Annotated in this window: 406 protein-coding genes, 3 tRNA genes and 8 pseudogenes (2 of these 417 cut by a window edge); 209 read left to right on the top strand and 208 right to left on the bottom strand. The window is 61.5% G+C overall.

Annotated features, from left to right (window positions below; translation table 11 throughout):
- The 3 genes from mgtA to CWC48_RS25235 form a co-directional block, all read left to right on the top strand.
- Positions 1-1,550 carry the 3' portion of a magnesium-translocating P-type ATPase gene (mgtA, locus tag CWC48_RS25245; protein WP_100490598.1) on the top strand. The gene continues 1,165 nt to the left of window position 1, outside the view, so the window shows 1,550 of its 2,715 coding nt (coding positions 1,166-2,715); the start codon falls outside the window, past its left edge; the stop codon is at positions 1,548-1,550.
- 64 nt (positions 1,551-1,614) lie between these two features.
- Positions 1,615-1,962: a DUF2493 domain-containing protein gene (locus CWC48_RS25240; protein WP_099492117.1), complete on the top strand. Its 348-nt coding sequence runs from the start codon at positions 1,615-1,617 to the stop codon at positions 1,960-1,962.
- Positions 1,963-1,980: 18 nt separating this feature from the next.
- Positions 1,981-2,802, top strand: coding sequence for a hypothetical protein (locus tag CWC48_RS25235; protein ID WP_100490597.1), 822 nt, complete (start codon positions 1,981-1,983; stop codon positions 2,800-2,802).
- 807 nt (positions 2,803-3,609) lie between these two features.
- On the opposite strand, the gene CWC48_RS25230 is transcribed toward CWC48_RS25235, so the two are convergent.
- A complete protein-coding gene (locus tag CWC48_RS25230; protein WP_100490596.1) occupies positions 3,610-4,317 on the bottom strand; it encodes a tellurite resistance TerB family protein in 708 nt (235 codons plus the stop codon).
- Between the two features lie 125 nt (positions 4,318-4,442).
- On the opposite strand from CWC48_RS25230, the gene CWC48_RS25225 reads away from it, so the two are divergent.
- Positions 4,443-4,970 (top strand): DinB family protein, encoded by a 528-nt coding sequence (locus CWC48_RS25225; RefSeq protein ID WP_100490595.1) that lies wholly within the window; start codon positions 4,443-4,445, stop codon positions 4,968-4,970.
- On the opposite strand, the gene CWC48_RS25220 is transcribed toward CWC48_RS25225, so the two are convergent.
- Positions 4,942-5,415 (bottom strand): GFA family protein, encoded by a 474-nt coding sequence (locus CWC48_RS25220; protein WP_100490594.1) that lies wholly within the window; start codon positions 5,413-5,415, stop codon positions 4,942-4,944. The two genes, CWC48_RS25225 and CWC48_RS25220, sit on opposite strands and share 29 nt — an antisense overlap.
- Before the next feature lie 197 nt (positions 5,416-5,612).
- Here CWC48_RS25220 and CWC48_RS25215 point away from each other — a divergent pair, with 197 nt between their 5' ends.
- The 4 genes from CWC48_RS25215 to CWC48_RS25200 all read left to right on the top strand — a co-directional run bounded on the left by CWC48_RS25215 (position 5,613) and on the right by CWC48_RS25200 (position 7,920).
- Positions 5,613-5,894: a hypothetical protein gene (locus tag CWC48_RS25215; protein WP_099492121.1), complete on the top strand. Its 282-nt coding sequence runs from the start codon at positions 5,613-5,615 to the stop codon at positions 5,892-5,894.
- Positions 5,895-6,158: 264 nt separating this feature from the next.
- Positions 6,159-6,245 (top strand) — tRNA-Leu (locus CWC48_RS25210).
- Between the two features lie 204 nt (positions 6,246-6,449).
- A complete protein-coding gene (locus CWC48_RS25205; protein ID WP_100490593.1) occupies positions 6,450-7,463 on the top strand; it encodes an alpha/beta fold hydrolase in 1,014 nt (337 codons plus the stop codon).
- 175 nt (positions 7,464-7,638) lie between these two features.
- Positions 7,639-7,920 (top strand): hypothetical protein, encoded by a 282-nt coding sequence (locus CWC48_RS25200; RefSeq protein WP_099492123.1) that lies wholly within the window; start codon positions 7,639-7,641, stop codon positions 7,918-7,920.
- A 98-nt stretch (positions 7,921-8,018) separates the two neighbouring features.
- Here the strand turns inward: CWC48_RS25200 and CWC48_RS25195 are convergent, their stop codons facing one another.
- From CWC48_RS25195 to CWC48_RS25180, 4 genes are all read right to left on the bottom strand, one after another.
- Entirely contained in the window at positions 8,019-8,216 is a 198-nt protein-coding gene (locus tag CWC48_RS25195; protein ID WP_100490592.1) for a hypothetical protein, read from the bottom strand.
- 108 nt (positions 8,217-8,324) lie between these two features.
- Entirely contained in the window at positions 8,325-9,551 is a 1,227-nt protein-coding gene (locus CWC48_RS25190; protein ID WP_100490591.1) for a hypothetical protein, read from the bottom strand.
- Positions 9,552-9,568: 17 nt separating this feature from the next.
- Positions 9,569-11,167 (bottom strand): GMC oxidoreductase, encoded by a 1,599-nt coding sequence (locus CWC48_RS25185; RefSeq protein ID WP_100490590.1) that lies wholly within the window; start codon positions 11,165-11,167, stop codon positions 9,569-9,571.
- On the bottom strand, positions 11,151-11,606 hold the full coding sequence (locus tag CWC48_RS25180; protein ID WP_078048564.1) for a hypothetical protein: 456 nt from the start codon (positions 11,604-11,606) through the stop codon (positions 11,151-11,153). Before CWC48_RS25180 ends, CWC48_RS25185 begins: the two co-directional genes overlap by 17 nt.
- Positions 11,607-11,859: 253 nt before the next feature.
- On the opposite strand from CWC48_RS25180, the gene CWC48_RS25175 reads away from it, so the two are divergent.
- On the top strand, positions 11,860-12,465 hold the full coding sequence (locus tag CWC48_RS25175; RefSeq protein WP_078048565.1) for a cysteine hydrolase: 606 nt from the start codon (positions 11,860-11,862) through the stop codon (positions 12,463-12,465).
- Positions 12,466-12,525: 60 nt separating this feature from the next.
- On the opposite strand, the gene CWC48_RS25170 is transcribed toward CWC48_RS25175, so the two are convergent.
- The 6 genes from CWC48_RS25170 to pstS form a co-directional block, all read right to left on the bottom strand.
- Positions 12,526-13,116 carry a hypothetical protein gene (locus tag CWC48_RS25170; RefSeq protein ID WP_099492128.1) on the bottom strand — a complete coding sequence of 197 codons (591 nt, stop codon included), beginning with the start codon at positions 13,114-13,116 and terminating at the stop codon, positions 12,526-12,528.
- Positions 13,116-13,814: a hypothetical protein gene (locus tag CWC48_RS25165; RefSeq protein WP_078048567.1), complete on the bottom strand. Its 699-nt coding sequence runs from the start codon at positions 13,812-13,814 to the stop codon at positions 13,116-13,118. Before CWC48_RS25165 ends, CWC48_RS25170 begins: the two co-directional genes overlap by 1 nt.
- 29 nt (positions 13,815-13,843) lie before the next feature.
- Positions 13,844-14,605 (bottom strand): phosphate ABC transporter ATP-binding protein PstB, encoded by a 762-nt coding sequence (pstB, locus tag CWC48_RS25160; protein ID WP_217649954.1) that lies wholly within the window; start codon positions 14,603-14,605, stop codon positions 13,844-13,846.
- A 76-nt stretch (positions 14,606-14,681) separates the two neighbouring features.
- Positions 14,682-15,575 (bottom strand): phosphate ABC transporter permease PstA, encoded by an 894-nt coding sequence (pstA, locus tag CWC48_RS25155; protein ID WP_078048569.1) that lies wholly within the window; start codon positions 15,573-15,575, stop codon positions 14,682-14,684.
- Positions 15,575-16,540 carry a phosphate ABC transporter permease subunit PstC gene (pstC, locus tag CWC48_RS25150; protein ID WP_078048570.1) on the bottom strand — a complete coding sequence of 322 codons (966 nt, stop codon included), beginning with the start codon at positions 16,538-16,540 and terminating at the stop codon, positions 15,575-15,577. Before pstC ends, pstA begins: the two co-directional genes overlap by 1 nt.
- A gap of 74 nt (positions 16,541-16,614) precedes the next feature.
- Complete coding sequence (pstS, locus tag CWC48_RS25145) at positions 16,615-17,643, bottom strand: phosphate ABC transporter substrate-binding protein PstS (protein WP_016978033.1); 1,029 nt, start codon at positions 17,641-17,643, stop codon at positions 16,615-16,617.
- Between the two features lie 186 nt (positions 17,644-17,829).
- Between pstS and ppk2 the strand changes: the two genes are divergently transcribed.
- Both ppk2 and CWC48_RS25135 read left to right on the top strand, forming a co-directional pair.
- Positions 17,830-18,747 carry a polyphosphate kinase 2 gene (gene ppk2 / locus CWC48_RS25140; RefSeq protein WP_078048571.1) on the top strand — a complete coding sequence of 306 codons (918 nt, stop codon included), beginning with the start codon at positions 17,830-17,832 and terminating at the stop codon, positions 18,745-18,747.
- Between the two features lie 165 nt (positions 18,748-18,912).
- Positions 18,913-19,362 (top strand): response regulator, encoded by a 450-nt coding sequence (locus tag CWC48_RS25135; protein ID WP_099492130.1) that lies wholly within the window; start codon positions 18,913-18,915, stop codon positions 19,360-19,362.
- Positions 19,363-19,378: 16 nt separating this feature from the next.
- On the opposite strand, the gene treS is transcribed toward CWC48_RS25135, so the two are convergent.
- Complete coding sequence (gene treS / locus CWC48_RS25130) at positions 19,379-21,442, bottom strand: maltose alpha-D-glucosyltransferase (RefSeq protein ID WP_078048573.1); 2,064 nt, start codon at positions 21,440-21,442, stop codon at positions 19,379-19,381.
- A gap of 116 nt (positions 21,443-21,558) precedes the next feature.
- On the bottom strand, positions 21,559-22,317 hold the full coding sequence (locus tag CWC48_RS25125; protein WP_100490589.1) for an AraC family transcriptional regulator: 759 nt from the start codon (positions 22,315-22,317) through the stop codon (positions 21,559-21,561).
- Between the two features lie 187 nt (positions 22,318-22,504).
- Between CWC48_RS25125 and CWC48_RS25120 the strand changes: the two genes are divergently transcribed.
- The 5 genes from CWC48_RS25120 to CWC48_RS25100 are packed head-to-tail and all read left to right on the top strand — an operon-like array spanning position 22,505 to position 28,928.
- Positions 22,505-24,124, top strand: a complete 1,620-nt coding sequence (locus tag CWC48_RS25120) for an APC family permease (RefSeq protein WP_099492132.1) — start codon at positions 22,505-22,507, stop codon at positions 24,122-24,124.
- 14 nt (positions 24,125-24,138) lie between these two features.
- Entirely contained in the window at positions 24,139-25,065 is a 927-nt protein-coding gene (locus CWC48_RS25115; protein WP_099492133.1) for a 4-hydroxyproline epimerase, read from the top strand.
- A gap of 42 nt (positions 25,066-25,107) precedes the next feature.
- On the top strand, positions 25,108-26,055 hold the full coding sequence (locus tag CWC48_RS25110; protein ID WP_099492134.1) for a dihydrodipicolinate synthase family protein: 948 nt from the start codon (positions 25,108-25,110) through the stop codon (positions 26,053-26,055).
- Between the two features lie 59 nt (positions 26,056-26,114).
- Entirely contained in the window at positions 26,115-27,686 is a 1,572-nt protein-coding gene (locus tag CWC48_RS25105; RefSeq protein WP_100490588.1) for an aldehyde dehydrogenase (NADP(+)), read from the top strand.
- A gap of 3 nt (positions 27,687-27,689) precedes the next feature.
- The gene (locus tag CWC48_RS25100; RefSeq protein ID WP_100490587.1) at positions 27,690-28,928 is read left to right on the top strand and encodes an FAD-binding oxidoreductase; all 1,239 of its coding nucleotides are present in this window, start codon (positions 27,690-27,692) and stop codon (positions 28,926-28,928) included.
- A 38-nt stretch (positions 28,929-28,966) separates the two neighbouring features.
- On the opposite strand, the gene CWC48_RS25095 is transcribed toward CWC48_RS25100, so the two are convergent.
- From CWC48_RS25095 to CWC48_RS25080, 5 genes are all read right to left on the bottom strand, one after another.
- Positions 28,967-29,890 carry an ADP-ribosylglycohydrolase family protein gene (locus CWC48_RS25095; RefSeq protein ID WP_100490586.1) on the bottom strand — a complete coding sequence of 308 codons (924 nt, stop codon included), beginning with the start codon at positions 29,888-29,890 and terminating at the stop codon, positions 28,967-28,969.
- 37 nt (positions 29,891-29,927) lie between these two features.
- Positions 29,928-30,908, bottom strand: a complete 981-nt coding sequence (locus tag CWC48_RS25090) for a GlxA family transcriptional regulator (RefSeq protein WP_177409506.1) — start codon at positions 30,906-30,908, stop codon at positions 29,928-29,930.
- A gap of 346 nt (positions 30,909-31,254) precedes the next feature.
- Positions 31,255-31,863, bottom strand: coding sequence for a LysE family translocator (locus tag CWC48_RS25085; RefSeq protein WP_078048582.1), 609 nt, complete (start codon positions 31,861-31,863; stop codon positions 31,255-31,257).
- Between the two features lie 268 nt (positions 31,864-32,131).
- A complete protein-coding gene (locus tag CWC48_RS30420; protein ID WP_177409453.1) occupies positions 32,132-32,290 on the bottom strand; it encodes a hypothetical protein in 159 nt (52 codons plus the stop codon).
- Between the two features lie 123 nt (positions 32,291-32,413).
- Complete coding sequence (locus tag CWC48_RS25080; protein ID WP_028616267.1) at positions 32,414-32,878, bottom strand: hypothetical protein; 465 nt, start codon at positions 32,876-32,878, stop codon at positions 32,414-32,416.
- 207 nt (positions 32,879-33,085) lie between these two features.
- On the opposite strand from CWC48_RS25080, the gene gcvA reads away from it, so the two are divergent.
- From gcvA to CWC48_RS25065, 3 genes are all read left to right on the top strand, one after another.
- Entirely contained in the window at positions 33,086-33,991 is a 906-nt protein-coding gene (gene gcvA / locus CWC48_RS25075) for a transcriptional regulator GcvA (protein ID WP_078048583.1), read from the top strand.
- A gap of 75 nt (positions 33,992-34,066) precedes the next feature.
- Positions 34,067-34,894, top strand: coding sequence for a DMT family transporter (locus CWC48_RS25070; RefSeq protein WP_100490585.1), 828 nt, complete (start codon positions 34,067-34,069; stop codon positions 34,892-34,894).
- A gap of 29 nt (positions 34,895-34,923) precedes the next feature.
- Positions 34,924-35,685, top strand: a complete 762-nt coding sequence (locus CWC48_RS25065) for an SDR family oxidoreductase (RefSeq protein ID WP_078048585.1) — start codon at positions 34,924-34,926, stop codon at positions 35,683-35,685.
- Positions 35,686-35,699: 14 nt separating this feature from the next.
- Here the strand turns inward: CWC48_RS25065 and CWC48_RS25060 are convergent, their stop codons facing one another.
- Positions 35,700-36,413 carry a CerR family C-terminal domain-containing protein gene (locus CWC48_RS25060; RefSeq protein ID WP_071488191.1) on the bottom strand — a complete coding sequence of 238 codons (714 nt, stop codon included), beginning with the start codon at positions 36,411-36,413 and terminating at the stop codon, positions 35,700-35,702.
- A gap of 99 nt (positions 36,414-36,512) precedes the next feature.
- On the opposite strand from CWC48_RS25060, the gene CWC48_RS25055 reads away from it, so the two are divergent.
- The 5 genes from CWC48_RS25055 (at position 36,513) to CWC48_RS25035 (ending at position 41,539) form a co-directional block, all read left to right on the top strand.
- Entirely contained in the window at positions 36,513-37,622 is a 1,110-nt protein-coding gene (locus CWC48_RS25055; protein ID WP_100490584.1) for an HlyD family secretion protein, read from the top strand.
- Positions 37,615-39,183, top strand: a complete 1,569-nt coding sequence (locus tag CWC48_RS25050) for a DHA2 family efflux MFS transporter permease subunit (protein ID WP_100490583.1) — start codon at positions 37,615-37,617, stop codon at positions 39,181-39,183. The genes CWC48_RS25055 and CWC48_RS25050 overlap by 8 nt, the downstream gene beginning before the upstream one ends.
- Complete coding sequence (locus CWC48_RS25045; protein WP_371857050.1) at positions 39,180-40,601, top strand: efflux transporter outer membrane subunit; 1,422 nt, start codon at positions 39,180-39,182, stop codon at positions 40,599-40,601. Before CWC48_RS25050 ends, CWC48_RS25045 begins: the two co-directional genes overlap by 4 nt.
- Positions 40,602-40,700: 99 nt before the next feature.
- Positions 40,701-40,955 carry a hypothetical protein gene (locus tag CWC48_RS25040; protein ID WP_078048589.1) on the top strand — a complete coding sequence of 85 codons (255 nt, stop codon included), beginning with the start codon at positions 40,701-40,703 and terminating at the stop codon, positions 40,953-40,955.
- Between the two features lie 197 nt (positions 40,956-41,152).
- Positions 41,153-41,539, top strand: a complete 387-nt coding sequence (locus tag CWC48_RS25035; RefSeq protein WP_078048590.1) for a DUF1090 family protein — start codon at positions 41,153-41,155, stop codon at positions 41,537-41,539.
- A 147-nt stretch (positions 41,540-41,686) separates the two neighbouring features.
- On the opposite strand, the gene CWC48_RS25030 is transcribed toward CWC48_RS25035, so the two are convergent.
- Together CWC48_RS25030 and CWC48_RS25025 are read right to left on the bottom strand one after the other, a co-directional pair.
- A tRNA-Cys gene (locus CWC48_RS25030) sits at positions 41,687-41,760 on the bottom strand.
- A gap of 212 nt (positions 41,761-41,972) precedes the next feature.
- Entirely contained in the window at positions 41,973-44,258 is a 2,286-nt protein-coding gene (locus CWC48_RS25025) for an acylase (RefSeq protein ID WP_100490582.1), read from the bottom strand.
- A gap of 236 nt (positions 44,259-44,494) precedes the next feature.
- Here CWC48_RS25025 and CWC48_RS25020 point away from each other — a divergent pair, with 236 nt between their 5' ends.
- Positions 44,495-44,875 carry a fe2+ zn2+ uptake regulation protein gene (locus CWC48_RS25020; protein WP_078048604.1) on the top strand — a complete coding sequence of 127 codons (381 nt, stop codon included), beginning with the start codon at positions 44,495-44,497 and terminating at the stop codon, positions 44,873-44,875.
- 15 nt (positions 44,876-44,890) lie between these two features.
- Here CWC48_RS25020 and CWC48_RS25015 read toward each other — a convergent pair whose 3' ends face one another.
- Positions 44,891-45,079, bottom strand: a complete 189-nt coding sequence (locus CWC48_RS25015) for a hypothetical protein (RefSeq protein WP_010210250.1) — start codon at positions 45,077-45,079, stop codon at positions 44,891-44,893.
- 333 nt (positions 45,080-45,412) lie between these two features.
- Between CWC48_RS25015 and CWC48_RS25010 the strand changes: the two genes are divergently transcribed.
- The gene (locus tag CWC48_RS25010; protein WP_157806767.1) at positions 45,413-48,952 is read left to right on the top strand and encodes a membrane-targeted effector domain-containing toxin; all 3,540 of its coding nucleotides are present in this window, start codon (positions 45,413-45,415) and stop codon (positions 48,950-48,952) included.
- A 63-nt stretch (positions 48,953-49,015) separates the two neighbouring features.
- Here CWC48_RS25010 and CWC48_RS25005 read toward each other — a convergent pair whose 3' ends face one another.
- From CWC48_RS25005 to CWC48_RS24985, 5 genes are read right to left on the bottom strand one after another with little or no spacing between them, the layout of a single operon-like run.
- Entirely contained in the window at positions 49,016-49,762 is a 747-nt protein-coding gene (locus CWC48_RS25005) for an ABC transporter permease (protein WP_177409505.1), read from the bottom strand.
- An 11-nt stretch (positions 49,763-49,773) separates the two neighbouring features.
- The gene (locus tag CWC48_RS25000; RefSeq protein ID WP_100490579.1) at positions 49,774-50,973 is read right to left on the bottom strand and encodes an ABC transporter substrate-binding protein; all 1,200 of its coding nucleotides are present in this window, start codon (positions 50,971-50,973) and stop codon (positions 49,774-49,776) included.
- Complete coding sequence (locus CWC48_RS24995; RefSeq protein ID WP_100490578.1) at positions 50,960-51,763, bottom strand: ABC transporter ATP-binding protein; 804 nt, start codon at positions 51,761-51,763, stop codon at positions 50,960-50,962. Before CWC48_RS24995 ends, CWC48_RS25000 begins: the two co-directional genes overlap by 14 nt.
- Positions 51,760-52,821 carry an acyl-CoA dehydrogenase family protein gene (locus CWC48_RS24990; RefSeq protein WP_100490577.1) on the bottom strand — a complete coding sequence of 354 codons (1,062 nt, stop codon included), beginning with the start codon at positions 52,819-52,821 and terminating at the stop codon, positions 51,760-51,762. The genes CWC48_RS24995 and CWC48_RS24990 overlap by 4 nt, the downstream gene beginning before the upstream one ends.
- Before the next feature lie 34 nt (positions 52,822-52,855).
- Positions 52,856-53,416 (bottom strand): carboxymuconolactone decarboxylase family protein, encoded by a 561-nt coding sequence (locus CWC48_RS24985; RefSeq protein ID WP_078048611.1) that lies wholly within the window; start codon positions 53,414-53,416, stop codon positions 52,856-52,858.
- Positions 53,417-53,518: 102 nt separating this feature from the next.
- Between CWC48_RS24985 and CWC48_RS24980 the strand changes: the two genes are divergently transcribed.
- Positions 53,519-54,430 carry an AraC family transcriptional regulator gene (locus tag CWC48_RS24980; RefSeq protein ID WP_100490576.1) on the top strand — a complete coding sequence of 304 codons (912 nt, stop codon included), beginning with the start codon at positions 53,519-53,521 and terminating at the stop codon, positions 54,428-54,430.
- Between the two features lie 107 nt (positions 54,431-54,537).
- A complete protein-coding gene (locus CWC48_RS24975) occupies positions 54,538-56,073 on the top strand; it encodes a M91 family zinc metallopeptidase (protein ID WP_252992393.1) in 1,536 nt (511 codons plus the stop codon).
- A gap of 24 nt (positions 56,074-56,097) precedes the next feature.
- On the opposite strand, the gene CWC48_RS24970 is transcribed toward CWC48_RS24975, so the two are convergent.
- Entirely contained in the window at positions 56,098-57,015 is a 918-nt protein-coding gene (locus CWC48_RS24970; protein ID WP_078048613.1) for a LysR family transcriptional regulator, read from the bottom strand.
- A gap of 119 nt (positions 57,016-57,134) precedes the next feature.
- Here CWC48_RS24970 and CWC48_RS24965 point away from each other — a divergent pair, with 119 nt between their 5' ends.
- The 21 genes and pseudogenes from CWC48_RS24965 to CWC48_RS24870 all read left to right on the top strand — a co-directional run bounded on the left by CWC48_RS24965 (position 57,135) and on the right by CWC48_RS24870 (position 83,089).
- On the top strand, positions 57,135-58,130 hold the full coding sequence (locus CWC48_RS24965; RefSeq protein WP_100490575.1) for an aldo/keto reductase: 996 nt from the start codon (positions 57,135-57,137) through the stop codon (positions 58,128-58,130).
- A gap of 134 nt (positions 58,131-58,264) precedes the next feature.
- A pseudogene (locus CWC48_RS30960) lies at positions 58,265-59,398 on the top strand (cache domain-containing protein); the annotation flags it as partial.
- Positions 59,399-59,413: 15 nt separating this feature from the next.
- A complete protein-coding gene (locus tag CWC48_RS30955; protein WP_370737448.1) occupies positions 59,414-60,259 on the top strand; it encodes a methyl-accepting chemotaxis protein in 846 nt (281 codons plus the stop codon).
- A gap of 90 nt (positions 60,260-60,349) precedes the next feature.
- Positions 60,350-60,808: an SRPBCC family protein gene (locus CWC48_RS24955; protein WP_078048616.1), complete on the top strand. Its 459-nt coding sequence runs from the start codon at positions 60,350-60,352 to the stop codon at positions 60,806-60,808.
- A gap of 109 nt (positions 60,809-60,917) precedes the next feature.
- Complete coding sequence (locus CWC48_RS24950) at positions 60,918-61,364, top strand: DUF411 domain-containing protein (protein WP_078048617.1); 447 nt, start codon at positions 60,918-60,920, stop codon at positions 61,362-61,364.
- Positions 61,361-61,804, top strand: a complete 444-nt coding sequence (locus tag CWC48_RS24945; RefSeq protein WP_100490574.1) for a YqaA family protein — start codon at positions 61,361-61,363, stop codon at positions 61,802-61,804. The genes CWC48_RS24950 and CWC48_RS24945 overlap by 4 nt, the downstream gene beginning before the upstream one ends.
- A gap of 46 nt (positions 61,805-61,850) precedes the next feature.
- Positions 61,851-62,852 (top strand): alpha/beta fold hydrolase, encoded by a 1,002-nt coding sequence (locus tag CWC48_RS24940; RefSeq protein WP_078048619.1) that lies wholly within the window; start codon positions 61,851-61,853, stop codon positions 62,850-62,852.
- Positions 62,853-62,878: 26 nt separating this feature from the next.
- Complete coding sequence (locus tag CWC48_RS24935) at positions 62,879-63,832, top strand: D-2-hydroxyacid dehydrogenase family protein (protein ID WP_100490573.1); 954 nt, start codon at positions 62,879-62,881, stop codon at positions 63,830-63,832.
- 625 nt (positions 63,833-64,457) lie between these two features.
- Positions 64,458-66,011, top strand: coding sequence for a glycogen synthase GlgA (gene glgA, locus CWC48_RS24930; RefSeq protein ID WP_078048621.1), 1,554 nt, complete (start codon positions 64,458-64,460; stop codon positions 66,009-66,011).
- Positions 66,012-66,031: 20 nt separating this feature from the next.
- On the top strand, positions 66,032-67,777 hold the full coding sequence (gene treZ, locus CWC48_RS24925; RefSeq protein WP_100490572.1) for a malto-oligosyltrehalose trehalohydrolase: 1,746 nt from the start codon (positions 66,032-66,034) through the stop codon (positions 67,775-67,777).
- Positions 67,774-69,858 (top strand): 4-alpha-glucanotransferase, encoded by a 2,085-nt coding sequence (gene malQ, locus CWC48_RS24920; protein ID WP_100490571.1) that lies wholly within the window; start codon positions 67,774-67,776, stop codon positions 69,856-69,858. The genes treZ and malQ overlap by 4 nt, the downstream gene beginning before the upstream one ends.
- On the top strand, positions 69,855-72,605 hold the full coding sequence (locus CWC48_RS24915; protein WP_100490570.1) for a malto-oligosyltrehalose synthase: 2,751 nt from the start codon (positions 69,855-69,857) through the stop codon (positions 72,603-72,605). Before malQ ends, CWC48_RS24915 begins: the two co-directional genes overlap by 4 nt.
- 23 nt (positions 72,606-72,628) lie before the next feature.
- Positions 72,629-72,880, top strand: coding sequence for a DUF2934 domain-containing protein (locus CWC48_RS24910; RefSeq protein WP_078048625.1), 252 nt, complete (start codon positions 72,629-72,631; stop codon positions 72,878-72,880).
- A gap of 163 nt (positions 72,881-73,043) precedes the next feature.
- A complete protein-coding gene (glgX, locus tag CWC48_RS24905) occupies positions 73,044-75,203 on the top strand; it encodes a glycogen debranching protein GlgX (RefSeq protein ID WP_078048626.1) in 2,160 nt (719 codons plus the stop codon).
- A gap of 1 nt (position 75,204) precedes the next feature.
- A complete protein-coding gene (locus tag CWC48_RS24900; protein ID WP_100490569.1) occupies positions 75,205-76,203 on the top strand; it encodes an acyl-CoA dehydrogenase family protein in 999 nt (332 codons plus the stop codon).
- On the top strand, positions 76,200-76,958 hold the full coding sequence (locus CWC48_RS24895) for a PIG-L deacetylase family protein (protein ID WP_078048628.1): 759 nt from the start codon (positions 76,200-76,202) through the stop codon (positions 76,956-76,958). Before CWC48_RS24900 ends, CWC48_RS24895 begins: the two co-directional genes overlap by 4 nt.
- Positions 76,955-77,554, top strand: a complete 600-nt coding sequence (locus CWC48_RS24890) for an SAM-dependent methyltransferase (protein WP_100490568.1) — start codon at positions 76,955-76,957, stop codon at positions 77,552-77,554. Before CWC48_RS24895 ends, CWC48_RS24890 begins: the two co-directional genes overlap by 4 nt.
- A complete protein-coding gene (locus CWC48_RS24885; RefSeq protein WP_078048630.1) occupies positions 77,551-78,210 on the top strand; it encodes a glycosyltransferase family 2 protein in 660 nt (219 codons plus the stop codon). Before CWC48_RS24890 ends, CWC48_RS24885 begins: the two co-directional genes overlap by 4 nt.
- Before the next feature lie 179 nt (positions 78,211-78,389).
- Positions 78,390-79,151, top strand: coding sequence for a PIG-L deacetylase family protein (locus tag CWC48_RS24880; protein WP_078048631.1), 762 nt, complete (start codon positions 78,390-78,392; stop codon positions 79,149-79,151).
- Between the two features lie 242 nt (positions 79,152-79,393).
- Complete coding sequence (locus tag CWC48_RS24875) at positions 79,394-81,928, top strand: autotransporter outer membrane beta-barrel domain-containing protein (RefSeq protein ID WP_100490567.1); 2,535 nt, start codon at positions 79,394-79,396, stop codon at positions 81,926-81,928.
- A 132-nt stretch (positions 81,929-82,060) separates the two neighbouring features.
- A complete protein-coding gene (locus CWC48_RS24870) occupies positions 82,061-83,089 on the top strand; it encodes an alpha/beta fold hydrolase (RefSeq protein WP_078048633.1) in 1,029 nt (342 codons plus the stop codon).
- Here the strand turns inward: CWC48_RS24870 and CWC48_RS24865 are convergent.
- Both CWC48_RS24865 and CWC48_RS24860 read right to left on the bottom strand, forming a co-directional pair.
- Positions 83,067-84,494, bottom strand: a complete 1,428-nt coding sequence (locus CWC48_RS24865) for an amino acid permease (protein WP_078048634.1) — start codon at positions 84,492-84,494, stop codon at positions 83,067-83,069. The two genes, CWC48_RS24870 and CWC48_RS24865, sit on opposite strands and share 23 nt — an antisense overlap.
- Before the next feature lie 58 nt (positions 84,495-84,552).
- Positions 84,553-85,587 (bottom strand): histone deacetylase family protein, encoded by a 1,035-nt coding sequence (locus CWC48_RS24860; RefSeq protein WP_078048635.1) that lies wholly within the window; start codon positions 85,585-85,587, stop codon positions 84,553-84,555.
- A gap of 121 nt (positions 85,588-85,708) precedes the next feature.
- Between CWC48_RS24860 and CWC48_RS24855 the strand changes: the two genes are divergently transcribed.
- The 3 genes from CWC48_RS24855 to CWC48_RS30700 all read left to right on the top strand — a co-directional run bounded on the left by CWC48_RS24855 (position 85,709) and on the right by CWC48_RS30700 (position 90,212).
- Entirely contained in the window at positions 85,709-86,200 is a 492-nt protein-coding gene (locus CWC48_RS24855) for an Lrp/AsnC family transcriptional regulator (protein ID WP_078048636.1), read from the top strand.
- Positions 86,201-86,384: 184 nt separating this feature from the next.
- On the top strand, positions 86,385-88,547 hold the full coding sequence (locus CWC48_RS24850; RefSeq protein WP_100490566.1) for a TonB-dependent siderophore receptor: 2,163 nt from the start codon (positions 86,385-86,387) through the stop codon (positions 88,545-88,547).
- A 168-nt stretch (positions 88,548-88,715) separates the two neighbouring features.
- Complete coding sequence (locus tag CWC48_RS30700; RefSeq protein ID WP_100490565.1) at positions 88,716-90,212, top strand: methyl-accepting chemotaxis protein; 1,497 nt, start codon at positions 88,716-88,718, stop codon at positions 90,210-90,212.
- Between the two features lie 24 nt (positions 90,213-90,236).
- Here the strand turns inward: CWC48_RS30700 and CWC48_RS24840 are convergent, their stop codons facing one another.
- Complete coding sequence (locus CWC48_RS24840) at positions 90,237-90,902, bottom strand: TIGR02466 family protein (protein WP_100490564.1); 666 nt, start codon at positions 90,900-90,902, stop codon at positions 90,237-90,239.
- A gap of 292 nt (positions 90,903-91,194) precedes the next feature.
- Here CWC48_RS24840 and CWC48_RS24835 point away from each other — a divergent pair, with 292 nt between their 5' ends.
- Both CWC48_RS24835 and CWC48_RS24830 read left to right on the top strand, forming a co-directional pair.
- Positions 91,195-92,535 carry an MFS transporter gene (locus CWC48_RS24835; RefSeq protein WP_100490563.1) on the top strand — a complete coding sequence of 447 codons (1,341 nt, stop codon included), beginning with the start codon at positions 91,195-91,197 and terminating at the stop codon, positions 92,533-92,535.
- A 315-nt stretch (positions 92,536-92,850) separates the two neighbouring features.
- Positions 92,851-93,303, top strand: coding sequence for a thiol-disulfide oxidoreductase DCC family protein (locus CWC48_RS24830; protein WP_100492457.1), 453 nt, complete (start codon positions 92,851-92,853; stop codon positions 93,301-93,303).
- Positions 93,304-93,395: 92 nt separating this feature from the next.
- Here CWC48_RS24830 and CWC48_RS24825 read toward each other — a convergent pair whose 3' ends face one another.
- Complete coding sequence (locus CWC48_RS24825; protein WP_078048641.1) at positions 93,396-94,556, bottom strand: saccharopine dehydrogenase family protein; 1,161 nt, start codon at positions 94,554-94,556, stop codon at positions 93,396-93,398.
- Between the two features lie 71 nt (positions 94,557-94,627).
- The gene (locus tag CWC48_RS24820) at positions 94,628-95,395 is read right to left on the bottom strand and encodes a pyrroline-5-carboxylate reductase (protein WP_100490562.1); all 768 of its coding nucleotides are present in this window, start codon (positions 95,393-95,395) and stop codon (positions 94,628-94,630) included.
- A 129-nt stretch (positions 95,396-95,524) separates the two neighbouring features.
- Between CWC48_RS24820 and CWC48_RS24815 the strand changes: the two genes are divergently transcribed.
- From CWC48_RS24815 to CWC48_RS24795, 5 genes are all read left to right on the top strand, one after another.
- Positions 95,525-95,878, top strand: a complete 354-nt coding sequence (locus CWC48_RS24815) for a VOC family protein (RefSeq protein WP_078048643.1) — start codon at positions 95,525-95,527, stop codon at positions 95,876-95,878.
- A 69-nt stretch (positions 95,879-95,947) separates the two neighbouring features.
- Positions 95,948-96,508 (top strand): adenylate kinase, encoded by a 561-nt coding sequence (locus CWC48_RS24810; RefSeq protein ID WP_099492216.1) that lies wholly within the window; start codon positions 95,948-95,950, stop codon positions 96,506-96,508.
- 119 nt (positions 96,509-96,627) lie between these two features.
- The gene (locus CWC48_RS24805; RefSeq protein ID WP_100490561.1) at positions 96,628-97,248 is read left to right on the top strand and encodes a LysE family translocator; all 621 of its coding nucleotides are present in this window, start codon (positions 96,628-96,630) and stop codon (positions 97,246-97,248) included.
- A 3-nt stretch (positions 97,249-97,251) separates the two neighbouring features.
- Positions 97,252-97,644 (top strand): ester cyclase, encoded by a 393-nt coding sequence (locus CWC48_RS24800; protein ID WP_100490560.1) that lies wholly within the window; start codon positions 97,252-97,254, stop codon positions 97,642-97,644.
- A gap of 34 nt (positions 97,645-97,678) precedes the next feature.
- A complete protein-coding gene (locus CWC48_RS24795) occupies positions 97,679-98,161 on the top strand; it encodes a VOC family protein (RefSeq protein ID WP_100490559.1) in 483 nt (160 codons plus the stop codon).
- Here the strand turns inward: CWC48_RS24795 and CWC48_RS24790 are convergent.
- Complete coding sequence (locus tag CWC48_RS24790) at positions 98,158-99,054, bottom strand: SGNH/GDSL hydrolase family protein (RefSeq protein WP_100490558.1); 897 nt, start codon at positions 99,052-99,054, stop codon at positions 98,158-98,160. The genes CWC48_RS24795 and CWC48_RS24790 overlap by 4 nt on opposite strands.
- 208 nt (positions 99,055-99,262) lie before the next feature.
- Between CWC48_RS24790 and CWC48_RS24785 the strand changes: the two genes are divergently transcribed.
- The 4 genes from CWC48_RS24785 (at position 99,263) to CWC48_RS24770 (ending at position 104,468) form a co-directional block, all read left to right on the top strand.
- The gene (locus CWC48_RS24785; protein WP_100490557.1) at positions 99,263-100,654 is read left to right on the top strand and encodes a hypothetical protein; all 1,392 of its coding nucleotides are present in this window, start codon (positions 99,263-99,265) and stop codon (positions 100,652-100,654) included.
- 294 nt (positions 100,655-100,948) lie between these two features.
- Entirely contained in the window at positions 100,949-101,812 is an 864-nt protein-coding gene (dapA, locus tag CWC48_RS24780; RefSeq protein ID WP_100490556.1) for a 4-hydroxy-tetrahydrodipicolinate synthase, read from the top strand.
- A gap of 116 nt (positions 101,813-101,928) precedes the next feature.
- Positions 101,929-103,305, top strand: a complete 1,377-nt coding sequence (locus CWC48_RS24775; protein ID WP_100490555.1) for a cystathionine beta-synthase — start codon at positions 101,929-101,931, stop codon at positions 103,303-103,305.
- Complete coding sequence (locus tag CWC48_RS24770) at positions 103,302-104,468, top strand: cystathionine gamma-synthase (RefSeq protein WP_100490554.1); 1,167 nt, start codon at positions 103,302-103,304, stop codon at positions 104,466-104,468. The genes CWC48_RS24775 and CWC48_RS24770 overlap by 4 nt, the downstream gene beginning before the upstream one ends.
- Before the next feature lie 95 nt (positions 104,469-104,563).
- Here the strand turns inward: CWC48_RS24770 and CWC48_RS24765 are convergent, their stop codons facing one another.
- Complete coding sequence (locus CWC48_RS24765) at positions 104,564-106,762, bottom strand: OsmC domain/YcaO domain-containing protein (RefSeq protein WP_100490553.1); 2,199 nt, start codon at positions 106,760-106,762, stop codon at positions 104,564-104,566.
- A 162-nt stretch (positions 106,763-106,924) separates the two neighbouring features.
- Between CWC48_RS24765 and CWC48_RS24760 the strand changes: the two genes are divergently transcribed.
- Positions 106,925-108,490, top strand: a complete 1,566-nt coding sequence (locus CWC48_RS24760) for a PAS domain-containing methyl-accepting chemotaxis protein (RefSeq protein WP_100490552.1) — start codon at positions 106,925-106,927, stop codon at positions 108,488-108,490.
- 220 nt (positions 108,491-108,710) lie between these two features.
- Here the strand turns inward: CWC48_RS24760 and CWC48_RS24755 are convergent, their stop codons facing one another.
- Positions 108,711-109,367, bottom strand: a complete 657-nt coding sequence (locus CWC48_RS24755) for an O-methyltransferase (protein ID WP_099492226.1) — start codon at positions 109,365-109,367, stop codon at positions 108,711-108,713.
- Between the two features lie 111 nt (positions 109,368-109,478).
- Between CWC48_RS24755 and CWC48_RS24750 the strand changes: the two genes are divergently transcribed.
- Positions 109,479-110,111 carry a TetR family transcriptional regulator gene (locus tag CWC48_RS24750; RefSeq protein WP_100490551.1) on the top strand — a complete coding sequence of 211 codons (633 nt, stop codon included), beginning with the start codon at positions 109,479-109,481 and terminating at the stop codon, positions 110,109-110,111.
- A gap of 28 nt (positions 110,112-110,139) precedes the next feature.
- Positions 110,140-110,940, top strand: a complete 801-nt coding sequence (locus tag CWC48_RS24745; protein ID WP_100490550.1) for a suppressor of fused domain protein — start codon at positions 110,140-110,142, stop codon at positions 110,938-110,940.
- Between the two features lie 254 nt (positions 110,941-111,194).
- Here the strand turns inward: CWC48_RS24745 and CWC48_RS24740 are convergent, their stop codons facing one another.
- Positions 111,195-112,598 carry a hypothetical protein gene (locus CWC48_RS24740; RefSeq protein WP_100490549.1) on the bottom strand — a complete coding sequence of 468 codons (1,404 nt, stop codon included), beginning with the start codon at positions 112,596-112,598 and terminating at the stop codon, positions 111,195-111,197.
- Between the two features lie 128 nt (positions 112,599-112,726).
- Between CWC48_RS24740 and CWC48_RS24735 the strand changes: the two genes are divergently transcribed.
- Complete coding sequence (locus CWC48_RS24735) at positions 112,727-113,296, top strand: cysteine hydrolase family protein (protein ID WP_100490548.1); 570 nt, start codon at positions 112,727-112,729, stop codon at positions 113,294-113,296.
- A gap of 49 nt (positions 113,297-113,345) precedes the next feature.
- Here the strand turns inward: CWC48_RS24735 and CWC48_RS24730 are convergent, their stop codons facing one another.
- A complete protein-coding gene (locus tag CWC48_RS24730) occupies positions 113,346-113,993 on the bottom strand; it encodes a glutathione S-transferase (RefSeq protein WP_100492456.1) in 648 nt (215 codons plus the stop codon).
- A 184-nt stretch (positions 113,994-114,177) separates the two neighbouring features.
- Between CWC48_RS24730 and CWC48_RS24725 the strand changes: the two genes are divergently transcribed.
- Complete coding sequence (locus tag CWC48_RS24725; RefSeq protein WP_100490547.1) at positions 114,178-114,741, top strand: TetR/AcrR family transcriptional regulator; 564 nt, start codon at positions 114,178-114,180, stop codon at positions 114,739-114,741.
- Here CWC48_RS24725 and CWC48_RS24720 read toward each other — a convergent pair.
- On the bottom strand, positions 114,714-116,216 hold the full coding sequence (locus CWC48_RS24720) for an FAD-dependent oxidoreductase (protein WP_100490546.1): 1,503 nt from the start codon (positions 116,214-116,216) through the stop codon (positions 114,714-114,716). The two genes, CWC48_RS24725 and CWC48_RS24720, sit on opposite strands and share 28 nt — an antisense overlap.
- A gap of 50 nt (positions 116,217-116,266) precedes the next feature.
- Here CWC48_RS24720 and CWC48_RS24715 point away from each other — a divergent pair, with 50 nt between their 5' ends.
- Positions 116,267-116,764 (top strand): MarR family winged helix-turn-helix transcriptional regulator, encoded by a 498-nt coding sequence (locus CWC48_RS24715; protein WP_256581759.1) that lies wholly within the window; start codon positions 116,267-116,269, stop codon positions 116,762-116,764.
- Between the two features lie 110 nt (positions 116,765-116,874).
- Here the strand turns inward: CWC48_RS24715 and nirD are convergent, their stop codons facing one another.
- A complete protein-coding gene (gene nirD / locus CWC48_RS24710; protein ID WP_078048666.1) occupies positions 116,875-117,237 on the bottom strand; it encodes a nitrite reductase small subunit NirD in 363 nt (120 codons plus the stop codon).
- The gene (gene nirB / locus CWC48_RS24705) at positions 117,237-119,777 is read right to left on the bottom strand and encodes a nitrite reductase large subunit NirB (protein WP_100490544.1); all 2,541 of its coding nucleotides are present in this window, start codon (positions 119,775-119,777) and stop codon (positions 117,237-117,239) included. The genes nirD and nirB overlap by 1 nt, the downstream gene beginning before the upstream one ends.
- A 621-nt stretch (positions 119,778-120,398) precedes the next feature.
- On the opposite strand from nirB, the gene CWC48_RS24700 reads away from it, so the two are divergent.
- The 3 genes and pseudogenes from CWC48_RS24700 to CWC48_RS30945 all read left to right on the top strand — a co-directional run bounded on the left by CWC48_RS24700 (position 120,399) and on the right by CWC48_RS30945 (position 126,470).
- Positions 120,399-124,382, top strand: coding sequence for a bifunctional nitrate reductase/sulfite reductase flavoprotein subunit alpha (locus CWC48_RS24700; protein ID WP_100490543.1), 3,984 nt, complete (start codon positions 120,399-120,401; stop codon positions 124,380-124,382).
- Positions 124,383-124,520: 138 nt separating this feature from the next.
- Positions 124,521-125,615 (top strand): annotated as a pseudogene (locus CWC48_RS30950) (cache domain-containing protein); the annotation flags it as partial.
- Between the two features lie 87 nt (positions 125,616-125,702).
- Positions 125,703-126,470 (top strand): methyl-accepting chemotaxis protein, encoded by a 768-nt coding sequence (locus CWC48_RS30945; RefSeq protein WP_371857077.1) that lies wholly within the window; start codon positions 125,703-125,705, stop codon positions 126,468-126,470.
- Here the strand turns inward: CWC48_RS30945 and CWC48_RS30615 are convergent.
- From CWC48_RS30615 to CWC48_RS24675, 4 genes and pseudogenes are all read right to left on the bottom strand, one after another.
- Positions 126,460-127,074 (bottom strand): annotated as a pseudogene (locus CWC48_RS30615) (LysR family transcriptional regulator); the annotation flags it as partial. The gene CWC48_RS30945 and the pseudogene CWC48_RS30615 sit on opposite strands and share 11 nt — an antisense overlap.
- A gap of 1,077 nt (positions 127,075-128,151) precedes the next feature.
- Positions 128,152-128,946 carry a nucleotidyltransferase domain-containing protein gene (locus tag CWC48_RS24685; protein ID WP_100490542.1) on the bottom strand — a complete coding sequence of 265 codons (795 nt, stop codon included), beginning with the start codon at positions 128,944-128,946 and terminating at the stop codon, positions 128,152-128,154.
- Positions 128,943-129,422: an ATP-binding protein gene (locus tag CWC48_RS24680; RefSeq protein ID WP_078048670.1), complete on the bottom strand. Its 480-nt coding sequence runs from the start codon at positions 129,420-129,422 to the stop codon at positions 128,943-128,945. The genes CWC48_RS24685 and CWC48_RS24680 overlap by 4 nt, the downstream gene beginning before the upstream one ends.
- A 48-nt stretch (positions 129,423-129,470) precedes the next feature.
- Positions 129,471-130,499 carry a UV damage endonuclease UvsE gene (locus tag CWC48_RS24675; RefSeq protein WP_100490541.1) on the bottom strand — a complete coding sequence of 343 codons (1,029 nt, stop codon included), beginning with the start codon at positions 130,497-130,499 and terminating at the stop codon, positions 129,471-129,473.
- Between the two features lie 250 nt (positions 130,500-130,749).
- Between CWC48_RS24675 and CWC48_RS24670 the strand changes: the two genes are divergently transcribed.
- The 4 genes from CWC48_RS24670 (at position 130,750) to CWC48_RS24655 (ending at position 133,866) form a co-directional block, all read left to right on the top strand.
- Positions 130,750-131,073: a hypothetical protein gene (locus CWC48_RS24670; protein WP_100490540.1), complete on the top strand. Its 324-nt coding sequence runs from the start codon at positions 130,750-130,752 to the stop codon at positions 131,071-131,073.
- 87 nt (positions 131,074-131,160) lie between these two features.
- Complete coding sequence (locus tag CWC48_RS24665; RefSeq protein ID WP_099492239.1) at positions 131,161-131,586, top strand: DUF2231 domain-containing protein; 426 nt, start codon at positions 131,161-131,163, stop codon at positions 131,584-131,586.
- Positions 131,583-132,875 (top strand): sorbosone dehydrogenase family protein, encoded by a 1,293-nt coding sequence (locus CWC48_RS24660; RefSeq protein WP_099492240.1) that lies wholly within the window; start codon positions 131,583-131,585, stop codon positions 132,873-132,875. Before CWC48_RS24665 ends, CWC48_RS24660 begins: the two co-directional genes overlap by 4 nt.
- Positions 132,876-132,945: 70 nt before the next feature.
- The gene (locus CWC48_RS24655) at positions 132,946-133,866 is read left to right on the top strand and encodes a helix-turn-helix domain-containing GNAT family N-acetyltransferase (RefSeq protein ID WP_100490539.1); all 921 of its coding nucleotides are present in this window, start codon (positions 132,946-132,948) and stop codon (positions 133,864-133,866) included.
- 37 nt (positions 133,867-133,903) lie between these two features.
- Here the strand turns inward: CWC48_RS24655 and CWC48_RS24650 are convergent, their stop codons facing one another.
- A complete protein-coding gene (locus CWC48_RS24650) occupies positions 133,904-135,307 on the bottom strand; it encodes an MFS transporter (protein ID WP_078048680.1) in 1,404 nt (467 codons plus the stop codon).
- Positions 135,308-135,399: 92 nt separating this feature from the next.
- Positions 135,400-135,981, bottom strand: coding sequence for a GNAT family N-acetyltransferase (locus CWC48_RS24645; protein ID WP_100490538.1), 582 nt, complete (start codon positions 135,979-135,981; stop codon positions 135,400-135,402).
- A 153-nt stretch (positions 135,982-136,134) separates the two neighbouring features.
- Between CWC48_RS24645 and proP the strand changes: the two genes are divergently transcribed.
- Together proP and CWC48_RS24635 are read left to right on the top strand one after the other, a co-directional pair.
- A complete protein-coding gene (proP, locus tag CWC48_RS24640) occupies positions 136,135-137,637 on the top strand; it encodes a glycine betaine/L-proline transporter ProP (protein ID WP_078048683.1) in 1,503 nt (500 codons plus the stop codon).
- A 50-nt stretch (positions 137,638-137,687) separates the two neighbouring features.
- Positions 137,688-138,191: a GAF domain-containing protein gene (locus CWC48_RS24635; protein WP_078048684.1), complete on the top strand. Its 504-nt coding sequence runs from the start codon at positions 137,688-137,690 to the stop codon at positions 138,189-138,191.
- Here CWC48_RS24635 and CWC48_RS24630 read toward each other — a convergent pair.
- The gene (locus CWC48_RS24630) at positions 138,169-139,089 is read right to left on the bottom strand and encodes an AraC family transcriptional regulator (RefSeq protein ID WP_078048685.1); all 921 of its coding nucleotides are present in this window, start codon (positions 139,087-139,089) and stop codon (positions 138,169-138,171) included. The two genes, CWC48_RS24635 and CWC48_RS24630, sit on opposite strands and share 23 nt — an antisense overlap.
- A gap of 166 nt (positions 139,090-139,255) precedes the next feature.
- Here CWC48_RS24630 and CWC48_RS24625 point away from each other — a divergent pair, with 166 nt between their 5' ends.
- The 3 genes from CWC48_RS24625 to CWC48_RS24615 are packed head-to-tail and all read left to right on the top strand — an operon-like array spanning position 139,256 to position 144,092.
- Positions 139,256-140,278 carry an alpha/beta hydrolase gene (locus CWC48_RS24625; protein ID WP_100490537.1) on the top strand — a complete coding sequence of 341 codons (1,023 nt, stop codon included), beginning with the start codon at positions 139,256-139,258 and terminating at the stop codon, positions 140,276-140,278.
- A 38-nt stretch (positions 140,279-140,316) separates the two neighbouring features.
- Positions 140,317-141,489 (top strand): MFS transporter, encoded by a 1,173-nt coding sequence (locus CWC48_RS24620; RefSeq protein WP_100492455.1) that lies wholly within the window; start codon positions 140,317-140,319, stop codon positions 141,487-141,489.
- Between the two features lie 26 nt (positions 141,490-141,515).
- A complete protein-coding gene (locus CWC48_RS24615; RefSeq protein ID WP_100490536.1) occupies positions 141,516-144,092 on the top strand; it encodes an EAL domain-containing protein in 2,577 nt (858 codons plus the stop codon).
- Positions 144,093-144,109: 17 nt separating this feature from the next.
- Here CWC48_RS24615 and CWC48_RS24610 read toward each other — a convergent pair whose 3' ends face one another.
- The gene (locus tag CWC48_RS24610; protein ID WP_099492246.1) at positions 144,110-144,931 is read right to left on the bottom strand and encodes a helix-turn-helix domain-containing protein; all 822 of its coding nucleotides are present in this window, start codon (positions 144,929-144,931) and stop codon (positions 144,110-144,112) included.
- A 98-nt stretch (positions 144,932-145,029) separates the two neighbouring features.
- Between CWC48_RS24610 and CWC48_RS24605 the strand changes: the two genes are divergently transcribed.
- On the top strand, positions 145,030-146,241 hold the full coding sequence (locus CWC48_RS24605) for an MFS transporter (RefSeq protein ID WP_078048690.1): 1,212 nt from the start codon (positions 145,030-145,032) through the stop codon (positions 146,239-146,241).
- 109 nt (positions 146,242-146,350) lie between these two features.
- A complete protein-coding gene (locus CWC48_RS24600) occupies positions 146,351-147,517 on the top strand; it encodes a GGDEF domain-containing protein (RefSeq protein WP_078048691.1) in 1,167 nt (388 codons plus the stop codon).
- Positions 147,518-147,861: 344 nt separating this feature from the next.
- Here the strand turns inward: CWC48_RS24600 and CWC48_RS30610 are convergent, their stop codons facing one another.
- The gene (locus tag CWC48_RS30610) at positions 147,862-148,251 is read right to left on the bottom strand and encodes a hypothetical protein (RefSeq protein WP_256581758.1); all 390 of its coding nucleotides are present in this window, start codon (positions 148,249-148,251) and stop codon (positions 147,862-147,864) included.
- A complete protein-coding gene (locus tag CWC48_RS24590; protein ID WP_100490535.1) occupies positions 148,244-148,549 on the bottom strand; it encodes a DUF2834 domain-containing protein in 306 nt (101 codons plus the stop codon). Before CWC48_RS24590 ends, CWC48_RS30610 begins: the two co-directional genes overlap by 8 nt.
- 83 nt (positions 148,550-148,632) lie before the next feature.
- On the opposite strand from CWC48_RS24590, the gene CWC48_RS24585 reads away from it, so the two are divergent.
- Both CWC48_RS24585 and CWC48_RS24580 read left to right on the top strand, forming a co-directional pair.
- Positions 148,633-149,421: a helix-turn-helix domain-containing protein gene (locus CWC48_RS24585; RefSeq protein WP_100490534.1), complete on the top strand. Its 789-nt coding sequence runs from the start codon at positions 148,633-148,635 to the stop codon at positions 149,419-149,421.
- Between the two features lie 55 nt (positions 149,422-149,476).
- The gene (locus CWC48_RS24580; RefSeq protein ID WP_100490533.1) at positions 149,477-151,186 is read left to right on the top strand and encodes an amidase; all 1,710 of its coding nucleotides are present in this window, start codon (positions 149,477-149,479) and stop codon (positions 151,184-151,186) included.
- Positions 151,187-151,307: 121 nt separating this feature from the next.
- Here the strand turns inward: CWC48_RS24580 and CWC48_RS24575 are convergent.
- The 3 genes and pseudogenes from CWC48_RS24575 to CWC48_RS24565 form a co-directional block, all read right to left on the bottom strand.
- Positions 151,308-151,562, bottom strand: a pseudogene (locus CWC48_RS24575) (type II CAAX prenyl endopeptidase Rce1 family protein); the annotation flags it as partial.
- A 36-nt stretch (positions 151,563-151,598) separates the two neighbouring features.
- Complete coding sequence (locus tag CWC48_RS24570; protein ID WP_078048700.1) at positions 151,599-152,069, bottom strand: RidA family protein; 471 nt, start codon at positions 152,067-152,069, stop codon at positions 151,599-151,601.
- On the bottom strand, positions 152,066-152,284 hold the full coding sequence (locus CWC48_RS24565) for a DUF6434 domain-containing protein (RefSeq protein WP_078048701.1): 219 nt from the start codon (positions 152,282-152,284) through the stop codon (positions 152,066-152,068). The genes CWC48_RS24570 and CWC48_RS24565 overlap by 4 nt, the downstream gene beginning before the upstream one ends.
- Positions 152,285-152,531: 247 nt before the next feature.
- Here CWC48_RS24565 and CWC48_RS24560 point away from each other — a divergent pair, with 247 nt between their 5' ends.
- Positions 152,532-152,963 carry a nuclear transport factor 2 family protein gene (locus tag CWC48_RS24560; RefSeq protein WP_016979456.1) on the top strand — a complete coding sequence of 144 codons (432 nt, stop codon included), beginning with the start codon at positions 152,532-152,534 and terminating at the stop codon, positions 152,961-152,963.
- 28 nt (positions 152,964-152,991) lie between these two features.
- Here the strand turns inward: CWC48_RS24560 and CWC48_RS24555 are convergent, their stop codons facing one another.
- A complete protein-coding gene (locus CWC48_RS24555; protein WP_100490532.1) occupies positions 152,992-154,317 on the bottom strand; it encodes a PLP-dependent aminotransferase family protein in 1,326 nt (441 codons plus the stop codon).
- Positions 154,318-154,409: 92 nt separating this feature from the next.
- Here CWC48_RS24555 and CWC48_RS24550 point away from each other — a divergent pair, with 92 nt between their 5' ends.
- Complete coding sequence (locus tag CWC48_RS24550; RefSeq protein ID WP_100492454.1) at positions 154,410-155,300, top strand: DMT family transporter; 891 nt, start codon at positions 154,410-154,412, stop codon at positions 155,298-155,300.
- Here CWC48_RS24550 and CWC48_RS24545 read toward each other — a convergent pair.
- Positions 155,297-155,863 (bottom strand): YceI family protein, encoded by a 567-nt coding sequence (locus CWC48_RS24545; RefSeq protein ID WP_223204456.1) that lies wholly within the window; start codon positions 155,861-155,863, stop codon positions 155,297-155,299. The genes CWC48_RS24550 and CWC48_RS24545 overlap by 4 nt on opposite strands.
- 109 nt (positions 155,864-155,972) lie before the next feature.
- Here CWC48_RS24545 and CWC48_RS24540 point away from each other — a divergent pair, with 109 nt between their 5' ends.
- From CWC48_RS24540 to CWC48_RS24530, 3 genes are all read left to right on the top strand, one after another.
- The gene (locus CWC48_RS24540; RefSeq protein WP_100490531.1) at positions 155,973-156,467 is read left to right on the top strand and encodes a PaaI family thioesterase; all 495 of its coding nucleotides are present in this window, start codon (positions 155,973-155,975) and stop codon (positions 156,465-156,467) included.
- Between the two features lie 44 nt (positions 156,468-156,511).
- Positions 156,512-157,399: a YghX family hydrolase gene (gene yghX / locus CWC48_RS24535; RefSeq protein ID WP_078048715.1), complete on the top strand. Its 888-nt coding sequence runs from the start codon at positions 156,512-156,514 to the stop codon at positions 157,397-157,399.
- A gap of 128 nt (positions 157,400-157,527) precedes the next feature.
- Positions 157,528-157,812 (top strand): hypothetical protein, encoded by a 285-nt coding sequence (locus CWC48_RS24530; protein ID WP_100490530.1) that lies wholly within the window; start codon positions 157,528-157,530, stop codon positions 157,810-157,812.
- Here CWC48_RS24530 and CWC48_RS24525 read toward each other — a convergent pair.
- Positions 157,802-158,677: a LysR family transcriptional regulator gene (locus tag CWC48_RS24525; protein ID WP_100492453.1), complete on the bottom strand. Its 876-nt coding sequence runs from the start codon at positions 158,675-158,677 to the stop codon at positions 157,802-157,804. The two genes, CWC48_RS24530 and CWC48_RS24525, sit on opposite strands and share 11 nt — an antisense overlap.
- A gap of 131 nt (positions 158,678-158,808) precedes the next feature.
- On the opposite strand from CWC48_RS24525, the gene ampC reads away from it, so the two are divergent.
- Complete coding sequence (gene ampC / locus CWC48_RS24520) at positions 158,809-159,951, top strand: class C beta-lactamase (RefSeq protein WP_100490529.1); 1,143 nt, start codon at positions 158,809-158,811, stop codon at positions 159,949-159,951.
- Positions 159,952-160,018: 67 nt separating this feature from the next.
- Here the strand turns inward: ampC and dctM are convergent, their stop codons facing one another.
- From dctM to CWC48_RS24480, 8 genes are all read right to left on the bottom strand, one after another.
- Positions 160,019-161,299, bottom strand: coding sequence for a C4-dicarboxylate TRAP transporter large permease protein DctM (gene dctM, locus CWC48_RS24515; protein WP_058424079.1), 1,281 nt, complete (start codon positions 161,297-161,299; stop codon positions 160,019-160,021).
- On the bottom strand, positions 161,299-161,931 hold the full coding sequence (locus CWC48_RS24510) for a TRAP transporter small permease (protein ID WP_078048719.1): 633 nt from the start codon (positions 161,929-161,931) through the stop codon (positions 161,299-161,301). The genes dctM and CWC48_RS24510 overlap by 1 nt, the downstream gene beginning before the upstream one ends.
- A gap of 175 nt (positions 161,932-162,106) precedes the next feature.
- Complete coding sequence (locus tag CWC48_RS24505; protein WP_078048720.1) at positions 162,107-163,090, bottom strand: TRAP transporter substrate-binding protein; 984 nt, start codon at positions 163,088-163,090, stop codon at positions 162,107-162,109.
- A 239-nt stretch (positions 163,091-163,329) separates the two neighbouring features.
- The gene (locus tag CWC48_RS24500) at positions 163,330-164,145 is read right to left on the bottom strand and encodes a CoA ester lyase (protein ID WP_099492257.1); all 816 of its coding nucleotides are present in this window, start codon (positions 164,143-164,145) and stop codon (positions 163,330-163,332) included.
- A 123-nt stretch (positions 164,146-164,268) separates the two neighbouring features.
- A complete protein-coding gene (locus tag CWC48_RS24495; RefSeq protein ID WP_078048722.1) occupies positions 164,269-165,462 on the bottom strand; it encodes a CaiB/BaiF CoA-transferase family protein in 1,194 nt (397 codons plus the stop codon).
- Between the two features lie 9 nt (positions 165,463-165,471).
- Entirely contained in the window at positions 165,472-166,821 is a 1,350-nt protein-coding gene (locus CWC48_RS24490) for an MmgE/PrpD family protein (protein ID WP_099492259.1), read from the bottom strand.
- A gap of 10 nt (positions 166,822-166,831) precedes the next feature.
- Positions 166,832-167,995, bottom strand: a complete 1,164-nt coding sequence (locus CWC48_RS24485) for an acyl-CoA dehydrogenase family protein (RefSeq protein WP_078048724.1) — start codon at positions 167,993-167,995, stop codon at positions 166,832-166,834.
- 29 nt (positions 167,996-168,024) lie between these two features.
- Positions 168,025-168,843, bottom strand: a complete 819-nt coding sequence (locus tag CWC48_RS24480; protein ID WP_100490528.1) for a MaoC family dehydratase N-terminal domain-containing protein — start codon at positions 168,841-168,843, stop codon at positions 168,025-168,027.
- A 226-nt stretch (positions 168,844-169,069) separates the two neighbouring features.
- Here CWC48_RS24480 and CWC48_RS24475 point away from each other — a divergent pair, with 226 nt between their 5' ends.
- From CWC48_RS24475 to CWC48_RS24460, 4 genes are all read left to right on the top strand, one after another.
- A complete protein-coding gene (locus tag CWC48_RS24475; protein ID WP_078048726.1) occupies positions 169,070-169,960 on the top strand; it encodes a LysR family transcriptional regulator in 891 nt (296 codons plus the stop codon).
- 33 nt (positions 169,961-169,993) lie between these two features.
- The gene (locus CWC48_RS24470) at positions 169,994-170,482 is read left to right on the top strand and encodes a GFA family protein (RefSeq protein WP_100490527.1); all 489 of its coding nucleotides are present in this window, start codon (positions 169,994-169,996) and stop codon (positions 170,480-170,482) included.
- A 94-nt stretch (positions 170,483-170,576) separates the two neighbouring features.
- Entirely contained in the window at positions 170,577-172,391 is a 1,815-nt protein-coding gene (locus CWC48_RS24465; protein ID WP_099492263.1) for a serine hydrolase, read from the top strand.
- A 17-nt stretch (positions 172,392-172,408) separates the two neighbouring features.
- The gene (locus CWC48_RS24460) at positions 172,409-173,200 is read left to right on the top strand and encodes a MipA/OmpV family protein (protein ID WP_100492452.1); all 792 of its coding nucleotides are present in this window, start codon (positions 172,409-172,411) and stop codon (positions 173,198-173,200) included.
- A gap of 792 nt (positions 173,201-173,992) precedes the next feature.
- Here the strand turns inward: CWC48_RS24460 and CWC48_RS24445 are convergent.
- Together CWC48_RS24445 and CWC48_RS24440 are read right to left on the bottom strand one after the other, a co-directional pair.
- Positions 173,993-175,276 carry an ATP-binding protein gene (locus tag CWC48_RS24445; RefSeq protein ID WP_078048729.1) on the bottom strand — a complete coding sequence of 428 codons (1,284 nt, stop codon included), beginning with the start codon at positions 175,274-175,276 and terminating at the stop codon, positions 173,993-173,995.
- Positions 175,277-175,984 (bottom strand): winged helix-turn-helix domain-containing protein, encoded by a 708-nt coding sequence (locus tag CWC48_RS24440; RefSeq protein ID WP_100490524.1) that lies wholly within the window; start codon positions 175,982-175,984, stop codon positions 175,277-175,279. It lies immediately after the preceding gene.
- 157 nt (positions 175,985-176,141) lie between these two features.
- On the opposite strand from CWC48_RS24440, the gene CWC48_RS24435 reads away from it, so the two are divergent.
- Positions 176,142-177,341 carry an MFS transporter gene (locus tag CWC48_RS24435; RefSeq protein WP_100490523.1) on the top strand — a complete coding sequence of 400 codons (1,200 nt, stop codon included), beginning with the start codon at positions 176,142-176,144 and terminating at the stop codon, positions 177,339-177,341.
- Here the strand turns inward: CWC48_RS24435 and CWC48_RS24430 are convergent.
- The gene (locus CWC48_RS24430; protein ID WP_078048732.1) at positions 177,297-177,899 is read right to left on the bottom strand and encodes a tRNA-(ms[2]io[6]A)-hydroxylase; all 603 of its coding nucleotides are present in this window, start codon (positions 177,897-177,899) and stop codon (positions 177,297-177,299) included. The genes CWC48_RS24435 and CWC48_RS24430 overlap by 45 nt on opposite strands.
- Before the next feature lie 151 nt (positions 177,900-178,050).
- Here CWC48_RS24430 and CWC48_RS24425 point away from each other — a divergent pair, with 151 nt between their 5' ends.
- The gene (locus CWC48_RS24425) at positions 178,051-178,914 is read left to right on the top strand and encodes a universal stress protein (protein ID WP_099492848.1); all 864 of its coding nucleotides are present in this window, start codon (positions 178,051-178,053) and stop codon (positions 178,912-178,914) included.
- Positions 178,915-179,047: 133 nt separating this feature from the next.
- Here CWC48_RS24425 and CWC48_RS24420 read toward each other — a convergent pair whose 3' ends face one another.
- Positions 179,048-179,518: a DUF1289 domain-containing protein gene (locus CWC48_RS24420; RefSeq protein WP_100490522.1), complete on the bottom strand. Its 471-nt coding sequence runs from the start codon at positions 179,516-179,518 to the stop codon at positions 179,048-179,050.
- 397 nt (positions 179,519-179,915) lie between these two features.
- Between CWC48_RS24420 and acnB the strand changes: the two genes are divergently transcribed.
- Positions 179,916-182,525 (top strand): bifunctional aconitate hydratase 2/2-methylisocitrate dehydratase, encoded by a 2,610-nt coding sequence (acnB, locus tag CWC48_RS24415; RefSeq protein WP_078048735.1) that lies wholly within the window; start codon positions 179,916-179,918, stop codon positions 182,523-182,525.
- Between the two features lie 890 nt (positions 182,526-183,415).
- Here the strand turns inward: acnB and CWC48_RS24400 are convergent.
- A complete protein-coding gene (locus tag CWC48_RS24400) occupies positions 183,416-184,693 on the bottom strand; it encodes a serine/threonine transporter (protein ID WP_100490521.1) in 1,278 nt (425 codons plus the stop codon).
- A gap of 283 nt (positions 184,694-184,976) precedes the next feature.
- Here CWC48_RS24400 and CWC48_RS24395 point away from each other — a divergent pair, with 283 nt between their 5' ends.
- The 5 genes from CWC48_RS24395 to CWC48_RS24375 all read left to right on the top strand — a co-directional run bounded on the left by CWC48_RS24395 (position 184,977) and on the right by CWC48_RS24375 (position 189,272).
- The gene (locus CWC48_RS24395) at positions 184,977-185,570 is read left to right on the top strand and encodes a TetR/AcrR family transcriptional regulator (RefSeq protein WP_100490520.1); all 594 of its coding nucleotides are present in this window, start codon (positions 184,977-184,979) and stop codon (positions 185,568-185,570) included.
- A 183-nt stretch (positions 185,571-185,753) separates the two neighbouring features.
- Complete coding sequence (locus tag CWC48_RS24390) at positions 185,754-186,278, top strand: cysteine hydrolase family protein (RefSeq protein ID WP_100490519.1); 525 nt, start codon at positions 185,754-185,756, stop codon at positions 186,276-186,278.
- A gap of 53 nt (positions 186,279-186,331) precedes the next feature.
- Positions 186,332-187,285 (top strand): 2-hydroxyacid dehydrogenase, encoded by a 954-nt coding sequence (locus CWC48_RS24385; RefSeq protein ID WP_100490518.1) that lies wholly within the window; start codon positions 186,332-186,334, stop codon positions 187,283-187,285.
- A 129-nt stretch (positions 187,286-187,414) separates the two neighbouring features.
- The gene (locus CWC48_RS24380) at positions 187,415-188,482 is read left to right on the top strand and encodes a phosphotransferase family protein (RefSeq protein ID WP_078048740.1); all 1,068 of its coding nucleotides are present in this window, start codon (positions 187,415-187,417) and stop codon (positions 188,480-188,482) included.
- Between the two features lie 22 nt (positions 188,483-188,504).
- Entirely contained in the window at positions 188,505-189,272 is a 768-nt protein-coding gene (locus CWC48_RS24375) for an SDR family oxidoreductase (protein ID WP_034106094.1), read from the top strand.
- Here CWC48_RS24375 and CWC48_RS24370 read toward each other — a convergent pair whose 3' ends face one another.
- Positions 189,273-189,716 carry a carboxymuconolactone decarboxylase family protein gene (locus CWC48_RS24370; protein ID WP_100490517.1) on the bottom strand — a complete coding sequence of 148 codons (444 nt, stop codon included), beginning with the start codon at positions 189,714-189,716 and terminating at the stop codon, positions 189,273-189,275.
- A gap of 155 nt (positions 189,717-189,871) precedes the next feature.
- On the opposite strand from CWC48_RS24370, the gene CWC48_RS24365 reads away from it, so the two are divergent.
- The 3 genes from CWC48_RS24365 (at position 189,872) to CWC48_RS24355 (ending at position 192,173) form a co-directional block, all read left to right on the top strand.
- A complete protein-coding gene (locus tag CWC48_RS24365) occupies positions 189,872-191,305 on the top strand; it encodes a PLP-dependent aminotransferase family protein (RefSeq protein ID WP_100490516.1) in 1,434 nt (477 codons plus the stop codon).
- A gap of 85 nt (positions 191,306-191,390) precedes the next feature.
- Positions 191,391-191,672 (top strand): putative quinol monooxygenase, encoded by a 282-nt coding sequence (locus tag CWC48_RS24360; RefSeq protein ID WP_100490515.1) that lies wholly within the window; start codon positions 191,391-191,393, stop codon positions 191,670-191,672.
- A gap of 96 nt (positions 191,673-191,768) precedes the next feature.
- Positions 191,769-192,173 (top strand): cupin domain-containing protein, encoded by a 405-nt coding sequence (locus CWC48_RS24355; protein ID WP_099491576.1) that lies wholly within the window; start codon positions 191,769-191,771, stop codon positions 192,171-192,173.
- A 172-nt stretch (positions 192,174-192,345) separates the two neighbouring features.
- On the opposite strand, the gene CWC48_RS24350 is transcribed toward CWC48_RS24355, so the two are convergent.
- A complete protein-coding gene (locus CWC48_RS24350; RefSeq protein WP_100490514.1) occupies positions 192,346-192,975 on the bottom strand; it encodes a DNA-3-methyladenine glycosylase I in 630 nt (209 codons plus the stop codon).
- A 217-nt stretch (positions 192,976-193,192) separates the two neighbouring features.
- On the opposite strand from CWC48_RS24350, the gene CWC48_RS24345 reads away from it, so the two are divergent.
- From CWC48_RS24345 to CWC48_RS24335, 3 genes are all read left to right on the top strand, one after another.
- Positions 193,193-194,518: a C4-dicarboxylate transporter DctA gene (locus CWC48_RS24345; protein WP_177409504.1), complete on the top strand. Its 1,326-nt coding sequence runs from the start codon at positions 193,193-193,195 to the stop codon at positions 194,516-194,518.
- A 169-nt stretch (positions 194,519-194,687) separates the two neighbouring features.
- A complete protein-coding gene (locus CWC48_RS24340; protein WP_095016497.1) occupies positions 194,688-195,389 on the top strand; it encodes a FadR/GntR family transcriptional regulator in 702 nt (233 codons plus the stop codon).
- A 17-nt stretch (positions 195,390-195,406) separates the two neighbouring features.
- Positions 195,407-196,099 carry a GntR family transcriptional regulator gene (locus CWC48_RS24335; protein WP_100490513.1) on the top strand — a complete coding sequence of 231 codons (693 nt, stop codon included), beginning with the start codon at positions 195,407-195,409 and terminating at the stop codon, positions 196,097-196,099.
- 101 nt (positions 196,100-196,200) lie between these two features.
- On the opposite strand, the gene CWC48_RS24330 is transcribed toward CWC48_RS24335, so the two are convergent.
- Positions 196,201-201,069, bottom strand: a complete 4,869-nt coding sequence (locus CWC48_RS24330; protein WP_078048748.1) for an NAD-glutamate dehydrogenase — start codon at positions 201,067-201,069, stop codon at positions 196,201-196,203.
- Between the two features lie 491 nt (positions 201,070-201,560).
- Here CWC48_RS24330 and CWC48_RS24325 point away from each other — a divergent pair, with 491 nt between their 5' ends.
- The 11 genes from CWC48_RS24325 (at position 201,561) to CWC48_RS24270 (ending at position 215,376) form a co-directional block, all read left to right on the top strand.
- Entirely contained in the window at positions 201,561-201,914 is a 354-nt protein-coding gene (locus CWC48_RS24325; RefSeq protein ID WP_100490512.1) for a hypothetical protein, read from the top strand.
- A 292-nt stretch (positions 201,915-202,206) separates the two neighbouring features.
- Complete coding sequence (locus CWC48_RS24320) at positions 202,207-203,166, top strand: MoxR family ATPase (protein WP_003174327.1); 960 nt, start codon at positions 202,207-202,209, stop codon at positions 203,164-203,166.
- Positions 203,167-203,171: 5 nt separating this feature from the next.
- Positions 203,172-204,104 (top strand): DUF58 domain-containing protein, encoded by a 933-nt coding sequence (locus CWC48_RS24315; protein ID WP_099491580.1) that lies wholly within the window; start codon positions 203,172-203,174, stop codon positions 204,102-204,104.
- On the top strand, positions 204,101-204,595 hold the full coding sequence (locus tag CWC48_RS24310; protein WP_025857779.1) for a DUF4381 domain-containing protein: 495 nt from the start codon (positions 204,101-204,103) through the stop codon (positions 204,593-204,595). The genes CWC48_RS24315 and CWC48_RS24310 overlap by 4 nt, the downstream gene beginning before the upstream one ends.
- On the top strand, positions 204,588-205,676 hold the full coding sequence (locus tag CWC48_RS24305; protein WP_078048750.1) for a VWA domain-containing protein: 1,089 nt from the start codon (positions 204,588-204,590) through the stop codon (positions 205,674-205,676). Before CWC48_RS24310 ends, CWC48_RS24305 begins: the two co-directional genes overlap by 8 nt.
- Positions 205,673-207,412, top strand: coding sequence for a tetratricopeptide repeat protein (locus tag CWC48_RS24300; protein ID WP_100490511.1), 1,740 nt, complete (start codon positions 205,673-205,675; stop codon positions 207,410-207,412). The genes CWC48_RS24305 and CWC48_RS24300 overlap by 4 nt, the downstream gene beginning before the upstream one ends.
- Complete coding sequence (locus CWC48_RS24295) at positions 207,409-209,049, top strand: BatD family protein (RefSeq protein ID WP_100490510.1); 1,641 nt, start codon at positions 207,409-207,411, stop codon at positions 209,047-209,049. Before CWC48_RS24300 ends, CWC48_RS24295 begins: the two co-directional genes overlap by 4 nt.
- Before the next feature lie 454 nt (positions 209,050-209,503).
- The gene (locus CWC48_RS24290; protein ID WP_100490509.1) at positions 209,504-209,734 is read left to right on the top strand and encodes a DUF6124 family protein; all 231 of its coding nucleotides are present in this window, start codon (positions 209,504-209,506) and stop codon (positions 209,732-209,734) included.
- Between the two features lie 175 nt (positions 209,735-209,909).
- Positions 209,910-211,151: an exonuclease SbcCD subunit D C-terminal domain-containing protein gene (locus CWC48_RS24280; RefSeq protein ID WP_078048755.1), complete on the top strand. Its 1,242-nt coding sequence runs from the start codon at positions 209,910-209,912 to the stop codon at positions 211,149-211,151.
- Positions 211,148-214,786, top strand: coding sequence for an AAA family ATPase (locus CWC48_RS24275; RefSeq protein ID WP_100490508.1), 3,639 nt, complete (start codon positions 211,148-211,150; stop codon positions 214,784-214,786). Before CWC48_RS24280 ends, CWC48_RS24275 begins: the two co-directional genes overlap by 4 nt.
- On the top strand, positions 214,783-215,376 hold the full coding sequence (locus tag CWC48_RS24270) for a glutathione S-transferase (RefSeq protein ID WP_100490507.1): 594 nt from the start codon (positions 214,783-214,785) through the stop codon (positions 215,374-215,376). Before CWC48_RS24275 ends, CWC48_RS24270 begins: the two co-directional genes overlap by 4 nt.
- A 53-nt stretch (positions 215,377-215,429) precedes the next feature.
- Here the strand turns inward: CWC48_RS24270 and CWC48_RS30605 are convergent, their stop codons facing one another.
- The 5 genes from CWC48_RS30605 to CWC48_RS30600 form a co-directional block, all read right to left on the bottom strand.
- The gene (locus tag CWC48_RS30605) at positions 215,430-215,555 is read right to left on the bottom strand and encodes a hypothetical protein (RefSeq protein ID WP_256581755.1); all 126 of its coding nucleotides are present in this window, start codon (positions 215,553-215,555) and stop codon (positions 215,430-215,432) included.
- Positions 215,556-215,724: 169 nt separating this feature from the next.
- A complete protein-coding gene (locus tag CWC48_RS24265; protein WP_010210027.1) occupies positions 215,725-215,904 on the bottom strand; it encodes a hypothetical protein in 180 nt (59 codons plus the stop codon).
- A gap of 156 nt (positions 215,905-216,060) precedes the next feature.
- Positions 216,061-217,236 carry a lactonase family protein gene (locus CWC48_RS24260; RefSeq protein ID WP_100490506.1) on the bottom strand — a complete coding sequence of 392 codons (1,176 nt, stop codon included), beginning with the start codon at positions 217,234-217,236 and terminating at the stop codon, positions 216,061-216,063.
- Positions 217,223-217,513 (bottom strand): DUF5629 family protein, encoded by a 291-nt coding sequence (locus CWC48_RS24255; RefSeq protein ID WP_100490505.1) that lies wholly within the window; start codon positions 217,511-217,513, stop codon positions 217,223-217,225. Before CWC48_RS24255 ends, CWC48_RS24260 begins: the two co-directional genes overlap by 14 nt.
- A 472-nt stretch (positions 217,514-217,985) precedes the next feature.
- Positions 217,986-218,252 carry a hypothetical protein gene (locus CWC48_RS30600; protein ID WP_256581753.1) on the bottom strand — a complete coding sequence of 89 codons (267 nt, stop codon included), beginning with the start codon at positions 218,250-218,252 and terminating at the stop codon, positions 217,986-217,988.
- A gap of 231 nt (positions 218,253-218,483) precedes the next feature.
- Between CWC48_RS30600 and CWC48_RS24250 the strand changes: the two genes are divergently transcribed.
- Positions 218,484-222,722, top strand: a complete 4,239-nt coding sequence (locus CWC48_RS24250; RefSeq protein ID WP_256581751.1) for a dermonecrotic toxin domain-containing protein — start codon at positions 218,484-218,486, stop codon at positions 222,720-222,722.
- Positions 222,723-222,982: 260 nt separating this feature from the next.
- Complete coding sequence (locus CWC48_RS24245; protein WP_256581750.1) at positions 222,983-227,794, top strand: dermonecrotic toxin domain-containing protein; 4,812 nt, start codon at positions 222,983-222,985, stop codon at positions 227,792-227,794.
- Between the two features lie 57 nt (positions 227,795-227,851).
- Here the strand turns inward: CWC48_RS24245 and CWC48_RS24240 are convergent, their stop codons facing one another.
- Together CWC48_RS24240 and CWC48_RS24235 are read right to left on the bottom strand one after the other, a co-directional pair.
- Positions 227,852-230,227, bottom strand: a complete 2,376-nt coding sequence (locus CWC48_RS24240) for an RND family transporter (RefSeq protein ID WP_099491601.1) — start codon at positions 230,225-230,227, stop codon at positions 227,852-227,854.
- Positions 230,228-230,243: 16 nt separating this feature from the next.
- Positions 230,244-231,284 (bottom strand): YCF48-related protein, encoded by a 1,041-nt coding sequence (locus tag CWC48_RS24235; RefSeq protein WP_100490502.1) that lies wholly within the window; start codon positions 231,282-231,284, stop codon positions 230,244-230,246.
- Positions 231,285-231,591: 307 nt separating this feature from the next.
- Here CWC48_RS24235 and CWC48_RS24230 point away from each other — a divergent pair, with 307 nt between their 5' ends.
- Positions 231,592-232,707 carry a Gfo/Idh/MocA family protein gene (locus tag CWC48_RS24230; RefSeq protein ID WP_100490501.1) on the top strand — a complete coding sequence of 372 codons (1,116 nt, stop codon included), beginning with the start codon at positions 231,592-231,594 and terminating at the stop codon, positions 232,705-232,707.
- Between the two features lie 111 nt (positions 232,708-232,818).
- Here CWC48_RS24230 and CWC48_RS24225 read toward each other — a convergent pair whose 3' ends face one another.
- The 10 genes from CWC48_RS24225 to CWC48_RS24180 form a co-directional block, all read right to left on the bottom strand.
- Entirely contained in the window at positions 232,819-234,522 is a 1,704-nt protein-coding gene (locus CWC48_RS24225) for an AMP-binding protein (RefSeq protein WP_100490500.1), read from the bottom strand.
- 31 nt (positions 234,523-234,553) lie between these two features.
- Positions 234,554-235,852, bottom strand: a complete 1,299-nt coding sequence (locus CWC48_RS24220) for an acetyl-CoA C-acetyltransferase (protein ID WP_100490499.1) — start codon at positions 235,850-235,852, stop codon at positions 234,554-234,556.
- Complete coding sequence (locus CWC48_RS24215) at positions 235,849-236,739, bottom strand: MaoC/PaaZ C-terminal domain-containing protein (protein WP_078048767.1); 891 nt, start codon at positions 236,737-236,739, stop codon at positions 235,849-235,851. The genes CWC48_RS24220 and CWC48_RS24215 overlap by 4 nt, the downstream gene beginning before the upstream one ends.
- A 4-nt stretch (positions 236,740-236,743) precedes the next feature.
- Positions 236,744-238,087, bottom strand: a complete 1,344-nt coding sequence (locus CWC48_RS24210) for a 3-oxoacyl-ACP reductase (RefSeq protein ID WP_100490498.1) — start codon at positions 238,085-238,087, stop codon at positions 236,744-236,746.
- A gap of 149 nt (positions 238,088-238,236) precedes the next feature.
- Entirely contained in the window at positions 238,237-240,762 is a 2,526-nt protein-coding gene (locus CWC48_RS24205) for an acyl-CoA dehydrogenase (RefSeq protein ID WP_100490497.1), read from the bottom strand.
- A gap of 267 nt (positions 240,763-241,029) precedes the next feature.
- Positions 241,030-242,484 carry an outer membrane protein transport protein gene (locus CWC48_RS24200; RefSeq protein WP_078048770.1) on the bottom strand — a complete coding sequence of 485 codons (1,455 nt, stop codon included), beginning with the start codon at positions 242,482-242,484 and terminating at the stop codon, positions 241,030-241,032.
- 132 nt (positions 242,485-242,616) lie between these two features.
- Positions 242,617-243,111 (bottom strand): alkane oxidation protein activator PraB, encoded by a 495-nt coding sequence (gene praB / locus CWC48_RS24195; RefSeq protein WP_078048771.1) that lies wholly within the window; start codon positions 243,109-243,111, stop codon positions 242,617-242,619.
- A gap of 132 nt (positions 243,112-243,243) precedes the next feature.
- Complete coding sequence (gene praA / locus CWC48_RS24190) at positions 243,244-243,738, bottom strand: alkane oxidation protein activator PraA (protein ID WP_028616492.1); 495 nt, start codon at positions 243,736-243,738, stop codon at positions 243,244-243,246.
- Positions 243,739-243,871: 133 nt separating this feature from the next.
- Positions 243,872-245,152: an alkane 1-monooxygenase gene (locus CWC48_RS24185; RefSeq protein WP_100490496.1), complete on the bottom strand. Its 1,281-nt coding sequence runs from the start codon at positions 245,150-245,152 to the stop codon at positions 243,872-243,874.
- A 294-nt stretch (positions 245,153-245,446) separates the two neighbouring features.
- The gene (locus CWC48_RS24180; RefSeq protein ID WP_100490495.1) at positions 245,447-246,445 is read right to left on the bottom strand and encodes an alpha/beta fold hydrolase; all 999 of its coding nucleotides are present in this window, start codon (positions 246,443-246,445) and stop codon (positions 245,447-245,449) included.
- Positions 246,446-246,711: 266 nt separating this feature from the next.
- On the opposite strand from CWC48_RS24180, the gene CWC48_RS24175 reads away from it, so the two are divergent.
- Genes CWC48_RS24175 through CWC48_RS24165 form a run of 3 tightly spaced genes read left to right on the top strand, consistent with a single transcriptional unit; the run spans position 246,712 to position 249,986 of the window.
- Positions 246,712-248,250, top strand: a complete 1,539-nt coding sequence (locus CWC48_RS24175) for an NAD(P)/FAD-dependent oxidoreductase (protein WP_100490494.1) — start codon at positions 246,712-246,714, stop codon at positions 248,248-248,250.
- Complete coding sequence (locus CWC48_RS24170; protein ID WP_099491625.1) at positions 248,247-249,137, top strand: SDR family oxidoreductase; 891 nt, start codon at positions 248,247-248,249, stop codon at positions 249,135-249,137. The genes CWC48_RS24175 and CWC48_RS24170 overlap by 4 nt, the downstream gene beginning before the upstream one ends.
- A 15-nt stretch (positions 249,138-249,152) precedes the next feature.
- Positions 249,153-249,986, top strand: coding sequence for a metal-dependent hydrolase (locus CWC48_RS24165; RefSeq protein ID WP_099491627.1), 834 nt, complete (start codon positions 249,153-249,155; stop codon positions 249,984-249,986).
- On the opposite strand, the gene CWC48_RS24160 is transcribed toward CWC48_RS24165, so the two are convergent.
- Positions 249,980-252,058, bottom strand: coding sequence for a PTS sugar transporter subunit IIC/EAL domain-containing protein (locus CWC48_RS24160; protein ID WP_099491629.1), 2,079 nt, complete (start codon positions 252,056-252,058; stop codon positions 249,980-249,982). The two genes, CWC48_RS24165 and CWC48_RS24160, sit on opposite strands and share 7 nt — an antisense overlap.
- A 252-nt stretch (positions 252,059-252,310) precedes the next feature.
- Between CWC48_RS24160 and CWC48_RS24155 the strand changes: the two genes are divergently transcribed.
- Entirely contained in the window at positions 252,311-252,640 is a 330-nt protein-coding gene (locus tag CWC48_RS24155) for a DUF6388 family protein (protein WP_078048778.1), read from the top strand.
- A 4-nt stretch (positions 252,641-252,644) separates the two neighbouring features.
- Here the strand turns inward: CWC48_RS24155 and CWC48_RS24150 are convergent, their stop codons facing one another.
- The 16 genes from CWC48_RS24150 to tssA are packed head-to-tail and all read right to left on the bottom strand — an operon-like array spanning position 252,645 to position 272,350.
- A complete protein-coding gene (locus tag CWC48_RS24150; RefSeq protein ID WP_100490493.1) occupies positions 252,645-253,490 on the bottom strand; it encodes a serine/threonine-protein kinase in 846 nt (281 codons plus the stop codon).
- On the bottom strand, positions 253,487-254,200 hold the full coding sequence (locus tag CWC48_RS24145) for a PP2C family serine/threonine-protein phosphatase (protein WP_100490492.1): 714 nt from the start codon (positions 254,198-254,200) through the stop codon (positions 253,487-253,489). The genes CWC48_RS24150 and CWC48_RS24145 overlap by 4 nt, the downstream gene beginning before the upstream one ends.
- Positions 254,197-257,556, bottom strand: coding sequence for a type VI secretion system membrane subunit TssM (gene tssM, locus CWC48_RS24140; RefSeq protein ID WP_100490491.1), 3,360 nt, complete (start codon positions 257,554-257,556; stop codon positions 254,197-254,199). The genes CWC48_RS24145 and tssM overlap by 4 nt, the downstream gene beginning before the upstream one ends.
- 15 nt (positions 257,557-257,571) lie before the next feature.
- Positions 257,572-258,435, bottom strand: a complete 864-nt coding sequence (gene icmH, locus CWC48_RS24135) for a type IVB secretion system protein IcmH/DotU (protein ID WP_177409452.1) — start codon at positions 258,433-258,435, stop codon at positions 257,572-257,574.
- 5 nt (positions 258,436-258,440) lie between these two features.
- On the bottom strand, positions 258,441-259,769 hold the full coding sequence (gene tssK / locus CWC48_RS24130; protein WP_100490490.1) for a type VI secretion system baseplate subunit TssK: 1,329 nt from the start codon (positions 259,767-259,769) through the stop codon (positions 258,441-258,443).
- A 1-nt stretch (position 259,770) separates the two neighbouring features.
- On the bottom strand, positions 259,771-260,256 hold the full coding sequence (gene tssJ, locus CWC48_RS24125; RefSeq protein WP_100492450.1) for a type VI secretion system lipoprotein TssJ: 486 nt from the start codon (positions 260,254-260,256) through the stop codon (positions 259,771-259,773).
- Positions 260,257-260,261: 5 nt separating this feature from the next.
- Positions 260,262-261,434 carry a type VI secretion system-associated FHA domain protein TagH gene (gene tagH, locus CWC48_RS24120; RefSeq protein WP_100490489.1) on the bottom strand — a complete coding sequence of 391 codons (1,173 nt, stop codon included), beginning with the start codon at positions 261,432-261,434 and terminating at the stop codon, positions 260,262-260,264.
- 16 nt (positions 261,435-261,450) lie between these two features.
- Positions 261,451-261,582: a type VI secretion protein gene (locus tag CWC48_RS30595; RefSeq protein WP_078048784.1), complete on the bottom strand. Its 132-nt coding sequence runs from the start codon at positions 261,580-261,582 to the stop codon at positions 261,451-261,453.
- Positions 261,583-261,624: 42 nt separating this feature from the next.
- Positions 261,625-263,157 (bottom strand): sigma-54-dependent Fis family transcriptional regulator, encoded by a 1,533-nt coding sequence (locus CWC48_RS24110; protein ID WP_099491641.1) that lies wholly within the window; start codon positions 263,155-263,157, stop codon positions 261,625-261,627.
- Positions 263,154-265,586 (bottom strand): AAA family ATPase, encoded by a 2,433-nt coding sequence (locus CWC48_RS24105; RefSeq protein ID WP_100490488.1) that lies wholly within the window; start codon positions 265,584-265,586, stop codon positions 263,154-263,156. The genes CWC48_RS24110 and CWC48_RS24105 overlap by 4 nt, the downstream gene beginning before the upstream one ends.
- 12 nt (positions 265,587-265,598) lie before the next feature.
- On the bottom strand, positions 265,599-266,606 hold the full coding sequence (gene tssG, locus CWC48_RS24100) for a type VI secretion system baseplate subunit TssG (protein WP_100490487.1): 1,008 nt from the start codon (positions 266,604-266,606) through the stop codon (positions 265,599-265,601).
- Entirely contained in the window at positions 266,570-268,357 is a 1,788-nt protein-coding gene (gene tssF, locus CWC48_RS24095) for a type VI secretion system baseplate subunit TssF (RefSeq protein WP_100490486.1), read from the bottom strand. Before tssF ends, tssG begins: the two co-directional genes overlap by 37 nt.
- Positions 268,347-268,748 carry a type VI secretion system baseplate subunit TssE gene (gene tssE / locus CWC48_RS24090; protein WP_100490485.1) on the bottom strand — a complete coding sequence of 134 codons (402 nt, stop codon included), beginning with the start codon at positions 268,746-268,748 and terminating at the stop codon, positions 268,347-268,349. Before tssE ends, tssF begins: the two co-directional genes overlap by 11 nt.
- Positions 268,749-268,762: 14 nt before the next feature.
- Positions 268,763-270,238, bottom strand: a complete 1,476-nt coding sequence (gene tssC / locus CWC48_RS24085) for a type VI secretion system contractile sheath large subunit (protein WP_078048790.1) — start codon at positions 270,236-270,238, stop codon at positions 268,763-268,765.
- Between the two features lie 28 nt (positions 270,239-270,266).
- A complete protein-coding gene (gene tssB / locus CWC48_RS24080; RefSeq protein ID WP_078048791.1) occupies positions 270,267-270,764 on the bottom strand; it encodes a type VI secretion system contractile sheath small subunit in 498 nt (165 codons plus the stop codon).
- A 32-nt stretch (positions 270,765-270,796) separates the two neighbouring features.
- Positions 270,797-272,350: a type VI secretion system protein TssA gene (tssA, locus tag CWC48_RS24075; protein WP_100490484.1), complete on the bottom strand. Its 1,554-nt coding sequence runs from the start codon at positions 272,348-272,350 to the stop codon at positions 270,797-270,799.
- 441 nt (positions 272,351-272,791) lie between these two features.
- Here tssA and CWC48_RS24070 point away from each other — a divergent pair, with 441 nt between their 5' ends.
- Positions 272,792-273,307, top strand: a complete 516-nt coding sequence (locus CWC48_RS24070) for an Hcp family type VI secretion system effector (protein WP_078048793.1) — start codon at positions 272,792-272,794, stop codon at positions 273,305-273,307.
- 52 nt (positions 273,308-273,359) lie between these two features.
- Here the strand turns inward: CWC48_RS24070 and CWC48_RS24065 are convergent, their stop codons facing one another.
- Positions 273,360-274,181 carry an aldo/keto reductase gene (locus tag CWC48_RS24065; RefSeq protein ID WP_078048794.1) on the bottom strand — a complete coding sequence of 274 codons (822 nt, stop codon included), beginning with the start codon at positions 274,179-274,181 and terminating at the stop codon, positions 273,360-273,362.
- Between the two features lie 106 nt (positions 274,182-274,287).
- Here CWC48_RS24065 and CWC48_RS24060 point away from each other — a divergent pair, with 106 nt between their 5' ends.
- The 15 genes from CWC48_RS24060 to CWC48_RS23985 all read left to right on the top strand — a co-directional run bounded on the left by CWC48_RS24060 (position 274,288) and on the right by CWC48_RS23985 (position 293,444).
- Positions 274,288-274,782, top strand: coding sequence for a DUF1543 domain-containing protein (locus tag CWC48_RS24060; RefSeq protein WP_078048795.1), 495 nt, complete (start codon positions 274,288-274,290; stop codon positions 274,780-274,782).
- A gap of 97 nt (positions 274,783-274,879) precedes the next feature.
- Entirely contained in the window at positions 274,880-275,980 is a 1,101-nt protein-coding gene (locus tag CWC48_RS24055; protein WP_100490483.1) for a polyamine ABC transporter substrate-binding protein, read from the top strand.
- Positions 275,981-276,005: 25 nt separating this feature from the next.
- Positions 276,006-277,424 carry an aminotransferase gene (locus CWC48_RS24050; protein WP_100490482.1) on the top strand — a complete coding sequence of 473 codons (1,419 nt, stop codon included), beginning with the start codon at positions 276,006-276,008 and terminating at the stop codon, positions 277,422-277,424.
- Between the two features lie 65 nt (positions 277,425-277,489).
- The gene (locus CWC48_RS24045; protein WP_100490481.1) at positions 277,490-278,338 is read left to right on the top strand and encodes a response regulator transcription factor; all 849 of its coding nucleotides are present in this window, start codon (positions 277,490-277,492) and stop codon (positions 278,336-278,338) included.
- An 88-nt stretch (positions 278,339-278,426) separates the two neighbouring features.
- A complete protein-coding gene (locus tag CWC48_RS24040; protein ID WP_003174386.1) occupies positions 278,427-278,708 on the top strand; it encodes a peptidylprolyl isomerase in 282 nt (93 codons plus the stop codon).
- Positions 278,709-278,838: 130 nt separating this feature from the next.
- Positions 278,839-280,698, top strand: a complete 1,860-nt coding sequence (locus CWC48_RS24035; RefSeq protein WP_099491661.1) for an extracellular solute-binding protein — start codon at positions 278,839-278,841, stop codon at positions 280,696-280,698.
- Positions 280,698-281,759 (top strand): microcin C ABC transporter permease YejB, encoded by a 1,062-nt coding sequence (locus CWC48_RS24030; protein WP_034104519.1) that lies wholly within the window; start codon positions 280,698-280,700, stop codon positions 281,757-281,759. The genes CWC48_RS24035 and CWC48_RS24030 overlap by 1 nt, the downstream gene beginning before the upstream one ends.
- The gene (locus tag CWC48_RS24025; RefSeq protein ID WP_034104518.1) at positions 281,759-282,781 is read left to right on the top strand and encodes an ABC transporter permease; all 1,023 of its coding nucleotides are present in this window, start codon (positions 281,759-281,761) and stop codon (positions 282,779-282,781) included. The genes CWC48_RS24030 and CWC48_RS24025 overlap by 1 nt, the downstream gene beginning before the upstream one ends.
- A 10-nt stretch (positions 282,782-282,791) precedes the next feature.
- Positions 282,792-284,363, top strand: coding sequence for an ABC transporter ATP-binding protein (locus tag CWC48_RS24020; RefSeq protein WP_100490480.1), 1,572 nt, complete (start codon positions 282,792-282,794; stop codon positions 284,361-284,363).
- Between the two features lie 141 nt (positions 284,364-284,504).
- On the top strand, positions 284,505-285,914 hold the full coding sequence (locus CWC48_RS24010) for a sigma-54-dependent Fis family transcriptional regulator (protein ID WP_100490478.1): 1,410 nt from the start codon (positions 284,505-284,507) through the stop codon (positions 285,912-285,914).
- Positions 285,915-286,200: 286 nt separating this feature from the next.
- On the top strand, positions 286,201-287,592 hold the full coding sequence (locus tag CWC48_RS24005; protein WP_099491666.1) for a GntP family permease: 1,392 nt from the start codon (positions 286,201-286,203) through the stop codon (positions 287,590-287,592).
- Between the two features lie 7 nt (positions 287,593-287,599).
- Positions 287,600-288,373 carry a 3-hydroxybutyrate dehydrogenase gene (locus tag CWC48_RS24000; protein WP_046034061.1) on the top strand — a complete coding sequence of 258 codons (774 nt, stop codon included), beginning with the start codon at positions 287,600-287,602 and terminating at the stop codon, positions 288,371-288,373.
- Positions 288,374-288,535: 162 nt separating this feature from the next.
- A complete protein-coding gene (locus CWC48_RS23995; RefSeq protein ID WP_100490477.1) occupies positions 288,536-290,494 on the top strand; it encodes an acetoacetate--CoA ligase in 1,959 nt (652 codons plus the stop codon).
- 135 nt (positions 290,495-290,629) lie between these two features.
- On the top strand, positions 290,630-293,125 hold the full coding sequence (locus CWC48_RS23990) for a PAS domain-containing sensor histidine kinase (protein WP_078048806.1): 2,496 nt from the start codon (positions 290,630-290,632) through the stop codon (positions 293,123-293,125).
- A 43-nt stretch (positions 293,126-293,168) separates the two neighbouring features.
- The gene (locus CWC48_RS23985) at positions 293,169-293,444 is read left to right on the top strand and encodes a peptidylprolyl isomerase (RefSeq protein ID WP_003174397.1); all 276 of its coding nucleotides are present in this window, start codon (positions 293,169-293,171) and stop codon (positions 293,442-293,444) included.
- A gap of 48 nt (positions 293,445-293,492) precedes the next feature.
- On the opposite strand, the gene CWC48_RS23980 is transcribed toward CWC48_RS23985, so the two are convergent.
- The 8 genes from CWC48_RS23980 to CWC48_RS23945 all read right to left on the bottom strand — a co-directional run bounded on the left by CWC48_RS23980 (position 293,493) and on the right by CWC48_RS23945 (position 300,082).
- Positions 293,493-294,401 carry a sugar kinase gene (locus CWC48_RS23980; RefSeq protein ID WP_099491671.1) on the bottom strand — a complete coding sequence of 303 codons (909 nt, stop codon included), beginning with the start codon at positions 294,399-294,401 and terminating at the stop codon, positions 293,493-293,495.
- Between the two features lie 110 nt (positions 294,402-294,511).
- On the bottom strand, positions 294,512-295,720 hold the full coding sequence (locus CWC48_RS23975) for an amino acid deaminase (RefSeq protein ID WP_100490476.1): 1,209 nt from the start codon (positions 295,718-295,720) through the stop codon (positions 294,512-294,514).
- An 8-nt stretch (positions 295,721-295,728) separates the two neighbouring features.
- Positions 295,729-296,493, bottom strand: a complete 765-nt coding sequence (locus CWC48_RS23970) for an IclR family transcriptional regulator (RefSeq protein ID WP_100490475.1) — start codon at positions 296,491-296,493, stop codon at positions 295,729-295,731.
- A gap of 167 nt (positions 296,494-296,660) precedes the next feature.
- The gene (locus tag CWC48_RS23965) at positions 296,661-297,050 is read right to left on the bottom strand and encodes a RidA family protein (protein ID WP_010210958.1); all 390 of its coding nucleotides are present in this window, start codon (positions 297,048-297,050) and stop codon (positions 296,661-296,663) included.
- Between the two features lie 16 nt (positions 297,051-297,066).
- Positions 297,067-297,849, bottom strand: coding sequence for an amino acid ABC transporter ATP-binding protein (locus tag CWC48_RS23960; protein ID WP_078048810.1), 783 nt, complete (start codon positions 297,847-297,849; stop codon positions 297,067-297,069).
- Entirely contained in the window at positions 297,846-298,508 is a 663-nt protein-coding gene (locus CWC48_RS23955) for an amino acid ABC transporter permease (RefSeq protein WP_025857548.1), read from the bottom strand. Before CWC48_RS23955 ends, CWC48_RS23960 begins: the two co-directional genes overlap by 4 nt.
- Before the next feature lie 11 nt (positions 298,509-298,519).
- Positions 298,520-299,182: an amino acid ABC transporter permease gene (locus CWC48_RS23950; protein ID WP_078048811.1), complete on the bottom strand. Its 663-nt coding sequence runs from the start codon at positions 299,180-299,182 to the stop codon at positions 298,520-298,522.
- 51 nt (positions 299,183-299,233) lie between these two features.
- Positions 299,234-300,082: a transporter substrate-binding domain-containing protein gene (locus tag CWC48_RS23945; protein WP_065929539.1), complete on the bottom strand. Its 849-nt coding sequence runs from the start codon at positions 300,080-300,082 to the stop codon at positions 299,234-299,236.
- 350 nt (positions 300,083-300,432) lie between these two features.
- Between CWC48_RS23945 and CWC48_RS23940 the strand changes: the two genes are divergently transcribed.
- Positions 300,433-300,681 carry a hypothetical protein gene (locus tag CWC48_RS23940; RefSeq protein WP_100490474.1) on the top strand — a complete coding sequence of 83 codons (249 nt, stop codon included), beginning with the start codon at positions 300,433-300,435 and terminating at the stop codon, positions 300,679-300,681.
- Between the two features lie 72 nt (positions 300,682-300,753).
- Positions 300,754-301,014: pseudogene (locus CWC48_RS23935) on the top strand (thioredoxin domain-containing protein); the annotation flags it as partial.
- A gap of 52 nt (positions 301,015-301,066) precedes the next feature.
- On the opposite strand, the gene CWC48_RS23930 reads toward CWC48_RS23935, so the two are convergent.
- Positions 301,067-302,635 (bottom strand): TerC family protein, encoded by a 1,569-nt coding sequence (locus CWC48_RS23930; RefSeq protein ID WP_100490473.1) that lies wholly within the window; start codon positions 302,633-302,635, stop codon positions 301,067-301,069.
- Between the two features lie 478 nt (positions 302,636-303,113).
- Here CWC48_RS23930 and CWC48_RS23925 point away from each other — a divergent pair, with 478 nt between their 5' ends.
- Both CWC48_RS23925 and CWC48_RS23920 read left to right on the top strand, forming a co-directional pair.
- Positions 303,114-304,121, top strand: coding sequence for a substrate-binding domain-containing protein (locus CWC48_RS23925; RefSeq protein WP_078048815.1), 1,008 nt, complete (start codon positions 303,114-303,116; stop codon positions 304,119-304,121).
- 64 nt (positions 304,122-304,185) lie between these two features.
- The gene (locus CWC48_RS23920; protein WP_100490472.1) at positions 304,186-305,301 is read left to right on the top strand and encodes an alcohol dehydrogenase catalytic domain-containing protein; all 1,116 of its coding nucleotides are present in this window, start codon (positions 304,186-304,188) and stop codon (positions 305,299-305,301) included.
- Here CWC48_RS23920 and CWC48_RS23915 read toward each other — a convergent pair.
- Positions 305,279-306,166 carry a LysR family transcriptional regulator gene (locus tag CWC48_RS23915; RefSeq protein WP_099491677.1) on the bottom strand — a complete coding sequence of 296 codons (888 nt, stop codon included), beginning with the start codon at positions 306,164-306,166 and terminating at the stop codon, positions 305,279-305,281. The genes CWC48_RS23920 and CWC48_RS23915 overlap by 23 nt on opposite strands.
- 150 nt (positions 306,167-306,316) lie before the next feature.
- On the opposite strand from CWC48_RS23915, the gene CWC48_RS23910 reads away from it, so the two are divergent.
- Positions 306,317-307,846: an MFS transporter gene (locus CWC48_RS23910; RefSeq protein ID WP_100490471.1), complete on the top strand. Its 1,530-nt coding sequence runs from the start codon at positions 306,317-306,319 to the stop codon at positions 307,844-307,846.
- 38 nt (positions 307,847-307,884) lie between these two features.
- Here CWC48_RS23910 and sohB read toward each other — a convergent pair whose 3' ends face one another.
- Positions 307,885-308,910 (bottom strand): protease SohB, encoded by a 1,026-nt coding sequence (sohB, locus tag CWC48_RS23905; protein ID WP_049712929.1) that lies wholly within the window; start codon positions 308,908-308,910, stop codon positions 307,885-307,887.
- 195 nt (positions 308,911-309,105) lie between these two features.
- On the opposite strand from sohB, the gene CWC48_RS23900 reads away from it, so the two are divergent.
- Complete coding sequence (locus CWC48_RS23900) at positions 309,106-309,816, top strand: histidine phosphatase family protein (RefSeq protein ID WP_099491681.1); 711 nt, start codon at positions 309,106-309,108, stop codon at positions 309,814-309,816.
- A gap of 56 nt (positions 309,817-309,872) precedes the next feature.
- Positions 309,873-310,187, top strand: coding sequence for an SCP2 sterol-binding domain-containing protein (locus CWC48_RS23895; protein WP_078048819.1), 315 nt, complete (start codon positions 309,873-309,875; stop codon positions 310,185-310,187).
- Between the two features lie 62 nt (positions 310,188-310,249).
- On the opposite strand, the gene CWC48_RS23890 is transcribed toward CWC48_RS23895, so the two are convergent.
- From CWC48_RS23890 to CWC48_RS23880, 3 genes are all read right to left on the bottom strand, one after another.
- Positions 310,250-310,843 (bottom strand): hypothetical protein, encoded by a 594-nt coding sequence (locus tag CWC48_RS23890; protein WP_100490470.1) that lies wholly within the window; start codon positions 310,841-310,843, stop codon positions 310,250-310,252.
- Between the two features lie 213 nt (positions 310,844-311,056).
- Positions 311,057-313,693 (bottom strand): glucosidase, encoded by a 2,637-nt coding sequence (locus CWC48_RS23885; RefSeq protein WP_100490469.1) that lies wholly within the window; start codon positions 313,691-313,693, stop codon positions 311,057-311,059.
- A gap of 69 nt (positions 313,694-313,762) precedes the next feature.
- Complete coding sequence (locus CWC48_RS23880) at positions 313,763-315,172, bottom strand: OprD family outer membrane porin (RefSeq protein ID WP_078048822.1); 1,410 nt, start codon at positions 315,170-315,172, stop codon at positions 313,763-313,765.
- A 289-nt stretch (positions 315,173-315,461) separates the two neighbouring features.
- On the opposite strand from CWC48_RS23880, the gene CWC48_RS23875 reads away from it, so the two are divergent.
- The gene (locus CWC48_RS23875; RefSeq protein ID WP_078048823.1) at positions 315,462-316,838 is read left to right on the top strand and encodes a VOC family protein; all 1,377 of its coding nucleotides are present in this window, start codon (positions 315,462-315,464) and stop codon (positions 316,836-316,838) included.
- Between the two features lie 157 nt (positions 316,839-316,995).
- Here CWC48_RS23875 and CWC48_RS23870 read toward each other — a convergent pair whose 3' ends face one another.
- Entirely contained in the window at positions 316,996-317,220 is a 225-nt protein-coding gene (locus CWC48_RS23870) for a DUF465 domain-containing protein (RefSeq protein ID WP_099491695.1), read from the bottom strand.
- 175 nt (positions 317,221-317,395) lie between these two features.
- On the opposite strand from CWC48_RS23870, the gene tkt reads away from it, so the two are divergent.
- On the top strand, positions 317,396-319,459 hold the full coding sequence (gene tkt / locus CWC48_RS23865) for a transketolase (RefSeq protein WP_100490468.1): 2,064 nt from the start codon (positions 317,396-317,398) through the stop codon (positions 319,457-319,459).
- A 115-nt stretch (positions 319,460-319,574) separates the two neighbouring features.
- On the opposite strand, the gene uvrA is transcribed toward tkt, so the two are convergent.
- The 7 genes from uvrA to CWC48_RS23830 all read right to left on the bottom strand — a co-directional run bounded on the left by uvrA (position 319,575) and on the right by CWC48_RS23830 (position 330,453).
- Positions 319,575-322,094 (bottom strand): excinuclease ABC subunit UvrA, encoded by a 2,520-nt coding sequence (uvrA, locus tag CWC48_RS23860; RefSeq protein ID WP_078048826.1) that lies wholly within the window; start codon positions 322,092-322,094, stop codon positions 319,575-319,577.
- Between the two features lie 8 nt (positions 322,095-322,102).
- On the bottom strand, positions 322,103-323,803 hold the full coding sequence (locus tag CWC48_RS23855; RefSeq protein ID WP_078048827.1) for an ATP-binding protein: 1,701 nt from the start codon (positions 323,801-323,803) through the stop codon (positions 322,103-322,105).
- A gap of 125 nt (positions 323,804-323,928) precedes the next feature.
- A complete protein-coding gene (locus CWC48_RS23850) occupies positions 323,929-327,000 on the bottom strand; it encodes an error-prone DNA polymerase (protein ID WP_100490467.1) in 3,072 nt (1,023 codons plus the stop codon).
- 127 nt (positions 327,001-327,127) lie between these two features.
- On the bottom strand, positions 327,128-328,540 hold the full coding sequence (locus CWC48_RS23845; RefSeq protein WP_078048829.1) for a DNA polymerase Y family protein: 1,413 nt from the start codon (positions 328,538-328,540) through the stop codon (positions 327,128-327,130).
- A gap of 7 nt (positions 328,541-328,547) precedes the next feature.
- Complete coding sequence (imuA, locus tag CWC48_RS23840; protein ID WP_078048830.1) at positions 328,548-329,162, bottom strand: translesion DNA synthesis-associated protein ImuA; 615 nt, start codon at positions 329,160-329,162, stop codon at positions 328,548-328,550.
- Positions 329,162-329,779, bottom strand: coding sequence for a transcriptional repressor LexA (gene lexA, locus CWC48_RS23835; protein WP_034106295.1), 618 nt, complete (start codon positions 329,777-329,779; stop codon positions 329,162-329,164). The genes imuA and lexA overlap by 1 nt, the downstream gene beginning before the upstream one ends.
- Positions 329,780-329,865: 86 nt before the next feature.
- Positions 329,866-330,453, bottom strand: a complete 588-nt coding sequence (locus CWC48_RS23830) for an NUDIX domain-containing protein (RefSeq protein ID WP_078048831.1) — start codon at positions 330,451-330,453, stop codon at positions 329,866-329,868.
- A gap of 115 nt (positions 330,454-330,568) precedes the next feature.
- Here CWC48_RS23830 and CWC48_RS23825 point away from each other — a divergent pair, with 115 nt between their 5' ends.
- Complete coding sequence (locus CWC48_RS23825; protein ID WP_100490466.1) at positions 330,569-331,720, top strand: diguanylate cyclase; 1,152 nt, start codon at positions 330,569-330,571, stop codon at positions 331,718-331,720.
- Positions 331,721-331,866: 146 nt separating this feature from the next.
- Positions 331,867-332,793 (top strand): alpha/beta hydrolase, encoded by a 927-nt coding sequence (locus CWC48_RS23820; protein ID WP_100490465.1) that lies wholly within the window; start codon positions 331,867-331,869, stop codon positions 332,791-332,793.
- Positions 332,794-332,985: 192 nt separating this feature from the next.
- On the opposite strand, the gene CWC48_RS23815 is transcribed toward CWC48_RS23820, so the two are convergent.
- A complete protein-coding gene (locus CWC48_RS23815; protein ID WP_078048834.1) occupies positions 332,986-334,146 on the bottom strand; it encodes an alpha-hydroxy acid oxidase in 1,161 nt (386 codons plus the stop codon).
- Between the two features lie 121 nt (positions 334,147-334,267).
- Between CWC48_RS23815 and CWC48_RS23810 the strand changes: the two genes are divergently transcribed.
- Positions 334,268-335,053, top strand: a complete 786-nt coding sequence (locus CWC48_RS23810) for a DeoR/GlpR family DNA-binding transcription regulator (protein WP_078048835.1) — start codon at positions 334,268-334,270, stop codon at positions 335,051-335,053.
- Here CWC48_RS23810 and CWC48_RS23805 read toward each other — a convergent pair.
- Genes CWC48_RS23805 through CWC48_RS23795 form a run of 3 tightly spaced genes read right to left on the bottom strand, consistent with a single transcriptional unit; the run spans position 335,018 to position 336,398 of the window.
- Positions 335,018-335,740, bottom strand: coding sequence for a DUF72 domain-containing protein (locus CWC48_RS23805; RefSeq protein WP_099491707.1), 723 nt, complete (start codon positions 335,738-335,740; stop codon positions 335,018-335,020). The genes CWC48_RS23810 and CWC48_RS23805 overlap by 36 nt on opposite strands.
- Before the next feature lie 11 nt (positions 335,741-335,751).
- Positions 335,752-336,183: a DNA methylase gene (locus tag CWC48_RS23800; protein ID WP_100490464.1), complete on the bottom strand. Its 432-nt coding sequence runs from the start codon at positions 336,181-336,183 to the stop codon at positions 335,752-335,754.
- A gap of 2 nt (positions 336,184-336,185) precedes the next feature.
- Positions 336,186-336,398 (bottom strand): hypothetical protein, encoded by a 213-nt coding sequence (locus CWC48_RS23795; protein WP_078048838.1) that lies wholly within the window; start codon positions 336,396-336,398, stop codon positions 336,186-336,188.
- Positions 336,399-336,622: 224 nt separating this feature from the next.
- Between CWC48_RS23795 and CWC48_RS23790 the strand changes: the two genes are divergently transcribed.
- Positions 336,623-337,183 (top strand): type 1 glutamine amidotransferase domain-containing protein, encoded by a 561-nt coding sequence (locus tag CWC48_RS23790; RefSeq protein WP_078048839.1) that lies wholly within the window; start codon positions 336,623-336,625, stop codon positions 337,181-337,183.
- A gap of 61 nt (positions 337,184-337,244) precedes the next feature.
- Here CWC48_RS23790 and CWC48_RS23785 read toward each other — a convergent pair whose 3' ends face one another.
- A complete protein-coding gene (locus tag CWC48_RS23785) occupies positions 337,245-337,451 on the bottom strand; it encodes a PLDc N-terminal domain-containing protein (RefSeq protein ID WP_078048840.1) in 207 nt (68 codons plus the stop codon).
- Between the two features lie 265 nt (positions 337,452-337,716).
- Here CWC48_RS23785 and CWC48_RS23780 point away from each other — a divergent pair, with 265 nt between their 5' ends.
- Positions 337,717-338,193 carry a hemerythrin domain-containing protein gene (locus tag CWC48_RS23780; RefSeq protein ID WP_028616598.1) on the top strand — a complete coding sequence of 159 codons (477 nt, stop codon included), beginning with the start codon at positions 337,717-337,719 and terminating at the stop codon, positions 338,191-338,193.
- Between the two features lie 65 nt (positions 338,194-338,258).
- A complete protein-coding gene (locus tag CWC48_RS23775; protein ID WP_099491711.1) occupies positions 338,259-338,537 on the top strand; it encodes a hypothetical protein in 279 nt (92 codons plus the stop codon).
- A gap of 169 nt (positions 338,538-338,706) precedes the next feature.
- Here CWC48_RS23775 and CWC48_RS23770 read toward each other — a convergent pair whose 3' ends face one another.
- From CWC48_RS23770 to CWC48_RS23755, 4 genes are all read right to left on the bottom strand, one after another.
- Positions 338,707-339,249 (bottom strand): hypothetical protein, encoded by a 543-nt coding sequence (locus CWC48_RS23770; protein ID WP_100490463.1) that lies wholly within the window; start codon positions 339,247-339,249, stop codon positions 338,707-338,709.
- A gap of 30 nt (positions 339,250-339,279) precedes the next feature.
- A complete protein-coding gene (gene pdxH, locus CWC48_RS23765; RefSeq protein ID WP_078048842.1) occupies positions 339,280-339,927 on the bottom strand; it encodes a pyridoxamine 5'-phosphate oxidase in 648 nt (215 codons plus the stop codon).
- A 320-nt stretch (positions 339,928-340,247) separates the two neighbouring features.
- Entirely contained in the window at positions 340,248-340,793 is a 546-nt protein-coding gene (locus CWC48_RS23760; RefSeq protein WP_099491717.1) for a putative natural product biosynthesis protein, read from the bottom strand.
- Between the two features lie 62 nt (positions 340,794-340,855).
- Entirely contained in the window at positions 340,856-341,239 is a 384-nt protein-coding gene (locus tag CWC48_RS23755; RefSeq protein WP_078048844.1) for a DUF2946 domain-containing protein, read from the bottom strand.
- A gap of 164 nt (positions 341,240-341,403) precedes the next feature.
- On the opposite strand from CWC48_RS23755, the gene CWC48_RS23750 reads away from it, so the two are divergent.
- Together CWC48_RS23750 and CWC48_RS23745 are read left to right on the top strand one after the other, a co-directional pair.
- The gene (locus tag CWC48_RS23750; RefSeq protein ID WP_034106413.1) at positions 341,404-342,012 is read left to right on the top strand and encodes an SCO family protein; all 609 of its coding nucleotides are present in this window, start codon (positions 341,404-341,406) and stop codon (positions 342,010-342,012) included.
- Positions 342,012-342,479, top strand: a complete 468-nt coding sequence (locus CWC48_RS23745) for a copper chaperone PCu(A)C (RefSeq protein WP_099491718.1) — start codon at positions 342,012-342,014, stop codon at positions 342,477-342,479. The genes CWC48_RS23750 and CWC48_RS23745 overlap by 1 nt, the downstream gene beginning before the upstream one ends.
- A 209-nt stretch (positions 342,480-342,688) precedes the next feature.
- On the opposite strand, the gene CWC48_RS23740 is transcribed toward CWC48_RS23745, so the two are convergent.
- Positions 342,689-343,624, bottom strand: coding sequence for a LysR family transcriptional regulator (locus tag CWC48_RS23740; protein ID WP_100490462.1), 936 nt, complete (start codon positions 343,622-343,624; stop codon positions 342,689-342,691).
- 86 nt (positions 343,625-343,710) lie between these two features.
- Between CWC48_RS23740 and CWC48_RS23735 the strand changes: the two genes are divergently transcribed.
- Positions 343,711-344,742: an NADP-dependent oxidoreductase gene (locus tag CWC48_RS23735; RefSeq protein ID WP_100490461.1), complete on the top strand. Its 1,032-nt coding sequence runs from the start codon at positions 343,711-343,713 to the stop codon at positions 344,740-344,742.
- On the opposite strand, the gene CWC48_RS23730 is transcribed toward CWC48_RS23735, so the two are convergent.
- A complete protein-coding gene (locus tag CWC48_RS23730; protein WP_078048848.1) occupies positions 344,729-345,058 on the bottom strand; it encodes a DHCW motif cupin fold protein in 330 nt (109 codons plus the stop codon). The genes CWC48_RS23735 and CWC48_RS23730 overlap by 14 nt on opposite strands.
- Positions 345,059-345,183: 125 nt before the next feature.
- On the opposite strand from CWC48_RS23730, the gene CWC48_RS23725 reads away from it, so the two are divergent.
- Positions 345,184-345,672, top strand: coding sequence for an HIT family protein (locus CWC48_RS23725; RefSeq protein ID WP_078048849.1), 489 nt, complete (start codon positions 345,184-345,186; stop codon positions 345,670-345,672).
- Positions 345,673-345,704: 32 nt separating this feature from the next.
- Here the strand turns inward: CWC48_RS23725 and CWC48_RS23720 are convergent, their stop codons facing one another.
- Positions 345,705-346,175: a GNAT family N-acetyltransferase gene (locus CWC48_RS23720; RefSeq protein WP_078048850.1), complete on the bottom strand. Its 471-nt coding sequence runs from the start codon at positions 346,173-346,175 to the stop codon at positions 345,705-345,707.
- Positions 346,176-346,350: 175 nt separating this feature from the next.
- On the opposite strand from CWC48_RS23720, the gene CWC48_RS23715 reads away from it, so the two are divergent.
- Positions 346,351-346,686, top strand: a complete 336-nt coding sequence (locus CWC48_RS23715) for a hypothetical protein (protein WP_033896666.1) — start codon at positions 346,351-346,353, stop codon at positions 346,684-346,686.
- On the opposite strand, the gene CWC48_RS23710 is transcribed toward CWC48_RS23715, so the two are convergent.
- A complete protein-coding gene (locus tag CWC48_RS23710) occupies positions 346,676-348,289 on the bottom strand; it encodes a hybrid sensor histidine kinase/response regulator (protein ID WP_100490460.1) in 1,614 nt (537 codons plus the stop codon). The genes CWC48_RS23715 and CWC48_RS23710 overlap by 11 nt on opposite strands.
- Positions 348,290-348,403: 114 nt before the next feature.
- On the opposite strand from CWC48_RS23710, the gene CWC48_RS23705 reads away from it, so the two are divergent.
- A complete protein-coding gene (locus CWC48_RS23705; RefSeq protein WP_078048852.1) occupies positions 348,404-349,006 on the top strand; it encodes a response regulator transcription factor in 603 nt (200 codons plus the stop codon).
- Here CWC48_RS23705 and CWC48_RS23700 read toward each other — a convergent pair.
- Entirely contained in the window at positions 349,003-349,437 is a 435-nt protein-coding gene (locus CWC48_RS23700; RefSeq protein WP_099491729.1) for a GNAT family N-acetyltransferase, read from the bottom strand. The genes CWC48_RS23705 and CWC48_RS23700 overlap by 4 nt on opposite strands.
- Positions 349,438-349,576: 139 nt before the next feature.
- Between CWC48_RS23700 and CWC48_RS23695 the strand changes: the two genes are divergently transcribed.
- Genes CWC48_RS23695 through argE form a run of 4 tightly spaced genes read left to right on the top strand, consistent with a single transcriptional unit; the run spans position 349,577 to position 353,174 of the window.
- Complete coding sequence (locus CWC48_RS23695; protein WP_371857049.1) at positions 349,577-350,908, top strand: flavin-containing monooxygenase; 1,332 nt, start codon at positions 349,577-349,579, stop codon at positions 350,906-350,908.
- Positions 350,909-350,933: 25 nt separating this feature from the next.
- Positions 350,934-351,344, top strand: coding sequence for a RidA family protein (locus CWC48_RS23690; protein WP_003207327.1), 411 nt, complete (start codon positions 350,934-350,936; stop codon positions 351,342-351,344).
- Between the two features lie 10 nt (positions 351,345-351,354).
- On the top strand, positions 351,355-352,032 hold the full coding sequence (locus CWC48_RS23685) for a DUF1028 domain-containing protein (protein WP_100490459.1): 678 nt from the start codon (positions 351,355-351,357) through the stop codon (positions 352,030-352,032).
- The gene (gene argE, locus CWC48_RS23680) at positions 352,029-353,174 is read left to right on the top strand and encodes an acetylornithine deacetylase (protein WP_100490458.1); all 1,146 of its coding nucleotides are present in this window, start codon (positions 352,029-352,031) and stop codon (positions 353,172-353,174) included. Before CWC48_RS23685 ends, argE begins: the two co-directional genes overlap by 4 nt.
- A 44-nt stretch (positions 353,175-353,218) precedes the next feature.
- Here the strand turns inward: argE and CWC48_RS23675 are convergent, their stop codons facing one another.
- Positions 353,219-354,130, bottom strand: a complete 912-nt coding sequence (locus tag CWC48_RS23675) for a LysR substrate-binding domain-containing protein (protein WP_065907639.1) — start codon at positions 354,128-354,130, stop codon at positions 353,219-353,221.
- Between the two features lie 218 nt (positions 354,131-354,348).
- Between CWC48_RS23675 and CWC48_RS23670 the strand changes: the two genes are divergently transcribed.
- The 5 genes from CWC48_RS23670 to CWC48_RS23650 all read left to right on the top strand — a co-directional run bounded on the left by CWC48_RS23670 (position 354,349) and on the right by CWC48_RS23650 (position 358,275).
- Positions 354,349-355,764, top strand: coding sequence for a cytosine permease (locus CWC48_RS23670; RefSeq protein WP_100490457.1), 1,416 nt, complete (start codon positions 354,349-354,351; stop codon positions 355,762-355,764).
- 187 nt (positions 355,765-355,951) lie between these two features.
- Positions 355,952-356,362: an ASCH domain-containing protein gene (locus CWC48_RS23665; RefSeq protein ID WP_100490456.1), complete on the top strand. Its 411-nt coding sequence runs from the start codon at positions 355,952-355,954 to the stop codon at positions 356,360-356,362.
- A gap of 183 nt (positions 356,363-356,545) precedes the next feature.
- A complete protein-coding gene (locus tag CWC48_RS23660; protein ID WP_100490455.1) occupies positions 356,546-357,037 on the top strand; it encodes a GNAT family N-acetyltransferase in 492 nt (163 codons plus the stop codon).
- A gap of 2 nt (positions 357,038-357,039) precedes the next feature.
- On the top strand, positions 357,040-357,465 hold the full coding sequence (locus CWC48_RS23655; protein WP_100490454.1) for a GNAT family N-acetyltransferase: 426 nt from the start codon (positions 357,040-357,042) through the stop codon (positions 357,463-357,465).
- 132 nt (positions 357,466-357,597) lie between these two features.
- The gene (locus CWC48_RS23650; protein ID WP_100490453.1) at positions 357,598-358,275 is read left to right on the top strand and encodes a class I SAM-dependent methyltransferase; all 678 of its coding nucleotides are present in this window, start codon (positions 357,598-357,600) and stop codon (positions 358,273-358,275) included.
- Between the two features lie 5 nt (positions 358,276-358,280).
- Here the strand turns inward: CWC48_RS23650 and CWC48_RS23645 are convergent, their stop codons facing one another.
- On the bottom strand, positions 358,281-359,480 hold the full coding sequence (locus CWC48_RS23645; protein ID WP_100490452.1) for a YgcG family protein: 1,200 nt from the start codon (positions 359,478-359,480) through the stop codon (positions 358,281-358,283).
- A 129-nt stretch (positions 359,481-359,609) separates the two neighbouring features.
- Here CWC48_RS23645 and CWC48_RS23640 point away from each other — a divergent pair, with 129 nt between their 5' ends.
- Together CWC48_RS23640 and CWC48_RS23635 are read left to right on the top strand one after the other, a co-directional pair.
- Positions 359,610-360,425 (top strand): alpha/beta fold hydrolase, encoded by an 816-nt coding sequence (locus CWC48_RS23640; protein WP_099491745.1) that lies wholly within the window; start codon positions 359,610-359,612, stop codon positions 360,423-360,425.
- Entirely contained in the window at positions 360,415-361,557 is a 1,143-nt protein-coding gene (locus tag CWC48_RS23635; RefSeq protein ID WP_100492449.1) for a PAS domain-containing sensor histidine kinase, read from the top strand. Before CWC48_RS23640 ends, CWC48_RS23635 begins: the two co-directional genes overlap by 11 nt.
- Here CWC48_RS23635 and dapF read toward each other — a convergent pair.
- Entirely contained in the window at positions 361,545-362,348 is an 804-nt protein-coding gene (gene dapF, locus CWC48_RS23630) for a diaminopimelate epimerase (protein ID WP_100490451.1), read from the bottom strand. The genes CWC48_RS23635 and dapF overlap by 13 nt on opposite strands.
- Before the next feature lie 72 nt (positions 362,349-362,420).
- On the opposite strand from dapF, the gene CWC48_RS23625 reads away from it, so the two are divergent.
- A complete protein-coding gene (locus CWC48_RS23625) occupies positions 362,421-362,927 on the top strand; it encodes an AAA family ATPase (RefSeq protein ID WP_100490450.1) in 507 nt (168 codons plus the stop codon).
- A gap of 17 nt (positions 362,928-362,944) precedes the next feature.
- Here the strand turns inward: CWC48_RS23625 and CWC48_RS23620 are convergent, their stop codons facing one another.
- Complete coding sequence (locus CWC48_RS23620) at positions 362,945-364,540, bottom strand: murein L,D-transpeptidase (protein WP_100490449.1); 1,596 nt, start codon at positions 364,538-364,540, stop codon at positions 362,945-362,947.
- A 40-nt stretch (positions 364,541-364,580) separates the two neighbouring features.
- Here CWC48_RS23620 and CWC48_RS23615 point away from each other — a divergent pair, with 40 nt between their 5' ends.
- Together CWC48_RS23615 and CWC48_RS23610 are read left to right on the top strand one after the other, a co-directional pair.
- On the top strand, positions 364,581-365,309 hold the full coding sequence (locus CWC48_RS23615) for a murein L,D-transpeptidase catalytic domain family protein (protein WP_078048866.1): 729 nt from the start codon (positions 364,581-364,583) through the stop codon (positions 365,307-365,309).
- 33 nt (positions 365,310-365,342) lie between these two features.
- Positions 365,343-366,089, top strand: a complete 747-nt coding sequence (locus tag CWC48_RS23610; protein WP_078048867.1) for a creatininase family protein — start codon at positions 365,343-365,345, stop codon at positions 366,087-366,089.
- Positions 366,090-367,153: 1,064 nt separating this feature from the next.
- On the opposite strand, the gene CWC48_RS23600 is transcribed toward CWC48_RS23610, so the two are convergent.
- Positions 367,154-367,495 carry a hypothetical protein gene (locus CWC48_RS23600; RefSeq protein ID WP_078048868.1) on the bottom strand — a complete coding sequence of 114 codons (342 nt, stop codon included), beginning with the start codon at positions 367,493-367,495 and terminating at the stop codon, positions 367,154-367,156.
- 34 nt (positions 367,496-367,529) lie between these two features.
- Positions 367,530-368,174, bottom strand: a complete 645-nt coding sequence (locus CWC48_RS23595) for an ATPase (RefSeq protein ID WP_100490448.1) — start codon at positions 368,172-368,174, stop codon at positions 367,530-367,532.
- 132 nt (positions 368,175-368,306) lie between these two features.
- Between CWC48_RS23595 and CWC48_RS23590 the strand changes: the two genes are divergently transcribed.
- Positions 368,307-368,579, top strand: a complete 273-nt coding sequence (locus tag CWC48_RS23590; protein ID WP_078048870.1) for a hypothetical protein — start codon at positions 368,307-368,309, stop codon at positions 368,577-368,579.
- Here CWC48_RS23590 and yfcF read toward each other — a convergent pair.
- The 4 genes from yfcF to CWC48_RS23570 all read right to left on the bottom strand — a co-directional run bounded on the left by yfcF (position 368,554) and on the right by CWC48_RS23570 (position 373,243).
- The gene (gene yfcF / locus CWC48_RS23585; RefSeq protein WP_078048871.1) at positions 368,554-369,171 is read right to left on the bottom strand and encodes a glutathione transferase; all 618 of its coding nucleotides are present in this window, start codon (positions 369,169-369,171) and stop codon (positions 368,554-368,556) included. The two genes, CWC48_RS23590 and yfcF, sit on opposite strands and share 26 nt — an antisense overlap.
- Positions 369,172-369,275: 104 nt before the next feature.
- The gene (locus tag CWC48_RS23580; protein WP_100490447.1) at positions 369,276-371,705 is read right to left on the bottom strand and encodes a TonB-dependent receptor; all 2,430 of its coding nucleotides are present in this window, start codon (positions 371,703-371,705) and stop codon (positions 369,276-369,278) included.
- 90 nt (positions 371,706-371,795) lie between these two features.
- Positions 371,796-372,749, bottom strand: a complete 954-nt coding sequence (locus CWC48_RS23575) for a FecR domain-containing protein (protein WP_078048873.1) — start codon at positions 372,747-372,749, stop codon at positions 371,796-371,798.
- Entirely contained in the window at positions 372,746-373,243 is a 498-nt protein-coding gene (locus tag CWC48_RS23570; RefSeq protein WP_078048874.1) for a sigma-70 family RNA polymerase sigma factor, read from the bottom strand. Before CWC48_RS23570 ends, CWC48_RS23575 begins: the two co-directional genes overlap by 4 nt.
- Before the next feature lie 136 nt (positions 373,244-373,379).
- Between CWC48_RS23570 and CWC48_RS23565 the strand changes: the two genes are divergently transcribed.
- On the top strand, positions 373,380-374,534 hold the full coding sequence (locus CWC48_RS23565; protein ID WP_078048875.1) for a DUF1624 domain-containing protein: 1,155 nt from the start codon (positions 373,380-373,382) through the stop codon (positions 374,532-374,534).
- 210 nt (positions 374,535-374,744) lie between these two features.
- The gene (locus CWC48_RS23560; protein WP_078048876.1) at positions 374,745-376,388 is read left to right on the top strand and encodes a sensor domain-containing diguanylate cyclase; all 1,644 of its coding nucleotides are present in this window, start codon (positions 374,745-374,747) and stop codon (positions 376,386-376,388) included.
- A gap of 160 nt (positions 376,389-376,548) precedes the next feature.
- On the opposite strand, the gene CWC48_RS23555 is transcribed toward CWC48_RS23560, so the two are convergent.
- From CWC48_RS23555 to CWC48_RS23520, 8 genes are all read right to left on the bottom strand, one after another.
- Positions 376,549-377,868: an OprD family porin gene (locus CWC48_RS23555; protein ID WP_100490446.1), complete on the bottom strand. Its 1,320-nt coding sequence runs from the start codon at positions 377,866-377,868 to the stop codon at positions 376,549-376,551.
- Positions 377,869-378,004: 136 nt separating this feature from the next.
- Positions 378,005-378,838: a phosphodiesterase gene (locus CWC48_RS23550; protein ID WP_100490445.1), complete on the bottom strand. Its 834-nt coding sequence runs from the start codon at positions 378,836-378,838 to the stop codon at positions 378,005-378,007.
- A gap of 9 nt (positions 378,839-378,847) precedes the next feature.
- Positions 378,848-379,879 carry an ABC transporter ATP-binding protein gene (locus CWC48_RS23545; protein WP_099491765.1) on the bottom strand — a complete coding sequence of 344 codons (1,032 nt, stop codon included), beginning with the start codon at positions 379,877-379,879 and terminating at the stop codon, positions 378,848-378,850.
- On the bottom strand, positions 379,876-380,670 hold the full coding sequence (locus CWC48_RS23540; RefSeq protein ID WP_078048880.1) for an ABC transporter permease: 795 nt from the start codon (positions 380,668-380,670) through the stop codon (positions 379,876-379,878). Before CWC48_RS23540 ends, CWC48_RS23545 begins: the two co-directional genes overlap by 4 nt.
- The gene (locus tag CWC48_RS23535; protein ID WP_078048881.1) at positions 380,667-381,485 is read right to left on the bottom strand and encodes an iron ABC transporter permease; all 819 of its coding nucleotides are present in this window, start codon (positions 381,483-381,485) and stop codon (positions 380,667-380,669) included. The genes CWC48_RS23540 and CWC48_RS23535 overlap by 4 nt, the downstream gene beginning before the upstream one ends.
- A complete protein-coding gene (locus CWC48_RS23530) occupies positions 381,486-382,490 on the bottom strand; it encodes an ABC transporter substrate-binding protein (protein WP_100490444.1) in 1,005 nt (334 codons plus the stop codon).
- Positions 382,474-383,493: a LacI family DNA-binding transcriptional regulator gene (locus CWC48_RS23525; protein ID WP_100490443.1), complete on the bottom strand. Its 1,020-nt coding sequence runs from the start codon at positions 383,491-383,493 to the stop codon at positions 382,474-382,476. Before CWC48_RS23525 ends, CWC48_RS23530 begins: the two co-directional genes overlap by 17 nt.
- A 229-nt stretch (positions 383,494-383,722) precedes the next feature.
- Positions 383,723-384,394 (bottom strand): DUF2268 domain-containing putative Zn-dependent protease, encoded by a 672-nt coding sequence (locus CWC48_RS23520; protein ID WP_078048884.1) that lies wholly within the window; start codon positions 384,392-384,394, stop codon positions 383,723-383,725.
- 185 nt (positions 384,395-384,579) lie between these two features.
- Here CWC48_RS23520 and CWC48_RS23515 point away from each other — a divergent pair, with 185 nt between their 5' ends.
- Together CWC48_RS23515 and CWC48_RS23510 are read left to right on the top strand one after the other, a co-directional pair.
- Positions 384,580-385,677, top strand: coding sequence for a carboxynorspermidine decarboxylase (locus CWC48_RS23515; protein WP_058423990.1), 1,098 nt, complete (start codon positions 384,580-384,582; stop codon positions 385,675-385,677).
- A gap of 28 nt (positions 385,678-385,705) precedes the next feature.
- Positions 385,706-386,950 carry a saccharopine dehydrogenase family protein gene (locus CWC48_RS23510; RefSeq protein WP_100490442.1) on the top strand — a complete coding sequence of 415 codons (1,245 nt, stop codon included), beginning with the start codon at positions 385,706-385,708 and terminating at the stop codon, positions 386,948-386,950.
- Between the two features lie 211 nt (positions 386,951-387,161).
- Here CWC48_RS23510 and CWC48_RS23505 read toward each other — a convergent pair whose 3' ends face one another.
- A complete protein-coding gene (locus CWC48_RS23505) occupies positions 387,162-387,941 on the bottom strand; it encodes an IclR family transcriptional regulator (protein WP_078048886.1) in 780 nt (259 codons plus the stop codon).
- A gap of 215 nt (positions 387,942-388,156) precedes the next feature.
- On the opposite strand from CWC48_RS23505, the gene CWC48_RS23500 reads away from it, so the two are divergent.
- Genes CWC48_RS23500 through CWC48_RS23485 form a run of 4 tightly spaced genes read left to right on the top strand, consistent with a single transcriptional unit; the run spans position 388,157 to position 391,618 of the window.
- On the top strand, positions 388,157-388,939 hold the full coding sequence (locus CWC48_RS23500; protein WP_100490441.1) for an ABC transporter substrate-binding protein: 783 nt from the start codon (positions 388,157-388,159) through the stop codon (positions 388,937-388,939).
- Positions 388,936-389,604, top strand: a complete 669-nt coding sequence (locus tag CWC48_RS23495; protein WP_034106261.1) for an amino acid ABC transporter permease — start codon at positions 388,936-388,938, stop codon at positions 389,602-389,604. The genes CWC48_RS23500 and CWC48_RS23495 overlap by 4 nt, the downstream gene beginning before the upstream one ends.
- Complete coding sequence (locus tag CWC48_RS23490; RefSeq protein WP_099491775.1) at positions 389,601-390,353, top strand: amino acid ABC transporter ATP-binding protein; 753 nt, start codon at positions 389,601-389,603, stop codon at positions 390,351-390,353. The genes CWC48_RS23495 and CWC48_RS23490 overlap by 4 nt, the downstream gene beginning before the upstream one ends.
- Positions 390,350-391,618: an FAD-binding oxidoreductase gene (locus CWC48_RS23485; protein WP_078048889.1), complete on the top strand. Its 1,269-nt coding sequence runs from the start codon at positions 390,350-390,352 to the stop codon at positions 391,616-391,618. The genes CWC48_RS23490 and CWC48_RS23485 overlap by 4 nt, the downstream gene beginning before the upstream one ends.
- Before the next feature lie 279 nt (positions 391,619-391,897).
- Here CWC48_RS23485 and glsB read toward each other — a convergent pair whose 3' ends face one another.
- Together glsB and CWC48_RS23475 are read right to left on the bottom strand one after the other, a co-directional pair.
- Positions 391,898-392,806, bottom strand: a complete 909-nt coding sequence (glsB, locus tag CWC48_RS23480; protein WP_025856146.1) for a glutaminase B — start codon at positions 392,804-392,806, stop codon at positions 391,898-391,900.
- A gap of 55 nt (positions 392,807-392,861) precedes the next feature.
- Positions 392,862-393,206 (bottom strand): hypothetical protein, encoded by a 345-nt coding sequence (locus tag CWC48_RS23475; RefSeq protein WP_078048890.1) that lies wholly within the window; start codon positions 393,204-393,206, stop codon positions 392,862-392,864.
- A gap of 90 nt (positions 393,207-393,296) precedes the next feature.
- Here CWC48_RS23475 and CWC48_RS23470 point away from each other — a divergent pair, with 90 nt between their 5' ends.
- The gene (locus tag CWC48_RS23470) at positions 393,297-393,644 is read left to right on the top strand and encodes a hypothetical protein (protein WP_078048891.1); all 348 of its coding nucleotides are present in this window, start codon (positions 393,297-393,299) and stop codon (positions 393,642-393,644) included.
- A gap of 901 nt (positions 393,645-394,545) precedes the next feature.
- On the opposite strand, the gene CWC48_RS23465 is transcribed toward CWC48_RS23470, so the two are convergent.
- Positions 394,546-394,956 (bottom strand): hypothetical protein, encoded by a 411-nt coding sequence (locus tag CWC48_RS23465; protein ID WP_078048892.1) that lies wholly within the window; start codon positions 394,954-394,956, stop codon positions 394,546-394,548.
- A 110-nt stretch (positions 394,957-395,066) separates the two neighbouring features.
- Here CWC48_RS23465 and CWC48_RS23460 point away from each other — a divergent pair, with 110 nt between their 5' ends.
- Positions 395,067-395,921, top strand: coding sequence for a helix-turn-helix domain-containing protein (locus tag CWC48_RS23460; protein ID WP_078048893.1), 855 nt, complete (start codon positions 395,067-395,069; stop codon positions 395,919-395,921).
- Here the strand turns inward: CWC48_RS23460 and CWC48_RS23455 are convergent.
- From CWC48_RS23455 to CWC48_RS23430, 6 genes are all read right to left on the bottom strand, one after another.
- Entirely contained in the window at positions 395,898-398,180 is a 2,283-nt protein-coding gene (locus tag CWC48_RS23455; protein WP_100490440.1) for a molybdopterin guanine dinucleotide-containing S/N-oxide reductase, read from the bottom strand. The two genes, CWC48_RS23460 and CWC48_RS23455, sit on opposite strands and share 24 nt — an antisense overlap.
- 2 nt (positions 398,181-398,182) lie before the next feature.
- Complete coding sequence (locus CWC48_RS23450; protein WP_100490439.1) at positions 398,183-398,971, bottom strand: ABC transporter ATP-binding protein; 789 nt, start codon at positions 398,969-398,971, stop codon at positions 398,183-398,185.
- A complete protein-coding gene (locus CWC48_RS23445; protein ID WP_100490438.1) occupies positions 398,965-399,954 on the bottom strand; it encodes an ABC transporter permease in 990 nt (329 codons plus the stop codon). Before CWC48_RS23445 ends, CWC48_RS23450 begins: the two co-directional genes overlap by 7 nt.
- Positions 399,941-400,999 carry an ABC transporter substrate-binding protein gene (locus CWC48_RS23440; protein ID WP_100490437.1) on the bottom strand — a complete coding sequence of 353 codons (1,059 nt, stop codon included), beginning with the start codon at positions 400,997-400,999 and terminating at the stop codon, positions 399,941-399,943. Before CWC48_RS23440 ends, CWC48_RS23445 begins: the two co-directional genes overlap by 14 nt.
- A 217-nt stretch (positions 401,000-401,216) precedes the next feature.
- Positions 401,217-402,542: an LLM class flavin-dependent oxidoreductase gene (locus CWC48_RS23435; RefSeq protein ID WP_100490436.1), complete on the bottom strand. Its 1,326-nt coding sequence runs from the start codon at positions 402,540-402,542 to the stop codon at positions 401,217-401,219.
- Positions 402,539-403,477, bottom strand: coding sequence for an aliphatic sulfonate ABC transporter substrate-binding protein (locus tag CWC48_RS23430; RefSeq protein ID WP_078048899.1), 939 nt, complete (start codon positions 403,475-403,477; stop codon positions 402,539-402,541). Before CWC48_RS23430 ends, CWC48_RS23435 begins: the two co-directional genes overlap by 4 nt.
- Before the next feature lie 245 nt (positions 403,478-403,722).
- Here CWC48_RS23430 and CWC48_RS23425 point away from each other — a divergent pair, with 245 nt between their 5' ends.
- The gene (locus CWC48_RS23425; RefSeq protein WP_100490435.1) at positions 403,723-404,667 is read left to right on the top strand and encodes an aliphatic sulfonate ABC transporter substrate-binding protein; all 945 of its coding nucleotides are present in this window, start codon (positions 403,723-403,725) and stop codon (positions 404,665-404,667) included.
- Between the two features lie 854 nt (positions 404,668-405,521).
- Here the strand turns inward: CWC48_RS23425 and CWC48_RS23420 are convergent.
- Genes CWC48_RS23420 through CWC48_RS23410 form a run of 3 tightly spaced genes read right to left on the bottom strand, consistent with a single transcriptional unit; the run spans position 405,522 to position 408,761 of the window.
- Positions 405,522-406,997, bottom strand: a complete 1,476-nt coding sequence (locus CWC48_RS23420) for an FGGY family carbohydrate kinase (RefSeq protein ID WP_100490434.1) — start codon at positions 406,995-406,997, stop codon at positions 405,522-405,524.
- Positions 406,998-407,002: 5 nt separating this feature from the next.
- Complete coding sequence (locus CWC48_RS23415; protein WP_099491788.1) at positions 407,003-407,935, bottom strand: transketolase family protein; 933 nt, start codon at positions 407,933-407,935, stop codon at positions 407,003-407,005.
- The gene (locus CWC48_RS23410) at positions 407,925-408,761 is read right to left on the bottom strand and encodes a transketolase (protein ID WP_078048903.1); all 837 of its coding nucleotides are present in this window, start codon (positions 408,759-408,761) and stop codon (positions 407,925-407,927) included. Before CWC48_RS23410 ends, CWC48_RS23415 begins: the two co-directional genes overlap by 11 nt.
- 362 nt (positions 408,762-409,123) lie before the next feature.
- Here CWC48_RS23410 and CWC48_RS23405 point away from each other — a divergent pair, with 362 nt between their 5' ends.
- From CWC48_RS23405 to CWC48_RS23370, 8 genes and pseudogenes are all read left to right on the top strand, one after another.
- Entirely contained in the window at positions 409,124-410,131 is a 1,008-nt protein-coding gene (locus CWC48_RS23405) for an ABC transporter permease (protein WP_012724867.1), read from the top strand.
- A 51-nt stretch (positions 410,132-410,182) separates the two neighbouring features.
- Positions 410,183-411,115, top strand: a complete 933-nt coding sequence (locus tag CWC48_RS23400; RefSeq protein WP_034106571.1) for a sugar ABC transporter substrate-binding protein — start codon at positions 410,183-410,185, stop codon at positions 411,113-411,115.
- A gap of 15 nt (positions 411,116-411,130) precedes the next feature.
- Positions 411,131-412,642, top strand: a complete 1,512-nt coding sequence (locus CWC48_RS23395) for a sugar ABC transporter ATP-binding protein (RefSeq protein ID WP_100490433.1) — start codon at positions 411,131-411,133, stop codon at positions 412,640-412,642.
- Positions 412,643-412,801: 159 nt separating this feature from the next.
- On the top strand, positions 412,802-413,566 hold the full coding sequence (locus CWC48_RS23390; protein WP_078048905.1) for an SDR family oxidoreductase: 765 nt from the start codon (positions 412,802-412,804) through the stop codon (positions 413,564-413,566).
- A 17-nt stretch (positions 413,567-413,583) separates the two neighbouring features.
- Positions 413,584-414,384 carry an SDR family oxidoreductase gene (locus tag CWC48_RS23385; protein WP_078048906.1) on the top strand — a complete coding sequence of 267 codons (801 nt, stop codon included), beginning with the start codon at positions 413,584-413,586 and terminating at the stop codon, positions 414,382-414,384.
- 62 nt (positions 414,385-414,446) lie between these two features.
- Positions 414,447-415,400: a sugar-binding transcriptional regulator gene (locus CWC48_RS23380; protein ID WP_078048907.1), complete on the top strand. Its 954-nt coding sequence runs from the start codon at positions 414,447-414,449 to the stop codon at positions 415,398-415,400.
- Between the two features lie 22 nt (positions 415,401-415,422).
- Positions 415,423-416,346, top strand: a complete 924-nt coding sequence (gene tal, locus CWC48_RS23375) for a transaldolase (protein WP_099491790.1) — start codon at positions 415,423-415,425, stop codon at positions 416,344-416,346.
- A pseudogene (locus CWC48_RS23370) lies at positions 416,343-416,525 on the top strand (AraC family transcriptional regulator); the annotation flags it as partial. The gene tal and the pseudogene CWC48_RS23370, both read left to right, overlap by 4 nt.
- Before the next feature lie 67 nt (positions 416,526-416,592).
- Here the strand turns inward: CWC48_RS23370 and aqpZ are convergent.
- From aqpZ to CWC48_RS23350, 4 genes are all read right to left on the bottom strand, one after another.
- The gene (gene aqpZ, locus CWC48_RS23365) at positions 416,593-417,306 is read right to left on the bottom strand and encodes an aquaporin Z (RefSeq protein ID WP_100490432.1); all 714 of its coding nucleotides are present in this window, start codon (positions 417,304-417,306) and stop codon (positions 416,593-416,595) included.
- A gap of 134 nt (positions 417,307-417,440) precedes the next feature.
- Positions 417,441-418,625, bottom strand: coding sequence for a sugar transporter (locus CWC48_RS23360; RefSeq protein ID WP_100490431.1), 1,185 nt, complete (start codon positions 418,623-418,625; stop codon positions 417,441-417,443).
- A gap of 140 nt (positions 418,626-418,765) precedes the next feature.
- Positions 418,766-419,125, bottom strand: a complete 360-nt coding sequence (locus CWC48_RS23355) for a hypothetical protein (RefSeq protein WP_099491791.1) — start codon at positions 419,123-419,125, stop codon at positions 418,766-418,768.
- An 86-nt stretch (positions 419,126-419,211) separates the two neighbouring features.
- Complete coding sequence (locus tag CWC48_RS23350; protein ID WP_100490430.1) at positions 419,212-420,210, bottom strand: bile acid:sodium symporter family protein; 999 nt, start codon at positions 420,208-420,210, stop codon at positions 419,212-419,214.
- Positions 420,211-420,296: 86 nt separating this feature from the next.
- Here CWC48_RS23350 and CWC48_RS23345 point away from each other — a divergent pair, with 86 nt between their 5' ends.
- Positions 420,297-421,085 (top strand): helix-turn-helix domain-containing protein, encoded by a 789-nt coding sequence (locus tag CWC48_RS23345; protein WP_078048913.1) that lies wholly within the window; start codon positions 420,297-420,299, stop codon positions 421,083-421,085.
- Positions 421,086-421,141: 56 nt separating this feature from the next.
- Here the strand turns inward: CWC48_RS23345 and CWC48_RS23340 are convergent, their stop codons facing one another.
- On the bottom strand, positions 421,142-422,155 hold the full coding sequence (locus CWC48_RS23340; RefSeq protein WP_100490429.1) for an ABC transporter substrate-binding protein: 1,014 nt from the start codon (positions 422,153-422,155) through the stop codon (positions 421,142-421,144).
- A gap of 163 nt (positions 422,156-422,318) precedes the next feature.
- On the opposite strand from CWC48_RS23340, the gene CWC48_RS23335 reads away from it, so the two are divergent.
- Complete coding sequence (locus CWC48_RS23335) at positions 422,319-422,750, top strand: hypothetical protein (RefSeq protein WP_100490428.1); 432 nt, start codon at positions 422,319-422,321, stop codon at positions 422,748-422,750.
- Positions 422,751-422,774: 24 nt separating this feature from the next.
- Here CWC48_RS23335 and CWC48_RS23330 read toward each other — a convergent pair whose 3' ends face one another.
- From CWC48_RS23330 to CWC48_RS23290, 9 genes are all read right to left on the bottom strand, one after another.
- Positions 422,775-423,893, bottom strand: a complete 1,119-nt coding sequence (locus CWC48_RS23330; protein ID WP_100490427.1) for a carboxylate-amine ligase — start codon at positions 423,891-423,893, stop codon at positions 422,775-422,777.
- 5 nt (positions 423,894-423,898) lie between these two features.
- Entirely contained in the window at positions 423,899-424,843 is a 945-nt protein-coding gene (locus CWC48_RS23325) for a class I SAM-dependent methyltransferase (protein ID WP_100490426.1), read from the bottom strand.
- Between the two features lie 10 nt (positions 424,844-424,853).
- Positions 424,854-426,233: an iron-containing redox enzyme family protein gene (locus CWC48_RS23320; protein WP_078048918.1), complete on the bottom strand. Its 1,380-nt coding sequence runs from the start codon at positions 426,231-426,233 to the stop codon at positions 424,854-424,856.
- A 243-nt stretch (positions 426,234-426,476) separates the two neighbouring features.
- Entirely contained in the window at positions 426,477-428,219 is a 1,743-nt protein-coding gene (locus CWC48_RS23315) for an ABC transporter substrate-binding protein (protein ID WP_078048919.1), read from the bottom strand.
- 32 nt (positions 428,220-428,251) lie between these two features.
- Positions 428,252-428,524 carry a DUF2160 domain-containing protein gene (locus CWC48_RS23310; protein WP_010209675.1) on the bottom strand — a complete coding sequence of 91 codons (273 nt, stop codon included), beginning with the start codon at positions 428,522-428,524 and terminating at the stop codon, positions 428,252-428,254.
- Between the two features lie 10 nt (positions 428,525-428,534).
- Entirely contained in the window at positions 428,535-429,335 is an 801-nt protein-coding gene (locus tag CWC48_RS23305) for a carbohydrate ABC transporter permease (RefSeq protein WP_071491788.1), read from the bottom strand.
- A gap of 10 nt (positions 429,336-429,345) precedes the next feature.
- Positions 429,346-430,212 carry a carbohydrate ABC transporter permease gene (locus tag CWC48_RS23300; RefSeq protein ID WP_025858174.1) on the bottom strand — a complete coding sequence of 289 codons (867 nt, stop codon included), beginning with the start codon at positions 430,210-430,212 and terminating at the stop codon, positions 429,346-429,348.
- A complete protein-coding gene (locus tag CWC48_RS23295) occupies positions 430,209-431,306 on the bottom strand; it encodes an ABC transporter ATP-binding protein (protein ID WP_100490425.1) in 1,098 nt (365 codons plus the stop codon). The genes CWC48_RS23300 and CWC48_RS23295 overlap by 4 nt, the downstream gene beginning before the upstream one ends.
- The gene (locus CWC48_RS23290; RefSeq protein WP_071493336.1) at positions 431,306-432,400 is read right to left on the bottom strand and encodes an ABC transporter ATP-binding protein; all 1,095 of its coding nucleotides are present in this window, start codon (positions 432,398-432,400) and stop codon (positions 431,306-431,308) included. The genes CWC48_RS23295 and CWC48_RS23290 overlap by 1 nt, the downstream gene beginning before the upstream one ends.
- Before the next feature lie 364 nt (positions 432,401-432,764).
- Here CWC48_RS23290 and CWC48_RS23285 point away from each other — a divergent pair, with 364 nt between their 5' ends.
- Positions 432,765-434,576 carry a sigma-54-dependent Fis family transcriptional regulator gene (locus CWC48_RS23285; RefSeq protein ID WP_100490424.1) on the top strand — a complete coding sequence of 604 codons (1,812 nt, stop codon included), beginning with the start codon at positions 432,765-432,767 and terminating at the stop codon, positions 434,574-434,576.
- On the opposite strand, the gene CWC48_RS23280 is transcribed toward CWC48_RS23285, so the two are convergent.
- The 3 genes from CWC48_RS23280 to CWC48_RS23270 all read right to left on the bottom strand — a co-directional run bounded on the left by CWC48_RS23280 (position 434,573) and on the right by CWC48_RS23270 (position 438,363).
- Positions 434,573-435,505 carry a FecR family protein gene (locus CWC48_RS23280; RefSeq protein ID WP_099491799.1) on the bottom strand — a complete coding sequence of 311 codons (933 nt, stop codon included), beginning with the start codon at positions 435,503-435,505 and terminating at the stop codon, positions 434,573-434,575. The genes CWC48_RS23285 and CWC48_RS23280 overlap by 4 nt on opposite strands.
- Positions 435,502-436,044, bottom strand: coding sequence for a sigma-70 family RNA polymerase sigma factor (locus tag CWC48_RS23275; protein WP_100490423.1), 543 nt, complete (start codon positions 436,042-436,044; stop codon positions 435,502-435,504). The genes CWC48_RS23280 and CWC48_RS23275 overlap by 4 nt, the downstream gene beginning before the upstream one ends.
- 201 nt (positions 436,045-436,245) lie before the next feature.
- A complete protein-coding gene (locus CWC48_RS23270) occupies positions 436,246-438,363 on the bottom strand; it encodes a TonB-dependent receptor domain-containing protein (RefSeq protein ID WP_100490422.1) in 2,118 nt (705 codons plus the stop codon).
- A gap of 223 nt (positions 438,364-438,586) precedes the next feature.
- On the opposite strand from CWC48_RS23270, the gene CWC48_RS30405 reads away from it, so the two are divergent.
- Positions 438,587-438,745: a hypothetical protein gene (locus CWC48_RS30405; protein WP_177409451.1), complete on the top strand. Its 159-nt coding sequence runs from the start codon at positions 438,587-438,589 to the stop codon at positions 438,743-438,745.
- Positions 438,746-438,750: 5 nt separating this feature from the next.
- A complete protein-coding gene (locus CWC48_RS23265) occupies positions 438,751-439,377 on the top strand; it encodes a helix-turn-helix domain-containing protein (RefSeq protein ID WP_078048925.1) in 627 nt (208 codons plus the stop codon).
- A 51-nt stretch (positions 439,378-439,428) separates the two neighbouring features.
- On the opposite strand, the gene CWC48_RS30590 is transcribed toward CWC48_RS23265, so the two are convergent.
- The 4 genes from CWC48_RS30590 to CWC48_RS23245 all read right to left on the bottom strand — a co-directional run bounded on the left by CWC48_RS30590 (position 439,429) and on the right by CWC48_RS23245 (position 442,187).
- On the bottom strand, positions 439,429-439,926 hold the full coding sequence (locus CWC48_RS30590) for a hypothetical protein (RefSeq protein WP_256581734.1): 498 nt from the start codon (positions 439,924-439,926) through the stop codon (positions 439,429-439,431).
- A gap of 270 nt (positions 439,927-440,196) precedes the next feature.
- Positions 440,197-440,466 (bottom strand): hypothetical protein, encoded by a 270-nt coding sequence (locus CWC48_RS23255; RefSeq protein ID WP_100490421.1) that lies wholly within the window; start codon positions 440,464-440,466, stop codon positions 440,197-440,199.
- Between the two features lie 176 nt (positions 440,467-440,642).
- A complete protein-coding gene (locus CWC48_RS23250) occupies positions 440,643-441,356 on the bottom strand; it encodes a hypothetical protein (protein ID WP_099491802.1) in 714 nt (237 codons plus the stop codon).
- Between the two features lie 513 nt (positions 441,357-441,869).
- Complete coding sequence (locus CWC48_RS23245) at positions 441,870-442,187, bottom strand: hypothetical protein (RefSeq protein ID WP_177409503.1); 318 nt, start codon at positions 442,185-442,187, stop codon at positions 441,870-441,872.
- 357 nt (positions 442,188-442,544) lie between these two features.
- Between CWC48_RS23245 and CWC48_RS23235 the strand changes: the two genes are divergently transcribed.
- A complete protein-coding gene (locus tag CWC48_RS23235; protein WP_100490419.1) occupies positions 442,545-443,411 on the top strand; it encodes a diguanylate cyclase in 867 nt (288 codons plus the stop codon).
- Between the two features lie 188 nt (positions 443,412-443,599).
- On the opposite strand, the gene CWC48_RS30585 is transcribed toward CWC48_RS23235, so the two are convergent.
- Entirely contained in the window at positions 443,600-444,106 is a 507-nt protein-coding gene (locus tag CWC48_RS30585) for a hypothetical protein (protein ID WP_223204459.1), read from the bottom strand.
- A gap of 1,011 nt (positions 444,107-445,117) precedes the next feature.
- Between CWC48_RS30585 and CWC48_RS23225 the strand changes: the two genes are divergently transcribed.
- Entirely contained in the window at positions 445,118-447,088 is a 1,971-nt protein-coding gene (locus tag CWC48_RS23225; RefSeq protein ID WP_100490418.1) for an AAA family ATPase, read from the top strand.
- Positions 447,089-447,549: 461 nt separating this feature from the next.
- Positions 447,550-448,443, top strand: a complete 894-nt coding sequence (locus CWC48_RS23220; protein ID WP_100490417.1) for a DUF2971 domain-containing protein — start codon at positions 447,550-447,552, stop codon at positions 448,441-448,443.
- A 129-nt stretch (positions 448,444-448,572) separates the two neighbouring features.
- Here the strand turns inward: CWC48_RS23220 and CWC48_RS30245 are convergent, their stop codons facing one another.
- The 4 genes and pseudogenes from CWC48_RS30245 to CWC48_RS23205 form a co-directional block, all read right to left on the bottom strand.
- Positions 448,573-449,616, bottom strand: coding sequence for a hypothetical protein (locus tag CWC48_RS30245; protein WP_157806766.1), 1,044 nt, complete (start codon positions 449,614-449,616; stop codon positions 448,573-448,575).
- Complete coding sequence (locus CWC48_RS30460) at positions 449,616-450,611, bottom strand: hypothetical protein (protein ID WP_157806765.1); 996 nt, start codon at positions 450,609-450,611, stop codon at positions 449,616-449,618. The genes CWC48_RS30245 and CWC48_RS30460 overlap by 1 nt, the downstream gene beginning before the upstream one ends.
- Before the next feature lie 406 nt (positions 450,612-451,017).
- Positions 451,018-452,291, bottom strand: a pseudogene (umuC, locus tag CWC48_RS23210) (translesion error-prone DNA polymerase V subunit UmuC).
- Positions 452,284-452,511 (bottom strand): annotated as a pseudogene (locus CWC48_RS23205) (LexA family protein); the annotation flags it as partial. The pseudogenes umuC and CWC48_RS23205, both read right to left, overlap by 8 nt.
- Positions 452,512-453,038: 527 nt before the next feature.
- Here CWC48_RS23205 and CWC48_RS23195 point away from each other — a divergent pair.
- Both CWC48_RS23195 and CWC48_RS23190 read left to right on the top strand, forming a co-directional pair.
- Complete coding sequence (locus CWC48_RS23195; protein WP_100492447.1) at positions 453,039-453,314, top strand: DUF4224 domain-containing protein; 276 nt, start codon at positions 453,039-453,041, stop codon at positions 453,312-453,314.
- 1 nt (position 453,315) lies between these two features.
- Positions 453,316-454,365 (top strand): tyrosine-type recombinase/integrase, encoded by a 1,050-nt coding sequence (locus CWC48_RS23190; RefSeq protein WP_100490415.1) that lies wholly within the window; start codon positions 453,316-453,318, stop codon positions 454,363-454,365.
- Between the two features lie 94 nt (positions 454,366-454,459).
- Here the strand turns inward: CWC48_RS23190 and CWC48_RS23185 are convergent.
- Positions 454,460-454,550: transfer RNA gene (locus CWC48_RS23185), tRNA-Ser, on the bottom strand.
- 152 nt (positions 454,551-454,702) lie between these two features.
- On the opposite strand from CWC48_RS23185, the gene CWC48_RS23180 reads away from it, so the two are divergent.
- Complete coding sequence (locus CWC48_RS23180) at positions 454,703-455,374, top strand: Bax inhibitor-1/YccA family protein (RefSeq protein ID WP_100490414.1); 672 nt, start codon at positions 454,703-454,705, stop codon at positions 455,372-455,374.
- Positions 455,375-455,450: 76 nt separating this feature from the next.
- Here the strand turns inward: CWC48_RS23180 and murB are convergent, their stop codons facing one another.
- The 5 genes in view from murB to lpxK are tightly spaced (at most 24 nt apart) and all read right to left on the bottom strand, a layout consistent with a single transcriptional unit that may run on beyond the window.
- Positions 455,451-456,470, bottom strand: a complete 1,020-nt coding sequence (gene murB, locus CWC48_RS23175) for a UDP-N-acetylmuramate dehydrogenase (protein WP_078048998.1) — start codon at positions 456,468-456,470, stop codon at positions 455,451-455,453.
- Positions 456,467-456,931 carry a low molecular weight protein-tyrosine-phosphatase gene (locus CWC48_RS23170; protein ID WP_100490413.1) on the bottom strand — a complete coding sequence of 155 codons (465 nt, stop codon included), beginning with the start codon at positions 456,929-456,931 and terminating at the stop codon, positions 456,467-456,469. The genes murB and CWC48_RS23170 overlap by 4 nt, the downstream gene beginning before the upstream one ends.
- The gene (gene kdsB / locus CWC48_RS23165; RefSeq protein ID WP_100490412.1) at positions 456,931-457,695 is read right to left on the bottom strand and encodes a 3-deoxy-manno-octulosonate cytidylyltransferase; all 765 of its coding nucleotides are present in this window, start codon (positions 457,693-457,695) and stop codon (positions 456,931-456,933) included. Before kdsB ends, CWC48_RS23170 begins: the two co-directional genes overlap by 1 nt.
- Positions 457,692-457,877 carry a Trm112 family protein gene (locus tag CWC48_RS23160; RefSeq protein WP_003174668.1) on the bottom strand — a complete coding sequence of 62 codons (186 nt, stop codon included), beginning with the start codon at positions 457,875-457,877 and terminating at the stop codon, positions 457,692-457,694. Before CWC48_RS23160 ends, kdsB begins: the two co-directional genes overlap by 4 nt.
- 24 nt (positions 457,878-457,901) lie before the next feature.
- On the bottom strand, positions 457,902-458,249 hold the 3' portion of the coding sequence (lpxK, locus tag CWC48_RS23155) for a tetraacyldisaccharide 4'-kinase (RefSeq protein WP_100490411.1). It continues 663 nt past the right edge of the window; the window shows 348 of its 1,011 coding nt (coding positions 664-1,011); the start codon falls outside the window, past its right edge; its stop codon occupies positions 457,902-457,904.

The raw sequence follows: 458,249 nt of genomic DNA, 5'->3' as shown, positions 1-458,249 counted from the left end.
AACATCACGTCAACGCCTTCGGCCAGCGTGATGAGGCGGTACTGTCCCTGGCCTGGCTCAACAGCTACCACCAGAGCGGCATGAAAAACCTGATGGACCAGGCCGTGGTGCAGTTTGCGGAGCAGAACCCCAAGTTCAAGCTGCCGTTCGCCTACAGCAAGGTCGATGAATTGCCGTTCGACTTTGTCCGCCGTCGCCTGTCGATCGTGGTCAAGGATGCCGCCGACGACCAACTGCTGGTGTGCAAAGGCGCCGTGGAAGAAATGCTGAGCATCTCCACGCATATGATGGAGGCTGGCGCTGCCGTGCCCCTGGATGAGCGTCGCCGCGAAGAATTGCTGGCGATTGCCAACGACTACAACGAAGACGGTTTCCGCGTGCTGGTGGTGGCCACCCGTCACATCCCTAAATCGATGGCGCGCCAGCAGTACAACACGGCTGATGAGCGCAATCTGGTGATCCAGGGCTTCCTGACCTTCCTCGATCCACCGAAGGAAACCGCAGGCCCGGCGATTGCGGCGCTGCAACAGATCGGTGTGGCGGTCAAGGTACTGACCGGCGACAACGCCGTGGTCACCAGTAAGATCTGCCGCCAGGTCGGCCTTGATCCAGGCCAGCCGCTGCTGGGTGCTGAAATCGAAGCGATGGATGACGCCACCCTGCTGCGCCGCGTCGAAGAGCGCACCGTGTTCGCCAAGCTGACGCCGCTGCAGAAATCCCGGGTGCTCAAGGCGCTGCAAGCCAACGGGCACACCGTGGGCTTCCTCGGTGACGGCATCAATGACGCGCCGGCGCTGCGCGATGCCGACGTGGGTATCTCGGTGGACAGCGGTACCGACATCGCCAAGGAATCGGCCGACATCATCCTGCTGGAAAAGAGCCTGATGGTGCTGGAAGAAGGTGTACTCAAGGGTCGTGAAACCTTCGGCAATATCATGAAGTACCTGAACATGACCGCCAGCTCCAACTTCGGCAACGTGTTCTCGGTGCTGGTAGCCAGTGCGTTCATTCCGTTCCTGCCGATGCTGTCGATCCACCTGCTGCTGCAGAACCTGATGTACGACATCTCCCAGCTGGCGCTGCCGTGGGACAAGATGGACAAGGAATACCTGGCCAAGCCGCGCAAGTGGGATGCGAAAAACATTGGTCGCTTCATGATCTGGATCGGGCCGACCTCGTCGATCTTCGACATCACCACCTTTGCACTGATGTGGTACGTGTTCGCGGCCAACAGTGTGGAAATGCAGACCCTGTTCCAGTCCGGCTGGTTTATCGAGGGCCTGCTCTCGCAAACCCTGGTCGTGCACATGCTGCGCACCCGCAAGATCCCGTTCTTCCAGAGCACCGCCGCCTGGCCCGTGTTGATGATGACCTGCGTTGTGATCGTACTGGGGATCTACGTGCCGTTCTCGCCGCTGGGCACTCTGGTGGGCTTGCAACCGCTGCCGATGGCGTACTTCCCATGGCTGGTGGGCACCTTGCTCAGCTACTGCTGCGTCGCCCAACTGATGAAGACGATCTACATCCGCCGCTTCAAGCAGTGGTACTGATCTCCCCCGCCGTTTAAACGGTGGCGGTCGCCCGGCCGCCACCGTGTAACACAAGGAATACCTTATGCGCGTCTTGATCTGTGCAGGTCGTCATTACGCCGACACCAAAATGTCCCGCCAAGTGCTGGACGCTTACCACCGCCTGCGCCCGGTGCAGGTTTTGATCCACGGCGGCAACCAATTCCTCGGCAGCGACGTCGAGGACTGGGCGCGGGAACTGGGCATCGATGTGGTGCGCTACCCGCCCAACTGGCAACGCCACGGCAAGCAGGCTGAACGCCAGCGCAACCATTTCATGCTGACCGATAGCCGCCCCGACGTGGTCATCGCCCTGCCGGGCGGGGACGACACCTGCGAACTGGTCTGCCAGGCCAAAGCCAGCGGCATTTCGGTGCTGACCGTAGAAAACTGAATTCAAGCGAGGTGCATCATGCACAAAAAACACACGCCCGACCGCCAGGACGGGTTTGCCAAATACCGTGCCCGCCACTATCGAGGCGCACGCCACACCTTATTGTTGTTGCCGGCGGCCAAACGTCGCGCACTGCAACGCAACTTGATCTTTATCGGGCTGACCCTGGGCATTCTGTTGGCGATTGCCTTGCTGTCGAAGGCCCACGCGGCCGGCGGTGCCTATGTGGTCGACGACGGCGCAATCAACGCGCCAGGCGAATGCAACGTCGATGCCTGGTACACCGCCAACCGACACGATGGCAGTACCCACACTGAAACGCTGTCACCGGCCTGCACGTTCGCCACAATGCCCTGGGTGCAATGGGGCGCGGCGGTGTCGCGCGCCACCCATACGGGCCAGGGCGAAACGCAGGTGAGCCCGCAGCTCAAGGCCCAGGTGTGGTCACGGGAAGACTTGGGTCTGGAAATGGCCGTGGCAGCCGGCGCGCATTTTGCGCTGGACCGCCGGCACGGTTTTGATGGTGCTGACTTCAACGTCCCGCTGACCTGGCAGCCGTTGGAGGCCCTGCGACTGAACCTGAACGCCGGCTGGTCGCATGCCTATAACGACGGTGACCAACAACATCGCCTGACCTGGGGCAGCGGCGTTGAGTACCAGGTGGCACCGGTGTTGACGCTGATCGCCGAGCGTTATGGCCAGGAAGGCGGCGATCAGGCGTGGCAGGCCGGGCCTAGGTTTCACTTGGGCGAGTTTGTCGACATTGACCTGGTGGTCGGGCGCAGCCTGATCGGCGAGCGCGCGCAGTGGTTGACCACCGGTGCTACGTTGCGTTTCTAGTGGCTTGGCAGCACCTGTGTGCTGGCTTGCCCGCGAAGGCGCACTCTCTAACTGTCACCGCGCAATCCAAATGTGGGAGCTGGCTTGCCTGCGAAAGCGGCCTGACAGCCGACCACAATCTAACTGTCACCCCGCGATCCAAAAATGTGGGAGCTGGCTTGCCTGCGAAGGCGGCCTGACAGCCGCCACAATCTAACTGTCACCCCCGCGATCCAAAAATGTGGGAGCTGGCTTGCCTGCGAAGGGGCCTGACAGCCGACCACAAACTAACTGTCGCCCCGCGATCCAAATGTGGGAGCTGGCTTGCCTGCGATGGCGGTGGTGCGGTGTACATATCCGTTATTTGGGTAACGGCTGGCATGGGTTCCGCCCTTACGGCGGCTTACTTTTGAAAAGCCCAAAAGTAAGCAAAAGGCTCTTGCCCCAACACTCGGCACCTCGCTTAGGCTCGGTGTGCCCGTAATCCGACAGGGATTTGGGGGGCCGCCGCCACGCGCCATCCATGGCGCGGGGCGGCTAAACCGGCATCCCTGCCGGTTTACCCCCCAAATCCCTGTCGAATTCCGGCCAGCGTGTTTGACGGGGCGCCTAAGGTCAAAAGCGAGATCAAAAGCGAGATCAAAAGCCAGATCAAGATCACGATCAAGAGCGGCTCGCTTCGCATCGTGGGTAAGGGATGGGTACGCGGTTTTGTAGGAGCTGGCTTACCAGCGATGGCGATCGTTCATTCAACGGCAGGGTTGGATGTTTATCCGCTATCGCAGGCGAACCAGCACCCACATAAGTCCCGGCTTCATCTGGACGCTCTCATTTCAGTCGGGCCTTGGCCTGTTGTTCCAGGTGCAGCTGCAACTGCGGGTCGATCTGCAGCTGCCTCGCCAGGTCGTCGAGGTAGTTGCGCTCGGCATCCTGTTGATCATCGACCAGCATCACACTGGCCAGATAGACTTCCGCTGCCACGGCAGGGTCGCTGGCAAATTCGGCGAAATCCGCGGCATCCAGGGGTTTGGCGACTTCGGCTTCAAGCCATTGTTTCAGTTGCGGATCGTCGGTTTGCCGGCCCAGTTCACTGGAAATCAGTTGCTGCTCTTTTTCATCAATGTACCCATCCGCTTTGGCGGCAGCGATCAAGGCGCGTAATACGGCATGGCTATGAGCCTCGGCGGCGGGGCCGTCAAGCTGGTCGACGGTCTGGAGGGCTTGCTGCGGCGCATTGGCTTGCTGGCGCTGCCAGGCTTGGTAGGCCTGGAAGGCCGCCATGCCCAAGGATGCCAACGCCGCGTAGTTCATGCCGCTGGAGCGCCCCTGGGCAGGACGGCCATTGGCGGCACCACCCAACATGCCGCCCAGGCCTCCCAGCAGACCACCTAAACCACCCAAACCGCCACCCGCCGACGCATTGCCGGTGCTGGTGCCTTTCAACAGGCCACCGAGCAGCCCACCCAAACCGCCCGAGGAAGCACCGCTCCCTTGCCCGGCACGCAAGAGTTGCTCGAGTAAATCGCTGGTGTTCATGGTGTCACCCTCCCAGGGTGCAGTATTGGCGTCTAACAACCATAGCCCGCTACTGTCGGAACACCATGACCGCCGGGCGGGCACGGCCTATCATGACGACACCGTGCCTTCGAGAGAAAACCCAAGTGAACCGCATTGAGCACATCGGATTGATGGCCAGCTACAACCAGTGGATGAACCGCAAGCTCTACGACGCGGCCAGCACGCTGTCGGACGCGCAATTGTCGATGGACCGACAGGCTTTTTTCGGCTCGATACTCGGCACGCTCAACCACCTGGCCTTGGGCGACACGGTCTGGCTCAAGCGGTTTGCCCAGCATCCGGTGGGCTACCCGGCACTGGCTCCGTTGAGTGCCATCGCCACACCGGTCGACCTGAAGCAGGTGGCGTTTGCCAATATCCGCGAGCTTGCCACCCGGCGTGCCTGGCTGGACCAGCTCATCATCGACTGGGCCCAGAGCGTGCAAGAATCCGACCTGGATCATCGCTTGCACTACCACAACATGCGCGGTACCGCGGCCGATAAAGACTTCTTCAGCCTGCTGGTGCATTTCTTCAATCACCAAACCCACCACCGGGGCCAGGCAACCACCTTGCTGACCCAGGCGGGGCTGGATGTGGGGACTACGGATTTACTGGCGCTGATTGACTGAACTCGGCATACGCCTGCAGCAAGCGCGCAAATGCTTGGGGCTCGGGCAACTGTTCAAAACTTTCAACCGCCCGCGTGGAGACCCAGGGCGGTTTTTCGCGGGTCCAGGTCTCCATGAACGGCACGTAACTGTTCGCGTTATCCAGCAAGGTGGCGCGCACATTGACGAATTCATCGATGCCATGGGGGCGCGTGAACAGCCAGCTCATGCAGTGCGGGCAAAAGTAGTGGCGGTCTGCGCCGTGCAGGCCGCCAATCACCGGGCAACCCTGGGTGACCGTGAACGCGCTGGCGGGAATCAACGCGCTCAGGGAAAACGCGCTGGAGGACATCTTCTGGCAACCGGTGCAATGGCACGCCATGGTCATCACCGGGGCGGCACTCACGCTGAAACGCACACGTTCACAGCGACAGCTGCCTTCACGTGGCGGGGTGTCGACGCTCATCATGGCTTCCTTTTTATTGCTGGGGGTGCGTGGCAGGTTAGCGTCCCGCCCCAGGGTTGAACAGGCTTGCAAAACAAAACCGAACCCTGTCTCGCCGCAGGGGTCGAAATCCCAGGTGCCGGGAATTATTACCTCCCGCCCTCCCCGCGCGCATTGTGGGTCTACCGATGCGCGTACCCCAAGAAGGAGACGCTTACATGGTCATTCACTTCAAGGTCGCAGGACACTTAGCCTGTGGCCACCACGGCACCAACCTCCCTTCCAGCACCGAGCTGAACCGGGTCAAATGCCGCACCTGCCGCAACACCGAAGCCTACAAGGAAGCGCGCCGCACCCAGCGCAACGCCGCCCGCCGCGCCAACCGCAAAGCCAAGACCCACACCGCAATTGATTGGCGCAGTGCCTGGACACAACGCCTCACCGACCTGCCTGGCTTGCAGCGCCTGCCACGTGGTTTCAGTGGGCAGCCATTCGTTTAGGCCATTGATGCACATTGGCCCGGAGTGAGGGCACTTGCGCCCTCACCCCCAAATTGTCTTGGACGAGCGATGTCGCATTGGCCTGTGAGGCCAAGCGCATTTGCGCGGGACAATAGGCATTCTCCGATCTACCGCCGAAAACCTTTCTAGATCACTGATCTAGCAAGCTTTTTCGTCGGCCTCGCAATGCAACAAAGCCACCGTTCGACCTTGCGCCTAAGCGCTTGGATCTATATATTCCCAACCCTGCAACAACGCGCTGCCGCCCGAATGGCGAAACTGGTAGACGCATGGGACTTAAAATCCCCCGCTCGTAAGGGCGTCCCGGTTCGATTCCGGGTTCGGGCACCATCTTTTGTTTCACTGACAGCCAGTAAAGTCCGTGAAACCCTTTAAAACCCGCCGCTTGGCGGGTTTTTTCGTTTCTGGCATTCCATCGGCTTTCTGCTGAGTCCAAGGGTAGGTTTTCGGGTGGAAGACAGAGTGCTAAAAAGTAGTACGCTTATGCCGCCTACCGCCTCGCGATTAGCTACCGGCGTAGCCTGAGGAGATCCTTTGTCCACTTCCACACTGACTTCGCACATCTTCAGCACGCCTCGCCATACGACGCACTATCTGGCGTCGGGCCCGGTCGAGGGGCCGTTGATGATATTCCTGCACGGCTGGCCGGAGATAAGCCTGATCTGGCGCGCGCAGATGGAAGCCTTCGCTGCCGAAGGATGGCATTGCATTGCACCGGACATGCGCGGCTATGGTCGTTCATCTTCGCCGGCAGACGTCAAAGCGTACACCCTTGAAAACATCGTGGCGGACATGGCAGCACTGCATGACCATCTCGGTGGCCTGCCCGCCATTTGGGTGGGCCACGATTGGGGCAGTGTCGTAGCGGGCGAACTGGTCGCTCATGAGCCGCAGCGCAGCCGCGGCGTTGTGCTGGTATCGGTGCCCTACTTCCCGACGACGAACGCGTTGCCGACGCTGGTCCCGCTGGTTGATCGCGCGATCTATCCAGAGGACCTGTACCCAGACGGTCAATGGGACTATTACCGCTACTACAACACGCACTTTGCGTCCGCTGTCGCTGACCTGGATGCGGATAAAGCTGCCTCGTTGGCGTCGATTTATCGGCGAGGCGACCCGGCAAGCATCGCCAAGGTTGCATCCAATGCCGAAGTGACCCGCAAAGGTGGGCGGTTTGGCCAAGCGCACCAGGCCCCACCCACTCAACCAGACCTCGCGCTCTGGCCCGCGGCGGACTTCGCTGCACTGGTCCAGACGTTCGAGACGCATGGTTTCCGCGCGCCCTGCGCATGGTATTTAAACGACGCTGCCAACGTCGATTATGCCAATCGGTCACTCAATGGCGGCCGCCTGTCGTTGCCCGTCCTGTTTGTGAACGGCGATTACGACCCGATGAATACCATCAAGGGCAATCAGTTGGGCGAGCCAATGCGCGCGGCCTGCGCAGACCTCACCGTGATCAGCCTACCCGGCGGGCACTGGTTGCCGGTGGAGTGCAAGGCAGAACTGGTTGAGGCCATCAGTGCTTGGTTAAAGGCAAAAGGCTAGCAGCGTTGCACTGCTTTCGGGTGATCTGGAACCTGAATCGGGTTGGACGCAAGGGAACGTTCTGAAGCCCGGCACCCTCTACTCATCAGCAGCCAACTGCCCAGGCCGCACCCGTTGCCTTCTCCAGCCACCCCCTGCGGATGAGTCCGCGCCCCACCCAGAAAGGTCAGCCGTCATGTCTTACGATTACCAGGGTATTGCCAGCGTCATCACTGCATCCCGTCACATGGGTACGCACTCAGACGAACTGCTCAATGAGGCGGTGAATATTCAACTGACCAGCAGCGGCAAGCCGACCATCGCGCGCCTGAGTTTCGACGCCCCCCTTCAATGGCCCGCCCACCCCAACGCTGTGGTGGTCAACTTGCCGGACGGTACGTCGGTCGGCGGTGTGATCGCCGAGATCGAAAAATCAGCCGATGGCCCTGGCTGGGTGACGTTTACCGTGGATGACTGAGCCGCCGAAGGCCGCCGTCGCTGTACGCTGAAGAGCAGCCGCCCTGTGGACACAAAAATCCCGACGTCAAGGTCGGGATTTTTGTGTCCGCAGGCTTATCAGTTGTCGGGATGCTCGCTCGCAACCGAGTCGGCAGCATCCACGTCCGACATGTCTTCTTCGAGTGGCGCATCGTCGTCCGGCGGGAGCGGGATATTATCCTCGTCACGCTTTGGATCATGCCCGGTCTCGTTGTCTGTGCCGCGGGTCACGGCCTGCTGTGAAATGTTCCCTGGGGCGTTTTCATTGATGTCCATACTGGCTCTCCACTCAGACGCTCGGGTTATCCGCGCTTACTAGTCAGAGGCGTCACGGCAGCCGGAGTGCCCAGCATTAGACGAATGGTGAAAAGACACGGCCCCAGGTCAAACCAGTGGTTGCAAGGTAATACTCCAGACCTCTTTGCCCTGCACGGTCGCCTGCGCAACAGCCAGCACTTCAAACGAGCTGCCCGGGGCGAAGGTGTATTCAATTTTGTTAGGGTCATCCGACAGCGCGGTGATGTAACTGACCGTGTCCCAGACCCAGGCATTATTCGGCGGGTTTGCAATCAGAATGATGCCGTTCTGGTACTGCATCGCTTCCGTCAGCGAACTGCCGAAACTCCAGACCATCTTGGTGGTGATGACCTGGCCGACCTGGATATACGTGTCCAATGCGGCTTCCAACGGGATCTGCAAAGGCGTGCCCACGGGCCCCTCGTTAAGTGGGCATTGCTGGAATTCAATACCGAAATGTTCGGTGCCCAACTGAGCAATATCGACTTGCCCGCTGAACAACTGGGGCTCGCTCACAATACTGGTGCGTGGCAAGGACTGGAACGCAGCACACAGCAGGCGGTTTTCGACCGCACTGAACGTTTGCAAGGCAGTGGCGACTTGCGCCAACTGGCTCTCGACGTTTTGCAGGGAGTTGGCTGGCACCATCAAGAACGACCTCATGTAGTCCACATTTTGAGGCGTATAAGTCCCCCAGTTGGACGCCCAGATCGCCTCGGCGATGCTCGCTTGATCAAGCGGATAAGGCGCGGTACCGACGCTGGTGTATTCAAATATTTTCATTAGCACCAGGCGGGTAAAAGACGCCGTCGTCCAGTCATACACGGCCATCGCGAGCTGGAAGCTATAAGGCGTGAACGGAAACAGTTGCAGCCCCAGCGCCGTTATCTGCGCGGTGGTTTTGCCAGGCGCATCGGGAATGTTCTGATAAGGAACGTAGTTGTCCGCGATCAATTGGTTGAAATATGCGACGTCGGCTGCGGCAATATCCGGCAAGGGTTTCAACTGACCCGACAACGTGATGCCCTTGCTGGCCTGGGTGACGCTGAATACGCCATTTCCAGGCAGGCTCAGCGTGAGATCGACGCTGGGGCTGGGTGTGTAGTCGACGACCTGGCCATTGAGGTTGACGAAATCCATGACCGGCCCATTCGGAAAGCCATTCTGGAAGTCGGTCACGTCAAGAAAGCCCTGCCCCTCCACGATCAAGCGGCTGGATACACCTTTACCTCCGCGAATCACACTCAACGGCTCGCCGTCGCTGAACCACAGCGCCGCGCCAGACGGGTTATTGATGCTCTGGAACTGCCACATGCTCAGACTCCTTTCGATCAAGCCGATTTTGCCAAGCGTGCCAGCGCAGTGTCGCTGCCCATTGCCTTCATCGCCAAAGCCACCAGGGTCAGCGTTGGATTGGCCGCAGGCAGCGTGGGCATGACACTGTTGCTGACGACGTAAAGGTTATCCACGCCAAACACTTGCAACTGAGGGTTAACCACCCCCAGGTTGGGGTCGTTGGCCATCCGCGTGGTGCAGGCCACATGATCGCCCCGTTGGGGGTAAGTGCCCCACCCCACATCGGTGCAACCCATTTGCGCCAGGACGGTCTTGAGTTTATCCACGTAGATCTGTGCTTTCAGGGGATCAAACAACGGGTCAGGCGTGTAGATTGAGGTGCGCGGCAATCCGAAACGGGTAGTACCCACTGCACAGGAGACCCGGTTGTTGTACTGCGGGATCGCCGACAGGTTGCCATACAGTTGATACTTGGCGGGCGCGGTGCAAGCGTCGCGAATCTGGCTGGCGCTATAGCCCTGAGCCATCATCAGGCCCACATCGATATTGGGCGTTTCATAGTTCATCGATATGAAAAACTTGCCGTCCTTCTGGTACTGAGGTGCGTCGAAGGTCCGTGAACACAGGCTGGGGAACCCCAACTCTTCCTCAAACTTCTGGGGGTTGGGCGCAGTACCTGAGGCATAAAAAAATTGAGTCGCACTGACAAAACGGCCAACCAGATCACGGTCGTTACCGATCCCCTTGGGCCAGTAACTCGATGTGGACGCCTGGAGCAACTTGGGAATCTCAAACGCGCCGTTGCACAGGATTACGTTCTGGGCGTCCAACAGCACGGTGTCACCCGTGTTCATATCTGTGTAGGTAACACCCGCCACCTGTTGCCGGTTGACCATGCGGATCGCCGTAACAGCCGCTCCGAGGCGCAGGCTCACGTTGGGGTTGTCGGCCAGCAAGGCCAGCGGCTGGTCACCTGTGAAACGGCCCGCTACCGGGCAGTAGTCGCAGGTACCTGTGGTGCGGCATGGGCCACCCATTCCATTGGCCTGCCCATAGCGCGCCACCGGTAAATGCCCAAATCCTATGGCTGGGCGAACGCGAGCAAACGCCTGAATGAATGGCCCAGCCGAAATCGGATAAGGCGCTGCGCCATAGGGATAGGGTTGGCTGCGGGGCGGATTATTGTCGCTGGAGTCACCACTGGCGCCCAAGTACCGCTCGGCCTGGTTGTAGAACGGTTCCAACTGATCGTAGCCAAATGGCCAATCGATGCCCTGCCCGGTATTGCTGTAAAGCGCAAAATCTTCAGGTTTGAAGCGCGGTACCCAGCCCCCCCAATGCAGCATGGTGCCGCCGGCGCCGAATATTCGCCCACCCTGGATATTCCAGGGGTTGGCTCCGGTGGCATCGAAGTCTGCCGCCTGGTCGTAAAAGGCGGCATAGGGGGTATTGCCAGTACCGCCACCTCGTGCAACATGATGAAACCACCAACCGGGATCGCCCATGGGAATGCTTGGCCCGGTTTCTAAAATGACCACGCCCGGGTGGTTTGCAAACCGGCTTGCCATCAGGCTGCCAGCCACGCCGGAGCCGACGATCACGATATTGGCTGATTCATTACGCACCTTGGCCATGATCGCCTCCCACTGGTTGGGTCTGCGCCTGAATGTTAAGCGCGCGATAAGGTGGTGGTTTATTCAGAAACGACCCGCCGCCCATCCAGCCGTTGTAGTTCATGTAGCCGAACGTCTTGAAGCCTCCAAATGCGATATTCCAGCGCATGAATTCAAGCAGCACGTAGTTGGCCACCGGCGAAGGATTGCTGGATGAATAAGGGTTTTGGTTGATCAGCGCCGCCAGGGCAAAGGTAGGTGTGTGGTATTGCTGGAGAAGCGCTTGGTATTCGGCAATGGTTTGCCGGTAATAACCCAGGTAAGCGGGGTCGCGTTGCATTTGCCATTGCAGCGCTTGCTGAAACTGCTGCTGTGGCATTTGGCAATCGGCGGCGGTGCCCCACTTCTGGCCGATAAAACCGAACAAACTCCAAAGCACATTGATCTGGTCTTGTTCCATGCGGAGAGTCCTTTTTCCGGCGTGTATGTTGTTCCCTGCGCCGCGATTCGCTTACAACAGGATCGGGCGTCGACTCATGCTCTGCGAAGACGTAATGTTTGGCTACTGACGTTTGGTAATAACCCTTATTCCAATCTAATGGCCACACGCCATGATCTAGCGGGATTGCCTGTCGAACCCCTGCTGTAGCCCGTCTATGCTGGAGCGAGACGCCCAAACCCCGCAGTGATCCCCCCCCTATCGGAGACCCGACATGAATCCAAACGCCACCGCCCTTGTCCTGATCGAGTTCCAGAACGACTTCACCACACCAGGGGGCGTGTTCCATGACGCCGTCAAAGAGGTGATGCATCAGTCCGACATGCTGGCCAACACCGCGACCACGGTGCAACAGGCGCGCAAGTTGGGCGTCAAGATCATTCACCTGCCGATCCAGTTCGCCGATGGCTACCCCGAACTGACCACGCGTGACTATGGGATTCTCAAAGGCGTTGCCGACGGCAGCGCGTTTCGCGCAGGCAGTTGGGGGGCCGAGATCACCGATGCAATTACGCGTGAAACCGGCGACATCCTGGTGGAGGGCAAGCGCGGGCTGGATGGGTTTGCGACCACGGGACTGGACCTGGTGCTGCGCAACAACGGGATCCACAATCTGGTGGTGGCAGGGTTTCTGACCAACTGCTGTGTCGAGGGCACCGTGCGCTCTGGCTACGAGAAGGGTTACAACGTCGTGACCTTGACCGACTGCACGGCGACATTCACCGAGGAGCAGCAAAAGGCTGCCGAGAACTTCACCTTGCCAATGTTTTCCCAGGCGCTGCGGCATACCGAGTTCCTGGGCGCTTTGAGCGCCAAGTAGGCAAAAAAAGGGGCGACCGATCAATCAGTCGCCCCTTTTGCTGGATGCCTGCTATTGCGCTCAACCGTTCAACGTCAGCCCCGGATAAGCCCGCACCGGCACCGTGTGGCGCTGCGGTTGCTGGCGTGCAAGCTGGGCCTGGACCTGTGCGACGGCATCCAGCACACGCTGTGCCCATTGCTCGTCTTGCGGGTCCACCACTACCACGCGAAAACCGTGATCGACGCCTTCAAGCTGCACACCCTCGGAGTCATCGACATGCAGGTCAATGTCGAAGGCCGGTGGGAATTTCGACGGCGTGCTGGTCAGCCCACGCTCGGCGAGGGCCTGGTTATGCCGCACGCTGTTGACCACGCCATCGACGTGGATGCCATACAACAGCAACCAGCGACGGATGTAGGACGGGGTGCGACCGGACGAGGTGTAGACCCAGACACTGCAGCCCTGGCGACGCAGTTCGCGGGTCAGGGAGCGGGTGCCGCTGCGCAGCGGCTCACCCAGCCAACGGTGCACACAGGCCGGCAAGCGGCTGTGTTCGGTCGCGCTGTGGTGCAGTTGGCAGGCCAACGTGTCATCGATATCGAATGAAATACGAATGCGCTGACGCTTGAACACACGCGTGATTGTGTCGAGCACTGAAAACCTTCCCATCATTGGCCCCCCTGGTAGGCGGGCGCTGGTGCGTCGCGGAGGAAAAAACCCATGGGGTCAGGGGCCTTATCTTCCAGGAACGCCGCATATTTTTTCTTGATCTTGGGCAATTCGTACAACGCCATGACGCCGTGCTTGGCCGAGTTGCGTATGACCGAGGACGGGTTGAAATAGCCCTCGGCGTTGTCCAGCGTCAACACGAAAGGCGCCAACCCCTCGCGCATCAGCAGGTAACTGACGATCAACGACCCACTGCGGTGGTTGCCTTCAATGAACAACTGCGGCTTGCTGAGGACCCGCACATAGACACCGGCGGCGCGCTTCCACACTGATTCGTTGTGGTGCTTGCAGTACCAGTTGTACAGGTCCTTGATACCGCCCTCGACATTGTTGAAAAAATGCACTTCGGTGGCAGCCAGGTGCTGGGCATATTCCCGCCTGCGTACCGGGTCTGTGCCGCAGAGCACGGTGGCATTGATCTCCAGCATCAGGTTCAACTGCTGGAGGTCGAACAGGTCGACACCGCGCGCCACATAGTCGTCAATCAGGGCATAGCCTTCAAGTACATTCTGCAGCACTTCGTCTGTCAGTGGGTCGCGTGGCTCGGTGAAGTCCCGGCTGAGCTGGGCAAAACGGCCCTGTACCTCACGCAGTGCGCGTTCGATCGCGAGCAAATCAAGACGACGTGTTGCAGTCATTGGCAATCCTGGAAACGGTGGAAGGCGGATCAGCTGAATTTGCCGCTGATGTAGTCCCCGGTCATTTGTTCGCGCGGGTTTTCGAAGATCTGGGTGGTCGCGCCCATTTCCACCAGGTATCCGGTGCGGGTGCCCTGGGAGATGTCCACCGAGAAAAACGCGGTGGTATCGGCCACACGAATCGCCTGCTGCATGTTGTGCGTCACCAGGGCGATGGTGTAGTCCTTTTTCAGCTCGACCATCAGTTCCTCAACCCGGCGCGTGGCAATCGGGTCCAGTGCCGAGCAAGGTTCGTCCAGCAACAGCACTTCCGGCTCGGTGGCGATGGCACGGGCAATGCACAGGCGTTGCTGCTGGCCGCCAGAGAGCGACAGGCCGCTGACCTTGAGCTTGTCCTTGACCTCATCCCACAGCGCCGCGCCTTGCAGGGCGTGCTTGACGCGATCGCCGAGGTCGCCCTTGTAGCGGTTCAGGCGCAGGCCAAAGGCCACATTGTCAAAGATACTCATCGAGAACGGGTTCGGCTGTTGGAACACCATGCCGATGTAACGGCGCACGACCACAGGGTCAACGCCCTTGCCGTAGACGTCCTGGCCGAGGAAGTGCACATGGCCTTCGAAACGGAAGCCCTTCACCAGGTCGTTCATGCGGTTGAGGCTGCGCAGCACGGTGGATTTGCCGCAGCCGGAGGGGCCGATGAAGCCGGTGATTTTGTTCTTTTCGATCGGCACATGGCTGTCACGCACCGCCATGAAGTTGCCGTAGAAAATCTTGTCCAGCTTGCAGTCCATGACCACAGGCGACTGGGTGATAAACGGAGCGGCTACTTGCGCAGATGACATGTTCAAAATTCAGGTGCTCCCGTTCTTAGTACTTGGGCTTGCCGAAAATACGGCTCACGATATTCACAACCAGCACGATCATTACCAGCACCAACGAGGCCGCCCAGGCGAGCTCAAGCTGGTTGTCGAAAGGCATGCCGGAGAAGTTGTAAATCAACACGGCAAGCGACGCCGTTGGATTCATGACCGCCAGGCTGCCGTCGTGGTAGATCCAGTAGTTACTGAACAGCGCGGTGAACAACAGCGGCGCGGTTTCGCCGGCGGCGCGTGCCACGGCGAGCATGACGCCCGTCAGGATCGCGGGCATGCCGGTGGGCAAGACGATTTTCCAGATCACCTGCGAACGGGTGCAGCCCATGCCATAGGCCGCGTCCTTCATGATCTTGGGCACCATCTTCATCGACTCTTCAGCCGTCAGCACCACGATAGGCAACATCAGTACAGCCAGCGCCACGCCACCGGCGGGTGCCGAGTACGTGCCGGTGGTCATGACCACCAGGGCGTAGGCGAACACGCCGGCCAGGATCGAGGGCAAGCCGGTGAGCATCTTGGCGGCAAAGCGCGAGGCGTTCGCCAGCTTGCTGTCCGGGCCCAGTTCCGCGAGGAAAATCGCCGCCAGGATGCCGACCGGCACAGCGATGGCGGCGGCAATACCGACCATCACGAAGGTGCCGGCCATGGCGTTGCCGAAGCCACCCCCGGTCTCGAAGCCGGTGGGTGGCAGCTCGGTGAACACTTCCAGGCTCAGGCGCGCGCCGCCACGGGTGATCAGCATGTAGAGCACGGAAATCAGCGGCACACTGGCCAGCAGCGCGCCGAACCACACCAGGGTGGTCAGCACCAGGCTGCGCAGGGCACGCCCTTCAAACCGGCGCTGCAGGCTAGGCATGGCGGTGATTGGAGACGAGAGGTCAGTCATTACTTGGTACCCCGCTGGGCGTAGACCATGATCATCGAACCGATGATGTTCACCAGCAGCGTGATGAACATCAGCACCAGTGCGGCGTACATCAACACTTCGATCTCGTTCGGGCCGGCTTCGGGGAAGTTCAGCGCCAACAAGGCCGCCAGGGTATTGGCCGGGGCGAACAGCGAGAGGGAAATGTTGTTGGCGTTACCCACCAGCATGGCCAGGGCCATGGTTTCACCCAAGGCGCGGCCCAGGCCCAGCACCAGCGATCCGAAGATGCCGGTGGCGGCAGACGGCACCATGACCTTGAGAATCGCTTCCCAGTGAGTGGTGCCCATGCCGTAGGCGGCTTGCTTGGTTTTCATCGGGACACCCGTGAGGGCGTCCTGGGACACGGCAGCAATGGTCGGCAGAATCATGATGGCCAGCACCAGTGCAGCTGGTAACAGGCCCGGCCCGCTGAGGGACGTGCCGAAAAAAGGAATCCAGCCGAGTTCGCTGTTCAGCCACGCGGTGAGCGGGCGGATGGCCGGGATAACCACATAAATGCCCCAGAGGCCGTAGACCACGCTGGGGATGGCTGCGAGCAATTCGACGATGGTGCGAAACACCGCCGCCAGTTTGGCTGGCAGGAAATCCTGGGTGAGGAAAATAGCCATGCTGACGCCAAAAAAGCCTGCGATCAGCAACGCAATCAGGGCGCTGTACAGCGTGCCCCAAATCGCGGGCAGAATCCCGTACTTGCCTTGGTTAACGTCCCAGACACTGCCGAACAGCACGTCAAAGCCATGCTTTTCCATGCCGGGAAGTGCCTTGCGCCCTACTTCGAAGACCAGCGCGAAAACCAGCGCCAGCACCAGCACTACGCCTATGCGTGCAAGTGCACGGAAGGTGCGGTCAACCACAAAGTCCTTCGTGGACGGCGGCTGGCACGCAGAATCCGGGTTAACCGGTACGACAAAAGGTGTGTTCATTGGCTAATTCCGGAACAAGGGGGGAACGCTTCCGGCATGGCTGACAGCCCATGCCGGAAGCGGCCTGGCGAGCCTTACTGGATGTTGGCGGAAGCTTTGCGAACCTGGTCGACAACCGATGGCGGCAGTGGGATGTAGCCCATCGAATCGGCGATTTTCTGACCTTCGGTCAAGCTGTACTCGACCATTTCACGCATGGCTTTGGCTTTGGCTGGGTTGCCGTTGTCCTTGCGGAAGATCATCCAGGTGTAGGACGTGATCGGGTAGGACTTGGCGCCATCCGGGTCCGGCAGCCAGGCCACCAGGCTTTCCGGCATTTTCACCGCGGCCAGGGCTTCGGCGCCGCTTTCGGCGTTCGGTACCACGTACTTGCCGGCCTTGTTCTGCAGCTGGGCAAAGTCAACCTTGGCCAGTTTGGCGAAGCCGTATTCGATGTAGCCGATCGCGCCTGGGGTCTGGCGCACAGTGGCGGTCACACCATCGTTCTTCGGCGATTTGATGAACTTGTCGCTGGCGGGCCAGTTGACGGTGTTACCTTCGCCCAGGTCTTTCTGGAACTCAGGGTTGATCGCAGCCAAGTGCTTGGTGAACACAGCGGTGGTGCCGCTGGAGTCTGCACGTACGACGACGGTGATCGGCATGTCTGGCAGTTTCAGGCCTGGGTTGGCGGCAGCGATCTTCGGATCGTTCCACTTGGTGATTTTGCCCAGGAAGATGTTGGAGTACACATCGCGAGGCAACTTGAGCTCTTTAGGATTGCCCGGCAGATTGAACGCCAACACGATTTCACCGGCAGTCATCGGCAGCAGTTGCGCGCCTTCGGCAACCTTGGCGATGTCTTCGTCTTTCATGGCCGAGTCGCTGGCGGCGAAGTCGACGGTTTTGTTCAGGAAGTCCTGTACACCCGCACCGCTACCTTTGGATTGGTAATCAACGGTGACACCCTCGGTTTTCTTGCTGAAATCCTTGAACCAGGTGAGGTAGATCGGGGCTGGGAAACTCGCACCGGAACCGGTCAGGCGGATGCTTTCGGCAGCAAACACCGAGGTGGCACTGAGAGAAACCGCAACGGCAAGTGCAGCAGACTTCATCAGACGTTTCATTCAGGAAAATCCTTGTGAATTACGGGCTCGGGAACTCTGCAACAATCTTGTTACGGTTTTATGAACGTGGAATGGCAAAACGCCTTGTTGTCCCCCTCTCCCACCGCAATCGCGCGATTTGATGTCATTGGTTAGTAACAAAATGCGACTAAGACTTTGCCATCTCCCACCACGCGAGTTCCGCCCATGTCCTCAATAGAAGACACCTTGATGCAGCGCATCCACCGTGAGTTGCTGGATCACAGTGACGAAGAGCTGGAACTGGAATTATCCGAAGACGGGCATGACCTGAACGCGCTGTTTGACGACCACGTAGGAGAAAGCAGCGAGAAGGCCGCACGGCGGGTGTATTTCAGCGAACTGTTCCGCCTGCAGGGTGAATTGGTGAAGTTGCAAAGCTGGGTGGTCAAGACCGGCCACAAGGTGGTGATCCTGTTCGAAGGGCGTGATGCCGCCGGCAAGGGCGGTGTGATCAAACGCATTACCCAGCGCCTGAACCCCAGGGTCTGCCGCGTTGCCGCCCTGCCCGCGCCGAATGACCGCGAGCAGACTCAGTGGTATTTCCAGCGCTACGTCTCGCACCTGCCGGCCGCCGGTGAAATCGTGCTGTTCGACCGCAGTTGGTACAACCGCGCCGGTGTCGAGCAGGTCATGGGGTTTTGCAACGAGGACCAGTACGAAGAGTTCTTCCGCACGGTGCCGGAGTTCGAACGGATGCTCGCCCGCTCCGGTATTCAACTGATCAAGTACTGGTTTTCGATTTCCGACCAGGAACAGCACCTGCGTTTTCTCAGCCGCATTCACGACCCGCTCAAGCAATGGAAACTCAGCCCCATGGACCTGGAGTCGCGTCGGCGCTGGGAAGCCTATACCAAGGCCAAGGAAATCATGCTCGAACGCACCCACATCGCCGAGGCGCCGTGGTGGGTGGTGCAAGCCGATGACAAGAAGAAGGCCCGCCTCAACTGCATCCACCATTTGCTCGGGCAGATGCCGTATGAAGAGGTCGAGCTGCCGGTGATCGAGTTGCCGCAGCGCGTCAGGCAGGAAGACTATTCGCGCAGCCCGACGCCGCCGGAACTCATTGTGCCGCAGCGCTACTGATCACCCACACGTGCAGGCAGGCGGCATCTCGCACCCGGATGTTCACCCGCCTGCCTGTTTTTTTCAGACCCGTCTTAAATCATCCCGTGCCTGACAGCGATACGCTGGCCCCTTCCCTACCCCTCTGTGGAATGCGCCCGGCGCACAGCTGACAGGTACCCCGCCATGATCGACAAACACCTGCGGATCCTCATCGTGGATTCCCTTCATGCCCATGTCATGCAGATCGAAAAAATGCTCAACCGCATGGGCTATCACTGTATCGCCACCGCCAGCAGCGACCGGGAAGGCCGGCAATTGAGCCGTGCCGGGCTGAGGCGTTTCGATGTGCTGTTGGCCGCCGATCACATGGTGCGCAAGCCCGACGTGGGCGGGTCGGCGTTTGACGCCTACGCCATCGCGAACGTGTTTATCTATGGCCGGCCTGCCGACAGCGAACGGGTGAACCTGGCCAGCCACGGTGAGCGTTACTGGCGCTGCGGCTTGCCGGAATACCTCGTGCTGGAGTGGTTCATGGCCCGCTCCAGGCGCAGCCTACCGCAGGCTTGCGACAACCCTTCTCAAGCGCCTTGCACGGAGTCACCCGGTTACTTTGCACTGCCAGGCGCAAGGTGACCGGGTTCCGGCGGGGTCAGATCGGAGCGCTGCTGACGACCCTCAGCGCCAACCCTTCATACGCATCCAGCGTGATGGTGAACTCGCCGTCTGCCGTCAGGTCACCCTCGACCCGTTCATTGATGATGTCCACCACCATCCCCGCCGCGATATCCGGCAGGTTCAGGGTCTCGGTGATCGGCGTGGCGCCGAAGTTCAGCGCAGTGATTTGTATGCCTTTGCCGGCGGGCAATTCATGGACCATCACCAGCAGCCCTGGGTTTTGCACTTCAGGCACTTGAATCTGGCGGCTGGCGGCAATGTCGTAGGCACGGCGTACCGCGAGGATTTTCTGCAGTTGCGAGGCAAATGACTCGGGGTCCTGTAATTGGCTGTTGAGGCTGCCATACAGGCTTTTCGAGCGCGGCATATGGCCGGCGGATAATTCGGCGTCCGGGTTCAGGTCCACCAGGTCATAGGCGCCGCGATGAATCCAGCGCGTGTCGCCATCCTGCATCAAGTGTTCGACCTCTTCGGCCGCCAGCGGCAGCGCGCCCACCAGGTCCCAGCCCGACAAGGCAAACACCCCTGGCTGCATGGCGTTGTACATCACCAGCAGCAAGTGGATCTGGCGAATCTGCTGGATGTCCGCGGGGGTGATCGCGTCCAGGTCCCGAATGCCCAGGGCGGCCGTGATGATACTGGCCGTGGTGCAGGACACGCCGTTGGTCACGAACTTGAGGTTGTACGGCGCATGTTCGCCGGCCAGGCGTTCGTACATCTGCTCGCGGATGTGCTCGCGCAGGATGTTGCCGGGAAAGGTCTGGCCCTGGTACAGGAAGGTGTCGTGGGCATGCAAGGTCCAGAAGTGCACCAGTTCGAGGGTCAGTTCATCGTGGTTTTGCAACGCGTGGATCAGCGAGCCGGGGTCGATGCCCTGGCGGTGCATTTCACGCAGCATCAGGCGCAGGAACTCGGCATCGCCCATCAGCAACGCGTGCTGGTATGCAGGGCGGGTGATGAAGTCGTAGGACAGGTCGGCACCGCCGTGTGACATGGACGCGATGTCATCCACGGTGAGGTTCAACTCCTGGAAGCTGAAACCGCCCGCCTTGCGAATCGCCCCGCCCAGCAACTGGTTGCCGGTGATCGACAGCGGATGGCTCTCGGACCAGGCCGTACCGTCCAGCTTGCGCTCCACGCCGAGGAAACCATTGGCGTCCAGGCGCAGGATCTTCGCGCCCATCACGTCGATGGCATGCAGCGCATCGCCAATGATCATCTGCTGCGCGGCGAAGGTCGGGTCCAGCCAATTCAACGACGGCTGGCCTTCCTTGAAATAATGCAAGTACACCCAGCGGCGCGGCTTGCCGTCCACGCCCAGCACTACGTCCGTCGCGCTCCAGTCGGTTTCCTTGACGCCGGGTTCGAAGAAGATCACCCGTTGCAACTGGCCGACGATGTAGTGTTTGTCGCGCAATGCATCGACCTGCGCCGGGCTGAGGTTCTGCGCGTCGCGGCCCTCGGCGACGTCGGGCAGCAACGGCCAGTCTTCTTCGCGGATTTCCACCATGTGGTAGAGGCCGGGATAGTCCTCGTACGCCATCTCGGCCAGGCGGAAGTCCGCGCCCTTGCCGGTGTGGGACGGGATCACATCGTCGATGATCACCGCGTTGTGCGCCGCCGCCATGCGTGTCAACGCCTGCAACTGTGCCTCGGTGCCCAGCTGCGGGTCGATCTCGAAGCTGATGCGGTCGAAATTGCCGTCGATGGTCGGCGTGTGCTGCATGCCGCTCAGGCCGCCGGACTTCTTCAGCGGGCCGTTGTGGATGCCCTGGATGCCGATCTTCGACAAGGCGTGCCACAGCGCCTCATCGCCCAGCGCCTCCAACACCGTGCCGCCTTCGCGGGTCACGATCGAGGCCGGGTACGCGGTGAACCACACCGACGACAGCGCCGAAGCATCACGGGGCCGGGTCTGCGCGTAAGGCTGCTGCCACAACCGGCCCTGGCCCGAATAGAGCTTGGCCCGCTGGCGTGCCGCGTGCAGCATCGATTGTTCCACCAGCCAGTTCACATGGTTGTTTTCAGCCGCCGTCATAAGCTTGGTACCTGTCGTCGTGAAGCATTGCTCGTGAACATATGAGGCTTGTGCGGGCCATTCGTTGCATTGCGATGAGGCGATGGCTGGGCATCGTCCACTGTAGGCGGTGATCGTCAGTGGGTGTCGCGATACTGCCTCGGCGTAAACCCCGTCGACGCCTTGAACTGCCGAGTGAAGGCGCTGTGGTCGGTGTACCCGCACTGCAGCGCTACCTCGGTGATCGGCAGGTCGGTGTGGAGCAAGCGGTGGGCATGCTCCAGCCGCACTTTCTGGATCATCTGCCGGGGCGTGAGGTGGAATACGCGCTTGCAATAACGCTCCAGTTGCGCCACGGAAATCCCGGCAATGCGCGTCAGTTCACCCAGGGTGACACGGCGGTTGAAGTGCGCGCGGATGTGCGCGTCCACGGCGGCCAGGCGCTGGTACGCCGGGTGGCTTTCGCTGGCGGTTTGCAGGTCGACCGAGATACCGGCCAGGCCAATGATCGCGCCCGAATGGTTGTACAGCGGCCACTTGTGGGTCAAACACCAGCCGGGTTCGCGGGTGCCGTACAGGTGCAGTTCCAACTGATCTTCCAGCACAAAGCCCTGCTCCAGCACGCGCCGGTCCTGCTCGGTGTAGCCCGGCCCCAGTTGCGCAGGAAAGACTTCGGCACTGGTCTTGCCCAGCAGCGGTTGCAGCTGCTTGAGGCCGCAGCGCTGCACCAGGGTGCGGTTGGCGAGCACATAGCGGGCCTGGGTGTCCTTGATGAAAATCGCCGCATTGGGGATCACGTCGAGCATCGGCAATAGCTGCGCGACACTGCCCAATAACTGTTCGATGTCTTGGGGGTTGCTCCCTTGGCAAAGGCTCGCAAACGCGCTCTGCATCATGACGATTGATCCCCATTGTTGGCCTGGACGGGTAGCAGATTGCACGATGCCCGGCGCCCTGTCGAGCCACCAAAACTGTGCTGATTTCGTCATCGATGCCAGCAAAAAACATCAATCGCGCCGCCGTCCATGAGTTCACTGTATGGCCACTGCATGCCTATCCAATAACTCACAAGAAGGCGACGCTATGTCAGCTCAAGGCAAGTTCAAGAAACAGCTTTCCCTGATGGACCTGACCTTTATCGGGTTGGGTGCCATCTTTGGTTCGGGCTGGTTGTTCGCAGCCAGCCACGTATCCGCAATCGCAGGCCCGGCGGGCATTATTTCCTGGCTCATCGGTGGTTTCGCGGTACTGCTGCTGGGCATTGTGTACTGCGAACTGGGCGCCGCATTGCCGCGTGCCGGCGGCGTGGTGCGTTACCCGGTCTACTCCCACGGTCCGCTGCTGGGCTACCTGATGGGCTTTATCACGCTGATCGCGTTTTCCAGCCTGGTGGCCATTGAAGTGGTCGCCTCGCGCCAATACGCCGCGGCATGGTTTCCCGAGCTGACCAAAGCCGGCTCCAGTGACCCGACCACCCTCGGCTGGCTGGTGCAGTTCGCCCTGCTGTGCCTGTTCTTTATCCTCAATTACCGCAGTGTCAAAACCTTCGCCATCGCCAACAACCTGGTGAGCGTGTTCAAGTTCATCGTGCCATTGCTGGTGATCGGCGTGCTGTTCACCTTCTTCAAACCGGCGAACTTCCAGGTGCAGGGTTTCGCGCCGTTTGGCCTGTCGGGCATTGAGATGGCGGTGTCGGCCGGCGGGGTGATTTTTGCCTACCTGGGGCTGACGCCGATCATCTCGGTGGCCAGCGAAGTGAAGAACCCGCAACGTACGATTCCGATTGCGCTGATCCTCTCGGTGCTGCTGTCGACGGCCATCTACGTGCTGCTTCAGACCGCCTTCCTTGGTGGCGTGCCCACGGAAATGCTCGCCAATGGCTGGGCTGGGATCAGCAAGGAACTCGCGCTGCCCTACCGCGATATCGCCCTGGCGCTGGGCGTGGGCTGGCTGGCGTACCTGGTGGTGGCCGACGCGGTGATCTCCCCCAGCGGCTGCGGCAATATCTACATGAATGCCACGCCCCGTGTGGTGTATGGCTGGGCGCAGACCGGCACGTTCTTCAAGATTTTCACGCGTATCGATGAGAAGTCCGGCATTCCACGGCCCGCGCTGTGGCTGACCTTTGGCCTGTCGGTGTTCTGGACCCTGCCGTTCCCGTCCTGGGAAGCACTGATCAACGTGGTGTCGGCGGCGCTGATCCTCAGCTACGCCGTCGCCCCGGTCACCGTCGCCGCACTGCGCCGCAACGCACCACAGATGGCGCGCCCGTTCCGGGTCAAGGGCATGGCGGTGCTGGGCCCGCTGTCGTTCATCATCGCCGCGCTGATCGTGTACTGGTCTGGCTGGGGCACGGTGTCCTGGCTGCTCGGCCTGCAGATCCTGATGTTCGTGGTGTACCTGCTGTGCGCACGCTGGGTGCCGACCGCACACATCAACCTCAAGCAGCAAGTGCGCTCGTCTGCCTGGCTGATCGGCTTCTACGCGGTGACCATCCTGCTGTCCAAGCTCGGCAGTTTTGGTGGCATCGGCGTGATCAGCCACCCGCTCGACACGATTGTCGTCGCCGCTTGCGCACTCGGCATTTACTACTGGGGCGCAGCCACTGGCGTGCCGGCTCATCTGGTACGGCTGGAACACGAAGCCGATGAAAGCGAAGCGGTCGACGAACCTCACGCGCCGCTGACACCCGCGACTTACTGATTCAGGAGCCTTATATGAAGCGACTGCATGTGATCGACTCCCACACCGGCGGCGAACCGACACGCCTGGTCATGAGCGGTTTCCCGGCGCTGAACGGCGCCACGATTGCCGATCAACTGCACAGCCTGCGCACTGAGCATGATCAATGGCGCCGCGCCTGCCTGCTGGAGCCGCGTGGCAATGATGTACTGGTGGGCGCGCTGTATTGCGAGCCCGTTACGCCAGGCGCGATCTGTGGTGTGATCTTCTTCAACAACGCCGGTTACCTCGGCATGTGCGGCCACGGCACCATCGGCCTGGTTGCGTCGCTGCACCACATGGGGCGTATCCAGCCCGGCGTGCACACGATCGACACGCCCGTTGGCCCGGTGGCGGCCACGCTGCACGAAGACGGCAGCGTAACCCTGCGCAATGTGCCCGCCTATCGCCTGCGCCAGCAGGTGCCGGTGGAAGTGCCGGGGCATGGCGTGGCCTACGGCGATATCGCCTGGGGCGGCAACTGGTTTTTCCTGGTGTCGGACCATGGCCAACGCTTGCAGATGGACAACGTGGATGCGCTTACCGACTACACCTGGGCGATGCTCAAGGCTTTGGAAGAGCAAGGCATTCACGGTGCAGACGGTGCACTGATCGACCACATCGAGTTGTTCGCCGACGACGACCACGCCGACAGCCGCAACTTCGTGATGTGCCCCGGCAAAGCCTACGACCGCTCGCCCTGCGGCACCGGCACCAGCGCCAAGCTGGCCTGCCTGGCCGCCGATGGAAAACTCCAGCCGGGTGAAACCTGGACCCAAGCCAGCATCACCGGCAGCCAATTCGAAGGCCGCTACGAATGGGACGGCGAGCACATCCGCCCCTTCATCACTGGCAGCGCCTACATGACCGCCGACAGCACCTTGCTGATCGACGAGCGTGACCCTTTTGCCTGGGGCATCTGAGCCCTTCCCTGTTTGTACTGAACGTTCCAAGGAGTTAGAACAATGAGCGACAACATCTTCACCGGCTGCATTCCCGCCCTGATGACCCCGTGCACGCCTGAGCGCAAGCCCGACTTCGACGCCCTGGTCGCCAAGGGCCGCGAGTTGATCGATATCGGCATGAGCGCCGTGGTGTACTGCGGCTCCATGGGCGACTGGCCGTTGCTCACCGAGGCCGAGCGCCAGGAAGGCGTGGCGCGGCTGGTGGCTGCCGGTGTGCCGACCATCGTTGGCACCGGCGCGGTCAACAGCCGCGAAGCCGTGGCCCATGCTGCCCACGCGGCCAAGGTCGGCGCCCATGGCTTGATGGTGATTCCGCGCGTACTGTCCCGTGGTGCGTCCGCTACCGCGCAGAAGGCGCACTTCTCGGCGATCCTCAAGGCCGCGCCAAACCTGCCAGCGGTGATCTACAACAGCCCCTACTACGGCTTCGCCACCCGCGCCGACCTGTTCTTCGAACTGCGTCGCGAACACCCGAACCTGATCGGTTTCAAGGAATTCGGCGGCGGTGCCGACCTGCGCTACGCCGCAGAGCACATCACCTCCCAGGACGATAACGTGACCCTGATGGTCGGCGTCGACACCCAGGTGGTGCACGGTTTCGTCAACTGCAACGCCACCGGCGCCATTACCGGCATTGGTAACGCCCTGCCTCGGGAAGTGTTGCAACTGGTCGCGCTGAGCAAAAAAGCCGCAAAGGGCGATGCCAAGGCCCGTCGCCAGGCCCGTGAGCTGGAAGCGGCGCTGGCGGTGCTGTCGTCGTTCGATGAAGGCTGCGACCTGGTGCTGTACTACAAGCACTTGATGGTGCTCAACGGTGATAAAGGCTACGCCCTGCACTTCAACGACACCGACGTGCTCAGCGACGCCCAGCGGCGTTATGCCGAACACCAATACGCGCTGTTCCGCCAGTGGTACGCCAACTGGTCGGCGGAACAGAACGTCGCTTGATGCCTTGCGCGCCGCTGCGGCTCTCGCAGCGGCCCACCTTCTTTTTCCAGGACGACCCCATGACTCTGACGGGCAAGATGCTGATCGGTCAGCACGCCATTACCGGTAATCGCGAGGCAATCCGGGCCATCAATCCGGCCACCCAAACGCCGCTGGAGCCTGCTTACCTGGGCGGCAACGGCGAGCATGTCGAACAGGCGTGCGCACTGGCGTGGGCGGCGTTCGATGGGTATCGCGAAACATCGCCGGAGGCGCGCGCCACGTTCCTTGAAACCATCGCCACGCACATCGAAGCGCTGGGCGATGAATTGATCGACCGCGCCGTCGCCGAAACCGGCCTGCCCCGCCCACGTATCCAGGGCGAGCGCGGGCGCACCTGCGGGCAACTGCGGACCTTCGCCCGCACCGTACGCGCCGGGGAGTGGCTGGATGTGCGGGTAGACACCGCACAGCCGCAACGCCAGCCCCTGCCACGCCCCGACCTGCGCCAGCGCCACATCGCGTTGGGCCCGGTGGCGGTGTTTGGTGCGAGCAACTTCCCACTGGCCTTCTCCGTGGCCGGCGGCGACACTGCCTCCGCGCTGGCCGCCGGTTGCCCGGTGGTGGTCAAGGCCCATGGTGCCCATCCTGGCACCAGTGAACTGGTGGGCCGGGCGGTAGCGCAGGCAGTCAAAGCGTGTGGCCTGCCAGACGGCGTGTTTTCGCTGCTGTACGGTTCGGGCCCTGAAGTCGGCATTGCGCTGGTCACCGACCCACGCATCAAGGCAGTTGGCTTTACCGGCTCGCGCAGCGGTGGCCTTGCATTGACCCAGGCCGCGCAGGCCAGGCCCGAGCCGATCCCGGTATATGCGGAAATGAGTTCGATCAACCCCGTGTACCTGTTTGCGGCCGCACTGGCCGCCCGGGGTGAAGCATTGGCCCAGGGTTTCGTGGCGTCATTGACCCAGGGTGCCGGGCAGTTCTGCACGAACCCAGGGTTGGTGATCGGGGTGCAAGGGCCGGCCCTGGATCGCTTCATCCGCACCGCCAGTGAGTTGCTGCCGAGTTGCGCGGCGCAGACCATGCTCACCCCCGGTATCGCCGGTGCCTACGCTTCCGGCGTGGGCGCATTGACCGAACACGCCAAGGTCGTCGCACAGGGTTTGCCGGCGACGGGCCCGAACCAGGGCCAGGCCCATGTGTTTGTGACCCAGGCGCAAGCGTTCCTGACCAATCAACACCTGCAGGCCGAAGTCTTCGGCGCGGCGTCGCTGATAGTCGTCTGCGCCAACAATGAAGACGTGCGCCAAGTGTCCGAACACCTGGAAGGCCAACTGACCGCCACGTTGCACCTGGATGAAAGTGACCTGCCAGCCGCCAAGGCCCTACTGCCGGTGCTTGAGCGCAAGGCCGGTCGCCTGCTGGTCAACGGCTGGCCGACGGGTGTGGAAGTGTGTGATGCCATGGTTCATGGCGGGCCCTTTCCCGCCACATCCGATTCGCGCAGCACGTCGGTGGGCACGGCGGCGATCCAGCGCTTCTTGCGGCCGGTGTGTTATCAGGACTTCCCTGACGCGTTGCTGCCCGAAGCGCTCCAGCACGGCAACCGGCTGCTGTTGCGGCGCCTGCTCGACGGCCAGAGAGAGGCATAGGCGATGTCCGTACCCGATACCGTAGTGGTTGGCGCCGGCATTATCGGCGTCGCCTGCGCGCTGCAACTGGCGCGTCAAGGTCGGCACGTGCTGGTGGTCGACCCCCAGGATCCCGGCATGGGTGCCTCCTATGGCAACGCCGGGCACCTGGCGACCGAGCAGGTGTTCCCGATTGCCGACCTGTCGATCCTCAAGCGCTTGCCCGGCATGCTGCTGGACCCCATGGGCCCGCTGCGCCTGGATTGGAAATACCTGCCGCGCGCACTGCCCTGGTTCCTGCGCCTGCTGCTCAACCTGCGTCCGGCGAGCTACCGGCGCACGGTCGCCGGGATCCGCACGCTCAATGAAGGCAGCCTGGGCGCATGGCAGCGCTTGCTGCACAGCATTGGGCGCCCGACGTTGCTGCGCAAGGATGGCTCGTTGCTGGTGTATGAACAGGCCGACTCACGCCCCGCCCTGGAGGCCCTGCAACAGCGCATGCAACAACAGCAGGTGCCCGTGGACTTCTGGTCCGGCGAGGCCATACGCCAAGCCGCACCGCAATTGAGCGACAACATCCAGGGCGGGCTGTTTTTTCCCGGCACCGGGCACTTTCTCGATCCTTATCAGGTGGTGTGCGAACTGGTCCAGGCCGCCAAGGCCAGCGGCGTGCAATTCCTCAAGCGTCGCGTACTGGATGGGCGCGTTGAAGGAGACGGCGTTTCCCTGACGACCGACCAGGGCCCTTTGTTGGCGAGCCAGGTGCTGATCGCCTGTGGCGCCCACTCGGCCGCGCTCACCGCCGCACTCACCGGCAAACAAGTGCCACTGGACACGGAACGCGGCTATCACCTGATGCTCCCCCACGAGCAGCATCGCCTGCCGTTTGCCGTCACCTCCCTAGAACGCAAATTCATCATGACCCCCATGAGCGACGGCCTGCGCCTGGCCGGCACCGTGGAGTTCGCCGGCCTCAAGGCCCCGCCGAACATGGCACGTGCCTGGCAGTTGCACCGGTTGAGCAAAGGGTTGTTCCGCGAGGACTTGAGTGCACGGGATGCAACCACGTGGATGGGGTTTCGGCCGTCCCTGCCGGACTCGCTTCCGATTATCGATCGGGTGTGCGAAGGGAAAGTGTTGCTTGCGTTCGGGCACCAGCATTTGGGGTTGACGCAGGCGGCGGTGACGGCGGAGTGGGTCGGTGAGCTGGCGAGTACGAAGCCGACACAGCCGTTGGCACCTTATCGCCTGGATCGGTTCTGAACCACGCAGACCGCCTCACCACAAAGGGGGCGGAGTGCTTACTCAACAATGGTTTTTTCCGCCGCTGCGTTGAAGATGGCCTCGGCGATTTCCTCAATTTCATCACGCATGCATAGCTTCTCCAACCAGCCCGTCGGAATGCCTTGCACGCCATAGAACGCACCCGCCAACTGACCAACGATGGCGGCAGTGGTGTCAGCGTCGTCACCCAGGTTCACGGCCGCCAACACGGCATCGGCGAAGCTGTCCGTGTGCTGCACACACCACAGCGCCGCCTCCAATGAGGCGACGGCGTAACCGGAACCGGTGATCTGCTCGCGGGGCTTGTTGGCATATACCCCTTGGGCAATTGCCACGACGTTTGGCGCAGTCAGGTCGGCGCAGGGGACGCTGAGCAGGTGCGCCTTGGCCGCCCCGTTCAAGGCGTTACACATTGCCCGCGCCAGCACCACGCAGCATTCGATTGCCTCCTGGGCGCCATGGGTCGTACGGGAGCCCTGACGGCAAAAGTCGTCGACGCTATGCAGGTCCGGGAAGTAAAACAGCACCAGCGGTGCAAGGCGCATCATCGAACCGTTGCCCGCAGAAAAAGGGTCGGTTGACCCTGCGAACGGGTCGCCGTTTTTCTCAAACGCCCCCAGCGCCGTGCGCACGGTCATGCCGATGTCGAAGCAATCACCCGTGGAGCTCAGGTAGCCCCACTTCCACCAATTCAGGTAGCGCCCCATCTGGTCAGCCGCATCGAACCCCCCTTTGCGCAGTAGGCTTTCAGCCAGGCACAGCGCCATTGAGGTGTCGTCCGTCCATTGGCCGGGCTTCAGGCTGAACGGCCCTCCCCCCACCATATCCGTGACCGGTGGGAATGTGCCGCGAGGCATGAACTCGACAGTGGTGCCAACCGCATCGCCACACGCCAGGCCGAGCAAGCTGCCGCGATAACGATCCAAAAGTGTGAGAGACATGGGTCTTCCTTGAAAAGATATTGAGTCAGGCACCACTCTACTTGACCAAGCGCTTCTCCTTGGAGGGGCGATATCCGAAATACGAGCTGTAACACTTGCTGAAATGACTCGGCGACACAAACCCACAGGCCACCAGCACCTCCACCTGGGACAACTCGGTGTGTTGCAACAGCCGCCGCGCCTCGGTTACACGCAGCTCCATGTAGTAGCGCTGCGGGGTGGTGCCCAGTTGTTCCTTGAACAAGCGCTCCAACTGGCGCCGCGAGCGGCCGGCGTAGACGGCCAACTGGTCCAGCTCCAGGGGTTCTTCGAGGTTGGCGTCCATCAGCTTCACCACTTCACGCAGGGGCGCGCTGACGCTGACGTTTTCGGTGGGCTTGATGCGCCGGTAGCGCGATTCTTCGAAGGCCAGGATGTCTTCGATGCCTTCGACCAGGGCCTTGTCATGCAGGCCCTTGATCCAGTCCAGCGCCATATGGAACGCGCCCGACGGGCTCGACGCCGTCAGGCGATCGCGGTCGATCACATAGGGCTCGCTGGTGACGTGGGTGGCCTTGGACACTTCTGCCAGCGCCGGGCGATGTTCGGGGTGGATGGCGCAGCGGTAACCCTGCAACAGCCCGGCGCGGCCGAGGAACCACGAACCGTTCCACAACCCCGCGAGGCAAATGCCATGTTCGGCGGCGCTGCGCAGCAGGTGGATGAAGTCTTCACTGGCCTTGAGTTCGGTACGGAAACCGCCGCAGATCACCAGCAGTTCCAAGTCTTGCAGCGCTGCTACGTCGAGGCGCGCGTCGGGGCGGATCACTAGGCCCAGGTCGCTGATGACTTCGCCATCGTCCCAGCCGAAAGTGCGCGTGGCGAACAGGTCTGGACGCAGCAGGTTGGCGGTGACGAGGGTGTCGAGGGTCTGTGTGAACGCGGGCAGGGAGAAGTGTTCGAGCAACAGGAAGCCAACGCGGGTGACCGACGCCGGCTGTAGGGTTTCGTTGAGGTAGCGCAGGTTCTTGCCCTTCATGCCACCGCTGAATTGACGTCTTTCCATCGAGGGTTGGCCCACTGTTGTTTTTGATGCACTGGGCGCCATCTTAGGGGCAAACGCGTTGCCTGTCTCAGGCTCTGAGCCTGAAAAAACCGTAACCCTTCAAAGCCCCCGGCAGAACAGTCGCAAGCGTATCTGATACGGTTTTTTCTTTGCCATCTGCATCTGTATCGAAAAGCCGCCTGGACGGACAATAGCGCCATCCCCACCCCCTTCCCTTCGGAGGCCTTATGACCAAGATGGCACTTTTCCTGTTCGGCTTTTTGGTACTCACCATCGGCATCGGCCTGCTGGCAACCATCTCACCGGTTTGAAGCGGCCCTTAGCTGACAAACAGCATCGGGTACAGTGACAGCACCAGCAACGCCGCCATCGACCAATTGAACAGCCGCAACCAGCGGGGTTCACGCAACACGTTGCGCAAGCCGCTGCCACAGCCGACCCACACGCATACGCTGGGCAGGTTGACCACGGCAAACACCAGTGCAATCACCAGCACATTGGTGACGTAGCCTTCAGCCGGCGTATAGGTGGTGATGGCCCCCAGCGCCATGATCCAGGCCTTGGGGTTCACCCACTGGAACGCCGCCGCGCCGAGGAAGGTCATGGGCTTGCCATGCGCGTCATTGCTGTCGGACATACCGCCCGCCGTCGCGATCTTCCACGCCAGGTACAGCAAGTACGCCGCCCCCACGTAACGCAACAAGGTGTAGGCCCATGGGAAGACCTTGAACACCTCGCCCAATCCCAGGCCGACCGAGATCACCAGCAGCATGAAGCCGATGCTGATCCCCAGGGCATGGGGCATCGAGCGGCGGAAGCCGAAGTTCACGCCCGAGGCGAGCAACATGGTGTTATTGGGCCCCGGTGTGATCGAAGATACAAAAGCGAACAGTACAAAGGCTGACAACAGGCTGGTAGACATGATCATGAAGCGGCATCCGAACGGGGTGGTATGCCTGCGACAGTAGAGGGTTAACGACCGCCCTGCCCCGTACAGCCATGGGCAGATTGAGGCATACACTTTTTTACCAAGGCTTTCACAAACCTTTCACAGATGAAGGCCTATGGTGAATCCAGCTCCTAATGAACATCCTTTTAGCCCGCGCTCCCCACGCGGGCTTTTCTTTGCCTGGGGTTTATCGCAGGCAAAAAAAGAGGCAAGCCCTTCATCAAGGCTTGCCTCCAGTTTCTACCCGTCAGCGCGGGCCGCCACCGCCAGGGCCGCCGCCCTGACCGTGCCCGCCACCATGACCACCGCCGCCGCCACCACCGGGAGGCATGAACATCCAGCAGCCCGACAAGGTCGACAACAGCGCGACAACCACTGCCGCCTTGGTTACATAACTCAACTTCATGACCACACTCTCTTACTTGACGAGATTGACTTCTCGCTGGGTATGACAGTGCCAACTCAAATGCGTCACGGCTATCGTGTAACCTGTTGGTAGGGTTTGTAAGCCCGGCGGTACAAGCTGCCGTCAGTTCTGCGGCCGCTGTTTGGTCGAGTCCAGCTCGGCTTTTTTGGCAGTGCTGATTTCGGTGATTTGCGCCGACTTAGCGATCGCAAAATCGAATGTATCCTGCATCTTGGCAATGGCATCGGTGGCGGTGCCTTTCAGCCCACCGTTGGCCGCCCAGTCGAAGTTCCACACGCCCGACAGGTTATCGGCACCGGCCACGTCGTGGGTTTCGATGGCGGTGAACACATCGGGGTGACGCTCCATGTACTTGGCAGCATCGGACACCTCGGCAGGCACTTTGCCCGAGGCATTGTTGGCCAACTGGGTCAGCTCCTGCTTGGTGATGGCCGACTTGCCGGTCTGGCGCATATAGTCGGCAATCACTTTGCTGGACTTGGCAATGTTCAACTTGTCATCGAACGCCGAAGGTGACGCTTTAGGCGTGTTTGCCCCGCTGCCGGCGGGCGTTACGGTAGTAGACATCGGCGCTGCTCCCCTGAAGGTACGAATGAAATCGTCGTGCTGACGATAGCCTGGCGCCGACGTTAGCATGGGCAATGGGCCATTAATCTGTGCTTCACAACAATTCACAAGGCCATGGTCTGCGGCTTCTGTGAAAGCCTGCCAATCCATTACCATGAACCTGTATTCATGCTGATTAATTGCCAGCCCCCGACCCGGACCCCAGTCATGAGAGATCTACCGCCCACCGCCACGCTGCGAGCTTTCGAAGTAGCGACCCGGCACGCGACGTTCACATCGGCCTCAGAAGAGCTGCATGTGACCCAGAGCGCCGTCAGCCACCAACTCAAGCACCTCGAGGACCTGTGGGGCCTGCAGCTGTTCCAGCGCGGCAAGGCGTTGCGGCTGACCCCGGCCGGGGCCGCACTGGCGCCCATTGTGCGCGAGTTTTTCATGAACCTTGAGGTCACGCTGGCTGACCTCAGGGAACAAAAAGGCCGGGTTCGCCTGAAGGTCAGCACCACGTATTCGTTTGCCTTGAAATGGCTGCTGCCCAGGTTGCCCAGCCTGTCGCAGCAACATCCGGAAATCCTGATTACGCTGGAGACCAGCGACAAGGCCATCAAGTTCTCCAGCTCAGACCCGGATGTGGCCATCCGGCTGGGCAACGGCAATTATCCCGGCCTGCACTCGGAATTCATGCTCCGCGAGCAGATCTTCCCGGTGGCCAGCCCGGATCTGCTCAACCGTTTCGGCGCGCCCCACGAGCCCGCTGAGCTGCTGCGTTACCCGTTGCTGACGCGCGACGGCGCAGACCTGGTGCCCAAGTGGGAAGCCTGGTTCGAACATATCGGCGTCAGCATTGCGCCACTCAAGGAAAGCGTCAGGTTCGCGGATACCAACATGACCATCGAGGCGGCGCTGCTGGGCCAAGGTGTTGCGCTGGCGCGAAGCGGCCATGTTGAAGCTGAAATCAACGACGGCCACTTGGTCAGGCTGTTTGAGTTACCGTTCGCGTCGCCGGTCGGCTACTACTTTGTCTGCCCCAAAGGGATCGAAACCCAGCCACACATCATCAGCTTTCGTAACTGGCTGTTGGCCGAGTCGATGCAGGCACAGCAAAATTATCAGTGATACATGAACAATCACTCATGACAGGATGAAAGGACTTCGCTGTTAAACACGCCCTTGCGGTGTTTAACATGGCGCATGCCTTTACCCATCGTTCTACTCATCCTCTTCGCCGCCCTCTTGCATGCCAGCTGGAACGCATTGTTGCGTGTCGGCGCCGACAGGCTGTGGTCAATGACCATGATGTGCGTGGCGGTCGCCATCGCCAGCAGTGTCATCGCCGTGTTTCTCGCCCCTCCCGCGCCAGCCAGCTGGCCCTACGCTGTCCTGTCGGGCGTGTTGCACGTGGGCTATAACCTGTTCCTGGTGCGAAGCTACAAGGTGGGCGACCTGGGGCAGACGTACCCGATCGCCCGCGGCTCCTCACCCATTCTGATCACGCTTTGCGCCTTGGTGTTTGCCGGTGAAACGGTCAGCACGAACGCTCTCATCGGCATCGTGCTGGTCTCCGGCGGCATTATTTCTCTGGCCTTCAGACAGCGCAGACTGGCGGTGCCCAGCCTGCCCTACGCCCTGGGCACGGGGTTTTTCATCGCGGCCTACAGCGTCACGGACGGTATTGGCGCGAGACTGTCCGGCGCACCGATGGCCTACACCGTATGGATGTGTGCGCTCTGGGGCGTATTGATGCCCCTGGTGTACATCGGCCTGCGCGATACACGCAGCCTCTTCGCCCCGCGCCCCGGTGTCATCACAGCCTTGATCGGGGGGCTTGTGTCCCTCCTGGCCTACGGCATCGTCATTTACGCCATGTCCCACGCGCCGATGGGCGCCGTTTCGGCCCTGCGCGAAACCAGCGTGCTGTTCGCGGCATTGATCGGTTATTTGTTTTTGGGCGAGTCGCTGACTGTCCGCAAAGTCCTGGCGTGCGTGGTCATTGCGACCGGCACGATGCTGATAGGCTGATCGTTCATCCCTCAAAGGAGGTTCAAGCAATGAGTACTGTGTCTTTGACACCGCTGATTCTGATTACCGGCGGCAGCCGCGGTGTCGGCGCGGCAACCGCGCGTCTTGCAGCGGCGCAAGGCTACGATGTCGCGATCAGCTACGTCAGCAACGAGGCGGCCGCGCTCGGCGTGGTGGCGGATGTGCAAGCGTTGGGGCGCCGCGCCCTGGCCATCCGCGCCGACAGTGCGGACCCCGGACAGGTCGCGCAGCTGTTCGCAGCCATTGACCAGACGTTTGGCCGTATCGATGTGCTGGTCAACAATGCCGCGATCATTGCCCTGCAGTCACGCTTTGAAGACCTCGACTTTGCCCGCATGCAGCGCATCTTCGCGATCAATGCCATCGGCCCGATGCTGTGTGCGCAGCACGCGGTGAAACGCATGTCGCTGCGCCACAATGGCAAGGGTGGCAGCGTGATCAACGTGTCCTCGGCCTCCGCCCGGCTGGGCAGCCCGAACGAGTATGTCGATTACGCCGCCTCCAAGGGTGCCCTGGAGACGTTCACCACTGGACTGTCCAAGGAAGTCGCGCGCGAAGGCATACGCGTCAACTGCGTACGGCCTGGGCACATCTACACCGACATGCACGCCAGCGGCGGCGAACCAGGGCGTGTGGATCGGGTCAAGGACAGCATTCCCATGGGCCGTGGCGGCGAACCCGAAGAGGTGGCCCGCGCTATCCTGTGGCTGGCCGGTAAGGAAGCGTCGTTCATCACCGGGACCTTTCTGGATGTGACAGGCGGCAAGTAGGCGGTAACCGCCGATTAACGGGAGGCGTGCTGGTCCCGGTGCCGGGCCAGCCCTTCCAGGGTGAACCGCGCTTGCATCAGCACCACCTCCCGCACTTGTTCCATTTCCTTCTGGTTCACTTCGCTCCACTTCAACGCCTCCAGCAGCTTGGGCTTCTGGATGCGGAACGCCAGGCCCTGGGTAAACAGCGCCATGGAATGGATCACCGTGCGCTCATCCTCCAGCGCCAGGCCGGCCACGCGTGCGATCAGTTGGCGGATGACCCGCGCAATACGCGCCTTGAAACGCTCCTCGAACGCCATCGTTGCGCTTTGCGGGCACAAGCCGGCCTGGTGGCGATCCATGAACGCACGCCATGCCGTGGTTTGCGGGCTGTCCTGGATGGTTGAAACCACGGTGCCCAGGATGCCCAGCGAGGCGTCAATCAGCGCGTTGTCGCCGGAATCGGCATCGGCCAGCACGCTTTCCGCCGCCTCCACCGGCGGCGACATCTTGCGCCACAGCAGCGTGATCAAGTGCTCGACGCACGCCAGGTACACGCCTTCCTTGCCATCGAAGTAGTACTGGATCGCAGGTGCGTTGACGCCCGCAGCCGTGGCGATATCACGCGTGGACGCGCCATCGTAGCCACGCGCGCCGAATACCTCGACGGCCGCCTCGATAATGCGGGCGCGGGTTTCTTCGCCGCGCTGATAGCCACCCTCGGCGGCAGGTTTGTGTCGTGCCATGTGCAGCTCCATTCGAATACCGGACCAAAATATACCAGTTGACAAAAATTCGCGAAAAAAGGAATTTATTCCACCTGCTATAAATCTGGAGTGACCTCGATGTCGGCTGCACCTCCCTCCCCTCAGGTCATGCCTGAAGAAACCGTCAACGGTCAGCGCGGTAAAGCCCGACGCATCCTGCTCAGCCTGGCCGGCATTGCTCTATTGGTCGGTGTGTTATGGGCCGCTTGGTGGTGGATCACCGGGCGCTTCATCGAGACCACCGACGATGCCTACCTGCAAGCCGACAGCATCAGCGTGGCGCCCAAGATCAATGGCTACGTGGCCGAAGTGCTGGTGAGCGACAACCAGAACGTCAAGCGCGGCGACGTGCTGGTGCGCCTGGATGCGCGCAAATACCAGGCGGTGAGTGACGAAGCGTCCGCAACCATTGCCGCGCGCAACGCCGACTACGCCAAGGCCCAAGCCGACCTGGTGCAGCAGGACTCGACCATCGCCGAAGCCCGTGCCCAGTTGCAGGGCGCCGAAGCCGATGCGCGGCATGCGCAGACCGAAGTCGCGCGCTACGCGCCACTGGCCCGCTCCGGCGCCGAACCAGAAGAACGCCTGGCGCAACTGAACAACCAACTGGCACAAGCGCGCAGCACGGTGGCGGCCAAACAGGCGGCGCTGCGCTCCAGCCAGACCCGCTACGGCACGCTCCAGGCCCAGCTCAAGCAGGCCCAGGCGCAATTGGGCGTGGCCAAGGCCAGCGAGGCGCAAAGCCAATTGGACGTGGACGACGCCGTCATCCGCAGCCCGCTGGACGGTCGCGTGGCCGACCGGGGCGTGCGCGTGGGCCAGTACGTGCAACCCGGCACCCGGTTGCTGACGGTGGTGCCGATCAGCGCGATCTACCTGACCGCCAACTACAAGGAAACCCAGATCGGTGGCATGCGCCCCGGCCAGACCGTCACCGTGCACGTGGACGCCCTGCCCGGCCGCGACCTGCAGGGTCACATCGACAGCCTGGCCCCCGGCACCGGCGCGCAGTTCGCCTTGCTGCCGCCGTCGAACGCCACCGGCAACTTCACCAAGATCGTGCAGCGCGTACCGGTGCGCATCGCCCTGGACGTGCCGGACGACCTGCGGGCCGCGTTGATGCCTGGCCTGTCGGCCACCGTCGAAGTCGACACCCGCACCCACGCTGCGGACGCCAACCATGGCTGAGGCGATCATGGCCGGGGTGGCCGCCGAGAAACCGCGCAACGCCTCGCTGACCGACTGGATTGCCGTCGCCGCCGGTGCATTGGGCGCACTGCTGGCCACCCTGGATGTGTCGATCACCAACTCGGCCCTGCCACAGATCCAGGGCCAGATCGGCGCCACCGGTACCGAGGGCACCTGGATCGCTACCGGCTACCTGATGTCGGAAATCGTCATGATCCCCCTCGCCGCCTGGCTGACCCGGGTGTTCGGCCTGCGCCGGTTCCTGATCGGCACCGCGTTGATGTTCACCCTGTTCTCGATGTTCTGCGGCCTGTCCACCAGCCTCGGCGCGATGATCGCCGGGCGCATCGGCCAAGGCTTCGCCGGTGGCGCGATGATCCCCACCGCCCAGACCATCGTGCGCACGCGCCTGCCACCGCATCAACTCGCCATTGGCACCACCATGTTCGGCATGACCGTGATCCTCGGCCCGTTGCTCGGTCCAGTGATCGGCGGCTGGCTGACGGAAAACATCAACTGGCGCTGGTGCTTCTTTCTCAACCTGCCCATCAGCATCGCGCTGATTACCCTGCTGATCACCGGCCTGCCCAGCGAGCGCATGAACCTGCAACGCTTTATCAGCGCAGATTGGCTGGGCATTCTGGGGCTGGCCATGGGCTTGAGTTCGCTGACCGTGGTACTCGAAGAAGGCCAGCGCGAGCACTGGTTCGATTCGCTGCTGATCGTGTGGCTGAGCATCGCCACGGTCACCGGCTTTTTCCTGATTGCCCTAGGGCAGTTCCGTTCGGGGACGCCGATCCTGCGCCTGCAACTGGTGCTCAACAAAAGCTTCGGCAGCGTGTTGCTGATTGGCACGGCGGTGGGGGCTGGCCTGTATGGCACGGCATACCTGGTGCCGCAGTTCCTCGGTATTTTGTCCGGCTACAACGCGCAACAGTCCGGCTCGATCATGTTGTTGTCGGGCATTCCTGCATTCCTGCTGATGCCGATCCTGCCCAGGATGCTCGGCCGCTACGACCTGCGCTGGATGGTCGGCGCAGGCCTGCTGCTGTACTGGGCCAGTTGCTTTGTAGACACCCTGTTGACCGCCGACAGCGTCGGCCATGACTTTATCTGGTCACAACTGCTGCGCGGCTTCGGGCAGATCCTGGTGATGATGCCCCTCAGCCAGTTGTCCATGCGCTCGGTCGACACCAAGGACGCCGGCGATGCGGCCGGGCTCTACAACATGTCGCGCAACCTCGGCGGCACCATCGGCCTGGCGTTGCTCGGCGTGTTGATGGACCGGCGCAGCCACTTCCATGACGACCGGCTGCGCGAAGGCATCCTGGCCAACAGCCAATTGACCCAGGACCACATGGCCAGCAACACCGCCAGCTACCTGGCACAAACCGGCGACGCCTCCACCGCCTCGTTGCAAGCCATGGCCCAACTGGCCAACGACATCGCCCGCCAAGCCTCGGTGATGGCCTATAACGATTCGTTCTACGTATTGGGACTCGCAATGCTGGCGTGCCTGCCCCTGATCTTCATCCTGAAAAAGCGCACGGTACAGCCATGATTCCTGCTCGCTCTCTGCTCCCGCTCCTGACCGTCGGCCTGCTGTCCGCCTGCACCGTAGGCCCGGATTACCAAGGCGCGCCCGATACCGCGCCCAAAACCCTGGCCGCCGGGCGCTTGCCCCATGCCGACAGCCAAGCCCCCAGCACGCCGGCTGTGGCGCAGTGGTGGCGAACACTGAATGACCCGCAACTCAATGAGCTGGTCGACATGGCACTCAAAAACAGCCCGGATATCGCCACCGCCCAGGCACGCTTGAAGCAATCCCGCGCGAGCCTCAGCGGTGCGCGTGCCGACGCCATGCCCAAAGTCACCGGCGACGCGGCGATGCTAAAACTGCGCTCACCCGACAACTCCGCACTCGGCGGCGGTGGTGGCGGACGAGGCCCACTGACGCTCTACCTCGCCGGCTTCGACGCCAGCTGGGAAGCCGACCTGTTCGGCGGCACGCGCCGCGCAGTCGAAGCGGCGCAGGCCGAAGCCGATGCGGCCCAGGCACAACTGGCCGACGCCCAGGTGCAACTGGCGGCCGAAGTGGTGCAGGCCTACACCGACCTGCGCGACCAGCAAGCGCGACTGGCCTTGGTCGACGCCAGTGTCGACATCGAAAACCAGGCCCTCGACCTGACCCAGCAACGCCGCAGTCGCGGCGTGGCCTCACAGCTGCAACTCGAACAAGTCCTCACCCAGGCCGAAAACACCCAGGCCCAACGCCTGCCCTTGCAAGCCGCCATCGTTGAATCCCTGGATCAGCTCGGTCTGCTCTGCGGCCAGGAACCCGGTGAACTGGACAGCCGCCTCGCCATCGCCAAGGCCCTGCCCGCCATCCCCGGCGTGGTGCCCGTGGCCGACCCCGCCGCCCTGCTCAAGGCCCGCCCCGACATCCGCGTCGCCGAACGCAAACTGGCCTCCCGCAACGCGCAGATCGGCGAGAAAACCGCCGACTGGTTTCCCAAGCTCAGCCTGATGGGCGACCTGTCATTCTCCGCCGGCGACCCCGGCCACCTCGCCCGCAAGGACAACGGCACCTGGCTGATCCTGCCGCGCCTGACCTGGAACGCGCTGGACTTCGGGCGCGTGGCCGCCAGTGTCAAAGGCGCCGAAGCCGGCCACGACGAAGCGCTCGCGCAGTACAAAAGTGTGGTACTGAGTGCGCTGCGCGACGCCGATGTGGCCCTGGCGCGGTACGGCCATCAACGCCAGAACGTAGTGCTGTTGCGCAGTGTGGAGTCCTCGGCGGTACGCGCGGCGGACCTGACTCGCCAGCGCTACCGTGCCGGCACCGCCAGTACCCTGGATTGGCTGGATGCGGAGCGTACCCGCTACCAGGCCCAGGAGAGCCGGATTTCCGGGGACGCGGAGTTACTCAAGGATTTTGCTTCACTGCACAAGGCATTGGGGCTGGGCTGGACGTTGTGAAACATCAGGCGTTTGATGGGAGAAATTCCATTCAAGACCGATCTGGCGGAGATCGGGATGGATATCATGGGGTTTGACCTGAAGCGGGAGGGGCAATAAATGAAAGAATTGATCCAGGGGCTCGACGGCCCCAGAACGGCACAGCAGGAATTGTTCTACGACCTTGAGGACGCCGCCGCTGTGATTGGGTGGTCGGTGGTTGAGTTGACCGCTTTGGCCGCCAGCGGTCGCACGCCGGATGAGGCGCTGGCGCTGATGAAAATCTGCGCGTTGCTGGCAGCGCAACAGGAAAGGCTTCACGCTTATGCAGGTGAGGTGAAAGACCAGCGCATCGCCAGGTCTGAAATCCTGTAATCACAGGGGGCATATCCCAATGGCGCGCCGCCGACGAACAACGTGAAAGAATTCACATTTATTCACATTGAACATTGAAGCTCAAAATTTGACCAAATAGTATTTTGCCGCAACCGAGCACACACCTTTATACGGATATTGCTCTGCACCAGCTCGGGAGCCACGCGCGTGCAGACAATAAAACATTGAGGTTTGCCATGCGTCTTTCCAAGCTCGCTCCATCCGCCGCCCTGTTCAGTCTGATCGCCCTATCCGCACAAGCCGCTGACTTGAGTGCCCTGACGGGGGCTCTGTCCTCTGCTCTGGGTGGTGCAAACAACACCACCAATAACACCAATTACTCCAATAACGCCTCCTCCTGCCAGCAACAGGTCCGCGACCTGCAGGCGAACATCAATGCAGCCAATGCCAAGGGCGATACCTTGCGCGCAACCGCCTATCAAGCTGCGCTGACCCAGACAAACAAGAGCTGCAGTAACGCCAGTTACAACACCCAGGCCCAAGTGGATACCAACCCGCAGCACCAACAAAACGTGAACAAGGCAGCGGATGCGATCAATGCAATCGGTGGGCTGTTTAAATAAGCCGGAAAGTCGTGTGCGAGAGGCCCGCAATTGCGGGCTTTTCTACGCCTGCGGGACGGACCATGCAAAAACCTTGATCGGCACGCCCGCACTTTCGCCCAGACAATAAAAAACCCCGTAGACGTTAATCTACGGGGTCTTCAAGAGTGGAGGCCGAGGTCGGAATCGAACCGGCGTAGGCGGATTTGCAATCCGCTGCATAACCATTTTGCTACTCGGCCTCAAACGATCAATGTCCCGACTGCTGACACTCACCGCATAAAAACTTGAGTGGGCTGTATAACCCTGCCTCTACTCTAACTCATTGAATACATTGAAGTTTTTAATGCTTCGTTGCGTTCGATGGGCGCCATTATGTACGTATTTACGTATGCGTGCAACCCCTTGATTTCAAAAATATTTCGTATTGGCATCAAGGGGTTGCGCGCCTGCCCTACTCCTTGATGCGCAGTTGTTGGTACTGCGGGTCGGCCTTGATTTGGGCTTCGGTGAAGGGCAATGGGCTGAGTTTTTTCTGGGAGAACGCTTGGGTCTGGTCCTTGGAATGCGCGGAAGCCGGGTTAGCGGACTCGGAAAATGCGAGGACGCCCTGGGCATGCGGGCCTTGGTCGTCGAAGGTGACGATTTGCAGGTAGCTGGTGCCGCTGACCACTTCGCGTTTGCCGTCGGCGCGGGGCACGGTTTGCATGGCGTTGTAGATGCCGAGTTCCTGCGGGCCTCCGTGGATCGGGGTTTGCCCGGCGACTTGGACCTCACCCCAGGTGCTGCTGGCGGTCAAGCCGCGTTTGGCGACGTCGGCGGTGGAGGCCAACATGGCTTCGCGCAGGGCCTTGGCGACATCGGTACGGTCGATGGCCAGGCCGCGTGGGGTGGTGAGGGGCTGGGCCGGGTCGAAGGCAACACGCCAGGCGTCGGGGATCTGCTGCAGGTGCTCCACCAGGTTGATGAAGTGCACCAAGCCAATGCCGCTGTCGAGGTTGGCGTGCTGGTCCCAGTTTTTCAGGCTGCTGCACAGCGGTTGCAGGGTGGCGGCGTCGGCACCGAGGTGTTTGGCGCAGAACTGCAGCAGGTCGGGCAGGACTTGGCCGGCCAGGTACACCTCGTTGTCCATCACCATGTTTTGCAGGTCGGTGACGCTGATCGGTTTTGTCAGCGATTGCAGGCGCTGCAGGGCAAAACGCGCGCGCGGGCCGAGGCCGATGTGGTCTTGGCTGATCACCGGGGAGAACCCGGTGAGCGGCGCCTCGGGGTTGGCCAGCCACGCCGAATCGTTGGAGTGCTGGACGTAGTCGGTGCGTTGCAGTTGCGGCAACTGGTCAGCCGCAACGATGCCGGGCTGGGCGGCGCGCGGGTCGATGTCCCAGGCACAGGCACTGCGGGCGCCGTCGAGCATGATCAGCTGCAGGCCGGCGCGTGGGTCGCTGCACTGCGCCAGTTTGGCCGCGCTGACGTTGGGCACCACCGACTGGTTCATATACAGGCTCTGGCCCTGGTCATCGGCGGCCAGGGTGTTGACCCACGGAATGCCTTGCAGGGTGTGCACCGAGGTTTTCAGCTGTTCGAGGCTGGAGGCGCGGTTCATCGCGTACCACTGTTGCAGCACGCGGTCGTTGCCCAGGTTGGCGTCACGCAGGCTGAAGGCGTACTGGCTGTCCCAGTCGAGTTTGCCCGGCCATTGCACCACCGGACCGAATTGCGAGCTGTACACCGTGCGCGACTGGTCCTTGAGGCTGCCATCCGCTTGTTTGACCTGCACGGTCACCGTGGTTTTATCCAACGGCACCGATTTGCCGTCGAGCAGGTAGCGCGCGGGATCCTTGGGGTCCAGGGTCAGCCGATAAAGCGTGAAGTGTTTGGACGTATCCACCGTATGAGTCCACGCCACATGCGTGTTAAAGCCGATATTGATCACCGGCAGGCCCGGCAACGCAGCGCCCATTACATCCAACTGACCGGGGATGGTCAGGTGCATCTGATAAAAACGCATGCCCCCCACCCAAGGGAAATGCGGATTGGCCAGCAGCATGCCGCGCCCATTGAACGAGCGATCACGCCCCACCGCCACCGCATTACTGCCGCGATCAAAGGCGAAGCGCTGCTGGTTGGCGGCAGCAAGCTCAAAAGCCTTGGCGTTGGTTTCCACACGGGCGGTCGCTTGAGGCGGCGTCGCGCCGACCAGGGCTTCGGCGAATTGCCCTACCCCGCCTTCTACCAAAAGCCGACGGGTCAATTTGACCAAATCCGCCTCCACCAGTGGTCGCACCCAGGCCGCCTGGCACTGTGCGGGAGCGCCCTGCTCTTTCAGGTAACGGTTGTAGCCGGCCACATAGCCTTCAATGCGCTGCTGGATCTGCGGGCTCTGCGCTTTCCAGAATGCGGTGACCGCATCCGGGGTATTGAGCCAGCCAAAAAACACATCGCTGGCCAGGTTGTTGCGCTCTTCCAGGGTCGCCTGCTCAGGGCCGAAATACTTCGCGCGCTGGCCATTCACCGTAACCACTTCGTTAGCCAGCAGGCACAGGTTGTCCTGGGCGTAGGCGTAGCCAATGCCAAAGCCCAGGCCACGCTCATCATTGGCGCGGATATGCGGTACGCCGTAACTGGTACGACGAATGTCGGCCGACGCTTGCGTCACGTGTTCCCGCGCCGAGGCGGCCAGGCTCACCCCCAGCAACACCCCGGCCACACACACCCTGGACAACCCATTGGAAATAATCACGCAGACTCCACCGTCAGATTTAACCGTCTCACAAGGGGTAACAACCCCACCGTAAGAACGCAAATCACCGGGAATAATTTAGCGCGAGGGCAGGATTATTTAGGGCAGCGCGAATGTGACAAAACCGATACCGACAAAATTTCTACATCCGGCACTTCATGATTTTGCACGCTCGTTCGTCTTAATAAGTAAGAGCGCTCATTTTTTCCTGATCAGGCTCTGAAAAGGAGTTTTGCATGTACAACCCGCAAGTGCCCACGGATGGACATTCATCGGCTGCCGAGGCCAATTTTGGCAACGGCACACAAGCGTTCGGCAAAGCGCCCGAACAACAAGGCAACCAGCGTATTCGCCACCTGCTCAAGTGTTTTGGCTTGCGCACCAGCCTGATCCGGCTGAAGGTCATCGACGCCCTGCTCACCGCTGCCGACAACCAGCGCACCCTCGGCGTGCGCGGTGTGCACAGCCATTTGCTGGAGCTGGGCATCCCGTTGTCGTTTCTGAGCGTGCGCGAAGTGCTCAAGCGCCTGTGCAGCGAGGGCGTGATCACCCTCAATACGGATAAAAGCTACAGCCTCCATGAAGAGGCTGCCAAGGTGCTCGACGGTCGCGCCTGAGGGGCGACCTGTCGCTTAGAGCTTGACCTTGCGGCGCATGATGCCGTTGATCACCACCACAACCACTGCGACAGCGATGGCGATGGTCTGGAATGTCTTCTCACTGATAACCCCGGTGTTCTGCAAGTAAGACAGGCCAAACATCGTCGCCAGTACGGCCAGGGCAATCAGAATCGAATATTTCAAGCGCTGCTTTTGTGTCATGACGGGGTCCTGTAGACGTGGCATGGATCGGGATAAATAGGCGCCCATATTACAGACGATGAAAAACTTTGGCGCGTCTGACACGCACCTCGATAAACCTTCCCCTCCGGTAAAGCTGAAAATATTCCCTCACACTACAACGCTGACGCTGTAGCGGGCACGGGACTCACTGCATCCAACCGCTTCATCGGCCCTCATCTACATCAGATCTTGCAAACCACGGTACCTACAGACGGAACGTGAACAGGCGTTTTCCGCACCTAGCAATGCGCCAAGGGAAAGCCCCCCGTTAACAGGCGCTTACTCTCAGCACGTCTGAATAGGTACCCGAAGTTGACTAATCTTGATACTCGCCCTTCTGGACAACTGCCTCCCACCCCTTACAGCTATCACCCTTCTCTCCAACCGGAGCGCTCCCTCTCCGCCCTGCAAGGCACTGCCACCAATGGCGTCGACTCAGCAGGCACACCACTCCATCCGAATCCGAATGAAAGCCCAGGTACCGGGGGCTTTAAACAACAACTGGCAGACCAGCAAAACTTCAGGACCCTGGCACGCGAACTCATTGAGCTGGCCAGGTGCCTGGATGAAACCGTGCCCCCACATGCGATCCTGACTGCGCTCAAGGCCACGCCGATGAGTGTCGCCCCCGGCTCGACCTCCTCGGATCAGGCGGGTAGCAGCACCACACTGGAAAACTACATTGCCACCAACGGCCTACCCCTACCTGACAGCCGTTCTTCCTTGACCGAATTGGCCAATGCCTTGATCGACAGAGCCCTGGAACATCCTCTGGGCAATTTTGGTGGTGCCTTGAGCTGGCCCCTGCCCTTAAGCACAGATGAACAACAGCGCCTGCGCCTGAATGCCATGTACCACAAGCACCACCTCGGGGATAAGCGCTCGGTCGTGCAATCCAAAGGGGGGTTGCTAGAGTTTTTGCGCTATGAGGCGCCACTTCTTGAAGGCGTACTGAATGATCCCATCAAAGTGTTGGAGGCCCTGGTCGGTTCGGCCCAAGGGCAATTGATGGGAGCAGCCCTGCAGCAACGCATGAACGGGGCTCGCACTGAAGACAGTGCGAACGATTACCTCATGGCGGCCATGATTCTGCAGTTGGACCCGCAATACTTCACCGAAACTCACCCCAATAAAGTGGCTGGTTTCGATGTGTCCAGCGACGCACATTGGGGCAAACCCTTGTCGACCATTGTGGACGACTTGAGCACTTACCTGAGCGATATCGACAAAACGTCGCCCGAGATGGCCAAAACGGCTGCACACCTCCTGCTGTCAATGAAGGCCCCCGAACTCCTGATAAAGGATGTTCCAGGCACGGTGGTATACGGCAGCGCAGCTTGGGTCAGGCTGGCGGTCGCTGCAGCATCGATAGAAGCCCAGACACCTGGAAAAGTACAAAACATGACCTTTGCCCAGGTCATGGCCGAGGCTGATAGTGCCGGCCTCGCCGATCTAAGCGCCACTCAAAACGCGCAGATTGCGGCCCTGCGGGTATGGGCTTTGGCCAACGGCATTCTTTCTCCGGCGCAGGCCGGGCGGTACAACACAGCCGATATCGAGGTGGCCAGAAACGCGTTCAATCAACAGACCCTTGATCAGGTAGAGGCCTCCAGTCTGATCCAGGCCAAAATACCCAGCCGTAAGGATATCGCCCTCGCTCGTCTTAAAGAGCGGTTTGGCGAAGACGTGCCGTTTGAAGAAAAACTGCTGAAGGTCCATGACACCAAGCAACCCTTCGCGCAGCCGGTCTACGACCCTAATCGAGCCCCTGCCGGCCTGTTCTCGCTGCTGGACATCGCCATGAGCGGGTTACACAACTACGACTGGATAAGCCAAGATAAACGCATCAACACTGCGTTGCAGGGCAAGTCGCTCAAATTCGATGTAAAGGCCGAATTTGACAACCAACTGATTCAAGCCATCGACAACAAGAAAAAGGGCATTGGCGTAGCGATCAAACATATGATTGCCCAGCTTCCACTGGCAGACAGGCAGAACCTCGAGTACGGGCAGCTTGAATTCTATCAACTCGACACCTACCGGCTTGGCACGGGTTTCACCGGCCGGACTCTCGAGACAAAGAATGAAAAACTGTACGTTAAAGCCTCGGGCGCGAATGGCGACACCGTGTATGAGCTGGACCTGAAGCGGCAATCCATCACCCAGGTCGATGACAACGACGTGACCCGCGAGCGCCAACGTAATGGCAGTCTGGTCTATCCCATTCAAAAATTCACACCGCCTGCTCATGCCGACTTCAGCCAGAACACACAAGCCGAAGTGCCACTGCCTACCCCCTCCAGCTTCACAAGCGCTCGAACCAAGGCCATCGCAGATGCCTTCGTTGAACACCTTGATATTGATAACCGGTACGTGATCAAGCAGGCCAAGGGCGCCTCCACCTTCGATAGGCAGATGGACGCCGAATGGGGCGTGACCCATTTTTTCCTGGACTTCATTCCCCTCAGATCGGCGATTCGCAACTTACGCAACGGTGACTACCTGGATGGCGCGATAGACCTGGTGATGGACATCTTCAGCTTCGTCACGGCCGGCTTAGGGGCTGCTGCGAAAGCCGCCAAAATCGCCACCAAGGCTGTCAGCCTGTCGAACAAGGCTTTGCAGCTGTCGAAAATTGTCGGGACCACGGTGATCAGTGAGCTCAACCCGCTCAGCGGGGTAGGCGATCTATTAGTGGGAGGCACTCGCCTCGTGAGTAAAGGCATTACGAAGGCCAAGATCGCAGCAGGGTTGACCAGCCCCACCTACGGCACTGTCACTTGGAGTTCTTTCAAGGTCGGGGACCGTACTCTGGAGACCAGCACCGTTCTGGTGAATGGTAAAACTTATGCGTACGACCCGGTCAAGAGGAGGCCTTATGGCTCCCCCCTGGCACAACCCGACGTACTGGACACCTTGAGCCCCAAGTCTCCAGACACGCACTCCCCCAGACAGTCGAACAAGCGCCATCGATACAACCCCATGAATACCGACGATCGTCCAATTCGCCTCGCAGAACCCTTACCCAAGGGCGCCTACGTAGAAAGCCTGAAAGGCACATTCGAACCTGACCATTTCAAACCTCACACCAAGATGGCAACCAAGGAAAAGTTCAACAAGGAAATGAGAGAAAGCTATGAAGCCCTTGACGAAACAGGATTGCCGCCGCGTCCTGTTATCCCATCAGTGCCCGAACCCATCACGGTGCAAGAAACGTTCGTAAAGTCTTTCAAGGCCTCAAATGGCGTAGTCTTGGGAGAGTCACATAAAGAGATGGCCAGTTTTAAGGTGCTGTTTGAAAACATAGACACATTAAAGAAGCAAGGCGTCAAGAAAGTGTATTTCGAAGGGTTTATCGAATTTCCGTGTCCGAAAAGTTTTTTGGATGACGGTATTGGCTTTCTCGGAGATGGCAAAACGAAGCGCACTGACCCGACGTTTAAAGAGCTGTGCGAGGAACTACAGGCCAATGACATACAAGTCATTCCCCTGGATCACTTCTACCTCACACGGCACAAAGATCTTCCCCGCCACCTGCGGCCGCAGCTGACAACGCCCATGGGCACGAAAACCCGCCTCGAAGAATTCAACTACTTTGCCTCAGAGACCATCCTGGCGAATTCCGGGACTGAGAAGTGGGTCGCGCTGGTGGGGAATTCGCATATGAATACTTCCGAGAACGTACCAGGCCTCGCTGAATTGACAGGCGCTATCGGCATCGCTGTGTCTAACAAAGCAGGTATCCAAGGAGCGTACGGGACGAAAGTAGTGGGTCGCCCCCAGAACCCAAAAAAACCAGTAGGTTTCGACGGCGGTGTTCCGGGCGATCTGCAAATTTACGTACAACCGTAGACTTGCTCACCGTCCTTTCGCACACGACGGCTCGAGGAGGATCTCTGGCCGTCGTTTGATGAGTCAGCCGGCATGCACCCAACGCCGGTGCAAGCAGCGCGCAAACGCATCCAGGGCAAAGCCCAACAGCCCGATCAGCAGCACCATCGCCATCAGCTCCGAATAGGCCAGGCGATCACGGGTGTCGAGGATGTAATAACCCAGCCCGGCGCTGACCCCGAGCATCTCGCACGGCACCAACACGATCCACACGATACCAATCGCCAGGCGCACGCCCGTCAGCACATGCCCGACAACGCCAGGCATAATCACCCGGCGCAAGGTTTCCCAGCGGGTCGCACTCAAGCTGCTGCTCAACTGCAACCAGCGTGGGTCCAATTGGCGCACGCCTGCGGCGGTGTTGAGCATGATCGGCCACACGGCGGCAAAGGCCAGCAGGAAATAGATCGGCTGGTCCCCTACCCCCATCAGCATCACCACGATGGGCATCCACGACAACGGCGAGATCATGCGCAGGAACTGGAAGGCCGGCGTGGTCGCCGCCTCCAGCTTGCGCGAACTGCCGACCAGCAAGCCCAGCGGGACACCGACCAGCAAGGCCAGGAACAGCCCGACAACAATGCGCTTGAGGCTTACTGCAATGTGCAGGTACAGCTCACCGCGCCCGAGCAATTCCCACAGGCTACTGAAGGTGGCGGCCAGGGAGAAACGCACGGACAACCCATCAGATGCGCCAAACACCTTCACCCCCAGCCACCACAGCAGCAGCAACCCCGCCAGGCCACTCAACCCAAGCAACCAGCCCGGGATTTCACGGTTTTTCAAACGCCGATCTCCTCGCGTCGCGCATAGCCGTCCGGCAAACCAAAGGTCCGCATGCCGCCCACCGCCTCGATGGCGTTGCGCACAAAGCGGTCATCCACTAGGTCCTTAGCGACGAACGCCGGGTCAAGGTCGGCGAGGAATTTCTTGTCGCCCTCGATCAGGGTGTCCTTCAGGCGGCGCACCAATTCCTCGGTGTAGCTCGGGAAGGGATAGGGCTGGAAGTCGATACGGTGCTCATCCCAGTTCCCATGCTGGATCGCACCGTCGGCCAGGTAGGCAGCACGGTCAGCGGCGGCAGGCGCCAGCACCTTGCTCAACACCGGCTCGGCATGCGGGGTGTAGCGGTTCGGGCCATCCTTGGACAACAGCTTCACCGCCTCTTCACGGTTGTCGCGGGTCCAGACCTGTGCCTTGACGATGGCATTCACCACCTTCTGCGACCACTCCGGGCGGTTGGCCAAATCGTGCTCGTGCATAAACACCACGCAGCACGCATGGTTGCGCCACACGTCGCCGGTAAAGCGCTGTACCCGGCCAACCTTGAGGTTTTCTGCCAGGGCATTGAACGGCTCGGCGACGATGTAGCCGTCGATGCGCTTGCTGGCCAAGGCCGGTGGCATGTCCGACGGTGGCAACACGATCAGGTTGACCTCATTGGCCGCCATCGCGCTGCCCGCTGCGCGCGCGACCGGGGTCAGGCCGTTGTCGCGGAACAGTTGCTGCACCACCACGTTATGGATCGAATACCAGAACGGAATGGCCACCGATTTGCCGCCCAGTTGCTTCACATCAGTAATGCCCGGCGACACGGTCAAGCCCGAGCCGCCCACATGGTTCCAGGCCACCACTTTGGCCGGTACCTTGCTGCCATACCGCGCCCACACGGTCATCGGTGACAACAGGTGAATCACGTTGACCTGGCCCGAGATAAACGCCTCGATCACCTGCGCCCAACTGCGCAGCAGCACCGGGCGCTCGGCCTTGATGCCTTCGGCTTCGAACAGGCCATTGTTGTGCGCAACCAGCAGAGGCGTGGCGTCGGTGATCGGCAGGTAGCCGATGCGTACCGGTGCATCCGGCTCGCTGGCGGCGCGGGCTTGCAGGCTGCTCAACAGCGGCAAGGCGCCGGCGGCACTCAGCACCGCCGAGAGTTTGAGAAAGTCGCGGCGCGAGTGGGTCAGGTCATCCAGGCACATGGGCAGGCTCCAGCAGGTCAAGGGGGTTGGGTTGAGGGCGGCTCGCCTGCCGTAGGGTTTTAAGAATGTCGATGCGCAACGCGCCGATGGCTTCGACCTGTTCCTCCCGTGGTTGCGGCAGGTCGATCAGCCACTCGCCCAACGTCCGCGCCGGGCGGTTACCCAGTAGCAGGATGCGGTCGGACAACAACAGCGCTTCATCAATGTCATGGGTGATCAGTACCGCTGCCGAACCTTGCTCGCGATTGACCTTGAGCAGCAGGTGCTGCATGTCGGCGCGGGTCACTTCGTCCAGGGCGCCGAAGGGTTCATCCAGCAACAGCACTTGGGGTTGGCGCGCCAGGCAACGGGCCAGCGCCGTACGCTGGGCCATGCCCCCGGAGAGCTGCGCCGGGAACTGCTGGCGCGCATGTTCCAGGCCGACGGCGGTGATGGCGTGATCAACGCGGCGGCGACGTTCGTCGTGGCTCAATTGCGGCTGTCGAGCGAAGTCGAGGCCGAAGGCGACGTTCTTTTCCAGGCTCAGCCAGGGCAACAGGCTGGGGTCCTGGAAGGCCACGGCCACGCGCGGATGGGGGCCGTCCAACGGTTCGCCCAACGCCCGCACACTGCCGCCCTGCGGGGCCTGCAGACCGGCAAGCACCCGCAACAGACTGGACTTGCCAACACCGCTGGGGCCCAGGATCGACACCACTTCACCGGGCTGCAAGTGCAGGTCAAAGCCCTGCAGCACCGGCCCGCTGGCATACCCCAGGCAAATCCCCTGGGCGCTCAGTACGGCACTGGTCATAGGTTGGCCTGGCGCTGCAACTCGGTGCGCAATTGCACCAGGCTTGGGGTCACGATCGGCACAAACGCCGACTCGCGCCAACGTCGCGCAAACCCACTGCCATGGGCCGTGAGGTAGGCCTTGCCACCGCTGGCTTGCAGTTCCAGTTGCACAGCACTGGCGGCTGTCTCGGCCAGGGCGATACGCAGCTTGAACAACGGCACCGGCTCGGCCGCAAACCGCCCGGCCAGCAGGCCGTTCTTGAGGTCGGTGACCAGGTGCTCCAGGGTCACGCGCAAGGTTTCCAGTTCTTCGCGCAACACCGTACGGGTCGCGCCCAGATGGTAGGCCACTTCCGCCAACGAGCGGCGGGCCAAGCCAATGGCCAGGCCACACTGCAAGCCCAGGAACGCCGGGCGCACCGCCGGCAGGAACTTGCGCGCATCCTCATGCAGCAGCCAATCGCGGCTCAACGCCACGCCTTCCAAGCCGAGGGCGGCAGTATTGCTCGACTGCAAGCCGAGCAGTTCCAAGTCACTGGAGCGCTGCAGCCCGGCCACTGAATCGGGGATGGCCAGGATAAACGGCGCGCCGCCCGCAGCGTGCTCAATGGCAGCGGCGGCGACGAAGCCGCTCTTGCGCAGGTTGGTCACCCAATGCAGGCGGCCGTTGAGGGTCCAGCCGTCGTCGGTGGGTTCGGCGCTGATCTGCAGGGTCTCGATGCCCGACAAGAACTTCATGGCATTGGACAGGCCCGTCGCACCCGCCAACCGGCCACTGAGCAAGTCCGGCAGCAGCCGCTCGCGCAGTTTCGCATTGGGGCTTTGCAGCAGGTATTCGATGAACGATCGCTGGCCCCAGCACACGAATGCCGCCGCCAGGGAATGGCTGGCGACATTGGCAATGGCTTCCACCGCGCCTGCCACATCACCGCCCAGGCCACCCAGTTGAGTCGGCACGCCGATGCGCAATACGTTGGCCTCTGCCAGCCGTGGCAGCACTTCCTGTGGGTCGCAACTGCCCACATCCAAGGCTTGCGCCTGGATGTCGAGCCAACGGCTCAAGATGGGGTCAAGCATTCAAGTCTCTCCTTGTGCAGCAGGTGGGCCAGGTTCAGCGTGCCGGTTTTTCCCAGCGGTACTGCGCCAGTTCCGGGTTCAACGGGGTACGGGCAAACACGTTGGCGAAGTTGCACAGGGTTGCCAGGCTGACGCCCAAAATGACTTCCAGGGCCTGGCCGTCGGAGTAACCGGCAGCGCGGAAGGCATCGAAGCCTGCATCGCTGACATCGCCACGGGTGGCGATCACTTCGCGGGTGAAGGCGGCGAGTGTTTCATAGCGGGCATTGGGCAGTTCGCCGCGTTGGCGCAGGGCGTCGATGACCTCTTCCGGCAACTTGGCTTTGTTGCGCGCCACGGCGGTGTGGCCGGCCACACAGAAATCGCAGCCATGGGTGGTGGCGGCAATCAGCTGCACCACCTCGCGATCGGCCAGGCTCAGCTCGGCCTTGGCGTTGAGGCCGGACACGGTGATGTAGGTTTCCAGCGCCGCCGGGGCGTTGGCCAATACCGCCAGCAGATTGGGGATGAAGCCCGAGCCTTTCAGCGCGTTTTCCAGGAAGGGCTTGGCCGCTTCCGGTGCGGTTTCAGGGGTGAGCAACGGTACACGGGACATGGAGTGGACTCCTGATGGGTTCGTGTACCCAGTCTGTTGGTTATAAAAAATCGCCTCAATAGTCTAAAGTAGCGATTACTTGCTCTTGAGTCTTTCCATTAGATGAATTCGTCCAGTGCACTTGTCGATTGGTTATTAGACAGCTTCGAACTCGACACCAGCCTGTTCCATGTCGGCCGTTACTGCGGCGATTGGCATGCGAGCACCCATGGCCTGGCGAGCGCGAGTTTTCACTTGGTGGTGCAAGGCCAGTGCTGGCTGCACATCGAGGGCGACAGCACGCCCCATCAACTGGAAAACGGCGATGCGGTGTTCCTGTTGCGGGACCTGGCCTATCGCCTGTCCGGCGAACCGACTGCGGCGGGCGCCCAGGAATGCCCCCGCGTGCCGATGGTGCCCCTGGACCGCGCCGCCGACGATGGCGTTGGCCTGGTGTGTGGGTTCTTTCATTTCCAGTCCGGCTTGTCCGCGATGATCGTCGACACCCTGCCCGCCTGGATCATTCTGCGCGCAGGCGACCCCTCACTGACCGCCGCGCGCAACCTGTTCGAACTGATCCTGCAAGAGTGCGAGCGGGTGCCCGCGCCCTCTTCTGCCTTGCTCGAACGGCTTTGCCATCTGCTGTTTCTGTACGTGCTGCGCCAACAGGTGCTGGATAACACCGAACTTGGCGGCCTGGCTGCGCTGGGCCGGCAGCCAGCGTTTGCCCACCTGCTGGAGCAATTGATCGCCCACTCGGCCGATGCCTGGACCCTGGAGAGCATGGCCGCGTGTACCGGGCTGTCGCGCTCGGCGTTTTTCAAGCGCTTCAATGAACTGTGCGGGCAGTCGCCGGGGCAGGTGCTGTTGATGATGCGCATGCGCCACGCCTGCCAGCTGTTCAAGCAGGATCAGACGGTGGCGGATGTGTCATTGGCGGTGGGTTATCAGTCGGTGGCGGCGTTTACACGGGCGTTTCACAAAGTGACCGGGCAGCAGCCTGGGGCGTATCGCAGGTCGCAGATACAGAATTGAGTCGCTAAGCAGGAAGATTCACCGACTGCGATTGTAGGAAGATGGAACGTTTTGCGCGCGGACACCACCCATGAGGCTCTCACTCGACAGACTTTGGATGCAATCCCGTGATTACCCAACGCCCCGACTTCATCAGTGCAGCGACCAAACAACATCTCCCCACCCTTCCCACGCGCCCCGACGCTCAAGACTCGATCTACACTCCGCCCCGGCTCTCCGACCCCGGCGAGGGCCTCGTTCGATCCAAATCCGAAACACTGGTCGATAACGGCTACATGACTATCAAACGAGAGGCTAAATGGGACCTGTCCGGAGGCTGGCCCCGACTCAAGAGTGTCAGCTTGATTATCGACACCGGGAATAAAGCCGACACCCTGTACGTCGGCAAGGGCCCAGACGGTCACCTGAACCTGCAAATCAATGGAAAGGATTATGCATTCGACAGCATCGACCCACAGGGCCAGCCCATCAATTTGCAAATCAACACCCGTGGCGGAAATGACAGGGTCACCATCAGCCCTGATGTGAATAACCCAGCCACGATTGATGGTGGTGACGGGGACGATACCCTGACCGCTGGCGGTGGCAAAACCCGTCTACTGGGTGGTGCGGGCAACGACACCCTTCGCCTCGGCAGCAACACGGGCTACGCGGAAGGTAATGACGGCGACGACACCCTCATCGGAGGCTCCGGCAATGCAGTCATGTATGGCAACAATGGCAATGATCAGCTGTATGCCGGCGCCGGCCCCGTGAGCAAGCAAAGCTACTTGGATGGCGGAAGTGGCGACGACCGCCTCTATGCTGGCAACGGACATACAATCCTCCATGGCGGTAAGGGCAACGACCAATTGGTAGGGTTTGACCGAACGACTTTTTATACCGGCAAAGGTAAAAACCAGATCATCAACAATAGGCGTGGCGATCGGATATACGCAAAAGCGGGTGATGCCTACGACGCCTCCCAAGGCTCCGCATTTACCAAGGTGAAGACCAGCAACGCCGGTGACGAAGGCTTTAGCGTCGTTGGTCGCCCTAAGTTCAAGCAGCGTGTCGCCGATGATTTCGAGTTCTTGCGCAGTTCGCCTACCGGGCAAAAGATGCTTGAGGACATGGACAGGGAAGCTGCCAACGCTGGAGGAAAAGTCACGGTCCGAGAAGAACGCGAAAACGGCAACAGCTACCTTTTTGGCAGCTCGGAACTGGATAAGCTGCGACACGACAGAGACAGCAAGGTCGAGCGTGATGACCCAAGACGCGGCAGAGTTTATGACGGCCAGCCCGGAGCCCGCGCCGATAAGGGGGTATTGAATTACGATCCGATGGATCTGGGTGACCCTAGAAAAGACACGCTTGAGCCTCCCATCGTCGGTTTAATCCACGAAATGGGGCATGCCTACAATGGCGCGACAGGAACCAACCTACCAGGCCGGACCCTGGAGCACTCACCGTCGGAACCAGCGTTTTCAAGTCAGATTCCCAACACCGAGTTTCAAGTGGTCGGTTTGCCGAGCAGCGCGCAACCCTATGACTTCGATAACGATCCTACTACCCCGCCCACCGCCACCAACCCCGAGCACTTTACGGAAAATGGCATGCTCCGGGAACTGGGGCTGCCTGAGCGCAAGAGTTACCTTTCTTAAACACCTTGCTTATGCGCGCCGGACTCACGTCTGGCGTTGCAATGGGCTGTCCGGATGGGTGCACACCTCCACCAGCCAATCGATAAACACCCGCACCCGCTGGGACAGTTGGCGATGGGGTGGGTACAACGCAGTGAGCGCCATGGCGGGAGGTGCAAGACGTGGCAGCACTTCCACCAACGTGCCTTGGGCCAGTTGCCGCGTGGCGTGATAGTACGGCGCCTGAATCAAGCCATAGCCGGCTTCACACGCGGCGAAATAACCGTCGGAGCTGCTGACCGCGATTACCTTCTCCAGGTTTATCTCGCGCAATTCACTGCCCACCTGGAACTCCAGGCCAAAGCGCTTGCCGCTGGTACGGGAGACATACTCGACCATCCGATGGCCAGCCAGGTCGTCCAGCGTTTCGGGCACGCCGAAGCGTTCGAGGTAATCACGGCTGGCCAGGGTCACCTGGTTCATCATCGCCAATGGCCGGGCTACCAGCGACTCATCGAGTGCCTGACCGCCGCGCAGCACACAGTCCACACCCTCGCGAATCAGGTCTACCGTGCGATCATTCAGGCTGATCTCTAAATCAATCTGGGGGTAACGCGCCGTGAATGTCGGCAAGGCCGGAATCACGATCAAGCGCCCGATGCCCGAGGGCATATCAATGCTCAAGGTGCCACGCGGGTTCTGGCGTTGCGTAGAAAACACCGCCTCGGTTTCCTCAAGGTCCGACAGTAATTGCACACAGCGCTGGTAGTACGCTGCGCCATCCAGTGTCGGGCTGACTTGCCGCGTGGTGCGCTGCAACAGTTGCACGCCCAGGTGCGCTTCCAATTGCTTGATCAACACCGTGACCGAGGCGCGCGGCAGTTGCAGGCTGTCAGCGGCTTTGGCAAAGCCACGCAACTCGACGATCCGTGTGAACACGCGCATCGCGTTGAAACGGTCCAAGGGCGATTTCCTCAGTTGGATTATTTAGAAAATACGAACAGTAATACTGCTTTTAGCTGGTTTATCTCGATTGTGTCGAGCGTGACAATGAAGGCCTTCCCACTCCAGGAGCTGAACCCATGCACACTCGTCAACTCGGCACACACGGTCCACGCGTCTCAGCCATCGGCCTCGGCTGCATGGGCATGAGCGATTTCTATACGCCCGGCAGCGACACCCGCGAGGCCATCGCCACCTTGCACCGCGCGCTGGAGCTGGGCGTCAACTTCCTCGACACCGCCGACATTTATGGCCCGCACACCAACGAACAACTGATCGGCCAAGCCATCGCCGGCAAACGTGACCAGGTGTTCCTGGCGAGCAAGTTCGGTATCGTGCGCGACCCGGCCAACCCTGCCTTGCGCGGCGTAAACGGTCGCCCTGAATACATCCGCAACGCCATCGACGGCACCCTGCGCCGCCTGGGGGTAGAGACCCTGGACCTTTACTACCAGCACCGTATCGACCCGCAGGTCGCTATCGAAGAAACCGTTGGCGCCATGGCCGAGTTGGTGCACCAGGGTAAAGTGCGTTACCTGGGCCTCAGCGAAGCCTCCGCCGCCACTCTGGAGCGTGCCCATCGGGTGCACCCGATCAGCGCCCTGCAAAGCGAGTACTCCCTGTGGAGCCGCGACCAGGAACACAACGGCTGCCTCGCCACCTGCCACCGCCTGGGCATCTCCTTTGTGCCCTACAGCCCGCTGGGCCGTGGCTTCCTGACCGGCGCGCTGAAAAGCCCAGACGATTTCGGAGCCGACGACTACCGGCGCTTCAGCCCGCGCTTCCAGGGCGAAAACTTCGACAAGAACCTGGCGTTGGTGAAGCAGGTGCAAGCGCTGGCAGCCGACAAAGGCGTGAGTGCCGGGCAACTGGCGCTGGCCTGGGTGCTGGCGCAAGGCGACTTCATCATTCCGATCCCGGGTACCAAGCAGCGCAAATACCTGGAAGAAAACGTGGCGGCGCTATCGATCCACCTCAGCCCGGCTGAGTTGGCGGCACTGGAGGCAATCTTCCCGGCCGAGGCCACCGCCGGCCTGCGCTACCCCGAGGCGGTGATGGCCATGCTGGATATCTGAGTCAACAGAGCGCCCTCACCCGGCGCTCTTTTTTCTTGTACGAACGTACCTAAAGCTCCGCTTGCTCAAGCCGATAGCCCTACGAAGCTCTAAAAAAGCCGCGTCGATAATAAACGCTTCGTAAGGACGACCCCATGCCCCCACTGCGCTCCATCCAAGCCCGCTATACCCTGTTCCTGGTGCTGTTCGTCCTGGTGTTATTTGTGTTGACGGTGGTGGGTATCGGCCAGTTGGTCGCCCCCACGCTGCGCCACACCGAAGAACAGGTGGTGCTCAACCGCATCGCTGAAGTGGCCGAACAGATCCAGGGCGAACTGAACAAGGTTCAGTCCCAGCAACGCACCATCACCCAGACCATCCCCTTGCTCGACAGCGATGCCATCGACAAAGTCCTGCCGGGCCTGGTCGATCAATATGGCGAACTGAAAGTCTTCGGTGGCGGGATCTGGCCGCTGCCCAACCAGCGCACACCGGGGCGCAACAAGCACAGCACGTTCTGGCACCGTGACGCGTCGGGCAAGCTGGCGGTTAATACCTTCTGGAACAGCGACCCTGCGCCCAACTATTACGACCAGAGCTGGTACAAGGGCGGCCTCGCCTCACCGCGCGGTCAATGCGCCTGGGCCGCCGCCTACAAGGACGACGCCAGCCAGGAGCCACGCACTAACTGCGCCATGGCCATCCAGCGCGACGGCGTGCCCTATGGCGTCGCCACCATCGACGTAACCCTGGGCTTCTTTAATGACCTGGTGGCCAGCAAAGAAAAAGACATCGGCGGGCAAATGCTGATCGTCGAAGGTGACGGCAAAATCATCAGCAACAGCTCGCGCATCAGCGGCCCGGTGGTGTTGAAGAACATCAGCGAACTCACCGGCAGCTCGGCGTTCGCCGGCCAGGTCAGCAAAGCCCTGGCCCACCGCGACCAGGCGCTGCAACGCAGTGAGTTCGACAACCTGGGTGTGGCCAGCACCTTCTACATGCGCCCCATCGAAGGTACGCCGTGGTTCCTCGCCACTGCCCTGCCCACCTCGCTGATCACCGCCCAGCGCGATGACGTGCTCGGCACCCTGGCCTTGCTGCAAATCCCGATGGTGTTGCTGCTGGTGCTGCTCGCGGTGTATGCGATCCGCCAACTGGTGCAGCGCATGAAGTCGCTGAAAACCAATATCGACGCGCTGTCGGCCGGCGATGCCGACCTGACTCGACGCATCACCATCCGCGCCGAAGACGAACTAGGCGCTATTGGTCACTCGGTCAACCGTTTTATCGTCTACCTGCAGAACATGATCGGCGAAGTCACCCAAGCCACCGGTGCCATGTCGTCGAGCCTTGAGCAACTGCAACGCACCTCGGCGCACACCAACCAGATCCTGGTACGGCATGCTTCGGAGACCGATCAGACGGTTACCGCCATCACCGAAATGAGCTCCACCGCCGACACCGTGGCGCAAAACGCCGCTGAAACCGCCGCGTTCACCCAGCGCGCCAATGAGCACGCCGACCGTTCCCGCGTGGTCGTGGGCGAAGCGTCCAATAGCGTCAGTGCCTTGATCGGCGAAGTGTCGAGCGCCACCCACAGCGTGGAAAACATGCGCCAGGACGCGGCGCGCATCACCGAAACCCTCGGCGTGATCGGTGCGATTGCCGGCCAGACCAACCTGCTGGCCCTCAACGCCGCGATCGAAGCCGCGCGTGCCGGCGAGCAAGGCCGTGGGTTTGCGGTGGTTGCCGATGAAGTCCGCGCGCTTGCGGCACGCACCCAGGCCAGCACCTCGCAGATCAACGAGATGCTGACGCGCCTGACCGCCGGGGTCAGTTCTTCGGTCGCGGCCATGGAAAACACCCAGGCCAGTTGCCAGTCGGCGGCGGATGCCACGGCGCGGGTGAACACCGGGCTGGATGAGATGGCCGGCTCCGTCAGCCATATCAACAACCTCAGTACCCAGATCGCCACGGCCGCCGAGCAACAGAGCGCGGTGACCGAGGAGATCAACCGCAGCATGGTGCAGATCCGACAAATGGTCGAAGAGCTGGTACAGAGCGGCCACGCCACTGAAACCAATACCCAAAGCCTGCTGGATGCGAATGGCCGGGTAATTGCCTTGATGGGTCGATTCAAGGTGCGGTGATAAACGGCTGAAACACTCCCGTGCAATGTGCGGGAGTGGGACTATTCTGACAGTTCGAAGTGCTTAGAACTGCCACACAGGAGGTGTGCCATGCGCGCAGCCGAGCAATCGGTCCGCTTGGAGCGGATCAGTCAGGAACGCTTTATCCAAGCCCCTATCGACGCCGTTTACGACTACGTGACCCAGCCGGATCGCTGGCACGAATGGCACCCCACCTCCCTCAGCGCCGACACCGGCACCACTGGCTCACTCCCGGCAGGCGCACGTTTTACCGAGTTCATCGACCTGCTCGGTGTGCGTGTCCCCATGAGTTACCGTGTACAAATCGCCCGACGCCCCGGCGAGTTCAAGACCGTGTTCACCTCCCTGGCCGTCGACGGCTCGATTCACTACTTCCTGTTGCCCCATCAGGGCGGCACGCTGTTCAAGCGCGTGTTGACCTATGAAACCGAGCTGCAACTGGCCACCTTGCATGAACGCATGATCGAACTGTCGGCGATTGCCCTCGGCCAGCTCAAGCACCGCCTGGAAAACCCGCCCTTCGTATAATCTTGAAACATTACCGCGCCACCCGCTGACCTGTGGGAGCTGGCTTGCCTGCGATGACGTCGTCATGATCGCCGCCATCCCAACGGCCCCCTCCCGCACGCGAGATCCTATGAAAACCACATTGCGCCTGGTCCTGCTGTCAGCCCTGTTCACCACCTCCCTGGCGCAAGCCGCCGAGTTGATCCCCATCGACGTGCACCGTGATGCCAACTGCGGCTGCTGCAAAAAGTGGATCAGCCACCTGGAAAGCAACGGTTTCAAGGTCAACGACCACGTCGAAGCCGACATGAGCGCCGTCAAGCAACGCCTTGGCGTGGCGCCGCGCTTGGGCTCGTGCCACACCGCCGTGATCGATGGCAAATTCGTCGAAGGCCATGTGCCCGCCGAACAGGTGCTGGCCTTGCGCAAACGTGACGACCTGCTGGGCGTCGCCGCACCGGGCATGCCCATGGGCTCGCCAGGCATGGAAGTCGAGGGTCGCAGTGAGGCCTATCAAGTCATCGGCCTGACCCGCGAAGGCAAGGATGTCGTGGTGGCCGAATACCCGGCGCAATGATCGCAGGCTACCTGGGGCTGTTTTTCGCGGCGTTTGGCGCCGCGACCTTGCTGCCGCTGCAATCGGAAGCGGTGCTGGTCGGCCTGCTGCTCAGCGGGCATTACAGCCTGTGGCTGCTGCTGGGTGTTGCGACACTCGGCAACGTGCTGGGTTCGGTGGTGAACTGGTGGCTGGGGCGCTGGGTTGAACACTTCAAGGATCGACGCTGGTTTCCAGTCAACGATCGGCAGTTGGAAAAAGCTCGTAGCCATTACCAGCGCTGGGGGCATTGGACGTTGTTGCTCAGCTGGGTGCCGATCATCGGCGACCCGCTGACGCTGGTGGCCGGCGTGATGCGCGAGCCGCTGTGGCGGTTCCTGCTGCTGGTGACCCTGGCCAAAAGCCTGCGCTATGGCGTGCTAGCGGCCGTGACCTTGCAGTGGGTGTTAATCCGCACTTAATCCCCTCGCAACAGCATCCGAGCCACCCTTCTCGGAGCCCTCGCCAATGCCTCTAATCCGCGCTTTTTGTATCGCCGGCCTGCTCACGGCCACTGCCTCGCCGGTGTTTGCAGCGACCTACGGTCCCGAACTGCAAGGCTTTGAATACCCCTACCCGCTCAAGCATTTCGCGTTTCAATCCCAAGGCAAATCCCTGCAAATGGGCTACATGGACGTACCGGCAAAAGGCACGCCCAACGGCCGCAGCGTGGTGCTGATGCACGGCAAGAACTTCTGCGGTGCAACCTGGGAAGGCTCGATCAAGGCCCTCAGCGACGCCGGTTACCGGGTGATCGCGCCGGACCAGATCGGCTTCTGCACCTCCAGCAAACCCGACCACTATCAATACAGCTTCCAGCAATTGGCGAACAACACCCACCAACTGCTGGAAAAGCTCGGCATTCAAAAGGCCACTCTGCTCGGCCATTCCACCGGCGGCATGCTCGCTACTCGCTACGCCCTGATGTACCCGGAGCAAACCGAACAACTGGCGATGGTCAACCCCATCGGCCTGGAAGACTGGAAAGCCTTGGGCGTGCCCGCGCTGACCGTCGACCAGTGGTATGAGCGCGAGTTGAAAGTCAGCGCCGAGGGCATTCGCAAGTACCAACTCACTACCTATTACGTCGGGCGCTGGAAGCCCGAATACGAGCGTTGGGTAGACATGTACGCCGGCCTGAGCAACGGCCCGGGGCATACGCGAGTCGCATGGAACTCAGCGTTGATTTACGACATGATCTTCACCCAGCCGGTGTACTACGAATTCAAGCACCTCCAAATGCCTACGCTGCTGCTGATCGGCACCGCCGATAACACCGCCATCGGCAAGGATGTCGCGCCGCCGGCGGTCAAGGCCAAGCTCGGCGACTATGCCGTGCTGGGCAAGCAGGTGGCCCGGTTGATCCCTCATGCGACGCTAGTGGAATTCCCGGGCCTGGGGCATGCGCCGCAGATGGAAGAGCCGGAACAGTTTCATAAAGCGCTGTTGCAGGGGTTGAACGCCCTTTAATCCAACCTTTTTCGAGGCACTCGTGAATGTCGGTACAGATTGCAGTCATTGATGATTGGCAGAATGTGGCCAGAGGCGTGGTGGATTGGTCAGTCCTTGAGGCGGTGGGCCAGGTGCACTTCCTGCACGACTACCCGGCGGATACCGCCACGATGATCGAGCGTTTGCAGGGGTTCGAGGTGATTTGCGTGATGCGCGAACGCTCCACCTTCGACAGGGCACTTCTGCAAGGGCTGCCCAAGCTCAAGCTGCTGGTGACGGGCGGCATGCGCAACGCCGCGATTGATATTCCCGCCGCCAAAGCCCTGGGCATTCAGGTGTGCGGCACCGACAGCTATAAACACGCCGCGCCGGAACTGACCTGGGCGTTGATCATGGCCTCCACCCGCAATCTGGTGGAGGAAGCCAATTCCTTGCGTGCGGGTCACTGGCAGGTGGGCCTCGGCGGTGATCTGCATGGCAAGACCCTGGGAATTCTTGGCCTGGGCAGCATTGGCCAGAAAGTCGCGCAATTCGCCCAAGCGTTTGGCATGCAGGTGATTGCCTGGAGTGAAAACCTCACCCCGGAACGCGCGGCCGAGTCCGGCGTAACCTGGGTCAGCAAGCAAGCACTGTTCGAACAGGCAGACATCCTCACCGTGCACCTGGTGCTCAGCGACCGCAGCCGGGGGTTGGTGGATGCCCAGGCGTTGGGCTGGATGAAACCGAGCGCTCGCTTGGTCAACACCGCACGTGGCCCCATCGTGGATGAGCAGGCGCTGGTGCAGGCGCTGGAAAGCGGTCGCCTGGCCGGGGCGGCACTCGACGTGTATGCCGAAGAGCCGCTGCCTGCGGATCATCCATTTCGCCGCCTGCCGAATGTACTGGCTACCCCGCATGTCGGCTATGTAAGCGAACAGAACTACCGGCAGTTCTATTCGCAGATGATTGAAGACATTCAGGCCTGGGCCAACGGTGCGGCCATTCGGGTGCTCGGCTGACGCACCAATAAAGGGCAAGACCACTTCCGGGCGCACGGACACGCCAGGCTGAGCCAGCTTGTCGTCAGTGGTGAGCGGGCTTGTTGTGGTGAGCGGGCTTGCCCCGCGCTGGGCTGCGAAGCAGCCCCAAACCAGACAACCGAGATTTACTTGGTGCACTGCCATAGCCCATTTGGGAGCGCTTCGCACTCCAGCGCGGGGCAAGCCCGCTCACCACAGAGCGCCCGTTCACTACAACAATCCGGCTCTCCCCGTAAATCTCCGACCATCGCCGCCGCCTAATAACCAGACCTATTTTTGTTAAAAGTATTTTGTCCTACAAAAAAACCCTGAAAACCCTACAGGCTCTAGGATCTGTCCTAGACTCAGGACCGATGGGTCCGTTCCAAAACAAAAACCCCGCAAAAAATCGAAACTTTCGAACTCTGCCGTAGGTCCAGTTTTAAGGTAAGGCGAGCGCACGTGGTTCACACCTCGATGCCCGTCCATCCAATCTTTTTAGGCTTACCGTGCAACTGGCATACGCCTTGCCAGTTTGTACAGTGCTTGTGCGCCTGGCCGCAGGATGCGGTCATCGGAGCTAATGGCAGCGGGCCATTAGCCGACCAACATGTGGGAGAGAACTATGATCAGTGCCGCTGTAGATATTCAGGGAGAGCGTGTCAGTCAACCGGTAGGGGGGCCTCTGTTGGCCGACCTGCCCACCACTGTGCGGCCGATCGTGAGTCAGAATCCTAATCGCAAGAAAGTCCTGTTCGTGACCTCGGAATTTGCCGACCTGGTGAAAACCGGCGGCCTGGGCGATGTGTCCGCGGCCCTGCCCCGCGCCATGGCCCACCTGCACGATGTGCGGGTGCTGATCCCGGGTTACCCGCAGGTGATGGAGAGCGACAACCCGATCCATATCATCGGTGAACTGGGTGGCCACGCCGCGCTGCCGCCGTGCAAGATCGGGCGCATGGACCTCAAGGACGGCCTGGTCATCTATGTGCTGATCTGCCCCGAGCTCTATGAGCGCGAAGGCACGCCGTACGGTGCCAACAACGGTCGCGACTGGCCTGACAACCATATCCGTTTCGCCCGCCTGGGCCTGGCCGCCGCCGACATGGCCGCTAACCTCGCACAGATCCACTGGTGCCCGGACCTGGTGCACGCCCACGACTGGCCCGCTGGCCTGGCCCCGGCCTATATGCACTGGCGCGGGTCACGCACCCCAACCTTGTTCACCATCCACAACCTGGCCTATCAAGGCGTGGTCAGCCTGGCGTCCACGCCGGAGCTGGGCATTCCACCCCACGCCCTGCAACAGGAAGGCATGGAGTTCTACGGCAAGATGTCGTTCCTCAAGGCGGGCATGGCGTACTCCAGCCATATCACCACGGTGAGCGCCACTTACGCCCAGGAAATCACCACCCCCGAATTCGGCTGCGGCCTGGACGGCTTTTTGGCCAGCAAGACCCAGCAAGGCTTGCTCAGCGGCATTCCCAACGGCATTGAAGACAGTTGGGAAACCTCGACCGACCCGCACCTGACGCACAACTTCAATATTGGCGACTGGGAAGGCAAGGCGGTGAACGCCGCGCAGGTGCGCAACCTGTTCGGCCTGCACGACTCGACGGGCCCGCTGTTCGCCGTGGTCTCGCGCCTGGTGTTCCAGAAAGGCCTGGACCTCACAGAAGCCGTGGCCAGCTTTATCGTCGAGCAAGGTGGCCAGATCGCGATCATCGGTCGCGGCGAGCCGGAAGAAGAAAACGCCATGCGTGAATTGGCGCTGCGCTTCCCGGGCCAGATTGGTGTGCGCATCGGCTTTAACGAGACCGACGCACGTCGCATGTTCGCCGGCAGCGACTTCCTGCTGATGCCGTCGCGCTACGAGCCCTGCGGCCTGAGCCAGATGTACGCCCAGCGCTTCGGCTCGCTGCCTGTGGCACGCAACACCGGCGGCCTGGCTGACACCATCGAAAACGGCGTAACGGGTTTTCTGTTCAATGAATCCACTGTCGACAGTTACAAAGAAGCCTTGAGCCGCGCGTTCAAGGTGTTTGCCTTCCCTGGCTTGCTCAACGCCATGCGCTGCCGGGCAATGACACAGCCTTTCAACTGGAGCCAGGCGGTGGAACCCTACGCCGAACTGTATGAGCAACTGGTGGCTAAAGCACTGGGGAAATCCGCTAAATAATCAAAGGGAGGTTTTTGTAGATGCCGTTACGGACTCTGGAAACCTGGCCCCACGGCGCAATCATGTTGGACGCGCAACACACGCGTTTTGCCTTGTGGGCGCCAGACGCGTTTTATGTCAGCGTTGAATTGGAAAACGGCAAGTCCGTCGCCATGCTGCCCCAGGCAGATGGCTGGTTTGAAACTGAAATAGCGTGCCCGGCGGGCACGCGCTACCGCTTCAATATCGATGGGGAAATGGATGTACCCGACCCTGCCTCCAGGGCCCAGGCCGCGGATGTACACGGTTGGAGCCTGGTGGTCGACCCTCTCGCCTATCAATGGCGCCACAGCAATTGGCAGGGGCGTCCCTGGCACGAAGCCGTTATCTATGAACTGCACGTCGGCGCCATGGGCGGTTACGCCGAAATCGAAAAGCACCTGCCACGCCTGGCCGAGCTCGGGATTACCGCGATTGAGTTCATGCCGTTGGCGCAATTCCCCGGCGATCGCAACTGGGGTTATGACGGGGTCTTGCCCTATGCCCCCCAAGCCTCCTATGGCACACCTGAACAGCTCAAGCACCTGATCGACAGCGCCCACGAACATGGCATGGCGGTGATCCTCGACGTGGTCTACAACCACTTCGGGCCCGACGGCAATTACCTGGGCCAGTACGCCAAGGGCTTCTTCCAGGAAGACGTGCACACGCCATGGGGCGCGGGTATCGATTTCGATCGGCGTGAAGTGCGGGACTTTTTCCTCGATAACGCGCTGATGTGGTTGCTCGAATACCGCTTCGACGGCCTGCGCCTGGACGCCGTACACGCCATCGACAACCCGGACTTCCTCAAGGAGCTGGCGCACCGCGTTCGCGAACAAGTGGACACGGGTCGCCACGTCTGGCTGATGCTGGAAAACGAGCTCAACCAGGCCAGCCTCCTGCAGCACGATTTCGACGCGCAATGGAATGACGACTTCCACAACGTCCTGCATGTGCTGCTGACCGGCGAAACCGACGCGTATTACAGCGACTTCGCCGAAGCGCCTACCGCCAAACTGGCCCGCTGCCTGGGCGAAGGCTTTATCTACCAGGGGCACACCACTCGGCATGGCCATGAGCGTGGCGAACCCAGCGGCTACTTGCCCCCGACCGCCTTCGTGGCGTTCCTGCAAAACCACGATCAAATCGGCAACCGCGCCCTGGGCGAGCGCCTGCATCAACTCTGCTCGCCGCAAGCGCTCAAGGCGGCGACCGCCCTGCTGCTGCTGTCGCCAATGATCCCGCTGATGTTCATGGGCGATGAAGTCAACGCTGCGCAGCCGTTCCTGTTTTTCACCGACCACCATGGCGAACTGGCAGAGGCGGTGCGCGAAGGCCGACGCAATGAGTTCAAGGATTTCGCGGCATTCCAGGACCCGGAGCGACGCGAGCGCATCCCCGATCCCAATGCCCTGCCAACCTTTGTGCAGACAACGCCCAGTTTTGACGCAAACGAACACACCCAGCTCTACCGCCAGCTACTGAGCCTGCGCCATCGCCACCTCGTGCCCCATTTGCCGGGCAGCATGGCCTTGGGCGCCGAGGTGTTGGCTGAGGGTGCCGTTTGCGCCCGTTGGCGCCTGGGCAATGGCAGCGTGTTGCAGATCGACCTCAACCTGAGCGACGCGCCCCTGGATCACCCGGCTACAGCGCCGGTTCTTTTTCAAACGCCTGCCGATGCCGGCGCACACCTGCCGCCGTACAGCGCACGTGTCACCCTATCCCCTGTTGGAGAGCACCCTTGAGCGAAGCGAACCTGGAAATCCTCGCCAGCCGAGCGGGCCTGGCCGTCGATTGGATCGACGCAAACGGCCGCCCGCAACGTGTGAAACCCGACGCCTTGCGCGCCGTTCTCAAAGGCCTGGGCCACCCGGCCGACACCGATGCCGAGATCGACGCCAGCCTGCTCGACCTGGAGCGGGTGCAACAAGACAAACACCTGCCGCCCCTGCTGACCATCGACAGCGGCGAAGGCCTGGACCTGGCCCGCTACTTCGAACCGGATACCCCGTGCCGGGTCAGCCTCGAAGACGGCGACACCCTGGAACTGCGGCTCGATGGCGACGCCGTCATGCCCGGTGTCATTGCCCTGGGCTATCACCAGGTCCACATTGCCGACCAGAGCTTCACCCTGGCCGTTGCTCCGACTCACTGCTACAGCGTGGCAGAAGCCGTCGACACCCAACCCGCCCGTGCCTGGGGCCTCAGCGCCCAACTGTACAGCCTGCGTCGCCTAGGCGATGGTGGCTTCGGCGACACCCTGGCCCTGGAGCACCTGGCCCGTTCGGCGGCCGAGCGTGGCGCCGATGCGTTGGCGATCAGCCCGATGCACGCGATGTTCAGCGCCGACACCGGGCGCTACAGCCCGTATTCGCCCTCCAGCCGGTTGTTCCTCAACAGCTTGTACGCCTCGCCGGGCTGCATCCTCGGTGAGCGCGAAGTGCGTAATGCCATCGAGGCAACAGGGCTCGCCGACGAGTTGCACGACTTGGAGCAACACACTCTGATTGACTGGCCCACTGCGGCCAAGGCCAAGCAGCGCCTGCTGCGTGCGCTGTATGAAGACTTCCGCCACGGCCACCACCCGCAACACGCCGACTTCCAGAGTTTCCGCCAGGCCGGCGGTGAAGCCCTGGAAAACCACTGCCGCTTCGAAGCGGTGCAAGCGGCCCGCGCCGCGGCAGGTGAAGACCTCGACTGGCGCCACTGGCCCGAAGCCTGGCGCACCCCGCAGAGCCCGGCGCTGGCGCAGTTCGCCGAAGACAATCGCGATGAAATCGGCTTCTTCGCCTTCAGCCAATGGCTGATCGCGCGCTGCCTTGAGCGCGCGCAACAAGCCGCGCGCGGCAGCGGCATGGGCGTCGGCCTGATCGCCGACCTGGCCGTGGGTGCCGACGGTGGCGGCAGCCAGGCCTGGAGCCGCCAGGATGAACTGCTCGCGGACCTCACCGTGGGCGCCCCGCCGGACATTCTCAACCGCGCCGGCCAGGGCTGGGGCATTTCCGCGTTCTCCCCCGAAGGCCTCAAGCGCCATGGCTTTCGCGCCTTTATCGAGATGCTGCGCGCCAACTTCGCCCATGCCGGCGGCCTGCGCATTGACCACGTAATGGGCCTGCAACGCCTGTGGGTGATTCCCATGGACGCCTCGCCCAAGGAAGGCGCCTACCTGTATTACCCGGTAGACGACCTGCTGCGCCTGCTGGCGCTGGAGTCGCACCGCCACCAGGCCATCGTGCTTGGTGAAGACTTGGGCACGGTGCCGGATGGCCTGCGCGAAAAACTCATCGCGCGCTCGATCCTGGGCATGCGCGTGCTGTTGTTCGAGCAAAACCACGACGGCCAATTCCGGCCGATCCTCGACTGGCCCGACAACGCCCTGGCCACCACCAGCACCCACGACCTGCCGACGCTCAACGGCTGGTGGCACAGCCGTGACATCGACTGGAATATCCAGCTCGGCCTGATCGATGCGCCCACCGTGGAGCAATGGAGCGAACACCGTTTGCGCGAGCGCCAGGCCCTGCGTCAGGCCTTGAGCCAGGACCCGCAGAACTTCGTCGAAGAAATCCGCAATGAAACCGACCATATGATCGACGCCAGCGTGCGCTACCTCGGCCACACCCGCGCTCCCCTGGTGCTGCTGCCGCTGGAGGACGCCCTTGGCATCGAAGAGCAGGCCAACCTGCCCGGCACCACCGACACCCATCCTAATTGGCGCCGTCGCCTGGCGGGTGAGGCCTCTAGCCTGCTCGACAATGCCGGTGCCGCCCGCCGCCTCGAGCTGTTGGCCGTCGCGCGCAACCAAGCCTATGAGCGTGACCGATGAAAGCACTGCCCCTGCGCGCTACCCAGCGCCTGCAATTCCATAAAGGTTTTACCCTCGATGACGCGGTGCCCCTGGTGCCGTATTTCGCCCGGTTGGGCATCAGTCACCTGTATGCCTCGCCGCTGCTCAGCGCCCGTGCCGGCTCCATGCACGGCTACGATGTGGTCGACCCCACCAGCGTCAACCCGGAACTCGGCGGCGAGCCGGCCCTGCGCCGCCTGGTCGCTGCGCTGCGTGAACACGACATGGGCCTGATCCTCGATATCGTCTCCAACCATATGGCCGTCGGCGGTGCCGACAACCCCTGGTGGCTGGACCTGCTGGAATGGGGGCGCCTGAGTCCCTACAGCGAGTTCTTCGATATCCAGTGGCATTCGCCCGACCCGCTGCTCAAGGGCCAACTGTTGATGCCGTTCCTCGGCAGTGACTATGGCGAAGCCCTGCAGACCGGCACCCTGACCCTGCAGTTCGATGCCGCCCATGGCACGTTCTACGTTGAGCATTACGAACACCGTTTCCCGATCTGTCCCAAGGACTACGCGGCGATCCTCGGCAGCGATGAGCTGCTTAAACCTCTGGCCGAGCGCTTCAGTGCCCTCGCCTACCAGGACGACGCCTACCATGAGGCGGCCTGGCTCAAGCAAGCGCTGGCGGAACGCGCCACCGAAGTGTTACCAGCGATCAAGGCGCGGTTGAGCGCGTTCGACGGGCGCCAGCCGGAAGGCTTCAACCGCCTGCATCAGTTGCTGGAGCAGCAGGCCTATCGCCTGGCCAGTTGGCGCACGGCGGCGGACGATATCAACTGGCGGCGCTTCTTTGATGTCAACGAACTCGGTGGCCTGCGCGTCGAGCGCACGGCAGTGTTTGAAGCCACCCATGGCAAGATTTTCGAACTGATCAGCGAAGGCCTGGTGGACGGCCTGCGCATCGACCATATCGACGGCCTGGCCGACCCGCGCGGCTACTGCCGCAAGCTGCGCCGCCGCGTGGATTCGCTGTCGCCGGAGCGGCATTTGCCGATCTTTGTCGAGAAGATCCTCGGCGAAGGCGAAACCCTGCGTGAAGACTGGCAAGTGGACGGCACCACCGGCTACGAATTCATGGACCAGCTCTCGCTGCTGCAACATCAACCGGAAGGCTTCGAGCCCTTGGCCGAGTTGTGGACCCGTCACAGCGAGCGGCCTTCGGCGTTTATCGAGGAAGCACGACTGGCACGCCAGCAGATCCTCAACGGCTCCCTCGGCGGCGACTTTGAAAGCGTGGCCCAGGCCCTGCTGCAAGTGGCACGCGACGACGTGATGACCCGCGACCTGACCCTCGGCGCCATCCGCCGGGCCTTGCAGGAACTGATCGTGCACTTCCCGGTGTACCGTACCTATATCAGCGCGCGCGGTCGCAGTGCTGCCGACGACAAGGTGTTCCAGCAGGCCATGGACGGCGCACGCACTACCCTTGGCGAAGGCGACTGGCCGGTGCTCGAACACCTGGAAAAATGGCTCGGCGGCCAGCCTTGGCGCAACCGCCCGGTGGGCCGCGAGCGCAAGATCCTCAAGCACGCCTGCGTGCGCTTCCAGCAACTGACCTCGCCTGCTGCCGCCAAGGCGGTGGAAGACACCGCGTTCTATCGCTCAGCGGTATTGCTGTCGCGCAATGATGTGGGCTTCAGCACCGAACAGTTCAGCGCCCCGTTGGCCGAGTTTCATGCGATCAACCAACACCGCCTGCAGACCTTCCCCGACAACCTGCTGGCCACCGCCACCCACGACCACAAGCGCGGTGAAGATACGCGTGCGCGCCTGGCCGTGCTGAGTGAGCGCGCGCCCTGGTACGCCGAGCAGGTGAACCATTGGCGCACCCTCGCCGCGCCGTTGCGGGTGGAGGCCAATACACCGTCGGCAGGCGATGAATTGATCCTCTACCAGGTCTTGCTCGGCAGTTGGCCGCTGGAACAGGGCGCTGACTTCGACGGCTATCAGCAACGCCTGTGGCAGTGGCAGCAAAAGGCCCTGCGCGAGGCTAAATTGCAGAGCAGCTGGAGCGCGCCCAACGACGCGTATGAGCAAGGCGTCGAAGCCTTCCTGTCGCGGCTATTGCTCAGCGACGAAGGCCAGCCACTGCGCAGTGCCATCGGCGACGCCGCCCAGTCGATTGCCCCGGCCGGTGCCCTCAACGGCCTGGCGCAAACCTTGCTTCGCATCACCGTGCCGGGTGTGCCGGACCTGTACCAGGGCGATGAGTTCTGGGACTTCAGTCTCGTGGACCCGGACAACCGTCGCCCGGTGGATTTCAACGCACGGCAACAGGCACTGGACACCCCACCGGATATCGGCGAACTGCTGTTCAACTGGCGTGACGGGCGCATCAAGCAGGCGCTGATCGCTCAGGCACTGGCCTTGCGCAAAGCCCACCCTGAGCTGTTCCGCAGCGGCACCTACACGCCGCTGGAAGTGGTCGGCACACACGCCGAACGGGTGGTCGCGTTCTGTCGCGAACATCAGGGTAAACGCTTGCTGGTGGTGGTGCCGCGCTGGTCGCACCCCCTGCTTGAAAACGGTGTGTATCCACAGATCAATGCGCAGGTTTGGGGCGATACACGGGTGAAATTACCGTTCGCCGCGACAACTCAAAACTGGAAGGGACTTTTTCATACAGGCGCAGTCACACCAGACAAGGAGCTGTTGATCAGCACTGCCCTGGGGGATTTCCCGGTCAATGTCTTTATCAATCCTGATGATCAAGAAAGCTGAAATTTTCTGTGAGGAGCATTGTGATGAGTACTGAAGACAAACGCATTCGCGAACTGGCGCATCAGATCTGGGAGTCTGAAGGTAAACCCCACGGCGAGGACGCGCGACACTGGGAAATGGCGCGCAAACTGGCCGAAGCCGAAGCGCTGACGCCAAGCAAACCCAAGGCCGCGGCCAAGCCTAAAGCCGCGCCCAAGGCGGCAGCCAAACCCAAGGCCGCCCCGCCACCGCCGCCTAAAAAACCCAAGGCAGCACCGCGCAAGCCCGCCAGCTGACCGCCCTGTTCAGGCGCTGGCTTGCCAGCGATGGCGCTCTCAAGATCGCTATCGCCGGCAAGCCGGCTCCTATGGGGTTTTGTACGAAATTTTAGATTGATCTGACCTTGCGTCAGTACGGCCGCGTTCGGCCTGAAAAAAGACCCTCTGCAGGAGCAACTCAATGAGCAAACCCGATAAAACCCCACCGACGCCGGACAATGAGCCGTCGCGGATTCGTGAAGGTTTGCCCTTCCCGCTTGGCGCCACCTGGGATGGCCTGGGTGTCAACTTTGCACTGTTCTCGGCCAACGCCACCAAGGTGGAGCTGTGCCTGTTCGACGACTCTGGCGAAGTCGAACTGGAACGTATCGAACTCCCCGAATACACCGACGAAACCTTCCACGGCTACCTGCCCGACGCCCACCCCGGGCTGATTTACGGCTACCGCGTGTACGGTGCGTATGATCCGGCCAACGGCCACCGCTTCAACCACAACAAATTGCTGATCGACCCGTATGCCAAGCAGTTGGTGGGCGAACTCAAATGGTCCGAGGCGCTGTTCGGCTACACCATCGGCCACCCGGATGACGACCTCAGCTTCGACGAGCGCGACAGCGCGCCCTTCGTGCCTAAATGCAAAGTGATCGACCCGGCGCACACTTGGGGCAATGACCAACCGGTGCGCGTGCCGTGGGACCGTACGATCATCTACGAGACCCACCTGCGCGGCATCAGCATGCGCCATCCTTCGGTCGCCGAATCCGTGCGCGGCACCTGCGCCGGGCTGATGGAAGATGACGTGCTCAAGCACATCCGCCAGCTGGGTATCTCGTCGGTGGAGCTGCTGCCAGTGCATGCCTTTGTCAATGACCAGCATCTGCTGGAAAAAGGCATGACCAACTACTGGGGCTACAACAGCATCGCGTTTTTTGCCCCCGACCCACGCTACCTGGCCAGCGGCAAGATCGCCGAGTTCAAGGAGATGGTCGCGCACCTGCACGAAGCCAAGCTCGAAGTGATCCTGGACGTGGTCTACAACCACACCGCCGAAGGCAACGAACGCGGGCCGACCCTGTCGATGCGCGGCATCGACAACGCCTCGTACTACCGCTTGATGCCGGATGACAAACGCTTCTACATCAACGACTCCGGCACCGGTAACACCCTGGACTTGAGCCACCCGTGCGTGCTGCAAATGGTGACCGACTCCCTGCGTTACTGGGCGACGGAAATGCACGTCGACGGCTTCCGTTTTGACCTGGCAACTATCCTCGGCCGCTACCGCGACGGCTTTGACGAGCGCCACAGCTTCCTCGTGGCTTGCCGCCAGGACCCAGTGCTGCGCCAGTTGAAAATGATCGCTGAGCCCTGGGACTGTGGCCCTGGCGGTTATCAGGTGGGCAACTTCCCGCCGGGCTGGGTGGAGTGGAACGACCGTTTCCGCGATACCGTGCGCGCATTCTGGAAAGGCGACGACAGCCAGTTGGCTGACTTCGCCGCCCGCATGACCGCCTCCGGCGAGATGTTCAACCACCGTGGTCGTCGCCCGTACAGCTCGGTGAACTTCATCACCGCGCACGACGGTTTCACCCTGCACGACCTGGTCTCCTACAACGACAAGCACAACGAAGCCAACGACGAAAACAACCAGGACGGCAGCAACAACAACCTGTCCTGGAACCACGGCGTCGAAGGCCCGACCGACGATCCGGAAATCAACGCACTGCGTCTGCGCCAGATGCGTAACTTCTTCGCCACGCTGCTGCTGTCCCAAGGCACGCCAATGCTGGTGGCCGGCGACGAGTTCGCCCGCACTCAGCACGGCAACAACAACGCCTACTGCCAGGACAGTGAGATCGGTTGGATCAACTGGGACCTTGACGAAGACGGCAAGGCGCTGCTCAAGTTTGTGAAACGCTTGATCAAGTTGCGCCTGGCCTACCCGATCCTGCGTCGTGGGCGCTTCCTGGTGGGCGACTACAACGAAGACATCGGCGTGAAGGACGTCACCTGGCTGGCGCCGGATGGCAACGAAATGACCACCGAACAGTGGCAAGACAGCCATGGCCGCTGCCTGGGCATGTTGATGGATGGCCGCGCCCAGGAAACCGGTATTCGCCGCCCAGGCGCCGATGCCACCTTGCTGCTGGTGGTCAATGCGCACCACGACATGGTCAACTTCCGCCTGCCGTCGGTACCAGAGGGTGAATTCTGGACCTGCATGCTCGACACCAACGAGCCTGCCGTGCGCGGCCAGGAACGCTTTGACTTTGATCACGAGTACGCGGTGACCGGCCGTTCTTTGCTACTGTTTGAACTGCAGCGCGAAGACGAGGTGTGAAATGGCTTTGCATGGATTCCTTCAGGGCTTCCGGGGCTATGCGGACACGCAAGCCTTGGGCGCGGCCCTGAGGGCGCTTCAGGAAGAAGGCCTGGACCAACTGCCCTTGCCGGGCAGCGGCCAGACATTGGCGCGGTTCAGCGGCTTGGCGCAGGTGGCAGGGCATGACCTGCGCCTGTGCAAGCTGTTCGAAGGCCATACCGACGCCCTGGCAATCATCGCTGAACTCGACAGCCCCCTGCCACCCCTGGGCAGTACGTGGGGCATGTGGGCCGCCGAGCCACCCACCGCCAAGGTGCGCGTGTACCGGGAGGGCCATCGTTTGAAGGTGCAGGGTCGCAAGGCCTGGTGCTCTGGCGCGGCGGTGGTCAGCCATGGGTTGCTGACCGCCTGGGATGAAGAGGATCGCCAACAACTGGTGGCGGTGCACATGGATCAACCTGGCGTCACCGTCACCGACGAAGGCTGGAACGCCGTGGGCATGGCCGCCACCGGCAGTGTGGAAGTGGTGTTTGACGACGCCTGGGGCCTGGCGGTGGGCGGTCCGGGAGATTACCTCGCCCGCCCGGGTTTCTGGCAAGGCGGCATTGGTATCGCCGCGTGCTGGTACGGCGCGGCGCAACGCCTGGCGGAAGTCTTGCGCGAGCAATGCAGCAAGCGCCCTGAACCCCATGCCCTCGCCCATTTGGGGGCGGTCGACAGCGCCTTGAACAGCGCCGCTTGCGTACTGCGCGCCAGCGCAGAACAGGTTGACCTCGAACCCAAGGCCAATGCCAGAGCGTTGGCTCAACAGACACGTGCCTGCATCGAAGACACCGTCGAACAGGTGATACGCCACGTTGGCCGTGCGGTCGGTGCCGGGCCCTATTGCAAGGACCCGCACTTCGCCCAACTGATGGCAGACCTGCCGGTGTATGTGCGTCAGAGTCATGCCGAGCGTGACCTTGCCGGCCTCGGCGAACTCGTCGCCGGCGATCTCACAGGGAGGTGGCAGTTATGAAACCCAATCCGATCGTGGGCCAGGGTACGCCTCTGCATCACTGGCAGGCCTCGCCCAAAATGGCCGAGCTGCCGCTTATCAGCGTCGAGCAGTTGGTGCCCGAAGGCCACCGCGCGGTGATCATCGCGCCGCACCCGGATGACGAGGTGCTGGGCTGTGGGGGCCTGATGCAGGGCCTGGCTGCGCTGGGCAGGCCGATCCAGTTGATATCCGTGACCGACGGCAGCGCCAGTCACCCCGGTTCCCGGCGTTGGCCGGTGGAGCGTTTGAGCGTGGTGCGTCCCCAAGAGTCAGCTCAGGCCCTGCATCGTCTCGGTATGCCGCTGCACAGCTTGAAATGGCTACGTGCTGGGTTTGCCGACAGCCAGGTGGCCGCGCGGGAGGAGGAACTCACCGCGTTTATCCAGCGCCACCTCAAACCCAACGACGTGGTGTTCACCACCTGGCGTGAAGACGGCCATTGCGACCATGAGGCCGTCGGCCGTGCCAGCGCCAAGGCGTCACAGGCGGTGGGTGCAACCCTGTATGAACTACCGGTATGGACCTGGCACTGGGCAACGCCCGAAAACAGCCTGGTGCCTTGGCACCGCGCGCGCAAGCTCCCGCTGAGCTGCGACGCCGTGGCCCGTAAGCGCCACGCCATTCATGCATTCGCCAGCCAATTGGAGGGCGACCCGCAGATTGGCCTGCCCCCGGTGCTCGCGCCCTATGTGGTGGAGCGTCTGTTGCAACCCTTTGAAGTGATATTCGTATGAGTGTGGCCACGCCTTACTTCGACCAATTGTTCGCCGAGAACGACGACCCCTGGGCCTTTCGCCAACGCTGGTATGAACGGCGCAAACGCGCGATGACCCTGGCCATGCTCACACGGCCCCGCTACGCCTCGGTGTTTGAACCCGGTTGCGCCAACGGCGAGCTGAGCTTCGAGCTGGCGCCGCGCTGCGATCGCCTGCTGTGCTGCGACACCGCTTCGGCCGCCGTGGCCCTGGCACGCAGTCGCCTGCTGGGATTCCCCTACGCTGAAGTACAACAAAGTCGCTTGCCCGAGCAATGGCCGACCGGTCAGTTCGAGCTGATCGTATTGAGCGAGTTGTGCTACTACCTCGACGCCGATGACCTGTGCGAACTGGTCGATAGAGCCCGCGCCTCGCTGAGCGCCAATGGCCAGCTCCTGGCCTGCCACTGGCGCCCGCCGATTGAAGGTTGCCCGCAAACGGCCGAGCAGGTACACGCCCTGCTCCATGAGCGCCTGGACCTGCCACGCGTCGCCAGCCATCACGAACACGACTTCCTTCTCGACCTGTGGAGCCGCGACGGCACATCGGTTGCCACCCTCGAGGGCCTGCGATGATCGGCATTCTGATCCCGGTACACAACGAAGAGGCGTTGCTGGGCGACTGCCTGAAAGCGGCACTGATCGCAGCCAGCCACCCCGGGTTATTGGGGGAAGACGTTAACATCCTGGTGATACTCGACAGTTGCAGTGACGCCAGTGCCGCCATTGCCCGGGCCTACCCTGTGCAGTGCCTGGAAGCCCAGGCGCGCAACGTGGGGCACGTGCGCGGCGTAGGCGCCCGGCACCTGCTCAATCAGGGCGCGCGCTGGATCTCCTGCACCGACGCCGACAGCCGGGTAGCCCCGGATTGGCTGGTGGCGCAGTTGGCGCTGGGGGTGGACGCGGTGTGTGGCACCGTCACCGTGGATGCGTGGAGCGAAGGGTTCGACCCCGCCGCCCAGATTCGTTACCAACAAGGCTATGAGGCCCGTGACGGTCATCGGCATATCCACGGGGCCAACCTGGGAGTGAGCGCCGGTGCCTACGTGCGTGCCGGCGGCTTCGAACCCCTGGCCTGCCATGAGGATGTGCAATTAGTGCGCAACCTGGAACTGTGCGGCGCCTCCATCGCCTGGAGCCACGCCCCGCAGGTGATCACCAGTGCGCGCCTGGACGCCCGTGCACAAGGCGGCTTCGGCGATTATTTGAAGAGCCTGATGCTCGCGACGTGAAAAAAACGGCATTACAGAATGTAAAACCCGCCAATCCTTGTCTATGCTGATGACGCCTTGCTGGCGTTCCAAGGTTGGAATGCCATGCAGCCACTGCAGCGGAGCCTGTGGTGGATACAAGAGCGTCGTCCCGTCAACGGGGTACGACCCAGCATCAATCGACAAGGATGTGACACCCCATGAAGCTTGCTTCCTTAAGCGACGGCCGTCGCGGCCCTGCGCAAATCTGGAACAGCGCCCCGCAGTTGGCGCAGATCCCGCCCATCGCGCCATCATCACTGGTGCCGCCTGGCGCGCGCGTGGTGATCATCGCGCCTCACCCCGGCGACGAAGTGCTGGCCTGCGGCGGTTTGCTGCAGTTGCTCAGTACGCTGGAACACCCCTTGCAGCTGATCTCCATCACGGATGGCAGTGCCAGCCATCCTGGCTCTAACGTGTGGCCGGCGGCCCGCTTGAGCGTGGTGCGCCCTCAGGAAAGTGTCGAGGCCCTGCGCCGCTTGGGCATGCCGTTGCACAGTTTGAAATGGATCCGTGGCGGCTTCTGCGACAACGCCCTCGCCGCCCGCGAGCCGCAGTTGAGTCAATTCATCGCGCGCTACCTGCAGCCTGGCGACGTGGTATTCAGCACCTGGCGCAACGACGGCAATGACGACCATGACGCGGTCGGCCGGGCCAGCGCCAACGCCTGCAGCCTGGTGGGCGCGCAGTTGTATGAATTGCCGATCTGGGCCTGGCACTGGCCGGCCCGTGAAGGCGCGATCATCCCTTGGCAGCGAGCGCGCAAGGTGCGCCTGGACACCTGGACGGTGGCGCGCAAACTGCACGCCGCCCATGCCTATGCCAGCCAACTGGCCGGTGACCCGGAGATCGGCCTGGCGCCCATGTTGGCCCAGGTGCTGCTGGAGCGGATGCGCGAGCCTTACGAGATCGTGCTGGCGTAGCACCCACTCGTCTATACCTGTTATTTCTGACAGTAGCGGCCTGCCGAATGTGTGGCTATGGTGGAAAAAGCGCTGCACGGGTTCATGTGCAGTCGAAAAAGCCATGCCAACCCTTTGCATTGGCCGGTGTTTTCAGAAAAGGGTAAGCGCAGTCCCTGATCCGTATCGCGCGTCACGTTGTCATGGTCTAACCCGCGCCTGTACAGGTGCCGGGACAACTATCCCTCGAATGAGGACGGATCATGCGCGTACGGACACTCTCCTGGTTATACCCGATCGTCATGGCGACGTTGCCGCTGGCCTCTTATGGGGCCTGCACCATCAACAACAGTGCCGGCGATGACACTTCCACTTGCGACAGCGCCACTGCGCCGGGGTTTACCGACACGGCAGGCAATAACACCCTCAATATCACCGCGACAGGCCGGGTCACTGGTAACGTGACCTTTGGGGCCGGCAACGATCTGGTGGATGTGAACGGTCCGAGTGCGGGGATCGATGGGAACCTCGACCAGGGCGACGGTGCGAATATATTTCGGCTCAACGTGGGGAGCGTTACCGGCTCCGTCACTCAAGGCGCGGGCGCTGATGTGGTGCAGATCAGCGGCGGTCAAGCCGGTGCCATCCGCCAAGGGGCGGGTATCGACAACTTTGCCATGAGCGGAGGAGAAATCGCGTCACTCGAACAAGGTGATGGCCTGGACGACTTTTTCATGAACGCCGGTCGGATCATCGGCGCATTCGAGGACGGTGACCGCGCCAGGATGACGGGCGGCAGCATTGGCCGCGTCGACATGAAGCTCGATAACAACATTTTCGATATGTCCGGCGGCCAAATCATCGGCAACCTCGTGACCGGCTTTGGCAACGACACCATCCTGATCTCCGGCACCTCGTTTGTGGGCGGCAATATCAGCGTCAGCGGCGGCGACGATCAGGTGACTGTCTCGGGTGGCGAGGTGAACGGGCAGATACTGCTCAGCTTCGGCAATGACCAATTTATCTGGTCGGGGGGGAACCTGCATTCGTCCGTGCTGGCGGGTGCAGGAAACGATAACGCATTGCTGCAGAACCTGGTTGGCTCACAATTGGCAGCAGCGCAGCTGATTGATGGCGGCCTGGGCGTCGATACCCTGACCCTGGACAACACCGAGGCCGGGGACCCAAGCCTGTTGACCAACTGGGAAACCATGCAGATGGATAACGGCTCCAAGCTGCACCTGGGCGGCACACTCAAGCTGGGTGACAGTGCAACCGGTACCGGCACACTGAGCCTGGACGGTACAAGCACACTCTTGGCGAGCACGGGCGTGATCGAAGCCTTTACCGCCGGCCAGTTGGTGACGGTCAACAACAGCGGCTTGATCGACATGACCACGGGCAGTACCAGCACCAGCGACACGTTGACCATCCGGGGCAACTACACCGGCAACGGCGGGCGGCTTGCGCTGCAAAGCGTGCTGGGAGGCGATGGTTCACCCAGCGACAAACTGGTAATCGACGGAGGGAAATTCGACGGCATCACGGCAATCAGCGTCACCAACCTGGCGGGCGCCGGCGCGGCGACGTTGCAGGACGGTATTCAAGTGGTCCAGGCACTCAATGGCGCCAGTGGCAGCGCCGGTTCCTTTAACCTGGCAGGCCCGGTGTCCGCCGGTGCGTTCGACTACCGCCTGTTCAAGGGCGGTGTAACAGCGGGCACGGCAGAGAACTACTACCTGCGCTCGACGGTGCCGGTGCAGCCTCCTGGCCCGGTGATTACCGTCCCCTTGCCCAGTCCCGGCGAGGCGCCCTTGCCCGATAACCCAGGCGACACGCCAATTCCCATCTACCGTCAGGAAGTACCGATTTACGCGGCTATTTTTCCGGCGGCTGACCAGATCGTGCGGAACACGCTGAGCACTTATCACGAGCGCATGGGTGACCAGAGCCAGCAACAGACTGGCGACGTACGCGCAGCTTGGGGCCGGGTCTACGGCGGTAGCAGTCGTCAGGGTTTCGCCGGGACGGTGAGCCCGACGCTGGACAGCAGCGTCACGGGCTTCCAGGTCGGTAGTGATGTTTATGTCAGCACCAACGGTAGTGGCCAGACCCAACACGCAGGCATCTTCTTCGGCCATAGCACCCTGACAGGCAACGTCAAAGGCTTCAACGGTGGCTGGCAGGACATGGACGCCGGCAAGACCACCCTGCGTGGTGACAGCCTGGGTTTTTACTGGACTTTCATCGGGGCCAATCAAGCGTATGTGGACCTGGTGTTGATGGGCACCCGCTTCAATGGCAACAACGAATCGGACCGTGGCGTGAAGATGAAAACCCGTGGGCGTAATGTCACTGCCTCCGCGGAAATCGGCTGGCCGCTGCAGGTCACTCAGAGATGGATCGTCGAGCCCCAGGTTCAAATGGTCGTGGGCAAGAACCGGCTCGACAGCCAGAACGACGGTATTTCCGACGTCAAATATGACGCCGACACCAGTGTCACTTCCCGCCTGGGTGTAAGGCTGCGCGGTGACTACCACGTCGGTGGCCGGCCCTTGCAGCCCTATGTGCGCGCCAACGTCTGGCACGCCAGTGCGGGGGACAACCGTGTGATCTATAACGATGCCACCCGTATCGACACCGAGCAAAAATCCACCACGATGGAGGTCAGCCTGGGGGCCACCTTACAGGTTGCCAAAGACGTGAGCCTGTACGGCGAACTCGGTTACGACCGCAATCTGGACAGCAACACCTTCAACGGCCGCGCAGGCACATTGGGGGTAAGGATGGCGTTCTAGGTTTGTATCGCAGTGTGTACAGAGCCCACTGCGATACACCGTCTTTAACTGCGCGAGTTTCCTGAAACAGGCCAGATACAGCCAGGGGTTCAACTGAGCATCCAGCACACATCCCGCCGCAGGAGGCTCGCCATGCACACTCAGTTGATTCGTCGCACCCACCCCCTTTTCCTGGCCGCTGCCCTGGCGCAATTCGGCATCCTGGGCATGGCTCACGCCGAAATGCCCGAGGCACCGACCAAGGCTGTCGCCATTACACACACTGCGTTCGGCGCCCTCAAGCACGTCAAGGCCGGGCTGCTCGACGTGGCCTACGCCGAAGTCGGCCCGGCCACCGGCCCGGTGGTGATCCTGCTGCACGGTTGGCCCTACGACATCGACAGCTACGCCCAGGTCGCGCCGTTGCTGGCGGCCAAGGGTTATCGCGTGCTGATCCCCTACGCCCGGGGTTATGGCGACACGCGCTTCCTTTCGGACAAGACCTTGCGCAACGGCCAGCCGGCAGCGCTGGCCAGTGACGTGATCGACTTCATGGACGCGCTGAAGATCAAGCAAGCCGTGCTCGGCGGCTACGACTGGGGCGCTCGCTCGGCGGACATCGTCTCGGCGCTGTGGCCGGAACGGGTCAAGGCGCTGGTGTCGGTCAGCGGCTACCTGATCGGCAACCAGGCGGCGGGCAAGAACCCACTGCCGCCCAAAGCCGAGCTGCAGTGGTGGTACCAGTTTTACTTCGCCACCGAGCGCGGCGCAGCGGGCTATCAGAAAAACACCCACGACTTCGCCAAGCTGATCTGGCAACTGGCGTCGCCGCAGTGGAAGTTCGATGACGCCACGTTCGACCGCAGCGCCAAAGGCCTGGAGAACCCGGACCACGTGGCGATCACCCTGTACAACTACCGATGGCGCCTGGGCCTGGTCCAGGGCGAGACGAAATACGACCCACTGGAACAGAAACTCGCCCAGGCGCCATCCATCAGCGTGCCGACCATTACCCTGGAAGGCGACGCCAACGGCGCACCGCACCCGCAGCCTGAGGACTACGCCAAGCGCTTTACCGGCCAATATGCGTTCCGCCTGATCACCGGTGGCGTTGGCCACAACCTGCCACAGGAAGCGCCAGAGGCGTTTGCCAAGGCGGTCATTGATGCGGATCACCTGTGACCGAGTGCGTCGCCTTCCGCCATTGGGCGCCTTGATAGCGTGAAAACGGGTAGGCAACCCCCAGCCAGATAAACCAGGCCGGCATCACGCACAGCGCCAGGCGTGTATCCGGCCGCAACGCCAGCAGGCCCAGCACAAACGCGAGAAACGCCAGGGAGAACCAGGCCATCGGCACGCCGCCGGGCATCTTGTAGACGGATTTGGCGTGCAGGTCCGGGCGTTTCTTGCGGTAGGCGATGTAGGACGCGAGGATGGTCGACCAGGTAAATATCACCAGGATCGCCGACACCGTCGACACGATGGTGAAGGCGGTCATCACCTCCGGCACCACAAACAGCAACACCAGCCCCAGCAGCATCAGCAGGGAGGTAAAAGCCAGGCTGATAAACGGCACGCTGTTGTTCGACAGTCGCCGGAAGATACCCGGCGCGTCACCCAGGTCGGCCAACCCGAACAACATGCGGCTGGCAGAAAATACCCCGCTGTTGGCAGACGACGCTGCCGACGTCAGCACCACGAAATTCACGATACCCGCCGCAGCCGGAAACCCCGCCACCAGGAACAACTCGACAAATGGGCTCTTGCTCGGCGACACCTGCTGCCATGACGTCACCGCGATGATGCACGCCAGGGCGAGCACATAGAACAGGATGATACGCAGCGGGATCGAGTTGATCGCCTTGGGCAGCGTCTTCTCCGGCGCGCGGGTTTCAGCAGCGGCCGTGCCGATGAGCTCGGTGCCGGCAAAGGAAAAGATCGCCATCTGGAACCCGGCGAAAAAGCCGAACACGCCATTGGGAAACGCCGCCTGTTTATCCAGCAAGTGGGTCAACGACGCGGTGACTCCGGTGGGCGAGACAAACGAACTGGCGATCAGCACCCCACTCACGCTAATCAAGGTCACCACGGCGATGATCTTGATGATCGCGAACCAGAACTCCACTTCGCCGAACAGCCTGACCGTCAGCACATTCAACGCGAACAGCGTCAACAACATGCCCACCGCCGGCATCCAGGCCGGCACATTGGGGAACCAGTACTGGAAAAAACCGCCAACCACCACCGCGTCTCCCACCACCGCCACGCTCCAACTCAACCAGTACGACCAGCCGAGAAAGAACGCCGCGCGTGGCCCCAGGTAGGCTCCGGCAAAGTCGGCGAAGCTCTTGAAGTTGAGGTTCGACAGCAGCAACTCGCCCATGGCGCGCATGACGAAATACACGAAGAGCCCGATGATCATGTAGATCAGGATGATCGAGGTGCCAGACAGCGCGATGATCTTGCCTGAGCCCATGAACAGGCCGGTGCCGATCGCCCCGCCCATGGCCATCAACTGGATGTGGCGGTTGCTCAGGGTGCGTTGCAACGCAGGCTTTTCATAAAGCCTGGACGTGGTTGTTTTCATCACAAAACCTCTTGTTATGTTTTTGAGTTTTGGCAGAAAAAAAGTTGAGCGATCGCTGTTATTGGCGGTTGCTTTCAAACCCGTGCAGCACGTTGACGGCATTGATGCCGATCTCATCGACCATGTAGCCGCCCTCCATCACGAACAACGTGGGCACGCCGACGCTGGCGATGATTGCGCCCATGCCGAGAAAGTCCTGGCTGTCGAGAAGGAAGTGGCTGATGGGGTCATCCTTGAAGGTGTCGACGCCCAGGGAGATCACCAGCACCTCGGGGGCAAACTGGCGCAGTTGCTGGCAGGCGTCGGTCAGGGCGGTTTGGTAACGGGCCCAGGTGGTGTTTTTCGGCAACGGGTAATTCAGGTTGAAGCCCTCTCCTGCGCCTGCGCCGCGTTCACTGCTGGCGCCGGAAAAATACGGGTAGGACACCGACGGGTCGCCGTGCAGGGAAATGAACATCACGTCCGGACGGTCGTAGAAAATAGTCTGCGTGCCGTTGCCATGGTGAAAGTCCACATCCAGCACCGCCACGCGCTTGGCGCCCTGGGTGATGGCGCGCTGCGCGGCAATCGCGGCGTTGTTGAGGTAGCAATAACCGCCCATGTACTCGCGGGCGGCGTGATGGCCTGGTGGGCGGCACAGGGCAAAGGCGCTGTCGTGGCCTTCATCGAGCAGCGCCAGGCCGGTCAACGCGATGTCGGCGCTGGTTTTGACGGCCTCCCAGGTGGTGCGGGTGATCGGTGAGCCGGCGTCCATCGCAAAGAAACCAAGCTTGCCATCGATGAAGTCGGGCACCTGTTGGTTGGCCAGGTCGCGTACCGGCCACACCAGGGGCAATGCGTCATGACTGCGGCCGAGGGCGGTCCACTCGGCCCAGGCCGTTTCGAGGAATGCCACGTAGCGCTCACTGTGGGCGGCGACGTAGCAGGCACGGTCAAAACGGCGCGGCGTGATGATATCGCCCAGGCCTACCTGCCTGACGCGGTCACGCACGGTGTCGGCGCGGCTCGGTTGTTCGAACGAGGGCTTGAGCACACCGTCCTTGAGTTCGGTGCCATGGTGCAAGCGGTGGGCTTCGCTGAAAACGGTCAACATGTGAGGGTATCCGCCAGTAAAAGACAGGCTCTATTTTGTTCGGGCGGCGGCGGGCTTTCTTTGCTTTTATTTACGGCGCTGTTAGGTTTATCGGGAATTCTTTCCTATGCAGCCGACAATTATGAAAAATAAATCCAGACAGGTCGTTCTTGATGACACCGATCTCGCCATCCTCGCCCTGCTGCAGGCAGACGCCAGTATTTCCAATGCGCAGCTCAGTGAACGCCTGTCTCTGAGCCTCACGCCCTGTTGGCGCCGACGCAAACGCCTGGAAGAAGAAGGAGTGATCAAGGACTACCAGGCCAACCTGGACCGAAAGCTGCTCGGACTGGACATCATGGCATTCGTGCATGTGCGTTTTGCGATCCACACCGACCACGCGCCCGACGCCTTCGAGGCGGTGGTGAAAGAACTGCCGCAGGTGTTGTCGTGCCACAAGATCACCGGGGACGCCGATTATTTGCTGCAGGTGCTGGCGGAAGATCTGGACAGCTACAGCGAGTTCGTCGAGAGCGTGTTGCGGCGGCAGTTGGGGATTGCGTCGATACAGTCGAGCCTGGCGTTGCGTGAGGTGAAGGCGACGAGCCGGGTGGCGATTGCCAAACGCGAATGATCGAAGCGGCGGCGGCCAGTGCTTGGAGGGGCTGTGGCCAAATGCCACCATCCAGATGTGAAAAATTCGTTAACTAATGATCTCCAAAGGCTTTTTCCCACAGATTTGTTCTGGCACACTGATGCGAATAATTATCAACATCTTTATTATTCGCTAGGGACGGCGTTCGGGGAGAGTCAGTTCCATGTCAGTGCAACAACACGGCGGCAAAGGTTTTTCACTCAATTTGATGGCGTTGGCCGTCTGTCTTGCAAGCTCAGCGGCGGTGTCTGCCGCTGATGCCCAGGCACCCGCCACCACGCTTGAACTGGGGGCCACGCAAATCTCCGGTGACGAGCAATTGGGCGAAACCACCGAAGGCACGCAGTCCTATACCACCGGCGCGATGAAAACGGCGACCAAGCTGCCATTGACCCTGCGTGAAACCCCGCAAGCCGTCACGGTCATTACGCGCCAGCGTATGGATGACCAGGCGATGACCAGCATCAATGATGTGGTCAAGGCCACACCTGGGTTGTTCCTGAATTTCTCCAGCGGTCCTGGTCGACAGTCCTATACATCGCGCGGTTTCGACATCGACAACCTGATGTACGACGGCATTCCCAGCGGCTACAACGGCGTTTCAGTGGGCGCCCAGCCAAACCTGGCGATGTTCGATCGTGTTGAGATCGTGCGGGGTGCCACCGGTTTGGTAACCGGCGCGGGCAACCCTTCGGCGGCCATCAACCTGGTGCGCAAACGGCCACTGGACGAGCAGAAAGTCACCCTCACCGGCGCCGCCGGCAGCTGGGACGACTACCGTGGCGAACTCGACGCCTCCAGCCCCCTCAACGACAGTGGCACGTGGCGCGGTCGGGTCGTCACCTCTTACCGCGATGCCAACAGCTTCATCGACAACGCCGAGGATTATCACGGGCTGTTCTACGCCGTCACCGAGGCAGACCTGAGCGAAGACACCAACCTGACCCTCGGTTTCTCCAACCAGAAAGACAAGACCAATTACTTCTGGGGCTCGTCGATGGTCGGCCAGGATGGCCATCACCTGAATCTGCCGCGCTCCTACAACCCCGGCACCGATTGGGAAAACAAGGATCAGGAGATCAACACGGTATTCGCCGAACTGCGTCAGCAACTGGCTTATGACTGGAAACTGCAGGTCAACGCCAACTACGCCGAGCAAAACGCATTGTTCTCCGGCTCCTACCAGTCGCGCTGGGTCAACAACACACTGGCACGCACGGTCTACCAGGCGGCTTACGATGAAAACCAGGCCGGTATTGACGCGTTTGCCAGCGGCCCCTTCCAGGCGTTCGGGCGTACCCATGAATTGGTCGTTGGCGCCAGCCGCCGCATCTACGACATGACCACCCACAACTACAGCCCCTACAACCTGAACTGGCCGCTCACGGCGGGCAAACCAGACTTCGTCCACACCACCAATGACCGTGACGTCACGACTCAGGACGGGGTCTACGTCACCACGCGCCTGAATCTGGCTGACCCTTTGAAGCTGATCCTCGGCGCGCGCCTGGACTGGTATGACTACGACGCCCACGGCAGCAATGACGGCGACTACAAGGTGACTCGCAACCTCACCCGCTACGCCGGCCTGATCTACGACCTGGACGACCATCACTCGGTCTACGTCAGCTACAGCGATATCTTCACCCCCCAGAGCGAAAAAGACACCTCCGGCAGCCCGCTCAAGCCCATCGTCGGCAAGAACTACGAGGTGGGTATCAAGGGTGAATACCTGGGGGGTGCGCTCAACGCGAGCGTGGCGCTGTTCCGCGTCGACCAGGAAAACCGTGCCGTGGGCGTGACAGTGGCTAACTGCCCGCAGGCCTCCTGCTCTGTGGCCTCCGGCGAGATTCGCAGCCAGGGTATCGACTTCGAACTGCAAGGTGCCTTGACCGAGAACTGGCAGGTCGGCGGTGGCTACACTTACGCGCGCACACACACCATCAAGGACGACGCCAACCCGCAGAAGGTCAACAAGCAGTTCGACACCGACACGCCGGAACACCTGTTCAAGCTGACCACCAACTACCGCTTCCAGGGCCCGTTGGAAAAACTCCGCGTGGGCGGCAACGTCTCCTGGCAGAGCCGCATGTACAACGACTTCAAAGTCGCAGATGGCAGCACCTACCGCCTCCAGCAAGGCGCCTACGCTGTCACCGACCTGATGGCCGGTTACCAGGTCAACCAGCACCTGGACCTGCAGCTCAATGCCAATAACATCTTCGACCGCCGCTACTACCAGTCCATCTCCAACTCTGTGAGCTATGGCGGTGATTCCTACGGCAACCCGCGTAATATGATGCTGACGGCCAAGTACAGCTTCTGATTCTCCTCCCGATAAACGGCTACCCGCTTGGGTAGCCGCTCTAAAGTCCCGCCTCTTGTTGCCGATACACGTTTGGCATCACAGAATCCAATAAAAACCAAGAAATCCCTGATTCGCTCCACCCTGCCCCTCGCTTTCTTTCGGCCAGACCACATGGAGTCAGTGTGAATGCCCACTCGCACGCGTTTTTTCGAGCACTACCGCAAAGCCGACCGCATCATGCTGGCGTTGGTCTGGCTGATGTTCCTGTTTTCCCTGGGCCTGGCGTTCTGGCACGACACCTTGATACAGGCCGCGATAGTCGGCGGTGGGACCAGCGTGGTGCTGACCGCGCTTTACCGCGCCATCGGTGGCACCCGTGTCATGCGCTGCGCGCTCGGCGCGGGCTTGATGGTCATGGCGGCATTGCATATCAACCAGGCCCAGGGCTTGATCGAAGCGCACTTCGGCATCTTCGCGTTGCTCGCGGTGCTGACGTTTTACCGTGACTGGCTGCCGATCCTGGTGGCGGCGGCCACCATCGCCGTGCACCACGTGGTTTTCCATGCGCTGCAACATCAAGGTTTTCCAGTGTTCGTGATGGAACACCACGGCGGCTGGACCATGGTGTTCGTGCATGCGTTCTACGTGGTGATGGAGACCGTCGCCCTGCTCTACCTGGCCGTGCACAGCCAGGCCGAAGCGGTCGAGAGCCAGGAAATGCTCGAGAAGATGCTGGCGGTCACTTCCCAGCTCACCGTTGAAACCGCCCAAGGCGACCAGGGCAAGACCCACGTCTCCCTCGCCAAGCGTTTCGACCATTTTCTGCATCAGTTGACCGGCCTGATCGACGGCGTCGCCCGTGACTCCCACGGCCTTGGCCAACTCGGCCAGGAATTGGCCAGCGCCAGCGGCACCCTGGAAAAAGGCGCACGGCACCAACTGGCGCAAATCACCGAGATGAGCGGCTCGATGCAGCGCATGGAAGACGCCATGGGCCACATTGCCGTGCACGTCGAGCAAGCGGTGGATCATGCCGGCAAGGCCAGCCAACAGATCCTGCGCGGCCAGGAAAGCGTCGGCCGCGCCCAGCAGGAAATCACTCAGCTGGCCACGCGCCTCAGCGGCACCCACGACACGGTGCAGGGCCTGGCCCTGCAAACCGAACAGATCGGCACCGTGCTTGAAGTGATCAGCAGCATTGCCAACCAGACCAACCTGCTGGCCCTCAACGCCGCCATCGAAGCCGCCCGCGCCGGCGAGCAAGGCCGTGGCTTCGCCGTGGTTGCCGACGAGGTGCGCAACCTGGCGCAACGCACGGCGGTATCCACCCAGGAAATCAAAACCATCATCGAAGGCCTGCAACACGGCAGCCGGCAGGCGGTGCAAGCCATGCATGATAGCCGCGAGGGCGTAGAGCGCTGCGTGGAGGACAGCCAGGTGGCCGTTGACATGCTGCGCGCAGTGGGCGACGACATCGCCCACATCGATGACCTCAATGGCCGTATCGTGACCACAACCCGCGAGCAGACCACGGCGAACCTGGAGATTGTCGGGCGTCTGCAGTCGGTGCAGAGCATTGCGCAAAGCACCGCGGACGATGTGGAAACCCTGGCACGCAGCAGCGAGCGGTTGCCGCCGATCGCGGTGCGCCTGGATGCGTTGGGGAGGAGGTTTCACCCCTAGGCTGGGTGGGCGTCGCCCCTGCAATCACACGCCAAAGTTGAACGCGATGGAGATCCGTGGCCTTGTGCCGTCGTAACGCCGTACCGCGTGCATCAGCCAGGACGGAAACATGACGAGTGTCCCGCTGGTAGCCACGCATGTGCTGCTGAACCCGGCCGTCAGGCAATCTTCAACGCGCATTCGCAGCGACGGGTTGTAGGTCGATGCAATCATCCCGCGCGGGTCGATGAATTCCAGGTCACCGCCGACGGCTGCATCCTCCTCCCTGCCGCCGGTGTCGACCCAATAAACACCCGACCAAAAGGCGCCGGGATGCCCATGCAGCGCGTTACTATGACCCGCTTCATTCACATTGACCCACGCATTGAGTTTCCACTCGAAACCGGGCTCGATGAACCCAAGGTCCGCGTGGTGAACCGCCGTCAGTTGGGTCGCGAACTCGGTCGCAAACTGCACTAACGCCATGCAGTCTTCCCCGCCCCACTGCGAAAAATCATCGGCCGACTGCCAACCGCCGTCATTGCTGCGCTGCGCACCGAGAATATCGCTCGCCCTCCGTGCTGCGACGATCGCCCTGAGCTCAGCGTTGAGTCGTTGCGCGTCGGGATACTGGACACTCGCCAGCGGAGTTGCGAATAGCCGCCTGATGGTTATCAACTCAGGGTCCAACCGAATATTGCTCGACTGCATGGAGGGCTCATCACGTTCTGTCAGTTTCAACAAACCTTATCGAACTCAAAGCGTTAGCGATGTAAACCATTGTTAAAGTGTTAGGGAGAACTGCACAGCCCGCCTGCTGCGCACGTTAGCCCCTTGCCCGACCTGGCCCAATTCCTGCGTCTGTCACTACAACCAAGTCACTACAACCAGGTCACTACAACCAGGTCGCTACTGACTACGCGGACGACTCTTTTGAGCCCCGCCGCCCAAGTGCCTGCCCCGATAATCAGTCATCCCCCCAGCTATCCCGAGGCCTTCCCCTATGACGAGCCCCTCCACCGAACAGGTCAGCCCCCAAACCCTGCGCAAGGTCATCATCGCCGCCGGCATCGGCAACTTCGTCGAGTGGTTTGACTTCGCCGTCTATGGCTTCCTCGCCACCACCATCGCCCAGCAATTCTTCCCCAGCGGCGATGCCAGCGCGGCGTTGCTGAAGACCTTCGCGGTGTTTGCCGTGGCCTTCGCCTTCCGGCCCCTGGGCGGTATTTTTTTCGGCATGCTCGGCGATCGCATCGGCCGCAAACGCACGCTGGCCATGACGATCCTGCTGATGGCCGGCGCTACAACCTTGATTGGCCTGCTGCCCACCTACGCCGCCATTGGGGTGGCGGCGCCGATTCTGCTGTCGCTGATCCGTTGTGCCCAAGGCTTCTCCGCCGGCGGTGAATACGCCGGTGCCTGTGCTTATCTGATGGAGCACGCGCCGAGTGACAAACGCGCCTGGTACGGCAGCTTTGTACCGGTATCGACGTTTTCCGCCTTCGCTGCCGCCGCCGTGGTGGCGTACGCCCTTGAGGCATCGTTATCTGCCGAAGCCATGGGCAGTTGGGGCTGGCGCCTGCCGTTCCTGATCGCCGCGCCGTTGGGCCTGGTAGGGCTTTATCTGCGCTGGAAGCTGGACGAGACGCCCGCATTCCAGGCCGCGAAGCAAGAACACGCAGTCGCCCACTCGCCACTCAAGGAAACCTTGCGCAACCATGGTGCAGCGATCTGCTGCCTGGGCGCTTTTGTGTCACTCACGGCGCTGTCGTTTTATATGTTCACCACCTACTTCGCGACGTACCTGCAGGTGGCGGGTGGGTTGAATCGAGCGATGGCGTTGCTGGTGTCGCTGATCGCGCTGATTTTCGCAGCGGCGATTTGCCCGCTGGCGGGGTGGTATTCGGACCGCGTGGGGCGTCGTGTCACGGTGATGACCGCGTGCGTGCTGTTGATTGTGGTGGTATACCCGTCATTCCTGATGGCCAGTTCCGGATCGTTTGCGGCATCCATTGTCGGCGTGATGCTACTGGCGGTAGGCGCGGTGTTGTGCGGCGTGGTCACGGCGGCGTTGCTCTCAGAGACTTTCCCGACGCGCACGCGCTACACCGCCTCGGCGATTACCTACAACATGGCGTACACCCTCTTCGGCGGCACCGCCCCGCTGGTGGCAACCTGGTTGATCAGCACCACAGGAAGCAACCTGTCACCGGCGTTTTACCTGATTGCCGTAGCGCTGCTGGCATTGGCGGGCGGTTTGGTGCTGCCGGAGACATCGAGGATTTCCCTGCATGACGTGGGCACGGAGTCAAAAGACGCCGAACCGGTGCTTTCGCGGTATTGACCTGTAGAGCTGTTGCGAACGCGGTGGATCAGGCAGAAAAACGCCGCCAGTACCACCGCCTTCGCAGCCTCGCCAGGGCTCGACAGCTCCCACAGTTGAACATCGCCACGACTTGAATTGCGCCAGCAAACACACACCGACCAACACCAACACCACCGCCCCCCTGTAGGAGCTGGCTTGCCAGCGATGGCGGCGTACCGGGCAACAAAAATACGGGCAATTACTCCCCCCTTCGTAACCGCGCAGGAGCCCACAGCGCCCTCACCACCGAAGACAGGTATGATCATCAGCCACACACCGCCTGGCCCCTCGCCCATGCCCGCCTCCCAAACCCGCCCTACCCCCGCGCCATTGCTCAGCCCCGGTGAGACCGTGGTGTTGTTCGACGGCGTGTGCAAGCTGTGCAACGGTTGGGCAAGGTTCCTGATTCGGCATGACCACCAACGCCGCGTCCGGCTGGCGGCGGTGCAATCCGCCGAAGGCCAGGCGCTGTTGGCCTGGGCGGGTTTGCCCCTGGATCAGTTCGACACCCTCTTGGTCATTCGCGATCATCGCTACTGGGTGCGCTCAGACGCGGTGTTCGAAATCATCGCGCAGTTGCCCGGCGCATGGCGTGTATTGCTGCTCTTACGCGCTATCCCGCGCGCGCTGCGGGATTGGGCTTACGACCGCGTCGCGCGCAATCGCTATCGGATGTTCGGCAAGTACGACACTTGCCTATTGCCGCATCCGGACCATGAGCAGCGCTTTTTGAAAGCACCGCAATGAACGTCTTGGTGCGCATCAACTGAATTGCCCGCGGCGTGGCGCTGCCGGGGCTGCTGGTGCGATGCTCAGCGAGGCATTTAACCCCGTGTCGCTCAATGTGGCCGGGCTGGCGTTGTGTGCAGTGGCTTGGCAGGCCCGTCAGAGAATCGCACGGCCAGGCTCAGGTTCGCCGGGTCATTGATGGCAGCCATGTATTCGTCGACGGTGATTTCACCTACGCACGGCCGAGCACCGGGTTCGGGCACGTAGCCCTGGGCCATTTTGATGGCCAGGGCCACGGCGGCGCAGCTCGGAATTTCCGGGCCTTTGTCATTCAAGGCCGTGAGTTGCACCGCCAGTGACACAGGTTGGCCGTCGGTTCCCAAGCCCTCTACGTCGATGTACATCGCGCTTTTGCCGTCGCCAAACCGTTCGAACCAGGTGCCCAGCCGGTGCAGCCGAGCAGCCCAGGGGGCGGGGTCACGCACAATCCCCAGCCGTATCGCCTGGGCCAGTAAGCAGTTGGCGATACCTCCCAGTTTGAGCCCGGCTCCCGCCTTGAAGCGCAAAGTGTGGGCACCATAACGGCTGGCGAAGATATCCATGTCCGGCACGTCCACATTGGCCAGCACCCGCGTGCCGAGCTGGGGCAGCTTGCGCAGTGTCAGGTCCTGCCAGCCCAGCACTTCATGCACCTGGCCATTCCTGAGCTGCTTGATCGGTTTGCCTGCATAGGCAAGCACACCCTCGATCGTCGACAGCCCCGGCATCTTGGCCGAGGAAGAAATACCGTGCTCGATGGCATCGATGCGCGAAAAGCGAGCCCGGTATTGATCGATGATGGCGGACGAAAGCGTCGGCACTGAACTGCAGCCACTGAGGATGGCCACACCCGCCTGCTTGGCTTGCACATCCAGCACGCCGACGCCGTTGACGAACGTGCGGCAGTCGGACAAGTCGCAGTAGTTCACGCGTGCATCGATGCAGCGTTGGGCGACGGCGTAGGATTGCCCTTGAAACGGGCCACCGGTATGAATGACCAATTGGATGTTCTTCGACTGCAAAACGGACGCGAACCCGGCGCCCATGGCATCGCCGCACCAGCCTTCGCACACTGTGCCGGACTGTGCGTTCAGCTCATCGAGTTTACGTTGCAACTTATGCGGATCGCGGCCCGAGAGCACCAACGCAATGCCCGGCGCCTGCGCCAAATGCCGGCAAACGATGCTGCCAAAGTTGCCGTAGCCACCGATCACCATCACCCTGAATGTCATTCCATCCGTCCCTGAAAAATCGGTCGTACGCCGCTGAGACCGCCAACGATACTCGATTTCTTCAGCGCGCCCTACGCCCCTTTGTGCAGCCGACCGAGCACCTCATCAAAGGCCTGCGTCCATGCCTGCGTCGCGCCGTTCTGCCTGAGCACGTCCAGCCCCGCCGCCGTATACGTCCCAGGCGTGGCAATGGCATCCCCCAGCGCTTCGAGACTGGCCAGCGGTTGGTGCCGAGCACTGGCCAGGCAGTCCTGCATATTCCCCATCACCAGCTGCGCCGCCTGTTCATGGGGCAGGCCCTTGTCGACAAACCAGCGCTGAAGATCGTAGAGAAAATAATAGAACCAGCCGTTCATGCAGGCCGCGACGGTCGCCAACTCGAATGCGTCCTCCTGCTCCAGCACGATCAACGAGCCCAGTGCACCCAGCAGCGCTTCATGGGGCTCGCCACCCGGCGTGACCACCACGGTGGACTGGTTGATCTGGGCGGCATAGGACAGCATCGCCCGCACCGCGCGTGCCTGTGGGAAGTGGTGCTGCAACGCGTCCAGCTTCACACCGGCCACCAACGACACCAGCGTCTGCCGGGGCTTGAGCCGGACTTCCCTGGACAACTGCTCCACCACATCCGGGCGCACGCCAAGGAACAACACGTCCGCCTCATCGACGACCTGCTGATTGTCGGCCATCACGTCACACGCCCACTCCGCACGCAACTGTTGTGCACGCTCGTGGTTGCGTGCAGACAGCAGCATCCGCCCGGCAAACCCGCTGCGACGCAGGCCAATCACAACCTTTTCCGTCAGCTCACCGACGCCCAGGATTCCGATGTTCAGCACTGTAGTTGCTCCCTTGATTCTGTGTCCGACTGCATCATAAGCCTAGATAGCCCACTCGGACTCCCGCGTTCACGATGGCGTTTGCCTACGTTACACTCGCGGCCCTGAACATCAGCCAAGGAACCAGGCATGAGCACTCGCGGCACAGACCGAAAAATCGACAACATCGAATTCAACGTGGGTGATATTGCCCGCAGCAAAGCCTTCTACGGCGGCGCATTCGGCTGGACGTTCGTCGACTACGGCCCCACCTATACCGAATTCAGCGACGGCCGCCTGACCGGAGGTTTTACCACCGGGGAACCCGTGCGACCGGGTGGGCCATTGGTGATTGTGTATGCAGATCATCTCGATGATACGCAGCAGCGGCTCAAGGCCCTGGGGGCCGTCATCACCCGCGAGACGTTTTCGTTTCCGGGTGGAAGTCGGTTCCATTTCAGGGACCTGGATGGATATGAATTGGCGGTCTGGACGGCTGAATAGGCCACACTTAAGTGCTGCCCGCACCGGTAAGGTGAACGTGAAACTGCCTTATATTCATGGAGGAAAAACATGCGGATCTACATCACCGGCGCTTCCTGCGCGGGCGTGACCACTTTGGGTCGACACCTCGCCACGCAACTCGGCGTGCGCCAGGTGGATGTCGACGATTATTACTGGATGCCCACCAACCCGCCTTTCACCACCAAGCGGCCTCCCAACGAGCGTGTGTCACTGATGCAGCAAGCACTTGGCGATGCCGGATGGGTGCTGAGCGGTTCTTGCATGGTGTGGGGAGATGCGCTGATCGCGGACGCCGAACTGATCGTATTCGTTGCGACCCCTACCCCCGTTCGCCTTGAACGGCTCGCAGCACGTGAAACCCAGCGATTTGGCGACCGGATCAAGCCCGGTGGTGATATGCATGAAATACACGTGGCATTCAGGGAATGGGCTTCGCAGTATGACGATCCGAACTTTTCAGGGCGCAACCGAGCGTGGCACGAAGCGTGGTTGTCACGGCAGACGGCGCCGGTCCTGCGGATTGATGGGATGAGCACGGCTGAACAGATGGTTGCCGATGTCGTTCAAGCGCTGTCGCACACTTCCCCTATGAACTTCCTCAAAAAATGACGTCAATTTGATTGCTCGCTGACCCTAAAGCGTTTGTGTCATCGCAGCACCAACGCGCACATTGTCCAACCGCCCCACTCCGCCTTATCCTCACACCTCCCCGCACACCCGGAGCTGCCATGGACCTCGCCACCCTCGCCCTCTTCCTTCCTGCCTGCTTCGCCCTCAACATGGCGCCGGGCCCGAACAACCTGCTGTCCGTGAGCAACGCCACACGCTACGGCTACCGCACTTCCTGCCTGGCCGGTGTTGGCCGCCTGTTGGCGTTCGCCGGCATGATCGGCCTCGCCTCGGCGGGGTTGGCGGTGGTGCTGCAGACGTCGGAGTTGTTGTTCTACGGGATCAAGATCCTGGGGGCGGCGTATCTGTTTTATTTGGCGTTTCAGTTGTGGCGGGCTAGTCCCGAAGCTGAGGCGGATGTGGCGGCGAAGAAGGTGGGGTTGTGGGGGTTGGCGCGGCAGGAGTTTTTGGTGGCGGCGGGCAACCCTAAAGCCATCCTGATCTTCACCGCTTTCCTGCCGCAATTCGTGGTGCCCGGCCAGCCGATCACACCGCAGTTCGCGCTGCTGGGCGTGCTGTTCCTGGGACTGGAGTGGATCGCCATCAGTGCCTACGCCTATATGGGCCTGCATATGCGGCGCTGGTTTGCCGAGCCTCGGGGCAAGCGGATCTTCAATCGCTGCTGCGCGGGGTTACTGTCGGCGGCGGCGTCGGTGCTGTTGATGGCGCGCAGGGCCTGAACGATGACTCGCGACGAACTCGCTGCCTTTTACCAAGGCTATATCGACTGCCTGAACCGTCAGGATTGGGAGCACTTGGGTGACTTCGTGCACCCGGACGTGACCTACAACGGCGAAGTCGTCGGCCTCGCCGGCTACCGCGCGATGCTGCAGCGGGATTTTCGCGAGATACCGGACCTGGTGTTCCGCATCCAGCTGCTGGTCGCCGACCCGCCGACCGTGGCCAGTCGCCTGAACTTCAAGGTCACGCCCAGGGGCGAGTTCTTCGGGTTGCCGATCAATGGACGCCAGGTGACGTTCGACGAAAATGTGTTCTATGAGGTGGTCGACGGCACATTCGCCCACGTATGGTCGGTGATCGACAAAGCGGCCATCGCGCAGCAACTGGGCGGCTAAACTCCACAGGGCCATTCTCACGTGGAGACCGATCATGACCCACAAAAACACGCTCTGCCTCTGGTACAACGGCACCGCCCTGGAGGCCGCGACCTTCTACGCCATGACCTTCCCGGACAGCCGGGTGAATGCCGTCCACCTGGCACCCGGTGATTACCCGTCCGGTAAACAGGGCGATATATTGACCGTGGACTTCACCGTGTTGGGCATCCCCTGCATCGGCCTCAACGGCGGACCGATCTTCCCGCACACCGAGGCGTTTTCGTTCCAGGTGGCCACCGATGACCAGGCGGAAACCGACCGTTACTGGAACGCCATCGTCGGCAATGGCGGCCAGGAAAGCGCCTGCGGCTGGTGCAAGGACAAATGGGGGGTGTCGTGGCAGATCAGCCCACGTGTGCTGACCGATGCGGTGACCCACCCGAACCCGGAGACAGCCAAGCGCGCCTTCGAGGCGATGATGACCATGAAGAAGATCGACATCGCTGCCATTGAAACGGCGGTCGCGGCAGGTTAAGGCAACGCCTCAAGCATCGCCTTGGCCGCCAGTGCATGCACCTTGCGGGTGGGGTGCCATTCGTCCCAGTAGTAATGGGTGTCCGGGGCGGCGCACACCGGTTTCACCTGCGGGTAGGTGGCCTGGCACGGCGTATCGAGGTCGGTGAAACCATTGTCCGCCGGGTTGGCGCGCAGTCTATCGCTAAAGGCCAGATGATCGAAGTAGCTTACCTTCGCCGTCCCGATCTGTGCCAGCACTGCCGGAAGTTGCTGCGCGAGCAACTGCTGGTACTTTTTCGCAGTGTCGACCTGATTGCCCTGCACCACGGCAGGCACATGGCTCAGGTCCGTGGTACCCACGACCATGATGTGCCTGGCGCCTGCTGCAACCAACTGTTCGGTGGCGCTGCGGATATTCGCCACGCTGGCTTCGCTCAAGGCCTCGACCGTTTCAGGATGGGCGAAGTCGGCCCATTCAAAATAGTCGTTGGCCGAGATGAAGATGAAATACAGCGCCTTGGGGTCGGCCTTGTTGGCCTTGGCGGTCTGCAAATGCTCAGTGACCTGGCCCAGTACGCCGGTGTCGCGCGACGGCATCATCCACGCGTAGTAGTTGCCATGGCCACTCTTGGCGCCGCCTACCGCATAGTCGGTCAGGGGGATGCTCAACGCCTGTGCCAGGCCTTCGACGGCGGTGGGGCCATTGCTCCAGCGCCCCTTCCAGTACAGGGGGCCTGGCAGCGCCTGGGCCTCCTTGACCTTCTGCGCGGCGAGGCGGGTGGTGAGTGCCTCACCCGCGCCATTGTCGGAGTAGCTGTCGCCGAAGGCATACAAATGATCGTAGGTCGAACCGCCAAAGGCAGTCGAGGCGGACAGGGTCAACAGAGCGGCCAGACACGCACGTCGGATCATCGAGGTTCTCCCGGAATATCTGCACAGCCTACCGCCTCGTTGCAACCACGGCAGGACAATTGCGACCCGCACATATCCGGCGGCGGCCACCCCATGGCTATACACAGGCAGCCATCCTCGTTAGGCTTGCGGCCCGCAACAACCGGTTAAAGATTCAGCTTTACCCGCCGTCACCCTTACATCCCTGAATGGACTCAACGAGGCTCCCGTGCGCTTTATCACTCCCCTTTTGCTGATCGGTGGCATTGCCACCCTGCCCGGTTGCGCCACCCAGAAAGCCCAGGTTGATCAAATGTTCACCCTGGCCCTCACGCAACCCCTGGTGGAAAACAGCATCGTGCGCGAAGGCGATTCGCTGAGCTTCGAGCTGCTGATGCCGCCCATTCCCAATGGTGTGCGCCGCACGATGCAAGTTGAAGCCGCGTGTGCGTCACCGAAGGTCTACCTGCTGTACCTGGATGCTGTGCGACGGATGTACCCGGCCAGCATTGATCGCTATGCGTCCGCGCAGAAATTGTCGTCACAACAGTACGCAACCCTGGCTGCCAACCCGACCTTCGTGCGCGCCTGCGCCGAGACACCCAAGCCCGACTGGCGCCTGGTGCAGACCAATGAGCGTGACAACCAGGTCCTGATCGACGCCAACAGCATCAAGACCGTCAACGGCGAAACGCGCTTCTGGGCCGCCTTCGATAACCCGACAGTGCTCAACGACCTGCCCTACAACGCGCCCTACGCGCAAAAACGCGAACACTTTTCGGTAGCCTGCAAAGCCGGCACGTACATGCAACTGGCCGGCTACGACATGGATGCCAACAACCGCGTCAGCGACGGCCGTGTCGACAGTTCCCCCACGCCGCAGAACATCGCCGGCAGCAATGCCGACTATGAGTTGCTGTTCAAGAACGTCTGCGTCACCCCGGAAAAAATCGCCGCGCTGCCGGCGTTCAAGCCACGCCTGAAGGCTCCAACTACCATCGCTCTGACGTCAGTGCAGCCAGCCGTGCTGGCGGCCATCACGCAGCTGAACCTGGACAAGCCCACCCGCTCGTTCAAATACGTCCAGTTCGCGGGCACCAGCAACTACCGTGGCAAGACCAGCGATAACCAAAGCACGCAGTTCATCAGCCAGGACGCACCAAGCGGCCAGTTGGCCCTGGCCACCCGTGGCGACGGCTATGAGAGCCAGGCCGTGAGCTGGCGCAACCTGTTCCACCTGGTGTCCAAAGCCACCTACGGCGGTTCGGGCATGGCGGAAAGCTCGACCCTGACCCAACTGAGCTTCACCGGTAACTGGAAGGCCCTGCCCGTGGGCGAGACCGTCACCTACACCACCGTACGCTCCAGCCTCAACAGCCTGATCGGCAGCAGCACCAACACGCAGACCAACCGTTGCCAGGTCGAGCGTGAACTGCCGGCCAGCGAACTCAACGCGAAACTGGCGGGCAGCGCCAAGGCGTTGTCCTGCCGAACCGACGACGACAAGTACAAGCGCGTGAGCCACCTGTACTTCCTGACCGACTACGCCTACTTCTTTGAATCGAGCACCGACAAGAACGAGTTTTTCTATTCCGACTCGCGTATCGATAAATTCGAATAAGCACCGTTGACACACTCTGTAATATTCCATGAAGATGGAGGCCTTATTCAGGGTGTGTCAGCGAATGTCCACAATGTCCTCCGTTAACCTTTGCGCCATTGGCTTGATTGCCAAGGCGCAAGGTTGCGTTGCGCACGCCCTCAAATCGAAGAAACAGTCGCTCATGTGACCGGGGCGCGCTGTCCCGTCAGATGAGCTGACAGGACATTGAGCGCGACGGTCTCCCCCTCCTTAGCACAATTGCCCTTGCCCTTCTGACGGTGACTCCAGCGGTCAACTATCAGGAGAAAGTGCATGTCAGCGTTTCAAGGTATCTGGGTTCCCGTGGTCACGCCGTTCCATGACGGCGCCATCGACTTTATCGGCCTGCGCCGGCTGGTCAGCCACCTGCTGGAAAAGCACGTGGCCGGGATCATGGTCTGCACCACCACCGGGGAGGCCGCGTCGCTGAGCCGTCAGGAACAACTGGCAGTGCTCGACGCAGTGCTGCAGTTGGTCCCCGCGCACCGCGTGGTGATGGGCCTGGCGGGCAACAACCAGATTGAGTTGCTCGAGTTCCAGGGTGAAATCCTGCAACGCCCGGTGGCGGGGTTGCTGGTGCCCGCGCCAAGTTACATCCGCCCGTCCCAGGCTGGCCTGGAAGCATTCTTCCGTACAGTGGCGGATGCCTCCAGTGTGCCGATCATCCTCTACGATATCCCCTACCGCACCGGCGCAACCTTCGAGCAGGCCACGCTGCTGAACATCATCGCTCACGAACGCATCGTCGCGATCAAGGACTGTGGCGGCAACCTGGGCAATACCCTCGCGCTGTTGGCCAGTGGTGCGGTGGACGTGCTGTGTGGCGAAGACCTGCACATATTCAACGCGCTGTGCCTTGGCGCGACGGGCGCCATCGCCGCCTCGGCCCACCTGCATACCGAGGAATTTGTGGCGCTGTGCCAGCAAGTGCGCGACAACCAGCTCGCTGAAGCGCGAGCGACGTTCTTCCGGTTGCAGCCGCTGATCAACACGATGTTCATGGAACCCAACCCGGCGCCGGTCAAAGCCGCGCTGGCCTTGCACGGGTTGATCGGCAGCGAGTTGCGCGCGCCGATGCAGGTCGCCAGCGCCGGCGTCGTCACGCGCTTGCAGCAGGTGCTGAACCCGCCCGGCTAATGCGCCAAAAACAGACAGCCAACGGACCGTCCGGTTGCGACCGGACCGATCCCGGCCTATCGTCGAACCCACGCTTTGACTTTTGCTGTCCATCCCATCCGTATTCAGGTGACGACATGCCCAGCCTTCCCCGCCCCGCCGTCCTCGAACTGATCGGCAACACGCCGTTGGTTCGGGTCAGCCGTTTCGATACCGGCCCCTGCACGCTGTTCCTCAAGCTTGAATCCCAAAACCCCGGCGGTTCCATTAAGGACCGTATCGGCCTGGCGATGATCGACGCCGCCGAACGCGACGGCCGCCTGCGCCCCGGTGGCACCATTATCGAAGCCACCGCCGGCAATACCGGCCTGGGCCTGGCGCTGGTCGGCCGGGCCAAGGGCTACCGCGTGGTGCTGGTGGTGCCCGACAAGATGTCCACGGAAAAGGTGCTGCACCTCAAGGCCATGGGCGCCGAAGTGCACATCACCCGCTCCGACGTCGGCAAAGGCCACCCCGAGTATTACCAGGACGTGGCGGCGCGCCTGGCCAATGACATCCCCGGTTCGTTCTTCGCCGACCAGTTCAACAACCCCGCCAACCCCCTGGCCCACGAAACCAGCACCGCGCCTGAGATCTGGGCGCAAACCCAGCACGATGTCGATGCGATTGTGGTAGGTGTCGGCTCAGCCGGCACCCTGACCGGGCTGACGCGCTTCTTCAAGCGCGTGCAACCGGCACTGCAAATGGTGCTCGCCGACCCGGTGGGTTCGGTGATGGCCGAATACAGCCGCAGCGGCCAGTTGGAAACACCGGGCTCCTGGGCGGTTGAAGGTATCGGCGAAGACTTCATCCCCTCGATTGCCGACCTCTCCAGCGTGCGCCATGCCTATTCCATCAGCGATGAAGAAAGCTTCGATCACGCCCGGCAATTGCTCAAGGCCGAGGGCATTCTCGGCGGTTCCTCCACCGGCACCCTGCTCGCCGCAGCGCTGCGCTACTGCCGTGAACAGACCGAGCCCAAGCGTGTGGTCACGTTCGTGTGCGACACCGGTACGCGCTACCTGTCGAAGGTCTACAACGACCAATGGATGAACGACGCGGGGCTGTTGCAATACAAGCACTACGGCGACCTGCGCGACCTGATCGCGCGGCGCTTCGAAGACGGCCGCGTGATCAGCGTAAGCCCCGATGACACCTTGCTCACGGCGTTCCAGCGCATGCGCCTGGCCGACGTCTCGCAACTGCCGGTGCTGATGGACGGTCAAGAATTGGTGGGAGTGATCGATGAGTCCGACATCCTGCTGGGCCTGCACCATGACGCCGCAGACTTCAAGATGATTGTCGCCAGCGCCATGACCAACACCTTGCAAACCCTGGCCCCCGGCGCCAGCCTGGCGGAACTGCAGGCGGAGCTGGATCGCGGCCTGGTTGCGATTATTGCCGACGATTCAGGCTTCCACGGCCTGATCACCCGCGTCGACCTGCTTAACCACCTACGGAGATCCCTTGCATGAGTCAGTCCGATAAAGGCGCGTTTGCCACCCGCGTGATCCACGCCGGGCAATCCCCCGACCCAACCACCGGCGCGCTGATGCCGCCGATCTACGCCAACTCCACCTACCTGCAAGACAGCCCCGGCGTGCACAAGGGCTTTGACTATGGTCGCTCCCACAACCCTACGCGGTTTGCCCTGGAACGCTGCGTGGCCGACCTCGAAGGTGGTAGCCAGGCGTTTGCGTTTGCGTCCGGGCTGGCGGCGATCTCGACGGTGCTGGAGCTGCTGGATGCCGGCGCCCACATCGTGTCCGGCAATGACCTGTACGGCGGCACCTTTCGCCTGTTCGACAAAGTGCGCCAACGCAGCGCCGGGCACCGCTTCAGCTTTGTCGACCTGAGTGATCTATCGGCCTTCGAAGCCAGCTTGCAGGACGACACCCGTATGGTCTGGGTCGAAACCCCGAGCAACCCGCTGCTGAGCCTCACCGACCTCAGCGCCATCGCACGTATCTGCCGCGATCGAGGCATCATCTGCGTGGCCGACAACACCTTCGCCAGCCCATGGATCCAGCGTCCGCTGGAACTGGGCTTCGATGTGGTGGTGCACTCCACCACCAAATACCTCAACGGCCACTCCGATGTGATTGGCGGCATTGCCATCGTCGGCGATAACCCCGAACTGGCCGAACGCCTAGGCTTCCTGCAGAACTCGGTCGGCGCCATCGCGGGGCCCTTCGACGCGTTCCTCACCCTGCGCGGCGTGAAAACCCTGGCCCTGCGCATGGAGCGCCATTGCAGCAACGCCCTGGACCTGGCCACCTGGCTGGAGCAGCAACCGCAGGTGGCACGGGTTTACTACCCAGGCCTGGCCTCCCACCCGCAGCATGAACTGGCGCGCAAACAGATGCGTGGGTTTGGCGGGATGATTTCGATTGACCTGAACAGCGACCTGGCCGGCGCGACGCGCTTCCTGGAAAACGTCAAGATCTTCGCCCTGGCCGAAAGCCTCGGCGGCGTGGAAAGCCTGATCGAACACCCGGCGATCATGACCCACGCGAGTATCCCGGCCGCCACGCGCGCGCAGTTGGGCATTGGCGACGGGCTGGTACGGTTGTCGGTGGGGGTTGAGGATGTGGAGGATCTGCGGGCGGATTTGGCGCAAGCATTGGCACTTATCTAAAGCACTTTAGCTTGGCCTGCGTGGTGAACCGGCCTGCTGTGGTGAGCGGGGCAAGCCCACTCACCACAGCAAGCCAGTTCCCACAGAAAGTTGTGTCAGGCTGAGGCGACGTTGGCACGCGCCGCGTGCAGCTTTTTGTAGCTGTCGATCAAGCGCAAGTGCCGGTCCAGCCCTTCCAGCTTCATGCTGGTCGGCGTCAGGCCATAGAAGCGCACATCGCCTTTCACCGAGCCAATCACCGCGTCCATCCGCTCATCACCGAACATGCGGCGGAAGTTGGCTTCGTAATCCGCCAGGTCCAGGTCGTCGTCCAGTTCCATCTCCAGCACCGCATTCATCGCCTGGTAGAACAGGCCGCGCTCGGCGGTGTTGTCGTTGTACTGCAGGAACATCTCCACGCACTCCTTGGCCTCTTCGTATTGCTGCAAGGCCAGGAAGATCAGCAGCTTCAACTCCAGGATGGTCAGTTGGCCCCAGGCGGTGTTGTCGTCGAACTCGATGCCGATCAGGGTGGTGATATCGGTGTAGTCATCCAGCTCGCTTTCAATCAGCCGCTCGACCAGCGCCTGCAACTCTTCCTCGTTGAGGCGGTGCAGGTTGAGAATGTCCTCGCGGAAGAACAGCGCCTTGTTGGTGTTGTCCCAGATCAGGTCATCCACCGGGTAGATTTCCGAGTAGTCCGGCACCAGGATGCGGCACGCCGTAGCGCCCAGGTGTTCGTACACCGCCATGTAGGACTCCTTGCCCATGCCTTCGAGAATCCCGAACAGGGTCGCGGCTTCCTGGGCGTTCGAATCGGCCCCTTCGCCGGTGAAGTCCCACTCAACGAATTCGTAATCCGACTGCGCGCTGAAGAAGCGCCACGACACCACGCCACTGGAGTCGATGAAGTGCTCGACGAAGTTGTTCGGCTCAGTCACTGCCTGGCCTTCGAAGGTGGGCTGCGGCAGGTCGTTCAGGCCTTCGAAACTGCGGCCTTGCAGCAGTTCGGTGAGGCTGCGCTCCAGCGCCACTTCCAGGCTGGGATGTGCGCCGAACGAGGCAAACACGCCGCCGGTGCGCGGGTTCATCAGGGTCACACACATCACCGGGAATTCACCGCCCAGGGATGCGTCCTTGACCAGCACCGGGAAACCCTGGGCTTCCAGACCCTGGATACCGGCCAGGATGCTGGGGTACTTGGCCAGAACCTCGGCGGGTACATCCGGCAAGGCGAACTCGCCTTCGATGATTTCACGCTTCACCGCGCGCTCGAAGATCTCCGACAGGCACTGCACCTGGGCTTCGGCCAAGGTATTGCCGGCGCTCATGCCGTTGCTGAGGTAGAGGTTTTCGATCAGGTTGGACGGGAAGTACACCACCTCACCGTCCGACTGGCGCACGAACGGCAGCGAAACAATGCCGCGCTCTTCATTGCCGGAGTTGGTGTCGAACAGGTGCGAACCGCGCAGTTCGCCGTCGCGGTTATAGACCTTGAGGCAGTACGCGTCGAGGATTTCGCTCGGCAGTTCGTCGTTGGGGCCGGGCTGGAACCAGCGCTCATCCGGGTAATGCACGAACGGCGCATTCGCCAGTTCCTCACCCCAGAACTGGTCGTTGTAAAAGAAGTTGCAGTTGAGCCGTTCGATAAACTCGCCCAACGCCGACGCCAAGGCGCCCTCTTTGGTCGCGCCCTTGCCGTTGGTGAAGCACATCGGCGAATGCGCATCGCGGATATGCAGCGACCACACGTTAGGCACGATATTGCGCCACGACGCGATCTCGATCTTCATGCCCAGGCCCGCGAGAATCCCGGACATGTTGGCGATGGTCTGTTCCAGTGGCAGGTCCTTGCCGGCGATGTAGGTGCCGCCCTCGGAGGTCGAGTTCGGCATCAGCAAGGCCTGGGCATCGGCGTCGAGGTTCTCGACTTCTTCGATGACAAACTCAGGCCCGGCCTGCACCACTTTCTTCACGGTGCAACGGTCAATGGAACGCAAAATGCCCTGGCGATCCTTCTCGGAGATATCCGCTGGCAATTCCACCTGGATCTTGAAGATCTGGTTATAGCGGTTTTCCGGGTCGACGATGTTGTTCTGCGACAGGCGAATATTGTCGGTGGGGATATTGCGCGTCTGGCAATACAACTTCACGAAGTACGCCGCGCACAACGCCGACGATGCCAGGAAGTAATCGAACGGCCCCGGTGCCGAGCCATCGCCTTTGTAGCGGATGGGCTGGTCGGCAATCACCGTGAAGTCATCGAACTTGGCTTCAAGCCGGAGGTTGTCGAGAAAGTTGACCTTGATTTCCATGGGGGCACACCAGAATAACGGCTAAACAAAAATGGCCGCCATTATGAGGTTTTTCGGCAGGAAGTTTCAGGCTTTTGACCAGTGGCTGGCGAATTGGCCAATGTGGATTAACCTTTTTGCGTTTGGCGCCGATGGACTGAGGGCAACCAGGGAGTAGTCGGAATGCGCAATAACCAGCCCGTAACACAGCGTGAGATTTCCCTCGCGCCTTCGCAAAAACTCATCTCCGCCACGGATGTCCGAGGTGTCATCACTTACTGCAATGACGCCTTTGTCGAGATCAGCGGCTTTGAACGCGCCGACCTGATCGGCGCGCCGCAGAACATCGTGCGCCATCCGGATGTGCCACCCGCCGTGTTTGCGCACATGTGGGGTGCACTCAAGCAAGGCCTGCCCTGGATGGGCATCGTCAAGAACCGCTCGAAAAACGGCGACCATTATTGGGTCAACGCCTATGTCACGCCGATCTTCGACGGCAGCAAGGTGGTGGGTTTCGAATCGGTGCGGGTCAAACCCACTGCCGATGAGATCCGCCGTGCCCAGGCCCTTTACCGCCGCATCAGCCAGGGTAAGCCGGGCGTGCCACGCCAGGATGCCTGGCTGCCTGCCGCGATCAGTTGCGTGCCGTATGTGGCCACCGGATTGGCCGGCAGCCTCGCCGGCCTGTTCCTCAGTGCACCGCTGGCGATCGCGGTGGCCGTCGTTGTCGCGGTGCCAGTGGGCGTGCTCTGCTCGCGCGTGCGCCAAGGCAGCACACTGCGCCTGTTGCAGGGGGTGGAACCCTCGACTTCGGACGCCTTAATCGCACAGATGTACAGCGACGCCAGCGGGCCCCAGGCACGCTTGGAAACCGCGTTCCTCAGCCAAAACGCGCGCCTCAAGACCTGCCTGACGCGTTTGCAGGACAGTGCCGAACAATTGAGCGCCCTGGCCGGGCAATCCGACCAGTTGGCCACCGCCAGCTCCAAGGGCCTGGACCGCCAGCGCGTCGAAACCGAACAGGTCTCGGCCGCCGTCAACCAGATGGCCGCCACCACCCAGGAAGTCGCCAGCCACGTCCAGCGCACGGCGGATGCCACCCAGCAAGCCAATGTGCTGACCGGGCGCGGGCGTGATGTAGCGCGAGATACCCGCGAGGCGATCGAACGCTTGTCCGCCGTGGTCAGCGAAACCGGCGCGACCGTAGCGCAATTGGCCCGTGACAGCGACGAAATCGGCAGCGTGGTGGATGTGATCAAGGGCATTGCCGACCAGACCAACCTGCTGGCGCTCAACGCCGCCATCGAAGCCGCGCGTGCGGGTGAGCAAGGCCGTGGTTTTGCCGTGGTCGCCGACGAAGTTCGCCAGTTGGCCCAGCGTACCTCTCAGTCCACCACCCAGATCCACGCGCTGATTACCCAGTTGCAGGCATCTTCAAACAACGCGGTGCAAAGCATGGAGCATGGCCAGCGCCAGGCCCAGGAAGGCGTGGCCTGGGTACTCGAGGCCGACCAGGCGCTGGTGGGTATCAGCGAGGCCGTGTCCCACATCACCGACATGACCACCCAGATCGCCGCCGCCACCGAAGAACAGAGCGCGGTCGCCGAGGAAATCAGCCGCAACATCACCACCATCGCCGAACTGGCCGACCAGACCTCGATACAAGCCCATCAATCCACGGACCTGAGCAAGGAACTGACAAACACCGCGTCCACCCAATATGCGTTGGTCGAGCGCTTCAATCGCTGAGCCTGCACTGAACTGCGGGTGAGCGGGCTAGCTGTGGCAAGCCCGCTCACCACAAACAACCCGGCTGCCTGGTCTGCGCCCACGTGATACGCCGCTTGGCCCAGGCCCTCCTCCGGCACATGCCCATACACCCGCGCCGCATCGGTGTGATACACACCACTTCGGAGCCCACCCAACCGGTGGCTCCCGTGACAAATACGTGCATGAGTTGACTCATCGATTACCCCAGGCGTATTGAAAGTTCGATGTCATCGGCAAATGGAACGGACAAGTAGCCGTTCTCGGGGGCGCGTACGTAGGCCAGGTATTCAGGGCAGTAATCGGTGTTGTCGGCCACCACCAAAGCACCGGGGCGCAGGTGGCTTTCCACCAGGCGGAGTACCTCGCCATAGAGTGCCTTGGCGCCATCCAGCAGCAGCAGATCGACACTGTCCGGCAGGTCGCTGGCCAGGGTCACCAGCGCATCGCCTTCGCGGATGTGGATCAAGTCACTCACGCCGCCCTGGATAAAATGGTCCCGCGCCAGGGCCACCTTCGAGGCCTCGAACTCGCTGCCGATCAGCACACCGCCACCGTTGTCACGCAGCGCGGCGGCCAGGTGCAAGGTGGACAGTCCGAACGAAGTGCCAAATTCCACGATCGCCCGCGCCTTGCTGCTGCGCGCCAGCATGTAGAGCAGCTTGCCGGTGTCCCGCGACACGGGAAGCCACAGATCCTTGAGCATCGAATACAGCGTCACGTATTCGGTCTTGCTGTGCATCAGCCGCTCGCGTTCTTCCTTCGATACCGTGCTCATCACCGGGCTGGTGGCGGCGCTGGCTTGGGCATACAGGCGTTCAATCAGTTGCGCCAAAGGCGCGGTGGTCAGGCTCGACATAATTGATTTCCGTAGAGTGGGGGCTAAGATGCGACTAATTCGTCGCATTAAAAGTATGCGAGTGATTCGTCGCATTCGCTATTCGCATTAGCCCCACCACCGGAGCCCTGCATGACCAGCCGCCAAACCCCGCGTATTTCCACGCGCAAGCAGCCACAACAGGCGCGCTCCACCGAGTTAGTGGCAGCGATCCTCGAAGCGGCTATTCAGGTTTTGGCCAAGGAAGGCGCCACCCGTTTCACCACCGCACGGGTCGCGGAAAAGGCCGGCGTGAGCGTGGGGTCGGTGTACCAGTACTTTCCGAACAAGGCGGCGATCCTGTTCAGGTTGCAGAGTGATGAGTGGCAGCAGACCACCCAGATGCTGCGCGACATACTGGAGAAACACGACGAAGCGCCACTGGAGCGCCTGCGCACGTTGGTGCACGCCTTTATTCGATCCGAATGCGAAGAAGCGCAGATGCGCGGGGCGTTAAGCGACGCGGCGCCGCTCTATCGCGATGCGCCGGAGGCCCTGGAAGTGCGGGCTGCCGGACGGCAGGCGTTCAAGGCGTTCATGCTGGAGTTGCTGCCCGACGTGTCGATCGACACGCGTACATTGGCCAGTGATCTGATCCTGACCACCCTCAGTTCAGTCGGGAAAGAATTTTCCAACAGCCCACGCACCACGGAAGAAATCGCTGTTTATGCCGACGCCATGACTGATATGTTTCGCGCCTATGTAATCGCGCTCAACCCTCCATGAAGCGCCCCCTCCCAGCAAAGGACTGCCCATGAACTTCTTCAAGAAACTCTTCGGCTCAACGAAAAAACCGACTGCGCCCGCCCCGACACCCACCGCGACGCAATCGCCCGAGCCCGACGCCGCCAACCAGGCCGCCCGCCTGGCCAGCGCCGAATGCCTGGACCGACACTGGCAGTCAGTGGGCACCGTCGAGAAAGACGTGCTCGCCTACCTGATCAGCCCCAGCCTCACCGGCGGCCCCTACTGGCCGTCGACCCGCCAGGCCTATCGCGTGGTACGCCGGGGCGACAGCATCGTGCTGGCAACCGACGGCCTATCCGACCCCTTCGACGACGCCGAAGGCCTCGGCAATGGCTTCGAAATGGAACTGTTCCTGGAAACCGCCGACATCCCCGAACACGCCCGAGGCGCACTCGGCGACGTCGACCCGCTGCGCCACAGCTGGGCATTCGAATTGCTCGAACACGTCGCCAAGACCGTCGCCAACGCCGGCGGCATCACCCATCAACTGGAGAACCACGGCGTACTCTCCCTGGAACTGCCCGGCTTCAGCCAATCGCACCTGATGAGCGACCAACTGCCCAGCCTCTTCGTCACCGCCGACGACGCCGCCGGCGTCCTGCTGGGCGGCCCCGCCCCGGACTTCCCGACCCGCCTCGACGACATGCCGCTCTCACCGGTGCAACTGGTGCCGGTGGTGTTGATCACGGCGGCGGAGCTTGAATATGTGCGTGAAGGTGGGCGCGCAGCGCGGGAGGATTTGGTGGCAAGGTTGCAGGCGGCGGGGGTTGGGCATGTGAGTCGGGTGGGTCGGGAGAGTGTGGTTTAGGCGTGTGCCAACTCCCAGCTGGAATCTGACACTGTGCAAACCGCTCTTCGGTGTCGGTTGCAACATCGGGCGGTGCTATCCGGTGAAAAACCTACGCAACCTCCTGGGTCATTGAACCGTCCGTATCGACGTGATCGCCAGGAAGGTCGTCGGCCCATCGGGACCGGACGGCCCGCGGTAACAGTCTTGCGTCTGAATATGACGCCCCTCGATTAAGCCTCTGGATCATGACCGTTAAGCCTCGACGACCGGATTTACGGCTGCTTGCGATACATCCCCGTCAAGTAATCATCACTGTCCGGCGCCGAGTTATGCTCGATCACCGCGAAGTTTTTCACCAACTGTATGTGGTACGGCCCGGTGCGTGGCGTCGCCATAGGCTCGCGAACGATGATCAGGTTTTCGGCCTCCATCGGCACACTATGGTGGGCGACCACGATCTGTTTCCCGCTCTTGACCTCTTTCAATGTCAGGGTCACTTCCGCCACTTCCCTGCCCTGCGTATCTCGCTCTGGCAGGATGTTGAGTTCCAGGTCGCCGTCACGCCCGAGGAAGTCATCGCGCATCTGGTAATGGCCGTTGCGCTGGTCTCGCTCAAGGTCGGTGGGCAGGTCATCGTCGGGTTCACTGTCGGTTGCGTGCAGCAAAATCGCCAGTTCGGGGTGCTCGCCCTTGGCACTGCTGACCCAGGTGCCGGTGTAGTCGTAGGGCGCCTCGGTGTCACGGGTGATGCGCCAGATACCGGTCTGGTGGCCGTCATCCGTGTATTCGTGCAGGTACACGAAGGGTTTGTCGTCGTAGTCGCTCTGGTCGCCCACTAGTTTGATCGGCTGGCCGTTGCCACTTTTGGTGTAGCGCAATTCGCCGATGAGGACCGCTCCCTGCTGTTGGTACCAGATGTCCACCGGGATCTTGCCGTTGAGGGTGCCGGTGAGTCTCTGCACATCTTGGTGGGTCGGGCCTTCGAGGCGCTGGGTTTCCTGCCATTGGCCATCCTTCAATGCGCCGGTAGTGATCAGGGTGTAGCCGCTGGGCATGCTGGAGTTTTCGCCGAACTCGGTGGGCTGGACCTGCTCTTCGGTGGAGGTGCTGAGGCGGACCAACTCGCCATCGCGCATTTTCCAGTGGCTCATGCGTGTCCAGCAGCAGTCCCGGTCGACCTGGGACAGCAGGATGCCGTCGTCGGGGATCAGCGAGAACATGCCACTGGTGGTCTCCTTGGCCAGGTCGGTCAGGGGCTGGTTGAGCACCCACTGCCGGTTCTGTGGGGTTTGCACGTACACATCGAACATCGGCTTGTAGGCCTGTTCGAGATCGGTGCCGTTGCGGATCGCCAGGTCGAGGCGGCCGTCCAGATCGAAGTCGGCGAAGTACAACAGGCTGAAGGGCCCGAGCAGCCAGCCGTTGTCCTGGCCATTGCTGTCCACCGGCACATTCGCGGCGGGGGTCTTGAATTGCTGGAGGGTTTCGAGGGTGTGCTTGTCGCGCACGGTGATGAGCGCGGGCACCAGTTGATTGGGGTGGTCGGGGACCTCCGGGAACAGCACCTCGACCAGGTATTGGTCACTGCGGTCGACCACCGAAAATGAACGCGGTTCGGCCAAGACAGGGGCCGCCAGAGCCAGGGAAAGGCACACACCGCCAAGTATCGAGCGCATCCAACGCATCCTTGCTGAAATTCGAGGGCGGCAGTGTAAATGGAAACGGTGCGGGCTTCGAACAAATCGCTGTCTGGGCACACAGGTTGGCTGATATGTTTCGAGCCTCACGAACACAGGGATTCGCCATGCCAACGTTAGCCAGCAATGCCGCACTGCTGATCATCGACATGCAGCAAGGCATGAACCAGCCGAAGCTGGGGCGACGCAACAACCCGGACGCCGAGGTGCAGATGCAGCGCCTGCTGAATGCGTGGCGGCAGTCCAACCGGCCGGTCGTGCACATCCGGCACATGTCCCGCGCGCCCGACTCGGTGTTCTGGCCCGGCCAGCCAGGGTGCGAGTTCCAGCCGGCGCTGCAGCCGCTGGCCCATGAGCATGTGGTGGAAAAGAACGTCCCGGATGCGTTCACCGCTACAGGGCTGGAGCGCTGGTTGCATGCGCGTGGGATCCGCCAACTGGTGATCGTGGGTGTGATCACCAACAACTCGGTCGAGGCCACCGCACGTTCGGGCGGCAACCTGGGTTTTGAGGTGACGGTGGTTGCCGACGCTTGCTACACCTTCGATCAAACCGATTTGTCCGGGCGCCTGTGGCCGGCCGAGGACGTGCATGCGATGTCGTTGAGCAATCTGGCGATGGACTATGCCGGGGTTACCGAAGCCGATGAAATCCTGGCTCAGCTCACAACCACTTGATGTGCATTTAACAAACCCGCGACCCGCGTGCGCAATGCTCCATGCTCGCTTAATGTGTCTGCGCCACCATCGCCCGCCACGCCCGGACGCTAGGCCGCTTGCTCACCTTGGCATGCCAGGCGTGCATAGCCTCGCATTCTTCCGGCACCGGCAACTCCACCAGCGCGGCGAAGATCATGCCGCCCAACAACGCGATGTCGGCCATGGAGAACTCATCACCTGCGACATAGGACCGGCGCTTGAGGACCTCGTCGAAGTAGCGCATGCCGCGCAGTGCCTTGTCACGCATGCGCAGGCCCCATTCGGCATTCTGGTAGAGCTCGACGTGCGGCCCGAGCCCGGGGGTTGCGTGATGGAAGTACACACTCACGGCATCCATCAGCTCGATTTCGGCGCGCTTGGTCATCATGTGGATCAGGCCCTGCTCGGCAGGTGTTTTGCCGGTCAACGTCGGGTTGCCGTCGAGTACATCCAGGTACTGGGTGATCGCTGTGCATTCAGCGATCAGCGTTCCGTCGTCCAGTTGGAGGACAGGCAAAGTTCCCGAGTAGTTGAGCGCAAGAAATGCCGGTTGCTTATGCTCGCCTTTCCATAGGTTGACCGAGACAAACTCCACCTTGGGCAGCAGGCCTTTTTCGGCCAATGCAATTCGCACCCGGGCCGGATAGGGGCCGCTGTGCCAGTCAAAAATAGTCATCATAGAACGTTGGGATGCTTGGGAATGCGGCTGTTGCGTAATCATGGCTTTCTCGCCTACCTGTCAAGTGGTAGGTAGAGATTGAAAGCTTTATTTCCAGCTGTCAACCACTACCTACCAGTTGGCAGGTAAAAACTTTTACGCGTAGAATCGGCCCATCCCCTACGAAACGAGGAACCCATACGTGAGCGAAAATGCGCGAGAAGCCATCCTGGAAGCTGCCAAAGTCGCTGCTCAGCATTACGGCTACAGCGGCATCAACTTCCGCAGCATCGGCGAAACGGTGGGGATCAAGAACGCCAGTATCTATTACCACTTCCCGAGCAAGGCCGACCTCGGCGCGGCCGTTGCCAAGCGTTACTGGGAAGACACCGCCAGCGCCCTTGCCGCGATACGCGCGCGAAACCCAGAGCCGCTGCAGTGCCTACGGATCTACCCGAGTATCTTTCGAAAATCCCTCGAAGACGGCAATCGTCTCTGCCTGTCCAGCTTCATGGCGGCTGAATACCAGGACCTGCCCGAGGCCGTGAAGACAGAGGTCCTGGCATTTGCCGATATCAACGTGGCCTGGCTCGCGGCTTTGCTTACGGAGATCGACAACGGCAGTGTGCAGGACAACGAGCGGCGCGCCCGTGCCATCTACACCGCCATCGCCGGCGCGCAGTTGATTGCCCGTACGCGCCTCGATATCGGCTTGTATGACGAACTGATCCGGAGTTATCAGGCCGCCGGGCTTATCCCGGCGTGAACCAACAGATAGGCCTCCAGTTCCTCTCGTTGCCCGGACGTTACAATCGCGCCGATATACCCATCAGGCCGCACCAGCACCCACTCGCCAATCGCCAGTTGGTAGGCACGTTGAAACTGACCTTGCTCGTCAATCACATCTCCCTCAGGCCCAACGATATGGACCTGAACGCCCGGCCAAGCGGGCACTGAATCACGCGTGACGTCATACCCCAGCAGTGTCCAGTGCGTGCCCTGGAACAGATGGAACAGCCGCAGCGCCTGCCCAGCGGCACCTCGGACCGGCGCGTCCGGCGCCCGGTCGCCCGCTGCAACGCCTTTACGCACGGGGATCTTCAACGCCAGTGAGGACTCGGGGTAGCCGATGTCCAGTTGATGCACCTCCCTGCCCCGGCGCAGTTCGCCATGCTGCATTTCTCCCAGCAGTCTGGTGGACAAACCGAGCACGGAGGCAGCCACCGGCCGGCGCTCTTCTTCATAGGTATCGAGTAAAGCCTCAGGGGCGCCCTGCACCACCGCCGCCAGCTTCCAGCCGAGGTTATAGGCGTCCTGCACGCTGGTGTTGAGACCCTGGCCACCGGTGGGCGGATGGATATGCGCGGCGTCGCCCACCAGCAACACCCGGCCCAGGCGGTAGTGATCGGCCAGGCGCGCATTCATGGTGTAGGCCGATGCCCAGGCCACGCTGTGCACCTGGATGTCGGTGCGACCGGTGCGTTGGGCGATCAGTGCGGTGAGCCCTTCGGCGCTGAAGTCGACGTCGCCCTCCGCCGGGACCGGTCCTTGAAGCTGGAACAGGTCGGTGCCGGCCAGCGGGCATATCGCAATCTGGCGCTGCATATCCCCTTCGCCAAAGCGGTGCCAGGCCTCACGCGTCAGGCCGGTAAGCACCGTATCCGCCACCAGGGCGCGCACGCCCAGGGTCTTGCCGGGAAAGCCGATCGCCAGGGCATGCCGGACAAAGCTGCGACCGCCATCGGCACCCACCAGCCAGCGGGCACGCATGCGCTCTTCGCCACCCTTGCCGGCCAGCCGTGCGGTGACACCGTCGGCGTCCTGGTCGAAGCCGACCAGCTCACAACCGAACTCAGGCGCGTGACCGAGCTCAAGCAGGCGCTCACGCATCACCTGTTCCGTCAGAAACTGCGGGACCATCAACGGTTGTTGGTAGGGCTCAGCCGGTGTGGGCGCCGTGGATTCGGTGAATTCAGCCTCGCTGTAGCTGCCATCGTCGCGGTAGCGCCGGTCAGTCGGATAGACTCCACCCACGGCCATCAACCGGTCGAGAATCCCCAGGTCCTCAAAGACTTCCTGGGACCTGGGCTGGATGCCCTTGCCACGCGAGCCGTGGAAAGGCTGCTGGTTCTTTTCGATCAGTCGGAAGGTGATGCCCCTTCTCGCCAGGTCGATCGCCAAGGTCAGGCCGGCGGCACCGGCACCGCAAATCAGTACATCGACAGCGAATTGCGCTTTCATACTGGATCACCTATATGTGCAATACGCACATATTAAGAGAGGCGAACACCGTGTCAATTAAAAATGTGCAAAGCGCACATATATCCGCCCAGCTGCGTGACCTGCATGGCTCACTGGTTGAGATCGTAGGGGTGATGAACCGCCCGCAACGCGACGAGGCGATGGTACGCGAGGCCGGGATTTCCCTGGACCGCGCCCTGTTTCCGTTGCTGGTGCTGGTGGAGCGGTTGGGTCCGATTGGCGTGGTCGAGCTGGCCGACCGCGTGGGCCGCGACTACACCACGGTGAGTCGGCAGGTGGCGAAGCTGGAAAGCCTGGGCCTGGTCTTGCGCCAGGCAAGCGCACTCGACCGCCGCGTACGCGAGTCGGTGATTACCGAGAAAGGCAAGGCCATGACTGACCGCGTCGATGATGCGCGGGAGCGGATGGGTGTGTCGATCTTCTCCACCTGGGAGGAAGGCGATTTCGACAATCTGGTGCGGTTGATGCGCAAGTTTGCCGAGGACATCAAGGAAGACTCATTGCGTGCGACTGAGGGCATTTCCTGAGGCCTGATGAGGATTGCTGTGGTGAGCGGGCTCACCACAAGAAGCCCGCTCACCACAGGAAGTTGGTGTGCCACAGCAAATCGGTTCGCCACAAAATCCTGCACACAACATCAATCCAATGCCAGCTCCACCACCCCGCCGTTCAACCGCACCGGCCATACCCGCAAACGCTGGTCCGGCGTCTCCAGGCACTGCCCGTCTTCCAGGCGGTAGTGCTGCTTGTAGATCGGCGCCGCCACCACCAAGTCGCCCTTGATACTGCCGATCAAGCCGCGACCGATCACATTGGCCCCGGATTCCGGGTCGTGGTTGTCGATGGCATACAGGGTCTGGTTCTGCGCCCCCGGCAGGTAGAACAGCGCGACTTGCGCGCCGTCCAACCACACCACCACGCCGGAATTGCTCACTAGGTCGGCCTCGCTGCACACGCTCTTCCAGGTTGCCAGGTTGCGTTGGGTAGTGGGCTGGCTCATCAGGCAATCTCCTCGGTGACGGGAATCAGGTTGAGTTCGGCGGCCATGATCGGCCGGCGCTGGCCGCGTTCCTGGACGAAGTGGATGTCCGGGTCGGGGCGTTTGTCGTTGACGAAGGTGCGGAAGCGCTTGAGTTTTTCCGGGTCTTTGAGGGCGTTGGCCCACTCGCACTCGTAGCGATCGACCACCAGTTGCATCTGCGCTTCCAGCTCGGCACCCAGGCCCAGGCTGTCGTGCAGGACCACGTCCTTGAGGAAGTCCAGGCCGCCTTCCAGGCTCTCGCGCCATACCGACGTGCGCTGCAACTTGTCGGCGGTGCGGATGTAGAACATCAGGAAGCGGTCGATATAGCGGATCAGCGTGGCATCGTCCAAGTCGGTGGCGAACAGCTCCGCATGACGCGGGCGCATGCCACCGTTACCGGCGATGTAGAGGTTCCAGCCCTTCTCCGTGGCGATCACACCCACGTCCTTGCTCTGGGCTTCAGCGCACTCGCGGGTGCAGCCAGACACCGCGAACTTGAGCTTGTGCGGCGAGCGCAGGCCCTTGTAGCGGTCCTCGATCAGCAGCGCCATTTTTACGCTGTCTTGCACGCCGTAACGGCACCAGGTGCTGCCCACGCAGGACTTCACCGTGCGCGTGGACTTGCCATACGCATGCCCCGTCTCGAACCCCGCCGCGATCAATTCGGCCCAGATATCCGGCAGCTCGTGCAGTTGCGCGCCAAACAGGTCGATGCGCTGGCCACCAGTGATCTTGGTGTAGAGGTCGTATTTCTTCGCCACTTCGCCGATCACGATGAGTTTGTCCGCGGTGATCTCGCCCCCCGGAATACGCGGCACTACCGAGTAGGTGCCGTTCTTCTGCATGTTGGCCATGAACGTATCGTTGGTGTCCTGCAGCGGCACCAGGGACGCGTCCATGATCGGCTGGTTCCAGCACGACGCCAGGATCGAGCCTACCGCCGGCTTGCACACGTCGCAGCCGGTGTGGCCACGGCCGTGTTTGGCCAGCAGTTCGTCAAAAGTGATGATGCCTTCCACGCGCACCAGGGCGTATAGCTCCTGGCGGGTGTAGGCGAAGTGTTCGCACAGGCTCTTGTCGACGCTGACGCCACGGGCGATCAGTTCATGCTCGAACACTTGCTTGAGCAAGCCTGCGCAGCCACCGCAACCGGTGCACGCTTTTGTTTGGGATTTAAGTAAGCCGAGTTCGCTGCAGCCGCTGTCGATGGCCGAGCAGATCGCGCCCTTGGTCACGTTGTGGCAGGAGCACAGGGTGGCCGATTCCGGCAACGCGCCGGGGCCCAGGGTCGGCGCGCCGCTGGAGGATGGCAGGATCAGGCTGGCCGGCTCGGACGGCAACGCGATGCCGTTCTGCATGTATTGCAGCAAGGTGTCGTAGTAGCTGTTGTCGCCCACCAGCACGGCGCCGATCACCTGCTTGCCCGCAGCGTCCACTACCAGGCGGCGGTAGCTGGCGCTGGCTTCGTCGATAAACTGGTAGCTGCGCGCGCCGGGCGTATGGGCATGAGCGTCGCCGATGGAGCCCACGTCCACGCCGAGCAGCTTGAGTTTGGTGGACATGTCCGCGCCTACAAACGGCTCGGCGGTCTGCCCGCAGAGCAGCGCGGCGACGCCTCGGGCCATCTGGTAGCCCGGTGCGACCAAGCCGAACAGGCTGCCGTTCCAGGAGGCGCACTCGCCAATCGCGTAGATGTTCGGGTCGCAACTCAGGCACGCGTCGTTGATCACCACCCCGCCGCGCGGGCCGATGTCCAGGCCGGCCTGACGGGCCAGCGCGTCCTGGGCGCGGATACCGGCAGAGAACACGATCAAGTCGGTTTCGAGGTATTCGTCATTGGCGAAGTTCATGCGGTAGCGGTAGTGCTCGCCCGCACTGATCGACTGGGTGGCGCGCGATAAATGCACCCCCACGCCCAGCCGCTCGATCTGCGCCTTGAGCGCCAGGCCGCCAAAGTCGTCCAGTTGCACCGGCATCAAGCGTGGCGCGAACTCCACCACGTGAGCCTCAAGGCCCAGGCTCTTCAACGCGTTGGCGGCTTCCAGGCCCAGCAGGCCACCGCCCACCACCACGCCGCGTCGCGCATTCGCGGCCGCCTTGCGAATCGCATCCAGGTCTTCAAGGGTGCGATACACCAGCCGCGAATCGCCTTCGGCGCCTTCGATCGGCGGCACGAACGGATAGGAACCGGTGGCCAGCACCAGCGTGTCATAGGCCACGCAACCGTTGGCGGTGATCACCTCGCAGCGCGCGCGGTCGATCTCCAGCACCGGCACGCCGAGGTGCAGGGTCACGCCCGGCACCTGGTACAGCGAAACCTCGGACAAGGCCAGCGACTCGGCATCACGGCCGGTGAAATACTCGGACAGATGCACCCGGTCATAGGCGCGCATCGGCTCCTCGCTGAACACATGCAAGCGGTAGTGATCCAGCGCGCCGCGCTCGATCAGTTGCGCCACACAGTGGTGGCCAACCATGCCATTGCCGACGACGATCAAGGTTTTGAGATGGTTCATAGTAAGCACCCGTCAAAGCTAATCACGGTTTAAAAAAGCAAAAAAAAACGCCTGAAACCTTACGGTTCCAGGCGTCTTTGCCTGTTCTTATGCGGGTTCGGATCAGGCGACTGCGCCGGACTCACCGCTATGCCCCAGGGTGTCGATCGTCGTTGACCGAGGTGGGTTAAGGGGGAGCTTGCAGGGTCTGTGCCAAACGAAGGCGAAGCCTGTGTTCATGGCTCAACAGGCTGATCGGCAATTCTGAGCCCCCCTCCAGCGCCTCCAACTGGTGCACCTCGCGTTATAAAAGTGCACGATTTGCCAGGGGTAAACAGTGTTCTGTGATGAGCGGGCTTGCTGTGGTGAGCGGGCTTGCCCCGCGCGCGGGCACCACGGTATCAATTTAAGGGGCTGCTGCGCAGCCCAGCGCGGGGCAAGCCCGCTCACCACAAAAATCCCGTTCATCACAATAGGCCAGTTCACCGACAAACCGCGTCGTGAACAAACTGGCGCGTGACTTGCTAGTAACACGTCAACCAAGCAGTCAACGCTGACTGCCCTCTCACGACAAAGGCGCCGTGTAATCCCCGTTTTCAACGGAGGGTTACAAGGCGCCTTTTTTGTTTACATGGGTTCCAGATGACCAACCAAAGCATCCGCAGTGTGTGTCCTTATTGTGGCGTGGGCTGTGGCATCGTCATGCAGGTCGAGCACAATAAAGTGGTCAAGGTGATCGGCGACAAGGCCCATCCCACCAACTTCGGGCGCCTGTGCACCAAAGGCACCACCTGCGGGCAAGCCATCGCCGACTCCGGGCGTATGGAGAACGCCTATGTGCGCCAGGCCCGCGAGCATGACCCCGTGCGCCTCGCCATGGACACGGCCATCAGCGAAACCGCGCGGCGCTTGCGCCACGTGCTCGACACGCACGGGCCGGACGCGCTGGCCTTCTACGTGTCGGGCCAGATGTCGCTGGAATCCCAGTACCTGATCAACAAATTGGCCAAGGGCTTCGTGCGCACCGCCAACATCGAGTCCAATTCCCGCCTGTGCATGGCCAGCGCGGGCAGCGGCTACAAGCTGTCCCTCGGCGCGGACGGCCCGCCAGGCTCCTATGAAGACTTCGACCGTGCCGACCTGTTCTTCGTGATCGGCGCGAATATGGCCGACTGTCACCCGATCCTATTCCTGCGCATGATGGACCGGGTCAAGGCCGGAGCGAAGCTGATCGTGGTCGATCCTCGGCGCAGTGCCACAGCGGAAAAGGCCAACCTGTTCCTGCCGATCAAACCCGGCACCGACCTGGCCCTGCTCAATGGCCTGCTGCACCTGTTGGTGAAAAACGGGCATACCGACCCCGAGTTTATCGCCGCGTTCACCGACGGCTGGGAAGTGATGCCCGCGTTCCTGGAGGACTATTCGCCACAGCGTGTCGCGGATATCACCGGCCTTGCCGAAGCCGATATCCGCCAAGCCGCCGACTGGATCGGCCAGGCCGCCGAATGGATGAGCTGCTGGACCATGGGCCTCAACCAGAGCACCCACGGCACCTGGAACACCAACGCCCTGTGCAACCTGCACCTGGCCACCGGTGCCATCTGCCGGCCCGGCAGCGGGCCGTTCTCCCTCACCGGTCAACCCAACGCCATGGGCGGTCGCGAAATGGGCTACATGGGGCCGGGCCTGCCGGGGCAGCGCTCGGTACTGGTGGAGGCCGACCGCGCTTTTATCGAGGACCTGTGGCAGATCCCCCACGACAGCCTGCCGCGCCAGGCCGGCAGCGGCACCGTGGCAATGTTCGAGCAAATGGCTGTCGGGCAGATCAAGGCCTGCTGGATCATCTGCACCAACCCGGTGGCCAGCGTGCCCAACCGCCAAACCGTGATCAAAGGGCTGCAGACCGCCGAACTGGTGATCACCCAGGACGCCTTCCTCGACACCGAGACCAACCGCTACGCCGATATCCTCTTGCCGGGCGCGCTGTGGGCCGAAGCCGAAGGGGTGATGATCAACTCCGAACGCAACCTGACCCTGATGCAAAAAGCCGTCGACGCCCCCGGCGAAACCCTGCCCGACTGGCAGATCATCGCCAGGGTCGCCTGTGAGATGGGCTTTGCCGAGGCCTTCACCTACGCATCCGCCGCCGACGTGTTCGAAGAAATCAAACGTGCCTGGAACCCCAAGACCGGTTACGACATTCGCGGAGCGAGTTACCCACGCTTGCGTAAACAGCCGTTGCAATGGCCGTGCGCGTCCGTTGATGCCGCCCACCGCAACCCGATCCGCTATCGCACCCAGGGCAGTCTCACCTTCGCCACCGAAAATGGTAAGGCGCGGTTCTTCGCCCGCCCGCATATGCTGCCCGCCGAGATGCCCGATGACACCTTCCCCTTTGTGCTCAACACCGGCCGCGTGCAGCACCAATGGCACACCCTGACCAAGACCGGCAAGGTCGCCACCCTGAACAAACTCAACCCAGGCCCCTTCGTGGAACTGCACCCCGAAGATGCCACGCGCCTGGGCATCAAGGACAAGGACCGGGTCGAAGTGCGCTCCCGGCGCGGCCATGCGGTGCTGCCGGCCGTGGTCACCGACCGTGTACAGCCAGGCAACTGTTTTGCACCCTTCCATTGGAACGATGTGTTCGGCGAACACCTGGCGATCAACGCGGTGACCAACGACGCCGTGGACCCGATTTCCCTGCAGCCTGAGTTCAAGTGCTGCGCGGTCGCCCTGGCCCGCGTCGCGCTGATCGATCACCAGTTTCTCGACCTCCCTTCCCCCGTAGCAGAGGACTGCACCATGTCGCGCCTCGACGCCTTCGCCGACCTCGCCGGCATCCGTCACCTATCCCCGCCGCCACTGAGCGATAGCGAGCGCACCTACCTCGCCGGCTTCCTCAGCGGCCTGCAATCCAACGCCGCACATCAGGCCGTCGGCGTACCGACAATGCCCGCGAACGCGCCGCTGGCCGACGCCTCCCGGCTATGGCTGAACGGCTTGCTCGGCGGGTTGTTCAGCCACACGCAAGCCCTTGCCGCGCCCTCCCCGGCCGTCACCCTGCTGTGGGCGTCGCAAACCGGCAACGCCGAAGCCCTGGCTGAACGATTCGCCCAGCGCCTGCGCGATGCGGGTATCACAGTGGAGCTGAGCGCGATGTCGGACTTCCCCGCGAGCAAACTTGCGTCCACTCACACCCTGGCATTGATCAGCAGCACCTTTGGCGACGGCGACCCACCGGACAATGGCGAAGGTTTCTGGCACAGCCTCAGCACCGTCGAGACGCGCCTGGAGTCGCTGCGCTTTGCGGTGCTGGCCCTGGGCGATCCCAACTACGACCAGTTCTGCAACCACGGCAAGCAACTCGACCAGCGCCTGCTGGAACTGGGCGCCACCCGCCTGCTTGAACGCGTCGACTGCGACACCGAATTCGAAGCCCCTGCTGATGCCTGGCTGGTGCGCTTCCAACAGAGCCTCAACCCGGCAAAACCCGTGGCGCTGGCCGCACCCGCCACGCCTGCCGGCAAGACCAAGCTGTACGGGTCGCGGCTGCTGCTCAACCGGCACCTGAACCCGCACAGCGCCCACAAGGAGACCCGCCAGTTCGCCCTGGACCTGGCCGACTCCGGGCTCAGCTACGAAGCCGGCGATGCCCTGGGCGTGCGGCCCCGCAACTGCCCCGAACTGGTCAGCGAATTGCTCGACCTCACCCGCCTGGGCGCCAATACCAGCGTGAACATCGATACCTTCGGCGATGTTCCCCTGCAACAGGCACTCACCCAGCATTTCGAAATCGCCCGGCCCAGCAGCGACACCCTGGCCTTCATCGCCGAGCGCAGCGCCAACCCAGGCCTCAAGCAGTTGCTCAACCCCGAGCACAAAGCCGAACTGAATAACTGGCTGTGGGGCCGGCAACTGGCGGACGTGCTGCACGAATACCCCATCGAGTGTTCAGCGGACGAATTGCTGGGCACGCTCAAGCGCCTGCAGCCGCGTCTGTATTCGATCGCGTCGAGTGCCAAGGCCTACCCACACGAAGTCCACCTGACCGTGGCCGCCGTGCGCTATGGCAAACGCAAAGGCGTGTCCTCGACCTTCCTGGCCGACCGTGTCGGTGACGGTGAAGTGCCGTTGTTCATACAGCCGTCCAAGCACTTTCGCCCCCCCAGTGACGGCGAGGTGCCGATGATCATGATCGGCCCCGGCACGGGGGTCGCACCGTTTCGCGCGTTTCTGCAGGAACGCCGGGCGCTCGGGCATCTGGGCCGCAACTGGCTGTTCTTCGGCGAACAGCACGCCGCCACTGACTTTTACTACCAGGATGAACTGCAAGGCCTACAGCGCGACGGCCTGCTCACCCACCTGAGCCTGGCGTTTTCCCGCGACCAGGCGCAGAAGGTCTACGTGCAAGATCGCATTCGCGAGCAAGGCGCCGAACTGTGGCGTTGGTTGCAGGACGGCGCCAAGCTGTACATCTGCGGCGATGCCAGCCATATGGCCAAGGACGTCGACCAGGCCCTGCGCCAAGTGGCGCAAACCCACGGCGGGCTTGGCGTTGAGGGTGCCGTCGATTACTGGCGACAGTTGAGCGAGCAGAAGCGTTACCTGCGTGATGTGTATTGATTGGATACAGAACAATATGCAGTTTGTATTGTGTACAAAAAACCCTAAAGGTTTGTGGAAGCCAGGCCGAAACAGCAGTGATAGCAAATCGCCGCAATCCTGCTCAGGTGCGCGGCGGTTTGGCCGCCCTTCACGCTGATGGTCGTCTCGATGAAAATAAAAAATAAGCTGGTACTGGCATTTGTCTCTGTAGCGTTTATCCCGGTGAGCTTGGTGGCCGTGATTTCGGTCATGAACACCCGGACCCAGGCGGTGGATCAATTCATCGATGGCAGCACCCGGGAAATCCGACAGATCGATGGCAACATCCGCCAGTTTTTCGACGGTACGCTGCAAAACGTCGATCAAATGGCCACCGATCCTGTATACACATCGCTGAACACCCTGAAAAACTACCAGCCCGCCGACGCGGCCAGCCAGCCGATGCCGGCAGAGGCGCAAGCCGTGATCGACCGCTTCGCGCGTTTTGGCGCCACACACCCGGCGGCGGCGATCCTGTCCATCGGCCTGGAAGACGGCACCTACGCCAAATGGCCGGATGACCCGCAACTGGCCAAATACGACCCCCGTACCCGCCCTTGGTACAAGGCGGCCATGGCCAGCCCCGGCAAGACCGTGCGCACGCCGGCTTACTACTACGACAAAGATGACGTGGCGCTGGTGGGCACTGCGCGAGCATTGTTGGACAACGGCAAGGCCAAGGGCGTGTTCGTGGTCAGCGTGTCGTTGAAGAATCTCACCGAGCTGGTCAAGAGCATCAAGCTGGGCGAAAGCGGCTACGTGATGTTGATCGAAGACGGTGTGGTGCTGGTGGACCCGCGCGATGCGGCCCACAGTTTCAAGCCGCTCAAGGACTTGGGCGCACCCTATGCGCATTTGGCCGACACGCCGCAAGGCTCCACCGAGGTGGTGATCGACGGCGTGCGCTACATGGCCAACGTGTGGACCTCCCCCGGCCTCGGCTGGCGCTACATCGGGTTGATCGAACATCGTGAAGTCATGGCCGAAGCCACGCGCATGACCTACCTCACCGCAATCATCGTCGGCGTGCTGGTGCTGATCTTCGGCCTGATCGCGGCGGCGTTTTCCAAGGTCATCGTCAAGCCCATCGGCCAGGTCAGCACCGGCCTGCAGTCCATCGCCCAGGGCGAAGGCGACTTGCGCCACGAGCTGCAGGTACAGGGCAAGGATGAAACCGCCGAATTGGCCGGCTGGTTCAACAAGTTTCTCGCGGCGATCCGCCAACTGATCCAGCATATCGGCGCGGCCTCGGCCAATTTGCAGAACGCCTCCAAGGTCAACAGCGAGGTGGCGCACAACATGAACGAGGCGGCCGGCCGCCAGCGAGAGGCGGTTGAATTGGTCTCCACCGCGTTCAATGAAATGGTGGCCACCGCCAACGAAGTCGCGCGTTCATGCAGCGGTGCAGCCGAGTCCGCCGAGAACGGGCACCGTCGCGTGGCCGAGGGCAAGCAGCAGATCGAAGTCACCACCGACAACGTCAACCGCCTGGGGCGCCGCCTTACCGAGTCGTCCCAGGCCATGGTCGAACTGGAAGCCGGCAGCCGCAGCATCAACCAGATCCTTGGCACCATCCGCGCGATTGCCGAACAGACCAACCTCTTGGCACTCAACGCCGCCATCGAGGCCGCCCGCGCCGGTGACCAGGGCCGTGGTTTCGCGGTGGTGGCCGATGAAGTGCGTGCCCTGGCCAAGCGCACGTCCGACTCCACCGGTGAAATCGAGCAACTGCTCGGCACCCTGGAAAACAAGACCCAGGAAGTCACCCAGAAGATGGGCAGTTGCCTGGACTTGTCGCGGGCCAGCGTGTCGTCCATCGAAAGCGCGCGGGACAGCTTTGAAGGCATCCAGACGTCGGTCAACGAAATCCGCGACCAGAACCTGCAGATCTCCGCCGCCGCCGAGGAACAACACAGCGTGGCCGAGGAGATCAACCGGCATATCCAGCAGATCTACGACGAGGCGCGGCTGGTGGAAAGCCTGGCCAACTCGGCGCAGGACGACTCAGGGCGGTTGTCGAATTTGTCGGATGAGCTAAATGGCTTGGTGGGGCGATTCAAGTCCTGAGAAAGTCAGCGATTTGCTGCCACATCGCGCCAGGGTTGGAATACATCGGGAAGTACCCGCACTCGTCAATCGGCACCAGCCGCACGCCGTGGGCCTGGATGTGCGGCAGGTAGGACAGCCCGGCGTTCTGCTCTCCGTACATGAACAGCTTCGGGCAGGGCAGCCCGAGGAACTTGCCCATCAGGTCGGCGTTATCGGAATGCTCGACCATCGACTGGAAGATTCCGCGCACGGCGCCCGCCCGTACCTTATGGCGCAGGCTCGCCGAATACAGCGCGCTGGCCAAGCTCGACAGGCTGATGCGCGTACGCGCGGCCAAAGCATGGTGGCTGGGCAAAGCCACCATCAAGCGGTCGTCCCGCAGCGGCAGCGACTGAACCGTCGGGCCCAGGTCGCCGTCCAGCCGGGCAAAGGCCAGGTCGATATTCCCTGCTTCCAGCGCCGGCAGCGCTACCACGCTGTCGATCTCGCGCACCGCGGGCAGTATCGCCGCCCCCACCGGCGTCAACCTAGCCCCCCGCCGCGAACACTCGAACAGCGTGACCTAGAGCGCCTGCTCCAGCACCTGGATCTGCTCGCTCAACGGCGGCTGCGACATCCCCAGGTACTATCCCCCACGCTAACCACGATGCGAAGCGAGCCGCTCTTGCTCTTGATCTTGCTCTTGCTCTTGCTCTTGCTCTTGCTCTTGCTCTTGATCTTAGGCGCCCCGTCAAACACGCTGGCCGGAATTCGACAGGGATTTGGGGGGTAAACCGGCAGGGATGCCGGTTTAGCCGCCCCGCGCCATGGATGGCGCGTGGCGGCGGCCCCCCAAATACCTGTCGGATTACGGGCACACCGAGCCTAAGCGAGGTGCCGAGTGTTGGGGCAAGAGCCTTTTGCTTACTTTTGGGCTTTTCAAAAGTGAGCCGCCGTAAGGGCGGAACCCATAGCAGCCGTTACCTGAATAACGGATATGTACCTAGTCTGATCCAACATTCTGTGTCGGCTGTCAGGCCGCCTTCGCGAGCAAGCCCGCTCCCACATTTGGATCGCGGGGCAACAGTCAGAGCGTGGTCGGCTGTTAGGCCGTCTTCGCAGGCAAGCCAGCTCCCACATTTGGATCGCGGGGCAACAGTCAGAGCGTGGTCGGCTGTCAGGCCGCCTTCGCGAGCAAGCCCGCTCCCACATTTGGATCGCGGGGCAACAGTCAGAGCGTGGTCGGCTGTTAGTCCGTCTTCGCAGGCAAGCCAGCTCCCACAGTTTTGGATCGCGGGGCAACAGTCAGAGCGTGGTCGGCTGTCAGGCCGTCTTCGCAGGCAAGCCAGCTCCCACAGTTTTGGATCGCGGGGCAACAGTCAGAGCGTGGTCGGCTGTTAGGCCGTCTTCGCAGGCAAGCCAGCTCCCACAGTTTTGGATCGCGGGGCAACAGTCAGAGCGTGGTCGGCTGTCAGGCCGTCTTCGCAGGCAAGCCAGCTCCCACAGTTTTGGATCGCGGGGCAACAGTCAGAGCGTGGTCGGCTGTTAGGCCGTCTTCGCAGGCAAGCCAGCTCCCACAGTTTTGAATCGCGGGGCAACAGTCAGAGCGTGGTCGGCTGTTAGGCCGTCTTCGCAGGCGAGCCAGCTCCCACATTTAGATCTCGGGGTGACAGTTAGATTGTGGTCGGCTGTTAGGTCGCCATCGCAGGCAAGCCAGCGCCTACAGAGGAACGGCCATATGACTTCGCTGTAAAACCATCCACCCCAGAAACACTTGAAGCCGGGCCAAGAACCTCTCACCGTCAGCACCCGGGTTTCGAGCCTCAAACAGAAAAAACGCCACCTGCGTCACCCGCATCGGATACCTCTGCACGAACAGCGCAACATACTCCTCCAATGTCTGCGGCCAAGTTGCCTCCTCTACCCCGCACACTATCTGGGTCGCCCTGATCAGCTTGCGTGACGCTTCGCGCTGCAGGCGAAGCCGCTCGTGTTCGGTGTCGGCACGCGCAATGCGGTTGAGGTAGGCGCTAAGCACCGCTTCAAAGTCACCATTCACAGCCAAGGCGATGTCCAGTGACGGCCGAAACCGCTCGAACTGCACCGCCAGATCATTGCCCCATACGCACCGGCAATGGTGCTTGAGCCAGAACCCCCAACGATGTTTATTCTCAACAGCCAGTACCTGCGCGCGGCTGCCGATATCGAAATCGACCTTGGTGACTGACGGGTGCCGCAGCGCCAGGTCGCACCGAATCCGTTCCAACCGCTCCAGGCTCGCAGCGGTAGGCGGCTCGCTCAGCACCAACGTGAGATCAAGATCGGATACACCCGGCAGCGCATCGCCGCGTGCAACACTGCCATAGACATAAATGCCGTCAACCCCCAAGCCTGGCTGCGAGAGCAGGCCGCAGGCATCCTCGAGCAAAGGCTGAAACTCACGCTGCACGGGGGCGTCGGGAACCGTGAGGATAAAACCCTCGGCGTCCACACCCATGGGTTGCGATGCACTCATGGGCGATGCCTCTCGATCACCAGGCCTTCTGCCTCAGTCGGCACGCAGAAATGGCGGGTAATCAGATCGAACTCGGCATCAGTGGCGGCGAAGTCATGCTCACCCTGGGCATTGCGCGCGTGCAGCCGGGCCCGGCAGGTGGCGTCGTCCAGTTCAAGGTAATGCAGGCAGTGCCGGACCTTGGCGACCTGTGCCAAGCCCAGCAGCCATTCGCGGTTAGCCAAGGTGTTGGCAGGGAAATCCAGCACCACGTTGGCACCCGACTGCAGCACATTGATCACCAATGGGCCCAGTACGCCGCGTATTCGCTGGGCACAACGGATGTAGTCGGCAATGGAGCGGATTTCACCGGGGTAAAGCGTGGCAAGCCAGTGGTCTTCGCTGAGCACAATGGCCGCGTGCTCGGTGGCGAGGGTCTTTGCGAGCGTGGACTTGCCGGAGGCGATCTTGCCGCAGAGCAAATGCAGGGTTGGCATGGCAAGGTTCCTTATGTGAGGCCAGCCAGCATGCACGCTGGGGGTTGATCACACAACGCGCCGCTGCCAGTGCGCGTAGAACGCGAGGGCCGCGACGTTCTTGTCCTTGGCTTCGAGCATGATGTCGAAGCGGTCGAGAAACTGCAGCGCGTAATCGTTGGTCCAGCGGTTCCACATTTGCGCGCTGTGGGCGTAGAGGTCGCGCTTGGACACCACCTGCAACAGCGCGTCCATTTCCAGCTTGTGCTCGGCGTCGAACCCCAGCTCCTGAAGGCTCTCCTGCGGTTGGGAGTAGTGCATGGTCGGGCGAACGCCGCGCCAGCTTTCGATCACACGGGCGACCCGTTCCGAGTGAGGGTCGATGTAGTCGTTTTCATTGATCCAGCAGTGGTGGATGTCCAGCACCACTGGCGCCAGGTCCGCGACTTGCAGGCAGTGGTCCAGGCCGTAGGTCTTCTCGTCGTTCTCGAAGGTAATGCAGTTGCGCGCCACTTCCGACAGGCGCGCCCACACCGCGCGGGTACCCGTCACGCCAAGGCGACCGGCGATATGCACGTTGCACTTGAGGTCCTGGAAGCGTCGGCCGTAGCCCATCATGCGGATCATGTCGGCGTGGTATTCGAATTCGGCCAGGCTATTTTCCACCACGCCAGGGTTCTCCGAACCCAGCACACAGTATTGGCCGGGGTGGAACGACAGGCGGATGTCCGCAGCGCGCGCCAAGTCACCGATCGCGGCAAACCCCTCGACCAACTGATGCTCGATGGCCGGGTCCTTGTACACCGCGGCGATTTTCGGGTGGCTGTAGAACGGCAACAGATCGCTGCTCAGGCGCAGCATGCGCAAGGTTGGCGGCAATTCGGCGACATACGCCAACAGGCGCAATTGGGCCGCCAGGTTGTGGGTGACCACCTCCACCAATTTGTCGCGGGCCACTTGGGGCGTGACACTGTCCATCCAGCGCAACGTGGTGGTGCGCGGGTTGAAGGGGCCTTCGATCAGCTTCAAGGCGCTGGCCGACAGCAGGCGTTCGGGGTGCTTGTACTGGCACGCGAAGCCGATTCGAGGGTGGGTCATGGAGAGGCCTGGAGGTGAACAATCGTGGGAATTATAAGAGCTTAGGTGGGTAACACCGCCAGGGGTTCACTCTGGAAAATAAGTTGAATCCTGGTTTTCGCAGGCAGTCACCTATAAGGACAACAGCGAGACGACAACGCAACGGAGGTGGCTATGAACCTTGCAATGACACTCTTCAGCCTGTTTGCCGGATGGATGGCGATTGTGTTTTCAATGATGTGGGGCGTACTGCGGGTAGTACGCTGGCACCATGATTAGCACGCCGGATGGGCGCTACTTTGTGGTCAAGGGCCAACTCTGGCGCTGCACCAACCCGGCGCTGGACGAAGACACCCGCCAGCGCCTGGTCAATGCATTGATGGACGCGCGCCGTGCTGTCAAGGCGGCCAAGGCCTCGGGTGATCCGCAACAACTGAGGGTGGCGCGACACCAGGTGCACGGTGCCAAGGTCGACCTTGGCGAACGCGGCCCCGCCTGGTGGAGCGATGGCAGCCCGGACTTCAATCGCTGTCAGGTTGCCAATACGCCTTATGCCCAATGGTTTGAAAAACATCTGGACATGAAACCCCAGTGAACTTTCCCGCGAACGCCACGCTCCTTTCCTATGCGAAGTCATTGCGCCCTGAATCCAGGAGCGCTGAACGATAAGGAGCCGCCCCCCATGACTACCCTCCCCGCCTACTACGCAACACGGCCAGGCCCGCTGCATGCACTCTTGCTGGCTGGCAGCGTACCGTTGTTTCTGGGTGCCTTGCTCAGCGACGTTGCCTACGGCCAGACCTACCAGATTCAATGGGCCAACTTCGCTTCCTGGCTGATTGCTGGCGCCTTGGTGTTCAGTGGGTTCGCGCTGTTGTTCGCGCTGGTCAACCTGCTTCGTGCGCGGCGCAAATCCGGGCGACCGGCCGCTTACTTCCTGTTGCTGCTGGCGGCCTGGGTACTGGGTTTGGTCAATGCTTTCCAGCATGCCAAGGATGCATACGCCATGATGCCCGCCGGCCTGGTGCTGTCGGTGATCGTTACGCTGCTGGCACTGGTGGCTGCGTGGATCGGCCTGTCTGACCTGCGTTCGGGAGATGCCAAATGAAAACGTCCAGCACCCTGACCCTGTTGAGCGCCGCCCTGTTGCTGACCGCCTGCGGTGGCGAAGGCGACAAGACCCAGGCCCGCGGCCCTGACCCCAAACTGCCGGAGCAGCAAAGCAGCCTGCTGCCGAGCATGAAGATTGCCGAACCGGTGCCGTGGGGCGAGCAAAAACCCAAGGTTCCGGAAGGCTACAGCGTGACCGCCATCGCCACCGACCTGGCCATACCGCGCCAGACCCTGGTGCTGCCCAACGGTGACATCCTCGTCGCTGAAGGCCGTGGCGGCAGTGCGGCCAAGCTCAAGCCCAAGGACGTGATCGCCAGCCTGATCAAGGCCGAAGGCAACACCAAGGTCAAGGGTGGCAACCGCCTGACCTTGCTACGTGACGCCGATGGCGACGGCACCTACGAACTCAAGACGGTGTTTGCCGACAACCTCAACGCGCCGTACGGCCTGGCGTTTGCCAACGGCAAGCTCTACGTGGCCAATCAGGATGCGCTGGTGAGCTTCGACTACGCCGACGGCCAGACCAAGGCCAGCGGCCCGCCGAGCAAAGTCACCGACCTGCCGGCGCAAATCAACCATCACTGGACCAAATCCCTGGCCGTGAGCGCTGACGGCAGCCAGCTCTACGTGGGCATCGGCTCCAACAGCAACGTCACTGAACGCGGCATGGAAGTGGAGATCGACCGCGCGATGGTCTGGCAGATCGACGCCACCACCGGCGCGCACAAGCCTTACGCCACCGGCCTGCGCAACCCGACGGCACTGACCATCCAGCCGGACACCGGGCAACTGTGGACGGTGGTCAACGAACGCGACGAACTGGGCCCGGACTTGGTACCGGACTACCTCACCTCGGTGCGTGAAGGTGCCTTCTATGGCTGGCCCTACAGCTATTGGGGCCAGAACGTCGACCCGCGTGCACAGCCGCAGAACCCGGCCAAGGTCGCCGCCGCGATCAAGCCGGATTACAGCCTGGGCTCCCACGTGGCGGCCCTCGGCGTGGACTTTTCCATCCCGCAAATGGGCGAGAAGTTTGCCGATGGCGTGTTTGTCGGCGAGCACGGCAGTTGGAACCGTGACAACCCGGTGGGCTACAAGGTGATCTTCGTGCCCTTCAGCAATGGCAAGCCGTCCGGTGAGCCCATCGACTTCGCCACCGGCTTTCGCGGTGACGATGGCAAGACCCGTGGGCGCCCCGTGGGGGTGACGGTGGACCCCAAAGGCGCACTGATCATTGCTGATGACCTGGCCAATACCGTCTGGCGGGTGACGCGCAACCGCTAAGCAAACTGTTTGACATGGCTGCCTGAAGCAACAATATAATTGCTTCAGGCAACCATTCGAGCATTCCAGCATGTCCACCCCTCTGCTTGTCGAGCGCGCCGGCATCGTGCGTGGTTTCAATCGTTTCTACACCCATCAAATCGGCGTGCTGCAGGAACACCTGTTGCAAAGCGATTACTCGCTCACCGAAATCCGCGTGATGTACGAGTTGTCTACCCGTGGCGACCTCACCAGCGCTGACCTGTGCCAAATGCTCAGCCTGGACGCTGGTTATCTGAGCCGGCTGGTGGGCGGCCTGGAAAAACGCGGCCTGATTCAGAAAGTCCGCTCCGCCACCGACGCCCGCGCGGTGCAGCTGCACCTCACCGACCACGGCCGCGACGTGCTGGCACCTCTGGAGCAGCAAACCCAGAACGAAGTCATCACACTGCTCGACAGCCTGCCCGAACCCCAGCAACGCCAGCTCACCGAAGCCATGAAGCGCATCCAGGCCCTGCTGCAAGGCACGGCGCCCAGCTATCTGCTACGCGATCCACAACCCGGCGACATGGGCGTGGTGGTGCAACAACAGACCGCGTTGTATGCCCGTGAATATGGTTGGAACTGGGAGTTCGAAGCATTAGTAGCGGAGACGGTCGCCAAGTACCTGAAGGCGTTTGATCCAACCTGCGAGCGTTGCTGGATCGCGGAAAAGGACGGCGAAGTGGTGGGTTCGGTGTTCGTTATCCGCCACTGCGAAACCACAGCCCAACTGCGCATGCTCTACGTGGACGCCAGTGCGCGCGGCATGGGCATCGGCCAACGGCTGGTGGATGAGTGTGTGCGCTTTGCCCGGCAGGTCGGCTACCAACGCATGCAACTGTGGACGGTGGACATCCTCGGCGATGCACGCAAGCTGTATCAGAAGGCCGGGTTCGCGTTGGTCGAGGAAGAAACGATAGACAGCTTCGGCAAATCCCTGGTCAGCCAGACCTGGGCGCTCACGCTTTAAAGTGGTCCCGCGCCGTTGCGGCGCGGGACATAAGACCTTACAGGTCAGTGATTTCCTTGTGACGCGGCACCAGCGTCTTCATCACGCTCCAGGCCACCAGGTAGGCCAGTGCGCAGATGGCGAACATGATCATGTAGCCGGTGTGAATGTCGCCGACGGACTTGTAGTAGTCGAACACCCAACCGCCGATCTTGGTCATGACCACGCCACCCAGGCCGCCGGCCATGCCGCCGATACCGACCACCGAGGCCACGGTTTTCTGCGGGAACATATCCGACACCGTGGTGAAGATGTTGCATGACCACGCCTGGTGCGCCGAGGCACCCACGCCAATCAGCAATACCGGCACCCAGAAGCTGATATAGCCCAATGGCTGCGCCAGCAACACCACCAGCGGGAACAGCGCGATCACCAACATGGCTTTCATACGGCCATCGTAGGGCGCATCGCCGCGTGCCATGAAGTAGCTCGGGAACCAGCCGCCGCCGATACTGCCGACCATGGTCATGCTGTACAGCACCGCCAGCGGCATCACGATATCGGCGCCTTTCATGCCGTATTGCGCCGACAGATAGGTGGGCAGCCAGAACAGGAAGAACCACCACACACCGTCGGTCATGAACTTACCGAAGGCAAAGGCCCAGGTCTGGCGATAGGTGAGCAACTTGAACCACGAGACTTTCTTCTGCACCGCGCCCGCCGCTGCCGGGGTGAAGGGCTCCACGGTCTGGTCGCTGCGGATGTACGCCAGTTCGGCGGGCGACAGGCGTTTTTGCTCATCGGGCTTCTTGTAGAGCGCAATCCACACCGCGACCCACACAAAACCCAACGCACCAATCACGATAAACGCCGCTTCCCAGCCCCAGAGCCCCGCGATCAACGGCACGCAGATCGGTGCCAGGATCGCGCCCACGTTGGCGCCGGAGTTGAAGATACCCGTGGCCAAGGAGCGTTCTTTCTTGGGGAAGTACTCGGCAGTGGCCTTGATCGCAATCGGGAAGTTACCCGCCTCGCCAATCGCCAATACCGCGCGGGATAGCATGAAGCCGGCAATCGACACCGGGATCACCGCCAGGCCTATCGCCCCGCTGATGGCGGCGATGCCCTCGCCCATCGGCACCGAGAACGCATGCATGACGGCGCCCGTGGACCAGATACCAATCGCCACCACATAAGCCGCCTTGGTGCCGATCTTGTCGACAAAGCGCCCGGCGAACAGCATGGAGATCGCGTAGACAAACTGGAACACCGCCGCGATATTGGCGTAATCGGTGTTACTCCAGCCAAATTGCGTGGACAACTGAGGGGCCAAGAGACTGAGCACCTGGCGGTCGAGGTAGTTGACGGTAGTCGCGAAGAACAGCATCGCGCAGATGGTCCAGCGATAGTTGCCTACAGCTTGGCCAACGCGGTGAGCGTTGATGGGCTCGTTCAAGTTCATGGCATCACTTTTTATTTTTGTTAGGTAGGACACATGTAACGTCATATGTCGTCGTACAACTGCGACTTTTATATCGGGACGCCTGAACGCTGTCAATCTGAAAGATTGCCGTTTATCGAGGCATTGCTCGGGTATGTGAAATGCCAGGCAAAAGCAGTTGTAGGATGACGAACGCGTAGTACCAGGCTGGGTGCCTGGCCCGGCACATCATCGAGCGTACCGAAAGGCTGCATGCCGATCTTTTCCAGTACGCGGATGGATGCCGCGTGATCCGGACGTACCAACCCGAACACTTCGGGCAAGCCAAGTGTTTCGAAGGCCAGCTTCAATGCATCACGGCCCAACTCGGTGGCGTAGCCCTGCCCCCAGGCTTGCACCGCAAACCGATAACCCAGGTTGATGCGTCTTTCGGTCAGGTAGTCCATCGGCGCGATTCCACCGAAGCCGATGATGTGATCCGGTGCTTCGACGCGTGCAATCGCCCACCAGCCGTAGCCTTGGGTAGCCCACTGTTTGAGCCAGTGATCGAGCAGGCGTTGTGCACCCTCCAGGCTGGCCATGGGGCCGGCGGGGTTGAACCGGTTGGTCTGCGGATCGCCGTAGATCGCGAACAATCGCTGCACGTCACCGGGTTGTGGGCGACGGTAGGTCAGGCGCGAGGCAGCAGCGGGCATTCGGTTTTCTCCTGGGTAAACCTGTGAAGTTCAATGCATGTGCAAAAAAACGCAAAAAGTGGTGAATTATTTCATGTCCGCTTGTATCTGAACTGACAGAGCGGTGCCATCGCAACGATGGCACCTCCCCTGTTCTGCTTTAGAGTGTCCCGCATGAAATTACGTAAGAAAAGCGTCAAGCCCATCGGATTGAAAGACATCACCATCGTCGACGACACCAAAGTGCGCAAGGCGATCACCGCCGCCGCACTGGGTAATGCCATGGAATGGTTCGACTTTGGCGTCTACGGTTTCGTCGCCTATGTGCTCGGCAAGGTGTTCTTCCCCGACGCCTCGCCCAGCGTACAAATGATCGCTGCACTCGGCACGTTCTCGGTGCCGTTTCTGATCCGTCCCCTGGGTGGCCTGTTCTTCGGCGCCCTGGGCGATAAATACGGACGGCAAAAGGTCCTCGCCGCGACCATCGTGATCATGTCCTTGAGCACCTTTGCCATCGGCCTGATCCCCTCCTACGCCTCCATCGGTATCTGGGCGCCGATTTTGCTGTTGCTGTGCAAAATGGCCCAGGGTTTCTCGGTGGGTGGTGAATACACCGGCGCCTCGATTTTCGTCGCCGAGTATGCCCCGGACCGCAAGCGTGGCTTCCTCGGCAGTTGGCTGGACTTCGGATCCATCGCCGGTTTCGTGCTGGGCGCGGGCGTTGTCGTGCTGATCTCAAGCATATTGGGCGAAGCTGACTTTGAGTCATGGGGCTGGCGCCTGCCGTTCTTCCTTGCCCTGCCCCTGGGCATTATCGGCCTGTACCTGCGTCATGCGCTGGAAGAGACCCCAGCCTTCCAGCAGCACATGGACAAAATGGAGCAAGGCGACCGCGAAGGCCTGACCCACGGCCCCAAAGTCTCGTTCAAGGAAGTCGCGACCAAGCACTGGCGCAGCCTGCTGACCTGCATCGGCATCGTGGCGGCGACCAACGTGACCTACTACATGTTGCTCACCTACATGCCGAGCTACCTGTCGCACAACCTGCACTACAAAGAAAACAGCGGCGTGCTGATCATCATCGCGATCATGGTCGGCATGCTGTTCGTGCAGCCGTTCATTGGTTTCATCAGCGACAAGATTGGCCGCAAGCCCTTCATCATCGCCGGCAGTATCGGCCTGTTGTTCCTGTCCATCCCGGCGTTTATGTTGATCACCAGCGGCAAGATCGGCCTGATCTTCGCGGGCTTGCTGATCCTCGCCGTGATCCTCAACTTCTTCATCGGCGTGATGGCCTCGACGCTGCCCGCAATGTTCCCGACTCACCTGCGCTACAGCGCGTTGGCCAGTGCGTTCAACGTGTCGGTGCTGATTGCTGGCGTGACCCCTACCGCCGTAGCCTGGTTGGTAGAAAGCACCAACGATCTGTACATGCCCGCCTACTACCTGATGGTGTTTGCCGTGGTCGGCCTGGTCACCGGCCTGACCATGAAGGAAACTGCCAACAAGCCACTGCGTGGCGCAGCGCCGGCCGCTTCCGACATGGAAGAAGCCAAGGAACTGCTGCAGGAGCATCACGACAATATCGAGCAGAAGATCGAAGACATCGATGCCGAGATTGCCGAATTGGAAGCCAAGCGCAAGAATCTCGTCGAGCAGCATCCGCGCATCAACTAACGCCTGAAAGCGCGGGGTGGCCCAGGCCACCCCGCTACTGGAGTGTCCTCATGGTTCCAAGCGTCACCGCCTCACAGTCCTTGCTCAGCGCCGATGAACGCGCTGCCATCGCCGAAATAGAAGCTACCACCAGCATCCTGCAACTGGTCACCCGCCTGACGGGGATGCGCTTTGCCGGCATCGCCAAATTCACCGACCTGGAATGGGTAGTCTGCTCGGTGCACGACACCGTGGACATGGGCCTCCATGTCGACGATGTGCTCGATCTGGAAACCACCTTGTGCAGCGAATTCTGCATCAACCCGCAAACCCTGTTCATCCCGCAGATCAGCCAGAACGGCCGCTTCGCCGCCCGCCCGGTGGTCAAGCAATTCGCCATTGAGAGCTATGCCGGCGCGCCGATCTTCTTGCCCGACGGTCGGCTGTTTGGCGCTCTGTGTGCGCTGGACTCTCGGGCGATGCTATTCGAGGACCCCAACCTGCCGGAAACCCTGAGCCTGTTTGCGCGGCTGATTGGGTGCATATTCTTTGCTAATTTGACGTCCGATCATTGACCTCGGTCCTGCCACGCAGCGCCGTGATATCACGTTTGGGTGGCACCCCAAACAACCGGCCGTATTCGCGACTGAACTGAGAGGGGCTTTCATAGCCCACCTTGAAAGCCGCGCTGGACACGTCCTGATGCTCGTTCAACATCAAGCGCCGCGCCTCGTTAAGGCGCAGCCACTTCTGATACTGCAACGGGCTCATCGCCGTCAGTTGGCGAAAGTGGTGGTGAAACGTCGCTGCGCTCATTTGCACGCGCGCGGCCAACTCCTCCACGCGCAATGCCGTGGTGTAGTTGAGCTTCAGCCAATCGATGGCCTTGGCAATCCGATACCCCTGGCCGTCGACGGAGCAGATCTGGCGCAATCGGTTCGCCTGGTCGCTTTTCAGTAGCCGGTAATGGATTTCGCGCTGAATCAGAGGCGCTAGCACCGGGATGGCTTCAGGCTCGTCGAGCAGCGCCACCAGGCGCGCAAACGATGCCAGCATGCCCTCGGTCACCGTGCCGATACCCACGCCCTTCAACACTGCCCGCTCCCGCGTTGGCGGTAGCTCACTCTGGGCGATCAGCTCGGCCAATATGCGCAAGTCCAGCTTGAAAGTGAGCCCCAGGCACGGTTGCTCTGGGCTGGCCGCCAGCACTTCGGAGTTGGCGGGAATGTCCAGGGAGGTCACCAGGAAGCGTGACGTGTCATACGGGTAGCCCTCGCCACCGACCCACAACTGCTTTTCACCCTGGGCGACCAGCACGATGCACGGTTCCACCATGCACACGACGGGTGTTGCAGGCTGATCACGGTGATAAAAACCCAGGCCCGGAATCGGCATGGGGTAGTCACCGGGCGCGTGCACGCGCGAGCCGATGGCCTGGATCAGCGCATTCAAGGATGTTTGATGAGTGGTCATTACAGGCTCTTTCCTCTCTTCTTCGGACTTTACCCCGTCGCGCCCATGGCCGTCCCCGGCAAACTACAAGACTCAGAGGATCAGGCAAGTATCCCAGTCAAACGCACTACAGAACCCTGCTCTCACTCGGGAAAATGCGCGGACCAACCTTCTCGAGGAACCCCCGATGAAAAGCCTCTTGCTCACCCTGAGTTTGCTGGTGACCTCAATGTCGACACTGGGAGCCGATATGTCCAATGGTGCTAACAACTTCTACCAAAGCGAGCGGGTGACCGTCGAAAAAGTCACCTTCAACAATCAATTTGGCATGACGGTCGCAGGCAACTTGTTTGTGCCCAAGCACCTTGCCCCCTCTTCAAAAAATGCGGCAATCATCGTGGGCCACCCGATGGGCGCCGTCAAAGAACAGAGCGCGAATCTGTACGCCACCAAAATGGCCGAGCAGGGCTTTGTCACTCTTTCCCTGGACTTGTCGTTCTGGGGCGCAAGCGCTGGCGAGCCGCGCAATGCCGTGTTGCCCGATCTTTACAGTGAAGCGTTCAGCGCCGCCGTGGATTACCTCGGCACCCGCCCGATGGTCGACCGCGAGCGCATCGGCGTGATTGGCATCTGCGGCAGCGGCAGCTTTGCCATCGCAGCGGCAAAGATCGACCCGCGCCTCAAAGCCATCGCTACGGTGAGTATGTACGACATGGGCGCAGCCAACCGTAACGGCCTTAAACGCGGCGTGACCTTGGCGCAGCGCCAGCAAGTACTGCTGCAAGCCGCCAACCAGCGTTATGTGGAGTTCCAGGGTGGCAACACCGTCTACACCGGCGGCACGCCTCAGACCCTGACCGGCGATGCAGTGGGCGATGAGTTCTACGACTTCTATCGCACGCCGCGTGGTGCGTTCACCCCGGCGGGTGCCTCGCCGCAAAACACCACGCGGCCGACGATGACCAGCAACGTTAAGTTCATAAATTTCTACCCGTTCAACGACATCGAGACGCTTTCCCCACGACCACTGCTGTTGATTGCCGGTGCCAATGCCCATTCACTTGAGTTCAGCGAGGACGCCTACCAGCGTGCTGCCGAGCCCAAGGAACTGGTGATCATCCCGGATGCCGGCCATGTGGACCTGTACGACCGAGTCGGCCTGATCCCGTTCGACAAGCTGACCAGCTTTTTCAGGAGCAACTTGAAGTGATCTCCGACACCCCGAAGAACTGGGGCGCTGTGCTCGCGATGTCCCTGGCCGCCTTTGCCCTGGTGGCGTCCGAGTTCATGCCCGTAAGCCTGCTCACGCCCCTGGCGGCCGACTTGCAGATTACCGAAGGACAAGCCGGCCAGGGCATTTCGGTGTCTGGTCTGTTTGCGTTGCTTACCAGCCTGCTCATCGCAGGCGTAGCGGCGCGGGTCGAGCGCAAGCGCCTCTTGCTGGCCCTGACCGTGCTGATGATCGTTTCTGGCACCGTGGTGGCGCTGGCACCGAATTACCCGGTGTTCATGCTTGGCCGTGCGTTAATCGGCGTGGCCATCGGCGGCTTTTGGTCATTGTCGGCCGCCACGGCCATGCGCCTGGTGCCTGAGCCCCAGGTGCCGCGTGCGCTGGCGATCGTCAATGGTGGCAACGCTTTGGCGACGGTGATCGCCGCGCCATTGGGCAGTTTTGTCGGCGGCTTGATCGGCTGGCGCGGGGCGTTCTTTTGCGTCGTCCCCGTCGCGACGTTGGCAGCGGCCTGGTTGATGATCAGCCTGCCTTCAATCAAGGCTCAAGGCGTGGCCAAAAACACCAGCCTGCTGCACTTGATGAAACGCACGCCGGTGGCCTTGGGCATGCTGGCGGTGAGTGTGTTTTTCATGGGCCAGTTTATGTTGTTCACCTACCTGCGGCCGTTTCTGGAGGCCGTCACCCAGGTAAGTGCGTCCGGACTGCCGTTGATCTTGCTGGTGCTGGGATTGGCTGGTTTTGCGGGGACGTTGGTGATTGAGCGCTTCCTGAAAAAAAGCCTGTTTCTGACGCTGGGCATTATTCCGCTGGTGATGGCCGGGATTGCGCTGGCGCTGGTCGTGTTTGGCAGTTCCACAGTGATAACCACGCTATTACTGGGGCTCTGGGGCCTGGTCGCCACCGCCGCCCCCGTGGGTTGGTGGACCTGGCTGTCAAAAACCCTGCCCGACGACGCCGAGACAGGGGGTGGCTTGATGGTGGCGATCATCCAACTGGCGATCGCTTCCGGCGCTATCGTGGGCGGCCTGATGTTCGACCTGAGCGGGTATCAGGCGACATTCGAGTTGAGTGCTGCGGTGCTGAGCGTCGCGACCCTATTGACGTGGTTGGCAACGCGCGCCAGCAGCCACCCTCCCCGGCGGTCTAATTGTTTTGCCAGAGCTGCCGATAACAAGGGACACCCCTGACCAGCAGCGACTCCCTGCGGGAAACTATGCCGAACGCTCTCGCCCCTATCGTCCGCTCGCTTTCCGATCGCACCAGTCTGTCGCTGGCGCGCACCTCACTCTTCAGGTTCATGGCCTTGCTGGCTGTGGTGTTTGCCGCCGCGGCCTACTCGTTGGTCTATCTGGCCCATGAACTGGACCGCTCCGAGCAGGTTGAAAGCGCGTTCTATACCCGCAAAGCCGTGCAGTCGCTGGAAAAGTCCCTGCGGGTGACGGTCAAGGACTACGCCTTCTGGAGTGACGCCTACAAGCATTTGCATATGACGGTAGACGCTGATTGGGCCTTTGTCCGTGGCAACATCGGCGCCACTCTGTTCGATGATTTCGGCTTTCAAGGCCTGTTCGTGGTCGACGACGCCGACCGCACGGTGTATGCCGTCGTTGACGGCCAGTTACAGACCGTCGAACTCAACCAGTGGCTCGGTGGGCCCATCACCGAGATTCTTGAGCAGGCTCGCGCGGGCGCAGACAATGAGACACCCGCCACGGCCTTTATCAACGTGCACGGCAGCCCTGCACTGGTAGCTGCCGCCGCCATCACCCCCGGTACCGACCCCACGGTGTTGCCCGACGGCCGGACAGCGTCGGTGCTGATCTTTATCGATATTCTCGACAGCGCCAAACTGGCGGTGATCGGCGATGAATTCGGCGTGGACAAACTGCACGTCGCCACCGCCGATGAAATCGGCAAGACCTTGCTCTTCCCCCTCGGCGACAACGGCTCGGCCGGCAGCCTCCACTGGGAGCCGGCTCGTCCCGGCTTGCGCCTGATGGGCGTAGGCCTGCCGCTGCTGGGCCTGGCTGCGCTGCTGGTGTGCGTGATGAGCTGGGTCATTTCGCGGCGCACCACCGCCGCCGCGCTGGCCCTTGATGCCAGCCACTCGTCGCTGCAAAACAGCCAGAATGCCCTGGCCACCAGCGAAGCACGCTTTCGCGATGTGGTGGAGGCCAGCTCCGACTGGGTGTGGGAAATCGATGCCGGTTGGCGTTTTACTTACCTGTCGGAGCGCTTCGAAAACGTCACCGGACTGGCCCGGCAAACCTGGATCGGCGCCACGATGAACGACCTGCTGGAGACCGACGGCGGCCTGCTGTCTCAATGGCTGAGCATGCCAGGCCGACGTCCCGATATCAGCGTGCAATGCCGCTATCGCGATGCCGACAGACAGGAACGCACCACGCGCCTGTCTGCGCGGCAGATGCCCTGCGGCGGGTTCCGAGGCACGGCAACCGACGTGACCGAAGAGGTCGAAGCCCGGCGGCGCATCGAGTTCCTGTCCCAACACGACGCCCTCACCGGGTTGCCCAATCGCACGCGCCTGCAAGCGTTCCTCGACGGCAAGTTGAAGGCGCTGGCCACGTCGGGGCGACCGTTAGTCATGCTCAGCCTGGACCTGGACCGCTTCAAGCCGGTCAATGACCTCCTCGGGCACGCCGCTGGCGACCGCGTGCTCAACGCCGTCTCAGGCCGCCTGGCGGCCTGTGTGCGCCATGGGGATCTGGTCGCTCGAGTGGGCGGTGACGAGTTTGTGTTGATTCTCACCGAGGCAGGCACCCAGGGGGAAGTCGAGGCGCTGTGCAGGCGGTTGATCGATTCGATCGAACAGGCCATCCGCATCGACGAACAGGAAGTGTTCATCAGCGCCAGCATCGGTATTGCCCTGGCGCCCAACGACGCCAGCGAGGTCACCGAGTTGCTGCGTTATGCCGATATTGCGCTGTACGAGGCCAAATCTGCCGGTCGCAATACCTGGCGTTTTTATTCAGGGGAAATGAATGCCCGCATCATTGAGCGTCGCCGTCTGGAAAGTGACCTGCGCTATGCGATCAAGCACGGGGAGCTGCGCCTGCACTTCCAACCGCGCTACCGCATCGCCGATGGGCAGATGGTGGGTGCCGAAGCACTGGTTCGCTGGCAGCATCCGGACCGAGGCCTGATTGCACCGGACACCTTCATCGCGATTGCCGAGGAGTCGGGGTTGATACTCTCGCTGAGCGACTGGGTACTGAAAACCGCCTGTGCCTGTGCCGCCGCCTGGCCGGATCACTTGTTTGTGTCGGTAAACCTCTCACCCACGGAATTCAAGCGCGGCGACCTGGTGGAGCGCATACGGCGAGCCCTGGACAGCGCCGGCATCCACCCCACGCGGGTGGAACTGGAAATCACCGAAAGCGTGATGCTCGAAGATGCCGTCGGCGCACTGGCAATCATGCACACCCTGAAGCACCTGGGCATTCGCATCGCCATGGATGACTTCGGCACCGGCTATTCCTCCCTGAGCTATCTGCGCGAATTCCCGTTCGACGGCCTCAAGATTGATCGCACGTTCCTGAGCCGGCTTGAGCAAAGTGAAGACGACAAGGCCATCATCCAGGCCATCGTCGGCCTGGGGCGCGCGTTGTCGTTGACCGTCACGGCCGAGGGCATTGAGACGGCTGAACACCTGGCAATGCTCAAGGCGGTGGACTGTGAGGAAGGCCAGGGCTACTTTCTCAGCCACCCGCTGGATCTCGAGGCGTTCAACAGCCTGTTGGACGTGCACGCCGGCCTGGTGCAGTCATAACGCGCGGCTGACCGGCTCTACCTGAAGAAATGACTCGGCGTCTTGCCAAACTGTTTCTTGAACATGCTGGTAAACGCACTGGGGCTTTCATAGCCCAGTTCCAGGGCGATATCGATCACCTTCTCGCCCACCGCAATCCTCTCCAATGCCAGCAGCAGCCGCGCCTGCTGGCGCCACTGGCCGAAGGTCATGCCGGTTTCCTTGCGGAACAGGCGCTGGATGGTTTTCTGATCCAGGTTCAGGCGCTCACTCCAGTGGGCGACAGTGGAGGCGTCGCCGGGCTCTTCCTGCAACGCGAGGCAAATGCGCTGCAGGCGCGGGTCGGCGGGCTGGGGCAAGGACAGTGGCAAGGCCGGCAGGATGGCGAGTTCGTCGAGGATCAGGTGCATGATCCGCGCATCCCGCGAGTCCTCGGCATACGGTGGCTTGAGGCTGACCGACGCCTTGATCAGCTCGCTCAACAAAGGTGAGATGCTGACCGTCTTCGGCTCGCCGGGCATGTTCGGGAAGCGATCCGGGCGCACGAATACGCTGCGCATTTTCAGCGTGCCCACACAGCGCAGGGAATGCACTTGGCCGGCGGGCATCCAGATTCCGCGATTGGGTGGCACTGTCCATTGGTTCAACGCCGAGTACACCACCATCACGCCTTCGATGGCGTAGAGCAGTTGGTGTTTCTCGTGGCTGTGTTCGGGGATCACCCAGTTTTCCGGGTAGTCGGTGGCAGAACTGATGACCGCCCAAGCGCCTTCGTTGATTTCCTGCAAGAATTCATTGAGTGGTTTAATCATTTCGCCCTTTTTGCGATGGTTGTCGCCCGAATTACGCGAGACAGGCATTCCTGACGAATCTAGCATGAACGCCGAATCATTTTGTAATGGATGGCGACCTTAAGAAGTTGCCGCCTCTGATTAGCTGCCTTGTATGGAATGCCTGCATGTCGACCCTCACCGCGTCACCCGCCGCTGCAACCACCACACCCCAAGCCAGCCCTTTGGTCATGCGTGTTCTCGGCGCCTGCGCCCTGGCGCATTTGATCAATGACCTGATCCAGGCTGTGCTGCCGTCGATCTACCCAATGCTCAAGGCCAACTACGGCCTGTCGTTTACCCAGGTAGGCCTGATCACCCTGACGTTCCAGCTGACCGCATCCCTGCTGCAGCCGTGGATCGGCTACCACACCGATCGCCACCCGAAACCCTGGCTGCTGCCGGCGGGCATGGTCTGCACCTTGATCGGCATTCTGATGCTGGCGTTTGTCGGCACGTTCCCGGCGATTCTGCTCGCAGCAGGCCTGGTGGGCGTCGGCTCGTCGACCTTCCACCCGGAAACCTCCCGCGTTGCGCGCCTGGCGTCCGGCGGTCGCTACGGCCTGGCGCAGTCGACGTTCCAGGTCGGTGGCAACACCGGCAGTGCTTTCGGCCCGTTGCTGGCGGCCGCGATCATCATTCCTTACGGCCAGGGCAATATCGCCTGGTTCGGGTTGTTTGCAGTGTTCGCCATCTTGGTGCTCTACGGTTTGAGCCGCTGGTACCGCAACCACCTCAACCTGTTCAAGCTCAAGCAAGGCGGCAAAGCGACCCACGGCTTGTCCAAGGGCCGCGTGACCTTCGCCCTGGTGGTGCTGGCCGTACTGGTGTTCTCCAAATACTGGTACATGACCAGCCTGACCAGCTACTTCACGTTCTACCTGATCGAAAAATTCCAGCTGTCGGTCGCAAGCTCCCAGATGTACCTGTTCCTGTTCCTCGGCGCCGTGGCCGTCGGCACCTTCGCCGGCGGCCCGATCGGCGACAAGATCGGCCGTAAGAAAGTCATCTGGTTCTCCATCCTTGGCGCCGCGCCGTTCACCCTGGCCCTGCCCTACGTCGACCTGTTCTGGACGGCGGTTTTGAGCGTGGTGATCGGCTTTATCATCGCGTCGGCCTTCTCGGCCATCGTGGTGTATGCCCAGGAACTGGTGCCGGGTAACGTGGGCATGATCGCCGGGATCTTCTTCGGCCTGATGTTCGGGTTCAGCGGGATTGGCGCAGCCTTGCTCGGTTTGCTCGCCGATACCCACGGTATCGAGTACGTCTACAAGCTGTGTTCGTTCCTGCCGCTGGTGGGCATCCTCACGGTCTTGCTGCCCACGACCAAGGGCGCCTGACCTGCCGATCATCGCCTGGCCGTGTGCCATCACGATGAAAGCTCTGAAAAACCTGCGTGTGCGCTTACAATCCCGGTTCTAAACGCACACCAGGCAGACCCGGCAAGAAATGACGCTCGACCCTCCTACGATTTTGGCACTCACCGTTGCCCTGGCAGCCGCTGCCGCCCTGTATCTGGCCGTTGAATGGCGCAGTGTGCGCGAACCTTCGCTGCTGTACTGGAGCGCCGGCTTCGCCACCATCACCGTCGGCTCCACCCTCGCGCTGCTGCGCCTCAATGGCTTCTTGATGATTGGCATCTGGTTCGCCAATGGCTTGCTGGTGACCGCGCACTTTCTGTTTTTGCTCGGCGTGGCGCGGTTCACCCAGGTGCGCCTGTCGCCGCTGTGGCTGCTGATGTTGGTGGTCTGGCTGGGCATGTTGGCGCTGCCAGCCGATCTGCCGTGGTCCAAAGCCATGCTGGGCGTGCAATCGCTGCTGGTGGCATTGCCGACCTTGCGCGCCAGCTTCCTGCTACGGCCCCACGGCAAATCCTTGAGCATCGGCGCGGTGCAGTTGCGCTATGTACTGCTGATCCACGGGGCGTTCTATGTGGCCAAGGCACTGTCGGTGCTGGTCCCCGGCACCTTGATCGACCTCGCCGCCTTCAAGGGCGAGATCATTCAGGTCTCCCTGGTGGAAGGCGCCATGGCGATCATGCTGATTGCATTGTCGATGACCGGCTCCGAACGCTACCGCCGCGAACAACAGATCGCCCGCCTTGCCGCCCGCGACCCACTGACCGCGCTGTACAACCGCCGCGCCCTCGACCTGCGCGCACCGCGCTTGCTGGCCCAAGTGTCGCCGGCGCAACCGGGTGCGCTGCTGCTGATCGACATCGACAACTTCAAATCGGTCAACGACCTCCACGGCCATACCGCCGGCGACCGTTTGCTGATCGCCTTGAGCGAGATGATCCGCGGCGTGGTGCCCCACGGCGCGCTGGCGGCACGCCTGGGCGGGGATGAATTCGTGATCCTGCTCAACCCGGCCTCCACCGAACAGATCGTCGAACTGGGCAGCAGCCTGCGCGACCAGTTTCACCAACTGGCCTCGCAAACCTTCAACACGCCGGCGCCGGTGACCCTGAGCATCGGCGCCAACCTGTTCGATCAACCGCCGCCAAGCCTGGCGGCGTTGATTGAGCAAGGCGATACCACGCTGTATGAGTCCAAGCGAGGTGGGCGGGATAGCATCCGCCTTGTCGACCGCACGGGTTCAAGCTCCTACGGTTAAAGGTCGTAACTGACCGCCACGCACGCCCAGTCCTCACCGACTCCAACGCACAGCTCGCCAAATAGTTCCTGGCGACGGTCCATCAGGCAGACCGAGTCGACGCCATCGCCAGCAAGCCAGCGCCTACAAAACCGCGTACCCACCCCGTACCCACGATGCGAAGCGAGCCGCTCTTGATCTTGATCTTGATCTGGCTTTTGATCTCGCTTTTGATCTTAGGCGCCCCATCAAACACGCTGGCCGGAATTCGACAGGGATTTGGGGGGTAAACCGGCAGGGATGCCGGTTTAGCCGCCCCGCGCCATGGATGGCGCGTGGCGGCGGCCCCCCAAATACCTGTCGGATTACGGGCACACCGAGCCTAGGCGAGGTGCCGAGTGTTGGGGCAAGAGCCCTTTGCTTACTTTGGGGCTTTTCCAAAGTGAGCCGCCGTAAGGGCGGAACCAATAGAAGCCTTTACCTAAATAACGGATATGTACCCGATCAGATCCAACATCCAGGTCGGCTGTCAGGCCGCCTTCGCAGGCAAGCCAGCTCCCACATTTGCAACGCGGGACCCTCACCACCTGCGGCAGTTCCTCTGCCTGCGCCGCGCAGTTGAAGAACGCCGCATCCTCCCGGTTGCTAAACGCCCGCGCCCGTAGCCGAAAGCCTCCCTGATAACAGGAAATCGCAAACATCTTCAGGCACAGCAACAGCACGCACAGTGCGTAGACCTGCAGAAGCTCACTCATCTGCGCCACCTCGCACCACCAGATAAAGCAACGGCCCCACCGACACAAACACCGCCGTGAGCAAAAAATACGGCACCACTGACGCCACCGACCGACCGCGACGCTGCGTGTCCCGGTACATCCACACGCACGCCAGCACTGCCATCAGGTACAGGTCGATCACCACTTGCGCGGTGTCCGGCCGTGACAGCAGTTCCTGTCCAAAGGCCAGCAGCGACTGCTCAGCCGTGAGCATCGTCGCCAGGGTGTACAGCGAAAACCCGAGCAAACCAGCCAGGGCAACATAGGGTCTTTTCATGGTCGCGTCCTTGAGGTGATAAAGGCCCACGTTAGTGATAGGGTTCGGGCCCTCGCAATGACCTCGGAGGTCATGATCCCGCCATGGACACCCCTGCTACCGCCGGCGAACACCTGCGCCAACTGCGCAGGCACGCCAAGCTGAGCCAGCTCGACCTGGCCTTGATCACTGGCGTTTCCCAGCGTCACCTCAGTTGCATCGAAACCAGCCGGGCCAAGCCGAGCCCAGGGACCTTGCATAACCTGCTGACAGCGCTCGAAGCACCGCTGGATCGCTGCAACGAGGTGTTCCTCGCCGCTGGATACGCGCCGCGCTACAGCGCCACGCCGCTCGCCTCCCCCGCCATGGCCGCGATCCGCGAAGCGGTCAGCCATGTATTGCACGCCAACAATCCAGCCCCGGCGATCCTGTTGGGCAGCCAATGGGAAGTGCTAGCGGCGAATGCCAGCACCGGCGTGCTGTTCGCACTGGTGGGCATAGCGCCGGATGCCGCCGACGGCGTGAACCTGCTGACCACGCTGCTGCAGCCCGGCGGCCTGGGCGATCACTTGATCAATGCCGATGAGATCCGCACCCTGGCCTGGCAGCGCGCCGCCCGTGAGGCGCTGGGCAATCCCGGCTTGGCCACGCTGCTGGCGAGCTTGCCCACACCGGCCAGCACCGAACCGCCTGAACAGTTGCCGCCGCTGGTGCTGACGCGCATTCGCTCAAGCCATGGCGAGCTGAGTTTTCTGTCCACCTTCACCACCTTCGGCATGCCCCAGGACATCACCCTCACCTCCCTGCGGATCGAGCATCTGATTCCCGCCGACGAGGCCACCTGGCAAGTGATGCGTGGCGCCTATACGGAGTATGCGGCGCTGGTTTTGTGAAATATCTGTACGTAGACTGCCGCCATACCCCCCACTTGAAGGCGGCGAAAAAAACGTGATGCAAGTTACCGAAGTCTCCATTGCCCAATTGCGCGCTGCGCTTGAATCCGGCCAGACCACTGCGGTTGAACTGGTCCAGGCCTACCTGGCGCGGATCGAGGCCTATGACGGCCCGCAGACCGCCACCGCCTTGAACGCCGTGGTAGTGCGCAACCCCGAAGCCCTGAAAGAAGCCGAGGCGTCCGATGCGCGCCGGGCCAAAGGCGAAACCCTGGGGCCCTTGGATGGCATTCCCTACACCGCCAAAGACAGCTACCTGGTCAAGGGCCTGACCGCCGCCTCCGGCAGCCCGGCGTTTGCCAACCTGGTCGCCCAACGCGATGCGTTCACCATCGAGCGCCTGCGCGCCGGTGGCGCCATCTGCCTGGGCAAGACCAATATGCCGCCGATGGCCAATGGCGGCATGCAGCGTGGTGTGTATGGCCGCGCGGAAAGCCCGTATAACGCCGATTACCTGACCGCGCCGTTTGCCTCCGGCTCGTCGAACGGTGCCGGCACCGCGACGGCGGCGAGCTTTGCAGCGTTTGGCCTGGCCGAAGAAACCTGGTCGAGCGGCCGTGGCCCGGCGTCCAACAATGGCCTGTGCGCCTACACTCCGTCTCGCGGGGTAATTTCGGTGCGCGGCAACTGGCCGCTAACGCCGACCATGGACGTGGTGGTGCCTTACGCGCGCACCATGGCCGACCTGCTGGAAATCCTCGACGTGGTGGTGGCCGAAGACCCGGACACCCGTGGCGACCTGTGGCGCCTGCAGCCCTGGGTGCCGATCCCGAGCGTCGCCTCGGTTCGCCCGGCGTCCTACGCTGAACTGGCCGTGAGTTCCGAATCCCTCGCCGGCAAACGCTTTGGCGTGCCGCGCATGTACATCAACGCCGATCCTGACGCCGGCACCAGCGAAAAGCCGGGCATTGGCGGCCCGACCGGGCAGAAGATCAACACCCGCGCCAGCGTGATCGACCTGTGGGAAGACGCACGCCAGGCGCTGGTTGCGGCCGGTGCCGAAGTCATCGACGTGGACTTCCCACTGGTGTCCAACTGCGAAGGCGACCGCCCTGGCGCGCCCACCGTGTTTACCCGTGGACTGGTCTCCAAGGAGTTCCTCCACGATGAACTGTGGGAACTGTCGGCCTGGGCCTTCGATGACTTCCTGCGTGCCAACAATGACCCAGCCCTCAACCGCCTGGCGGATGTGGACGGCCCGAAAATCTTCCCCCACGATCCCGGCACCCTGCCCAACCGTGAGGACGACCTGGCCGCGGGCATGGACGAATACGTGCGCATGGCCGAACGCGGCATTACCCCGTGGAACGAGATCAGCACGGTCCCCGATGGCCTGCGCGGTTTGGAACAGACCCGCCGCATCGACCTGGAAGACTGGATGGACACGCTCGGTCTCGACGCCGTGCTGTTCCCGACCGTGGCTGACGTAGGCCCGGCGGATGCTGACGTGAATGAAGCGTCGGCTGACATCGCCTGGAGCAACGGCGTGTGGGTCGCCAACGGCAACCTCGCCATCCGCCACCTGGGCGTACCGACCGTCACCGTGCCGATGGGCGTGATGGCCGACATCGGCATGCCGGTGGGGCTGACGTTTGCCGGACGGGCGTATGACGATTCGGCATTGCTGCGCTTTGCTTCTGCCTATGAAGCCACCGGCAGCAAACGCCTGGTTCCACCGCGTACACCCCCGCTGACAGCTGACTAAACGCGGTCAAACATGTGGGAGCGGGCTTGCTCGCGAATACGGTCCTTCAGCCACAAATAGGCTGACTGATCCACCGCTTTCGCGAGCAAGCCCGCTCCCACATTTTCGCCTGTGTTTCAGATCAGGCGATGTGGGGCACGGTAATCAACAGGATTGCCGCGCCATGGGTCAATGTCGCCGCCAACACCCCGTAGCGCATGCGCACCAGCGCGCACGCCAACCCTTCGATCAAGGTAAACAGCAACACTGGCCAGCCCAGCTGAGTCACACTCAAGGCCAGGAACCCATGGCAGGCCGCGAAGGCCACGCCACTGCCCAGTGCCGCACGCAACGGCGTGACATGTTGCTCCAGATAGCCCTGCAAGAACCCGCGAAACTCAGTACCGCCATGCCTTGAGTAATCATCGATGGCTCAACCGTGCGCCACCGCAATCATATCGATCTCCACCGCCGCCGATTTCGGCAACTGCATCACGCCAATCGAGGTGCGCGTATGCACTCCGGCAGCGCCGAGAATTTCGTGCAGCAAGTCCGACGCGCCGTTGGCCACTTCACTCTGCTGGTCAAAATCCTCGGCACTGCGCACATACACGGTGATGCGCAGGATTGCCTTGACCTGGTCCAGCGAACCCAAGGCCTGCTTGAGCAAACCCAGGCAGCGCAATGCACTGATACCGGCGGCGATTTGCGCCTGGGCCAAGGTCAAGGTGTCTCCGACCTTGCCCGGCAGCACGATGGCATCGCCGACCCGGGGAATCTGGCCACTGATGTACAGGTGGTTGGCGTCCCGGACCAGTGGCGTGTAGTTGCCACCGACTTTGAATTCATCCAGCTGATAGCCGAGACGTTGCTGGGCAGCCTGGTATTTTTCGTCGGGTGTCATGGGCGTGAATCCTCGTTTCGGCGTTGCCACTCGTCCACCACGTCGCCCAGAGTCTTGGGCACCTCGTTGCGGATCCAGGCCATGAACGGCCGGTCGAATTTGAACCCTGGGCCGCAGTGTTCACGCATGAAGCGGCGGACGTTTTGAGTGTTTTTGTAGTGTGGGGTTACCGGAGTGGCGCGGGTGAGCGTGTCGCTGTGCCAGTCAAAATCCATTTTCTCTCTCGGGCAGTGTCAGGTTTCGGCAGTAGCATAGCGATGTGCTACTTGCACAGGAAGCGAGGCATGATTAGATCGACGTGTTGAGACATCGTATAAGTTTCCGTGTGTTTTATAACGCCTTAAAGCCTAATCTTTTCAACATATTTCGAAATTTCACTTTCCTTCCCTACTCGAAATATTGCATGGTTGTACGACGACTTAAGCTGTCGTGCCAGCCCCCAACAACAATAAGGAAACACCCATGCAAAACGTCAAAGTGCTGATCGGTTTTCTGTGCCTGTTCACCGGTTATGTCGCAGCCGCGCCTGCCCCTGCCGAAAAGGATGTGGCCCAAGCGGTCGACCAACTGACCCAAGCCATGCTTCACCTGGACCTCAAGCAGCTTCACGCGCTGACCGCCGACAAGCTCACCTACGGCCACTCCAGCGGCAAGGTGCAGAACAAAGATCAATTCATCGCTGACCTGGAAACCCACACCAGCGCGTTCAAGACCCTGGAAATGCAAAACCAGACCATCACCCTGCAAGGCGACACCGCCCTGGTGCGCAACCACTTCCACGCCCTGGCGGTGAACAGCGGTGTCGAAGTGCCGACGGATATCGACAACTTCCAGGTGTGGCAGAAGCAGAAAGGCAAATGGCTGCTGATCGGGCGTCAGGCTTACAAGTACTGATGCCCAGCGGTGAGCCGCTGAAACCGGCTCACCACGCCACCACCTTGCGCACCTTGAGCAACGCTTCGCGCAGTGCCGACATCGGCACCGACCCCAAGGCCAACCGCAACGCATGCGGGACATGTCCCGAGACGGCAAACGGCTCGGCGGTGGACACTGAAATATTGTCGCGCTGCAAGGTCATGGCGACCTGATCGGCCCGGGCGTCTTCCGCCAACGGCAGCCATAGAAAATACGACGAGGGATGGCTGATGGTGGTCAGCCCTTTGAACACCTGAGCGGCCAAAGCCTGGCGTGCCTGGGCGTCCTCGCGCTTTTGCGCCTCAAGCTGTGCCACGGTGCCATCCTCCAGCCATGCCACCGCCATGGCGCTCATCACGCCGGGTACATTCCAGGTGGTGGCCATGATGGTCCGCTCCAGCGTCTTTACCGATTCCATCGGCGCCGCGACAAACCCCACGCGTAGGCCCGTCGCCACGCTTTTTGACAGCCCACCCACATACACCGTGCGCTCCGGCGCCAGCGTCGCCACCGGGGGCGGTGGGTCTTCAACGAGGAACGCGTAAGCCGCGTCTTCAATGATTACCAGATTGTGCTGACGGGCGATGGACACCAGCCGTTCGCGTTGGGTCAGATCCATCACCCAACCGAGGGGATTGTGCAGGGTCGGCATGCTGTATACGGCGCGCACCGGGCGCTTGCGACAAAGGTTTTGCAAGGCTTCCAGGTCCGGGCCGGTCGGCGTCACCGGGATCGCGACAATTTCCAGGTGCAGGGTTTCGGCCAGTACCTTGAAGCCCGAGTAGGTCAGCGCATCCACCGCGATCACATCCCCGGGCTTGAGCAACGCCATCAGCGTGACCGCCAAGCCGTGTTGGGCGCCGCTGACCAGCAGCACCTGGTCGGCCTCCACGCTCAATCCTCGGCTGAGCAAATGCCGTGCGAATGCAGCACGCTCATGCTGGCGCCCGGCATGGGGCTGGTAACGCAGCAGGGCTTCGAGGTCGCCGGATAACGCTAACTGGCGCAACGCCGTGCGCAACAGGTCTGCCTGGCCCGGCAACGAGGGGTAATTGAAGTTGAGGTCGAGCATCCCCGCCGCCACCGTCATCTGCCCACTGCCCTGCCCCGGTGGCAGCGAGATTTCGCGCACAAAGGTGCCACGCCCGGTCTCACCACTGACCAGCCCCATGGCCTCCAACTCGGTATAGACCCGACTGGCAGTGACCAGCGCCAGACCCTGTTCGGCAGCCAACTGGCGGTGAGTCGGCAGACGCGTACCGGGCGGCATCTTTCCGCTGCGGATGTCTGCGGCGAACCGGTCGACCAGGGATTTGTAGCGGGCGCGGGGCATAGGGATGTATCCATGACAATTCTTTGATTGTCTTAATGCTCCCCCCTAGGATGGCTCGCATGCAACCCCCCCTCTTATTCGGGCACACCCTCATGGAACGTACCTCTCGCCTCAACACCCTGGACACTGGCACCCAAGGCTGGATCAACGGCTTTATCGGCGTGGTGATTTTCAGCGGCTCATTGCCGGCCACGCGCCTGGCGGTGATGGAATTCGACCCGGTGTTCCTGACCATGATCCGCGCCGCCATCGCGGCCGTTTTGGGGGGAGTGCTGCTGTGGCTGTTCAAGGAGAAACGCCCCGCACGCGCTCAGTGGATGTCGGTGGCGGTCGTCGCCCTTGGCGTGGTGATCGGCTTCCCGCTGCTCACCGCCCTGGCGTTGCAATACGTGACCTCGGCCCACTCCATCGTGTTTATCGGCTTGCTGCCACTGGCCACTGCGGTCTTTGGCGTGCTGCGCGGCGGCGAACGCCCACGCCCGGTGTTCTGGCTGTTCTCGGTGCTCGGCAGCGCGCTGGTGATGGGTTATGCCTTGGCCCAGGGCCTGAGCGCCGCGCCGGCCGGCGACGTGCTGATGCTGCTGGCGGTATTGGCCTGCGGCCTGGGTTATGCCGAAGGCGCCAAGCTGTCGCGCAGCCTCGGCGGCTGGCAGGTGATCTGTTGGGCGCTGGTGGTGTCGCTTCCCGTGGTGCTGCCCTTGAGCCTGGTGCTGGCGCCGAGAACCTTCACCGGCATCAGCCTGCCAGCCTGGCTGAGCCTGGGCTATGTGTCGCTGTTCAGCATGCTCATCGGCTTCGTGTTCTGGTACCGCGGCCTGGCCCAGGGTGGCATCGCCGCCGTCGGCCAGTTGCAGTTGCTGCAACCGTTTTTCGGCCTGGCGCTGGCGGCAGGCCTGCTGCATGAGCAGGTCAGCCTGGGCATGGTGCTGGTGACGGTCGCGGTGATCGGCTGCGTGGCCGGCGCGAAGAAGTTCGCCCGTTAACGCTGCGGCGCGACCATCTTGAACTTGATGTTGATGTCATTGGACACCACGCTGTTGCCGGCCCACTCGCCCTCGCCAATCTTGAAATCGCCGCGCTTGAGGATGAACTCACCGTCGAACACACCAATGCCGCCCTGTTCCTTGAGCACCACGTCAACGTCCACCGGGCGCGTGGTGCCCTTGATGGTCAGGTGGCCGCTGATCATGTAGCGGTTGTCCCCCAGGGCCTTGACGCCGGTGGATTCGTACACGCCCACCGGGTAGGTCGCGGTATCGAACCAGGACGCGCGCTGCAGTTCGTCGTTGGCGTCCGGGCTGCCGGCGTCGATGCTGGCGAGCTGGATCTTGAGCAACGCATGCCCGGCTTCCGGCTGCTGCGTGTCGAAGTTCAAGGTGCCCTCGAAGTCGCTGAAGGTGCCGTATACGCGCTGCCCCAATTGCTGGTAGGTAAAGCTGATCTGGCTGGCGGTGCGGTTGACGTCCTTGTACTCCACCGCTTGTGCGCTGGCGCCATAGGCAAGGATCAAGGCCAGTACCGCGACCGGGGACATTCGTCGTTTCATGCAGCGCTCCGCTAGAGGTAAGGACACAGGGCGACACCAGGGATTTATTCCCATCCGGCGCCTGTCCTGCTAAACAGAGTAGACGCACACGCACCTATAAGGACTCTGCATGCACGCCCCTTCACTCCAGGATATTACCGCGCCGGAAGGCATTTGCTACGGCTGCGGCGGCAGCAACCCCCACGGCTTGCATATCAAGAGCCGCTGGGACGCGGACGGCCTCCACCTCGTCGCCGAGCACCTGCCCGAAGCCCAATACAGCGGCTGGCCCGACCTGGTCTACGGCGGCCTGATCGCCATGTTGGTGGACTGCCATTCCAACTGGACCGCCATGGCCTACCACTACCGCGCCGAACAGCGCGAACCCGGCAGCCTGCCGCGCATCGACTGCGTCACCGGCAACCTGGGCATCAAATTCATCAAGCCGACGCCAATGGGCGTCACCCTTACCCTGCGCGCACGGGTCGAGGGCGATGTGGGGCGCAAGACCCGCGTGATCTGCGAGGTGTACGCCGGTGACGTGCTCACCGCAGTGGGTGATTCGATCTTCGTGCGTGTCGACACCGGTCAACTGGCCGCCGCCGCCCATGGCCGTGAGGGCTGATCCTGGTCTACATTGACTGCCACCGCTAATCGAGGACTGCACCGATGACTCGTCTGACCGCGAAAGACTTTGCCCCCGAACTGCTGGAACTCTATGACGGCTACGCCCACGGAAAGATCAACCGCCGCGAATTTCTCGACCGCGCGGCGCTGTTCACCTTTGGTGGCCTCACCGCCTCCGCCCTGCTGGCGGCGCTGAGCCCCAACTACGCGCTGGCCGAACAGGTGAAATTCACCGACCCGGACATCGTCGCCGACTACATCACCTACCCCTCGCCCACAGGCAACGGCACCGTGCGCGGCTACCTCGTGCGCCCGGCCAAGGCCACAGGCAAATTGCCCGCAGTGGTGGTGGTTCACGAAAACCGCGGCCTCAACCCTTATATCGAAGACGTCGCCCGACGCCTGGCCAAGGCCGGCTTCATCGCCCTGGCGCCCGACGGCCTGACCTCGGTCGGCGGCTACCCCGGCAACGATGAAAAAGGCGTGGAACTGCAGCAGAAGGTCGACCCGACCAAGCTGATGAACGACTTCTTCGCCGCCATCGAATGGCTGATGCACCACGACAGCAGCACCGGCAAAGTCGGCATCACCGGCTTCTGCTACGGCGGCGGCGTGACCAATGCGGCCGCCGTGGCATACCCGGAACTGGGCGCAGCGGTGTCGTTCTATGGCCGCCAGCCAGAGGCCAAGGATGTGGCGCGAATCAAGGCGCCGATCATGCTGCACTACGGTGAGTTGGACACGCGGATCAATGAAGGCTGGCCGGCTTACGAGAAGGCGTTGAAGGCAGCCGGCACTCCCTATGAAGCGTATATCTACAAGGGCGCCAACCACGGCTTCCATAATGATTCGACGCCGCGTTATGACGAAGCGGCGGCGAATCTGGCGTGGGAGAGGACGCTGGGATGGTTCCGCAAATACCTCGTCTAGGGCGGAGTGCGGCCCGGTCGGGTACTGGATCACAACCGGCTCGGTCGTACATGCATTTCGCAAATGTCTGCTTGCTCATCCAGCCACTGCCTTCATGCTCCACGTTTTTATAAAAGGAGCGCTTGAAAATGCCCTGTGAAACCTGCCAAAGGCTGGGTGAGTCTGTTACATGGCTTGACTTCGGAATTAAAATCACCCGTTTGCCCGTCATACCGTTGTGCCCGAAGGAGCAAGATCTCTATCGGTTTTTTGTCGAGAGTCACCTGGTATGGAAGGTGGACCATTTAGACGCCTACGGTCAGTTCTGGCTGTGCGTGCAATATGATGAACAGCGATATGAGCTGCTTGCACCGCTTCCGGGCACCTATGAAAAAATCCTCTGCGACCCGCCCTATCCGGTGCCTAGGCATTGACGGTGTCGCGCAACCAGCCCTTGAATGCCAACATCGCCGAGGTCTCAGCCCGCGATTGCAGGCGGGTCAGCCAGTAGCTGCCGGTGGTAATGCCGACATCGAACGGTTGGCGGATGACGTCGCTCTCCAGTTGCCGCGAGAACATCATCGCCGGTGCCAACGCTACGCCCATGCCTTGCAAGGCTGCCTCCATCATCGCCAACGAAGAATCGAACACGATGCTGCGTGGCACCAGGGTATCGGCGGGCAACCCGGCGGCCTGGAACCACAGGCTCCACTCATCGGCGCGGTAGGAGCGCAACAAGGTGTGCTTCAACAGGTCGGAGGGTGCCTGCAGTTGCTCGGCGAGTTGTGGCACGCAGAGCACCGTCAGCGGCGCCTCCAGCAGTTCGCAGGCGTCCGTGCCGTGCCAGGCACCTGCGCCAAAGCGGATCGCATAGTCCAGGCCCTCGGCGGCAACGTCGACGCGGTTGTTGTGGGTGGACAGGCGCAGGTCGATAAAGGGATAACGGCGTTGGAAGTCCGTCAGGCGCGGCAGCAACCAGCCGACCGCGAAGGTGCCGACCGCCCCCACGGTGAGGACCTCGCGGTAGTGCCCCCCCTCAAACTGGCCGAGGGTATGGGCGATGCGGTCGAAGGACTCACGCAACACCGGCAATAAGGTTTCCCCTTCGCGCGTCAGCATAAGGCCCCGTGGCAGGCGCTTGAATAATGTGAGATTAAGTTGCGCCTCCAGGCTTTTCACCTGGTGGCTGACCGCCGCCTGGGTCACGCACAACTCGATGGCCGCCCGGGTAAAGCTCAGGTGGCGGGCGGAAGCCTCGAATGCGCGCAGGGCATTGAGGGGCAAATGTGAACGCAGCATGCTCAACCCTAGATTTTCTAATGGCAGCTGCAAGATATCATCGTTTGTCGAGGGCGGTGAATCCCACTAGATTTGCGACGCCTGCGCAGGCTCAAATCGTCAGTGCACCCTCTACATGGAAGCGAGTCACCATGAACACCAGCGTACGAAATTTCCTGTTTTCAGCCCTTTTTATCGGCTCCGGAACCTGCATGGCCGCCACCGACCTGCGCAAGGTCGTGGACAGTAGCGTCGAGCACCTGATGCAGCAGCAAGGCATCGCCGGCCTGTCAGTAGCCGTCGTAGACAAAGGCAAGGTGCAATACTTTAACTACGGAATCGCCAACAAGGACAACCAGCAACCCGTTACCCAAGACACATTGTTCGAGATCGGCTCGGTCAGCAAAACCTTTACCGCCACCCTGGGCGGCTACGCCGAGGCCAATAACAAGCTGAAGCTTTCGGACAAGGCCAGCCAGCATCTTGCAGCACTCAAGGGCAGCGCCTTTGACCGCATCAGCCTGCTGCAACTCGCCACCTACACCCCCGGCGGCCTGCCATTGCAGTTCCCGGACGCCGCTGACAGTGCCAACACCATGCTCGGCTATTTTCAGTATTGGAAACCCACCTACGCTCCGGGTGAGCAGCGTCTTTACTCCAACCCGAGCATTGGTCTGTTCGGCTACCTCAGCGCACAAAGCCTGGGCCAGCCGTTCCACAAGGCCATGGAAAAAACCCTGCTGCCCAAGTTGGGCCTGAACAACACCTACGTCAGCGTGCCTGCCGACAAAGCCGGCGCCTACGCCCAAGGCTATGACAAGGACCACAAACCTGTCCGCGTCGGCCCTGGCGCGCTGGACAGTGAGGCCTACGGCATCAAGACCAGTACTCAGGACCTGGCGCACTACGTGATAGTGAACATGCACCCACAAACCCTGGAGAAACCGCTGCAACAGGCCATCGCTACCACACACACCGGTTACTACAGGGTCAACGGTATGACCCAGGGCCTGGGCTGGGAGTACTACCCTTACCCGATCAAGCTGCAAGCGCTGATAGAGGGCAACTCCACGCCAATGGCAATGGAGCCGCACAAGGTGAAGTGGCTGAGTCCAGCCCAGGTGCAACCGGCAAACGTGCTGTACAACAAAACCGGCTCGACCCGTGGCTTTGGTGCCTACGTGGCGTACGTGCCAAGCAAGGATATCGGCGTGGTGATTCTAGCCAACAAGAACTACCCGAACGCGGAACGAGTGAAAGTGGCCCATGCGATCTTGAGTGCGTTGGACCACTAAGCACAGGCACAGATCAAATGTGGGAGCCGGGCTTGCCCGGCTCCCACAGGGTGTTGCAGGGTTGCAACTACATGCCGAGCCAGTGCGGCAGCGCCAGGGAGATAAACGGCAGGTAGGTGACCATGATCAGGAACACCAACAGAATCATCAGCCACGGCAGCGCCGCCCGAATGGTCTGCCCCAGCGTCAACCCGGTCACCGCCGAGGTCACGAACAGGTTCAATCCTACTGGCGGATGCACCAGGCCGATCTCCATGTTCACGACCATCACGATCCCCAGGTGAATCGGGTCGATGCCCAGTTTCATCGCAATCGGGAAGAAGATCGGCGCCAGGATCAACACGATGGCGGACGGTTCCATGAAGCTCCCCGCCACCAGCAGCACCACGTTGACCATGATCAGGAAACCAATCGGCGTCAGCCCTTCAGAGATCACCCACGCGGTGATTTCCTGGGGGATTTGCTCGGTGGTCAGCACATGGGCAAAGAGCATGGCGTTGGCGATGATAAACATCAGCATGATCGCCAGGCGCCCGGACTCCAGCAGCACCTTGGGGCAATCGCGCAGCTTCATGTCCTTGTAGACGAACAGCGCGACAAACGCCGAGTACACCGCCGCCACCGCTGCCGCTTCGGTCGGGGTGAACATGCCGCTGTAGATGCCGCCGAGGATGATCACCAGCAATAACAGGCCCCAGAAGGCGCGGCGTGCGCAGGTCAGCCACTCGCGAAAGGTCGCCCGTGGCTGGGCCGGCAGCTTCTTGATGCGCGCGACGATGTAGATCGCGATCATCAACATCAGCCCCAGCAGCAAGCCCGGAATCACGCCGGCCATGAACAGCTTGCCCACCGACGTTTCCGTCGCGGCCGAGTACACCACCATCACAATCGACGGCGGAATCAGGATGCCCAGCGTACCCGCGTTACAGATGATTCCGGCGCCGAATTCCTTCGGGTAACCGGAACGCACCATGCCCGCCACGGCAATCGAGCCCACCGCCGCCACCGTCGCCGGTGACGACCCCGACAATGCCGCAAACAGCATGCACGCCAGCACCGCCGCAATCGCCAGGCCACCGCGAATATGCCCGACACAGGCGTTGGCGAAGTCGATCAGGCGTTGCGCCACGCCACCGGTGGTCATGAACGCGCCGGACAGCAGGAAAAACGGAATCGCCAAAAAGGTGTAGGCGTCAGAGGTCTCGAACAGCTTGATCGCCAGGGAGCTCACCGAGTCCTGGCTGAACATCAGGATCGACACCGCGCCGGACAGGCCCAGGGAAATCGCGATGGGCACGCCCAGGAACATAAACACGAATAACAGCAAAAACAGACAGAGCACGGCCATCAGTGACGCTCCTCATGGCTGCCGGCCAACTTGCTGGCCTCACCGGCCTCGTCGGCCAGCCCCAACCCGACCTGACGGTGGGTAAAGATGCGGTAGAAAATTTCCAGGTAGCGGATAAACACCATGGCGAAACCGATGGGCACGATGATCACGATATCGCCCACATCAACGCCGTACTGGTCGAGGTCTTCGGCGCCGATATGCGCGCCCATCACCGCACTCACCCACTTGTAGCTGGCGACCATGAACAGCCCGGCGTAGGCCAGGCAGCACAGGCACGCGAGCATGCCGAGCACGCGCTGCACCGGGCGCTTGGTCAGCTTGACCAGTGCGTCCACGCCAAGGTGGCCGGCGGTGCGCACACCGTAGGAAATACCGAAGAAAATCAGCCAACCGAACATGGCCTTGGTCAGCGCCACGCTCCAGGTCATGTCCTGGGCCCAGGTCATGGTGTGATCGCCCAGGGCATTGAAGAAGTTGCTGCTGAAGGCCCACTTGTCGGCCAGGGCAAAGAACAGCGTGTAGATGTTGTTGAGCATGACGTAGACGAATGTCACCAGGGTCATGGCGGCCAGCAGGAAGGCGATAAAACCTTCCTCCAGGTGCTCCCAGACGCGCCTTAGCGTTTGCATGGCAAAACCTCGCGAAACTGGACGGGGGTATTCACAACAAGTCACTGACGAAACCGGATCAATGTGGGAGCTGGCTTGCCTGCGATGCGGGCAACTCGGTCTTTCAGCAACACCGAGGTGGTGCCATCGCGGGCAAGCCCGCTCCCACAGGCGTCGGGTTTGTTTCAGCAATCAATTACTGGTTGGAGGCGTCTGCCGCCTTGATCAGGTCAGCGCCGATTTCGCCCTCGAACTTCTGCCAAACCGGGCGCATGGCTTCGCGCCACAGCTGGCGTTGCTCCGGGGTCAGTTCGATGATTTCGCTGGTCTTGGCGTCGACGATCTTCTGCTTGGCCGACTGGTTCAGCGCCTCGGCCTGTTTGTTCACCTCGACGGTGACCTCGACCATGATCTGGTCCAGGGTGGTGCGGATATCCGGTGGCAGGCCGTTCCAGAACTTGGCGTTGGTGATCACCATGTAGTCGATCAGGCCATGGTTGGACTCGGTGAAGTACTTCTGCACCTCGTTGACCTTCTGGCTTTCATAGTTCGACCAAGTGTTCTCGGTGCCGTTGACGGTGCCGGTCTGCAGGCCTTGGTAGACCTCGGCAAAGCTCATCTTGCGTGGGTTGGCGCGGATCGCCTTGAACTGCTCTTCGAGCACGCTGGAAGCCTGCACGCGGAACTTCAGGCCACGGGCGTCCTTGGGTTCATGCAGTGCCTTGTTCGACGAGAGTTGCTTGAGGCCGTTGTGCCAATAGGCCAGGCCAAGGATGTTCTTGTCCTGCATCGACGTCAGCAGGTCTTTGCCCTGGGCGGCCTGGAAGCGGTCGACGGCGGCCAGGTCGTTGAACAGGAACGGCAGGTCATAGATCTGCACTTGCTTGGTGTATTGCTCGAACTTGGCCAGGGACGGTGCCAGCATCTGCACATCGCCCAGCAGCAGCGCTTCCATTTCCTTGCCGTCGCCGAACAGCGACGAGTTCGGGTACACCTCGACCTTGACCTTGCCCGGCAGGCGTTCCTCGGCGAGCTTCTTGAACAGCAGCGCGCCCTGGCCCTTGGGGGTGTTTTCGGCGACGACGTGGGCGAACTTGATGACAATCGGGTCCGCCGCCTGGGCCAGGCCTGCGGCAAATAAGGTGGCGGCGCACAGCAGCGCCCGTGAAAACTTGAGCATGGAAAATCACCTTCTTATTGTTGTGTTGTAGGGCAAGGTGCCTGATGTCGCGCGTGTAGTGAATTTCGATTTTTTGATACCTGCGTTCGGTCTGGACGAACGCCAATCTGAGCTACAACAGCGGTCCAATGTGGGAGCGGGCTTGCTCGCGAATGCGGAGCGTCAGTCAATTTATAGGTACCTGATAGACCGCATTCGCGAGCAAGCCCGCTCCCCCATTCTTAATTCGGTTTCTCCAGCTAGATAGAGGCGGCCAACAGCCGCTGTGCGCGCAGCAACACCGGCGCATCCACCATCTGCCCATCGATCTGGTAGGCCCCTGCCCCATGGGCGCCGGCGTCTACCACGCGTTGGGCCCAGGCCAGGTCCGCAGCGCTCGGCGCCAGCGCTTCATGGATCACCGCCACCTGCTTGGGATGGATACACAGGGCCCCCGCAAAGCCCATTTCATAGGCATGCCGGATCGAACGGCGCAGGCCCTCGGGGTCGTCGATGGCCGGGTGTACGCCGTCCAAGGGTGCGACCAGGCCCGCCGCGCGGGAATGCACGATCAGCGCCAGGCGCGCCTGGTCCAGGGCGAACTGGGCGGCCGGGGAGTTGCTGCTCAGGTTCAGGTCCAGCGCCAGGTCCAGCCCACCGAACGACAGGCGCTGCACCTGCGGCGCCTGGGCGATTTCGGCCACGGCCAACAAGCCGCGCGCGCTTTCGATGATCGGCCAGATCACTTTGCCACTAGCCGCCACCAACGCGACCTGGGCCGCGCTCTCGACCTTGGGCAGCAATACCCCCGCTACGTTCGAGTGGGCTTTGCAGAACGCCACATCCGCGAAATGCTCGGCATGCTCCGGCGCATTGATGCGCACCCACACCTGGGCGCTGGGGTTGGCCGTCAGGAACGCGCCAAGGTTGTCCCGCGCCTGGCGCTTGAGCGGTTCTTCGACCGCGTCTTCAAAATCCACGATCACTGCGTCGGCGCCACTGGCCAAGGCTTTGGAGAATCGCTCCGGTCGGCTACCGGGCACAAACAGCGCAGAGCGCACAAGAGGGTTTGGCATCACACAATTCCTTATTGTCACACCCGATGCAGGAGCTGGCTTGCCAGCGATGAGGCCCTTGAAATCAGTGCATGCTCAAGGCCGCCATCGCCGGCAAGCCGGTTCCTACAACGGGGTGCGGGGTCAGATAACGCCGCGGGTTTTCAGGTTCTCGATGGCTTCGGCGCTGAAGCCGAGACGGTCGAGAATGGCTTGGCTGTGCTGCCCCAACGCGGGCACGGCGTCCATGCGCGGGGTAAAGGCGGCATTGCGGGCCGGTGGCAGCAGTGACGGCAACGGCCCCGCCGGGCTATCGACTTCGCGCCAGCTGTCGCGGGCCTTGAGTTGCGGGTGGTCCCACACGCCGTGCATATCGTTGACACGCGCACTGGCGATCTGTGCGTCCTCCAGGCGCTGGATCACCGCTTCGGCGTCAAGCTGGGCAAAGCTGTCGACGATGATCTGGCGCAGCACCTCGCGGTTGGCCGAGCGTTTGAAGTTGGCGGAGAAACGCTCATCCGTCGCCAATGCCGGCGTGAGCAGCACCTTGTCGCAGAATGCCGCCCACTCGCGCTCGTTTTGCAGGCCCAGCATCACCGTGCCGCCGTCGCCGGTTGGAAACGGCCCATAGGGATAAATCGTCGAATGCGCAGCCCCGGCACGCGGTGGCTGGGGGGCGCCGTCGAACGCGTAGTACATCGGGTAGCCCATCCACTCCACCAGGCTTTCCAGCATGCTCACGTCGATGCGGCTGCCCTTGCCCGTCTTGCCACGCAACAGCAGCGCCGAGAGGATGCCGCTGTAGGCGTACATGCCCGCCGAGATGTCGGCGATGGAACAACCGGCCTTGGCCATCTGGTCTTCGCCGGGGCCGCCGGTCACCGAGAGAAAACCGCCCTCGCTCTGGATCAGCAGGTCGTAGGCCTTCTTTTTCTCGTAGGGCCCGCCTTCGCCGTAACCGGAGATATCGCAGACGATCAGGCGCGGAAAGCGCGCATGCAACGCCTCGAACGACAGGCCCATGCGGGCCGCGGCACCCGGCGCCAGGTTCTGCACCAGCACATCGGCGTCCGCCAGCAGGGTGTCGAGAATATCGCCCGCCGCGTCTTGCTTGAGGTCAAGCGTGAGGCTTTCCTTGGAGCGGTTGGTCCACACGAAATGCGAAGCAAGGCCGCGCACGCGCTCGTCGTAGCCACGGGCAAAGTCGCCGGCACCCGGGCGCTCGACCTTGATCACACGGGCGCCCAGGTCCGCCAACTGACGGGTGCAGAATGGCGCGGCAATCGCGTGTTCCAGGCTGACAACGGTGATGCCGTCCAACGGTCGTTGATGAGTCATGACAGTTCCTCAAAGCCAGCCGGTCATGGACGCGGCGTTGCGCAAGTCCCAGACCTTTTCGATCAATCCTTCGGCCTGGGCCGAGGTGCGTGCGCCGCTGAACCGGGTGAGACGCTGGAATTTATCCGCCAATTCTTCGCGGCTCAGGGTGTTGCCCGGATCGCCCTTGGGCTCGTCGATGGCGCCGTGCAGCGTGCGGCCATCGAGGGTGGTGACGGTGACGCGGCCAAGCCAGCGTTGTGGGTAGGCGCGGTCAACGTCGGGGTCGAGGGTCATGCTGACCTTGTCGCGAAAGCGCGAGACGGCCGGGTCGGTCAGTGCCTGCTCATGAAATTCCGTGAGTCCGGCCTTGCCATGCACAGCGATCAGGCCCAGCACCGTGCCCATGGAAAATTTGGCCTGGTGCACACTGGTCGGCACGGTCACCCGCCCCAGCACATCGATGGCGCCCTGGTGCACGCGCGTTTCCACCTGGGCGATGTCGGCAGCGGCAAGGCCTTCGCGTTGCATCAGATCCAACAACGCATCGGCGGCAGGATGGGTGTGGCGGCACGAAGCGTGGAACTTGAATGAGGTTTCCAGCAGCGCCCAGCGGCTGCCGAGGTCGGCAGACAACCGGCTCGGCTCGGCATCACTGGACATGCCTGCCGCCAAGCCCTGGTCGCCTTCAAGGATATTGCGCGCGCCGGTCAGCCCATCCGCCGTCAGGTAAGCGGCGAGCAAACCATCTGCTGCGGCCTTGGCCGTGTGCAGTTGCTTGGAGTCGGCGGCGTCGCGCAAGAACTCCCACAGCCCGGCGGCCTGGGTGCCGGCGCTGCCGAGCAGGTTGATGAACTGCTCTTCGTTGAAATCCAGCAACTTGCCCACGGCAACCGCCGCCGCCAACGTGCCAACGGTCGCGGTGGTGTGAAAGATGCGGTAGTGGGAGCGGCCCATGAATTCGCCGATACGGATACCGGCCTCATAGCCGGCCACCGAAGCCAGCAGCAAATCGCGACCGGATCTGCCGAGGTCCTGAGCCGCCGCCAGCGCCGCTGGAAACACCACGGTCGCCGGGTGCAATACGGAGCTGTTGTGCAGGTCATCCTGCTCCACCAAGTGGGACGAAGCGCCGTTGACCAGCGCGGCAAAATACGCGCTGGTGCTGGCGCCATTGACGATCACCTGCGCTGGGCCGCTGCTCGGGCCCATCTTCTGTGCATAGCGTTCGAACAATGGAATCGGGTGCGCGCCTTGGCTCGCCAGCGCCGACGCCAGCCAATCCAGATACAGGTCTTCGGTGCGCGCCAGCACCTCTTCAGGCAGTTGCGTGTCGTTCAACTCGGCAAGGAACCGACACAAGGCTTGGGTATGGCTCATGGTCGCGCCCTCAGAAGCTGCGTGGCAGTTCGAGCAAATGCTCGGCCACGTAGGACAGGATCAGGTTGGTGGAGATCGGCGCCACTTGGTACAGGCGCGTCTCGCGGAATTTGCGCTCCACGTCATATTCACAGGCAAACCCGAAGCCGCCGTGGGTTTGCAGGCAGGCATTGGCCGCCTCCCAGGACGCCTTGGCGGCCAGGTATTTGGCCATGTTCGCGCTCGCGCCGGCATTCTTGCCGCTGTCGTATTCCTCGCAGGCGCGCCAGCGCATCAGGTCCGCCGCCTCGATCTCGATATGCGCTTCGGCAATCGGGAACTGCACGCCCTGGTTCTGCCCGATGGGCCGGCCAAACACCACGCGGTCGCGGGCATAGGCGCTGGCCTTTTCAATGAACCAGCGACCGTCGCCGATGCATTCAGCGGCGATCAGCGTGCGTTCGGCGTTGAGGCCATCGAGGATATATTTGAAGCCCTTGCCTTCCTCGCCGATCAGGCTGTCCAACGGCAACTCCAGATTGTCGAAGAACAGCTCGTTGGTCTCGTGGTTGACCATGTTGGCGATGGGCTGCACGGTCAGGCCGTTGCCGATGGCTTCGCGCAGGTCCACCAGGAAAATCGACATGCCTTCGGACTTTTTCTTCACCTCGGCCAGTGGCGTGGTGCGCGCCAGCAGGATCATCAGGTCGGAATGCTGCACCCGCGAGATCCAGACTTTCTGGCCGTTGATCACGTATTTGTCGCCACGTTTGATCGCGGTGGTCTTGATCTTGGTGGTGTCGGTGCCGGTGGTGGGCTCGGTCACGCCCATGGACTGCAGGCGCAATTCGCCGCTGGCGAGCTTGGGCAGGTAGAAGCTTTTTTGCGCTTCGCTGCCATGGCGCAGCAAGGTGAACATGTTGTACATCTGGCCGTGCACGGTGCCGGAGTTGCCGCCGCAACGGTTCACTTCTTCGAGGATCACCGAGGCCTCGGCCAGGCCCAGGCCGGAACCGCCGTACGCTTCGGGGATCATCGCCGACAGCCAGCCAGCGTCAGTCAGCGCCTTGACGAAGGCTTCGGGAAAGCCTTTCTCTTCATCGATCTTGCGCCAGTAGGCTGCATCGAATTCTGCGCACAAGGCGCGCACGCCTTCGCGGATGGCATTGAGTTCTTCATTGTCATTGGGGTTCATGTAACGGCTCTCCGCCTGTTGTTCTTGGATTATTCGAAATGCACGTGGGCTTGCTGCGCCAGGCCATCGGCGTTGCCGGCCCACAGCTGTGCCACACCGGCTTCGGTCACGCGGCCGCCCACTTCAAAGGGTTGCGGCGCAATCAACGGGCGCACGCCGCGGTAGGCGAAACGGCGCAAGGTGGCGTCGGGGTGGGCACGGCAAAATGCGCGCAGGCTCAGAGTGGCGATCAGCGGGCCGTGCACCACCAGGCCTGAATAGCCTTCGGTGCCGGTCACATAGGGGTAGTCGTAGTGAATGCGGTGACCGTTGAACGTCACGGCGCTGTAGCGAAACAGCAGGGTTGACGTGGGTTCCACCGTTTCTCGCCATTCGCCCGGCTCCAGCGCCTCACCACTGCCTGGCTTGGGCGGTGTGGGTTCGCGGTAGACGATGTCCTGTTCTTCACGGATCGCCAGGCGGCCCTCCTGGGAGTAGTCGTGGCGCACGGTGACGAACAGCAGCGAGCCGGTGCGTCCGGTCTTTTCTTCCACTTGGGTGATGGTCGACACGCGGGTTGCCGCCTCACCGGCACGCAGCGCATGAATGAACTCAATACGCCCGCCGGCCCACATGCGATTGCGGTTGTCGGCCGGCGGCAGGAAACCGCCACGGGCCGGGTGACCGTCGGTGCCCAGGGCGGCTTCCGGCAGCGGGTCCTGGAAGAAACACCACTGCCACAGCGGCGGTATAGCCGCGCCATCCGCGGGCACTGCCTCGCCGAAGGTGGCGGCGATGCGTTTGAGCAGGTTATGGCTGAGGTGGTCGTGGGCGGTCTCGCTTCGGCCGATCCAATCGGTGGCGCTCATCGGGTGCAGGTCCTCGGGCAGTGAGTGTCTGCCCCGGATCATGCAAGCGCGTGCCCGTTCTGAGAATTTGCATTTCAATAAACCAGCGTTCGGTTATGCTGAACGCCGTCCTCTATTACAACCCTATTCCCTGGAGCTGGGTTGCCCGCGATAGCGGTGTGTCAAGATGACCGCTATCGCCGGCAAGCCGGCTCCCACAGGTCTTAAGAACGTCTGGGAGTCTTGCATGCACTTCGATCTGGCCGACCTGCGCCTGTTTATCCATATCGCCGAATCCCCCAGCCTGACCCAGGGCGCCAAGCGCGCGTTCCTCTCGCCGGCCGCCGCCAGTGCGCGAATCAAGGCCCTCGAAGGCCAGCTCGACACGCGCCTGCTGTACCGCGACAGCCGTGGCGTGGAAATCACCCCGGCCGGCGAGCGCTTGCTGCACCATGCGCGGCTGATCATGCGCCAGGTCGACTACCTAAAGAGCGAATTCACCCAGTACGGCGTGGACTCGGCCGGGCACATCCGCATCTTCGCCAACACCACGGCGGTCACCGAATTCTTGCCCGAAGTGCTGGCGGGGTTCCTGTCGCAACGTCCCGGCGTGACCGTCGACCTGCAGGAGCGCCTGTCCCGCGACATCGTACGCGGCGTGCTCGATGGCACCAGCGACATGGGCATTATTGCCGGGCCTGTGGAAGCGGCGGGTTTGCAGGTGCTGCATTTCAGCACGGATGAATTGGTGTTGATGGTGCCGGTCGGCCACCCGCTGGCGGAGCAAGCCTCGGTGACCCTGGAACAGACCCTCGCCTACCAGCATATCGGCCTGCATGAAGGCAGCACCTTGCTGAGCTTCTTGCGCGAACACGTCGAGCGGCTGGGCAAGCATTTGTCGCTGCGTATCCAGGTCTCGAGCTTCGAGGCGATCTGCCGGATGGTCGAGGCCGGCGTGGGCATTGGCATCATTCCGGAGTCCGCCGCTGTGCGCCACAGCCGCACCATGCAATTGGTCGCGGTGAAGCTTGACGAGCCCTGGGCGATTCGCGAACGCAGCATCCTGGTGCGGGAGCTGGAGGCGTTGCCCGGCACCATTCGTGCGTTGATCGCCACGTTGATGCCGCAAAGCGCCTAAGCTGATCAGTCACCTTACCAAAGGAGTCAGCCCATGCAGCTTGAAGGTTCCTGCCATTGCGGCGCCGTGACGTTCAGCCTCGACAGCGCCCACCCCTACCCGTACCAGCGTTGCTACTGCTCGATCTGTCGCAAGACCCAGGGCGGTGGCGGTTATGCGATCAACCTCGCCGGCGATACCCAAAGCCTGAAGGTGCGCGGGCGCAAACTCATTTCGATCTACCACGCCAGGCTCAAGCCCGAAGGCGCCAGCCGTGCCCATGCAAGCACTGCCGAACGGCACTTCTGTTCGCAATGCGGCAGCGCCTTGTGGTTGTTCAGCCCGGAGTGGCCGGAGTTGATCCACCCGTTTGCCTCGGCCATCGACACGCCGTTGCCGGTGCCGCCGGAGCATACGCACCTGATGCTGGGGTCGAAGGCGCCGTGGGTGGAGGTCACGGTGCGCAAGGGTGACCTGCAGTTCGAGGAGTACCCTGAAGAGTCTATCGCCCAATGGCATGAACGTAACGGCCTGAGCCGTTAACAGTCTTTGACAGTTTCTCGACAAAGCTGCCAAAGACCGCTGGGCGTTGCGCCCCTAGCATTCGAGCATCCAAACCACCTGCCGGGTGCTCTTCATGCTTCGCACATTGCGCGGTATTCCGTTGCTCGGTTGCCTGTTGGGCAGCCTTGGCTGCCACGGGCAACCCCCTGCCCCGCCGCCGATCCCCAAGGGCGACTACAGCGCGATCATCCGCTACCTGCAAACCCGGATTCCCCGCGACATGGCCCAGGCCAATGTGCCCGGTTTGTCGATTGCCCTGGTCAACGGCCAGGAGTTGATCTGGGCCCGTGGGTTCGGCATGGCCGACAAAGCCCTGGGCCTGCCGGTAACGCCGAACACCGCCTTCCGTGCCGGTGCGATCTCCAAGCTGCTCACCGCCAGCGCTGCCCTGCAACTGGTTGAACAGCAGCGGCTGGCACTGGATGCCCCGATCCAGCAGACCTTGCGCGAGTTCTATGTGCGCTCGCGCTTCCACACCGACCAGCAGGCCGCTGACCGTGACATCACCTTGCGGCGCCTGCTCAGCCATCAATCCGGCTTGCCCAGTGAACACCTGCGCGACCTGCGCAACAGCTTCGCCATGGGGCAGATGCCCATGCGCGTGTCCGGCGTTTGGCTGAGCACACCGCCTGGCACGCAGGTGGCGTATTCCAACCTGGGTTATGCGCTGGTGGGCGCAGCTATCGAGCGCAGCAGTGGCAAGGACTTTGAAACCCAGTTGCAACACAGTTTGCTCAAGCCACTGGAGATGCACCACACGAGTTTTGTCGGCACCGCCGCGCAAGTAGGCTATCGCGCCCAGGGCTATCAGGAGGGCATCGCCAGCACCGATGCACAGGTGCGCGACCTGGCCGCCGGTGGCGCGTGGGCCAGCCCCAAGGACCTCAGCCATTACGTGCAGATGCTGTTCGGCGAAGGCCTGTACAAGGGCGATCGGGTGATGGCCCGTCGTTCCATCGATGAAATGTTCACCCAGCAGAACACCGGCAACGCCCTCGACTTCGATTGCCAGATCGGCCTGGCGTGGTTCCTGGCGCCGTGCGGTGACGAGCCGATCGGCCCTGGGATTCGTACCTACCAGCACAGCGGCGGCGGCGATGACTTTGCCGCGCAACTGACCCTGCTGCCCGACCAGCAACTGGCGGTGATCATCATGGCCAACGACAGCAATGCCGAAGACCTGGTCGCCACACTGGCCACCGACACCCTGCGCCTAATGCTCCAGGCCCACACCGGCGAGCCCGTGTGCAGCGACGACTGCCAGGCGCCCCGCCATGGGCTCAAGTTGCGCCAGGTGCCGGCCGCCATCGACCGCCAGCGCCTGGCCGGGTTCTACGCGACTGCCTGGGGCGTGTTCCGCATTCGCGATGACGCCAATCGGCTGCACGGCGAACTCGCCGGCTATGACTTCGAGCTACTGCGTGACGATCACGGCTGGCTGCGTGCGCAAAAAAAGGTCCTGGGTTTCTGGCTCAAGGACCTCGGTGAACTCGGCCGCATACAACTCGACGTGATCACCGTGCAAGGCCGGCAGATGCTCACCGCGCGCAGCCACGGGCAGCGCATCGCCATCGGTGAACGCATCCAGCCACCGCCGCTGCCCATGGCCTGGGCCGACACCGTCGGCACTTACCAAGTGCTCAACACCCATGAACCCGACGCGCCGTTGAGCGGCATCAGCGTGCGCCTGGAAGACGGCTTCCTGGTGATCCGCGGCCAACTGCATGACGAACCGCTGACCGACTACATCCTGCTGCCCGTGGACAATGCCCACGCCGTACTCGCCGGCAACGGCTATGGCCTGGGCGACACCGTCAGCCGCCAAGTCAACGGCCTGAGCGCCTCGGGCTACTCCTTCAAACGCACCCATCCACCCCTGAGTTTCTAACCCCCATGAAAACCCTGATGCCCTCCAAACACCTCTGCCTGTCCATCACCTCACTGTGCTTGCTCGCAGGCGCCAACCCAGTGCTGGCAGAGGACTGGACCTACACCCTCAAGGCCGGCGTGGCCAACCTGCCACGCTACAGCGGCAGCGACGAACGGATGACCGCGCCCATTTTCGGCGGGGCCGTCGTCAGCCCATGGGGAATCTTCCTCGACACCGACAAAGGCCTGGGCTGGGGCTACGAAGGCAATGCCTTGAGCTTCAGTGCTTACGTCGGCGCCAGCGCCTCACGCAAGGATAAGAACGAGTCAATGCACGCCGGCTCCAAGCGCCTCAAGGGCATGGGCGAAATCAAGTCACGCCCGCAAGTGGGCGTGAGTGCCAGCTACAACCTCGGCAGCGCAATTGTCGGCGCCACCCTGGAACATGCACTCAAGGAAGATGACCACAAAGACAGTGGCAAGGCGTTCACCCATTTGGAACTGAGCCTGGGCACGAACCTTTACGAAGGCCGCTACGGCTCCGTGGATGCCAGCCTCAGCAGCCATTTTGGCGACCGCGACTACCTGCAGACCTGGTATGGCGTCACCACCGGCCAAGCCGCCCGCAGCCGCTTCAAAGCCTACAAGGCTGGCGCCGGCAACATCAGCAACGGCCTGAACCTGTCGTGGAGCCTGCCCATCAGCGAACACACCCAGTTCTCGACCTTGCTGGACGTACAATACCTGGCGGACGAAGCCGGCAAGAGCCCCATTGTGGAGCGACGGTTGCAGACCTCAGTGATGGGCGTTTTGGAATACACCTTCTGACCGGGTAACCCAATCAAACACTGTAGGTGCTGGCTTGCCAGCACCTACAAAACCGCGTACCCACCGGTACCCACGATGCGAAGCGAGCCGCTCTTGCTCTCGCTCTTGCTCTTGCTCTTGCTCTTGCTCTTGCTCTTGCTCTTGCTCTTGCTCTTGCTCTTGCTCTTGCTTTTGATCTTAGGCGCCCCGTCAAACACGCTGGCCGAAATTCGACAGGGATTTGGGGGGTAAACCGGCAGGGATGCCGGTTTAGCCGCCCCGCGCCATGGATGGCGCGTGGCGGCGGCCCCCCAAATCACTGTCGGATTACGGGCACACCGAGCCTAGGCGAGGTGCCGAGTGTTGGGGCAAGAGCCCTTTGGTTACTTTGGGGCTCTTTTCCAAAGTGACCCGCCGTAAGGGCGGAACCAATAGAAGCCTTTACCTAAATAACGGATATGTACCCGATCAGATCCAGCATCCAGGTCGGCTGTCAGGCCGCCTTCGCAGGCAAGCCAGCTCCCACATTTGGATCGCGGGGCGACAGTTAGATTGTGGTCGGCTGTTAGGTCGCCATCGCTGGCAAGCCAGCTCCTACAGTTAGATCGCGGGGTGATAGTTAGATTGTGGTCGGCAGTCGGGCCGCTTTCGCAGGCAAGCCAGCTCCCACATTTTTAGATCGCGGGGGGACAGTTGGAGAGTGGCCGGCAGTCAGGCCGCCTTCGCAGGCAAGCCAGCTCCCACATTTTTAGATCGCGGGGCAACAGTTAGAGAGTGATCGGCAGTCAGGCCGCCTTCGCAGCAAGCCAGCGCCTACAGTGACTCGGCATACGCCCAAGTCATCCGAAACGACGCCCCACCCCATTCCGAATCCAGCACCTGCACCTGGCCGCCATGCCACTGCGACACCCGCTGCACCAACGCCAAACCCAGCCCAAAGCCACCCGTGCGACGATCACGGCTAGCGTCCAAACGCATAAAGGGCTGGAAGATCTTCGCACGGCCTTCCTCCGGCACACCCGGCCCGTCGTCACACACCCGCACTTCATAGCCACTGCCAAACTTGACCAACGACACTTCGACGCGGCGGTCGGCATAGCGAATAGCATTGCGCAACAGGTTGATCACCGCACGTGCCATAAAGCGCGGTTCGATCTGGATAAAATCCACCTCGCACGTGCGCAACGACAGCTGGATACCCGCCGCCTCGGCCTCCAGGGCCACGCTGCCAATCACACTGTCAAGCCAACTGTGGGCCTCGATGCGCTCGCGGGTGACCTGGGTGGCGCCGCGCTCCAGGCTGGCGTAGGTGAGCAGTTCGGACACCATTTCTTCCAGCTCACCCAGGTCGGCGTACATGTCGGCGATCAATTCGCCGCGCTGACGCGGGTCGGTTTGTTGCTTGAGCTGGTCGAGCTCGAACGACAGCCGCGCAATCGGCGTGCGCAGTTCGTGGGACACGGCGTTGGTGAGTTCACGCTGGTTGGCGATCAGGCTTTCGATGCGCTCGGCCATCTGGTTGAAGTGCCCGGCCAGTTCGCGCACGGTGGAGCGGCGTGGCAGCAGGATGCGCGAACTCAGGTCGTTGTCACCGAACCGTTGCGCCGCCAGGCGAATATGCTCCAGGTCGCGCCAATGCGGGCGCACCCAGAAATACAGCACGATCGCCAGGCTCAGCCCCAGCAGGCTGTAGGCCCACAGGTACAGCCATTTGGGTTCTTCGGGCAGCTTGATATTAAGCAGTTGCGGGCCGCCATCGATATTGGCGATGAACTCCATGAAGTCGCCCCGCACCACCAACTGCCCGGCCGCCAGCAACTGTTGCTCACGCTGATCAAGCGCAAGTTCATCGCGCTGCACCAGCTTGAGGTGCAGGCCGTAATGGGGTTGCAGCTCGGCCAGGCGTGCCTGACGGGCGTCACCCAGCAAGGGCCGCAACTGCTCGACCAAACCATAGGCCGGCCCGCGCAAGGCTTCGCGGTTATAGGTTTCATTGGCTTCGGGCAGCAGCTCGTCGAAGGTGTAGTTGACCAGCCAGATCGCCCCCGCCAGGCCCAGCGCCAGGATGATGTACAGGCGGATATAGAGCCTCAGCATCTATGCCTCCCACGCGAATGGGTTGAACAGGTAGCCCTTGCCCCAGATGGTCTTGATGCACACCGGCTCGCGGGGGTTGTCGTTGAGTTTGCCGCGCAGCTTGCTGATGTACACATCGACGCTGCGGTTGAGCCCGTCGAAAGCGATGCCGCGCATGCGGTTGAGGATGTCATCGCGGGACAGGATCGTCCCCGAGTTGCTCGCCAGCAGCCACAGCAACTCAAACTCCATGGTGGTGAGGTCGATGGTGTCCTCCCCCAGGCTGACCACCCGGCAACTGCGATCGATGGCCAGCCGCCCGAAGACCAACGACCCGCGCACGGTCGGCTCCGGGGCCTGGCGCCGTTGCAGGGCGCGCAGGCGGGCCAGCAGAACCGGCGGCTTGATCGGCTTGATCACATAGTCGTCGGCCCCGGACTCCAGGCCGAGGATATGGTCCAGGTCGTCTTCCTTGGCCGTAAGGATCACGATCGGCGTGTCGGACACTGCGCGAATCCCTCGGCACACATGCAGGCCGCTCTGGCCGGGCAGCATCAAGTCGAGCACGACGATCTTCGGCTTGACGTCCAGGAACGCGGCCAGGGCTTCGTCGCCCCGGTGCTCCACGCGCACCTCGAAACCATGCTGCGACAGGAAGTGCGCAATCAGCCCCGCCAGTTTTTCGTCGTCCTCAACGAGCAACACCTTGCCCAGTCCCAGGTTTTCCATAAGTTCTCAGTGTGCAGACGCGGATTGAAGAGCGGGCATTATAGGTGGCAAGCTGGGCAACTAAAGTAGTTGGCCAGCACCGGCCGACGAAGCTTCATGCTTTTAAGAGTTTTTAACAAATAACCTGCAATCTTTAACGCCATGTACAGGGAGTTGTATGCGCAAGGATTACCTGGCGTTTTTTGTTTCGCTGTTCCTGTCGCGGCTGGCGGACCAGATTCTACTGTTTATCGTGCCGCTGATCGTATTCCAGACTACCCAGAGCGTTGCGTGGGCCGGGCTGGCGTTCTTTGTCGAGTCGCTGCCCCGCTACCTGGCGTTCCCGGTGTGCGGCGCGTTGTGCGACAAGTTCGCGCCGGTGCGCATCCTGCATATCAGCCAGGTTTACCGCGCGCTGGCGTGTGTACTGGCGGTCGCCTTGTATGGCGTGTTTGACGGTATCCACTGGATCGTGCTGCTGTCGGCCCTGTGCGGGGTGCTGACGACCCAGGGCATCATGGCGCGGGAAGTGCTGATGCCGCATATCTTCGAGCAGTACAGCTATGCCAAGACCCTCTCCTATTCACAGATCGCCGACCAGAGCGGGCTGGTGCTGGGGCCTCTGGTGGCGGCGTTGATGCTTGAAGTATGGGCCTGGCACTGGGTAGTGCTGGGGGTGGCCGTGCTGTTCTTACTGGCCGACCTGGCGATGCGGATATGGCAACGCTCCAGCACGGTCAGCCTGGAGACCTTCGAGCAGCACCGGGATATCTGGCTGCGTCCGCTGAAGGTTGCTATTGGCCATATCCGTAGCCTGCCGGAGTTGAAACGGGTCATTACCTTGGCTGTGGGCGTGAACCTGATCATCGGCGTCACGCTGGCCACGTCTGCGGCGATGGTGACCGGCCAGTTTGCACAGGACAAGGACACCTACGCCCTGCTGCAGGCAGCCGGCGCACTGGTGACGATCGGGATTCTGTTTTACCTGGCGCGGGCGGGCCTGCCCTTGAAGGTGCTGGGCGGCGTGTCGTATTCGATGATCGGCGTGGGTGCAGTGATCATGGCGGCCAGCCCCGGCGTGTGGTTGTACGCTGTGGGTTTCCTGCTGGTCACCGGCTTTGACAAGATGTTCAACGTCTACCTGCGCAGCACCCGTCAGCGCGTGATCCCCGTGCAGGACTTTGGCAAGACCGTGGGCGTGATCACCCTGCTCAACAACCTGCCGCAACCCTTGGCAGGCCTGGCAGTTGCGCTGCTGGCGGCGCCGTTGGGCACGCAGTCGGTGATCCTGCTGCTGGCCGGAATCACCGCGTTGCTAGGCGTGGCCGTCGCCTCAGGCTGGCACGCCACTGTGAAAGCGGAACTCGATGTCGGGTGACTCGATCAGTTCCTGCTCCGCCGCCCTCACCCGCTCGATCACCTGGGCGATGTCCTTGGCGTCACCGTACTGGTACGCCAACTTCAGGTAGCCCTGGAAGTGCCGGGCCTCGCTTTTCAACAGGCCAAAGTAAAACTTGCCGAGTTCTTCGTCCAAATGCGGCACTAGCGCTTCGAAACGCTCGCAACTGCGCGCTTCGATAAAGGCGCCGACCACCAGGGTGTCCACCAGCTTCACCGGCTCGTGGCTGCGCACCACTTTGCGCAAACCGGAGGCATAACGCCCGGCGTGCAGTTGGCGCAGTTCGACTTTGCGCTTTTTCATCAGGCGCATGACCTGTTCATGGTGCACCAGCTCTTCGCGGGCCAGACGCGACATCATGTTGATCAGGTCGACATGGCCGTGGTACTTGGCGATCAGGCTCAAGGCGGTGCTGGCGGCTTTGAATTCGCAGTTCTTGTGGTCGATCAGCAGGGTGTCCTGATCGGCCAGCGCGGCCTGGACCCAGGCGTCAGGGGTGCGGCAACCGAGGAATTCGTGGATTTCTGGCAGGTTCATCGGGCTCACGGGCAAAAGGATCACAAAAGGCCGGCGATTATACCGACCCCGCCGCAGACCACCAGCCACCGGCCTTGATGTGCATCAACATGACGTGCGCCAGCCAGCAACTATAGTTGTTCCAGGCCCACCCTTTTTGGAGATCCCGACCATGCAAGCCATCCGCAGCATCCTGGTGGTCATTGAGCCCGAGCATTCGGAAAGCCTGGCCCTCAAGCGTGCCAAGCTGATCGCCGGGGTCACCGGCGCGCACCTGCATTTGCTGGTCTGCGACAAGAAGCACGAGCACTCGGCGCTGCTGGCCCTGCTGAAGTCGGGCTTGCAGGAAGACGGCTACAGCGTCAGCACCGAGCAGGCGTGGAATGACAGCCTGCATGAAACCATAATCGACGTGCAGCAAGCCGAAGGCTGTGGGCTGGTGATCAAACAGCACTTTCCAGACAGCCCGCTGAAAAAAGCCCTGCTCACGCCCGCCGACTGGAAATTGCTGCGCTACTGCCCGACGGCAGTGCTGCTGGTGAAGACGGCGACGCCGTGGATGGGCGGCGTGATCCTCGCGGCGATCGATGTGGGCAACACCGATGGCGAGCACCGCTCCCTGCACAATTCGATCATTGACCATGGCTTTGATATCGCCAGCCTGGCCAAGGCGCAGTTGCACGTGATCAGCGCCCATCCGTCGCCGATGTTGTCGGCAGCGGACCCGACGTTCCAGCTCAAGGAAACCATCGAGGCGCGCTACCGCGAGCAATGCAAGGCGTTCCAGGCCGAGTTCGATGTGGACGACTCGCACCTGCATATCGAGGAAGGCCCGGCGGACGTGCTGATCCCCTTCGCGGCGCATAAATGGCAAGCGGCGGTGACGATCATCGGCACCGTCGCGCGCACCGGGATTTCCGGGGCGCTGATCGGCAATACGGCGGAGGTGATACTGGATGCCGTGGAGAGTGACGTGCTGGTGCTAAAGCCACAGACGCTGATAGATCACTTGGAAGAACTGGCTACCAAGCCCTGATAGCAAACCTTGCGGCAATGAAGATCTCCTGTGGGAGCGGGCTTGCTCGCGAATGCGGTGGTTCAGTTATTGATGATGTAACTGATAGACCGCATTCGCGAGCAAGCCCGCTCCCACATTTGGATGTGTGTTTTTAGCCTGTAAACGCATCCTTGAGGAAGCTTGGCGCGATATAACGCTGGTAATGCGCCTCGGACAGGATAAAGAACTCCCGATCAATGGCATCGCGCAGGTCCGGCAAGGGCCAGTGGCGGAACTCCGGAAGCAACACCATGCCGTAGGCCTCCAGGTTGTTGATCACCCGTGCCCCACGAGCGATCAACTGGTAGGCCCAGCAGTACTCGGACTGGTGCGGCACGAAGCGGATCTTGCGCTGTTCCAACTGGCCGCGCAGGGTCTTGGGGTCGAAAACCTCCAGTTTGCCGGCCATTACCTGCACCAACAGCTGCTCCAAGCGCAGCCAGACCGCACGTTTTTCCTCTTCGTTATAGCCATTCCACTGGATCACTTCGTGGTGGAAACGCTTGCAGCCACGGCACACGAGATCGCCATAGACCGTGGAGCACAGGCCGACGCAGGGGGTCTTGATGGTTTGGTTGGACATGGGCAACGGCACGCAAATCAGCGAAACAATGCGCCATGTTAGCCCTTTGTCTAACCTTCATCACCCTGCAAACTTGGCGAGGCAACTTACCTTTAGAAATTTTTTGCCGTAGAATCATCCGGCCTTGTAAGGCGCCAATAATCCGCTGGAAGCTGTTTTCAAAGCGTCACGAGCACAGTCGTTCCTTCAGAACGGTGTTGGCGATGGTCAATGACTCGGTAGGTCAATGCCCTCGCCAACCCTCATCAGCTCCGTTCTGCAGGCGTAAAACTTTGAAAGCAGCTTCTGTGAGGAATGCCGGCAGCGCTGGCTTTGCGGCCCAAAAAGCCCCCGAGCGCATGCGTGCCGTTCATTTCTGGATGAGCGTCCCGTGGGACCACTGATGAGGGTAATAACTGTGCTTGAAGCCTACCGCAAACATATCGAAGAGCGTGCAGCCCTGGGTATTGTTCCCCAGCCGCTTAACGCCGAACAAACCGCAGGCCTGGTCGAGCTGCTGAAAAATCCTCCGGCTGGCGAAGAAGAATTCCTCGTTGACCTGATCACCAACCGCATTCCACCAGGCGTTGACGAAGCTGCCTACGTCAAGGCCGGTTTCCTGTCTGCCCTGGCCAAGGGCGAAGCCACTTCCCCCCTGATCGACAAGAAACGCGCCGTTGAACTGCTTGGCACCATGCAAGGCGGCTACAACATCGTGACCCTGGTCGAGCTGCTGGACGACGCCACACTGGCACCTGTCGCCGCTGCCCAACTCAAGCACACCCTGCTGATGTTCGATGCGTTCCACGACGTGGCTGAAAAAGCCCGTAACGGCAACGAGCACGCCAAAGCCGTGATCCAGTCCTGGGCTGACGGCGAGTGGTTCCGCAACCGCCCTACCCTGGCCGACAAGATCAGCCTGCGCGTCTTCAAGGTCACTGGCGAAACCAACACCGACGACCTGTCCCCTGCGCCTGACGCCTGGTCCCGTCCAGACATCCCGCTGCACGCCCTGGCCATGCTGAAAATGGCCCGTGAAGGCATCGTGCCGGACGAGCAAGGCAAGACCGGCCCGATGAAGCAGATCGAAGAAATGCGCGGCCAAGGCTTCCCGATCGCCTACGTCGGTGACGTGGTCGGTACCGGTTCCTCGCGTAAATCCGCGACCAACTCCGTGCTGTGGTTCTTCGGCGACGACGTGCCCTACGTGCCGAACAAGCGCGCTGGCGGCTTCTGCTTCGGCAGCAAGATCGCTCCAATCTTCTACAACACCATGGAAGATGCGGGCGCACTGCCAATCGAGTTCGACGTCAGCAACATGAACATGGGCGACGTGATCGACCTGTACCCGCACGCAGGCAAAGTCTGCAAGCACGGTACCGACGAAGTCATCACCACCTTCGAAATGAAGACCCCGGTGCTGTTGGACGAAGTCCGCGCCGGCGGCCGTATCCCGCTGATCATCGGCCGTGGCCTGACCGACAAGGCGCGTGCCGAACTGGGCCTGGGCCCAACCGACCTGTTCAAGCTGCCAGAAGCACCTGTCGACACCGGCAAAGGCTTCACCCTGGCACAGAAAATGGTCGGCAAGGCCTGCGGCCTGCCAGAAGGCAAAGGCGTTCGTCCTGGCACCTACTGCGAACCGAAGATGACCACCGTCGGTTCCCAGGACACCACCGGTCCTATGACCCGTGACGAACTGAAAGACCTGGCGTGCCTGGGCTTCTCGACCGACCTGGTGATGCAGTCGTTCTGCCACACCGCGGCCTATCCAAAGCCGATCGACGTGACCACCCACCACACCCTGCCTGACTTCATCATGACCCGTGGCGGTGTATCGCTGCGTCCAGGCGACGGCATCATCCACAGCTGGCTGAACCGCATGCTGCTGCCGGACACCGTGGGTACCGGTGGTGACTCCCACACCCGTTTCCCGATGGGCATCTCGTTCCCGGCCGGTTCTGGCCTGGTCGCGTTCGCCGCAGCCACTGGCGTCATGCCATTGGACATGCCGGAATCGATCCTGGTGCGCTTCAAAGGCAAGATGAAACCTGGCATCACCCTGCGTGACCTGGTTCATGCCATTCCTTACTACGCGATCCAATCGGGTCTGCTGACCGTAGAGAAGAAAGGCAAGAAGAACGCCTTCTCCGGCCGCATCCTGGAAATCGAAGGCCTGAACGACCTGACGCTGGAACAGGCTTTCGAGCTGTCCGACGCCTCGGCTGAACGTTCGGCTGCCGGTTGCACCATCAAGCTGTCGAAAGAGTCGATCACCGAGTACCTGAACTCCAACATCACCCTGCTGCGCTGGATGATCGGCGAAGGCTACGGTGACCCGCGCACCCTGGAACGTCGCGCCCAAGCGATGGAAGCCTGGGTCAAGAACCCTGAGCTGATGGAAGCCGATGCCGACGCGGAATACGCTGAAATCATCGAGATCGACCTGGCCGAGATCAACGAGCCGATCCTCTGCGCACCGAACGACCCGGACGATGCCCGTCTGCTGTCGAGCGTTGCTGGCGAGAAGATCGACGAAGTGTTCATCGGTTCGTGCATGACCAACATCGGTCACTTCCGCGCTGCCGGTAAGCTGCTGGAGCAGGTCAAGGGTCAGCTGCCAACCCGTCTGTGGCTGTCGCCGCCGACCAAGATGGACGCTCACCAGTTGACCGAGGAAGGCTACTACGGCATCTACGGCAAGGCTGGCGCGCGCATGGAAATGCCGGGCTGCTCGCTGTGCATGGGTAACCAGGCACGTGTAGAGCCGAATTCGACCGTGGTATCGACGTCGACCCGTAACTTCCCGAACCGTCTGGGTGACGGCGCTAACGTCTACCTGGCTTCGGCCGAGCTGGCGGCAGTGGCTTCTACCCTGGGTCGCCTGCCGACCGTCGAAGAGTACATGGGCTACGCGGCGAAACTGGACACCATGGCCAGTGACGTTTATCGCTACCTGAACTTCGACCAGATTGCTGAGTTCCGCAAGATCGCAGCTAGCGCCAACATTCCGGTGATTCAAGCCTAAGGTGTTGATGTGAAGAGGCGCCGCGTATCGTGAGGTACGCGGCGTTTTTTTATGCCTGGGATATGGGTGAGACCGGGTACATATCCGTTATTTGGGTAACGGCTGGTATTGGTTCCGCCCTTACGGCGGGTCACTTTGGAAAAGAGCCGGAATGCCGGCCCAGCCCAAAGTAACCAAAGGGCTCTTGCCCCAACACTCGGTACCTCGCCTAGGCTCGGTATGCCCGTAATCCGACAGTGATTTGGGGGGCCGCCGCCACGCGCCATCCATGGCGCGGGGCGGCTAAACCGGCATCCCTGCCGGTTTACCCCCCAAATCCCTGCCGAATTCCGGCCAGCGTGTTTAATGGGGCGCCTAAGATCAAAATCAAAAACAGAGCCAGAGCCAGAGCCAGAGCCGTTTGATATCTGCCTGATGTAGGAGATCTAAATTGTGGGAGCGGGCTTGCTCGCGAAAGCGGTGGATCAGTTAGAGATGTAATTGCTGACGCACCGCTTTCGCGAGCAAGCCCGCTCCCACATTTGGACCGAGACCAGCTTCCAGAAGCCGGTCGGCCACCAGGCCGCCGCGCTTTTGCTTTTGATCTTCGGCGCCCCGTCAAACACGCTGGCCGAACGCAGGCTTGAATCCGTGGGTAACCCGGCAGGACGCCGGGTTAGCCGTCCTGGGCCAAGGATGGCCCATGACGGCGGCCCACGGATTCAAGCCGGAGTGAGGGCACACCGAGCCTAAGCGAGGTGCCGAGTGTTGGGGCGAAGCGTTTTTGGTTACTTTTGGCGCTCTTCCAAAAGTGACCCGCTGTAAGAGCGGAACCAATTTTAGCCGTTACCGCAGCAACGGATATGCACACCGAACCACCGCTATCGCAGTGAAGCTAGCCCCGCACAGCCTCAAGCAAAAAACGAATAAACCACCGCACTGATCGCCACCAACCCCACCGCCGTGACAAACACATTGGACGCCTGCCCACGGTACTTGGCCATAGCCGGCACCTTACGGATGGCATACATCGGCATCAGAAACAGGATCGAAGCAATGATCGGACCACCCAGCGCCTCAATCATGCCGAGAATGCTTGGGTTCAACGTCGCAACGATCCAGCACACCACCAGCATGAACGCGGCCGTCATGCGGTCCAGACGCTTGGCACTCGGGCGACGACCAGTCTTAAGCACCAGCCCCTTGAGACCTTCACTCGCACCGATGTAATGCCCCAGGAACGACTTGGCAATCGCCACAAACGCGATCAACGGCGCTGCAAACTCGATGGTCGGATTATTGAAGTGGTTGGCCAGGTACGACAGGATCGACAGGTTCTGCGCCTTCGCTTCGGCCAACTGCGCCGGCGACAGGGTCAGCACGCAACTGAACACAAAGAACAGCACCATCGCCACCATCAACAGGTGCGCGCGGGAGAGGATCTGCGAGCTGCGCTCATCAGCGTGGATCCCATACTGGCGCTTCTGGTCAACCGCAAAGGCCGAGATGATCGGCGAATGGTTGAACGAGAACACCATCACCGGAATCGCCAGCCACAGGGTATTGAGCAGCGCGGACGGCGCCGGCACCACGCTGGCGGTGCTGAGGATGCCGCCGTTCCAGTGCGGGATCAGGTACACCGCCAGGAACAGCAAGGCGACGATAAACGGATACACCATCAGGCTCATGGCCTTGACGATCACTTGCTCACCGCAACGCACCACGGCCAGCAGGCCGAGGATCAGCACGAATGACAGGATCGCCCGTGGCGGCGGCATGATGTGCAGCTGGTGCTCCATGAAACTGCCGACCGTGTTGGTCAACGCCACGCTGTAGATCAGCAGGATCGGGAAGATTGCAAAGAAGTACAGCAGCGTGATCAGCGCACCGGCCGTGATGCCGAAGTGTTCTTCCACTACGTCGGTAATGTCGGAGCCTTCACGGCCGGACAAAACGAAGCGGGTCAGGCCACGGTGAGCAAAGAACGTCATCGGGAATGCCAGCAGCGCGAGGATCACCAGTGGCCAGAAGCCTCCCAGGCCCGCGTTGATCGGCAAGAACAGCGTGCCGGCGCCAATGGCGGTGCCGAACAGGCCAAGCATCCAGGTGGTGTCCTGGCGGCTCCAGCTCGTGAGGGTTGCAGGTGTCGTTGCATAGCGTTCGTCGACGCTATTGGCCTGATCATTCATCCGGTCGGATCTCCGCATTTACACGGCCGGGACGAGTCAGAAAAACCTGACAGGCAGCGCCCCGACCATAGAAGGGGCCGGATTGTCCGGGATTCTTCTGAATAAGCAAAGACTTAGCTGAGGAACGGTGGTGCGTTACAGGCACGCAGGGGCACCTGTACACAGCGGGTTTCGCGGCATGCGGCGGAATGTCGAATATACATTCCCGCACAAATCTATTTTAGAATCGCGCTCAAACCTGTAGTTTGAGCCCAGCGCCCACCGTTATCCAGAGAGCCCCGCCATGCCTCGCGTTTCCCGCAAACAAGCTGAACTCAACCGCGAAATCATCGTCGAGGCCGCCACGCATCTGTTCCGCGAACGCGGACTGCACGGTATCAGCCTGTCGGACGTGATGGCCGCCGCCGGCCTGACCCACGGTGGCTTTTACGGGCATTTCGACTCCAAGGAAGCCCTGGCCACCGAGGCCTGCCAACAGGCGTTCGAGGTCGCGAACCTGGGCTGGCAGGCCAAGATCGACCGCAGCGAAGACCAACAGGCCGCCCGCCAGGCGGTGCTGGGGCCTTATTTGACCGCCTCCCACCGTGACAATCCCGGCGACGGCTGCCCAGTGTCGGCCTTTGCCCCGGACATGTGCCATGAACCCGCCGAGACGGCTTTGCAGCACACCTTTATAGAAGGCGTGGAAAAGTCGCTGGAGATCTTCGCGCAGCTGGAGGACGGAGATCGTCAAACCCTGCTGGCCCAATACGCGATGATGGTCGGCGCAGTAACCCTGGCGCGTGCGACACGGGGCAATAGCCTGTCGGATGAATTCCTGGTGGCTGCACGAAATGCCCTTTTGCCCGTTGACAGCCCTTCGCCCGTCCCAGCATGATCGGGCCATGAACTTTATCCAGCTCGCCCTCACCCGTACCACCACCACGACCGCTTACGGCGGGTCGCGCGGTGGCTGTGGGTGCATGAGCTAGACACTTCACAGATTCAACCCAAGGCCCCGCCAGCAATGGACGGGGCCTTTTTATTGCTCCGCCCGCTGGCAATCACAAGGAGCAACACCATGGCTGACGCCCTGCTGATCATCGACATGCAAAACGGCCTGTACGATGGCCCGGAAAAGCCCTTCGAGCGCGAACGCGTACTCGCCACACTCAACCAACTGATCGGACGCGCGCGCGCTGCCGGCGCCCCGATCTTCGTGGCCCGCCACACCGGACCGGCAGGTTCGCCGATTGAAGCCGGTAGCCCGCTCTGGCAGCTGTGGCCTGCGCTGCAGGTGGACGAATCCCGCGACCGCCTGTTCAACAAGACCCGCCCCAGCTGCTTCCTCGGCACGGAGCTGGAGCAGCAGTTGAGAGCGGCGCAGGTCAAGGAGTTGGTGATCGCCGGCATGAAAACCCAGTTCTGCATCGACACCACCTGCCGGGTCGCCGTGGAACTGGGTTTTTCCGTGGTACTGCCAGAAGACGGCCATACCTGCATGGACACACCGGCGCTGAAGGCCAAGGCAATTATCGAGCATCACAATGCGACCCTGTCCGGAGCGTTTGTGAAGCTCACAAGCGCCGACGAGATCCGCTTTTGAGCGATCAAATACGGCATACTCCTCCCCTCAAACCCTTCAGGAAGAGCCTTCCGATGACCGCTACTGTTCTGGTCCTGGTTGAAACCATCAACGAATACCTGCCCATCATCGAGAGCAATGACTTTCATGTGATCCTGGCGCCGACACCGGCCGAACGCGCTGAAGCGATCAAGGCCCATGGCAGCCAGATCAAGGCGGTGCTGACCCGTGGCCCGCTGGGTTTGTACGCCGAGGAAATCGCCGCGCTGCCCCTGCTGGAGATCATCTGCGTGATTGGTGCCGGCTACGAGCACGTCGACCTGCAGGCCGCCAGCAATCGCGGGATCGTGGTCACCAACGGCGCCGGGGTGAATGCGCCGTCGGTGGCCGATCACGCCATGGCGTTGCTGCTGGCGCTGGTGCGCGGCATCCCGCAGACCGACGCCGCCGTGCGCCGCAGTGAATGGCCCAAGGTGATGCGCCCGTCCCTGGGCGGCAAGCAACTGGGCATCCTCGGGCTGGGTGCCGTCGGCCTGGAAATCGCCAAGCGCGCGTCCCTGGGCTTCGGCATGGAGGTGAGTTACCACAACCGCCAGCCACGCGATGATGTGGACTACACCTACTGCGCAACTGCGGTGGAACTGGCGCGCACCTCGGACTTCCTGATCCTGGCCACACCCGGCGGCGCCAGCACCCGTCACCTGATCGATCGCCACGCCCTGGATGCCCTGGGGCCCAATGGCTACCTGGTGAACATCGGCCGTGGCAGCGTGGTAGTCACCGCCGATCTGGTGGCCGCCCTGGAGCAGCGCCGCATCGGGGGCGCGGCGCTGGATGTGTTCGATGACGAGCCGAAGGTGCCCGACGCTCTCAAGACGCTCAGCAACACCGTGCTGACCTCCCATGTTGCCGGCCTGTCGCCGGAAGCCGCCCACGACACCGTGCAGCGCGTGGCCGACAACCTGGTGGAATACTTCGCCGGCCGCCCAGTCCTCACGCCGGTCGCATTGCCCCCGCCCACTAAATGACCGATCAGGCACGCTGATTATCGCCCAACACGCTAACCTATTAAGCCGCCCCGACCTTGTCGCTGGGCGGCTGCGCGCATTAGATTAGGAAATAGTCCGAGGCCTTTAGAATAAGCAGAAGGGATAAGCATGGCGCTGAACGACCAATCCACCCAGATTCGCCCTGGCGAAGAACTTGATGCCAGCCTGATCGATCCCTACCTCAAGGCCCATATCCCGGGCCTGACCGGCACGCCCACGATCAGCCAGTTTCCCGGTGGCGCGTCCAACCTGACCTATCTGCTGGAATACCCGGGCCAGGAGTTCGTGCTGCGTCGCCCACCTTTCGGCCACAAGGCCAAGTCCGCCCATGACATGGGTCGCGAGTACCGCATTCTCAATCAGCTCAAAGACGGCTTCCCGTATTGCCCCAAGGCCTATGTGCATTGCACGGATGAGTCGGTGATCGGCGCCGAGTTCTACGTGATGGAGCGCGTCAACGGCATCATCCTGCGCTCCGACCTGCCGGCCGAACTGGGCCTGGACGCGAGCAAGACCGAGGCGTTGTGCAAAAGCTTCATCGATAAGTTCGTGGAACTGCACCAGGTGGACTACAGCGCCTGCGGCCTGGCGGACCTGGGCAAACCCGAAGGCTACGTGGAACGCCAGATCCGTGGCTGGAGCGACCGCTACGAAAAAGCCCTGACCCCCGACGCCCCGCGCTGGGATGCCGTACGCGCCTGGCTCAATGACAAAATGCCCGCCGACCATCCGACGTCGAGCATCGTGCACAACGACTACCGCTTCGATAACGTGATCCTCGACCCGCACAACCCGATGCAGATCATCGGCGTGCTGGACTGGGAGCTGACCACCCTCGGCGACCCGCTGATGGACCTGGGCAACACCCTCGCCTATTGGATAGAAGCGGCCGACCCCGCGCCGGTGCAACTGATGCGTCGTCAGCCGAGCAACGCGCCGGGCATGCTCACCCGCCGTGAGTTTGTCGACTACTACGCTGAACGCTCGGGCATCCAGATCGACAACTTCGACTTCTACTACACCTACGGCCTGTTCCGCCTGGCCGGTATCGTGCAGCAGATCTACTACCGCTTCTTCCATGGCCAGACCCAGGACAAACGCTTTGCGCAGTTCATCCACATGAACACGCTGCTGGAGCAGATGAGCCTGAACGTCATCAGCAAATCCGCGCTCTGATCGCCTACAACAAGGAACCGCTATGTCCAAGACCAACCTGTTCGACCTCGACGGCAAGATCGCTTTTGTCTCCGGCGCCAGCCGTGGCATCGGCGAAGCCATCGCCAAGTTGCTGGCCCAGCAAGGCGCTCATGTGATCGTCTCCAGTCGCAAGCTGGAAGGCTGCCAGCACGTGGCCGACGCGATCATCGCCGACGGCGGCAAAGCGACTGCCGTGGCCTGCCATATCGGTGAAATGGAACAGATCACCCAAGTGTTCGCCGGTATCCGCGAGCAGTTCGGACGCCTGGATATCCTGGTCAACAACGCGGCGACCAACCCGCAGTTCTGCAACGTGCTGGACACCGACCTCGGTGCGTTCCAGAAGACCGTTGATGTGAATATCCGGGGCTATTTCTTCATGTCCGTGGAAGCCGGCAAGCTGATGCGCGAGAACGGTGGCGGCAGCATCATCAACGTCGCGTCGATCAACGGGATCTCCCCCGGTGTATTCCAGGGCATCTACTCGGTGACCAAGGCCGCCGTGATTAACATGACCAAGGTATTCGCCAAGGAATGCGCGGCGTTCGGCATTCGTTGCAACGCCCTGCTGCCTGGCTTGACCGACACCAAGTTCGCCTCGGCGCTGGTGAAGAATGACGCGATCCTGAAAATGGCCCTGGCGCAAATCCCGCTCAAGCGCGTGGCCGACCCGAGCGAAATGGCCGGCGCGGTGCTGTTCCTGGCCAGCGATGCGTCGAGCTACACCACCGGTGTGTCGCTGAACGTGGACGGCGGCTTCCTTTCCTGATCAAGCATTCGGCGGTTGTTGCCGAAAGCTCACTGCCAGGCGGTTCCAGCCACTGATGCTGGACACCGCCATGGTCAGGTCTACCAGTTCCTGCTCGCTGAACTCCACCCGTACGGCGGCGAACAGTTCATCCGACACCACCGAGGTCGGCAGTGTCGCGACCGATTCGCTCCAGGCCAACGCGGCCTTTTCCCGCGCCGTGAAGAATGGCGAATCCCGCCAGACGCATAACGCGAACAAACGTCGCTCGGTCTCGCCGCGCTGATGTGCCGCCATCGAGTGCATATCCGTACAGAAACCACAGTGGTTGAGTTGCGAGACACGGATCTTGATCAGTTCAAGCAAAGGCTTTTCGATGGACAAACCGAAGGTCGTCGCCTCCAGCATCAGCATGCCTTTGAGCGCCAGCGGTGAGGCGGTGTAGTAATCCAGGCGGGGTTCCATTGGGGTTGCTCTCTGGCGGTAGGTTCAACGACAGTCCAGCCTAGAACCCACAGGGCACACGCCCTATAGCCAATCGGCCGGTTTATGCAGAGACCATTTTGAGCCAGCCGCGCACGCGCGTACGCTTGGCGCAAAGTAAACGCTCGGAATAAGACATGGAACTGCACGTTGTGATCAACGGCCGTAAGGATCTGGCCGAACAGTTGTACCAACAGTTACGTGAAGCCATTGGCTCCGGGCGCCTGGCCGCCGGTGCGCAACTGCCGCCCAGCCGCCTGCTCGCCGAGCAACTGGGTGTGTCGCGCAAGACCGTGTCGGACACCTATGCCACCCTGACCTACGAGGGATTGCTGATCGGCAAGACCGGTCGCGGCACCTTCGTCAACGCCCGTGCGCCACAGACCGAACGCCTGCAAACCGCCACCGACCTGGCCTGCGCCGCCAATCTGGCGAAGTGGCAATCACTGCCCTCCCCCATGCGTCATCCCACCCGCGACAGCACGCTGCGCTACGAATTTATCGGCGGCGCCACCAGCCGCAACCAGTTCCCTCAGGATGAATGGCGACGCTGTACCCAGGACGCCCTGCGGCGCATCGCCCAGAACAGTGGCTTCTACAGTCAGCCCGAAGGCCTGCCGGCACTGCGCAGTGCCATCGCCGGGCATATCGCGTTTTCGCGCGGGGTCAACTGCCGTGACAGCGACATCGTGGTCACCAACGGCGCGCAGCAGGCGCTGGACCTGATCGCCCGTGTGGTACTGGAACCGGGCAGCATCGTCGCCATGGAAGACCCCGGTTACAGCCCCGCGCGCCAATTGTTCATGGCGATGGGCGCCAGCGTCGCGAGCGTGCCAGTGGATGAACACGGCATTCGGGTGGACCTGATTCCCGACGGTACACAGCTGATCTACGTGACGCCTTCCCACCAATTCCCACTCGGCATGCCCATGAGCGTGCCACGCCGCCAAGCCTTGCTGGCCCGGGCGTTTGAGCTGGGCGCGATCATCATCGAGGACGACTACGACAGCGAATTCCGCTACGAGGGCCGGCCCACCGACTCGCTGCAAAGCATGGACACCCGCGGCGTGGTCACCTACGTCGGCACCTTCTCGAAAACCTTGCTGCCCGAGTTGCGCCTGGGTTATGCGGTGCTGCCGCCGGCCATTTATGGCGCAGTGCTCAAGGCCAAGCAACTCACCGACCAGCACAGCTCGACGCTGCCGCAATGGGCCTTGGCCAAGTTCATCAGCGAGGGCTACCTGCTCAAACATATCCGCCGCTGCCACACGGTCTACGCCGGGCGCCGTGAACGCATCCTGCAGCGCTTGGCAGGTGACCTGTCGCCATGGTTCGAAGCGGTGCCAACCGTGGCCGGGTTTCACATGGCCGCACTGTGCAAAGTACCGGTGAACATCCCGTTGCTCATGGAACTGGCGCGCCAGGTGGAAGTGGGCTTGTATCCCCTGGACGTGTTCTTTCACGATGCGGCGGTCCGCCCAGGCTTGATCATCGGCTTCGGCGCCATCGAGACCCTCGATATCGACCCGGCGTTGGACAAGGTCCGCGATATCCTCCAGCAGATTGGCTAGTGGATTTTCCAGCCGATTGGTCATTGGTCCTGTCACTCCCAGGCACTAGCCTGTGCACTGACACCCGACCTCGGAGACCCTCGTCATGCCAGCCTGTGCCTGCAACACTGTCCATGTCCGTGCGGCGGCCGGGCGCTCAAGTGAACTGGGCGAGCGCCTGCAGCAGATAGCCAACGCCGTGCGCACCGCCCCTGGCTGCCTGGACTACGCCGTGCAACGCCACCCGCTGGACCCCGACCTCTGGACCGTCAGCGGCCGTTGGACCAGTGCCGAACAGCTCGTCGCGCACTTCCGGTTGCCGGCCCTGCAAGGGTTTATCGAATTGACCGGCGAACACCTGGCGCGCCGCCTGGATTTCGACCACTGAGGCATTGGTCTCCTGCTCTTTGCCGGGATTGGTCATTGGTCACCCAGGCACGGCGGCGTAGGGTGAAGCGGTCTCGAACTACTCGGAAACCTCGCCATGAAACGACTGCTCGCCGCCTCGCTGATGCTCGCCTCGCTCAGTGCCTTTGCCCACGAACCGGTGTACAACCAGGAGTCGATCAAGGTGCTGCAAGAACATGCCTTGACCAACGTCCCCGGCAAGAAAACCATCATGCTCACCGTCGACTATGCCCCCGGCCAGGCCACCGTACCCCACAGCCACACCGGCACCGCCGTGGCCTACGTGCTGGAAGGCGCGATCACCTCGCGGGTGAATGATGAGAAAGCAAAAACCTACAAGGTCGGTGAATCGTTCTACGAACCGGCAGGTTCGCGGCACTTCGAATCGAGCAATGCCAGCCAGACCAAACCGGCCAAGTTGCTGGTGGTGATCGTCCTGGATGACAAGGCGCAAGTGCTCACGCCCCTGCCTAAACAATAAAACCCTATAGGCCAAGCTTGCCGGTGATAGGGGATTAACATTCAACCCTTTCGCTGAATGACAAACCGCCATCGCCGGCAAGCCAGCTCCCACATTTGAATCGCGGGCACCGTTAGACAGTGGTCGGCTGCCAGGCCAGCTGCTACAGGTCCAGCCACGTAGGGTCAGTCATTCAGGGACGCTTGAACTGACGGCGCAACTGCTCAACCCGCTCACGACAGGCACACCCTTCAAGGTGATCATTGACCATCCCCATCGCCTGCATCAATGCATACATCGTGGTCGGCCCCACAAACGTCCAACCACGCTTCTTCAACGCTTTGGATAACCGCACCGACGCTGGTGACGTTGGATTCCCCGTCCAATAAGCCAGGTCCACCACAGCCGGACGCTCCTCATCACCTGGCTCAAACGCCCACAACCAGCGCGCCAGCGAACCGGTCTCATCCACCAACTCACACGCCCGGCGCGCATTGTTGATGGTGGAGACGATCTTGGCCCGATTGCGCACGATGCCCGGGTCCTGCATCAGCCGCTCGATCTGCGCGTCGCCATACTGCGCCACCCGGCGAAAATCAAATCCGTCGAACGCCGCGCGGAACTGCTCGCGCTTACGCAAAATGGTGATCCAGGCCATGCCGGCCTGAAAGCCCTCCAGGCAGATCTTCTCGTACAGCTGGATATCGTCCGCCACCGGCACGCCCCACTCCGCGTCGTGATAACGCGGGTATTCCGGCGCCGCCGTGCGCCAAGTGCAGTGGGTGTGCCCGCTGTCGTCAGTGGTCAGTCCTGGTACGTCCATCCATCACCTCATGTGCCGAGCGGCGGATGATAAGCGAAAAAAATTCCAACCCGCCAACCGCTCAAGCATCGCCTTTACCGACCAACTGGTCAGACCGGGACCTGCCAACCGTCAAATAATTGCTTGTGATTTCAAAAATACCGGGCGTAGACTGGCCCCGCACTGGACTTACCGGTATGACCACAACAATTAAGCCCTGGAACCACCAGGGCACCGAATAGAGATCCCTCCCATGCTCAGATGGTGCTCGCGTTCGATTTTCCTGCAAGTCGTGATTGGCCTGATGCTCGGCATAATCTGCGGCCTGGCCCTTCCCGAATTCTCCTCGCAACTCAAACCCCTGGGTGACGGCTTTATCAAGCTGATCAAGATGCTGATCGGCCTGATCGTTTTCTGCGTGGTGGTCAGTGGCATTTCCGGCGCCGGCGACTTGAAGAAAGTCGGGCGTATCGGCCTCAAGTCGGTGATCTACTTTGAGGTCCTGACCACCGTCGCGCTGGTGATCGGCCTGGTCATGGCCTTCAGCACCGGTATCGGCCAAGGCGCCAATATCCATCTGGAGCAGTTGTCATCGGCGGGCCTGAATGAACTGGCCGACAAGGGCCAGCACATCCGTGGCACCAGCCAGTTCCTGATGGATCTGATCCCCAACTCGGTGATCGGCGCCTTTGCCGATAACAACGTGTTGCAAGTGCTGCTGTTCTCGGTGCTGTTCGGCAGTGCGTTGAACCTGGTGGGCGAAGCCGCCTCGGGCATCTCGCGGCTGATCAATGAACTGAGCCATGTGATCTTCCGCATCATGGGCATGATCGTGCGCCTCGCTCCCATCGGTGTGTTCGGCGCGATTGCGTTTACAACCAGCACCTATGGCCTGGATTCCCTGCAACACCTGGGCAGCCTGGTGGGATTGTTCTACCTGACCTGCTTTGCCTTCGTCGGGCTGATCCTCGGCCTGGTAATGCGTCTGTCGGGCCTGCGCATGCTGCCTTTGCTCAAATACCTGCGCGAAGAGCTGCTGATCGTGATGGGCACCGCCTCCTCCGACGCCGTGCTGCCACAGATCATGCGTAAACTTGAACATCTGGGCATCGGCAGCTCCACCGTGGGTCTGGTGATCCCAACGGGGTATTCGTTCAACCTCGACGGGTTCTCCATCTACCTGACCCTGGCCATCGTGTTTATCGCCAACGCCACCGGCACGCCGCTGTCGATGACTGATCTGATGACCATCCTGCTGGTATCGCTGATCACCTCCAAAGGCGCCCACGGCATACCCGGCTCGGCCCTGGTGATTCTGGCGGCGACGCTCACGGCGATTCCGGCGATCCCGGTGGTGGGCCTGGTGCTGGTGCTGGCGGTGGATTGGTTCATGGGCATCGGTCGTGCATTGACTAACCTGATCGGCAACTGTGTGGCAACCGTGGCCATTGCGCGCTGGGAGAAAGATATCGATATCCAGCGGGCCAACAAGGTGCTCGACGGCCAGCAAGGGTATGCCTTCCAGGCCAAGAAACCGGTATTGCCCGCGCACCAAGAGTTCTGACCGATTTCATGAGCGACACCGTTCAAATGTGGGAGCGGGCTTGCTCGCGAAAGCGCTGGGTCAGTCACAGATGTATTGACTGAATAACCGCATTCGCCAGCAAGCCCGCTCCCACAGTTAAGAGTCGCCATGCTCGCTAATGTATTCGCAACATAAAGGAGAGGTAGACGTGATCAGCACCTCAACCGTCGTCAATTCAGTCGTCGAAAAACTGCGCGCCGCCCTGGCGCGGGGTCAGTGGCGCCGTGGCGAAATGCTCCCCGGCCAACGCGAACTGGCCGAACAGATGGGCATCAGCCGGCCCAGCCTACGTGAAGCGGTGATCGTGCTCGAGACGCTTGGCCTGGTGCGCTCCATGCCCGGCAAAGGTGTGGTCGTATTGGAGACCAGCGTCAGCGAGCCACAGCCCAGTGACGCCGTGGCCGACGCCAGCCTGGAAGATATTCTGCAACTGCGCTACACCCTCGAACCCTTCATTGTCGGCCTGGTAGCCCAGTCCATCAGCAGCAAGGAAGTCGGCCAACTGCGCCTGACCCTGATGGACATGCGCGAAGCCCTCGACGCAGGTGACGCAGAGGCCGGAATGAATGCCTACATCGGTTTTCACGAAGAACTGTTCGCCCTCACCTCCAACCCGATCTTCCAGAACGTGGTGCAACAGACCAGCAACGCCCTCAAGCAAAGCGCCCAGGTACTGCGCAACTCGCCAGAACACCTGGCCGAGCGCCTGCAGGAAAACGAAGCCGTGGTGCGCGCCATCCGCAACAAGAACAGTGCCCTGGCCAGTGCCGAGATGCGTCGGCACATTCTTCAGGAAGGCCTGCGCATGGGGATTCGCTTGAACATTCCGGATGACCATCTGGGTAGCTGAATGACTGGAGACTGGCCATGACCGCTCACGCGCTGCAACGCGACCCCATACTCCCTGCCCTGCGCCTGGTCGCCGGCAGGAAGCCTTCGGTGGATGACATCTACCCGCGGCTGTTCGACGCCATTCTCGAGCAACGCATTGCGCCCTCCAGCCGTTTTACCGAAGAAGGCCTGGGCGAAACCTTCGGCGTGAGCCGCAGCGTGATCCGGCGGGTGCTGGCCAAGCTGTCCCATCAGCAAGTGATCATCCTGCGCCCCAACCAGCGCGCCCAGGTGGCAGCGCCGGATGCACAGCAGGCCCGGCAGATTCTGGAAGCGCGCAGGATGACCGAAGTCACCGTGGTGCAGTTGGCCTGTGCCCAGGCAACACCCCTGCAATTACGCCAATTGCGCGAGCTGATTGCCCGCGAGCGCGACTGTATCGAGCGAGATCAGCGTGGGCCGGCGATTCGCCTGTCCGGGGAATTTCATCTGCAACTGGCCGCCATGGCGGGCAATGCTCCCCTGGCACAGTTCCTCAACAGCCTGGTGCCGCTGACGTCGTTGATCATTGCCCAATACGAAGCGAAAGCCTGCACGTATTGCGCGTGGCAGGAGCATGTGGCGATTGTGGAGGCGGTGGAGCGGCGTGACTCAACGACCGCGGTGAACCTCATGATGCAGCACTTGGATCATCTGGAAAGCAGATTCGTAAAACACCACTGCACCTAAGTGAATGCAGGTCAAAACGTGCCCTTCAGTGTTTGATAAATAGCGTTCCAACAAAAAGCCCCCGCATCTCACGATGCGGGGGCTTTTGTTTTACCGAGGGATTACGCCGGTTGCAGCACCGACTGTCCACTCAACGCCAGGTCCAGCAGCTCGCGGTTGGCCACCGCGTACATGGCGTAGTCCGTGCCGACCGCAGCACGGATTTCCACCATCATCGCCACCCAACGCTCGGCCATGTCCTTGTGCTGCTCAAGCCACAGGGCCACGCGGGCTTCCATGTCTTGTGGCGCGTCGGCCATTTGCAGGACGGAGATGGTAATCGCGCGTTGCTGCCAGTCCACGTCGTCGCGGAAGGCTTCGCGGGCCTGGGCCTGCCAGTTGTTGGCCACTGGCAGGTCGCTGATCTGCTGCAGGTACCACGGCAGGTCCAGGGCGCTGCCGACGGCGAAGTAGGCCTTGGCCACTTCGGCGGCGTCATGCCCGGTGACGTCAGCGGCCTCGATGATCGGCAGCAAGGTGTACAGGTGGGTAGTGCCTGCAACCATGCGCGCCAACAGCTCCGGCACGCCGGCTTCGGTGTAGGCCTGGTAGCGGGTCTGCCAGCCTTCGCGGGTCGGGCCCTCCAGCAGTTCGTCGAGCTTGAGGCCCAAGGCGGCCAGGTGCGGACCGAAGTGTGCGGTGTCACGGCCAGCGTCCTGCTCGTTGCGACGGCTGCGCAGGAACCAGCGCGTGGCACGACGACCCAGGCGCATCAGCTCGTCCATCAACTGCAATTGCACGTCAGCGGAGACCTGGTGGTCCAGGGCTTCGATCTGACGGAACCAGTGCGGGAGGTGGAAGATGTCGCGCACGATCACATAGGCGCCCGCCACGTTCGCGGGGCTCATGCCGGTCGACTCTTTGAGTCGCTGCACGAAGGTGATGCCCATGTGGTTGACCAGGTCGTTGGCGATCTGGGTGCTGACGATTTCGCGCTTCAGGCGGTGACGACGCATGGCCTCGGAGAACTTGGCCACCAGGCTCGGCGGGAACGCGGTCTCCATGTCACGGGTCAGGTACTCGTCATCGGGTACCAGCGACTTGAGCAGCGCTTCCTTGAGGTCGATCTTGCTGTACGAGATCAGCACCGACAGCTCCGGACGGGTCAGGCCCTTGCCATTCGCGGCGCGCTCGGTGAGCTGCTCCTCGGTCGGCAGGTACTCGATGGCGCGGTCCAGCTTGCCACGGCCTTCCAGGTCGCTCATCAGGCGCTTGTACTCGGCGGCACGCTCGTAGGCACGGCGCGCAGCCAGGGACAGGGCCTGGGTCTGCTTGTAGTTGTTGCCCAACACCAGGTGGCCGACTTCGTCGGTCATGCTCGCCAGCAACTGGTTGCGTTGCTTGTCGGTCATGTCACCGGCCTGCACCACTTCGTTGAGCAGGATCTTGATGTTCACTTCGTGGTCGGAGCAATCCACGCCACCGGCGTTGTCGATGAAGTCGGTGTTGGAACCGCCGCCATTGAGGCCGAATTCGACACGACCCAGCTGGGTCATGCCGAGGTTACCGCCCTCGCCCACCACCTTGCAGCGCAACTCGTTACCGTTGACGCGCAGTGCGTCGTTGGCCTTGTCGCCCACATCGGCGTGGCTTTCAGTGCTGGCCTTGACGTAAGTGCCAATACCGCCGTTCCACAACAGGTCCACCGGTGCCTTGAGCAAGGCGTTCAGCAGCTCGGTCGGGGTCAGCTTGTCGGCGGAGATATCGAAGCGTTCTTTCATCTGTGGCGAGATGGCAATGCTCTTCGCGCTGCGCGAGAAGATACCGCCGCCTTCGGACATGATGCTGGTGTCGTAGTCGGTCCAGGCCGAACGCGGCAGCTCGAACATGCGCTGGCGCTCGACGAAGCTGGTGGCCGGGTTCGGGTTTGGATCGATGAAGATATGCAGGTGGTTGAAGGCCGCAACCAGTTGCAGCTTGTCGGACATCAACAGGCCGTTACCGAACACGTCACCGGCCATGTCGCCGACGCCCACCACGGTGATGCTGTCTTCCTGCACGTTGATGCCGCGCTCACGGAAGTGACGCTGCACACCGACCCACGCGCCCTTGGCGGTGATGCCCATTTTCTTGTGATCGTAACCGGCGGAACCACCGGAAGCGAACGCATCGCCCAGCCAGAAGCCGTAGTCGATGGCGATGCCGTTGGCGATGTCGGAGAAGGTCGCAGTGCCCTTGTCCGCTGCTACCACCAGGTACGGGTCATCGTCGTCATGGCGCACGACGTTGGCCGGCGGCACCAGGGCGCCGTCTTTCAGGTTGTCGGTGATATCCAACAGGCCGGAAATGAAGATGCGGTAGCAGGCGATGCCCTCGGCCGCGATCTCGTCCCGGCTGCCGCCCAATGGCAGGCGACGCGGCAGGAAGCCGCCCTTCGCACCCACGGGCACGATGACCGAGTTTTTCACTTGCTGGGCTTTTACCAGGCCAAGCACTTCAGTACGGAAGTCTTCTTCACGGTCGGACCAGCGCAGGCCACCACGCGCGACGTTGCCGAAACGCAAGTGCACGCCTTCGACGCGTGGCGAGTACACAAAGATTTCAAACTTCGGCACAGGCTTGGGCAGTTCAGGGATCGCGTGCGGGTTGAACTTGAAGCTGAAGTACGACTTGTTCTGGCCGTTGGCGTCGGTCTGGTAGAAGTTGGTGCGCAGGGTGGCCTTGATCAGGTCCAGGTAGCGACGCAGGATGCGGTCTTCGTTGAGCACCTGAACATCGTCCAGGGCCGTGAGAATCGCTTGTTCCAGGCGTTGCTGCTTGTCTTCCAGGTCTTCACTGGTGAGCTTGCGCGCCAGGTAGAAGCGCGTCTTGAACAACCGGGTCAACTCGCGGGCGATGTCGGTGTGGTTGTTCAGGGTGCTGGCGATGTAACCCAGGTCGAAGCCCAGGCGGATCTGCTTCAGGTAACGGGCGTAGGCACGCAGCAGCGCAACGTCGCGCCACGGCAGGCCGGCAGTCAGCACCAGGCGGTTGAACGCATCGTTCTCGGCGTCGCCGTGCACGATGTGCACAAATGCGTCTTGCAGGGTGTCGTTGAGCTGCTGGATATCCAGGTTCACGCCTTCGGCGGCGATGAACGCGAAGTCATGGATCCAGAACTCACGACCATTGGCGTGACGCAGGCGGTACGGGAACTCGCCCAGCACACGCAGGCCGAGGTTTTCCAGGATCGGCAACACGTCGGACAGCGCCAGCGGGGTGTCAGCGTGGTAGAGCTTGCAATGCAGCTCGCGTTGGCCGGAGACCTGGCCCAGCGGCTGATAGAAGCTCATCACCAGCGGGTTGGCTTCGGTGAGGCTCAGCAGGTGCTGCATGTCGACTACGGCCGAATGCGCAGCGAAACGCTCGCGGTAACCGGCCGGGAAGCCTTTCGGGAAGTCGGCCAGCACGTTGGTGCCGTGGGCTTCGCCGAAGCTTTCGACGACGAGGCTGGAGTAGTCGTCCTGCCAGCTGCGGCAGGCCTGCACCACTTCTTTTTCCAGCTGCAGCGGGTCGATGTCCAGGCGGTTCTTCGGGTCAACCCGCAGGATCAGCTGTACACGGGCCAGCACGGATTCGGAGAAGAAGGTCCAGAATTCGCAGTCCGAGGCCTTCAGGCGATCCATCAACACTTGCTGGATCTTCTGGCGTACTTCGGTGGAGTAGATGTCGCGCGGCACGTAGGCCAGGCAGTAGCAGAAACGACCGTACGGGTCTTTGCGCAGGAACACGCGGATCTTGTTGCGTTCCTGGATCTGCACGATCGACATCACGGTGCTGAACAGTTCGTCGACCGGGGTCTGGAACAGGTCATCACGGGGCAGCACTTCGACGACCTGGGCAAGCTCCTTGCCCAGGTGAGCCTTGGGCTGGAAGCCGGAACGGCGTTCGATTTCCGCGACCTTGCGGCGGATGTACGGAATGACCCGCACGCTTTCGCCATACACCGAGGAGGTGTACAGGCCCATGAAACGGTGTTCCTTGATGACTTTGCCGTCGGCGTCGATCTCACGGATCGACACATAGTCCGGGTAGGCTGGGCGGTGCACGCGGCTTGGGTGCGCCGCCTTGGCAAACGACAGCACGGTCGGCTCACGCAGGTAAGCCACGGCATAGTCTTCGATGCGCAGGTCGTCGGCGGTGAGGCCGGCGCGCAGCAGCTTGGTCAGACCGAGGAAGGAATCGGCGTCATATTCAATATGACCGCCGTCTGCCTCGTCACGTACCACGAACTCTTCATAGCCGAGGAAGGTGAAGTGGTTGCCCACCAGCCATTCCAGGAAGTTCTTGATCTCGGCTTTTTCTTCGCCGTCGATGACAAACTGGCTGGCGTCGATACCGGCCAGCAGGTCCTGGACCTTGGCTTTCATCGGTTCGAAATCAGCCACCGCCACGCGCACTTCGCCCAGCACCTGCTCCAGCTCTTTGCTCAGCACGTTCAGTTCGGCGGCGTTGGCGCAACGGTCGATTTCCAGGTACATCAGCGATTCTTGCTGGATACCTTCGCCCTGGGTGCCCTTGGGCAGGATTTCCAGCAGCTCGCCCTTGGCGCCACGGCGTACGCTGAGCACGGTGGTCTGCAGGGTGTGGATGCTGTAGCCACGGCGGTTCAGTTCGGTACGGACCGAATCCACCAAAAATGGCAGGTCATGGTGCAGCACTTCGACCGCGGTGTGGGTCGACTGCCAGCCATGACGTTCGTAATCGGGGTTGTAGACCCGCACTTGCGGTTGGGTGTGATCAAAGCGCTCAAGCAGGCGCCAGGCAGACAGGGTGCAACCGGCCAGGTCGGAAAGGCGACGCTGGGTCAGTTCGTCCAGGGAAATGATGCCGAAAAATTGCTCAGCGAACAGCGCCACTTGTGGCAGTGCCTGTTCACTGATGTGCTGCGCCAGTGCCGATTGCAGTTGATGCTGGAAGTCGGCCTTGCTGGCTGCGGTGAAGAACGCCATCTGTGGTACTCCGCTTGGGCTTGTTATTGATGAAAGCGTCGCGTGTTATCCCCTTGCGGGGAGACCGTCAGCGCTGTTCGCTGGTACTGATATAAGCACACTAGCGAATCAGGGTGACAGGTGAGTGAAGCTGGACAAGACAGTCAGGTCACATACAACTTCCATTGGACATACGCCTTGCCAGGCGACGGTACGACGGGCAGGTCAGGTTCCCGGCACAGGGCACATCCGTTGCGCAGCTTAACGAGTGTGGGAAGCCCGCTGCTTGCGACGCTGCGACATATTCGGTCATCGGTAAGCAGGCACTGGGTTGCTACTTGGGCAACCCGCAATATCCGGCAAAGAAACCGGCTATTTCAACGCCCGCGAGTACCAGAAATGACTGATAGTGCCCGTCAGGTCATGCACTGGGTCTGACACAGGATGCAGCACAAAATTCGCCGCAATGGCACAATTGCCCGCATTACGCCCTACCCCAGACAGGATTCCCCATGCTGCAGCTGAAAACCGACGCACTGATGGTCACCCCGTGCGATGACGAAGAAGACAACATGGCGATGCTCTGCTGCCACGGCAAGAACGGCGAGATGTTCATGCTGACCCGCTACCCGGATGAGGACGAAGTGGAACTGACCTGGGATTACGAACCGTCGACCCTCGACGGGCTGAAAGTCACTCTGGGCGCCACGACCCTGCTGGTTGAACTGGCCGCGGGCGATGCCGATGCCTTGGGCGGCAAGGACCAGTTGGAGATCACCCACGCCACAGCCGCTTCCGACCTGGACGAGGTTGAAGCGACCTTGCAGAACATTCTCAACGGTACCGGCACCTTCACCCGGATTTAAACCGCACCGCCGATAAAATGTGGGAGCTGGCTTGCCTGCGATGCGGGCGACTCGGTCTATCAGTCAGACCAGGGCGATGCCATCGCAGGCAAGCCAGCTCCCACAGTAACGGTGTTCGCAACAGAAAGTACGCGTGCCTCTGTTTGTGCGTTACACACAAAAATCCTACAAGTATTGCCAAAAATACCCGTTACTCCGTTAGTCGCCGCCCCCCTCGATGCATTAAAGTAGACGCCCCAGGCCTTGGCATTTTTCACGATGCCCCGACTCATCTCTCCAGGAACCGTCATCGATGGAACATCGTGAAGCGCTGCTTGCGCTGCGAACCTTTCTTTCTACGCAGATTCTCGGCCAGGAAAAACTCATCGATCGCTTGCTGATCGCCTTGCTCGCCGACGGCCATATGCTGGTGGAAGGTGCGCCAGGCCTGGCCAAGACCAAGGCCATCAAAGAGTTGGCCGAAGGCATCGAAGCGCAGTTCCATCGCATCCAGTTCACCCCCGACCTGCTGCCCGCCGACATCACCGGCACCGAGATCTATCGCCCGGAAACCGGCAGTTTCGTGTTCCAGCAAGGGCCGATCTTCCACAACCTGGTGTTGGCGGACGAAATCAACCGCGCCCCGGCCAAGGTGCAGTCAGCCTTGCTGGAGGCCATGGCCGAGCGCCAGGTCAGCGTCGGGCGTAGCACCTACGACCTGTCGCCACTGTTCCTGGTGATGGCCACGCAAAACCCGATCGAGCAGGAAGGCACCTACCCGCTGCCAGAAGCCCAGCTCGACCGTTTCCTGATGCACGTCAAGATCGGCTTCCCCGACGCCGCCGTCGAGCGACGTATCCTGCAACAAGCCCGTGGCGAAGCGCTCAACGGCGAAACCAAACCGGAACGCCGCGTCAGCCAGCAGGCGATCTTCGCCGCGCGCAAGGAAATCCTCGGCCTGTACATGGCAGACGCCGTGGAGGAATACCTGGTGCAGCTGGTGATGGCTACGCGCACCCCGGCCAAGTTCGACCCGGAGATGGCCGAGTGGATCGCCTACGGCGCCAGCCCACGCGGCTCTATCGCCCTCGACCGCTGCGCGCGGGCGCATGCCTGGCTGGCCGGTCGCGACTTCGTCAGCCCGGAAGACATCCAGGCGGTGCTGTTCGACGTGCTGCGCCATCGCATCATCCTGTCGTTCGAGGCCGAAGCCGCCGGCATTGACCAGGACCGTGTGGTGCAACGCATTCTTGACGTCGTTGCCGTCGCTTGAAACCCATGAACACCGGCGACGGGATTCGCATCACGCTCAGCGAACTGATCGAGATGCGCCATCGCGTGCGCGAAGTGCAGCTGTTTTCCACGCCGAGCCAGCGCAGCCCGCTGATCGGCCTGCACCACTCCAAGCTGCGCGGGCGCGGGGTCGACTTCGACCAAGTGCGTGTGTACCAGGCTGGCGATGACGTGCGCACCATCGACTGGCGCGTGACGGCGCGCACCCAGGAACCGCATACCAAGCTGTTCCATGAAGAACGCGAGCGCCCGATTTTCATCATGGTGGAGCAAAGCTGCCGGCTGTTTTTCGGCTCCGGGCAGATGTTCAAGTCGGTGCTGGCGGCCCAGGCGGCCAGCCTGATCGGCTGGGCTGCGCTGGGGCACAACGACCGCGTCGGCGGGCTGGTGTTCGGTGACAACGAGCACTATGAAATCAAGCCGCGCCGCAGCAAGCAAAGCCTGCTGCAGTTGCTCAACCGCCTGGTGCGCGTCAACCAGAGCCTGAGCACCGAAAGCCGCCCCGAAGCCGACGCCCTCGGCATGGCCCTGCGGCGTGGCCGCGAAGTCTTGCGTCCCGGCAGCCTGGTGATCGTGATCTGCGATGAACGCGCGCTGACCGAAGGTGCCGAGCAACAACTGAGCCTGCTGTCACGGCATTGCGACCTGCTGCTGTTGCCGATCTCCGACCCACTGGACCACGCCCTGCCCGCGGCCGGGTTGCTGCGCTTCGCAGAGCGCGGCGCACAGCTGGAACTGGACACGCTCAACTTCGATTTGCGCCAGGCCTACAAGGCCCAGGCCGAAGCGCGCATTGCCCGTTGGGAGCTGCTCGCGCAGAAACTGCGCGTACTGTTGATGCCCTTGAGCACCCAGAGCGAAATGGTCGAGCAACTGCGCGAATACCTCAACCCGCAACGCCCGGTTAAAAAACAATGAGCAGCCTTGACCAACTGCAGCCACTGATCGCCCCGCCCGCCATCGGTTTCTGGCCGCCTGCACCGGGCTGGTGGCTGTTGCTGCTGGTGATTCCGTTGCTGGGGTGGGGCCTGTGGTGGCTGCGGCGTTTCCTGCCGACCCGTCGCCCCATCGCCCGCGCCGAACAACCGCTGGACCCGCTGCGCATCGCCGCCCTGGCGGAACTGGCGCTGATGCCCAAACCCTACGACGGCGCCCCGGCCGGTGCCTGGCTGCAGCAACTCAATGGCCTGCTCAAGCGCCTGTGCCGCAACGACTACCCCTACAGCCAGAGCCACACCCTCAACGGCCGCAAATGGCTGGCCTTCCTCGATAACCGCTGCCCCGCCGCCGGCCTCACGCGCTGGATGGTGCTGGTGGAAGGCGCCTACAAGCCCGAATGCAAACTCGACGACAAGGCAATCGCCGGCCTGACCCAAGCGGTCGATACCTGGATTCGCAAACATGTTTGAGTTCGCCTGGCCGTGGATCTTTGCCCTGTTGCCTCTGCCCTGGCTGATGCGCCTGGTGCTGCCGGCCGCCGACAGCGGCGAGCCCGCCCTGAAAGTCAGCTACCTCAGCGACCTCGAAGGCCTGGCTCGTCGCCGTGCGCGCGTCAACCTGCCGGGCTGGCGCCAGCAAGCGCCGTTCGTGGTGCTGTGGTTACTGCTGTTGACTGCCGCCGCGCGCCCGGAATGGCTCGGCGAGCCGCTGCCGATTGCCGCCAGTGGCCGCGATTTGCTGGTGGCGGTAGACGTGTCCGGTTCCATGGATTTTCCTGACATGAACTGGCAAGACGAAGACGTGAGTCGCTTGAGCTTGGTCAAACACCTGCTCGGCGATTTCCTCGAAGGTCGCGAGGGTGATCGCGTCGGCTTGATCCTGTTCGGCAGCCAGGCCTACCTGCAAGCGCCGCTGACCTTCGACCGCCGCACCGTGCGCACCTGGCTGGATGAAGCGCGCATCGGCATTGCCGGCAAGAACACCGCGATTGGCGACGCCATCGGCCTGGCCCTCAAACGCCTGCGCCAGCGTCCGGCGCAGAGCCGCGTGCTGATCCTCGTCACCGATGGCGCCAACAATGCCGGGCAGATCGACCCACTCACGGCGGCGCGCCTGGCTGCCGAAGAAGGCGTGAAGATCTACCCGATCGGCATCGGCGCCGACCCCGAGCAAACCGGCTCGCTGGGCATCCTCGGCGTCAACCCGAGCCTGGACCTCGACGAGCCTGCACTCAAGGCCATCGCTGAAGCCACTGGCGGCCAATACTTCCGCGCCCGCGATGGCGAAGAACTGCAAACCATCAAGGCAACGCTCGACAAGCTCGAACCCGTCGAGCAACAACCCACCCAGGCACGCCCGGCCCTGGCGCTGTACAGCGCGCCGCTGGCCCTGGCGTTGGTGCTGAGTATGCTGCTGGTGATCCAGGAGCGCTGGCCGAACAACGCCTTGCAGCGGCTGTTCAACCGGCTCTCGAGCAAAGGGATTTTCCTGCAGCAACACCCGGAATGGCGCCAGCGCCTCAAGCGCCTGCGTTTGCGGAGGCGTCGATGATCGACCTGTGGCCGCACTGGTTCCGTCCCTGGTGGCTGTTGCTGCTGCCGTTGCTCGGCTGGTTGCTGTGGCACCTGTGGCACCGGCAAAAGCGTGCCGGGCGCTGGCAGATGATCCTGCCGCCGGCCTTCCACGCCGTCCTGCTCAGCGGTGGCAGCGGGCGTGAGAGCAAAACGCCGTGGGTGGTGCTCGGCATTGCCTGGCTACTGGCAGTGCTGGCGTTGCTCGGCCCCAGTTGGCAGCGCGTTGAGCAGTCCAGTCAGAAGCCATCCGACCCGTTGGTGGTGCTGCTGGAACTGACCCCGGAAATGCTCGCCACCGACAGCCCGCCCAACCGCCTGGAGCAGGCACGGCGCAAGCTGTATGACCTGTTGCAGGCGCGCACCGACGCGCAAACCGCCATCGTCGTGTATGCCGGCAGTGCCCACACCCTGGTGCCGCTGTCGGACGACCTGGCCACCAGCCGCAACCTGCTGGAAGCCTTGCGCCCATCGATCATGCCCGAAGCCGGCCACCGTGCCGACCTGGCTGTCGAGAAAGCCCTTGGCCTGCTCAAGCAAGGCGGGCTCGGCCAGGGGCGCCTGTTGCTGATCGGCTCCTCGCTGTCCAAACAGGAACGCCAGGGCATCCGCCTGCTGCTGCAAAGCGGCCAGGCGCCGAGCTTGTCGATCCTTGGCATCGGCAGCCGTGAGGGCACGCCGGTGACCCAGGAAAGCGGCGAGTTCCTCAAGGACGAACAAGGCGCGATCCTGGTGCCACGCCTGGACAGCCCGACCCTCAAGGCCTTCGCCAGCGAAATGGGCGGCCGCTACCGCGCTGCGCGCCTGGACGACAAAGACCTGCGCCAGCTCGGCGTGCTGGACCCACCGCAAACCTTGCGCAACGACGGCCAATTGCTGCACCTCGACACCTGGGCCGACCAGGGTTACTGGCTGCTCCTGCCGCTGTTGCTGCTGGCCGCTTGCGCTGGCCGGCGCGGCTGGTTGTTCTGCCTGCCGCTGTTGCTGTTGACTGCACCGCAACCCAGCTACGCCTTCGGCCTGCAGGACCTGTGGCTGCGTCCGGATCAGCAAGGCCAATATCTGTTGAAGAAAAAACGTCCCGCCGAAGCCGCCGAACACTTTGAAGACCCGCAGTGGCAAGGCGTGGCGCTGTACGAGGCCGGCAACTATGCCGAGGCTATCAAGCGTTTCGCCGAAGGCAATGACGCCTACTCCCACTACAATCGTGGGAATGCCCTGGCCAAGTCCGGTGAACTGGAAGCGGCGATCGACGCCTACGAGCAAGCACTCGAAGCCCAGCCCGACCTGCAACCGGCGCTGAAAAACAAGGCGCTGGTGGAAACCCTGATGCAGGAACAGGCCGAGCCTGAGCCCACTGAACCGGCAAAAAACGAGGATGACGAAACCACCCAACCCGGCCAAACTGCGCAACCGGGCGCCACTGGGCAAAACGCCACGGGTGGCGAGCAGTCGTCACAAGGCCAGGGTGAAGCCGGCACTGGCGACACCCAGACGGGCAACACGCCGCAAACCGTGGGCAATGAGGTACCGGGCAGCGAGCTGGGCGACGAACAGACCACTACCCCGCCGCTGCGTCCCAATGACGCCAGCCTCGACGGTGAACACCGCCAGGCCCTGGAGCAATGGCTGCGGGAGATCCCGGACAACCCCGGCGAACTGCTGCGCCGCAAATTCTGGTACGAACAGCAACAACATCAGGACAAGACTCGATGAGCCGCCGCACCACCCTACTGCTCCTGCTCGCCTTGTCGGCAGGCCACGCCCAGGCGGCGAACCTGACCGCCAGCGTCGACCGTAGCCGCCTCAACTCCGGGGAAACGGTGGAACTGACGGTGGAATCCAGCGATGTCACCCAGTTCGGCAAGCCGGACCTTGCGCCCCTGGATGCGCAGTTCGAAGTCAGCGGCACCCGCCAGATCAACCAGCTCACCACCTTGGGTGGCGATAACCACGCCACCACACGCTGGATCATCACCCTGCTGCCCAAGGAAAACGGCACGGTGGTCATCCCACCCCTGCAGGTGGGCGAGTACAAGACCCAGCCGATCAGCCTGCAAGTCTTGGAGACCGCCAGCCAGAACACCGCCGCCGAGCTGGCGCCGGTGTTTGTCGAGGCCAACCTCGACCAGACCAGCGTCTACGTGCAGGCCCAGGCACTGTTGACGGTGCGCGTGTACCACTCGGTGTCGCTGTATGACGACAGCAGCCTCACGCCTTTGCAGATTGCCGATGCACGCGTGGAGCAGTTGGGCGAGTCGCGCACCTACGAGAAGGTGATCAACAGCATCCGCCATGGCGTGATCGAAACCCGCTACGCGATTTACCCGCAGCACAGCGGCACCCTGGCGATCCCGGCACAGACCTTCAGCGCGACGCTGGTGGAGTCGCGCCCGGCCCAGGAAAACACCCTGCAGGGCACCAAGCCCGGCAAGCTGATCCACGTCAGCTCTGCGCAGTTGCCCCTGGTGGTCAAACCCAAACCCGCGCTGTACCCGGCGGATACGCCCTGGTTGCCGGCGCGCAGCCTGACCCTGAGCGAAAACTGGAACCCGGAGCCTGAGCACGTGCAGGTCGGCGATTCGCTGACCCGCAGCCTCACGGTCAAGGCCGAGGGCCTGTCCAGCGCGCAACTGCCGGCCCTGCCCAGCACCGACATCAGCGGCTTGCGCCGCTACCCGGACCAACCGGTGCTCGGCAACCAGACCAATGACCGCGGCCTGATCGGCAGCCGTGAAGACCGCGAAGCCCTGGTGCCCAACCGCGCCGGCGCCCTGGAGCTGCCTGCCGTGGACGTGGTGTGGTGGAACACCCACGAAGACCACCTTGAGCGCAGCAGCTTGCCGGCCCGCACCCTGCAGGTTGCCATCAACCCGAGCCTGGCCGTGGATACCCCCGCCACGCCAACGGTGATCACCGCGCCGGATGATGAACGCCTGTGGCTGTGGCAACTGAGCACATTGATCCTCGCCTGCACCACATTGCTGGGATTTGGCCTCTGGTGGCGCGCACGTCGCCAACCCGCTGTGCAACGCGCCGCGCAAACCGGCCCAAGCCCACGCACCCTGCTCGACGACCTCAAGCGTGCCACCCAGGCCAATGATCCGCAGGCCACCCGCCAGGCCCTCGACGCCTGGGCTCGTCAGCAACCGGAAACGCTGGCCGATATGGCGGCGCGGTTCGTGCCGCTGTCGGATGCGCTGGATGGGTTGAATGGTGCGCTGTACAGCGAGAGTGGGCATTTCTGGCTGGGCGAAGACTTGTGGCGTGCGGTCAAGGCCATTCCGGTGGCTGAGCGTGAACAAGACCCGGCGACGGATACCACGAGCTTGCCGCCGCTCTACCCCAAGTAACCGCAACCTCCCTGACACCACACACATCAAAAATGTGGGAGCGGGCTTGCCCGCGAATACGGTGTGTCAGATAAAGATACACCGACTGATACACCGCATTCGCGGGCAAGCCCGCTCCCACACTTGATCTCCATCGTTTGGTTGACATGCATTGTCAAAGGCCAGCAATCCATATCGCTTTAATTTGCAGGAAGTTTCCTAGACAATCCCACGGCCTTGCGCCTGCTCACTCCACTGGCTAGCCTTCGCTCCGTCGCTGCACATCAGCGATCGGGTGTGAGATCCCGTGAATTTGTAGGCGCCACGAGCAACATGCTCTATGGCAGCTGTGTGCGGGCAGACTTCGGTCTGGCCGGGTGCGCCTACAAGTCCGGTATCTCACCCCGCACATAGCTGCCACCTTTTGACGTGTGAGATCGGCAAAAGAATGGCTCCAAACCCTGTAGGTACTTTCATGAACAAAATAGTCCCCAGTCCACCGCCCACCTTCACCGTGCACCACGACCTCAGCTTCGAAGACGCCCTCGCCCAGATCTGCGACCTGCTGCGTTGCGCAGCCGCGACCGCTGCGGGCACCACCCAAATGCTAAGCAGTGATCAGCGCCATATGGCGGGCGCCACCGAGCACCTGATCAACAGTGCCAGAGCCCTGGCCGACCGAGCGCTGGACTGCCTGCACGCGTAACCCCTGTGGGAGCGGGCTTGCTCGCGAAAGCGGTGTGCCAGGTAAAAATGCACTGACTGACACACCGCTTTCGCGAGCAAGCCCGCTCCCACATTGGATCTGTGTCACCCACAGGCACCAGGTGTGCTTTTACAGGTAAACTCCCCTCCTTTTCATCTTTTCCACGGAGTTCGCCTTGCGTCTGTTTCACACCTCCGACTGGCACCTGGGCCAAAACCTTCATGGCCAGGAACGCGACTTCGAACACGCCTGTTTCCTCAAATGGCTGTTGGTCCAATTAAAGGACCATCAGCCGGATGCGCTGCTCATCGCCGGCGATATCTTCGACACGGTCAACCCGCCGCTCAAGGCGCAGGAACGGCTGTATGACTTCATCATCAGCGCCCATGAACAAAACCCGAAACTGACCATCGTGATGATCGCCGGCAACCACGATTCCGGCTCGCGGATCGAACTGCCCGCGCCGTTGATGCGTCGCCTGCGTACCCACGCGCTCGGCCGCGTGCTGTGGCTGGATGACGGCCAGCTGGACGCCGAACGCCTGCTAATCCCGCTGCCGGATGCCAAGGGCAAGGTCGCCGCCTGGTGCCTGGCCCTGCCCTTCCTGCGCCCGGCGGAAGTCACGGGGGCACACCTGGGTGACGATTACCTGCACGGCATCGGCCAGGTGCATGAAGGGTTGATCGCCGCCGCCAACGCCAAGCGCAAAAAAGGCCAGGCGCTGATCGCCATCAGCCACGCGCACATGGCCGGGGGCTCGGTGTCGGAAGACTCCGAGCGCAGCCTGATCATCGGCAATGCCGAGGCGTTACCGGCCAAACTGTTCGACAGAAGTGTCGCCTATGTTGCCCTCGGCCATTTGCACAAGCCGCAAAAGGTCAATGGCGAAGAGCGCATTCGCTACAGCGGCTCGCCGATTCCACTGTCATTTTCCGAAATCGGCTACAAACACCAGGTTCTCGACGTGACGTTCCAGGGCCAATGCCTGGTAAGTGTCGAACCGATCCTGATCCCCCGCTCGGTCGATCTGCAACGCCTGGAAGCCGCCCCACTGGCGGACATCCTCACGGCGCTGGCCGACTTGCCAGACGTCGACCTGCTCGCCGAAACCCAGCGCCATCCCTGGCTGGAAGTGCGCGTGCGCCTCGACGAGCCGCAGCCCGACCTGCGCCAGCAGATCGAAACCGCACTGCAAGGCAAGGCCGTGCGCCTGGTGCGCATTGCCGCCGAGTACGCCGGCAAACGCGGCAGCGACGACACGGACGATGAGCGCCTGATCGAACTTGACCAGCTCACGCCCCAGGAACTGTTCAGCCGTGCCTGGCAGGACAGCTACGGCAGTGAAGTGGATGAACAGACCTTGAAGGATTTCGCCGTGCTGCTCCAGGAAGTGCAACAGGAGGCTGAACAGCCATGAAGATCCTCGCCATCCGCCTGAAAAACCTCGCCTCCCTGGCCGGCCCGTTTGAGATCGACTTCACCGCCGAGCCCCTGGCCAGTGCTGGGTTGTTCGCGATTACCGGGCCAACTGGCGCCGGTAAAAGCACCCTGCTCGACGCACTGTGCCTGGCGTTGTTTGGCGCGGTGCCACGCCTGGGCGATACCGGCCAGGCGAAGATGCCAGATGCCGACAGCGATATTTCCATCGGTGACCCACGCACCCTGCTGCGGCGCGGCACCGGTGGCGGTTATGCCGAGGTGGATTTTGTCGGCGTCAACGGCCGTCGCTACCGTGCGCGCTGGGAAGCCAATCGCGCCCGCGACAAGGCCAGCGGCAAGTTGCAGAACAGCCGCCAGAGCCTGCTGGACCTGGACAGCGACCAATTGCTGGCCAGCCAGAAAACCGAATACAAGACTCAGCTGGAACTGGCCCTGGGCCTGAACTTCGAACAGTTCACCCGCGCCGTGTTGCTGGCGCAAAGCGAGTTCAGCGCCTTTCTCAAGGCCAACGACAACGAACGCAGCGAACTGCTGGAAAAACTCACTGACACGGCCCTCTACACCCAGCTCGGCCGGCGCGCCTTCGATAAGGCCAAAGAGGCCAGGGACGCCCACAAGCAGTTGCAGGACCAGGCCACCGGCGTGGTGCCCCTGGCACCCGAGGACCGCGCCGAACTGGATCAGCACTTCGACGCCGCGCAACAACAGCTCAAGGCCGAGCAAGCACAACTCAAGCAGCTTGAACTTCAGCACACCTGGCTCAAAGAACTGCGTGAATGGCAGGAACGCCAACTCGCCGCTAACGAACAGCTGCAACGCGCGCAGTCCGACTGGGACAACCAAGGGCCGCAACGCCAGGACCTGAGCCGCCTGGACCAGTTGGCACCGCAACGTCATCAATTCGCCCGCCAGGCCGAACTCAGCACGCTGCTCACCCCGCTGGCCGCGCAGATCCAGCTGCATATTCAACAACAAGCCGACCTGCTTGCCCGCCAGGAACAGGCCCAGCAACAGCTCGCCAGCGCACAGAGCGCATTGGCGCAAGCCCTGAAAAACCAGGGCGATGCCGTGCCGTTGCTGCGCCAGGCATTTGAGCAGCAAAGCACCCTCGCCCACTTGAGCCAGGCACTGGCCAAGCGCACCGAGGACACACAGCAGCACGAACAGGCCTGCGCCGAAGGCCAGGCCCTGCTCAACGGTTTGCAGGAAAAACAGGGCCAGGTCGCCGAACGCCTGCAACGCCTGAGTGCCGAGCTTGAGAGCAGTGCCGCCCTCGCGCCATTGGGCGATGCCTGGAACGCCTACCGCGACCGCCTGCAACAGTTGGTGCTGATCGGTAATCGCCTGAACAAGGGTGAGGCCGAACTGCCTCAATTGGAACAGCGCGCCACCCTTGCCGCCGAACAGTTCACCCAGCAACGCGAAGCGCTGGACCTGCTGTACCAGGAAGCGGGCGCCGAACCCCACGCCGTGGCCGAGCAGATCCAGTTGCTGGCCAGTCTGCTGCAGGACAATCGCAAACAGCAGCGCGCCTTCGAAGACCTGACGCGCCTGTGGGACAGCCAGCAGCAACTGGACCAGCACGCCAGCACACTGACGCAAAAGCTCACCGATGCTCAACAAAAGCGCGAGCAACTGAACCAGACCGGCCTGCAGACCAAAGCTGAGCTGACCGTTGCCGAACAGACCCTGACCGTGACCAAGCAACTGCTGGAACGCCAGCGCCTGGCCCGCAGCGCGAGCGTCGAGGAATTGCGCGAGCAGTTGCAGGACGATCAGCCCTGCCCGGTGTGCGGCAGCCATGAACACCCGTACCACCAGCCCGAAGCCCTGCTGCAAAGCCTCGGTCGCCATGACGAAAACGAAGAAGCCACGGCGCAGAAAGCCGTCGATATCCTCAAGGAGACACTCACCGAGCTGCGCGGTGAAGTGGGTGGCCTGATCGCCCAACAAAAGGAATACCTGCACCAGCAGGAGCAGTTGGCGACGCAACAGCAAGCACTCAAACCCAGCCTGGATGCGCACCCGCTGGCCGCCGCGTTGTTCAACCAGGACGCCGCCAAACGTAGCGCCTGGCTTGACCAGCAACTGAGCCAACTGACCCAGAGCATCACTCAGGACGAGCAGCGTCAAGGCGCCCTGCTCAACCTGCAACAAAATGCCGGCCGCTTGCAGCAACAATTGCAGGCTGCCCAGGAAGCGAGCCAGCAGTCGCGTCAATTGCTGGTGGACCAGCAGCGTGAACTGGCCAGCGACCGCGAACGCCTGGAGCAGGAACTGAACGCGTTCACCGGCCTGTTGCCTGCCGATACCCTGGAAGGTCTGCGCGCCGAGCCAGCCGCCACGTTCATGCAGTTGGACCAGCAGGTCAGCCAGCGCCTTGAACAGCTGGGCCATCAACGTGATGAGCTGGCCGAGCAACAAGAGCGTCAACAGGTCATCGAGAAAGAACAGACCCATCAGCAGCATCGCCAGCAACAACGCGACGCACTGATTCAGCAGGTTACCGAGCTGGCTGCACAACAACAGGCCGGCCAGGAAAAGCTCAGCGCATTGCTCGGCGAGCACAGCACTGCCGAGCAGTGGCAGCATCACCTGGATCAGGCCGTGACCCAGTCGCGCGACAGCGAGGCCGATGCCAACAAACAACTGCAAGCGCTCCACAACGCGCTGATCCAACTGGCCGGCGACCTCAAGTCCCAGCAGGAACGCGAACAGGCCTTGCAGGCCGAGCAACAGACCCTCGACACCCGCATCAGCGAGTGGCGCGCCCTGCACCCGGAACTTGACGACGCAGGCCTCAACCGTTTGCTCGGCTACGATGACGCCCAGGTCAGCCAACTGCGCCAGCAGCTGCAGCACAGCGAAAAAGCCGTCGAACAGGCCAAGGTTTTGCTGCAAGAACGAGAGCAACGTCTCGCCGACCACCAGGCCTTGCACAACGGCAATCTCGACGCCGAGGCACTGGAGAGTGCCCTGGCCGTCCTCAACCAGCAATTGGCCGACAGCGAGAAACGTTGCGCCGAATTACGTGCGCGCCAGTCCGAAGACCAGCGCCGCCAGGACGCCAACCAGGCCTTCGCCGAGCAGATCGCCAAGGCCTATGACGAGTGGCAGCGCTGGGCCCGCCTGAATGCGCTGATCGGCTCGGCCACCGGCGACACCTTCCGCAAGATCGCCCAGGCCTACAACCTCGACCTGCTGGTGCACCACGCCAATGTGCAGCTGCGCCAGCTGGTGCGTCGCTACCGTCTCAAACGCGGCGGCAGCATGCTCGGCCTGTTGGTGATGGACACGGAAATGGGCGATGAGCTGCGCTCGGTGCATTCGTTGTCTGGCGGCGAAACGTTCCTGGTGTCCCTGGCGCTGGCACTCGGCCTGGCGTCGATGGCCTCCAGCACACTGAAGATCGAGTCGCTGTTTATCGATGAAGGCTTTGGCAGCCTGGACCCGGAATCGCTGCAATTGGCCATGGACGCCCTGGACGGCTTGCAGGCCCAAGGGCGCAAGGTGGCGGTGATCTCCCACGTGCAGGAAATGCACGAACGGATTCCGGTACAAATTCAGGTCAAGCGCCAGGGCAATGGCCTGAGCACCCTGGAGGTCAAGTGAACGAAGTGTTGCTGTATTCGTTCCGGCGCTGCCCGTACGCGATGCGGGCACGCCTGGCCCTGCGCTACGCCGGCGTGCCGGTACGTATCGTCGAGGTGAGCCTCAAGGCCAAGCCAGCCGAGATGCTGGCACTCTCGCCCAAGGGCACGGTGCCGGTGTTGAGTGTGGAGGGCGAGGTGATCGACGAAAGCCTGGCAATCATGCAGTGGGCGCTGGCCCGGCACGATCCGGATGACTGGCTGCTGCAGGGTGATCCCGCGGTATTGGCGTTGATTGCCGAGAACGACCAAGGCTTCAAGTATCACTTGGATCGATACAAGTACGCCGAACGCTACCCGCAATTTCCAATGGAGCATTACCGGGCCGAGGGTGAGATGTTCTTGCAGAAGTTGGAGGGGTTACTGACGGACCGCGCCTATTTGCTGGCCGATCATCCGAGCCTGGCGGACATGGCCCTGGCACCGTTTGTGCGGCAGTTTGCCCATGTGGATCGGGATTGGTTTGCCAGTGCGCCCTACCCTGGGTTGCAGCGCTGGCTAGGCGCGTTCCTGCAATCACCGTTGTTCATCGGTGTAATGGCAAAGCATTAACCGGGAAAAGCAGGCCTGTTGTGGTGAGTGGGCTCATCACACATGAGGCAGTATCAGCCTTCGACCAGGCTCAACAATCGCTCGCGCGCCAGCTCCGGCTCACCGTCCACCGGTTGCACGGAGGACAGGATGGGGGCGGAATAGAGGAACAGGATTACTGCGGCGAGTCGGAGTGCCATGCTGTCGATTCCAGGGAAAGGCGTCAATATTTGAGCGCCAAATTTAAACACATGGCAATGTGATATCAATCATTTTTATTCAGCAGATGCACAAACGCCAAACCACTCGAACGAGCCAGGCTTCGTTCCAGTGGTTTGGCGTCTGCAGGTGTGCAGGGTCAATCAACGCTCATTGCTGGGTTTTGTGATCCAGCGCGGCGTAGAAGTTAGCGCTTTGTTGCAGGTATTTCTGGGTATAGGCGCTGGTGCTGGATTTTTTGCCGGTGACTTCCACGCTGGCCGCAGCTGGCAGCGCAACAGTGGCGGAAACAGCAGAAGCGGCGATGATGGAGAAGAGATTCAGATTCATGTCGGTAACCCTTGTGTTCGTTTGGTTGAGTGGCCGGGGAAGGCCTTGGAACCAAACTTACGCCCGGGGGCCGAGCCTTAGAAATGCTTTGAAACAGTAGCCGCTATTAATAGAATTAATACAAAGGCTCAGGCCCCGCAATGCGGGGCCTGTGGCTTATTGACGCACCAGGAACTTGAGGTCGCTGGGCGCATCGATCGGCAATGTCTGCACGGTTTTACCCAGCAGGCCGGTCTTCGGGTCACGTTCGACCACTACGATTGCATTGCTCTTCTGGTTGGCGATCAGCAAAAACTTGCCGGTCGGATCCAGGCTGAACTCGCGCGGGTGATCGCCTTCCACCGAACGACGCTGCAGCTCCTTGAGGTGTGCGGTGGCCGGGTCGATGCTGAACACCAGCAATTGGTTGGCCGTACCACGGTTGCTCACATACAGGAACTTGCCGTCGCTTGAAGCGTGCAACGCGGCGCCGGCTTTGTCGGACACCGGCTGCCCGGCGGCGAAGTCCACCAGTTGAGTCTGCGTGAGCGTGCCATCTTTGTAGTCGAACACCGCGACCTGGGCGCTCATCTCGGTGGTCAGCCAGGCATGCTTGCCATCGGCGCTGAACAACAGGTGGCGCGGGCCACTACCCGGCGGCAATTGCACCGAGGTCGGATCGGCCGAGGTCAAGGGCAGCTCATGGTTGGCCTTGGGGTCATAGCGGTAGGCAAACACCTTGTCCGCGCCCAGGTCCTGCACAAACACATACTTGCCATCCGGCGATGACACCACCGAATGCACATGGTTGGACGCCTGGCGTTCCGGGTTTACCCGGCTGGCCGGGTGCCCGCTCAGTTGCACCGGGGGCGACAGCTTGCCCGTGGCGTCGACCGGCAGCACCGCCAGGCTGCCGCCCGGGTCTTCCAGCACCGAATAGTTGGCCACGAACAGGTAACGCCCATCGGCGGCGACGCTGGAATGGGTCGGTTCATTGCCCAGGCTCTGCACCTGGTTGATCAAGGTCAGTTGGTGATTCTGCGGGTCGATGCTGTAGCTGCTTACGCGCCCCACCGGGTCTTTCTGGCCGGGGCCATTCTCGTTGACCACAAACAGGTGCTTCTGGTCCTTGGAGATCGTCAGCCACGACGGGTTGGCAGCCTTGGCCGCCAGCACTGGCGGGCCCTGGAACTGACCGGTACGGCTGTCGAATTGCAGGCGATAGATCCCTTCGCTGCTGCCGGCGGTGTAGCTGCCCACCAACAGTTCATAGGTGTCGGCCGGCGCAGCCTGCACTGACATCGCACCGACACTGCCCGCCATCAGCAGGGGCCAGAATTTACGCATCATCATCCGTTTCATCCTCGTCGTTATTGTTGCCGGTGAACGCGCTCAGGCAGATCAGGCGGTGCTCGCCCGAATCACCGGTCAGGGTCCAGCTTTGCAGCGTGTCGTCGAAGGTGGCTGCTCGCACCTGCTCCAGGCTGAAACGCCAGCGTTTTTCAGCACGGCCGTCCATGGCGGTGATCAGTAGTGTCTCGGCGTCCAGGCTGAAATCGAAGGCGTGCAGGCCGTCGATCTCTAGCATGTCGGCGTGTTCAAGGACGGTGGTCAGGGTCTCGGCAGTCATGGCAGTCAATCGTCTACGGGAAAGCGCCAATGATAGCCCAGCATGGCAGGTAGGGCCGCGCTTTCATCCATGGGGCGGCTGCAAACACCTGGAAACAGAAGGCTCAAGCTCCCGCCAATCCAAGCGCTCGCCGGCCTGAGTTCACTGCGGCGAAACAGTTGATAACGCATTGTCGCCCCGCCTACATGAATGGGCGGTTATTTTTCCTGCCGTACTTGTTTGTCACCCACGCCAAGGAGGCGTCTGCATGCAATCGGTAAGAACCACTCCACGCCCGTATACGGTGAACCTGCCCATCACGCCCCCACTTCCTGGCGTGCTTGCCCCCCCAGCCGAACCCGCAATCTCCACGGTTGCTCGCCCACAAATACGCGCCTCTATCGCCCAACCGACGTTGAGCTCGCGTTTTACAATCGCGCCGGCAAGCACAACAGAAAACGTCGTCGCCGCGCATTTCGCCAATCGCCCGACGCTACGTTCGGTGGTCGCAGAAATGCTGACCGATGCACTCAAGAGCCAGTACCCCTCCCTGAATATCAATGTCGCCACGACTTCGCTGGCCGTCCCCAGCCAGGGCGCCCCCCTGCAGTACGTATTGACGCCTCTGCTCGACCTGGCCCTTGACCACCTGGCCTCGGGCACCGACCTGGATTTCACTGATCGCGATGGCGAGCCCTGCAAATGGATGGATACCGCTCACTTCAGGTTCCTCAAAATCATCGACGACAATGGTCTTCACTCGCGCCTCCTGGATATGCCAACGGTGGAATTGGCCATACGCGCCCTGCGGCCCAACCTGAAAAGCGCCTTCGCCCAAGCGCTGAGCCAGTATTGGGGCCAGGCCGCCTTCCGCACAGACCCGGCCAGCAGCCATTGGTCCTGGCTCAGCGATACGTTGCACACAACCCTGAGCATCGCCAGTCTGGAACAACCCGGCCTGGATGAGCTCCAACGCCAGACGCTGGACCAGGTGACGCACTACCCGGACACCGCGCAGCGTCAGCAGGCGGCGGGTGACAACGCGGCCAAGGTCTACGTGATAGACACAACGTTGAGCAAGGGCGCAGTGAAGACCACCCTCCTGAGTGCCGATCTGTTGATCACGCGCCAGGTCGGGGAGCGCACCATCGTCCTGCACGCAACCGCCGCAGGCAAGGTCACGCCCTATGCCTCGCTGGAAGCGTTCGCCAGCGCCTGGAGCCAGCAATTGGCGCAGCCATTCGATTTCGACCAGATGACCTGGCAGCGCAGAGCGATCGACGGCAACCTCTTCGATACCCAGGCCGCGATCATGCTCAACCAACAACTGGAAAACCTCGACGCCGTCACGCTGCCAGCCAGCAGCAATCCTGAAGACCTGGCACAACTGTTCGCTGCCGCTACCGCCACCGCGCCCTGGTTCGTTGGCGCGCCGGTGCCGTCGACGTCGCACGCACAATCACTGGCCAGCAAGTTCCCCACCTGGCTCAAGCAAGCCAGCGACGCCGAACGCTTTGCCTACCAACGCCTCACCGCGTCCCTCGCCACCAGCGTACAGCGCAATGGAGGACGCACCTTCCTCGACGGTATCCCCGACATACGCCTCTATACCCAGCAGCAACTCGACCTGGCGCTGAGCACTAAAGGCTACGCCGCCAAAGATGTGGAGGTGGTGTTCAAGGTCGCCGTGGGCAACATGGGCAGTGGGTACATCGAACGGGTGAAGATGAGCCTTACTGACATGGCCTTGGAGAACCTTTCCGGCCTGCCCAAGGGCGAGATGGACGTCTACGTGCGCGGGCAACAGGTAGTCGACTCAAGCTTGCCGCAAATGCTCAAGGACCTTATCAGCAAGGTCGACATCGGCAAGCAGTATCCCGCCCTGCTGGAACGTGAACTGTTGAGTGGTACCGAGGCTGCCCAGCAACGCCAGGCGCGGTTCATAGATCAGGTGCCGATCCAGCTCGCCATGCAGGCGCTGGAATTGAAGCTCAAGGGCGATTCGGGCCTGAGCGCCCGCGGGTATCAGTATATCAACGCGGTTCTCCAGCCCGGGGCCGGCGCCAAACGCGTGGACGGCCAGGAGATCACCGTGCGCCCACTGGCGTTTGTACGTAAACCGGGCGCGACACCGGATGTGGTCGAGAACATGTTCGTGATCGAACCGCTGGATGCCAGCCAAGGCCCACATGTCCTCTACCAGCCCCAACTGCAACCGACGCTGCAGGAGTTTGCCAGCCGGGAAGCCTTGCTGGAGGCCATCCGTCAACCCGGCACGTTGCAACAGAACGTGCTGAACTGGCTTGCGGATCACCGCACGCGGGCGGTGTATGGCAACGGTGGTTTCAACATCCCCCATATTGCCCGCTACAGCGTGTTCAATGAGTTCGACCCACCGGCCACCGCGGCGCCGACGACCCTGGCGGTCGATGGCTATGACGCCGCCAGTACCTTGCGCCAGGACCTGTTGACCGGTGACCTGGCCAAACATCTGTTCAAATCCAACGCGCACAGCCTGGTCAACCTGGCAAACGGCCAATCCACGTCCGATACCGAAAGCCGCTGGGCGTCGTTCAAGGAGGTGGGCTTGCTGTTGCTCAATACATTGCTTCCGGTATTACGCGGCCCCGGCGCGATGGCTGGTTGGCTGATGCAACTGGCCAGTATGGAAAATGATTTCGAGCAGATCAATGAACCCAATGGCAAGGACCACTCCGCAGCGGTTGTCGACCTACTGGTTAATGTGGCCCTGTCGCTGGGTCACGTGAGTCCGACCACGCCCACCCGCGGCTCGCGTTTTATCGATCGTCCCGAGGCATCGATTCCCTTGCGTCGTGACGCAGCTACCGCCCCCACGACGGTCAATGTGTCGGTTCAGCAGGCTGCCCCCCAGGAAAACGGTCTGACAGTGGGCAACGATCATACCCTGTTCGACTTCGCCTTCTCCAACCCGCGCGAGCTGACGCCCGCCCAACGTGCCCATATTGACTCGTTCAGCGTCACAGCGCCGGCGCCGGGCGCAGAGCCGATCAACGACGGGGCAAGCAAGGGGCTCTTCAGCATCGACAACCACCTGTATGCACACATCGACAACCTATGGTTCCGGGTGGCCCGGGACCTGGACGGCACCTTCATCATCGACCCGCAAAACAAGGCACGTACAGGGCCATCATTGAAGTCCGGCCCAGACGGCCGATGGCGCCTGGATATCGGCCCCAAGCTAAGGGGAGGCATGCCCAAGCGCAAGGGCATAAAAGACATGGTCAGGGAAAACGCCATGGCCAGGGAACAGGTGGTCGTCCAATACGAGCAAAGCCTCCTGGAAAGCGGAAAAACCCAAAAAACTTTCTTGGCAGCCGTTCGGGCGCTCAATGAAGATCTCGATGCATTCACCACCGCACGAAAAAAACTCATGGTGCAATGGGGGTTGAACAAAGGTGACACAGCCAGCCAATACGCCGCGCCTTATGCAGAACAATTGCAATCTACGCGTCAACTCAGACTGAAGATTGACCAGGGTCTTCGCGACTTGGAGAGGGCGGCCCAAGCCGATATCGCCAGCAACGAAAGAGCCATCGAAATCATCACCCCGAAAAAAATCGGTGCGATCGATGATCTCACCGAGTTCAAGGCCATGCGCTCGTTGATATATTCAAAGAGCATGGCGGACTTGTTGCTGGTCAATAACATTTACGCCCGACTTAACAATCACACTACCGAAATCAGTCTCAGCGGTGAGCCCTTGTCCGACATGATGCGTCGGGCCGGGCCAGGCGCAGAAAAAGCTACCTACGATGAGGCGATTGAAAACCTCAAGATCATCAATCAGGACCGCGAAGGTATTTGGAGGTCCCAGCAAGCACTTGCTGCCCAACTCGATAAATGGAAAAACGATTCGCCTTCCGCCAGACACAGCGCCGAGAAGTTCCTCAGCGAGCGGAGGCAGGTTGCACCGTCCATCGAAGCTAAAGCCTCGCAGCTGTCCATCATGGCCAACCTCAAGGAGTTGAGCATCATCAGAAGCGCTGACGTGCCGTCAAACTATGGGGGCCTTTTGAAGGCGCGGCTGCAATCGGCCAACCTGAGGCTCGTCAACCAAACCTTCCTTGATCAACACGAATATCAGGGCTACACGCTCACTGAACGCAAGGCTGCATTGACCACGGTGATCGACACCTACGAACAGTCACTGAACGACTTTGAGACCTTGCAAGAACTTCACCCCGAGGTTTTTCGCGACGAATACCGCCAACTGTTCGTCCAACGCGTCACTGAAGTCCTCGATGAGGCCAGGGCCGACTTGGCCGATGCACTGCGCGAAGAACAAGGTTTGTCACCCGTATTACCCAAGCGCGCCGACAAGCCGGAAAAAGACTCGAAACGGCGAGTCTTCAACACGCGGGACAAGCAAACTCTGATCGGGACATTGCGTGCCCCCACGGAGGGTCAGAATAATGTCATTGATGTGCTGGACCCGAAAACCGGACACCCTATTGCGACTTATAACGAGCACCCGGCCCAGCGTGAATGGGTCAGGCAAGTTGCATATGAACCCCCCGCCGCTACGCCGCCCCGACCGTCCAAGTCCCTGAATACCTATAAAGACGAAGTGAGGGCAATCATCGACGACAGCATCGACAACGAACGCAGGATCGCGTTTCAGAAAAAAAAGCTCAAAGACCCAACAAGACGCGACGGCGTTACCCCACTTGACTGGAACGACATGTGCGAGAGCTTGGCTAACAGGCTCAAGGCAACGGCCGATCAAGTTGAAACCGAGCTTGGCGACAAGCCGGGCACAAAGGAGTTAGTCGCCCAATGGCGCGCAAAGTCCGATGAGCTGCTGCAAGAGGGACGTCAGCATACGGCCGACGGCTATAAAGTCCAAACACCGAGACAGGAAAATGTCGACTTCCTTTGGACGCACGGCTTCGTCGACATCAACCTGGTCAAACGCGCAATTCCTTCGAAATCCGGCGATGTGTTTACCGAGTATACGGTGCGGGAAAAGGGTTCGCACAAGGTGCTGTGGTACGCGCACTTTCACTACCCGAACGCTGCGACGCCGCGCAATGAATACACTGCGGCGCACCTGAAAATCCCGTCCCAGCGCTATGAGACGCAAACGTCGCTGATCGCCAAGGCGGGCAACGACAAAAAAGAGATAGAAAAGATCATCCGCGCCCGGATCACAGCGCCACTGGATGAAAAGCTGTTTTTGAAGCTGTGACCCCCTTTCAGACCAATGCCGTGATGAGCGCGGCATTGGTCTGAAGGCACTGCTGGCGACAACGCTTGGCCGTAGCACGAGGTACTGAGCTACCACACCCTGTGCGCCATTGAGCACTACCTTGCGTGGCTACTTACAAGGCCAGCGTTAAGGAACGACCCATGCCTACTCCAAGCCATGCCCGTGCAACCAACCTGATCCAGCAAACTGTCGCCGAGCAGTTTCGAACGCGCCCCACATTACGCTCGGTTACAGCGCAGATGCTGTCGGACAACCTGAAGGAAAAGTACCCGCTATTGACGCACCCCATCTCGGACCTGCGCTTGGCGCAGCCCCGAGACGGTGGCGGCCGTGCCCTGCTGCCGCTATTGGACATAGCACTGGAACATCTTGCCGATGGCCGCTATCCAGACGTGTCAAACCGGCACGGCATGGATTGCTACCTGAGCGACGCCACCGGAACTCGACTGCGTTATCAAGCTGAAAGCCCACACGACTATGACCTTCAAGTGATTGAGGCGGTTATTCATGAGCTGCCGCTGATCCTGTTTATTGATTTTCAGGACGCGCTGGCCGCGTACTGGGGCCAAGACAGCGATGCCGGTGGCAGCCGCTGGAAGTGGTTGGCGACAGTACTGCAAAGCCAACTGCGCCTGTCGACACTGCGCAACGTCGACGCCACTTCCCAGCAATTGTCGGCGCTCAGCCTGCTGACTCGCTATCCCGACCGGCAAACCCGTGCAAGCCAGTCAGAGCCTGGCACATTCGTCTATGCGTACACCCCCGCTGCTTGCCTTCAACAGGGCCAGACTACCCTGACCTTGCAGGCCGCAGACCTGTTGGTTGTGAGCAACACGGGTACCCTGCTCTGTACTGTTTCGGGCGAGGTCTTGCCGTTTGCCAACGTGGATGCCTTCGGACGTGCCTGGGCTGAACGCATGGAAGCGCGTTTTGGCGCCGACCGCGTCACCTGGCAACTGTATGAACCCGACGGCGATATTTTCGAAATCCAGGCGGCACTGCTACTCAACCAACAGTTGGACGATCTCGCCGCAGTCAAGCTCCCCGGTGTGACCAACGTAGAGCACCTGCAAGCGCAATTTGCCTCAATTACCGACCCCTCACACTTACTGAGCGCCGAGACATTCGCGCCCCAAGCCCGTCTAGATGCCGCACTGCCGACCTGGCTGCGCGACGCAACCCCGCAGGATCGATTCGCTTATCACCAATGCCTGCTCGAGCAAACGGCCCTGAAACACGAGGCGCTTGGTGATCCGGACCTGAATGAGCTGGAAGCCATCGACACTTATGCGGCCCTTCACCTCAACCATCAGCTGTGCCTGGAGCGCAACACGCACCTGCACGGCGAACGCACCTGCAGCGAAGAGGCGTTGGCTGCAGGGTACAACGCCCGCGAGTTGGAACTGACCTTCCACGTGCCGGTTGGCAACCTGGAGGGCGGCTACATCGAGAGGGTAACCATGAGCCTGCTTGACTTGGCGCTGAAAAATCTCGCCGGCCGCCCCAAAGGACGCATGACGGTGCGCCATACCGGCGGCCGTGAGATAGAAGCGTGGCTGACGCCCGACGCTATTCTGCAGCTGGTCCAGCGCGTCGATATTGGGCGCAATTATCCCAACTACCTGCGTGAACACCTGCTGAGCGACACCATCGCAGCGAAAAAGCGCCAGCGCCTGTTCTGCCGCCAACGGCCGGTGCAACTGAGCATTCAGGCACTTGAACATAAAATTCGCGGCGAAGCCGGGTTGACGCAACGAGGGTTTCGATGTGTGAGGGCGGCCTTCAAACCCAGTCGTTCGCAACGCTGGGTCGACAACGATGAGATCGTCCTGCGCCCGCTCGCATTTGTGCGCAAGCCTGGTCCAACGGCGGATGTGGTAGACAACATGTTCATCATCGAGCCCAAACACACCGGCACAGGCCCGCACCTGCTCTACCGGCCTGCCTACTCACAATCGCTACAGGAATTCCCCGACCGCGACGCCCTGCTGGCAGCCATCGTCCAACCGGGTGAACTGCAAGACAGCGTATTGACCTGGCTGTCAGACAGCGCCAGGCCCATTTACAGCAACGGTGGCTTCACCGAGCCGCACTATGTGCGCATCGGCCTGGGATCTGAGTTTGATCTGCCGCGCAAACCTGACCCCGCAACGCTGGCGAGCGGGAATGATGAGAGCGCAAATGAAATCCACCAGGCACAGGATGCCGGAACGTTGATGGAGTACCTGTTCAATTGCCAGGCCCACCAACTGCTCAACCAGGCTGAACGCGAGTCGACTTCCAATTCCGAGAGCCGATGGGCGCTGATCGTGGAAGGCCTGCAATTGGGCCTCAATACGTTGCTGATGGCTGTGCGCGGGCCAATGGCCGCTGTAGGTTGGCTGCTGCAACTGCTGGTCGGACTCAAGCACGATTTACCAGCGCTGGAAAGTAGAGACCCTACTGCCCGGGAGCTGGCCTGGGTCGACCTGCTGATGAACATCAGCATGCTACTGCTTCACCCGCGAGTGCCCGGCGACGAGCCTGTACATCCACGGCCGGACGAAACACGCGTCGAACCAGCACCTGCTCGCAGGGGGCTGGAACGCCCACAGTCCACCCTGGGGCTACCCTCCAAAGCCGTGATCCAGCGCGGGGCGATCGGCCTGCCCGCCGAGCCGCCGGGTGACGGTCGCACCGTGCTTGACTTCGATCGCTCACTGGCCAGTGACACCGCGTGCGCAGCCCTGCTGGAAAAACTCTTGGCCTACAACGTGCGCTGGCCCGACCCCGCCCCCGTTCCGACCCAAGCCGGCGTCTACAAGGGCCTGTACTTGATCAACGGACAATGGCATGCCTCAGTGGGCGGCTTGCTGTTCAGGGTGACAATCGTCCCAGGCGTTGGCGAGGTGTACATCCTTCACCCCGAGAAACCAGCGCGTCCGGGCATTGTGCTCAAAACCGACGGCAAAGGCGGTTGGACCCTGGATCGCGGGCTCAAGCTGGCAGGCGGCGGCCCGAAGCGGCTGGCCGCGTTGCGCGCGAAAAACCTGGAACGAAAACGTGAGCTGCTTGCCGCCATCGACTCGCTTGCGGTGGAGGTCCGGGAGCAGTTGGAACCGCCTTGCAAGCAATCGGCTGCGCAGTTGAACACCTGGTACAAGACTCTGACAGAACAAAGACGCAAACTGAGATCGGTGTGGAGGCTCCTGCAAAGTGCTACCGCCGACCGGCTTCCCGCTCTGGAGGCGCGGCACCAAATGGAGATGCGCGACTACGCAAGGGTGCGGGGCTACTACCGGACATTGCTGGACACCTTCACAGAACAGTCCGCACACCTATTGGCGGCACGGCAAAAAGCGTTCAGCCTGGGCCAGGAACTCAAAGACGTTGCAGGGGCCGGCGCTCACGTCCAAGACCTGGAAAAAATGCTCGAGAACACCTGGGAGGGCACATTTGCGCTCTACGAATATGAGCGCGGGTGGTTGAACGACCTGTTCACTTCCAAGAGCGGCGAACCGCTGTACGATCTGTTGAAGCGCACGCACCTGAATACACTTTGGGGTGACCGTACCGCATTTGACGAACATGTCGCTAATTCTATCGAGGCCGCCGACACCTGGCAGCGAATGGCAAATGCCACCTCTACCCTGGAAACCCTGTCTGAACAGTTGGAGCGGCTTTCTACCGGGGGACGTGCGATACGCAACCGCCTGATGAACGCGATCATTACCCCACAATACTATTTCGTGGCGAACCTGAAACTTAATGCATTACGCCCGCTGGCATGGGCAAGTTTCGACTTATCGATTGAGCCGATGCGGCCACAGGAGGCACTCTACTACGAACTCCTGACAGAGCGTGACCTCAATCAAACCCTGCTTTCCCATATCGACGTACGCAGCAGCAACGACTACTCACTGAGCGACCAGCGCAGTGTTTACGAAACGCTCATCGAGACATACCGGCGCTATGAAAATGCCCTGCGGGCACTCAATGTGCTCAGATCCAAGCGTCTACTTGGCTCATCGGCACGGCTTCTGAAGGGACTGCAATACGCCTGCGCCCTAGCCGAGGGTGAATTGGAGACGGTGGTGCGCTTACAAGAAAAACTGGAGGTTGAACTGCCGCTGTCGAAAACCCTGCGCCCCAAGGCCCCCACCAAACGCGTGTTCAAGACTCGCCGTAAAGCTTATCTGATCGGCGACCTACAGCCGGCCAACGAGCACATTGCCCACGAACACTTGACCATCAGCGAGCCGATAACAGGCCACACCCTCGCCACCTATGACCGGCAAGACAATGAATGGGTGGAGACGACACGCAGCGTACGTGTAGAACCCGAGCCGGACGTGGCGGTGCGCACGCTGGCACAGGTGAGGGAATCAGGCCGGGAGCTGATCAGTCAACGCAAGGGTATCGAGCAACAAGTGGCAGCCGAGCAACTGTTGGTGGATGAAGAAGCCACCCGGGAAGAAGTCGACCCGGATACCTGGGACACATTGCTCACAACCCACGCCCGGAAACTGACCGCCTTGGCCGATGAGCTGGTCCGAGATCACAAAGACAAACCCGCCACGCAAGACCTGGTGGATGAGTACCGTGCACACGCCAGAGACCTGACGCGCATCGCGCAGCGAGCGTGCAGTCGCGCCTACAAAAAGCAACTACCCACCGCCGACAGCGTCACTTACCTATGGGAGCATGGTGAGATCGACATCAATCTCACCAGCCCGTCCGACCCCGACCGACCGACACTCAGCGGTGATTTTTTCACCGAATATGCGGTGTATGACAAAACCGCCAAGCCGCCCGTGGTGCTGTGGTACGCCCACTTCCACTACCGCACCGCCGACGCTCCGCCGGCCAGCTACACCCGTGCGCATTTAAAGCTGCCGGAGCAACGCAAGTTTACCCAGAAGGACTTGCTCAAGGCGCACGTACAAGCCTATCTGGCCAACCAGAAGACCCCCGGCAGTGCGCCGGTCAGGAAGATCGTTTATGTGCTGATCACGCCACCGCTGGACAACCTGTTCCTGAAAATCGCCCCGCTGCCCTCGGCGACTCAATGACATCAGCGTAAAGCACGCCCTGTGGGAGTGAGTGAATCCCACAGGGTGATTGCCGACTCAATGGGCGAACAACGAGTTGCCCTTCTGCCCCGCGAGCTTCTCGGGCTTGATCAGGAACCGCGCCAGTGCCGGCAACAGCCACAGGGCACCGAACATGTTCCACAGCAGCATGAAGGTCAGCATCAGGCCCATGTCGGCCTGGAACTTGATCGCCGAGAAGATCCAGGTGCACACGCCGATCGCCAGGCACAGGCCGGTGAACAGCACGGCTTTGCCGGTGGACTTGAGCGTCTGGTAGTACGCCTCTTGCAGCGGCAGACCGGCACGCAGGAAGCTTTCCAGGCGGCTGTAGATGTAGATGCCGTAGTCCACGCCAATCCCCACGCCCAGGGCCACCACCGGCAGGGTCGCGACCTTGACACCGATGCCCATGAACGCCATCAGCGCGTTGCCCAACACCGAGGTCAGCACCAGCGGCAACACGATGCACAGGGTCGCCGCCCAGGAGCGGAAGGTGATCATGCACATGGTTGCCACGCACAGGTACACCAAAATCAGGATGGTCAGCTCCGACTCCTTGATCACCTCGTTGGTGGCCGCCTCGATCCCGGCGTTGCCGGCGGCGAGGATGAATTCCAGGCCGTCCTGGTTGTTTTCCTTGGCGAAGTCCTGCACCGCGTGCACGGCGCGGTCGAGGGTTTCCGCCTTGTGGTCGTTGAGGAACACCAGCACCGGCGCCAGCGAGCAATTGTTGTTGTACAGGCCATCGGCGCGGGCGATGGAGTTGTTCAGTACATCCGGGTTGCGCGACAGGGTTTCCCATTTCAGGTTGCCCTCGTTCATGCCCTTGATCATCTGCTTGGACACCGTCACCAGCGAGATCGCCGACTGCACGCCCTCGGTGTTCTGCATCTTCCACATCAACTGGTCGATCGGCGCCATCGCTTCGTAGCGCGAGCAGCCTTCGGCCTTGGTCTTGACCATCACCACCAACACGTCGGAACTGGTGGAGTAGTTGCTGATGATGAAATTGTTGTCTTTGTTGTAGCGCGAGTCGGGGCGCAGTTCCGGCGCGCCCTGGTCCAGGTCGCCGATCTTGAGATTCTGGCTGTACCAAAGGCCGCCGCCAAAGGCGACCAACGCCAAGGCGATGGAGATCGGTGCGACTTTCGGGTTGGCAAAGTTCGACAGCAGGCGCCAGAACGAATGTTCGCGGTTCGCGTCTTTCTTGCTCTTGGCGATGGCGCGCTTGCTGATGCCCACATAGGAAATCGCCACCGGCAGCAGGATCAGGTTGGTGAACACGATCACCGCCACGCCAATGGACGCACCGATCGCCAGCTCGCGGATCACGCCAATGTCGATGATCAGCAGGGTGATGAAACCCACGGCGTCGGCCAGGATCGCGATCATCCCCGGCAGGAACAGTTGCCGGAAGGTGCGCCGCGCGGCGGTCAGGGCGTTGTCCGCCTCGCTGGATTGCAGGGCGATACCGTTGATTTTCTGCACGCCGTGGGAGATACCGATGGCGAAGATCAGGAACGGCACCAGCATCGAATACGGATCGAGGCCGAACCCGAAGAAGTGCATCAGCCCAAGCTGCCAGATCACCGCCACCAGCGTGGTGCTCAACACCGCGACGGTGCTGCGCAGGCAGTTGGTGAACCACAGCAACAGGATCAAGGTGATGATGAAGGCAACGCCGAAGAACATCACCACCATCACCAGGCCGTCGATCAGGTCACCGACCTTCTTGGCAAAGCCGACGATGTGGATCTTGACGTTGGGGTTCTGGGCTTCGAACTTGTCGCGGATCTTGTCTTCCAGTTCGTGGGAGAACTTGCGGTAGTCCAGGGCCAGTAACTTGCCCTGGTCCTGCGGGTCCGGGTAGGACTCCAGCAGCGGAATATCGACGATGCTCGACTTGAAGTCGTTGGCCACCAGGCGCCCGACCTGGCCAGACTTGAGCACGTTGTTGCGCAGTTGGTCAAGGCTTGCCGGCGAGCCGTTGTAGCTCTGCGGGATCACTTCACCGCCGGCAAAGCCTTCTTCGGTCACTTCGGTCCAGCGCACGCTGGGGCTCCACAGCGACTTGAGGCCCGAGCGGTCAACGCCGGAGATGTAGAACACCTCATCGTTGATCTGACGCAGGGTCTCCATGTACTCCTGGGTGAATATGTCACCGTCCTTGGCCTCCACCGAGATGCGCACGGTGTTGCCCAGGTTGGCCAGGTCGTTGCGATGCTCCATCATCTTCTCGATGAAGGGGTGCTTGAGAGGGATCATCTTTTCGAAGCTGGTGGACGGGCGAATCAAGGTCGCCTGCCAGAACAGGAAGATGCTCACCAGCAGGCAGATCACGATCACTGCCGGGCGATTGTTGAAGATCAGGCGCTCAAGAAAGGTCGCTTTATCGTTGTGATGACTGCTCATTCTTTCCCCGCCCTTATTATTGTTTTACGAGTTCGGCGCCGTTGGGCGCGGCGACGCGAACGCCACCCTGCCCCGCCAGAATCAAGTTGCCGTTGCCTGCCGCCGTGACGGACGACAGCGAAATACGGTCCGGACGGTTGAACACGCTGAAGGTCAGTCCATCATCATGGCTGACCACCACGCTGCCGCCATTACCCACGACGACGATGGCACCGTCATCCAGCAAGGTCGCGCCCGACAGGCCGAACTCCAGCGCTCCCCGCGCCGCGTTCAATTCGACGGGTTCCCAGGTGCTGCCGAAATCCGTGGAACGGTACAGGTTGCCGCGCAAGCCATAAGCCAGCAGGGTCTGCGGTTGCGCTGTGCTGATCACGCCAAACAGCGAGCCCTCGTAGGGGCCTTCGAGTTTTTCCCAGGTCTGGCCGTCGTCGCTGGAACGAAACATGCTGCCCTGCTCGCCGACGATAAACAGACCGGCGTCCTTGATGTGGGCGATGGCGTTGAGGTGGTACTGGTCTTCGTTGTCGAGGCGGTCGCTGACGTCATTCCAGCTCTTCCCGCCGTCGGTGGTTTCGATCAGCGCACCGTAGGCGCCCACGGCCAGGCCGTGGCTGGCATCGTTGAACCACACATCCAACAAAGGCGCTTCGCGCTTGAGGTCCTGGTATTGCTGGGTCCAAGTAGCACCGCCATCGGAACTGGCAAGGATTTGCGCATCATGGCCAACCGCCCAGCCCTGCTTGTCATCGACGAAAAACACCGCCGTGAGCAATTGCCGGGTGGGGACTTTGGCTTGGGTCCAGGTGTTGCCCTGGTCATCGGAATAGAGGATATGCCCGCGATCACCGACCGCCACCAGGCGCTTGCCCGCGTGGACCACGTCGATCATCAGGCCTTTGGCGGCCTTGGGGGATTCAATCGCAAAAGTGGTATCGCTGGCGGCCTGGACGGAGGTGGACAACGCGGCTGACGCTACCCCCAGTCCAAACAGCGAGAGCGCTGCGGCCAGCATCGCAACCCTGCGTGCGGCGCGTGGGCGGCAAACAACCCAACCCATGACAGGCTCACTCATAGACCTTTCTCCCATTTATTATTGTTATCGCCTGCCTTCCGGGGCCTTGAAACCTGCAATCTAGAGCGCCTGGAGGAAGCAGGGGCCATCCTATCGGGCTTTCGAATCGTCTGACAATCGGCGCTACGTTATCTTTTGTTAACTGAGGGCCTTTCGTCAGCGCCTGAATATAGCTGCATTCGCGGGGGTGATCGTCGGCGCCCTAATGAATTTTTATTCCATCTATTGAAATTAGAGAATTTATATTCCATTAATAGGCCTTCTGAAAATAATAATGCAAAGGACCACGACGATGCGTGCACTCGGAATCGGCTTGATCGGCACAGGCTTCATGGGCCGCGCCCACGCCCTGGCTTTCAATAATGCTCGCGCGGTGTTCGACCTGCCGGTACACCTCCAGTTGGCCGCCCTGGCCGATGCCGACGCCGAACGCGCCCAGCGTTGCGCCACAGCCTGGGGATTTGCCCAGGCCCATTGCGACTGGCAAGCGCTGATCAACGACCCCAGTGTCGACGTCGTGGCCATCACCACGCCCAATCACCTGCACTACCCCATGGCGATGGCGGCCATTGCCGCTGGCAAGGCGGTGTACTGCGAAAAACCTCTTGCCGTGAGCCTGGAACAGGCCGACACCATGCGCCGCGCCGCCAGTGCCGCCGGGGTGGTGACGCGGGTGGGCTACAACTACCAGCACAACCCGATGATCACGCTGGCGCGGCAGATAATCGCCAACGGTGACCTCGGCGAAATCATCAGCTTCCAGGGTGAATTCAGCGAAGACTTCATGGCCGACCCCACCTCGCCATGGTCCTGGCGTTGCGAAGTCGAACATGCCGGCGGCGCCCTGGCGGACCTGGGCAGTCATTTATTGTCGATGGCGCGTTATCTGGTCGGTGATGTGCAGAGCGTGTGCGCCGATACCCAAACCGTCCACGGCCAGCGCCCTGCCGTCAAAGAGAGCGCCGAGCGCAAAACCATCGCCGTGGATGACCAGGTGCACGCCCTGCTGCGTTTCGCCAACGGCGCACGCGGGACGGTAAGCAGCAGCTGGCTCAAGCACGGTTACAAAAACCACCTGAGTTTCGAGATCAGCGGAACGAAAGGCACCTTGGCGTTCGATCAGGAGCGTTTGAATGAATTACAGGTGTGTCGCGCGGGCCAGGATGGGTTCCAGCGTTTACTCGCAGGCCCGGCCCTGCCGGGTTATGCAGCGTTCAGCCCGGCGGCGGGGCACCAATTGGGGTACAACGAGCTGAAGACGCTGGAGGTGCAGGAGTTGATCATGGCCGTGGCGGGTCAAGGTGCGGATGGCACTGATTTTGAAGCGGCGTGGGAAGTTGAGCGGCTGGCGACGGCGATTCGCGTGGCGGCCAGGGAAGAACGCTGGGTAACCGTAAACGCTCTCTAAACCACACCGCCGAAACCTGTGGGAGCTGGCTTGCCTGCGATGGCGGTGTGACTGATACACCGCTATCGCAGGCAAGCCAGCTCCCACAGTGGGTTCACCTAAACGTTCAAACTAGCGCAAGGCCCTGCGCAGCACTTTGCCGACCGTGGTCTTGGGCAACTCGGTGGTGCGAAACTCCACATACCGGGGCACCTTGTACCCTGTCAGATACTCGCGGCAATGCGCCAGGATCTGCTCCTGGGTCAGGTTCGGGTCCTTGCGCACCACGATGATCTTCACTTTCTCCCCGGTCACGCCATCTTCCACCCCAATCGCCGCCACTTCCCCTACCCCAGGGTGCAGCGCCACCACGTCTTCGATTTCATTGGGGTACACGTTGAAACCCGAGACCAGGATCATGTCCTTCTTGCGGTCCACCAGGCGAATGTAACCACGCTCGTCCATCACGCCGATATCACCGGTCGACAACCACCCTTCTGCATCCAGGACTTCGGCGGTGGCCTCCGGGCGCTTCCAGTAGCCCTGCATCACCTGCGGCCCACGCACCTGCAGTTCGCCCTGCTCGCCAATGTCGGCCAGCTCGCCGTCTTCGCGCACAAAACGTACCCAGGTCGACGGCAACGGCACACCGATGCTGCCGGTGAATTCCATCTCGCGCATGCGCGCAATGTTGATCGGGCTGATGCTCACCACCGGCGAACATTCGGTCAGGCCGTAGCCCTCGATGATCGGCAGCCCGGTGACTTCCTTCCAGCGCTTGGCCACCGCCGTGTGCGTGGCCATCCCGCCCGCGATCACCATGCGCAGGTCGGAAAAGTCCCGTGCGCAGAACTCTTTGTTTTCCAGCAAGCCGTTGAACAAGGTGTTGACCCCGGCAATCCCGTTGAAGCGTTCCTTGCGCAGGATCATCTGCACGCGCTTCACGTCCCGTGGGTTGGCGATCAGGATGTTGCGCCCGCCCAGGCACATGAACATCAGGCAATTCACCGTCAGCGAAAAGATGTGATACAGCGGCAGCAAGGTGACGTTGGTTTCCTGCTTGTCTTGGTCCAGTTGGTCGCCAACCCAGGCCTTGGCTTGCAACAGGTTGGCGATGATATTGCGGTGGCTGAGCATCACGCCCTTGGCGTCGCCGGTGGTACCGCCGGTGTATTGCAAAAAGGCCAGGTCGTCGAGGTGCATCTCCACAGGGAAATGGTTAAGCCCACGGCCCTGTTTCAACGCCTGGTTGAAGCGTATCGAACCGCGCAAATTGAACGCGGGCACCTGTTTTTGCACGCGACGCAGGATGAAGTTCATCGCCGCGCCCTTGAAGGTACCCAACAGGTCACCGATGGCGGCGATCACCACGCGCTTGACGCTGCTGCCAGTGATGACTTTCTCCAGGGTCTGTGCGAAGTTCTCGAAGATCACCACGGTTTCTGCGCCGCTGTCCTTGAGCAAATGCTTGAGTTCATGGGAGGTGTACAGCGGGTTGACGTTGACCACCACCGCGCCGGCCAGGATCGTGCCCAGCAGGCAGATCGGGTACTGCAAGCAATTGGGCATCATCAGCGCCACGCGATCGCCCTTCTTGACGCCCTGCCCCTGCAGCCAGGCGGCGAAGGCATAGCCTTGCACCTGCCAGTCGGCGTAGGTCATTTCGGTGCCGATGCTGACGTAGGCCACCCGCTCGCGAAACTTCTCCAGGTGCTCCAGGAACACCTCGCGCAGCGACGGGTAGTCCTCGATGCCGGCCTCGATATCCGCCGGGACGCCAGGCAGGTAAGCGTTCAACCAGATCCGTTCGGTATGTTCCAGGCTTACAGCGTTCATGGCAGTCTCCTTGTTGTTGTTTTTGATAGAGCTACTTCTCGACGATAGCAGTAATGCCCAGCCCGCCCGCCGCGCAGATGGAAATCAGGCCGCGCCCGCCGCCGTTCTCATGGATGATCTTGGCCAACGCCGCCAATTGCCGGCCACCAGTGGCGGCGAAGGGATGGCCGCAACCGAGTGAGCCACCGTTGACGTTCATCTTGGCGCGGTCGATGGCGCCCAGCGGTGCATCCAAGCCTAGGCGCTCGCGGCAATAATCGGCGTCTTCCCACGCCTTGAGCGTGCACAGCACCTGGGCGGCGAAGGCTTCGTGGATCTCGAAGAAATCGAAGTCATCGAAGCTCAACCCTTCGCGCTTGAGCATGCGCGGCACCGCATAGGCCGGAGCCATCAGCAGGCCCTCGGTGCCATCGACGAAATTCACCGCCGCCGTTTCGCCGGTACGCAGATAGGCCAGCACCGGCCAGCCGTGCGCGGCCGCCCATTCCTCGCTGGCCAGCAGCACCACCGAGGCGCCATCGGTCAGCGGTGTTGAATTGCCCGCAGTGAGCGTGCCGTTTTGCCGGTCGTAGGCTGGGGACAGGCCGGCGAGTTTCTCCAGGCTCGCGTCGGCGCGCAGGTTATTGTCCCGAGCCAGGCCGCGATGGGGGCTGATCAGGTCATCGAAGAAACCGCGCTTGTAGGCCGCGTCCAGGCGCTGATGGCTGGTGAGGGTCAGTTCATCCTGGGCCAGGCGCTTGATCTGCCAGCGCTTGGCCATTTCTTCGCAGTGTTCGCCCATGGATAAACCGGTGCGCGGCTCGCCATTGCGCGGCAGCAATGGCTTGAAAAACATTGATGGCCGCACCCTGAGCAGCGCCTGCAACTTGGCGCCCATGCCCTTGGCGCGGTTGGCCGCGAGCAACGTGTGGCGCAGGGATTCGTTGATGCCGATCGGTGCGTCGGAGGTGGTGTCGGAACCGCCGGCGATGCCCACGTCGATCTGGCCCAGGGCAATCTTGTTCGCTACCAGCAAGGCCGCTTCCAGGCCGGTGCCGCAGGCTTGCTGCACATCGTAGGCAGGCGTGTCCGGCGATAAGGTGGTGGACAGCAATGACTCGCGCGCCAGGTTGAAGTCCCGCGAATGCTTGATCACCGCCCCAGCGGCGAATTCGCCCAGGCGTTGGCCGTGCAGGTTGTAGCGGTCGACCAGGCCCTGCAGGGCGGCGACCAGCAGGTCCTGGTTGCTGTCGTGGGCGTACACCGTGTTGGAGCGAGCAAACGGGATGCGGTTGCCGCCGATAATCGCGACGCGACGAACCGGGGCCGGGTTGAAGCTGTAGTCACTCATTCCACGCTCTCTTTCCAGATGAATAGTCCGCGCATGTGGGGTTTGTCACCGGCGAAATTGCGCACTTCGAATTCGCGGCGCGGGCCGGTCACCGGGTGACTCCAAAGAGCAACCTGGCCAGGCAGGAAGATCGGCAACTTGAAGTCACAATGCGCCTCGGCCTGGTCCAGCCCGCCGGGCGGTTGCTGCGCGGCGAGTGCGCGCCCCAGGGTCCACATGCCGTGGGCGATGGCGCGGCGAAAACCGAAGAGCTTGGCGCCAATCACCGAGGTGTGAATCGGGTTGAAATCCCCTGACACCTTGGCAAAGCGCCGGCCCAGGTCAGCCGGCAACACCCAGCGCTGGGTACGCAGCAAACCGTCTTCCTGCAGCGGCAATACGTCGTCCCACGGTTCACCCACCGGGTCCTTGACGTCCCGGCGCAGGTACAGGCTGTCGCTTTCCCACACCAGTGTGTCGGCGCCGTACGCACGGGTGGCGATGCTCAGCGCCTGGCCCTTGGGATGGGCAACCCAGCGCTCGCCATACACTTCCAGCCGCAACGCCTGGCCTGGGTGCAAGCGCTGGTGCTGACGAATGCGATTGGCCAGGTGCACCATGCCGCTGGCCGGATACGGGAAGCTCGGCCGCGTCAGCAGCATCAGGTGCAATGGGAACGCCAGCACGTGGGGGTAGGACAACGGCACGCCCTGCTCGCGGCGAAAACCACAGGCGCGGCCATAGGCTTCAATATCAGCGGCAGACAACTGCGCCGCCGAGCGCACCAGGCGTTCCTTGGGCAGTACGGGCGCACCGTCGAGCTTGGGTTTGCGCAAGGCGCGTACGCCATCGAGCAGCAAGCGCGTGCGTGATGGCGGCGGGTCAATGATCTGCGTCACGTAGTCCATGGACTCAGGCTCCCAGCAGGCTTTGGCCGCACACGCGGATGACCTGGCCGTTGACCCCGCCCGACGCCGGGTGTGCCAGCCAGGCAATGGTCTCGGCCACATCGATAGGTTGCCCGCCCTGGGACATCGAGTTCATGCGCCGCCCGGCTTCGCGGATCATCAGCGGGATTTTCGCGGTCATCTGCGTCTCGATAAACCCGGGTGCCACTGCATTCACCGTGACGTGCTGCGCCGCCGCTCGCGGTGCCAGGCCCTGCACCAGGCCGATCACGCCAGCCTTGGAGGTGGCGTAATTGCTCTGCCCAAGGTTGCCGGCGATGCCGGAAATCGACGACACGCAGACGATGCGCCCGCCGGGGTTCAGGCCCTGGCTGTCCAGCAGTGCATGGCTGAGTTGCAACGGCGCCTCTAAGTTCACGGCCAGCACACTGCGCCAGGCGTCCTCGGTCATCTTGGCGATGGTCTTGTCACGGGTGATGCCGGCGTTGTGCACCACCACATCGAAGGCGCCGTATTGGCTGACGTGGGCTTGCAACAGTGAGGCTGCATCGGTTGCGGTGATGTCCAGCGGCAGCGCCGAGCCGCCGACACTTTCCGCTGCCTGTTGCAGCGACGCCTGGGCCTGGGGCACGTCCACGCACACCACATGGGCGCCGTCCCGTGCCAACACCTGGGCAATCGCCAGGCCGATACCACGGGAAGCGCCGGTGACCAACGCGCGACGGCCGGCGAAGGGTTTGTCCCAATTGACGCTGACCTGGCCGTCCACCGGTGCCTCCAGGCGGATCACCTGCCCCGAGACATAGGCCGAGCGGCGCGACAGGAAGAACCGCAGGCTGCTGTCCAGCGCGGCTTCGGCGCCGGGGGCCACGTAGACCAACTGCACGGTGATCGCGCGCCGCAACTCCTTGGCCAGCGAACGCACCAAGCCTTCAAGGGCGCGCTGGGCGATGGCCTGGGGCAAGTCCTGGCAGTGTTCCGGCGCGGTGCCGAGCACCATCACGCGGCCATGGTGGCCAATGCGCTTGGCATTGGCGTGGAAGAACACATACAGCTCATCCAATTGGTGCGGGTCGGTCACGGCACTCGCATCAAACACCGCGCCCTGCACCTTGACCGTGGACGGCGCCTTAAGCGTGGCCGGCGTGGCGATGACGGTGTCGGTGGCCGCGAACACCCGCTGCACCTCGACGGCCAGGCGCCCTGCCCCGGCGACGATCACCGGGTTGACCAGCCCTTGCTGGCCGCTGCGATGGCGTTGCAGCGGCAAGGGCTGCGGCAAGCCGACGGCCTGGGCCAGGCGCCGACCCCAGGGGGAATTGACAAACGAAAGGTAGCTGTCACTCATAGAGACATTCACTCACAACACATTCTGACCGTGAAAACCCGATCCCCTGTGGGCGCTGGCTTGCCTGCGATACAGGCAACTCGGTGTGTCAGTCGTACCGAGGTGATGCCTTCGCAGGCAAACCAGCTCCCACCTTGACCGTGATTTTCCTAATTGACCGAGACGTTTTCGCTTTGGTTGTTGCGACGTTTCGTCGTCGGTTCCAACGCCTGCTTGCGCTGCTGCAAGGCTTCCAGCAAGCCGAAGTCCTGGGGGAAGTCGTCCACCTGGATGCCGTGGTCGGCGTATTCCACATAGCGCCCCAGCAAGGTGTCTTCTTCGTCGCTGATCAAGTCCAGTGCCCGCGCCTTGACGCGCCAGGCGGTAAAGGCCGTGGCCGAGATCGGCATCGGCGCGATCAGGCCCTGCTTGACCGCCGGCTTGAGTCGGGCCTCGATCAACTCGACTTGCGGCAGCAGGCGGAAGCCCAGTTCGCCGTAGGCCAACTTGTCGATTTCCGGACGGGGTATGTAGGAATTGGCCAATAGTCGGTCGCGGGTCTCGCCCGGTGTCTGCACCACATCAGCAACTTCGGCCAGCAGGCGGTCCGACGGTTTGCGCAGCGGGATACCGAACGGGAACGTCAACGCCTTCAGCACGCTTGCGGCCACTTTCGACGGGTAGTTATCGAGCACTTCGGCCAACGCTTCATGGGCACGCAACAACGCGTCCTGGGCCGACCAGTGCACCAGCGGCAGGTCTGCCTGGGGCCGACCGTCATCCTCAAAGCGCTTGAGCACGCAGGACAGGATGTACAGCTGCGACAGAATATCGCCCAGGCGCCCGGTGATACTTTCCTTGCGCTTGAGGGCACCGCCCAGCACGCCCATGGAGATGTCCGACGTCAGCGCGAGCACCACCGACAGGCGATTGGCCTGGCGGTAGTAGGACGCCAGTGCCGGGTCGGTCTTGGCCGGGGCAGAAATCAACCGCCCGCCTGTCAGGGCATGCACCGCTGCTCGGACGGTATTGGCCAGCACGAAACTCACGTGGCCGAACATCGCGCTGTCAAACGCTTCCAGCGCCTGGCGCCGGTCCGGGTTGCGCGCGGCTTCCATCTCACGGAACACATAGGGATGGCAGCGGATCAGGCCCTGGCCAAAGATGATCAGGCAGCGCGTCATGATGTTCGCGCCTTCTACCGTAATCGCGATGGGGCTTTGCTGATAGGCACGGGCCAGGAAGTTGTTGGGGCCCATGCAGATGCCCTTGCCGGCGACGATGTCCATGCCGTCATTGACGATGATCCGCGCACGCTCGGTGACGTGGTACTTGGCGATCGCCGAGATCACCGACGGTTTCTCTCCCGCATCCAGGGACGCCACCGAGACCTTGCGCACCGCATCGCAGGCATACAGGTGCCCGGCCATGCGTGCCAGCGGCGCTTGCACGCCTTCGAACTTGCCAATGGGCAGGCCAAACTGCTTGCGCATCGCCGCGTAGGCGGTGGTGCCGCGCACCGCGACTTTGCCCAGGCCGACGTTGGCCGACGGCAGGGAAATCGCCCGGCCGGCTGCCAGGCACTCCATCAACATGCGCCAGCCGTTACCGACTTGCTCGCGGCCACCGATCACCCATTCCAGTGGGATGAAGACATCCTTGCCGGTGGTAGGACCATTCTGGAACACGGCATTGAGTGGCCAATGGCGGCGACCGCTGTTTACCCCCGGATGGGACGTCGGGATCAACGCACAGGTGATCCCCAGCGAGCCGGGCTGGCCAAGCAAGCCATCCGGGTCTTCGGCGCGAAACGCCAGGCCGAGCACCGTGGCAATCGGGCCCAGGGTGATGTAGCGCTTGTCCCAGGTCACGCGGAAGCCCAGGACTTCCTCGCCTTCATGGGTACCTTTGCAGACGATGCCCAAGTCGGGAATCGCCCCGGCATCGGACCCCGCATACGGGCTGGTCAGGGCAAAGCACGGGATGTCTTCACCCCGCGCCAAGCGCGGCAGGTAGTAATTGCGCTGGGCATCGGTGCCGTAATGCAACAGCAGCTCGGCCGGGCCGAGGGAGTTGGGCACCATCACCGAAATGGCGGCCGCCGAGCAACGCGTCGACAGCTTCATCACCACCTGCGAGTGCGCGTAGTGGGAGAAGCCTTTGCCGCCGTATTGCTTGGGAATGATCATGCCGAGGAACCCAGCATCCTTGGTGTACTGCCAGCCTTCGGGCGACATGTCCTGCCAGACTTGGGTGGTTTCCCAGTCGTTGGCGATATCGCACAGGGTTTCGACTTCGTTATCGAGGAAGGCTTGCTCTTCAGCGCTCAGGCTGGCCGGTGCGGCTTGCAGCAGGCGCTGCCAGTTGGGCTTGCCGCTGAACAGCTCGGCGTCCCACCACACGGTGCCGGACTCGATGGCCGCACGTTCGGTGTCGGACATAGCCGGCATGATTGTACGAAACAGGCCCAGGGCCTTGCTGGTGAGCAAGGCGCGGCGCAGGGGTTTGATCGTCATCATCGCTGCGGGCAACACCACCAGGAGCGCCGCAACGCTCATGCCGAAACCGGCCACCACGTTGAACAGGTAACCCGCCGCCAGCCAGATCAGGCCTGCCCCCAACCAGTGGATGGCAGCGGCTTGTCGATACGCCAGGGCAATCGCAGCTGCGAAACCCACCAATAACCAGATAATCATGGGGATACCTCAATTCGATTCAGGGCATGACCATTACGCTGGCCGCTCGATGTGAGCTGCGGCGTAAAGCCACACTACAAACTCGGAACGCTAAATTCAAATTTTGTTTTGAAATTTTTATTTAATGCTTGGGCGAAAAAAGAGTGGCTGAACACGTCAGCCGGGTCTGTCACTACGCTGGAAACTACCCATGAAATGAGGATGAATGCCTGGACGAAGGCACCAAGATGCGCTTGATGCCTCCCTGCCATCACTCTCCACAACGCATCAGAACGCGTAAGTGGCCGATACGCTGACCACATCACCCGACGACTCCGCCTTGCCATCGAGGCTTGCACCGCCCAGGCGATCAACGTTTTGAGTCTTGAGCTTGACCTCTTGCACGAACTGATGGGAATAGGCCAGGTCGACACTCAGCCCCTTGATTGCTTTCACGTCATAGCCAGCCCCCAACGACAGGAATGTACGGTCGCCATCCGGGATCCGCGGGTCGCGGGTCGAATTGCGTGTCGGCGTCTGATCAAGCGCGACACCCGCTCGCAGGGTCAGCTCGTCGGTCAAGCGATAGTCACCACCGAGGGAGTACATCCAGGTGTCCTTATAGTTATACGGGATAGACACAATCGTGTTGCCACCGGACTTGAGCGTCAGGTCTTTGAATGAGGACCACTGCGTCCAGGTCACGCTGGCCCCCAAGGTGAAACGATCGTTGAACTGGTGTACCCAGTCCAGACCCGCTGTGGCAGGAATATCCAGTTGGACACTGGCGTGCGCGCCGTCCGGCATGAGCTCCAACCCTGGATAAGCGGTGTTCACCAATGTACCGCTGCCGCCAAACGGGCTCGGCTGTGTCATCAGGTTGTAGGAAAACTGATCGGCGTACATGTTGTATTTGCCGGTCATCTTGTTCTTGATCTTAGCGTGGTAATTCAAGCCAAGCGTATCGCGCTCGGTAGGTTTCCAAACGACGCCGGTAAACCAGCCAGCCGAGATATTGTCAACTTTGACACGCATCAGCGCACTGCCGACATCCGACGGGAAATTGATCCCTCCCAGCACCGAATCGGACACTGCCGCGGCAGATAACAAGTCGACGTTCTGACTGACGAATCCCTTACTGTGCTGCACGATCACACCACCACCGATGGAGAATTGATCATTCACTTTGAACGACAGGGACCCGGTCAAACCTACGGTTTCAATTTTGGTATCCACGGCAAAGTCGCGCAGTTTCGAGTCCTGGTCCCAAGTGGAACGCATACCCTGGGGCACCACCTGGCTCAAGCCGAATGCGAAGCGATCCCCCAGGGGCATGACCATGAAACCGGTCGGCAACCAGGCAGTAAACCCGCCTTGGCCGCCATCGTTGTTATTGACCGTGGTCGCCGCAACATCGGGAAAACCATTGGCATCCAATGGCGTATTGGAAATGGGGTTGCCCGCATAATCAGAGGCATCGCCCTTGTACTTGATCTTGATGCGCGCGTAGTCGACGGTAAATTGCGCAACGTTGTGCTCCACAAACGCCATGGCCGCCGGGTTGTTGTATGCCGAGCTGGGGTCATTCTTGAACAGCGAACCACCGCCAAATGCCCGCCCCCAACCTGGCGCGCCGTAGGTCGGTGTCGAAAAACCACCGGCCTGCACCGGGGCGGTCGCCATTGCCCCGCCAATCAACGCCAGCCCCAACAAAACCTGCACATGTTGTTTCTTATTATTCATGCGGCACTCCTTATTGTTATCTCTCTGAGCCAGCCCTGCCGGTTCGTCTTTCGGCTTGCAATTCATGAACTGGCGCCCAGTCAAGGCGCCAGTTTTTCAACGGGTGATCAACCCTTCGTTCTTACGCGCGCCTCAAGGCACGATCGTCAACGCAGGGCTTGGGGTGACGCTCAGGCTCACCACGGTGCAACTGCCACTCAGGGTCTGGTTGGCAGCGGTCAGCACACCACCGCTGTAGCCCACGGTAATCGTCGAAGGGCCGCAATTGGAGGCTGGGTACAGAATCGAGCTGGCGATGGTATAGCCGACGTTTGTCACCGAACCGGCGGCAGGGCCGGTGGCAGTCAGGGTCCAAGGCAGACCGGTGATCTTGGGCAGCGCGCACAGGCCGCCACCGGTGACCGCGACGCCGGTGATCTTGGCAACGCCTGTCGCATCGACATTCCCGGTAAACGTGGCACCACAGTTAACGGTGGCCTGGAAGGACGAAGGCGACTTCACCGAGATGGTGCCTGGCGCAGTGAAGCTTGTGCTTACAGGACTGATGCTGTAGGCGTTCGCCATCGAAGCAGCACCCATGCAAACAGCCAAAGCAGACAACGATACGAGGGTTTTCAAGCTTTTCATTGTTTTTCCTCACATGTTATGGCGAAGTCATTTCGCCAGGGGTAATGGCCATGAACGAGAGGTCACGGTGAAACTGCAGAACTTCCCTTTCCAGCCAAATTTCAATTCAATTACCGAAACAACATTTAACCGTTATTCCACAACTTTGAAGTTTGGCGGCATCTTGATCGACACCGTCTTGATCTTGCAGTCTTCGCCAATCGGCACATTGGCGGCTTCCAACTTGCCGGTGGCGTTATCCCAGGTACCGTCGGCGGTCGAGGGGCCGCACTTGCCGCCGAGGCCGAATGCATGCACATCGACGCTGATCTTCGACATGGAGCCGCTCTTGGTGTCTTTGGCCACTAAGATCCATGGCAAGTTGGTGGCTTCGACCCGGCTGCACTTGAGGCCACCGTCGAATTCAACTTTGTCGACGTTCACTGATGAACCATCGGCTGCGACCTTGCCGGCCACCTTGATGGTGCAATCGGCGCTGATCAGCGCACCTTTGGAGAAACTGATGGGACCCTGGGCCGTAAAGGCGCTACCGGCCGGCTCGATACGCGCGGCCTGGGCCTGGTGATAGGCGATCAGGCCCAGTGCGGCCAACACGATGTGGGTGGTGAACTTGGCAGGTGCTTGCATGGTGTACGTCCTTCCCTTTAATTATTTTTGTTCGGGTCAAACACTTTTCTTGCAACTGTTCTGGAAAACCTTGGGCGATCGAGGCCTGCGCGGCACGCAGGCCCCGGGTACGCAAACAATGTGTTACTTGAACTTAAAACGGTTTGGCGCTGTTGCTGTACTTCTCCAAGTACTTCAACCGTTGTGAAGGTTGAAGGTTGGTCAAAGTGATATCCCCGGCGTAATGATTCAGTACACGATGATCCATGCGGCGGCGCCACAAGTACGGCACATATGCCCAGACAATCATGCTCGCGTAGCCATAGGGCAGTTGCGGCGATTCATCAAAGTGGCGCAACGACTGGTAACTACGGGTCGGGTTGGCATGGTGATCAGAGTGCCGTTGAAGTTGGAACAGGAAGATATTGGTGACAATACGGTTGCTGTTCCAAGAATGGCGTGGCGAGCAACGCTCATACCGACCATTGGGCAACTTCTGGCGTTTAAGCCCGTAGTGCTCGACGTAGTTGACCACTTCCAGCAGCGAGAAGCCGTAGATGCCCTGGATGATCAGGAACGGAATCACCGCCGCCCCCAGCCAATAAATCATCGCGCCCCACAACACCACGCTGTACATCCAGGCGCTGAGTACGCCGTTCTGCCAGTGCCATGCCGGCAGGCCGAGCTTGCGCAGGCATTCACGTTCCAGGTTCCACGCCGAGCGGGCACTGAACCAGACCGAGCGTGGCAGGAAAGCCCAGAAGCTTTCCCCGAGGCGCGAGCTGGCCGGGTCTTCCGGCGTGGCGACGCGCACGTGATGCCCACGGTTGTGTTCGGTGTAGAAGTGCCCATAGAAAGTCGGTGCCAGGGTGACCTTGGCCAGGAATACTTCCAGCGCGTTGGGCTTGTGCCCCAGCTCATGGGCCGTGTTGATCGCAATGCCGGTGGCGGCGCCGGTCGACATGGCCATGCCCAGGTAGGTAAACCAGCTCGGCTCGCCGTGCAGTTGGGTGCGGGCGGTGATGTAACTGGCGGCGTGGGACAACGCACTGGACGGTTCCAGGTTCGCGGCAGCCTGCAACAGGCCGCCCTGGATGATCCAGTCGATACCGCCAGCGGCGAGCCAGCCGGTGATCACCACTGACGAGATCACGAACACTACGCCGGTGTACACGATCCAGCGGTAGTAGCTCTGGGATTCAAGGTGGGTGACGGCGGACTCAGGAGGGTTGCTCACGTCTTCACCGAGCAAGCCATCGATCAGCGGAATCAGGCCGAAGATCACCAATACACCAACCCACCAGAGTTGCTGGATACCGGTGGTGATAGCCAGGGCACCGGAGAGCAGAGGCGTGGCCAGGGGCATGATGCCCAGCCACCACAGGTGACGCTTGCCGTCGGTCCATACGCTTGGGGCTGCCAGTGTCTGATTCATGGCAACCTCCGTGGGATGGCAGTGGAAAACAGGTTCAGGGAGCGCTGAATGCTCCAGGAATTCAACCATGCGATAAAAGACGTTTTTTTCATTTTTATTCGCTCTTAGGCATTTCAAAAATCATTTCAAAATAAACATTGAAATATTTTTTTAAAGAAATAGCGCGGAATCGATAGGTCGTCAACTACTTTTTCGAACCCTGTTGAACGTGACTCGGCAGTCTCTTTTTCAGCCGTTTGGTCAGGTCTCTAGGGCAAGCATTTGCGACGAACCGCTGCGCAGTAAGGGCCACCATTATTTGTTCGCCAAGGCGAACGGTGGATGCAGAATCGCGGCGCTTTCCGGAGGTCGCACACGCTTGGCCAACTGCTGCACCGCCTCTACGACTCTTGCGGTGGCGGTGATCGGCAACATATGCCCGCGCCCTTCCACCACCTGCAGCTTCAGGCCCGGGACCTTGTCGGCCAGGGCCTGGCCGTGTTTGCGAAAGTCCAGGACCTTGTCCCGCGCGCCATAGATCAAACTGATGGGCAGCGTCAGTTGCGGGTAGCGCTTGACCATGTCCGGCAGGTCATCGTTGACCCGGGCAATCTCGCTCGACGCGGCGTAAAAGTTGTCGGGCCGCATGCCCAGCAGCCCGCCGCCGCGGGTGGCGAAATCCTCGGGGGCCGTGTCGGGGGCGAACACGCCCTTGACCACTGAGCGGCGCGTCAGCAGGCCCATGGGCACGGTTAGCGTGTATGACACCCATCGCCGCAGCCAGGCCGGTCGCACCGACAGTGACCAGAACACCAAGGGCAACCTGGGTTGTGGATGGGTCAGTGGCGCCACCAGCACCAGCCCCGATACGGCGTGGGGATGGTCAAGCGCCAGCGCCAGGGAAATGGCGCCGCCGAGGGAATGCCCCAGCACCAAGGGCTTATCCAGGCCCAGCGTATGGATAAAGGCCGCCACTTGCCGTGCCTGGGCAGACAGGTCGGCGGCGGTGCCTTTATGGCGCGTGGAATAGCCCGACCCCGGACGGTCGAGGGTGATGACGCGAAACTGCTCACGCAGTTGTCCGGACAAGGCGTAGGTCAAGTTGCGACTGCTGCCCATCAGCCCGTGAATCATCACCAGCGGCGGGCCTTTGCCTTCTTCGTAATAATGAAAGCGCTCGCCCTCGACCTCCACGAAGCGCCCATTGATCGGAACAGCGGCTTCGATACGCCGCGTCATCCATGTGCTGAAGCCCCACAAAACGGCGCTCGCGCCTATAAATACAGCCGCAGCGATAACCCATTCAACAGCCATAGCTCGGTCCTCTGCATCCCTGCAGCTGGCGACCCGACCGGTATTGATCGGGCCTCAGCCATCGTCCACACCCTGGACCTGAACTTCGTGCCTGCCCGTCGGACAGCGCGCACATGAGGAACCTGGGACTAGCGTAGGCGATATTTTCAGGTAGATTATTTAAAATCTTTTTTAAAATAAGTAATTCAATTTTTCTTTGCAATGGTGTTCTATCTAAAAGACACAACAAGAAAAGGCGCACACCCGATGCCGACGAGGGACTACTTATGACTGCCCAGCGTGACTCAATCGACATCGCCATCATCGGCTCCGGCTTTGCCGGACTGTGCATGGCGATCAAGCTCAAGGAAGCCGGGTTTACCGACTTCTTCATCGCCGAGCAGGCTGACACCCTCGGCGGTACCTGGCGGGACAACCACTACCCCGGCTGCGCCTGCGATGTGCAGTCCCATGTGTATTCGTTTTCCTTTGCGCCCAACCCGGACTGGACGCGGCAGTTCGCGCCGCAAGCGGAAATCCGTGCGTACCTGGAGCAATGCGCCACGCGTTTTGGCCTGGCGCCCTACTTGCGTTTCGGTATGGGGCTTACACGTGCCGTGTTCGATGAGCAGCAGCAACGCTGGCAGTTGAGCTTCAGCGATGGCCGCCAGGTCAGTGCGCGGGTGCTGGTGTCGGGCATGGGCGGCCTGTCGCGCCCGGCGCTGCCGGATATTCCGGGCCTGGACAGTTTCAAGGGCAAGCGCTTTCACTCCCAACAGTGGGACCACAGCTACTCCCTGAAGGGTAAACGCGTGGCGGTGATCGGCACTGGCGCCAGTGCCATTCAGTTTGTACCGCAGATTGCACCGCAGGTGGCTCATCTGGACCTGTTCCAGCGCACCCCACCGTGGATCATGCCCAAGCCCGACCGGCCGATTTCTCCCGTCGAGCGCTGGCTGTTCAAGCACCTGCCCTTCACCCAGCGCCTGGTGCGCAGCGCGTTCTACTGGGCGCTGGAAGGCCGCGTGGTCGGCTTTGCCCTGCACCCGCGGCTGATGAAGATGGTGCAGAAAATCGCCCTGCGCCACCTGCACAAGCAAGTGGCGCGTCCGTCCCTGCGCAAGACCCTGACCCCGGACTACACCATCGGCTGCAAGCGGGTGCTGATCTCCAATGACTACTACCCCGCCTTGTCGCGCAGCAATGTCGAGGTGGTGACCGAGCGCGTGCTGCGCATCGAAGCGGACGGTGTGTTCACCAGCGACGGCCTCAAGCACCCGGCGGATTGCCTGATCTTCGGCACCGGCTTCCAGGCCACCGATCCCCTGCCCCGCGACTGCATCATCGGGCGCGGTGGCGTGGACCTGATGGACACCTGGAAAGACGGCGCCCATGCGTACAAGGGCACCACGGTGCCTGGCTATCCCAACCTGTTCCTGATCGTCGGGCCCAACACGGGCCTGGGGCACAACTCGATGATCCTGATGATTGAAGCCCAGGTGACCTACATCCTCGACGCGCTCCAGCAAATGCAACGGCATCGCATCGCCACCGTGGACGTCAAGGCCGCCGTGGAGAGCACCTACAACCAGCAACTGCAAGCCAAGCTCAAGCGCACCATCTGGAACACCGGCGGTTGCCAGAGCTGGTACCTCGACCCACGCACCGGCAAGAACACCACCCTGTGGCCCGGCTCGACCTGGCGCTTCAAACAGGTGACCCGCCAGTTTGCGCTCAAGGATTACGTGGCCGACCTGCTACCGATCAATCCGCCCAGCCGGCCCGTGTCGGCCCCCCACTCCACCCCGGAAGGCAGCCTGTCATGAAGTCATTCAATGGCCGCGTAGCGGCAATTACCGGCGCGGCATCCGGCATGGGCCGCGCCCTGGCAGTGGCCCTGGCGCGGGAAGGTTGCCACCTGGCGCTCGCGGATAAAAACGGCCAGGGACTGGAGCAGACCCTGGCGCTGATCAAGTCCTCGACCCTGGCCCCCGTGGTGATCACCACCCAGATACTGGATGTTTCTGATCGCCAGGCCATGGAGGATTGGGCTGCGCGCTGCGTGGCTGAACACGGCCGGGTCAATCTGGTGTTCAACAATGCCGGGGTTGCCCTGTCAAGCACCGTCGAGGGCGTGGACTATGCCGACCTGGAATGGATCGTCGGCATCAACTTCTGGGGCGTGGTCCACGGCACCAAGGCGTTCCTGCCGTACTTGAAAGCGTCAGGCGAAGGCCACGTGATCAACACCTCCAGCGTGTTCGGCCTGTTTGCTCAACCAGGCATGAGTGGCTACAACGCCACCAAGTTTGCGGTGCGCGGCTTTACCGAATCCCTGCGCCAGGAGCTGGACATGCAGGGCTGCGGCGTGTCGGCCACCTGCGTGCACCCCGGCGGCATTCGCACCGATATCTGCCGCAGCAGCCGCATCGACGCGAACATGACCGGTTTCCTGATCCACAGCGAACAGCAGGCCCGTGCCGATTTCGAAAAGCTGTTTATTACCGACGCCGACCAGGCCGCCAAGGTGATCCTGCAGGGCGTGCGCAAGAACAAGCGTCGCGTGCTGATCGGCCGCGACGCGTATTTCCTCGACCTGCTCGCCCGTTGCCTGCCGGCGGCCTATCAAGCGCTGGTGGTGTTCGCCAGCAAGCGCATGGCCCCCAAGCCGCGCACGCCGGTGTTTGAAACCAACGACGAGCCTCGCCTCTGAACAGGAGCACACACTATGTTGCCGATCCGCCGTGACATCCGTTTCGCCCTGCCCGCCGAGCGCATCAAGGACTGGCATGAACAGGGTCCGTTCATTACGCATTTTTTCAATGCGCTGTCGTTGCTGTTCCCCCAGGGCGAGCTGTTTTTCATGGACAGCGTGCGCCACTACCGCCAGCACATCGACGACCCTGAACTGAAAAAAGAGATCCAGGGCTTTATCGGCCAAGAGGCTATGCACAGCCGCGAGCACGTCGCCTACAACGACCTATTGCAATGTGCAGGGCTGCCGGCGCACACCCTGGACCGACGCCTTAAATTCATCCTCGACCTGCAGAAGAAACACCTGCCGCCGTCCTTCAACCTGGCAGTGACCATCGCCCTTGAGCACTACACCGCGATGCTTGCGGAAATACTCTTGAGCGACCCGTCGCGCTTTGGCGACTCACTCAAGGGCTACCAGCAGATGTGGTACTGGCACGCCCTGGAGGAAACCGAACATAAGGCCGTGGCCTTCGATGTGTGGAACCGCGTGATCAAGCCGGGGCCCAAGCGCTACCTGCTGCGCACCGGGACCATGCTGACCACCACGGTGTTCTTCTGGCTGGTGGTGTTCGACTTCCACCTGCGCCTGCTGATTGCCGACCGCAAAGCCGGTGGGCACGTGAAGGGCTTCTGGCGCATGTTGAAATTTCTATATGGGCCGAGGGGTGTTTTCCCACGGATGCTGGTGCCATGGCTGCACTACTTCAAGCCCGGCTTTCACCCTTGGGACCACGATAACCGTGCGCGCCTGGCCGGCATCGACGGGCTGCTCAAGGACATCGAGCAGACTCAACGCGGCTATTGAACCTGTGCCAAGGCGGCGCGCTCACGCACGAAGCCTTCCAACTGGTCACCCGGCAGCGCCTTGCTGAAATACCAGCCTTGGATAATCAACTCGGCGCCGTTGTTCAGGAAGGCCAATTGCTCGGCAGTCTCGACGCCCTCCACCACCACGCCCAGGTTCAGCGCCTCACAGAAGCGCAGCATGCCGGTCATGACCTGGGCGCCCTTGGGGTCGTGCTGGGCCACCACGAAGCTGCGGTCGATCTTGATGAAGTCGACCGGGAATTGGTGCAGGTAACTCAAGGCCGAAAACCCGGTGCCGAAGTCGTCGATGTAGACCTTGGCACCGATGGCCTGCAGCTTTTGGATGGTCTGGCGCGTGACCTGGATATCGCTCACCAACGCGTCTTCGGTGATTTCCACCGACACCTGCCCATGGGCCTGGGCGAGGATGTTCACCAGGCGCTCACCGTAAGCCGCGTCGGTGAGGGTCGCGCTGGAGATATTGATGGTCATCGGCAAGGCAAAACCGAGCTTCTGCCACTTCTGGTACTGGCGAACCGCCTGGGACGCCACCCACACATCCACGTCAGGCATCAACCGCGCCTGGGCCAGCCACTGCAGGAACTCCCACGGCGAATGCACCGTGCCCTGAGCATCGCGGGCGCGCATCAGCGCTTCACAACCGGTGCACAGGCCGGTGCGGGTCGAGACCTGCGGCTGGAATTCAAGGTAGAACTCGTAGTCGCTGATCTGCTGGATACGGCTCATCTCAGTGGCCTGGCGCGCCAGAATCTTGTGGGAGGCGAGTATCGGGTCCAGCTCTCGCAGGCGGCCCTTTTCCTCAAGCCCACGGAAGGTCATGTCCAGGGACTTGAGGTACACCGTACCGCCTTCGGTGGCCTGGCGATGGATTGCGCGCACATACGGCGCATACACCAGGGTGCCCAGGCCCAGCAGCGCCACTTGCAAAACCACCGCAGCCAAATCGCCGTGGGTACTGAGGTAGGCATTGAGCAACACCGGCGCCGTGAAGGGCACGCTGACCACCGCCGGCGACACCCACCCCATCTGCACCACTGTCAACGCCACCACGGCGTTCAACGCGGGCACGATCAGAAACGGAATGAACAAACGCGGGTTGAGGATGATCGGCAAACCGAACAACAGCACCTCACTGACGTTGAACAGCGACAGCGGCAGGCTCGCCACCGCTAACAGGCGCATGGATTGGCTCTTGGAGAACAGCAGGATTGCCAGCAACAGGCACAAGGCACCGCCCGAGCCGCCGATAAACGCAAAGCTGCCCAACAGGCCACTGTTCAACACATATTTGATCGGCTCACCCGCCGCCAGTGCCAGGTTATTGAGCACCACCGCCTGGTCCAGCACGTCGAACAGCGGTTGCATGGCGTACACGCCGTGGATGCCGAAAAACCACAGCAGCGAATTCATCAGGGTCACGAACAGGCCGCTGCCGTAGGGCGACTGCAGCGCGTTCAGCACTTGGGGGCCTTGCAACTGCGCTACATACGGAATCTGCAGCAACAAGGACAACACCACCACCAATGCCAGGGCGGTTATGGCCCCCGGCAGCACCATATTGATGGCGCCCCGCAGGTTGTGCCCCACCAGGTCTTCATTGACCAACCGGGTCCAGCGAAACCGGTGCAGCCAGGCAATCACCGGCACATTCAGCAACGGCGATGCAATCGCGATAAACAGTACGAAGGTGGCCGAAGCCCTGGGGTATTCGCGCAGGATAAAGGTCGCTACCACCACATGGGCCAGGCACAGGAACGCCACCGGCAGTTGCGGCAGACGATGCTGGATCGCCAGCATATAACCGATGGAAGCGGCGACCAGCAGCGGGATCACCGAGCTGATCTGGTTGTGCAGGCCCGCCAGGAACGCCACCACTTGCGGGTCGAAGCCAAGGACGCGGGCGCATTCGGACAGGATCAGAAAGCCCGCCGATACCAGCAGGCATGGCAGGATCCACAACAACCCTTCGCGAATCGCCCGCAGCGACTCGGTGCTGGCCAACGCAGCCAGACGTTGCGTGAAGAACAGCTTGAACAGCGTTTGTGCCATGACCCATCCCCCTGCCCATCGCCCACTGTCCCTGAAAGGCAGGGCCGGAAACACGGGCTAACGCTACACGTCCTGGCACGATGAGCGAAAGCCTTTTGCCATTCATCCGGGTGAATTTTCCGCAGTGGACGACAGGCAATTCCCTGATCTTGCCAAAAAATTGAATGTCCACACCCAGACTTATCCCTGGATCTGCTTCAATGAGGCCTGTGTGAATGTCCGCCTGACCCTCTCTATGTTTGGAGTAAGCCCTTGTCACAACCCGGTGATAACCACCAGCTCGCGCTGGACAGATTCCTCGACGAACACCCCGATGTCGCCACCGAACTCGATAGCCTGAACCCGCTGGCCGCCCAGGCCAAGGGCGAAACCCTGGCCCAATACCGCGCCGAGCGTCTGCATGAAGCCTTCGAAGCAGAGGCCGAGCGCCAGGGCCTTTTTGCCTGGGAATTGACCCTCAAGCTCACCAGCGAATCCGCCGAAGCCTTCGAGGCCCAACGCCTTGAGGTGCACAAGGAGGTGGCGCAGATGGCAGGGCTGAGCTGGACCGAGTACTGCCAGCTGCATGACCTGGCCGGTTGACGCATTACCCCAGGAACCAGCGACGTCGCCGGTTCGCCAACGCCTCGCGCAGTTCGGCGACGCTGACCGTTCGCTGCTCGGGGTCCATCGCCAGCGCTGAGCACAACGACGGCCAGCAATGCCTGGGCAATTGCCTGGGCCGAGGCAGCCGTTGATGGCCCTGGCGATCACCGGGGCGTCGCCCCTCGGCCAGTTCATAAAGCACACACGCCGCCCCATACAGGTCGGCACTGGCCGACGGTGCCCCTCCCGCCATCAACTCCGGCGCGGCATAGGCCGGTGTCCAGGCGTTCAGGCGACTGCGGCTCAAGCCGGGTAACCCGGCCCTCGCCTGCACCTCGGCATGCCCCAGGCCAAAGTCGAACAGGCGCATCCCCTGCTCTCCCACCATGATGTTCGCCGGTTTCACATCGCCATGCAGGACACCCTGTCGATGGGTGTAGTCCAAGGCGTCGAGCAGTTGCAACGCCATGGGCTGCAACGCGTGCCAGGGCAGCCCCTGGGGACACTCCGGCAGCATGCGGTCCAGCGTCAGGCCAGGCATGACTTCCATGGTGAAGAATGCCAATTGGTGATCCGTGTCGACCTCGAAAGAAAACACACGGACGACGTGCTCATGGCGCAGGCTGCGGGTCATAGCGAACTCGCTGTACAGCAACACATGGGCGTCGGCGCACATGGAAAGAGGTTCACCCAACAGCTTCAACGCCACTCGGCAGTCCGGCTCGCCGAACGCCTCATGCAGCAGGTCCCGGGCACGATAGACCACGCCCATGCCGCCACTGCCAAGGACTCGTTCAAGCTGATAGCGCCCCGCAAGCAGGCTTGGCAAGGCCGGCGCCTCGCTCATGACTGGACCACCACGGCAGTCAGGTCATCCGGCGCCGGCCCACGCAGCACATCGCTGAACAATCGATCCACCACCTGACGTGGCGTGCCTGCGCTCATGGCGCTCCCCAGCGCGCTGTGGCTGAGCCCCTGGTACAGGCCATCACTGCACAACAAAAACACATCCCCGGCGTGGACGCCCAGTTCCAGCACCTCGAGGCTCAGTGGCTGTCGAGCACCGATCGCGCGGGTCAAGGCTTTTGCGCCGGGATGAGCCTGGGCCAGCTCGGGACTCAAGTGCTGTTTGTCCATCAGATGCTGCTGCAAGGAGTGGTCACGCGACAGCTGATACAAACGCTGCCCGCGCCATAGGTAGCAGCGACTGTCCCCGGCCCAGATACACGCCGCGCGGTCGTGTTCGAGCACCAGCACAACGACCGTGCTGCCCATGATGCCCGACAGCCCATCGGCGGGTTGCAGTTGGCTGTCGAGGCCGCGCAGGCAGCCTCGGATCGCCTTGACCCGCTGGTCCAACCCGCCTTCGCCCGACAGCGCAGCAAGGCTGCTGACCACCCGTTGACTGGCGACACGCCCGGCCGTGTGGCCGCCCATGCCATCGGCGACCGCCCAGCAACCGCGTTGCGGGCAGTCGAGGAAGGCATCCTCGTTGTGCGTGCGACGCTTGCCTTGCGCCGTTTGCCCGGCGCTTCGCCAGGAGAGCGCCCGGCTCACAGCTGCTCCGGCAGGCGGAAGGTCCGCCATGTCGCAATCTGGAACGGGCTGGGGTTGCGTTGACTGGTGAGCAGGTAATTGGCACGCAAGCCGGCAAGGTCAGCCTTGAGGATCTGCGCGTCCCTGCCGCTGGCGGCCTCGTTTTGCATCAGCTCGAAAAGCCGGAACAGCGACCAGGCGCCCCGGTCTTTTTCGATGCCCAATGGCCGCTCTGCACCGCGTTCCAGTATCAGGCTGCTGCGACCGTTATCGGTGTCGATCGGCCAACGGAAGGCCATTGGCACGATCGGACCATGCCGGTATTCCAACTGCTGATCGCCTACCCGCAGCGTCGCCCGGCTGACCGCCTGGTCCAGGCTGTAGGGCGCCAGCGTAAACCGAACGGCCCAATCCCCCTGGTCCTCGGTGAAAAAACCTTGGCGGATGGTCTGGGCCTTGGCCAGTTGATCCAGCAGCGAACGCGACACCGGCAGACTATGCCCCTCCAGACTGCGCAAACGATAGCGGTTACCCTCGGCACTGACGAAGGGCCGCAGGAAGCCATCATAGAAGCGCTCCATCGTCCCTCGCGGTTTGAAGAAGGCCTGGAAATCATCCAGGGCGACGTCGCCGCCAGCATGGGCATTGAACGGGTAGCGTTGCCGAATCGCCTTCGCGTAAAAGCCATGGACCTCACTTTGATAACGCTGATTGATATACACATAGGCGTCATCCAGCAGGTGGCGCCAACTCTGCTCGGCAACCCCTTCGAACCAGCCCTTGAGCGGCGCAGGCAAGCGCATGGCCGTATCCCGCAGGTTCCCCAAGAGCGGTTGCTGCCCCTCCATGCGTTGCCTGGCCAGCTTGTACGCTGCCTGCTCCGGCGAACTCTCCCGGCTCAGTGTCGACAATTGCAGCTGCAGTTCGTCCAGCAGGCGCAATGCCTGTATCCACTCGCCAGCGGGGTTTTGCTCGTCATCGAGCAATTGGTGCAATGGCTCGAAGCGGCGCTGCAATGCACGTCGGGCGGTATCCGCCGGCACCACGCTATTCAGCACGCCTGTGGCTGCCGTGCCCAACGCACCCGCGTGCTGGCTAACCGCCTCAAACCGCTGCGATGCCGGCACCAGACGGGTGTTTTCGCGCACCTGCTGCAACACCTGCAGCACCCCCGACTGGCTGGATGCAAGGCTTGCCAACTGCTGCGCACTTTGTCTCAGGCTGTCACTTTCCACCAGTCGGAGTCGACCAAGCGCTTCACTCCAGGCATCGGCGTATTCACTGAAATAGCGCTGCTCCAGCTCCAGCATCAACTTACGCAACGCCATTACGCTGAGATCAGTTGCCTCACCAAGCACCCAATTATCCTGGGCAATGGCATTGACCAACTGAGGGCCCTGCCGCTCGAAATACTCAACGTACTTTTTGGTATAGAACCCCGGAACGGCTGACTCGCCCCTGGAGAACGCCGGACCTGCAGCCAAGTGGTGAGGCTCCAGATCCCGCGCGTGATCACGCAGTGCACGGTAGACCACCTCGGCCAGTGATTCGCCGCGTAACGCCTGGCGAGCCTGGGCTACCGACTCATCGTTCAACGCCACTTCAAAGGGTTGTTCAAGGAGCCGCATGAGGTGTTCGCTCAGTCGCTTATGTGCCGATGTATCCCCTGCATTCCCCACAGGCCATTGCCCGGCCACATATTCCGCCAAAGCCGTATCACGTCGATCGCGCAGGTTAAGCATCAGGTAGGCGCGCAGGCTATCCAACAAGCGCTCGCGGTCACCCAGGCTCGCTTGCACCTGCGTTTCGAGCAGGGAGGTGACAAAGGGCAGCAGTTGCTGACGCAGGGACTCTTCATAGGCGCCGTCCAACAGCGCACGACTGACGTCGCCTTGATATAAACCGGCCCGATCGACCCATCGTGCCGCTGCCTGCGGTGGAAATACGCGTGTCGCGGCCAGCCGACTGTCCAGCAACGCCAACAATGCCGGGCTATCGTCCAGGCTGAGCGGGGTTGAAGGCGTGGAGCTGGTCAATGCCAGCAGCTGTACCAACCGCTGATGGTTGAACGAATAGCTGTGCATCCATAACGCTGCCGCTGCGCCGATAAGGATTGATGCAGCCAGCGCCAATGCCCCGTGACGTCGACGTATACGCTGCCGCTCCGGGGAATGCAGCCCGGCCAGATCAGCCTCGGCAAAAATCACGCGATTGAACAGGCCCTGGACAAAGTGAGCACGTCCATCGCTTGACTTCGCGCTGGTCAGGTAGAACCCTCGCAGGCCATTGATACGCTGATAACGATGGGCGGAAAACGCAGTCTCGATAAACAGGCCCAAGCCATCGCCGAGGCGTGCAACCTGCCGGGGGAACTCCAGCATCTGGCCCCGTCGCTCAAGGTTTCGCTCCTGATGCAAACGCGGGATCAGCTCGGCGCCCAGGCGCTGCAGCAACGCGTCGAATGCTTCACGCACTTCGGCGACGTCAATGCCGGTCGTACCGGCTGCCAAGCAACCACCCAACACATCGTCGGCGCTGTCGCCCTGTTGCGCATCGAAGAACTCGGCAAACCCAGGCAACCGATCAGCCTGGGTCAATGCCAGGTAAACCGGCACATCCACATGCAATACCTGCTGAATATCCTGCAAGCGGGTGTGCACGTTACGCGCCTGCAGCTGCAGGTCGTGTTCATGGCTGCGCAATAACGTATCAACTGACAGCGTCACCACCACGCCATTGAGCGGCCGTGATCGGCGCCACGATTTGAGCAGGCCCAGCAAGGCCGACCAACCTGACCCGTCTACCGAAGGGTCCGGCTGGTCCAAGTAGCGGCCAGCCAATTCGACCAGTACCGCCTCATCCGCGAAATACCAGTCACAGTAGGCGCTCGTGCCTGGACGCGCCGCTTCGGTCCGGTCAAGGGGTGACTGCAACCCATTGGCGGACAGCAACGCCGTCTTGCCGCTCCCCTGCTCGCCGATCAACAGATACCAGGGCAGCTCGTTGCGTGAGCGTTCGCTGCGTTCACCATAGCAGCGTGAAGTTTTCAGGGTGTGCAGGGCCTCTTTAAAGCGCCCGCGTATGTGCCCGATTTCGTTGCTGATCAATGCCTGTCGTCGATGACGGTCCTGGTGTTCAGGCTGATCGAGGCGAACAGCGCGGCGTGCGCCTACCACAACCATCGCCAATCCCCAGAACAACAGCATCGCGCTGATGGTCAGCAAACGGGCAGTGGAACTTTGCCAGAAACGGTAGTCATCCACCGCCAGCAAAGGCCCGAAAAACCACACCAGCAGCGCACAGGAAAACACCAGTAACAGGCTCCAGGCCCAACTCTTGCGCAGCACCGTGCCCGCGCCCTTGAAGAATGCGTTCATTCATTGCTCCCTGCGTTACAAGGGCGTCTGGGACGCGCCTGACACCGACGATTGAAAAGGTTGCAGCGCCGTCATGCGCTCCTGCCCCAAAACCCAGGCAAAGCCTGAATACATCACGAGTAAGCAGGCCAGCACACCGAGGGCAACCCAGGTGAAAGAAATAAAGCGGACGCGCGACCGAGTTACCTTCATCGACGCGGGCGAAAGCGAAACAGGCAGTCGCTCACCGCGCACATGCCGGATCTGGCGATACACCGCATCCTGCATACTCTCAAGCTGCACCCTGCCCCGCTCCATGACCCGGTATTTGCCCTCGAACCCCAGCGACAGGCACACGTACATAAGCTCCAGCATGGCCACATGCTTGACAGGATCGCGGGACAAGCGCTCCAGCAACTGGAAGAACTTTTCACCGCCGAAGGTTTCGTTGTGAAAGCGGCTCAACAAGCTCGTCTTCGACCAGTCGCTGCGACTGCCCCAGGACGTGGTGACCACCGCCTCATCAATCACAGTGCAGAGCACATAGCGCGCCGACATCACCTGACTATTTTCAGCGCCCTGGTGCAGGGCTCGTGCCTCAAACGCATTGACCTCGGATGAAAGCTGGTCATTGAGCGACAACAGGCTTTCCCGAGCAGGGCCGGTTTTCAGTTGCACGAGCTGCAACAAGAGTTCCCAGGCCGCTGCCAGGAGGATATTGGAGCCCACGCTGAAGCGCTGCGCGCCCTGCAAGTGGGCGCTATAGATCATGCGGTCTTCCAGTTGCTCGAAACGTGGCGGCGATGGGAATTCCGTGACGGCCCCATGCGCCGGGCCTAGCCCCTCTCGGTCGAGCAGCACGGTTTTTTCGTCCTGCGGGTATTCACTGTCCATCGTCATGGCATTCAGTTCCTGATAGCCCAGAAGTTGAGTTGCAGCTCGGCAAACTCGCCGCTGGCGTGAAAGGCGAAACCACCCGACTGCTCCAGTTGCGCGATGTCGCGGGGACTGAGTTCGAGCATGAAATAGGTCTTGCCCGCATGGAACGGAATCTGCCTCGGCGCTACCGGCAGCGGCTTGACCTTGATGCCGGCGAGGTGCAGGTTCACCAGCTCGCGGATGCGCTCAACGGGGCCGATCTTGAGGTGTGATGGCAGGCGATGGCGCAGCTCCTCTGTATCGCACTGGGCAGTGGCCGCAAGAATGAACGTGGCCGAGCCGAGTAGCTTGAGATCGTTCACCGGGCAGACCAATACCCCGTACTGGCGCGGTTGCAGCGTCAGTTCAATGGCATGTTGTTCCAGCACCCATGAAAGCAAGGTGCGAAGCCCCTCCATCAGCCCACGGAAGCTCGCGCCTTGATCACCGTGCTGGTATTGCACCGAGCATTGCGCGCGCTTGTTGTCGCTGGCGAACGTTGACAGCTCGCCAAGAATCGACAGCAACTCCCGAAACACCTGCTCCGGACGGACCTGCGCCTGGCTCAGGTAGTGACGCAAAATCAACTCCGCACGATTGATCAATTGCAGCATCAGAAAATCACCGACCTGTGCCCCGGCAGAGGCACCACTGCCCTGGATGCGGGCGGCAATCGCCTCGCCACGGTTGGCCAGCAGGCTGATCACTTCCTTGACGCATGACGACACATAGCCGGCGCCTTGCAGATAGAGAAACGTCGGCACGAAATCCGCCTCCAGCCGCACCCCACCTTCTTGGGTCGAAGCCAACACCTGGGCGACCTGCAGTTTCACGTAGGACGGATCACTGGGCTGCTCCCCCAACACCAGGCGCAAATCCGGGCGTGCACAGTGGACCTGGCACAGGGAATCGACACCGGCATTGGTGTCCCCTATCTCGGTTTCATAAGCGACGTAACGCGCCAGGACATCGCTTTGCTCCTGCCTGCGCACGTGCACCTGATTGTCAGTCGCCAGCGGCAACGCCAGGTAGACCGCTTGCCTGCCTGCGTTGGCAGGAACCTGTAGCACCAGGGGCTCCATCGCACCGCTGAGTTCGAACAGGCTGCCATCGGGTAATACACCGCTGGCCTGGGTGACAACCACCTTGCCCAGGTTGAGGTATTGCACGTCCACTTCCAGGGTCAGGAAACCCCAGGCATCGCTGTTCAGCAGGCGCGTGCGGTTGAGTTGCCGATGGTAGTAGCGATCGCTGTGCTGCAAATGCTGGGGCCTGAGCAGCATGCCTTCTTGCCAGATAACGTTATGGGTTTGCATCTCAGTCCTCCGTCCTGTCGGTATGACGGGGTGCTATCCGCATACCCTGTTGGTCCAGCACGATTTCGGCCCGGGCACGTTGCCCAGGGACCACGGGCACCACCAGCCGCCATTGCACGTGGGGCAAGTCACGATAGGCCGCGAGCACGCCGACATACCGGCTGTGTGGCCCGACACTGAGCTTGAGCGCCGTCTGCTGACCCGGACGCAGCTCCAGTTCCTCGCTGGCGACCCAATCCTTGGGCAGTGTCTGCTCGGCCCGGCCATAGAGGCTGAAGAAGTCGGCGTGTTCAAAGGCCACGGGATGGCGCAACTCAAGCAGGTGCATCACCACTGGCGATGGACGACCATGAAGGTCGGGGTTGACGTCGTCGCTGGACGTCAACGTCAGGTCCAGTTTGGTAAGGCTCGACAAAGGCGAAAGCGTGCTGCACCCAGCCAACAGGCCAAGCACCAGCAACATTGAGCTGGTAGTGACTCGATACATGAACATCATCCTGGGTACCCGGAATGCAGCGTGGAGACCAGGCGCACCTGCTCCTCGTAGGCCTTGGAAAACTCAGTGCGTAATAACTGCTCGCCCAGGGACGTGTCTTCAGCCAGCCGTCGATAGTGGCGTTGATAGGCTCGCCAGTGCACGCCATCGGTGTGGAACCGCGAGGGCTTGCCTTCGCGCTCGAAACACAGCAACAGATGCCCTGGCGCAAAAGCCGCCAACGCGCTCCTTACGGTGGCTCGACAGGCGACGACCAGGGCCAGTTGATGAACCTGCAGGTCTCGACACACCTGGGCAACGGCCTGCTCGGCCGACAGTTGGCCCGGCTCGCCAGTCCCCAACAGCGACGACACGACAGCCTGGGTGTCGGCACAGTCGTTCAACGGGTTGCGGGTATGACGCACCGGAACCACCAACGCGCCCTGGATCTCACTGTTCAGCTCATCACGGGTGCGAAGGCTTTGCTGTAACCCTTCGAGGGTTTGCCTGAACAGTCCCGCGACCTTGATCGCCAGGGCTTCGCGCCCCGATGTATCGAGGGTGTCGACCTGGATGCCCAATGCCTGCGCAAACTGCGACCAGAATGCGTCCGGGCTGGCAGGTGCAGCCATTGCCGGGAGAGGCGCAGTCACTTGTTCGTCCGGCTCAGCCCACCTTGGCAATACCAAGTGGTCGCGGTCCACGGGCCCCTGGCACAGCGAGGGTGGCATCGCCTGTGCGGAGGCGTCCAAAGTGTCCGGCAACGCTGACGCATCGCCACGAAACGGCTCGCGATCCAACTCATGAACAGGGTCAAGTCCCAGAAATGCATCGTCTGGAATCACGTCATCCCTGGCCAAGGACTGCCGGGCAGGCTCCAGCAGGCGGGCACGAATTTCCAGGGTTCCCAATTGGTACACATCCCCCGCACTGATCAACCGTGCCTGCCCCTTGCACAGCCGCTCCATGCTGCCTGACACGCCGATGCCGTTGCTGCTGATATCCGTCAGGAAGTACTGGCCCTCGCGAAAGCTGACCAGGCCATGGTGACTGGAAATCAGGCGATTGGCGTCAGGGATAATCCAGTCGCACCCCGCCCCACGACCGATTACGCCGCCGACGCCGTCAAACGTCTTGCGAGCCGGCGGCAAGTCGCTGGTGGTCCTACAGACTTCGAATACTAATTGCATGGCTGTGCTCCCCTGCTCACTGGCCACGACGCATCGCCTCGGGGTCACCCAACGGACGGTAGTCGGCATCATCAAAGACATAATTGGCGTTGCAGCCACTCAACAAACACAACACAAGCACAACGGCTTGCCACCGATGAAAAGGCATCAGGTTTCTCCCATGAAATTAAGCCGCCCATACGTTTCCCACTCAGCACTCCTCACGGGCATCTCCAACCGGGATCTTCAAACGCGCCAGACGGTAGAGCAGCGTGCGCCGTGCGACGCCCAGTTCACGAGCCGTACGGGTACGATTGCCACGGTTCTTGTGCAGGCAATCGATCAGGAATACCCGCTCGACCCGCTCCAGGCGTTGGCGCAACGTCGCATCGACGGGTGCATTGGCAGGGGGCGCAGACAAGGGCAAATGCGCCGGAAGGATCACACCGTCGTCACAGAGCAGCACCGCGCGCTCAACCAGGCATTTGAGTTCACGGACATTGCCGGGGAACGCATGGCTCGAGAGCTGATCAAGGGCAGCGTTGGACCACATCACCGGCTCACGCCCAAGCGCAGTAGAAGCCTGTTGCGCGAATTCACGGGCCAACAGCAACACATCACCTTCGCGTTCACGCAAGGGCGGCAGCTCGATGGGAAATTGCGCCAGCCGGTAGTAAAGGTCTTCGCGAAAACTGCCTTGGGCGACCATCGCGGCGAGGTCTCGGTGAGTCGCGGCGATGATGCGCACATCGACCTTATGCGCCGTAGTCGCGCCCAATGGGCGAACTTCGCCTTCTTGCAGGACCCGCAATAACTTGGCCTGCAGTGACAGCGGCATATCACCGATTTCGTCCAGCAGCAGCGTGCCGCCGTGAGCCGTGTCGAACAGCCCGGTGTGGTTGCGCTCCGCCCCTGTGAATGCGCCCTTGCGATAACCGAACAGCTCACTCTCCAGCAGCCCTTCGGGAAACGCCGCGCAGTTTTGCACCACGAATGCCTTGCGGCTGCGCGGGCCGGCAGCGTGGATCGCGCGCGCCACCACCTCCTTGCCGGTGCCGGTTTCGCCGCGCAACAACACGGTATAGGGCGCATGCAGAACCTTGCCGATCAGCCGATACATTTCGTCCATGGCGGTGCTGCTGCCGATCAAACCCAGCGCCGCACGGGGTGGTGGCGTACTGTCACACGTTTGAGTCAAACGGCCTTCGGAACACGTGCGACGCTGCAACGCCAATTGAATCAGGGCAAAGCTGCCCAGTTGGCTCAAGGCGTCGCTGCACTCCTGCAAGTGTTGCGGACGCTGGCTGGCACACAGCAACACGCCGATGATGGCCTTGTCTCGATTGAACAACGGGACGCATAACAACGCTCGCCAAGGTGACGCCAGCGCAGGCAGGAAGCCGCATTTGTATACGCCACCGTTGAGCTCTTCCAGGCTGAAGGCGGCGCGGTGGCTGAGTACATGGTTCAACACTTGTTCATGCTGAAAATCCTGAGTGCAGGCCGGATCGACGGCGGGCTGCGCACCGGGCAAATGCTGGGCAATCAGTGCAAGCTGGCCGGTGGACTCATTGCGCCCGTACAACTGGCTGAGTTCACACTGGCTCAGTTGCGCCGCCGCCGCGACACACAGGCCGGGCAACGTGGTTTCTTCGCCGTCGATGCCCAGGCGAATGAACCAGGCGAGCAGTTGGTCGGCGTTGGCCTGGGGCTGGGCGATCGGGGTAAACGCGGTATCCCTCATTGGCTGAACTCACAAAGGGGATAGCCCTCACTGTCCACGCGAGCATGCACCCGTGACAGCGTTTCGCCCTGGGCCATGGCTTCCAGCAATCGGTCCACCACCTGCGGCAACAGATGGCGCTCAATCCATTGGTCAATGTAACGGGCACCGCTGTCAGCGTGGGTGCACCGCTCGGCCATGTGTGCGACCAGCTCCGGCGTATAGCTGAAGGCAAGCTTGCGCAGGTGCAAACGTTGTTCCAGGCTTTCGAGCTTGAGCCTTGCCAGGTCATGCAGGATTTCGTCCGAGATCGGGTAATACGGCACCACGCGCATCCGAGCCAGCAACGCAGGCTTGAAGTGGTCGCGCAGCAGCGGGCGAATCGCCTCTTGCAGTACCTGCACATCTGGCCGCTGGCCGTCTGCGCATAATTGGCCGATGCACTCACTGCCCAGGTTGGATGTCATCAGGATCAGGGTGTTGCGAAAGTCGATCTCCCGGCCCTCCCCGTCATTGGCCAGGCCCTTGTCGAAAATCTGATAGAACAGGTTCAACACTTCCGGATCGGCCTTCTCGACCTCATCGAGCAGCACCACCGAATACGGGCGTTGGCGTACGGCCTCCGTCAGCCTGCCGCCCTCGCCGAAACCGACATAACCGGGTGGCGCGCCAATCAACCGCGACAGCGAATGTTTTTCCTGGAATTCGGACATGTTGAGCGTGGTGACAAAACGCTCACCGCCGTACAGCAAGTCGCCAAGCGCCATCGCAGTCTCGGTCTTGCCCACCCCACTCGGGCCGGCCAGCAGGAAGACACCCACCGGTGCGTCGGCCTTATTGAGCCCCGCAGCGACGGCCCGCTGGTTGCGGTCCAAGGCCTGTATCGCTTGCTCCTGGCCACGAATGCGCGAACGCAACGCATCGGCAAAGCCCAGCACCCGTGCACTGTGCTCGAATGCCAGTTGCTCAACCGGGATACCGGTCCAGGCACTGATAACCTGGGCCACCAGGCGCGGGCACACCTGCGGCGCCAATGCCTGCTGTTCTCGCCAGCCTTGCTCCAGGTGTTGACGCTCATCGTCCGCAGCGTTCATGCGCAGGCTTAACGCGTGCAAGACCTGTTCATCCACACTGAGCCCGGCATCCCGGTCGCGAGTCAATGCCTGCTGTTGCCGCGCGCCTTCGGCCAGCTCCGCGTTCAGGTGCTGCAATGCTTCGGGCGGTGTCTCCCGACGGGTACGCAAACGAGCGCAGGCGGTGTCGAGCACATCCACCGCTTTGTCGGGTAACTGCCGCCCGGCCAGGTAGCGGGCACTCATCTGCGCCGCCGCGACAACAGCATCGTCGCGCACGTAAACACCGTGGCTGCGCTCATACACCGGGACCAACCCGCGCAGGATTGAAATCGCCTGGTCGACACTCGGCTCCCCAACCCGCACAGGTTGAAAACGCCGCGCCAACGCCGGATCTTTCTCGACGTATTTCTTGTATTCCGTCCAGGTGGTCGCAGCGATGGTGCGCAGCTCACCACGGGCCAGGGCCGGCTTGAGCAGATTGGCCGCATCGGACGCACCGGCCTGGGCGCCCGCCCCCACCAGCGTGTGCGCCTCGTCAATGAACAGGATCACAGGTTTTGCCGAGGCGTTGACCTCGTCGATCACACCTTTGAGGCGCCGCTCGAACTCGCCCTTGATACTCGCCCCGGCCTGGAGCAGCCCCATGTCCAGGGTCAACACCCGCACGTCCTTGAGCGCGCCCGGCACCTGTGCGGCGGCGACACGCAGCGCGAGGCCTTCGACAACGGCCGTCTTGCCCACACCGGCTTCACCGACAAGGATCGGATTGTTCTTGCGCCGACGCATGAGTATGTCAATCAACTGACCGATCTCGGCGTCACGGCACAACACCGGGTCGATGTGACCTTCGCGAGCCTGGCGTGTCAGGTCATGGGTGAAGCGCCCCAGCAAGGCCTCACTGCTCGGCGCAGGCGCCGTTTGGGGCGCCTGGCTCAATGCAAACCCGAGCACACGCGTGGCATCCAAACGGTTTAACACCCGCTGATAAGCGCTGCCTGCGTGTTGCAGCGGGTGACGCAACAGCGCCAGCAGCAACGCTGCGTGATCGACGTCAGTTTGCCGCAGCTCCAGATGGGCAACCATCAAGGCCTGTTGCAACCATTGCACGAGCGCCGGGGCAAACACAGGATTGCGCGACGCGCTCGCCTCGCCTTTAGGTTGCAGCGCTGCGTGCAAGTCGCCGGCTTCGATGCCTGCATCCCCCAAGGCACGCATCAACAGGCCGTCGTGCTGTTCCAGCAGGGTCAGCAACAGGTCCTCTACAAGCACTTCCCTGCCGCCGCGCGTGACGCACCGTTCGGCTGCGCGCTCCAGGTCTCGACGGGTCGGGAGGGTCAATGTCTGGATAAGTTGTTGCAGGTCCACATTCATCATAATGATTCATCCCTAGTGAGCGGTGCTCGGCACAATGACCACACCGTCGGCGCATTCATGCGCCAGCCAACTGGTCCAGCCGAGCCGGCATACGTTGTTTTCACCCAAGTGCAGCGGCCTGATTTCAGCCTTGGCCAGTACGAGCCGCAGGTCATATTCCAAGGGGTCACGCACCGTCAGCCGCACCAATGAGCACAGCAGCGGGTAGTCAGCACCGGTAGGCAGAAACCCATGGAACTGCTGCCAGCCCAGGCCTTGCAGATGCACCCTGAACTTGCCGCTTCGATCCGCGACCCGGCTCCCCAGCACGTGGTCGTGGCCAAGCATGCTGTTCGCAGCACCGAGGCGATTTCGCTGTGACGCAGCGATGACAACCCTGCGCTGGACCCACTGCTCGATGAACAAGCAGTTGTGTTTGAAGTAGTAACGCAGCACCGTCTCGATCAAGGCGGCCGAATGCGCGCGCAGGCTGAGCAGCCCCAGGTAGGGCAGCAGCCGTGTGCAGTTCAATGGCGCAGCACTGCGAATCTGCTGCCCTCTCAACCCGACCAATGCAAACATCTGCTCGGAAAAAGCATCCCTGGCGTCTGCCTGGAAACACGTCCGATAGCGATACTTGCGCCAGATCGGCAGCATCAGCCGTTGCAGACGGTGGTGAAACATGTCAAGGAAGTCGCGGGTCGCCCTGCCTGGCGCTCCGTCGGCACAGGCCTGCTCGGCATAAAACGCCGGCAAGGGCGACCCCGCGCCACATAGGCCCAACACGTTCAGGCGCAAACGCGCACGCAATTGATCGTGCTCAATGAAAAACTCCACTCGATCAATATCGTGTCCCGGAAAACCCAGGCCCGGGTTGGCTTGAAACTCCAACAGGTCGTACAGCGCGTCGTCATCCAGCAGCGGATGGGTATCACGCAGGCGCTGGATGACCTGCAGAACCGCCTGGAACAGCGTGTATTCGCGAATGCTTCGGCACAGTTGCGTCAAAGCAGGGGTTGCAGCCCCATCCGTGGTGGCCATAGGTACACGTCTCCTTGTGTGCTGGTGACTCTGAGTTCGTGGAAGGCGTTGAGGCTGGCGTAAAGCGCAAAGAATTCGTTGAGCACCGACGCAAACAAAAACACTTCGCCCTGCCCCAGAAAGCCCTGTGGATCGATGACCAAGTCGATGCGCACGCCGCGAAACGGCACGCCACGGTGCAGCCGATCAACAGCTGCGTGACTGACCGATCGCATCGCGCCCAACCGCCTTGCGCTGACCTTTTGGGCTTGCCGATCGTGGTAGCGCGGCACGTCGTAGGTTTCGAGGACCACCCGCAAGGCATTGATGTCACTCAATGACAGGTAGTTGAGCGACATGTTGCTGATCAGTCGCCATAGAAAGTCCTGGTCCAGGGGTGCGGAGAAGCTGGCAGTCGGTGCGCAGATATTGCGGAACGACAAACCCTCGGGCATCTGTTCGCCAGGCTGGTTGATGTCGCCTACCTGCAGCAGGCTCGGCAGGTTGTGATTGGTGCACGTCATTTCGATCGACAGTGTTTGCTGGTACAGCACCAGCCCGCTGCCGAACCCGAGCCAGGTATCGAGTCCGGCATGCTGTGCCGAAGGCCGTTGGCGAATGCTGTAGCTTGGAGCCCCTCCAGACGGGTGGGTATCGCCGTGATGCTCGAAGGACTCGAACGGGACGTAGGCCTGGTACCCAAGCCCTCCAGGCTGCCAACCGGTGACGCGGTCTACAGAAAAGACACACGCATTCTCCCGTGAGTATTCGCCAGGAATCAGCAGGTACTCATCCTGCTTGCCATCCAGGCGAATCGGCACTGCGTCATGCTTGAACAGGTTGACGATGGGTGTGCAGTACAGCTTCACGTTTTCCAGGGTAGGCTTCTGGGACTCACGCCACGGGCAGCGCAATTCAAAACGCAACACCACCCCCCTCACCTGCTTGAGCAACTCGCCAGGCAACCGATGCAGTACATCCAATCCCCCCACGTCGACAAACAGGTATTTGTCGGGAAAGGCGAAGTACTCCTGCAGGTGTCGATACCCGCGAAAGGTATTCTGCGGATACGGGATCAAGGCTTGCTCCTCACTGAACCCCACAGGCTGCACCTGATCGGCACCCAGCCGGAATGACAGCACCTGCCCGTCCGCCCCAATCAATGGCAGGCCATCGTCACCAAAAGGCAGCACCTCGATGCCTTCAAGTTGACGCAACAGGCTCAGATACAGCGCCTGGCTGATATAGCGATCTCCCGCCAGATGCAGGCGCAGCTGATCAAAGGTCCACTCGCTGAAATTACCTTCGGCGCTCATGCCCAGGCGCAGGCTCAATACCGCCCGCTCGCCCTGGGCAATGTGCTCCAGCGCATTCAGTTGCAGTGGCAGGACCTGCGTGTCGTAGCAGGTACGAAAGCGACAGCGTTCTTCATTGACCGAGGTGCTTTCAACCGTTGTGTCCCGCGCGACCCACACACCTGGGCCTGAGTGTTTGAGTGGATCAAATTGCAGGATGCTGAACGCAGGGACCGGGCGCATGTAGTTGGGCCAGAGCAAATGCATCAACGAATGCGTCAGCTCTGGAAGCTCGTCATCCAGCTTCTGGCGCAAGCGACCGGTGAGAAACGCAAAGCCCTCCAGCAAACGCTCGACATCCGGGTCCTGGCCAGACTCGGCAAGAAAGGGCGCGAGCGCCGGGTTGCGTTCGCTGAACCGTCGCCCGAGCTGCCGCAAGGCGCTGAGCTCGCTTTGGTAATAACGGTTAAACGACATCCGGCAATACCTCGACCCGGCCGCCGTCACTCAGGCGCGCGGTGAACACCACGGGCTGCCGGGAACCCTTGACCACCAGCGTCGCCTCAATAGCGAACGCCAGGGCCAAAGGGTCATGATCCTGGGGCAATGACCTGACCCGCACGTCCCTCAAACGCGGCTCGTAAGCCCGGATAAATCGCTCGATCAACAGGCGCGACTGACTCAACGATTCATGCAGGCTCTGATTCATGTCATTGAGGTCGGGCAAGCCGTAGTCCGGCAATGTCTGCGCACTGCCCGCACGGATGCTAAGCATTTTCCCCAGATGGATGGCGACAGAGGTCACGCCAGAGTCGGGGTTGGCTGCCGGGCGTTCGAGTCGCTCGAAAAGGCTTCGGTGGTAGGTCATTCCCTGGGCTCTGCTCATTCTTTATCGAGCTTGCCAACCAGGGACAGCGTGAAGTCAGCCCCCATGTATTTGAAATGCGGTCGCACGCTCAGGTTGACGCGGTACCAGCCGGGCTCGCCTTCGACGTCACTGACCACAATGCGGGCTGCGCGCAGGGGCCGTCGCCCACGGACTTCGGCACTGGGGTTTTCCTGGTCGGCGACGTACTGGCGAATCCATTTATTGAGCTCCAACTCCAGATCGGTGCGCTCCTTCCACGAACCCAGTTGTTCACGCTGAAGCACCTTGAGGTAGTGGGCCAGGCGATTGACCACCATCATGTAGGGCAACTGCGTACCCAGGCGGTAATTCAGCTCGGCTTCCTTACCTTCGGGACTGATACCGAAATATTTCGGTTTTTGTACCGAGCTGGCCGAGAAGAACGCCGCATTGTCACTGCCCTTGCGCATCGTCAAGGCGATGAAGCCCTCTTGCGCCAGCTCGTACTCACGGCGGTCAGAAACCAGTACTTCGGTCGGGATCTTGGTTTCGATCTCCCCCATGCTCTGGAAGTGATGCAACGGCAAGTCTTCCACCGCCCCACCGCTTTGCGGGCCGATGATATTCGGGCACCAGCGGAACCGCGCGAAACTGTCGGTCAAGCGCGTGGCAAACGCATAGGCCGTATTGCCCCACAGGTAGTGCTCGTGGCTGTTGACCACGTTTTCCTGGTAGGCGAAGGTCTTCACCGGACATTCAAGGGGATCATAGGGCGTACGAAGCAAGAAACGCGGCACCGTCAGCCCGATGTAGCGTGCGTCTTCGCTCTGGCGAAAACTTTGCCACTTGGCAAATTGCGGGCCTTCGAAATGGTCCTTCAGATCCTTGAGGTCCGGCAGGCCGGTGAAGCTTTCCAACCCGAAGAACGCCGGCCCCGCAGCGGCAATAAACGGCGCATGTGCCATGCAGGCCACGCTGGACGCGTACTGCATCAGCTTCACGTCAGGCGCACTGGGGGACAGGAAGTAATTGGCGATGATCGCGCCGACGGGCTGGCCACCAAACTGGCCGTATTCAGCGCTGTAGATGTGTTTGTACAACCCGGACTGGGTCACTTCCGGTGAGTCTTCGAAGTCGTCCAGCAAGTCTTGGCGCGAGACGTTCAGCAGCTCAATCTTGATGTTTTCGCGGAAGTTGGTGCGGTCAACCAACAACTGCAGCCCCTTCCAGGACGCTTCCAGGGCCTGGAAGTCCGGGTGGTGCAGGATCTCGTCCATCTGCAGGCTCAGTTTCGCATCGATCTCGGCGATCATCCGGTCGACCAGGCGCTTTTTGACCGGCTCGCCCTGATTCTGCGGTTTGATCAATTCTTCGATAAATGCCGAGACGCCTCTCTTGGCAATGCCATACGCCTCGTCGTCCACGTTCAGCAGGGTCTGGGCAACGATAGTGTCGAGAATGCTGTGGTGTTCAGCGGTTTGTGCCGGCAGCGAGTGTTGTTGTGTGGTCATGCGGTCAGTGTCCTTTTACTGAAGAATGTCAGGCGACAGGAGTGTCCAGCCCCAGCTCCGCCAGGACCCTGGCGCGGGAATCGTCATCTGCCAGGGCCTGTTCGATTGCCTTGCGAAAGCTCGGCGTGTTGCCCAAGGGCCCTTTGAGCGCCATCAGTGCTTCGCGCAGGGCCATCAGCTTGTGCAACTCGGGAACCTGCTCAACCAGGTTCGCCGGATTGAAATCCTTCATGGAATTAATGCGCAGCTGAATCGCCAGTTCCTCAACGTCTGCCTCTTCCTGCAGACGGTTGGGCACGTTCAGCGTCAGGCTCAATGCCTGCTTGGCCAGCACGTCATCGAGGGTGTTCTTGTCGATCGCGATGGGCTTGCGGTCTTCAAGCTTGCGGGCATCCTCACGCTGGGTGAAATCCCCCAGCACCAACAGTTTCAACGGCAGCTCAACGTCTTCCTGCGCCCCGCCGGTGGCGGGTTTGAAGGTGATGTTGATGCGTTCCTTGGGGGCTACCGAACCTTCTTTGGCCATGGTGTCTTTCCTTTTTCAAGTGGCTCGAAAGCCTATTCAAGTACCGCTTCCAGATCGAAGAGGCACAGCCTGCGATGGGTGTCTTCCTTGCGCTCGCGCACGGCGTGGTCTTGCGGCAGGAGGTCGCAGCAGCGGTACAGAAGCTGCATCACGTGAAGCGCCAGCTCCGGCTCCCAACGCTCCAGGCCGGTACGTTGCAGTTCGAGGTCCAGGTGTTCGAGCTGGATCTTCGCCAGCTCATGCTTGCCCGCGTTGATGCACAGGCGCGCCTGGGCCAACCGCCAATAAAAGCGTGCGCGATCACTGTGCGCGGCTTGCATGCCGGGCTTGAGAGCTTGAATAGCAGCCTTGAGCCCGTCTTTTCGAAGGCGAGGCGTGGCAGCCTGCAAGGCGAGCTCCCAGGGTTCGGTTTCGGCATCCACAACCACCGCGGGCGACTCAGGGTTTTGCAGGTGACGCGTCACCTGCAGCGTGATCCACTCGCGAGTGGCGGCGTCGGCAAACGGTACGCCGTCGTGAAAGCAAAACGCTGGCAAGTCCGGCAGGCGTTGCAACAACAGTGCAAACGTCACTTCCAGTTCGGTCTTGGCCTGCTCGGCTTGCAACGCGTCAAGGCATTGCCAGAGCAGGTGCAGCCCATCGAACCAGAACATCGCACCCGCCAGGCTGGCCTCAAGTTCAAGCACCAGGTCGGCGTGATGCCCCTGGGTGAAAAGCGCCTGGTACCGTTTGAGCTTGTCTGGGGCGGGCCCACGCAGAGCGGTGACGCGTTCGTTGCTGGCGTCCGGGTAGCGGGTGAGTGCCAGCCACATCAATGTTCGATTCAGGCGCAATGCGCGTAGATCAGTGGCGTTCTGACGCAACCACCATGCACACAATGGACGGGCCTGTTCCTGCAAGGCGCGCAGTAACCGATGGGCGTCTTTTTCGCTGTCCACCACGGCCTCGGGCTTGAGCAGTTGGCTGGTGGCTTGCTTGACGTGGGCAATGACACCGCTCAACCCTGGCGTAGGGGAATCGCCCTGCGCAGCACGCTCCAGGCGCTGGGCCAATTGCCTGCGAATCGGCAACAGCAACGGCGCGTCATCTCCCAGGTGCTCGGCCCACACCTCATCAAGACGCACCAAGTGCTCATGCACGGCGTGAAACAACGGCAGCTGGTTCTGGAGTGCCAGGCCTTGGGTAAACAGGGGTTCAAGGCGCAGGACCAACCATCCGAAGGCCGCCCCTCGGGTACGCAGTTTTTCGGGATAGACCTGCGGCCAATGATGGTCGCAGAGGTAGCGCAGCAACCCGAGCCCGGCCAGCAACCCCGGGTAGGACTCACGCTGGTGCAATGCCCAGGTGAGCCACACCGCCACCCTCAGGTCCTTGGACTGCTGGCGCAACACCCACTCGCCGGTCTCCAGCACTTTGTGCCAGTCAGGCTGACCGTTGCCATGCATCGATTGCGCCTTGGCCAGCTCAGATTCCAGAACTTCATACTCACTCGAAAACCGCACGTCTTCGCCGGCAAAACGTGTTTGCATGCAAGGCGACCGTGCAAGTTCAAGGTAATGATCATAAAGTTTGTCTGAATAAGACATGCGGCGTCCTGCGCAACTAACGAAACAAGCAGAGGCAACTACCCCTTTAAACTTCGCTGGCTTTCCTGCGAAGCTCACGAACCTTAGTCATGCCTAAAACATTCAGCAAGCAATGGAGCGTTACTTAATCTTTTTCCTACAAGACCCTTAATTTATCGAGTGCGCAGCATTTTGCGCACCCGCTCCAACTACTCCTGTGAAAATTCGTTTATTTACAACACCAATAACATGAGCAAATAAATGCGCACTAACGCGCACCCTTTCACCCATAAACTCTAGTTGTGTTGCCGCAACTAACTAATCATCACCCTCCCAACAACATCACACCCCTTATTTCATTGACCGGAACACTTTCAGGCACGTTTCTTGTTATAGGCAACTTACCCAGCCGACAAACGTTTCGGTTGGAACTACCTCATCAATCAGACAAGGAACTCCGTCATGCCAACACCCGCGTATCTCTCCGTTACCGGTGTAAAACAAGGTTTGATCACGGCAGGCACGTTTACCCAGGACTCGGTAGGCAACATTTACCAGGAAGGCCATGAAGACCAGATCCTGGTCCAGGGCTTCTCCCACCAGGTGATCATTCCGCGCGACCCACAATCGGGCCAGCCAACCGGCCAGAGGGTCCACAAGCCCTTGATGATCAGCAAAGTCTTCGATAAGTCCTCACCTTTGCTGTTCAGCGCATTGACCAGCGGTGAAGAGGTCAAGTGCCGGCTGGAATGGCTGCGTACTTCGTCAGCCGGCACCCAGGAGCACTACTTCACCATCGAACTGGAGGGTGCAACCATCGTCGACATCCAGTCACGCATGCCCAACTGTCAGGACCCGGACAACGCCCATTTCACCCACCTGGAGGATGTGTACTTCACTTATCGCAAGATCGTGTGGACCCATGAAGTGTCCGGCACTTCCGGGTCGGATGACTGGCGCAGCCCGGTAGCGGGTTAAACCGGGCCTACCCAGGTGCGGCGCCAAGGACGGCGCCGCGCCTGACAGGCGACTAGACCATCGCTAGCGGGTGCTTGCGCTGGGGTGCGCCAAACACGCGATCAATGGCGTCGAGGTCGTGCTCATCCAGCACCAGCTTGGCGGCGGCAGCGTTGAGTCGCACATGCTCGGGGGTGACGGCCTTCGGGATTGCGATGACGCCGTCCTGGCGCAGCACCCAGGCCAGGGAAACCTGGGCGGGTGTGACCTCGTGACGGCGGGCGATCTGCTTGAGGGTCGGGCTGGACAACAGTTCGCCGCCCTGGGCGATTGGGCAGTACGCCATCAAGGGCAAGTGGTGCTGTTGCCACCAGGGCAGCAGGTCGAACTCGATGCCGCGCTCTTCGATGTTGTAGAGCACCTGGTTGGTGGCGCAGGCCGGGGATGCAAGTTCCTGCAGGTCGGCGACATCGAAATTGGAGACGCCCCAACGTCCGATCTTGCCGGCCTCGCGCAGGCGCTCGAAGGCTTCGACGGTTTCTTCCAAGGGGTACTGGCCGCGCCAGTGCAGCAGGTACAGATCGATGTAGTCCGTGCCCAGGCGTTGGAGACTGGCTTCGCAGGCACGGGGCACGCCTTTGTGGCTGGCGTTGTGCGGGTAGACCTTGCTCACCAGGAACACTTGGTCGCGGCGCCCACGAATGGCTTCGCCGACCACCGTTTCGGCACCGCCCTCACCGTACATTTCGGCCGTATCGATCAGGGTCATGCCCTCGTCGATGCCCAGTTGCAACGCCGCGACTTCAGCGCGGTGCTGGTCGGGGTTTTCGCCCATGCGCCAGGTTCCCTGGCCGATGACTGGGACGGGAACGCCCGCCAGATCAATGGTACGCATGACAACCTCCTGATGAGTTCGCGGATTAACAGTGTGGCATTGGCCGGACAAAAGGGTTCAATCGAAGTATGGTTAGCCTCTGCCAAGTCGCCAGGAAGAACCTGCAATGCTGTTTGTCGTCATGCTCGGGGGTAAGCACCCACGGGCGAAAATTGAAGTTCACGATGTGGTGTTTGCGGTGGCGGACACGCTGGAAGCGGCCTACCCGCAACTGCGCGCCGACTGGTTCGGCAGCCCAAAAGGCGTGCATATCGATTCGTGGATGGCGGTGGATGGCGTCGACGGCTGGAAAGTCGACATCAGCCCTCTGGCACCTGCCGCCGGCGCCCACCACCTGTACTTCATCAACCTTGGCGGTTACGAGGCCAACAGCTTTGGCGAAGCCCACCACTACCTGCTGGTGGTGGCGCGCAACAAACAGGAGGCCATGAGCAAGGGCAAGCAACAGATGCTGCGCCATTGGTCCCAGCCCCACACCGATGGCGTGCTGGATATCGACGACTGCCTGCCCATCGACCTGGTGGACGGTCGCTATGTCCACCTGGTGCAGGGCCCGCACCGACCGATCATCCAGCAGAACGACTACATCGTCCTGACCTGAACCCTACCCGAACGGGGTATGGCGCCTGCCCGCCACCTGCCTGACAGTGCAATCAGTCCCTCGGCCTGACAACACGCACAACTCAAGGTGGGTCCCCATGCGTAAAGCCCTTATCGCCCTGTTCAGCGTCGTATCGCTTGCTTGCTCCACCTTGAGCCGGGCCGCCGACGACCCAGGCAACACCTTGCGCATCTACAACTGGGCGGACTACATCGGCGACACCACCCTGGCCGACTTCGAGAAGGCCACGGGGATCAAGGTGATCTATGACACCTACGATTCCTACGAAACCGTACAGGGAAAGCTGCTGTCCGGGCGCTCCGGCTATGACCTGGCCCTGCTCAACGCCTCCCTGGTGCCGTTGCTGATCAAGGGCAACGTCTTCCAGCCCCTGGATAAGGCGCAGTTGCCAGACTGGCAAAACCTCGACCCCCTGGTGCTCAAAAGCCTGGAGGCCCACGACCCCGGCGTCACCTATTCCGCGCCCTACACCTGGGGCAGCAATGGCGTGACCTACAACGTCGACATGATCAAGGCGCGCATGCCGGACGCGCCCATCGGCTCCCTGGCGATGATCTTCGACCCAAAGGTGATCTCCCGTTTTGCCGATTGCGGCATCACCTTCATGGACTCGCCCACCGACATGATTCCCCTGGCCCTGACCTACCTCGGCCTGGACCCCAACAGCGTCGCCCCCAAGGACTTGAAGGCCGCCCAGGACGTGCTGATGGCCGTGCGGCCCTACATTCGCAAATTCGACTCCAGTGGGTTCATCAATGGCTTGGCCAATGGCGACCTGTGCCTGGCCACCACCTGGTCGGGCGACTACGCCACGTCCCAGGCTCGCGCGACGGAGGCCGGGGCCAAGATCAAGCTGGATTACTTCATCCCCAAGGAGAGTTCGTTGATCTGGTTCGATAACTTCTACATTCCGGCCGACGCGCCCCATGTCGCCAATGCCCACAGGTTTATCGAATTCCTCCTGCAACCCCGGACCATGGCGGGCGTCAGCAACACCATCCATTACGCCAATAGCAACCTGGCATCCAAACCGCTGGTCAACGCCGATGTCCGCGACAACCCCGCGATCTACCCGGACCCAGTGACGATGCAGCGGCTGTTCACCCAGAAAAGCCAGCCACCGGCCGCCGTGCGCCTGATCACCCGTACCTGGAATGCCGTCAAGACCGGCAAGTGACCCCCAGCCATTGAAGGTAAATGCCATGACCCTGCCAAATCCTGCTTTCTTCGCCCAGTTCGACCACGACGCGCTGGACACTGCCGACAAAGCCCACTACATGCACGGTTTCCATATGTTCGACGAACACCGACAACAGGGTTCGTTGAACATCGCCATGGGCGATGGCGCCTACATCTACGACACCCACGGTAACCGCTACTTGGACGCTGTCGGCGGCATGTGGTGTACGAATATCGGCCTGGGCCGTGAAGAAATGGCCGAGGCGATCGCCAACCAGGTGCGCCAACTGGCGTACTCCAACCCCTTCTGCGACATGGCCAACGTCACCGCCATCGAACTCTGTGCCAAGCTCGCCAGCCTGGCACCTGGCGATCTGGACCACGTGTTCCTCACCACGGGCGGCTCAACGGCGGTCGATACGGCTTACCGCCTGGTGCAGTTCTATCAGAACAGTCGCGGCAAGCCGACCAAGAAGCACATCATCTCGCGCTTCAGTGCCTACCACGGCAGCACGTTCCTGACGATGTCCATCGGCAACAAGGCCGCCGACCGCGCGCCGGAATTCGATTTCATGAGCGATTTGTTCCACCACATTTCCTGCCCCAACTACTACCGGGCGCCAGAGGGGATGAGCGAGGCGGACTTCCTCGATTTCCTGGTGAACGAGTTCGAAGACAAGGTGCTCACCCTCGGCGCGGACAACGTGGCGGCGTTTTTTGCAGAGCCGATCATGGGGTCGGGCGGCGTGATCATCCCGCCCAAGGGCTACCACCGGCGCATGTGGGAAATCTGCCAGCGCCACGACGTACTGTATGTCGCTGATGAAGTGGTGACGTCGTTCGGGCGTCTCGGTGCGTTCTTTGCCTCCGAAGAGGTGTTTGGCATGCAGCCCGATATTATCACCACCGCCAAGGGCCTGACTTCCGGCTACCTGCCCCTGGGGGCGTGCATTTTCTCGGACCGCATCTGGCAAGTCATCGGCGAACCGGGCAAGGGTCGTTGCTTCACCCACGGGTTTACTTACAGCGGCCATCCGGTGAGCTGTGTTGCGGCGCTTAAAAATATCGAGATCATCGAACGGGAGCACCTGCTGGCGCATGTCGAGGATGTCGGCGTGTACCTGGAACAGCGCCTCAAAACCCTGGCCGACCTGCCACTGGTGGGCGATATCCGCTGCCAGCGCTTGATGGCCTGCATCGAGTTCGTCGCCGACAAACGCACCAAGGCGCTGCTGCCGGACGCCGTCAACATCGGCGAGAAAATCCACCTGCGCGCCCAGGCCAAGGGTTTGCTGGTGCGCCCCATCGGGCATCTGAACGTGATGTCACCGCCCTTGATCATCACCCACGCCCAGGTCAATGAAGTGGTGGAAACCTTGCGCGAATGCATCCTCGACACAGCGGCAGAGCTGCGCGAGAGCGGCGAGTACCAGGGCCGATGACCGCCAGCGCCGAGCCTGTCTCGGCGTGGTGGCCTGGGCACAGGCAGCCGGGTAGACTGGCCGTCATGACGACCGCCAGCCCTGCCCCCACTCTGCAGCAACTGGAAGCCTGGCACCACGCCCTGGGCCAGGCGCTTATTCATGTGGACGAGGCGTCGTTCCTCGAACACCTGGCCACTGCCCTCTGCACCCTCACCCCCATCGAATCGATGATGATCAGCCTGGAACGCCAGGGCCTGCCTCCGCACCTGCTGTACCAACAGGGCATTCCCCGGGCCTACCAGGATGAAATCATCCACCGCTACTTTTCCCGTGGCTACTTGCTCGACCCCTTCTGCCTCGCGGTGGACAAGGGCCTTGCCGAAGGTTTCTACCCCCTGGCCGAGATTGCCCCGGACGACTTCTTCAACAGCGAGTACTACAAGACCTACTACTTGCGCAGCGGCGGTGCCCAAGAGAGCTACTACATTGTCGACCTCTGCCCCCAGAGCAAGATTTCGCTGTGCATGTTCCAGGGCCTGAGCGCCGGCCAGTTCACCGGGCAACAGTTGGCCGTGCAGAAGGCCACCCAGGCCATGGTCCGCGAATTGCTGCGGCGTTTCGGTACCACGGGCGGCCTGGCCAAGGTAATCAGCGACGACGCCTTCACCCAGACCCAGGCGCATCAGCAGATAGAAGCGGCGTTCATGGGGTTCGGCAGCGGCGTGCTCACGGTGCGTGAGCGGGAAATCGCGCACTTGATCCTGCGCGGGCATTCGGTGAAATCCACCGCCCAGGTCCTGGGTATTTCACCGGAAACCGTGCGCATGCACCGCAAGAACCTGTACACCAAACTGGTGATCAGTTCCCAGGCCGAGCTGTTTGCGCTGTTTATCGAATGGCTGACCCGCAGCGGCGCCATGGCCCGCGCCTGAGCCACTCGAGTCATCCGGCGGAACTTTGCCAGGAAATAACCGACTGAATCCGGTAGGCTCACCTTTTTTATTCAAGGAGTTACTTCCCATGGCCAAAGCCACCGCCCGTCACATCCTCGTTTCCACTGAAGACAAGTGCAACGAACTCAAGGCCCAAATCGAAGGCGGCGCCGATTTCGCAGAAGTCGCCAAAGCCAACTCCAGCTGCCCATCCAGCCGCCAAGGCGGTGACCTGGGTTCGTTCGGTCCAGGCCAGATGGTCAAGGAATTCGACACCGTCGTGTTCAGTGCCCCGGTCAACACCGTGCAAGGCCCGGTGAAAACCCAGTTCGGCTACCACCTGCTGGAAGTCACCAGCCGCCAGGACTGATCCAGTCTGTGCTGATGCTATAAACAACGGCCCGCCTTTTGGTGGGCCGTTGTGCATGTGATGACTGGCGACGCTGATGCCGTTAGCGTACAAATCCATTTTCTTCTTCATACGGCGTTCAAGGCTGACAATGCGATTGGCTTTTTCCTACATGCTGAGCTCGACCCTGGCCCTGCTGCTGGCCAGTTCCGCCGTGATCGCGGCGCCCCAACCCTACCTGACGGTGTACGGCGAACCGGCCAAGTACCCCGCCGGCTTTACCCATTTCGATTACGCCAACCCCAACGCCCCCAAGGGCGGTAGCCTGCGCCGCTCGGCCATCGAGATCGGGCGCTTCGACCATGTGCTGCCGTATATCGACAAAGGCATCGGTGTGTCCCAGGTCGACGGTTGGCTCTACGCCCCTCTGGCCCAGCGTTCCCTCGACGAGCCCTACACGGTCTACGGCCTGGTCGCCGAGAAAATGGAGCGCGCCGACGATGGCTTGTCGCTGCGTTTTTACCTCAACCCCAAGGCACGCTTCGCCGACGGCAAGCCGATCACCGCCGAAGACGTACGTTACAGCTTCGACCTGCTGATGACCCAGGGCAGCCTGCGCTTTCGTACCCTGTTCGCCGACGTCAAGCACGTCGAAGTCGAGGGCGAGCGCCAGGTGCGCTTCGACTTCTCCAGCAACGAAAACCGAACCCTGCCTCTGGATATCGCGACCCTGCCGGTGTTCCCGGAGCACTGGTGGAAAACCCGCGACTTCGCCAACGGCGGCGGCTATGAGGCCCCGCTGGGCAGCGGCCCGTATACCGTCAGCAAGATCGACTCCGGCAGCACCATCACCTTTACCCGCGACCCGAATTGGTGGGGCAAGGACTTGCCCGTCAGCCGTGGCCTGTACAACTTCGATCACCTGAGCCTGGAGTATTTCGGCGACACCGAAGTGGCCCGCCAGGTATTGCGTGGCGGCGCCTACGATTTCAACCGCGAATTTTCCGCCACCGGTTATTCCATCGGCTACAACGGCCCGGCCCTGGATGACGGTCGCCTGCAACGCGCGCACCTGGCCAAGGAGATGCCGCAACCGGCCCAGGGCTATGTGTTCAACGTGCAAAAACCGATGTTCAAGGACCGCCGCGTGCGCCAGGCCCTGGCGATGCTGTGGGACTTCGAATGGGCCAACCGGCAGATGATGCGCAACATGTACATCCGCCAGCAGAGCTTCTTCTCCAACAGCCCGCTGGCGGCCAGCCAGCCGCCGACCCCAGAAGAACTGGCGATTCTTGAACCCTTGCGCGGCCAGGTGCCGGACGAGGTGTTCACCCAGGTATTCAAAGCGCCGGTCACCGACGGCAGCGGCATGATCCGCGACAAGCAATTGCAGGCCCTGGCCTTGCTGGAGGAAGCCGGCTGGAAACCGGACGGCGACAAACTGGTGAACGCCGAGGGCGAGCCGCTGGAATTTACCTTCCTCAACGCCCAAAGCGGCCTGGAACGCCTGTTGCTGCCGTACAAACGCAACCTGGCGCAGATCGGCATCACCCTGAATATCCGCCGCATTGACTCCTCCCAGTATGTGAACCGGGTGATGGCACGGGACTACGACATGATCGTCACCGGCTTTCCGGTCACCACATCGCCGGGCATGGAGCTGTACAACTATTTCGGCTCGGCCGCCGCTTTTGACCCCGGTGCCAACAACTACATGGTGCTCAAGGACCCGGCCGTCGACAGCCTGATCAAGGGCCTGGTCAAGGCCGATACCCAAGCGCAGATGCTCACCTACGCCCACGCGCTGGACCGCGTGCTGCAATGGAACTACCTGTGGATCCCCAACTACTACCCGCCCGGCACGTCCGCCGCGTGGTGGAACCGCTTCGGCCGCCCGGCCATCGAGGCGAAAAACGACGAAGCCCTGGAAACCTGGTGGGAAATCAGCCCCACGCCACTGACCAACGAGCAAATGAACGCTGAACTGAAAAAACGCGGAGGTGCGCGCTGATGTTCGCCTATATCGTGCGGCGCCTGCTGCTGATCATCCCGACGCTGGTGATCATCCTGCTGGTGAATTTCGTGATCGTGCAGGCCGCCCCTGGCGGCCCGGTGGAACAGGCCATCGCCCACCTGCAAGGGATCGGCGGCGGCGGTGTCGGCGGCTCGTCCGGCGAAGGCATCAGCGGCGGCTCTCGCGCCAGCCGTGGCCTGGACCCGAAGCTGATCGCCGACATCGAGAAACAGTACGGCTTCGACAAACCCGCGCCGGAACGCCTGTGGCTGATGCTCAAGAGCTATGCCCAGCTGGACTTCGGCAACAGTTTCTTTCGCGGCAAGACCGTGATCGACCTGATCCTGGAAAAAATGCCGGTGACCATTTCCCTCGGCCTGTGGGCCACGCTGATCACCTACCTGGTGTCGATCCCCCTGGGGATTCGCAAGGCCGTTCGCCACGGCAGCAGCTTTGACGTGTGGAGCAGCACCGCGATTGTCATCGGCTATGCCATGCCGGCGTTCCTGTTCGCGATGTTCCTGATCGTGGTGTTTGCCGGTGGCACTTCGCTGAACTGGTTCCCAGTGCGCGGCCTGGTGTCGGAGAACTTCGATGAGCTGAGCACTGTGGGCAAGATCGCCGATTATTTCTGGCACCTGGTCCTGCCCGTGACCTCGTTGGTGATCGGCGGGTTCGCCACGCTGACCATCCTCACCAAAAACTCGTTCCTCAATGAAATCACGCGCCAGTACGTGGTGACCGCGCGCGCCAAGGGCTTGAGCGAGCGGCGCGTGCTCTACGGGCATGTGTTCCGCAACGCGATGTTGCTGGTGATCTCCGGCATTCCCCAGGCGTTTATCGCGGTGTTCTTTGCCGGTTCCCTGCTGATCGAAGTGATCTTCTCCCTCGATGGCCTGGGGCGCATGAGCTACGAAGCTGCGGTGTCCCGCGATTACCCGGTGGTGTTCGGTTCGTTGTTCATTTTCACGTTGTTCGGCCTCTTGATAAAACTCATCGGTGACCTCTGCTACACCCTGGTGGACCCGCGTATCGACTTCGCCGCGAGGAACGCCTGATGCTTAACCTGTCTCCCGTGGCACGCCGGCGTTTCGAACGGTTCAAGAAAAACCGGCGTGGCTGGTGGTCGCTGTGGTTGTTTATCGGCCTGTTTATCCTGACCCTCGGCGGTGAGTTGATCGCCAATGACAAGCCCCTGGTGTTGAGTTTCAAGAACGAGCTGTATTTCCCGGTGTTCAAGCGGTACACCGAGCAACAGTTTGGCGGCCAGTTACCCTTCCAGGCCGACTACCGCAGTGACTACGTGCAAAAGCTGATCAAGCAGGACGGCGGCTGGATGCTGTTTCCGCCGATCCCGTTCAGCGACGACACGCCCAACTACGAACTGACCCGCCCTGCCCCCAGCCCGCCCTCGGCGGTGAACTGGCTGGGCACTGACGACCAATCACGGGATGTGTTGGCGCGGGTGATCTTTGGTGCGCGGGTGTCGATCCTGTTTGCCCTGGCGCTCACCGCGATCAGCGCCGCCATCGGGATTGCGGCCGGCGCACTGCAGGGCTATTACGGCGGCTGGGTGGATTTGATTGGCCAGCGCGTGCTGGAGGTGTGGTCCGGGCTGCCGGTGCTGTACCTGCTGATCATCCTGTCGGGTTTTGTCGAACCGAATTTCTGGTGGCTGCTGGGGATCATGGCGCTGTTTTCCTGGCTGGCCCTGGTGGACGTGGTGCGCGCCGAGTTCCTGCGCGGGCGCAACCTGGAATACGTCAAGGCTGCACGGGCCCTGGGCCTGGGCGACGGCAAGATCATTCGCCGGCATATTCTGCCCAACGCCATGACGGCCACCTTGAGCTACCTGCCGTTTATCCTGACCGGGGCGATTTCTACCCTGAGCGCCCTGGATTTCCTCGGCTTCGGCATGCCCGCCGGCAGCGCGTCCCTGGGTGAGCTGATCGCCCAGGGCAAGCAGAACCTGCAAGCGCCCTGGCTGGGCCTGACGGCGTTCTTCACACTGGCGCTGATCCTGTCGCTGTTGGTGTTTATCGGCGAGGCATTGCGTGATGCCTTCGACCCACGCTCATGAGTGCCCCCCTATGAACCTGATCGAAATCCGCGACCTCAGCGTCGCCTTCAGCGGCCAGACTGTGGTGCGCAACCTGTGCCTGAACGTGCGCCCCGGCGAGTGCCTGGCGCTGGTGGGTGAGTCGGGCTCGGGCAAGTCGGTGACGGCCCATTCGATCCTGCAATTGCTCCCGGAGGCCGGCACTGAAACCACCGGTTCCATCAAGTACCGTGGCCAGGAACTGGTCGGCGCCTCGGCTACCATCTTGCAGAAGCTGCGCGGCAACCGCATTGCCATGATCTTCCAAGAGCCGATGACCTCGCTCAACCCGCTGCACAGCATCGAAAAACAGATCGGCGAAACCCTGCTGCTGCACAAGGGCCTGGGTGGCAAGGCAGCCCAGGCGCGCATTCTGGAATTGCTTGACCTGGTGGGCATCCAGAAACCCCAGGAGCGGCTCAAGGCCTATCCTCATCAACTGTCCGGCGGGCAACGCCAGCGGGTGATGATCGCCATGGCCCTGGCCTGCGAGCCGGAACTGCTGATCGCCGACGAACCCACCACTGCGCTGGACGTGACCGTGCAGCGCAAGATCCTGCTGCTGCTCAAGTCCCTGCAACAACGCTTGGGCATGTCGCTGCTGCTGATCAGCCACGACCTCAACCTGGTGCGCAGCATCGCCCAGCGCGTGTGCGTGATGCGCGCCGGCGAGATTGTCGAGCAGGCCGACTGCCAGAGCCTGTTCAATGCGCCGCAACACCCGTATAGCCGCCTGCTGCTGGACGCCGAACCGGACGGTGATGCGCTGTGCAGTGACGAACGCGAAACCGTTTTGCAGGTGGACGACCTGACCGTGCAGTTCCCCCTCGGCGGCGGGTTGTTCCGGCGCAAGACCTACCTGCGTGCTGTAGACGGCATCAGCCTCAGCGTGCAACGCGGCAAGACCCTGGGGATTGTCGGCGAGTCCGGCTCGGGCAAATCCACCCTGGGCCAGGCGATCCTGCGGCTGCTGGACTCCACCGGCAGCATCCGCTTCCAGGGCGAAGCCCTCGACCCGCTGAATAACCAGCAGATGCGCCCATGGCGCAAGCAGATGCAGGTGGTGTTCCAGGACCCCTACGGCAGCCTCAGCCCGCGCATGACCGTGGAGCAGATCATCAGCGAAGGCCTGGAGGTGCACGCGCCGTGCAGCCTGGCCGAGCGCGATGCGCAGGTGATCCAGGTGCTCAAGGACGTGGGCCTCGACCCCGCCAGCCGGCACCGTTACCCCCATGAGTTTTCCGGTGGGCAGCGCCAACGCATCGCCATCGCCCGCGCGCTGGTGCTCAAGCCGGCGCTGATGCTGCTCGATGAGCCGACCTCGGCCCTTGACCGCACCGTACAGAAACAAGTGGTGGCGTTGCTGCGCGAGCTGCAAGACAAGTACGGCCTGACTTACCTGTTTATCAGCCATGACCTGGCCGTGGTGCGCGCCATGGCCCATGACATGATCGTGATCAAGGACGGCCAGGTGGTGGAGCGCGGCGCCAGCCATGAAGTGTTCGATGCACCGCAACATCCATACACCAAAGAGCTGCTGGCAGCGGCGCATATTCCCTTGTAAACACGCCCTCTGTGGGAGCGGGATTGCTCGCGAAAGCGGTGTATCAGTGCCGGATATGCTTGCTGACACGCCGCATTCGCGAGCAAGCCCGCTCCCACAAGAATCGCGATTCCATGTCCAATTTGTGTTGGTAGCCTAAACATGAACATCACCGATAACCTCAAGGACTATCAGCAGGTGCGTGGCCTGGCCATCCAGTCGCTGTTCGAGATCATCGAGCAGTCCAGCGAAGGCACGGTGATTGTCGACCGCGACGCCAATATCGTGTGGATGAACGAGCGCTACGCCAAGCGTTTCGGTCTCAAGAGCGCCGACGAGGCCATCGGCCAGCCGTGTGAACAGGTGATTTCCAACAGCCTGTTGCGCCAGGTGGTGCGCAATGACCAGCCGATCCTGCTGGATATCCAGGACACGCCCAAGGGCCCGCTGGTGGTGATGCGCCTGCCGATCCACAACGAGGCGGGCGCGGTGATCGGGGCGATCGGGTTTGCGCTGTTTGATGAGCTGCGCAACCTGTCACCGCTGATCGAGCGCTACCTGAGCATGCAGCAGGAATTGGCTTCCACGCGCTCGCTGCTGCGCTCACGCCAGAGCAAGTACAACTTTGCGCATTTCATCGGCACCAGCGCCGCCAGCCTCGAAGTGAAACGCCGGGCGCGGCGCAGCGCGAGTGCCGAGTCGCCGGTGCTGCTGCTGGGCGAGACCGGCACCGGCAAGGAGTTGCTCGCCCAGGCGATTCACGGTGCTTCCACCCGGGCGCACAAGGCCTTTGTCAGCATCAACAGTGCCGCCATTCCGGCTGACCTGCTCGAAGCCGAGTTCTTCGGCACCGCACCGGGTGCGTTTACCGGCGCCGACCGCAAGGGCCGTCCGGGCAAGTTCCAGATTGCCCAGGGCGGTACCTTGTTCCTTGATGAAATCGGCGACATGCCCCTGCCGCTGCAAAGCAAATTGCTGCGGGTGTTGCAGGAAAAGGAATTCGAGCCGGTCGGCTCCAACGAGATGCTGCACAGCGATGTGCGGGTGATCGCCGCCACGTCCATGGACCTGGAAGCAGCGATCAAGCGCGGCGAATTCCGTGCCGACCTGTATTACCGGCTCAACGTGCTGCCGATCCAGGTGCCACCGCTGCGGGAGCGACTGGACGATATTCCGGCATTGAGCGAGGCGATCCTGGAAGAACTGCGCAGCCAGCACGAACTGGACCGTGAAGCCTTGGCGCTGCTGGCGCAGCATGCGTGGCCGGGGAATATCCGTGAGCTGCGCAATGTGCTGGAGCGGGCGGCACTGCTCAGTGATGACTTGGTGTTGAACGCCCCGGCCATCCGCGCAGCCATCGGCACCTTTACCCCGGTGGAACGTGGCAGCGCGGTGGCGGCAGTCGAGGGAGAAAGCTTCAGCGCAGCGCGGGAGCGGTTTGATCGGCAGGTGATCGGCGCGGCGTTGCAGGCCTGTGAGGGGAATGTGGTGGAGGCGGCCAAGCGATTGGGGCTCGGGCGGTCGACGTTGTACAAGAAAATGGTGGCCTTGGGTCTCGCTCAGTCTCACTAAAGAGACAACAATCTCAATATGAAGATAATCTGCTGTGGGAGCTGGCTTGCCTGCGATAGCGGTGGTTCAGCTGGACAATTGTTGACTGACACACCGCTATCGCAGGCAAGCCAGCTCCCACATTTGATCCCTGTCCGTCTCAAAATAGAGACAATAGTCAAGAATGCCGCTACAAATTTATAGAAATTTTATAAATATCAATAAGTTATGAATTTGGCACATATCTCGCTATAGCCCTCCTCCAAAGCCTCACCCCACAAAAATAACAATCCGATGGAGACACACCATGAGTGTGATCATTGCCCTGGCAGCCCTGGCGCTGTTGATGCTGGCTGCCTACCGTGGCTATAGCGTTATCCTGTTTGCCCCCATCGCCGCCCTCGGCGCTGTCTTGCTCACCGACCCGTCCGCCGTCGCCCCTGCCTTTACCGGGGTGTTCATGGAGAAAATGGTCGGCTTTATCAAACTGTATTTCCCGGTGTTCCTGCTTGGCGCGGTGTTCGGCAAGCTGATCGAGCTGTCGGGTTTTTCGCGCTCGATCGTGGCGGCGGCTATTCGCTTGCTCGGCACCCGCCAGGCGATGCTGGTAATCGTGCTGGTCTGCGCCCTGCTCACCTACGGCGGCGTGTCGCTGTTCGTGGTGGTGTTTGCGGTGTACCCGTTCGCGGCGGAGATGTTCCGCCAGAGCAATATCCCCAAGCGCTTGATCCCGGCCACCATCGCCCTGGGCGCGTTCTCGTTCACCATGGACGCCTTGCCCGGCACGCCGCAGATCCAGAACATCATCCCCAGCACCTTTTTCAACACTACCGCCTGGGCGGCGCCGTGGCTGGGCCTGATCGGTACGATCTTTGTGTTTTGCACCGGCATGCTTTACCTGGCGCGCCAGCGCAACAAGGCCCAGCGTGCCGGTGAAGGCTATGGCACCGAGTTGCGCAACGAGCCGGAGACCGCCGAGAACCTCACCCTGCCCAACCCCTGGATCGCGCTGTCGCCGCTGATCCTGGTGGGCGTGATGAACCTGTTGTTCACCCACTGGATCCCGCAGTGGTACGGCAAGACCCACAGCCTCAGCCTGCCAGGCATGAGCGCCCCGGTGACCACTGAAATCGCCAAGCTCACCGCGATCTGGGCGGTGCAGGCCGCGTTGCTGGTGGGGATCATTGTGGTGCTGGTGTTCGGCTTTTCGGCGATCAAAAGCAAGCTCGCCGAAGGCAGCAAGAGCGCGGTCAGCGGTGCGTTGCTGGCGGCGATGAACACCGCATCGGAATACGGCTTTGGTGCGGTGATCGCCTCGCTGCCGGGCTTTCTGGTGTTGGCGGACTGGCTCAAGGGCATCCCCAACCCGCTGGTCAACGAAGCGATCACCGTGACCCTGCTGGCCGGTATCACCGGTTCTGCGTCTGGCGGCATGAGCATCGCCCTGGCGGCAATGTCCGAGAGCTTTATTTCGGCAGCCCATGCGGCCAATATCCCCCTTGAAGTGCTGCACCGCGTCGCGGCCATGGCCAGCGGCGGCATGGACACCCTGCCCCACAACGGCGCGGTGATCACGCTGCTGGCGGTCACCGGCCTGACCCACCGCGAAGCCTACAAGGATATTTTCGGCATCACGATCATCAAGACCCTCGCGGTGTTCGTGGTGATCGGTACTTTCTACGCCACCGGCATTGTGTGAGGTTTTCATGACGACATTGAACGGCAAGACCGCCCTGGTCACCGGCTCCACCAGCGGCATCGGCCTAGGCATCGCGTTGAGCTTGGCCAAGGCTGGCGCCAACCTGATCCTCAACGGCTTCGGCGACGCCAGCGCGGTGATCGCCCAGGTGCAGGCGTTCGGCGGCAAGGTCGGCCACCACCCGGCCGACGTCAGCGACCCGGCGCAGATCGCCGACATGATCGCCTACGCCGAGCGCGAATTCGGCGGCGTGGACATCCTCGTCAACAACGCCGGCATCCAGCACGTGGCGGCGGTGGAAGACTTCCCGGCGGAGCGCTGGGACTCGATCATTGCGATCAACCTGTCGTCGGTGTTCCACAGCACACGCTTGAGCTTGCCGGGCATGAAAGCCAAGGGCTGGGGGCGTATCGTCAATATCGCCTCGGTGCATGGCCAGGTCGGTTCGGTGGGCAAGGCAGCGTACGTGGCGGCCAAGCACGGCGTGATTGGTTTGACCAAGGTCGTCGGACTGGAGACCGCCACCAGCAACGTCACCTGTAACGCTATCTGCCCCGGCTGGGTACTGACGCCGCTGGTGCAGAAGCAGATCGATGATCGCGCGGCCAACGGCGTGGACCCGCAGCAGGCGCAGCATGACTTGCTGGCGGAGAAGCAACCGTCGCTGGAATTTGTCACCCCGCCGCAATTGGGCGAACTGGTGTTGTTCTTGTGCAGCGAAGCCGGCAGCCAGGTGCGCGGCGCCGCATGGAATATCGACGGCGGCTGGCTGGCCCAGTAACACCAGAGACTGGCGTTCAAAATGTGGGAGGGGGCTTGCCCCCGATAGCGATGGGTCAGTCACCCCATGTATCAACTGATACTCCCGCATCGGGGGCAAGCCCCCTCCCACATTTGAACGGTATTGTGTGGAAGACCTAGATAAGAACAAGAGACCTTGCTGATGTCCGACATTCTGTGGCAACCCTCCCCGGAACGCATCGCGAACACGCGGATGGACCAGTTCCGCCGCTACATCAACCAACGCTACAACGTGCAGCTCAGCGACTACCCGACCCTGCACCAGTGGAGCATCGACCAGCGCCCGGATTTCTGGCGGGCCATCGTGACGTACTTCGACGTGCAATTTCGCAGCCCACCCACGGCGGTGCTGATCGAAGACGCCGAGATGCCCAGCGCCCAGTGGTTTCCCGGCGCGACCCTGAACTTTGCCGAGCACCTGCTGCGCCGCCGCGATGATCACCCAGCCGTGGTAGCCATCAGCGAAGACGGCCAGCGCGAACAGCTGACCTACGCCGAACTCGCCGCCCATGTCGCCGGCCTGCAACACAGCTTGCGGGCGGCCGGCGTGACCCAGGGCGACCGCGTCGCGGCGTGCATGCCCAACACCTGGCAGACCCTGGTGGGCATGCTCGCCACCACCAGCCTCGGCGCGATCTGGTCGTGTTCATCGCCGGACTTCGGCACCCAGGGCGTGATCGACCGTTTCGGCCAGATCGAGCCCAAGGTGCTGATCACCTGCGCCGGGTACCGCTATGCCGGCAAAGACATCGACCAGACCACCAAGCTCAATGAAATCCTCGAACGCCTGCCGTCCCTGGAGCAGTTGATCATCGTGCCGTACGCGCGCCCCCAGGCTCGGGTGGAGGACTATCAGACCCACGCCAGCGTCTCGCTGTGGCAGGACTTCTACCAACCCGGCGGCGCGCCTGAATTCGTCGCGGTGCCATTCGATCATCCGCTCTATATCCTCTATTCCAGCGGCACCACCGGCGTGCCCAAGTGCATCATCCACGGCACCGGCGGCGTGCTGCTCACCCACCTCAAGGAACACGGCCTGCATGCCGACCTGTCCCGCGAGGACTGCTTGTTCTACTACACCACCTGCGGTTGGATGATGTGGAACTGGCTGGTGTCGGTGCTCGCCATCGGCGCCACGGCGGTGCTGTATGACGGCTCGCCGTTTCACCCCGGCCCCGAACGCTTGATCGACCTGATCGACGCGGAGCAGATCAGCGTGTTCGGCACCAGCCCCAAGTTTCTCGCCACCCTGGAAAAAGCCGGGCTGCAACCGCGCCTGAGCCATGACCTGGGTAGCCTTAAAGGGCTGATTTCGACGGGCTCGCCGCTGTCGCCCCAGAGCTACGACTACGTGTACCGGGAGATCAAGGCCGAGCTGTGCCTGTCGTCGATGTCGGGCGGCACCGATATCGTTTCCTGCTTTGTGATCGGCAACCCGGTGTTGCCGGTACGGCGCGGCGAAATGCAGTGCAAGAGCCTGGCGATGGCCATTGAAGTGTGGGACGACCAAGGCCAACCCCTGGTCGGCGAAAAAGGCGAACTGGTGTGCACCCGGCACTTCCCGGCCATGCCCATTGGCCTGTGGAACGACCCGGACCGCCAGAAGCTGCGCGCCTCCTACTTCAGCCAGTTTCCCGGCGTGTGGGCCCAGGGTGACTACGCCGAGCAACGCCCCAACGGCAGCCTGCTGATTCACGGGCGCTCCGACGCGGTGCTCAACCCCGGTGGCGTGCGCATCGGCACGGCAGAGATTTATCGCCAGGTGGAAAAAATCCCACAGGTGCAAGAGAGCCTGGCGATCGGCCAACGCTGGCAGGACGACGTGCGGGTGGTGCTGTTTGTCCGCCTCAACGACGGCGTCGAACTGGACGCCGCCCTCGAACAGCAGATCCGCCAGGTGATCCGCGCCAACACCACGCCCCGCCACGTACCGGCAAAGATCCTCGCTGTCAGCGATATCCCCCGCACCATCAGCGGCAAGATCGTGGAATTGGCGGTACGCAACGTGGTGCACGGCGAGCCGGTGAAGAACACCGACGCCCTGGCCAACCCGCAAGCCTTGGAACAATTTCGCGACCGCCCTGAACTGACGGATGGATGAAAGGTTTCAGCCCTGGCGTACTGATTTGAGGACAAACCCCCAATGCATGCTATTTTTCGGGGGTAGTCACCCATTCCCGACTCGCGGGATAATGGGTGTTGTCATCTTTCAAAGCGTTACGCTCAGGGCTTTTACATGAAGGGAACATCCACCGGTAGCGACGCCGCTGCATTGATAGCGCGGCTGGACTGGGCGCAAAGCCCCCTCGGTGAGGCCAATGACTGGCCGCAAAGCCTACGCACCGCCGTGGATATCGTCGTGCACTCGCCGATGCCAATGCTCCTGCTGTGGGGCAACCAGCTCACGCAACTCTACAACGACGGCTTCGCCCTGCTGGCCGGCAACAAGCACCCCGAAGCCATGGGCCAGCCGGCGCACCAGACCTGGCCGGAGCTGGAAAGCTTTACCGCGCCCATCTACGACGCCGTGCTCAGTGGCCAGGTGCGCACCTTCAGCGAGCAGCGCTTCGTGCTGCAACGCCATAATCGCGACACCGAAATCTGGCTGGACCTGACCTACAGCCCGATCCGCGATGAAAGCGGCAGCGTGGCCGGGATCCTGGTCACCGCCATTGAAACCAACGAACGCCGCAAGGCCCGGCACAACACCGAACAGCGCCTGCAGCTCGCGCTGGCCGCCACCGATGCAGTGGGCACCTGGGACTGGGACATCGGTGAAGACCGCTTTATCGCCGACGCGCATTTCGCCTACCTGCACGGTGTCGACCCCAGTGAGGCAGGCCTGTTGCCTATCAGCGACTACCTGCACGGCGTGCACCCCGAAGACCGCAGCATGGTGGCGCGCAGCATCAAGCACTGCATCACCTTTGGCACCGAGTACGCCGAGGAATACCGCCTGTTGCAAGCCGACGGCCAAGTGCGCTGGGTATTTGCGCGCGGGCGTTGCTACAAGGATCATCAAGGCCGCCCGGCGCGCTTCCTCGGCGCCGCCCTGGACCTGACCGAACGCAAGCACACCGAACAGGCGCTGCGCCAAAGCCAGACCGAGCTGCAACTGATCATCAACGCCATGCCGGTGCTGATCGGCTATGTCGACCATGAACAGCGGTTCCGCCTGAACAACAGCGCCTACCTGGAGTGGTACGGCATGACGCCCCAGGAGCTGTACGGCAAGACCATCCGCGAAGTGCTCGGCGACGAGGTGTATGCCGGGCGCGCCGACAAGATCGCGGCCGCGCTCAAGGGCAAGGCCTGCAGCTTCATGACCGTCACCCCGCACCGGGACGGCCGGCCACGGCATGCCTTGATGAAGTACCTGCCGCGCTTCAGCAATGACGGCTCGGTGAATGGCTTCTACATTTTTGTGATCGATGAGACCGAACGCAAACTCACCGAAGAGGCCCTGCGCCACCTCAACGAAAACCTTGAGGAACGCGTGTCCCAGCGCACCCAGGCACTCGCCGAGGCCAACCAGCGCCTGCAGAACGAAATGTTCGAGCGCGAGCGCGCCGAAGACGCGCTGCGCCATGCGCAGAAGATGGAAGCGGTGGGCCAGCTCACCGGCGGCATCGCCCATGACTTCAACAATATGCTCACCGGCATCATCGGCAGCCTCGACCTGATGCAGCGCTATATCGCCGCCGGGCGCAGCGATGACATCGGCCGCTTTGCCGACGCCGCCGTGTCCTCCGCCCACCGCGCCGCTGCCCTCACCCACCGGCTGCTGGCGTTCTCGCGGCGCCAGTCGCTGGACCGGCGACCGACCGACCCCAACCAATTGGTGGCGTCGCTGGAAGACCTGTTCCGCCGCACCAAGGGCGCGCACATCACGCTCAAGGTGCAACTGGGCAACGATATCTGGCCGGTGAACACCGACGCCAGCCAGCTCGAAAACGCCCTGCTCAACCTGGTGATCAACGCCCGCGACGCCATGCCCGATGGCGGCGAATTGCTGATCGAAACCGCCAACAGCTACCTGGACGGCACCGACATCACCACCCTGGAACCGGTCAAGGCCGGCGACTACGTGATGCTCGGCGTGTGCGACAACGGCACCGGCATGGCGCCGAAAATCCTCGCCAAGGCCTTCGACCCGTTCTTCACCACCAAGCCCATCGGCCAGGGCACCGGCCTGGGTCTGTCGATGATCTACGGGTTTGCCCAGCAATCGGGCGGCCATGTGACCATCCAGAGCGAGCCGGGCCAGGGCACCTGCGTGCGCCTGTACCTGCCGCGCCTGCATGGCACGTCGCTGGAAAGCACCCTGGCGCCGCACTCGGCCGAGGCGCCCCTGGCGCTGGCGGGTGAGGCTGTGGTGGTGGTCGAGGACGACCCGGCGGTGCGCATGCTGGTGGTCAATGTCCTCGACGAACTGGGCTACACCGCGCACCAGGCAGCGGATGCCCGCGCGGCCTTGCCGCTGCTGGAGTCGGACCTGCGCGTGGACTTGCTGGTCACCGATGTCGGCCTGCCGGGCATGAATGGCCGGCAATTGGCGGAGATCGCCCGCCAGCATCGCCCAGGCCTGCGCGTGTTGTTCATGACCGGCTACGCCGAAAAGGCCGCCGAGCGCCAGGGCTTCCTGGAGGATGGCATGGACATGGTTGCCAAGCCGTTTTCCATCGACCTGCTGGCGACCAAAATCCGCAGCATGATCAGCGTCGACCCATGAGTTCAGGCATAATCGCGCGCCGTCGCACACCTGGTAGAGATCAATGAAAGCCCAAGCCCGTCATATCCTGGTGAAAACCAGCGAAGAAGCCGAACAACTCAAGCAGCGCATTGCCAAGGGCGAAGCCTTTGATGTGCTGGCCAAGAAGTACTCCACCTGCCCGTCCGGCAAGCGCGGCGGCGATCTGGGTGAAGTGCGGCCAGGGCAGATGGTGGGGGCGATTGATGCGGTGATCTTCAAGAAGCCGGTGAAAGTGGTGCACGGGCCGATCAAGAGCAAGTTCGGGTATCACTTGGTGCAAGTGTTCTACCGCGATTGATCAACACCCCCTGTAGGCGCCGGCTTGCCGGCGCCTACAGGGGCAGTGTCAGGCTCGGGGGATGAGTGCGCCGGGCACCTGGATGACCCGGCTTGCCAACCGATGCCCGGCCAATGCAGCCTGCTGCGGCGAGCCGCCCTTGAGCCGACTGGCCAGATACGCCGCACTGAACGAATCCCCCGCCGCCGTGGTGTCTACCACGTTCTCGACCTTCAGCGCCGGCACGTCAAAGCGCTCGTCGTTGCAGCGGATCAGGCAGTCATCGGCCCCCCGCTTGAGCACCACTTCGTCAATGGCCGGATACGCCGCGAACACCTGCTCGCTGTCGGCATACCCAAACAACGCACGCTCGTCATCCTCGGTGAGCAAGGCGATATCCACCTCGGCCAACACCGTGCGATACGCGGCACGCGCTGCCTCGACACTGGCCCACAGGCGCGGCCGATAGTTGTTGTCGAACACCACCTTGCCGCCTCGTCGACGGGTTTCGATCAGGGTTTGCAGTAAGCGTCCACGGCCAATCTCGCCCAGCACTGCCAGGGTAATACCGCTGAAGTACACCACGTTGTAGTCCGGCAAGGCGGCCAGGATCGGTTCAGCAGCAGGCGTGGTGAAGCAGTCGCGCACGGCGGCTTCGTTGCGCCAGTACAGGAATTTGCGCTCGCCCTTGGCGTCGGTCTGGATGCAATACAAGCCCGGCAAACGTCCGGCCAGGCGCTGGACCATGCCCAGGCCCAAGCCTTCTTCCGTCCATTGCTGGCACATGGCGTCGCTGAAACTGTCGTCGCCCAGGGCGGTGACGTAGTCGACGCTGCCGGTGTCGCCCAGTTCGCGGCGCAGGTACACCGCCGCGTTCAGGGTGTCGCCGCCGAAGCTCTGGTGCAGGCTGCCGTCGGCGCGGTGTTGCAGTTCGATCATGCATTCGCCAATGAGGGCGATGCGGGGTTGGGTGGTCATGGCGGGTTCTCGGGTGGGGCTGATGGCCCCTTCGCGAGCAAGCCCGCTCCCACAATTGGAATGCATTTCAAGTGTGGGAGCGGGCTTGCTCGCGAAGGGAGCGACACGGTCTAGAAGCAGGTATGCAAACTCTCGATCACCTGCAACTGCTCATCCACCAGGCAGCCGACCTGCCACTTGTCAAAGGTCAGGCACGGGTGCGAAGTACCAAAGGAAATGATGTCGCCAATGCGCAGCTCAACCCCCGGCGCCACGGTCATGAACGCGTGTTGGTCCATCACGGCGGTGACCTTGCACGCGCCCACGTCATCGCCTTCTGCCGGCACCATACCGGCCTTGTAACGTTTGAGTGGCACCGGCAGGCCAGCGTCGTAGGCCACGTCGCGCTTGCCCAGGGCGATCACCGCAAAACCCGGCTCGGGCAACGATTGCACGTGGGCCCAGACTTCCAGGGCTGGGCGCAGGCCTTCGCTGAGGTCGCTGCGGCGGTCGAGCACGCAGCATTGCGCTTCTTTGTAGATACCATGGTCATGGGCCACGTAGCTGCCGGGGCGCAGCACGCTGAGGAAGCGACCGGCAGCATTTTGTGCTTCGAACGACTCGGCGATCAGGTCGTACCAGGCCGAGCCCGAAGCGGTAACGATGGGCTTGGGCAGGTCGAAAGAGCCGTTGTTCTGCAGGTCCACCGCCAGGCGCACCAGGCTGGCGGCGAAGTCGCGAATGCCGCTGATGGCGTGTTCACCGTGGATCACGCCTTCATAGCCTTCGATACCGGTGAGGGCCAGGGCCGGCTGGGCCTTGATCGCCTTGGCCAGCTCGCGCACTTCCTGCTCGCTGCGGCACCCGCAACGGCCACCGACCACACCGTATTCGATCATCACGTTCAGGCGCAGGCCACGAGCGGCGAAGAACAGGCCCAGGTCGGCGACGTTATCCGGGTGATCGACCATGCAGTGGAAGTCGAAATCCTTGTCGGCCAGCAGGTCAGCGATCAGCGCCATGTTTGGCGCGCCCACCAACTGGTTGGCCATCAACACACGGCGCACACCACCGGCGTAGGCGGCGCGGGTCTGCACCGCGTTGGCCAGGGTGATGCCCCAGGCGCCCTGGGCGATCTGGCGCTGGAACAGCGCCGGCATCATGCTGGTCTTGCCGTGGGGCGCCAGTTCGGCGCCGCTCTTGCTGACAAAGTCCTGCATCCACCGGATGTTGTGTTCCAAAGCGTCGCGGTGCAGCACCAGGGCCGGCAGGCTGACGTCGCGGACCAGGTGGGCACCGACAGCGGCGGCGCCTTTTTCAACGGCGTTGAGGGCAGACATGGAAACTCCTATTCGTTAATGCGCCGGGCCAGGTTGTTGGCGCTTTCGATCAATACCCGGCGATAGTCGTTGTAGTTTTTGATCGCATCGGCGCGCGGCGCCACGATGCACAGGGTCGCAATGCTGATGCCTTGCGCGTCCCGCACCGGGGCGGCAAAGCAATGGGTAAAGGTGTCGGCCACACTGTCGAAGGAGAAGAAACCATCAAGGGTGGCCTGGCGGATTTGCGCCAGGAAGGTGTCCAGCGCCAGGCGCTCGCCGTCCGGCAGGATGAAGTCATCGTGGTCGATCAGGTCGACGATCTGCTGGTCGCTCAAATGCCCCAGCAACAGGCGCCCGGAAGCCGTCCACGGGATTGGCGCGTTTTCGCCGATGTCCGAGGAAATGCGGAAATGCCGCTCGCCCTCGCGCATCAGCGCCACCGTGTATTTGCGCCCGTTGAGCAGGCACATCTGCGCGGTTTCGTGAGTCTGGCTGACGATCTCCTGCAAAGCGTGGTCGGCCTCGCGGGTCAGGTCGAAATGGCGCAGGTGCGCCTGGCCCAGGAAGTACAGCTGGCGGCCGAGGTAGACGTGACCGTCCTTGCCCACCGTCTCCAGGATGCGCCGCTCAAGCAGCGACGCAACCAGTTCGTAGACGGTGGACTTGGGGCTGCCGATGCCGCTGGCAATATCATTCGGGCGCAGGGGCTGGCCGATTTCCTTGAGGAAATCGAGGATATCGAATGCACGGTCCAGGCCTTTGGCGCGGCGTTTGATGGTGTCTTCGGTCATGGCAGTTTTCGGTCCGGTCAGAATGTTGCTATCAACACAAATCCCCTGTGGGAGCGGGCTTGCTCGCGAATGCAGTGGATCAGTTACAGGTGCGTTCAATGACACACCGCATTCGCGAGCAAGCCCGCTCCCACATTTGTTCAGCTTTGGGCTTCAGATCCGGGCATTTAGCCTTTTTTCTTGTACGCCACGCAATCGATCTCCACCTTGCAATCAACCATCATGTTGGCCTGCACACAGGCGCGCGCCGGGGCGTGTTCCGGGGTGAAGTATTCGCCGAACACCTTGTTGAAGCTCCAGAAGTCACGCGGGTCTTCCAACCATACACCGACGCGCACCACGTCTTTGAGCTCGTAGCCGGCCTCTTCGAGGATCGCCACTACGTTGCGCATGGTCTGCCGGGTTTGCTCGATGATCCCGCCGGTGATGATTTCGCCGTCCACCGCAGGCACTTGGCCTGAGACGTACAGCCAACCGTCCGCTTCCACGGCGCGGGCGAAAGGACGAGGCTGGCCGCCACCGGCAGTGCTGCCGGCACCGTAACGAGTGATGCTCATAAAAATATGCTCCTGATTAAAAACGAATGTTCTTGAGAAATTCCGCCAGGCGCGGCGATTGCGGGCGTTCGAAGATGTCCTTCGACGTGCCCTGCTCTTCAATGCGGCCCTGGTTCATGAAAACGATCTTGTCCGAGACTTCATAGGCAAAACGCATTTCGTGGGTGACCAGCAACATGGTCATGCCCTCCTCCGCCAGGCCCTTGATCACGCTGAGCACTTCGCCCACCAGCTCCGGGTCGAGGGCCGAGGTGACTTCGTCGAACAGCATCAGGCTGGGGTTCATGGCAATCGCACGGGCAATCGCCACGCGCTGTTGCTGGCCGCCGGACAGCTGGCCGGGAAAGTGATTGCGACGCTCCAGCAACCCGACGCGGTCCAGCCACTTTTCCGCCAGGGCGACGGCCTCGTCCTTGCCCATCTTCTTGACCTTGAGCAGGCCGAGGGTGACGTTCTGCAACGCGGTCAAATGCGGGAACAGGTTGAACTGCTGGAACGCCATGCCGGTCATGGCGCGGTGCTGGGCAATCACACGCTCGGGGTGACGCACGCGCTTGCCAGCGATTTCGCTGTAGCCGATGGACTCGCCATCCAGGGTGATCTGCCCGCCCTGGAATTCTTCCAGCAGGTTGACGCAGCGCAACAACGTGGTCTTGCCCGAGCCGCTGGAGCCGATCAAGGTCACCACGTTGCCGCGCTGCATGGACAGGTCGACACCCTTGAGCACTTCCACCTGGCCGTATTGTTTGCGAAGGCCGCGAATATTCAGCAGCGGTGGGTTGGTTTGAGGTTGGTTCATGGCAAGGCCACCCGCTTTTCAATGTAGCGCCCGAATAACTCAATGGCGTAGTTGATGACAAAGAACAGAAACCCGGCGAACAGGTAGAACTCCAGGGTCATGAAGGTGCGCGCGATCACTTGCTGGGTGCTCAACAGCAACTCGGCCACGCCGATCACCGAGAGCAAGGTCGAGGCCTTGACGATTTCCGTGGAGGAATTGACCCAGGTCGGCAGGATCTGGCGCAGCGCCTGGGGCAGCAGCACGTAGCCCAGGGACTGGTAGAACGTCAGGCCGATCGCCTTGCCCGCTTCCAGTTGCCCACGGGGAATGGCCTGCAGCGCACCGCGCACGATCTCCGACACGTGAGAGCCGCAGAACAGCGTCAGCCCGACCGCGCCGGCCTGGAATGCGGTGATCTGCCAACCGAGCGCCGGCAGCATGTAGAAACACGCCAGCACCAGCACAAACACCGGCGTACCGCGGATCAGGTCGACGTACAACCGGAACGGCGCACGCATCCAGAACTTGCCGTAGGTGAGGATCAACCCGGCGACGATGCCGATCAGGGTGCCAAAGATAATCGCCAGCGCTGACACATAAACGCTGGCTTGAAAGCCCGCCCAGAGGGTATCCCGGGCGATCCACAACTCATGCAACCAGCTGGGGGATTCGTACATGGAAACCTTCCTTAACGACGGATCGCCAGACGCTGTTCCAGGTAACGGAGCAGCATGGCAATGAGGTAACAGGCGGCCACGTAGAGCGCGGTCGTGACCAGCCAGGTTTCAATCACCCGGTAGCTTTCGACGTTGATCTTGCGGGCGTAGTAGGTCAGCTCCGGCACCGCGATGGCCGCGGCGAGCGAGGTGTCCTTGAACAGCGAAATGAAGTTGTTCGACAGCGCGGGCAACACGTTGCGCAACATCACCGGCACGGTGATATACGCGCGGATACGCCACTCGCCCAAACCGATGGCCAGCCCGGCTTCACGCAAGCCCTTGGGAATGTTCAACAGCCCGGCGCGGAATACTTCGGTCAGGTAGGCACCGGCGTACAACGACAAGGTGATGATGAACGACGGGATCTTGTCCAGGCGGATACCCAGGCTGGGCAAGGCGAAGTAGATCAACAGGATCAACACGAGGATCGGCGTATTGCGCACCACCGTCACGTACACCGAAGCCAGCACGCGCAATGCCTTGTGTTTCGACAGCATGGCAAATGCCATCATCAAGCCGATCACGCAGCCAATCGCAATCGACAGCAGCGCCAGCTCAAGGCCCAGGCCGAGCCCCGCCAGCAAGCTGGGGAAGTCGCGCCACACGGCGGCAAAGTTCAACTGATAGTTCATGGTCAGCAGTACCTGAATGGGGCGCCGTCAGCGACGCCCCAGGTTTTCGATTTACTTGAACTCAACCGGGAAGCCGATCGCAGGTTCCGGCAGGTCCACACCGAACCATTGTTTGAACGAGGCCTTGTAGGTCGGGAACTCCACACCGGTCATGGCTTCATGCAGCGCGGTGTTGACGAAGTTCAGCCAGTCCTGGTCGCCACGCTTGACGGCGCACGCGTAGGTTTGCGGGCTCCAGGCGTAAGTCGGGCTGCGGTAGCGGCCTGGGTTCTGCACCATCAGGTACTTGACCGAGGACTGGTCGGTGGCGGCGGCATCGGCGCGACCGGAGTTCACGGCCTGGTACATCAGGTCGACGCTGTCGTACTGGTCGACCTTGGCCTTGGGCAAGGCCTGGTGCACCAGCTCTTCGGCGTAGACGTTCTGCAGCACGGCCACGGTAACGCCGTCGCCGGCAGCCTGCAGGTCTTCGATTTCTTTGTACTTGCTGTTGTTCGGCAGCAGCAGGCCCACGCCTTCGCGGTAGTACGGCAGGGTGAAGGCCACTTGCTGCGCACGGCTGGCGGTGACGGTGATGAACTGGCAACTCATGTCGACCTTGTCGGTCAGCAGGTTGGGAATTCGCGCATCAGACGACTGCACCACAAACTCAACCTTGCTCGGGTCGTTGAACAACCCTTTGGCCACGATACGGCCGATGTCGATATCAAACCCCTGCAACTTGCCATCCGCTCCCTGGAAGTGCCACGGCGCATTGGTACTGCCTGTACCCACGATCAGGTGCCCACGCTTGAGCACATCATCGAGCTTGCTGTCCGCCGCGTGCACTACGCTTGCGAGGGAAGCCGATGCGGCGAAGAGAAAAACACACGCTTTAAACACGGAAGGTCGGTGATGCATGACAAGCACTCCAGGAGTTGTGTATTCCGCTATACCGGAACTTAGTATGTAACAACGGAATAGACAGCAGAAAGTGTGCCACACGCAGTAACAGAAAAACATGCGGGGAATAAAATCGTTTGAAATCAGCCGGATAGATATGAGTGATAGATGAGGCGTTGCGCCATTACCTGAAATCGATTTGCTACCCAAGGCCCCACAGGGCGGTGACAGGCCCCCATTGCACGCCCTACAACGGTGTTACTGCGCACTGTTGCGGTGCGACAGCCACGTGGAAAAAACGCGATGCTGGGCTAGCCTCAATCTGAATTTTACACGTTACCTGTCGGAGCCATGAGGGAAGTGATTTGATGAAGTTCAGCGTTACCCTGTTAGTGTTTTCCCTTCTGATGGCCGGGAATGCCTCGGCCAGCAATGATCGCCGCGCCTGCAAGGAAGAACTGCGCAAGCTCAATGAGGCCTTGAGCACCAACTACACCAGCCAGAACCACCACGGCTATCGCCAGGCGAAAGCCTCCAGGGACAATCTGGAATACAAGAAGTGCGCAAGCCAGGCGCGCAAGGCACGGGAACGGGTGGAGCGTAATGGCGACCTGTGAAGGTTGACAGTAGACGAAGGGGATATCCCAGCCTAGCGTTGGCAACACACCGCCGCCGACAGGGAGATCACCATGGGGATTGCCAAAGACGTCATTGCCAGCAATGCAGACTATAAGTCAGTGCTGGCAGCGCACCCAATCGTATTCATGCTGTTTGTTTCGCAAACGTGCCCAGCGTGCGCAAGCGCTGTGGAGCTGTTTGAACCCATCGCCGAAAGCTACGAACCGACAGTGAAAAGCCTGGTGCTCGATACGGCCAAGACCCCCAGGCTCGAACAGGTTACCGGTACGCCCACGCTGGTGGTGCACGTCAATGGCAACATCAAGAAAATACTGAAAGGGTTTGGCCCCTGGGAAACCCAGGAGCGAACACTCAAGGACCTATTCAGTCTCTATGCGCAGCAGCAGGCGCCAGGCAAACCTGCGTCACCCGGCGCTCCTCCACCGCCGCCACCGTCAGGCGCCAGCCCTCATGCTCCAGGCTATCGCCCACCACTGGGAGGCGGTCGAGCAGGCTCATCACCAGGCCGGCGAGCGTCTGGTAATCCTCGGTCGCAACAGCTTTGAAACCGGTGCGCTGGCGAATCTGCGTGAGGTTCAAGGCGCCATTGGCGCGGAAGCCATCGCCCTCTTCGACGATATCCGGCCCCTCGATTTCGCTCGCGTCCGGCAACTCGCCGGCGATGGATTCAAGAATGTCGGTCATGCTCAACACCCCCATGAAGTCACCGAATTCGTTGATCACGAACGCAATGTGGGTCGACTCCTGGCGCATCTGCTCCAAGGCATTGAGGATCGAAAAACTCTCCAGCAGGTTAATTGCGCGGCGTGCCAGGTGCTCCAGGTTCGGCTCGTTGCCGGCCAGGTATTCCTTGAGCAATTCCTTCTTGTGCACGAAGCCCAGGGGCTCATCGACTGCACCGTCGCGGATCAACGGCAGCCGCGAATAGGACGAGTGCATCAGTTTCAGGCGAATACTGTCGGGATCGTCCGCCAGATCGATGCAGTCCACCTTGGCCCGCGGCGTCATCAGCGTGCGGATCGGCCGTTCGGCCAGTTGCAGCACACCGCTGATCATCACGCGTTCACGTCGATCGAACAGCGGGCCCTGTGCCGCATCCGGTTCACCCAGCAGATCGGCGACGTCTTCGCCCACTTCTTCCACTGCCAGGCTGCGGCCGCCAAGCAAACGCATCACCGCGTGGGCGGTACGCTCACGCACTGGCAACACGCCTTGCGCCGACTTCTTGCGACGTGAACGGGCGATCTGGTTGAACACTTCGATCAGGATCGAGAAACCAATGGCCGCGTACAGGTAACCCTTTGGAATATGGAAGCCCAGGCCTTCGGCGGTCAGGGCGAAACCGATCATCATCAAGAAACCCAGGCACAGCATGATCACGGTCGGGTGGGCATTGACGAAGCGGGTCAGCGGCTTGCTCGCCACGATCATCAGGCCGATGGACACGATCACCGCGATCATCATCACCGCCAGCTCATCGACCATGCCCACGGCGGTGATCACCGCGTCGAGGGAAAACACCGCGTCAAGCACCACGATCTGCGCCACGATCGGCCAGAACATCGCGTAGGCCACATTGCCCGTGCGCTGGGCCACATGCCCTTCGAGGCGCTCATGCAATTCCATGGTGGCCTTGAACAGCAGGAACACACCACCAAACAGCATGATCAGGTCACGACCGGAGAAACTCTTGTCGAACACCTCGAACAGCGGCTGGGTGAGGGTCACCAGCCAGGAAATACTCGCCAACAGGCCCAGGCGCATCAGCAACGCCAGGGACAGGCCAATCAAGCGCGCACGGTCACGCTGTTCCGGCGGCAGCTTGTCCGCCAGGATCGCGATAAACACCAGGTTGTCGATACCCAGTACCAGTTCCAACACAATCAAGGTCAACAGGCCGAGCCAGGCCGTTGGATCCGCTAACCATTCCATTTATAGAGTCTCTTGGGTCGATGTTCAGAATGCCGGACACGGCGAGGCGCGGTCAGTGGACCGGGACAAGGCTGGCAGTCGGAATACGGGGTGCTTCAACGGGAACAGCGGCAGCGGATGTCTTGGGGAAAGACGACTGGGAGGCTCCGAGAGGGTGTTCATGCAAATCCTGAAATGACAAAAGGACTTGAATCGTACAGTCGAAACGGAAATCTCCCACAACGTAAAACTATTACAAGATCTGTAAAACACGCCCAGCAAGTACGATCATATGATCACTCAATGAAATTTATATCATGAAAAACCCATCAAAAGCCGTGCCATCCATCCCGCAAATATCGCCAAAGCACCCTAAAAAAGCCTATTTCTGAGTTTTTCACGAAAGCATTTGACCGATCAGATTTTCATTTGATAAACATATGATCAGCACAAGGCAATGAATGAACGACTGACTACAACAATAAATGGGGTGCTCATCATGAAACTTGCTACGACCTTCGCCGCCGCTGCGGCCCTCTCCCTCCTCGCCAGCAGCATCGCCCTGGCCGCCGACGGCAAGACCTACAAGGTCGGTGCCGCGGTCTATGGCCTCAAGGGCCAATTCATGCAGAACTGGGTGCGCGAGCTCAAGGAGCACCCCGCCGTGAAGGACGGCACCGTGCAGCTGACCGTGTTCGACGGCAACTACGACGCACTGACCCAGAACAACCAGATCGAAAACATGGTGACGCAGCACTACGACGCCATCCTGTTTGTGCCCATCGACACCAAGGCCGGCGTGGGCACGGTGAAACAGGCCATGAGCAATGACGTGGTGGTGATCGCCTCCAACACCAAGGTCGCCGATGCCTCCGTACCCTACGTGGGCAACGACGACGTGGAAGGTGGGCGCCTGCAAGCCCAGGCCATGGTCGACAAGCTCAATGGCAAGGGCAATGTGGTGATCATCCAGGGCCCGATTGGCCAGTCGGCGCAGATCGACCGAGAAAAAGGCGAGCTGGAAGTGCTGGGCAAGCACCCAGACATCAAGATCATCGAGAAAAAGACCGCCAACTGGGACCGCGCCCAAGCCTTGGCGCTCACCGAAGACTGGCTGAACGCCCACCCCAAAGGCATCAACGGTGTCATCGCGCAGAACGACGACATGGCCCTCGGCGCGGTACAGGCGCTGAAATCCCACGGCCTGACCTCCAAGGACGTGCCGGTCACGTCCATCGACGGTATGCCGGATGCAATCCAGGCCGCCAAGAAAGACGAAGTGACCACCTTCCTGCAGGATGCGCAGGCCCAGTCCCAAGGTGCGCTGGACGTGGCCCTGCGCGCCCTGGCCGGCAGCGACTACAAACCTCGCTCGGTGATTTGGGAGCGGTATGCCAAGGACGTGAAATGGGGGGACGGCAGCGCGAAGAACTACATCCTGCCGTGGGTGCCCGTGACCAACGCCAACGCCGATGCGCTGTACAAGCAAGTCAGCGGCGCCAAGTAACCCGTCGTCGGTTGATCGCTCCTCATGCGGGAGCGATCCGTTCATCTTTGTTGTGAGGCCTGCCATGTCCACTGTCACCGAACGCCCGCAAGACCAGCTGCTGCCCGTCATCCCGAAAACCATGCAGGCCGTGGTCTGCCATGGCCCGGAAGACTACCGACTGGAAACCGTCGATGTACCCACTCCCGGCCCCGAAGAAATCCTCACCAAGGTCGAGCTGTGCGGGATCTGCATGGGCGACATCAACACGTATCGCGGCGCCCCCTCGTTCTGGGGCGATGCCGAGCAGCCACGCTATGTGAAACCACCGATGATCCCCGGCCATGAGTTCGTGTGCCGCGTGGTCGCCCTGGGACCTGGCGCGGAAAAACGCGGCGTGAAGGTCGGCGACCGGGTCATTTCCGAGCAGATCGTGCCGTGCTGGGGCTGCCGCTTTTGCAACCACGGCCAGTACTGGATGTGCCAGAAACACGACCTGTATGGCTTCCAGAACAATGTGCAGGGCGCCATGGCCCAATACATGATCTTCACCAAGGAAGGCATCATCCATAAAGTGCCGGACTCCATCGCCCCGGACGAAGCCATCCTGATCGAACCGCTGGCCTGCTCGCTGCACGCCGCCGAGCGCGCCAATGTGGACTTTGACGACGTGGTGGTGGTCGCCGGTGCCGGCACCCTGGGCCTGGGCATCATCGGCGCAGTACGCATGCGCAACCCGAAGAAACTCATCGTGCTGGACATGAAGCCCGAGCGCAGCGCCCTCGCCCTGCGCATGGGCGCCGACGAAGTATGGAACCCGGCCGAAGTCGACGTGCTGGCGAAGATCCGCGAAATCACCGATGGCTACGGCTGCGACATCTACATCGAAGCCACCGGCCATCACAAAGCCGTCAACCAAGGCCTGGCGATGCTGCGCAAGCTGGGGCGGTTCGTCGAGTTCAGCGTGTTCAATGACGAAGCCACGGTGGATTGGTCGATCATTGGCGACCGCAAGGAGCTGGATGTGCTCGGCTCGCACCTGGGACCCTATATGTATCCGCGCGCCATCGACTTTATCGGCAACCGCAAGATCGATATGCGCGACGTGGTCACCCACAAGTTCGCCCTGGCGGATTTCAAGGAAGCGTTCGCGGTGATGGAGCGTGGCGACAAATCCCTCAAGGTTGTGCTTGAGCCCTGACCTGCTGCCTGACCTGCTGGATGTACCGCGCGACTGCCGGCGCTTTCTCGAAGCGCCGGTAGATCAACGACAGCCAGGACGACGCGTCGCTGTCCTGGATCGCACGGTACACCACCCCCGGCAAGCTCACATGCCCAACCACCGACGCCGGCACCACCGCCACGCCCTGCCCCAATGACACCAGCGCCACCACCGCCACCAATCCACCCGGCTGCGGGCCCAGGCGCGGCGCAAAACCGCCTTGGGCGGCCACGTGCAGCGTGCCGCTGATTTGCTCCGGCAGGATGAAGGTCTCGTTTTGCAGGTGCTCGCAGTTGATGGCTTTCAACCCCAACAGCCACGAATCCTGCGGCAAGGCCAGCACAAACCCTTCACTGTCCAGGCGCACCGCCTCCACTCCCTCCGGCAAGGTCATGGGTGAACGGATATAGCCGATGTCGCAGCGCCCATCCGCCACCGCACCCGGCAATGTCGCCATGGCGCACTCGCGCACGTTCACGCTGACATCGGGAAACGCCTGGCAAAAACCCTGCATCTGCCGCTGCAGCACGCCGGAATACACCGCCGACGCCACGTAGCCCAACTCGATATGGCCGATCTCCCCGCGCCCGGCGCGCTGGGCATTGCGCTGGGCACATTCAAACTGGCGCACCGTTGCCTCCGCCTCGATCAGCAGCGCGGCCCCGGCCTCGGTGAGGCTGACTTCACGCTGCTGACGGATAAACAGGCGGGTACCCAGGCTGGCCTCCATGTCCTGGATCTGCCGACTCAAGGTCGGGGGTGCAATACCCAATTGCTCGGCGGCGCGGGTGAAGCTGCGTTGGCGGGCGACGGCGAGAAAGTAGCGAAAATGGCGAATTTCCATTTAAGGATTAGCTCAAAGGTAATGAAGTTGCGGCGCCAGGCTAACAAGAACACGGGGCAGCACGCTTATGCTGGAGCGACTAGAACAGTAGAGAGCGCTTGCGATGTCCGTCAACTGCATTTTCCCTATTGCCCCTGAGGTAATACCGTCATGACTCGCGTCAGCCCACGCCTTACCTTGCTGACCGCGTCCGGGGTCTGCTCGCTGATTGTGCTCGACACCAATATCGTCGCCGTCACCCTGCCGAGCATCGCCCGCGACCTCGGGGCGAACTTTGCCGATATCGAATGGGTGGTCAGCGCCTACATGCTGGCATTCGCCGCGCTGTTGCTGCCGGCCGGCAGCATTGCCGACCGGTTCGGGCGCAAGAAAACCCTGATCTGGGGGCTAGGCATTTTTATCCTGGCGTCATTGGGTTGCGGTGCTGCGCCGACTGCGCTGATCCTTGATATCGCCCGCGCCATCAAAGGCGTGGGTGCCGCGCTGTTGCTGACCTCGGCATTGGCATCCATCGGTCACACCTTCCACGATGACGTGGAGCGCGCCAAGGCCTGGGCCTTCTGGGGCGCATGCATGGGGGTGGCAATGACCGCCGCGCCGACGCTGGGTGGCCTGATCACGCAGTACCTGGGTTGGCGCTGGATCTTCTACCTCAACCTGCCGGTAGGCCTGGTGCTGATGGGCCTGGTGCTGCGCACGATTGCGGAGTCCCGCGATACCCAGTCCGCACGGCTTGATCCCTGGGGCAGCCTGGCCTTCAGCGCCAGCCTGCTGTGCTTGATCTGGGGGCTGATCGAGGCCAACCGGATCGGTTGGGATAACCCGCTGACCTATGCCCGCCTGTTGGGCGGCGCAGTGTTGCTGGGTGTGTTCGTCGGGGTTGAACGCGTGCAGCAACGGCCGATGGTCGACCTGCAATTGTTCCGGCACCCACGCTTTATCGGCGCGCTGCTGGGGATGTTTGCCTACGCCGGGTGTGCCCAGGTGATGATGACGCTGCTGCCGTTTTACCTGCAGAACGGCTTGGGGTTCTCCGCGATAGCCTCGGGCCTGGGCATGTTGCCGTTCGCCCTGACCATGCTGGTGTGTCCACGCATCGGCGCACGCCTGGCCACCCGCTTTGCCCCCGCAACGATGATGGCCACCGGGCTGACGCTGGTCGGCTGCGGCAACCTGTTGAGTGCCTGGGCGGTGAACGCCGGCGGCTACCTGCCCTTCGCCCTGGCGATTGCCGTCACTGGCGCCGGTGCCGGCCTGCTCAATGGCGATACGCAGAAAAACATCATGGCCTGCGTGCCACGCGACCGCGCGGGGATGGCGTCAGGCATGAGCACGACCATGCGCTTCAGCGCGATCATGTTGGCGATTGGCGTGTACGGGGCGTTGTTGAGCAGTCACAGCGAGCAACTGCTGAGCGCGACAATCGATGCACAGTGGCAGGCACAGGTGGCGGGCATTGCTTCGCGGGTCGTGGCGGGCGATATGCCGGCAGCCATGGGCCTGTTGCCGGCGTCGGCACAGGCGGTGGTGCAGCCGCTGGCACGGCAGGCGTTTGTGGGTGGGTTCAGCGGGGTGTTGTGGGTGGCGGGGTTGTTGGGATTACTCGGCGCGCTGGTGGTCGGTACACTGATGCGCAACCCCATCCCGTCAGCGCCCGCCCTGACACCGCAAAACCTGTAGGAGCCGAGCTCCTACAGGTGATCATCTTGGGATCGGGTTTACCAGAACCGCTGCTGGGTCAACCGGCTCCACCAGGTCAGCAGCACCCGGTCTACCGAGCCACTGGCCGCCAGGCCCACGCGCTCCTGCAGGCTCTTGCGCTCGGCATAGTGCAGGTGGAACACCTCGGCGGTCTTGGCCTTGGTGGCCAGGTATTCGTCACTGGTCTGCAGCTCATCGACCAGTTGCTTGTCGAGGGCTGCAACACCCAGCCACACTTCTCCGGTCGCTACATCATCGATTGCCAACTGCGGGCGATAACGGGAAACGAAGTTCTTGAACAACTGGTGAGTGATGTCCAGGTCTTCCTGGAACTTCTCGCGACCCTTCTCGGTGTTCTCGCCAAACACTGTGAGGGTGCGCTTGTACTCGCCGGCGGTCAGGACTTCGAAGTCGATATCATGCTTTTTCAGCAGGCGGTTGACGTTGGGCAGTTGCGCCACCACGCCAATCGAACCAAGGATGGCAAACGGCGCGCTGATGATCTTCTCGCCAATGCACGCCATCATGTAGCCGCCGCTGGCAGCGACCTTGTCGATACACACGGTCAGCGGCACGCCTGCCTGGCGGATACGCGCCAGTTGCGAGGACGCCAGGCCATAGCTGTGGACCATGCCGCCGCCACTTTCCAGGCGCAGCACCACTTCATCCTTCGGGGTCGCCAGGCTCAGCAGCGCGGTGATTTCGTGGCGCAGGCTTTCAGTGGCCGAGGCCTTGATGTCACCGTCGAAATCCAGCACGAACACCCGTGGCTTGGCCTCGGCTTTCTGCTTGCCCTTCTTCTTTTCAGCCTTGCCTTCGGACTTGCGCAGGGCCTTGAGTTGGTCCTTGTCGAGCAGGCTCGATTCCAGGCGCTCACGCAGGCCTTTGTAGAAGTCATTGAGCTTGCTGACCTGCAACTGGCCGGCAGATTTGCGACGACCTTTGCTGCGCAGTGCCGCGAAGCTGATCAGTACCACCAGAATAGCGACCACCAGGGTGACGGTCTTCGCCAGAAAGCTCGCGTATTCGGCCAGAAAATCCATAGTTCTCCTTACAAGTGCGGTGCGCCAGGCGCGGATGGCCCAAGCATACCGACGGCATCGCGTTCGGGCCAGTGATCAAACGGCCAGCAACGATCGGCTCCAACGAGCTTTTAAAACAAGCGTATGTTTTTTCATTGACAGCTCGCAGGCATCCTCATAACCTCGCCAGACTTTCAACGTACCGGGAAAACGGACGTGGGCAGCATCTATCTGATTCGACATGGCCAGGCCTCCTTCGGTGCAGACGACTACGACGTCCTGTCGCCCGTCGGCGTGGAGCAGGCGCAAGTGCTCGGCCGCCACTTGGCGGACATGGGCCTGGTGTTCGACCGCTGCGTGGCCGGCGACCTGCGCCGCCAGCAGCACACCGCCACCGCCGCCTTCGATCAGTACAGCACCCTCGGCCTGCCGGTACCGGCGCTGGAAATCGACAGCGCCTTCAACGAATTCGATGCCGACGCGATCATTCGCGCCCTGCTCCCCGACTTGCTCACCACCGAACCCGAAGCCCTGGAGATCCTGCGCAATGCCGCGCAGAACCGCAGCGAATTCCAGCGCATCTTCGCCTTGATCATCGAGCGCTGGCTGGCCGGCACCTATGACCCGCCGGGGCTGGAGAGCTGGCTGGGCTTTGTGGAGCGCGTGCAGGGTGGCTTGCAACGCATTCTTGAAGCGGCGGACAACGCGCAGAAGATCGCGGTGTTCACCTCCGGCGGGACTATCACCGCCCTGCTTCACCTGATCACTCGAATGCCCGCCGCCCAGGCCTTCGAGCTGAATTGGCAAATTGTTAACACTTCGCTCAACCAACTGAAATTCCGTGGTCGCGAGGTGGCACTGGCTTCCTTCAACAGTCATACCCACTTGCAACTGTTGAAGGCGCCGCAACTCATCACGTTCCGATGAGCGGCGGCCAACCGTGACCCCAAGGTCACTGGACTCTACCCTAAAGGATCGAAACCATGACTGACGTAGCCAAAGCTGTAGAAGCAATGAAAGCCAAATTCAACCCAGCCGCCGCTGACGGCCTGGACCTGGTGTTCGGTTTCCGTATCGACGACACCCAGAACTTCTCGCTGGTGGTCAAGGACAACACCTGCGAACTGCTGGAAGGCGAAAACCCTGACGCCCAAGTGACCCTGGTCACCGACGGCGAAACCATGGAAGGCATCGTCAGCGGCGACACCGACGGCATGCAGGCCTTCATGAGCGGCAAGCTGCGCACCGAAGGCGACATGATGCTGGCCATGAAACTGAGCGAGCTGTTCCCGGCCTGATAAGGCTGCGCTCAAAAAAATCCCGCCTTTCGGCGGGATTTTTCGTTCAGCCAACCTCCCGGTCAGCGGGTGTTGGCGTCATCCATTTCTTCGAACGTGTCCATGTACGCAGGGTCATTACCATCGTTTTCACGAATCACACGCCCTTCATACTCGGCGGTGATTTCACCGGTATTGACGTCAAGCCCAACCACGATCACCAGCTTGTATTTGCCCACTTGCAAGTACATGTCATAGAGGTCCCGGGGTTCATCGGGCAGCATAAAAAAGCTGTAGCTGTAACGTACGCGCTTGGTTAACACGGGCCACTGTGCTTCAAACGCGCGGGGATCGAAGGATGGGAGCACATCGCCGATTCCACACAGCGCGGCCTCGACCAGTTGGTCATTGTCCTTGGCTTTGAAGACCACCGGATGAGTGCGAGTCATCGACCGCATCGGGTTGGGTACAATATCCGTTTCAAGGCGGTACATGCCGCTGCTGAACCATTTTGTTGCATCGAAGGTGTCGTCACCTTTCTCGCATTCGCGGCAATGCATCATCAGCGGCGCCGCAGCGCTTTCTCGGGAATACAGTGAAGTGATCAACACGCCGCAGGTGATCAGCAGTGCCCCCAATAGGCCTGCACTGCCAACCCGCGCGAAAACATTCGCCATCGTCTACATCCTTGTCTGAAGGGGTGGCGAATTTACCTGATGCAGACCTTTCGGTGGCGGGATTTTTTTGCCTGCCATTTCGCAAGCCATGGAGTTTCAATGTGGGAGCTGGCTTGCCTGCGATAGCGGTGGACCCGACAACATTGATGCAGGCAGTGCCGACGTCATCCCAGGCAAGCCAGCTCCCACAGAAAAGCAGATCAGTGGCGCAGCTTAGATTTTCGGCTGCAGCAGCAACGCCACCAACGCACTCCACCCCGTCTGATGCGACGCCCCTAACCCACGCCCGGTTTCGCCATGGAAATACTCATGGAACAACACCAGGTCGCGACTGGCCGGGTCTGCTTCCAATTGCGCATAGCCCGACATCGACGGGCGCAGGCCATCTTCATCGCGCAAAAACAATCGCGTGAGACGTTGGCTGAGGCTGTCGGCCACTTCTTCAAGTGACGCCAGATAACCGCTGCCCGTCGGGTACTCCACCGAGAAGTTATCCGCGTAGTAGCGGTGAAACTCGCGCAGCGATTCGATCAGCATGTAGTTCACCGGCATCCACAATGGCCCGCGCCAATTGGAGTTGCCGCCGTACAGGCGCGAGTCGGATTCGCCCGGTTGGTAGCGCGCACACAGGGTGTTGCCATTCATCTTCAACGCCAGCGGCTGTTCGGCGAAGGCCTTGGACAAGGAGCGCACGCCATACGTCGACAAGAACTCGCTGTCATCGAGCATGCGCCGCAACAAGTCCTTGGTGCGCTCGCCCCGCAACAAGGCCAGCAACAGGCGGTTGCCCTGCCCCGGTTCGTTCCAGCGTGACACCAGTTTGGCCAGGTCTGGCCGGTGCTCCATAAAGCCCAGCAAGCGCTCGCGCAAACCTTCCAGGCCTTCATGCTCACGCTGTTCCAGCACCAGCACGGCAAACAGCGGCATCAGGCCAACCATCGAACGCAGGCGCACCGGTTCATTCTGGCCGTCGGGGCGGTGCAGCACGTCGTAGAAAAACCGGTCCTGCTCGTCCCACAGGCCTTCGGCGCTGTCGTCGACGCGGTTGATGGCGCCAGCGATGTACAGGAAATGCTCGAAAAACTTCACCGCGATATCCACGTACACCACGTTGCGCTTGGCCAGCTCCAGGCCGATGCGCATCAAGTCCAGCGCATAGGCGGCGACCCAGGCGGTGCCGTCGGCCTGGTCCAGCTGATAACCCGTCGGCAGCGTGGCCGAACGGTCAAACAAGGCGATATTGTCCAGCCCCAGAAACCCGCCCTGGAACAGGTTGCGGCCCTCGGCGTCCTTGCGGTTGACCCACCAGGAAAAATTCAGCAGGAGCTTGTGGAAAATCCGCTCAAGGAAATCCATATCGCCTACGCCGGTCAGTGCCTTGTCCTGCTGATAAACGCGCCAACTGGCCCACGCATGCACCGGTGGGTTGGCGTCGTCGAAGCGCCACTCATACGCCGGTAACTGGCCGTTGGGGTGCATGAAGCGATCCTTCACCAGCAACAGCAGTTGTTGCTTGGCATACCCTGGGTCGATCAGCGCCATGGCCACGGCCTGGAAGCCCTGGTCCCAGGAGGCATACCACGGGTATTCCCAAGTGTCGGGCATGGAAAGGATGTCGAAATTCGACAGGTGCCGCCAATGGGTATTGCGGATATGCAGGCGCTCGGGCGGTGGCGCGGGTTGGGCCGGGTCGCCGTCGAGCCATTGGTTGACGTCGAAATAGTACAACTGCTTGGACCACAACAACCCGGCCAGCGCTTGGCGTTGCACATTGCGCGCATCGTCATCGTGGATGTCGTGTTGCAAGGCCGCGTAGAAGTCATCGGCCTCCTGGCGGCGCGCCTCGAACAGCTTCCGGGCGTTGACCTGCGGCGCGTCGACGGGCGCAAAGCGCAGGTAGAGGGTTTTGCTTTCCAGGCCTGCCAGTTCGACGATGAAACGTGCCGCGACTTTGGTACCACTGTCCCGCCGAATGGCCGACTGAACACCCTCGACCACGTAATCGTTGATCCCGTCCTTGAACGGCCCCGGCGCCGGCTGCCCATCCAGGCGGGGAAAGTTGCTCTCGTTTTCGCAGAACAACCATTCCACCCCCTCCTGGCCCCAGGCGCTGAGGTGACGATCTGTTAGTTCAGGGTGCTGCGCCAGTACCTGTTCCCCGTCCAGCTTCAGTTGCGGCTTGGCCGCGTCAAAGCTCCAGCTCCAGTCATTGCGCGCCCACAGTTGGGGCATTACCTGCAAGCGGGTTGGCTGGTCGGAACGGTTATGCACGCTGACGCGCATGAAGAGGTCATCGGGTTGATGCTTGGCGTATTCGACGCTGACATCGCAGTAGCGGTTATCTTCGAACACGCCGGTATCGAGGATCTCGTACTCGGCATCGTCCAGGCCACGGCGGGCGTTCTCGCTGATCAGGTCGGCGTAGGGAAAGGCGGCATGCGGGTATTTGTAGAGCATGCGCATGTAGGCATGGCTCGGTACGCCGTCAACGAAGAAGTACAGCTCCTTGACGTCTTCACCGTGGTTTCCCTCGGCGTTATTGAGGCCGAACAGGCGTTCCTTGATGATCGCATCGCGCTCGTTCCACAGGGCCAGGCCCAGGCACCAGCGTTGCGCCTTGTCGCTGAAACCGGCCAGGCCATCTTCGCCCCAGCGATAGGCGCGGCTGCGCGCATGTTCATGGGGGAAGTAAGCCCAGGCATCGCCATCGGCGCTGTAGTCTTCACGCACCGTGCCCCATTGGCGTTCGCTTAAATAGGGGCCCCACTCGCGCCATCGCTCGGCATCCGGCAGCGCCAAGCGTTGGCCTTCGGTTGTATCAAGTATTCGGGTGTCGGGGGTGGCCGTCATTGGGTCCTCCATCGCCTACCAGGTGAGAGGCAGTGTAGAGCCCAATGACGCCCGGGTGCACATGAAGACTTAGAAGATGGCGTAGGTGTAGTTGAAGATCAGGCGGGTTTGATCCTGGTCGGCGGTGCCGGTGTTCTTGCCGTGATAGGTGCCGGTACGCAAGGTGGTACCGAAGCCTTTCAGAGGACCGGCCTGCACCACGTAGTCCAGGCGGAAGTCGGCTTCGTTTTCTTTCTGGTCAGGGCCGCCGGCGACCTTCGACTTGATGTCCGAACCGTCCAGGTAAGCAACCGATGCCTTCAAGCCAGGAACGTAGGCCTTGAAGTCATACGAGTACTGGCCAAAGTTGACCTGCTCGCCCGCGCGGGAGAACTGGCCGACCACGGCGTCGGTGAACAGGTAGAAGTCGCTGCCGCCGGCGCCTTGTGCGTGAGGGTCGGCCAGGCTGCCCTGGTTGACCCACACGAAGCCGCCGTCGTCACCCACGCCGATGTGGCCGAGCATCAGGCTGCTGCCACCCAACTGATAGGTGAAGGCCGCACTGTAGGTTTTGTTGTCCACTTCGTTGGCGTGCTTGGCGTAGCCACCGTTGTTGTTGAACTGGTAGCCGCTCTCGCCATTCTTGCCGTCGCTGGAGCTGTCGAAGTAGCGCAGGTCGGTCTTGAACGACTGGTCATTGCCCAACGGCAGTACGTGGACCAGGCCGACGTAGTTCTGTTTGTAGAAGTCTTGCAGTTGGGCGTAGTAGTACTGCAACGTCAGGTTTTTCGCGACCACATTGTCGGAAGAACCAAACGGCTTGTAGTCCACCCCGCCGAATTTGAAGCTGTCGCTGTCGCGGGTGCCGCCTGCCACGCTCAAGCCTGTGGAGTTGCTGGAGGCACGGCCTTCGGCGCGGTTCAGCTCACCACCAGTGAAGGTGACATTGGGAATGTCATTCGAGGTCAGGATGCCGCCGTCGAAGGTCTGCGGTGCCACGCGGCTGTCGTTGGACACCAGGATCGGCAAGACCGGCGCCAAGCCGCCACCCACGTGCAACTCGGTCTGGGAGATGCGGAACTTCACATTGCCCGCCGCGCGACCGAAGGAATCGGCAGGCTCGGTGCCGTTGTTCTTGGTCGGGAAGAAGCTGTTGCCGTTGCCCGCCAAGCCTGGGCCCGCGGTGTGACCATCACCACCGTCCAGGCGCAGCGCACCGAAGGCCATGACGTCGAAACCAAGGCCAACCGTGCCCTGGGTGAACCCGGATTTGTAGTCAAAACGCAGCGCGGTGGCGGCTTCGCGCAGATCGTTGTTGGTCCCCGAGCGGTTGTCTGCGCTGTAGTACATGGTCCGCGAACTGACGGACGCATGGCTGTCTTCAAGGAAACCGCTGTGACCATTGCCCGTGCCCAGAGAGCCGAGCCCGAAATCGTCAGCGAATGCGTGTTGTGCAAGAACGGCGGCGGTGATCGACAACGCCAGTGTAGAAATTTTCATTAACGACGGCCCCTAAACATTTTTTTATGTGCGTGATGTGCATAACGGCGTTTTCATCCTTGCAAACGTGACGATTCTTTCATGCCGACCGGGGCGGGTTCCGTGAAGAATTAGTTAGGAAATACGCGTGAAAATGAAATTTCGCACGGGCCGTTTTTTGTCATCTTCACGTCATCTCATTCATTTGCAGAATGAAGTCCTGAAGAATCTTCGTTTGCCACTTGGCCTGGCGCTCAACAGAATCCAGGCAAAGGCCACCTTCATCGCCACAACCATCAGGAATTTTTCTATGCCTAGCACCGCACATGTCAGCCCAGACGAGATCCGCAAGGGCTTTTCCAAGGCCATGTCCGACATGTACCGGGATGAAGTTCCGCTGTATGGCGCGCTGATGGAGCTGGTGGCCGAGACCAATGCCCACGTGCTCGACACCCAACCGCAGCTGGCGCAACAGCTGCAACGCACCGGCGAAATCCAGCGCCTGGACATGGAACGCCACGGCGCGATCCGCCTGGGCACCGCCGCTGAGCTGGCGACCATCTGCCGCTTGTTCGCGGTGATGGGCATGCAGCCGGTGGGCTACTACGACCTGACCCCGGCCGGCGTGCCGGTGCACTCCACCGCCTTTCGCGCGGTGCACGAGCAGGCGCTGCAAACCAGTCCGTTTCGGGTATTCACCTCATTGCTGCGCCTGGAACTGATCGAAAACCCCGAGCTGCGCGCCTTCGCCGAAGCGGCGCTGGCCAAGCGTTCGATCTTCACCCCAGGCGCCTTGGCGCTGATCGAACAAGCGGAACAGCACGGCGGCCTCAATGCCCAGGACGCCGACGAGTTTATCCGCCAGGCCCTGGAAACCTTCCGCTGGCACCACACCGCCACCGTCACCGGCGCGCAGTACCAGCAACTGAGCGACCAGCACCGCCTGATCGCCGACGTGGTCGCCTTCAAGGGCCCGCACATCAACCACCTGACCCCGCGCACCCTGGACATCGACCAGGTCCAGGCCGCCATGCCCGGCAAGGGCATCACCCCCAAGGCCGTGATCGAAGGCCCGCCCCGCCGCCACTGCCCAATCCTGCTGCGCCAGACCAGCTTCAAAGCCCTCGACGAACCCATCGCCTTCACCGACGCCCAAGGCAGCCACAGCGCACGGTTTGGCGAAATCGAACAGCGCGGCGTCGCCCTCACCCCCAAGGGCCGCGCACTGTACGACCAACTCCTGAACGCCGCACGCGACGAACTCGGCGCCTTTCCCAATGAGGGCAACGCCGCACGTTATGTCGAATTGATGGAACAGCACTTCCAGGCCTTCCCGGATAACCACGCGCAGATGCGTGACCAGGGCCTGGCGTACTTCCGCTACTTTCCCACCGCGCAAGGTGTGGCAGCACGTGGCACAGCCGAGCAACCGCGCACACTGCAAGCACTGATCGCGGCGGGCCATATCGATGTGGAGCCGTTGGTGTATGAGGACTTCCTGCCGGTGAGTGCAGCGGGGATTTTCCAGTCGAACCTGGGGGATGCGGCGCAGAGTCACTACGCGGCGAACTCGAACCAGGCTGAGTTTGAAAAGGCACTGGGGCGCCAGACGATTGATGAATTGAAGCTGTATGGCGAGACGCAGCAGCGCTCTGTCGATGAATGCACGAGAACACTGCTGGCATGAAATGAAGTGCCCACCCGGCTCACCAGCGCAATCCTTGCGCCGCAAAAAGTCCCCAGAGCCGGGTGGGCGGTCGGCATGATAGGCAGTGGGAAGAATCCTGTCCCCCGGACAATTCTGAATAAATGTGTCCGCGCCCCGTAGGAACGCGGACGGTGGCCTACTCCAACTTCGCCACAATCTCGTCTTTGATCAACAAGCGTTTCTTCTTCAGCTTCTCCACCTCTTCATCGCCGGCGCTTGCCGATTCCGCCTTCAGCACTTCCTTGTCCGCGTCGTCGTACTGCGTGAGCAGCGAGTCCAGGCGTTTGTCATTGGCCCTGCGTTCGTGAACGACTTCCTTGCTCAACCCCAAGTCCTGATACAGGTCGTGTTTCACTGGCATGGCGTACCTCCGCAAGTTGATCAATGGCTTACGCCCTAGAAGCTAGACCATTGCGAGGGGTCTTGTCATGTCCGGGGTCAATAAGGCCCCGTTCGTCGCGGCGCAGGCGTTTGGATCAAACCTTTGCCGCGCCCTGCCCTCCACTCTAGATAGCCACCCGAGGGAGACCGGTTTCATGACTCATGCTGCCACCGCTGTCGACACCCAATGCATCAACACGATCCGCACCCTGGCCATGGACGCCGTGCAGAAGGCCAATTCCGGCCATCCGGGCACGCCCATGGGCCTGGCGCCGGTGGGTTATACGCTGTGGAGTCGTTTCCTGCGTTATCACCCGCAACATCCCGACTGGCCCAGCCGTGATCGGTTTGTGCTGTCCGTCGGCCATGCCTCGATGTTGCTGTATTCGCTGCTGCACCTGGCCGGTGTGGTGGAACTGGATGCCGACGGCAAGCGCACCGGTCAGGCCGCTGTCAGCCTGGACGATATCAAGCAGTTTCGCCAAGCGGGCTCCAAAACCCCGGGCCACCCCGAATACCGTATGACCACTGGGGTGGAGACCACCACCGGCCCGCTCGGCCAGGGCTGTGCCAACAGCGTCGGCATGGCGATGGCCGAGCGTTGGCTGGCCAAGCGCTTCAACCGCGAAGAAAAAACCCTGTTCGACTACAACGTCTACACCCTGTGCGGCGACGGTGACATGATGGAGGGCATCAGCGGCGAAGCGGCGTCCATGGCCGGGCATTTGAAACTGGACAAGTTGTGCTGGATATATGACAACAACACCATCAGCATCGAAGGCCACACTGAGCTGGCGTTCAGCGAAGATGTGATCAAGCGCTTCCAGGCGTATGGGTGGCACACCCTGCACGTGACCGATGCCAACGACTTGCAAGCCCTGAGCAACGCCTTGGAGGCGTTTCATTGCAACCGCGGCGCGCCCACCCTGATTGTGGTCGACAGCGTGATCGGCTACGGCTCCCCGCACAAACACAACACGGCCGCCGCCCATGGCGAGCCCCTGGGCGAAGAGGAAATTCGCCTGACCAAGGCAGCCTATGGTTGGCCCGAGGATTCCAGCTTCCTGGTGCCCGATGATGTGCGCACGCAATTGCATGATGTTTTGCTTGAACGCAGCGAGCCGCTGTATGAAAAGTGGAGCGAGCACCTGTCCCAGTTGGAACAGTACGAACCGGAATTGGCCGATGAATTGAGGCGTATGCGTGCCGGGGAAATGCCGGAGCACTGGCAGAAACACCTACCGGATTTCGATACCGACGCCAAGGGCATCGCCAGTCGTGCCGCCGGCGGCAAGGTGCTGAATGCGTTTGCCGAACAGATCCCCTGGCTGCTGGGCGGCTCGGCCGACCTGTCACCGTCGACCAAGACCAACCTCACCTTTGACGGTGCCGGGCGTTTCAGTGCCGACGACTACAGCGGGCGCAATCTGCACTTCGGTATCCGTGAACACGCCATGGGCGCGATTGCCAATGGCATGGCGCTGTCGTACCTGCGGCCCTATACCTCGACCTTCCTGGTGTTCAGCGACTACATGAAACCGCCGATCCGCCTGGCGGCAATCATGGAGTTGCCGGTGGTGTTTGTGTTCACCCATGACTCGATTGGCGTGGGCGAAGATGGGCCGACGCACCAGCCGATCGAGCACCTCACGCAGTTGCGTGCGACCCCAGGGTTGCTGACGCTGCGACCGGGTGACGCGAATGAAACCCTGGAGCTGTGGAAGGTGGCCCTGGCGCAAACCCATCGGCCGAGTTGCGTGGTGTTGTCGCGCCAACCGTTGCCGACACTGGATCGCAGCCAATACGCGCCGGCGTCCGGTGCGGCCAAGGGCGCTTATGTGTTGGCGGGTGCCGACGAGCCCAAGGTGATTCTGCTGGCGACCGGCAGCGAAGTCGGCCTGGCCGTTGCGGCTTATGAGCAACTGACCCAAGAGGGCTTTGCCGCGCAGGTGGTGTCCATGCCCAGCTGGGAATTGTTTGAAGACCAGGACCAGGCCTACCGCGACAGCGTGCTGCCGCCAGCGGTGAAGGCGCGGGTAGTGGTGGAACAGGCAGGCCCGTTGGGCTGGGACCGGTACGTGGGCCAGACCGGCGCCAAGGTCGTGATGAACAGCTTCGGCGCGTCGGCGCCGCTGGCCAAGTTGCAGGAGAAGTTCGGGTTTACCGTGGAAAACGTAGTGAAGCAGGCGAAAGCGCAGATCCAACTGAATCAACAGTGAGTCACAATGTGGGAGCGGGCTTGCTCGCGAAATCGGTAGATCAGTCGATATTTTTGTCGCCTGATACTCCGTATTCGCGAGCAAGCCCGCTCCCACACTTGTTCGGTGTTGGCGGTTAGATCAATTCCTTGGCGAGGAACGGCGCCGTCCGGCTTTTCTTGCTCGTCGCAACCTTCTGCGGCGTGCCGCTGACCACCACCTTCCCCCCCAGATCCCCGGCCCCCGGCCCAATATCGATCACCCAGTCACTCTGCGCCACCACGCGCATCTCATGCTCCACCACAACCACCGTATGCCCCGCGTCCACCAAGTGGTTCAACTGGCTGAGCAAGCGGTCGACGTCGCGCGGATGCAAGCCGGTGGTGGGCTCATCCAGTACATACAAGGTGGCGCCCCGTGCATTGCGTTGCAGCTCGGTCGCCAGTTTGATCCGCTGCGCTTCGCCACCCGATAACTCGGTCGCCGGCTGGCCCAGGCGCAGATACCCCAGGCCGATGTCCCGCAGCACCTGCAGTGAACGCAGCACGCCAGGCTGCTCGGCAAACACGTCCACGGCCTGCTCCACTGTCAGCCCCAGCACTTGGGCGATACTCAGGCCTTGCCATTTGATCGCCAGGGTCTCGGGGTTGTAGCGCGCTCCATGACAGGTCGGGCATGGCGCGTACACGCTGGGCATGAACAGCAATTCGACACTGACAAAGCCCTCACCCTCGCAATTCGGGCAACGGCCCTTGGCAACGTTGAAGGAGAACTGCCCGGCATCGTAGTGACGCTTCTTCGCTGCCGGCGTGGCTGCGAACAGTTTGCGCACGTTGTCGAACAGCCCGGTATAGGTCGCCAGGTTGGAGCGCGGCGTGCGGCCAATAGGTTTCTGGTCCACCTGCACCAGGCGACGTATGTGTTCGAGCCCGGCGCTGATCCGCCCGCCGCTGGTTTGCGGCGCGTCGTCCTCCAGGCTCGGTTCTTCGTCATTTTCCAGCACGCGCCCAAGGCCAGCGCCCACCAATTCCAACAGCGCCTGGCTGACCAGGCTGGACTTGCCCGAGCCAGAAATCCCGGTGACCGCCGTAAAGCAGCCGAGTGGGAAATCGACGCTCAGGTCGTCGAGGTTATTGCGCGTTACCCCTTCCAGTTTCAGCCAGCCCGTGGGCTCGCGACGCGGGTGATTCGCCACGCGTTGTTCAGCGAACAGGTACTCACGTGTCTGCGACGCCTCCACCTGCGCCAGCCCCGCAGGCGGACCGCTGTACAGCACTTGCCCACCGTGCTCGCCAGCTGCCGGGCCGACATCGATCAGCCAGTCGGCGCGGCGCATGGTTTCCAGGTCATGCTCCACCACAAACAGCGAGTTGCCCGCCGCTTTCAAGCGGTCCAGCGCAGTGAACAATGCTTCGCCATCCGCAGGGTGCAAGCCTGCCGAGGGTTCATCCAGCACGTAGATCACACCGAACAACTGCGAGCCCAGCTGCGTGGCCAGGCGCAGCCGCTGTAGCTCCCCGGATGACAAGGTCGGCGTACTGCGTTCCAGGGACAGATAACCCAGCCCCAACTCGGTCAAGGTGCTGACCCGCTCAAGCAGGTCTTGGGCGATGCGCTGCGCGGCCAGGCGTTTTTCCACGGACAGTTTCATCTTGTCCTGCCCCGCCGCCACGGGCCGCAGCAGTTCGGCCAACTGCGCCAACGACAGTTGCGACAACTCACCAATGTCCACTCCGGCAAACTTCACCGACAGTGCCGCCTTGGTCAGGCGCTTACCGTCGCACAGCGGGCAGGCGCTGCCCTGCATGAACTGCGAGACGCGCTTTTTCATCAGTGCGCTTTGGGTGTGGGTGAAGGTGTGCAGGATGTAGCGCCGCGCGCCGACGAACGTGCCTTGGTAACTCGGCTCCACCTTGCGTTTCAACGCATCGCGGGTCTGTGCCGGGGTAAAGCCGGCGTACACCGGGACGGTGGGGGTTTCTTCGGTAAACAGGATCCAGTCGCGCTGCTTTTTTGGCAGGTCGCGCCAGGGAATGTCCACGTCATAGCCCAGGGTCACCAGGATGTCGCGCTGGTTCTGGCCTTGCCATGCCAGCGGCCAGGAGGCCACCGCACGCTGGCGAATGGTCAGGGACGGATCCGGCACCATCAGCGCCTCGGTCACCTCATACACACGGCCCAGGCCATGGCACTGCGGGCAGGCACCTTGAGGCAGGTTCGGTGAGAAGTCCTCGGCATACAGCATCGCCTGCCCCGGCGGATAACTGCCGGCGCGGGAATACAGCATGCGGATCAGGCTCGACAAGGTGGTCACGCTGCCCACCGACGAGCGCGCACTCGGCGTGCCGCGTTGCTGTTGCAGGGCTACTGCGGGCGGCAGGCCTTCGATGCTGTCCACGTCGGGCACCCCGACCTGGTCGATCAGCCGCCGCGCATACGGCGCCACCGACTCGAAATAACGCCGCTGCGCCTCGGCATACACCGTGGAAAACGCCAGGGACGATTTGCCGGAACCCGACACTCCGGTGAACACCACCAGGGCGTCCCGGGGGATGTCCACATCGACGTTGCGCAGGTTGTGTTCGCGGGCGCCGCGCACACGGACAAAGCCGTGCTGCTGGGCAGTGATCGGGGGGAGAGTGCGCTGTGAAGTCATGTGCAACCTTATCGGGCGCAGAGCACGCTGCGGACCCGTTGCGCCAGGGCTTCGGGACTGTAGGGCTTGCTCAGCAGATGAATGTCGGGGCTCAGCAGGTGGTTGCTGGAGAGAATGTCGCGGGTGTGGCCGGAGGTGAACAGCACCGCCACCGGCGGGGTTTGCTCACGGGCCCAGGCGGCCAGGTCCGTGCTCTTGATGCGGCCGGGCATTACCACGTCGGTGAAGATCAGCTCCGGTTTCACGCCCGCCTTCAGCATATGCATCGCGCGGTCACCGTCTTCGGCCGTGAGCACGGTATAGCCCGACTGCTCCAGCAGTTCGACGACGGTGCAGCGCACGTCTTCGTTGTCTTCAACCACCAGGATGGTCTCGTGGCCCGCGGCATGCAGCGCTGACTCACCGTGGGTTTCCTCGACCTCTTCGCCGAGGCTGCGCGGGAAGTACATCTGCACCACCGTGCCCTTGCCTTCCTCGCTCCACAGCTCGACATGCCCACCGCTTTGGCGCACGAAGCCAAACACCATGCTCAGGCCAAGGCCAGTGCCGTGACCATTGCGCTTGGTGGTGAAAAACGGCTCGAACACCCGCGCCAGGACCGCCGGCGACATCCCCACACCGATATCGGTGACCGCCAGCCGCACATACTCGCCAGGCTTGATGCTTTTACCCACGCAATCGTCAGGGTTGAGGATGATGTTATCGCCAGTGATGCGAATCACGCCTTCACCGAACATGGCATCCCGGGCATTGATCGCCAGGTTGAGCAGCGCGTTTTCCAATTGGTTGCGGTCGACGTTGATGCACCAGGAGTCCTGGGGCAACTGCACATCGAGGCGAATGGTTTCGCCCAGCGCTCGCTGCAGCAATTCGCCGAGGCCTGCGTAGATACGTTGCGGGTTGTACACCGCTGGCGACAAGGGTTGGCGGCGCGCGAACGCGAGCAGCTGTGACGACAGCTTGGCGCCGCGCTCCACTGCCGCGATGGCGGCGGCGACCCGGCGCTGCACCTGGGGGTTATCCGGTTCATGGCGCGACAGCAGGTGCAGGTTGCCGGCGATCACTTGCAACAGGTTATTGAAGTCGTGGGCCACGCCACCCGTAAGGCCGCCGATGGCCTCGAGCTTCTGCGACTGGCGCAGCTGGGCTTCGGCGGTGGAACGTGCATGCACTTCCTCGGCCACCCGTTGTTCGAGGTTGTGCGTCAGCTCCTGGCGCACCCGTTCGGACTTCACGTGCTCGGTAGTCTCGGTGACGATCACCAGGACCCCGGCGGGTTGATGGTGATCGTCGGCCACTGGGCTGTAGGAAAGGTCCATCCAGACTTCTTCCGGCTGGCCGTTGCGCAACAATTCCAATGGAAAATTGCGGTACGACAACGTTCCCCCGGCCAGGCAGGTATCCAGCACATTGCGGTTGAAATCGGCGACTTCCGGCCAGCCCAGTTCCACAGGCTTGCCCAGCAGGTACGGGTGGCGACCGCCGGCAAACACGGAGTAACTGTCGTTGTAGATCATGTACCCCACCGACCCCCACAGCATCACCATGGGCATGGGGGAAGCCAGCAGCATTTGCACCGCGCTGCTCAGGCTGCAGGGCCACTTGTCGATCGGACCCAACTCGGTGGTCGACCAGTCGAAGGCGCGAATCCGCTGGGCCATTTCACCGCCCCAGCCTTCGCAGCCGTGGGTATTGGATAAAAATTGCATGTTGGGCTCTTGGCGACGATAGCGTTGTTGGGGAGCGCTGTTCCACTGTAAAGCGTTGGAGCCTGGCCGCAATGAATCGTTTCATTTGCATATAGCTTATCCGGCACAGCAGCCGCAAGACCCCGTCAGTGGAAATCCCGACTGCGCACATGGATGCCTTCCAGCAGCGCGGTCAGGTCGGTCAAACGCCCGGCAATCAGATGCCGCACCTCGCCCACCGCCTCCCAGCGCCCATCCACCTTCAACAGCCGCGACCCTACCAGCGCTTGGCGCTGACGCTCGGCGAGGTCGCGCCAGACCACCACATTGAGGTTGCCGAACTCATCTTCCAGGGTCACGAAGGTCACCCCGCTCGCCGTGCCTGGACGCTGCCGGCCCGTCACCAACCCGGCGACGCTGACATTGCGCCCATGCTCGACCTGCATCAGCTCCCGGGAACTGCGGCAGCGTCGCTTGCGCAGTTCGGCGCGTAACAACGCCAGGGGATGCGGACCCAGCGTCGTGCCGAGCGTGGCGTAGTCGGCGTGCAGGTCTTCGCCCACCGTGGGTGCCGGTAACGCCACCACGGCTTCGTCCGGGCTGGGCAGGCCGGCAAACAGTCCGAGTTGCTTGTGCACGCCGGCCACTTCCCAACGGGCGGTGTGCCGGTTGCCGGCCAGGGAGCGCAAGGCACCGGCATCCGCGAGCAAGGCCTGGGCGCGCGCCTCCAGCCCGGCGCGATCGTCGAGGTCGGCAATGTCGCTGAACGCACGGTGCTGGCGCGCGGCCTCGATGCGCCGTCCATCCTCTTCGCGAAACCCCGAGATCATGCGCAGGCCCAGGCGAATCGCCGGCTGCGCACCGTCGATGGGCTCAAGGCTGCAATCCCAGTCGCTGGCCAGCACATCCACCGGCCGGATCTGCAAACCATGGCGCCGCGCATCCTGCAGGATCTGGTCGGGGCTGTAGAAACCCATGGGCCAACTGTTGATCAGCGCGCAGGCGAAGGCTGCCGGTTCATGGCACTTGAGCCAGCAACTGGCGTAGGTCAGCAAGGCGAAACTGGCCGCGTGGGATTCGGGGAAACCATAGCTGCCGAAGCCCTTGATCTGCTCGAAGATCTGCGCGGCAAAGGCTTCGCTGTAGCCATTTTTCAGCATGCCGGCACGCAGGCGCTGCTGGTGCGGTTCCAGGCCACCGTGGCGTTTCCAGGCAGCCATGGAGCGGCGCAACTGGTCTGCCTCGCCGGGGCCATAGTCGGCGGCGACCATGGCGATCTGCATCACTTGCTCCTGGAACAGCGGGATGCCCAGGGTGCGCTCCAGCACCACCTTCAGTTGGGGTGACGGATAAGTGGTTTCCTCTTCCTTGTTACGTCGGCGCAGATACGGGTGCACCATGCCGCCCTGGATCGGCCCGGGCCGCACGATGGCGACCTCGATCACCAGGTCATAGAACGTCTGCGGCTTGAGCCTGGGCAGCATCGACATCTGCGCCCGTGACTCGATCTGGAACACACCGATGGTGTCGGCCTTGCTGATCATCGCGTAGGTGGCCGGGTCTTCCTTGGGGATGGTCGCCAAGGCCAGGTCCCGGTTGCGATGGCGGCGCAGCAGATCGAAGCAGCGGCGGATCGCGCTGAGCATACCCAGGGCGAGGATATCCACCTTTAGCAGGCCGACGGCGTCGAGGTCGTCCTTGTCCCACTGGATGATGGTGCGGTCCGCCATGGCGGCGTTTTCCACCGGCACCAGGGTGTCCAACGGGTATTCGGAAATCACGAAGCCGCCGGGGTGCTGGGACAGGTGCCGGGGAAAGCCGATCAATTGCTGGGTGAGCGTGAGCACGCGGCGCAGGATGGGGCTTTGCGGGTCGAAACCGCCTTCGCGCAGCCGCTCCAAGGGCGGCGCATCTTCACTCCAGCGCCCGCAGCACTCGGCCAGGGCGTTGATCTGGTCCGGCGGCAACCCAAGGGCCTTGGCCACATCGCGCACCGCGCCGGACGCGTGGTAGCTGCTGACCACGGCCGTCAACGCCGCACGGGTGCGGCCATAGCGCTGGAACACGTACTGCAGCACTTCTTCGCGGCGTTCGTGTTCGAAGTCCACGTCGATGTCCGGCGGTTCGTTGCGCTCCTTGGACAGGAAGCGTTCGAACAGCATGTTTGTCAGGCTCGGGTCGATCTCGGTAATGCCCAAGGCAAAGCACACTGCCGAGTTGGCCGCCGAGCCACGGCCCTGGCACAGGATCGAACGGCTGCGGGCGAAGCGCACGATGTCGTGCACCGTCAGGAAATAACTTTCGTAACCCAGCTCGCTGATCAGCACCAATTCTTTGTTGATCTGCTGCAAGGTCTTGGCGTCGACACCCTGGGGCCAGCGCTGGGCGATGCCCTCTTCGGTCACTGCGCGCAGCCAGGATTTCGCGTCGTGGCCGCTGGGCACCAGTTCGCGTGGGTAGTGGTAGCGCAATTGGCTGAGGTCGAAGGTGCAACGACGGGCAATGGCCTGGGTCTCGTCGAGCAAGCGTTGCGGGTACAACACGGCCAGGGCGTCGAGGCTGCGCAGATGGCGCTCGCCATTGGGGTGCAGGCGCGTGCCGGCCTCGGCCACGGGCACGTGGTGACGGATGGCGGTCATGGTGTCTTGCAGGGCCCGGCGGCCGCGCGCATGCATATGCACATCACCGCAGGCCACCGCCGGAATGTGCAGGCTGGTGGCCAGGTTAAGGCGTTGTTCCAGGTGGCGCGCATCGTCCTGGCCGCAGTGCAAGTGCACCGCCAGCCACAGGCGCTCGGTGAAGGTGCGACGCAGCCATTGGATATCGGCCTGGGTGTCGCTGTCCTCGGCAATCCACAGCGCCAGCAGGCCGGGCAGTGTTTGCGCGAAGTCCTCGCGCAGCAGGCGATAGCGGCCTTTTTCGGCACGCCGCCGAGCCAAGGTGATCAAGCGGCACAGGTGCTGGTAGCCACTGAGGTCCTCTACCAGCAACACCAGTTTCGGGCCGTTCTCGATGCGCACCTCGCTGCCGATAATCAGCGGCAACTCCACCGCTTTCGCCGCCTGCCAGGCACGCACGATACCGGCCAAGGTGCACTCGTCGGTGATCGCCAGGGCGCTATAGCCTTGGCGCTTGGCCCGCTCGAACAGCTCCAGCGCACTGGACGCACCGCGCTGGAAGCTGAAGTTGGACAGGCAGTGCAGCTCGGCGTAACTCATGATCGCCACTGCCCGTAGGCGCTGGCTTGCCGGCGATGGTCGTTAACGGTGACGTGGGCTGCCAGAGGGAACGCGGTGCCTGTGCGATTTTCGCCGGCAAGCCGGCTCCCACAAGGGGGGGTGGTGTTCATGAGAACCAGCCTTGCAGCCATAGCCCATCGGTCTGCCCTAGAGTGCGGTAGGCCCAGCCTTGCTGGCCGGCGCGGGTCTGGATCAGGTAGTAGTCGCGGCGTACATCGGCGCCGTCCCACCAGCCGGATTCGATGCGTTCCGGGCCCATGAGGATCTGCACGCCGTGATCGGCCAATAATGTGGGCTCGTTCAGCAGCCAGCCGGGGCGTTGCACTTTATTCAGGGTCGGGCACGGGTTTTTATCCGCCGCCGCTTGCCAGGCGCATTCGGGGCGGTGATCAGCGTGAAAGCGCAGGCCCTGCACCGCCTCATCCCCCAGGCGGGCACGCAGGCGCTCGCGCAATTGCTCCCAGGGCAAGGTCTGTTGCGGGCGGTCGTCGAAAAGGTCCTGGCGCTGCGGCACAAACACCGGCAGGTCCTGGGCCACCAGGCGAAAGCCGCGCACCGGTGAGGTGACCTGGACCTGCTCCAGGCGCCCCCGGGCCAATTCAAACAGCATCGCCGCTTCACGCTCGGCGCTGAGCAGCCCGACCTTGATCACGCTGTCCGGCGCCTGGGCATGTTCCAGGTGCAGGTCGAAGCGTTGCACGCCACTGTCGCGGCCGCAGAGGAAGGCGGACAGATCACCGGTCAACCGGCGCAGGGGAAACAGCAGCGCTTGGTGGGATTGCACATCGAAATTCAGCTCGATGCGCACATCGAACCGGTCCGGCGGCTGATAAAACGCCAAGGCCAATGGCCGTTGCCCGGCCAGTGCATCCAGGTGCTTGAGCAGGCTGGCCTCAAAGCGTCGCGCCAAGGTATGCCGAGGCAGCGCCTGCACCTGGGCCAGGGTGCGCAGGCCCATGCGCGACAAAGCCGTAGCAGCCTGCGGGTCGAGGCCGGCGCGGTCGATGGGCAGCGGCGCCAGGGCCTGCATCAGGCCGTCATCCTGCACCGCCAGCCCATCGTAGATATTGGCCAGCACCCGCGCTGCTGCCGGGTTGGGCGCGGCGACGATGCGATGACGAAAACCCAGCTCGGTCAGTTCCCTGCGCAAGCGCGCTTCAAACTGCGGCCACGGCCCGAACAGGCCCAGGCTCGACTCGATCTCGAACAACAAGGCACGCGGGTAATACAGGCTGACCTGGGAGCTGAACTGGTAGGCCCAGGCGGCGAGGAATTGTTGGTAGCGCTCGATCTCGGCGGGGTCGTATTCGGCGCTGGCAAAGGTCTTGGCCAGGGCATGCGCGGCGGTCAGGGATTGGCCGGGGCGCAGGCCCAGGGCGCGGGCGGCGTCATTGACGGTTTGCAGCACACGCCGCTGTGGCGTGCCGGCCAGCAGGGCCAGGGGTTGGTCCGGTTCGGGGTGCACACGCTGCACCCCGTCCAGCGCCAATTGCGGGAAGACAATACACACCCAGCGCATGGCAACCTCAATGCCCCGCCAGGGCAATCGGCGTCGGATGCGCCAGCCCGCCCCGGCACTTGAGCACCCGCACCTGCGCGGGCCTGGCCTCGACCGCCAGGCGCAACGCCGCGGGCGATGAATTGATCGCCTCGCTCAAGGCGCGCCAGGCAAACGCCAGGGTCTGTCCGGTTTCCGCCGCGACTTGCAGGCGCCGCAGCGCTCGGTCATCGGCCTTGCGCGGCCAGCACAACACCGCGCCGCAACTGCCGGAACGCAGGCATTGCTCCACCGCCCACAGGGCATCGCGTTCCTCGGCCTGGATCACCGAGAGCAGGCGCAGGTCCACCCCGGCGTTCTGCCAGGCATGGGGGTACGGTGTATAAGGTGGCGCCACCAGCACAATGCGCTCGCCGGCCTTTGATAAGCGCGCCAGGGTCGGCAGCACCAGTTGCAACTCACCTACCCCTTCCTTGGCCATGAGGATTTCGCTCAAGGCCGCCTCCGGCCAGCCGCCCGTGGGCAGCACTGCATCCAGCGCCGCCAGCCCGGTGGGGTGCACACTGGCCGGCGGCGCAGCGGGCCGGCCCTTCCAGACACGCCCGCCATTGAACAGCGTGTCCAGTGCAACGACGGCGCCCATCAACCTTGCCTCACCAAACCGCAGAACACCCCTTCGATGGCCAGGTCCTGGTCGGGGCCCACCACGATGGGTTGGTACGCGGGGTTGCGCGGCAGCAGGCGCACGCTGTCGCCACTGCGTTCGAAACGCTTGATGGTCACTTCGCCATCCAGGCGCGCCACCACAATCTGCCCATTCAAGGCTTCGGCACTGCGGCGTACGCCCACCAAATCACCGTCGAGGATGCCGTCCTCGATCATGGAATCGCCCTGCACCCGCAACAGGTAGTCCGGGGTTTTCGCGAAGGTCGAAGGGTCCAACTGCAGACGGCTGTGCACTTCAGCGTCGGCGCCAATGGGCAAACCGGCGGCCACTCGACCGAGCACCGGCACATCCAGCCATTCCGGACGCGCCGGCTGATTAAGCAGCCGAATGCCCCGGGCCTGGTTGGGGTTGACCTCGATAAAACCGGCTTCGGTCAATGCCAGCACATGCTTGCGCGCCACGCTGCGCGAGGCAAAGCCGAACGCCTCGGCGATCTCGGCGAGGCTGGGGGGCTGCCCTTGCTGCGCGATGCGGTCGCGGATAAAGGTCAGGATGGCGGTACGGCGTGGGGTTAGAGTCGTCATGGAGTACATTTGTACTCCTGTGGGAAATTTCTGACAATAGCCGCCAGTCGGTGGGCGCCAGCGCAGGCAAGCCAGCGCCTACGGCAAAGCCTGCCTCACCAACCTTCTTTGAGCATCCGCAACTCCAGATGCTGCAACAGCATGATGGTCTTGCCATCGGCAATCTCGCCGCTCTGTACCATCGCCAATGCCTGATCAAAGCCCAGCTCCAGCACTTCGATATCCTCGCCCTCTTCCTCCAGGCCGCCGCCAGTGCCTACACGGTCACCCGGCTGATACTCACCCATGAAAAAGTGAATGCGCTCCGTCACCGACCCAGGGCTCATGAACGCGGCGTAGATCTTCTCCACATGCCCCACGCGGTAGCCGGTTTCTTCTTCCGCTTCCAGGCGAATGCGTTCTTCGGGGCTGGCGTTATCCAGCAGCCCGGCTGCCGCTTCGATCAGGTAGCCGTGGTAGTCATTGACGAAGGTGGGCATGCGGAACTGGCGAATCAGCAACACCGTGCGTTGCGCGCGGTTGTAGAGCAGGATGGTTGCGCCGTTGCCCCGGTCGTAGACCTCGCGGGTCTGGGCTTGCCAGCTGCCGTCGCGGCGGCGCAGGTCGAAGCTGTATTTTTTCAGTAGGTACCAGTTTTTCGAGAGGGTCTCTTCTGCAGTGATGCGAACGGGGCTGTTGTCCATGGTCAGGCCTTAGCTCAAAGGAGCTGGAGCATGTCGCGGTGGCAAGGTCAGCGTCAAGCGCGTCACATACGGCTACAATCGCGCCCCATCAAGGACTCCCTCCAGGTTCAAGGAAATGATGCTGCACATCCCGACGCTCTTGATAGTGGCCGTGTTCGTGTTTTGCCTGATGGGCCTGCTCACGGTGCATGCGTGGAGCCGTGGCCGTGAACCGACCCTGGGCTACCTCGGCATCATGTTGTTGCTCGCGTCGCTGGGCACCGGGCTGATCGTGGTGCGCGGCGTGGGCATGGACTTTGTCGCGCTGATCATCGGCAATGTGATGCTGCTGCTCAGCGCGGCGATGAACTGGACCGCCATGCGCGCCTTTGTGCAACGCAAGCCCAGCGTGCCGGGGATCTTTGCCGGGTGTGGAATATGGCTGCTGATGTGCCTGGTGCCGCAGTTCTATGGCTCGCTGCCGGCACGGGTCACGCTGTATTCGGTGCTGGCGGCCAGCTATGGGGTTTTATCGGCCATGGAACTGTGGCGCCAGCGTGACACGCTGGAAGTGGCCTACCTTCCGGCCCTTGTGCTGACACTCCTGCACACCCTTTTTTACGGTGTCCGCGCCTTTCTCGACCCCGGCATGCCGATCAAGAGCGCCCAGGCTCCGGGCGGTGAAGGCGTGCCGTTTTTCTCGTTCATGCTGTTCGAGTCGATGCTGTATGCCATCGGCATTGCCTACGTCACCTTGGCGATGGTCAAGGAGCGTGCCGAGTTGCGCTTCAAGGCGGCAGCGTTCAGTGATGCGCTGACCGGTATCGGCAACCGCCGCGCCTTTATGCTCAAGGGTGAAAAACTGTTGGCCGACAGCGCCCGCCGCCAGCAAAGCGCGGCCCTGTTGCTGTGCGACCTGGATCACTTCAAGCGCCTGAACGACAGCTTCGGCCATCCCATGGGCGACCAGGTGCTGATCGCCTTCAGCCAGGTGACCCAGGCCGCTTTACGCAACGGTGACGTGTTCGCCCGCATCGGCGGAGAAGAGTTCGCCTGCCTGCTGGCCGACAGCGATGAAACCGGCGTCTTCGAAGTGGCCGAGCGGATTCGCCAGGCGTTTGCCCGCCTGGACCTGCTGGCGCCGGGTTTCCTCAGTGTGAGCATCGGTATCGTCACCACCGACGAGGCCGGCCATGACCTTTCCCATCTGCTGTCCCAGGCCGACCAGGCGTTGTACCTGGCCAAGGCCCAGGGGCGCAACCGCGTACAGAGGCTGGCGACTGCCTAGGCCTTGCTCGGCCCTGACCACTGCGGCCTCTGGCGTTGAGCGCTGTAACACTTTGCAAGCAATCCCCAATAACGACTGTCGAATTAATTCCTGCCTGGGGAAACCATCTGGTAAAACCCCTGCTTCACCTTTTTCCTGGAACCTACATGTCCTCTCGTTTTCTCTCGCGCCTGAGCCTGCGCTGGTTTCCCATGCTGTGCATGGTGGTGTTGATCATCGGCCTGCCGGTGGGCTGCGCCGTGCTGCAACACAAGGAGCGCGAACTGGTATTTCGCATCGAGCCGGGCACCGCCAGCTGGTACAGCGGCTTGCCCAAGGCGGTGCAGGAATTCGAACTCAAGCCCGCCAGTTTCAAGTCAGGGCAAAACATTCATGGCTGGTGGTACCCGGCCGACAACAAGGACGCGCCGGCCATCTTGTATCTGCACGGCGTGCGCTGGAACCTGACCGGCCAACTGTTTCGCATCGAGCAACTACACGCCCTGGGCTATTCGGTGCTGGCGATCGACTACCGCGGCTTTGGGCAGAGCCACGGCGAGCTACCGTCAGAAACCACGGTGTATGAAGACGCGCGTATCGCGTGGGAACGTTTCCAGGTGCTGCAACCCGACCCGCAAAAACGCTTGATCTACGGGCACTCCCTGGGGGGCGCGGTGGCCATCGACCTGGCGGCCGAACTGGGCAAGCAGACACCGTTACCGGTGCGCGGGCTGGTGATCGAGTCCACCTTTACTTCGTTGGCGGATGTGGCCACCGCCGTGGCCAATACCTCGTTGCCGGTGCGCTGGTTGCTGTCGCAGAAATTCGATTCCATCGACAAGATTGCCGATATCCATATGCCGCTGCTGGTGGTGCATGGCCTCGACGACCGTTATGTGCCACCGCGTTTCAGCCAGCAGCTGTTTGAAGCCGCCCAGGAACCCAAGCGCCTGTTACTGGTGCCTGGTGCCAGCCATAACAACAGCATGAGCCTGGCCGGTCGCAGTTATGGCCAGGCACTGGACAAACTGATGCAAGCGCAGATGCCGGCGCAGATTGTCACGCACTCCACAGGCCGCAACGGCGACTCATAAAATCGCTTTTCGGCACTGGGTTCGCGCTTGGCTGTCAAGCGCAAACCCAGCCCATGCTGGGCCAAAACTTAAGTTGATCAAATATTGACCTCTGCTTAAATCGCCAACCCAGCCGGGGCTTCGCAAAGTTATCCACAGAGATACCCACGGTTTTCGTGGACAACTCTTTTTATTTTTTTACGTTTTTTTTGCTCAATAAACGCTTTCAGGAAATGTACCCGGCAACAAAATCTCGCGATTCACCTCGCGTATATCGTTATAGCCACACAGCGCCATCGTCACGTCCAACTCACGGGCGATGATGTCAAGCGCCTTGGTCACACCCGCCTCGCCCATCGCCCCCAAGCCATACAAATGCGGCCGGCCGATCATGGTGCCTTTGGCCCCCAATGCCATCGCCTTGAGCACGTCCTGGCCGGACCGAATACCGCCATCCAGCCATACCTCGATGCGCTCACCCACCGCCGCCACGATTGCCGGCAGTTGGCTGATGCTCGACGGTGCGCCATCGAGTTGACGACCACCGTGGTTGCTCACCACCAATGCGTCGGCACCGGCATTCACGGCCAGACGCGCGTCTTCCACATCGAGGATGCCCTTGATGATCAATTTGCCGCCCCAGCACTTCTTGATCCATTCCACATCGTCCCAGCTCAGGCGCGGGTCAAACTGCTGGGCCGTCCAGGACGACAGCGAACTCATGTCGGCCACGCCTTTTACATGCCCGACGATGTTGCCAAAGCCACGGCGTTTGGTGCCGAGCATCCCCATCACCCAGCGCGGCTTGGTGGCCATGTTGAGGATATTGGGCAAGGTCAGCTTGGGCGGCGCCGACAGGCCGTTGATCAAGTCCTTGTGGCGTTGCCCGAGGATCTGCAAATCGAGGGTCAGCACCAATGCATCCACGCCGGCCGCCTTGGCGCGCTCAATCAATTGTTCGATGAAGGCCCGGTCACGCATCACATACAGCTGGAACCAGAACGGCTGGCCGACATGTTCGGCGATGTCTTCCAGGGAGCAAATGCTCATGGTCGACAAGGTGTAGCGCAGGCCAAATGCGGCAGCGGCGCGGGCGGTCAGAATCTCGCCATCGGCGTGCTGCATGCCGGCCAATCCGGTAGGCGCCAGCGCCACCGGCATGGCCATGTCCTGGCCGATCATGCGGGTGCGTATCGAACGCTCATCGATATTGCGCGCGACACGCTGGCGGAACTTGATGCTGGCAAAATCACTTTCATTCGCCCGGTAGGTGCTCTCAGTCCAGGAGCCGGAATCGGCATAGTCGTAGAACATCCGTGGGACACGTTTTTGCGCAAGCTTGCGTAAATCTTCGATGGTTGTGATCAACGACATCTAGGTCACCTCTCCCTGAACTGAGCACTGAGAGTAACCGCCCATCGGCTGCACAACCAGCCATTGCGTTCAGAACGCGCGGCGATTAATCTTGCATAAACCCGCACAATGACGCAAAAACATGCACAGCACTCATCACGATATCGACCTGCCTTCCTTGCGCAAACAGAAGATCCTGTTGCTGCTGGAGCGCGACGGCAAAGTGACCGCCTCGGAGTTGGTAGAACACTTTGCCGTGTCCCAGGACACCATCCGCCGTGACCTCGGCGAACTCGCCGCCGCTGGCCTGTTGCAACGTGTGCACGGCGGCGCCCTGCCCCGGCCCAAGGACACTGGCAAAGACTTCTTTACCCGCGTCGGCGAGACCAACGAGGCCAAGCGCCACCTCGCACGACTGGCCGCCGACCGCGTGGAAGATGGCCAGATCGTGTTGTTCGATTCCGGCTCCACCACCCTGCAGATCGCCCAGTCATTGCCGCGCTCGATCCGCCTGACCGTGGTCACGCCGTCCCCCATGATCGCCATCGCCCTGGCCGACCATCCCGATGTCAAAGTGATTCTCGCCGGCGGCCAACTCAACCCGGCGACGCTGTCCACCAGCGGCCATGAGACCGTGCGGCTGATCCAGGGAATCAAGGCCGACCTGCTGTTTACGGGGGTGTGCGCGTTGCACCCGCAAGTGGGTATCAGCTCGCTGCATTTTGATGAGGTGGCGGTCAAGCAGGCCTTGCTCGACAGCGCGTCCCACGTGGTGGCGGTGACCATGGCGGACAAGCTCGGCGCGGTTGAGCCCTTTGTGGTGGCGCCGTGCAGTCGCATTCACACGTTGATCACCGAGTGGCATGTGCCGAGTGTGGAGGCGTATGAGCAGCTAGGGTTGGAAGTGCTGCGGGTAGAGGTCGAGTAGCGACAGCGCGTCGGGGGTAGCCAGGCCGCTGGCGGTGTTATCGAAGATGCACCAGGTGGGAATGCCCTCTTCCACAGAGGCGCTCAACACATGCGCATACGCCTGGACCCGTTCAGGCCCGTAGGCACTGTGATAGATACGCGGCGATCCATGCAGACGCCAGTAACGCACGCCCTGCCAACCGGCCGGGGCATCGCCCGATTCGATCACTGGCGGGTCGGCCGCTACTCGCCCTATCTGCAGGCCCTGCAATAATTCCTCGGCAGCAAGCCAACTCGCGTGCCGTGGCTCCAGCACCACAGCACCCGCGAAACGCTCGCGCAGTGCTGTGAAAAATGCGCTGGCCACACCCGGTTCAAAGCTCAGCGAAGGCGGCAATTGCACCAGCAGACAGCCCAGTTGTGCGCCCAAGTGCTGGCATTGCCCGAGAAACTCATCGAGTGCGACCTCGCAGCCTTGCAGGCGTAATTCATGGGTGATGCGCTTAGGCATCTTGACCGAAAAACGAAAGCCGGACGGCACCGATTGCGCCCACCGCGCATACGTCTTCGCCTGGTGCGGGCGATAGAACGAGCTGTTGATTTCCACCGCATTGAAGCGCGACGCATAACGCTGCAAATGCGTGCCCTCGCCGGCAAACGCCGGCCAGTATTCACGCGGCAAACTCCAACCGGCACAGCCCACCATTAGGGTGGCCGTCAAAACAGCACCTTGGCGGCATCGCGCATGAAAATCTCGATGGTCTTGGGGCCTACACCGTCGAATTCGCCGAGGCGTTTTTCGAAGGCTTCACGGCTTTCGCTGGCACTGCGCATGTGGGTGATCTTGCCGGCGTACTCGGCGTTCAACTTGGCGCTGAGGTCGAGCAAACGTTGCGCGGTGGTTTCGTCATAGCGCACGTAGTGCGCGCGTCCGAGCATGGCCACCAACTCACGCGATGTGCAGTGCTGCAGCTTGCGCGCGGTGTCGCGGCCCTGCTCTTCCACGATCACCTTGTAGGCCTGAGCGGCAATCGGTGCCTGGATACGCTTGCCCATGAGGAAGCTGGCGATAAACCACTTGAACAGGCCACTGTCATCGTCGGGCTTGAGTTCGATGCCCAACTCTGACGCGGTGATGGATCGGGCCATGCTCAGTGGCCCAGCTTGCGCTCGGCCTTGGCGGCCTGTTCGTTGATGGCATCGGTCTGGCGTTCGGTGTCCTTGATCGAGGTAGGCGTCAGCACTTTGTCGACGGTTTCGGTCTTCGGATTCGGGCGTTCCAAGGTCTGGCCCTTGGCTGGTTTTTCCGTACCTTTCTGGGCTTCTTCAGAGCTGATGGGGGCTGGGGTCTTGTCGGCAGTCATGGTGTGTCTCCTGTTAAATGAAGGCCCGCAAAGAGTGGCGGGCACTCTCAAAGAAAGTGGCATGCACTTAAGCAGCAGAGGCCTGCCGGTTTGGATAGTTCAAGGAAATTGCCCGTGCCAACCGCCCAGGAAATAAGCGCAAATTAATTTAAACCTTTGCCGCCCCCGCCGGATCAACTCTCCCATATCCCATCCTTCGCTCACCCATCAGGAGACACTCGATCATGAGTTCACACCTCAACGGCAAGAAGATTCTGGTCATCACTTCCAACACCGGCATCGAGCGCGATGAACTGCTCAAGCCCCTGGAAGCACTGCGCGGTTATGGCGCAACCGTGACCCACGGTTCCAGCAAAGGCGGCACCACCCAGACCTTCGTCGGCGACACCGAGAAGGACCTGACGGTGGAGTCCGATGCGAAGCTGTCCGAACTTTCCGGTGCCGATTTCGATGCGCTGGTCATTCCCGGCGGCACCGTCAATGCCGACACGTTGCGCCAGGATGCGGCCGCGCTGAAGCTGATCAACGAATTCGTGCAGGCGGGCAAAACCGTGGCAGCGATCTGTCACGGCCCATGGGCGCTGATCGATGCCGGCGTGATCAAGGGCAAAACCCTCACCTCCTACAAAAGCGTGCGGATTGACCTGGAAAACGCCGGCGCCGCCGGATGGGTCGACGCCGAGGTCAAGCAGTGCAAGGCCAATGGCTGGACCTTGATTACCTCGCGCACCCCGGATGATCTGCCAGCCTTCAATGAAGCCATCGCCAAGACTCTGGCAGGCTGATTTTTTAAAGCGCAACGAAAACAGGCGCCTCGATGGCGCCTGTTTTGTGTCAACCCTGACCTCAGCTTTTACGCTGTTCCGGCATCTCGCGTTTCGGCCCGAACATCGCCCAGGCAATCAGGCCCAGTAGCGGTACAAAAATAAGCACCACCAACCACAATCCTTTTGTTTCCCAGCCCCCCGTACTACGCAGCACGACATTGATCGCCCACAATTCCAGCAGCAGCAGAATCACCGCCAAGCCGATCCAGACATATTGAATTTCCATGCTTCACCTCCTAGGTCGTATACGTTAGGTCAAGCATCGGGCGCGAGGGTTCATTAAAATTTGCGCAAACGCCTGGGGTGGTGGAATGCAACGTCCCACCCGACCGACCATGCAACCTGCACGACCGCCACAACCCTCCCGTCCTCGTAGCCCCTTGAATTACCTGGTGAATTACCAATAGCTCAAGTTGGTACAACTGATGCACAGCTGTACTGGACGAGGCGTGCATGTCGACACGCCCTGAGTTTCCCGTGAGGTGTCACCCATGAATGCCATTGACCTGCTCAAAGCTGACCACGAACGCGTAAAGGCCCTGCTGACTCAGTTGAGTGAGTCCACCGAGCGTGGGGTAAAAAAACGTACTGAGCTATTAGCCAAGCTGGAAGCGGAAATCAGCCTGCACACTAAACTGGAAGAAGAAATTCTCTACCCGGCGTTCAGGAAGGCCGGTGGCAAGGAACAGGACATCATGTACCACGAAGCCAAGGAAGAGCACCGCACGGTTGACTCCCTGGTGCTGCCGGACCTGAAACAGACCGAGCCCTCCACCACGGAGTTTTCCGGTCGCGTCAAAGTGGTCAAGGAGTTGCTGGAGCACCACATCGAAGAAGAAGAAACCGAGATGTTCCCGCAGGCTAAAAAGCTGCTGGGCAAAGCACTGCTTGAAGAATTGGGCGCTGAAATGGAAGCGATGAAAGCAGCGCATAAAAAATTGCAGTCGACCAAGCCAATGGCGGCTTGACCGAGGCATGTCCAGAGCCTGCAACTGAGCCAGGCTCTTGACCCATCACGCGAGGGGATTGCGTCATGAAGACCAGATCGTCCCACAGGATCTTGCTTATCGTTGGCTTGTCAGCCCTGCTCACCGGCCCTGCCTTCGCCGCATTCGGCGATAACCCCGAACCTTCGGCGAATGCCCTGAGTGGCGACAGCGCTGCCGGTTCCGCCCTGCCGCCGGGCACCTACCCCAGCAGCCCTTCGGACAGTAGCAAGAAGACCAAAGACACCGACAAGCAGCCGACCAAACCGGTCAAGCCTGCTGATACCCATAAACCCAGCAAAGACAAACCCCGGTCGGGCAGTTGACGGTTCATCCGTAGGCGGCGGCTCGAGCGCCATCGAGCCTCTGCACCGGGTGCCGCGGTCAGCGGCTATACAGTGACTCGGCACCCCACGCCGCGAACGCGGAGCAACAGGCCGCATTCGCAAAACAACAGAAGCACCCTATCAAGGCTGGCAGCCCGGGATTCGGTTATCACCCCCTCCGATACACCTTGACCCTAGGAATGCCCGCAGCGGCCAGCAAGCCAATTTCCAGGCCGCGCAGGCGCATGCCCGCACTCACCACGCGCTGCCCGCGTTGCAACGCCCCGCCACGCTTGCGTACGTGCTCGCCCCGGCACAAGGGTGGGCACCAGATACGCTGGCCGTAGACGCGGCAACGTGCCTGGGGTACCACAGTGTCAGCACCCTGCGGCAGCGGCGCGCCAGCAACGATCGGCACAGCGTGCCCGGCCTGCAACGACCCATCCTTGCCATCCACGGCAGCGAGCCGCTCAACCACATGCAGGTATCCACCCTGCTCAGGCACGTCAAGCGCACGCAGGGCATAGCCGGTTGTGGTGCTGTTGTCCCAGCGCGGTAGGTCGCGGGGTGAAAACACGTCTTCAGCCATCTCCCGCCCGAGGGCATCCGTCAACGCAATCACTTCGGTGGACGGAGGTGACGGTGACTGGGCCAGAAACCGGTCAATGGCCTCCTCCATCGGCAGCCATTCGCCGCTGTCACACCGGGTCATGAGTCAACCTCCAGGTGTTGAAAAATACTGTCACGGCGCCAGACGCGTGCGCTGCCACACGCCGTCGTGCAAGCGATAATCGAGACGGTCATGCAAACGGTCGGGACGGCCTTGCCAGAATTCGATACGCCGGGGTTGCAGGCAGTAGCCTCCCCAATGCTCGGGCCGTGGCGGTTGGCGCCCGGCGAAGCGCTCGGTGACCTCACGCAAACGCCCTTCCAACTCATTGCGATGGACCAGAGGCTGACTCTGGGGTGAGGCCCAACTGCCCAACTGACTGGCTACCGGACGTGCATCAAAGTAATCGTCCGATAGCTCGGCATCGGCCTTCACCACCGCCCCCTCGACACGCACCTGACGTTCCAGCCCCGGCCAGAAAAACGTCATGGCGGCATGGGGATTGCCGGCCAACTCCTGGCCCTTGGCACTCTGGTAATGGCCAAAAAAGAAAAACCCCTGCGCACTGAACCCCTTGAGCAACAGCATGCGGCAATGGGCATGCCCCTGACTGTCCACCGTCGCCAGGGCCATGCAGTTAGCCTCGGCCGGCGGCAGCTCAGTCTTGCGTGCCTGCTCCAGCCACTGACCAAACAACACCAACGGATCCGCCTGCGGACAATCATCACGAAGACCATAAAGCGTGTAGTTGCGGCGCAATTGCGCAAGAGACAAAGGCATGGCGCAGTCCTCCAGGAAATTCCCCACAGTGTGGGAACTGCAACTGCACCACCTCTTGACCACGATCAACCCCGAACCGCGGCATGACGCCGCACAAGGCTTTTGATCTTGATCTCAAGCGACCCTCAACCACGCTGGCCGAACGCAGGCTTGAACCCGTAGGTAACCCGGCAGAACGCCGGGTTAGCCGCCCCGCGCCCGCCGAAAATCCTCCCCCTTCTCCACCACCCAAGCCCACAACGCAATCACTCCCGCCGTGGCGCTCAACGCTCGGCAATTCATCGGCGTAACCGACGCAGACACGTGGAGTCGCCAACACCTCATGGCACCGGCAACCAGCCGCTGAACCCGCCCCGGGCGCTTAATGGGCACCAGGCGAAATCCCATTGCGTGCCCGGCAGCGCCTGCTGTTCGGCACCCGCCAACGCGGCGCGCTTCCAGTCGAACACCGTCGAACCCTGCCAGGCCAGGACCACGCCCTGGGCCGGGGTGTCATCCGTGTCGACCCAGCGCGCAGCCGCCGCTGCCATAAAGGCCTCGATGGGTTCGGCATCGATCTGCGACCGATACGCCGAACCCAGCAGCCAGCGGCAGACGTTCAAATGGTAGGTCCAATCCCGTGGCGGCCGGTGCCGATAGGCCCAGGTCATAAAGCTGCGAAACAGGTTCAGGCCCTCGGGCGGGTCGAGCTTGAGCAGCGCCGGGCAGATATCGAACAGGGTGTGCCAATACGGCAACAGGCGTGCATCCAGGTGCACGAAGCTGCGGCAATTGCTGGGGTACTCAGGCGGCGCGGGTTCCGCGTGCAGGCGACGGGACGCCGTGCTAACCAGGCGGCGGGCGCCTGCGGGCAACAGGTGGTTCATGACACGCACTCACATTCATGACGATGGAACGCCTCCTGGTCTCAGGAGGCCCAGGGCATACGTCAGAATGCGGGGGAAGCGCGGGGGTTGGCCGAGGGCCAGGCATAGCGTGGCGGCGCCTTGTTGCGCCGCTCATGGGCCGGTCGCGGGGTGCGCTCCAGGCCCAACAACCAGGCCAGGCCGACCAGAAACACCAGCGCAACGGTTAAAGCGTTGCAGACGGGGCAGGCAAAGTAGTTCGAGATGTTGCTGGAAGACGGGCTGCCCAACCCTTTGTCGGAAAGTGGCGCCTGCTTGCCATCCAGCGAACAGAACGCCCCGCCGATGCCATTGAGTGCCTCGCCCATCATCTGCCCATGCCCCAAACCGCAGACGAACAGGTTCATCAGCACGCAGAAGTACAGGGCCCAGGCGATCAGGGAACGGTCGGGGTGGCTCAATTTCATGGCGGCGACTCTACCACCGGAGCCGCAAAAGGATGAAGCGCGGCATGCCCCTGTGGCAGAACGTCGCAGATTACGTGCGCTTCCCAGGGTTGGTAGACTGGGCGCCCTCAAAGCCTGACGTATTGATCCAGAGCAATGCAGGCGCTTCACAGGATGCACAGTTGATGAGTACGTTATTCACCCGCCGCAAAGTGCTGACCGGTATGGGCCTGTTGGGCCTGGGCAGCCTGCTGGGCGGCTGTGACTACAGCCCCAAGCTGAACTTCAAGTACGGCAAGGACTTGAGCGACAAGATCATGGGCCGCACCTTCAAGCTCAAGAATACCGACGGCGAGACCGTCACCCTCAGCTCGTACCGTGGCCTGATGCCGGTGGTGTTCTTCGGTTTCACCCAGTGCCCGGCCGTGTGCCCGACCACCCTGGCGCGCGCCGCCCAGGCCAAGAAGCTGATGGGCCGCGACGGCGAAATCATGCAGGTGGTGTTTATCACCCTGGACCCGGAACGCGACACGCCCGAGATTCTCGACAAGTACGTCAAGGCCTTCGACCCCAGCTTCGAAGCGCTGTATGGCACCCCGGAAGAAATCGCCGTGGCGGCCAAGGAATTCGGGATCTTTTATGAAAAGATTCCCGCCGGCGACACCTACACCCTGTCCCACACCGCCACCAGTTTCGTGTTCGATACCCGTGGCAACCTGCGCCTGGGCCTGCAGGCATCCCTTACTGCTAAAGAGTGCGCAGAAGACCTGCTCACCGTCATGGAGGTCTGCTAATGACTGCCGTTCAACACCTCAAACGCGCCCTGGTCGGCATGACCTTGCTGGGCCTCGCCGCCCACGCCAGCGCCCAGGTGCTAGTCACCGATGCCTGGGTACGCGCCAGTGTGCCGGGCCAGCCGTCCAGCGGCGCCTTCATGACCGTCACCGCCGATAGCGACAGCACGTTGCTGAGCGTGGCCTCGCCAGTGGCCAAGGACGTGCAGATCCATGAAATGAGCATGAAGGACGACGTGATGCGCATGGGCCCAGTGGACTCGGTAGCCCTGCCTGCCGGCAAGGCCGTGACCCTCGACCCCGACGGTTACCACGTGATGCTGATGGGCCTGACCCGCCAGATCAAGGAAGGCGACCAGATCCCCCTGACCCTGACCGTGCAAAATGCCAAGGGCGAGAAGCAGGCGATTGAAGTCACCGCGCCTGCCCGTGGCCTGGATGGGATGGATCACAGCAAGATGCATTGAGGGCGGCTGTGGCTGACGGGTTCTGAAGGTTTGTCAGTTCTGTTGTGGTGAACGGCCTTGCTGTGGTAAGCGGGCTTGCCCCGCGCTGGGGCGCGAAGCGGCCCCACCCACGAGCACTCAACCCCCTCTGAAAGAACGCGGTGCATGGTTTTAGGGCCGCTTCGCAGCCCAGCGCGGGGCAAGCCCGCTCACCACACCAAACGAGCGTCTTATCGGCTTGGCACAGGAATTGGGTGGACTGTATCGAAAGGGATCAGGCCACTTGCCCTTGGCTGCGTCATCAGGTGAAAACTCTCGCTGAGCAACGCCACCGTGGCGCGGATGCTATCGGTCTGGCGCGGCACCGCAAATAACCCGTAGTTGACGCTCAACGCCGGGTTAGCGTTGGGCCCCAGGGCGATCACGCGCATGGTGTCCAGGCGAATATTCTCGGCAGGCAACAGGGCGACCCCCAAGCCGCTCTCCACCGCCGCCATGATCACGCCGATATTCGGGCTGGTGACGGTTACCCGGAAGTCCCGACCGGCGCTCAACAACGCATCAAACATCAGGCGCCGCCACGCGCAGGGCTCGGCATACACGATCACATCCAACGCCAGTGCCGGGTCGATCTCATCGTCAATCCCGCTTACCCAATACAGGGGCATGTTCCAGGTCTGCACGGGGTCGGCGGCAAACACCGAGCTCACGCCGATGGCGACGTCGAGCAAGCCATCGTGCCAGCGTTCGGCGAGGGCATCGCCGTGGTCCACGGTGATGTCCATGTGCACATGCGGGCTGGCACGCCGCAACCGCCCCAGCGCGGCCGGCAAAGCCGAGACCGCCACGTCTTCCGAAAGGCCGACGCGCACGGTGCCCATTACCGTGCGCTCCTTGAGACGTGTCGCCACCGTCTCTCCCAGCGCCAGGATGCGCGTGGCGTAGCTGAGCAACAGTTCGCCCTCGGTGGTCGGCACCACCCCACGCCCGGTACGGCGCAAAAGCCGTTGCCCGAGCAGTTCTTCGAGCCGGCGAATCTGGGCGCTCAGCGCCGATTGCGCCCTGCCCGCTTGTTGCGCGGCGCCACTGAGGCTGCCGTGATGACACACCGCGACAAAGGTGCGCAGTAAATAGGGTTCGAAGGCATCGGATATCATGTTTGGCATAACTCTGAATCAACCGCTATCACCCTACCTTGATATCCACCGGATGACTACGCTGCCCAGCCTGTTCAACCAGTGAGTCAAACATCATGGATAACCCCCGCAACCCACGCATCGTATTGGCTGCTCGCCCCGACGGTCGCCCGAAAACCAGCGACTTTCGCCTCGAATACGCTGCGATACCCTCGCCTGCCGATGGCCAGGTGCTGCTGGAAAATCTCTACCTGTCCCTCGACCCGTACATGCGCTGGCGCATGAGCGACGCCAAGTCGTACGCCGAACCCGTCGGCATCGGTGAAGTGATGGTGGGCGGCACCGTGGCGCGTATCACGCACTCGCGTCACGCTGACTGGCACGAAGGTGACCTCGTGCTGGCCTACGCCGGCTGGCAGCGCTTTGCCGTGTCTGACGGGCACGACCTGCGCCGCCTGGACCCCAGCATCGCGCCCCTTACCACGGCCCTCGGCGTGCTAGGCATGCCGGGCTTCACGGCGTACGCCGGGCTGCTCAACATTGGCCAACCCAAATCCGGCGACACCGTGGTCGTCGCAGCCGCCAGCGGGGCCGTGGGCTCGGTGGTCGGCCAGATCGCTCGCCTGCACGGTGCCCGAGCCGTGGGCATTGCGGGTGGGGCGGACAAGTGTGCGTTTGTGAAAGACGAACTGGGTTTTGATGCGGTCATCGACCACCGCGCCCCAGACTTTGCCGAACAACTGGCCAGGGCATGCCCGAATGGCATCGACGTGTACTTCGAGAACGTCGCCGGGCCTGTCTGGGATGCCGTGCGGCCGCTGCTCAATGACTTTGCGCGGATTCCGGTGTGCGGGCTGATCGCCCACTACAACGATGGCGCCCTGCAGGAAGCCACCGCTGATCGCCTGCCAGCCACGATGCATGACATTCTCGCCAAGAGCCTGACCGTACGCGGGTTTATCCAAACCGAGTTCGCCGATCAACAACAGGACAGGTTCCTCAAAGAGGCCGCACAGTGGATCGCCGACGGCAAACTCAAATGGCGCGAAGACATTGTCGAGGGTCTGGAACAGGCGCCCGAAGCCTTTATCGGACTGCTGGAGGGGCGCAACTTCGGCAAGTTGATCGTGCGCCTCAATCCACAATAAACAATTTCGCCCCGACACGCGTCGAAGAGCGATGGCCTTCCATGTCATTGCCCACCTGGTAACTCATTCCGGCCGTCAGGGTGAACTGGCGGCCGTCTTCCAGCTCCGTGTGCAGCTCGCCTTCAAGGCACAACAGAATGTGCCCGCGCCAGCACCAATGATCCGCCAGGTAGCCGGGGGTGTATTCGACCATGCGCACGCGGGTCGTGCCGAAGTGACCGGTGCGCCATATGGCATTGCCCGTCACGCCAGGGTGAGAAACCGGTTCGACCGTGGACCAGTCGGTGGTGCCAAAGGGAACAGCGTTCAGATCCATGATGGGCTCAATGATGGTTGTGCAGGGCTTGAGGCTATCGGCCTGGAGCGGCAGCCGATAGACACAGATCAAGCGCTTTTGTGGGATACAGGTATCCTGCCTGCACGGCTCTCACGGATACGCTTATGCAGATCGACCCCACCTACGTCCTTTACGAAACCGAACACTGGCGGCTCAACCACCACCTGGCGTCCGCACTGCCCGGTTACCTGATGCTGGGCGCCAAGGCGCCAGCCCACTCCCTGGCCGACATGCCGGAAGCGGCGCTGACCGAGTTGGGCGGGTTGCTGGCAAAGACCCAGCGGGTGATGGAGGCGCAGCTGGAGCCGAAATGGCTGTATATCAGCCGCTATGGGCACATGCCGGGCTTCCCGCTGCATTTTCATTTCATCCCGGTGTATGACTGGGTGGAGGACGCGTTCTGGCGGGATGAGCGCTATCGGCGGCTGCAAGGTTTTGGCGCGCTGGGCCAGGCGCAGGCCTTGACCGATGGCGCGGAACTGACGCTGTTTGTGTGGCGGGAGTTTGGGGAAAGCCCTACGCCGCCGCCGGTTCAGGGAGAATCCGTGCAGCAGGTGATCGCGCGATTGCGCGCTGCGTTCAGACCGGAGTGAAAAGCCCAGCTTAAAACAGATCCCCTGTGGTATCAGCAGGTGAGGTGTTTGGTCATCGGGACACAGGCCAACTGCAAACCCGACGGCGAATGGTAAATCGCCTGCTCATCACCCACGTACCCACAGGCCCGATAGAAACTCGCCGCATTCAACGTCGCATCCAGCACCAGGGTTTCAATCGCCTGTTCCCGCGCAACGCTCTCCAGGTGATCGAGCATCGCCTTGCCATATCCGCGCCCGGTGAACCCAGGCAACACAAACAATGCGCCGACTTCGTTGTTGTCCGGATCAAGCATGCCGGTGGCCACCGGCTCTCCCTGCACCCACCCCAGGTAAAATGGTTTGTCCATCAGCGCGCTGTAGCCGTCTTCGGCTTTACCCCGCGTCCACAGCAGCATTTGCGCCTGCGTGTAGGCGCCGATGCACTGGCTGCGAATGGCCTGCAAACGGATGTCGAACGCCACTTGGGCATGTTCCTGGTTGGCGCGTTTGATCTCCAGCATGTGTATCTCCTTCCATGAAATCATCGTGCCATTAGCACACTTGTGCTAATCGACCCCTCCCCCCTGCGGCGCTATATTCCCCGGCACTTCCAGCGCTCCTCCGGCACCGTGCATTTCTTGCGCGTGGGCGCGTTGTGCGCTGGAAAAACCATAACAACCCCAAGGAAGAAGCACCATGAAACTGCAATCCTCCGTTACCCGCCTCACCCTGTTGGGCGCCCTGATCATCGGCGTCGCCGGCTGCAGCAACATCAAACCTACCGAAGATCACCTCAAGACGCTGTCGGAGACCAACCTGGGCGAACCGGTCAAGCGTATTTCCAATGTGCGCAGCGACTCGATGACCACCTACTACGTCGCCAGTGCCGCCTCCGGCGAGTACAACTGCTCAGTGCCCAGCGGTGCCAGCGGCGGCATGTTCGCCGTGGCCAGCTTTGGCATGATGAAGCCTGCGGCCTACTGCCAACCCAAAGGTGCACGCGGTAACCCACTGCAGGGCTTCACCCAGTAACTGTCTGCTGGCTCAGGGCGCGCAAGGTCCCGCGCAGTTCGGCGGGACGCACCGGCTTGGAGAGAATGGCGATCCGGCGGTCGTGCAAGGCGGCCTGGATTCTCTCCACGTCATGCCCGGTGAGAATCAGCGCAGGAACGGCCCAGCCACGTTGCTCGCGCAGCGCATCGATGCATTCGATACCAGTAGCGTGGTTGCCCAGGTCGTAGTCGGCGACGATGATGTCGCAGTCACTGACCAGAGCACGCCCCGAAGACTCCGCCTGCACCTCGCACCCCCAGCGCTCCAGCAGCGCCTGGGTGGCGAGCAGTACGTTATGGTCATCTTCCACCAGGCACACCTTCAACCCGGTCAAGAGCCCGGCCTGGCGCGTGTCGTCGCGCGGTGCCGTGGCACGTGGCGCAGAGGCCAGGGTCAAGCCATACAGGCTTACAGAAGTACCATGGCCCACCCGTGAGCGCAGGCCTACTTGCACCCCCATCAACTGCCCCAGGCGCTTGACGATGGACAGTCCAAGGCCGACGCCTTCGACGTCCTTGTCACGCAGGTGGCGCACTCGATAAAACTCCTCGAAGACCTTTGATAGATGCTCCTCGGCAATCCCCCGGCCCCGGTCATGAATCTCCACCGCCAAGCCGCCGTCGCGAATGCGCACGCCAATGAGCACAGGGCGGTGCGCACCGTATTTGAAGCAATTGGACAGCACGTTCTGCACCATGGTCGCCAACAGCGCCGGGTCGACCAGCACCCAGTGCGCGCAAGGCCGCAGGCGCAACTCCACCCCGGCCCAACGCGCGGCCTCGGCGTTCTGGCGCACCAGGTCGGCAAGGAACTCGCCCAGGTGCACCGCCTGGTATTTAGGCAGCAGGCGGCCGTTGTCGAGGGTGTAGAGGTCGAGAATCGAGCGGAACAATTGCGACACGTTCAGCAGCGAACGGTCGATGTTATCCACCAGGCGCCGCTCTTCATCGCCCAGCCGGGCTTCGCGCAGGCACGCGGTGAACAGGCCGATGGAGTGGATGGGTTGGCGCAAATCATGGCTGGCCTGGGCGAGGAAACGGGATTTTTCCAGGTTGGCGGCGATGGCCTGCTCGGATGCCTTGCGCGTGCGCTCCAGCAGGATATGCGCGTACACCGGGATCACCGTGCTGGTGATCATCAGCATCAGCACCATGAAAGGCTGCGCCTGCCACACCGGCGTGAGCCGATACACCACCAGCAGCGCCAGCAACGCCAATGCCGTGGCAATCGCCAGGTAGCGCGAGCCATAGCGCATGCCGTTGCCCAGGTTGACCCAGACCATCACCGCATACAGCGGCAATGCCGCTTCGCCGCCCACCACCATGCCAAACGAGGTGCCGGTGTAGTCGTGGAGCATCCCGAAGATCCGCCGCGCCGGGTAATGCCCGGGCCAACGTGCGATCACCTGGCGCAACGCGATGGAGGCGAGCAGGAACAGGACGATATACAGGATCACCGGCAGGTAGGTGTCCATCGACTGTCCGGGCAAAAAGCCCAGAGCGGTGATGTACACGACAGCGATGGTGGCCACCACAATGCGCAGGTTGGCCTGGTCGAGTTCGGAGTTGGTCTCAAGACTCATGGGTTACGTCCTTGTGCGGCAATCAACAAATCCGTCATGCGCCACAGGCAGGCCCTGAGCGCGGTGGTAAGGTAGCATGCAACGGCATAACCCTGCCCCAGGGAGGAGCACCCCATGACCGGCCGTATCATCATCGCCGATGACCACCCGATGTTCCGCGAAGGCATGCTGCGCACCGTGCAGCGCCTGCTACCGCACGCCCAGGTGCAGGAAGCCGGCGACCTCGACAGCGTGCTTGCGTTGATCCGCGAAGGCGGCGATATCGACACACTGATCCTCGACCTGCGCTTCCCCGGCCTGACCTGCATGAGCCAACTGGTCGAACTGCGCCAGCAATTACGGCGCACCACATTGATCGTGGTGTCGATGGTGGACGATCCGGCGTTGATCGACCAGGTGATGGCCCTGGGCGCGGACGGCTTCATCGGCAAGAACATCGCCCCCGACGAGATCGGCCAGGCGTTGCTGGCGATCCGCGACGGTGAAGTCCTGGTCAAGTTCGCCCCATCCGGCCTGTTGCCGCTGGACACCCACACCCTCACCGCCCGCCAGCAAGACGTGCTGCGCCTGATCGCCCAGGGCAAGACCAACAAGGAAATCGCCAAGGCCCTGGCTATCTCGCCGTTCACCGTGCGCATTCATGTGTCGTCGCTGTTGCGCACCCTGGATGTGCCCTCCCGGGCGGCGGCCGCGGTGAAGTATTCCGGGGAGTTCTAGGCGTTTTCATCACCGGGGCGGGTGAAGGAATAGCGGTCGATGTCAGTGCGCAGCGTCCAGCCCTGACCCTGCCAATAATGGGCGGCACGGGTGTTGGTCTTGAACACATCGAGGTGGCATTTGTGGATGCCCAGTTGCGCTAGCACGTCGAGGCAACGTTGCGTCAGCGCCTGCGCGATGCCTTGACGGCGATAGTCCGGCAGTACCAGCAAATGCTGCAGGTAACCACGGCGCCCATCGTGGCCGCACATCACGCAGGCGATCAACTGACCTTCGGCTTCGGCCACAAAACTCATGCCGGGGTTGCGTGCCAGGTAGCGCTCGGTGGCCTCACGGGAGTCGGCGTCGCGCAGGGAGATACCGGGGGTGTTTTGCATGAGGGCGAGAACGGCGTCGTAGTCGGCTGGGGTCATCACACGAAGGTTGAACATGGGCTGTGCCTGAGGTGAAGGGCCGATCAGATTGGCACACTTTTGTGACGCGCCCCAGCGCTCTGCATCCGATATTTATGCTCACTTCCCAGCTTAATAATATTTTATTTATAACCCCCCTCCCCCTAGCCTTGAAGTCATGCCAACGCTGAATCCAACTGCATTACGCAAGGACAGAGACATGACTGAAGCAATAACAAAAACAGACACCCTGGTGGTGGGCGCCGGTCAAGCTGGCGTGGCCATGAGCGAGCATCTGAGCAAGCAAGGCGTACCCCACTTGGTGCTGGAGCGCAGCCGTATTGCCGAGCGCTGGCGCACCGGGCGATGGGATTCGCTGGTGGCCAACGGGCCGGCCTGGCATGACCGGTTCCCCGGCCTGGAGTTCGACACGGTTGCCCCGGATGGCTTTGCGCCCAAGGAACGCGTGGCCGATTACTTTGAAGCCTATGCCCGCAAGTTCAATGCGCCGATCCGCACCGGCGTTGACGTGTTGTCGGTGGTCCGCAATGTCGGCCGCCCTGGCTTTACCGTGCACACCAGTGAAGGTGTGATCGAAGCCAACCGGGTAGTGGCGGCGACCGGGCCGTTCCAGAAGCCGGTGATCCCGGCCATCGCGCCCAACGACACCGCGCTGCACCAGATTCACTCCGCCGACTATCGCAACCCCGCGCAACTGCCAGCCGGCGCCGTGCTGGTGGTGGGGGCCGGTTCATCCGGCGTGCAGATTGCCGATGAATTGCAGCGCTCCGGGCGTCAGGTGTACCTCTCGGTCGGCGCCCACGACCGCCCGCCTCGCGCTTACCGCAACCGCGACTTCTGCTGGTGGCTGGGTGTACTGGGCGAGTGGGACCAGGCAGCCATGAAGCCCGGCCGCGAACACGTGACCATTGCGGTCAGCGGCGCACACGGCGGCAAAACCATCGACTTTCGCGAGCTGGCCCAGCAAGGCATGACCCTGGTCGGCCTGACCCAAGCGTTCAATGGCAACGTTGCCACGTTCCAGCCGAACCTGGTGGAAAACCTCGCACGCGGCGATGAAAACTACCTGGCCCTGCTGGATGCCGCCGATGCCTACATCGAGCGCAACGGCCTGGACCTGCCGCTGGAGCCCGAAGCCCGTCACGTGTTCCCCGACGCGGACTGCATCAAGAACCCGATCCTGGAACTGGACCTGGCCAAGGCCGGCGTCACCTCGATCATCTGGGCCACCGGTTTTGCGGTGGACTACAGCTGGTTGAATGTGGCGGCCTTCGACGCCGCCGGCAAGCCCCAGCACCAGCGCGGCGTGTCCAGCGAGGCCGGGATCTACTTCCTGGGCCTGCCGTGGCAGTCACGCCGTGGTTCGTCGTTTATCTGGGGGGTGTGGCACGACGCCAAGTACGTCGCCGACCACATCGCCATCCAGCGTCAATACCTTGAGTACCGCGAAGCCGCGCCGGTGGCTCGCCCCTCCCCTGTCAGCGCCTGATCACTTTATTGTCGGAGTTTTTTTGATGCCTACTCACACTCGTATCCGTATGTTCAACACCAAGGAAACCTACCCCAACCAGAGCCTGGACAACGACCTGTGCCAGGCCGTGCGCGCTGGCAATACCGTGTATGTACGCGGCCAGGTCGGCACCGATTTCGACGGCAACCTGATCGGCCTTGGCGACCCGCGTGCCCAGGCCGAGCAAGCGATGAAAAACGTCAAGCAACTGCTGGAGGAAGCCGGCAGCGACCTCAGCCATATCGTCAAGACCACCACCTACCTGATCGACCCGCGCTACCGCGAGCCGGTGTACCAGGAAGTCGGCAAGTGGCTCAAGGGCGTGTTCCCGATCTCCACCGGGCTGGTGGTGTCGGCCCTCGGCCAGCCGCAGTGGTTGATGGAAATCGATGTGATCGCCGTTATCCCCGAGTAAGGAGCCGCACATGACCTTTTCAATCGTCGGCCGGTGCGCCGAAACCGGCCAACTGGGCATTGCCATCAGCTCGTCGAGCATCGCCGTGGGCGCCCGTTGCCCGTGGCTGCGCCCAGGCGTGGGTGCGGTGTCGACCCAGAATATTACGCTGCCGGCCCTGGGCCCGGACGTGCTCGACTTGCTGGAACAAGGCCTGGCCCCCGCCGAGGCCATCGACACGGCACTGACCCGCAACGGCTACAGCCAGTACCGGCAACTCACGGCGATTGATCACCTGGGGCGTAGCGTGCATTTCAGCGGCAGTGAAACCCTCGGCACCCATAATGCGGTGTCGGGCGAACAGTGCGTGGCGGCGGGCAATATGCTTGCCGACCGTGCGGTGATCGAGGCCATGGTCAGCGCCTTCGAGCAAGGCGAAGGCCAGTTGGCGGACCGGTTGATGGCAGCCATGCACGCCGCCATTGCCGCCGGTGGCGAAGCGGGCCCGGTGCATTCCGCCGCGCTGGTGGTGGTGGGCGAACTGACCTGGCCGATCATCAATTTGCGGGTGGACTGGGCCGATGAACAACCGATCCGATCGCTGCAAAAACTTTGGGACGCTTACCGCCCGCAAGTGCAGGACTACATCGACCGCGCCCTCGCCCCGGACCGTTCGCCCGGCTACGGCGTAGCGGGAGACGACCGATGAGCAGCAGCCGCGAACTGCTGCAGACGCTGGTGGGGTTTGACACCACCAGTCGCGAGTCAAACCTGCAACTGATCGAGTTTGTACGCGATTACCTGGCCGGTTTCGGGGTATCCAGCGAGTTGGTCTACAACGAAGATCGCAGCAAGGCCAATTTGTTTGCCAGCGTGGGCCCGGTTGAGTTGCCGGGGATCGTGCTGTCGGGACACACCGATGTGGTACCGGTGGACGGCCAGCCCTGGACCGTACCGCCGTTCGAGCTGACCGAACGCGACGGCAAGCTGTTCGGCCGCGGCACCGCCGACATGAAGGGTTATATCGCCTGCGTGTTGGCACTGGTGCCGGCGTTGGTCGCGGCGCCGCTGCGGATGCCGGTGCACATCGCACTGTCCTATGACGAAGAAGTCGGTTGCCTGGGCGTGCGTTCGTTACTCAAGGTGCTTGAAGAACGGCCAGTGAAACCCATGCTGTGCATCATCGGCGAACCCACCGAACTCAAGCCGGTGCTTGGCCACAAGGGCAAACTGGCGATGCGCTGCGACGTGCATGGCGAAGCGTGTCATTCGGCCTATGCGCCGTATGGGGTGAATGCGATCGAACACGCCGCCGAGTTGATCGGCGAGCTGGGACGGATCGGCCAGCGCCTGCGAGAGACACAGGATGCGCGCTTTGATCCACCGTTCAGCACGGTCCAGACCGGGGTGATCAGCGGCGGCAAGGCGTTGAATATCGTGCCGGCGGATTGCCGGTTTGATTTTGAAGTGCGTGCGTTGCCGTCGCAGGATCCAGCCGAAGTGGCTGACGAACTGAAGGCCTACGCCGAGCAACAAGTGTTGCCGCGCATGCAGGCGGTGAGCGCGCAGAGTGCGATTCGCTTTACCGAGTTGTCGGCGTACCCCGGGTTGGTCACCGATGAGCGCAGCCAGGCGGCGGAGTTGATCGCCGCGTTTTCCGGCTCGCGGGCGTTCGGTACGGTAGCGTTTGGGACCGAGGGTGGGTTGTTCGACGCCGTGGGCATTCCCACGGTGGTGTGCGGGCCGGGGAGCATGGACCAGGGGCATAAGCCGGATGAGTTTGTGAGCCTGGAACAACTGGCGGGGTGTGACGCGATGCTGGGGCGGATGCTGGACTCGATTCGCGCGTAGATCACCGTTCCCCTGTAGGAGCCGGCTCCTACAGGGGATTTTTTTCACCCGAGCAGGCGGGCGAGTTCTTCGCGGCAGTAGTCGACGAAGAGCTGCACCGGTTTGGTCAGCGGCGCCCGCCGTAACCATACCGCTGACAAGCCTGAGCCGGTCACCGTCTCCGCCAGCGGCACACACGCCACCTTTTGCCCATCATAGGTGTACTCAGTGAACGGCTTGGTCACCAGAATCGAAAAGCCGAACCCCCGCCCCACCATGCCCCGCACCATCTCGATCGACGGCGAGCTGAACACGATATTCGGCGTCAGCCCGCGCTCTTCAAAGATGCTCACGAAGTAGGTCCGGCTGGGCAGCACGTCCAGCAGAATCATCGGTTCCAGCACCAGGTCTGCCAGCGACACCTTGGCTTGTTGCGCAAAGCGATGATCGGCCGGCAACAGCGCATAAGGTTGCTGCGGCGGCATCAACGGCGTGGTCTCGATGGTGGCGCCCAAGTCGTGCTCGAACAGCATGGCCACATCGATGCTGCCCGCCGTCAGCGCTTGCACCAGCTCCTGCTGTTCGCCATCACGAATACGGATCTCCACCCCCGGCCAACGCGCCTTGAAACCGGCGATCAGGCGCGGCAGGTAGAGTGGCGCCACGGTTTCAAAGCAGCCGATATCGATCTGCCCGGCCACCACATCATTGTCCGCCAGGGCGTTCTGCTCGAACTCATGGGCCACCCGCAGCAGTTCCAGCGCTTTGCGATAAAACCGCGCGCCGCTGGGGGTGAGCGACACGCCCTGGGCGTGATGACGGATAAACAACTGCACGCCAAAGCTGTCTTCGAGCTGCTTGATCGCCGTGGACACCGACGGCTGCGCGATATACAGCTTGCGCGACGCCTCGGCGACACTGCCGCACTCGGCCGTGGTGACGAAATATCTGAGTTGGCGCAGGTTATAGGCAGCCATCGGGACCTCCAAAAACGTGGGACTTCGCCCGCAAAACAGGTGTAGGCAACATACCGGAGCGCGGCAAGGCGCGAGCTATATTTTTTAAGGTCTATAGCAACAAACTTACTAATTTACCTCCCCGCGCCCATTGCAGATCATCACACCAACAACAAAGCGCCACGCCGGTGGCGCACAGCGAAGTACGTCAACGTACTCACCTTGCCTTGGAGCTCGTCATGGTTACCACTGCAACATCCTCCGCCCCGCTTATCGAAAAACACACGATTGGATACGTGCCCCCGGAAGATCGCCATGGAAAGGTAAGAGACCTGTTCACCCTGTGGTTCGGCGGCAACATCGCGCCGTTGCCCATCGTCACGGGCGCACTGGGTGTGCAACTGTTTCACCTCAACCTGGTGTGGGGCATCGTCGCCATTCTTGTCGGCCACCTGGTCGGCGGCGTGCTGATGGCGCTGCACTCGGCCCAGGGCCCGCAGATGGGCATTCCGCAAATGATCCAGAGCCGCGCCCAGTTCGGCTCCCTCGGCGCCTTGCTGGTGGTGGTGATCGCCGGCGTCATGTACATCGGTTTTTTTGCCTCCAACATCGTGCTCGCGGGTAAATCCCTGCACGGTGTGGTCGACGTCGTGCCCGTACCGGTAGGCATCGTGATCGGTGCGATCGGTTCCGGGATCATCGGCATCATCGGCTACCGCTTCATCCACGTGCTCAACCGCATCGGCACCTGGGTGCTGGGCGCCGGGATCGTGCTGGGGTTCGGCTACATCTTCACCCACCTGCAGACCACGGACTTCCTGACGCGCGGTGAATTCAACATCGCAGGCGTGCTGGCGACCGTGTCCCTGGCGGCGTTGTGGCAGATCGCATTCGCGCCCTACGTCTCCGACTACTCGCGCTACCTGCCGGCCGATGTACCGGTTGCCTCCACCTTCTGGACCACCTACCTCGGCTCGGCGCTGGGCTCCAGTCTGTCGTTCATCTTTGGCGCCGTTGCCGTCCTCGCCACCCCGATCGGCATGGACACCATGGACGCGGTCAAACTCGCCACTGGCGCCATCGGCCCGTTGATGCTGGTGTTGTTCCTGCTCAGCGTGATCAGCCACAACGCCCTCAACCTGTATGGCGCCGTGCTGTCGATCATCACCCTGGTGCAGACCTTTGCGTACCGCTGGATTCCCACGGCAAAAAGCCGTGCATTGATCTCGATCCTGGTGCTGGCAGCCTGCGCGATTGCGGCGGTGTTCGCCTCGAAAGACTTCATCGGCCACTTCGTCGACATGGTGCTGGTGTTGCTGGTGGTCCTGGTGCCGTGGACGGCGATCAACCTGATCGACTTCTACGCCATCCATAAGGGCAAGTACGACATTGCCTCGATCTTCCGCGTGGACGGCGGGATCTACGGCCGGTACAACCCGCAGGCGTTGTTGGCATATGGGATTGGGATTGTGGTGCAGATTCCGTTCATGAACACGCCCCTGTACGTGGGGCCGATTTCGGAACACATCAACGGCGCGGATTTGTCTTGGGTGGTGGGGTTGGTGGTGACGTCGCCGTTGTACTTCTGGTTGGCGAGTCGGGACAGTGCGTATAAGCGGCGGATGGATGGGGGGAAGTTGGTGGGAGGGGTTTGAGGCGCCCGCCTGCTGCTTTTAGAGCGTGATTGGAGAAACCACCCATACGCCGGCTTTAGGGCCGGGGCATGGGTGGTTTTTGCTGTTGCAATGAGGTAGAGGGTTTGTGTGTGACGTTGGTCTTGACCCTGTGGGCTGAATGGACACTAATGCGACAGCCAATAACATGATTTAAAAGGATTTAGTGATGAGCCTTATTGATGATTTAAAGCGTCAATACCCCGGAGCCACTGCCTGGCCATTTGGTGATACTCCAGAAATGGCGGATGAGTTGGCCGACCGTGTCGCTAAAGGAATAAAAACAGCCACCTGCTGTTCACTGTCATCCTTCAAGGCAGAAGATGAATCAACCACTGTTGGCAGTTACAGCATTATCCTTAACAGCAGGAACGAACCTGTCTGTGTGGTTCGAGTTATTTCGATGCAAATCATTCGTTACTGCGACGTCGATCAAGCGTTCGCACGGAAGGAAGGCGAAGGGGATCTCAGCCTCAGGTACTGGAGGCAGGGCCATAAAGATTTTTTCCAAAGAGAGGGCTCGTTCGATGAGGCAATGGAACTTGTGGCGGAAGAATTTGAGTTGGTGGACGTGCTGTAAACGATAAGGCTTACTTGCCAACCCAACTGATGGCGGTGGGTCAGGCAAAAAAGTAGCCGCAATACCGGCGCCATCGCAGCCTCGCTAAAGCTCGACATCTCCTACAGGGAATACCGTTTCAGTGCCTGGCGTGTGATGTTTGTCTATCATGTGGCCTTTCGCTCAACGCCCCAGGAAACGCCCATGCCCACCCTCACCTTCCGCAACGCCCTCCCCGCCGACGCCGCCCGTTGCTTTGAAATCGAAACCACCGCCTACGAAGGCGACGAAGCCGCGACCCTGGAGAAGATCGCCACGCGTATTGCGCAGTACCCGCAAGGCTTTCTGATCCTGGAGGCGGATGACGCGGTGGTGGGTTTCATCAACTGCGGTTGCGCCCACAAGGTGGTGATGTCCGACGAGGCGTTCAAGGAGTTGGTGGGCCATTCGGCCGATGCGCCGAACGTGGTGATCATGTCGGTGGTGGTCGACCCGGCGCATCAGGGCAAGGGTTACTCCAAGCTGCTGATGACCGAATTTGTGCAGCGCATGCGGGCGATGGGCAAGCAGACGATTCACTTGATGTGCAAGCAGCACCACGTGCCGCTGTATGAGCGCATGGGGTACCAGTACGTGCAGCCGTCGCCGTCGGATCACGGTGGCATGGCGTGGCATGAGATGGAGATGGCGCTCTAGCAATGAACACACCGCGCATCGACATCAGCGACCAACCCAACCCCGACGCCGAGCGCATCTTGGGCAGCGGTCTCGCGGCCTTCAATAAAGCCATCACCGGCTACAACGACCGGTGCCTGCTGACGGTGCTGATCAAGGACCCCGACACCCGGCAGGTCCTCGGCGGCATCACCGGTAAAACCACGTTGGGCACGGCGTTCCTCGACCTGTTCCACCTGCCCGATTCATTACGGGGCACGGGGCTCGGCAGTCAGTTACTGCAAGCCTTCGAAGATGAAGCCCGGCGTCGGGGTTGCACAAACGCGGTGCTGTACACCCTGAGTTTCCAGGCACCTGGGTTTTACGAGAAGCACGGCTGGGTACGCTTCGGCGAGATCCCGTGCGAGCCCGAAGGCAGCAGCCGGGTATTTCTGTCCAAGGTGCTGTGACGTTCAGGGTTTTGCCAAACAACCCAGCAGCCGCCCCCCTCTGCGCCGCGCCATTCTCCGCCGCTTGCGAATGTTGCCAGTGCGGGCTTGCCGCAGTAGGGTTTACCCCTGCCCAATGTCCAGGAGCCCAGCATGAGCTTTTTTTCCGACCCCGATGCCGTCGCCCGTTACGCCGAGGGGCCCGTGCGCCTGGTGCCGGGTTTCGATGGGCTGCAACGCATGACCACCCTGCTGCTGCGCGAACGCGTGCCGGTCACGGGCAAGGTGCTGGTGTTGGGCGCGGGCGGTGGCCTGGAGTTGAAGCGCTTTGCCGACGCGGAACCGGGCTGGCGTTTTGTGGGGGTAGACCCATCGGCCGAGATGCTGAAGCTGGCAGAGGCCACCTTGGGTCCGTTGAATGCGCGAACTCAATTGCACGAAGGCTATATCGACACCGCCCCGCTGGGACCTTTCGACGGCGCCACCTGCCTGCTGACCTTGCACTTCATCCCAGCCGAACAGCGCCTGCAAACCCTCAAGGCATTGTGGTTACGCCTGTTACCGGGCGCGCCGCTGATGGTGGCGCATCACAGCTTCCCGCAGGCGGCGGACGATAAGGCCCGCTGGCTGAAGCGCTACGCCGCGTTTGCGGTGGATTCGGGCGTGCCAGCAGCAGATGCCGAGCGGGCGATTGCGGCGATCAGTGAGAAATTGCCGGTGCTGTCACCCGAGGCTGATCAAGCCCTGATGACAGAAGCCGGGTTCGAGGGTGTCGAGTTGTTCTACGCCGGCTTCAGCTTTAGAGGCTGGGTAGGCTACAAACCGCGCTAGCGGCTCTACCAACTCCCGGACGCCCCGCCGCCGCCACTGGAACCACCGCCACCGGAGGAGCTGGAGCTGCTGGAACTGGAGCTGCTGGATCCCGAGCTCGACCCATCGCTCGACCCAGAGCCACCGCCGGTCTTGCCAAAGATGAACAGCGCCGCAAACGAGGCAATCGGGAACGCGTACAGCCAGCCGTCACGGCCGAATTCTATCAACACCCCCGCTGCCACATACACCCCCACCGCTGCCGACAGCCGCGCGACAAACCCCACGCGACTTTGCTTCCAGGCGGCCTTCATGATCACCAGCAGCACCAGGTACAAACCCAGCACCACCAGCGCACCCAGCGGAAATACCAGCCAATGGATGAAGTTGACGTCGGCGTACTGACGATCAATCACCACCAACACAAGGATGTACGCCAGCAGCCCGACGACGCAGTAAAACACCGAGCGTGCCATCCACAATGCGCCGAAGGTTGCGCCACCGATGAGCAGGGTCAACGGCATCACCAGCAAGAACACCAGCCAGTCGCGCCCTCCGCCCAGGATCGCGAGCAGCACGGTGGCCGCCACCGTTGCAATCAAGGCGCGGCGCCAGTGCAGCTTGCCGGCACTGATCAGCACACCGCCAACCGCGCCGATGACAAACGCCAGCAGTATTGCAATGAACTGGGGATTGATCCCCCGCCCCGCGATCTTGGGCAGATCACCACCGTCTACCAGCACCACCAGGTCGTTCACGCCCTGGGACACACCGCCCGCGAAATCCCCTTGGCGAAACGCCGGCGTGATGTGTTCTTCGATAATGCGATGGGCCAGCAAATCCGTGACCGTGCCTTCCAGGCCATAGCCGACTTCGATGCGCACCTTGCGGTCCTCCTTGGCCACCACCAGCAGGATGCCGTCATTGATGTCCTTGCGGCCCAGCTTCCAGGCGCGGAACAGCTGGTTGGCGTAATCCTCGATGCTCGCGCCGCCGGTGGTGGGCACCAGCAGCACGGCCACTTGCGAACCTTTGCGCTGTTCGAGGTCGGCGAGCTGGTTTTTCAGACGGGTGGTGGTGGCGGCATCCAGGGTGTTGGTGAGGTCGATCACCCGCTGGTCAAGGGCCACGCCGATGGGCGAAGTGCCTGCCTGGGCGTTGCCCAGCAGGCCAAAGACCACCAGCGCTACCAGGCTCAACACGGATTGCCGCAAAATCGCCATCATGCTTTGTTACCTGAAATTTCTTCCTGAAGGCGGCGACTTTACCTTAACGGCGCTATAACGCGTGACCCCACGGCTGTGACTATCTAAACTCCCTGCAGTCATAGCAATACGCCACAACCGAGAAAAACCATGGACTTACTCCACCGTAACAATGTCAGCGTGATGGGCAACGGGACCTCGACCCTGGTGTTTTCCCACGGGTTCGGCTGCAACCAGGCCATGTGGAACTACCTGGCGCCGCATTTCCTGGAACGCTTTCGCGTGGTGATGTACGACCTGGTGGGCGCGGGGCTGTCAGACTTGGGCGCCTTCGACAAGGCCAAGTACGGCACGCTGGAAGGCTACGCCCGTGATCTCAATGAAATCATCGAGGCCTACGCCGTCGGCCCGGTGATCCTGGTGGGGCATTCGGTCAGCGCAATGATCGGCGCCCTCGCCGACCGCCTGGCCCCCGGCCGCATCAGTGCCCATGTGATGATCGGGCCATCGCCGCGCTATATCGATGAAGACGGCTACATCGGCGGCTTCAAACGCGGCGATATCGAGGACCTGCTCGACACCCTCGACAGCAACTACCTCGGCTGGTCCAGCGCCATGGCCCCGGTGATCATGGGCGCACCGGATCAACCGGCGCTGGGCGAAGCGTTGACCGAGAGTTTCTGCCGCACTGAACCTGAGATCGCCAAGCAATTCGCGCGGGTGACGTTCATGTCGGACAACCGCCAGGACGTGATCGGCCTGGCCACCCCGGTGTTGATCCTGCAATCCACCGATGACCTGATCGCCCCCGTCGCCGTAGGCGAATACCTGCACAGCGTGCTGTCCCATAGCCGCTATTGCCTGGTGGAGAACATCGGCCATTGCCCGCACATGAGCGCGCCACAGGCCTGCGCAGCAGCCATGGACGATTTCCTGGCACCCTGGGCGGTTGCGCGTGCCAGCTGACCTATTCGACAGCGCGGCCTGCGCCCTGGCCGTCACCGCGCCAGATGGCATGATCCTGCAAGCCAACGCGCGCTTCAGCGAGTGGCTGGGGTTCAGCAACACCGAGCTGTGCGGCAAGCGTTTCCAGGATTTACTGACCATGGGCGGACGCATCTTCCACCAGACTCACCTGGCCCCGATGTTGCGCATGCATGGCAGCGTCACCGAAGTGAAGCTCGACATGTTGCACCGCGACGGCCACAAGGTCACCATACTGCTCAACGGCATCCAGCGTGAACAGGCCGACAGCGTGGTGTACGACCTGGCATTGTTCGGCACCACCGACCGCGACAAGTACGAACGCGAGCTGCTCAACGCCCGCAACTTGGCCGAAGCGTTGTTGCAGGAAAAAACCGCCACCGAACTGGCCCTGAAGCAGGCTCAGGCCGAGCTGCGCGAGGCCTACGCCGTTTCCCAACGCCGCGCGCTGTTCGCTGAACAGATGGTAGCGATTGTCAGCCACGACCTGAAAAACCCGCTCACGGCGATTCGCATGGCCTCCGACTTTCTCAGCCGCAGCGAACGCACGCCCAAGGAGCGCCAGTTGCTGGGGCATATCGGCCAGTCATCCGAACGCGCCCAACGCATGATCGCCGACCTGCTGGACTTTACCCAGGCCCGGGTCGGCCAGGGCATCAGCATCAAGGCGGCCCCCCTGGATCTGCACAGCGTGATCCATCGCGCCGTGGATGAACTGCGCGTGGCGTTCCACAAGGCGACGCTGGAGCATCACAGCGAAGGCCAAGGCGACGCGAGCCTGGACGCCGACCGTGTGCAGCAGATCATTGGCAACCTGGTGGCCAACAGCGTGGCCTATGGCGACCTGCAGCGGCCGATCACGGTCACGTCACGGCTGTGCGATGGCGCGTGTGAAGTGTCCGTGCACAACTACGGCGAACCGATTCCCGAAAGCTTGCTGGCCGGGCTGTTCGAACCCATGACCCGTGGCACCGACCAAGGCAGCGATGTGCGCAGCGTGGGCCTGGGCCTGTACATCGTGCGCGAGTTGGCCAGGGTGCATGGCGGGGATGTGGCGGTGAAGTCCTGTGCGGTGGGCGGTACCACCTTTACGGTGACGTTTCAGGGCAAATAAGCACTGCCCTGCAGCACCGGCTCCACGCGCCCGGTCAACACCACCCCGCCCTGCCCGTCCCAGTGCACGGTCACTGTGCCGCCATCGCACTGCACCTGCACGGTGGCATCCAGCAATCCTCGCCGGATCCCATTGACCACGGCCCCGCAGCAGCACGAGCCAGACCCCAACGGCACGCCGCCGCCGCGCTCCCAGATGCGTAGGCGGATATGGCCACGATCAAGTACCTGCACGAAATGCACATTGGTCTTGGCCGGGAACAGCGGGTGCGTTTCCAGCGCAGGCCCCACGGCCGCCACGTCGACAGCCGCAATGTCATCGACAAAAAACGTGCAATGTGGGTTGCCCATGCTGCACGCCGCCGGGTTGCCCTCGATGGGCAAGGTGCGCGTGTCCACGGCCTCGGCCAGCGGTACCGCCGACCAGTCCAGCGACGGTTCGCCCATGTTCACCGAGACGTGTTGCCCCGGCGCACGTACACAGGTCAGCAAGCCCCGGTCGGTTCGCAACACCACCGACGCCGTGCCGGTTTCATGCATCAAACGGTCGGCCACGCCACGGGTGGCGCTGCCGCAGGTGGCCAGCGGCGTGCCGTTGGGGTTCCAGAACTTGACGCGCGCGGCGGCATCGTCACAGTCGAGCACCACGGCCAGTTGGTTGAAGCCGATCCCGGTATGACGATCGCCCAGCTGGCGGGCGACCTTCGCGGTGATGGGATCATCCAGGCCACGGCGATCAACGATGATGAAATCGTCGCCATGGGCATGCATTTTCACGAACGGCAGAAGCATCGGGTGTCCTGTGGTCGACCTGTGGGGGCACTGAAGGATACCCTGACTGGCCCAATTTCATGAGACCTCTCCATGCTCATTGTCTTCAGCGGACTGCCCGGCACTGGCAAGACCACCATCGCCCGCGAACTGGCGCGCCAGACCGGCGCGGTTTACCTGCGTATCGACGTGATCGAACAGGCGATCCGCAAGGCCGGCGTACTGGCCGGCGATGTGGGTGCCAGCGGCTACGGCGTAGCGAATGCGCTGGCGTTGAGCAATCTGCAGGTGGGGCACACCGTGGTGGCGGACTGCGTGAACCCGGTCAGGGAAAGCCGAGAGGCGTGGAAGGCCGTCGCTGCGGCGGCAAAGGTGGTGTTGCTGGATATCCTGGTGACCTGCTCAGACCGGGAGGAACATCAACGACGGGTAGAAACCCGAACAGGCGACATTCCCGGCCTGATTCCACCCACCTGGCAGTCCGTTCTCGCACACGAATATGAAGCGTGGGAGAGCGGGCCCCTAGAGATCGACACTGCCCTCATGACGCCGGAGCAGGCGGTAACTGTGGTGAGCAGGCTTGCCCGCTCACCCCGGTAATCTCGCCCTCTTGCGCCTCAAAGCACACTCCCCATCGCCTTCATCAACACCAGATCGCGCGCGTAGATATCCGGCGCATACACCAAGCCGCCCTGGCGGTCGACCTCCACCGTCCAGTAGCCCAGCAGCACCGGCACCGGCGTGGCCAGCCTGAATTCATGGGTTACGCCGGTGGCCAGCAGTTCATCGGTGCGGGCGCGTTCGGCCGGGCTCACCAGCAGATCCCGCAGCAACAAAGGTTGTTCAACCCTGACACAGCCTGAGCTGAATGCCCGCGGCCCCTTGGTGAACAGTGGCTGGCTCGGCGTGTCGTGCAGGTACACCGAGTACGGGTTGGGGAAGCGCATCACGATCTTGCCCAGCGGGTTGCGGGGGCCGGCTTCCTGGCGCAGCAGGATATTGCCGGGGCGCGCCCAGTCGATCTGTTCCGGCGCCAGCGGGTGGCCTTCGGCGTCGAGCACTTGCAGGTTCTGCTGGCGCAGGTATTCGGGGTTGAGGCGGATCGCCGGGAGTTTATCCTCGCGCATGATGGTGGGCGGGATGGTCCAGGTCGGGTTGAGGGTCAGCCGGGTGATGCGCGATTTCAGCAGCGGCGTCTGGCGTTCGGCGCGACCGACTTGCAGGCGGGTTTGCCACACGGGAATGCCGCTCTGGTACACGCTCAATTGCGCGGCGGCGACGTTGACCAGCACACCTTCGGGCTCCAGGTCCTGGGCCAGCCAGCGGAAGCGCTCAAGGTTGATGCGCAGTTGTTCGCGACGCACGGCCGGGCTGATGTTGAGTTCGGCCACGGTACCGGCGCCGATCACGCCATCGGCCTGCAGCGAATGGCTGAGCTGGAACGCCTTGACCGCCTTGACCAGGTCGTCGCGGTATTGCTTGCCGCTGGGCGCCTTGGCCAGGTAGCCGCCACTGATCAGGCGCCGCGCCAGCTCCGGAACGCGCGGGTCTTCCATGCCGGGACGCAGCAGCGGGCCCGTGGCGACCGGGTCCCAATGCGGCAACGGCTGCTGGCGCACGGTGGAATAGGCATTGCGCAGGCTGCGGTACAAATCGGCGCTGGGCCGGGCCTGGTCGAACGCTTGGGCCATGTCTTGCAGGCCCGTGGCGGCAAAGGCCAGCACGTCAATGCTGGGGTCGCGGGTCGGCGGCTGGGAATGCCACAGCGGTTCGAAGCGCGATTGCTCCAGGCGCCCGTAGTGCAAATCCTGCAGGGCTTGCAGGTAGTGCTGGCTGGTGTCGATATCGCTGCACAGCACGTTGGCCGTGGCATCCGCTGCAGGCAGGCTATAGTGGGTGGGGTCCAGGCCGTCATCGGCCAGCAGCAACAACTGAGATTGCAGGGCTTGGCGACGCTCGTCGGCGGACCACAACGGCACATTACCCTGCTGTTGGTAGAAAGCTTGCAGGCGCAGTTGGGCGGCGGCGTCGATCTGCGGCGCCAGACCGGGGCAGACACTGGGCAGTTGCGCCAGGGCCTGTTGGACCGGCGCCAGATCGACCGGCGCCGGCGTTGTGACCGGCAACGGCTCGACCGGCAGCGCGTCGGCTGTCGCGACCAATGGTGCAACGAGCAGGCAAATGCTCAAGTAACATGCGTGTTTTTTGAACAATTGACTTTGCTCCAATCCACAGTGGGGGGATGTACTGTAGATGCTGACTTTTATGTGCCGGCTCGGGATGACCACCCTGGGCTTGATCACCGTGAGCCTGGCCGCTTTGAGCACGACTGCGCTCGCCGCCAATGGCACTCCTCCTTCCTTGTATAGCAGCCTGGCGCGCTCGGCTCCAGAACTCAATCCCACTGTACTCAAAAGCGCCCTGAACGCGGTGCAGTGCGCAGTCAATAATGGCGAGGAACGTTCCGAGCGCCTAGCGGTTATTGACTACTCCCAGCCTTCGACCGCCCGTCGGCTGTGGATCTTCGATTTGCGCAAGAAGACCCTGGTGCTGCGCGACCTGGTTGCCCATGGCGCCAAGTCCGGGGAAAACTTCGCCACCCAGTTCTCCAACCTCGAAGGCAGCCACCAGTCCAGCCTGGGCCTGTTCCGCACCCAGGAAAGTTACCTGGGCACCCACGGCTACTCGCTGCGCATGGATGGCCTGGAGCCGGGTTTCAATGACCTGGCCCGCGACCGCGCCATCGTCATCCACGCCGCCGACTACGTGAGCCCCCTGTGGAGCAAGCGCGAAGGCCGTATCGGCCGCAGCCAGGGTTGCCCGGCCGTGCGCCCGCAGGTGGCGCGCCAAGTGGTGGACAAGCTCAAGGATGGGCAGTTCATGTTTTCCTGGTATCCCGACCAACGTTGGCTGAAGTCCTCGACGTACCTCAATTGCAAACCCCAGCAGGTGGCGAGTAGTCGTACAATCCGTGGCGGATAGCCTGTCCCCATCGATAAAAAAAGAGAGCCACACATGCTTCTACACCACTCCACCTGGATCGAGATCGGCCAGTTCCTGGAACGCAGCCGCACGGTGGTGATTCCCATCGGTTCCAATGAACAGCACGGCCCCACCGGCCTGCTGGGCACCGACTGGATGTGCCCGGAAATCATCGCCCATGCGGCGCAGAAGAACGCCGACATCCTGATCGGCCCGACCTTCAATATCGGCATGGCCCAGCATCACTTGGGTTTTCCCGGCACCATTTCCCTGCGCCCTTCCACCTTCATCGCTGCGATTGGCGATTGGGTGCGCTCACTGGCGGGGCATGGTTTCGAGAAGATTCTGTTTCTGAACGGCCACGGCGGCAATATCGCCACCATCGAAGCAGCGTTCTCGGAGCTGTACGCCGAGGCCAGCTTCGCCCGCCGCCCTGCCGGGTTCGCGCTGAAACTGGTGAACTGGTGGGACCTGGAAGGCGTGAGCGACCTGGCCCAACGCCAATTCCCGGTGGGCCATGGCAGCCATGCCACCCCATCGGAGATTGCGGTGACACAGTGGGCGTACCCAGACTCGATCAAGACTGCCGACTACTCACCACAAATCGCCAACACCGGGCCGATCCGCGAAGCGCTGGACTTCCGCGCACGCTTCCCCGACGGACGCATGGGCTCGGACCCGGCGCTGGCGACAGTAGAGAAAGGTGGAGAGTTAGTGGCGTTGGCGGCGCAAGGGTTGGTCAAGACAGTCAACGCGTTCAGTAACGAAGCCAAACCATGAGCCCTACGTGAATCAAAAAAAGTGGGAGGGGCTTGCCTGCGAATACCCTAGGTATGTACACAACCCCGTAGCAACAAACCTAACCACGATGCGAAGCGAGCCGCTCTTGATCTAGCTTTTGATTTTGATCTCAGGCGCCCCGTCAAACACGCTGGCCGGAATTCGACAGGGATTTGGGGAGTAAACCGGCAGGGATGCCGGTTTAGCCGCCCCGCGCCATGGATGGCGCGTGGCGGCGGCCCCCCAAATACCTGTCGGATTACGGGCACACCGAGCCTAGGCGAGGTGCCGAGTGTTGGGGCAAGAGCCCTTTGGTTACTTTGGGGCTTTTCCAAAGTGACCCGCCGTAAGGGCGGAACCCATAGCAGCCGTTACCCAAATAACGGATATGTACTCGGTCTGATCCAACATCCAGGTCGGCTGTCAGGCCGCCTTCGCAGGCAAGCCAGCTCCCACATTTTGGATCGCGGGGCGACAGTTAGATTGTGGTCGGCTGTCAGGCCGCCTTCGCAGGCAAGCCAGCTCCCACATTTGGATCGTGGGGTTACCGTTAGATTGTGGTCGGCTGTTAGGCCGCTTTCGCAGGCAAGCCAGCTCCCACATTTGGATCGCGGGGTGACAGTTAGATTGTGGTCGGCTGTTAGGCCGCTTTCGCAGGCAAGCCAGCTCCCACATTTGGATCGTGGGGTGACAGTTAGATTGTGGTCGGCTGTTAGGCCGCTTTCGCAGGCAAGCCAGCTCCCACATTTTTGGATCGTGGGGGTGACAGTTAGATTGTGGTCGGCTGTCAGGCCGCTTTCGCAGGCAAGCCAGCTCCCACATTTTTGGATCGTGGGGGGACAGTTAGATTGTGGTCGGATGTCAGGCCGCAATCGCAGGCAAGCCAGCTCCCACATTTTTGGATCGTGGGGTGACAGTTAGATAGCGGTCGGGTGTCAGGCCGCAATCGCAGGCAAGCCAACTCCCACATTTTTGAATCGTGGGGTGACAGTTAGATAGCGGTCGGCTGCCAGGCCGCCAGCGCAAGCCAGCCCCCACCCACATCAGCTATGCACGCCCCGGCGTTATTTGCACTCTTGCGCCGCCAACTCCAACCGCGATGGCGTGATCGTCGACGCCAGCGGCTTGCGCTCATACAGAAACACCTTGCCGCCGTCCTGGGACTTGTAGGCCTCCAGCACATCATCGGCAGCAATCTTACTGGTCAACACCACCTTGGCGTGACGCGAGTTCTGCGTGACGGTCGAGGTAATCCCATGCTTTTCCAGCTTGGGCAATACACACTGCACATAGGCCTCAGGCCCCTTGCTGGTTTGCAAGGTAAGGGTTGGGGCGTTGGGGGCGGTGACACAACCGGCCAGCAACAAGGAAGCTAGGGCCAAGGCCGGGACGAAAAGAGCGCGCATGAAAAATTCCTGACTACAAAAATAAAGGTTCATATCAACCGGCACGGACCAAAGACTTGAGCGACGCATCAAACTGCTTCAAGGCATCGAGCTGCACATCACGCTGCTGCTCGATCTGCGCGGCAATCTCCGGCGCGGCTTTGTCATGCACCCACACCGACGGCACCTGCTTGTGCATCGAGCCTTCGGCCTTGGCGATGTACTGCAGGTTCGCGTCATAGAACCGCGCAACAAAGCGTGCCTCGACCACATCATTACGCGGGGTCAGCAGTTGGTTGTGGGTATCGAGCATCACCACCACATCCGGGTGAGCCTGCACCAACGCATCCAGGTTGTCGTAGACAGTCACCGACAAAAAGGTGCCTTGCAACGAGCTCATCAACCAGTCGATGGCCAGCTCTGGGTCGGAACTGTTGACGAACGCCTGGCGGATACGCCCGTCGAGGGCATCCTTGGCACCATTCAAGGCCATGTCGTGGTAGCGTTCAAGGTAGCCGAGGTTGTCGCGGGTGTTGTCGCTCAGCAAGACACCCACCGACTGTGCGTGCTGCAGGGATTCTACGCTAGCGCCGATAGGTAGCAAATGGCCCGTACGCAGATCGTCTGCGAGTGCCGCGTTGTTGATAGCCACGGTGCCCAGCATCAAAGCCATCAACGCCAGCTGAATAAACGTCCTCATCGCGCATTTCCTTGAACAGCGTCTCGATGGGGCTGATTTTCCGCTTTTCCAGCAAAAACAGAACTTGCGATCCGTGATGGTGACTATTATCTGAACCGATAGTGCACCCATAAAACCTATAAGGACCACGCTATGAAGCCTCACCAGAAAACCTTCGACCGCATCCGCGAAGCCGTCCTGCCGGAATTTCGCGAGCGCGTCGCCGATTACCTGGTCGACTATGAAGACGTGCTGCAGGACGCAGCGGCGAGTGCCGACCAGGTCCGCGCCAGCGCCCATCAACTGCGCGGTTACCTGCGTGGCTTGAACACCACGCGGGTATTGGGCATGGCGGATTGGGAGGACCTGGACCGCCGCGTCTTGCAGATCACCGAACGCTCTACTGCGCAGGGCGTTGTTGATTGACCCACGCCTGTACGGACGGTCGCAGCCACTGGCGGCGCGCGTATTCCACCAACTCGGCAGGCACGCTGTCGCCATTGAGAATGAGGCGATTGAGCATCACGGCCAGGTCCACGTCAGCGATGGACCACTCACCGAACAAGTACGCCGGATTACCCGCCAACAGCGCCTGGGCCGCCTTGATCAACTTCGCCGCCGCTGCTTCAGCCACAGGCGACAGTGGCGGCATCTTTTGCCCGTAGAACACCACCATCGTCGAGCGCTCCTGACGGATCGCCAGCAAGTCGCTGCGCAGCCATGCCTGCACCTGACGCGCCCTCGCCCGCTGTTTTGGATCGGCCGGGTACAGCGGCGTCTCGGGGTAGGCCTGCTCCAGGTACTCGGTGATCGCCGAGGACTCGGACAGCGCAAAATCGCCTTCTACCAAGGTGGGCACGCGCTGGGTCAGGGACAGTTGGGCAAAGTCGGCCGCGTGCTGTTGCGCGGCATCCAGGTCCAGGGTGATCGTGTCGAACGCCAGACCTTTTTCGCGCAGGGCGACAAACACCGACATGGCATAAGGGCTGGTGTACAGATGATCCACATACAGGCGCATAACGATTCTCCTTGAGGGGAACACCACGCTACGAGATGTGCCACAAGAAAGACAATGCGCTGTTTTTATGGGGGCATTCCTTGGCGGAATACTGGGTTTGCCGATCAGAAGTCCACCGTTGCCGACAGCTTGACCGTGCGCGGCTCGCCCTGGGTCAGGTAGTTGTTGGCGGTCGACGCCGACGCCCAATACGCTTTGTTCGCCACGTTCTCAACGTTGGCGCGCAGGGTGATGTACTTGTCGTCGGCCTTGAAGCCATAGCGGGCGCCGAGGTCGACGCGGGTCCAGGCGGGGATGCTCAGGGTGTTGGTGGCGTTGACGTACTCGCCACCGGTGCGCAGCATCCGCGCGTTGATGGCGGCGCCCTGGAGGCCCGGAATATCCCAGTCAGCGCCAATGTTGTACTGGAAACGCGGCACGCCGGCGGCTCGGTTGCCGTCGCTGAGGCCGCTGGAGGTGTTTTTCAGTTCGGTGTTCATCCAGGTCGCACCGGCCAGCAGGCGCAGGCCGTCGACCGGTTCGCCGAAGACGTTCAGCTCCACGCCTTTGTTGATCTGCTCGCCGTCGACGCTGAAGGTGTTGGTGCCATTGGCGTTGGTGTTGGTGGCGCTGCTCGGCTGCTCGATGCGGTAGACACCCAGGGTCGCGCCAAAGGTATCCCAATCCAGCTTGACCCCCGCTTCGGTCTGTTTGCTACGGTTGGGCGCGAACACCTCGCCGGGGTTGGTGACGTTGGTTAGCGGCGCCGTCGGCCCCTGGGCCAGCCCCTCGATGCGGTTGGCATAGAACGACACGTGCTCCCACGGCTTGACCACCAGGCCATACACCGGCGTGGTGATGCTTTCGGCATAGTTGGCAGTGCGCACACCCGTGGTGGTGTTCCACCCATCCACTTCAATGGTCTGGCGCCGCACGCCCAGGGTCAGCAGTACGCGATCATCGATAAAGCCCAGGGTGTCGGACACCGCTGCGCTCTTGATGCGGTTCTTGCCGACAATACGCGGGTCATGGATATCACTGCCGAAATACGTGACGCTGGGGCGCGGAATCTGCGTTGGATTGTACAGATTGCCCGGCCGACGGTTGGCCTGCAGGATCGCCTCGAAGGCCGAACGCTGCTCTCCCCAAATACCCGACAAGCCGAAGTTGACTTGATGGGTCACTGGCCCGGTAGTGAAGTGCCCATTCAAACCGGCCATGGCGCTCTTGTTATCTTCATCGTGGGGCGAGTACAAAAAGCCCACGCGACCGCCGCCATCGTTGCCCACATACAGCGACGAATACTGGCCGTTTTCCCGCGTGTGCTTGGCGCCACCGCCCACATACGCCGTCCAGCTTTCATTCAAATCGTATTCGGCGTTGAACATGCCGTAAGTGTCTTCCAGCTCCGACCAGCTCCAGTCCTGGGCGTAGTTGTGCTTGGCGGACGGCGCCTTCGGCACCTGGGTGCCATTGGGATACACCACCGAACGACCGCTGTTGATGCGCTCTTTCTGGTAGCCAAAGTCAGTCGACACCCGCAGGCGATCGCCGCGGTAATCCAAGGCCACCGCCACCAGTTGCGAGCTTTTGAATTCATCCTCGGTGGCTGTGTCGCCGCCATGCTTGGCGAGGTTGACCCGCGCGCCGAAGCGGTTGTCTTCGCCGAACCGCTGGCCGAGGTCGAGATGGCCGCCGCTCTGGCCATCGGTGGTGGTGTCGAGGGTGATGCTGCGGGTGGGCACCTCTTCGGCACGCTTGGGCACCAGGTTGACGCTGCCGCCAATGCCGCTGCCCGCAGGCGACACGCCGTTGACGAACGCATTGGGGCCCTTGAACAACTCGACCCGCTCCAGCGCCTCGGTGGTGATGATCTGCCGTGGCAGCACGCCGTACAGGCCGTTGAAGGCAATGTCATCGGTGTTCAGCGGCAGGCCGCGAATGGTGAACACCTGGGAAAAATTGCCAAAGCCGGAGGACTGGCGCACCGACGCATCATTGAGCAGCACATCGCCCACGGTGCGCGCCTGCTGGTCGGCGATGGTCTTGGCGGTGTAGCTGACCACGCTGAACGGCACGTCATTGATCGAACGGTTGCCCAACACACCGAGGCGCGCCGAACGTGCGACCTGGCCACCGGCATAGGTGTCCGCTTGCGCCCCGCTCTCCCCACTGATGGTGGTCGCACCCAACTGCAACGCGTCGCCCGTCGACTCAGGCACCAGGGTGTAGCCGTTGGCGCCGGTGCTTTGCAGGGTATAGCCGCTGCCTTGCAGCAACTGCGTGAAACCCGCGTGTGCGGTGAAACTGCCCTGCAAACCGGCGCTTTGCTGGTCATTGAGCAGCGTGGAATCAAACGACAACGGCACCCCGGACAACGCCGCAAACTGCGCCAGCACATTGCCCAACGGCGCCGGCGCCAGGTTGTAGCTGCGCACCGCGCTGGTCGACGCTGCGTCTGCGGCCACCGCGCTGTGCAACGGAGCCATGGCTGCCAGGGCAACCGCCAGGCTCAAGGCCTTCAAGGGACGGATGGGGTGCGGTGTGAAGGTCATGGAGATTCCTGTCGGCGCGGTGCAAAGTTGAGGGTTCTCCCCTACACCGAGCAACAACGAAAAAGGTATCAGCGAACGTCGAAAAAAATCTCAGCGCGGCTCGACGGTCACCCAGTAGCCGGTGAGGCTGCTTATCTTGACCGGCAGGGTTTCCTGCAACAGACGCAGGCTGGCGTCGGTGTCACGCAGGGGGAACGCCCCGGACACGGTCAGCGCGGCCACACTGGCGTGGCAACGCAACACGCCACGACGGAAACGGCCCAACTCATCGAGCAAGTCCACCAGGCGCATCCGTTGGGCCAGCAGCATGCCGTTTTCCCAAGTGGTTGCGCCGATGTCCAGCGGCTGCACGGGCGCCACGCTGTCGCCACTGAAGGCGCCTTGCTCGCCGGCCTTGAGGGTCAGCCCACGGTTTGCGCGCGCTGGCAGCATTTCCACCGCCCCGTCGAGCACGGCCACGCGGCTGCTCTGCTCGCCGACTCGCACACTGAAATGCGTGCCCAGGGCACGGGCGGTGCCGTGGCGGGTCTGCACGATAAACGGGCGATGGCTGGGTGCCGGGTCCTTGGCGGTGGTGATCATCACTTCGCCCTGCAGCAACTCGATACGCCGCACTTGGTCAGTGAAGACGATGTTCAGTGAGCTGGCCGTATTGATCAGCAGGCGCGTGCCATCGGGCAAGGTGAGGCTGCGCTGTTCGCCGGTGGCGGTGTGTTGGTCGGCGGTCCACGATTGCCACGGTTTTTGCCGATACGCCAGCCAGGTCGCCGGCCCCGCCAACAGCAACAGCCCGAGGGCCTGGCGACGGCCGAGGGATTTTTTGCGACCGATGCGCTTGAGGGTGTCGCCGGCAATCGCGGCGGGCACGCTGTCGAAGTCGCCCAGTATCGCTTGCGCGCGCTGCCAGGCCTGGGCGTGCTGGGCGCTGCGGCCCTGCCACTGGGCAATGGCGCGGCGGTCTTCGTCGGTGGCGCTGCCGGACTGCAATTGCACCATCCAGTCGGCGGCTTCGCCGAGGATCAGCGGGTCAATGGACGGGTTCATGCCACGCTCAGGCATGCCAGGAACGCATCGCGCATATAGCGTTTGACCGACACCAGCGACACCTGCAATTGCTCGGCAATCTGCGCGTAAGTGAGGCCATCGATCTGTGACATCAGGAAGGCTTGGCGGGTCTTTTCGGGCAAGTCGCGCAGCATGGCTTCGATACGGTACAGCGCCTCCAGGATCAGCCAACGGGTTTCCGGCGACGGCACTTCCTGCTCCGGCAGGTGGGCGATGGTCTCCAGGTAGGCGCGTTCGACTTCCTGGCGGCGCCAACTGTCGATCATCAAGCCCTTGGCGATATGGGTGAGCAACGCTCGCGGCTCGCTGCCGAAACCGGCGCCGGGCTGGCGGGTGAGCAGGCGCATGAAAGTGTCGTGGGCCAGGTCGGCGGCATCACTGGCGTTGCCGAGCTTGCGGTCGAGCCAGCGGTACAACCATCCATGGTGTTCGCAGTACAGGTCCTGGATAGGCAAATGGAGGGGGGACGACATGCGAATCACCGGCGCGGGGAGCCAAGGAGTAATTAAGAATTGATCGCATTCTAGTCTGACCAAGGAATCGCGGCAACGCGCAAATTAATGTTATAGGATAACGCCCCACTTCCGCCCTGCCCTGTGATGCTTGCCCATGACCGACGCTTTACCTCTGCGCCAACGCCTGCTTTCCATCGACGCCCTGCGCGGCCTGGTGATCCTGTTCATGCTACTGGACCACGTGCGCGAAACCTTCCTGCTGCACCGCCAGGTCAGCGACCCGATGACCATCGACAGCACCGAGCCCACGCTGTTTGTCAGCCGCACCCTCGCGCACCTGTGTGCGCCGGTGTTTGTTTTGCTCACAGGCTTGTCGGCCTGGCTCTATGGCCAGAAATACTCGGGCCGCCGCGATGTGTCGGCGTTCCTGTTCAAGCGCGGGCTGTTCTTGGTGGTGCTGGAATTTACCCTGGTCAACTTTGCCTGGACCTTCCAACTGCCACCCAGCGTGATCTACATGCAGGTGATCTGGGCCATTGGCGTGAGCATGCTCGCCCTGGCCGCGCTAGTGTGGTTGCCGCGCCCAGTGCTGATTGCCGTGGCACTGGTGATCATTGGCGGGCACAACTTGCTCGATGGCTTGCACTTCGATGCGGGCTCGGCCCTGCATGTGCCGTGGACAATCCTGCATGAACGCAGTTGGATCGAGGTCGGCGATTCGCTGCGACTGCGTACCACCTATCCGGTGCTGCCGTGGATCGGCGTGATTGCCCTGGGTTACGGGTTGGGCCCCTGGTTTGCCCAGGGCATGCCATCGGCGTTGCGCCAGCGCTTTCTGTTGCTGGCCGGTGTGGGGGCATTGGTGGGGTTCATGGTGTTGCGCACGGCCAATGGGTATGGGGAGAAGCCGTGGCATGCCTATGAGAACGGCGTGCAGACCCTGATGAGTTTTTTCAACATCACCAAGTACCCGCCTTCGCTGCTGTTTCTGGCATTGACCCTGGGGGTTGGCTTGCTGCTGTTGCTGGCGTTTGAACGTGCGGGGCAAAAACGCTGGATCGGTATCCTGGCCACGTTCGGGGCGGCGCCCATGTTCTTCTATCTGCTGCACCTGTATGTGCTGAAAATCCTCTACGTCGCCTGTGTGGCGCTGTTTGGGCTTAATCACGGCAACTACTTCGGTTTCGACAGCATCGGCGCTATTTGGCTGGTGGCATTGCTGCTGCCCTTGGCGCTGTATCCGCCGGTACGCTGGTTTGCAGCGCTCAAGGCTCGGCGCCGTGACTTGGCGTGGCTCAAATATCTGTAGCGGCCCCGGTTGCTTTTCTGTGAGAGCTGGCTTGCCAGCGATGGAGGGCAGCCATTGTCGACAGGCGTCCATAATGAGCCATACTCATTATATTCCATACAACCATAAAAACTGCTCAGGTTGATACCCCTGGATAAGCGACGCCATCACTGGCCGCACCCCATCCATTGCGCCTACCATGGTTCCAAACGACCACTCCATAGAGCCCTCATGATCAAAGCCAGCCTGCGCAGTCACCTGACCCTCTGGTTCGCCGGTTTATCGTTGCTTACGTTATTGAGCGTGGGCTTTTACGTGGGGTACATCGCCACTGAACAGGTGAAGCAGGCCAGCGGCAGTACGCTGCTGAGTACGGCGCGCTCTGCCGCTGCCCTGCTGGCCGTGCAATTGCGCGAGCGACAGCTGGAAGTGTCACTGCTGAGCAAGGCGCCGTTGTTTCGCCAGGGCGACCTGGACGCGCCAGATATCCTCACCCTGATGGAACTGCGCACCCAGTCGCGCGCCGAGTATGCGTGGATGGGCGTGGCCGATGCCGAGGGCAAGGTGCGCCAGGCGGTCAACGGCTTGCTGGTCGGTCAGTCGGTGCAGCAACGGCCATGGTTCCAGGCGGGCATGCGCGGCGAGTACACCGGCGATCCCCACGAAGCCGTGCTGCTGGCCAAGCTGCTGCCGGGCGCCGCCAACGGCGAGCCATTGCGCTTTATCGATTTCGCCGCACCGATTCGCAATGCCCAGGGCGAGACCATCGGCGTGCTGGGCGCACATGCGCATTGGCGCTGGGTCACGCAAATCGTCGATTCTGCCGTGATGCAGAAAGATGCCGTGCCGAACCTTGAAGCGCTGATTGTCGACTTCGACGGCAAAGTGCTCTATCCGGAAGTACTGGCGGGTGAGCAGATGCCGCCGGCCAACCTGGGCAAGCCGTCGGGCTGGTCCACCGGCGATGGCTACGTCACTGCCTCGGTGGCGGTGCCCAGCCCGTCGAATGCAAAAGTGAGCTGGTACATCATGGCGCGCCAGCCCCTGGACGTTGCGTTGCAACCGGCGCGTGTGCTGCTGTACAAACTGTTGCTGCTGGGGCTGATCGCCGCCGTGGTGTTTGGACTGGTCGCCTACTACCTGGCGTCTACCCTCAGCCGCCCGATCGAACGCCTGGCGCGGTCCGCCAAGCAGGTGCAGGACCAACTACCCGGCGCGGTCTTCCCTCAGGATCACCCGGTGCTGGAAATTGCCCAGTTGGGCCGCTCGCTCACCGGCATGACCCAATCCCTGCTGTCCAAGGAGCGCCAGTTGCAAGAGGCTAACGCCTCCCTGGAAGCCACCGTCGCGCAACGCACCGCTGACCTCACCCAAGCCAATGCCGAGCTGCTCAAGCTCGCCACCCACGATGCATTGACCGGCGTCTACAACCGCCGTCGCTTCGATGAAAAACTCGCCGAAAACAGCCTGCTGTTCCAACGTACAGGCCGCACCTTCGCGTTGCTGTTGATCGATGCCGACTACTTCAAACGCGTCAACGACACGTACGGCCACGCCATCGGCGACGACGTGCTGTGCCAACTGGCCGCGCTGATCGAAAACACCACCCGCGCCACCGACTTTGTGGCGCGTTACGGCGGTGAGGAATTCGCGGTGCTGCTGCCCGAAGTCGAAGCACCCGACAGCCCTGACGTGGTGGCGGAAAAAATCCGTAAGGCCGTTGAGACGGCAGTGTTTCCAACCGTGGGCCATGTGACCGTGAGCATCGGCGTGGGCGTCGCCGAACCGTCGGACCGCGACACCTCGGCGCTGCTCAAGCGCGCGGATATGCAATTGTACGAGGCCAAGGCCGCGGGCAGGAACCGCGTGGCTTGACCACGATAATCGTGTGTCGCGTGAGTCGATTGTGGTGAGTTTTAGCCAGGCTACGATAGCGGAGGGTCAGCCTGAATCTCCGCTGGAATCGCCTCCGCCATCGCGGCCTCGCTAAGGCTCGACGGCGCCCCTATTGGCCGTGTGGCGCCTTAATGTGCCGTTACATCAACGGAATCGAATAACTCACAAACACCCGATTCTGATCCTGGTCCCGCGCCACTTCGCTGCGCGACACTCCGTTGCGCCAGCCGAACCCGACGTTCTTGAACGTGCCGCTCTGCACCACGTAGTCCAGGGAAATATCGCGCTCCCATTCACTCGCATCGTTGCCGCCGGTGGTGAGGATGTGGTCGCCCTTCAGGTACATCACCGAGGCCTTCAGGCCCGGTACGCCGAGCGAGGCGAAGTCATAGGCGTATTGGGCAAAGGCCGTGCGTTCGCCGGCCTGGATGAAGGTCTGCACGGTACGGTCGGTGTAGAGGTACAGGCTGGAACCGCCCTCCCCTTTATTGACCAGGCCGCCCTGGTTGAGCTGGGCGAAATTGCTGTCGTCCGAGACTTGCTGGTAACCGGCAGTGATCGCGTGCGGGCCCAGGGAGTAGATGAACGCCGCGCTCCAGGTGTTGTTGTCGATTTCACCGTTGCCGTTCTTGGTATAGCCGCCGAGCTTGTAGCCTTCGGCGCGGCCGGCGGCGCTGCTGTTCTTGCCGTCGGAGCGGGTCTTGAAGTAGCGCAAATCGGTTTTCAATGAGCCAAAGTCACCCAGCGGTAGTACATGGATCAGGCCGGCAAAGTGTTGTTGGTAATAGTCTTCGAGGTTGGCGTAGTAGTACTGGACCATCAGGTCCTTGGTCACTTGGTAATCGGCGCCGGCGTAATTGAATGTGTTGCTTTCCTGGGTGCCGCCCGCTGCCGCCAGGCCGCTGCGGTCGCTGGAGCCACGGCCGGTGGCGTGTTGCAGTTGGCCGCCGATCAGGGTGAGGTTGTCGATGTCCTTGCTGGTGATTTGCCCGCCTTCGAACGACTGCGGTAACAGGCGCCCATCGTTGCTCACAAGGATCGGCAGGTTCGGCCGCAGGTAGCCGTAGCGCAACTCGCTCTTGGCGAAACGCGCCTTGGCTGTCGCGCCGCCACGGGCCCAGTTGTCGGCGGCCTTGCCGTCGTCGGTGGGGATCATCGAGCTGCCCACATGGCGCCCGGCGCCGCTGTCGAGGGTCAGGCCGAGCATGCCCACCGCATCCAGGCCGAACCCGACAGTGCCATCGGTAAAGCCCGACTGATAGTTGAGGATAAACGCCTGGCCCCACTCTTCGGTTTTCGACGGCGCGGCGGCGCCGTCGCGGTTGTCGTTGTTGAAGTAGAAGTTGCGCAGGCTCAAGTTGGCTTTGCTGTCACCCAGGAAATCAGCCGAGGCCAAGGGGCTCAGGGCAATGCCCAGGCTGCCGGTCAATACGCTTAATACATTCAAAGTGGCTTTCATCAGGACGAACTCCGGCGCGGAATCCAAGTTCCGGGCGCAAATAATGGGCAGCAGGAAACACACGGCCAAACTCGGTTGGCCGGTGCGTGAACGAACGTTTAGCGGCTTAGTTGAACGAGTGAACCTCCGTATAACCTCAGTCAATCAATCCATGAGCGTCATAAAACGGATACGGCCCCGGGTAGTCCCCGAACACGCCGTTGTGGCTGATCAAACCTTGTTGCGCCTCCCAGCGATGCAACAAATAGCCCGCCGGCTCCAGGTTGAAATGCGCGGGCGCCGCTTCTTGCAAATCCAGCACGATCTGGTGAGAGGTGCCTGGGCACACACAACTGAGGCTGCCGCCGAAACGCCGTTGCATTGGCCGGTGCAGGTGCCCGCACAACAGGCGTTCCACTTGCGGATGGCGAGCCACGACGTGCTCCAGCGCGGCGGCATTGATGAAAGGTTCGCGGTCCATGTGGCCGATGCCACTGATGAAGGGCGGGTGATGCAGGATCAACAGCGTCGGCGCGTCGGGACGCAGTGACAGTTGCGCATCCAGCCACTGCAACTGGCTATCGAGCAACTGGCCGCCGTGGCCGCCAGGGATAGTGGAGTCCAGGCCGATCAGCCGCAGCGGGTGCTCCTCCACCACCCAATCCAATGGGCCGTCTGCCGAGCCCGGCAAGTAGCGGTGATCACGGAATGCCTCCAGCAGCGGCCCACGCGTGTCGTGGTTGCCTGGCACCAGGTAGCACGGCATGTGCAGGCGCGCGAGTTCGGGGTGCAGCACGGCGTATTCATCGGCGCGGCCGAAGTCCACCAGGTCACCGCTGATCACCACGATATCGGGGCGTGGGTAGCTGGCGTTGAGGTGGTCGACGGCACGCCGTAGCGCGCCGAGGGTATCGACCACGCCATAGGTGAGGCGCTGGCCGGCTTTCAGGTGCAGGTCGCTGATCTGCGCGACAAGGAACGGACGATTCACAATAGATTCTCAGGCATTCAGGGTGAACAACATGTGCGGCGCAATCGCCAGGGCAATCGGCGCGCCGACGGCGTACAGCTGGTTATCACTGCTGTCGACCAGCAACGGCTGCGGGCCGCCCACATCCACCAGCAGGCGGCTTTGCGCGCCCTGGAAGAACTGCGCCAACAGATGACCGTGCAAGTGCCCTTCACCCTCCATTACCCGCAGGTGTTCGGGGCGGCAGTAGACGGTGCTGGGCAGGTCAGCGGTGTGCCACGGCAGTTCACCGCCACAGACTTTCAAGCCATGGGCCGACGACGCGATCACGGCGAAGGCATTGAGGTTGCCGACAAACCCCGCGACGAAGGCGTTGGCCGGTTTCTGGTAGATGTCGCGCGGGCTGGCCAACTGGGCGACACGGCCGTGCTCCATCACCAGGATGCGGTCGCCCAGGGCCATGGCTTCGCCCTGGTCGTGGGTGACGAAGACCGAGGTGATACCGAGCCCGCGCAGCAGTTCATTCAACTCGCTGCGCAGGCGTTCGCGCAGTTGTGCATCGAGCGCCGCCAGCGGCTCATCCAGCAGTAACACCTTGGGGCGCGGCGCCAAGGCACGGGCCAGGGCCACGCGCTGGCGCTGGCCGCCGGAGAGCTCGTGGATGCTGCGCTTGCCGTGGTTCTGCAAGCCCACCAGCTCCAGCAACTCGTCGCAGCGCTTGTTGCGTTCAGGCACCGACATGCCGCGGATCTTCAAGCCGTAGACGATATTCCCGGCCACATCCAGGTTGGGAAACAGCGCGTAGTTCTGGAACACCATGCCCACATCGCGGCGCTCGATTGGCAGGCGGGTCACGTCCTGGTCACCGAACAGCACCTGGCCCACGTCCGGGCGTTCGAGGCCGGCGATCAGGCGCAAGGTCGTGGTTTTGCCACAGCCGGATGGGCCAAGGATCGCCAGGGTTTCACCGCCTTCGACGGTCAGGTTCAAGTCATGCACGGCCACGGTGCCATCGGCGAACGCCTTGCGACAGCCTTGCAGGCGGATAGTGATAGCGGTCATCGACGCTCTCCACGGGACAAACGGGCACTGATGGCCTGCAACGCAATCAGCAGCGGCACGATCATCAGCAAAAAGATAAGGGTGTAGGCGCTGGCGATTTCCAGGCGCGCCGAGGCGTAGCTGTCCGCCAGGCCCACGGGCAAGGTCTTGGTCATCGGTGTGTGGAGCATCCAGGTCAGGTTGAATTCACCCAGGGACAAGGTGACCACCATCAACACACCCGCCAGGATCCCCGCGCGGCAGTTGGGCACCACCACGGAAAAAAACCGCTTGAAAGGCCCCGCGCCCAGGCTCGCCGCCGCCTCCTCCAGCACCGGCAATTGCTGGCGCTGCATCACCGCCATCACCGGGCGCACCAGGAACGGCAAGGTGAACAACACGTGGCCGACCAGAATGAACACCCAACTGCTGCGAAAGCTGCCGAACTGGCCATAGGTGAGCAGCAACGCCAGCGCACTGGCCAAACCCGGCATGGCCACCGGCAGCACCATCAGTTCTTCAAAGGCGCGGCTGAAGCGGTTGTTCAGGCGCACCAATGCGTAGGCCGCCGGTACGCCAATCACGCAGACGCACACCGCGCAGGCCAGGGCCAATTGCAGGGACAGCCACACGGTGGGCGAATAGGCCTGCCATACCTGGATCAACCAGTCGAAGGTCAGGCCACTGGACAGGCCGACAAAGAAGTTGCGGGTCAGCCCGGCCAGCAGCGACATCAGCACCGGCACCAGCATGAAGGCGCACACCAGCAGGGTGAATAGCAGTTGCAGCACAAACAGCGATGAGCGTTTCACAGCACAGTCCCCGCGTTTTTCACCAGACGCCGCGTGAGCAGCAACACGGCCCAGGTCACCGCGCCGAGCACCACCGACAGCGCGGCAGCCACGGCAAAGTTGGCGTAGTTGGTAAACACGTTGTAGATCGCCACCGGGGTGACATTCAGCCGCGTGCCTAACGTAAAGGCGGTGCCGAAGGCGCCCATGGAGGTGGCGAAACAGATCGCCCCGCACGACGCCAACGCCGGCGCCAGGCCCGGCACAATCACGTCGCACACCACGCGCCAATGCCCGGCACCCAAGGAGTGCGCGGCTTCCTCCAGGCTGCGGTCGAGGCTTTCGCACGCCGCCATCACCGTGAGGATCACCCGTGGAATCGAGAAGTACAGATAGCCCACGAACAACCCCGCCAGCGAGTAGGCAAAGATCCAGCGCTCACCCGCCAGTTGCAGGCCCAGGGCGGCAAACAAGCCCTGGCGCCCGGCCAGCAGGATCACCAGGAAGCCTACCACCACGCCGGGAAAGGCCAGGGGAAATGTCAGCAACGCCACCAGCGCCGAGCGCCCGAAGAACTGCTGGCGGGCGAGGAACACGCCGCTGATGCCGCCGATCACCAGCGCCACCAGCGTCACCACCACCGCCAGCACCAGGGTCTGCCCAAGGCTGCCCAAATACTGCGCGCTACTGAGCACCTGCCAATAGCCGCTGCCGTTGCTGTCGCGGCTCTCGGCACCGAGCAGCACCAAGTGCGCCAGCGGCAATAGCCAGAACGCGAGCAGTACCGCAAAGGCCGGGGCCAGTGCCCAGGCTGCCTGCCTTGCCGATGCAGCCACTTACTTAACCTCGTTCAAGTAACGGGCGGCGAAGGCTTCCTGCACAGCGGCCATTTTTTCGTAGTCCACCACACCGGCACGGGCGTAATCGCTGTCGGGCAGGAACTGTGCGGCCACGTCAGCCGGCATTTTCATTGGCCGCACAGGGCGCAGGTAGGCCTTGGCCCAGAGCGCCTGGCCTTCGTCCGACAGCACGAAGTCGAGGACTTTTTCCGCATTGGCGCGGTGTGGCGCGTTGGCGACCAGGCTCATCACGTAAGGCACGCTGATGCTGCCTTCCTTGGGGATCACGAAGGCGACGTTGGCCTTGTCTTTGTAGCGCGCGCGGTAGGCGTTGAAGTCGTAGTCCACCAGGATCGGCAACTCACCGGACAGCACCCGTGCATACGCGGTTTGCTTGGGCACGATGGGCGCGTTTTTCGCCAGTTTCTGGAAGTAGTCGATGGCGGGGGCGAAGTTGTCGAGGTCGCCGCCCAGGGCGCGGTTGATCGCCACAGCCGAGACGTAGCCGACGAAGGCGCTGGAGGGGTCGAGGTAACCGACCATGCCTTTGTACTCAGGCTTGAGCAGGTCGGCCCAGCTTTGCGGCACCGGCAAACCACCGAGCGCGTCGACGTTGACCATGATGCCCAAGGTGCCGGAGTGGATCGCGAACCAATGGCCGGCCGGGTCCTTGAGGCCAGCGGGGATCTGGTCCCAGGCCTTGGGCTTGTAGGTGCCGACCACCTCGGCTTTTTGCGCCTGCAGGCCGAAAGTCACGCCGTAGTACACGACGTCGGCGACCGGTGCGGCTTTTTCCGCCACCAATTGCGCCAGGGACTGGCCGGAGTTCTTGTTGTCCAGCGGCACCTGCACGCCGGTGCTGGCGGCGATGGCCTTTAGCTGGGTGCCCCAGTCGGCCCAGTCCGGCGGGCAGTTGTAGCAAATTGCGGTGTCGGCGGCCTGGGCCAGGCTGGCCGCTCCGCACAGCAGCACGGCGGCGAGGGTTTTACTGAGTGCGCGCATCTAGGGTCTCCTCATGGGGTTGGGTACTGTCGCCGGGGCGAATATGGCAAGGCAGGCAGTGGGAAATCGGGGCGTTGCCGGCGATCTGCGCCAGCAGTTGGTCAATCACGGTGCTGGCGAGCAGCGCGATGGGCTGCACCACGCTGCACAGGGTCGGGTGAATCTGGGTGCCGAGGCTGATGCCGTCAAAGCCCATCACCGAGAGTTGTTCGGGCACATTCCAGGCGTTGCGGCGCAGTTCGGCGATCAAGCTGATTGCCAGGAAGTCGTTGGAACACACCAGCGCGGTGGGCGCACCGGGGCCTTGAAGAAAGGGTTCGATGGCGGCGAACTCGGCCTGGGTATGGGCCGGCATTTCAATCACCGGGCGGGGGTCGAGGACGTATTCGCGCATTGCATCGCAATAACCGGCGTAGCGCAGGCGGGCACGGTCGGATTGCAGCGCAGGGCCGGCGACCATGCTGATGCGTCGATGGCCGGCTTCCAGCAGATAACGCGTGGCCAGGGCCATGCCGGCGCGGTTGTCGACCGACACGGCGCTGTAGTTGGGGTTGCTCGGTTGGTGGTAGGCCAGCACGAACGGAGTCTGTTCGGTGTTGAGGCTGCTGAGCACACTGTTGCTCTCGGCATCGGTGACCGTCAGCACCAGGCCATCGACGCGCTGGCGCAGCAGTTCTTCCACCACGCTGCTTTCGCGTTCGCTGTCGTAGTCGGTGGTCGCCAGCAACAGGCTATAGCCACGCGCCCGAGCCGCGCGCTCCATGGCCTGGAATTGTTCAGCGAATACCGGGTTGAGCAAGTTGGGCACCACCACGCCGATCAACTGGGTGGTTTGCAGGCGCAGTTGGCGGCCCAGCAGATTGGGGCGGAAGCCCAACTCGCGGGCGGCGGCAAACACCTGTTCACGGGTGGCCGGGCGCACTTGGTCAGGGGAAGCAAAAGTGCGGGCGGCGGTGGCGCGGGAGACCCCGGCCAGCCTTGCTACGTCTTTCAAGTCAGTCATTGTCACTCGCTTGAGATCGATCTCATTGGCGAGGACAGTAGCGAGGGAATGTGGCAGCCAGGTGGTGAGGAGATGACAATTTGATGTCATCGATGGCCCATCACCTTATTGCGACGGATGCCGTTTAGAGGTGGTGGCTTGCCTGCAATAGCGGTGGGTCAGCCACTTCTGCAGTGACTGATACGCTGCCATCGCAGGCAAGCCAGCTCCCACAGGGGATCGGCGGTGGTCATGAGGTCTGTTTCACCAGTCCCTGCCCCGCCGCCACCGCCAGGATGTCTTGGGCAGGCACGTTGACCCAGGTGGTTGCATCAAGCATGCCTGCAGTGGCCAACCATCGGCCGACCATGTGGTGCCCCAGCGCATACCCCAGCCATTTTGGCTTGTCGCCGGTGCCAAAGAACCAGGCGCTGTGATCGTAGTGGTTCGCTGCCAGTTCAGTCATATTCACCGGGGCCGCCTGCAAGGCTTCAAGGCTCAGTGCCCTCTCCCACGGCTCCGGCTCGCTGCCCAGTGCATGCTGCACAAACTGCCCGGCCAAGCCTTCACTGATCAGCGCCTCCCCCAGCGTCCAGCCGTACCCCGGCCCGGCCATGCGCAGGCAATGGTGCACCTCGTGCACGATATGCCGGCGCACAGCCCCGCTCTCAAGGCTAGCGGCGAAGTTCGGGTTGTCGGGATCCAGGGTCAGCGAGAACATCGTGCTGCGATATGCACGCCCGACCAGGCCAAGCTCAGCGATGGTTTCACCGGGCAGGCGTTGGAGGAGCACATCCAGGCGCGGCGCCGGCAGGCATCGGGAAATGGCCTGGTAGGCGATGTCGAATTCTTGCGTCAGTGCCTGGCGAAACGCGGCCAGGGAGCCCGAAGCTTCCAGCCAATGCAGTGTCCATGCGTCCATTCTTACCTCTCGTCGTCCAAACCGGATTCCATCACGGCAGCGGCTCATCATACCGTTGAGCTGTCACATCCATGGGTCAGTTTAAAAGCAGCGCAGCAAAATCCGCCCACTAACCTTTCGATTCGATCCAAGTGCGGGCACAATGCGTGTCCTTTTTTGGCAGGCACCGCCGCAGGCTCTCAAAAATGATCAAAACGCCGTACTACCTCATCGATAAACAGAAGCTTCTGGTCAACATGCAGAAGATTGCTTACGTGCGCGAACAGTCCGGCGCCAAGGCTCTGCTGGCGCTCAAGTGCTTTGCCACCTGGTCGGTGTTCGACCTGATGCAGCAATACATGGACGGCACCACCTCGTCGTCGTTGTATGAGCTCAAGCTCGGCCGCCAGAAGTTCGAAGGCGAGGCGCACGCCTACAGCGTGGCCTGGGCCGACGACGAAATCGAAGAGATGCTGGATAACTGCGACAAGATCATCTTCAACTCCATCAGCCAGCTGCAGCGTTTTGCCGAACGCTCCGAAGGCAAGACCCGCGGCCTGCGCGTCAACCCACAGGTGAGCAGCTCCGACTACCTGCTGGCCGACCCGGCGCGTCCGTTCAGCCGTTTGGGCGAATGGGACCCGGTGAAGATCGAAGGCGTGATCGAGCAGATCTCCGGCTTCATGTTCCACAACAACTGCGAGAACGGCGATTTCAGCCTGTTCGACAAGATGCTCGGCACCATCGAAGAACGCTTCGGCGCGCTGCTGCACAAGGTCGAGTGGGTCAGCCTCGGCGGCGGCATCCACTTCACCGGTGAAGACTATGCGGTGGACGCATTCTGCGCGCGCTTGAAAGCCTTCTCTGAAAAATACGGCGTGCAGGTGTACCTGGAACCCGGCGAAGCGGCGATCACCAACAGCGCCTCCCTGGAAGTCACCGTGCTCGACACGCTCTACAACGGCAAGAACCTCGCCGTGGTCGACAGCTCCATCGAAGCCCACTTGCTGGACCTGCTGATCTACCGCCTCAACGCCAAGCTGGCGCCGAGCGATGGCGAACACACTGTGATGGTGTGCGGCAAATCCTGCCTGGCTGGGGACATCTTCGGCGAGTATCAATTTGATCGTCCGCTGGCCATCGGCGATCGGCTGTCGTTCATCGACACCGCAGGCTACACCATGGTCAAGAAAAACTGGTTCAACGGCCTGAAAATGCCGTCCATCGTAGTGAAACAACTCGACGGTACAGTCGAGGTGGTTCGTGAATTTGGTTACGACGACTACCTGTCCAGCCTTTCGTAAGCTGGCGGATAAAGGAGAGATAAAGCAATTGAAAAAGAACGTTCTTATCATTGGTGCAGGAGGTGTCGCCAAGGTGGTGGCCCACAAGTGCGCGCAGCACAACGACGAACTCGGTCGTATTGCTATCGCGTCGCGCAACATCTCCAAATGCCAGGCCATCATCGACAGCGTCAAGGCCAAGGGTAGCCTCAAGGTTCCCGCCGACATCCAAGCCTTCGCGCTGAACGCCCTGGACGTGGAAGCGACCAAGGCCCTGATCCGCGAGACCGAATCGCAGATCGTCATCAACGTCGGTTCCGCGTTCCTCAACATGTCGGTCCTGCGGGCCTGCATCGACACCGGCGTTGCGTACCTCGACACCGCCATCCACGAAGAGCCGGGCAAGGTCTGCGAGACCCCGCCGTGGTACGGCAACTACGAGTGGAACCACCTGGAAGAGTGCAAACAGAAGAACATCACCGCCATCCTTGGCGTGGGCTTCGACCCGGGTGTCGTCAACGCGTATGCCGCGCTGGCGCAGCAACAGCATTTCGACCGCATTGATTCGATCGACATTCTCGACGTCAATGCCGGCTCCCATGGCAAATACTTCGCCACCAACTTCGACCCGGAAATCAACTTCCGCGAATTCACCGGACAGGTGTGGAGCTGGCAGAACAGCCAGTGGACCAGCAACACCATGTTCGAAGTCAAACGCACCGACGACCTGCCAGTCGTGGGTTCGCAGAACCTCTACCTCACCGGCCACGATGAAATGCACTCGCTGTCGAAAAACCTCGACGTGCCCAACGTGCGTTTCTGGATGAGCTTCGGCGAACACTACATCAACGTGTTCACCGTGCTGAAAAACCTCGGCCTGCTCTCCGAAAAACCGGTCACCACCGCCGAAGGCCTGGAAGTCGTGCCGCTGAAACTGGTCAAGGCCGTGCTGCCCGACCCGTCTTCGCTCGCGCCTGGCTACACCGGCAAGACCTGCATCGGCGACCTGGTCAAAGGCACCAAAAATGGCCAGCCCCACGAGATGTTCATCTACAACGTGGCGTGCCATGAAGAAGCCTTTGCCGAAACCGACAGCCAGGGCATCTCCTACACCGCTGGCGTTCCACCGGTTGCCGCTGCGCTGCTGGTCGCCCGTGGCGAGTGGGACGTGAAGCACATGGCCAACGTCGAGGAACTGCCGGCTGAGCCGTTCCTGAAAGCGCTGGATGTGATGGGATTGCCGACTCGCATTAAAGACGAGAACGGTGATCGCGCTTGGGATGCGATTGCCTGATAGGCGATAGCTGCCCCAACAAAAAAATGCGCCCTTAGGGGCGCATTTTTTGTTGGGGCGTACACACTTCTCAAACCCAATCGAATTTCAAATGTGGGAGCGGGCTTGCTCGCGAATGCGGTGGGTCAGAAAAGAATAGGCTGACTGACACACCGCATTCGCGAGCAAGCCCGCTCCCACAGGGGATCTCTAGTGAATTTGAAATAGCGGGTTATTCCAGGTTCCGCGCCGAATTGCTCAACGCCCGCGAACACTGCAACAACGCCGGCGCCAGCTGCCGCTCGGCATCCGCCCTGCTCCACCGACTGGTCGGTGCCACCACATGCACCGCTGCCACCGGGCGGCCATTGGCGCCCAGCACTGGCGCACCGATGGTCATGTCGCCCAGGAACAGTTCCTGGCCGTTCACTGCGTAGCCCTGTTCGCGCACCTGTTGCAGCGACTCCAGGATCTTGTCGACTTCAGTCAAGGTCTGGCTGGTGTGCGCAATGCGCTGGCTGTTCTCGATCAACACCAGCGCTTCCTCCTGCGGCAACGCGCTCAAATACGCCCGCCCCGACGCCGTGCAATACATCGGCACCCGCGAGCCGATCGGCATGTGCACGGGCACGAAGCCCGAGCTGACAAACCGCGCGATGTAGGTCATGTCGTAGCCCGCAGGCTCGGTAAGGCACGACGTCTCGCCGGTCAGTCGGGTCAACTCCGACAGAAACGGGTTGGCCACTTCGATCAACGAATGCGCATCCAGGTAACTGAAGCCCAACTCCAGCACCCGGGGTGTGAGTTGGTAATGCCGTGTGCGGGAGTGTTTCCGAAGGTAACCCAGGCTTTCGAGGGTAAACACCATGCGCTGGGCCGAGCTTTTGGTCATGCCGGCGGCCTCGGCCACCTCTGCAAGGCTCATGCTGCGGCGCTGGGCGCTGAATGCCTTGAGCACCGACAGGCCTTTTTCCAGGGATTGGTTGTGCAGGCTGTTGCGTTCTTCGGACATGGCGGACTCGTGGTCAGGTCGATTAGGCGTAGCGATATTTCTACCTTAAAACACAAAAATAGACCACTTAATATCGCATACCGATACGAACTGTTCATTTCGTCGACTTTCAACACCGTTATACGATTGTTATCAATCGAAATGGCACAGAGCTTGCGATTTCATCAATAACCGCTCGCGGTACTGACGATCCGTTTTCCTTCTGGAGTAACCCGATGAACAGTCTTTCGCCCTTGTTTCGCCGCCTTGCCTTCGGTCTCTGCGCCACGCTCTGCGTCAGCGTTGTGCACGCCGAGAGTGCGTCCTCGTACAAAGTCGGTGCGACGGCCAGTGGTTCGCCGTTTACCTTCCTCGACATCAAGAGCAACAGCATCCAGGGCGTGATGGTTGATGTGGCAGAGGCCGTGGGCAAGGCCGGCGGTTTCACCAGCCAGATCGAGCAGACCAACTTCGCCGCGCTGATCCCCTCCCTCACGTCCGGCAAGCTCGACTTCATTTCCGCCGGCATGCTCAAGACCGAAGAGCGCACCAAGGTGGTCGACTTCAGCGCCCCGGTGTATGCCTACGGTGAAGGCCTGATCATCAATGCCGACGACAACACGGCCTACCCCGACCTCACGCCCCTCAAGGACCAAGTGGTCGGCGTGCAGACCGGCACCGTCTTCTACGACCAGTTGAACAAGCTCGGGATCTTCAAGGAGATCCGCACCTATGACTCCATCGGCGAGATGGTCCGCGACCTGTCCCTGGGCCGCATCAAGGCCGCCGTGGGAGACCAGCCCGTGGTGGCCTACCAGATCCGCCAGAAACTGTTCAAAGGCGTGAAACTGGCCCCCGACTACAAGCCCACCAACGTCGGCGAAGTGTGCCTGGTGGTGCGCAAGGGCGATGCGCAAACCCTCGAACGCTTGAATACAGCCATCGCCAGCATCAAGGCAGATGGCACCCTCGACAGCATCCTCAAGAAGTGGGGACTTGATACCCAGGTGCGCCCATGAACCCGGCGGAGTTCCTGCAAAACGCCCAGGACTTTTTGCCGATCCTGCTGCAAGGCGCCTGGGTGACGATCCAGATCACCGTGCTGTCATTCCTGCTCAGCAGCGCCATCGGCCTGGTGCTGGCGTTGCTCAAGCTGTCGCCGATCCGTGCGCTGTCATGGACCGCGAGCACCATCATCAACGTGATCCGGGGCCTGCCGATCATTGTGCAGCTGTTCTACATCTACTTCGTGCTGCCCGACATGGGCGTGCACCTCACCGCGTTCTACGCGGGCGTGATCGGCATGGGCATCGCCTACTCGGCGTACCAGGCCGAGAACTTCCGCACCGGCATCATTGCCGTCGAACAGGGCCAGCGTGAAGCCGCCGAAGCCTTGGGGATGCGCTCGGCGCTGATGATGCGTCGGGTGATCCTGCCGCAAGCGTTTCGCATCGCCCTGCCGCCGTATGGCAACACCCTGGTGATGATGCTCAAGGACTCGTCGCTGGTCTCCACCATCACCGTCGCCGAGATGACCCGCCAGGGCCAGCTGATTGCATCGTCGACCTTCCAGAACATGACCGTCTACACCCTGGTCGCCCTGCTCTACCTGCTGATGAGCCTGCCGCTGGTGTATGGCCTGCGTCGCATGGAACAGCACCTGGGCCGGAGGAAAAAAGCATGATCGAGATTCGCCAACTGCAAAAACACTACGGCAGCCACCGCGTGCTGCACGGTGTCGACCTGGACGTGGCCAAGGGTGAAGTGGTGTGCCTGATCGGCCCCTCGGGCTCGGGCAAATCCACCCTGCTGCGCTGCATCAACGCGCTGGAGGCCTATGACGGCGGACACATCCACGTGTTCGGCGAAACCGTGCAGCGCGCCAGCAAGACCGTGCACGCCCTGCGCAGCCGCATGGGCATGGTGTTCCAGCGCTTCAACCTGTTCCCCCATCGCACGGTGCTGGAAAACGTGATGGAAGGCCCGGTGTATGTCAAAGGCGAGCCGCCCAAGCAGGCCCGCGAAGAAGCCCTGGTGCTGCTGGAAAAAGTCGGCCTGAGCGCCAAGGCCGATGCGTACCCGGAGCAACTCTCCGGCGGCCAGCAACAACGCGTGGCCATCGCCCGCGCCCTGGCGATGAAACCCGAAGCCATGCTGTTCGACGAACCCACCTCGGCCCTCGACCCGGAACTGGTCGGTGATGTACTGGCGGTGATGCGCACCCTGGCGGATGAAGGCATGACCATGATCGTCGTCACCCACGAGATGGGCTTTGCCCGCGAAGTGGCCGACCGCGTGTGCTTCCTGCACGGCGGCTACATCGTCGAAAGCGGCGCGGCCGAGCACGTGCTGGGCAACCCGCAACATCCGCGTACCCAGGACTTTTTGCGACGGGTGCTGCACCCCACTGGCGACACGCGGAGCCTGTCATGAAGTCATTGTGGTCGGCGACTGCGCCTTCGGTGGTACCGACGCCTGCGTTGAGCGAGTCGGTGAAGGTGGACGTGGCGATTGTCGGTGCCGGCTATACCGGCCTATCGACGGCGCTGCACCTGGCCGAACGCGGCGTGAGCGTGTGCGTGCTGGAAGCCAACGAGCCGGGCTGGGGCGCGTCCGGGCGCAACGGTGGGCAGGTCAACCCCACGCTCAAATACGACCCTGAACAGCTGGTTCAGATGTACGGACCGGAGCGCGCCGAGCCGCTGATTTCGACCGTGTCGAATTCGGCAGACCTGGTGTTCAGGCTGATCGAAAAACACGGCATTGATTGCGCGCCGGTACGCAAAGGCTGGATGCAGGTGTCCTACAGCGAAAAAGGCGTCGCCGGGCTGCACGCACGGGCGGATCAGTGGGCCCGGCGCGGTGTGCCGGTGCAGCGCCTGGAGGCGGCGGCGGTGGCTTCACGCATGGGCAGTGACGCCTTTGCCGGCGGTTGGCTGGATGGCCGCGCCGGTGCCATTCAGCCGTTGGCCTATGCCCGTGGATTGGTGGGCGCGGCGCTGGCAGCGGGTGTGCGGGTTCATGGGCAAAGCGCAGTGACGGGCTTGCAACGCGAGGGTTCGGGCTGGCAGTTGCAGACGGCTGGCGGCGCACAGGTGAGCGCCGATCAAGTGGTCCTCGCAACCAATGGCTACAGCGGCAACCTGTGGCCGGGCATGGCGCAGAGCATCCTCGCGGCGAACAGTTTTATCGTCGCCACCAAACCCTTGAGTGGGCGCGCGGCGGACAGCATCTTGCCGGGCCAGGAGACCGTCTCCACCGCACAAAGGCTGCTGCTGTACTTTCGCAAAGACAGCCATGGCCGCTTGCTGATGGGCGGGCGCGGGCTGTTCAACGACCCCACTTCACCCACGGATTTCGCCCACTTGGAACGCTCGCTGGCGTTGCTGTTTCCGCAATTGGGACGGTTGGAATTCGAGTATCGCTGGGCCGGGCGTATCGCAATCACTCGCGACTTCATGCCCCATGTGCACCAGCCCGCGCCGGGGCTGACCTTGGCGCTGGGCTGCAATGGCCGGGGGATCGCACTGTGTACCAGCCTGGGGCAGCAACTGGCGGGCAAGTTGTGTGACAGCCAGGCGGAGTTCGCCTACCCGGTGACGCCGCTGCAGCGCTTGCCGATGCACGGGTTGCAGCGGTTCTATATTGGGGCGGGTGTGGCGTGGTACAGCTTGTTGGATCGGCTCAATGTGAGCTGAACACGCCCCTCATGTGGGAGCGGGCTTGCCCGCGATGGCGGTGTGTCAGCCACGGGATGTGCTGGCTGATGGACCGCTTTCGCAGGCAAGCCAGCTCCCACACTGGGTCTGCTTTTTTCTGGAAGACCGAGTGTTCAATATTCCTCCCCCTCATCCCGCCTGATCCTGGCGGCGAGCGCCTGGGCAATGGCCAGGGCCTTGTTTCTGATGCTCGATCTGTTCGTAAAACCGCGCAAAGCCTGATGATTTTTTGGGGGGTGGGGATTGGGGCAATTGCCATCAAAACACCGACCACCCAATCCGCTCACTCAACAACTCCAACGCCTTCATCCCCGCCAGTGAGTTCCCCGCTGCATTCAGTTCCGGCGACCACACGCACACCGTGAACTGCCCCGGCACCACCGCCACGATCCCGCCGCCGACCCCGCTTTTGCCCGGCAACCCCACGCGGTAGGCAAAATTGCCCGCCTCGTCATACAGCCCACTGGTGGCCATGATGGAGTTGACTTGCTTGGTCTGCCGCGCGGTCAACACCTGTTCGCCGCTGTGGGCGCTCACGCCTTCGTTGGCCAGGAAGCTGAAGGCCCTGGCCAAGTCCAGGCAGCTCATCTGCAGCGCGCAGTAGTTGAAGTAGCTGTGCAGCACCGCGTCCACGTCATTGTGGAAGTTGCCGAAGGATTTCATCAGGTAGGCCATGGCCGCGTTGCGCGCGCCGTGCTGGGCTTCGGACTCGGCGACGACGCTGTTGACCAGGATCTGCGGGTTACCCGACAGGCGCCGGACGAAGTCGCGCATCGACAAAATCGGCACGGCGAAACGCGATTGGTTGATGTCGCAGATCACCAGCGCGCCGGCATTGATAAATGGATTGCGTGGACGGCCGCGTTCGAATTCCAGTTGCACCATGGAGTTGAACGGTTGCCCCGAAGGCTCGTGGCCCAGGCGTTCCCAGATGGTTTCGCCACCGTGGTCGATGGCCTGCACCAGGCTGAACACTTTGGAGATGCTCTGCACCGAGAACAACGTGTCGGCATCACCGGCGCAATAGGCCGAGCCGTCGTTGCCGTACACGGCGATCCCGAGTTGGTTGGCGGGCACGTCAGCCAGCGCGGGGATGTAGTCGGCGACTTTGCCGAGGCCGATCAGGGGGCGCACTTCGTCGAGGATCGACGAGAGCATCGCCTGCATGTCTTGTCCTGTCATCTGTCTTTGAATCGGTGGTAAGCGGGCCGCGGAGGATACTTCAATGCGCGCGGAAGCCCCACACAATCTCTACCACCCGCTCGGCAACCACCAGGTAAAACACGATCAACAATAACTGCAGCGCCAAGTGATAACGCAGCTTGGCGAGCCGGCGGATGCCGTCACTGACGTTCAGAAGCATCAGCAGCGTGGACAGGATGATCAGGCCCCAGCCGGCCACGCTGGAGGCGAACACGCCGATAAACAAGTCACGCTGACCAAGCAATGTGTTGGTCCCCGCCGCAAACAGCAGTGCACACACCAGCAGGTTTTTCACGTTGTCGAAAATCTGCGTGCTCAGATCGTTTTCCAACAACGCCATATACCGTTTCCATAACGTGCGCATGGCAAGTACCGGGTAGGGATCGCTCGTCAATCAAAGTAGTCCAATTGCCCGTACACTGCACCGTTGCGCTTACTCCACGAGGACTTTTGCATGAAATTGATGATCGGCCTGGCCGCCCTGCTGCTGGTATCGGCCTGCTCCACCGCCTCCCACCCTACCCCGCCCGCCCAGGATGCCACGGCGTCCGAATGCCTGGCCGGTGGCGGCACCATGAAGCAAGTCGGCAAATTGCAGAGCTGGAAATGCATTACGCCGTACAAGGACGCGGGCAAGGCCTGTACTGATTCGAGCCAGTGCGAAGGCGAGTGCCAGACCAGCGTCACCACCCAGTCCGGCAACGGCCCGGTGACGGGCGCGTGTCAGGTGGACAACGGGCACTTCGGCTGCTCGGCGACGGTGGAGAAAGGTCAGTTGGGCAGGGCGATCTGCGTGGACTGACTCGCTATCCTGTGGGAGCTGGCTTGCCAGCGATGGCGGCCCGTCAACCGGCCGCTATCTACCTGTCACCCCGCGATCCAAAAATGTGGGAGCTGGCTTGCCTGCGAAAGCGGCCTGACAGCCGACCACAATCTAGCTGTCACCCCGCGATCCAAATGTGGGAGCTGGCTTGCCTGCGAAGGCGGCCTGACAGCCGACCACTCTCCAACTGTCGCCCCCGCGATCCAAAAATGTGGGAGCTGGCTTGCCTGCGAAGGCGGCCTGACAGCCGACCACAATCTAACTGTCACCCCGCGATCTAACTGTAGGAGCTGGCTTGCCTGCGAAGGCGGCCTGACAGCCGACCACAATCTAGCTGTCACCCCGCGATCCAAATGTGGGAGCTGGCTTGCCTGCGAAGACGGCCTAACTGCCGACCACTCTCTAACTGAAGCCCCGCGATCCAAATGTGGGAGCTGGCTTGCCTGCGAAGGCGGCCTGACAGCCGACCTGGATGTTGGATCTGATCGGGTACATATCCGTTATTTAGGTAACGGCTGCTATGGGTTCCGCCCTTACGGCGGGTCACTTTGGAAAAGCCCCAAAGTAACCAAAGGGCTCTTGCCCCAACACTCGGCACCTCGCCTAGGCTCGGTGTGCCCGTAATCCGACAGGTATTTGGGGGGCCGCCGCCACGCGCCATCCATGGCGCGGGGCGGCTAAACCGGCATCCCTGCCGGTTTACCCCCCAAATCCCTGTCGAATTCCGGCCAGCGTGTTTGATGGGGCGCCTGAGATCAAAAGCAAGATCAAGATCAAGATCAGGAGCAGGAGCAGGAGCAGGAGCAGGAGCAGGAGCAGGAGCAGGAGCAACATCAAGAGCGGCTCGCTTCGCATCGTGGTTAGGGGGGCAGGCTAGCGTTTAGAAATGCGCCACATCCGACACCCGTTCATCCAGCACGTCCCGCGCCAGTGCCCAGGCCTGGTCCTTGGACTCCACCACCAGCAGCGGGTACCCCCAGGCCTTGCCGAACATTACCGCAAATGGCTTGAGCGCCAGGCGCTGCGCGGCACTGGGCTCTACCTGGATCATGCCTTTGACGTAGGTGCGCAGCGCCTGCTTGTTTTTCTTCATCCAGATCGATGCTTGCTTGCGTTCCTCATGGGAGTGTTCGTGATTGTTTTCGTCCACGGATTTTTCGTGCAGCAGCAGGAAGGGTTGCTGGCGCGCAAGCAGGCTTTCGAAGACCCCGAAGGCATCCTCCTGCCCACCCTCGTTGGGTGCGTCAAACACGATTTTCACCACCGGGAATGTTGTGCTGTCGAGTCGCATGGCGGAGCTCCTTGTTGAGAATTGATCTCACTATAAGGGCCCGACCACTGGACGGCATTGCACAGAATAGCCAGACTGTTTCGCAATCCGGCCAACCTGTGAGACCCGTCATGAAGCATCACCGTCTGGACATGCGCGATCCGCTGATGGCCAAGGACGCCGATGTGTTCCCCCGCGCCGTGGTGGCGGTGGGCGCCACCAGTACGTCGGACACCTGGGAACATGCCCAGCACGCCCACCGCAAGGGTCAGTTGATGTACACCCTGCGCGGGGTGATCCTTTGCGAGATCGAAGCGGGTATCTGGATCGTGCCACCGCAGTGCGCACTGTGGATTCCCGGCGGCACGTCCCATGCGGCGCGCGGGTCTGGCGAAGCGGAGGTGTATTGCCTGTTGATCGACCCCGACGCGGCGTGCGCCCTGCCCCCGCAATGCTGCACTTTGGCGGTGTCGGGCCTGCTGCATGAGCTGATCAGCAAGGCCGTGAGTTTCCCGCAGCTGTATGACGAACACGGCGCCCAGGGGCGTTTGATCAATACCCTGCTGGATGAGCTCGCCGCCGCCCCCGTTGAAGCCTTGCACCTGCCCATGCCTCAGGACCCACGCTTGCGCCGCCTGGCCAACAGCCTGTTGGCCGAGCCGTCGGACAAGGCGACTCTCGGCCAATGGGCGGCGCGCATCGGCATGAGTGAACGCAGCATGACGCGCCTGCTGCTGGAGGAACTGGGCCTGAGCTTCGGCCGCTGGCGCAGGCAATTGCATGTGATCCTGTCGTTGCAGCGCCTCGCCAAGGGCCAGAGCGTGCAAACGGTCGCGCTGGACCTGGGTTATGAGAACGCCAGCGGCTTTATCACCATGTTCCGCAAGGCCGTGGGGCAGCCGCCGGCGCGCTACCTGGCGGACCGCGCCGGGGTGTTCAGCCCGCCCCCAGGCGCTATTCCGCTAAAGGAGCCCCGGCACGAGTAGTGGCGGCACAAACGCGGTGACTTGCGGCAACGGCTGGTCCCACTTCACCACCTCCACCGTGGCCGTCTGCGCCGAACAGCCCTGGGACAGGCTGGAGGCGCCGACATCGGCAGTGATCATGTTGGGGTTGCCGTGCTTGTCCAGGCTGTTGCGCTGCCCTGGAGTCTGCGGGTCGAACCAGGCGCCGGTGGCGATCTGCACGACACCCGGACGGATGTCATGGGAGACAATCACCCCAGCCAGGAACGCCCCCCGTCCATTGAACACCTTGACCACATCACCGTCGCCAATGCCCCGCGCACGCGCATCGTCCGCGTTGATGGTCAGCGGCTCGCGCTGCTGGATCTTCGACGCGCGGCTGTAGCTGCCGTGGTCGTACTGGCTGTGCAGGCGTGTCTTCGGCTGGTTCGACAGCAGGTGCAGCGGGTAGTCCGGCACAGGTTTGTCCAACCACACCGGATGGCCAGGGCAGTCGGCATAACCAAAGCTCGCAATGCGTTCAGAAAACAGCTCGATACGCCCCGAGGGCGTGGGCAAAGGATGAGCGAGCGGATCGTCACGAAAGGCCTTGAGCAGCACTGTATCGGTGTCGGGATAGGCCACTTCGAACACGCCGTCACGCCAGAACCGATCGTAGTCCGGCAGCTCGATGCCCTGTTCTTCAGCGCGTCCACGGGACTCGTCGTAGATAAAACGCAGCCACTGCCCGGCGTCACGGCCTTCGGTGAAGGTGTCGGCAAACCCCAGGCGCGCGGCGATGTCAGCAAAGATCGAGTAGTCATCCCGCGCCTCGCCGACCGGTGCGATGGCTTGCTGCATCGCCAGCATAAACCGGTCCGACGCCGAACTGCCGATATCGTTGCGCTCCAGGGCGGTCGTGGCCGGCAGTACGATATCGGAATACTTGGCCTGGGCGGTCCAGTACTGTTCGTGGACGATCAGGGTGCGCGGTTTTTTCCAGGCCTCCAGCAAGCGATTGAGGTCCTGGTGATGGTGGAAAATATTGCCGCCAGCCCAGTACACCAGGTGAATATCCGGATACGCCTGGCGCTTGCCGTTGTAGTCGAATTCGGCGCCGGGGTTAAGCAGCATGTCGGTGATGCGTGCCACCGGAATGAACGCCTTCACCAGGTTGAGCCCCTGGGAAAACCTTGGCCCGGAGAAGCCTTTGCGGCCGCTGCCGGTGTTGTTCATGCAGCCGTAGCCCAGGCCAAAGCCGCCGCCGGGCAAGCCGATCTGCCCGAGCAGCGCCGCCAGGGTCACGGTCATCCAGAAAGGCTGCTCGCCGTGCACCGAGCGCTGCAGGGAATAGGCGATGTTGATCATCGTCCGCTGGCGGCCCATGCGCCGGGCGAGGTCGATGATCTGCTGCGCGGGGATATCCGTCAGTGCCTCTGCCCACGCGGGGTCTTTCGGTTGACCATCAGTGTCGCCGAGCAGATAGCCGCGAAAGCGGTCGTAACCCACGGTGTATTGCTGAATGAACGCCTCGTTGTGCAGGCCTTCCGTCACCAGCACATGGGCCAGCGCCAGCATCAATGCGGTGTCGCTGCCGGGGCGGATCGGCAGCCATTGGTTGAGGGCCGGGCCGCTCAGGTCATCGCGCAACGGGCTCACGTTGACGAACTGCACGCCAGCCGCCGACATCGCCGCCAACGCCTCGGTCAGCAAGTGATCACTGGCGCCACCGGGGCTGGTCTGGGCGTTCTTGGCTGGCAGCCCGCCGAACGCCACGAACAGCTCGCAGTGTTCGGCGAGGTTTTTCCAGGAAGTGTGCGCCGCCAGCAGCCAGTCCATATTGCCGACGATATGCGGCATCAACACCCGCCCGGCACCGAGGCTGTAGCTGTCGGTGCTGGCGACATAGCCGCCGAACTGGTTGAGAAAACGGTGCAACTGGCTTTGTGCATGGTGGAAACGCCCGGCGCTGCCCCAGCCGTAGCTGCCACCGTAGATCGCCTGGTTGCCGTGTTCGGCCTTGACCTTGTTCAGCTCACGGGCGACCAGGTCCAGGGCCACTGCCCAGGAGACCTCGACAAACGGCTCCTGGCCCCGCAGTTCGGGGTGCGAGCCGGGCTCGGCGAAATAACTGCGGCGCACGGCAGGCCGCAGGATGCGCGTCGGCGAGGTGATGGCGTCGGGGATTGACGCACCGATGGGCGACGGGTCTTTGTCCCAGTCCACCGGCGTCATCGCCTGCAACTTGCCATCGACGACCTGCGGACGATAGGCGCCCCAGTGCAACGAAGTGAAGGTCATGGCTACCAGTTTTCTCCCAGCCCGAGCAGGCCCAGTATCTGCCGCCGCAGGTCCACCAAGTAAGGATCGTCCCGGTGCCGAGGATACGGCCGATCGATGCTCAATTGCGCCAGGATTTTTGCCGGGCGGTCGCTGAACACGATTACGCGGTTGGCCAGCAGCAAGGCTTCTTCCACATCGTGGGTGACCAGCAAGGCCGTGTAGCCCTGGCGTTGCCACAGGTCGATCAACTCTTTTTGCATGGTGATGCGGGTCAGGGAGTCGAGTTTGCCCAAGGGCTCGTCGAGGATCAGCAGGCGCGGCTGGTTGACCAGTGCGCGAGCCAGGGCCACGCGTTGCGCCATGCCACCGGAGAGCTGCCGTGGATACGCGCGGGCGAACTGGCTGAGGCCGACCTTCTCCAGGGCTTCGTCGACCTTGGCCGAATGGGTCTTGAGCAGGCCCTGGGCTTCCAGGCCGACAGCGACGTTGTCCCACACCCGGCGCCACGGGTACAGGGTCGGGTCCTGGAACACCACGACGCGGCCCGGGTCCGGCCCGGTGATGGCTTCACCGTCGGCCAGCAATCGTCCCGAATCCGCCGGTTCCAAACCGGCCACCAGGCGCAGCAAGGTGGATTTGCCGCAGCCCGAAGGCCCGAGCAGCGCCACGAACTCTCCGGGCGCCACGTCCAGGGACACCCGCTCCAGCACCGGCAGGTGCTGACCGTCCAAGGCAAAACCATGGCTGAGGTTGTCTATGCGCAGCGCCAAACCTTCCGACGCCGATTCCACGTGTGCCAGGGCTACCATTTCATCGATCCTTTCTGCCAGGCCAGCAACCGATCACGCACCAGGAACAACCCGGTGATCAACCCCGAGCAGGCGAGTGCCATGATCAGCAAGGCGGCGTACATATTCGCGTAGGCGGCCCAACCCTGGGCCCACTGCAGGTACCAGCCGATGCCGGATTTGACCCCCATCATTTCAGCCACCACCAGGGTCGAAAACGACGCGCCCAGGCCCATGAACACGCCGACAAATACGTGAGGCAACGCCGCCGGAATCGCCACCTTGAAAATCAGGAAGCCTTGCTTGGCGCCAAGGGTGCGGGCCACGTCGTAATAGGCTTTGTCCACGCTCGCCACACCGGACCAGGTGAGCACCGTGACCGGAAACCAAGTGGCCAGGGCGATCAGGAACACGCTGGCGCTCCAGCTACTGGGGAACAGGAAAAAACACAGCGGCAATAACGCCGTCGACGGCACCGGCCCCAGGATGCGCAGCACCGGGTGCAGCCAATAACCGATGCGCGTGGACCAACCGATGGCCACACCGGCAATAAACCCGGTAATCGCGCCCAGGGCCACGCCCGAGCCCAGCAGCAATGCCGAATGCAACAGGCTGTCGGCCAGCCGTGCGTAGTCTTCGATGTACACCGCCAGCAAGGCCTGGGGCGGCGCAAAAAACGGCACCGGCAACAACGCCAGCTTGGCGGTCAGCAACTCCCAGACGCCCAGCAGCAGCGGCAAGGCAATCAGCCAGGGGCCGGCATTGCGCAGGCGCAGGCTCAGCTTCGGCACCTTGCGTCCCAGCAGGCTCAGCCCGATGAACAGTGCGGCAACAGCCACGCATAGCGTGGCCAGGCCTTGGGTCATCGGCCAGTTGCGCGTCGCGTTGGGCCAGTAACTGATCAACAGCGCGACGGCCAGCCAGGCCGTCACCACGGCTGCGCCCTGCCACCCGATCTTCAGGGTCAGCGGCGGGTTAAGGGTCGTTGCGTCAGCTGAAGACATCGGCGGTGATCTCCTTGGCGAACTCCAGCGGATCGGTGCTCTTGCTGATCACTTCGACGGTTTTCAGGTCGGTCACGTAGGTGAGGATTTCCTGGGTCAGCGCCGCGCCCACCGCGTGATGCCCGTGGGTATGGTCGTGGAGGATCGCCTGCACTTCCTCCACCGACGTGTTCAACGCATGGGCCTGGAAGCCCTTGGCAACTTCCTCCGGATGCTGCACGGAATAGTCGTGGGCTTCCAGAATCGCCTGGGTCAGCGCCGCGACCACACGCTTGTCTTCCCGCACCAACTTGCCGGTGACACCCACCACGCAGCAGCTGAGGTTGGCGTATTCCTCCACCAGGTTGGTGGACAGCTCACGCGCCACGCCGGACTTGATCAGGCGGTACATGAACGGGTCACTGCCGCTCACGGCCTGCACTTCGCCGCGCTCCAGCGCGGTGCCGAGCAAGTCCGCGGGGTACAGGCGCCACTCCACATCGCGCACCGGATCCACACCGTGTTTTTTCAGCAGGATCGAGAAGAAATTGCGGTCCGGGCTGGCCATGTCGGTCACGCCGATGGCCTTGCCCTTGAGGTCTTCGAGCTTGGTCACGCCGCCGTTCGCGGCACTGAGCAAGCGCAGGCAGCCGCCATGGGTACCGGCGGTGAGCTTCACGTCAAAGCCCTGCTCCAGCGCCTTGAGCCAACGCAGCGCCATGCCTACGCCTGCATCGGCCTTGCCGGTGGCAATGGCTTCGAGCAGCACTTCAGTGGAGTTGCCGAAATTGACCAGTTCCACGTCCAGATTGTGCTTGGTAAAAAAGCCCTGGCCGTGGGCGATCACGACCGGGGCCAGGCACACGGCATTGAGGTTGACCGCCAGTTTCAACTTGCGTGGCGCATCCAGGCGGATGAACTCACCGGTGCCAGCGGGTTCCAGTGAAGTGTTGTGGCCGGCGTGTTCGTCGGCGCCGAAGCCCAGGCGTGGCAGCGACAGGCTGGCCAGGGTGATGCCGGCCAGGCCGAGCAGGCGGCGGCGGGTCAAATGATCGAAGTCAGCCATGCAAAATATCCCTTTTATCAACTCAGTAATAAAGCCGGTGAGCAGCCCTTCTGTGATGAGCGGGCTTGCCCCGCGCTGGGCTGCGAAGCAGCCCTAATCCGGCCACCTCGTTTTACCTGCGAGAACACAGCGGCCGTGATGGGGCCGCTTCGCGCCCCAGCGCGGGGCAAGCCCGCTCACCACAACTGCCCGCTCATCACATCAGATGAACAGCCACTCAAGCCTGCAGCCCAGCCAGGCCCAGGTGCTCGCGCAGCGTCGACCCTTCGTAGGCAGTGCGGAACAAGCCCTTGCGCTGCAAATGCGGAATCACGCTCTCGACAAACTCGGTGAACGAGCCCGGCAGATACCCCGGAGAAATCACAAATCCGTCGCAGCCGCCCTGCTCGAACAGCTCGGCCAACTGGTCGGCAACCTGCGCGCCGGTACCCACCAATTGCGGCACGCGCACGCTGCTGGCGAAGATGCGCCCGAGTTGTTCCAGGGTGGTTTCCGGGCCTTGCATCAAGAGCTTTTCCGCCGCCGCCGGGTGGATCAGTGGTGACTGCGCGATCTCGGCCAAGGTCGCTGAAAGCGGGAATGGCGACAGGTCCACATTCAACTGCGAGGCCAGTGTCACCAGCCCCAGCTCCGGACGGGCCAGCGCGTTGTGCCGATCGCGCTTGGCGCGGGCCTCGGCTTCGCTGCCGCCAATGAACGGCATCACCGCCGTGAGCACCTTGCAGCTGTCGGCGTCACGGCCTTGCTGCACCACCTGGGCACGCACGTCATCGCGGAACGCGCGCATCGCCGCCAAGTGCGGATGAATGGTGAAAATCGCCTCGGCCCAACGCGCACCAAAGCGCCGGCCACGTCCGGAAGAGCCGGCCTGGATCAGCACCGGTCGGCCTTGGGGTGTGCGGGGGATATTCAGCGGGCCTTCCACCCTGAACCACTCGCCCTGGTGCTGCACCGAACGGATCAGTTCCGGGTCCGCCAGCACGCCGCTCTCGCGGTCCAGCTTCAGTGCGTCCTTGCCCCAGCTGTTCCACAGCTTCAGCGCGACTTCGACAAACTCATCGGCGCGGTCATAGCGCAGGTCATGCTCCAGGTGCTTGTCCTTGCCGAACAGGCGCCCTTCGCTGTCGTTCATCGAGGTGACAATATTCCACGCCGCGCGGCCCTTGGACAGGTGGTCGAGGGTGGCAAACTCACGCGCGATGTGCGCCGGTTCGTAATAGGTGGTGGAGCGCGTCGCGCCCAGGCCCAACTTACTGGTCTTGCCCACCAGGTAAGAGAGGATCGGCAACGGGTCCAGGCGCGTGGCGTCCTGGGCGCCGTAGCGCAAGGCGAACTCGCGGGAGCCGCCCATCTGGTCGCCCACGGCCAGGCGGTCGGCGAAGAACAGGAAGTCGAACAACCCCTCCTCCACCACCTTGGCCACCCGTGCGTAGTACTCAGGGTCGAGGTAATTGCCAACGGTTTCCGGGTGGCGCCATACCGCATGGCTGTGCACCACCGGCCCACTCAACAGGAACGCGGATAAATGGATTTGGCGGCTCATGGCTTGGGTGTCCACACGGTGATGGCACTGACCTTCAATGGCTTGGGAATCAGCTTGGCGGCGTAGTAGGTGTCGGCGATGCGTTGTTGCTCAGCGAGGTTTTCCAGCCTGACCGGGATGATGTCGTAGCTGCGGCGGCTATTGGCGCGCTCCACTGTGGCCGGGGCGATGTTGCCCCACAGCGGGCCGAGGATGTCGGCGGCTTCCTTGGGATGGGCCTTCACCCATTGGCCGGTCTCGCGCAAGGTGTCGAAGGTCACCTGCAACACGTCCGGGTGGGCCTTGGCGAACGTTGTCGTCGCCAAGTAGAAACGGTTGTAGTCGGCCAGGCCGTCCTTGCCATCGGCGATCACACGTACGTGGTGATCCAATTGTTGAGTGGCGAGGAACGGGTCCCAGATCACCCAGGCGTCGACGCTGCCATTGGCGAAGGCAGCCCCGCCGTCCGGAGCTTCCAGGTAACGCGGGGTGATATCGGCCAGGGTCAGCCCGGCTTTTTTCAGCGCGGAGATCAGCAGGTAGTTGCTGCCCGAGCCCTTGGACACCGCGACAGTCTTACCCTTGAGGTCGGCGATGCTATGGATCGGCGATTGGTCCTGGACGATGATCGCCTGGGCGCCCGGCGATGAGTTTTCCTGGGCGTAGTAGGTCAGCGGTGCATCGGCAGCCTGGGTGAATAGCGCGAAGGCGTCGGCCACATCCGCGTGCAGGTCGACGCTGCCGGCGTTCAGCGAGCTGAGCAGGCCAGTGCTGAACTCGTGCCAGTTCACCGTGAACCCCAGGGGCTTGAGGCGCTGCTCCAATTGGCCATTTTGCTTGAGCAGGATCCACAGCGTGGATGAGCGCTGGTAGCTGATGTCCAGGGTTTGCTCGGCATGCGCCGCCGCCGCGGCGAACAGCAGGCTGGCGGCGGCGATTAGTTTTTTGAACGTCATGGGAGGCCTTGGCGTGGAAGAAATGAAGGGAGCTGCATATGCCAAAAAACCGCGTAAGGCCTGGCAGTAAAGTTGATTCGATTATATTAATGATGAGCAATGATGAAAGAATCTTATAATTCTATGGTTATGCCCAATTCATAGGCGGGCGGGAAAAGCGTCCTAAGCTCAGATCGAAAGAGTATTTAACGAATAGTTTTTAGAACCTTAAGCTCGGTCCTATTTCGTCAGAGATCGAGCGCGCCATGTCCATACGTCGTCCCCTCGCTGCTGTATTAGGGTTGCTGGCCTTTTCCGTCGCCGTGAGCGCCGAGGCCCAGGAAACCGTGCGCATCGGTTACCAGAAGTCCTCGACCCTGATCACCCTGCTGAAAACCCAGGGCACCCTGGAAAAAGCCCTCAAGGCCGACAACATCGACGTGAGCTGGCACGAGTTCCCCAGCGGCCTGCCGCTGCTCGAAGCGCTGAACGTGGGCAACGTCGACATCAGCGCCGACGTGGCCGACACCGTGCCGATCTTCGCCCAGGCGGCCCAGGCCAAGCTCACCTACTTCGCCCAAGAAGCGCCCTCGCCTTCGGCCCAAGCGATCGTGGTGCGCAAGGACTCTCCGATCCAGCAATTGGCGGACCTCAAGGGCAAGAAAATCGCCGTGACCAAGGCAGCCGGCACGCACTACCTGCTAATCGCCGCACTGGCCAAGGCAGGCCTGGCATTTTCGGATATAGAGCCGGCCTACCTGTCACCCGCCGACGGCCGCGCAGCCTTCGAAAACAACAAGGTCGACGCCTGGGTCACCTGGGAACCCTTCCTCACCAGCGTGCAGCGCCAACTGCCAACACGCACCCTGGCGGACGGCGCAGGGCTGGCCAGCTACAAGCGCTACTACCTGACCGGTACGCCGTACGCCAAGGCCCATCCGCAAGTGTTGAACGTGGTGTACACGCAACTGGAAAAAACCGGCCAATGGGTGAAAACCCACCCACAAGAGGCGGCCACAATACTTGGCCCGCTGTGGGGCAACCTGGATGTCGCGACGGTTGAGGCAGCCAATGCGCACCGCAGCTATCAAGTGCAGCCTGTGACGATTGATCAGTTGGGCGAACAACAGAAAATCGCCGATGCGTTCTTCAAGGCGGGGTTATTGCCCAAGGCCGTGGATGCCAAGGATGTACAGACCTGGAAGCCTTGAGGCTCCTACAGGAGGCGTCATTCGCAGACAAAAAAGGTGCCCCCCGGCATCCACGATGCGAAGCGAGTCGCCCTTGATCTTGATCTTGATCTTGATCTTGATCTCGCTTTTGATCTTAGGCGCCCCGTCAAACACGCTGGCCGGAATTCGACAGGGATTTGGGGGGTAAACCGGCAGGGATGCCGGTTTAGCCGCCCCGCGCCATGGATGGCGCGTGGCGGCGGCCCCCCAAATCCCTGGCGGATTACGGGCACACCGAGCCTAGGCGAGGTGCCGAGTGTTGGGGCAAGAGCGTTTTGCTTACTTTTGCGCTTTTCAAAAGTGAGCCGCCGTAAGGGCGGAACCCACAGCAGCCGTTACCCAAGTAACGGATATGTACTCGGTCTGATCCAATATTGTGGTCGGCTGTCAGGCCGCCTTCGCAGGCAAGCCAGCTCCCACATTTTTGGATCGCGGGGTTACAGTTGGAGAGTGGTCGGCTGTTAGGCCGCTTTCGCAGGCAAGCCAGCTCCCACATTTGGATCGCGGGGCAACAGTTGGAGAGTTGTCGGCTGTCAGGCCGCCTTCGCAGGCAAGCCAGCTCCCACATTTGGATCGCGGGGCAACAGTTGGAGAGTGGTTGGCTGTCAGACCGCTTTCGCAGGCAAGCCAGCTCCCACATTTGGATCGTGGGGTGGCAGTTAGAGAGTGGTCGGCTGTCAGGCCGCTTTCGCAGGCAAGCCAGCTCCCACATTTGGATCGTGGGGTGGCAGTTAGAGAGTGGTCGGCTGTCAGGCCGCCTTCGCAGGCAAGCCAGCTCCCACATTTGGATCGCGGGGTTACAGTTGGAGAGCGGTCGGCTGTCAGGCCGCCGGTCACAACAGTGTGCGCTCCAGCGCCTTTTTCCACGCAGCATAACGCCCCGCCATAGCAGGATCATCCTGCGGCTCAAACCGCTCCCGCTGCCGCTCCAGCGCGCCCAGCGCGTCATCATTCCCCCACACACCCATCGCCCTCCCCGCCAAGTGCGCCGCGCCCAGCGCCGACACTTCCGGCGACAGACTGCGCACCACCGGACGTTGCAACAGATCGGCCAAAAACTGCATCAACCAACGGTTACGCGTCGCACCGCCGTCCACCCACAACTCCTTCAACGGGCTACCGATGTCCTGCTGCATAGCCTCAAAGACATCCCGAATCTGATAACCAATCGACTCCAGCGATGCCCGCAGGATATGCGCGCCAGAGGTGGCTTCGGTCAGCCCGCAGATCAAACCGCGCGCTTCAGCCTGCCAGTGCGGAGCACCCAGCCCGGACAGTGCCGGCACAAAATACACACCGCCATTGTCCGGCAGTTGCGCAGCCTGCTCGGTGAGCGCATCCAGGGATTCCCCCGCCACCAGGCGCGAGGCCCACTGCACGGCGGCGCCGGTGTGGACGATATTGCCTTCCATGCCAAAGGTGGGTTGACCGCCGTCATGCCAGGCCAGGGTGGTAGACAAGCCGTGAGTCGAAGCAATCGGGCCGCCCATGGGGGTCATCAAGGACGAGCCGGTGCCCAGCGTCGCTTTCACCAGCCCCGGCGCAAACCCGCCCTGGCCGTACAGCGCAGCGTGGGAGTCGCCGATCATCGACATCACCGGGATGCCGGCGGGCAAACCACCCGCCGCGACGGTTTGCGCAAAAAAACCCGCGCTCGGCTGGATGGGCGCCAATGCGGCCAATGGAATCCTGAACAGTGCCAGCAGCGCCGGGTCCCAGGCACAGGTGTGCAGGTTGAACAATTGAGTACGCGCCGCGTTGGAATAGTCGGTGGCAAACACCTGCCCGCCGCAGAGTTTCCACAGCAGCCAGCTGTCCATCGTGCCCAGGCAGATATCACCGGCAGCGGCGCGCGCGTGGCCATCCTCAAGGTGGTCGAGAATCCAGCGGAACTTGCCTGCCGAGAACATCGGATCCAAGGCCAACCCGGTTTTTTCCAGGATCAGCGCCTCGTGTCCCTGCTCATGCAACTGGGCACACAACGCGGTCGAGCGCCGGCATTGCCAACTGATGCACGGCGACAGCGCTTCGCCGGTATGCCGGTCCCAGGCCACCACCGATTCGCGCTGGTTGCTGATGGCCAGCGCGGTGATCGGCCGGTCCACCTGGCCCAGGCATTCTTCAATGGCGGCCAGGGTGCTGTGCCAGATCAGCAACGGGTCTTGCTCGGAAAACCCCGGCTGCGGATGGGTGATACTCAGCGGCCGCGAGCCCCGGGCAATCACCTGCCCGCGTTCGTTGACCAGCACCGCCTTGGCGTTGCTGGTGCCTTCGTCTATCGCCAGGATCAGCGGAGTGTTGTTTGTCATCGCATTCACCGCAACCGAGTGGCAGCCGCCACAATCCCAGCCGCGTCGATGTTATGCAAGGCGCGGGTCGGTTCGCGGGCGCCGGCGGCGGCATATTCGCCATCACCGATGCCCAGGCGCACCAGGGCAATGCCCAACCCGGCTTCGGCCAGTATTTCGGCAACCAGGCTGCCGACGCCACCGTTGATATTGTGTTCCTCGACGGTGATGACCGCCCGCGTGCCACTCAGGGCGCTGAGCAACACGTCACGCTGCAACGGCCGGATCGACGACAGGTTGATCACCTGCGCCTGAATCCCCTGCTCGGCCAGCCGCCGTGCTGCGTCCACCGCTTCATGCACCACCGAGCCCAGGGCGACGATGCTCACGTCCGCGCCCTGGCGCAGGATATCCACCTGCCCCGGTACGAATTGATAGTTGGCAGCGTGCACGTCCGGCAACGCCTTGCCATCGAGACGGATGTACACCGGGCCCTGGTAGCGCAGCGCGTAGTCGACGATCTGCCGGCATTCAATGGCGTCGGCCGGGGCAAAGATCTGCACGTTGCCAAAGCCGCGCATCACCGAAATATCGTCGAGGCTATGGTGCGTGCTGGCCAACGGGCCGTAACTGGCGCCGGCATTCAGGCCGAACATCTTGACGTTGGCCTGGTTGTAGCAAACGTCGACTTTGATCTGCTCATTGGCGCGCGAAATCAGGAAGGGCGCGGCGTTGCAGGTCGCGGCGATCTTGCCGCCCAGGGCCAGGCCCGCCGCGACGCTGACCAACGATTGCTCGGCAATGCCGACGTTGATCAGCCGCTCGGGAAAGCGCTGCACAAACGGGCCGATCTTGGCCGTGGAGGTGGAGTCACTGACCACCGGCACCACGTCCAGTCCGGCATCGACGGCGGCAATAAAGGCGTCCACCATGACGCTCGCCAGATGTTCACTCGCCATGACTCAACTCCTCCAGTGCCGCGTTGATTTCATCACCCTTGGGCACGCGGTGGTGCCATTCGGGACGGGCTTCGATAAACGACACGCCCTTGCCTTTGATGGTGTGCGCGATCAGCACCTGGGGCGCACCGGTCTTGGTTTGCATGCTTTCCAGAGCCTCGATCAACTGGCCCGCGTCGTTGCCGTCGCACTCGCTGACACCAAAGCCGAAGGCCGCCCATTTCTGGTCCAGCGGGTCGAGGGGCATGATGTCGGCCGTCAAGCCCGCCAGTTGCAGCTTGTTCTTGTCGACGATCACGAACAGGTTATCCAGGCCGTATTTGGCCGCAGCCATCGCCGCTTCCCAATTGGAGCCTTCGGCCAGTTCACCGTCGCCAGTCAGCACGTAGATGCGTTTCTTGCTGCCGGACATCTTCGCCGCCAACGCCAGCCCCACCGCCACCGGCAAGCCGTGGCCGAGGGCGCCGGTATTAAGTTCAATGCCGGGGGTTTTCTGCCGCACCGGGTGGCCCGGCAGGTGAGAGTTGAAATGTTGGTAAGTGGGCAGCCAGTCCACGGGAATGTAGCCCGCCTGCGCCAGGCAGCAATACAACCCGCCGACACCGTGGCCCTTGCTCTGGATATAGATATCGCGCTCAGGGTCTTCGGTGCGTTCCGGCCCGGTATTGAGAATGCGGAAATACAGGGTGGCGAGAATATCGGTTTCCGAGAGGTCGGCACCGGTGTGGCCGCCAGCCGGTGAATCGGCATTCAGGCGGATCACGTGGCGCCGGATCAGGCGGGCCTGTTCTTTGATCTGGTGGGCGTCGTACTGGAAGGCATTCATGCAGCGGCTCCTTTGAGGCTGACCACGCGGGGTGAACGTGTGCAAAGCTGTATTTGAATATTTATTCAGCAGTGACAATATATTTCTATTTAGACGCCGATCGTTCAGCAGGTCAAGTGAGTGACCGGTGGAAAAATGAAATAAAACCGCGAAATACCCCTCGGACAAACGGCCAAAATCCCACCCGCGCTTATCTATCCCGTGGCTTTGCGCCAGGTGAAAGCAGCGACCTAGAGGCATAATGGAAAAATTAAGCGCTTGACTTTGCCACGGTGTCACTGGAATCTGAATTAACAGTCAAGCACGCATAAATATTCAAGGCGCTTGAAAGCACTCCAAAAAAAATAAATCAGGAGAACACTGTGGACGCCAAAGCTATTGTCCAGCACCCGGCCGAACTCAAGCCGCCCCACCGCCCGCGGTTGGTGAAACTGCTTCCCAGCAATATCGGCGGCCCGCTGATCGGCCTGGTGCTGCTGGTGCTGGTTTTCTCCTTCAGTTCCGAATTCTTCTTCTCGCTGCGCAATGGCCTGAACATTCTTGATCAGGTCACGGTGCTGGGCATCCTCGCGATTGGCATGACCGCAGTGATCGTGATCGGCGGCATCGACCTGTCGGTGGGGTCGGTGCTGGCGTTCTCGATGATGATGCTCGGCTGGCTTTACCAGGACCAAGCGGTGCCGCTGGGGTTTGCGATCCCGATCTCGATTGCCAGCGGGATGCTTGCCGGGCTGGTGTCCGGCGGGTTGATCACCTATGCCAAGCTGCCGCCGTTCATTGCCACGCTGACCATGATGTCGGTGGCCCGCGGCCTGGCGAACATCCTCACCGAAGGCCGGCAGATCGTCGGCTACCCGGACTGGTTCACCAGCCTGGCCACGGTGCGTCACTTCGGTTTTCTCTCGGCAACCGTCGGGCTGTTCCTGGTGATGCTGGTGGTGGCCTGGGTGTTCCTGCGCTTTCGCGCCGGCGGCCGTAACCTGTATGCCATGGGCGGCAGCCCGGAGGTGGCGCGCCTGTCCGGCATCAAGGTGCGTGCGATCACCCTGTGGGTGTACGCCATCAGCGGTGCGCTGGCCGGTATCGCCGCCGTGACCCTGGCAGCACGCCTGGACTCTTCCCAACCCAGCGCCGGCCTGAGCCTGGAACTGGACGCCATCGCCGCCGTGGTGATTGGCGGCGCCAGCCTCAGCGGCGGCGTCGGCAGCATCGGCGGCACCCTGGTCGGTGTACTGATCATTGGTGTATTGCGCAATGGTCTGAACCTGCTCGGTGTGTCGCCCTTCATTCAACAAGTGGTGATCGGCGTGGTCATCGCCCTCGCCGTGACCATCGACACCCTGCGACGCCGCTCCAGCACTGCCCGTTAAAACCTGTTCGACAGTTGACACCCTCCAACAATAAAACCAGGAGTCACCGACATGTTCAGCCCCAAGAAACTGCTGTTGGCCACCGCCCTCGCGGCCGCCACCCTCACCGCTGCCGGCACCACCTGGGCCAAGGACCTGACCATCGGCCTGGCCGTGGCCAACCTGCAGGCCGACTTCTTCAACCAGATCAAGCAATCGGTGGAAGCCGAGGGCAAGGCCAAGGGCATCAAGGTGATTACCGTGGATGCCCAGGGCAACTCCTCCACCCAGGTCAGCCAGATTGAAGACCTGATCACCCGCCAGATCGATGTGCTGATCTACATCCCGGCCGGTGCCACCGCCGCCGGTGTGCCGGTCAAGGCTGCGAAAGCCGCCGGTATCCCGGTGATCGCCGTCGACCGCAACGCCCCCGACGCGCCAGGCGATACCTTTATCGCCAGTGACAGCGTGGCCGGGGCCAAGACCCTGGCCGAGTACGTCGGCAAGCTCACCGACGGCAAGGGCCGCATCGCGATCCTGCAAGGCCAGCTTGGCACCACCCCCGAAAATGATCGTGCCAAGGGTTTTGAAGAGGGCTTGAAAGCCTTCCCGGACCTTAAAGTCGTCGCCCAGCAACCCGCCGAATGGGCCCAGGACAAAGGCTTCGCCGTGGCCCAGGACCTGCTCCAGCGTGATCCGAATATCACCGTGTTCTTCGGCCGTGCCGATGCCATGGCCTTGGGTGCCGCCCAGGCGGTGAAAGTCGGCAACCTTGATCACAAGGTTGTGGTGGTCGGTTTTGACGGGGACGTCGCCGGGCTCAAGGCCGTGGAAAGTGGCGTGCTGAACGCGACCATGACCCAGCAGACCCAGAAGATGGGCCGCCTGGCCGTGGCGTCGGCCATCGACCTGAAAGCCGGCAAGGCCGTGCCCAAGGAGCAATTGTTGCCCACCGTGCTGACCACCAAAGAAAACGTCGCGCCGTTCCTGCAACAGCACCCGTAAGCCTTGGAGGTCGTCATGCAAGCAGCAGCCCTGGACACCGCCCACGCCGACGCGGTGCTGTGCCTGCGCAATATCAGCAAGGCCTACGGGCCGGTGCAGGTACTGTCGCAGGTCAACGTGGACATTCGCCCCGGCGAAGTGCTGGCCCTGCTCGGCGAGAACGGTGCGGGCAAGTCAACCTTGTCGTCGATCATCGCCGGGCTGGTACAGCCTGAAGCCGGGGGCAGCATGACCTGGCTCGGCGCGCCTTACGCACCGACCTCGCCCGGTGCGGCACTGAGCGCCGGGATCGGCCTGATCCACCAGGAAATCCGCCTGCTGCCGCAATTGTCGATCGCCGAGAATATCTTCGTCGGCCGCCTGCCCATGCGTCATGGGCGGGTGGACCGCGAATACATGGAGGCCCAGGCGCAGATCCAGCTGGAGCGCCTGGGGCTCAAGGTGCCGGCGTCGCGCAAGGTCGAAGGCCTGAGCGTGGCGGCCCAGCAATTGGTTGAAATCGCCAAGGCGCTGACCCTCAAGGCCAGCCTGTTGATTCTCGATGAACCCACCGCCGCATTGGGCGGGGAAGAAACCGAGTTGTTGTTCAAACAGGTGGAACGGCTCAAGGCCGAGGGCGTGTCGTTTATCTATATCAGCCATCGCCTGGAAGAAATCGCGCGCATCGCCGACCGCGTGCTGGTGCTGCGCGACGGTCGCCAGATCGCTTTGCACGCCACCGCCCAGGTGCCGGTGCGTGAGTTGGTGGAGCAGATGGTCGGGCGCAGCCTGGAGCGGATTTTCCCAGCCCTGCAAGCGCCACAGGAGCGCGTGATGTTGCAGGTCAAGGACCTTACTTGCCGTGAGTTCGCCTTGCACGGCATCGACTTCGACGTGCGCGCCGGCGAAGTGTTCGGCATTGCCGGTGTGGTCGGCGCCGGGCGGACCGAACTGGTGCGCACCATTGCCGGCGCGGCGCGTGATATCCAAGGCCACATGGTGCTGGACGGTGAGGTGCGCCACCTGCGCTCACCCCACGAGGCGATCCAGGCCGGTGTGGTGCTGGTGCCCGAGGACCGCAAGCAGCAAGGCGTGGTGGTGGAGCACCGCATCGAAGACAACCTGATCTACGGCAACACCGACCTGTTGGATAAACGTGGCTGGGTGTTCCCTGCCCCGCTGCGCGAATTCGCCCGCACGGCGGTGGCGCGGTTGGGGGTGAAGGGTGCGCCGCAGTCGCGAATTTCGAGTTTGTCTGGTGGTAACCAGCAGAAGGTGATCATTGCCAAGTGGCTGGCGCGCAATCCCAAGGTGTTCATCCTTGACGAGCCGACACGCGGCATCGACGTGGGCGCACGGGCGGCGATCTATGAAGTGATCGCGGACCTGGCGGCCAAGGGCATGGCCGTGATTGTGGTGAGCTCGGACCTCGATGAGGTGCTGGGGTTGTCCCATCGGGTGATGGTGATGAGCCGGGGCCGGCAGATGGGGATCCTGGCGCGGGGCGAGGCTACCCCGGTGTCGGTGATGGAAATGGCCACTGCGTAAGTGCCCTGCCCTCATAAACAACGAAGAACCCATGTGGGAGCGGGCTTGCTCGCGAAAGCGGTGTATCAGTCAAAACATCATTAGCTGACCCACTGCTTTCGCGAGCAAGCCCGCTCCCACAGTTTTGATCTGTGGTGTGTTCACTATTGGGAGTCGTTCATGCAACTTTTTAGTCTTCAGGGCCAAGTCGCCTTTGTCACGGGCGCAGGCAGCGGCATTGGCCAGGCGATTGCCGTCGGGCTGGCCGAGGCCGGCGCGGATGTGGCCTGTTTCGATCTACCGGGCAGCCCCGGCATCGCCAGCACCGTCGAACGTATCCAGGCCCTCGGCCGCAAGGCCTTGGCCCTGAGCGGCACGGTCACCGAACGCGCCGCGCTGGATGCAGCGGTAGCGCGCACCGAAGCCGAACTCGGCGCATTGAGCGTCGCCGTCAACTGCGCCGGCATCGCCAACGCCCAGGCCGCCGAAGACCTCGAACTGCAACGCTGGCAAACCACCCTGGACATCAACCTCACCGGCATCTTCCTCAGCTGCCAGGCCCAGGCTGCCGTGATGTTGCCCCGCGGCAAGGGTGCCATCGTCAATATCGCCTCGATGTCCGGCAGCATCGTCAACCGAGGCTTGCTCCAAGCGCACTACAACACCTCCAAGGCCGGCGTGATTCACCTGAGTAAAAGCCTGGCGATGGAATGGGCCGACAAGGGCTTGCGGGTCAATTGCATCAGCCCGGGCTACACCGCCACGCCGATGAACTCGCGCCCGGAAGTCGCCGACCAGGTGAAGATCTTTGAACAGACCACGCCCATGGGCCGCATGGCCAGCGTGGAAGAAATGGTCGGCCCGGCGATTTTCCTGGTCAGCCAGGCCTCGTCCTTCTGCACCGGTGTCGACCTGCTGGTCGATGGCGGCTTTGTCTGCTGGTAACCCTGGGAGCCCTTGTCATGTCGCAACGATTCAGCGGTAAAACTGTCGTGATTACCGGCGCCTGCCGGGGTATCGGCGCCGGCATTGCTGAGCGCTTCGCCCAGGAAGGCGCCCACCTGGTACTGGCTTCCAATGACCTGGAACGCGTGACCTTCACCGCCAACCAACTGGCCCAGGAATACCACGTCGACACCCTGGCCCTGGCCATCGACGTCACCCGTGAAGACGATATCGAAAAGCTCTACCGCGAAGGCCACGCACGGTTCGGCAGCATTGACGTGTCGGTGCAGAACGCCGGCATCATCACCATCGACCACTACGACAAAATGCCTCGCGCCGATTTCGACAAGGTGCTGCAGGTCAACACCACCGGCGTTTGGCTCGGCTGCCGGGAAGCGGCCAAGTACATGGTCAAGCAAGGCAGCGGCCGGCTGATCAACACCTCTTCCGGCCAGGGCCGCCAGGGGTTCATCTACACGCCCCACTACGCCGCGAGCAAAATGGGCGTGATCGGCATCACCCAAAGCCTGGCGCTGGAACTGGCGCGGCATAACATCACGGTGAACGCGTTCTGCCCCGGCATTATCGAAAGCGAGATGTGGGACTACAACGACCGGGTGTGGGGCGAGATCCTCAGCACCGACGAGAAACGCTACGGCAAGGGTGAGTTGATGGCCGAATGGGTCAAGAACATCCCCCTGCGCCGCGCCGGCAAACCCTCGGATGTCGCGGGCCTGGTGGCGTTTCTCGCGTCGGACGATGCGGCCTACCTGACCGGCCAGGCGATCAATATCGACGGCGGCCTGATCATGTCGTAAGGGTTTGGTATCCTCACGGCCATTGAGTCATGCCTTTTACTATAAAGAGCCCTGAGGCCTTCATGAGCCAGATCGAAGAACAGCGCCTGATCACCAAGATCGCGAGCCTCTATTACGAAGAAGGGCTCAAGCAGTCCGAGATTTCCGCGCAACTGGACCTGTCCCAATCCTTTATCAGCCGCGCCCTGCGCCGGGCGCTGCAGGACGGCGTGGTGAAGATCACCGTGATGCGCCTGCAAGGCCTGCACCTGGAGCTGGAAACCCAATTGCAACGCCGCTACGGCGTGCGCCGGGTCATCGTGGTGGAAGCCACCGAGCCCGGCAATGACGAGAGCATCAAGCAGGCCATCGGTTCGGCTGCCGCCCACTACCTGGAAACCAGCCTGTCGCCCCAGGACCATATCGGTATTTCGTCGTGGAGCAGCACCATTCGCGCCATGGTTGGTCACTTGCACGCGCAACCCGGCAAACAGGCTGCCCAGGAAGTGGTACAACTGTTGGGGGGCGTCGGCCACAAGGGAGCATTTGAAGCCACCTTGCTCACCCAGCGCCTGGCGACCCTGCTCAACTGCCCGGCGTTTTTGCTGCCCTCGCAAAGCATCGAGCAATCGGTGGAGAGCAAGCAGCGCATCGTGCAGATGGAAGAGGTCAAGGAAGTGCTGCAGCGCTTTGACAGCATCACCCTGGCGATTGTCGGCATCGGCGACCTGGAGCCCTCGCAACTGCTGCGCAACAGCGGCAACTACTACACCGAAGACATGCTGCGCCTGCTTGCCGAACGCGGCGCGGTGGGCGATATCTGCCTGCGCTACTTCGATGCCCAAGGCAAGCCGGTGCTGGAGGAAGACGAAGAATTCGTCGTGTCGGTGGCGCTGCCCAAGCTGCGCGCCATCCACCGTGTGCTCGGCCTGGCCGGTGGGTTGAACAAGGTCCAGGCCATTCGTGGCGCGCTCAAGGGCGGCTACCTGGACATCCTGATCACCGACCTGGACACCGCACAGGCCCTCAACCAATAACCTTTTTTGGAGACCGCCGCTCATGACGTCCAAGCTCGAACAACTCAAGCAATTCACCACCGTGGTCTGCGACACCGGCGACCTGGAAGCCATCAGCCGCCTGCGCCCGGTGGATGCCACCACCAACCCTTCGCTGCTGCTCAAGGCCGCGGCCATCCCGGAGTATGCCGAGTTGCTGCGCGGTGCGGTGAGCCTGTCCAAGGGCGATGTCGACCTGGCCTGTGATCGCTTTGCGGTGTCGGTGGGTTGTGGCATTCTTAACGTGATTCCGGGGCGCATCTCCACCGAGGTCGATGCGCGCCTGTCCTTCGACGAAGAGGCGCTGTGGGCCAAGGCCAACCAGTTGATCGCGCTGTACGACCAGGCCGGCGTGGGTCGCGACCGCGTGCTGATCAAACTGGCCTCCACCTGGGAAGGCATCCGCACCGCCGAGCGCTTGGAAAAGGCCGGGATCCAGACCAACCTGACCCTGTTGTTCTCGTTCGTCCAGGCCGCCGCCTGCGCCGACGCCGGGGTGTTCCTGATTTCGCCGTTCGTGGGCCGCATCTATGACTGGTACCGCAAGCACACCGGCCTGGACTACACCGGTGGCGATGACCCGGGCGTGCAGTCCGTGACGCGGATCTACAACTACTACAAGGCCAATGCCATCAAAACCGTGGTCATGGGCGCCAGCTTCCGTACCCTCAGCCAGATCGAACAACTGGCAGGCTGCGATCGCCTGACCATCAGCCCCGAGTTGCTGCAAAAGCTCGATGAAGACCAGGGCGTGCTGGAACGTCAATTACACCCGGGGGCGGTCGGCGAGTCGCGCCAGACCCTCAACGAAGCGCAGTTTCGCTGGGGCTCCAACGAGGACGCGATGGCCACCGAGAAACTGGCTGAAGGCATTCGCCAGTTTGCCCGCGACCAGGAAAAACTCGAGGCGGTCCTCGCAGCACTATGAGCCCTGCCCTGCCGCTCAGCCAGCCACGCACCCTGGTGTTCCTGGCCTACCCCCAGATGGGCCTGCTCGACCTGACCGGCGCCAAGACCGTGTTCTGGGCCGCCACCAAGGCCATGGCAGAACGCGGCCTGCCGGGTTACGTGGTGCACACCGCCAGCCTGGCCGGTGGCCTGACACCCGCCCTCCCTGCGTCGGCCAGCCCACTCCTTGCTGCCCCGGTCACTCCCGAGCGCCCGCCAAAGCTGTTTAGGCGGGCGTTTTTTTGCTGCACTCATCCATAGAGCGTGCGGCTATCGCCCCCATCACCCCGCCCACGATTGGCGCCAGCCAGAACACCCACAGCTGCGCAATGTACTCAGCGCCGGCAAACAGCGCCGGCCCGGTACTGCGGGCAGGGTTCACCGACGTATTGGTCACCGGTATCAGCACCAGGTGAATAAGGGTCAGCGCCAGGCCAATCGCGATCGGCGCAAACCCCGGGACAGCGCCCGGCGCGGTCACGCGCATGATGATGAAGACAAAGAAAAACGTGGCGATCAGTTCGGCCAGCAATGCGGCCTTGATGTCGAAGAGACCGGGGCTGAGCGGGCCATAGCCATTGGCGGCAAAGCCACCCACGGCGAAATCGGGCTGCCCATTGGCGATCAAGTACAACGCAGCCGCGGCGGCAATCGCGCCGGCAACCTGCGCGACGATATACGGCAGCACATCAGTGCCAGGCACGCGGCGCCCCGCCCATAAGCCAATGGTCACCGCCGGGTTGAAGTGGCCGCCGGACATGCCCCCCACTGCATAGGCCATGGTCAACACCGTGAGACCAAACGCCAGCGCGACACCCACGAAACCAATGCCCAGGCCGGGAAATGCCGCCGCCAGAATGGCGCTGCCACAGCCGCCGAAGGTCAGCCAGAACGTACCGATAAACTCGGCGGTCAAACGCTTTTGCACAATCGACTCCATTGCTGTTCAAGTGCCGTCACCACAGGGCGTGGGCGGTCCTGGGCGACAGTAGCAATGGGTATCTGAATGGCCTGTAAGACTTGTCTGGCCGTTGAACAGTTGATGCCTGGAACACAAAGCAGATCCAACGCTGCTCAGTCGCGCGCTACGCCCTGGCCATATTTGCGAATCGCCAGGCAGTACCCAATCACTGCCAGCGCCGCCAGCAAACCACCCGCCGCGCCTATCCAGGCGAAGCCGAAGCGGCTGCCAACCCAACTGCCCATAAGGGCGCCGCCGCCGATGCCGATGTTGTAGATGCCGGAGAACATCGCCATGGCCACGTCCGTGGCATCCGGTGCCAGCACCAGCACCTTGGACTGCATGGCCAGGCCGAAGCCCATGATCGCCATGCCCCAGAAAATGCTCAGCACCACCAGGTAGGATTCGGCGCCGCTCAATGGCAGCAGCAACGCCAGGCACGCCGCCAGCAGGAACACTGCGCCGACCACGAACAGGTGCGGGTTGAACCGGTGCACCAGGCTGAACAGCAACGAGCCGATGATGCCCGCACCGCCGAACACCAGCAGGATCAGGGTCACCGCGCTGCCGCTCATGCCGGCCACGCCTTCGACGAACGGTTCGATGTAGCTGTAGGCGGTGAATTGTGCGGTCACGGTCATGGCCGTGAGCACGTACAACGCTACCAGCGCCGGGCGCTTGAACAGCAGCGGCAGGCTGCGCAGCGAGCCGGAGTTCTGGCTCGGCAACAGCGGCAAGGTGCGCGCCAGCCAGAACACCAGCGCGGCAGCGAAGGCGCCGATGACCAGGAACGTGGTGCGCCAGCCCATGGCTTCGCCCAGCAGGCGGCCCAGGGGAATGCCGAGCACCATCGCCAGGGAGGTGCCGGTGGCCAGCAGGCCGAGGGCTTGCACTTGTTTGCCTGCCGGCGCCAGGCGCACGGCGAGGGACGCGGTGATCGACCAGAACAGCGCATGGGATAAGGCAATGCCGATACGGCTGACCATCAACAGCCCGAAGCTGGTGGCGACACTGGAGAGGATGTGACTGACGATAAACATGCAGAACAGCACAATCAGCAGCTTGCGCCGTTCGACGTTGCGGGTCAGCAGCATCACCGGCAACGAAGTCAGCGACACGATCCAGGCGTAGATGGTGAGCATCAGCCCGACGTTGGCAACAGGCATGTCGAAGCTGGCGCCAATGGCGCTGAGCAGCCCGACGGGCACGAATTCGGTGGTATTGAACACAAAGGCGGCCAACGCGAGGGCGATGACCGGTTGCCAATTGGCTTGGGGGGTTGCGGCTGAAATACTCATTGAACGGCGCGGTACTCTGACGTTGATCAAGCGGGAACGGTGATCAAGCGGCCACTCAGGACGAGCGCCGCCGCCGAGCATTCTATAGGTTTCTGGCCCGGCTGTTGACGCTCATCCCGCTCAAAACAACCTCAGTGTTGTCACGGCGCGGTGACAGTCACCACGTAGGCCCCCGATTGAATCGGTTTGTCGAGGGCATCCACCAGCACATACCGCTGGTCGTAATAGCGCCCGTTGCTGCTGTCGGCCACCCACTTGACGTGGGCCGTCGACGTGCCCAGTGCCTGGACGCTGCGCACAGGCTGCACGTCAAGCTGGCTGCCGCGCAGCGCCTGCGGGCAACCCTTCAACTCCAGCGTCGAACCGCCCGACGCGCCCGCGTTGCAACCCGGCTCGACGATGCTGCCGTGAAACTGGATGACGCCTGAGGAGGCTGCCAGGCAAGCCCCCGTCCATAACGCAAGAAAGCCGGTAACCAGTGACAAACGTTTAACGTTCATGACGACACTCCTTCTTGGGCTGTTAAGAAGTAAGTCGTCTGGTCAGACGTTAACTTGAGGTTATTCGTCGCCGTTCGTAAGAAAAATTACGGGTCCACCTGCCCCATCATCTCGGGAATGCTTTCCGGCCGCTTGGCGTAACGCTGGGCCAACGCCGCGCAGACCATCAACTGGATCTGGTGAAACAGCATCAATGGCAGGATCAGCACGCCCATGGTCGCCCCGGCGAACAGCACCTGGGCCATCGGCACCCCGGTGGCCAGGCTCTTTTTCGAGCCGCAGAACAGGATGGTGATGCGGTCTTCCTGGTTAAAGCCAAAGGCCTTGCCCAGCACGCTGGACGCCACCAGCACCAGGGCGAGCAACACGCAGCAGGCCACCACCAGGCCGCCGAGTTCCCACAATGGGATCTGGTGCCAGATGCCTTCGTTGACCGCTTCGCTGAACGCGCCGTAGACCACCAGCAGGATCGAGCCCTGGTCGACGAATTTCAGCCAGGATTTATTGCGCCCCACCCACTCGCCGATCCAGCGACGGGCGATCTGCCCGGCGATGAAGGGCAGCAGCAACTGCACGCTGATTTTCAGGATTGCGTCGACGGTCGAGCCGCCCTCGCCGTGCACGTTGAGCAGCAGGGTCACCAGCAGCGGCGTGAGGAAAATACCAAACAGGCTGGACGCCGCCGCGCTGCAAATCGCTGCGGGGATATTGCCCCGCGCCAGGGAGGTGAAGGCAATCGCCGATTGCACCGTGGCGGGCAAGGCGCAGAGGTAGAGCATGCCCATGTACAGGTCTTTGCCGATCAACGGCGACAGCACCGGCTTGAGGGCCAGGCCCAGCAGCGGGAACAGCACAAAGGTCAGGCTGAACACCAACAGATGCAGGCGCCAGTGGCCGGCACCGGCAACAATCGCCTGACGTGACAGCTTGGCGCCGTGCAGGAAGAACAGCAGCGCAATCGCCAGGTTGGTGACCCAACCGAAGTCCACGGCAGTCTGGCCGCTGGCGGGCAGCAGGGAAGCGAGGATCACCGTGGCGATCAGCGTCAGGGTGAAGTTGTCGGGCAGAAAACGGGGGCGAGTCATAAGCAGGATCTTCCGGGGGTTGCCAAGAGCGTCGTCGCGACTCTAACGTAACGGCTTGTTACCGACTAACGCCAATGAGCCAGTAAATGCCGCCTAAAGGACATGCCAACACCGTGCGCCGTAGCGTGCCCGGGCTTTCCAGCCTGCCACGGCCGGTGTATGGGCGCACCGAATCCTTGCCCAACCGCGCATTGACCCGTCGGCACAGCCACCCGTGGGTGCAATTGTCCTACGCGATCTCCGGGGTGTTGGAGATCCAGACCAGCGTCGGCCGCTTCGTGGCGCCGCCCCAGCGCGCGGTGTGGATCCCGGCGGGTATGCCGCACCGGGTGTTCAGTTCGCCCCACACGGAAATGCGCAGCCTGTACCTGGATTGCAGCGTTACCACCTGGGCGGCCGAGCGCTGTCATGTGTTGGAAGTGAGCAGTTTGCTGCGCGAGCTGATCCGCAGCTTCAGCGAACTGCCGGTGGAATATGCCGAGGACGGGCCGGATGGGCGCTTGGCCCAAGTGGTGCTGGACCAGTTGGCCGCCGCGCCACAGGTGGACCTCATGCTGCCATTGCCGCTGGACCCGCGCTTGCGGCAGATCTACCGCAGCCTGAACCTGCACCCGGAGCAGCAAACCACCTTGGGGCAATGGAGCCAGAAGCTGGGGGTGAGTGAGAAGACCCTCAGTCGGTTGTTCTTGAGTGACACCGGGCTGACGTTCCGGGCTTGGCGCCAGCGCTTGCGCCTGCTGACCGCCCTGCCCGCCCTGGAGCAAGGCGAACGGGTGACCGATGTGGCGCTGGGCTGTGGGTATGAATCGACCTCGGCGTTTATCAACGCGTTTCGCCAACAGTTCGACGCCACGCCTGGCGAATTCTTCCGCTGAAACCTGCCCCATTACGTAGGAGCCGGCTTGCCGGCGCCTACAAGTGCGGGGCGGGGTCAGCTGCCGTTGCCGCCGTGGGCTTCTTCGAAGAAGTAGTCTTTCCAGCTCGCGGCCTTGTTTTTCAGCACGCCCAGTGCCTGCAATTTCTCGGCGTAGATGTAGGTACGCTGCGGCACGATGGTGAAGTCGATCTCCGGGTCCTGGACGATTTTCTCCACTAGGTCCAACGGCAGCTTCGACTGTTCTACGCGGATATACGCCTTGGCGGCGGCGGGTTTGTCGGCCTTGATGATCTTCTCGGCTTCGGCCAGGGCGTCGTAAAACGCTTGGTAGGTCTTGGGGTTCTCGTCGTGGAATTTCTGGGTGGTGTACAGCACGTTGAACGTGGCCTGGCCTCCGAGGATGTCGTAGGAACTGAGCACCTTGTGCACGTTCTGATTGAGCAATTCCTGGTACTGGAATGGCGGGCTGGAGAAATGCGCGTTGATTTCCGAGCCCCCGGCAATCAATGCCGCGGTGGCATCGGGGTGGGCCAGGCTGATGGAGATATCGTCAAATTTCTTGTAGTTGGCATCACCGAACTGCTTGGCGGTCTCGATCTGCAGGGTGCGCGACTGGAAACCCACACCGGCGGCGGGCACGGCGATGCGGTCTTTCTCGGTGAAGTCCTTGAGGGTCTTGACGTTGGGGTTGTTGGTCAACAGGTAGTTGGGCATCGAACCGAGGGAGGCAATGGCCTTGACGTTCTGCTTGCCCTTGGTGCGGTCCCACAGGGTCAGCATCGGCGGCACACCGGCGGAGACCACGTCGAGGGCGCCGGCCAGCAGCGATTCATTCATGGCGGTGGCGCCGGAAATGCTGTTCCACTCCACCTTGATATCCAGGCCCTGTTCCTTGCCGTGCTTTTCGATCAGGTTCTGGTCGCGCACCACGTCTAGGATCAGGTAGCCGATGCCGAATTGCTGGGCGATGCTGATCTTGCCCTCGGCCTGGGCACCGGGGCTGAGCAAGGCACTTGCGGCAGCCAGGGAAGCGGCCAGGAGAGTCAGGGAGGAACGCTTGGAGGTCATGGGGTCTGCCGCGCTTTTGAGAAGGTGAGCGAGGGTAGCGACGATTTTTAAGACAGGAAAAGAATATCGGGTTCTATTGTTATGCAAATAACCCACAAACGGGCGCCCGGCTGTTATTGTGCCGCGCTTTGAAAAGCTACCGAACACTGCGAGGAAATGGCCGTTGAACACTGACGAAAAAATGACCGGGGACCTGTTCGAGGTCGATAAGCGCCTGTCACTCAAGCCCGTGGTGGACCTCAACGCTTATTTGCGCAGCGCGTTCGGCGACGGCCCGTGCACCTGCATTCGCTGCACGGCCAGCCAAGGTGATGAGACCGGCTATGAGTTTCAGCACACCTTCACCTTCGACGGTAAACCCAGCCAACGCCGCTTCGCCTCCACGGCAGGCAGCGATGTGTTGCAAGCGTTGAAGAAAGCCTGGCTGTCGTACACCAAGGCCGAGCTGCCAAGCAGTGGCTTGTTGACGCTGGATACCGTGAAAGAGTTTGTCGAGCCGCAGTTGCACAAGCGCCTGGCGCCTCTGTTTCTGGCCAGCGGCCTGGTGAAGGACGTGGACGGCGAGCTGCACCTGCAACCCCAAACCGCCGCCTGATCACACCCCATGTAGGCGCTGGCATCAGTCGCCACCGCAACTCTGGGCCAGCAGGCGGTCGACGACTTGCCGCAGACAGGCTTGCTCATCGGCGCCCGACGCCTGAGCGGTGGCGTGGCAGTGCAGTTGATCGACGGCACTGTTGCCGCACGCCAGCAACCGGCGCAAATCGCCGAATAACGCTGCCTCGCCCATGGCCTCGGCGGTGGTCGCGAAGGTGTGTTCCGCCTGTCGCAACCACTGTTCAGCAGTGCCCATTGTGCCCTGGTCATCCAGCGCAAAGGTGCCCGCCGCGCCGTAGCGCTTGGCCTGCCAGCGGTTCTCCTTGAGCAGCCAGCGCGCCTCGGCGGTGAACTCGGCACCGGGCTTCTCCAAGGCGCAGGCGTGGGTGACCATCACCCGAAACAACGTCGCCAGGGCCAAGGCGTCCGCCAGTCGGGGGCAGGCGTCGGTCATGCGCAGTTCCAGGGTCGGATAGCGCGCCGCCGGGCGAATACCCCACCACCCATTGCCATCGGCCTTGATCGCACCGACGCGCTGCAACAAGGCCAGGTAGCGCAAGTACGCCGCCCAATCCGTGAAGTGTTCTGGCACGCCCATGCGCGGCCACTCATCACAGGCGGCTTGGCGATAGCTCATGAAACCTGTGGGCGCGCCGTCCCAGAAGGGCGACGAGCAACTGAGCAGCAGCAATAACGGCAGCCACGGTGAGACTTGGTTCATCACCGCGATGCGGTCGACACTGGCAGGCACCTCGACATGCACATGCAACCCGCAGAGCACACTGCGGCGCGCCACGTATTGGATGTCGTCGAACAACTGCTGGAAATGCGCACGCTCCGTTGGTCGTTGCTCACGCCACGCCGCCAGGGGATGGCTGCCGGCACACACCACCCCCAGGCCGAAATCAGCCAGGGATCGGCCCAGGTTGTGGCGCACGGTGGCCAGGTAATCAGTGGCTTCGTTGCTGGCCTTGAACACGGGGGAAGCCACCTCGATCTGGCCCTGGAACATCTCATACGCAAAGCCTTGGCCGATCGCCTGCCGACAGGCCGCCAGCACCGCCGCCGAGGGTTGGCTGACCAGGCTGCGGGTGTGCAGATCGGTAATGAAATATTCTTCTTCGATACCAAAGGTGAGCATGGCCGTCAGCCCAAACGGGTGACGGTGAGCGCAACCACGGCAATCCGTTCCACACGTTCGTAGCCGGGCTTGGCCAACTCTTCGCCAAATACGTCGGGGTCCAGTTCGCGGTAGGTCCAGCCAAAGGCATCGCTGCCAAGCAATGGCTTGACCGCCGCCAGGAACGGGTCCTCGCCAGCGACAATCGCCACACCGGTGTACAACACCAGGCTGCCGCCGAGGGCCAGGCGCCCCAGGGACTCGCCGGCGATACGCACCGACAACTGCTCACCCAATGCCCCGCCACCATGGCGATAGGCACGCTGGCGGTCATCATTCATATACGGCGGGTTGGCGACAATCAGGTCGAACTCACCCTCCACGCTCGCCAGCACGTCGCTGTGGTAGGCACTGATATTGGCCAGCCCGGCCAGCTCGGCGTTCACTGCGGTCATGCGCAGGGCGCGCGGGTTGATATCCACCGCGAGCACCTGTGCATCGTGGCGCGCGCGGGCGATCACCAACGCACCGACGCCGGCGCCGCAGCCGATGTCCACGGCGCGCTTGACCGGTTCGAAGCGCTGTTGCAGATGGGCTTCGATTACCTGGGCAAAGCGGTAGCTGTCCGGCCCGAAAAACACTGCATCGGACTGGGTGGTGGGGTACGCGGAATGCGCAAACAGCAGATCGTCCAGGCTCGACCATCGCACCGCACTGCGCCATAACGAATCGTGCTTTTCGATGACATCGGCTTGCTGCAATTCCTCACGGAAGGCTTCGGGCAACAGCGTGTGGTCAAACGGCATCGACCAGCCGAACACGTCGCGCAGGTCCGTCGCCAGCGGCGCGGCCAGGCGTTGATAGACACGCTCATGGGTCAACGGCGTTGGGGTGATGAAACGATAGCCGCTCTCCTTCAACCCCCGGCCCAGGTTCAACAGGGCGCGGTCGGCAAGTTGTTGTGCAGACATGGGGTATTCCTTAGCGCAAACGCGCGCGCAGTTGAATAAAGCGGCGGGTCGCGTACAACCCGGCGGGCGTGCAATGGCGTCGCGCCGACAGCCACGGGATCAGAGCGTTGAGCTGCTCCTCATCGGACAGCTTCCACAGCGATTCCACCAGCGCCTGGGTGTCGGGATCCGCCGGGCGATGCTGCTCGCGGGAGAACCGGCTGCCACGTCCGGGCCGTACGGGCGGCACGCGTTGGTCGCTGGTCCAATCGCCGGCGATCCAGTCGTGCAACACCTGCTTTTCATAGCCGCTGAACACGCCGAACATCGCCGCGCCCGCGCCTTCGATCAATTGCCAGAAGCGGCTTTCGGCCGGGTCCTGATCGCGCTTGATCCAGCCCTTGTCTTCCAGGGCCTGAAGAAAGGCGCCGATCTGCCCCGGCTGGCCTAGCCATTGGTTGACGGTCTTGCCTTCGAAGCGGCAATAGTCCGAATGCATGTGCTGGCCGAAGGTGCGCTTGCGCTCAAGCATGGCGACCACTTCGTCCTGCAGGTTGAAGCCGTTGATGACGGCCGTTGTCCCCGGCCCCAGGTCGTTGAGGCGATAACCCTCGGCCACCCGGCGATAGAAGTCCGCCCTGCCCTCGCCCAGCGGCAACAGGTTCAGCACCGACTGCGCCGCCTTGCACGCATGGCCGCTGCTGGCGTTGTCGATGGTCACGTGCAGGGTGAAGTAATAGGGGTCGATGCCCAGTTCGCTCAACTCATAGGCCGTGATCAACAGGTGCAGGGGTAGCTGCTCATAGCCGAGGTTGTAGCCGATGATCTCCGGCAAGAAGTCTTCAGCGCACAGCCCCAGGGCCATCTGCAGCGCACCTTGCAGGTAATGTGCGTCTTCCAGGCCCGCGTTGCTGTCGGCATCGTGTTCGCTGAGCAACTTGCGGTAGATCACCACATGGTTCTGGGCCGCCTCACCGTCGCCCAGCTCTTCAAGGTAGGTGGTGAGCAGGCCGTCGAAGCGCGGGTCTTGCCAATGGCGCAACAGGCCATTGAGCCAGGCGCCGTCGACCTGTTTGGTCGGGGCGACGCGCTGCAAGAAGTACAGCGCATGCGCCTTGTTCTGGAAGTAGCGACGTGGCTGGCCTTGCTGGCGTTGCTCCAGGTAATCGGCATAGGCCTGGGCCACCTCGGTGCAACGCTGTTCGATCCAGCCGGGCAGTTGCTCGGGCACCGGCGGCAGCTCGCTGGGCGCGTCTTGCACCTGCGCCAACTGCGCCTGCAGGAAATCCCGCGCAGCCTCGTGCGCGCCCTGGCCTTCACCATAGAGCTGCTGGTAAAGCCCGTGGTACTGGCCGCAAACCGAATGAGTGAGCGAGGCCGGCTGGCCCGACAGCGCTGTGAGAAGCGTCATGATGGCAGTTTCCGCAAAGTCCGATACAACCAGGCCTCCCGACAAGGAGGCCCCGCAAGAGCGCTCAGAACCACACGCTTCTAAAGTGAAGAGCATCGGGGTGTGCTGAAAATTCAATCAGGGTTGGGAATGTGCGGATCGGCGGTTGCCGTGTTTGGTTTTTCGCCGGTGCGGATTGGCTGAAAGAACACAAGTGGTGAGCGGGGCAAGCCCGCTCACCACAATCAGTAATGACAGGGGTGATTACTTGCGTGCAGCCTCCCACTGCTTGAGCAGGTCGTTGTAGTTCACGGTTTCGCCTTTGGGCTTCTCGTTGGCCAGTTTCGGTTTAGGTGCGCCCGGCTGGTCGAACCAGTATTGCGCATCACGCTCGGGGTTCATTTTCGGGCCGCACACCGGTTGCACTTTGGAGCGCTCCAGGCGTGTCATGATCGCGTCCTGTTCCTTGGCCAAGTTGTCGAGCGCCTGTTGCGGGGTTTTCTCGCCGCTGGCGGCGGCGGCGATGTTGCTCCACCACAGTTGCGCCAGGCGTGGGTAGTCCGGCACGTTGGTGCCGGTCGGCGACCACTCGGTGCGGGCCGGGCTGCGGTAGAACTCCACCAGGCCACCCAGTTTCGGCGCCATGTCGGTCATGGCCTGGGAGTTGATGTCGGACTCACGAATCGGCGTCAGGCCGACGATGGTTTTCTTCAGCGACACGGTTTTCGAGGTCACGAACTGCGCGTAGAGCCAGGCCGCGAGTTTCTGCTTCTCGGGTGTGGACTTGAGGAAGGTCCAGGAGCCTACGTCCTGATAGCCCTTCTTCATGCCCTTTTCCCAGTAAGGTCCGACAGGCGACGGCGCCATGCGCCATTTCGGCGTGCCGTCGGCATTCACCACGGGCAGGCCCGGCTTGACCATGTCGGCCGTAAACGCGGTGTACCAGAAGATCTGCTGGGCGATGTTGCCTTGGGACGGCACCGGGCCGGATTCGGAGAAGGTCATGCCCGCCGCTTCCGGTGGCGCGTAGGCTTTCATCCAGTCCACGTATTTCTGGGTGGCGTACACGGCGGCTGGGCCGTTGGTGTCACCGCCGCGGGTGACGCTGGAGCCGACCGGGTGGCAGTCCTCCACGCGAATGCCCCACTCGTCCACCGGCAAGCCGTTCGGCAGGCCCTTGTCGCCACCACCGGCCATGGAGAACCAGGCATCGGTGAAGCGCCAGCCCAGGGACGGGTCTTTCTTGCCGTAGTCCATGTGCCCGTACACGCGCTTGCCGTCGATTTCCTTGACGTCTTCGCTGAAGAACTTGGCGATGTCTTCATAGGCCGACCAGTTCACCGGCACGCCGAGTTCGTAGCCGTATTTTTCCTTGAACTTGGCTTTCAGCTCTGGGCGCTCGAACCAGTCGGCGCGGAACCAGTAGAGGTTGGCGAACTGTTGGTCAGGCAGTTGGTAGATCTTGCCGTCAGGCGCGGTGGTGAAGGAAATGCCGATGAAGTCCTTGATATCCAGGGTCGGCGAGGTGAAATCCTTGCCTTCATTGGCCATCAAGTCCGTGATGGATTCGGTCTTGCCGTAGCGAAAGTGCGTACCGATCAGGTCCGAGTCATTGACCCAGCCGTCATAGATGTTCTTGTCGGACTGCATCTGGGTTTGCAGCTTCTCCACCACGTCGCCTTCTTGCAGCAAGTCATGGGTGAGCTTGATCCCGGTGATTTCACTGAACGCCTTGGCCAGCACCTTGGACTCGTATTCGTGGGTGGTGAGGGTTTCCGACACCACGTTGATCTTCATCCCACGAAAGGGTTCGGCAGCCTTGATGAACCACTTGAGTTCGGCAAGCTGCTGTTCGGCCGTGAGGGTGGACGGTTTGAACTCGCTGCCGATCCATTTTTTCGCGGCATCTTCGTACGCATCGGCCCAGGCCGAGGCGCTCAAACCGCTCAGGGCCAGTACGGCGGCCAATGAAATGCTATGTCGCAGCTTATTGTTCTTATTCAACATAGAGACCTCCAGGTTGTTTATTCACAAGGGCATCAGCCCCAACGCATCACACTCAACAGCCATACCAGGGAGAGCGCGGACGCCACCCAGATGCTCCAGTCGGTAACGCCGATGACCAGCAAATGCAGGTAGGCGCTGCCGAGAAGACCGATAAACAAGCGATCACCACGGGTGGTGCTGATCGGTAAAAAACCACGCCGGGGGATGCTCGGCGAGCGCAGTTCCCAGGTGGTCATGCCCGCGAGGATCAGGGCTATGGCACCAAAGAACAGCGCGGTGGGGGTGGTCCAGGCCATCCATTCCATCATCGACTCCTCAGACCCGGCCGAGGGCAAAGCCCTTGGCCACGTGGTTGCGAACAAACCAGATCACCAGCATGCCGGGAAGGATAGTCAACACCCCCGCCGCCGCCAGCACACCCCAATCGATACCCGACGCCGACACCGTGCGCGTCATCACCGCCGCAATGGGCTTGGCGTTGACCGAGGTCAGGGTGCGCGCGAGCAACAACTCGACCCAGGAAAACATGAAGCAGAAAAACGCCGTCACACCGATGCCGGAGCCGATCAACGGGATAAAAATCTTCACGAAGAACTTGGGAAACGAGTAGCCGTCGATGTAGGCGGTTTCGTCGATTTCCTTCGGCACCCCGGACATGAAGCCTTCCAGGATCCACACCGCCAACGGCACGTTGAACAGGCAGTGCGCCAGGGCCACGGCGATGTGCGTGTCGAACAGGCCGATGGACGAATACAGCTGGAAAAACGGCAGCAGAAACACCGCCGGTGGCGCCATGCGGTTGGTCAGCAGCCAGAAGAACAGGTGCTTGTCACCCAGAAAACGGTAGCGCGAGAACGCATAGGCCGCCGGCAGCGCCACGCTCAGGGAGATCACTGTGTTCAGGCTCACGTAGTACAGTGAGTTGAGGTAGCCGGTGTACCAGCTCGGGTCGGTGAAGATCACCTTGTAGTTGGCCAGGGTGAAGTCCTGCGGAAACAGCGTCAGCCCGCCGAGGATTTCGGTGTTGCTCTTGAAGGACATATTCAGCAGCCAGTAGATCGGCACCAGCAGGAACAGGATGTAGATCAGTAGCGGTATCAGCTTTCTCTTGTTCATGTTGGCGGCCTCAGCGGTTGGCGTCGGAGTGGGTCATGGCGGTGTAGAACAGCCAGGACACCAACAGGATGATCAGGAAGTACACCAGCGAAAACGCCGCCGCCGGGCCCAGGTCGAATTGGCCTACGGCCATCTGGGTCAGGGTCTGACTCAAGAACGTGGTGGCGTTACCCGGCCCGCCGCCCGTGAGGACGAAAGGTTCGGTGTAGATCATGAAGCTGTCCATGAACCGCAGCATCACCGCGATCAGCAGCACGCTCTTCATCTTCGGCAACTGGATATGTCGGAACACTGCCCAGGCCGAAGCACGATCGATCCGCGCGGCCTGGTAGTACACATCCGGAATCGCCCGTAGGCCGGAGTAGCACAGCAGCGCCACCAGCGACGTCCAATGCCACACGTCCATCACCAGCACCGTGACCCAGGCATCCATGGTGTTGGCCGCGTAGTTGTAGCTGATGCCCAACGCATTGAGGCTGTAGCCCAGCAGGCCGATGTCGGCGCGGCCGAAGATCTGCCAGATGGTGCCCACCACGTTCCACGGGATCAGCAGCGGGATGGCGAGGATGATCAGCACCAGCGACGACCAGCGGCCCTTGGTCGGCATGGTCAGGGCGATGGCGATGCCCAGCGGGATCTCGATCAGCAACACGCAGGCCGAGTAGATGAACTGACGCAGCAGCGAATCATGCAGCCGCGGATCGAGCAGCACCTGCTTGTACCAGTCGGCGCCGACGAAGTAGCGGCTGGACTGGTCGAAGATGTCCTGCACCGAGTAGTTGACCACGGTCATCATCGGGATCACCGCACTGAACGCCACCAGCAGGAACACCGGCAATACCAGCCACCAGGCCTTGTTGTTCTGCACCTTGTTCATGGCTGCACCTCCAGCAGGTAGTCGTCGGCATACACCATCAGCCATTGCGCGGGAAAGCTGATGGAGGCCTTGCCCTCGGGCACCGGTTTGTCTTCGGCCAGGCGCACCTTGAGCAGCGCGCCGTCGAGGTTGAGGGTGATGATTTTGTAGGTGCCAAGGTCTTCCAGGTGTGTGACCTCGGCCTGCAGGGCGTCGGGATTGTGCTCGTCCCACACGTGGATGAATTCCGGACGGATACCAACCTGCAACTTTTTGTACTCGGTGTTGGCAATGCGTTGCTGCAAGGCCTCTGGCAAGGGCAGGTAGGTGTCGGCAAACCGCACCCCGCCCGCCTCGGCCTGCACCTCGATCAGGTTCATCCCAGGGCTGCCGATGAAATAGCCGACAAAGGTGTGGCTCGGCCGTTCGAACAGGTCGCGCGGCGTGCCGAACTGTACGATTTGCCCGCCGTACATCACCGCGATCTTGTCGGCGAAGGTCGAGGCCTCCAACTGGTCGTGGGTGACGTAGACCATGGTGATGTTGAACTGCTCATGGATCTGCTTGAGCTTGCGCCGCAGTTTCCACTTGAGGTGCGGGTCGATCACCGTCAGCGGCTCATCGAAGAGGATCGCCGACACGTCGTCGCGCACCAGGCCACGGCCCATGGAGACTTTCTGTTTTTCGTCGGCGGTAAGGTTGCGGGCCTTTTTGGTCAGCAGGTTTTGCAGGTCAAGGACCTCGGCAATTTCCTGCACTTTGCTGTGGATCTTCGCCTCGGCCATGCCCTGGTTGCGCAGCGGGAACGCCAGGTTGTCGAACACCGTCATGGTGTCGTACACCACCGGGAACTGGAACACCTGGGCGATGTTGCGTTTTTCCGGGGTGAGGTCGTTGACCACTTTGCTGTCAAACAGCACCTGGCCTTCGGACGGGCTGAGCAGGCCGGAGATGATATTGAGCAAGGTCGACTTGCCGCAGCCCGACGGCCCGAGCAAGGCGTAGGCCCCACCCTGCTCCCACACGTGGTTCATTTCCCGAATGGCGTAGTCCTCGGGGCCGCTCGGCGTAGGGCTGTAGCTATGCGCCAGGTTCTGCAAATGGATCTCGGCCATCAGGCAACCCTCGCGACACGGCGCCCGGGGGCCTGGACCAAACGGCCCTGGCCATCGAACACAAACAGTTTATGGGTGGGGATGTACACGCGGATCGGCGCGTCGACGTCGTATTCGTGCACCCCCGGCAGGTGCAGCACCAACAGGAAGTGTTCACTGCGCACGTGCAAGAAGGTTTCCGAACCGCTGATCTCGGCGACTTCTACGGTCACCGCCAGCTCCAGGTCGTCGTCGTTGCTCGGCACCAGGCTGATATGGCTGGGACGTACGCCGAAACGAAACTCGCCTTCGCCGATGGGGCGCAGGTCGACGTTGAGCGGGAAGTGCACGAAATTGGCGAAGCTCACTTCATTGCCGCTGATACGCCCCGGCATCAGGTTGATCGGCGGCTCGGAAAACAGCTCGGCGGCCAGCACGGTCTGCGGCTGGTGATAGACCTCGGCGGCCTTGCCGCTCTGGATCACCCGGCCTTCATGCAGGATGGTGGTGGTGCCGCCCAAGGCCAGGGCTTCGTTGGGTTCGGTGGTGGCGTAGATGGCGATGGTGTGGCGCGCGGCAAACAGCTCGCGCATTTCCTGACGCAGCTCTTCGCGCAGTTTGTAGTCCAGGTTCACCAGCGGCTCGTCGAACAGGATCAGCTCGGCGTCCTTGACCAGCGCGCGGGCCATCGCTGTGCGTTGCTGCTGGCCACCGGAGAGTTCCAACGGGTGACGCTGGAGGAATTTCTCGATGCGCAGCATCCGGGCGGTTTCCAGCACCTTGCTCTGGATCAGCTCGTTGGACACACCGGCCTGGCGCAACGGCGAGGCGATGTTCTCGAACACGGTCATGGTCGGGTAGTTGATGAACTGCTGATAGACCATCGACACGTTGCGCAGGCGCACCGGCTTTTGCGTGACATCCACGCCGTTCATCAGGATGCGACCGCTGTCGGGCTTGTCCAGCCCGGCCATCAGGCGCATCAGGCTGGTCTTGCCGGACAGCGTACGGCCGAGCAAGACGTTGAAGGAACCGGCTTCGAAGCGCAGGTTGGCGTCGTCGATCCAGGTCTGGCCTTCGACAACGCGGGAGACATGTTCCAGGGTCAATGACATGACACGACCTTTTTATTATTGGAATGAATCTGGCCAGCTGTCAGAGCGAGTTTCGTGCCAAAACGGCAAGTGCTTGATGTGCAAGGAAATGGGCTAAACGGTGTGTTCAGGTGTGAACAGAAATGAACATCACAGGCTGAACAACTGAACACTCAGGCCCTTGACAATGAACAGTCCTGAACACCACTCTCATCACCGATACAGGGCAAATGTGGGAGCGGGCTTGCTCGCGAAAGCAGTGTGTCAGTCAATACATAGGTCGACTGGTCCAACGCATTCGCGAGCAAGCCCGCTCCCACATTTTGATCCGGTTTCGTCAGGTAGATTGTGCAAGCCCAATAACAATAAAAATGAAGGTCGCACCATGGCCGAACCACTGGCTCACGACACCCTTATCCAGGAATCCTGGCGCCGTTGCCGCGCCTTCGGCCTGGACCACCAGAGTACGCCCAGCTTCGACCAGCTTCCCGCCGAGGGCATCAGCCAATTGCTGGAGAGCCAGCACTCGCTGGTACAGACCACGCACCAGGAAGTGCTGCCCTACTACGAAAACATCCTCAGTAATTCCAACTGCCTGATCATGCTGGCCGACAACCAGGGCCAGGTGCTGACCAGTTGGGGCACCCAGCGTTTTATCGAACCCAAGCTGGCCAGGGGCTTCAACCCCGGCGCCAGCTGGATGGAGCGCTCCAGCGGCACCAATGCCATCGGCACCGCGCTGGCCTGCGCCCAGGCGGTGCATATCGAACACGATGAACACTTCCTCAAGGCCAACCGCTTCATGACTGGCTCGGCGGCGCCGATCTTCGATGCCCAGCGCGAGATCATCGCGGTGCTGGACGTGTCCAGCGACAGCTACCTGCCGCCCTCCCACACCCTGGGCATGGTCAAGATGATGAGCCAGACCGTGGAGAACCGGCTGATCCTCAATCTGTTTCGCGGCGAGCACTTCCAACTGACCTTCAATACCGGTCTCAGTAACCTGGATAGCCAATGGGCCGGCCTGCTGATCTTTGATGAAAGCGGCCAGGTGCTGTCAGCCAACCGACGTGCCGACAACCTGCTGGGCATCAGCCTGTCGCGGGTGATGATCGACAGCCTGTTCAAAGTGTCGCTGCTGGAGCTGTTGAACCAACCGGAAGGCCTGCCCTTTTCCCTGCAAGCCGCAGGGCGTAATCGCTTCCAGTGCTTGTTGAAGCGGCCCAGGCAAATGCCGGTGCAGGCGCGTGTATTTACTGAACCGACGCCGCCAAAGCCTGCCTCCATTGGCCTCAAGACGTTGCATTTTGGCGATATGCGCGTAGAGAAAGCCGTGCGCCAGGCCGAGCGGTTGCTGGAAAAAGATATTCCGCTGCTGATCCACGGCGAAACCGGCGTGGGCAAGGAAGTGTTCGTCAAAGCCTTGCACCAGGCCAGTTCGCGCAGCCAGAAGGCGTTTATCGCGGTGAACTGCGCGGCGATTCCGGCCGATCTGGTGGAGTCGGAACTGTTCGGCTATGAAAAAGGCGCCTTCACCGGCGCCAATCAAAAAGGCAGCATTGGCCTGATCCGCAAGGCCGACAAGGGCACGCTGTTTCTCGACGAGATCGGTGACATGCCACTGCCCACCCAGGCCCGCTTGCTCCGGGTGCTGCAGGAACGTTGCGTACAACCAGTGGGCAGCAGCGAGTTGTTCCCGGTGGATTTGCGCATCATCTCGGCCACCAACCGCGCACTGCGCGAACTGGTGCAGGCCGGACGTTTTCGTGAAGATTTGTACTACCGCATCGGCGGCCTGACCCTGGAACTGCCGCCCCTACGCGAGCGCACCGACAAGCAGGCGCTGTTCCAGCAACTGTGGCAGCAACACCGCGAGCCAACCCAGTGGGCAGGCCTGAGCGCTGACGTGCTGGCGCTGTTCGAGCAGCACCCGTGGCCGGGGAACCTGCGCCAGGTGAGCAGCGTGTTGCAGGTGGCGCTGGCGATGGCCGAAGAACAGCCGATCCGCCCGGAGCACCTGCCGGATGATTTTTTTGTCGACTTGAAAGTGGAACCACCGCAGCCCATCAGTGAGTACCTGGATGACAGCATCGACCTCAACCAGCGCCTCAAGGCCGTCGGTGGGAATATCTCCCACCTGGCGCGCGAACTGGGGGTGAGCCGCAATACCCTGTACAAGCGCCTGCGCCAGCCCTAGCGCGGCTTGACCACCACCAGCAGGTCGGTGAAGTACTCCACCTGGATCGGCAGGTTATCCGCCAATGACGACAGCGCCGCGGCGGTGTCGTCGAGCTTGAACACGCCGGACACCCGCAGGTTCTGCAGGGCCTGTGGATCGAAGCGCAGCATGCCGTGGCGATAGCTGGCGAGGGTTTGCAGGACCTCGCTCAGGGGCTGGTCGTTGACCTTGAGCAGGCCACGGGTCCAGGCGTCGGGGTCACCGTCGTTGACCGCTTGCGGCGGCTGCGCGCGGCCATGGTCGAGGACCGAGCGCTGGCCGGCCTTGACCTTGACCCCATCGAGGGTCTCGCCTTTGACCGCTACCGTGGACTCGATCACCGTCACCACCGTGGTGCCGTCTACCGCGCGCTTGACCAGGTAACGCGTGCCCAGCGCAGTGGCGGTGCCCTGGTCGGTACGCACCACGAAAGGCCGTTGCGTATCCTTGGCCACGTCCACCCAGAGCTCGCCCTGCAGCAGTTCGATCACCCGTTGATGGCCGTCGAACTTCACGTCCACCGCCGAGTTGCTGTTGAGCTGCAACTGGCTGCCGTCTTCGAGGGCGATCTGCCGGCGCTCACCAATGCCGGTGCGCTGGTCAGCCATCCAGAGGGGCAGGTGTTGCAGGCCCAGCCAACCGCACAGGACCACACCGAGCAAGCCCACCACCTGCGCGCCACGTGGACGTCGCGGGGTGAAGGCACGGTTCAGGGCAATGCGCGCGGGCTTGGCGGGCAACGCATCGAGGCTACCCCACAGCGCACTCATGCGCTCGATAGCCACTTCGTGGCGCGGGTCGGCCTGGCGCCAGGCGTTGAAAGCCTGGCGATCGGCGTCGGTGACGGCTTCGTCGTGCAGGCGCGTGAGCCACTGCGCCGCCTGCTGGATGATCTGTTCGGAACTCATGCCAGCGGGTCGGCCGGGTGCAGGCTGTGGTAGCAATGCACCAGGGCGCTGGAGATGTAGTTTTTGACGGTGCTGGACGACACGTCCAGGCGCGTGGCGATCTCGCTGTAGGTCAGGCCATCGAGGCGACTCAGCAGGAACGCTTCGCGGGCCTTGGCCGGCAGGCCGGCGAGCATCTCGGCAATGCGTTCGAGCGCTTGCAGCGCCACGTGAATCGCGGCGGGGTCGGGCATGCCGGCGTCTTCGCACTGGACCGCAAGGGCTTCCATGTAGGCTTTTTCGATACGGCGACGACGGGCGCCGTCGATCAACAGCCGCCCTGCCGTGGTGGCCAGGAAAGCACGAGGTTCCTTGATCGACTGCGGCTCGGCCAGCATCAGCACGCGGATGAACGCGTCATGGGCCAGGTCGGCGGCATGCTGGGAGCATCCGAGTTTCTTGCGCAGCCAGCCGTGCAACCAGCCGTGGTGCTCGCTGTACATCGCCGTGAGGGTCTGCTGCCGGACGGAGTCGCCCAGCGCGGCCGGAATGTCATGCATGCGCAAAAAGATCTCAAATGGGAAATGTTACCAATTGCGCAAACAATGCCAGTAAAACGGTGTAGGAGCAAGTGTCACTCCTATGTCGGATGCTGCCCACTGTAGGAGCCCGGCTTGCCGGCGATGGCGCCCTTAAGATCGCCTTCGCCGGCAAGCCGGGCTCCTACAGTGGAACGGAGGTGTTTTAAAAATTACGTTCCTTTAGCGCCAGCTCCAGGACACGCCGGTGTAGATGCCACGGCCATCCGCCGGCGTGGAGCGCGCGACGTCCAGCCCCTTGTCGTCGTAACCCGGCGTGACGGTATTGGCGTAGCGCCGGTTGGTCAGGTTGCGCAGGTCGACCCAGGCTTGCCAGTCTTGCTTGGGTGCGTCGTAGCCGAAGGTAGCGCCGAGAATGGTGTAGGACGCGGCGTAGTAGGAATTGGCGTAGTCCACCGCCACCCTGGAGGAATGCTCGGTGTTGAGGCTGGTGTAGAAGCCTGTCGGGTGGCTGTAGCGCACTTGGGCCTGGTAATAGTGCTTGGGAATGCCGGGCAAGGTGTTGTCGCCGAAGCGGTCATCGTCACGGTAGTGGAAGTCACTGAAGGTGTAGGCCTGGCGCAGGGCAACCTGGCCTTTGCGGCCACCGTCCCACAACGGGCTGAGCAGGCTCAGCTCAACGCCTTGGTGCACGGTGGGGCTGGCGTTGGACTCGGCGACGATGGCATTGCTGGTGGAGGTCTGTGCCTGGGTTTCCACAGTGAGCAGTTCGTGGCGCACTTCAGAGCGGTACAGCGCCAGGTCCCACTGGCCGAGCCAGGCTTCGCCACGGCCACCGATCTCCAGGGTGGTGGCGGTCTGGTTTTTCAGGCTCACGCCTTCGCGCTGCAAACCGGTGGCCGGTCCACTGCCTGTGGGGAAGTATTTGTTGGAGCCCCAGATCATCGACCAGGCGTGCGGCGGCTCCACCGAGCGGCTCAGGTTGCCGTACACCTGCAATTGCGGGGTGAAGTCGTAACGCAAGCCGACGCGCGGCGCGTAGTCCCAGTCGTGTTGGCTGAGCGGTGCCTGGCCTTCGGGATAAGTGACCTGGGTTTCGCGACGGGTATAGATCGCCGCCAGGCCGGTGGTCAGCCACAGGTCAGGCACCAGTTCCAGGTCGTTGCCGATATGCAGCACGGTGTCGGAGCCCAGGTAGCTGTAGTCACGGGTCTTGGTGCCAGGCGTGTAGCCGGCAGTGTTACCGGAAGGCGTGCGTACATACTCCGAAGCGCCGTTGTTGGGCATCGCCTGGGTGGTGCGCAGGCCGAGCGTGGTCTTGCTGTCGTGGCCGAACAGCGTGTCCTGGCGGATGTAGTTGAGGGTGCTACTGATGTCGGTGTAGGCGACTTTCAGGCGGTTGGTGCCTTCGCGCAGGTCCATCGGGTAATCGTGGTAGGCCAGGCCGACTTCGACCCGGGCATTGTCATCCAGCTGCAGGGTGGTCTTGTTGGCGATCCAGGTGGAGCCTGGCTGCAGGCGCTTGGAGTCGCGGGCGGCGTTGAGGCTGTTGGCCGCGCGTGGGTCATGGCTGATCTGGGCACGGGTGAGCTTGCCGGGGGTGTCGTTGGTGGTTTCGCGGTAGCGGAAATAGAAACGGGTTTCCAGGTCCGGGTTGAAGCGGTAGCCGAAGTTGGCCGCCATGCCCTTGCCAGTGCCGGCGCTCTGGCGCTGGTAACCGTCGGACTCGGAGTCGGTAAGGCTGATGTAGTAGTCGGCATCCCCCAGCACCTGGCCCGAACTGATCTCGCGCTGGGCATAGCCTTTGCTGCCCGCTTCGTAACGCAATTGCAGCTTGGGAGCGTCGTAACCGGTGCGTGTCACGTAGTTGACTGCGCCACCCAGGGCCAACGCGCCCTGATCGAAACCATTGGCGCCGCGCAGCACTTCGACCCGGCTTTGCCACAACGGGTCTTTGAGTTCATAGGGCGTACCGCCGGGGCCGGTGAGTGGCAGGCCGTCGAACATTTCGTACAGGCCGGAGGCATGGGCACCGGGGCTGCGGTTCAGGCCCGAGCCGCGAATCGAGAGTTTTACCCCTTCATTATTCGCCGCCTTGGCATACACCCCGGCCTGGTACTTGAACACGTCTTCGTTGGTGCTCACCCTGCCCTGCTGCACGTTGTCCATGTCGATGTAATGGGTGCCGCCGGGCACGCTCCTGAGCTGCGCCTGGGCCACTTCACCGGCGCTGGCTTCGCTGCTGGTGACTTCGACCGGGGCCAATTGCAGGTCTTCGGCGTGCACCAGCGAGCTTAACGTCAGGGCGGCAAGAAGGAACGGAGGTTGGCGCAGCAGCATGGGGCGGGTCCTTGGAATTCGGGGGGCACGTGGTGGGAAGACAGGCACGCCCGCCAGGTCACTCCTTATTAACGGACCAGACCTTTCCCACAACAGCGTCGGACGTTGATTCTTTTCTAAGTCCGAAATCGAATTAACACATGCAAACTCAGTATTTAAAGAAATAACCCCCAAGCATTACTGTGGAGCCACTGAGTCAACCACGTACCATGAGACCGCCCCCATGCAGACATCCGCCACGATCATCGACTTCACGCTCCACCGTAAACGCCGCCAGGCGCGTGCAGCGGCCGAGTTGATGTGGGCGATGTACGCCGCGCGTGCCGGGCTGGCGGTGTTTACTGCCCAGGCTGCTGCGTCCAGCGATACTCGCCGGGCGTAAGGCCGATGAATTTCCTGCACGTGCTTCCCGAACCGCCTGAACCCCTGCCCAAACCCAGCACTGACGACGACGTGATCAGCCTGTGCGTCGCCCACAACCTGCAACGCCTGCGCAGCAAACGCCACTTGTCCCTGGATGGGTTGGCACGTGCCTGTGGCGTGAGCCGGGCAATGCTGGCGCAGATCGAATCCGGGCGCAGCGTGCCGTCAATCAAGGTGCTGTGCAAGATTGCCAAGGGCTTGAAGGTGTCCGTAGCGGCGTTCCTGGAGGACCGCGCCTTCGAAGGGGTGGAAGTGCTGCCGGCGCAACAGAGCAAGCGCCTGGTGAGTGCCGATGGCGCGTTTATCAGCCGGGCATTGTTTCCCTACGATACCGCGCGCCAGTCCGAGTTCTACGAGATCCGCCTGCGCGCATTGGGCGAGGAAGTTTCCGAAGGCCATGGTCCCGGCATCCAGGAAAACCTGGTGGTGGCCCAAGGCGTGCTGGAAGTCAGCGTCAACGACGCGCGCTATTTGCTTTCAACCGGCGACTCGATCCTGTTCTATGCCGACCAGCCCCACCGCTACCGCAACCCGGCAGACAGCGAGGCCGTGGCGTTCCTGGTGATTACCTACCCCGAACGCCTGGATTGAAACGCAAAACGCCCCGAATAATCGGGGCGTTTTTTTTGAGTGCGGGACCTATCAGCAGGTGCAGCACATCATCGGCATGCCGTTGCAGCTCATCATCATCGGCATGGCGCAGTCGTTCATCATTTTGTTCATGAGCATGCAGCAGTTTTCCATCATGGCCATGCTCATGCCTGGCATCGGCATCATTTTGCACATCATGCTGTCGCCCATCAGGGTGCATTCCATCACGCACTTCATCATCGGCATTGGCACGCCCATCATCGGCATCATGTTCATGCCGGTCATCATGGCCATGGCGTCGGCCGACATGCACATCATCGACATGTTGGCGCACTGCATCATCATCGGCATGCCGCAGTTCATCATCATCGCCATCATTTCGGCGTTGGTCTTGAACTGAGCCATGTCCATACCAGCAGCCGGCTTCATGGTGCACATCATGGCGTCCGCAGCCATTTCGCACTTCATGGTGGCCATCATCATCGGCATGCCCATCATCGGCATCATGGGCATGGAGGTGTTCATCGGCATCTGCATGGCATTCATCATCTTCGAAACTCCGTAATCGACAGGAAATGAGTAAGTTCTGGGGCCGATTCTAGAGGCGCCAGAGGGCGGCGCAAGACGGCAGCAGAGCAGCAGGAATGGATGTTCGGGGGGAAGCTTAGCTAAAGAAAACAGCCGCGCCGGATGTGATGATGAGGATTTCGTCGTTATGGCATTCATCCTGATTGTTGAAAGATGTAAAACGACACTATGGATATTCGATCCTGGAATCTCGACCAACCTTATGGAAATAAACGATCTAACAGGGCGCAACTAGTGCTCAGTTTTCCTTAACGTGTGCATCAACTCTTCCGCTTCCGACCCAGGCGGGAGCCGAAAACCATACATTTCATCAGCGTCCAGTATCTCACCCAGCACCTCGAGCAACTGCGCCTCGGTCGGTGATTCGCGCAGCAGCTTGTGTGCCGGCAGCAACACGTCGGCGGAAACGCCCTGGGCACTCGCCGCATCGATCACGGCAAAGAGGATAAAGCGCAAACGTATTTCGCGATCAGTAGGCCAAACCGTTTTTTGCTTACCCATGCTGGAGGCCTCTCTCTTTCGGAAAAATCCGAGGCTATTGATGACCGCAGGGTGTTTCAAGCACGGGGAGGCAAGATAGGCCACTTCCTACAGAGGAAAGGGAAACACCGCACCCATCATCAGGGATAAACAAGCGTTCAGGGGATGACTGACGGTGTTGCGTGCCCGTACATGGGTCACTGCACTGGCAGGAAATTCATCAGCAACAAGCTCTGCGCATAGTTCAGGCCAATGCGGCGGTAGCGCTCGTCGAGCATCTGGGTCAGCAGGTCGAGGCGCGCGACAATCTTGCCGAACTCAACCGCAAAACTCAGGTTGCTGCCCTCCTCCGATATCTCATTGGAAAACAGCAGCAGCACGCCATTCGCATCCTGGCGTTTGCTTAACAGCCAGGTGGCCTTCTCGATATTGCGCGCGGCATTGCTGACGAACTGCGGGTTGATCGAGTCGGTGATGTAGAACTCGGTGCGCCCGCCGTGGGCGGTGACGATCATGCTGCCGATCGCATAGATAAACGCGCCAACCCGATCGCCCTTGAATTCCGGGCTCAAGGAATAGCTCAGCGCCACCAAATCACGACGCTCCCCAAGGGCGGGTAGCGCGCGCCGTTGCTCGATGGCCTGGCGAATCTCCCGCGCCGCCGTAACCGCATCCGGATAACCCGACTGGCGCCATTGGCTGGGATTGCGCAGGTAGAGTTTATTCATCAGCAAATACAGGCTTTGCAGGTTGTCACGCATGCCCAGCGTCGCCATGCGATCCACACTGGTCTGGAAGAACTCATCGGGCTTGCCATTGCTGAACTGCTTGGCGATATCGCGCCCCTGCTGCTGGCTGCAACCGCTGGCACAGAGCATTAACACGGCCGCCAGCAACAAGGGCTGGCGCATCCGTCGAAGGTTGAAACAAGGAAACGTGCGATCCATCGGCACCCGATCTGGCTCATCTGCCCACGCGGGGATCGGCGGGGCTGGGACAAGGATAGAGCGGAGAAATCCAGAAAAGTGCAATGGCGGTGGGGAGATAGTTGTAAGCAGAAGCCGCCGGGGCGGTGAAAAGGCGCAGCCGCCACGAATATTTTCCAGGGTCTATACTGTTTGTAACAGTTGCGTGTGTTGTCGGCGATCCAGGGTGGCAGTTCAACCTTTGAGGGGCTGACGCGGTTGTCTCCATCACCGACGGCATACCCATCAGCAGCTGTAATTGAGGGAGACGGCAATGAAACATCCAATTCGAGCACAAATGGTTGTTCAGGTGATTTGCCTGCTTTCGGTGGCGCAGCTGTTTTGCTGAGCTGAGTATCACTGCCTTAACACCCAACCGCAGGCGCGGTAGTGGAAGGTATTGCCCGTGATAAACCGGCAAACTGGCCCGACATCCCAATGCCGGGCCAGAACGTGCAGCTACAGCAAGACCGTGGCGAGCATGCCCAAGGCGCCCAGGCAAAAGCCGATCAACGCACCCCGCCCGGGGACTTCATGGAACAATGCCCAAATCACCACAGGCTCCAGCAGCAATAACGATGTGATGGACACCACCGTGACCACCCAAATGTCACCGACCGCCAGATACCCCAGCCAGTAAGCCCCCAACAGACAAAGCCCGGCAAAGCACATCACCACCACCGGCATGATGAACCCTTGCCACGAACCATCGCCTGCCTGAGCCAGCCTGGCGGTAACTACCTCACTGTAGATCGCACAAAACTCACCGATTACCATCAACCCTAGAGCAGAAACTCCGAGTAATTCTTTGGACATATCAAAAACTCCTTCGTATTCAACGCACTGTTTTTCAACTCCCAGCGGGCAATGCTGCTGCCGAGGGTTTCGTTGCAGAGATACGAAGCAGCCTTGAACAGGCCTGAATTACCGAAGTGCTTTTGCATGCTCATGTCCTTTTTGGGGGTGAGGCTTGGCGACCAGGTAGGTCGCACGTTGCGATCATACGTTTCGTCAAGGGCCTTGCACAACCAAGGCCCGGCTGGCGAACACGCCATAAAAATAGGCCGCGCCCTCGCCGCCGCTCCTCATGATCGGGCTATGATCGACCCATACGAACCGGACGCCTGATGCCCCATGCCCGTCGACTTGCAAGCCCTTTATCCCAAACTGATCCACCTGATGCTGGATACGGTCTTCGTCGTCGACAGCGATAACGTGATTGTCTTCGTTAGCGATGCCTGTGAGGCACTGCTCGGCTACCGTGCCGAAGAGCTGACGGGCACGCAGATCACCCACTACATGCACCCGCAAGACCTGGCGCGCACCCGAGCCTCCATTGTCCGGGTCATGAATGGCCAACCCCACGTCGACTTTCGCAATCGCTACATCCGCAAGGATGGCAGCGTCGTGCACATCCTATGGGCGGCCTTCTGGTCCGAAGAGGTGGGGGCACGAATCGGCGTCGCGCGGGACGTCACTGCGCTCACCCAGGCCGAGGAGGAGCTGCGCTTCCTCGCCCATCATGACCCGCTGACCGCCCTCACCAACCGATCACTGTTCAACGATCGGTTGGACCAGGCCCTGCAAGCCGCACGCAGTCACAACCACACCCTCGCGTTACTGTTCCTGGACATCAATGACTTCAAGGGCATCAACGACGTGCACGGCCATGCCATGGGTGATCGCGTGCTGTGTGTGATTGCACGACGACTGGAGCGCTGCGTGCGCGACACCGACCTGGTGGCCCGGATGGGCGGTGACGAATTCACGGTGCTGATCACCGATATCCAGTCGCCGGACGCGGTTGCCGGCAAGGTGGCGCAGATACTCGCGGCCATGGCCGAGCCGCTGGGCGCTGAATTTGGCGGGGTGAAGATGCCGTCCTGCAGTGTTGGTGTGGCGTTTTACCCGGGGGATGGGGAGGATGCGGATACGCTGTTGAGTCATGCAGATGGCGAGATGTATCGGGTGAAACGCTTGCGGGTCGTGAGTGAGGGATAGGAAAAGCGGGGGCTCACTCAAATCGCGGGCAGAAAAAATCCCGCAGAGTGTTCAACTCGCGGGATTTCTTTATTGGTGTAGCGGGACGCAAGGGATTCGAGCCCTTCCAGGGCAAGTGTTCCGCCAGAGAGGGAAGTCTTTTTCAGAGCTTCCTCAACGGGCAAAAGACGCACCCTGGCGTGAAATCATTATTTGGCTTGGCGAAGCACCAGCTCCGACAGACGAGTCTTGACGCGGAAGCAGAACTCACGAATTTGGAATTGATAGGCGGGCATTACCATGTAGTTCAGATCGGGACCCAACGAGTCTTTGACTTCCATGTATTTGGCAGTCTTGACAGCAATGGTCTGGTATTCCGCTTCGTATTTGGCGTAAGACGCTTTGTTGTAGAGCCTCAAGACATCCAGCTCTTTACGGCATTGCTCAGCGCGATTCTGGTTCAGGCCTGTCTCTGATTCCGCCGGAGCGGCTTTGGGATAGGTAGCGATTGGGACGTCAGCACTGGCGTTAGCAGGGACGGCCTCATAGCCCTCAGGCGATTTTGCGGGTGTCGAAGGTGCGACTTCAGAGGGTGCTTGCTGGACGACGGCAGGAGGGGGAGCCACTTTAGGTTTTTCTGGAGTTTTAGTAACGCATCCCGAGAGAGCAAGGCCTACCACTACAACGACGCCACACATTTTATCCATCGGTTTCACCAAGAGGTCTTTATGGTTGGCTGAGTCGTTAGGTTCTGGGTAAAAGTCATGACACCGTCAATGATCAAGTGTGAATTTTCTACCAGTCTCAAGGCGCTCAGCCTCTCTTCCTTGAGTTCGCAGATGGACGATAATAGTAAAAAAACAAGGAGATGACGAGAAAAAGCTCGTCAGAAAAGTCACAAAATTGATGAGGTAATGACCGTGGGATCGCGCTGCGCATGCGCCCTGATTGTGTTGCGCTTGCGCCGAACAAGGCATCAAGACAGGAAAGCTCTGGACCACCTCAAGCGTTATGGACGCCCAATGGAAAGCCGTCGAACCCCACCCAAACCCCAGAAACACAAAAGCCCCGCTTTCGCGAGGCTTTCGTTTGAATCTTGGCGGGAAACCAGGGATTCGAACCCTGGAGACGCTCTTAACGTCCGCCGGTTTTCAAGACCTTTATACAAACTCAAGCGAGCCGGCGCTTAGGAGGGCTTCGGCGTTCCATTACTCACAACGATCCGCCGACCTACAGGCCGCATGCGTTATTGGTTCGGGAACTGATTTTGGCCTTCTCTAGCGCCCGTATAATGGCTAAACCCTACCAAAGAATCGCAGTTGATGAGGAGAATGATGACCGCTTTGGCATCGGCCGCCACTTAGCCCGCCCTCATCTGTATATAAGCAAAAACCGGTTAAATCTCCACACCTAACTCGCGTAATCCCACCGCATCTACAAATTTTCCTACGGCTGCCAGGCTGGACCCAAGGATGCAGTTGTTCGCGCAGCGAACGTATCGCCAACCAGCGGCCGCTACTCACACAGTCGGACAGCCCGCGTCGACTTTCCCTCTGGGCGGCTGACGAGCGTATGCGTACTGCTCCGCCCGCCACCAACGTGTCGTTATGCACGATTAGCCGCCCTTCACAAGAGCCGAGAAAAATTATTGCAGACTGCGAACCGTAGTGGCAGTCTGCTGGTACTGAGCGCCAAATTATCCAAACAGACCATTCGAAGGGAAAAGTATGATCATCGGATTGTTGGTTAGAAACTTTAAGACGTATCAAGCCATCAATTACATAAAGCTTTCCAATGGAAAACATTTCAGCGCACTGGTTGGCGAAAATGGTGCTGGAAAAAGTTCTGTTCTTGAAGCTTTGAATAGTTTTTTTAATGCGGCAGATTGGAACTACCATCACTCATTAGCCAAGGGCTTTGCAGAACGCGAGCCATTTATATGCCCTATTTTCTTAATAAAGAAAGACACATTGCCTAGCTTAGGCGAATTCCAATGGTTCGTGGAGAAGGTAAGTGAACTAACATGGTCCGCAGCTATAGGCGACTTTAACCCAGCACACAAATCGCATGCGGAGATGTTCTACGAGCATAGAGAGAAGCTGATTACCGAAGGCTACAGTAGCGATAGCTATTACCTGATCCCGCTGGGTTTGAAAAAAGAACAAAAATATGCTGTACCTAGTGTATTTTTTTCTATGTTTGAGACATTGCCAGCTTATAATTCTCTGATAAACAACTACCTTGGTTCTGGTGGAGCTATCACACTCTTGCAGCAGCGCATTATCGATTATTATAAGTTTATTTACTTACCTGCTGATATCGATTTTAAAGAGTACACAAAAATTGAAGGTCGAACTATTCAGGCTTTGCTTGGACAGAAGCTAGATACAATCGTTAGAGCCTTTATAAAACGAGAGGATGTCCAAAAAATCAACGCGCAGCTCAATGACTTTCTTGGTTCCATCTCAGAAAAACTAAGCATTTATGAATATAGAAAACCAGCACAGAAACAGAACCTCGTAAACCAGTCCCATTTAACTGAAAAAGTAATTGAGGCATTCTTTGAGTCTAAGGTCCTCAATAGGAAAGATGGAAGAGAGCGAACGCCCGTTAGCGACCTGAGTTCAGGTGAGAAGCGGCAAGCTTTGGTTGATGTCGCTAAGGCTTTTCTTTTGGCAAACGCCGCACCGACGCATCAACAAATCATTCTTGCAATAGATGAGCCTGAACTATCGCTACACGTATCTTCTTGCTTCAGTCAATTCGAGAAATTAAGAGAGATAGCTGCATCAAAAATTCAGGTTGTTATTACGACTCATTGGTATGGCTTTATGCCCATTATTTCAAATGGTGTTGCGGTCTATTGCCCGAAAAGTGATCAGGCTCCTCTATTGTTAGATTTGAGATGTTTTAGGGAGGATATAAAAAAGCTGAAGGCTGATACTAAGGGAGAGTTACCGGCGGAGTTAGAGCTAAAGGGCATAAATGATTTGGTCCAATCCATAATCGCTTCAATCACAAGCGCTGATTATAGGTGGATTATTTGTGAGGGATCAGCAGATAGCATCTATTTAAATCATTACATTAAACACTCAAAGCTTTTCGTAGTGCCGGTCGGGGGCTCACCCACGGTAAAGAAAATTTATAACTACCTCTACCTAGCCTTAGAGGATTCTAGAAGCGATATTCAGGGGCGGGTTTACTGTTTAATCGATACAGACAAGCGATTTGAATCCTTCGATGGCAAGGACTCTTTGGCTGGAATATTAATACGAAGACTTAAAAACAACGAGGAAAACTGCCGCACCGAGCTATTAAAAACTAGCGATAACAATGCATCACCACCAACGGTAATAGAGGACACATTGAACGTGAGTAGCTTTATCAAAGCCATTCAAAGTTTCAAGACGCACGTAGTCTACGGACCATTAATTTCGCGGCTTTCTTCCCCCCTCTCTTCAGAAAATGATGACTGGCCCTCGAGCCTGTCGTTAAACCTGAACTTCACCGACCGTAGAGCAATGGAGCAATTATTTGATTCCGACGGTTTTAAAGTCAAATTCGCGCTTAAGTATATTGAAGTGGATGACCCTATGAAAAAACCTGGCTGGGTGAAAGAGATCGAGACTTTTCTTATTTCTACAGAGCCGAAGAGTCCAAAATCTAATCGTCGCGTACCTAAAACTGTAACTTCTTAGGAAAGATTACCGGCAGTCTACTTTTTGCAGATCAGAGCCATACATGTACGACTGCTCTATCCATGGCTACATCTGTTTTCCGATGAAAGCAAAAAAAGAAGCACCCAGTAATGGAGCGTTGCCTGGCCTAGACGTCCCACAGCAAGCCCTGTCCCGCTGATTTTCTGTGGCATCGATGATAGATTGGACACCTTAATGCGTTAAGGCGCCGCTTTACTTGCCTCCTGTGTTTCAATTCGCCAACCTCGTAGCAAAAATTAAGCAACAAGCTATCTCCCCATCCCCCTTAAAAATCTTGTTAATTCTAAAAATCGAGCACACAACTCTTTACCACCCAAACATGATTGCTATATTTTATAGGGAGCAATTCCTACCTCCTCACGTTTAATACCATCACTTCACTACCTGAACGATACTCGATCAATTTTTTGCACTTATACGTACAGCCGGAGCCCAAAACAATGAGTAAAGTCCTCTATAAATATATGCCATATAGCACGGCAAGCATTGTGCTCGAAAATCAAACACTTCGCTGGAGCACACCAGCGACCTTAAACGACCCGTACGACATTCAATTTGACCTTCAGATAAACTTTGACCGAAATATAGTACTTAGAGATACACTTGACAAACTATGGAAGATATTTACTGGAGAGCTAAAGGGCCATCCTGAAAACAAAATGACTTCCGCTGTAAATATCATGCGACCATTCCTTAAAGGCATCCCTAAAGAGAATTTCATGCGTCAAATGGAAGAAGGCATAAAGCAATCATTCTCAGCAATCGACGAAAACATTCACCGCACGTACTGCGAAACTAGAGATCATCTCGCCACGACTAAAATATTATGTTTAACTGACTCTCCTACTAATCAACTAATGTGGGCCTACTACGCTGACAGCAATAAGGGGGTAGTACTTCGTTTCCAAGATGAGCCTGGAGCAGACAGCCCCTATTGCACCGCAAAAAAAATGTCTTATATGCACGACATCCCCAAACTCTTCGAAAATGACGAACTTTCAGATTTCTTAGCAGGCTTAGTCACCTTCGATGAAAAAAAACGAATTAATAGTCTAATTTACACAAAATCAGATGCTTGGAAACATGAAAGTGAGTGGCGAATCTTTGCCGGTGACGGGCGCGATAAAAATGCCCCTCATGAAGATAAAAAATTTGGTTCAAAAGAGCTTACAGGAGTCGTCTTTGGCTGCCGCATGCCACTTCACCAGCAACTCGCGTTATCGGAAACCATCACGCGTAGCTATCCCCACGCTGAGATATTCCAGGCGACTCCAGCAAACCACTCCTTTCAACTTGAACTATCTCCATTAGACATAAATCAATTGCTTTCTTGAGAGATTGTACAAACCAAGAAATTACCCCATACATTTTCTTTTGATCGAAATATTAACCAACGGCGCCCACGCCTTAGTACGTGGACAACTCACACCGACCTACCATTCTTATCGCATCAATAATATATGCTAATTACTTATTATTGAAGAATATACATGCAGCACCATTAGAGCAGTCGCCTCACACAGTCTGTTCCAATCAACTTTTTCAGGATCAAAAGATTGATGAAAAGATCTATAATGAACCAGCGAATTACGCAACTGATACATTTGCTTCGTAGTAAAATTAACCAAGTCTGCATTATCAGGCAATGCAACCCCCAGCGCGGAAAGCAACAGCTTTAAGTCGTCTGAAACTGCTTGCTGTAAAAGCACTCCCAAGCTAGGTTCTTCTCGCGGATGCCAAGAAAGAGTCTCCTCTAAAATCCGAGCAACATAATTCCACTCCATGCTCATACCAAGCTTTCCCATAAGCTCAGATGTTTGGGAATAGGCATAAAGGGCTTCCAAACATCTGTACAGAGCCAAAAAGACGGCACTTGGGTCAGTATCAAATAAAGAACGACACAAAATCCTGTAAGGAATGGCTACAGGACTCAAATCTGCAATCAACTCTAGATTGGCTCTAAACTGTTTATCTATCCAAGCGCCAGCACGCATCCGGTCTGCTAAACAAATTAAAAAGAACACTCGGGACGTCTCAGAGTCACTAATATCACTCCCCGAGAAAACCCTAATTGTGGGATACAATGGAGATATATCAATGACGTCATGCCCCCTATAACCGTCTGTATTTTTCCCCGTACCAATTATGTTATCAACTTCAACCGGAGTAGCCTTAGGCATAGGCCTAAGTTCTGACAATATAGCAGTCATCATACCACCGGCTAAGCCTTCATCTACCAACCCAGCTATTTCGTCGGGCAACTCCAACCCAACCGTACAAAACATTGTGCCACCATCTAGATCAAAACGGGCTAGTTTCAATGAAGTACTTAATGACATTGCGGTTGTTAAATCCGCTTTCACTAACCTTCGCTGGTCTTTGCCCTTTTCGCTTATAAGCCATCGACCTTCGCCTGCATTTTCGCGAGCTAACTCGTTTACGATGCAGTACTGATCTAGGTCTGCAAATATTAAATTATTTGCTGCAATTTTATTCCTAGAAGTCATTAACTTGCACGCCAGCAGGGTTCCATATTAGGTATTTCAAAAGCATCCTCTATAAGGACCTTAAAAGCCTCCACAAATACGCTTCGCTCATACCTACCCACCTGTCCGACTTTTTTATCCAAAATCTCACTCAGCACATCCAAGCGAAGAAAACCGCCTACTTCGGCTGGACCAAGTCTGTTCAACTTATCAACCATAGTGGACGCATGCTTGACAACTGTATCCATCCGAGTGCTTCTATCTATTATTTCTCTATCTAGGCCAGGGCGACCCAAGACATATTGAGCGATAGCAACCATAAATCCAATGCGTGCAGGCTGACTTCCGAATACCTCTTTACCCCTCGAAAATCGCCCACTATTTCCATTATCATATCGGTCAAAGGCTTTATCGAACGCAACCAGTAATGAAAGCGCACTATAAAAATGATCTTGGAATCCTGTATCCGCAAGATTATCTACAAAGTCCAATCGAGAAAATTCTTCTGACAAGGTCTCTTTTGTATCAACATTCGTTTTCCGCAAAGAAAATGCTAGGTACAGCTCAACTAATGCATCCGAGCTAAATTGCGCACTAGCTACACGCCGGCCAGGCTTATCAGGTGAAAAAATCCTATCAATTTCCGGAACATTATTTTTTATCTCTTCCAATAAAGGTGCATATACGACTGATAGCTGACGCGCTAACGTCCATGGTACCTGCCCTGTATTCAAGACCAGCATCCTGTAAACTAGAGACCTCACCGACCTGGCCACCCAAAACTCTACTCTCATCTCTCGAGATGCGATGCTTACATCGATCTCACACGCATCTATTAATGCTGCAGTTCGCTGCATGCCATCAATAATTGTAAGATCATGACGGGAAACGCCCCGAAGAAACAGATTGATATCTGAAAGCCCCCCAGAAGATATATCATTAACTACTGCTTCATCTACTATCACGCCGATCACAACCGGAGGTAAAACCGCTCCAGCGCGAATATCAGAAATCATTCGGTCTCGTATCCGCTTTGCTGTTGTCGTCTTAAGCACTTCTCGCTGCCCGGTGATACCACCGCGTTGCGCGTGCGCTCCCCGGACTAAACTTAGATACTCCCCTGTTGTCATCTTTCCGAGAACCGAATAACAATCTGTACGGCGATCATGTATTAAATCCACTAAAAACTCCTTATTTTAGTTACTCAAAAGAAACTACTTACTGCACCTACACCCTATTAGCTTAGTACAATATTACCTGAACTGCATAGGTACACCTCGGGGGGGCTTTATAACCGGACTGGTTGCTGCCAAGCATAGTCCCCTATCGATGCATCGAAGCAAAAAATGTGCAATCCTTAACTGGACGAGCGCTCAGTAGCTGCAAAAAACCTGATTGCCTTGCTTTCAGCCGATGGCAGACTCACCGGCAAACCATGGACCATAGTTCATCAAGTTTTGTCGTAAAGCTCTGGCTCATCATATCGCGCCTCATACTCCAGTCAGGATCTGCTGGCACGCTCGCGGAGCGCAGCGTTCCGCTGCCCCACCTATTATTGATCTGATCCAACACCGTCATCACCCGAGTAGCACCCGCGGGCTGTGACATGGCAAACAGATCATCGGTGTGCTCACCTGCCTGACAGAGGTTGAGTAACATCACTTCAGCCTTGCTGTACTTAAAACCTGGTCGAAATATCCGATCAAGCGCACCCACCGCTGCTTGAGTAAGCAGCCGCACGTCGTCGGTGGGATACGGCATATCCCCCCCCCATTGGCATACTTCGCCTCCTCCGGGTTGAACATGCCCGTGCGAATGCACACGCGTACCTTCTTACACAGCGATTTCTGAGCGCGGAGCTTCTCAGAGGCACGCATCATGTAGGTGGCCACCGCCTCCTTGATGGGCGCCAAATCCGTCAACCTCATGCCGAACATACGGCTGCAGCAGATCTCCTGCTTCGGCGGATCCGGCTCATCCAGCTCCAGGCAAGGCGTGCCGCCCAACTCCCTGGCGGTCTTCTCGATCACAATGCTGAACTTCTTACGGAGCGTCCACGGGTCGGCCTTAGCCAGGTCCATAGCCGACTTGATACCCATGGCATCAAGGTGGAGTTTCATCTTGCGACCTACACCCCACACCTCCGCCACGTCCGTATTGCGTAGCACCCAGTCACGCTTAACCGGATCGATGATGTTGACCACCCCGCCGGTTTGGGCCTGCAGGCGCTTCGCGGTGTGGTTTGCCAGATTCGCCAGGGTCTTTGTGTGAGCGATACCAATTCCGACAGGGATACCGGTGCAGCGACGCACCTGGGCGCGAATCTGCCGGCCTAAGGCATCCAACCCACCGATACCGGTCAGGTCAGCGAACGCTTCGTCGATGCTGTACACCTCGACCGCCGGCACCATCGCCTCGATCAGGCTCATCACGCGCTCGCTCATGTCGCCGTACAGCGCATAGTTGGAGGAGAACGGGACGATGCCGTGCTGCTTGAGCTTGTGCTTGATCTGGAAATACGGCTCGCCCATCTTGATGAAGGGCTTTGCGTCGTAGCTACGGGCGATGACACAGCCATCGTTGTTGCTCAGCACCACAATGGGCACCTTCGCCAGGTCGGGCCGGAATACCCGCTCGCAGCTGGCGTAGAAGCTGTTGCAGTCGATCAGTGCGAAGGTTGGCTGCTGCTTAGACATGGCTACGCACTGTGCTGGTGATCACGCCCCAGATCGACAGCTCGTCGCCTTCGAGAACATAGCGTGCCGGGAACTTGGGGTTTTCGGAAAGCAGGACCACCTCCCGGCCGCGCTTGCATAGGCGCTTGCAGACAGGCTCATTGTTCAGCAGTGCCACCACTACATGCCCATGGATCGGCTCAATGGCCCGATCTGCGACAGCCAGGTCGCCATCGAAGACATGACTCGGCCCCTCAAGCAGTGGATTGGCGCATACCAACACTTCGAGGACTGCATCTGGTGGCGCATTTGTGAGCGATTCAACATCGCTCCATAAATCCCCGCCTGCATCTACAAGGCCGACCTGATTGCACTAGCGACAGAGCCGCGCGACCTCATGCCAACTGATCCGGCTATCTGGGATTGCTTGGTCGGCATCGAACCCATGGCCGAAACCATCCGCCCATGGCCTGCGGCAGAAGCTCGACTCACCTATCACCAGCGCCTAATGGACCAACTCGCTATCGACCACCGGAGGAAAGCGGCATGAAGAACCACCAGGACAACACCTGCGCCCTGCCCGCTTTGCTCCGCACAGCCAACAGTGGCGACCCGCTAGAAACAAACAGCCTCTGCTGCGCAGCAGCAGGCATCAATGCTCCTCTCAGCGCCATTGCCGAGGCACTTGTACCCCACGAAAAGCTGCGCGGGGCAGCGCTCGCTGATGCAACGCTAAACGCTCAGGAACGCCCGCTCGCGCAGCCTGCCTTGGGGTATACGCACCATTCACTCACCAGAACGTTAGAAACTGAAATTTTCTCGGACGAAGAACTGGCCGACCTGACTGGATATAAGCAGCGTTCCCATCAACGGAGATGGCTCAACGACCGCAATTGGGTATTCGTTGAGAGCCGTGGTGGCCGCCCATTGGTCGGGCGCATGTACGCTCGTATGAAGCTTGGCATGACCAGTCCAACGTTCGCAGAAGAGAGCACAACGCCGGCGAGACCAGCTTGGACACCTGACTTCTCCAGGGTGAACTGAAATGCGACCTCGAAACACTGAAAACAGGGACTTACCGCCGGGAATGGTGCGGAGAAAACGCCCTCGCAAGAACGGTAAAGTGTGGGTTGGTTATTACTACAGAGACTCAACGGGAAAGGAAATCCCGCTTAGGGGAAACTTGAGCAAAGCCCGATTGAAGTGGGCAGAGCTTGAGTCCAAAGAAAAGCCAGCCGATCTGACGATGATGAAGGGGATCTTTGATCGATACGTCCGCGACGTCATTCCGAAAAAAGGCGACCGTACCCAAAAGGACAATCTGGCCGAACTCAAACAATTGCGGCCCATGTTCGACGGGGCGCCCATCGACTCAATCACACCAGCCAACATCGCAGGATACCGCGATGCCCGTACCGCCAAGGTACGGGCCAATCGAGAAATCGCCCTACTCTCCCACGTTTTCAACATGGTGCGAGAATGGAGTCTGACCGAACGAGAAAGCCCGTGCCAGGGCATCCGCAAGAACAAAGAAACGCCGCGCGACTACTACGCCAATGCCGCGGTTTGGGATGCGGTCTACGGAATGGCTGAGCCGGAATTCAAGGAAGCCATGGACCTGGGCTATCTGACAGGCCAGCGGCCAGCAGATGTGATCGTCATGCGCAGGGACGACGTTGAGGGCGACTACTTCTTGGTCACGCAAGGCAAAACAGGGCTGAAGCTAAGGATTCTGATGTGCACAGAGGTGGGAGAAAACAGCTTGGGTAGGTTGATTCGGGAAATTACGGAAAGGAATGCCAGTCACCTCTCGAATTACTTGCTGATAAACAGGCACGGAAAGCGGATGACGAAGGGAATGCTGCGCTTGCGCTGGGACAAGGCGCGGGAGAAGGCATGTGCCAAAGCAATCGAAGAGGGCGATCCGCTCATCGCCGCGAAGATTGGCGGTTTTCAGTTTCGCGACATCCGACCTAAAGCAGCATCGGAAATCATCGATATTGGCGACGCAAGCCTGCTACCTGGACACAGCAAGCAGGAGATCACGAAGCGGGTTTACAGGAGGATTGGCGCCACTGCTAAACCATCAAAATAGGCAAAGTTTCGGAACGCCTCTGAAAAACCGTCGCGCTCCACCCAAACCCCAGAAACACAAAAGCCCCGCTTTCGCGGGGCTTTCGTTTGAATCTTGGCGGGAAACCAGGGATTCGAACCCTGGAGACGCTCTTAACGTCCGCCGGTTTTCAAGACCGGTGCATTCAACCACTCTGCCAATTTCCCTTGTGCGTCACAGGATTATAGTAGCCTATCCCGTCTCAGCGGGCGCCATAATACCCGAATGAAACACACTGTCAAACACTCGGCATCGCTTGTTACAGAGCGTCTGTTATGATCTTTGCGACTGAACGTTTCAAAACCGAAGGAGTGTCGCCATGCGCGAACAGAATTACGCAGTGAATGGTAACGCGCAGGCTGAGCAGATTGAAGTCAGCCGCGTGTTGCGCAATACCTATGGCTTGCTCGCCCTTACCCTCGCATTCAGCGGCGTGATGGCGTTCGTGGCCCAACAGATGCGCGTCGGCTACCCGAATATCTTTGTCGTGCTGATTGGCTTCTATGGCCTGTTCTTCCTGACCAACAAGCTGCGTGACTCGGCCTGGGGCCTGGTGTCGGCGTTTGCCTTGACCGGTTTCATGGGCTTTATCCTCGGCCCGATCCTCAACCGTTACCTCGGCATGGCCGGTGGTGCGGAAGTGGTCAGCTCGGCGTTTGCCATGACGGCCCTGGTGTTTGGTGGTCTGTCGGCCTACGTGCTGATCACCCGCAAGGACATGAGCTTCCTGGGTGGCTTCATCACCGCCGGCTTCTTCGTGCTGCTGGCAGCCGTGGTTGCAGGCATGTTCTTCCAGATCAGCGGGCTGCAACTGGCGATCAGCGCAGGTTTTGTGCTGTTCTCCTCGGTGTGCATCCTGTTCCAGACCAGCGCGATCATCCACGGTGGTGAGCGTAACTACATCATGGCGACCGTCAGCCTGTATGTGTCGATCTACAACTTGTTCGTCAGCCTGCTGCAGATCTTCGGCATCATGAGCCGCGACGACTGATCGCTGGTGCAATAAAAAATGCCCCGTATCGAAAGATACGGGGCATTTTTGTTTCTAACGCTCCGAGAGTAACCGGTCAGTACTGGTTGGGTTCCATTTCCAGATCCACCTTGAAGCGCTGTGCAATGTCTTGCTGGATACGCCGGGCCAGATTGGCAATGTCGTGCCCCGTGGCACCGCCATAGTTGACCAACACCAGCGCCTGCAGCTTGTGCACGCCGGCATCCCCGTCACGGAAGCCCTTCCAGCCGGCCTTGTCGATCAGCCAGCCGGCCGCAAGCTTCATCTGCCCATCAGCTTGCGGGTAGGCCACCAGGTCTGGGTACAACGCTTGCAATTCAGCCGCCAGTACTTGGGACACCAGAGGGTTCTTGAAGAAGCTCCCAGCATTGCCCAGTTCTGCCGGGTCAGGCAGTTTTTCCCGGCGTATGCTGCAGATGGCACGGCTGACGTCGCTTGGCGTCGCGTCGGTGATCCCCTGCCCCGCCAAGCGCTGTTGCACCGGACCGTAGTCGAGCTTGAGGTGGCTGGCGCGGCTCAGGGCAAAACGCACCCGCAAAATCAGCCAGCGTCCGGTCTCGTGCTTGAACAGGCTGTCGCGGTAGGCGAAGTTGCATTCTTCCAGAGTGAAGTCACGCAGTTTGCCAGTGTGGCGGTCCAGCGCAGTGAGGCCGGCAAATACGTCCTTGATTTCCACCCCGTAGGCGCCGATGTTCTGCATCGGGGCTGCGCCAACGGTGCCGGGGATGAGGCTGAGGTTTTCCAGGCCGCAGAAGCCCTGCTCCAGTGTCCACAGCACGAAGGGGTGCCAGGCTTCGCCCGCCTCAGCTTCGACCACCACCTGCGTGCCGTCATCGTGCAGCACGCGGATACCTCGGGTAGCCATGCGCAGCACCAGCGCCGGGATGTCCTGGGTCAGTAGCAAGTTGCTGCCACCGCCAATCACCAACAACGGCACCGCGTGGGCGCTCGAATAGGCCAGGGCCTCACGGACGTCGTCGTCACTATGGGCCTCGGCGAACAGCTGGGCACGTACATCAATGCCAAAGCTGTTGAATGGCTTGAGCGATACCTGCGCAAGCACTTGCAAGGTCATAACCGCCCCTTCAATTCGATCACCAATAAATCACAGGCACGCTCGATCAGGTCCAGGACCCGTTCGAAGCCTTGTTCACCTTCGTAATACGGGTCTGGCACTTCGTCCACTTCAGCGTCGTAACGGCGCAGGAACAGGTCCAGTTCCGCCTTGCCCTGGCTTGGCTGCATAGCCTTGAGGTTGCGCAGGTTGCTGTGGTCCATGGCCAGGATCAAGTCATAGCGGGCAAAATCAGCACGGGACACCTGCTGGGCACGCTGGGCCGACAGATCGTAACCGCGCACCAGCGCCGCGCGCTGGCTGCGTTGGTCTGGCGGGTTGCCGATATGCCATTCACCTGTACCGGCGGACGCTACGTCGACTCGGTCTGCCAGCCCGGCTTCGCGCAACTTATGGCGCAGTACGCCTTCGGCGGTAGGCGAGCGGCAGATATTGCCCAGGCAGACAAACAAGACCTCCATCAGGCCCCCAGCAGGCGACGGACGCGCTCAAGGTCTTCCAGGGTATCGACACCCGCCGGCGGCGCTTCCAGCGCATCGCCCACGTGGATGCGCACGCCATGCCACAGCGCCCGCAGTTGCTCCAATGATTCGGTATTTTCCAGCCAGCACGGGCCCCAGCTGACGAAGTCGTGCAGGAAGCCCGCGCGGTAGGCGTAGATGCCGATATGGCGACGGTAAGGCACGCCTTCTGGCAACACGTCAGGTTGCTTGGCAAAGGCGTCGCGGGCCCATGGCAAGATCGAGCGGCTAAATGTCAGTGCCAGGCCGTTGATGTCACTGACCACCTTCACCACGTTCGGGTTGAACAGGGTCTCGATGTCTTCGATCGGCTCGGCCAGGGTGGCCATGCGCGCTTCGCCATGGGCGGCCAGGTTGGCGGCGACTTGGTCGATCACGCTCGGCGGGATCAGCGGCTCGTCACCTTGCACGTTGACCACGATGGCGTCGGGCGCCAAGCCCAGCTGGGTGGCGACTTCGGCCAGTCGGTCGGTACCGGAATTGTGGTCTTCGCGCGTCAGCACGGCCTCAGCGCCGAAGCCTTTGCAGGCTTCGATGATGCGCGGGTCATCGGTGGCCACCACCACGCGCTCGGCGCTGCTTTTGCAGGCCTGTTCCCACACCCGCTGGATCATTGGCTTGTCGCCGATCAGCTGCAGCGGCTTGCCCGGCAGGCGGGTCGATGCATAGCGGGAGGGGATGACTACGGTAAAGGCTGTGGTCATTTATCCAGGCGCTCATCAGTGGTCAGGGTGCGGGCTTCGCTTTCGAGCATCACCGGGATGCCATCACGGATCGGGTAGGCCAGGCCTGCGCCTTTGCTGATCAGCTCGGTCTTGTCTGCGCTGAGCTTGAGCGGGCCTTTGCAGATCGGGCAAGCGAGGATATCGAGCAGTTTGGTGTCCATGAGTGTTTCCTGGAAAAAAGCGGTTTAAGGCAAGAGACGGGCAGGCAGCAGGCGCATCAACTGCGTGTCGAACCAGGCGACGAACGCCGGCGACGGCAGCGCATCCACCGTAAGGTACCACCAGTCAGGCTGGGCAAAAGCGCGGCACTTCACCGCATCCTTCTCGGTCATGACCAGCGGCAATGACGGCGTAAAATTCAAGACCTCGGCGCTGTAGGGCGCGTGGTCGGCAAATGCATGGGGTATCGGCTGCCAGTGTAGCGTTTCAAGGGTATTGAAGAAACGTTGCGGGTTACCGATGCCGGCAACCGCATGCACCTGCTGGCCCGGCGCAAAGTGGTTCACCGGCTGGCGCTCGCCAGTCTGCAGATT

It is taken from the genome of Pseudomonas sp. S10E 269 (assembly GCF_002798465.1).
Lineage (GTDB): Bacteria > Pseudomonadota > Gammaproteobacteria > Pseudomonadales > Pseudomonadaceae > Aquipseudomonas > Aquipseudomonas pergaminensis.
This window is presented reverse-complemented; position numbering and strand designations above follow the sequence as displayed.

What these genes read in the sequence shown, in the direction of transcription:
- CWC48_RS23790 (WP_078048839.1), top strand. Translation starts at nt 336,623, where the DNA reads ATGAGTTCACACCTCAACGGCAAGAAGATTCTGGTCATCACTTCCAAC.
- CWC48_RS24955 (WP_078048616.1), top strand. Translation starts at nt 60,350, where the DNA reads ATGCGCGCAGCCGAGCAATCGGTCCGCTTGGAGCGGATCAGTCAGGAA.
- CWC48_RS23945 (WP_065929539.1), bottom strand. Translation starts at nt 300,082, where the DNA reads ATGCATCACCGACCTTCCGTGTTTAAAGCGTGTGTTTTTCTCTTCGCC.
- CWC48_RS24565 (WP_078048701.1), bottom strand. Translation starts at nt 152,284, where the DNA reads ATGGATTTTGACTGGCACAGCGACACGCTCACCCGCGCCACTCCGGTA.
- CWC48_RS24300 (WP_100490511.1), top strand. Translation starts at nt 205,673, where the DNA reads ATGATCGACCTGTGGCCGCACTGGTTCCGTCCCTGGTGGCTGTTGCTG.
- CWC48_RS24485 (WP_078048724.1), bottom strand. Translation starts at nt 167,995, where the DNA reads ATGAACCCCAATGACAATGAAGAACTCAATGCCATCCGCGAAGGCGTG.
- CWC48_RS23695 (WP_371857049.1), top strand. Translation starts at nt 349,577, where the DNA reads ATGCCAACGCTGAATCCAACTGCATTACGCAAGGACAGAGACATGACT.
- CWC48_RS23450 (WP_100490439.1), bottom strand. Translation starts at nt 398,971, where the DNA reads ATGGTAGCCCTGGCACACGTGGAATCGGCGTCGGAAGGTTTGGCGCTG.
- CWC48_RS23275 (WP_100490423.1), bottom strand. Translation starts at nt 436,044, where the DNA reads ATGCATGACATTCCGGCCGCGCTGGGCGACTCCGTCCGGCAGCAGACC.
- tkt (WP_100490468.1), top strand. Translation starts at nt 317,396, where the DNA reads ATGACTCATGCTGCCACCGCTGTCGACACCCAATGCATCAACACGATC.
- aqpZ (WP_100490432.1), bottom strand. Translation starts at nt 417,306, where the DNA reads ATGGAGTCGATTGTGCAAAAGCGTTTGACCGCCGAGTTTATCGGTACG.
- tssK (WP_100490490.1), bottom strand. Translation starts at nt 259,769, where the DNA reads ATGCAAACCCATAACGTTATCTGGCAAGAAGGCATGCTGCTCAGGCCC.
- CWC48_RS25170 (WP_099492128.1), bottom strand. Translation starts at nt 13,116, where the DNA reads ATGGGAAGGTTTTCAGTGCTCGACACAATCACGCGTGTGTTCAAGCGT.
- CWC48_RS23845 (WP_078048829.1), bottom strand. Translation starts at nt 328,540, where the DNA reads ATGCGCTGGGTGTGTATTGTCTTCCCGCAATTGGCGCTGGACGGGGTG.
- CWC48_RS23670 (WP_100490457.1), top strand. Translation starts at nt 354,349, where the DNA reads ATGGTTACCACTGCAACATCCTCCGCCCCGCTTATCGAAAAACACACG.
- CWC48_RS24390 (WP_100490519.1), top strand. Translation starts at nt 185,754, where the DNA reads ATGGCTGACGCCCTGCTGATCATCGACATGCAAAACGGCCTGTACGAT.
- CWC48_RS23880 (WP_078048822.1), bottom strand. Translation starts at nt 315,172, where the DNA reads ATGAAAATTTCTACACTGGCGTTGTCGATCACCGCCGCCGTTCTTGCA.
- CWC48_RS23255 (WP_100490421.1), bottom strand. Translation starts at nt 440,466, where the DNA reads ATGGGTAAGCAAAAAACGGTTTGGCCTACTGATCGCGAAATACGTTTG.
- CWC48_RS23225 (WP_100490418.1), top strand. Translation starts at nt 445,118, where the DNA reads ATGATCATCGGATTGTTGGTTAGAAACTTTAAGACGTATCAAGCCATC.
- CWC48_RS24060 (WP_078048795.1), top strand. Translation starts at nt 274,288, where the DNA reads ATGCTGTTTGTCGTCATGCTCGGGGGTAAGCACCCACGGGCGAAAATT.
- CWC48_RS23555 (WP_100490446.1), bottom strand. Translation starts at nt 377,868, where the DNA reads ATGAAAGCCACTTTGAATGTATTAAGCGTATTGACCGGCAGCCTGGGC.
- CWC48_RS25215 (WP_099492121.1), top strand. Translation starts at nt 5,613, where the DNA reads ATGGTCATTCACTTCAAGGTCGCAGGACACTTAGCCTGTGGCCACCAC.
- CWC48_RS24940 (WP_078048619.1), top strand. Translation starts at nt 61,851, where the DNA reads ATGCCTCTAATCCGCGCTTTTTGTATCGCCGGCCTGCTCACGGCCACT.
- CWC48_RS24660 (WP_099492240.1), top strand. Translation starts at nt 131,583, where the DNA reads ATGAAAACGTCCAGCACCCTGACCCTGTTGAGCGCCGCCCTGTTGCTG.
- CWC48_RS23965 (WP_010210958.1), bottom strand. Translation starts at nt 297,050, where the DNA reads ATGAGCATCACTCGTTACGGTGCCGGCAGCACTGCCGGTGGCGGCCAG.
- CWC48_RS23720 (WP_078048850.1), bottom strand. Translation starts at nt 346,175, where the DNA reads ATGCTGGAGATCAAACGCGCCAACCAGGAACATGCCCAAGTGGCGTTC.
- CWC48_RS23415 (WP_099491788.1), bottom strand. Translation starts at nt 407,935, where the DNA reads ATGGCGAGTGAACATCTGGCGAGCGTCATGGTGGACGCCTTTATTGCC.
- CWC48_RS23770 (WP_100490463.1), bottom strand. Translation starts at nt 339,249, where the DNA reads ATGACCCGGTGTGACAGCGGCGAATGGCTGCCGATGGAGGAGGCCATT.
- CWC48_RS24050 (WP_100490482.1), top strand. Translation starts at nt 276,006, where the DNA reads ATGACCCTGCCAAATCCTGCTTTCTTCGCCCAGTTCGACCACGACGCG.
- CWC48_RS24240 (WP_099491601.1), bottom strand. Translation starts at nt 230,227, where the DNA reads ATGAGCAGTCATCACAACGATAAAGCGACCTTTCTTGAGCGCCTGATC.
- CWC48_RS23395 (WP_100490433.1), top strand. Translation starts at nt 411,131, where the DNA reads ATGCAAGCAGCAGCCCTGGACACCGCCCACGCCGACGCGGTGCTGTGC.
- CWC48_RS23305 (WP_071491788.1), bottom strand. Translation starts at nt 429,335, where the DNA reads ATGAACAAGAGAAAGCTGATACCGCTACTGATCTACATCCTGTTCCTG.
- CWC48_RS24395 (WP_100490520.1), top strand. Translation starts at nt 184,977, where the DNA reads ATGCCTCGCGTTTCCCGCAAACAAGCTGAACTCAACCGCGAAATCATC.
- CWC48_RS24735 (WP_100490548.1), top strand. Translation starts at nt 112,727, where the DNA reads ATGCCAACGTTAGCCAGCAATGCCGCACTGCTGATCATCGACATGCAG.
- CWC48_RS24315 (WP_099491580.1), top strand. Translation starts at nt 203,172, where the DNA reads ATGAACACCGGCGACGGGATTCGCATCACGCTCAGCGAACTGATCGAG.
- CWC48_RS24440 (WP_100490524.1), bottom strand. Translation starts at nt 175,984, where the DNA reads ATGGAAAACCTGGGACTGGGCAAGGTGTTGCTCGTTGAGGACGACGAA.
- CWC48_RS24755 (WP_099492226.1), bottom strand. Translation starts at nt 109,367, where the DNA reads ATGTCGAGCCTGACCACCGCGCCTTTGGCGCAACTGATTGAACGCCTG.
- CWC48_RS24110 (WP_099491641.1), bottom strand. Translation starts at nt 263,157, where the DNA reads ATGAGGGATACCGCGTTTACCCCGATCGCCCAGCCCCAGGCCAACGCC.
- CWC48_RS23675 (WP_065907639.1), bottom strand. Translation starts at nt 354,130, where the DNA reads ATGGCTGCCTATAACCTGCGCCAACTCAGATATTTCGTCACCACGGCC.
- CWC48_RS23495 (WP_034106261.1), top strand. Translation starts at nt 388,936, where the DNA reads ATGAACCCGGCGGAGTTCCTGCAAAACGCCCAGGACTTTTTGCCGATC.
- CWC48_RS24000 (WP_046034061.1), top strand. Translation starts at nt 287,600, where the DNA reads ATGACGACATTGAACGGCAAGACCGCCCTGGTCACCGGCTCCACCAGC.
- CWC48_RS24995 (WP_100490578.1), bottom strand. Translation starts at nt 51,763, where the DNA reads ATGACCAGTGCCGTACTGAGCGCCCAGGGGATTTGCCTGGGGTATGCC.
- CWC48_RS24330 (WP_078048748.1), bottom strand. Translation starts at nt 201,069, where the DNA reads ATGGCGTTCTTCACCGCAGCCAGCAAGGCCGACTTCCAGCATCAACTG.
- CWC48_RS24775 (WP_100490555.1), top strand. Translation starts at nt 101,929, where the DNA reads ATGCCCAGCCTTCCCCGCCCCGCCGTCCTCGAACTGATCGGCAACACG.
- CWC48_RS24965 (WP_100490575.1), top strand. Translation starts at nt 57,135, where the DNA reads ATGCACACTCGTCAACTCGGCACACACGGTCCACGCGTCTCAGCCATC.
- CWC48_RS23170 (WP_100490413.1), bottom strand. Translation starts at nt 456,931, where the DNA reads ATGGAGGTCTTGTTTGTCTGCCTGGGCAATATCTGCCGCTCGCCTACC.
- CWC48_RS23600 (WP_078048868.1), bottom strand. Translation starts at nt 367,495, where the DNA reads ATGCGCGCTCTTTTCGTCCCGGCCTTGGCCCTAGCTTCCTTGTTGCTG.
- ampC (WP_100490529.1), top strand. Translation starts at nt 158,809, where the DNA reads ATGAACACCAGCGTACGAAATTTCCTGTTTTCAGCCCTTTTTATCGGC.
- CWC48_RS24540 (WP_100490531.1), top strand. Translation starts at nt 155,973, where the DNA reads ATGCACGCCCCTTCACTCCAGGATATTACCGCGCCGGAAGGCATTTGC.
- CWC48_RS23800 (WP_100490464.1), bottom strand. Translation starts at nt 336,183, where the DNA reads ATGGCCCGATCCATCACCGCGTCAGAGTTGGGCATCGAACTCAAGCCC.
- CWC48_RS24825 (WP_078048641.1), bottom strand. Translation starts at nt 94,556, where the DNA reads ATGACATTCAGGGTGATGGTGATCGGTGGCTACGGCAACTTTGGCAGC.
- CWC48_RS24220 (WP_100490499.1), bottom strand. Translation starts at nt 235,852, where the DNA reads ATGAGTGACTACAGCTTCAACCCGGCCCCGGTTCGTCGCGTCGCGATT.
- CWC48_RS25195 (WP_100490592.1), bottom strand. Translation starts at nt 8,216, where the DNA reads ATGGACATCAATGAAAACGCCCCAGGGAACATTTCACAGCAGGCCGTG.
- CWC48_RS23265 (WP_078048925.1), top strand. Translation starts at nt 438,751, where the DNA reads ATGAATTTCCTGCACGTGCTTCCCGAACCGCCTGAACCCCTGCCCAAA.
- CWC48_RS24700 (WP_100490543.1), top strand. Translation starts at nt 120,399, where the DNA reads ATGACCAACCAAAGCATCCGCAGTGTGTGTCCTTATTGTGGCGTGGGC.
- CWC48_RS23440 (WP_100490437.1), bottom strand. Translation starts at nt 400,999, where the DNA reads ATGGCTGACTTCGATCATTTGACCCGCCGCCGCCTGCTCGGCCTGGCC.
- CWC48_RS23975 (WP_100490476.1), bottom strand. Translation starts at nt 295,720, where the DNA reads ATGTCTGCCCTCAACGCCGTTGAAAAAGGCGCCGCCGCTGTCGGTGCC.
- tssG (WP_100490487.1), bottom strand. Translation starts at nt 266,606, where the DNA reads ATGGCCACCACGGATGGGGCTGCAACCCCTGCTTTGACGCAACTGTGC.
- CWC48_RS24040 (WP_003174386.1), top strand. Translation starts at nt 278,427, where the DNA reads ATGGCCAAAGCCACCGCCCGTCACATCCTCGTTTCCACTGAAGACAAG.
- CWC48_RS23570 (WP_078048874.1), bottom strand. Translation starts at nt 373,243, where the DNA reads ATGTCGTCCCCCCTCCATTTGCCTATCCAGGACCTGTACTGCGAACAC.
- CWC48_RS23930 (WP_100490473.1), bottom strand. Translation starts at nt 302,635, where the DNA reads ATGGAATGGTTAGCGGATCCAACGGCCTGGCTCGGCCTGTTGACCTTG.
- CWC48_RS25060 (WP_071488191.1), bottom strand. Translation starts at nt 36,413, where the DNA reads ATGGCACGACACAAACCTGCCGCCGAGGGTGGCTATCAGCGCGGCGAA.
- CWC48_RS30595 (WP_078048784.1), bottom strand. Translation starts at nt 261,582, where the DNA reads ATGCCTTTTCATCGGTGGCAAGCCGTTGTGCTTGTGTTGTGTTTGTTG.
- CWC48_RS23805 (WP_099491707.1), bottom strand. Translation starts at nt 335,740, where the DNA reads ATGGTGGGCTGTGCCGGTTGGAGTTTGCCGCGTGAATACTGGCCGGCG.
- CWC48_RS23455 (WP_100490440.1), bottom strand. Translation starts at nt 398,180, where the DNA reads ATGACCTTCACTTCGTTGCACTGGGGCGCCTATCGTCCGCAGGTCGTC.
- CWC48_RS23730 (WP_078048848.1), bottom strand. Translation starts at nt 345,058, where the DNA reads ATGGATCTGAACGCTGTTCCCTTTGGCACCACCGACTGGTCCACGGTC.
- CWC48_RS24950 (WP_078048617.1), top strand. Translation starts at nt 60,918, where the DNA reads ATGAAAACCACATTGCGCCTGGTCCTGCTGTCAGCCCTGTTCACCACC.
- CWC48_RS24030 (WP_034104519.1), top strand. Translation starts at nt 280,698, where the DNA reads ATGTTCGCCTATATCGTGCGGCGCCTGCTGCTGATCATCCCGACGCTG.
- CWC48_RS25035 (WP_078048590.1), top strand. Translation starts at nt 41,153, where the DNA reads ATGCGTCTTTCCAAGCTCGCTCCATCCGCCGCCCTGTTCAGTCTGATC.
- CWC48_RS23925 (WP_078048815.1), top strand. Translation starts at nt 303,114, where the DNA reads ATGAAACTTGCTACGACCTTCGCCGCCGCTGCGGCCCTCTCCCTCCTC.
- icmH (WP_177409452.1), bottom strand. Translation starts at nt 258,435, where the DNA reads ATGACGATGGACAGTGAATACCCGCAGGACGAAAAAACCGTGCTGCTC.
- sohB (WP_049712929.1), bottom strand. Translation starts at nt 308,910, where the DNA reads ATGGATTTTCTGGCCGAATACGCGAGCTTTCTGGCGAAGACCGTCACC.
- CWC48_RS24225 (WP_100490500.1), bottom strand. Translation starts at nt 234,522, where the DNA reads ATGAACGCTGTAAGCCTGGAACATACCGAACGGATCTGGTTGAACGCT.
- CWC48_RS24770 (WP_100490554.1), top strand. Translation starts at nt 103,302, where the DNA reads ATGAGTCAGTCCGATAAAGGCGCGTTTGCCACCCGCGTGATCCACGCC.
- CWC48_RS23955 (WP_025857548.1), bottom strand. Translation starts at nt 298,508, where the DNA reads ATGTACGAATCCCCCAGCTGGTTGCATGAGTTGTGGATCGCCCGGGAT.
- CWC48_RS23710 (WP_100490460.1), bottom strand. Translation starts at nt 348,289, where the DNA reads ATGAGTCTTGAGACCAACTCCGAACTCGACCAGGCCAACCTGCGCATT.
- CWC48_RS23400 (WP_034106571.1), top strand. Translation starts at nt 410,183, where the DNA reads ATGTTCAGCCCCAAGAAACTGCTGTTGGCCACCGCCCTCGCGGCCGCC.
- CWC48_RS23645 (WP_100490452.1), bottom strand. Translation starts at nt 359,480, where the DNA reads ATGATGGCGATTTTGCGGCAATCCGTGTTGAGCCTGGTAGCGCTGGTG.
- CWC48_RS23520 (WP_078048884.1), bottom strand. Translation starts at nt 384,394, where the DNA reads ATGGACGCATGGACACTGCATTGGCTGGAAGCTTCGGGCTCCCTGGCC.
- CWC48_RS23575 (WP_078048873.1), bottom strand. Translation starts at nt 372,749, where the DNA reads ATGAACCCGTCCATTGACCCGCTGATCCTCGGCGAAGCCGCCGACTGG.
- CWC48_RS23580 (WP_100490447.1), bottom strand. Translation starts at nt 371,705, where the DNA reads ATGACCTTCACACCGCACCCCATCCGTCCCTTGAAGGCCTTGAGCCTG.
- CWC48_RS24675 (WP_100490541.1), bottom strand. Translation starts at nt 130,499, where the DNA reads ATGACCCACCCTCGAATCGGCTTCGCGTGCCAGTACAAGCACCCCGAA.
- CWC48_RS30610 (WP_256581758.1), bottom strand. Translation starts at nt 148,251, where the DNA reads ATGAGTGAGCTTCTGCAGGTCTACGCACTGTGCGTGCTGTTGCTGTGC.
- CWC48_RS23420 (WP_100490434.1), bottom strand. Translation starts at nt 406,997, where the DNA reads ATGACAAACAACACTCCGCTGATCCTGGCGATAGACGAAGGCACCAGC.
- CWC48_RS25070 (WP_100490585.1), top strand. Translation starts at nt 34,067, where the DNA reads ATGCCTTTACCCATCGTTCTACTCATCCTCTTCGCCGCCCTCTTGCAT.
- CWC48_RS23565 (WP_078048875.1), top strand. Translation starts at nt 373,380, where the DNA reads ATGACCGACGCTTTACCTCTGCGCCAACGCCTGCTTTCCATCGACGCC.
- CWC48_RS24495 (WP_078048722.1), bottom strand. Translation starts at nt 165,462, where the DNA reads ATGACTCATCAACGACCGTTGGACGGCATCACCGTTGTCAGCCTGGAA.
- CWC48_RS24945 (WP_100490574.1), top strand. Translation starts at nt 61,361, where the DNA reads ATGATCGCAGGCTACCTGGGGCTGTTTTTCGCGGCGTTTGGCGCCGCG.
- CWC48_RS25090 (WP_177409506.1), bottom strand. Translation starts at nt 30,908, where the DNA reads ATGAAGGGCAAGAACCTGCGCTACCTCAACGAAACCCTACAGCCGGCG.
- CWC48_RS23705 (WP_078048852.1), top strand. Translation starts at nt 348,404, where the DNA reads ATGACCGGCCGTATCATCATCGCCGATGACCACCCGATGTTCCGCGAA.
- CWC48_RS24880 (WP_078048631.1), top strand. Translation starts at nt 78,390, where the DNA reads ATGAAGCTTGCTTCCTTAAGCGACGGCCGTCGCGGCCCTGCGCAAATC.
- CWC48_RS24355 (WP_099491576.1), top strand. Translation starts at nt 191,769, where the DNA reads ATGAAACGACTGCTCGCCGCCTCGCTGATGCTCGCCTCGCTCAGTGCC.
- CWC48_RS24245 (WP_256581750.1), top strand. Translation starts at nt 222,983, where the DNA reads ATGCTGTCGGACAACCTGAAGGAAAAGTACCCGCTATTGACGCACCCC.
- dctM (WP_058424079.1), bottom strand. Translation starts at nt 161,299, where the DNA reads ATGGCCGTGCTCTGTCTGTTTTTGCTGTTATTCGTGTTTATGTTCCTG.
- CWC48_RS24730 (WP_100492456.1), bottom strand. Translation starts at nt 113,993, where the DNA reads ATGACTATTTTTGACTGGCACAGCGGCCCCTATCCGGCCCGGGTGCGA.
- CWC48_RS24800 (WP_100490560.1), top strand. Translation starts at nt 97,252, where the DNA reads ATGACTCGCGACGAACTCGCTGCCTTTTACCAAGGCTATATCGACTGC.
- CWC48_RS23325 (WP_100490426.1), bottom strand. Translation starts at nt 424,843, where the DNA reads ATGTCTGCACAACAACTTGCCGACCGCGCCCTGTTGAACCTGGGCCGG.
- CWC48_RS24655 (WP_100490539.1), top strand. Translation starts at nt 132,946, where the DNA reads ATGTCCACCCCTCTGCTTGTCGAGCGCGCCGGCATCGTGCGTGGTTTC.
- CWC48_RS23505 (WP_078048886.1), bottom strand. Translation starts at nt 387,941, where the DNA reads ATGTCCGAAGAACGCAACAGCCTGCACAACCAATCCCTGGAAAAAGGC.
- CWC48_RS23235 (WP_100490419.1), top strand. Translation starts at nt 442,545, where the DNA reads ATGCCCGTCGACTTGCAAGCCCTTTATCCCAAACTGATCCACCTGATG.
- CWC48_RS23995 (WP_100490477.1), top strand. Translation starts at nt 288,536, where the DNA reads ATGTCCGACATTCTGTGGCAACCCTCCCCGGAACGCATCGCGAACACG.
- CWC48_RS25040 (WP_078048589.1), top strand. Translation starts at nt 40,701, where the DNA reads ATGAAAGAATTGATCCAGGGGCTCGACGGCCCCAGAACGGCACAGCAG.
- treZ (WP_100490572.1), top strand. Translation starts at nt 66,032, where the DNA reads ATGCCGTTACGGACTCTGGAAACCTGGCCCCACGGCGCAATCATGTTG.
- pstS (WP_016978033.1), bottom strand. Translation starts at nt 17,643, where the DNA reads ATGAAACGTCTGATGAAGTCTGCTGCACTTGCCGTTGCGGTTTCTCTC.
- CWC48_RS24215 (WP_078048767.1), bottom strand. Translation starts at nt 236,739, where the DNA reads ATGGACTACGTGACGCAGATCATTGACCCGCCGCCATCACGCACGCGC.
- CWC48_RS24545 (WP_223204456.1), bottom strand. Translation starts at nt 155,863, where the DNA reads ATGAAACGACGAATGTCCCCGGTCGCGGTACTGGCCTTGATCCTTGCC.
- treS (WP_078048573.1), bottom strand. Translation starts at nt 21,442, where the DNA reads ATGACGGCGGCTGAAAACAACCATGTGAACTGGCTGGTGGAACAATCG.
- CWC48_RS23685 (WP_100490459.1), top strand. Translation starts at nt 351,355, where the DNA reads ATGACCTTTTCAATCGTCGGCCGGTGCGCCGAAACCGGCCAACTGGGC.
- CWC48_RS24335 (WP_100490513.1), top strand. Translation starts at nt 195,407, where the DNA reads ATGACCGCTCACGCGCTGCAACGCGACCCCATACTCCCTGCCCTGCGC.
- CWC48_RS24670 (WP_100490540.1), top strand. Translation starts at nt 130,750, where the DNA reads ATGATTAGCACGCCGGATGGGCGCTACTTTGTGGTCAAGGGCCAACTC.
- yghX (WP_078048715.1), top strand. Translation starts at nt 156,512, where the DNA reads ATGACTCGTCTGACCGCGAAAGACTTTGCCCCCGAACTGCTGGAACTC.
- CWC48_RS24435 (WP_100490523.1), top strand. Translation starts at nt 176,142, where the DNA reads ATGCGCAAGGATTACCTGGCGTTTTTTGTTTCGCTGTTCCTGTCGCGG.
- CWC48_RS23560 (WP_078048876.1), top strand. Translation starts at nt 374,745, where the DNA reads ATGATCAAAGCCAGCCTGCGCAGTCACCTGACCCTCTGGTTCGCCGGT.
- CWC48_RS24750 (WP_100490551.1), top strand. Translation starts at nt 109,479, where the DNA reads ATGACCAGCCGCCAAACCCCGCGTATTTCCACGCGCAAGCAGCCACAA.
- tal (WP_099491790.1), top strand. Translation starts at nt 415,423, where the DNA reads ATGACGTCCAAGCTCGAACAACTCAAGCAATTCACCACCGTGGTCTGC.
- tssE (WP_100490485.1), bottom strand. Translation starts at nt 268,748, where the DNA reads ATGACCTACCACCGAAGCCTTTTCGAGCGACTCGAACGCCCGGCAGCC.
- CWC48_RS23655 (WP_100490454.1), top strand. Translation starts at nt 357,040, where the DNA reads ATGAACACACCGCGCATCGACATCAGCGACCAACCCAACCCCGACGCC.
- CWC48_RS23985 (WP_003174397.1), top strand. Translation starts at nt 293,169, where the DNA reads ATGAAAGCCCAAGCCCGTCATATCCTGGTGAAAACCAGCGAAGAAGCC.
- CWC48_RS24885 (WP_078048630.1), top strand. Translation starts at nt 77,551, where the DNA reads ATGATCGGCATTCTGATCCCGGTACACAACGAAGAGGCGTTGCTGGGC.
- CWC48_RS25015 (WP_010210250.1), bottom strand. Translation starts at nt 45,079, where the DNA reads ATGACACAAAAGCAGCGCTTGAAATATTCGATTCTGATTGCCCTGGCC.
- CWC48_RS24760 (WP_100490552.1), top strand. Translation starts at nt 106,925, where the DNA reads ATGCGCAATAACCAGCCCGTAACACAGCGTGAGATTTCCCTCGCGCCT.
- CWC48_RS24860 (WP_078048635.1), bottom strand. Translation starts at nt 85,587, where the DNA reads ATGTTGACCGTTTTCAGCGAAGCCCACCGCTTGCACCATGGCACCGAA.
- CWC48_RS23310 (WP_010209675.1), bottom strand. Translation starts at nt 428,524, where the DNA reads ATGGAATGGATGGCCTGGACCACCCCCACCGCGCTGTTCTTTGGTGCC.
- CWC48_RS24795 (WP_100490559.1), top strand. Translation starts at nt 97,679, where the DNA reads ATGACCCACAAAAACACGCTCTGCCTCTGGTACAACGGCACCGCCCTG.
- CWC48_RS24430 (WP_078048732.1), bottom strand. Translation starts at nt 177,899, where the DNA reads ATGAACCTGCCAGAAATCCACGAATTCCTCGGTTGCCGCACCCCTGAC.
- CWC48_RS30955 (WP_370737448.1), top strand. Translation starts at nt 59,414, where the DNA reads ATGATCGGCGAAGTCACCCAAGCCACCGGTGCCATGTCGTCGAGCCTT.
- CWC48_RS24625 (WP_100490537.1), top strand. Translation starts at nt 139,256, where the DNA reads ATGAAAAGCCTCTTGCTCACCCTGAGTTTGCTGGTGACCTCAATGTCG.
- CWC48_RS30605 (WP_256581755.1), bottom strand. Translation starts at nt 215,555, where the DNA reads ATGGCACTCCGACTCGCCGCAGTAATCCTGTTCCTCTATTCCGCCCCC.
- CWC48_RS24615 (WP_100490536.1), top strand. Translation starts at nt 141,516, where the DNA reads ATGCCGAACGCTCTCGCCCCTATCGTCCGCTCGCTTTCCGATCGCACC.
- CWC48_RS25110 (WP_099492134.1), top strand. Translation starts at nt 25,108, where the DNA reads ATGAGCGACAACATCTTCACCGGCTGCATTCCCGCCCTGATGACCCCG.
- CWC48_RS25020 (WP_078048604.1), top strand. Translation starts at nt 44,495, where the DNA reads ATGTACAACCCGCAAGTGCCCACGGATGGACATTCATCGGCTGCCGAG.
- CWC48_RS25230 (WP_100490596.1), bottom strand. Translation starts at nt 4,317, where the DNA reads ATGAACACCAGCGATTTACTCGAGCAACTCTTGCGTGCCGGGCAAGGG.
- pstB (WP_217649954.1), bottom strand. Translation starts at nt 14,605, where the DNA reads ATGGACTGCAAGCTGGACAAGATTTTCTACGGCAACTTCATGGCGGTG.
- dapF (WP_100490451.1), bottom strand. Translation starts at nt 362,348, where the DNA reads ATGCTTCTGCCGTTCGTGAAAATGCATGCCCATGGCGACGATTTCATC.
- CWC48_RS25165 (WP_078048567.1), bottom strand. Translation starts at nt 13,814, where the DNA reads ATGACTGCAACACGTCGTCTTGATTTGCTCGCGATCGAACGCGCACTG.
- CWC48_RS24560 (WP_016979456.1), top strand. Translation starts at nt 152,532, where the DNA reads ATGCAAAACGTCAAAGTGCTGATCGGTTTTCTGTGCCTGTTCACCGGT.
- CWC48_RS24610 (WP_099492246.1), bottom strand. Translation starts at nt 144,931, where the DNA reads ATGCCTGTCTCGCGTAATTCGGGCGACAACCATCGCAAAAAGGGCGAA.
- CWC48_RS24505 (WP_078048720.1), bottom strand. Translation starts at nt 163,090, where the DNA reads ATGCTCAAGTTTTCACGGGCGCTGCTGTGCGCCGCCACCTTATTTGCC.
- CWC48_RS23430 (WP_078048899.1), bottom strand. Translation starts at nt 403,477, where the DNA reads ATGACGTTCAAAAAACTAATCGCCGCCGCCAGCCTGCTGTTCGCCGCG.
- CWC48_RS24590 (WP_100490535.1), bottom strand. Translation starts at nt 148,549, where the DNA reads ATGAAAAGACCCTATGTTGCCCTGGCTGGTTTGCTCGGGTTTTCGCTG.
- CWC48_RS24470 (WP_100490527.1), top strand. Translation starts at nt 169,994, where the DNA reads ATGCAGCTTGAAGGTTCCTGCCATTGCGGCGCCGTGACGTTCAGCCTC.
- CWC48_RS25115 (WP_099492133.1), top strand. Translation starts at nt 24,139, where the DNA reads ATGAAGCGACTGCATGTGATCGACTCCCACACCGGCGGCGAACCGACA.
- CWC48_RS23810 (WP_078048835.1), top strand. Translation starts at nt 334,268, where the DNA reads ATGCACAGCACTCATCACGATATCGACCTGCCTTCCTTGCGCAAACAG.
- CWC48_RS24150 (WP_100490493.1), bottom strand. Translation starts at nt 253,490, where the DNA reads ATGAGCGAGGCGCCGGCCTTGCCAAGCCTGCTTGCGGGGCGCTATCAG.
- CWC48_RS25085 (WP_078048582.1), bottom strand. Translation starts at nt 31,863, where the DNA reads ATGATCATGTCTACCAGCCTGTTGTCAGCCTTTGTACTGTTCGCTTTT.
- CWC48_RS23180 (WP_100490414.1), top strand. Translation starts at nt 454,703, where the DNA reads ATGCGCGAACAGAATTACGCAGTGAATGGTAACGCGCAGGCTGAGCAG.
- CWC48_RS24910 (WP_078048625.1), top strand. Translation starts at nt 72,629, where the DNA reads ATGAGTACTGAAGACAAACGCATTCGCGAACTGGCGCATCAGATCTGG.
- CWC48_RS23350 (WP_100490430.1), bottom strand. Translation starts at nt 420,210, where the DNA reads ATGACTCGCCCCCGTTTTCTGCCCGACAACTTCACCCTGACGCTGATC.
- CWC48_RS24070 (WP_078048793.1), top strand. Translation starts at nt 272,792, where the DNA reads ATGCCAACACCCGCGTATCTCTCCGTTACCGGTGTAAAACAAGGTTTG.
- CWC48_RS23820 (WP_100490465.1), top strand. Translation starts at nt 331,867, where the DNA reads ATGTCCTCTCGTTTTCTCTCGCGCCTGAGCCTGCGCTGGTTTCCCATG.
- CWC48_RS24465 (WP_099492263.1), top strand. Translation starts at nt 170,577, where the DNA reads ATGCTTCGCACATTGCGCGGTATTCCGTTGCTCGGTTGCCTGTTGGGC.
- CWC48_RS24400 (WP_100490521.1), bottom strand. Translation starts at nt 184,693, where the DNA reads ATGAATGATCAGGCCAATAGCGTCGACGAACGCTATGCAACGACACCT.
- CWC48_RS23490 (WP_099491775.1), top strand. Translation starts at nt 389,601, where the DNA reads ATGATCGAGATTCGCCAACTGCAAAAACACTACGGCAGCCACCGCGTG.
- CWC48_RS24635 (WP_078048684.1), top strand. Translation starts at nt 137,688, where the DNA reads ATGGTTCCAAGCGTCACCGCCTCACAGTCCTTGCTCAGCGCCGATGAA.
- CWC48_RS23410 (WP_078048903.1), bottom strand. Translation starts at nt 408,761, where the DNA reads ATGAATGCCTTCCAGTACGACGCCCACCAGATCAAAGAACAGGCCCGC.
- CWC48_RS25055 (WP_100490584.1), top strand. Translation starts at nt 36,513, where the DNA reads ATGTCGGCTGCACCTCCCTCCCCTCAGGTCATGCCTGAAGAAACCGTC.
- nirB (WP_100490544.1), bottom strand. Translation starts at nt 119,777, where the DNA reads ATGAACCATCTCAAAACCTTGATCGTCGTCGGCAATGGCATGGTTGGC.
- CWC48_RS23530 (WP_100490444.1), bottom strand. Translation starts at nt 382,490, where the DNA reads ATGCGCGCACTCAGTAAAACCCTCGCCGCCGTGCTGCTGTGCGGAGCG.
- CWC48_RS24445 (WP_078048729.1), bottom strand. Translation starts at nt 175,276, where the DNA reads ATGCTGAGGCTCTATATCCGCCTGTACATCATCCTGGCGCTGGGCCTG.
- CWC48_RS24325 (WP_100490512.1), top strand. Translation starts at nt 201,561, where the DNA reads ATGCTGCAGCTGAAAACCGACGCACTGATGGTCACCCCGTGCGATGAC.
- CWC48_RS24500 (WP_099492257.1), bottom strand. Translation starts at nt 164,145, where the DNA reads ATGCCAAACCCTCTTGTGCGCTCTGCGCTGTTTGTGCCCGGTAGCCGA.
- CWC48_RS23750 (WP_034106413.1), top strand. Translation starts at nt 341,404, where the DNA reads ATGAGTACGTTATTCACCCGCCGCAAAGTGCTGACCGGTATGGGCCTG.
- tssB (WP_078048791.1), bottom strand. Translation starts at nt 270,764, where the DNA reads ATGGCCAAAGAAGGTTCGGTAGCCCCCAAGGAACGCATCAACATCACC.
- CWC48_RS24020 (WP_100490480.1), top strand. Translation starts at nt 282,792, where the DNA reads ATGAACCTGATCGAAATCCGCGACCTCAGCGTCGCCTTCAGCGGCCAG.
- CWC48_RS25065 (WP_078048585.1), top strand. Translation starts at nt 34,924, where the DNA reads ATGAGTACTGTGTCTTTGACACCGCTGATTCTGATTACCGGCGGCAGC.
- CWC48_RS24835 (WP_100490563.1), top strand. Translation starts at nt 91,195, where the DNA reads ATGACGAGCCCCTCCACCGAACAGGTCAGCCCCCAAACCCTGCGCAAG.
- CWC48_RS23500 (WP_100490441.1), top strand. Translation starts at nt 388,157, where the DNA reads ATGAACAGTCTTTCGCCCTTGTTTCGCCGCCTTGCCTTCGGTCTCTGC.
- CWC48_RS24385 (WP_100490518.1), top strand. Translation starts at nt 186,332, where the DNA reads ATGACCGCTACTGTTCTGGTCCTGGTTGAAACCATCAACGAATACCTG.
- CWC48_RS30405 (WP_177409451.1), top strand. Translation starts at nt 438,587, where the DNA reads ATGCAGACATCCGCCACGATCATCGACTTCACGCTCCACCGTAAACGC.
- CWC48_RS24830 (WP_100492457.1), top strand. Translation starts at nt 92,851, where the DNA reads ATGCCCGCCTCCCAAACCCGCCCTACCCCCGCGCCATTGCTCAGCCCC.
- CWC48_RS23740 (WP_100490462.1), bottom strand. Translation starts at nt 343,624, where the DNA reads ATGCCAAACATGATATCCGATGCCTTCGAACCCTATTTACTGCGCACC.
- CWC48_RS24035 (WP_099491661.1), top strand. Translation starts at nt 278,839, where the DNA reads ATGCGATTGGCTTTTTCCTACATGCTGAGCTCGACCCTGGCCCTGCTG.
- CWC48_RS24805 (WP_100490561.1), top strand. Translation starts at nt 96,628, where the DNA reads ATGGACCTCGCCACCCTCGCCCTCTTCCTTCCTGCCTGCTTCGCCCTC.
- CWC48_RS23295 (WP_100490425.1), bottom strand. Translation starts at nt 431,306, where the DNA reads ATGGCCGAGATCCATTTGCAGAACCTGGCGCATAGCTACAGCCCTACG.
- CWC48_RS23725 (WP_078048849.1), top strand. Translation starts at nt 345,184, where the DNA reads ATGCAGATCGACCCCACCTACGTCCTTTACGAAACCGAACACTGGCGG.
- CWC48_RS23390 (WP_078048905.1), top strand. Translation starts at nt 412,802, where the DNA reads ATGCAACTTTTTAGTCTTCAGGGCCAAGTCGCCTTTGTCACGGGCGCA.
- CWC48_RS24645 (WP_100490538.1), bottom strand. Translation starts at nt 135,981, where the DNA reads ATGCCCGCTGCTGCCTCGCGCCTGACCTACCGTCGCCCACAACCCGGT.
- CWC48_RS23745 (WP_099491718.1), top strand. Translation starts at nt 342,012, where the DNA reads ATGACTGCCGTTCAACACCTCAAACGCGCCCTGGTCGGCATGACCTTG.
- CWC48_RS23895 (WP_078048819.1), top strand. Translation starts at nt 309,873, where the DNA reads ATGACTGACGTAGCCAAAGCTGTAGAAGCAATGAAAGCCAAATTCAAC.
- CWC48_RS30420 (WP_177409453.1), bottom strand. Translation starts at nt 32,290, where the DNA reads ATGAAGTTGAGTTATGTAACCAAGGCGGCAGTGGTTGTCGCGCTGTTG.
- uvrA (WP_078048826.1), bottom strand. Translation starts at nt 322,094, where the DNA reads ATGACTTCACAGCGCACTCTCCCCCCGATCACTGCCCAGCAGCACGGC.
- CWC48_RS23220 (WP_100490417.1), top strand. Translation starts at nt 447,550, where the DNA reads ATGAGTAAAGTCCTCTATAAATATATGCCATATAGCACGGCAAGCATT.
- CWC48_RS23425 (WP_100490435.1), top strand. Translation starts at nt 403,723, where the DNA reads ATGTCCATACGTCGTCCCCTCGCTGCTGTATTAGGGTTGCTGGCCTTT.
- CWC48_RS24555 (WP_100490532.1), bottom strand. Translation starts at nt 154,317, where the DNA reads ATGCCCCGCGCCCGCTACAAATCCCTGGTCGACCGGTTCGCCGCAGAC.
- CWC48_RS23915 (WP_099491677.1), bottom strand. Translation starts at nt 306,166, where the DNA reads ATGGAAATTCGCCATTTTCGCTACTTTCTCGCCGTCGCCCGCCAACGC.
- CWC48_RS24165 (WP_099491627.1), top strand. Translation starts at nt 249,153, where the DNA reads ATGTTGCCGATCCGCCGTGACATCCGTTTCGCCCTGCCCGCCGAGCGC.
- CWC48_RS24475 (WP_078048726.1), top strand. Translation starts at nt 169,070, where the DNA reads ATGCACTTCGATCTGGCCGACCTGCGCCTGTTTATCCATATCGCCGAA.
- CWC48_RS25095 (WP_100490586.1), bottom strand. Translation starts at nt 29,890, where the DNA reads ATGTCTCTCACACTTTTGGATCGTTATCGCGGCAGCTTGCTCGGCCTG.
- tssA (WP_100490484.1), bottom strand. Translation starts at nt 272,350, where the DNA reads ATGTCTTATTCAGACAAACTTTATGATCATTACCTTGAACTTGCACGG.
- CWC48_RS23960 (WP_078048810.1), bottom strand. Translation starts at nt 297,849, where the DNA reads ATGAACCAACCTCAAACCAACCCACCGCTGCTGAATATTCGCGGCCTT.
- CWC48_RS24230 (WP_100490501.1), top strand. Translation starts at nt 231,592, where the DNA reads ATGCGTGCACTCGGAATCGGCTTGATCGGCACAGGCTTCATGGGCCGC.
- CWC48_RS23855 (WP_078048827.1), bottom strand. Translation starts at nt 323,803, where the DNA reads ATGCAATTTTTATCCAATACCCACGGCTGCGAAGGCTGGGGCGGTGAA.
- gcvA (WP_078048583.1), top strand. Translation starts at nt 33,086, where the DNA reads ATGAGAGATCTACCGCCCACCGCCACGCTGCGAGCTTTCGAAGTAGCG.
- praB (WP_078048771.1), bottom strand. Translation starts at nt 243,111, where the DNA reads ATGAAAAGCTTGAAAACCCTCGTATCGTTGTCTGCTTTGGCTGTTTGC.
- CWC48_RS25105 (WP_100490588.1), top strand. Translation starts at nt 26,115, where the DNA reads ATGACTCTGACGGGCAAGATGCTGATCGGTCAGCACGCCATTACCGGT.
- CWC48_RS23300 (WP_025858174.1), bottom strand. Translation starts at nt 430,212, where the DNA reads ATGAACAAGGTGCAGAACAACAAGGCCTGGTGGCTGGTATTGCCGGTG.
- CWC48_RS23160 (WP_003174668.1), bottom strand. Translation starts at nt 457,877, where the DNA reads ATGGACACCAAACTGCTCGATATCCTCGCTTGCCCGATCTGCAAAGGC.
- CWC48_RS24525 (WP_100492453.1), bottom strand. Translation starts at nt 158,677, where the DNA reads ATGCTGCGTTCACATTTGCCCCTCAATGCCCTGCGCGCATTCGAGGCT.
- CWC48_RS23785 (WP_078048840.1), bottom strand. Translation starts at nt 337,451, where the DNA reads ATGGAAATTCAATATGTCTGGATCGGCTTGGCGGTGATTCTGCTGCTG.
- CWC48_RS30460 (WP_157806765.1), bottom strand. Translation starts at nt 450,611, where the DNA reads ATGATTTCTGATATTCGCGCTGGAGCGGTTTTACCTCCGGTTGTGATC.
- CWC48_RS24480 (WP_100490528.1), bottom strand. Translation starts at nt 168,843, where the DNA reads ATGAGCGCCACCGATTGGATCGGCCGAAGCGAGACCGCCCACGACCAC.
- CWC48_RS24840 (WP_100490564.1), bottom strand. Translation starts at nt 90,902, where the DNA reads ATGCAGTCGAGCAATATTCGGTTGGACCCTGAGTTGATAACCATCAGG.
- imuA (WP_078048830.1), bottom strand. Translation starts at nt 329,162, where the DNA reads ATGGGCGCCGTCGTTGCACTGGACACGCTGTTCAATGGCGGGCGTGTC.
- tssM (WP_100490491.1), bottom strand. Translation starts at nt 257,556, where the DNA reads ATGAACGCATTCTTCAAGGGCGCGGGCACGGTGCTGCGCAAGAGTTGG.
- CWC48_RS24010 (WP_100490478.1), top strand. Translation starts at nt 284,505, where the DNA reads ATGAACATCACCGATAACCTCAAGGACTATCAGCAGGTGCGTGGCCTG.
- CWC48_RS23360 (WP_100490431.1), bottom strand. Translation starts at nt 418,625, where the DNA reads ATGAGTATTTCAGCCGCAACCCCCCAAGCCAATTGGCAACCGGTCATC.
- CWC48_RS24175 (WP_100490494.1), top strand. Translation starts at nt 246,712, where the DNA reads ATGACTGCCCAGCGTGACTCAATCGACATCGCCATCATCGGCTCCGGC.
- CWC48_RS24200 (WP_078048770.1), bottom strand. Translation starts at nt 242,484, where the DNA reads ATGAATAATAAGAAACAACATGTGCAGGTTTTGTTGGGGCTGGCGTTG.
- CWC48_RS23380 (WP_078048907.1), top strand. Translation starts at nt 414,447, where the DNA reads ATGAGCCAGATCGAAGAACAGCGCCTGATCACCAAGATCGCGAGCCTC.
- CWC48_RS24265 (WP_010210027.1), bottom strand. Translation starts at nt 215,904, where the DNA reads ATGAATCTGAATCTCTTCTCCATCATCGCCGCTTCTGCTGTTTCCGCC.
- tssF (WP_100490486.1), bottom strand. Translation starts at nt 268,357, where the DNA reads ATGTCGTTTAACCGTTATTACCAAAGCGAGCTCAGCGCCTTGCGGCAG.
- CWC48_RS24650 (WP_078048680.1), bottom strand. Translation starts at nt 135,307, where the DNA reads ATGAACTTGAACGAGCCCATCAACGCTCACCGCGTTGGCCAAGCTGTA.
- CWC48_RS25120 (WP_099492132.1), top strand. Translation starts at nt 22,505, where the DNA reads ATGTCAGCTCAAGGCAAGTTCAAGAAACAGCTTTCCCTGATGGACCTG.
- CWC48_RS25000 (WP_100490579.1), bottom strand. Translation starts at nt 50,973, where the DNA reads ATGTGCCTGGATGACCTGACCCACTCGCGCCGCGACTTTCTCAAACTC.
- CWC48_RS23525 (WP_100490443.1), bottom strand. Translation starts at nt 383,493, where the DNA reads ATGACTGACTTGAAAGACGTAGCAAGGCTGGCCGGGGTCTCCCGCGCC.
- CWC48_RS23475 (WP_078048890.1), bottom strand. Translation starts at nt 393,206, where the DNA reads ATGCGCACGTTATGGAAACGGTATATGGCGTTGTTGGAAAACGATCTG.
- CWC48_RS23815 (WP_078048834.1), bottom strand. Translation starts at nt 334,146, where the DNA reads ATGTCGTTGATCACAACCATCGAAGATTTACGCAAGCTTGCGCAAAAA.
- CWC48_RS23460 (WP_078048893.1), top strand. Translation starts at nt 395,067, where the DNA reads ATGAAGCATCACCGTCTGGACATGCGCGATCCGCTGATGGCCAAGGAC.
- CWC48_RS23280 (WP_099491799.1), bottom strand. Translation starts at nt 435,505, where the DNA reads ATGAGTTCCGAACAGATCATCCAGCAGGCGGCGCAGTGGCTCACGCGC.
- tagH (WP_100490489.1), bottom strand. Translation starts at nt 261,434, where the DNA reads ATGCAATTAGTATTCGAAGTCTGTAGGACCACCAGCGACTTGCCGCCG.
- CWC48_RS23660 (WP_100490455.1), top strand. Translation starts at nt 356,546, where the DNA reads ATGCCCACCCTCACCTTCCGCAACGCCCTCCCCGCCGACGCCGCCCGT.
- CWC48_RS24065 (WP_078048794.1), bottom strand. Translation starts at nt 274,181, where the DNA reads ATGCGTACCATTGATCTGGCGGGCGTTCCCGTCCCAGTCATCGGCCAG.
- CWC48_RS24170 (WP_099491625.1), top strand. Translation starts at nt 248,247, where the DNA reads ATGAAGTCATTCAATGGCCGCGTAGCGGCAATTACCGGCGCGGCATCC.
- CWC48_RS24305 (WP_078048750.1), top strand. Translation starts at nt 204,588, where the DNA reads ATGTTTGAGTTCGCCTGGCCGTGGATCTTTGCCCTGTTGCCTCTGCCC.
- CWC48_RS23755 (WP_078048844.1), bottom strand. Translation starts at nt 341,239, where the DNA reads ATGAAATTGAGCCACCCCGACCGTTCCCTGATCGCCTGGGCCCTGTAC.
- CWC48_RS30245 (WP_157806766.1), bottom strand. Translation starts at nt 449,616, where the DNA reads ATGACTTCTAGGAATAAAATTGCAGCAAATAATTTAATATTTGCAGAC.
- CWC48_RS24985 (WP_078048611.1), bottom strand. Translation starts at nt 53,416, where the DNA reads ATGTCCCGTGTACCGTTGCTCACCCCTGAAACCGCACCGGAAGCGGCC.
- CWC48_RS23355 (WP_099491791.1), bottom strand. Translation starts at nt 419,125, where the DNA reads ATGAACGTTAAACGTTTGTCACTGGTTACCGGCTTTCTTGCGTTATGG.
- ppk2 (WP_078048571.1), top strand. Translation starts at nt 17,830, where the DNA reads ATGTCCTCAATAGAAGACACCTTGATGCAGCGCATCCACCGTGAGTTG.
- CWC48_RS25100 (WP_100490587.1), top strand. Translation starts at nt 27,690, where the DNA reads ATGTCCGTACCCGATACCGTAGTGGTTGGCGCCGGCATTATCGGCGTC.
- CWC48_RS24365 (WP_100490516.1), top strand. Translation starts at nt 189,872, where the DNA reads ATGGAACTGCACGTTGTGATCAACGGCCGTAAGGATCTGGCCGAACAG.
- CWC48_RS25050 (WP_100490583.1), top strand. Translation starts at nt 37,615, where the DNA reads ATGGCTGAGGCGATCATGGCCGGGGTGGCCGCCGAGAAACCGCGCAAC.
- CWC48_RS24235 (WP_100490502.1), bottom strand. Translation starts at nt 231,284, where the DNA reads ATGGGTTGGGTTGTTTGCCGCCCACGCGCCGCACGCAGGGTTGCGATG.
- pstA (WP_078048569.1), bottom strand. Translation starts at nt 15,575, where the DNA reads ATGACTGACCTCTCGTCTCCAATCACCGCCATGCCTAGCCTGCAGCGC.
- CWC48_RS23850 (WP_100490467.1), bottom strand. Translation starts at nt 327,000, where the DNA reads ATGAGTTACGCCGAGCTGCACTGCCTGTCCAACTTCAGCTTCCAGCGC.
- CWC48_RS24605 (WP_078048690.1), top strand. Translation starts at nt 145,030, where the DNA reads ATGTCGACCCTCACCGCGTCACCCGCCGCTGCAACCACCACACCCCAA.
- glgX (WP_078048626.1), top strand. Translation starts at nt 73,044, where the DNA reads ATGAGCAAACCCGATAAAACCCCACCGACGCCGGACAATGAGCCGTCG.
- CWC48_RS24055 (WP_100490483.1), top strand. Translation starts at nt 274,880, where the DNA reads ATGCGTAAAGCCCTTATCGCCCTGTTCAGCGTCGTATCGCTTGCTTGC.
- CWC48_RS24290 (WP_100490509.1), top strand. Translation starts at nt 209,504, where the DNA reads ATGAACAAAATAGTCCCCAGTCCACCGCCCACCTTCACCGTGCACCAC.
- CWC48_RS23470 (WP_078048891.1), top strand. Translation starts at nt 393,297, where the DNA reads ATGAAATTGATGATCGGCCTGGCCGCCCTGCTGCTGGTATCGGCCTGC.
- CWC48_RS23990 (WP_078048806.1), top strand. Translation starts at nt 290,630, where the DNA reads ATGAAGGGAACATCCACCGGTAGCGACGCCGCTGCATTGATAGCGCGG.
- CWC48_RS23735 (WP_100490461.1), top strand. Translation starts at nt 343,711, where the DNA reads ATGGATAACCCCCGCAACCCACGCATCGTATTGGCTGCTCGCCCCGAC.
- CWC48_RS23285 (WP_100490424.1), top strand. Translation starts at nt 432,765, where the DNA reads ATGGCCGAACCACTGGCTCACGACACCCTTATCCAGGAATCCTGGCGC.
- CWC48_RS24295 (WP_100490510.1), top strand. Translation starts at nt 207,409, where the DNA reads ATGAGCCGCCGCACCACCCTACTGCTCCTGCTCGCCTTGTCGGCAGGC.
- CWC48_RS24720 (WP_100490546.1), bottom strand. Translation starts at nt 116,216, where the DNA reads ATGAAAGCGCAATTCGCTGTCGATGTACTGATTTGCGGTGCCGGTGCC.
- CWC48_RS24875 (WP_100490567.1), top strand. Translation starts at nt 79,394, where the DNA reads ATGCGCGTACGGACACTCTCCTGGTTATACCCGATCGTCATGGCGACG.
- CWC48_RS23795 (WP_078048838.1), bottom strand. Translation starts at nt 336,398, where the DNA reads ATGACTGCCGACAAGACCCCAGCCCCCATCAGCTCTGAAGAAGCCCAG.
- CWC48_RS24810 (WP_099492216.1), top strand. Translation starts at nt 95,948, where the DNA reads ATGCGGATCTACATCACCGGCGCTTCCTGCGCGGGCGTGACCACTTTG.
- CWC48_RS24550 (WP_100492454.1), top strand. Translation starts at nt 154,410, where the DNA reads ATGGAACGTACCTCTCGCCTCAACACCCTGGACACTGGCACCCAAGGC.
- CWC48_RS24680 (WP_078048670.1), bottom strand. Translation starts at nt 129,422, where the DNA reads ATGCCAACCCTGCATTTGCTCTGCGGCAAGATCGCCTCCGGCAAGTCC.
- CWC48_RS24745 (WP_100490550.1), top strand. Translation starts at nt 110,140, where the DNA reads ATGAACTTCTTCAAGAAACTCTTCGGCTCAACGAAAAAACCGACTGCG.
- CWC48_RS25185 (WP_100490590.1), bottom strand. Translation starts at nt 11,167, where the DNA reads ATGGCCAAGGTGCGTAATGAATCAGCCAATATCGTGATCGTCGGCTCC.
- pstC (WP_078048570.1), bottom strand. Translation starts at nt 16,540, where the DNA reads ATGAACACACCTTTTGTCGTACCGGTTAACCCGGATTCTGCGTGCCAG.
- CWC48_RS24375 (WP_034106094.1), top strand. Translation starts at nt 188,505, where the DNA reads ATGTCCAAGACCAACCTGTTCGACCTCGACGGCAAGATCGCTTTTGTC.
- CWC48_RS23330 (WP_100490427.1), bottom strand. Translation starts at nt 423,893, where the DNA reads ATGCTCACCTTTGGTATCGAAGAAGAATATTTCATTACCGATCTGCAC.
- CWC48_RS24360 (WP_100490515.1), top strand. Translation starts at nt 191,391, where the DNA reads ATGCCAGCCTGTGCCTGCAACACTGTCCATGTCCGTGCGGCGGCCGGG.
- CWC48_RS24420 (WP_100490522.1), bottom strand. Translation starts at nt 179,518, where the DNA reads ATGTCCAACCAAACCATCAAGACCCCCTGCGTCGGCCTGTGCTCCACG.
- CWC48_RS24855 (WP_078048636.1), top strand. Translation starts at nt 85,709, where the DNA reads ATGAAAAATAAATCCAGACAGGTCGTTCTTGATGACACCGATCTCGCC.
- CWC48_RS23465 (WP_078048892.1), bottom strand. Translation starts at nt 394,956, where the DNA reads ATGCGACTCGACAGCACAACATTCCCGGTGGTGAAAATCGTGTTTGAC.
- CWC48_RS24630 (WP_078048685.1), bottom strand. Translation starts at nt 139,089, where the DNA reads ATGACCACTCATCAAACATCCTTGAATGCGCTGATCCAGGCCATCGGC.
- CWC48_RS23515 (WP_058423990.1), top strand. Translation starts at nt 384,580, where the DNA reads ATGATCAAAACGCCGTACTACCTCATCGATAAACAGAAGCTTCTGGTC.
- CWC48_RS24490 (WP_099492259.1), bottom strand. Translation starts at nt 166,821, where the DNA reads ATGAGCCATACCCAAGCCTTGTGTCGGTTCCTTGCCGAGTTGAACGAC.
- CWC48_RS23830 (WP_078048831.1), bottom strand. Translation starts at nt 330,453, where the DNA reads ATGGACAACAGCCCCGTTCGCATCACTGCAGAAGAGACCCTCTCGAAA.
- CWC48_RS25220 (WP_100490594.1), bottom strand. Translation starts at nt 5,415, where the DNA reads ATGAGCGTCGACACCCCGCCACGTGAAGGCAGCTGTCGCTGTGAACGT.
- CWC48_RS23665 (WP_100490456.1), top strand. Translation starts at nt 355,952, where the DNA reads ATGAGCCTTATTGATGATTTAAAGCGTCAATACCCCGGAGCCACTGCC.
- CWC48_RS23485 (WP_078048889.1), top strand. Translation starts at nt 390,350, where the DNA reads ATGAAGTCATTGTGGTCGGCGACTGCGCCTTCGGTGGTACCGACGCCT.
- nirD (WP_078048666.1), bottom strand. Translation starts at nt 117,237, where the DNA reads ATGAGCCAGCCCACTACCCAACGCAACCTGGCAACCTGGAAGAGCGTG.
- lexA (WP_034106295.1), bottom strand. Translation starts at nt 329,779, where the DNA reads ATGTACTCCATGACGACTCTAACCCCACGCCGTACCGCCATCCTGACC.
- CWC48_RS24350 (WP_100490514.1), bottom strand. Translation starts at nt 192,975, where the DNA reads ATGGACGTACCAGGACTGACCACTGACGACAGCGGGCACACCCACTGC.
- tssC (WP_078048790.1), bottom strand. Translation starts at nt 270,238, where the DNA reads ATGACCACACAACAACACTCGCTGCCGGCACAAACCGCTGAACACCAC.
- CWC48_RS23700 (WP_099491729.1), bottom strand. Translation starts at nt 349,437, where the DNA reads ATGTTCAACCTTCGTGTGATGACCCCAGCCGACTACGACGCCGTTCTC.
- CWC48_RS24570 (WP_078048700.1), bottom strand. Translation starts at nt 152,069, where the DNA reads ATGACACCCGACGAAAAATACCAGGCTGCCCAGCAACGTCTCGGCTAT.
- CWC48_RS24105 (WP_100490488.1), bottom strand. Translation starts at nt 265,586, where the DNA reads ATGATGAATGTGGACCTGCAACAACTTATCCAGACATTGACCCTCCCG.
- CWC48_RS23875 (WP_078048823.1), top strand. Translation starts at nt 315,462, where the DNA reads ATGCCTAGCACCGCACATGTCAGCCCAGACGAGATCCGCAAGGGCTTT.
- CWC48_RS23775 (WP_099491711.1), top strand. Translation starts at nt 338,259, where the DNA reads ATGAAGACCAGATCGTCCCACAGGATCTTGCTTATCGTTGGCTTGTCA.
- CWC48_RS24890 (WP_100490568.1), top strand. Translation starts at nt 76,955, where the DNA reads ATGAGTGTGGCCACGCCTTACTTCGACCAATTGTTCGCCGAGAACGAC.
- CWC48_RS24370 (WP_100490517.1), bottom strand. Translation starts at nt 189,716, where the DNA reads ATGGAACCCCGCCTGGATTACTACACCGCCTCACCGCTGGCGCTCAAA.
- kdsB (WP_100490412.1), bottom strand. Translation starts at nt 457,695, where the DNA reads ATGACCACAGCCTTTACCGTAGTCATCCCCTCCCGCTATGCATCGACC.
- CWC48_RS23715 (WP_033896666.1), top strand. Translation starts at nt 346,351, where the DNA reads ATGAAACTGCAATCCTCCGTTACCCGCCTCACCCTGTTGGGCGCCCTG.
- CWC48_RS24380 (WP_078048740.1), top strand. Translation starts at nt 187,415, where the DNA reads ATGGCGCTGAACGACCAATCCACCCAGATTCGCCCTGGCGAAGAACTT.
- dapA (WP_100490556.1), top strand. Translation starts at nt 100,949, where the DNA reads ATGTCAGCGTTTCAAGGTATCTGGGTTCCCGTGGTCACGCCGTTCCAT.
- CWC48_RS25125 (WP_100490589.1), bottom strand. Translation starts at nt 22,317, where the DNA reads ATGATGCAGAGCGCGTTTGCGAGCCTTTGCCAAGGGAGCAACCCCCAA.
- CWC48_RS23690 (WP_003207327.1), top strand. Translation starts at nt 350,934, where the DNA reads ATGCCTACTCACACTCGTATCCGTATGTTCAACACCAAGGAAACCTAC.
- CWC48_RS23625 (WP_100490450.1), top strand. Translation starts at nt 362,421, where the DNA reads ATGCTCATTGTCTTCAGCGGACTGCCCGGCACTGGCAAGACCACCATC.
- CWC48_RS23950 (WP_078048811.1), bottom strand. Translation starts at nt 299,182, where the DNA reads ATGAACTATCAGTTGAACTTTGCCGCCGTGTGGCGCGACTTCCCCAGC.
- CWC48_RS23640 (WP_099491745.1), top strand. Translation starts at nt 359,610, where the DNA reads ATGGACTTACTCCACCGTAACAATGTCAGCGTGATGGGCAACGGGACC.
- CWC48_RS25240 (WP_099492117.1), top strand. Translation starts at nt 1,615, where the DNA reads ATGCGCGTCTTGATCTGTGCAGGTCGTCATTACGCCGACACCAAAATG.
- CWC48_RS23250 (WP_099491802.1), bottom strand. Translation starts at nt 441,356, where the DNA reads ATGCGCCAGCCCTTGTTGCTGGCGGCCGTGTTAATGCTCTGTGCCAGC.
- CWC48_RS23345 (WP_078048913.1), top strand. Translation starts at nt 420,297, where the DNA reads ATGCCGCCTAAAGGACATGCCAACACCGTGCGCCGTAGCGTGCCCGGG.
- CWC48_RS24850 (WP_100490566.1), top strand. Translation starts at nt 86,385, where the DNA reads ATGTCAGTGCAACAACACGGCGGCAAAGGTTTTTCACTCAATTTGATG.
- CWC48_RS23910 (WP_100490471.1), top strand. Translation starts at nt 306,317, where the DNA reads ATGACTCGCGTCAGCCCACGCCTTACCTTGCTGACCGCGTCCGGGGTC.
- CWC48_RS23980 (WP_099491671.1), bottom strand. Translation starts at nt 294,401, where the DNA reads ATGACCACCCAACCCCGCATCGCCCTCATTGGCGAATGCATGATCGAA.
- CWC48_RS23290 (WP_071493336.1), bottom strand. Translation starts at nt 432,400, where the DNA reads ATGTCATTGACCCTGGAACATGTCTCCCGCGTTGTCGAAGGCCAGACC.
- CWC48_RS24790 (WP_100490558.1), bottom strand. Translation starts at nt 99,054, where the DNA reads ATGATCCGACGTGCGTGTCTGGCCGCTCTGTTGACCCTGTCCGCCTCG.
- CWC48_RS24210 (WP_100490498.1), bottom strand. Translation starts at nt 238,087, where the DNA reads ATGAGTGACAGCTACCTTTCGTTTGTCAATTCCCCCTGGGGTCGGCGC.
- CWC48_RS23435 (WP_100490436.1), bottom strand. Translation starts at nt 402,542, where the DNA reads ATGAGCCGCCAAATCCATTTATCCGCGTTCCTGTTGAGTGGGCCGGTG.
- CWC48_RS24025 (WP_034104518.1), top strand. Translation starts at nt 281,759, where the DNA reads ATGCTTAACCTGTCTCCCGTGGCACGCCGGCGTTTCGAACGGTTCAAG.
- CWC48_RS23545 (WP_099491765.1), bottom strand. Translation starts at nt 379,879, where the DNA reads ATGACCGCTATCACTATCCGCCTGCAAGGCTGTCGCAAGGCGTTCGCC.
- CWC48_RS24980 (WP_100490576.1), top strand. Translation starts at nt 53,519, where the DNA reads ATGAATTCGTCCAGTGCACTTGTCGATTGGTTATTAGACAGCTTCGAA.
- CWC48_RS23885 (WP_100490469.1), bottom strand. Translation starts at nt 313,693, where the DNA reads ATGACGGCCACCCCCGACACCCGAATACTTGATACAACCGAAGGCCAA.
- CWC48_RS24870 (WP_078048633.1), top strand. Translation starts at nt 82,061, where the DNA reads ATGCACACTCAGTTGATTCGTCGCACCCACCCCCTTTTCCTGGCCGCT.
- CWC48_RS24425 (WP_099492848.1), top strand. Translation starts at nt 178,051, where the DNA reads ATGCAAGCCATCCGCAGCATCCTGGTGGTCATTGAGCCCGAGCATTCG.
- CWC48_RS24180 (WP_100490495.1), bottom strand. Translation starts at nt 246,445, where the DNA reads ATGGCTGTTGAATGGGTTATCGCTGCGGCTGTATTTATAGGCGCGAGC.
- CWC48_RS25235 (WP_100490597.1), top strand. Translation starts at nt 1,981, where the DNA reads ATGCACAAAAAACACACGCCCGACCGCCAGGACGGGTTTGCCAAATAC.
- CWC48_RS25180 (WP_078048564.1), bottom strand. Translation starts at nt 11,606, where the DNA reads ATGGAACAAGACCAGATCAATGTGCTTTGGAGTTTGTTCGGTTTTATC.
- CWC48_RS24045 (WP_100490481.1), top strand. Translation starts at nt 277,490, where the DNA reads ATGACGACCGCCAGCCCTGCCCCCACTCTGCAGCAACTGGAAGCCTGG.
- CWC48_RS24990 (WP_100490577.1), bottom strand. Translation starts at nt 52,821, where the DNA reads ATGCTTGACCCCATCTTGAGCCGTTGGCTCGACATCCAGGCGCAAGCC.
- CWC48_RS23650 (WP_100490453.1), top strand. Translation starts at nt 357,598, where the DNA reads ATGAGCTTTTTTTCCGACCCCGATGCCGTCGCCCGTTACGCCGAGGGG.
- CWC48_RS24765 (WP_100490553.1), bottom strand. Translation starts at nt 106,762, where the DNA reads ATGGAAATCAAGGTCAACTTTCTCGACAACCTCCGGCTTGAAGCCAAG.
- CWC48_RS24310 (WP_025857779.1), top strand. Translation starts at nt 204,101, where the DNA reads ATGAGCAGCCTTGACCAACTGCAGCCACTGATCGCCCCGCCCGCCATC.
- CWC48_RS24935 (WP_100490573.1), top strand. Translation starts at nt 62,879, where the DNA reads ATGTCGGTACAGATTGCAGTCATTGATGATTGGCAGAATGTGGCCAGA.
- CWC48_RS24260 (WP_100490506.1), bottom strand. Translation starts at nt 217,236, where the DNA reads ATGATGATGCGTAAATTCTGGCCCCTGCTGATGGCGGGCAGTGTCGGT.
- CWC48_RS24160 (WP_099491629.1), bottom strand. Translation starts at nt 252,058, where the DNA reads ATGGCACAAACGCTGTTCAAGCTGTTCTTCACGCAACGTCTGGCTGCG.
- CWC48_RS24900 (WP_100490569.1), top strand. Translation starts at nt 75,205, where the DNA reads ATGGCTTTGCATGGATTCCTTCAGGGCTTCCGGGGCTATGCGGACACG.
- CWC48_RS24205 (WP_100490497.1), bottom strand. Translation starts at nt 240,762, where the DNA reads ATGATTATCTGGTTATTGGTGGGTTTCGCAGCTGCGATTGCCCTGGCG.
- CWC48_RS24740 (WP_100490549.1), bottom strand. Translation starts at nt 112,598, where the DNA reads ATGCGCTCGATACTTGGCGGTGTGTGCCTTTCCCTGGCTCTGGCGGCC.
- CWC48_RS30590 (WP_256581734.1), bottom strand. Translation starts at nt 439,926, where the DNA reads ATGATGAATGCCATGCAGATGCCGATGAACACCTCCATGCCCATGATG.
- CWC48_RS24600 (WP_078048691.1), top strand. Translation starts at nt 146,351, where the DNA reads ATGACGCTCGACCCTCCTACGATTTTGGCACTCACCGTTGCCCTGGCA.
- pdxH (WP_078048842.1), bottom strand. Translation starts at nt 339,927, where the DNA reads ATGCCTTTGTCTCTTGCGCAATTGCGCCGCAACTACACGCTTTATGGT.
- glgA (WP_078048621.1), top strand. Translation starts at nt 64,458, where the DNA reads ATGATCAGTGCCGCTGTAGATATTCAGGGAGAGCGTGTCAGTCAACCG.
- CWC48_RS24255 (WP_100490505.1), bottom strand. Translation starts at nt 217,513, where the DNA reads ATGACTGCCGAGACCCTGACCACCGTCCTTGAACACGCCGACATGCTA.
- CWC48_RS24665 (WP_099492239.1), top strand. Translation starts at nt 131,161, where the DNA reads ATGACTACCCTCCCCGCCTACTACGCAACACGGCCAGGCCCGCTGCAT.
- CWC48_RS25175 (WP_078048565.1), top strand. Translation starts at nt 11,860, where the DNA reads ATGAATCCAAACGCCACCGCCCTTGTCCTGATCGAGTTCCAGAACGAC.
- tssJ (WP_100492450.1), bottom strand. Translation starts at nt 260,256, where the DNA reads ATGTATCGAGTCACTACCAGCTCAATGTTGCTGGTGCTTGGCCTGTTG.
- CWC48_RS23190 (WP_100490415.1), top strand. Translation starts at nt 453,316, where the DNA reads ATGCGACCTCGAAACACTGAAAACAGGGACTTACCGCCGGGAATGGTG.
- CWC48_RS23270 (WP_100490422.1), bottom strand. Translation starts at nt 438,363, where the DNA reads ATGCTGCTGCGCCAACCTCCGTTCCTTCTTGCCGCCCTGACGTTAAGC.
- CWC48_RS24915 (WP_100490570.1), top strand. Translation starts at nt 69,855, where the DNA reads ATGAAAGCACTGCCCCTGCGCGCTACCCAGCGCCTGCAATTCCATAAA.
- CWC48_RS24320 (WP_003174327.1), top strand. Translation starts at nt 202,207, where the DNA reads ATGGAACATCGTGAAGCGCTGCTTGCGCTGCGAACCTTTCTTTCTACG.
- yfcF (WP_078048871.1), bottom strand. Translation starts at nt 369,171, where the DNA reads ATGCGCCTGTATGTGGATCATCTGTACACCAGCCCTTATGCCATGTCG.
- CWC48_RS23610 (WP_078048867.1), top strand. Translation starts at nt 365,343, where the DNA reads ATGCTTCTACACCACTCCACCTGGATCGAGATCGGCCAGTTCCTGGAA.
- CWC48_RS25190 (WP_100490591.1), bottom strand. Translation starts at nt 9,551, where the DNA reads ATGTGGCAGTTCCAGAGCATCAATAACCCGTCTGGCGCGGCGCTGTGG.
- CWC48_RS23870 (WP_099491695.1), bottom strand. Translation starts at nt 317,220, where the DNA reads ATGCCAGTGAAACACGACCTGTATCAGGACTTGGGGTTGAGCAAGGAA.
- CWC48_RS24815 (WP_078048643.1), top strand. Translation starts at nt 95,525, where the DNA reads ATGAGCACTCGCGGCACAGACCGAAAAATCGACAACATCGAATTCAAC.
- murB (WP_078048998.1), bottom strand. Translation starts at nt 456,470, where the DNA reads ATGACCTTGCAAGTGCTTGCGCAGGTATCGCTCAAGCCATTCAACAGC.
- CWC48_RS23445 (WP_100490438.1), bottom strand. Translation starts at nt 399,954, where the DNA reads ATGTCTTCAGCTGACGCAACGACCCTTAACCCGCCGCTGACCCTGAAG.
- CWC48_RS23890 (WP_100490470.1), bottom strand. Translation starts at nt 310,843, where the DNA reads ATGGCGAATGTTTTCGCGCGGGTTGGCAGTGCAGGCCTATTGGGGGCA.
- CWC48_RS23245 (WP_177409503.1), bottom strand. Translation starts at nt 442,187, where the DNA reads ATGGTAATCGGTGAGTTTTGTGCGATCTACAGTGAGGTAGTTACCGCC.
- CWC48_RS24510 (WP_078048719.1), bottom strand. Translation starts at nt 161,931, where the DNA reads ATGCAAACGCTAAGGCGCGTCTGGGAGCACCTGGAGGAAGGTTTTATC.
- CWC48_RS24460 (WP_100492452.1), top strand. Translation starts at nt 172,409, where the DNA reads ATGCCCTCCAAACACCTCTGCCTGTCCATCACCTCACTGTGCTTGCTC.
- CWC48_RS23780 (WP_028616598.1), top strand. Translation starts at nt 337,717, where the DNA reads ATGAATGCCATTGACCTGCTCAAAGCTGACCACGAACGCGTAAAGGCC.
- CWC48_RS23590 (WP_078048870.1), top strand. Translation starts at nt 368,307, where the DNA reads ATGAAGCCTCACCAGAAAACCTTCGACCGCATCCGCGAAGCCGTCCTG.
- CWC48_RS23940 (WP_100490474.1), top strand. Translation starts at nt 300,433, where the DNA reads ATGAAGTTCAGCGTTACCCTGTTAGTGTTTTCCCTTCTGATGGCCGGG.
- CWC48_RS23920 (WP_100490472.1), top strand. Translation starts at nt 304,186, where the DNA reads ATGTCCACTGTCACCGAACGCCCGCAAGACCAGCTGCTGCCCGTCATC.
- CWC48_RS24530 (WP_100490530.1), top strand. Translation starts at nt 157,528, where the DNA reads ATGCCCTGTGAAACCTGCCAAAGGCTGGGTGAGTCTGTTACATGGCTT.
- CWC48_RS30945 (WP_371857077.1), top strand. Translation starts at nt 125,703, where the DNA reads ATGAACGAGGCGGCCGGCCGCCAGCGAGAGGCGGTTGAATTGGTCTCC.
- CWC48_RS23340 (WP_100490429.1), bottom strand. Translation starts at nt 422,155, where the DNA reads ATGACCTCCAAGCGTTCCTCCCTGACTCTCCTGGCCGCTTCCCTGGCT.
- CWC48_RS25045 (WP_371857050.1), top strand. Translation starts at nt 39,180, where the DNA reads ATGATTCCTGCTCGCTCTCTGCTCCCGCTCCTGACCGTCGGCCTGCTG.
- CWC48_RS23595 (WP_100490448.1), bottom strand. Translation starts at nt 368,174, where the DNA reads ATGAGGACGTTTATTCAGCTGGCGTTGATGGCTTTGATGCTGGGCACC.
- CWC48_RS25135 (WP_099492130.1), top strand. Translation starts at nt 18,913, where the DNA reads ATGATCGACAAACACCTGCGGATCCTCATCGTGGATTCCCTTCATGCC.
- CWC48_RS24585 (WP_100490534.1), top strand. Translation starts at nt 148,633, where the DNA reads ATGGACACCCCTGCTACCGCCGGCGAACACCTGCGCCAACTGCGCAGG.
- CWC48_RS23825 (WP_100490466.1), top strand. Translation starts at nt 330,569, where the DNA reads ATGATGCTGCACATCCCGACGCTCTTGATAGTGGCCGTGTTCGTGTTT.
- CWC48_RS24185 (WP_100490496.1), bottom strand. Translation starts at nt 245,152, where the DNA reads ATGAATCAGACACTGGCAGCCCCAAGCGTATGGACCGACGGCAAGCGT.
- glsB (WP_025856146.1), bottom strand. Translation starts at nt 392,806, where the DNA reads ATGCAGGCGATGCTCTCGTCGATCCTCGACGAAGTGCGCCCCCTGATC.
- CWC48_RS24685 (WP_100490542.1), bottom strand. Translation starts at nt 128,946, where the DNA reads ATGAGTGCATCGCAACCCATGGGTGTGGACGCCGAGGGTTTTATCCTC.
- CWC48_RS24865 (WP_078048634.1), bottom strand. Translation starts at nt 84,494, where the DNA reads ATGAAAACAACCACGTCCAGGCTTTATGAAAAGCCTGCGTTGCAACGC.
- CWC48_RS23315 (WP_078048919.1), bottom strand. Translation starts at nt 428,219, where the DNA reads ATGTTGAATAAGAACAATAAGCTGCGACATAGCATTTCATTGGCCGCC.
- proP (WP_078048683.1), top strand. Translation starts at nt 136,135, where the DNA reads ATGAAATTACGTAAGAAAAGCGTCAAGCCCATCGGATTGAAAGACATC.
- CWC48_RS24895 (WP_078048628.1), top strand. Translation starts at nt 76,200, where the DNA reads ATGAAACCCAATCCGATCGTGGGCCAGGGTACGCCTCTGCATCACTGG.
- praA (WP_028616492.1), bottom strand. Translation starts at nt 243,738, where the DNA reads ATGCAAGCACCTGCCAAGTTCACCACCCACATCGTGTTGGCCGCACTG.
- CWC48_RS30700 (WP_100490565.1), top strand. Translation starts at nt 88,716, where the DNA reads ATGCCCACTCGCACGCGTTTTTTCGAGCACTACCGCAAAGCCGACCGC.
- CWC48_RS25080 (WP_028616267.1), bottom strand. Translation starts at nt 32,878, where the DNA reads ATGTCTACTACCGTAACGCCCGCCGGCAGCGGGGCAAACACGCCTAAA.
- CWC48_RS23970 (WP_100490475.1), bottom strand. Translation starts at nt 296,493, where the DNA reads ATGACCGAAGACACCATCAAACGCCGCGCCAAAGGCCTGGACCGTGCA.
- CWC48_RS23320 (WP_078048918.1), bottom strand. Translation starts at nt 426,233, where the DNA reads ATGACGCTTCTCACAGCGCTGTCGGGCCAGCCGGCCTCGCTCACTCAT.
- CWC48_RS25200 (WP_099492123.1), top strand. Translation starts at nt 7,639, where the DNA reads ATGTCTTACGATTACCAGGGTATTGCCAGCGTCATCACTGCATCCCGT.
- CWC48_RS23385 (WP_078048906.1), top strand. Translation starts at nt 413,584, where the DNA reads ATGTCGCAACGATTCAGCGGTAAAACTGTCGTGATTACCGGCGCCTGC.
- argE (WP_100490458.1), top strand. Translation starts at nt 352,029, where the DNA reads ATGAGCAGCAGCCGCGAACTGCTGCAGACGCTGGTGGGGTTTGACACC.
- CWC48_RS24620 (WP_100492455.1), top strand. Translation starts at nt 140,317, where the DNA reads ATGTCCCTGGCCGCCTTTGCCCTGGTGGCGTCCGAGTTCATGCCCGTA.
- CWC48_RS24275 (WP_100490508.1), top strand. Translation starts at nt 211,148, where the DNA reads ATGAAGATCCTCGCCATCCGCCTGAAAAACCTCGCCTCCCTGGCCGGC.
- CWC48_RS24005 (WP_099491666.1), top strand. Translation starts at nt 286,201, where the DNA reads ATGAGTGTGATCATTGCCCTGGCAGCCCTGGCGCTGTTGATGCTGGCT.
- CWC48_RS23760 (WP_099491717.1), bottom strand. Translation starts at nt 340,793, where the DNA reads ATGAACCACCTGTTGCCCGCAGGCGCCCGCCGCCTGGTTAGCACGGCG.
- CWC48_RS23615 (WP_078048866.1), top strand. Translation starts at nt 364,581, where the DNA reads ATGCTGACTTTTATGTGCCGGCTCGGGATGACCACCCTGGGCTTGATC.